Consider the following 442,342-nt stretch of genomic DNA (forward strand, 5'->3'; position numbering starts at 1 on the left):
GGTCACGAAGCCCTGTCGGGCGTCGAACTCGGCTTCGGTCATGACCTCGGCCCGGATCGCGGTGGCGCCGGTCGCGGACTCGACGATGGCGATCGCCGCGGCGGTCGCCTGGCGCAGGTTCTCCGCGGGGATGTGGAGCTGCGCGTCGACGTAGCCGCGGGGCGACATGCCGACGGCGGCGTGGAACTCCTCGAGGGCGTCGTGGATGGCCACGAGCGCATCCGTGGTGGCGCGCCGGCGGTTGACCTCGATGTGTGCGCTGTACGTGGTGCTCATGATTCTCCTCTGGCATCATGGGAAGGACCCGAGCCCGGGGGCGTCAGCTTCGCCCCCGGGCTCTTTGTGGCTACCGGGGCGGCCACTCGAACCCGGCCCGCCGCGCCTTGGCGATCCCGTTCTTCACGGAACGCCAGTCGCTCGCGGTGCCCGAGAAGGTCACAACCAGCCGCCCGTCGCGGTACACCATGACGTGCTGCTTGCTCGTGACCTCGATCTCGAAGCCCTGCTTCTGCAGTGCCTTGATGATCTTCTTCAGGTCCTTGTCCATTTTGCCTTACCTCCTCTCTGCTTGACAACATCAGTCTATCAGAGAGGTTGGCGTATGACAACTCGATGAGGAATGAACCTAGGCTGCAGACGGCAGCGACAGCCGGCCGATCCCGGCAACCTGACGCGCAGCGTCGACCTCGGTGTAGATCGCCGTCGTCGCTGGGGACTCGTGCCGCATGAGCGTCTGCACGACGCGGAGGTCGACGCCCTGGTTCAGCAACTCGGTCCCGTACCAGTGACGCAGCTGGTGCGCCTTCCCGCGATAGCCGGCCCGCGCCATGGTGTGCATGATCGCCGACGACACCGCCTTGGCCGTCACGTGTGACGCGCTCGTCTGCTTCGAGTACGCGGGGAACCACCAGCCATCGCGGGGAAAGGTCGCGCCTTCGTCGATGATCTGCGGGTGCGCCGGCAGGAGTGCGGTCTTCCCGCCCTTCCCGGTCACTGTGAGCGTGTGCGCCGACCAGTCAATGTCGTCGCCGCGGAACTTCGCGATCTCGTGCACCCGCAGGCCGGCCAGCGCGGCGAGCAGGATCATCATGCGCGTCCGACGCCGGTTCGCGGCCGCCAGGATCTTCTCGAGCTGCACGCCGGGTACCGGCCGCGGGCGGGACTTCCGCCGGCGCGGCCGTGGAGTCTTCGCGGTCGGATCGTCCGACCGGAGGTCGACTGTCACCATCCAGCCGAAGAACGCCCGGAGGCTCGCATGGTACGTCGCCCGCGACGTGTCGCCGATCCCGGGCCGCGCGATGAAGCGGATCACGTCCATGCTCGTGATCGTGAGCGGTTCGTTACCCGAAAAGTCGAGAAGGTGGCGTACAGTCGAGGCGCGCTCAACGATGGTTCGACCCGAAAGGCCCTGCGCCTCTTGCCAGAGTTGCCAGTCATCCAGGATGGCCATCGCTCTACCCTCCGGTGGTCTCGGTAAGCCCGACCCTATTTGCGGCGCGCGGACGCCGGACCCCCGTCTTTTGGGGCTAGTCGGTAGGTTGCTCTCTAAAGTCGGGTCAGGGGACCCGGGGTCCCGTCACGCGACCTGCCGCGCTCGCCGGAGGTCATCGAGTTCACGCTCGGCGAGGCCCGTCACGGGCCCGAACTGCCGAAGCCGCCCCTTGTAATGAATAGGTCGTGGGTTCGATTCCCACAGGCGGCTCCGCACAGCCCCCACCCGGTCCGGGTGGGGGCTTCGCCGTTCGTCGGGCGCGTCAGGCCGTGACGACGTCCCACTCGGCGAACCGCTCGAATCCCGCTGCGCTCGCGAGCGCGAGCGAGGCGGCGTTGTCGGTCTGGCACCGGTACTGCGGCTCGTACCCGAGATCGAGCGCGTCGGCGGCGATCGCACGGACCAGCCGCGTCGCGAGCCCCCGGCCGCGGAACCCGGGCAGCGTGATCACGCCCACGTCGGCGAGCATCGAGTCGCGCCAGGGGTACGCACTCGCCGCCGCGACCAGGCGCTCGCCGACGAAGGTGCCGTGCGCCCGCCAGTGATCGAGCTCGACGTACGCCTCTTCCAGGTCGTCGGCGGGAGCGTCCGCGCAGAAGCGCGCGAACTCCGGGGCATCCGCCGGGGTGAGGGCCCGCGTGCCCGGTGCCGGCGGCAGCGCGGCCACCGCACGCTGCGCATCCGGCGTCAGGTAGGAGACCACGTCCGCACCGTTCAGCGCGAGGCCGGCGTCCTCGAGGCGCGAGCGGAACTCCCGTCGAGGCACCTCGTCGCCCGTCGCGGCGCGGAGCCGCTCGGCGGCTGCCGGCGCCAGGGTCGCGAGGGCCGGGCCCTCGACGACCTCGAGGAGGGTGGCGAGCAGGTCGGCGCGGAGGTCGGGGTCGACGACGATGCGGTAGGCATCGGCGGATGCCGCATCGAGCGACGAGACGCCCCAGAAGTCGGTCACGTCGGCGGAGAAGGCGGGTCGCACCCCTCAAGCCTGCCGTACCGTGCCGACGGCAACGGCACCGGATACGCTCGGGACATGACCGAACGACTCCGCTGGGGAATCCTCGCAACGGGCGGGATCGCCCGCCTCATGACCTCCGACCTCGTGGCGAACGGCTTCGACGTGCGGGCCGTCGCCTCGCGCACGCTCGACTCCGCCGAGGCCTTCGCGGCCGAGTTCGGCATCCCGACGGCGCACGTCGGCTACGAGGCGCTCGCGGCCGATCCCGAGGTCGACATCGTCTACGTCGCGACGCCGCACCCGATGCACGTCGAGAACGCGCTGCTGCTGCTCGAGGCGGGCAAGCACGTGCTCGTCGAGAAGCCGTTCACGCTCAATGCGCGCGAGGCCGCCGCGATCGCGGGCCTCGCGCGGGCCCGCGGACTGCTCGCCATGGAGGCGATGTGGACCAGGTACCTGCCGCACATGGTGCGCATCCGCGAGCTGATCGCGCAGGGCGCGCTGGGCGAGGTGCGCACGCTCGTCGCCGACCACACGCAGGACCTCCCCGACGACCCGACGCACCGGCTGAACGCGCTCGAGCTGGGCGGCGGCGCGCTGCTCGACCTCGGCATCTACCCGGTGTCGTTCGCATGGGACCTCTTCGGGGAGCCCGAGACGATCCAGGCGACCGCCACGTTCAAGCCCACCGGCGCCGACGCGCAGGTCGCGACGATCTTCGGCTACGCGGGCGGCCGCATCGCATCCATGCTCACGGCGAGCGACACCCGCGGCCCGAACGTCGCCAGCGTGCTCGGCACCGACGCCCGCATCGACATCGACGAGGTCTGGTACACGCCGACGAGCTTCCGGCTCATCGACTCGGCAGGCACCGTCGTCGAGGAGTTCTCGCAGGAGGTGAACGGGCGCGGCATGCACTTCCAGGCGGAGGCCGCGGAGCGCCTGGTCGCGGCGGGCGAGCTCGGCGGCGACGTCCTGCCGCTCGACGAGACGGTGGCGATCATGGGCACGCTCGACCGCGTGCGCGAGCTGATCGGCCTGCGCTACCCGGGCGAGTGACCGCCGCGGCGCGGCCGCGTCCACCGGGCTCACGGGCGCCGCTGCGTACAATGCCGGGGTGCACCACGACCCGGACGACCCCGACGCCGCAGGCGCGGACGAGCCGACGGCGCGCGCAGGTGACGTCGGGGACGACCAGGTGACGGATGCCTCCGGCACGTCCGCCGACTCCGGCCCAGCGAACACGGGGGAGGCCGCGACGGCGGACGTCGCGGACGAGCGTCCCGAGACGGACGCCGCCCCACCCGCGCGGCCGTCGCGGCGCCGGCTCGCCCTCTGGGCGACCGCCGGCGTCGTCGCGTTCGCACTCGCCGGCTGGGGTGCCGTCGCCGCGGGGTCCGCCCTCGCCGGTGCGCGCGCCGAGGCCGCGCTGCCGACGCCGACCGAGACGCCCACTCCCACTCCGACGCCGGAGCCCTCGCGCCCGGCGCCGACGTCGGCACCCGAGGCGGCTCCGATCCGCACCTGCATGGTCGGCGCCGCGGCCGCCGATGAGCGGCTCGGTGCGATGCAGGCCCAGGTGCGCAACGCCTCGACCGGCGAGGTGCTCTACGACCGCGGCGGCGAGACCGCCTCCCGCACCGCGAGCGTCATGAAGGTGCTCACCGCTGCGGCGGCGCTCGACGTGCTCGGCCCCGACTACCGGGCGACCACCACGGTCGTGCGCGGCAGCGAGCCGGGCTCGGTCGTGCTCGTCGGCGGCGGCGACCTCACCCTCTCCCGCACGCCGACCGGTTCGCAGACGGTCTACCCGGGCGCGGCGCACCTCGACGACCTCGCCGCGCAGGTGCGCGCGGCGTGGGATGCCGATCCGTCGAACCCGCCGCTGACGAAGCTCGTGCTCGACGCGTCGTTCTTCGGCGGCGAGGAGTGGCATCCGACCTGGAACCCGCTCGAGCGCGAGCAGGGCTTCATGTCGCAGATCACGGCGCTGCAGGTCGACGGCGACCGCGACGACGCCTTCGCCGAGACCTCGTGGCGCAGCCCCGACCCCGTCGGCCGGGCGGGGGACGCGTTCGCCGCCGCCCTCGGCGGCATCGGCGCGATCGAGCGCGGCACGGCCCCGGCCGACGCGGCCGAGCTCGGCAGCGTGTCATCGCCGACGGTCGCCGAGCTCGTGCAGAAGTCCCTCATCGTCTCCGACAACACCGTGGCGGAGATGCTCGCCCGGCACGTCGCGATCCGCACCGGCGCGGGCAACGACTTCGCGGCGATCGACGAGGGCGTGCGCACGGGCCTCGAGGCCTACGGCATCGACACCGAGGGCATCACGGTCGTCGACGGCTCCGGCCTCAGCGACGACAACCGGGTGCCGCCGTCGTACCTCACCGAGCTGTTCCGCATCGTCGAGGACCGCGAGCAGGGCCTCGGGGTCATCCGCGACGGCCTGCCGGTCGCCGGCGTGCAGGGGTCGCTGTCGTACGCCGACCGCTTCTTCGGCGACAACGCGGTGGCCCGCGGCGCGGTGTGGGCGAAGACCGGCTGGATCGAGACCGGGTACACGCTGTCGGGCATCATCCACGCCGCCGACGGCACGCAGCTGACCTTCGCGATCTACGCGCTCGGCGATGCGCCCGGCGCCCTGCCCGACTCGTCCAAGCAGGCGATCGACACGCTGACCACCGCGTTCTACCGCTGCGGCGACAACCTCTCGAACGGGTGACGCCGCGCGTGGACGAGACGACGACGGATGCGACGGGGCCGGTCGCCGACGGCACGCCGGCGCCCGCACGCCCCGGTCGTCACGCCGGGCTCGACCCCGAGCTCGTCGCCCTGGTGCGCGAACTCGTCGCGATCGACTCGGTGAACCCCGACCTCGATCCGAGCCACCGCGGCGAGGCCGCACTCGCGCACGCGCTCGAGCGACGGCTCGCGGCATCCGGGTTCGCCACCGACCTCGTCGGCCCGGCGGCACGGCCGAGCCTGATCGCCCGTCGGCACGGGACCGGCGGCGGTCGCGCGCTGCTCCTCAGCGGCCACCTCGACACCGTCGGGGTGCGCAGCTACGCCGACGGCCCGTTCGACGCGCGCGTGGAGGGCGACCAGCTCTGGGGCCGCGGCGCGTACGACATGAAGGGCGGGCTCGCCGCCGCGGTGCTCGCCGCCGAGCGCGTCGGCCGAGCCGGCCGCACCGGGCTCGCCGGCGACGTCGTGCTCGCCTTCGCCGCCGACGAGGAGTTCGCCTCGATCGGCACCGAGGCGCTGCTCGAGCACCCGGCCGCACAGGGGGTCGACGGAGCGCTCGTGCTCGAACCGACCGGGCTGGAGCTCGGCGTGGCCCACCGCGGGTTCGCCTGGTTCGAGCTGGAGGTCAGCGGCCGCGCCGCGCACGGGTCGCAGCCGGAGCAGGGCGTCGACGCGATCGACGGCATGCTCCGGCTGCTCGCCGCCCTGCGCGCCGAGCCGGCGCCGTGCGCACCCGAGGGCGGCCACCCGCTGCTCGGGGCCTCGTCGCTGCGCATCGCCACCCTCGGCGGCGGCGTCGACGCCGCCACCGTCGCCCCGTCGTGCCGAGCCACGATCGAGCGCCGCACGCTCCCCGGCGAGACCCCCGCCGTCGTGCGGGCCGCGCTCGAGGCGACGCTGGCCCGCGCGGCCGGCTCGACGGTGTCGTTCCACCTGACCGAGCTCGTGTCGCGTTCCCCGTTCGAGGCACCCGACGGCTCGGGCGTCGTCGCGGCCGTCGAGCGGGCCGCCGTCGCCGAGCTCGGGGCACCGCCCGACCGCCGCGGCGACCCGTGGTGGACCGAGGCGGCCCTCTTCGCCGACGCGGGCATCGACGTGGCGCTCTACGGGCCCGACGGCGGCGGCGCGCACGCCGACGCCGAGTGGCTCGACCTGCCCTCGGCCGGGCGGCTGGTGCGCGTGCTCGAGCGGGTGCTCCGCGAGACCTGCGCCTGACCGGCCCCGTCTCCGCCGGACGGTGGGATGATCGAGGCAGGAGGTTTTCGGATCATGACGAGAGCGCTGCTGATCATCGACGTGCAGAACGACTTCACCGAGGGAGGTGCGCTGGGCGTGGACGGCGGTGCCGCCGTGGCATCCGGCATCACCCGCTGGCTCGCCGAGCACGGCGACGACTACGACCTGGTCGTCGCGTCGCGCGACTGGCACGACGCCGACAACGACAACGGCGGGCACTTCGCGGGCGACGCCGAGCCCGACTTCGTCACCACCTGGCCCGTGCACTGCGTCGCGGGCACGCCGGGCGCCGAGTACCACCCCGACCTCGACACGGCCCGCGTGGACGTGCACATCCGCAAGGGGCAGGGCGTCCCCGCCTACTCGATCTTCGAGGGCACGGATGACGCGGGCACGCCCTTCCCGGAGCTGCTCACGCAGCACGGGGTGACCGAGGTCGACGTCGTCGGCATCGCGACCGACTACTGCGTGCGCGCGAGCACCCTGGACGCGCTCGAGCACGGCCAGCACGCCCGCGTGCTCACGGGGCTCGTGGCGGGGGTCGCCGCCGAGTCGAGCGAGGCGGCGCTCGCCGAGATGGGGCACGCGGGGGCGGAGATCGCCGGCGCCGAGGCATCCGACGCCGGCTGAGCGTGCACGACGGCGGGCGGCGCGCACGACAGAATGGTCGTATGACTCGCACCGTCCAGCTCCGCCGCTACACCCTCGTCGAGGGCGAGTACGACGCCTTCGTCGCGTGGTGGCACGGGAGCATGCCGACCGTCCGACCCGCCGCCGGGTTCCGCATCGAGTTCGCGTACGGCCTCCCCGAGCGCAACGAGTTCGTCTGGGCGGTGAGCGCCGAGGGCGACCGCGACGCGTTCCTCGCCCTCGAGCGGGAGTACCTCGCCTCCGACGCGCGCGCGGCCGCCTTCGACGGCGTGCCGCAGCGCATCGCGGTCTACGACATCGAGTTCGTCGACATCGAGGCGTAGGCCGGGGCCGGACCTCCCGCCCGGGATACGCTGGAGCGCGTCGGACGAGACGGGGAGGTCGCGACATGGACGAACGGGCACTGCTCGCCGCCACGCCGAAGCAGCTGTTCATCGCGGGGGAGTGGGTGGACGCCGAGGGCGGTCGCACGCTCGACGTCCGTGATCCGTCGACCGGCGCGGTCATCCGCTCGATCGCCGACGCGTCGCCCGACGACGCCGTGCGGGCGCTCGACGCCGCCGTCGCCGCGCAGGACGACTGGGCTGCGACCGCGCCGCGGGTGCGCGGCGAGCTCCTGCGCCGAGCGTGGGAGCTGGTGGCCGAGCGCGCCGACGACCTCGCGCTGCTGATGACCCTCGAGATGGGCAAGACGCTCGCCGAGTCGCGCGGCGAGGTCACCTACGGCGGCGAGTTCCTGCGCTGGTTCTCCGAGGAGGCGGTGCGCATCCACGGCCGCTACGGCCTGAACCCCGAGGGCACCGGGCGCATGATCGTGTCGCAGCGACCGGTCGGCCCGTCGTACTTCATCACGCCGTGGAACTTCCCGCTCGCGATGGCGACGCGCAAGATCGCCCCGGCGCTCGCGGCCGGCTGCACGGTGGTCGTGAAGCCCGCGCAGCTCACGCCGCTCACGACGCTCGCCTTCGCGGCGATCCTCGAGGAGGCGGGGCTGCCCGCGGGCGTCGTGAACGTCATCACGTCGTCGAGCTCGTCCGCGGTGACGCGGCCGATCCTCGCCGACCGACGGCTGCGCAAGCTCTCGTTCACCGGGTCGACCGAGGTGGGCCGGAAGCTCATCGCGCAGGCGGCCGACGGCGTGCTGCGCGTGTCGATGGAGCTGGGCGGCAACGCCCCGTTCGTGGTGTTCGAGGACGCCGACCTCGACGCCGCGGTCGACGGCGCGATGCTCGCGAAGTTCCGCAACATCGGGCAGGCCTGCACGGCCGCCAACCGGTTCATCGTGCACGAGTCCGTCGCGGACGAGTTCGCCCGCCGCGTGACCGAGCGGGTGGGGTCCATGCGGGTCGGGCGCGGCACCGAGGAGGGTGTGCAGATCGGTCCGCTGATCGACGAGGACGCCGTCGGCAAGGCCGAGGCGCTGGTCGAGGACGCGGTCGGGCGCGGGGCATCCGTCACCACCGGCGGCAGCCGCATCGAGGGCGAGGGCACGTACTTCCAGCCGACCGTCGTCACCGGGGTCGTCGCGGGCAGCGAGATCCTCCGCAACGAGATCTTCGGCCCGGTGCTGTCGATCACGACGTTCGCCGACGAGGACGAAGCGGTGCGGCTGGCCAACGACACCGAGTTCGGGCTCGTCTCGTACGTCTACACGACCGACCTCGCGCGCGGGCATCGCATGATCGACCGGCTCGACACCGGCATGATGGGCCTGAACGCCGGCGTGATCTCGAACGCCGCCGCCCCGTTCGGCGGGGTGAAGGCCTCGGGACTCGGTCGCGAGGGCGGGTTCGAGGGCATCCACGAGTACCTCTCGACCAAGTACACGATGCTCCCCGCCTGACCCCGTCCGATTCCGAGACCCGTCGAAATCCTGCGTTCTGGCTGCTGTACGCGCAGCTTCTTGACGGGTCTCGCTCTCCCCGATTCCGAGACCCGTCAGAAACCTGCGCTCTGGGCCCCCAGAGCGCAGTTTCTCGACGGGTCTCGGGAGGCGGGGCGCGCGTAGGGTGGGGGCATGGGCACCGAGGCCGTGATCGTCGACGTGATCCGCACCGCCAGCGGGCGTGGCAAGCCGGGAGGGCAGCTGTCGGGCGTGCATCCGGTCGACCTGCTCGCGGGCGTGCTCGACCACCTCGTCGCCCGCAGCGACCTCGATCCGGCCCTCGTCGACGACGTGATCGCCGGCTGCGTCAGCCAGGTGGGCGAGCAGTCGTACAACGTCGCCCGCAACGCGCTGCTCGCGGCGGGCTTCCCCGAGCACGTGCCCGGCACGACCATCGACCGCCAGTGCGGGTCGAGCCAGCAGGCCGCGACCTTCGCGGCCCAGGCGGTGCTCGCCGGGCAGGCCGACATCGTGATCGCCTGCGGCGTCGAGTCGATGAGCCGCGTGCCGCTCGGCTCGTCGACGACGGGCACGGACCCGTTCGGCGCGCGCATGCGCGCCCGGTACCCCGACGGGCTGGTCGGTCAGGGCGTGTCGGCCGACCTCATCGCCCATCGGTGGGGGTTCGCTCGCGCAGCGCTCGACGCGTTCGCGGCCGACAGCCATCGCAAGGCGGCGGATGCCGCGCAGCGCGGCGACTTCGACCACGAGATCGTCCCCGTGCGCGGCGTCGACGCGCTCGTCGACGAGACGGTGCGCCCCGGCACCACCGCCGAGGGCCTCGCAGGCCTCGCCCCCGCCTTCCGCACCGACGCCCTCGCGACGCGCTTCCCCGAACTCGATTGGCGGATCACGGCCGGCAACTCGTCGCCGCTGACCGACGGGGCATCCGCCGCCCTCATCATGAGCGCCGAGCGTGCCGAGGCGCTCGGGCTCACGCCACGGGCGCGGTTCCGCGCGTTCAGCGTGACCGGCAGCGACCCGCTGCTCATGCTCACGGGCGTGATCCCCGCGACCGAGCGGGTGCTCGAGCGGGCGGGCCTGACCCACGACGACATCGACGTGTACGAGGTGAACGAGGCGTTCGCCTCCGTGCCGCTCGCCTGGCTCGCCGAGACGCGGGCCGACCCGGCGAGGCTCAACCCGAACGGCGGGGCGATCGCGCTCGGCCACGCGCTCGGGTCATCGGGCACGCGACTGCTCGCGACCCTGGTCTGCGAACTCGAGCGGCGCGACGCGACGCTCGGGCTGCAGACCATGTGCGAGGGCGGCGGCATGGCGAACGCGTACGTCGTCGAGCGCGTCTGAACGGTACGATCGGCCACGACGCAGTACTGCCGGGCGAGGGCGCCGCGGCACGCCGCCGGCGCGACCGTCGCCGGCGCACGACACGAGAGGACAGCGCATGGAACTGCACGGGGCATCCGCGATCGTCACCGGAGGGGCCTCGGGCCTCGGGCGGGCCACCGCCGAGGCGCTGCTCGCGGCCGGAGCGTCGGTGGTCGTCGTCGACCTGCCCGGCGGACGCGGCGAGCAGGCGGCCGCCGAGCTGGGGGAGCGCGCGCGCTTCGCGCCGGCCGACGTCGCCGACGAGGAGCAGGTGCGGGCGGCCGTGGACGCCGCGGTCGCGCTCGGCCCGCTGCGGGTCGCGGTCAACTGCGCGGGCATCGCCACCGCGGGCCGCACCGTGGGACGCGACGGGCCGCTGCCGCTCGCCGACTTCGAGCGCACCATCCGGGTGAACCTCGTCGGCACCTTCAACGTGAGCCGGCTCGCCGCGGCGGCAATGGCCGCCACCGAGCCCGTCGCCGCCCAGCCCCTGCCGGGTGTGCCCGAGACGCCGGAGCGCGGCGTCATCGTCAGTACGGCATCGGTCGCGGCGTTCGACGGCCAGATCGGCCAGGCCGCCTACTCGGCGTCGAAGGGCGGCGTCGCGGCGATGACACTGCCGCTCGCGCGCGACCTGTCGAAGCTCCTGATCCGGGTCGTCACGATCGCACCGGGCATCATGCGCACGCCCATGATGGCCGGCATGCCCGACGACGTGCAGGCCTCGCTCGAGGCGCAGATCCCGCACCCGTCGCGCATGGGCACGCCCGCCGAGTACGCGGCCCTCGCGATGCACATCGTCGCGAACCCGCTGCTGAACGGCGAGGTGATCCGCCTCGACGGCGCGATCCGCATGCAGCCGAAGTAGGCGTGCGGATGCCCCGGGGCGCGCGCCGCCCCGGGGCATCCGACCCGCTCGACCCGCCCGTCAGGCGATCGCCCGTGCCCGCCCGGCGCGGGAGGCCTTGACGGCCCCGTCGACGATGTCGGCGACCGCTCCGAGCACGAAGAGCACCACGACGATCGTGACGATCACGTCGCTCGCCTCGCCCCATGGCCAGCCGACCGCGTCGAGGAAGGCCGGGCTCACGAGCATGCCGCTCGTGAACAGCCACAGCGCGGGCACCGCGAACGCGAGGTTCAGCGGCACGTTCGCCAGTGCGAGCCACCAGTTCCAGCCCCATGCGTAGACGGCGCCCGCGAAGGCCATCTCGAGGGCGATGAGCACCAGGAACCACGGGATCCAGAACGACCACAGTGCCGGGTCGAGGAACGTGACCGTGGCCCCGTTCACGGTGAAGCCGGCCTGCTGCCAGACGATGAGCACCGCGAACGCGGTGAGGGCGACGAGCGAGAACACCAGGTCGGGCAGCCGCTTGGCCCGGTACTCGTCGTGGATCGGGGGCAGCTGCGCGGGCGTCCAGGTGCGTGCCGTGACGTTCGCGGGCGAGCGGTCGATGAGCGCGAAGACGAGGGTCACCCAGAACAGCACCTGCAGCGCGGTGTTCAGCACGGCTCCGAACACGCCGGCCGCGACCTCTCCTGCGGTCGCGCCGGAGAGCAGCTGCGCGAGCAGGCTGATGCCGGCGACGACGGGCAGCGCGATGGCGAGCACCAGCTTCAGCACGCGCAACCAGGCGAGGTACGTGCGCGGCCCGATCAGCTGCATCGGCCGATCGGCGTAGCCGGCGGCGAGCACGGCGGGGTCGCCCAGCTCGACCAGCGTGGCGCGTTCGGCGTCGGCGGGGTCGTGGCCCTCGTCGATCATCGCGTCGCGCCGGTCGCCGATGCGCTCGCGCAGCTCGCGCGCGAGCTCGGCGCGCTGGCGCTCGGGAAGGTAGCGGGCGGTCGCCTGGACGTAGCGGTCGGTGAGCGTGGTCATGGTGCCTCTCCCTCGGTCAGTCGTGCGAGCGCGGCGTCGATGCGCCGCCAGTCGTCGGTGAGCGCCGCGGCGAGTCGTTCGCCGGCGGGGCTGGTGCGGTAGAACTTGCGCGGCCGGGTCTCCTCGGTGTTCCACTCGCTGGTGAGCAGCCCCTGCTTCTCGAGACGGCGCAGGAGCGGGTAGAGCGTGTTGGCGTCGACCGCCAGGTCGAGGCCCGCCAGCGACTCCAGCAGCGCGTACCCGTAGTCGGGCTCGCGCAGGCGCAGCAGGCACGCGAGCACGGTCGTGCCGCGCCGCAGCTCCTGCAGGTGCGAGACGGTGGCGTCATCCGGTGTCATGTCACACACGATACTGTGTGACACACACTATTGCAATGGGTCTCGCGCAGTCCTCGCCTACTGGTCCGCGTGGGCCTCCAGGAACGCGTACACCTCGGCATCGTCGACGCCCGGGAACCGGCCCGAGGGCAGGGGCGAGAGCACGTGCGCGTGCAGCCGGGCGCTCGGCCAGGCGCGGCCGTCCCAGCGCGAGGCCAGCTCCTCCGGTGCGCGACGACAGCACGTGACATCCGGGCAGCGCGACTCCACGCGCCGCGTCGTCTCCCGGCCGCGGAACCACTTCGCGTCCTGGAACGGCACCCCGATCGTGATCGAGAACTCCCCGGCATCCGTGCGCCCCGTCTGCGTCGCGCACCAGTACGTGCCCGCCGGGGTGTCGGTGTACTGGTAGTTCTCGGTCGTGCGGTTGGTGCGGTCGAAGGCGGTGCGCGCGCTCCATCGCTTGCACACCCACTGCCCCTCGATCGAGCCGGTCACGTCGGTCGGCAGCGGGATGCCGTCGTTCTCGTAGCCCTTCTGCAGCGCGCCGTCGCCGTTCACCCGCAGGAAGTGGAGCGTCATGTCGAGGTGCGACGTGCCGAGGTTCGTCAGGCGAAGCGCCGCCGCCTCGTGCGTCACGCCGAAGGCGTCGCGGAAGTCCTCCACCGCCAGGCGCTTCTCGCGCTTGGCCTCGCTGAGGAAGGTGACGGATGCCTCGCGCGGCATCAGGCAGCAGGCCGCGAAGTAGTTGATCTCCAGCCGTTGCCAGAGGAACTCGGCGTAGCTGCCCGGGCGCTCGTGGCCGAGGAGGCGGTGCGCCATCGCCTGGAGCGCCATCGACCGCAGGCCGTGGCCGCCGGGGATCGAGGCGGGCGGCAGGTAGATGCGCCCGTTCTCGAGGTCGGTGATCGACCGCGTGGCATCCGGCAGGTCGTTGACGTAGATCAGCCGGAACCCGAGCTGCTCGGCCATCACGCTCACCTCGCGGTGGGTGAGCGCGCCCTGGCGGTGCCCCGACGCGGCCACCCGCTGCTCGGCGAGCTCCTCGATGTCGGGCAGGTAGTTGGCGCGCTCGCGCATGCGGGAGCGCAGCTCGGTGTTCGCCCGTCGTGCCTCCTCGGGGGTCGCGATCGCCTCGCTCGCCCGTCGCTGCAGCTCGCGGTGCAGGCCCACGATCGACTCGAGCGCCTCGTCGGTGATGCCCTTGCCCGGCCGCACCGCGGGGAGCCCGAGCATGGCGTACAGCGGGCTCGCCTGCGCGCGGGCGAGCTCGATCTCGAGCGCCGCGCGCGGGTTCGGCGGCTCGGGGGAGAGCAGCTCCGCGAGCTCCACGCCCAGTGCGGCGGCGAGTCCGTGCAGCACCGACAGCTTCGGCTCGCGCTTGCCGTTCTCGATCAGCGAGAGCTGGCTGCCCGCGATGCCGACGCGCTCGCCGAGCTGGTCGAGGGTCAGGCCGCGCTCGCCGCGGAAGTGGCGGATGCGCTGGCCGAGGGTGGTGAGGTCGGTGCCGGTCTCCATGGCTTAACCATACGGAAAGAAGTGTGATTCTTTCAGCCTCGACTGCCGTGCCCCGCCGGGATTCTTCGCGCATTCTGGTCTCACGGACCAGCCACGACGCCGCAACGCACCATCGGAGGACCCACGATGACCATGGAACTCTCCCTCGAGAACGACACCGCCGGCCACCCGCACCGCACCGGCACGAGCGACCGCGCCCTCCGCGAGTGGGTCGAGCAGATCGCCCGCATCACGCAGCCCGACGACGTCGTCTGGTGCGACGGGTCGCTCCAGGAGGCCGATCGCCTCACGAAGCAGCTCGTCCACGAGGGCAAGCTCATCCGCCTCAACCCCGAATGGCGCCCGAACAGCTACCTCGCGCGCACCGACCCGGGCGACGTCGCCCGCGTCGAGGACCGCACGTTCATCTGCTCCGAGCTCGAGGAGGACGCGGGGCCCACCAACAACTGGCGCGAGCCGAGCGCGATGCGCGCCGAGCTCGAGGAGGTCTTCACGGGCTCGATGCGCGGCCGCACGATGTACGTGGTGCCGTTCTCGATGGGCCCGCTCGGCGGTCCCATCTCGCAGCTCGGGGTCGAGATCACCGACTCGCCGTACGTCGTGCTCTCGATGGGCATCATGACGCGCATGGGCGAGCGGGTCTTCGCGATGATCGAGCAGGGCACGCCCTGGGTGCGCACCGTGCACTCGGTCGGCTACCCGCTGGTCGACGCCCGCGGCTTCCGCCGTACCGACGCCGACTGGCCGAGCAACCCCGAGAAGTACATCGTGCAGTTCCCCGACACCCGCGAGATCTGGTCGTTCGGCTCGGGCTACGGCGGCAACGCGCTGCTGGCGAAGAAGTGCTTCGCGCTGCGCATCGCGAGCGTCATGGCCCGCGACGACGACTGGCTCGCCGAGCACATGCTGCTCATCAAGATCACCTCGCCCGAAGGGAAGTCGTACCACGTCGCCGCGGCCTTCCCGTCGGCCTGCGGCAAGACGAACCTCGCCATGCTCCGCCCGACGATCCCGGGCTGGAGCGTCGAGACCATCGGCGACGACATCGCCTGGATGCGCCCCGGCCCCGACGGGCGCCTCTACGCGATCAACCCCGAGGCGGGCTTCTTCGGGGTCGCGCCGGGCACGGGCGAGACCACGAACCCGACCGCGGTGCAGACGCTCTGGGGCAACACGATCTTCACCAACGTCGCGCTGCGCGACGACGGCGACGTGTGGTGGGAGGGGCTGACCGAGGAGGCGCCCGCCCACCTGATCGACTGGCAGGGCAACGACTGGACGCCCGACTCGGGGCGCCCCGCCGCCCACCCGAACTCGCGGTTCACGGTCGGCGCGGCGCAGTGCCCGTCGATCGCCGACGACTGGGAGGCGCACGAGGGCGTGCCGGTCGACGCGATCCTCTTCGGCGGGCGCCGTGCGACCAACGTGCCGCTCGTCGCCGAGGCCCGCTCGTGGAAGCACGGCGTCTTCATGGGCTCGACGATCTCGTCGGAGAAGACCGCGGCCGCCGAGGGCACCGTCGGCGAACTCCGCCGCGACCCGTTCGCGATGCTCCCGTTCTGCGGCTACAACATGGCCGACTACTGGGGCCACTGGGTGAAGATGGGCCGCATCCTCGGGGTGCAGGCGCCCAAGATCTTCCAGGTGAACTGGTTCCGGAAGGGCGAGGACGGCTCGTTCCTCTGGCCCGGGTTCGGCGAGAACGCCCGCGTGCTCGAGTGGATCGTCGGCCGCATCGAGGGCGACGCCGAGGCCGAGGACACGCCGATCGGCCGCATCCCCGCGCCCGGCGCCCTCGACGTCGACGGGCTCGACCTCGACGAGGGCGTGCTCGAGCACCTGTTCGAGGTCGACCGCGACTCGTGGCTGGCCGAGTGCGACCTCACCGAGGAGTACTACGCGAAGTTCGGCGACCGCGTGCCCGCGGCACTGAACGCCGAGCTCGCGAGCCTCCGCTACCACCTCAAGCAGTCCTAGCCACCCGCTGGCCTCCAGACCCGTCAAGAACCTGCGCTCTCAGCCGCGAGTGCGCAGGTTTCTGACGGGTCTCGGCGCGCGCCGAAGCGAGACCCGTCGAGAAACTGCGCTCTGAGCCCTCAGAACGCAGGGAATCGACGGGTCTCGGCCCGTAGGGGGTCAGGCCGAGAGTCGGGCCAGCTCGGCCTCGATGACGGATGCCGCGTCGTCGACGAGCTCCGCCGAGATCACGACGCTCGGCAGGAACCGCAGCACGCTGTCCCACGAGCCGGCGTCGAGCGGGATCACGCCGTTCGAGGTCGCGTGGCGCAGCACCGACGTGAGCGCCGCCGCATTCGGCTCCCGCGTGCCCGGCACGACGAGCTCGACGCCCCACATCGCACCCTTGCCGCGCACCTCGCCGACCACCGGGAACCGCGACGCCCAGTCGCCGATGCGCTCGGCGAACACGCGCTCGACGCGCTGCGCCTCGGCGATCAACCCGTCGCGCTCGATGACCTCGAGCGTCGCGAGCGCCGCCGCGGTCGACACGGGGTTGCCGCCGAACGTGCCGCCGATGCCGCCCGGCTGCACCGCGTCCATGATCTCGGCGCGGCCGGTCACGGCCGCGAGCGGGAAGCCGCCGGCGATGCCCTTCGCGGTCGTCACGAGGTCGGGCACGACGCCGAAGTGCTCGATCGAGTACCACGCGCCGCTGCGCGCGATGCCGGCCTGGATCTCGTCGGAGACGAACACGATGCCGTGCTCGGCGCAGTACGCCGCGAGCGCCTCGAGGTAGCCCTCGGCGGGGATCACGATGCCGCCGTCGCCCTGGATGGGCTCGACGAACAGCGCGGCCAGCTCGGTCGGCCCGATGTGCGTGTCGATGTAGTCGATGGTGCGCGCCGCGGCATCCGGGCCGCTCAGGCCGTCCTTGAACGGGTAGCTCGACGGCACCGAGTAGACCTCGCCGGGGAACGGGCCCATGCCCGCGCGCTCGGGCCACGGGCGGTAGGTCATCGCCATGGTGAGGTTGGTGCGGCCGTGGAAGGCGTGCGCGAGCGACGCGATCGCCCGGCGCCCCGTGTACCGGCGCGCGATCTTCACCGCGTTCTCGACCGCCTCGGCGCCCGAGTTCACCAGGATCGAGTGCTTCTCGAAGTCGCCGGGCGTGAGCTCGGCGAGCTTCTCGGCGACCAGCACGTAGTTCTCGTACGGGGTCACCGTGAACAGCGTGTGGGTGAGCTTCGACGCCTGCGCGGCGGCGGCCGCCGCGACATCGGGGTGCGCGTGCCCGATGGTGGTCACCCCGATGCCGCAGCCGAGGTCGATCAGCCGGTTGCCGTCGACGTCGACCAGGATCGCGCCCGACCCGTGGTCCATGAAGATGTCGGCGAGGGTGCCCGCACCGCGGGAGACGCTGCGCCGGCGGCGCTCGAGGAGCTCGCGCGAACGCGGCCCGGGCAGCTCGGTGACGAGGCTGCGCTGCTGGGGAACGGTGAAGTCCATGAGATGAGGGTACGTGGTGCGCGGGGCGTCCGCGTGCACGTGTGCGGCGGCGCCGTCGGGCGGGCGGACGCCCGGCGCGTGCGCGCTGCCGAGGGTGGCGGATGCCCCGTGCCGGCCGCAGGTCGAGGGGTGAGCGGATGCACCGGGCGTGCGCCTCAGACGAGCAGCTGGTGCTTCGCGAGCTCGCGGTACAGCGGCGTCGTCTCGACGAGCTCGGAGTGCGTGCCCTCGCCGACGACCTCGCCCTCGTCGAGCACGACGATGCGGTCGGAGTCGACGACGGTCGAGAGCCGGTGCGCGATGACGATGAGCGTGCGGCCCTCGGCGACCGCGTCGATGGCCTCGCGCATCATGCGCTCGTTGACCCCGTCGAGCGACGACGTCGACTCGTCGAGCAGCAGGATGGGCGGCGCCGCCAGCAGCGCCCGGGCGATGGCGAGGCGCTGGCGCTCGCCGCCCGAGAGCATGATGCCGTCCTCGCCGACCGGGGCGGCGAGCCCGGCGGGGTCGCGCTCGAGCACGCCGCCGAGGTTCACGGCCCGCAGCACGGCGATGCACTGCTCGTCGGTGGCGTCGGGGGTGCCCAGGGTGAGGTTGTCGCGGATCGAGCCCGCGAGCACGGGCGCGTCCTGCTCCACGTAGCCGATCTGCGCGCGCAGCGCGGCGCGGTCGATCGCGCGCACGTCGAGCCCGCCCATGCGCACGACGCCCGCGGTGGGGTCGTAGAAGCGCTCGATCAGGGCGAACGAGGTCGACTTGCCGGCGCCCGACGGCCCGACCAGCGCGACCCGCTTCCCGCGCGGCACCCGGAACGAGACGCCCCGGAGCACCCCGCGGCGCGGGCGGGCGCCGTCGGCGGCCGCGGATGCGACGGGCTCGGCACCCGGTCCGGACGCGGCGTCTCCGGAGGCATCCGCCCCCTCGACCTGCGCACCGGTCGGCCGCGCGCCGGCCGGGTAGGCGAAGTGCACGTCCTCGAACGCGATCGCGGGCGCGTCGGGCATGACCGACGCGTTCGCCGGCCCGACGACGAGCGCGGCGGGGCCGGCGTCGCGGTCGTGCGCGTCCTCGTCGGGCAGGTCGAGCACCTCGCGGATGCGGCCGAGCGCGCCGAGCGCCTGGTTCACGCTCGTGACCGCGCCGAACGCCTGCCCGAGGGGCAGGATCAGCATGAACAGGAAGATGATGAACATCACGAGGTCGGCGACGCTCGTCGCGCCCGACGCGACCCGGATGCCGCCGACGCCGATGACGACCAGCAGCGACAGCTGCATGGCGATGCCCGCGACCGGCACGATGAGCGCCGAGATCTTCGCGACCTTCACGCCTTCGCGGTACGCGCCGTCGGTCTCGGCCTCGATGGCGGCGGTCTCGCGCCCGGTCGCCCCGGCCGCGCGGATGGTGCGTACGGCGCCGATGGCACGCTCGACGGCCGCGGCGACGTCGCCGATCCTGTCCTGTGCGCGGCGGGAGGCGTCGCGCACGCGCAGCGACAGCAGCGAGACGGTCGCGATGGCGACGCCGATCACGAGCACGGTGAGCCCGAGCAGCACCGGGTCGAGCACGATCATCGCGATGAGCGCGCCGACGAACGTGACGGCGCCGCCGACGGCCTCGACGAGTCCCTGCGTGAGCACCGCGCGCAGCAGGGTGGTGTCGCTGCCGACGCGGGAGACGAGGTCGCCCGTGCGGCGCGTGTCGAACTCGGAGATCGGCAGGCGCAGGATCTTCCGGGCGAGGTCTCGGCGGCTCGAGCGCACGACGCCCTCGCCGGTGCGCTGCAGCAGGTAGTGCTGGTAGCCGCTGAGCAGCGCGCTCACGATCACGAGGGCGACGAGCACCCAGACCATGGGCCCGACGGGCAGCCCCTCCTGCACCGTCGTGATGACCTGCCCGACGAGCAGCGGCTGGGCGAGGGTCGTGACGGCGCCGAGCACGCTCAGCACGAGGATGAACGCGAGGATGCCGCGGTGCTCGAACAGGTACGGCAGCAGCTGCCCGAACGTGGCGCGGGGGCCGCTCGCCTCGCCGCGGCGGGAGCGCGATCGCCCGGGGCGCGAGGCGCGGGCGGGGGAGTCGGGAGCGGGGACGTCGGTCGACGATGCCATGACTACCTTTCTAGGGCACGGATGCCGCGAGGGAACTGGGAGGCGCCGCTCACGCGCGCGGCGCCGGGTCGCCCGCGTCGCGCGCCGGGGCGGCGGATGCCCCGGGCGAGCGCAGCACGGACGCCGCGAGCGCGTGCCCGGCGACGCAGGCGGCGCGCGGGTCCGCACCGTCCAGGGTCGCCACGACGTACCCGGCCGCGAACGCGTCCCCGGCGCCGGTGGCGTCGCGCACGTCGTCGACCGACTCGGCCGGCACCCGCACGACCGGACGGCCGGGCCGGTGGATCTCGGCGGGACCGGGGCCGCGCTTGACGACGACGAGCGGTGCGAGCGCGCGGGCCGCTCCGGCGGGGCCGGCGCCGGTCGCGCGCGCGTCGGGCCGGGCGATGCCGAGCAGGTCCGCCTCGTCGGCGTTGGCGAACACGACGTCGGGGGCGACCCGGCCGACGTGCGCGCGGAAGGCGTCCGCGCCGAGCGCCGCGACGAGCCCCGTCGAGGACGCGTCGACCGAGACCGGCACGCCGGCCCCGTGCGCCGCGTCGGCCAGTGCGACGACCGCCGAGCGGGCGGGCTCGCGCTCGAGCCCGTACGCCGGCAGGTGCAGCCACGCGGCACCGTCGAGCCACGTGGGCTCGACGGGCGCCGACAGCAGTGCGGCCGCCCCGCGGTCGGGGTACATGGTGCGCTCGCCGTCGGCGTCGACGATGAGCACGACCGTGCCGGTCGCGCCAGCGCGCTGGAGGCGCACGTCGACGCCGGCGGCGGACAGCTCGCGTGCGAGCCCGTCGCCGGCGGCATCCGCCCCGACGCAGCCGATGAATCGCGACTGCCGGCCCGCGCCGGCTGCGAACGCCGCCACGTTCGCCGCGCTGCCGCCCCGCGTGCGCGTGATGCGGGCGGCGGTGTCGGTGGCGTGTCGTGTGGGCTCGTCGGCCCACACGACGACGTCCTCGACGAGGTCGCCGGCGACGACGAGCACCCCGGGATCAGCCGGCGACGGCACGCGCGATCTCCCCGCCGAGCGCCACGTTGCCGCGGTACACGGCGAGGTTCGCCTCGAGGCTCGCGCCGCCCGTGGCGCGCTGCACGAAGTCGAGCAGGAACGGCGTCGTGTCGTGGCCGCTGATGCCGGCCGCGTCCGCCGCGGCCAGCGCCTCGGCGAGCACGCGGTCGTGCAGCGCCGGGTCGAGCTGCTCGGCGGCGGGCACCGGGTTCGCGACCAGCACCGCGGCCGGCAGGCCCAGCGCGTCGCGGGCCGCGGTGACGGCTGCGACCTCCTCGGGCGACTCGACGCGGTGCTCGAGCGTGAAGCCCGAGTCGGCCACGTAGAAGCCGGGGTAGGCGTGGGTGCGGTAGCCGACGACGGGGATGTTCAGGGTCTCGAGCCGCTCGAGCGTCGCGGCGACGTCGAGGATCGACTTCACGCCCGCGCTCACCAGGGTGATCGGCGTGCGCGCGAGCGTCGGCAGGTCGGCCGACTCGTCGAAGGTCTCGCTCGCCCCGCGGTGCACGCCGCCGAGCCCGCCCGTCGACATGACCCGGATGCCCGCGGCGTGCGCGAGCCACGCCGTCGCGGCCACGGTCGTGCCGCCGCTGAGTCCGCGGGCCCGTGCGACGGGCAGGTCGCGCACGCTGAGCTTCACGACGTCGTCGTCGTTGCAGAGCTGCTCCATGGTCGGCCGGTCGATGCCGACGTGCGCGGTGCCGCCGACCACCCCGATCGTGGCGGGCACGACGCCCGCGTCGCGCAGCTGGGCCTCGGCGGCGAGGCCGACCTCGAGGTTGCGCGGGCGCGGCAGCCCGTGGGTCAGGATCGTGGTCTCGAGGGCGAGCACCGGGGCGCCGGATGCCACGGCCTCGCGCACCTCGTCGGAGAGGACGACGGCGGGGCTGGTCTGGATCACCCCGCAATCGTATGCGCCCCGTCGGCCGCCCGAGTCGTCGTGGAGAGTCTGGATCCGTGCGCGGAGGCGACGATTCGTGACGAGTCGACGGCTCCGGCGAGGATCCGTTGCGCCCGCAGCATCCGATGTCGCATGCCTCCACTAGTCTCTTCCGCGTGCCCGCACCCGTGATCACCGCCCGCGACCTCCGCAAGCAGTACGACGAGGTCGCCGCCGTCGACGGCATCTCGTTCGAGGTCGCGCCGGGGGAGTCGTTCGGCCTGCTCGGCCCGAACGGCGCCGGCAAGTCCACGACCATGCGCATGGTCGGCGCGGTCTCGACCCGCACGAGCGGCGACCTCGAGATCCTCGGGCTCGACCCGAACGCGCACGGCCCCGACATCCGCTCGCAGCTCGGCGTCGTGCCCCAGGCGGACAACCTCGACACCGAGCTGCGCGTGCGCGAGAACCTGCTCGTGTACGGCCGCTACTTCGGACTGCCGCGCCGCCAGGTCGCCGAGCGCGCCGACGAGCTGCTCGCGTTCGCGCAGCTGGAGGAGAAGGCGAAGGCCAAGGTCGACGCGCTCTCGGGCGGCATGAAGCGCCGCCTCACCATCGCCCGCGCGCTCATCAACGACCCGCGCATCCTGCTGCTCGACGAGCCGACCACCGGCCTCGACCCGCAGGCCCGGCACATCCTCTGGGACCGCCTGTTCCGCCTGAAGGAGCAGGGCACGACGCTCGTGCTCACGACCCACTACATGGACGAGGCCGAGCAGCTGTGCGATCGCCTGATCGTGGTCGACCACGGGCGCATCATGGCCGAGGGCACGCCCGCCGAACTCATCCGCGCCTACTCGTCGCGCGAGGTGCTGGAGGTGCGCTTCGGCGCCGACCGCAACGCCGAGGTGGCGACCCGGCTCGAGGGCGTGGGCGATCGCATCGAGGTGCTGCCCGACCGCATCCTCGTCTACAGCGGCAACGGCGAGGCCGAGCTCGTGCGCATCACCGAGGCGGGCCTGCACCCGATCACGAGCCTCGTGCGCCGCTCGAGCCTCGAGGACGTCTTCCTCCGCCTCACCGGCCGGAGCCTCATCGAATGAGCGCCGAGTCCCCCGGGCCGCAGGCGACGGATGCCCCGCAGGGCACCCGTCCCGAGACCGCACGCGCGCTCGCCGCGGGCGTGCGCCCCCGCCGCTTCGGCGCGTGGTACGTCGCCGAGCACCGCTTCCGCGTCATGCGCTCGTACCTGCAGACGATGCTCGCGACCGGCATCGGCACCCCGATCATCTACCTGTACGGGCTCGGTGCGGGCCTCGCCTCCCTGATCGACGCCCCGGTCGCCTCGCAGCCCGGCGCGGAGGGCGTGCCCTACCTCGTGTTCGTCGCCCCTGCGCTGCTGGCGTCGGCCGCCATCACGGTCGCGACCGAGGAGTTCTCGTACCCGATCATGCTCGGCTACAAGTGGAACCCGACGTTCTCCGGCATGCACGCGGCGCCCATCCGGCCGGGCCAGATCGTCGACGGGCTCGTCATCTCGGTGACCGCGCGCATCGTCGCCACGAGCGCCGTGTACTTCCTCTTCATGCTGCTGTTCGGCGCGGTGCCGTCGCCGCTCGGCTTCCTCGCGGTGCTCTCGGCGACCCTCGGGGGCCTCGCGTTCGGTCACCTGCTCATGGCCTACGTCTCGACCCTGGAGCAGGACACGGGCCAGATCGCACTCGTCATGCGCTTCCTCGTGCTGCCGATGACGCTGTTCTCGGGCACGTTCTTCCCACTCAGCCAGCTGCCGTGGTTCCTGCAGCCCATCGGCTGGATCTCGCCGCTGTGGCACGCCACGGAGCTCAGCCGCGTCTTCGCGTACGGGTACCCCGAGCCGCTGTGGCTCACGGTCGTGCACGTGCTCGTGCTCGCCGTGATGGCGGCGTTCGGCTGGATCGCATCGCGGCGCATCGCCGCACGGAGGCTGGGCCGATGACCGCACCCGTCACCACCGACGACCGCACCGCACCAGCCGGCGGGCGGGGCGTCGCCTCGCTCTACGCGGGCAACGCGCGCGCCGTCATGGCACGCGGCTGGCGTGCGACCCGCAGCTCGAACTGGATGATCGTCGTCTCGGGGTTCTTCGAGCCGATCTTCTACCTGCTGTCGATGGGCATCGGTCTCGGCGCGCTCGTCGGCGAGGTCGCGACCGCGGGCGGCGACGTCTCCTACGCGGCGTTCATCGCGCCTGCCCTGCTCGCGGTCGCCGCCATGAACGGCGCCATCTACGACTCGACCTGGAACGTGTTCTTCAAGATGAACTTCGCGAAGCTCTACGAGGGCATGCTCGCGACGTCGCTCGGGCCGCTCGACGTGGCGCTCGGCGAGATCTCGCTCGCGCTGCTGCGCGGAGCATTCTACGCCTCGGGGTTCCTGCTCGTCATGCAGGCGCTCGGGCTGAACCTCTCGTGGTGGGCGCTGCTCGCGCTGCCCGCGGTACTGCTCATCGCGTTCGGCTTCGCGAGCCTCGGCATGGCGATCACGAGCTACATGAAGACGTTCCAGCAGATGGACTGGATCAACTTCGTGCTGCTGCCGATGTTCCTGCTCTCGGCGACGTTCTTCCCGATCACGGTGTACCCGCAGGCCGTGCAGTGGATCATCCAGGCGCTGCCGCTCTGGCACGGCGTCGAGCTGGTGCGCGGCCTCACGACCGGTGCGGTCGAGTGGGGCCTGCTCTGGCACGTGCTCTACTACGCGGTCATGATCGCCGTCGGCATCGTCTTCACGACGAAGCGGCTGCGCGCGCTGTTCCTCGACTGACCGCCGTTCGCACCTCCGGCGAGGCGAGCGGATGCCCCGTGGCATCCGCTTCGCCGTCGTCTCAGCCCCGCACGGCGCGCAGTGCGCGCACGGTGGCGATCGCCGCCTCGGCCGCCTCCGCGCCCTTGTCCTCCGTCGAACCCGGCAGGCCCGCGCGGTCCAGCCCCTGCTGCTCGTCGTCGAGGGTGAGCACGCCGAAGCCGACCGGCTTGCCGGTGTCGAGCGCGACCCGGGTGAGCCCGTCGGTCGCCGCCGACGACACGTACTCGAAGTGCGGCGTGCCGCCGCGGATGATCACGCCGAGCGCGACCGCGGCGTCGGCCCCGGCCTCGAGGGCCGCCTTCGCCACGACGGGCAGCTCGAAGCTGCCGGGCACCCGCACGAGGGTGTGCGCGGCGCCGGACGCCTCGAGCGTGCGCACGGCACCGGCGATCAGCCCGTCGGTGATCTCGTCGTGCCAGCTGCCGGCGACGATCACGACCGACAGGCCGGTGCCGTCGACGTCGAGGGTGGGGGAGCCTGCTCCGCTCATGATGCGCGTCCTTCCAGGAGGTGGTGCGCCGCCGGTTCCGTGAGGTCGACGGTGTCGATCGCGTGACCCATGCGGTCGCGCTTGGTCTCGAGGTACGCCTCGTTGAGGGCGCCCACGCCGACCACGAGCGGCACCCGCTCGAGCACGGCGACGCCCTGCGACTCGAGCTGGCGCACCTTCTCGGGGTTGTTCGTGAGCAGCCGCACGGCGTCGAGGCCCAGGTCGTGCAGGATCGCCGTCGCCGCGCCGTAGTCGCGCGCGTCGGCGGGCAGGCCGAGCGCGAGGTTCGCGTCGAGCGTGTCGAGGCCGTCCTCCTGCAGGCGGTACGCGCGCAGCTTGTTGATGAGGCCGATGCCGCGCCCCTCCTGGCCGCGCAGGTACACGACGACGCCGCCGTGCTCCTGCACCGCTGCGAGGGCCGCGTCGAGCTGCGGGCCGCACTCGCACTTCAGCGAGCCGAACGCCTCACCGGTCAGGCACTCCGAGTGCACGCGCACGAGCGCGCCGGGAGAGGACGGGTCGCCCGCGACGATCGCCAGGTGGTCGGCGCCGCTCGTGCGGTCGCGGTATGCGCGCATCCGGAACGGCCCGTGCTCGGTGGGCACGGTCGTCTCGACCTCGAAGAGCACGCGCGGCGACTCCGGCCGGTCGGCGACGGGCCGTGCGTCGGCGTCGCAGATCGCGGCCGCGCCGGGCTCCTCGCGGAGGAACCGGATGAGCGCCGCGACGGTCGTGACGGGCAGCCCCTCGCGTGCACCCAGCTCGATCAGTCCCGGCAGTCGCATCATCTCGCCGTCGTCGGCGACGATCTCGCCGATCGCGGCGACGGGCGCGAGGCCGGCCAGGCGCATCAGGTCGACCGCGGCCTCGGTGTGGCCCGCGCGCTCGCGCACGCCGCCGTCGACCGCGCGCAGCGGCACCACGTGGCCCGGGCGGATGAGCGACGCGGGGGTCGCGTCGGGGTCGGCGAGCACGCGCAGCGTGTGCGCGCGGTCGGACGCGCTGATGCCGGTGGTCACGCCGTCGGCGGCGTCGACGGTGATCGTGTAGGCGGTGCGCCGCGCGTCCTGGCTGTCGAGGGTCATGAGCGGCAGCTCGAGCCGGTCGGCGAGGTCGTTCGGCATCGGGGCGCACAGGTAGCCGCTCGTGTGGCGCACCATCCAGGCGATCCACTCCTGGCTGGCCAGGCCGGCGGAGATGATCGCATCGCCCTCGTTCTCGCGGCCCTCGTCGTCGGCGACGAGCACGGGCCTCCCGGCGCGCAGCGCGGCCAGCACCTCGGGCATCTCTGCGAGGCTCATGCGACGCCTCCGATCGGCGTCGGTGCCGCGGGCGCGGCGACGGACGACGGCAGGTCGTCGTGGGCACCGAGGCGCAGCATCCGCTCGACCTGTCGGGCGAGGATGTCGGTCTCGAGGTTCACCCGGTCGCCGACGACGCGGTCGCCCAGGGTCGTCGCCTGCAGCGTCTCCGGGATGAGCGACACCTCGAACCAGTCGTCGCCGACCGCGCTGACCGTGAGCGAGACCCCGTCGAGCGCGACCGAGCCCTTGTCGACCACGAGACGGGCGTGCGCCGGGTCGATCGCGAAGCGCAGCACCCGCCAGGCCTCGCCGGGGCGGACCTCCACGACCTCGGCGGTGCCGTCGATGTGCCCCTGCACGATGTGGCCGCCGATGCGGTCGCCGACCTTCGCGGCGCGCTCCAGGTCGACCCGGTCGCCCTCGCGCACGTCGGCGAGCGTCGACATGGCGAGCGTCTGCGCCATCACGTCGGCCGTGAACGACTCGTCGTCGCGGTCGACGACGGTGAGGCACACGCCGTTCACCGAGATCGAGTCGCCGTGGCGTGCGTCGGAGACCGCGAGCGGCCCGTGCACGGTGAGCCGCGCGGCGTCGGCCGTGCGCTCGACGCGCGTGATGCGGCCGATCTCCTCGATGATGCCCGTGAACATGTCAGTTCCTTCCGTTCGGGCCGTCCGCCGCGGCACCTGGCCGAGGGGAAGCGGGGCGGGCGACGACGAGGACGTCGTCGCCGAGTCGTGCGACGTGGGTGGTCTCGAGCCGCAGCGCCTCGGCGATCGTGCCGATGCCGAGGTCGCCGACGGCGAGGCGCGGCCCGCCGAGCAGGGCGGGCGCGAGGTAGACGACGACCTCGTCGACGAGGCCGGCGGCGAGGAACGCGGTGGCGAGCGTCGGCCCGCCCTCGACGAAGAGCGAGCGGATGCCGGTGCGCCGGAGCGCGTCCAGGTCGCCGGCGAGGTCCTCTCCCGTACGCCGGAGCGCGGGGTGCGCGCCGTGCAGCACCGCCGCGTCGGCGGGCACGTCGCGACGGCCGAACACGACCGGCACCGGCTGGTCGGCGAGCAGTCCGCCCGTCGCATCGCGCGCGGTGAGGGCGGGGTCGTCGGCGAGCACCGTGCCGGTGCCGACGGCGATCGCGTCGGCGGCGGCCCGGCGCGCGTGCACGTCGGCCCGCGCCTCGGGGCCGGTGATCCAGCGGCTCGTGCCGTCGGCCGCGGCGATGCGCCCGTCGAGCGTCGACGCCCACTTCACCGTGGTGAACGGCCGGCCGTGACGGGCGGTGAACAGCCAGTCGGCGAGGAACGACTCGGCCTCGTCGGCCAGCAGCCCGCGCTCGACGTCCACGCCGCCGTCGCGCAGGCGCGCGCCGCCTCCCGCGGAGTGCTCGCCGGGGTCGGCCACCGCGTAGACGACGCGGGCGACGCCGGCCTCCAGGAGCGCCTGCGCGCAGGGTCCGGTGCGGCCGGTGTGGTTGCACGGTTCGAGCGTGACGATCGCGGTCGTCCCGCGGGCCGCGCCCGGAGCGAGCCGGGCGAGCGCGTCGACCTCGGCGTGCGGCGTGCCGGCGCCGCGGTGCCAGCCCTCGGCGACGACCTCGCCCGCGGGGGAGAGGAGCACGCAGCCGACCTGCGGGTTGATGCCGCGCGCGGGCCCGCGTGCGGCGAGCTCGAGCGCCCGGCGCATGGCGCGGGCCTCCGCGGCGCGCGCGTCGGAGGCGCCCGCGGGTGCGCGGTGCGCGGCGCTGGTGCTGCCCATGGTCCCGACTCTCGTCCTCGCGGACTCCGGGGCTCGGCAACGCCGATCAGGCCGCCGGCGCGGACGCCTGCGGCACGTGCTGCCTCCCATCCGGACTTTCACCGTCGGTACCGGAATTCCACCGGTTCGGCCTCGCACCCGACCCAACTGAGATCGAGCGCTCGGTTCGCGGACTGTCACCGCCGGCTCGGACTTTCACCGACCCCGGAGCACGTTTCTTGTTCTCGAGTGTAGATCAACGTCGGCGGGAGCGGGATATTCCCGCCGCCCCGGGGCGTCCCAGCCGCGCGGCGCTCAGCCGGCGACGATCGGCGGCAGCGCGTCCAGGCCCGTGATGCGTCGCACGTCGAGCGCCGACGCCTCCGCGGCATCCGCGGTGTCGGGCTGCGAGCCGAGCCGGTCGAGCCAGACGCCCGCGAGGCCGGCGCGGGCGGCTCCGATCGCGTCGGTGCGCAGCCGGTCGCCCACGTAGAGCACGCGCGCCGGGGCGGTCGCGAACCGCTCGCACGCGTGCAGGAAGATCGCCGCGTCGGGCTTGGTCACGCCGAGCGCGCCCGATGCCACGACGTGCTCCATCGGGGCGTCGAGCCCGACGGCGCGGAGCTTCGCCGACTGGAAGTCGTGCTCGCCGTTGGTGATGATGCCGAACCGGACGCCGGGCGCCACCCCGCGGAGCGCGTCGAGGGCGGGCAGGGCGTCGTCGTGCAGCGCCCACGCCGCGCGATAGCGCGCGAAGTACCCCGTGAACCACGCACTCGCGCCGTCGTCGTCGAGCGCGTGCCCGTGCGCGGCGGCGAAGGCACGCGCCCGGGCACGTCGTTGGCCCTCGAAGTCGGTCTCGCCCGCGAGGTAGCGGTGGTAGTGCTCCTCCTCGAGGTCGCGCCAGAGGCGCGTGGTTCCCGGCTCGTCGAGCAGTTCGTATCGCTCGGCCCGGGCATGGGCGAGGATGCCCGCGTCGACCGCGGCGCGGTGGTCGAGCAGCGTGTCGTCCAGGTCGAACAGGACGACGTCGAATGCGCTCATCCGACCACGCCGGGGGGCCACGCGTGCGCGCCGCCCCGCGCCGGGTCGCGGTGCGCCACGGCGTGCCAGGCGGGGGCGGAGGAGCCCTCGCGCAGGCGCACCCGCCGACGGTCGCGCGGGTCGAACGCGAAGCCCGCGGCGCGGGCGACGCGAGCGGATGCCACGTTGCCGGCGACGGCCTCCCACGCGACCTGGTCGGCGTCGAGCCCGGCCGGGTCGAACGCGTAGGCGACGACCCGCCGCGCCGCCTCGGCCATCACGCCGTCGCCCCGGTGCTCGCGCCCCAGCCAGTAGCCGATGCTCGTGCGCGCCGTGCGGAGCCCGACGACACCGAGCAGCAGTTCGGGCCGCTCGCGTCGCCGGATCGCCCAGGTGCGCTCGCTGCGGTCGGCCCAGCCGTTCGGCACGAACTCCTCCACGAACCCGACGGCGTGCCGGCGCTCGTACGGCCACGGGGTCGTCACGGTGTGCTCGAACACGGGGTCGGTGCAGTAGCGGGCGATGTCGTCGACGTCGGCCGCGCGGGGCTGGTCGAGCACGAGGCGCTCGGTCTGCAGCACGACCGGGTCGGCGGGGCTCATCGGCGGCGGATGAAGCCGACCGCGTCGTACACCTTCGCGAGCGTCTCGCGCGCGACCGCGTCGGCCTTCTCGGCGCCGACGGCGAGCAGTCGGTCGAGTTCGGCGGGGTCGTCCATGAGTTCGAGCGTGCGTGCGCGCACGGGCTCGATGGCGGCCACCACCAGGTCGGCGAGCTCGACCTTCAGGTCTCCGTAGCCGCGGCCCGCGTACTCGGCCTCGAGCTCGGCGATGGTCTTGCCGCTCACCGCGGAGTGGATGTCGAGCAGGTTGGAGATGCCCGGCTTCGCCGCCCGGTCGAAGCGGATCTCGCGCTCGGTGTCGGTGACCGCCGAGCGGAACTTCTTCGCCGTGCGCTTCGGGTCGTCGAGCAGGTTCACGAGCCCCGCGTCGGACGCTGCCGACTTCGACATCTTCGACGTCGGGTCCTGCAGGTCGTAGATGCGCGCGGTCACCTCGGGGATGTACGCCTCGGGGATGCGGAACGTCTCGCCGAACCGGCTGTTGAACCGGCCCGCGAGGTCGCGGGTGAGTTCGAGGTGCTGGCGCTGGTCGTCGCCCACCGGCACGAGCGCGGTGTCGTAGAGCAGGATGTCGGCGGCCATGAGCACCGGGTAGGTGAACAGGCCCACCGTCGTGGCATCCGTGCCCTGCTTCGCGGACTTGTCCTTGAACTGGGTCATGCGGCTCGCCTCGCCGAAGCCCGTGATGGTCGACAGCACCCAGGCGAGCTCGGCGTGCGCGGGCACGTGCGACTGCACGAAGAGGGTCGACTTCTCGGGGTCGATGCCCGCGGCGATGTACTGGGCGGCGGTGCGCCTCGCCGACTGGCGCAGGGCGGCCGGGTCCTGCGGCACGGTGATGGCGTGCAGGTCGACGACGCAGTAGTACGCGTCGTAGCGCTCCTGCAGCGCGACCCAGTTCACGAGGGCGCCGAGGTAGTTGCCGAGGTGCAGCGAGTCGCCCGACGGCTGCATCCCGGAGAAGAGCACGGGGGTGGTGGAGGTCATGGTTTCGTCCTTGCGGGGTCAGATGGCGTAGTCGACGACGACGGGAGCGTGGTCGGACCATCGCTCGTCGTAGGCGTCGGCGCGGTCCACCGAGTAGTCGACGACGGATGCCGCGAGCGGGCCGGTCGCGAGGTGGTAGTCGATGCGCCACCCCGAGTCGTTGTCGAACGCCTTGCCGCGCCACGACCACCACGTGTACGGGCCCTCGACCTCGCCGTGGTGGCGGCGGCCGACGTCGACCCAGCCGAGGCCCGCGCCGGCGTTGTAGCCGTCCTCGTCCTCGGCGCCGACGAACCGGTCGAAGTACGCGCGCTCCTCGGGGAGGAACCCGGCCTTCTTCCGGTTGCCACGCCAGTTGCGGATGTCCAGGGTGCGGTGCCCGACGTTCAGGTCGCCGACGACGACCGCGTGCTCCGCGTGCGCGGCGAGCCGGGGGAGCCGCTCCTCCATGGCGTCGAGGAAGCGGTACTTCTCGACCTGCTTCGGGGTGTCCGCCTCGCCCGAGTGCACGTAGGTGCTGACGACCGTGATCGCCGAGCCGTCGAAGTCGTAGTCGGCCTCGAGCCAGCGGCCCGCCGAGTCGAACTCGTCGGGGCCGAGGGCGACCCGGTGGATGCGGGCGGGCCGGCGGCTGGCGAGCGCGACGCCCGCGCGACCCTTCGCGGATGCGGGGTCGTGCAGCACGTCCCACTCCTCGCCCAGCAGGCCGGTCAGGTCGTCGGTCGACGCGCGCACCTCCTGGAGGGCCAGGATGTCGACGTCGCGCGCGGCGAGCCAGTCGCCCATGCCCCGCCGGAACGCGGCCCGGATGCCGTTGACGTTGACGCTGGCGACGCGGACGGGCTTCGTGGGCATGCCGAGAATTCTAGGGGAGGCGGGCGACATCCTCCGCGTCGAAGCGGGCCTGGAGACGCTCCAGGCGCTGCTCCGCGCGGGCGAGCCGGCGCCGGGCCGACGGGCGGCGGAAGAACCCGGCAGCATCGACGTCCTCCTCGGCGTCGCGCACCGCCACGCGGGCGGCGAGGAGCTGGGCGTTGCGTTCGCGTTCGCGTCGCTCGCGCTCGAGCTGCTCGGGGGTCACGCGGCGCAGCGTCTCGTTGCGGTCGGCGGCCGCGACCGAGATCCAGGAGGCGGCGACGAGCGTGATGATGCTCGTCAGGTTGAACCAGAGCAGCAGCGCGATGAAGACCGTGAAGGTGGCCAGCAGCGGATTGCGGCTGGCGGCGCCGAGCACCGTGCTCCCGAGGGCCTGCACCACGCCCAGCGCGATCGCGCCGAGGATCGAGCCCGGCCACAGGCGGTGCCACGGCACCGCGGCGCCCGACAGGAACCGGAACATGGTCGCGAGCACCGCGGTGTTCAGCAGGAGCACGGCCACGAGGCCGCCCAGCCGCACGACGAGGCCGGTCCAGCTCGAGGCGAGATCGAGCCCGATCACGTTGCGCACCCACTCGAACGCGGTGGTCGTCGCCACGCTGAGCGAGGCCGTGAGCACGAGCACCGCCCCGAAGATGATGGCCATCACGAAGTCGCGCGCCTTCAGCAGCACGTACGCGCGCGCGTCGCGCGCGAGGCCGAACATCGAGCGCACCGCGATGCGCGAGTAGGTGATCCAGCTCACGGCGGTCCAGAGCAGACCGCCGACGGCGATCACGCCCGTGATCGTGAAGAGGCTGAGGCTCTGCGTCGCGAGCCTCGTCAGCTCGTCGGTGTCGATGACCCCCTCGACGTCGTCGGCGGAGATCAGCCCGGGCACGTAGGTGTTGATGAGCTCGACCAGCGCGGTGAACACCTCGGGGTTGCCGGTCAGCCACAGGCCGGCCACCGAGAAGGCGACGAACATCGCGGCGAACACCGCGAACAGCGCCATGTAGCTCATGCCCGCCGACATGAGGAATCCGTTGCGCCAGAGGAAGTTGCGCCAGACGCGCACCGGGAAGATCTCCATGGTGCGGCGGGTCAGGGTCGTGACGGCGCTGACCGGCTCCTCGAAGCGATCGCGCAGGCGCACCGTGACGGCCTCGAGGCGCCCGCGGGTCTCGCCGACGCCCTCCTCCTGCTCGTCCCGGGGGTCGCCCGAACCGGTCGGCACGGCGGCGATGCGCCCGTTCCGGTTCCCCCGATCGCTCACGCCGCCCGACTCCTCCGGAGGATGGTGCCTACGGCTTGCCGCGCATGATGGCCTGCTTGACCTCCGAGATCGCCTTGGTGACCTCGATGCCGCGCGGGCACGCGTCGGAGCAGTTGAAGGTCGTGCGGCAGCGCCACACGCCCTCCTTGTCGTTCAGGATGTCGAGGCGCACCTGCGCCGCGTCGTCGCGCGAGTCGAAGATGAAGCGGTGCGCGTTCACGATCGCCGCCGGCCCGAAGTACTGGCCGTCGGTCCAGAACACCGGGCACGACGTGGTGCACGCGGCGCACAGGATGCACTTCGTGGTGTCGTCGAAGCGCTCGCGGGCGACGACGTCCTGGATGCGCTCCTTGCCGGGCTCCGGGGCGGAAGTGGCCTGCAGGAACGGCTGCACCTCGCGGAACGACGCGAAGAACGGCTCCATGTCGACCACGAGGTCCTTCTCGAGCGGCAGGCCCTTGATCGCCTCGACGTAGATCGGCTTCGAGATGTCGAGGTCCTTGATCAGCGTCTTGCAGGCGAGGCGGTTGCGCCCGTTGATGCGCATCGCGTCGGAGCCGCAGATGCCGTGGGCGCACGAGCGACGGAAGGTCAGCGACCCGTCCTGCTCCCACTTGATCTTGTGCAGGGCGTCGAGCACGCGGTCGGTCGGGTACATCTCGACGTCGAAGTCCTGCCAGCGCGGCTCGGCGTCGGCATCGGGGTCGAACCGGCGGATGATGAAGGTGACGGTGAAGGACGGAACGGCGGTCTCGGCCTCGGGTGCATCCGCGTCCATGGTGGCGGTCGACACGATCAGTACTTCCTCTCCATCGGCTGGTAGCGGGTGATGGTCACGGGTTTCCAGTCGAGCGAGATGTGGTCGTCGGCGTGCGACGAGTGCGGGTCGCCCGTGAGGTAGGCCATCGTGTGCTGCATGTACTGCTCGTCGTCGCGATCGGGGAAGTCGTCGCGCATGTGGCCGCCGCGACTCTCCTTGCGGTTGCGGGCCGAGTAGACGACGACCTCGGCGAGGTCGAGCAGGAAGCCCAGCTCGACGGCCTCGAGGAGGTCGGTGTTGAAGCGGGTGCCCTTGTCGTGCACGGCGATCTTCGTGTACCGCTCGCGGAGGCCGGCGATCACGTTCGTCACGTGCTCGAGCGACTCGTCGGTGCGGAACACCTGCGCCGAGCGGTCCATCTCGTCCTGCAGCTCCTTGCGGATCGCGGCGATCCGCTCGGTGCCCGTCGAGGCGCGGAGCTGCTCGAGCATGCCGCGCACGGCGCCCGCGGGGTCGTCGGGCAGCGGCGTGAACTCGGCCGTCTTCACGTACTCCACCGCGTTGCGGCCCGCGCGCTTGCCGAAGACGTTGATGTCGAGCAGCGAGTTGGTGCCGAGGCGGTTCGAGCCGTGCACCGACACGCAGGCGCACTCGCCCGCGGCGTACAGGCCCGGGACGACGGTCTCGTTGTCGCGCAGCACCTCGGCGCTGACGTTGGTCGGGATGCCGCCCATCGCGTAGTGCGCGGTCGGCATGACCGGAACGGGCTCGTACACCGGGTCGACGCCCAGGTACGTGCGCGCGAACTCGGTGATGTCGGGGAGCTTCGTCTCGAGGACCTCGGCGCCCAGGTGCGTGCAGTCGAGCAGCACGTAGTCCTTGTGCGGGCCGGCTCCGCGTCCCTCGGCGACCTCCTGGACCATGCACCGTGCGACGATGTCGCGCGGGGCGAGGTCCTTGATGGTCGGGGCGTAGCGCTCCATGAACCGCTCGCCCGAGGCGTTGCGCAGGATCGCGCCCTCGCCGCGGGCGCCCTCGGTGAGGAGGATGCCGAGTCCGGCGAGGCCGGTCGGGTGGAACTGGAAGAACTCCATGTCCTCCAGCGGCAGGCCCTTGCGCCAGATGATGCCGACGCCGTCGCCGGTCAGGGTGTGGGCGTTGGAGGTGGTCTTGTAGATCTTCCCGAAGCCGCCCGTGGCGAAGATGATCGCCTTGGCCTGGAACACGTGCAGCTCGCCCGACGCCAGGTCGTAGGCGACGACGCCCGACGGCTGCTCCACGCCGTCGACCTCGGTCATGACCACGTCGAGGGCGTAGTACTCGTTGTAGAACTCGATGCCGTGCTTGACGCAGTTCTGGTACAGCGTCTGCAGGATCATGTGGCCCGTGCGGTCGGCCGCATAGCAGGCGCGGCGCACGGGCGCCTTGCCGTGGTCGCGGGTGTGGCCGCCGAAGCGGCGCTGGTCGATCTTGCCCTCGGCGGTGCGGTTGAACGGCAGCCCCATGTTCTCGAGGTCGATGACCGCGTCGATGGCCTCCTTCGCGAGGATCTCGGCCGCGTCCTGGTCGACGAGGTAGTCGCCGCCCTTGACGGTGTCGAAGGTGTGCCACTCCCAGCTGTCCTCCTCGACGTTCGCCAGCGCGGCGGCCATGCCGCCCTGCGCGGCGCCCGTGTGCGAGCGCGTCGGGTAGAGCTTCGAGATCACCGCGGTCTTCGCGTTCGGCCCGGCCTCGATGGCCGCGCGCATGCCCGCGCCTCCGGCGCCGACGATCACGATGTCGTACTGGTGGTAGTGGACGCCGTCGACCACGGTGGACTCGGCGGTGGCGTTCGCGGGATTCACAGGACTCCTAGGCGGCGGGGCAGAACGAGGGGAGCAGCTCGGCGGGCGAGCCGGCCGGGCACGCGTCGAACGTGAAGATGACGAGGGTGCCGAGTACGAGCAGCACGACGACGGACGCCAGGAGGGCGCCCTTCAGGGTGACCTGCACGCGTCCGGGGTTCGTGTAGTCGTTCACGAGCGTGCGCATGCCGTTCGCGCCGTGGATGAGCGCCAGCCAGAGCAGCAGGCAGTCCCACCACTGCCAGAACGGGCTGGCCCACTTGCCGGCGACGAAGCCGAAGTCGATGGCCTTGACGCCCTCGCCGACGAGCAGGTTGACGAAGAGGTGGCCGAAGATCAGCACGACGAGCACGATGCCCGAGACGCGCATGTAGATCCAGCCCCACTTCTCGAGGTTCGGGCCTCGACGCGCGGGACGGCTGGGGGAGCGGGGGGCTTCGATGGTGGTCACGGTCGCGCCCCTCCTAGTGGCTGAAGACGTTCATCAGGTGCCGCGGCACGAACCCGAGCATCGTGATCACCCAGAGGCCGATGACGATGTAGAACAGCAGGCGCTGGTGCCGGGTCGCCCAAGCCCAGAAGTCGACCAGGATGATGCGCAGGCCGTTGTAGGCGTGGAAGACGATCGCACCGACCAGGGCCACCTCGCCGAGCCCCATGATCGGCGTCTGGTAGGCGCCGATCACGACGTTGTACGCCTCCGGGCTCACCCGCACCAGTGCGGTGTCGAGGATGTGCACCAGCAGGAAGAAGAAGATGGCGACGCCAGTGATGCGATGCAGCACCCACGACCACATGCCCTCGTTGCCCCGATACAGCGTGCCGCCGGGCCGGGATCGCTTCACCGGCTCCTCGGGCGCTGTCAGGGTTCCTGCCGTCGATTGCGACATGAAACGACCCTCCCTGGCTGTGGTGGTTGCCCGGAACACGGGCGCGGATGCATGCGGCATCCAGCGCCGAGTCTAGTCCCGCTCCCGGCGGCATCGCCGGTTAGGTCACCCTAACCCTGTGTACTCGCGACCGCGCCGGCGGCGGCTGCGGCCCGCCCTGCGACGACCGCGTCGTAGTGCGCGAAGAGCTCGCCGCAGACGTGCGCCCACGACCGCTCGCGGACGGCGCGCCGACCCGCCTCGCCGATGCGGGCGCGGCGCGCCGGGTCCGCGACGAGCCCGGCCACGGCGGCGGCGAGGGCGTCGTCGTCGTCCGGAGCGTAGAGCAGGCCCGTGCGCCCGTGGTCGACGAGGTCGATCGGGCCGCCGGCGCGCGGCGCGACCACGGGGCATCCGCTCGCCTGCGCCTCCTGGATGGTCTGGCCGAAGGTCTCCTCGGTGCCGGTGTGCACGAACACGTCGAGGGCGGCGTAGGCGGTGCGCAGCTCGTCGCCCGTGAGCTGGCCGAGGAACGTGGTGGGCACGCCACGCAGCGCGCGGCGCACGTCGGGCGCGGCGGGGCCGTCGCCGACGACCGCCAGCCGGATGTCGCGGAGGCCCCGGAGCGCGCGGAGGCGCTCGACGCGCTTCTCCGGTGCGAGCCGGCCGACGTAGCCGACGAGCACCTCGCCGCCCGGGGCGAGCGCACGGCGCAGCGCGCGGGTGCGTGCGTCGGTGCGCAGGTTCGGGTGGAACCCGTCGAGGTCCACCCCGCGGCCCCAGCGGGCGATGCGCGGCACGCCGAGCGCCTCGAGCTCCGCGACGGCGGCGCCGGACGGCGCGAGCGTGAGGCCGGCCTGCTCGTGCACCCGACGCACCCAGGCGCGCGCGAGCCGGGCCGCCCCGCGTCCCCAGCGGTGCCGCAGCGCGTACCCGGCGACATCGGTCTGGTAGACGGCGACGCTCGGCACGCCGAGCCGGCGGGCGGCGGCGATGCCCTCGGCGCCGAGCAGGAACGGGGACGCGGCGTGCACGAGGTCGGGCCCGAACGCCTCGAGCGTGCGCTGCACGCTCGGGCCCGGCAGCCCCACCGGGAAGCGGCGGTATGCCACCGCCGGCACTCCGACCACCGGGTGCCCCGCATACGTGCCGTCGCCGTCCGTCGGCGCGATGACGACGGCCTCGTCGCCGCGCTCCCGGAGCGCCTCGAGGATGCGGCACACGCTGGTCGTGACCCCGTTGACCGTGGGAAGGAAGCTCTCGGTGACCACCGCGACTCTCACGGTCGTGACGCTACGGAGGGGAGGTGGCGGCCCGTGGAACGCGTCATGAACGCGACACGGCGACGGGGTAGCCTGACGCGCATGACGGAGACCACAGCGCTCGAGCGCTTCTACAGCGTGATCCCCGCCGGCGGCATCGGCTCCCGCCTGTGGCCGCTGTCGCGCGCCGACGCCCCGAAGTTCCTGCACGACCTGACCGGGTCGGGCCAGACCCTGCTGCGCGACACCTGGGAGCGGCTCGCGCCGATCGCCGGCGACCAGCGGATCATGGTCGTCACCGGGCGCGCGCACCGGGCCGCCGTCGAGCAGCAGCTGCCGGCGCTCACCGACGAGAACATCGTGCTGGAATCCGAGCCGCGCGACTCGTCGGCCGCCATCGGGCTGGCCGCCGCGATCCTGGAGCGACGCGAGCCGGGGGTCATCGTGGGCTCGTTCGCCGCCGACCACGTGATCGGCCAGGGCGAGGGCTTCCGCGCCGCCGTGCGCGAGGCGATCGCCGCGGCGGACGCCGGGTACATCACCACCATCGGCATCGCGCCGACCGAGCCCGCGGTCGGGTTCGGCTACATCCACACGGGCGAGGCGCTCGAGGTCGCCGGCGCCGAGCACGCGCTCGCCGTGTCGGAGTTCGTCGAGAAGCCCGACCTCGACACCGCGAAGCGGTACGTCGAGGGCGGCGACCACCTCTGGAACGCGGGCATGTTCATCGCCCGGGCCGACCGGCTGCTCGAGGAGCTGCGCCGCTCGCAGCCCGAGCTGCACGCGGGGCTCGTGGAGCTCGCGGCGGCGTGGGACGATCCCGTCACGCGCGGACCCGCCGTCGACCGCATCTGGCCGACGCTCACGAAGATCGCCATCGACTACTCCGTCGCGGAGCCCGCGGCGGCGGCCGGGCGCCTCGCGGTCATCCCCGGTCGCTTCGACTGGGACGACGTCGGGGACTTCGCGTCGCTGGCGAAGCTCAACACCGCCGGACGGGCCAGCGACCTCGCGATCCTCGGCGAGCACGCGCGGGTGCTCGCGGACGCGTCGAGCGGCATCGTGGTGAGCCGATCCAAGCGCGTGATCAGCCTGATCGGGGTGCGCGACATCGTGGTGGTCGACACGCCCGACGCCCTGCTGGTGACGACGAGCGAGCATGCGCAGCGGGTGAAGTCGGTCGTCGACGCGCTGCGCATGGGCGGCTCGAGCGACGTGCTCTGACCCCCGGTCGAGGGGCCGGATGCGTCGTGCGGCCGTGCTCATCTGAGCACTATGTCGCGGCTTCATAACCTTTCGCGCGCGGGCGATGCACGATACAGAGCCGTAACGCAACATTGAGTAACGTGACAGCCACGAGCCCCGCGCGTGTCGGGGCGCACCCCCGCACTTGGAGGACACAGTGACCATCTCGATCCGGAAGGCCGCGACCGGTGGCTTCGCCACGCTCGGCGCCATCGTGCTGCTGGCAGGCTGCGCGTCGGCTCCCGAGGAGGAGACCGGCGGCGAGGCCGCAGAGGCCATCGACTACCTGCCCTGCATCGTCTCCGATGCCGGCGGCTTCAACGACAAGTCGTTCAACCAGCTCAGCTTCGAGGGCGTCCAGGAGGCGGCCGACGAGCTCGGCACCGACTTCATCGACGTCGAGTCGAACGCCGAGACCGACTACGGCCCCAACCTCGAGAGCCTCGTCTCGCAGGGCTGCGACACCATCGTGACCGTCGGCTTCGCGCTGTCGGCCGACACCGTCGAGTCCGCGAACGCCAACCCCGACCTCGAGTACGTCCTCATCGACGACGCGGCCGACAACGACTTCGACGGCACCAAGGACGCCGAGAACGTCAAGCCGCTGCTGTACGACACCGCGCAGGCCGCGTTCCTCGCGGGCTACCTCGCCGCGGGCTACTCGGAGGCCGGCAAGGTCGGCACCTTCGGTGGCATGGAGTTCCCGACCGTCACCATCTTCATGGACGGCTTCAAGCAGGGCGTCGACTACTACAACTCGGAGAAGGGCGCCGACGTCGAGGTCATCGGCTGGGACGGCTCGACCGGTTCCTTCACGGGTGGCTTCGAGGCCAACCAGGACGCCAAGAACGTCGCGCAGAACATCATCGACCAGGGTGTCGACGTGCTCCTGCCGGTCGGCGGCCCGATCTACCAGTCGGCGATCGCCGCGATCGACGACTCGGGCGAGGACATCGCGCTGATCGGCGTCGACGCCGACTTCTACGAGACCGACCCGACGACGCAGCCGTACGTGCTCACGTCGATCCTCAAGGGCATGAAGGTCTCGACCTACGAGGCCGTGCTCGCCGCGGGCATGGACGAGTGGGACCCCGAGGCATACATCGGCACGCTCGAGAACGACGGGGTCGGCATCGCGCCGTTCCACGACTTCGAGGACGCCGTGTCCGACGAGCTCAAGCAGGAGATCGAGGACCTCAAGGCCGGCATCATCGACGGCTCGATCGAGGTCACCTCGTACCTGAGCTGACCTGAGGCGACCGACGACGGGGAGGACGGCCACGCGGCCGGCCTCCCCGTCGCGTCTCTCTCCGGCTCCCACCGCCTGCGCATCCGCGCAGACCGGCCTGCATCTGCGCGCATCCGTGCGAATCCCCGTGAGACCCTGCCGCCGACGGCGGCCCCGTCAATAGGATCGGACCATGAAGCTCGAACTCCGAGGCATCACCAAGCGCTTCGGCTCGCTCGTCGCCAACGATCACATCTCGCTCACCGTCGAGCCGGGAGAGATCCACTGCCTCCTGGGCGAGAACGGCGCCGGCAAGTCCACCCTCATGAACGTGCTCTACGGGCTGTACCGTGCCGATGAGGGGGAGATCCTCCTCGACGACCGGGTGCAGCACTTCGAGGGGCCCGGCGATGCGATGGGCGCGGGCATCGGCATGGTGCACCAGCACTTCATGCTCATTCCCGTCTTCACCGTTGCCGAGAACGTCATGCTGGGCCACGAGGAGACCTCGTTCGGCGGCCGCCTGGACCTGCCCGCCGCGCGCGCGAAGGTCCGCGAGATCTCCGAGCGCTTCGGCTTCCACGTCGACCCCGACGCGATCGTCGAGGACCTCCCGGTGGGCGTGCAGCAGCGGGTCGAGATCATCAAGGCCCTGTCACGTGACGCCCGCGTGCTCGTCTTCGACGAACCGACCGCGGTGCTGACCCCGCAGGAGACCGACGAGCTGATGGGCATCATGCGCCAGCTCAAGGAGGCCGGGGCGTCGATCGTCTTCATCACCCACAAGCTCCGCGAGGTGCGCGAGGTCGCCGACCGCATCACCGTGATCCGGCTCGGGAAGGTCGTCGGCGAGGCCGAGCCGACCGCCTCCAACGCCGAACTGGCCTCCCTGATGGTCGGCCGCGCGGTCGAGCTCACCGTGCAGAAGGACCCGCCGAAGCTCGGCGACGAGGCCCTCGTCGTGAAGGACCTGACGGTCAGCGACCCGACCGGCCTCGTGATCGTCGACGACGTCTCCTTCCATGTCCGCGCGGGCGAGATCCTCGCGGTCGCGGGCGTGCAGGGCAACGGGCAGACCGAGCTCGCCGAGGCGATCCTCGGCCTGCAGGACCACGTGAGCGGCTCGATCATGCTCGACGGGAAGGAGCTGGTCGACGCGTCGGTGCGTGACACGCTCGACGCCGGCATCGGCTTCGTGCCCGAGGACCGCACGGTCGACGGACTGGTCGGGGAGTTCACGATCGCCGAGAACCTCATGCTCGACCGCAGCTTCGGCGAGCCGTTCGTGAAGGGCGGGAGCCTGCAGCTGAAGCACCGCGACGACTTCGCGCGCGAGAAGCTCGCCGAGTTCGACATCCGCGCACCGGGCATCGAGACCCCGGCGGGCCGGCTCTCGGGCGGCAACCAGCAGAAGGTCGTCGTGGCGCGCGAGCTCTCGCGCGACCTGCGCCTGTTCGTCGCGGCCCAGCCGACGCGCGGCGTCGACGTCGGGTCGATCGAGTTCATCCACAAGCGCATCGTGGAGACGCGCGACGCGGGCGTCCCCGTCGTGGTCGTCTCCACGGAGCTCGACGAGATCGAGGCCCTCGCCGACCGCATCCTCGTCATGTACCGCGGCAGGGTCGTCGGGATCGTGCCCGCCGACACCCCGCGCGACGTCCTCGGCCTCATGATGGCCGGCGAGCGCCCCGAAGGAGCAGCCGCATGAGCACGGCCAAGAGCCCCGAGACCGAGCTCCCGCCCCCGTCGGCGGACGACCCCCACGCGCCGCCCGGCGTCGACCGGTGGCAGAGCGCCTGGCGCAACGTCGTCACCGGCAACGCCCTGATCTCGGTGCTGTCGGTGCTGCTGGCGATCATCGCCGGGTCGATCATGATCGCCTTCACCGACGAGCAGGTGCAGGAGGCCGCGACCTACTTCTTCTCGCGTCCCTCCGACACGATCGAGGCGATCTGGAACGCCGTCTGGGGTGCCTACACCGCGCTCTTCCAGGGTGCCGTGTACAACTTCCGCGCCGACTCGTTCGTCACCGCGATCCGGCCGCTCACCGAGTCGCTGAACTTCGCCACGCCGCTCATCGTCGCCGGCCTCGGCGTCGGGCTGGCGTTCCGCGCCGGCATGTTCAACATCGGCGGGCAGGGGCAGATGCTCATGGCCGCGGCGGCAGCGGGCTGGGTGGGCTTCAGCCTCGACTCGCCCTGGCCGATCCAGATGATCATCGCGGTGTTCGCGGGCCTCGCCGCCGGCGCGGTCTGGGGCGGCATCGTCGGCGTGCTCAAGGCGCGCACCGGCGCGCACGAGGTGATCGTCACGATCATGCTCAACTACGTCGCGTTCTACCTGCTGTCGTACATGCTCTCGACCCAGGGCCTGTTGCAGGCACCCGGGTCGAACAACCCGAAGACCCCGCCGATGGACCCCGGGGCGATCTTCCCCGAGATCCTGGGGCCCCGCTTCAACCTGCACCTGGGCTTCCTGCTGTCGCTCGCCGCCGTCGCATTCGTGTGGTGGCTGCTGAACCGCTCGAGCCTCGGCTTCCGGTTCCGCGCGGTCGGCGAGAACCCCGCCGCGGCGAAGGTGGCCGGCATCAACGTGGGATTCGTGTACATCACCGTGATGGCCATCGCCGGTGCGCTGGTCGGCCTCGCCGGCGTCGACCAGGTGCTCGGCACCACGACCAGCGGCTTCAGCGTCGGCATCGACGCCGGCATCGGCTTCGACGCGATCACCGTCGCCCTGCTCGGGCGCTCGACCCCGCTCGGCATCCTCGCGGCGGGCATCCTCTTCGGCGCGTTCAAGGCGGGCGGGTTCGCGATGCAGGCCTCCCAGGGCGTGCCGATCGAGATCGTGCTGGTCGTCCAGTCGCTCATCGTGCTCTTCATCGCGGCGCCCCCGCTGGTGCGCGCGATCTTCCGCCTGCCGCAGCCGGGTCAGCCGACCCGGAAGGAGCGGAAGGCCAAGCAGGCCCGCGCAGCCGCCGATACCGGCTCCACGACGAAGGGGGTGGACCAGTGACCACCACCGCTCCCGCACCCGCCTCGGCGACTCCCGAGGCGCAGCACCGCGTCGCGGTCGTCAGCTGGAAGGTGCCGATCGCGTTCGCCGTCTTCACCGTGCTCCTGGCGGTGCTCTACGCGCTCGCCCCGCGCGAGGGCGACACGACCTTCCGCCTGGCCGTGGGGTCGGACATGTTCGCGCTGCCCGACCTCGTGCTGCCGGCCACCGCGACGGCCTGGGTCACGGTCGTGATCATGGCGCTCGCGACCGGTTCCAGCGCGTGGCTGTCCCGGCAGCGGCGGAAGACCCCGCTCTGGCTGGTCATCGTCTACACGATAGCCGTGCTGGTCGGCTTCCTCGCGTGGGCCGCCGCCGGCGGCACGGTGCCGATGGTCGGCCTCCTCGGCGGCGCGCTCGGCCTCGCGGTCCCGATCATCTTCGGCGCCCTCGGCGGCGTGATCGGCGAGCGCGTGGGCGTCGTGAACATCGCGATCGAGGGGCAACTGCTCGCCGGTGCCTTCTCGGCGGCCGTCGTCGGCTCCATCACCGGGGTCCCGATCGCCGGGCTGGTCGCTGCGATGGTCGCGGGCATGCTCGTCGCGCTCGTGCTGAGCGTGTTCGCGATCACCTACTACGTCAACCAGGTCATCGTCGGCGTGGTGCTGAACGTCCTGGTCATCGGCGTGACCAGCTTCATGTTCTCCCAGGTGCTGGTGCCGAACGCGCAACTGCTCAACTCGCCGACGCGCTTCCAGAACCTGCCGATCCCCATCCTCGGCGAGATCCCGCTGATCGGTCCGATCCTCTTCCGGCAGACCATCGTCGTGTACATCATGTACATCGCCGTGTTCCTGGTCTGGTGGGGCATGTTCCGCACCAAGTGGGGCCTGCGCCTGCGCGCAGTTGGCGAGCACCCGCAGGCGGCCGACACCGTCGGCATCAAGGTGGCCGCGACCCGGTACTGGAACATGCTGCTCGCCGGCGCGATCGCCGGCATCGGCGGCAGCTTCTTCACGCTCGTCTCGGTGCCCGCGTTCAACCGCGAGATGACGGCCGGTGCCGGCTTCATCGCCCTGGCGGCGGTCATCTTCGGCAAGTGGGACCCGATCCGGGCGACCCTCGCGGCGCTGTTGTTCGGCTTCGCCTCGAACCTCCAGGGCATCCTCGGCGTCCTCGGCTCGCCGGTGCCCAGCCAGTTCATGCTGATGCTGCCGTACCTCGTGACCATCTTCGCGGTCGCGGGCCTGGTCGGGCGATCGCGTCCGCCCGCCGCATCCGGCATCCCCTACGAGAAGCAGTGACGCCATGACGCTCCCCGATGCCGCGACCGTCGACTGGGCGGCGCTGCGCCAGGCCGCATCCGCCGCGATGGCCAAGGCCTACGTGCCGTACTCCCGCTTCCCGGTCGGCGCGGCGGCGATCGCCGACGACGGCCGCATCGTCAGCGGCTGCAACATCGAGAACGCCTCCTACGGGGTCACCCTGTGCGCCGAGTGCTCGCTCGTCTCCGAGCTGGTCATGACCGGCGGCGGGCGGCTCACCGCGTTCGCGTGCGTCGACGGCAACGGCGCGGTGCTGATGCCGTGCGGCCGCTGCCGGCAGCTGCTGTACGAGCACTCGGTCGAGGGGATGCTGCTCGACACCGTCTCGGGCATCCGCACGATCGACGAGGTGCTGCCCGACGCGTTCGGCCCACGGCAGCTCGACGAGTACCGCGCAGCCGCCGAGGGCTGACGCCGCACACGATCCACCCGGCGCCCGAGCGCGCCATGCGACACGAAGGAGCACCACCGTGGCATCCGTCGAGGCGTTCGACGCCGTCGATCTCATCCGCACCAAGCGCGACGGCGGCGAGCTGTCGGGCGACCAGGTCGCCTGGCTCGTCGACGCGTACACCCGCGGCTACGTCGCCGACGAGCAGATGTCGGCGATGACGATGGCCATCTTCCTGAACGGCATGTCCCGCGGCGAGATCCGCGACCTGACGATGGCGATGATCGCCTCGGGGGAGCGGATGGACTTCTCCGGCCTCGGCAAGCCCACCACCGACAAGCACTCGACGGGCGGCGTCGGCGACAAGATCACGCTGCCGCTCATGCCCCTCGTCGCGACGTTCGGCGTCGCGGTGCCGCAGCTGTCGGGCCGCGGGCTCGGGCACACCGGCGGCACGCTCGACAAGCTCGAGTCGATCCCGGGCTGGCGCGCGACGCTCAGCAACGACGAGATCATGGCGCAGCTGCGCGACGAGGGCGGCGTCATCTGCGCCGCCGGGTCGGGCCTCGCGCCCGCCGACCGCAAGCTCTACGCGCTGCGCGACATCACCGGCACGGTCGAGGCCATCCCGCTCATCGCCTCGTCGATCATGTCGAAGAAGATCGCCGAGGGCACCGGTGCGCTCGTGCTCGACGTGAAGTTCGGCTCGGGCGCCTTCATGCAGGAGACCGAGCGCGCCCGCGAGCTCGCGCAGACCATGGTCGAGCTGGGGGCGGATGCGGGCGTCGCGACCTCCGCGCTGCTGACGAACATGCACGTGCCGCTCGGGCGCACCATCGGCAACGCGAACGAGGTGCGCGAATCGGTCGACGTGCTCGCCGGCGGCGGCCCCGCCGACGTGCGCGAGCTCACCGTCGCGCTGGCCCGCGAGATGCTCGCGCTGGCCGGGCAGGACGACGTCGACGTCGAGGCGGCGCTGGACGACGGCCGCGCGATGGACACCTGGCGGCGCGTGATCCGCGCGCAGGGCGGCGACCCCGACGCCCCGCTGCCCGAGGCGCGCGAGCACCACGTCGTGACGGCCGACCGCGACGGCGTGCTCGTCGAGCAGCAGGCGCTGCCGTTCGGCATCGCCGCCTGGCGCCTGGGTGCGGGACGCGCCCGCAAGGAGGACCCCGTGCACCACGAGGCCGGGGTCGAGCTGCACGCGAAGCCCGGCGACCCGGTGCGCGCCGGCCAGCCGCTGTTCACGCTCTCGGCCGACCGTCCCGAGCGGTTCGCCCGCGCGCTCGACGCGGTCGAGGGCGCGTGGCGCATCGGCGACCCCGGCGACCCGGTCGACGACGGCGGGCCCCTCGTGCTCGAGCGCATCACGGCCTGACCCGACGCGCCCGACCGCGCCGCCGGTGCTGCGAGATTGCCGAGACTTCCCCGGCGGGCCGCCGGTACATTGGGATCGTGAACACGACATCGCCGGAGTACCGGCTCGAAGGCGGCGGAGCCGACATCCGGGCCCTGCCGAAGGTCTCGCTGCACGACCACCTCGACGGCGGACTGCGCCCGCAGACCATCATCGAGCTGGCCGACGACATCGAGCTCGAGCTGCCGAGCACGGACGCGACCGAGCTGGGCGACTGGTTCGCCACGCAGGCGAACTCGGGCTCGCTGGTCGAGTACCTGAAGACCTTCGACGTCACCACCGCCGTCATGCAGACCCGCGAGGGCCTGACGCGCGTCGCGCGCGAGTTCGTGCAGGACCTCGCCGCCGACGGCGTCGTGCACGGGGAGATCCGCTGGGCGCCCGAGCAGCACCTGGCGCGCGGCCTGAGCCTCGACGACACGGTCGAAGCCGTGCAGGAGGGCATCGAGGCGGGTATCGACGACGCGCGCCGCGGCGGCCGGCAGATCGGCATCGGCCAGCTCGTGACCGCGATGCGCCATGCAGACCGGGCCCTCGAGATCGCCGAGCTGGCGGTGCGCCATCGCGAGCGCGGCGTCGTCGGGTTCGACATCGCCGGCGCCGAGGCCGGGTTCCCGGCGAGCCGGCACCGCACCGCGTTCGACTACCTGGCCGGGCAGTTCCTGCCGGTCACGGTGCACGCGGGCGAGGCCGACGGCCTCGAGTCCATCCGCGGCGCCCTGGTCGACGGACGTGCACTGCGCCTCGGCCACGGCGTGCGCCTGGCCGAGGACGTGACGATCGAGCGACAGGACGACGAGAACACCTACGTCACGCTCGGCCGGCTCGCCCAGTGGGTGCGCGACCGCGAGATCGCGCTCGAGACGAGCCCGTCGTCGAACCTCCAGACCGGCGCGATCGCCGCATGGGGCGACGAACTCGTCGACCACCCCTTCGACCTCCTCTACCAGCTCGGGTTCCGCGTCACCGTGAACACCGACAACCGCCTGATGAGCGCCACGACGCTGACCCGCGAGCTCGCCCTCCTCGCCGACACCTTCGGGTACGACCTCGGCGACCTCGAGACGTTCCAGCTGCACGCCGCCGCCGCCGCGTTCCTGCCGCTCGACGAGCGGGACGCGCTCGCCGAGCGCATCGTCGCCGGGTTCGCGGCCTGAGCGCCCGCCCGATCGACCGGAGAGCACCGGATGCCCCTTCCCCCACTTCCCGACAGCGCCATCGCCCTCGCGGTCGATGCGGCGGACTGGCGCGCCGCGGTGCGGGCGGCCGGCGCGGCGCTCGCCGCCTCGGGATCGACGACCGCCGCCTACGCCGACCGCATGGTCGACGTCATCGAGGAGTACGGCGCATACGTCGTCGTCGCGCCGGGTCTCGCCCTCGCGCACGCCCGGCCCGGCCCCGAGGTGCTCGCAGAGGGCATCAGCGTCGTCACGCTCGCCCACCCGGTCGCGTTCGGCCACGCCCACAACGACCCGGTGCAGGTCGTGGTCGGCCTCGCCGTGCGCAACGCGGAGGCCCACGTGGCATCCGTCGCCGAACTGGCGAACGTGTTCAACGACGACGCCATCGTGGCCGCCATCGCCCGTGCAGACGAGCCCGGCGAGATCCGTGCACTGCTCGGCGCGCCGGAGGGCGACGCGCGATGAGGATCGTCACGGTCTGCGGCGTCGGGATCGGCACCTCGGCGATCCTGAAGGCCAATGCCGAGCGTGCACTCGACCGCCTCATGCTCGAGGCGGACGTGACGGCGAGCGACGTCGACGGCGTCGCGGTGGCCGCGGAGGATGCGCAGGTGATCCTCACGTCGCCCGAGCTGGAGGCGCGCGTGCGCGAGGAGACGGCCGGCATCCACGCCGAGATCGTCGTCGTGCGGAACTACTTCGACGTGGACGAGATCGCGTCGTTGCTGGAGTCGTCGATCGGCTGACCGGGATCGCGGCGTGCGCGCCGCATCCAGGCCAGCAGCGCGAGCGCGGCGAACGGCGTCGCGAACGGCAGGGCGGGGGCCAGCAGGGCGCCGAACGCCGCGACGGCCAGGCCGGCGACCGTGGCGACGGTCGTGCGCGCGGCGCCCGCCAGTGGCACGACCGCCCAGACGAGGCAGCCGGTCGCGACGGCCAGGGCGAGCATGCCGGGGAGCACGTCGGCCGCCGAGCCGTCCCGGGCGACCGCGCCCGCCGCGAGCAGGTGCCAGGCCGGCGTGAGCTCGACCACCGCGAGCGCCGCGAGCGGCACCACCACGCCGCGCACGGGGGTCGCCGACCGGCGGACGCCCACGATCAGCACGGCGACCAGCAGCGGCACCGCCGAGATGCCGGCGATGGCGAGGCCGACCACCAGCGCCCCGGTGCCGTCGAGGCCGCCGGGTCGCATCGTGCCGGTCAGCGCCACGACGATGCCTCCGGTGCCGCCCAGCAGCCCCAGCCAGGCCAGTACCGCGACGGCCGGCCAGGCGCCACGGGGCACCGCTCCCCGCCGCGGGCGCGACCGGTGCTCGGCCCCGCGGAGCACCTCGACCAGGAGGACGGCCGCCGGGGGGACCATCGAGAACGCCGGATTCGCACCGGCGAGTCCCGCGAGCGGCGCGAGGACGACGCCCACCAGTACGGACACCGCGGCCCGGACGCCGGTGCGCGGCATGCGGCTGCGGCCCACGGCGTCCAGCAGCAGCGCGATGGCGACGACGCCGATCACCCAGCCGATCGCGACGAGTGGGAACAGGATGCGGGTGAGCGGCGGATCCGGCAGCCCGGCGTCGGCCGCCTCGAAGCCCTGGCCGAGCCCGATGGCCGCGAGCGCGGCGCACGCGTACCCCGCCGCCCCGAGCACCGCGACCCCGGCGGCGCGCCACGGTCCGAGCACTCCGCCGCCGACGAGCGCGGCGACGAACGCGCAGACCGTGAGGGTCGGCACGAGCCACCAGAACACCACCGTGAGCACGAGGCCCGCCGGCTCCGGCAGCGGATTCCAGAAGACCTGGGCCAGCCAGCCGACGACCGCGACGCCGAGCGCGACGGCGGCCAGCGGTGCGGGGAACCGGCTCGCCGGAGGCATCCGCTCCACCCTCAGCCGATCAGGGCGCGCATGCCGCGGTCGAGGGCGGCAACCCGGGCCGCCGCGGTCGCCCGGCGCTCGGCCGCGTCACCCGACGCGCTGGACGCGTCGAGGTACGCCTTCAGCTTGGGCTCGGTGCCGCTCGGGCGCACCATGACGCGGGATCCGTCCGCCAGCACGATGCGCAGCACGTCGCTCGGCGGCAGGTCGCCGAAGCCGTCGGAGAAGTCGTCGATGCGCTCGACGCGCACGTCGCCGATCGCCGCGGGCGGGTCGGCGCGCAGGCGCGACATGATCTCGCCGATGCGCGAGAGGTCGGTGACCCGCAGCGAGACCTGGCCCGAGGCGAACGCGCCGAAGCGGTCGGCGAACTCGTCGAGCCGGTCGGCGACCGTGCGGCCCTCGGCGGCGAGCTCCGCGGCCAGCGAGAGGAATGCGACCGCCGCGGAGATGCCGTCCTTGTCGCGCACCGTGCCGGGGTTCACGAGGTAGCCGAGCGCCTCCTCGTAGCCGAAGACGAGGTCGGGTGCGCGCGAGATCCACTTGAAGCCCGTGAGCGTCTCGCGGAAGTCGAGCCCGTACGCCTCGGCGATCACGCCGAGCGCGGGGGACGAGACGATCGAGCACGCGAGCGTGCCGTCGGGCGCGCCGTCGCCCGGGCCGTCCGCGGCCAGTTCGGCCTGACGCCAGCCGAGGAGCTGGCCGATCTCGTTGCCGGTGAGCCGGCGGTAGCCCGCGTCGGCGGAGGCGTCGGGGATCGCGACGGCGAGGCGGTCGGCGTCGGGGTCGTTGGCGATCACCAGGTCGGCGCCGACCTCGCGGCCCTTCGCGAGCGCGAGGTCCATCGCGCCGGGTTCCTCCGGGTTGGGGAACGCGACCGTGGGGAACGCCGGATCGGGATCGATCTGCTCGGCGACCAGGGCCGGCTCGTCGAACCCGGCCCGCTGCAGCACGCGCCGGGTGGTCTCCCAGCCGACGCCGTGCATGGCCGTGTAGACGGCGACCGGCTGCGCGCGCGGCGGCACCGCGACCCGGGCCGTCGCCTCGACGTACGCGTCGACGACCGACTCGTCGGCCGTCTCGAACTCCGCGCGCGGCAGCAGCGGCACCTGCGTGCCCGCGGCCACCGCGAGGATGTGCTCGGCGATCTCGCGATCGGTCGGCGAGACGATCTGCGAGCCATGGTCGTCGCCGCCGAGGTAGACCTTGTAGCCGTTGTCGTTCGGCGGGTTGTGCGAGGCCGTGACCATCACGCCCGCGCTGGTGCCGAGGTGGCGCACGGCGAACGCGAGCACCGGGGTCGGCAGCAGCCGCGGCAGCAGGATGGCGCGCACCCCGGCGCCGGCGAGGATCGCGGCGGAGTCCTCGGCGAACACCCGCGAGTTGCGGCGGCCGTCGAAGCCGATCACGACCGACGGCGTCTCGCCCTCGGCGGCGTGCTCGCACAGGAAGGCGGCGAGCCCGGCGGCGGCCTGCGACACGAGCACCCGGTTCATGCGGTTCGGCCCGGCCGCGATCTCGCCCCGGAGCCCGGCGGTGCCGAAGTCGAGGCGCGAGTCGAACCGGTCGTGCAGGTCGCGTTCGGCATCGGGGTCGCCGGCGCGCGCGCGCTCGAGCAGTGCGCCGAGCTCCTCGCGGGTCTCGGGGTCGGGGTCCTGGTCGAGCCACGCCTCGGCGCGGGCGATGAGTCCCTCTGCGATGTCGGCCATCGCCTACAGCTCCGCGACGATCCGGGCCAGCAGCGACGAGATGACCGATCCGGCAGCGCGACCGGCCTCGATCACCTCCTCGTGGCTGAGCGGCGTGGCCTGGATGCCCGCGGCGAGGTTCGTGATGAGCGACATGCCGAGGATCTCCATGCCCGCCTGCCGGGCGGCGATCGCCTCGAGCGCCGTGGACATGCCCACGATGTCGCCGCCGATGGTCTTCGCCATCTGCACCTCGGCCGGCGTCTCGTAGTGCGGCCCGCGGAACTGGGTGTAGACGCCCTCGTGGAGGCCGGGGTCGACCGTGTGCGCGAGGTCGCGCAGGCGCTGTGCGTAGAGGTCCGTGAGGTCGACGAAGGTGGCGCCCTCGAGGGGCGAGTCGGCAGTGAGGTTGAGGTGGTCGCGGATCAGCACCGGCGTGCCCGGGGGCCAGTCCTCGTGGATGCTGCCGGCGCCGTTGGTGAGGATCATGACGGATGCCCCGGTGGCGGCGGCCGTGCGCACCGAGTGCACCACGCGGCGCACGCCGTGCCCCTCGTAGTAGTGCGTGCGCGCGCCGATCACGAGCGCGCGCTTCCCGCTCGGCAGGAGGATCGAGCGCAGCGTGCCGACGTGTCCCTCCAGGGCGGGCTCGCCGAAGCCCGTGATGTCGGTCGCCGGAAGCGTGTGGGTCGTCTCGCCGATGAGGTCGGCGGCCTTGCCCCAGCCGCTGCCGAGGGTCAGCGCGATGTCGTGCCGGTCGACGCCGGTCGCCTCCGCGATCTGTGCGGCGGCGGTGCGGGCGACCTCGAACGGGTCGGCTGCGGGGTCGTCGAGCGGATTCGGTGCGTGCATGGTGCCATGCTACTGAGCACCCCCGTTCGGGTGTCGCCGGCGTGCTCGCATGAGCACGGGCGCGACGGATGCCGCTCCGTCGAGGCATCCGCTCGCCGACGCTCCCCGCGCCGGGCAGCGCTTCGTGCGACGGTCGGGCGCCGCGCCGGGGCATCCGCTCGTTTGCCCGCCTTTCCGCGGCTGCGCCAGAATGGTCGCATGGCCTACGAGTTCGAGCGCACCCAGCGGATCGCAGTGCTCGGGGGTGGGCCCGGCGGGTACGAGGCCGCGCTCACGGCAGCCCAGCTCGGGGCGGAGGTCACGCTCGTCGAGCGCGTCGGCGTCGGCGGCTCGGCCGTGCTCACCGACGTGGTGCCCTCGAAGTCGCTCATCGCGACCGCCGAGGCGTCGAACGCGGTCAAGGAGGCGGCCGACCTCGGCGTGCAGTTCTACGCGCGCGGCGAGTCGGGCAAGCCGATCCGGCCCGAGGTCGCCATCAACCTGTCGGCCGTGAACAAGCGGCTGCTCGGGCTCGCGCGGCAGCAGTCGGAGGACATGCGCGCCAACCTGCTCGACGCGGGCGTGCGCATCGTGCAGGGCGAGGGCCGCCTCGACGGGCGCGACGCCGTCACCGTGTCGACCGCTCCGGGCGACGAGGGCACCGACTTCGACCGCATCGAGGCCGACACGATCGTCGTCTCGGTCGGGGCGAGCCCGCGCGTGCTGCCGTCGGCGGTGCCCGACGGCGAACGCATCCTCACCTGGACCCAGCTCTACCAGCTGCAGACCATCCCCAAGCACCTGATCGTCGTCGGATCCGGCGTCACCGGTGCCGAGTTCGCGTCGGCGTACCGGGCGCTCGGCGCCGAGGTCACGCTCATCTCGAGCCGCGATCAGGTGCTCCCCGGCGAGGACGCCGACGCCGCCGCCGTCATCGAGAAGGTCTTCAAGCGCAACGGCATGCACGTGATGAACAAGTCGCGCGCCGAGTCGGTCGTGCTGGCCGGCGACGGGGTCGTGGCCACGCTGACCGACGGACGCACCGTCGAGGGGTCGCACTGCCTGATGGCGGTCGGCTCGATCCCGAACACGAAGGACATCGGGCTGGCCGAGGCCGGGGTGCAGCTCACCACGAGCGGCCACATCCGCGTGAACCGCGTGGCGCGCACCTCGATCCCGAACATCTACGCAGCCGGCGACTGCACGACCTTCCCGCCGCTCGCGTCGGTCGCGTCGATGCAGGGGCGCACGGCGATCTTCCACGCCATGGGCGACATCGTGAACCCGCCCGAGGAGCGCAACATCACCTCGAACATCTTCACGCAGCCCGAGATCGCGACCGTCGGCTGGAACCAGAAGCAGATCGACGACGGCATCGCCCAGGGCGTGATCTACAAGCTGCCGCTCGCGTCGAATCCGCGCGCGAAGATGATGGGCATCCGCGACGGCTTCGTGAAGCTGTTCGCGCGCACCGGCTCGGGCACCGTGATCGGCGGCGTCATCGTGGCGCCGAAGGCCTCCGAGCTCATCCTGCCGCTGACGATCGCGGTCGAGCAGCGCCTGACGGTCGACGAGGTGGCCGAGGCGTTCCCCGTCTACCCGTCGCTCTCGGGCTCGCTCACCGACGCCGCGCGCGCCCTGCACATCGTGCAGTAGCGCCCGTCCGCCGGCCGGCCCGCCACCCGCCGCGTGGTGTGTCGCTTTTCAGGACGCCGGGATGAGCGGTGGAGGGTTCGGGCGCGCCCGGGCCGGTGGGCGCACGGATCGTGCGTGCTCCCAGGTCTGGAAGCAGCATCCGTGCCAGTCCCTGTCGTGGACTCCTGAGAACGGACGCCGTCGCTCGGTGGGCAGATGTCGGGGACGCTCCTCCACAGGGCGCCGGCGGCGAGCTGTGCGTGGGTCGCGCGCGGGCGACCGCAGGGCGCCGACGAGCTGCGGCAGCCTGACGGGCATGCGACGGGTCGTGGAGACAGTGGATCGGTTCGGTGGAATCGCCACCCGGCGGCAGCTGCTGGCGGAGGGGCACTCGCCGGCTCGGCTGGCGGCGGCGGTGCACGCGGGCGCGCTGCAACGCGTACGACGCGCGCACTACGCGAGTCCGGCCGCAGCACGAGCGGCCGTCGTCGCAGTCCGCGTCGGCGGGCGACTCGGGTGCGTGAGCGCCGCAGCGAGCCTCGGGGTGTGGGCCGGGTCCGAGGACGCCGTGCATGTGGCGCTGCCGGCGAACGCCGGGCGGCTGCGCACGAGGCATCCGCTCGGCGAAGCGCGGGGCGCACCGCAGGGCGCGGACGATGAGGCGGGCATCCGCTCGGACCTGCATGCCGAGGAGGTCGTGCTCCACTGGTGCGAGGAGGCGGTGGGCGAGCGACCGCGGGCGGCGAGCGCATGGCGCACCGACATCCGCTCCGCCCTCGAGCAGGTCGCCGGCTGCCAGCCGAGGGGGGACGTGCTCGCGGCATTCGAATCCGCCGTGGCACGGCGGCTGCTCCCCCTCGAGGAGGCGCGCACCATGCTGGCCGCGCACGGCGGCTGGCACCGGGAGCAGTCGGTGCTGCTGACCGACCTCGCCGGATCGGGCGCCGAGACCCACGTGGCGCTGCTGCTGCGCCGCCTCGGCCTGGTCTACCTCCAGCAGGTGTGGGTCGACGGCGTCGGTCGCGTCGACTTCCTGGTCGGCGGGGTGCTGGTGGTCGAGGTGGACGGTCGCGCGTTCCACAGCTCGCTGGCCGCGTTCGAGGAGGACCGCCGGCGCGACGGTGAGCTCCTGGCCCGCGGAATCCCGACCCTGCGGGTCACGGCGCGCGAGGTGCTCGCCGATCCGGACGCGGTGGGACTGCGGGTCCTCCGAGTGCTGGAACGCGCCGGCGTGCGACGCGCCGCCTGACGTGCCGCGGCGGCTGCCGGTGCACGGCGTCGGGCGCCGGGCGGCTGCCGGTGCACGGCGTCGTCGCGCCGGGGTGCTCCCTTTTCAGGAGTGGGACAGCGGGCGCCAGCGGGATGCGTCGTTCGCACCGCCGCCGCGCAACGATCCGCAGTACGGGGCCGGTTCAGCGGGGGATCGTTGCGGGGCCGGTCGGAGGCTCCTGAAAAGCGAACCCGCCAGAAGCGCGAGCGGCGCGGGCGGCTGCGGTCAGGCGTCGTCGATGGCGAGCAGGAGGTGACCGCTCGAGACGGTCGCGCCGACCACGGCGTTGACCACGCTCACGACGCCGTCCTTGTGGGCGGCGATCGGCTGCTCCATCTTCATGGCCTCGAGCACGAGGATGAGGTCGCCCTTGACGACCTGCTGGCCCGGCTCGACGACGACCTTCACGACGGTCGCCTGCATCGGCGCCTTCACCGCGTCGCCCGAGCCCGTATCGACCGCGTGTCCGCCCGAGCGGCGGCGCGGCGCGGGGCCGGCGGTCGGCTGCACCGAGGTCGCGGCGAACCGCTTCGGAATGGACACCGCGATGCGGCGGCCGTCGGCCTCGACGACGACCTCCTCGCGCGCGGCCGGGCCGGTCGGCTCGGCGAGCTCGCCCGACCACGGCTCGAGGCGGTTGTCGTACTCGGTCTCGATCCAGCGCGTGAAGACCGTGAACGGCTCGCCGTCGGTCGGCGCGAACGCCTCGTTGCGCACGATGTCGCGGTGGAACGGCAGCACGGTCGGCAGCCCTGCGACCTCGAACTCGTCGAGGGCGCGGCGGGCGCGCTCGAGCGCGTGCTCGCGCGAGGAGCCGGTGACGATGAGCTTGGCCAGCAGCGAATCGAACGCGCCGGAGATCTCGTCGCCGGTGGTCACGCCCGAGTCGATGCGCACGCCGGGGCCGCCGGGGAAGCGCAGCTGGTGCACGGGGCCGGGGGCGGGCAGGAAGTTGCGGCCCGGGTCCTCGCCGTTGATGCGGAACTCGAACGAGTGGCCGTGGGCCACCGGGTCGTCGTAGTCGAGCGTGCCGCCCTCGGCGATGCGGAACTGCTCGCGCACGAGGTCGAGGCCCGTCACCTCCTCGGAGACCGGGTGCTCCACCTGCAGGCGGGTGTTCACCTCGAGGAACGACACGGTGCCGTCGGCGCCGATGAGGAACTCGCAGGTGCCGGCGCCGAGGTAGCCGACCTCGCGCAGGATCGCCTTGGACGACTCGTACAGCAGCCGGGTCTGCTCCTCGGTGAGCCAGGGGGCCGGTGCCTCCTCGACGAGCTTCTGGTGGCGGCGCTGGAGCGAGCAGTCGCGGGTCGAGACGACCACGACGTTGCCCGCCGCGTCGGCGAGGCACTGCGTCTCGACGTGGCGCGGCTCGTCGAGGTACTTCTCGACGAAGCACTCGCCGCGGCCGAACGCGGCGACGGCCTCGCGGGTGGCCGAGTCGAAGAGCTCGGGCACCTCCTCGCGGGTGCGGGCGACCTTGAGGCCGCGTCCGCCGCCGCCGAACGCCGCCTTGATGGCGACGGGCAGGCCGTGCTGGTCGACGAAGTCGAGCACCTCCGCGGCGTCGGCCACGGGGTTGAGCGTGCCGGGGGCGAGCGGCGCGCCCACCTTCTCGGCGATGTGCCGGGCGGAGACCTTGTCGCCGAGCTGCTCGATGGCCTCGGGCGACGGGCCGATCCAGGTGAGGCCCGCGGCGATGACCGCGCGGGCGAAGTCGGAGTTCTCGGCGAGGAAGCCGTAGCCGGGGTGCACGGCGTCGGCGCCGGAGCGGCGGGCGATCGAGAGCAGCTTGTCGATGACGAGGTAGGTCTCGGCGCTCGTGGTGCCCTCGAGGGCGTACGCCTCGTCGGCGAGCTTGACGTGCCGCGCGTCGCGGTCCTGGTCGGCGTAGACGGCGACCGACCCGATTCCGGAGTCGCGGGCGGCACGGATGACCCGGACGGCGATCTCGCCCCGGTTCGCGATGAGGACCTTGGTGATGCGCGGCATGATTCCCCAGCCTATTGGCGCGGGGCGCGTGGCCTTTGGTGACGGCGTACAAGAAACCCGGCGAAGCGTGGGCGGCGAGCGACAACGACGGCGCGGTGCCGCGTCAGGGCGCTGCGGATGCCGCGGGGCGCATGCGCCGGCTGGTCAGGCCCGGTTCCAGAGCGACGTCCACTCCACCCCGAGCTCGCGCACCAGTTCGCGCAGGGTCGACAGCGACAGCCCCACGACGGTGCTCGGGTCGCCCTCGACCCGGGTGATGAACGGACCGCCGAGCGAGTCGACGGTGAACGCGCCGGCGACGGCGAGCGGCTCGCCGGTCGCCACGTAGGCGTCGATCTCGTCGTCGGTGACGTCGGCGAAGGCGACGGATGCCACGTCGGGGCGCCCGACCGCGGCGCGCGGCGACCCGCCGCGGTGGTCGATGAGCCAGTGGCCCGACCAGAGCTCGCCGCTGCGGCCGCGCTGCTCGCGCCAGCGGGCGGCGGCGACCTCGGGCCGGTGCGGCTTGCCGTGGATCGTGCCGTCGACGAGGAAGGCGGAGTCGCCGCCCAGGACGAGCCCGTCGATCGGGTGGCCCTCGTGCACGGCGCCCGACAGCGCCTCGGCCTTGGCGCGCGCGAGCAGCTGCACCATCTCGTCGACGGGGAGGGGGCCGCGCTCGGCCTCCGTGCGCGCCACCAGGGCCTCCTCGTCGACCCCGGGCGGGAGCGCCACCGGTTCGATGCCCGCCTGCCGCAGCAGCTGCAGCCGGGCGGGCGAGGTCGACGCGAGGTAGAGGCGCATGCACCCCATCCTGCACCGTCCGTGAGACGCTTGTCGGATGGCACGCACCCTCGAGCTCGACGTCGGTCCCGTCGCCCACGGCGGCGTGTTCGTCGCCCGTCACGAGGGGCGCGTGGTGTTCACGACCGACGCGCTGCCGGGGGAGCGGGTGCGTGCGCGCGTGGTCGACGATCGCCACGACCGCTACTGGCGCGCCGAGACCGTGGAGGTGCTCGAGGCATCCGCCGATCGCCGAGGGCACGTGTGGGAGGCCGCGTCGCTCCATCGCGACCCGACGGAGCGGGCGGGCGGCGCCGAGTTCGGGCACATCCGGCTCGAGCGCCAGCGGGCGCTGAAGGCCGACGTGCTCCGCGAGGCCTTCGCGCGGTTCGCCGACCTCGAGGTCGATCCCGTGGTCGAGGCCGTCGAGCCCGGTGCGGATGCGCCGCCCGACGCGGCCGCCGACGGCACCGCCTGGCGCACGCGGGTCCGGCTGCAGGTCGCCGACGACGGCACCCTGGGCCCGTTCGCGGCACGCTCGCACGACGTCGTCGAGATCACCGACCTGCCCCTCGCCACGCCCGCCGTCGCCGGTGCGGCCCCGCTCGGCCAGCGGTTCCCGGGCGCCGCCCACGTCGACGTCATCGCATCGAGCGACGGCGCCACCCGGGTGCTGGTGGCGGAGCGCGATCGTCGCGGGAAGCCGCGCCGAGCGCCGCGGGGCGAGCTCACCGAGTTCGTCGAGGGCCGGCCGTTCACGCTCGAGCAGGCCGGCTTCTGGCAGGTCCACGCGAACGCGGCGCGCACGCTCTACCGCGCGGTGCAGGACGCGGTCGACGCCGCGGCGTTCGACCCCCGCGCCGCGAACCTCGACCTGTACGGCGGCGTCGGGCTGCTGGCCGCGGCGGTCGGCGACCGCTTCGGCGAGACCGTGCGCATCACGACCGTCGAGGCCGACGCGCACGCCACCGACCACGCCGCCGCGAACCTCGCCGACTGGATCGGGGCCGCGGCCGTGACCGCGCGCGTCGACCGGTTCGTGCGCGACCTCGTCGAGCAGGCGTCGCGCTCCGAGCGCCATGCGCTCGCGCAGGCGACCGTCGTGCTCGACCCGCCGCGATCGGGCGCGGGCCGCGCCGTGGTCGACGCGCTCGGCGAACTGCGCCCGCGGCAGCTGGTCTACGTGGCCTGCGATCCGGTCGCGCTCGCCCGCGACGTGGGGTACCTGCGCGACGCCGGCTACGCGCTCGAGGAGCTGCGCGCGTTCGACCTGTTCCCGAACACGCATCATGTGGAGGCGGTCGCCCGCCTCGGCAGTATCGTGGCCTAGGTGCGACGCGAGCGAGGGGTGGGCGTGCAGGCAGCGGAGACCGGGACCGAGGTGGCGGAGACGCCGCGCGTGGCGATCGTCGACGACCACGAGGCGGTGCGGCTCGGCCTGCGCGCGGCGTGCACGGATGCGGGGTACGACGTCGTCGCCACGGCCGCGACCGTGCCCCAGCTCGTCGAGCGCCTCGGCGGCGAGGGGTGCGACGTCGTCGTGCTCGACCTGTCGCTCGGCGACGGCACGTCCGTGACCGACAACGTGCACGCCGTGCGGGCGACGGGCGCCGCGGTGCTCGTGCACTCGATCGCCGACCGGGTGGCGAGCGTGCGCGAGTCGCTGGCCGCGGGAGCGGCGGGCGTGATCCCGAAGTCGTCCCCGATGGACGTCGTGATCCGATCGATCGCCACGGTCGCCAACGGCGACGTGCTGAACAACCTCGAGTGGGCGAGCGCCATCGAGGCCGACTCCGAGTTCGCAAAGGCGCAGCTCGGCCGCCGCGAACGCGACGTGCTGCACCTGTACGCATCGGGCCTGCCGCTGAAGATGGTCGCGGGGCAGCTCGGCATCGCCCACTCGACGGCGCGCGAGTACCTCGACCGCATCCGCGCCAAGTACGTCGAGGTGGGGCGTCCCGCGCCGACGAAGGTCGACCTCCTCCGCAGGGCCGTCGAGGACGGCATCCTCCCCGGCCTCGACCCCGAAGGCGGGGATGGCCGCGGCTGAGTCGCCCCTCGCGCGACTCAGCCCGCGCCAGCGCACGGCCGTCACCCGTGCGCAGATCGAGACCGTCTCGGCACGGGCCGTCGGCCTGTTCGGGCTGGTCTTCGCCGCCCAGACCGCGCCCGTCGCACTCGACCAGAACGCCGCGCTCCACGTGGGTGCCGGCACCGTGCTCATGGCCGTGCTCTACGGCGGCATCGCGTCCCTCGCCATCGCGAGCATCACGAAGATCGCGGTGCGCCGGGTCAGCCTGCTGTTCGCACTCGCGTACGCCGCAGCCGTGCTCGCCTGGCCCCTGCTCGTCGCGGATCCCGCCGCGATGCAGGGGCAGGTGCCGTGGATCTACTACCTGTGCACGGTCGCGACGACCGCGGCGTGCATCACCCTGCCGCTGTGGGGCGCGGTCACCTACACGGTCGTGGTCCCGGTGGTCTACGGCGTCGTGCGGGTCGGCCCCGCCGGTGGTTCGCCCGGGGCGCTGATCGCCGTGCTCGACGCGGTCTACGCGATCATCCTGGGCCTGGTCGTGCTCATCATCATCACCATGCTCCGCCAGGCGTCGGGTGCCGTGGACGCCGCCCAGGAGGCGGCACTGCGTCGCTACGACATCGCGGTGCGCCAGCACGCGAACGAGGTGGAGCGCGTGCGCATCGACGCCCTCGTGCACGACAGCGTGCTGACCACGCTCCTGACCGCCGCGGCCGCGGAGAGCGGGCAGGAGCGAGCGCGTGCCGCGCGCATGGCACGGGACGCGGTCGCCCGGCTCGAGGAGGCCGGGGCGCCCGGGGTGCCGAGCGCGGTCGAGCGGGTGGAGTTGACGGTGCTGGTCCGGCGGCTGCGCGCGGCCGTCTCGACGTTCGCGAACCCGTTCCAGGTGCGCGTGGTGCACGCGAGCGGCGTGCACCTGCCGGTCGAGGCGGTCGAGGCGATCTACTCGGCCGCGGTGCAGGGCATGGTCAACAGCATCCAGCACGCCGACGGCGACGACGGGCGTCCGATCCGCCGTTCGCTGCGGGTGCGCGGTGTGGGCCGCGACGGCGTCGTCGTCGAGATCGAGGACGACGGGATCGGGTTCGAGCGCAGCCACGTGCCGTCGGGACGACTCGGCATCCGCATGTCGATCGAGGAGCGCGTCGCGAGCGCAGGCGGGTCCGCCCGCGTCGCGAGCTGGCCGGGCGAGGGCACGCGCGTCGTGATCGCCTGGCCCGCGGAACTGGACGAGACGGAGGCGCTGTCGTGATCGCCGTCCCGCGCTGGTTGCTGGTGGGCCTCGGCGCCCTCTTCTCGGGGTACCACGTCGTGCTCGGCATCACCTCGCTCGACGTGCCCGCCTCGCCCGTGCCGACGCTCGTCGCGCTCGCCCTGTACGCGTTCGCGACCGTGATCAGCCTCTGGCCGGCGAAGCAGATGCGGATGCCCCAGTGGATGGCCGTGTTCGACGTCGCCGTCGCGGTGGCGCTCCCGCTGCTCGTGACGAGCCAGCTGGACCCGCTCGGTTCGAGCGGCTACGCCACCTGGTACGTGGCGGCCGTGGGCACGCTCATGACGATCGTCGCGGCGCGCAGGCAGCTGCTCGTCGCCTGGACGGGCGTCATCGTGCTGGCGGTGCAGACGCTCGCCTGGGCCGGGCCGATGGCGCTCGGCACGCTCGGCGTGATCGGCAGCATCGTGTGGGTCGGCATCACGCACATGCTCACGGCGGCGCTCGCGAAGGCGGTGCGCGACACGCGCGCATTCGGCCGTGCCGAGCGCGAGGCGGCCGACTGGCAGGCGGCCCAGGACGCGCACCTCTTCGAGGGGCGCCTCCGCATCGCGCAGACCAGCCGCATCGCGGCCCCCATGCTGCGCCGCATCATCGAGCGCGGCGGCGACCTCACCGAGGCGCAGCGTCGCGAGTGCCGCATGCTCGAGGCCGCGATCCGCGACGAGATCCGCGGGCGGATGCTGCTCGACGACGACGTCCGCGAGCGGGTGCGCGAGGCGCGCGAGCGCGGTGCCGTCGTGTCGCTCCTCGACGAGGGCGGCATCGACGAGCTCTCCGACGAGGCGCGCGGCGAGGTGCTGTCGCAGCTGGCCGACGCGATCGCGGCGAGTCGTGCCGATCGCATCGTCGCGCGCACCGCGGCGTCGGGCGGGCCCACCGCCGTCACCGTCGTCGGGCTGCTCGCCGCGGCGCCGGGTGCGACCGTCGACGAGGACGACGACGAGGTGGAGTTCTGGCTGGAGATCCCGCGCGTCTCGCCCGAGCGGGCGAGCGGGGGCTGAGCGCCCCCGGAGCGGTGGCTGCAGCGGCTCGGCCCGGTCGCGCGAGCGTCGTACCCCGGGCAGTGGGAAGGGGGCCGGCCCCCAGCCGACCCCCTATCCGAATCCGAGCCGGGGAGACAACCCGAATATCTCCCGGACTCGCCCCCTGACGTTCGCCTCGATACCCTGGTCGGCGAACGGGTGGCGGTGATCCTCGATGGGATTCACCTGTCGATATTCATCCTGATGGCTGCCGGCGGTGCGGGATAGTCAGCATTTAGGGGGACACCGAGGGGGACAGGGCCCGACACGCCGGAATCCGACCGGATCGATACCTCGTTCCGGCTGTCGACCCGGGGTCGATCGGTGCGGAACCGGCGCGCTCAGCCGCGGAACGCGTGCCAGCCGCCGGGCTCGGCCACGACGGGACCGCGCAGGCGGTGCCGCGGATGCGACCACTCGGCCCGCGCGGAGACCGGTCGCGCGTGGCGTTCGGCCTGCTCGGCGCGGATGGCGGCCGCGACGACCGCGGCCGCGGCCGCGGCCTCCTCGGCGGGCACGTCGGGGGTGAGGATGCGCACGTCGGAGGCGTCGAACGCCTGGTCGGGCGGCGGGGTGATCTGGGCCATGGGTCCTCCCTAGAGCGGGATGTTGCCGTGCTTCTTCGGCGGCAGGCTCGCGCGCTTGGTGCGCAGCGCCCGGAGCGCCTTGGTCACGGTGACGCGGGTCGCGGCCGGCTCGATGACGCCGTCGAGCTCGCCGCGCTCGGCCGCGAGGAACGGCGACGCGACGTTGTAGGTGTACTCGTTGGCCAGCTTGGTGCGCACGGCGGCGACGTCCTCGCCGGCTTCCTCGGCACGCTTGATCTCGCCGCGGTAGAGGATGTTGACCGCGCCCTGGCCGCCCATGACCGCGATCTCGGCGGTCGGCCAGGCGAAGTTCAGGTCGGCGCCGAGCTGCTTGGAGCCCATCACGATGTACGCGCCGCCGTAGGCCTTGCGGGTGATGACCGTGACCAGCGGAACGGTCGCCTCGGCGTACGCGTAGAGCAGCTTCGCGCCACGGCGGATGACGCCGGTCCACTCCTGGTCGGTGCCCGGCAGGTAGCCGGGTACGTCGACGAGGGTGAGGATCGGGATGGAGAACGCGTCGCAGAAGCGCACGAAGCGGCTCGCCTTCTCTCCCGCCTCGATGTTGAGCGTGCCCGCCATGGCGCTCGGCTGGTTGGCGATGATGCCGACCGAACGGCCCTCGATGCGGGCGAAGCCGATCAGGATGTTCGGTGCGAACAGCGGCTGCACCTCGAGGAACTCGCCGTCGTCGACGATGCCCGCGATGACGTCGTGCATGTCGTACGGCTGGTTCGGCGAGTCGGGGATGAGCGTGTTCAGGCGCCGGTCGCCGTCGGTCGTCTCGAGCTCGACCTCGCTGTCGTAGACCGGTGCCTCCGACTGGTTGTTGTCGGGCAGGTAGCCGAGCAGCGTGCGCACGTAGTCGAGCGCGTCGGACTCGTCGCTGGCGAGGTAGTGCGCGACGCCGGAGACCTTGTTGTGGGTGAGCGCGCCGCCCAGTTCCTCGAAGCCGACCTCCTCGCCGGTGACCGTCTTGATGACGTCGGGACCGGTGACGAACATGTGGCTCGACTTGTCGACCATCACGACGAAGTCGGTGAGGGCGGGGGAGTAGACCGCGCCGCCCGCGGCGGGCCCCATCACGATCGAGATCTGCGGGATGACGCCCGATGCGGCGGTGTTGCGGCGGAAGATCTCGCCGTACTTGCCCAGCGCGACCACGCCCTCCTGGATGCGGGCGCCGCCCGAGTCGAGGATGCCGATGATGGGCACGCCGGTCTTGATGGCGAGCTCCATGACCTTGATGATCTTCTCGCCGGCGACCTCGCCGAGCGAGCCGCCGAAGACCGTGAAGTCCTGCGAGTAGACCGCGACCTGACGGCCGTGCACGGTGCCGGTGCCGGTGACGACGGCGTCGCCGTACGGGCGCTTGGACTCCATGCCGAAGGCGTGCGTCCGGTGGCGCACGAACTCGTCCAGCTCGACGAAGGAGCCCGGGTCGAGGAGCTCCTCGATGCGCTCGCGCGCGGTCATCTTGCCCTTGGCGTGCTGCTTCTGCCGGGCGGTCTCGCCCGCGGCCGTGACGGCCTCGTGGAAGCGCTCCTTCAGGTCGGCGAGCTTGCCCTCGGTCGTGGAGAGATCGGGTGCGGAAGGGGTCGCGTCGGTCACGCGGTTCACTCTACCGGCCAGCCTCCGGGCGAAACCGTTGACGGAATCCCACAAAACCGGGCCGCACAGCTGGTGGCATCCGCCGGTCGCGCCGGCGCGCGGGCGCTACCGTATGCGTCAGGAGGTCGCATGGAATTCCCACTCGCCGGTGCCGAGGTGCCGCGGTTGGTCGCACTCGACGAGGCCGGATCGACGAACGACGAGCTGGCGGAGCGCGCCCGCTCGGAGGCATCCGCCTGGCCCGACCTCTCGGTGCTCGTCACCGACGACCAGACCCGCGGGCGCGGACGGCTCGGCCGCACGTGGATGGCGCCGTCGGGCAAGACCCTGGCGATCTCGATCCTGCTGCGGCCGAGGCTCGCCGGCGGCGCGGAGCTGCCACCCGACGCGCTCGGCTGGCTGCCGCTGCTCGCGGGCGCCGCGATGACGCGCGCCGTGCGCGCGGTGGTGCTCCCGGGCGCCGGCGAGGGCCGCGCGAGCGAGCCCGACGAGTCGGCGGTGATCGACGGCGACGGCACCGGGGGCGTGGACGTGTGGCTGAAGTGGCCCAACGACGTGCTCATCTCGGGCTACAAGGTGTGCGGCATCCTGTCGGAGCTGCTCGCCGACCAGCACGCGGTGATCATCGGGTCGGGCCTGAACGTCTCGCTCGACGAGCACGACCTGCCGACGCTCACGTCGACCTCGCTGTCCCTCGTCACGCACGCTCCGGTCGATGCCGACGCCGTGCTGGCCGACTACCTCCGTCGGTTCGCGCGGCTCTACCGCGACTTCCTCGGGTCGGGGGCGGATGCCGCCGCCAGCGGCCTCGCCCGGGAGGTGGCCGAGCTCTGCGGCACGCTCGGCACGCGCGTGCGCGTCGAGCTGCCGGGCGGCGCCGAGCTGGTCGGCGTCGCGGAGTCGCTCGACGACGCCGGGCGGCTGGTCGTGCGCGACGAGGCCGACGCGGAGGGCGGTTCGCGGGCCGTCGCAGCCGGCGACGTCACGCACCTGCGGTATTAATGGTGGCTATGACGCAGACGGGCCCGATGCAGTCCGGGGGCCCGACCCAGCCCCCGCCCGAACGCGTCGTCGCGCGCGTGCGACGTCACGCGCGCGTGCTCACGGTGCCGGTGCTCGTCCTCCTGGTCGTCTGCGGTGCGGTGGGCTTCGCCGTCGGCAACGTGCCCGAGACCTGGATGGAGTTCGCGCTGGTCGGCCTCGGCATGATCGTGGTCTTCGTGTTCACCGTGCTGCCGTACCTCGCGTGGCTCACCCGCCGCTACACGATCACCACGCGCCGGCTCATCCTGCGCGGCGGCCTGTTCGTCGCGGTGCGGCAGGAACTCCTGCACTCGCGCGGCTACGACGTGACGGTGCGCCGCAACTGGTTCCAGTCGATCTTCGGCTCGGGCGACGTGCGCATCAACACCGGGCACGACAAGCCGGTCGTGCTCGCCGACGTGCCGAACCCCAACCTGGTGCAGCGCGTGCTGCACGACCTGCAGGAGCAGTCCAACACGCTCGTCGCCGAGCGGCGGCGCTGGGAGCAGTCGGCCGCGCCCGACGAGCCCGTGGCCTGGGGCGGGCGCTAGCCGCGCCGTCGCTCAGCGCTCGACGATCTCCCGCAGCCGCGGGCCGAGGTAGGGCGTGAGGGTGTGCGCGAAGGTCGCCGTGAGGTGACGCCCGTCGCGGGTGAGGATCACGTGTCCGACGACCGGGGAGCAGTCCTCGGGGCCGCACATCAGGTCGGTGAGGTCGACGAGGTGGGCGTTCCGTGCGGCGGCGACCGCCGCCTCGAGCCCGCTCGCGGGGAGCGCATCGGTGCGCGGGCGCGCGCACTCGGTCTCGGCGTCGAGCCCATGCTCCTCGACGCAGGCCATGATCTCGCGCGGGAAGAGCGGGTTGTCGGCGATCGCGATGATCGGCGTCGCGAGGTCGCCCCTGGCCGCCCAGGCCTCGAGCAGCCCCTCCACCCGGACCGATTCCGCCTCGGGGGTGTCCTCCTCGTACCCGGCGAGGAACGCCCCGCGCGAGTGGGTGACGACGATGGCGTCGTAGTCCACCTCCGCGATGCGCTGCATGGCGCGGTCGACCCACCCCTCGCAGTTCGCCGACGCGAGCGCCCCGCGCTTGAACTGCGGTGCGGTCGAGAGGTAGCACCCGGAGTGGCCGGCGACCTCGATCGACCAGCCGTAGGCGTTCGCGATCTCCTCGTACACGCCGAGCAGCGTGTTGTTGTGCGAGTCGCCGATCGCGAGCAGGCGCTTCGTCGGCTGGTCGGACCCGACGGTGCAGATCGCCGGTTCCGGGGTGTCGTCGGTCGACCAGCACTCCGCCCGGTTGTCGTCGTCGGACGTGATGCCGGCCAGTGCCGGCACGAGGACGCCCTCCAGGACGGGGTTCTCGCACGGCGCCAGTTCCGGGTCGAGGGCGGCGGCACCGAGGCACGCCACGTCGCCCGCGCGCAGCGCCTGCGCCGCCGCGACCGCGCGGTCGCGCTCGGCGGCCTGCGCCGCGACGCCGAGGCCGGCGGCGAGGGCGACGGCGACCACGGCGCCGACCGGCGCCAGCAGCGACCGTCGGATGCCGAGGCCGGAACGGCGCGCGATGACCGGCTCGACGACCCAGCGCTGCGTCGCCCAGGCGAGGACTCCCGCGAGCACGAGCACCCCGGTGGCGCCAGCGAGGCCGACTGCCGCACGATCCCGGACGGCCAGGTACGCGATGAGGATGGGCCAGTGCCAGAGGTAGAGCGGGTAGGAGATGCGGGCGACGAAGTGCACGGGCCGCAGTTCCAGGGCGCGGTCGACGCCGAACCGGGTGCGGTTCCCGGACGCCAGCACCACCAGCGCCGCACCGCCGACGGGCACGACGGCGGGCACCGACGGGTAGGCGGCCGCGCCGTCGATCACGAAGCCCGAACCGAGGATCAGCGCGAGGCCGAGCCAGCCGAGCAGGGCGCGCCACCGCTCGTCGAGTGCCGGCCGGTGGGCGAACCCGAGCGCCAGCAGGCCACCGGCCCCGAACTCCCAGAACCTGGCGGCGGAGTCGAAGTACGTCCGCGTCGGGTCCTGCAGGTTCGCCCACGCGGCGAACCCCAGCGACGCGATGCTGAGCGCGGCGGCGGCCACCAGGAGTGCGGACCGTGCGGGGGCGCGCCGCCCGGTGGCGGCGAGGACGAGCGCGGCCACGAGCGGCCAGACGAGGAAGAACTGCCCCTGCACCGACAACGACCAGAAGTGCTGGAAGGGGCTGGTCTCCGGGCCGGCTGCGCCGTAGGCGAGTTGCGACCGGATCAGTTCCCAGTTCTCCAGGAACAGGGCGGATGCGACGAGCTCGGTGCCGTTCTGGATCCAGCTCGTCTGCGGCAGCACCACGAGCACCATCGCGCCTGTCGCGACGAGGACCACGAGCGCCGCGGGCACGAGGCGCAGCAGCATCCGCCCGTACCGGGCCGCGAGCGCCGGGCGCTCGCCGCGTGCGGCGGATCGGGCGAGCGACGCCGTGAGGAGGAAGCCGGAGACGAACAGGAAGACGTCGACCCCGCCGGAGACGCGCCCCGCCCCGAAGAGGTGGAACACCACCACGAGGGTGAGCGCGATGCCGCGCAGCCCGTCGATCTCCGCGATCCTCGACGGGCCGGGCGCGGTGCGGTGCGGCGTGCTCATCCCCGCGGTGCGGTCCCCTCGGCGTCGCCCGGTGCCGGCTCCTCGAAGAGGGACCGCTCGGCCTCCTCGACGCGCGCGAGCGCGGAGAGCCCGTCGGACCGGTGGTGGCCGAACACCCACCAGCGGTAGAGGGCGAACCGGAAGAGCGTGCCGAGCGCGAGACCCACGACGTTCGAGGCGATGTTGTCCGCGAGCAGGCTCGTGAATCCGAGCACGTGGTGGCTGACCCAGAGGCAGAGCAGGGCGATGGCCATCCCGCCGAGGGAGACGACCAGGTACTCGGCGAACTCGCGCAGGTAGTTCTTCCGGCGGTGCCGCCGGAAGGTCCAGTAGCGGTTCCCGAGCCAGTTGAAGACGATCGCGACGCTCGTCGAGATCGTCTTCGCTCCGATCGCCGACTGCGCCCAGCCGTCGTCGCCCAGCAGGCCGAGCCGGAGCAGGTTGAACACCGCGACGTCGATGACGAGCCCGATCAGGCCGACCACGCCGAACTTGACCGCGTACGTGAGGACCCCGTGCCACAGGCGGGAGAGCGCGGTGCGGAGCGAGGACGGCATGGGCGACAGCCTAGGCGGACGTTCAGAAGAGCCAGGGCGCCTGGGCGCGCAGTGCACGCTCGAGCGGCTCCTCGAGCGTGCGGCCGTAGGTCGCCGAGAAGTGGTCGCGGTCGCGGTAGACGAGCACGTCGCCGACCACGGGCTCGCACCGATCGGTGCAGAAGCTGTCGGTCATGTCGATGGCGACCGTCGACTCGGGCACGTCGGCGGCCGAGAGGAGCGGGTCCTCGGCGGCGAAGATGTCGTCGCGGGCACGTCCGCAGGCGCTCAGGTCGTCGGGGTGCTCGGACACGCACGTCGGCACCGTCCACTCGAAGCGCGGGGTGTCGCGGATCGCGATCGTCGGGATGCCGGCGGCGTCCAGCTCGCGCCAGACCTCGACCTGCTCGTCGAGCATGACCTCCTCGGTGAACCGCTTGCCGTTCGGCGTCTGCGAACCCACCGTGAGCAGCGCGTCGGGCCGGATGGCGGCGATCTCGTCGACGACCTTCTCGTTCCACTCGACGCAAGCGTCGTACGGGCTGATCTCGCGAGCGCCCTCGGGGCTGATCAGGCGGCAGCCGTCCTTGTCGACGAGCACGAGCGCCCAGCCGTTGCGGGCGGCGATGCCCTCCATCGCCTCGTACCACTGCATCACATGCGAGCCGCCCGACATCACGATCGTGCGGGTGGGGTCCTCCACGTCGCTCTCGCAGACCTTGACGTCGCCGCGACCGGGCACGTCGCCCGTGCCCTGCACGCAGCCCCACGACAACGGCGCGGGCCGGTCGACGCCGGCTGCCGCCGCGGCGGGGACGAACGCGGCGGTGTTCACCGAGCCGGACCCGTCGGCGTCGAGGGCGCGAGCGCCGTCGGCGGTGACCTCGGCGGTGCTCGCGCGCACCTGCTGGATCTGTGCGTCGGTCCACGCCTGGACGCGCACGACGCCGGCGCCGACGATCAGCACGACGACGGCGATGGCCGCCAGTGGTGCTGCGATCATGCTGCGCGTCGAGACGGTCGACCGCAGCGCGATCGCCGGCTCGGCGACGAACCGCTGGGTGAGCCAGGCCAGCACGACCGAGATGAGCAGGATCGCCGCCGCGCTCCGCGGCCCCACCGACGGGCGATCGAAGTACATCAGCCAGAAGATGAGGATCGGCCAGTGCCAGAGGTACAGGGGGTAGGAGATGCGGGCGATGAACCGCAGCGGCGCGGTGTCGAGGAGGCGGTCCGGACCGAAGCGGCGGGTGCGGACGCCGGACCCGACGATGATGAGCGCGGTGCCCGCGAGCGGCCACAGCGTGAGCGGCCCGGGGAAGGCCGAGCCGCCGTCGATCAGGAAGCCGCACGCGACGATCATCGCGAGGCCGGTCCACACCGCGGCGATCGACCAGGCGCGGCCGATGCGCAGGTGGTGCGCCGACAGCGCGAGCAGCGCACCCGCGCCCAGCTCCCAGAACCGCGCGAACGAGTCGAAGTAGGCCACCTGCTGGTCCTGGCCGTGCAGCAGCATCGCGTAGGCGAACGACGCCGCGGTGAGCAGTGCGGTGACCACGAAGAGCACGCGACGCACCGGCAGCCGGCGCGCGGTGATCGCCGCGACGACCGCCACCAGGAGGGGCCAGGCGACGAAGAACTGCCCCTGCACGGACATCGACCAGAAGTGCTGCAGCGGGCTGGTCTGCGGTCCGGCGGCCCCGTACGCGAGCTGCGACGAGATCAGCTCCCAGTTCTCGTAGTAGAGCGCGGACGCGATGAGCTCGCGGCCGTTCTGCAGCCACTGCGTCGACGGGGCGAGGAGGACCGTCGCGACCAGCACGCCGACGAGCACCACGATCGCGGCGGGCACGAGGCGGACCGCCATGCGGCCGTACTGGTTGGCCAGGAACGGGCCGCCGCGGTCGACCCGACGCACGAGCGAACCGGTGAGCAGGAACGCCGAGATGAACAGGAACACGTCGACGCCGCCCGAGACCCGGCCCGCGCCGAAGAGGTGGAAGAGCACGACGAGTGCGAGCGCCAGTCCGCGGACCCCGACGATCTCGCCGATGAACTCCGACGAGTCGTGCTGCGGGGATCCCGAGTGTCTGCCGGACAAGGTGCTCCGTGGGGGTGGGGGCGGTGTGGGGACGGCGGAGTGCCAGCCGGTACCGTAACACCTTCCGGCTGAACGGGAAGTAGGGTGTGCAGGGATGAGTGGAGGACGCGTGAGAGTCGGAGTGATCGGGGGCGGGCAGCTCGCCCGGATGATGATCCCGGCGGCAGTGGAGCTGGGCGTCGAGATGCGCGTCCTCGCCGAGGGCGAGGGCATGTCCGCGGCGCTCGCGGCGACGGCCGTCGGCGACTACCGCGACCGCGAGACCGTGCTGGCCTTCGCCCGCGACGTCGACGTGATCACGTTCGACCACGAGCACGTCCCGCAGGACGTGCTGCACGCACTCGTCGACGCGGGCATGGCGGTGCATCCCGGGCCGGACGCGCTCGCCGTGGCGCAGGACAAGCTCGTCATGCGCGAGCGGGTCTCCGAGCTCGGCCTCCCGGTGCCCGACTGGGGGCGGGTCGAGACCCCGGACGAGCTCGACGACTTCATCGCCGACCACGGCGGCAGCGCGGTCGTGAAGACCGCCCGCGGGGGCTACGACGGCAAGGGCGTGCGCGTCGTGCGCGCCGCCGCGGAGGTCGCCGAGTGGTTCGCGACCCTCGCGGAGGACGGCAACCCCGGGGCGCTGCTCGTCGAGGAACTGGTCGACTTCCGTCGGGAGCTCGCCCAGCAGGTCGCCCGTCGCCCGAGCGGTGAGATCGTCGCGTGGCCGGTCGTCGAGACCGTGCAGGTCGACGGCATCTGCGCCGAGGTCATCGCGCCCGCGCCGCACTCGGCGGGACGCGTGGCCGACCTCGCCGAGGACATCGCGGTGCGGGTCGCCGAAGGGCTGGGCGTCACGGGGATGCTCGCGGTCGAGCTGTTCGAGACGGTCGACGGCCGCGTGCTCATCAACGAGCTCGCGATGCGCCCGCACAACAGCGGCCACTGGAGCATGGACGGGGCGACGACGGGGCAGTTCGAGCAGCACCTGCGCGCCGTGCTCGACCTCCCGCTGGGCGCCACCGGGGCGCGCGAGCCGTGGTCGGTCATGGTGAACGTGCTGGGCGGACCCGCGGAGGGGGAGATGGTCGACCGGTATCCGGCGATGCTGGCGGCGCATCCGCTCGCCAAGGTGCACAACTACGGCAAGTCGCCCCGGCCCGGACGCAAGATCGGGCACGTCACCGTCAGCGGCGACGACCTGGACGAGGTCGCCTACCAGGCGCGGGCAGCGGCCGCGTTCTTCGACGACTGACGCGAGCCGCGCAGCCGATCCCCGGGATCTGCCCGTACGATCGTCGGGTGGCAGAAGCAGCGAGCACGCCCGTCGTGGGCGTCGTGATGGGATCCGACTCCGACTGGCGCGTCATGCAGGCGGCATCCGAGGTCCTCGACGAGTTCGGCATCGCGCACGAGGTCGAGGTGGTCTCCGCCCATCGCACGCCCGAGAAGATGATCGCCTACGGCAAGGAGGCGTACGACCGGGGCATCCGCGTCATCATCGCCGGCGCCGGCGGCGCGGCCCACCTGCCCGGGATGCTCGCCAGCGTCACCACGCTCCCCGTCGTGGGCGTGCCGGTGCCGCTGTCCACCCTCGACGGACTCGACTCGCTGCTGTCGATCGTCCAGATGCCGGCCGGCGTGCCGGTCGCGACGGTCTCGATCGGCGGTGCGAAGAACGCGGGGCTCATCGCCGCGAAGATCCTCGCGACCTCCGACGCGGGGCTGACCGATCGACTCGCCGCCTACGCCGAGTCGCTCGCCGCGATGGTCGAGGAGAAGAACGAGCGCCTCAAGCAGGCGCGATGAGCCTCACCGCCAGCCCGATCCGCTTCCCGGATCCGTCGTCGCGGCCCCTCATGACCCGCCGCGGCTGGTGGCTGGTCGGCCTGAACGTGCTGGTCCCCGGGTCGGCGCAGGTGCTCGCGGGCAACCGTCGACTCGGGCGGTTCGGGCTGGGGGCGACGCTCGCGCTCTGGGCGCTGGTCGCGCTCGCCGTCGTGGTCTGGCTGCTCTGGCCGACCGTGCTGTACACGCTCATGAGCAACTCGCTCGCGCTCTGGGCGTTCGCCGCGCTGTTCCTCTTCTACGCGGTCGTGTGGGTCGTGCTCACGCTCGACACCCTGCGACTGGTGCGGCTGGTGAAGACCGCTCCGCTCGCGCGCCCGGCGATCGCCGTGCTCGGGCTGGCGGTGATGGTCGGGCTCTCCGGCACCGCCGCCTACGGCGCCTACGTGGCGACCACGGCGAGCGGGTTCCTCTCGTCGGTGTTCGTCGCCGGCCCCGCCGAGCCGCCGGTCGACGGCAAGTACAACTTCCTGCTGCTCGGCGGCGACGCCGGCCCCGACCGCGACGGACTGCGGCCCGACAGCATCTCGGTCGTGAGCGTCGACGCCGAGACGGGCCAGGCCGTCACCATCGGCCTGCCGCGCGACCTCCACTACGCCCCGTTCTCGGAGGGCTCGCCGATGGTCGCGGCCTACCCCGACGGCTACGGCGTGAACGGATGCGACGTGGACGTCTGCCAGCTCAACTCGATCTACACCGAGGTGGAGCTGAAGAGCCCGGAGATGTACCCGAACGCCGTCGCCGAGGGCAGCGAGCCGGGCATCGAGGCGATGCGCGACGTCGCCGAGGGCATCACGGGGCTGCCGATCCAGTACTACGTGCTGATCGACATGCAGGGGTTCGCCGACCTCATCGACGCGCTCGGCGGGGTGACCGTCGACGTGCCGCAGGACATCCCGATCCACGCCGACGAGACCTTCACCACGGTCGCCGAGTGGATCCCCGCCGGCGAGCAGCACCTCGACGGCAACCATGCGCTCTGGTACGCGCGCTCCCGCCACGGCACGAGCGACTACGACCGCATGGCGCGCCAGCGGCAGATCCAGGAGGCCATGCTGCGGCAGTTCACCCCCGCGAACGTGCTGACCAAGTTCCAGGACGTCGCCGCGGCGGGCTCGCAGGTGGTGAAGACCGACGTGCCGCAGAGCATGCTGGGCTACTTCGTCGACCTCGCCACGAAGACGCAGGAGCTGCCGATCGTCGACCTCGAGATGGTGCCCGCGAGCGGCATCGAGCCCGAGGACCCGGACTACGCGTACATCCGCCAGCTGGTGGACGAGGCGGTGTTCCCGCCCGAGACCGAGGAGGACGCAGGCTGACGGATGCCGCCGGTCGGCGCCGGCCCTAGAGGTCGGCGTGCAGCTGCCAGACGCGCTCGCCGACGTCCTGCCAGGTGAACATGCGCGCGCGGTCGGAGCCCGCGATGGCGAGCTGCTCGCGGAGGCCGTCGTCGGAGGCGAGCCGGGCGAGCGCCGAGGCGATCCGGTCGGGCAGCGCCCGGTCGCGCTCCACGACGAGTGCCGCCCCGGCGGTCGTCTCGAGGAGGACCGGGGTGTCGGTGTGGACGACGGGCACGCCGAGCGAGAGCGCCTCGATGGTCGCCGTGGCGTCGCCCCACGCCGGGGAGGGGTCGAGGTGTGCGACCGCACCGGCCAGGACCGACGCGAGGTCGGCGGGCTCCGGCTCCGCGAGGACGCGCACGAGGGAACGAGGCAGCCCGTGCTCGGCCGCCGCATCCTCGACGGACCGGTCGTCCCAGACCGGCGGGCCGACCACGACGAGTCCGAGCCCGGAGGCCTCCGGGCGCACCAGCGCGGTGAACGCCTCGGCGAGTCCCGCGCGTGCGGCCGGGCCGCCCGTGACCACCGCGTAGCCGTCGCGGGGCAGTCCCAGGTCGCGCCGGCGCGCGTGCTGGTCGGACGGGAGTTCGAGGCCGGCGCGCGGCGCGGTGCCGATCACCCGGATGCGCTCCACGCCGATCCCGAAGTCGAGGAGGCGCTCCGCCATGGCGTGGGACGGCGCGATGATCGCATCGGCGTGCTTCCGCGCGCGCTTCAGCGTCGACTTGCGCCACGCGGCGGTCACGGTGCCGACCGACTGCGGGTCGTCCCAGGCCGCGCTGTCGTGCACGGTCACGACGACCTGGTCGCCCCCGCCCGCCTCGTGCCGGCGCAGCGGCGCGAGCAGGCCGGGGGCGTGCAGCATGCCGCCGACCCCGCCCATGCCGAGCGGCCACGCCGCCATCAGCTCGCGGCGGGGGAGGGTCGTGGCGCTGAGCCCGGCGAGCCCCGGCAGCTGGGACCGGATGCGGCGCTGGTCGCCCGACGAGGTCGCCGAGACGATGCCCCTGACGTCCCAGCCTGCGGGGGCGGCGGCGACGACGGCGCGCGTCAGGTCGGCGGCATAGCGCCCGAGCGGCCCCGGTGACGGGGCGGCGAGCTGATCGACGACGACCTGCAGCGTGCTCATTCGGCCGAGAGCACCCCCGCCCGGGCGGCGGCGGCCAGCGCCTCGCGCCAGTCGCGCGGCGGCTCGAGCCCGGCGCGTGCCCAGCCGTCGTGGCCGAGCACCGAGAAGCCCGGGCGCGGTGCGGGGCGGGGGAAGCTCGCGCTGTCGGTCGGGGTGATGCGCTCGGGGTCCAGGCCGGCCTCCTCCAGCACGGCGCGAGCGAAGCCGAACCAGCTGGTGCGCCCCCCGTTGGTGCCGTGGTAGATGCCCGCCGGTGCGTCGGAGTCGAGCAGCGCCACGATCCAGGCGGCGAGGTCGGCGGTCCACGTCGGCTGACCGAGCTGGTCGTCGACCACGCTCCAGGTCTCGCGCGCGGCGGCGAGCTTCAGCATGGTCGTGGCGAAGTTCGGGCCGTGCGCGCCGTAGAGCCAGGCGGTGCGCACGACGTAGGTGCCCTCCGGATGCGCGGCGAGTGCCAGCTCCTCGCCGGCGGCCTTCGTGCGGCCGTAGGCGTTGATCGGGTCGCGCGGCAGGTCCTCCGCGTACGGCTCGGTCGCCGTGCCGTCGAACACGTAGTCGGTGGAGATCGTCACGAGGCGTGCGCCCGTGGCCGCGCACGCCTCCGCGAGCAGGCGCGGGCCCGTCGCGTTCACCGCGTACGCCAGCTCCTCGTGCGACTCCGCGTCGTCGACCTTCGTGTAGGCGGCGCAGTTGACGACCACGTCGTGGCCGGCCACCGCCGCGGCGACCGCCGCCGCGTCCGTCACGTCGAGGTCGGCGCGCGCGAGCGCGGTCACGTCGCGGCCGGCGAGGGCCGCCTGCACGTCGCGACCGAGCATGCCGGCGGCGCCGGTGACGAGGACCCGCACGGTCACTGCCCCTGGGCCCGGTAGCGCGCCTCGGTGGCGTCCTTCTGCGGCGCCCACCAGTCCTCGTGGTCGCGGTACCAGTCGACCGTCGCGGCCAGGCCCGCCTCGAAGTCGCCGTACTGCGGGCTCCAGCCGAGCTCCTCGCGGAGCTTGGTCGAGTCGATCGCGTAGCGCAGGTCGTGGCCGGGGCGGTCGACCACGTGGTCGTACGCGTCGGCCGGCTGCCCGAGCGTGGTGAGGATCAGCTCGACGACGTCCTTGTTGTTCCGCTCGCCGTCGGCGCCGATGAGGTAGGTCTCGCCGATGCGGCCGCGCTCGAGGATGCGCAGCACCGCCGACGAGTGGTCGTCGGCGTGGATCCAGTCGCGGACGTTCTCGCCCGTGCCGTAGAGCTTCGGCCGCTCGCCGCGCAGCACGTTGGTGATCTGCCGCGGGATGAACTTCTCGACGTGCTGGTAGGGGCCGTAGTTGTTCGAGCAGTTGGAGATGGTCGCCCGCACGCCGAACGAGCGCACCCAGGCACGCACGAGCAGGTCGCTGCCCGCCTTCGTCGACGAGTACGGGCTCGACGGGTTGTACGGCGTCTGCTCGGTGAAGCGCGCCGGGTCGTCGAGCTCGAGGTCGCCGTAGACCTCGTCGGTCGAGATGTGGTGGTACCGCGTGCCGTGCCGGCGCGCCGCCTCGAGCAGCGTGTACGTGCCGATGATGTTGGTGTCGAGGAACGGGCGGGGGTCGTCCAGCGAGTTGTCGTTGTGGCTCTCGGCGGCGTAGTGCACGACGGCGTCGTGCGCGGCGAACAGCTCGTCCACGAGCGGCGCGTCGACGATGTCGCCGCGGACGAAGCGGAACCGGTCCTCGGGCAGCCCGTCGAGCGAGGCGAGGTTGCCCGCGTAGGTCAGCTTGTCGAGCACGGTCACGTCGTGGTCGGTGTGCTCGATCAGGTGGTGGACGAAGTTGGAGCCGATGAACCCGGCGCCGCCGGTGACGAGGAGCTTCATGTGTGCTGGTAAACCGTTCTGTCGCGGACCGTGCGATTGTACCGGGTGCAGGTGCGCAGCGACCGGCTCCCCCGGGCCGGGGGATAGCATGGTCCGCCGTGGAGCCACGCGAGGATGCAGCAGCAGTGCCGGGCGGGCTGCGGGGGCGCACCGCGGCCCGGCTGCGGCGGTGGCGCTCGGGGGTCCGCGTGCGCGTCGAGGAGGGGAACGGTGCGTGGCGCCTCCTCGGGCCGCTGCGGGACGCGCTCGCGCGCCGGCGCATCTCGCACGCGCTGCGCGACCTGTTCGTCGCGCGCAACGGCTACCGTCCGCACCTGCGCCGACCGCGGACGTTCAACGAGAAGATCCAGTGGCTGAAGCTCAACTACCACGACCCGCTGCAGACGCTCTGCTCCGACAAGCTCCGGATGCGCGAGTACGTCGGCCCGCTCATCGGCGAGGAGCACACGGTCGCGGTCCTCGGTTCGTACGCGCGCGGCGCAGACGTGGACTTCGACGCGCTGCCCGACCGCTACGTCCTCAAGGTCAACGACGGCTTCGCGATGAACATCGTGAACGACGGATCGCCCGGCTTCGACCGGGACGACGCGCGCACGCGGCTGGACGCGTGGATGGACGCGACCGATCGGCACTACATGTTCTCGTACGAGTGGGCCTACCGGGACATCGAGCCCCGGATCGTGTGCGAGGAGTACCTCGAGTCCGACGACCCCCGCGGCCTCGTGGACTACAAGGTGTGGTGCTTCAACGGGCGCCCCGAGGTCGTCCTCCACGCGGCCGGCCGGGACGTCCACTACACCCGCGACTACTTCGACACGAGCTGGAACCGGCTCGAGCACGTGCGCGGCGAGATGTCGCCGACGGTCCCGCCGAAGCCGGAGGCACTGGAGCGGATGCTGGAGCTGGCGACGCGCCTGTCGCAGCCGTTCCCCTTCGTCCGGGTTGACTTCTACGTCGTCCGCGGACGCATCCTCGTCGGCGAGCTGAGCTTCTACCCGAGCGCGGGGCTCGAGCCCTTCGACGACATCTCGTGGGACCGCCGGTTCGGCCGGATGCTCCGGCTGCCGCGTCCTCGGCGGTGAGACGGCGCGCCCGGACGCCCCGGCTCGGGGCCGCGCCGCCCGAATCGGGGGCCGGGGCACGCGTTGGTAGGATGCACCGGTGCAGATCCGCGAACTCGAGATCCCCGACAGCTACGAGATCACCCCGAAGCAGTTCGGCGACGACCGGGGGGTCTTCCTCGAGTGGTACCGATTCGACCGCCTCGAGGAGGCGGTGGGGCATCCGCTCTCCCTCGCGCAGGGGAACACGTCCGTCTCCAAGCGCGGCGTGGTGCGGGGCATCCACTTCGCCGACGTGCCGCCGAGCCAGGCGAAGTACGTGACCGCGACCCACGGCGCGGTGCTCGACTTCGTGATCGACATCCGCGTCGGATCGCCGACCTTCGGGAAGTGGGACTCGGTGCTGCTCGACGACGTCGACCGCCGGGCGATCTACATCGCCGAGGGGCTCGGCCACTGCTTCGTCGCGCTCACCGACGACGCGACGGTCAGCTACCTGGTCACGTCGACGTTCAACGCCGAGCGCGAGCACGGCATCGATCCGCTCGACCCCGACGTCGCCCTCGAGTTCCCCGCTGCCGCGGGCGAGCCCCTGCTGTCGCCGAAGGACACGGCCGCGCCGAGCCTGGCCGAGGCGGCGGCATCCGGCCTGCTGCCCACCTGGGAGGCGGCGCGGGCCTACTACGACGCACTCAACGAGGGAGCCTGAGCACATGCGCGGCATCATCTTGGCCGGAGGTTCGGGCACCCGACTCTGGCCGATCACCAAGGGCATCTCCAAGCAGCTGATGCCGATCTACGACAAGCCGATGATCTACTACCCGCTGTCGACGCTGATGATGGCGGGAATCCGCGACATCCTGATCATCACGACGCCCGAGTACAACGACCAGTTCCGCGCGCTGCTCGGCGACGGCGCCGACCTCGGCGTGCGGATCGAGTACGCGGTGCAGCCCTCGCCCGACGGCCTCGCGCAGGCGTTCATCATCGGCGAGGAGTTCATCGGCGACGACAGCGTCGCGCTCGTGCTCGGCGACAACATCTTCCACGGCTCGGGCCTCGGCACCGCCCTGCAGGCCCACACCGACATCGACGGCGCCGTGATCTTCGCCTACCAGGTGAGCGACCCCACCGCCTACGGCGTGGTCGAGTTCGACGACGACTTCCGCGCGATCTCGATCGAGGAGAAGCCGTCCGAGCCGAAGAGCGACTACGCGGTGCCCGGCCTCTACTTCTACGACAACGAGGTGGTCGAGATCGCGAAGACGATCGAGCCCAGTGCGCGCGGCGAGCTGGAGATCTCCACGGTCAACGAGCGCTACCTCGAGCGCGGGAACCTCCAGGTGCAGGTGCTCGACCGCGGCACGGCGTGGCTCGACACGGGCACCTTCGAGTCGATGATGCAGGCGTCCGAGTTCGTGCGGGTCATCGAGGACCGGCAGGGCTTCAAGATCGGATGCATCGAGGAGATCGCCTGGCGTGCCGGATGGATCACCGACGACCAGCTCGCCGACCTCGCGGCGCCGCTGGTGAAGAGCGGGTACGGCACGCACCTGCTGCGGCTGATCCGTCGATGACCGATCCCGGCCCCGACCTCGAGCCGGAGCCCGCCGAGGCGCCGAAGCGCTCGTCCGGGCGCATCCGGAACCTCCTGGTCAAGGCCTTCCCGCCGGTCTTCTACGGCCTGCTGCTGGTCTTCCTGGCCGTCTACATCGTCAGCGTCGACTGGTCGGTGCTCGAGGACATCACCTTCCAGGTCTGGCCGCTCGTGGTCGCCACGATCGTCAGCCTCGGCTTCCGCTACTGGGGCATCGGCATCTGGTTCCTCCTGCTGCGGCGGCTCGGCGGCACCGATCTGCGCGGGCACTACCGCGAGCTGTCCTACATCTACGCGAAGTCGTGGCTCGGCCGGTACATCCCCGGGGCGGCCACGTGGATCCTCGGCAAGGTCTACTTCGCCTCGCGTCACGGCGTGCCGCGGGCCCGCCTCGCGGTGAGCGGCCTGCTCGAGGGTGCGCTGCAGATCCTCGCGACCCTCATCGTGGGCCTCGCCCTCGTGCTCCTGGACCCGCGGGCGGCGTCGATCGAGGGCTGGGTGCGCTGGAGCCTCGTCGGACTGCTCGTCGCCGGGGTGATCGTGCTCATCCCGCCGGTCTTCTCCCGCCTGCTGCAATTCGCGATGCGCCTGCTGCGGCGGAACCCGCTCGCCGCCGAGGACCTGCCGGGCTGGCGCGTCATCGGTGAGGGCGTCGGGCTCTACGCCGTCGGCGTGCTGCTGACCGGCGTGAGCTACTACCTGGTCGTCGTGGCGATCAACCCCCAGACGGGCGTCGAGGACCTGCTCTACATCGTCGGCGCCGCGAGCCTCGCGAGCGCCGTGAGCATGGTCGCGGTGTTCGCGCCCGGCGGCATCGGCGTGCGCGAGGGCACGCTCGCGCTGCTCCTGGCCGCCGTGATGCCGTCGCAGATCGCGCTGGTGATCGTCGTCGTGCTGCGGGTGTGGAGCGTCGCGGTCGACCTGCTGTTCTACGTCGTCGCCTGGGCGGCGCGGCCCCGCTCGCTGCGCCCCGGGAAGGAGCCCGCGGATGCCTGAGCCGACCGAGACGCCGACGCGCCGCGTCCTCGTGGTCGCCTCCACGTTCCCGGCGTCGCCGACCGACCCGGTGCCGGCGTTCGTGCGCGACCAGGTGATCGCGCTCGACCGACTGCTCCCGGACACGCGGTTCACCGTACTCGCGCCGCACGACGCGCGCAGTCGCACCACGTCGACCAGCGTGCACGAGTCGTACGACGAGCACCGCTTCCACTACATGTTCCCGCGGCGGTGGGAACGGCTCGCGGGTCGCGGCATCATGCCCGAGATCCGCCGCAGCCCGCTGATGCTCCTCGTCGTGCCGTTCCTGTTCCTCGGCGAGTACCGGGCCGTGCGGCGGCTCGTCCGTGAGGAGCGTCCGGACCTGCTCTACGCGCACTGGTTCACGCCGCAGGCGATGGTGTGCGCGGCGGTCGGCCGGCGCGCCGGCATCCGCACCGTGTTCACCACGCACGCCTCGGACATCGCGGTCTGGGGCCGCTTCGGCGGCCTCGGGCGACGGCTCGTCCGCACGGCGGTGGATCGCTCAGCCCGCTTCACCGCGGTCAGCCGCCGCTCACTCGAGCGCGCGCGACGCTTCTTCACCGACGCCCAGTGGGCCGCAGTGCTGGAGAAGTCCGCCGTGATCCCGATGGGCGTCGACCTGCCCGATCCCGCCGGCGATGAGGGCGTGGCCGCGTTCCGGGCCGAGCAGGGGCTCGATGATCGCAGGGTGGTGCTGTTCGTGGGCCGGCTCGCGGCCAAGAAGGGCGTGCCGGTCCTGCTCGAGGCGATGCCGCGCATCGTCCGGGAGTTCCCGGACGTGGCACTCGTCGTGGCGGGCGAGGGACCGGACGGCGACGCGATCCGCGCGCAGGCCGCCGAGTCGGGGCTCGGGGACGCCGTGCGCTTCGCCGGATACGTGTCGGGGGCGACCAAGGACGCGTGGTACCGCGTCGCCGAGATGTCGGTCATCCCGTCGATCGAGACGGCCGACGGCGACGCCGAGGGGCTGCCCGTGTCGCTGCTCGAGGCGCTCGCCTACGGCAATCCCACGGTCGCGACCGAGGCCAGCGTCGCGGGCGAGGTCATGACCGACGGCGTCGAGGGCCGCATCTGCACCTCGGGAGACGCCGAGGCGCTCGCGGAGGCGCTCGCCGACGTGCTGGGGCGCGCCGATGCGGACCGGGCCGCCATGTCGACCGCGGCGCGCTCGACCGCCGAGCGGTACGGCTGGCCGGTCATCGCCGAGCGGACGTCGGCGTTCCTGTTCGAGGGGCTGCCGGACCCGGGTCGCGCCTGAGGACGGCGGGCTCGGCATCGTCCTCGTCCGAGATGCCCTCGTGCCGGGCGCGCGCGAGTTCGTCGCTCGCGTGGCGTTGCCGGTGGTTCAGGAAGTGGCGCTCGACGGCGAGGTAGAACAGCCAGCAGACGACGAGCACCAGCGGTACGACGACGAGCGTCAGCAGCAGGTACTGGCGCATCGTCGACAGGCCCAGCGGAAGCAGCAGCAGGTTCGCCATGCCGAGCAGCGGACTGTGCACGAGGTACACGCTGTAGGAGATCAGCCCGAGGAAGAGCGCGGGGCGTGACGCGAACGGTCGGAGCGCGAGCGGCGTGCGGCCCTTCCGCGCGGCGCGCCCGCCCCAGACCAGGATGGTCGCCAGCAGGATGGCGACGGCCGTCTCGAACGCTGCCACGGGTGGCACCATCATGATCTCGCCCGCCCGGCGCAGGTTCCAGACGACCACGACGAGCACGGCGGCGAGCGCCATGGCCGTGCGCACCCCGCGGACGCGTCGATCGCTCATGGTGATCTGCGCGGCGAGCATGCCGGCGGCGAAGAGGGCGATGAACCACGGATGCGCGTAGCCGATCCGTGCGGTGACCGCCGGGCTCATCGAGACCACGAGGAGCCCGGTGACCACGAGCCAGCCGGGCACCCGTCGCCAGAGCAGGAGCAGGAGCGGCATCAGGAAGTAGATGTGCCACTCGACGGCGACGCTCCAGAGCGGCCCGCTGATCTTGCCGATCCAGTTCGGGGAGAAGTCGTGCGCGAGGAACAGGTGGGCCAGGATCGACTTCCAGGTCACGGGGACCTTGGAATCCCACTGCGTGCCGCCGTGGGACTGCATGACCGGCACCGCGGCGATGAGGATCAGCGTCAGCACCAGCGCCGCGTAGTAGGGCGGCAGGATGCGCCGGGCGCGGCGCTTCAGGAAGTCCCACGTCCCCCGGCGGAACCAGAGTCGTTCCGAGGTGACGACGGGGAGCATGAGGACGAAGCCGGAGAGCACGATGAAGATCGGCACGCCGACGTAGCCCATGCCGATGACGCTCTGCCAGACGGGCATCCGCTCGGCCGCATCTCCGCGCATGCCGGTGAACAGGAACGCGTGGTACACGACGACCAGCAGCGCCGCAGCACCCCGGAAACCGTCGACGAACGGGAACTCGGGCCTGGCGGGTGCCGGCGCGGTCGCGATTCCGGGCATCGGGCGAGCCTACGTGATGCGTGGCACGCCGCTTCGCCGTTGTGGAGTACTCATCGACACATGCGGCATAATCGAACTCGTCGTCCTCGGTGCGCTGTGTCCACACCGGCCGCACCGGAGCCCGACGATCTCCCCGCATCCTTACTCCTTCGTGACCTGACGGGACGAACGCTCACGTGCGTGTACTCATCATCAACAGCGACTCCCCGCGCAACCGCGGCGACCGCGCCATCCTCGCCGGCCTCATCGAGACGGTGCGCGGCCGCTGGCCCGACGCCTCGATCTGGTCGCTCTCGCAGTACGCCGAGCGCGACGAGGAGTGGTTCGGCATCCGCTTCCTGCCCGTCTCGCCCTACAGCGTGAACCCGCTCGACCTCCTGCGGCTGCTCCGGTTCGCGCGGCGCTTCGACGTGGTGCTCTGGGGCGGCGGGGAGATCCTGAAGGACTACACGAACCAGGCGGGGCTCGTCTACTGGGCCATGAAGATGCTCTTCGTGTCGTGGGTGAACCCGCGGCTGTACGGCGCGTACCAGGGGATCGGGCCGACGCGGGCCGCGACGAGCAAGCGGCTCATCCGCTTCGCCGCCGACCGCACCCGCGGGTTCCTCGTCCGCGACGCCGAATCCCGGCAGAAGCTCGTCGACTGGGGCGTTCGCGCGCCCGTCGTGGAGTCGTACGACCCCGCCGTCGCTGCGCCGGTCGCCGAGTGGAACGACGCGCTCGCCGCGCGGGTGGCGACGGCGCTCGACGTCGAGCCCGGGTTCCTGGGCGACATGCTCGGCGTCGGGGTGCGGCGCTGGTTCCACTACAAGCAGGGCGCAGTGCTGCCGTTCGCGCTGCGGCGGCGGTCCGCGGTGGAGTCGGAGGGGCCGGAGTTCGCTCGCTACCGCGACGCGCTCGTGGAGCTCATCGACCGCGAGATGGAGCGGCGCGGCGGCACGGTGCTCTTCTTCCCCATGCACATGTCCGCCAGCGAGGGCGACGACGCGCTCGCGCACGACATCATCTCGCGGCTGCGCTCGCCGGAACGGGCGCGCGTGCTCGACGCCGACGTGCTCTCGCCCGCCGAGTTCACGGCGCTCGTCGGGCGATGCCGCGCGTTCCTCGCGTCTCGACTGCACTCCGCGATCCTCGCGGCCGTCGCCGGCGTGCCGGCAACCGTCCTCTACTACGTCGACAAGGGGCGGCTCTTCTTCGAGCAGCTCGGCCTGCAGGAGCTGTCCCGGCCGATCGACATCCTCCTGGAGGACGGGGCCGTCGACGAGGTCGAGGGGCTCATCGAGCGGCTGTACGTCGACCGCGAGGCCATCACCGGGCGACTCCGGGAACGCCTGGGGGAGATGACCGACCGGGTGTCGGCCGACTTCGCCGCGGTCGTTCCCGGGCGGGTCCCGGCATCCGGCGACGCGACGAACTGAGTCGCGGACGTCCCGTAGCGGAACTCGATCCGGGGCGGGCACCGGCAGATAACGGCCTCGCAACGTCATCCGGTCCGGCCTTGGGATAACTCCGTCCGGCCCGTTCGGTCCACGTACAGTTCCGTGGAACGAAAGATGAACAATGCGTGAATACCTCTTCTACGGCCTGCTGAACGTCCGACTCGAGACCCGACACCGCGGTTGGATCGACTACTTCGACAACGAGTACGACCGGATCGCCGACCCCACCGCCTCCGCGAGCGAGGCACGTGTCACGATCGACGTGAAGCTCGTCGACCGCCTCCCCGAGCGGGAGGACGGCGACGTCGTCCGCGAGGAGCGGTTCAAGGGGCTGTTCCGGTACGCGTCCCTCGTGCGCGGCATCGACACCGCGCACGTGACCGTGTACTTCCGGCACCACTGGATCGACCGCGTCTACATGAACGCGATCGGCGTGTACCTGCAGGCGCAGATCCTCGAGCCGGTCATGTACGCGAAGCTGCTCGGCCTCGACGTGCTGCTGATGCACGCCGGCGGCGTGGCGAGCGACGAGAAGGGCTTCCTGCTGCCCGCGTACGGCGGCACCGGCAAGACGACCCTGAGCATGGCACTCATGGCGACCGGCTACCGCCTGCTCGGCGACGATCTCCTGTTCGTCGAGACCCGCACCGGCATCGTGCACCCGTACCCGCGCCCGCTGCACATCTTCACCTACAACGTGGACAACCTGATCGGCGCGAAGGTGCCGTTCAAGTACCGGGTCGCGGTGCGCACCAAGAACATCCTGCGCTTCTTCCTCGAGGGCATCCTGCGCCGCGAGTTCCTCATCTCGACGCGCATCCACGCCGACGAGCTCTACGAGGGCGACGTGTTCGCGCACGCCGTGCCGTACACCGCGGTGGCCTTCCTGCGGAAGGAGGGGGACGCCATCGAGGCGGTCGAGATCGGCGACGACAACGTCGAGGACATCGCCCGCCAGATCGCCTCCTCGGAGGACCTCAACGACAGCCTCTGGGCACTGCTCGGCGACTCCCCGCTCGTGGCGGCCTTCCAGGCGGAGGAGCTGCGCGTCATCACCACCCTGCTGCGCCAGTTCCGGGCCATCGCGTTCGTGAACACGCGGCAGATGGACCTCACGCAGCCGAACGACCTGGTCGAGCTGCTGGAGTCCGACCAGCGGTTGCTCCCCGCCTGAGTCCGACCGGGTGCGCCGGACCGGCGGTCGCGGCCCGCGACCGCGGGTCAGGCGCCCCGGAGGAACCTGCCGAGCCCGGCGGGCACGGGCCCCCGGATGCGCAGGAGCCCGTGCACCCCGCCCGCGGCGATCGCGACGGTGTGCCGGAAGCGGTGCGGCCCGCTGAGGATCGCGTCGATCCCCGGTCCGGTCTGGCGCTTGACGACCGCCAGCGTCCAGCGGCGATGGGTGCGGAAGTAGCGGAAGACCATGTCGACGTTGTTCCGCGTGATGTAGTACTGACGGAATGGCGAGTGGTACTGGTACTCGAACGTGCCGTTGCGGTTGCGCCGGCGGACGCCGAACGGGCGGTACGGCACCATCTCGCCGAGCTCGTGGGCGATGTCGGTGCCGTCGGCGACGGCGATGCGGAAGCCGTGGGCGCGTACCCGCAGGCAGAACTCGGTGTCCACGCAGTCGATGACCAGGCGTTCGTCGAACAGCCCGGCGCCCTCGAGGCACTCGCGGGAGATCACGAAGCCGGACTGGATCGCCTCGGGAACCAGCCCGATGCCCTCGGGGGAGCGCCAGGTCGGGATCGAGGGGGCGCCGTTCACGGCGTCGGTGCAGACGATGCCGAGGCGCGTGACGGGATTCGCCTTGGCGAAGGTGGCCAGGCACGCGGCGACGTACCCTTCCGGCAGGAGCGTGTCCTGGTCGGTGTTCACCACGTAGTCGGCACCGTCGTCGAGCGCGGCGCGCACGCCCGCGTTCAGCGCCGCAGCGATGCCCGCGTTGCGCTCGAGCCGGAGCACGCGGATGCCGTGCCCGGAGAGTTCCTCGACCACCGCATCCGCCGCCGAACCCGATCCGTCGTCGACGGCATGGACCGCATCCACCTGCGCGGCGAGCGCGATGAGGTTCCCGACGACGCGCTCGTCGGGACGGTACAGCGGGACCACGGCGAGGATGCGCGGGGCGCTCGCGTCCCCGGTCCCGCGGGCACGGGCGTCGCGGGTCGTCTTCGGCTCTGGCACTACGCTAGTTTAGGTCGGTCGTCGAGAGGATCGGTGCGAGGGAACGTGAACGAAGCCGCAGGCCAGGGGTGGGCCGATGACGCCGCAGGCGTCGAGTTGAGCCCCGATGAGCGGGCCGCCGAGGAGCGGCTGGAACTGCTGGATCGCATCGCGGGACTCGAGGCCCAGGTGGCGGAGTTGCGCAGCACCGCGCTGCTGTCGCCGACCGAGACGGTCGCGCTCGAGCGCGACCTCGCGGCCACGCACAACTCCACGACGTGGAAGGTCGGCCGCGCCGTGCTGTTCCCGGTGCGGGCCCTGCGCTACGCGAAGCGGCGGTTCCTGAGTTGAGCGACGGACCCCGCCGGGTGGCGGCGTGGATCGACGCTGCCGGTCACGGTGACGCCGACATCGACGAGATGGTGGCGTCGCTCGTCGCTGCGGGCCTGGCCGCCGAGGACATCCACGTCGTCGTGCCGGAGCCCGAGGCCGGCGCCCGGCCGGACGGCGTCGCCGTCGTCACCGCCGACGCCGTGGAGCTCGACCGGACGTGGCGGGCCTCCGACGCCGAGTTCCTGATGCTCGTCCGCCGAGGTCGCGCGGTGCCCGAGGCGGTGACCCGCGTCACGACGTTCCTCGACCGCTTCCCCGAGATCGACGTCGTGTACGGGGACTCCGTGACCGTGCAGGACGCGAGCCCACTCACGCGCCCCCGGTTCTCGCCGCTGCGCCTCCGCAGCAACGACTACCTCGGGCCGATCGTCGTCGTGCGACGCACGGTGCTCGAGCGGCTCGGCGGGTTCCGCCACGAGGCGCGCCGCGCGCAGGTGCTCGACCTCGTCCTGCGGGCCGACGAGGCGGGCCTCACGGTCGCGCTGGACCCCGAGATCCTGGCGCGCGAGGACCTCGCCGACGTGGACTTCGCCTCGAGCGAGGCGGCGCAGCTGCGGGTCGTGCGCGACCACCTCGAGCGAAGCGGCGCGAGGGCCGAGATCGAATCGGTGCGTCCGTACATCCGCCGGTTGCGGTACGGGATCGTCGGCGATCCGACGGTCTCGATCGTGATCCCGACCCGCGGTGGCTCGGCCCACGTCGCCGGGTCGGACCGGGTACTGGTGGTGGAGGCGATCCGCGGAATCGTCGAGCGCTCCACCTACCGCAACCTCGAGTTCGTGGTGGTGTGCGACCGCGAGACCCCGGACACGGTGGTCGACGAACTCCGATCGCTCTGCGGCGATCGGCTGCGCATCGTGCTGTGGGATGCCCCGTTCAACTTCAGCGCGAAGATGAACCGCGGCGCGGCGGCGGCGACCGGCGACTACCTCCTGCTGCTCAACGACGACGTCGAGGTGGTCACCGACGACTGGATCGAGACGATGCTCGGACTCGCCCAGCAGCGCGGCGTGGGCATGGTGGGCGCCATGCTCTACTTCGAGGACTCGACCATCCAGCATGCCGGACAGGTCTACACGGGCGGCGTCGCCGGCCACGCCGCCTTCGGCTGGCCCGGCGGGCGGGACGACGTGCTCGGGTCGCTCGTGACCGACCACGAGGTCTCGGGCGTCACGGCGGCGTGTGCGCTCGTCGCGCGCGACGTGTACGCGGAGGTCGGCGGGTTCACGCTCGCCCTCCCCGGCAACTACAACGACGTCGACCTCAACATGAAGATCCGGCAGACCGGTCGGTCCATCGTGTTCACTCCCTGGGCGCGGCTGTACCACTTCGAGTCGAAGTCCCGCGATCCGCGCATCCTCCCCACCGACATCGAGACCCTGCAGTCGCGGTGGCTTCGGCGGATGCAGGTCGAGATGTACTCGCGCATGCTCTTCTGAACGGCTGTCCCGGCGGTCATCCGCCCGAGGGCTCGAGCACGTAGACGCCGCTGATCGGTCCGAGCCGGGACCCCACGACCTCGAACCCGGTGCCGGCGATCACGCGCACGGTGTCGGAGCCGTCCTGCAGCGGCGGCAGCGGCACGTCGAGGTCGGTCACGTAGAGGATGCGGTCGTATCCGTCCATGCTGCCGTCCGGGAGCCTCTGCCAGCGGAGCCGCCGGTCCCAGAGCGTGTCCGCGCTCCGCCGGTCCTCCACGAGGGAGGGATCCTGGAATCGGTCGACGACCGGACCGCAGTCGATGCGCATGAGCGAGGTGTACGACGACACGTCGTAGGGGGTGTTGAACAGGATTGCATCGCCGGGCCGGTGCATGCGGTCGAGCGTCGCGCACGTGCTGCTCCAGTCGACGCCCTTCGCGGTCAGGGTCCGCTGCCCGAGCCACGCCGGCAGGACGGCGAGGACGAGGCCGGTGACCACCGCGATCGCCGCTCGGTCGGGGATCCGCGCGAGCGGGACCGCGGCAGCGAGCGCGATCCCGAAGGCCGTGAACGCGAGGTAGCGCGGCTGGTACACGTCGACCGCGAGCGCCAACAGCAGCACGGACGCCGTCGGAACCGCTGCCACCGCGAGTCCGAAGGCGAGCCCGTCGCGCTCGGCGCTCCCGAATCCGCCCCGTCGGAGCAGGTAGGCGACCGATGCGACCACGGCCAGTGCGAGCAGCACCCCGACGAGCGGACCGCCGACGAACCACTGGTCGACGAAGACGTCCGCCCACGTGCCGAGCCCCACGGGACGCGTCCCGCCGAGGCGATCCGCCTGCCGCTGTGCGACGAGTCCCCAGGGCAGCACGAGCGCCGAGGCCAGCGCGATGGCGACGGCGGGCCGCACCAGCACCGACGGATCGCGCCTGGTGAGGGCGACGTAGAGGGCGTACGCGAGGTGCGCGAGGACGATGCCGAAACCGAAGAGGAAGAGGAGCGCGGTCGCGACGGCGCCGGCCACGTACAGCACCCACCACCATCGGCGGCGCGACCGCAGCGCGAACACGAAGACCACGCTGAGCCAGACCGAGAGGGCCAGGACGAGCGCGTAGGACCGCGCCTCGACGCCGGCCCAGGCGACCCGGGGCAGGACGACCAGGAGCGCGCCGGCGATCCAGGCCGTGCGCCGGTCGACCAGCAGTCGTGCGAGCAGTACGACGCCCGCGGTCGCCGTGCCGACCGCGATCGCCGAGAGGAGGCGAAGCGTCGCGACGTCGCCCCCGAACGCCTCCACCCAGAGGTGCAGGAGCACGTAGTAGGCGACGTGCACGACATCGGTGGAGCCGGCCATGGCGAACAGGCTGCCGAGTGCGCGCTCGGCACCGGACATGCTCGCGAGCTCGTCGTACCACGCGGACGGCCGTGCCGCGCCGACGGCGGCGACGACGGCTGCAGCGGAGCCCAGCAGCAGCGGCGCGAACGTGTCCGCCCGCGTGGGGCCCGGGCGGCGAGGTCGTTCGGCGGCGGCCGGTACCGACGGCTCCACTGCTTCCCTCACAGGCACCGATGCTCCCACACCGGTGGCGGCGCGGGGTGCGGCTGTGGGCGGCGTGCCCGCCGTCGGAGTCAGGCCGAGCGGGTCAGAGCTCCCCGGCCCGTCGCCGTGCCGCGGCCTCGATGAGCAGCTGCTTGTGCGCCTCGAGCGAGCGCTCCTGCAGCAGTCGCGTGATCCGGATCAGGTCGGCGATGACGCCGAGCGCGATCGACAGGAGGGCCCCCGTCAGGAGCACCGCGCCGATCAGCAGCGACTGGATGTGGTCGCCGGCGACCCCGCCGAGGGTCAGCACCAGGTAGCGGACGAACGGGATGAGCCCCGCGACCCCGAACACGGCGCTGAGCGTCGCGAACAGCACGTAGGGCCGGTACATCAGGTACGCGCGCACGATCGCCGAGCCCGACTGGAACATGTGCTGCCAGATGTTCTTGAAGAGCCGCGACTCGCGCGTCTTCGGGTTCGTGCGGATCGGGATGCTCGTGATCGCCAGCCGCTTGTACCCGGCCTGGATGATCGTCTCCATCGTGTAGCTGAACCGCGTCACGACGTTGAGCTGGATGAGCGAGTACTTCGAGTACGCGCGGAAGCCGCTCGGGGCATCCGGCACGTCCGTGCCCGCCGCCCGGTTGACCACCCAGCTGCCGAAGCGCTGCATGAGCTTCTTGAAGCCCGAGAAGTGCTCGATCGTGGCGGTCTGGCGGTCGGCCACGACGATCTCCGCAGTGCCCTCGACGATCGGCTGCACGAGGTTGCCGATCTCGTCCTGCGGGTACTGGTTGTCGCCGTCCGTGTTGACCACGATGTCCGCGCCGTGGGAGAGCGCGTACTCGACCCCGTCGTGGAACGACTGCGCGAGCCCCATGTTGCGCGTGTGCCGCACGAAGTGGCGGACGCCGTGGGCGCGCGCGACCTCGACGGTGCGGTCGGTCGACCCGTCGTCGATGACCAGGATCTCGATCTCGTCGACACCGGGGATCGACCTCGGGATGTTCTCCAGGACCAGCGGGAGGGTCTCCTCCTCGTTGAGGCAGGGGATCTGGACGAAGACTTTCATGTGTTCCCTCGTTGGGCTCCGTGAGCGGGGGTGGTGCGGCGCGGCCTCACGGGACGGCGACGCCGATCAGGATGATGTTGGCGAGCGAGTGCGCCGCCGGTACGAGCGGCGCGAGGACGGACTCGGGCTGCACCCAGCCGGGCGTCGCGCCGGCGAAGTAGATCAGGGGTCCACCGCACTGGATCGCGACGACCAGCAGGATCGCGAGCACGCCGGCCTTCCAGGCTCCGGGCCGACGCTGGGTGAGCCGCAGGGTGCGTGCGACCCCGAAGCCCGCGCCCATCAGGAGCACCGGGAGCACCGGCATGAGGTACCTCGCCTGGATGGCGAGGGCGATCCCGTTGGTGCGCCAGCCATTGTAGTTGAGGACGAACAGCGCGCCCGCCAGGGCCAGGGAGACGACCACCAGCAGCCGCGCCCGGCCGTTGCGGAGCGCCGGGGCGAGCACGAGGAGCGCGAACACCACGGCGACCGTGGTGCCGATGCGGAGGAGGTTGAGCAGGAACTCCGATCCCGTGAGCGTCTGGACCCCGGTCGGGGTCTCGCCGCCGACCGTCGTGCTGGTCAGGATCGTCCAGGGGATCCAGTCGCCCATGAGGAAGTACCACGCCGACGACAGGCCGATCGGGGTGGTCTCGTGGCCCGCGCGCAGGTCGGCGTTGCGGCGATACGGGCCGTAGGCGCGGCAGTACTCCTCGGCGTGCAGGTCTCCGCACGACGGGTTCGGGGTGCCATAGGCGAGGAGGTTCCAGCCGATCCGCTCGAGCACGAGGGCGAAGGCGATCGCGAGCAGCGCGCCGACGATCCAGGTCCACGGCGAGCGCACGTCGACGCGCTCGCGGGTCGACCACCACTCGCCCCAGCCGGATGCCCGCGCCCGCAGGAACTCGTTCACCAGGAGCATGACGATCGCCGCCGCGAACACGGGCAGGAAGGTGTACTTCGTCACGCTCGCGATCGCCCCGACGCCGAGCATGATCGCCCAGGCCGCCGGGTCGAAGCGCGGCGCCGCCTGCACCAGCATGGCGCGCCAGAGGAAGATCGCGGTGAGCAGCAGCAGCGGTCCGTCGTAGTTCACGGTCGCTGCGACGAACGGCACCACCGGGAGCATCACGAACACCAGGAGCGCGGTGTTGACGATCGCGCCGGAGAGGCCGAGGCCCCGGCCGATGCGCCGGAACCAGATGAGCGACGTCGTCGTGATCGCCACGGTGATCAGCCGCAGGAGCACGACGGCCTCGAACTCGCTCGCTCCAGCGGCGACCGCCAGCCGGTACGGGAAGCTCAGGAGGTAGTGGTACAGGTACGACGGCAGCCTGGTCACGTCGCCGAGGTAGCCCGACTCGGGGTCGGGGGAGGGGAAGGGCGCCGCCTGCCCCGCGAAGGCGTCGACGATGCCGACGTGGTAGAACTCGTCGTAGAGCAGGAAGGGCCGCGCGACGAGTGCGATGGCGGCGCCGGAGAGCGCGGCGATCGCGAAGATCGTCCAGAAGGCCGCGGACGAACCGATCCAGCCGGCGAGTCGGCCCGACGCGCGCTCGAGACGGTCGAGGGCCGAGGGTGCGGTGGTGGGGGCGCTCGCCGTCGTCGCGGCGGGGGCGGTGGAAGTGGGCGGGGTCATCGCATTCCTCGGGTCTCCCAGCGGGCGCGGACGGCGAGCGCGGCGCGCAGCGCCCATCGCAGCGGGGCCTGGTACCAGTGCGGGTAGCGCAGGGACAGGTATCGGTACGCACTCCGGTGGTGCTCGTGCAGCATGGCGCGCGGGTTGGTCGATGTCGACCGGGCGCCCAGGTGGGTCGCCACGGCGTCGGGCACGTAGACGTTGCGCCACCCGGCGTCGACGAGGCGGCGGCCCAGGTCGACGTCCTCGAAGTACATGAAGAAGCGGTGGTCGAAGCCGCCGACGGCGCGGTACGCATCCGCGCGCACGAGCAGGCACGAACCCGACAGCCAGTCGGCGGTGCGCTCGTGCTCGTAGTCGTCGTCGGCGCGGTAGCGCCGGCTGAACCGGTTGCCGGGTGCGAACGCCGAGAGCACTGCGTGCCCGATGCCGGTGCCGAGTGCGGGGAAGCGGCGGGCGGAGGGGTAGGTGCTGCCGTCCTCGGCCAGGATGCGCGGGCCGAGGGCGGCGGCGTCCGGATGCCGCTGCGCCGCGTCGATCAGGCGGGCGACGGCCCCCTCGTGCAGCACGAGGTCGGGGTTCGCGATGAGGAGGTACTCGTGGGCTCCGGCGGCCGCGTCGATGCCCGCGTCGATGCCCGCGCCGTAGCCGAGGTTCTCCGGCAGCGCCACGAAGGAGGCTCCGGCCGACTCCACGACCCCGCGAGTGCGGTCGGCGTCGGCCGATGCGTTGTCGGCGACGACCACGTCGGCGCGCGCCGACCCGAGCGCGTGGGGCACCGAGGCGAGGAAACCGGCGATGGTGTCGCTCGAGTGATAGGCGACGGTCACCACGAGGACCGACGACCCGGGCATCGCCTCAGTCGCCATGGTCCACGAAGCTCGGCTGCGCGTCGATCGATCCCGTGTACCTGCGCGTCACCGGCACCGTGAACGAGGTGGCCTGCACGGCGTCGAACAGGTGGCGCTTGGTCGCGTCCATGAGCGACGCGTGCACGAAGTACTGCCCGCCGCCGAGGCGGAGGTCGTCGATGAGGAACTCGATCGTGCGGCGCTCGCGCAGGTGCGTGGTCTCGACGCCCATGAGCCGGGTCGACGTGCCGTACACGTGGGGCCCGAGCGGAGTGACCACCTGCACGCCGCACGACCAGTCGTCGAGGCCGGTCGGATGCTCCAGCGTGACCCGGATCGAGAGCGTGTCGCCCGGCTGGAACTGCTCGCCGACCTCGCGGCCCACGGCGTGCGCGACGACCTCGAGGATGCGCCCGTCGGCGTGCTCCGCGATGCCCTTCTCGGCGTCGTGGGCGCGGCGGTCCTGTTCGAGCAGGTCGCGGAACTTCTCCACGCTCGTCGCCGGGTCGCCGTCGTGCACGACGTTGCCGTGATGCAGCAGCACCGCTCGGTCGCAGAGCTCGGTGACCTGGCCGAGGTTGTGCGTGACGAGCACGATCGTGCGGCCGTCCTGCTGGAACGAGCGGATCTTGTCGAGGCACTTGCGCTGGAACGCCTCGTCGCCGACGGCCAGCACCTCGTCGACGAGCAGGATGTCGGGGTCGGTGTGCACCGCCACCGCGAAGGCGAGGCGCACGTACATGCCCGAGGAGTAGAACTTCACCTGCGTGTCGATGAACTCCCCGATGCCGGAGAACTCGAGGATGTCGTCGAAGCGCTCCTCGGTCTCGCGCTGGCTGAGCCCGAGGATGGACGCGTTCAGGAAGACGTTCTCGCGGCCGGTGAGGTCGGGGTGGAAGCCCGCGCCGAGTTCGAGGAGCGCCGCGATCCGTCCACGTCGCCGGACCGATCCGGACGTGGGGTCGATGATGCCGCCGATGACCTTGAGCAGCGTGCTCTTGCCCGAGCCGTTGTGACCGATGAGCCCGACGGTCGTGCCCGCCTTGAGCGTGAGCGCGATGTCGCGGAGCGCCCAGAAGTCCTCGCGGTGGCGTCGGCCGGCGCGGCCGAACGTGACGAGGCGCTCCTTCAGCGAGTTGTCCTTGCGGATCACGAAGCGCTTGCTGACGTCGGCGACATCGACGACGTCGGGGCGTTCGTCGAGCGCGATGGTGTCGGGTCGGCCGGCCATCAGAGCTCCTGCGCGAAGTTGCCCTGGAGCCTCGCGAAGACCCGCTGGAAGAGGACGATGAGCACCGCGCTGATCGCGACGGTGATCCAGAGGCGCAGCATGAGGTCGTCGGGGGAGGGAGCGCCTGCCTCGGCGCCCGCGACCCAGAACGCCTTCTGGAAGCCGAGGACCGCGAGGGTGACGGGATTGCTGGTGTAGACGTCGAGCGCGACGCCGGCGCCGAGGTAGTCGCGGACCATGCCCCACGAGTACACGATCGGCGAGGCCCAGAGCATGATCATGAGCAGCACCTCGACGAGGTACTGCAGGTCGCGGAGGTACACGTTGGTCGCGGCGAGCAGGAGCCCGAGCGCGGTGCCGAACCCGACCAGGACCAGCGTCGCCGGGACGAAGTAGACCAGGTCCAAGTGCAGCGGCGGATTCCCGAGCACGATGGTCGCCAGGATCAGGATGATCAGCTGGATGCCGAAGTTGAACAGCGCGGACCCGACGCTCGCGAGGGGGAAGATCTCCCTCGGCAGGTAGACCTTCTTGACCAGACCGCTGTTGGAGACGATCGACGACGTGCCGCCTGAGACGATCTCGCTGAACAGCCCGTACGCGGTGAGCCCGGTGAACACGTAGATCGCGAACTGGGGGATGCCCCGCTCGGCGCCGAGGAACTGGCCGATGACGATGTAGTAGATGAGCAGCTGCGTGAGCGGGCGCACCAGCGTCCAGACCACGCCGAGCGCGCTGTCCTTGTACCGTGCCTTGAGGTCGCGCCGCACGAGCAGCGCGAGCATCTCCCGCTGGCCGAGGATCGACCGGAGCGACTGCACGGGGCTCTCGCCGCCGCCGGCGTTCACCATGGGTTCGCGTGCGAGGCGCGCGAAACGGTCCTGGGCGCTCATGGGTGCTGTATCGATCCTCCGGTCGGGCCTCAACAGTATAGATGCCGCGTCCTGCCCGAGCGTCCGCCGACTCCCCACGCGGATCCGCGGTCTCGCCGACACGCGGAGGTCCACGACGGCTGTCGACCGATGGCCCGATAGCGTGACGTCCATCTGCAGCTGAGGAGCCAGGCACGTGCACCGACCGACCGCAGCCGTGGGGGGGTCCCGCAGCGGCATCGCCATCTCCGCGATCCTGGCGATCGTGCTCGCCACGTTCGTCGCGGTACTGGCGCCGGCCGAACCTGCGAACGCGGCCCGCGCGTCCGACTTCGATGCCGGGTACCTCATCAGCGACCGCATCTTCTACGACGACGACGCCATGGGCGTCGACGCGGTGCAGCGCTTCCTCGACGCGCGCGTGCCGACGTGCGCGGCGACGACCGGTCCCGCGTGCCTGAAGGACTACCGCACCGACACCTGGACGCGACCGGCGGAGGATGGGCGGTGCGTGCAGTACTCGGGCCGCTCCTCCGAGACCGCCGCCCAGGTCATCGTGCGGGTGGGGCAGGCCTGCGGCATCAACCCGCGCGTGCTCATCGTGCTCCTCGAGAAGGAGCAGGGCCTCGTCTCCGACACCTCGCCGTCGACGCGCCAGTACCGCAGTGCGACGGGGTACGGCTGCCCCGACACCGCCGACTGCGACGCCGCCTTCTACGGCTTCTTCAACCAGGTGTACATGGCCGCGCTGCAGTTCAAGCGCTACGCGGCCGCGCCCGAGGGGCGTGCGTACGAGGCCGGTCGCGTGAACCAGATCCTCTACCACCCGAACGCCGCGTGCGGCACGAAGTCGGTGACGATCCGGAACCAGGCGACGGCCGGCCTCTACCTCTACACGCCGTACACCCCCAACGCCGAGGCGCTCAAGAACCTGTACGGCCGCGGCGACGACTGCTCCAGCTACGGGAACCGCAACTTCTGGCGCATCTTCACCGACTGGTTCGGCTCGCCCACCGCCGGCTCCTCGCCGACCGGCGCGCTGGAGTCGGTCCGCAGCGGGTTCCGCCAGGTGCAGGTCGGGGGATGGGCCGAGGACGCGGACACCTCCGACCCGATCCGCGTGCACGTCTACGTCGACGGCCGGGGCCGTGCGGCCACCTACGCCGACCAGCCGGAGGACGGCTCGACGCGGTCCAGCGGCTTCGACGTGACGATCACGGACCTGGACCCGGGTTCGCACCGCGTCTGCGCGTACGGCATCAACGTCGGCCCGGGCAGCACGAAGCTGCTCGGCTGCAGGGACTTCTCGATCCGCTCCGGCTCGCCGTTCGGCGTGATCGACAAGGTCGTCGGCGCCCCGGGCGCCATCGAGTTCCGCGGCTGGGTGATCGACCCCGACACCGACGGGCCCGTGCGCGTGCACGCCTACGTCGACGGCCGCGGCCGCCTCGCGGTCACCGCCGACGAGGTCAAGGAGGGGCTCGACGACGTCTTCCCCGGCTACGGCGACGAGCACAAGTACTCGGGCCGGATCGAGAACGTCGGCCCGGGCTCGCACCGCGTCTGCTTCTACGGCATCAACCAGGGCTCCGGTTCCACGCGCATCTTCGCGTGCCGCACCGTGGAGATGCCGTCGGGCTCGCCCGTGGGCGAGATCCTGCACGCCGAGGCGACCGGCATCGGCACCGTCGAGGTGAGCGGCTGGGCGGTCGATCCCGACGTGGTCGACCCCGTGCGGGTGCACCTCTACGCCGACGGCTCGGGCGCGGCGTCGCTGTGGGCCGACGAGGAGGTCGAGGACCCGTCGGTGCTCCCCGAGGGTTACGGCACGGCCCACGGCTTCACCCGGACGCTCACCGGCCTGGGCCCCGACGATCATCGGATCTGCGCATATGCGATCGACGTGGGCGCCGGCTCCAACCGTCAGCTCGGCTGCGTCACGGTCGAGATGCCGTCGGGCTCCCCGCGGGGCGTGATCGACGCGGTCGAGGCCACCGGCACGGCGGGCGAGCTCAACGTCCGCGGCTGGGCGCTCGACCCCGACACGGTGGACCCGATCCGCGTGCACATCTACGTCGACGGCAGCGGGGCCGCTGCGGACTGGGCCGACCGGGAGAAGCCGGGGCTCTCGACGCACTTCCCCGGTCTGGGCGACCTCCACGCCTACGACCGCACGCTCACGGGGCTGTCGGCGGGCGACCACCGGGTGTGCGTCTACGCGCTCGACCAGGTGGACCCGGGCCAGACCGTGCTGATCGGATGCCGCACGGCCACCGTGCCCTAGTGCGGCGTCAGTCGCGGCCGGCGAGTTCGCGCAGTCGTGCGTAGGCGCGCCGCAGCCGGTCGTATGCGGGATAGGTGCGCGCCGACGTGATGCCGTCGAGCGCGGCGCGCACGCCGTCGAGCTCCGCCTCCACGGCGTCGAGGCGGCCCCGCAGCTCGTTGCGCTCCGTCCCGACCGCGCGTGCGTCGGCGAGGAACTCGTCGCGCTCGCGCTCGGCGCGCATGAGGTCCGCCTGGAGGCCCGCCACCCATGCCAGCAGCGCCGAAGGCCGTCGCGTGCCGCGCGCCGCCCGCTCGCGCAGGCCGGCGAGCACGGGGTCGAGCGTCTCCGCGCGGCGCTCGTAGGAGTGCCGCGCGCGGACCACCTCCCGCAGCGTCGCCGCCAGCTCGGGGCCGGCGGTGCCGGTGGCGGCGTCGAGCGCGGCGTCCAGGGTGGCCGAGTCGGAGTACACGGGCACGTCGGCGAGTCCGAGCTCGGCGAGTCCGGTGCGCGCGTTCGTCACCGGGAGCGCGCCCGCGGCGATCGACTCGAACAGGCGGCTGTTGTGGTTGCCGTACGCCTTGGCGGGCCCGATGACGTCGTCCAGCACCACCGAGGAGGCCGCATAGGCCGACGGCAGGGCGAAGAAGTCGAGGATGCCGCCGTGCTCGGCGTGGCGCGGGAGACGGAGGTGCTCGCCGTTCGCTCCGAACCACATGACCGACGTCGGGCCGGTCAGCCCGTCGATCGCGTCCATGATCTCGCGCTCGGCGCCCCAGAAGTTCACCGTGGTCATGGCGGCGAAGCGCACCTCGACCGGGTCGTCCGCCGGCGCGAAGAGCTCGAGGTCCACGGCGATGGGCACCACCTCGACCGGATGCCCGCTCCGCTCGCGCAGCGCGGCCGCCGACGCCTCGGAGGAGGCCCAGATGCCGTCGAAGACATCGAGGTAGGGCAGCTCGACCCACCGCTCGGTCCAGTTCCGCACCCATGCCACGACGGAGGTGTGCTCGTCGACGAGTCCCGGGACGAACGACTCGATCATCGCGATCGCGACGTCCACCTTCGGGACCGGGTCGCACCAGTTCCGTGCCGGCCACAGCCGCACGCCCCAGCCGAGCCGCTGCAGGTACTTCGCCAGGCCGAGTGCGACATAGACGTCGCCCTTGCCCTCGTCGAGGTCGTCGGTCGACACGCAGAAGGCGACCGTGCCCCGGGGCCCCTCGGCGTACTCGCCGGCGGCGAGCCGGCGGTACAGCTCCGACTGCGTCGTGTTGATGGGGAGTTCTGTCGAGGTCACTCGGGTGCTTCCTGGGGGCGGGCGGTGCGAGCGGTGTCGGGCATCGTCGCCGCGCCGCTCGGCGAGTCGTCAGCAATGATCTTGGCACACGGCAGTCGCAGCGGCGCCCGACCGCCCACAGGGCGGCCGTTGCTAGACTCCGCCTGTGCCCAGCGTGTCCGTCGCCCTCTGCACGCGCAACGGCGCTGCGCACGTCCGGCAGCAACTCGAGTCGATCGCCCGGCAGCGGGTCGCGCAGGCCGACTGGGTCGTGTCCGACGACGACTCGTCCGACGACACGCTCGCGTTCGTCGCCGACGCGTCGGCGGCACTGCCCCACGACGTGCGCATCCTCCGCAACGACCCGCCCCTCGGCGTGACCGCGAACTTCGAGCAGGCCATGGCCGCCACGACCGGGGACCTGATCGCGCTGAGCGACCAGGACGATGTGTGGCACCCGGACAAGCTCTCCCGCATGGTCGCCGAGTTCGACCGCCGGCCGGCGCTCCTGCTGCTGGCGAGCGACGCGCGCCTGGTGGACGCCGACGGCGTGCCCACGGGGGAGCTGCTGCTCGACACCCTGTACGTGAGCGCGGACGACCGCGCGCGCATCCACGCCGGCGGCGCGTGGGACGTGCAGCTGCGGCGCAACGTCCTGACGGGCGCGACCATGCTGCTGCGCCGCGAGCTGCTCGACCTCGCGCGTCCGTTCCCCGCGTCGTGGGTGCACGACGAGTGGCTCGCCACCATCGCCGCGGCGGTGGGGGAGGTCGACGTGCTCGAGGAGCCGCTGATCGACTACCGGCAGCACGGCGGCAACCAGATCGGCGCGGAGTCGCTCGGCCTCGCGGGTCGGATGCGCCGCCTGCGCGAGCCGCGCGACGCCCGGAACGCGCGGCTGCTGGCCCGCGCCCGCGCCCTCGCCGAGCGGCTGCCCGCGCTCCCCGGCGTCTCGCCGGAGCGCGCCGGCCATGCACGCGACAAGCTGGCGCACGAGCAGGCGCGGTCCGCGCTGCCGGCGTCGCGCCTGCGCAGGATCGCCCCAGTCCTGCGCGAGTGGCGCACCGGGCGCTACGCCCGCCACGGGCTGGGCGCGCAGGACATCCTGCGCGACCTCGTGCAGCCGGTCGGCTGAGGCGCGTCCGTCGGTACGCGTCCCCAGTTACGGCGTCGTCGCAGCGGCATCCGTTAGAATCATGCGACCCGCGCGACGATGCTCGATCGGGCGCACGTGATCGTGCGTCGGACGGAACCCACGCCCCCCGCCGCCTCGCGGCGCTCGACCGAACCGGAGCCACATGCACTCGACTCCCCGCCTCGTCGCGTTCGACCTCGACGACACGCTGGCCCCGTCGAAGTCGCCGATGGACCCGCGCATGTCGGAGCTGCTGGTCGAACTGCTCGGCGTGGCCGAGGTCTGCATCATCTCGGGCGGCCAGATCGCCCAGTTCACCGCGCAGGTCGTCGAGCGGCTGCCCGAGGCGGACGCCGCGACCCTCGAACGGCTCCACCTCATGCCGACCTGCGGCACGCAGTACTACCGGCACGAGTCGGGGCAGTGGCGGCGGCAGTACGCAGAGGAGCTGACCGACGACGAGCGCGGCCGCGCGCTGGCCGCGGTCGAGCGACTGGCCCGCGAACTGGGCTACTGGGAGGACGAGACCTGGGGGCCGATCCTCGAGGACCGCGGCTCGCAGGTGACCTTCTCCGCGCTGGGACAGGCCGCTCCGGTCGACGCGAAGACGGCCTGGGACCCCACCAACGCCAAGAAGAACGCCCTGCGCGACGCCGTGCAGCGGGAGCTCCCCGACCTCGAGGTGCGCAGCGGCGGCTCGACCTCGGTCGACATCACGCGGCGCGGCATCGACAAGGCCTTCGGCATGCGCCGCCTGGTCGAGGTCTCGGGCGTGTCGCTCGACGAGATGCTCTTCGTCGGCGATCGCCTCGACGAGGACGGCAACGACTACCCGGTGAAGCGCCTCGGCGTGGCCTGCGTGGCGGTCGAGGGCTGGGAGGAGACCGTCGGCGTGATCGAGGGGATCCTCGCCCGCGCGACCGGACCGGCGACGCCGGTCGCCTGAGCGGCGCCCCCGGCGACGCACGCCGGCGGGACTACACGGCCGGGACGAGCTTCGGCTTCCAGGCGTCGCGCCAGCTCATGTCGCGCGCGGACTGCACCGTGCAGATGACCAGCAGCATCCACCCGCCCTCGACGACGGCGTAGCTCTCGGCGAACGACGTGACCGCGAGCACGACCAGCACGAGCGCCGGCCAGACGTAGACGACCGCCCGCCGGGCCGAGGCGAGCAGCCACGCGCGCACGAGCGCGAGCCCGATGAGGCCCACGAACAGGGCCGCACCGATCACGCCGAGCTGGAAGTAGACGTCGATGTACGCGCTCAGGCCGCTCGCGTGCGGCCGACCGGTCGCGAGCGTGACCCACGAGTACGGCGGCGACGTCGGCCAGATGCCGGCCCAGCCCCAGCCCTGCATCGGGTTCATGTCGAGGTAGCGGCTCATCTCGCGCCAGGTCTCGAGCCGCACGTCGAACTCGCCGCGGGCGTCGAGCAGCTCGATGATGCGCACGCGCGCGGCGAAGCCCACCGCGAGCGCCACGACGCCGCCGGTCACGAGCGCGACCTGCCAGCGCCAGCGGGTCTGCGCGCGAGCGCGGCGCAGCCCGAACAGCGCGAGCGCGGCGATGAGCAGCACCGTGAGCGCGACCATGGTCGTGGGCGAGCCCGAGAGGAACACCATCGCGCCGGCGAGCGCGATCGAGGCGAGTGCCACGGCGCGCGGCACCGACCGGGTGCGCCACTCCACGACGAACGTGAGCCCGGCGATGAGGGCCACGAAGCCGAGCACGTTGCGCGAGCCGAAGACGCCCTGCACCGGGCCGCCCGCGACGAGGTCGCCCTGGATGCCGAGGAACGCGATCGGCAGGTCGAGCAGCACGCCCGACAGCACCTCGAGCGCGAGCGAGAGCCCGAGCAGCACGCGCAGCACGTCCCCCGTGGCGCGCACGACCTGGATGGTGTCGCGCACGAGCGCCACGTAGACCCCGAGCAGTCCGAACGCGACGAGGTACCCCACGCGCCAGAGGGTGGTGGCAGGGTAGGAGCTCCAGAGCACGGATGCGGCGGCCCAGCCGACGAACACGAGCAGCGACAGCGGCAGCACGCCGTACCAGTCCACCGCCTTCCAGCGGGCGACGAGGGAGACGCCGCCGAGGGCGACCAGCGCCACCACCACGGCGACCAGCCCGGGCCAGCCGATGAGGCTGCGGAGGGCGTGGGTGGAGAACCCGGTGCCCAGCACGGCGAGGGTCAGCGCCTGGGCGAACCGGGCCGAGCCGAGGAAGCGCCGCAGCTCGGGCGCGATCGGGTCGGGGCGCGCGTCGGGCATCGGGCTACGGCATCGGCTCGCCGGCGAACCGGTGCCGCTTGGTCAGGAAGGCGATCGCGACCAGGAGCATCCAGCCGCCCTCGATCAGGATGCGGCTCTCGCCGATGCTCTGGGCGACGAGCGCAGCGACGAGCAGCAGCGGCATGAGCGCGCTCGCCCGGAAGTGGGTGCCGGTGCCGAAGTCGACCCGGGGCCGGTCGACCGCGACGAACCACGAACGCAGGAGGACGCCGAGCACGAGCAGGGCGAAGAGCACGAGGCCGAGGATGCCGAGCTGCATCCACACGTCGAGCCAGGCGTCGTGCGCCTGCAGGTACTCGACGCCGTTGCGCACGGCGAGCCCGTCGTACGGCGGGGTCCAGGGTGCCCAGTAGCCGGTCCAGCCCCAGCCGAGCACGGGCCGCTCGGCGATCAGCCCCCGCACGGAGGCCCAGATGTCGAGGCGGCCGGTCGCGTCGTCGCTGCGGCCCAGGAGTTCGAGGAGGGGCCCCCACGCCGCGATGACGAGCGCGACGGCCGCCGCGAGGGACCCCGCGGCGGTGAGGTAGACGGGCAGGCGCCCGTCGGGCGACCTGCGCCGCGCCCACACCGCGAAGCCGAGTGCGGCGGCGACGACCGCGGCGGCCAGCAGCACGGTCGCCGACCGGGTGAGCGCGAGCACGACGACCGCCAGCACGATCCAGCCGATCGCCCGGTCGCGCCGATAGCCCATCGTGCGCGCCTGGATGCCGAAGAGGACGAGTGCGAGCAGTGCCACCATGCCGAGCAGGTTGCGGTTCGCGACGATCCCCTCGATCGGCCCGCCGGCGAACAGGAGGTCGCGCGACCAGTAGAACGCCGCCGGCACGTCGGCGCCGCCGTAGTCGACGAAGTTCGGCAGCACCGGGCCGCCCGCGAAGATCGCGACCCAGAGTTCGAACAGCAGCGAGAGCACGAGGATCCAGCGCAGCGCGTCCGCGAGCGTGCGCAGGAACTCCGCCCACGTGAGGCAGAGCCCGAGGGCGATGCCCGCGACCGTCGTGCCCGCGAGGATCACGACCATCAGAACGGTGGTCCAGGGGTACGCCGACCAGGCGATCGACAGCGCCGCGAACCCGACGAACGCGAGCACGGTCTTCGGCACGAGCCGCCAGTTCCACGTCGGACGCACGACGACCAGCAGCACGACGGCACCGGCGATGACGGCGCCGGCGACGATGCCGAACCCCCACCAGCCGAGGAGGTTCCGCCAGAACTGGCCGGCGAACGCCGTGAACCAGGCGAGGGTCGCGAACCAGCGGACGGCGGTGCGCAGCCACGGGGGAGACCCGGCGCGCGCGAGGGTGCGGGCGCGCGGGTCGGTCATGTGGTCAAGGGTACCGCCCGCATCGGCGGCACCGCGGTCAGGCGAACGCCGCGCTGCCCGTGATGGCCCGGCCGACGATGAGCGTGTTCATCTCGCGCGTGCCCTCGTAGGAGTAGAGCGCCTCCGCGTCGGCGAAGAACCGCGCCGCGCCGTGCTCGAGCACGATGCCGTTGCCACCCATGGCCTCGCGCGCCCAGGCGACGGTCTCGCGCATGCGGGAGGTGGCATACGACTTGGCGAGCGCGGAGTGCTCGTCGCGCTGCTCGCCGCGGTCGAGCATCTCGGAGACGCGCACGACCATGCCGAGCGACGCCGTGATGTTGCCGAGGCACTTCACGAGCAGGTCCTGCACGAGCTGGTGCGACGCGATCGGGCGGCCGAACTGCTCGCGCGACTTCGCGTACTCGAGCGCCGCCTCGTAGGCGCCGATCGCGACACCCACCGCGCTCCAGGCCACCTCGGCGCGGGTCAGGCGGAGCACCCCGGCCGTCGCGCGGAACGAGTCGGCGCGCTGCAGCCGGAGCCGCTCGGGCACCCGCACGTCCTCGAGCACGATGTCGGCGTTCTGCACCGAGCGGAGGCTGATCTTGCCCTCGATCTTCGACGCCCGGTAGCCGGGGGTGTCCGTGGGCACGATGAATCCCTTGACCTGGCCGTCGGCGACGTCCTTGGCCCAGATGATCGTGATGTCCGAGAAGGTGGCGTTGCCGATCCAGCGCTTCTCGCCGTTCAGCACCCACTCGTCGCCCTCGCGGCGCGCGGTGGTGCGCAGGCCCCGTGCGGAGTCGGAGCCCGACAGCGGCTCGGTGAGCCCGAACGCGCCGATGACCTCGCCCGAGGCGAGCTTCGGGATCCACTCGCGGCGCTGCTCGGGCGAGCCCCCGACCGCGAGCGACCCGGTCGCGAGCCCGTTCTGCACGCCCACGAAGGTGCAGACGGATGCATCGACGCGCGCCAGCTCGAGCGCGACGAACCCGCGGAAGACCGCCGAGTTCTCGAACGGCTTCGTCTCGTCCCAGGAGAACGACAGCACGCCGGTGTCGGCGAGCGGCTTCACGAGCTCCATGGGGAACTCGCCGCGCTCCCAGTGGTCGTCCATGATCGGTCGCACGTCGGCCTCGAGCCAGGCCCGCAGGCCGGCGAGAGCCTCCTGCTCGCGCTCGCTCAGGAGGCTCTCGTAGGCGTAGAAGTCGCTGGCCAGGGGCTCGAGGGTCATGTCGCTCCAGTGCGTCGGAAGTGGGTCGGCACGCGTGCCGGATCGGCGCGCACCCAGGGCGGCGCGCCGACGCGGCACAGCCTAGGTCGGCGCCCGGAGCCGCCCAACACCGTTGGTAGGTTGATGCAGTCGAACCGACGGAGAGGGCGCACATGTTTGTGGCGATCGGCAACACCCCCCGCGACTACGCGTGGGGTTCCCACACGGCGATCGCCGGCCTGCTCGGCACGGAGCCGTCGGGCGGGCCCGAGGCCGAGCTCTGGCTCGGCGCGCACCCCGGGTCGCCCGCGCGCATCCTCGGCGACGCGCCCGAGCAGGCCGCCGACCTGCGGGCGTGGATCTCGGCCGCGCCCGAGCAGGCGCTGGGCGCCGACCTGGCCGGCCACGGCGCACGGCTGCCCTTCCTGCTGAAGGTGCTGGCGGCGGACGCCCCGCTGTCGCTGCAGGCGCACCCCGACCTCGCCCGTGCGCGCGACGGCTTCGCCCGCGAGAACGCGGAGGGCATCCCGGTCGACGCGTTCGACCGCAACTACCGCGACGCGTTCCACAAGCCGGAGCTCATCGTGGCGGTCAGCGACGAGTTCGACGCGCTCTGCGGGTTCCGGCCGCTCGCGGAGGCCCTGGCGATCCTCGACGAGCTGGCCGCGGCGGATGCCGCGGGGGACGACCCCCAGCCGGCCGCGCTCGACCTGCTGCGCGCCCGCCTCGCGGCCGAGGACGGCCTGCGGGAGGCCGTCGAGTGGCTGCTCCGCGACGGGCGCGGCGGCGACACGGGGGAGGTCTCGTGGCTCGTCGAGCGCGTGGTGGCGCTGGCCCCGGCGGCCGCGTCGGCCCCGGACACGCGCTTCGGTGCGGCGTTCCGCACGGTCGGCGACCTCGCGGCGCACTATCCCGGCGACCCGGGCATCGTCATCTCGCTGCTGCTGAACCACGTGACGCTCCGCCGCGGCGAGGCGCTGTACCTGCCCGCGGGCAACATGCACGCGTACCTCCGCGGCCTCGGCATCGAGCTGATGGCCGAGAGCGACAACGTGCTGCGCGGCGGGCTCACGCCGAAGCACATCGACATCGGGGAACTCGTCGACGTGCTCGACTTCTCGCCGCTGCCGGTGCCGTACCTGCGGCCGGACCACCCGGGAGCGGGGGTCGAGACCTTCCGTCCCGACGTGCCCGACTTCGTGCTGCACCGCATCGAGGCGGCGGATGCCCCGGGCACGCCGATCCCGCTGGACGGCCCGGCGATCGCGATCTGCACGGGTGGGGGCGCGACGGTCTCGGGCGGCCGAGGGTACGTGACGCTGCTCCGCGGCGCGAGCGTCTACGTCACCCCCGACGAGGGCCCGCTGACGGTCTCCGGCGACGGAGAGGTGTTCCTCGCGACGGTGGGCGCCGGCTACGCCTGACGGCTGCCCGGACGGCGCGCGCGGCGTGCGGCTGCGCCCGGAGGCATCCGCCCGTCGTGCTCAGGATGCGATGCGCTGCGTGAAGGTGCGGCGGTAGGCCGTCGGGGTGGTCTGCAGCACCTTCACGAAGTGGTGCCGCATGACCGCGGCCGCGCCGAACCCGGTGTCGCGCGCGATCTCCTCGAGCGTGAGGTCGCTCGTCTCGAGCAGCTGCTGCGCGCGGAGGAGGCGCTGGCGGTTCAGCCACGCGGTCGGCGTGGTGCCGGTCGCGGCGCGGAACCGCCGGGCGAACGTGCGCGGCGACATGAGTGCGCGCCGCGCGAGCACCTCGACCGAGAGGTCCTCGTCGAGGTGCTCGAGCATCCAGTCGGTGACCTCGGCCAGGGAGTCCGCGCGCACCTCGGGCACCGGCTGCTGCACGAACTGCGACTGGCCGCCGTCGCGCTGCGGCGGCACGACCATGCGGCGGGCGACGATGTTCGCCGCTCCCGCGCCGAGCTCGGTGCGGACGATGTGCAGGGCCGCGTCGATGCCGGCCGCGGTGCCGGCGCCCGTGACCACCCGGCCGTCCTGCACGAAGAGCACGTCGGGGTCGACCTGCGTGCGCGGGTACCGCTGCTGGAGCGCGTCGGTGTACATCCAGTGCGTGGTGCAGCGCCGGCCGTCGAGCACGCCCGCCTGCGCCAGCGTGAAGGCGCCGCTGCAGACCGAGAGCACCCAGGCGCCCCGGTCGACGGCCTCGCGGATGACGCGGAGCACCTCGGGGTGCGTGGGGGAGTCGACGATGGAGGCGGGCACGGCGACGAGGTCGGCGGTCTCGGCGAAGGAGAGGTCCTCCTCGACGACGAGGCCGAACCCGAGCTTGGTGGGCAGCGGGCCCGGCTCGGCGGCGACGACGTGGAAGTCGAACGTGGGCCCGCCCTGTTCGGTGCGGTCGATGCCGAAGACCTCGCAGATGACGCCGAACTCGAACGGCGCGAGCTGGGGGAGGGCGATGCAGGCGACGGTCTGGAGCATGTCGGCCCCTCTCGTGGATCGTGGCAGGAATGTGCCGATGCATGTCAATCCTGCCACTGGTGGCACGATCTGGCAATCCGTAGATTTTCTGCCATGACCATTCTCTTCATCCTCATCCTCGCCGCGGTGGCCGCGTGGGGCGTCGTCGAGACGCTCCGGGGGATCGACGGCGACGGTTACGGCCGCCCCGAGATCCGCAACCGCATCCGCCACGTCGAGCGTCGCGCCACGCCCCGGATCTGATTCCGGCCGGCCGGCCCACGCCGGTCGCCCCTCACCGCCCCGTGCGCGAGCCGGTCCGTCGATAGAGTGTCGACGGGCCGGCTCGAGCCGGTCCGGGAGGAGTGGACGTGAACTGGTTGGTGACCGGCGGTGCCGGGTACATCGGGGCGCACGTGGTGCGCGCACTCGTCGCGGAGGGGCTCGGCACCGTGGTGCTCGACGACCTGTCCTCCGGGCGCCGCGGCTTCGTCCCCGAGGGGGTGCCGCTCGTGCACGGATCGATCCTCGACGGCCCCATCGTCGACCGCACGCTCCGCGAGTACGAGATCGCGGGCGTCATCCACGTCGCCGGGTTCAAGTACGCGGGCGTCTCGGTGCAGCAGCCCCTGCACACCTATCGCCAGAACGTCACCGGAACGGCGACGCTGCTCGCCGCCATGCAGGAGCACGGCGTGGACCGCGTCGTCTTCTCCTCGAGCGCTGCGGTCTACGGCACCCCCGACGTCGACCTCGTCACCGAGGACACGCCGAAGTCGCCGGAGTCGCCGTACGGCGAATCGAAGCTGATCGGCGAGTGGATGCTGCGCGACCAGGGCGTCGCCACGGGCCTGCGGCACACCTCGCTGCGCTACTTCAACGTCGTCGGCTCCGGCACGCCGGACGTCTACGACGTGAGCCCGCACAACCTGTTCCCGCTCGTGTTCGACGCGCTGCTCGAGGGGCGGACGCCGCGCATCAACGGCGACGACTACCCGACGCCCGACGGCACGTGCGTGCGCGACTACCTGCACGTCGCCGACCTCGCCGCGGCCCACGTCGTCGCCGCGAAGCGCCTCGCCGACGGCGCGGCCATCGAGCCCGTGTACAACCTCGGGTCCGGCGACGGCGTGTCCGTCGGCGAGATCATGCGGGCGATGGCCGAGGTCACGGGCATCGACTTCACCCCCGAGATCGCGCCGCGCCGGCCGGGGGATCCCGCCAGGATCGTCGCCTCGGGCGACCTCGCCGCGCGCGACCTCGACTGGCGCATGCGCCACACCCTCGCCGAGATGGTCGCGAGCGCCTGGGAGGCGCGTCGCGCGGCCGCCTGACGGCCGTCGATCGGGTCACGATTCGACCCGTGCGGCGTGTCGCGGGCCCCGCCTCACCCTCGATGCGTGGTTGAGGGTTTAGCATCCGCGACTTGACGCGCGTGAACTACACGAGTGTAATTACTCGTGACGCGGCGACACGCCGAGTCGGTACAACTGGGTGGGAGACGATATGGCTGTTCCTGAGTATCGTTCTGGCGTACCGGACGACTGGTTCATCGACCCCGTGCGACTCGGGGTCCCGGGGGTTCGTGCACAGACCGACGACGACAATCCGCTCTCCTGGCAGACGGATGCGCTCTGCGCGCAGACCGATCCCGAGGCGTTCTTCCCCGAGAAGGGCGGCTCGACGCGCGACGCCAAGAAGATCTGCACCACGTGCGAGGTGCGCTCGCAGTGCCTCGAGTACGCGCTCGAGAACGACGAGCGCTTCGGCATCTGGGGCGGCCTCTCCGAGCGCGAGCGGCGCAAGCTGCGGCGACGCGCGGTCTGAGCAGCGCGACGACGCGCGCCCCGATCGGGGCGCGCCGGGCGGTTGAGCGGCGTCCGCGCCGGGCCGACCTAGGCTGAGCGCGATGATCCCGAGTGTCACCGCCGTCCTCGTCGTCCACGGCGAGGCACCGCACCTCGAGCGGACGCTCGAGGCCGTCCGCGCCCAGCGGCGCGCGGTCGACGGGCTCGCCGTGGTCGCCTGCCGGGCGACGGATGCCGCGCTGTCGCGCATCGAGGCCGCAGGCCCCGACCACATCGTCACCAGCGCGCAGGAGCTCGCCTTCGGCGCAGCCGTGCGCGAGGGCGTCCGCGTCCTGCCCGACGGCAGTGAGGACGACATGCTCTGGCTGCTGGCGGACGGCACCGCGCCCGCCCCGGGAAGCCTCGACGCACTGGTCGCGGAACTCGAGACCGCGCCCTCGGTGGTCGTCGCCGCGCCGAAGCTGGTGCACTGGCACGAGCCGGACCGCATCGCCTCGATGGGCGAGTCGATGACCCGGCTAGGCGCCGCGGTGGACCTCGTGGGGGACGAACTCGACCAGGGTCAGCACGACGGCATGAGCGACGTCATCGGCGCCTCGTCGCGCGCGCTCCTCGTGCGGCGCTCGACCTGGCGCGACCTCGACGGGTTCGATCCGGCGCTGCCGTGGCTCGACGACGGGCTCGACCTCGGGGTGCGCGCCCGGCTCGCCGGCGGCCGGGTCGCCGTCGTGCCCGCGGCCGCCGTACGCGTCGCGGAGCGCGAGCTCCCGGGCGGTGGCGCGACCGGAGCCGTCGCCCGTCGCCGCGCGCACCGCGTGCGTCGATCGGCGCAGCTGCACCGCCGGTTCGCCTACGCGCCCGCGCCGATGCTGCCCGTGCACTGGATCGCCCTGCTCCCGCTCGCGGTGCTGCGCTCGGCCTGGCACCTGCTGACGAAGGCGCCGGGCGCGATCCCCGGCGAGTGGTCCGCCACCGCGCGGGCGCTGGTCGCGTTCGTCCCCGTCGCGGCGTCCCGGCGTCGCATCCGAGCCCACCGGTCCGCCCGCTGGAGCGCGATCGCGCCGCTGCGCGTGCCGCCCGACGAACTGCGGCGACGTCGCGCCCAGGAGCGCGACGCGCGCCGCGTCCGCGCGCGCGGGACGCGCGAGGAGGTCCAGTTCATCGCCGGGGGCGGAGGCTGGACGCTGCTCGTGGCCGTGCTGGCGTCGATCGGCCTGTTCACCGTGCTCGTCGGCGCGCGCGGGCTGGCCGGGGGCGGCCTCCTGCCGCTCGCGCCGCGTGTCGGCGAGCTCTGGTCGTCGGCCGGCTACGGCTGGCGCGACGTCGGCACGGGGTTCGTCGGCGCTGCCGACCCGTTCGCGAGCGTGCTCGCGCTGCTCGGCAGCGTCACGCCGTGGTCGCCGTCGTTCGCGATGGTGCTGCTCTGGGTGGCGGCGATCCCGCTGGCGGCGGTCGGCGCGTGGTATGCGGCCGCACGCCTGACCGATCGCGCCGGCATCCGGGCGGTCGTCGCGCTCGCCTGGGCGGTCGCGCCGCCCCTGGTCGTCGCGCTCGGCGAGGGGCGCCCCGGCGCCGTGCTCGCGCACGTGCTGCTGCCGTGGCTGGTCTGGTCGATGCTCGCCGCCATGCGCTCCTGGCCCGCCTCCGCCGCGTCGGCACTGCTGTTCGCCGCCGTCATCGCGTGCGCGCCCTCGCTGGCGCCCGCGCTCGTGCTCGGCTGGCTCGCGGCCGTGGTCGCCACGCGGCATCCGCTCCGGTACCTCGGCATCCCGGTGCCGGCGCTCGTGCTGGCCGCGCCGCTCGTGATCGACCAGGTCGCGCGCGGCACCGCCCTCGGGCTGCTCGCCGACCCCGGCCTGCCCGTGTCGTCGGGCCCGACCGGGGGCGCGGCCCTGTTGTTCGCGTTCCCCGCCGACGCCTACGCCGCCTGGGCGGAGCCCGTGGCCGCGCTCGCCGGTGCCGCGGTGCCGCCGTGGCTGCCGGTCGCCGTGCTGCTCGCGCCGCTCGGGCTGCTCGCCGCGGCCGCGCTGTTCGTGCGCGGGGCGCGGGCCGGGCTCGGTGCGCTCGCCGTCGCGCTGGCCGGGTTCGTCACGGCGGCGCTGGCCGGTCAGATCGCGATCGCGACCGCGGGCGAGGAGGCGGTGCGGGTGTGGACCGGCGCCGGCCTCAGCCTCTACTGGCTCGGCCTGCTCGGGGCGCTGCTCGTCACGCTTCGCGCGATGGGCCGGTACTCCGCCGTGCCCGGCTCGCTCGCGCTGCTCGGCGCGGCCGTGGCCGTGCTGCCGATCGGCATCGCGATCGCGACCGGTTCGGCCGCGTTGCAGGAATCGGAGGAACGGACGGTCCCGGCGTTCGTCCAGGCGGCGGCGGCCGAGGACCCGCGGGTCGCCACCCTCCGCCTCGTGCCGCAGGAGGGCGGCGGGTTGCGCGCGGTGCTGGAGCACGGCGCGGGCACGACCCTGAACGACCAGTCGACGCTCGCCGCGACGGCGGAGGACCTCGATCCCGACCAGCTGGCGCTCGCGGAGCTGGCGGGCAACCTCGCGAGCCGCACCGGGTACGACACCACCGCGGGGCTCGACCGGTTCGGCATCCGGTTCGTGCTGCTCGCCCCGCCCGCCATCGAGGCGACGCGCGCGCAGACCACGGCCGAGCGCGCGGAGATCGCGCTCGACGACAACGCGGCGCTCGTACCGGTGGGCGACACCGACTTCGGCCGGCTGTACCGCTACGACGCGGCCGAGGCGGGTGCCCCGGCGACCGCGGTTCCGGCGGACGCCGGCGGGTGGTGGGCCGTCTGGGTCGACGTGGTGCAGCTGGTCGTCGTGCTCGGCACCCTGCTGCTGGCGATCCCCGTCGGCGCGGGGCGCGAGCGCGGCCGACGTCGTCCGGTCGCGCCGCCGCTCGTCGACGCCGTGGTGCACGCCGACGCGGAGGCCGAGCGCGACGCCGAGGCGGCCGACGCGGCGGAGGCGGAGCGGGACGGCGCGGGCGACGGGACGCCGGACGGCGCGGGCGACGAGGCGACCGCCCCGGGGCCCACCGGCAGGGCGCCCGATGGCGCGCCGGCCGAGGACGCCGACGCCGCAGACGACGCCCGCGGACGCGAGGGGGGAGACGCATGAGCACCGCACGGACCGTCGCGCTCGTCGGCGCACGCGTGGGCGGCGGCGTCCTCGCGCTCGCCGCCGGCGCCGCCGTGGTGGGCGTCGCCGCGTTCGGCCCCCTGCCCGAGGTGGTCGCGCCCTCGCCCTCGGTGCGCGTGCTGCCCGCCGATGCGCAGGAGGTGCGCGCGTGCGCGGGACCGCTCGTCGCGCTCGCGGAGGACGCCGCCGAGGCGACCTCGGCGACCGCACTCGGCGCGCCGTCGATCGTGTCGGGCGCGCTGCCGGCCGATGCCGGCGCCGACGCCGATGCCGAGGTCGAGACCGGCGTCGCCGACGCGCCCGACATCGCCGGTGCCGACGCGGTCGGAGGCGTGGCGTGGTTCTCGACCGCACCGGGTGCCGTCGAGCCGGGCATGCTCGCGGCCGCGTCGTCCCAGCGCGTCGCCTCCGAGCGGGTCGCCGGGTTCGCCGCAGCGTCGTGCACCGAGCCCGTTGCCGAGGCCTGGCTCGTCGGCGGATCGGTGTCGGTCGGACGCACCACCGTGCTGTCGCTCGTCAACGTGGGCGATGTCGCGGCGACGGTGCGGCTCGAGGTCTCGTCCGAGCTCGGCGCGGTGGTGGGCACGGCATCGGTCGTGGTCGCCCCGGGGACCCAGCGCCTGCTGCCGCTCGCGGGCATCGCGCCCGACGCGCGCTCGCCGGTGGTGCACGTCCTGAGCGCGGGCGGCCGCGTGGTGCCGACCCTGCAGCAGAGCGTGGTGCGCGGGCTCGATCCCGACGGCGTGGAGATCGTCGGCGCCGGTCAGGCGCCCGCGACCGAGCTCGTGATCCCGGGCGTCGCACCGGGCATGGCCACCGACGCCGACCCCGACCACGCGGCCGACGACGACGCGGCGTCGATCGTGCGCGTGCTCGCCCCGGGAGCGGACGATGGTGCCGCCTCGGTGACGTTCCAGGCCGCCGACGGCACCACGCTGGCGGCCGTGGAACTGCAGCTGCGCGGGGGACTCGTGGCCGACGTGCCGATGCCGGCGCTGTCCGGCGAGCGGGTCGACGTGCGCGTGCGGTCGGACGTGCCGGTCGTCGCTGCCGCCCGGTCGACCGCCGGCGACCCCGACGGCGACGCCGGGAGCGACCTGGCGTGGTACGCCGCGGCGCCCGCCCTCGGCGAGGACGCGTCGGTCGCCGTCGCGCCGGGCCCGTCGCCGACGCTGGTGCTCGTGAACGACGACGATGCACGCGAGGTGCGCCTCGTCGACGTGGCGGGCGGGGAGCGCACGGTCGCGCTGCCGGAGGGCGGATCCGCGGCCGTGGCCGTCTCGCCGGGGGACGTGCTCCGCATCGAGGACGCGGTCGGGGTGCGCGCGGCCGTCACCTACCTCGACGCCACCGAGGCGTCGTCGTACGCGGTCCTGCCGCCCGGTGCGCTGGACGCGCCGATCCGCGTCTACCCGCGATGAGCGGCCGTCAGAACCCGCGGTAGCGGTTCGGCGCGAGCTCCCAGGGGTCCATGTCGAGCAGTTCGCCCACGGCACGGAACACGCAGCTCTCGATGAGCATGCGCTCGTGCAGGTCGTCGACGTCCTCCGCGTGGGCGAAGCGCACGATGGGCAGCCGGTAGAGCACGATGCGGCGCGCATCGTGGTCGACCTTCCAGCGGTCGACGTGGTCGTCGTGGATGGCCTCGGCGGGCGCCTGCGCGATCTCGAAGCTCGCGCCGGCCAGCTCGTCGGGCCAGAGTCCGCGCAGGTACGAGGCGGTCGTCGAGACGATCAGCTCGAAGTCGCCCTCGCGGGTGCGCAGCATGGGCAGGTGCGGCCCCGCGACCGACGAGCGCAGCCCGCGCCCGTGGCGGTTGCGGGCCGACCGCCTGGGCGACGGCGGAACCGCGGTGCGGCGGCGGGGTCGTGGCATGTCGCAATCCTAATGTCGCCCGCGGTGTCGCTACGCTGGATCCGCCATGGACCGCACCTGCTCGCGCATCGCCTGCACCGCCCCGGCGGTCGCGACGCTCACCTACGTCTACGCCGACCAGATGGCCGTGCTCGGTCCGCTCGCGGTGTCGGCCGAGCCGCACTGCTACGACCTGTGCGCACGGCACGCCGAACGCACCTCGGCACCGCAGGGCTGGCAGGTCGTGCGGCACGCGGTGCTCGGGGACGGACTCGTCGGCGAGCGGGGCGCCCCGGCCTGACGCCGACCGCCCGCGTCACCCGCGGCGCCGGGCTGCGAGAATGGTGCCATGAGCACCCTCTCCGACACCGCCGCACTGCCGTTCAAGGTCGCCGACCTGTCGCTGGCGCCCGCCGGTCGCCACCAGATCCGACTGGCCGAGAACGAGATGCCCGGGCTGATGGCCCTCCGCGAGGAGTTCGGCCCGTCGCAGCCCCTCGCCGGCGCCCGCATCGCGGGGAGCCTGCACATGACGGTGCAGACCGCGGTGCTCATCGAGACGCTCGTCGCGCTCGGCGCCCGCGTGCGGTGGGCCAGCTGCAACATCTTCTCCACGCAGGACGAGGCGGCCGCCGCGGTCGTGGTGGGCCCCGCCGGCACGGTCGACGCGCCCGCCGGCGTACCGGTCTTCGCCTGGAAGGGCGAGACGCTCGAGGAGTACTGGTGGTGCACCGACCGCATCTTCGACTGGAGCGCCGAGGCGGCGTCGGAGGGCGTGGACCGGACCGGACCGAACCTGATCCTCGACGACGGCGGCGACGCGACCCTCCTGGTACACCAGGGCCGCGAGTTCGAGGCGTCCGGTGCCGTGCCCGAGGCGGGCGACGACGCGAGTGCCGAGTACCGGGTCGTGCTCGACACCCTCCGTGCGTCCCTCGAGCGCGACGCCGGCCGCTGGACGCGGGTCGCCGACGGCCTCCTCGGCGTCACCGAGGAGACCACGACCGGCGTGCACCGGCTGTACGAGCTGCACGCCGCGGGGGAGCTGCTGTTCCCCGCCATCAACGTCAACGACTCGGTCACGAAGTCGAAGTTCGACAACAAGTACGGCATCCGCCACTCGCTGCCCGACGGGCTGAACCGCGCCACCGACGTGCTCATGGGCGGCAAGGTGGCGTTCGTGGCGGGCTACGGCGACGTCGGCAAGGGCGCCGCCGAGGCGCTGCGCGGCCAGGGCGCGCGCGTGATCGTGAGCGAGATCGACCCGATCAACGCCCTGCAGGCGGCCATGGACGGCTTCGAGGTCAAGCGCCTCGAGACCGTCGCCGGCGAGATCGACATCCTCGTCACGGGCACCGGCAACAAGGACGTCGTGCGCGTCGAGCACCTGCTGGCCCTGAAGCACCTCGCGGTGGTCGCGAACGTCGGGCACTTCGACAACGAGATCGACATGGCGGGCCTCGAGTCGCTGGCGGGCGCCGAGCGGGTCGAGATCAAGCCGCAGGTGCACGAGTGGCGGCTGCCGAACGGGCGCAGCGTGCTGGTGCTGAGCGAGGGCCGCCTGATGAACCTCGGGAACGCCACGGGGCATCCGTCGTTCGTCATGAGCAACTCGTTCACGAACCAGGTGCTCGCGCAGCTGGAGCTCTACACCCGCACCGACGCGTACCCGACGGGCGTGTACGTGCTGCCCAAGCACCTCGACGAGAAGGTGGCCCGACTGCACCTCGGCGCGCTCGGCGTGGAGCTCACCGAGCTCACGCCCGAGCAGGCGGCGTACATCGGCGTGCCGGTCGACGGGCCGTACAAGGTCGACCACTACCGGTACTGACCGCGGGCGGATGCCGCGCGGCGGCGTCCGCGCTCAGCGCGCCGGGAACCCGTTCGGCGTGCCGTCGAGCACCGGGGCGAGGGCGCGCATGCGTTCGGCCTCGAGCTCCAGGGCGACCGCGTCGCGGTGGCGGCGCACGGCGACGACGCCCGCGAGCAGCGCCTCGGGGTGCACCTGCGGGACGGGGGCGACGTAGGGTTCGACCTCGCGGGCCAGCGCGGTCGCGAGGCGATCGCGGCTCGCGGGCGCGAGGTGCGGCGCCTGGGAGAGGAACTGCGCGATGCGCCGCGCGAGCGGGTCGGGGAGCCGGGCGACGTCGGCCGTGCGCGCCCAGTCGGCCAGCTCGGGCGGCAGCTGCGTCACGGCGCGGGGCACCGCCGGCACCCGCTCGGCCTGTGCGTGCGTGCCGGCGAGGATGTCGCCGAGCCGCTTGCCCTGCGCGTTGAGGAAGCCGACCGTGAGGGCGAGGCCGCCGAAGGTCAGGTAGATCTCGAGCACGCCGACGAGCGCGCGCACGAACGCGTGGCGCGCCTGGATGGCGCCGCCGTCGTCGCGCACGACGCGTGCGCCGATGGCGAGCTTGCCGAGCGAGCGGCCCGAGCTCGCGGTCTCCACCACGGTCGGCACGATGACGAGGAAGGTCGCGAGGATGCCCACGCCGACCGCCTGGCCCAGCGCCGTGTCGAGCGCGATCGCGGTGACGTTCGCCGCCGCGACGAACGTGAGCAGCGCGGCGAGCACGGTCGCGACCACGTCGATCGCGGCACCTCCCGCGCGCAGGAACACGCTGGCCGTGCGGACGTCGAGGGCGACCGCCTCGCCGACGACGTAGGCGTCGCCCGGGGCGTCCGGATCGGGCTCGGCGGGCATGGGTAGTATTCAAGCAGATGGACCTCGACGCCCTGGCCGCCGCCCGCCGCACCGAGTGGGAGCGGCTCGACGCGCTCGCCCGGCAGCGCCGGCTCGACGGGGCGGAGGCCGACGAGCTCATCGCCCGGTACCAGGCGGGCGCCGCCGACCTGTCCGCGCTGCAGTCGACGGCGGGGGACACGGCGCTGGGTGCGCGGCTCTCGGTCGCGCTGTCCCGTGCGCGCATCCGCTTCACCGGCACCGGCACGAACCTGTTCGCGCGCGTGCCCGAGTTCGCGGTGGTGCAGCTGCCGGCGGCCCTGTACCGGGTGCGCTGGCTGACCCTCGCGATCGCGCTCGCGACCTTCGCCGTGGCCGGGCTGTTCGCCGGTTGGGCGTCGGCGGACCCGCGCGTGCTGGCGTCGCTCGGCACCGACGAGCAGTTCGCGCAGCTCGCGCGCGAGGACTTCGTCGACTACTACTCGGAGAACCCCGCGGCCTCGTTCACCGGGCTGGTCTGGACCAACAACGCCTGGATCGCGGCCCAGTGCATCGCCTTCGGCATCACGGGCGTGTTCGTGCCGTACGTCATCCTGCAGAACGCGCAGAACCTCGGCGTCACCGCCGCGGTGATGTTCGCGTACGGCGAGGGCGACACCTTCTTCGCCTACATCGCGCCGCACGGCCTGCTCGAGCTGACGGCCGTGTTCGTGGCCGCCGCGGCGGGCCTGCGCATCTTCTGGTCGTGGGTCGCACCCGGGCGCCGCACGCGCGCGCAGGCGCTCGCCGAGGACGGTCGCGCGCTGTTCTCGATCGCACTCGGGCTCGTGGTCGTGCTGCTCGTCTCGGGCGTGATCGAGGGGTTCGTGACGCCCGCGCCGTGGCCCTGGCCGGTGAAGGTCGGCATCGGCGTGCTCGCGCTGGGCGCGTTCCTCGCCTACATGCTGGTGCTCGGGGGCAGGGCCGTGCGCGCCGGGCAGACCGGCGACCTCGACGAGTCGGAGGCCGGGGCGCGCACGATCGTCGCCGGCTGATCGGCCGAGCGCCTCCTCAGCCCTGGTTGGCGCGATCGGGGTGCACCGCGACGAAGACCGACACCGCGTCGCCGTCGGGGGCGCTCGGCCGGTCGGCGAACTCCTGCAGCAGTGCGCCCATGCGCTGCCGCAGCTCCTCGAGCTCGGCGGGCGCCAGTCTGAGACCGAGTCGGGCGAGCCCCAGCTCCTCGTCGTCGAGCCCCTCGATCTCCTCGAGGAACGCCTCGACGAGCACGCGTGCGCCGCCGGTGAGCGGATGCCGCCAGCTGAGCCGGGTCGCGAGGTAGGGCACCTCCCGTGCCGGGCGCCCGTCGTCCGCGGCATCCGCCCGTCGCAGGAACCCGGTCGCCACGAGCGTGCGCACGTGGTGCAGGCAGGTGCCCGGGTTCAGCCCGAGGCGCTCGGCGATCTCGCGGTTGGTGTGCGGCTCGTGCAGGCAGATGCGCAGGATGCGCAGTCGCAGGGGGGAGGCGAGCGCCTTCGCGCGGGCGTGGGCGAGCGCCTCGGCGTCGCCCGTGCCGGGCGCGTCGTCGGCGTCGGGCGCGCTGCCGGAGGCATCCGCCGCTTCTGATTGACTTTTCTCAATCACACCTCGATGCTAGTGCCGTGAGCACCGACACCACCACCTCCGCGACGCCGGACGCCGCGGACCCCGGCCCCTCGCTCTGGCGCGACCGCGACTTCCTCCGGCTCTGGGCCGGCCAGACCGTCAGCCAGTTCGGCGCGCAGCTCGCGCACGTCGCGATCCCCGTGCTCGCCATCGTGCTGCTCGGCGCGAGCGAGTTCGAGGTGGGGCTGCTGAGCGCGGCCGACACGGCCGCGTTCCTGGTCGTCGGGCTGCCCGCCGGCGCCTGGATCGACCGCATGCGCAAGCGCCGGGTCATGATCGTCGCCGACCTCGTCCGCGCGCTGGCGCTCGCCGCGATCCCCGCGCTCTGGGCGCTCGACGCGCTCGAGATGTGGCACGTCTACCTGGTCGGCCTCGTGATCGGCACCGCGACCGTGTTCTTCGACGTGTCGTACCAGTCGGTCATCCCGGTGCTGGTGCGCCGCCCCCGCATCGGCGAGGCGAACGCGAAGCTCGAGGCGAGCGCCCAGGTCGCCCGCATCGGCGGGCCGGCGATCGGCGGCGGACTGCTCGCGCTGGTCTCGGCCCCGTTCGTGATCCTCGGCACCGCGATCGGGTACCTCGTGTCGTTCGCGTTCCTGCTCGGCATCCGCGCCGACGAGACGCCGAAGCCGCGCACGCCCGGCGTCGGCCTCGTCGCCGAGATCCGCGAGGGGCTGTCGTTCGTCTGGCACCACCGCCTCATCCGGCGGATCACGCTGAACACCGCGCTGGCGAACTTCTTCGGCACGCTCTCGATGACCCTCGTCAGCCTGCTCGTGCTGCGCGAGCTCGGCCTCACGCCGGCGGTGCTCGGCCTCGTGCTCTCCATCGGGTCGGCCGGCGGGCTGCTGGGCGCGCTCGCGACCCCGTGGCTCACGCGCCGGCTCGGCGAGGGCACGGTCATCCCCGCATCGACCGTGATGTTCGGGTTGTCGGCCTGCCTCGTACCGCTGACGGCCGCCGTGCCGCAGTTCGCCGTGCCGCTGCTCATCGTCGCCGAGCTCGGCTTCTCGTTCTCGGTGCTCGTCTACAACATCGCCCAGGTGAGCTTCCGCCAGCGCGTCACCCCGCACCACCTGCTCGGCCGCATGAACGCGTCGATCCGGTTCGTCGTGTGGGGCGTCATGCCGATCTCGAGCCTCATCGCGGGCGCGCTCGCGAGCGTCATCGGGGTCGTGCCGACCATGTGGGTCGGCGCGATCTGCCAGCTGCTCGCCGGCGCCGTGGTGGTCTTCTCGCCGTTCCGCGGCATGCGCACGCTGCCCGACGCCGACGAGGAGGTCGGCGCCGCACCGGAGGCCTGAGCCCGTCCCCGCCCGCGACGGGTGGCGGCGGCCGCGGGACCTCCGGCCATTGCCGGTGCGGGCGCTCCGGTCGTAGCGTGGGCCCGATGGACTGGCTCGCGCTGCTCGACGCGCACGGCCTCGAGTTCGCCCGGCAGGTGCTGCAGCGCGGCACCGCGGCGGTCGCCCTGGTCGCGTTCGCGTCGACCTGGTCGCAGTTCCCGGCGCTCCTCGGCGAGCGGGGGCTGCTGCCCGTGCCCCGGTTCCTCGAGCTGGGGTACGCGCGGCGGCAGCCCACGATCTTCCGCTGGCACTACTCCGATCGGATGCTCCGCGGCTGCTGCGCGTTCGGCGTGCTCGTCGCCGCCCTCCTGGTCGCGGGCGTCCCGCAGCTCGGCCCGCCGTGGCTGCCGATGCTCGCGTTCGGCGTGCTCTGGGTGCTGTACCTGTCGATCGTGACCGTGGGGCAGACCTTCTACGCGTTCGGCTGGGAGAGCCTGTTGCTCGAGTCGCTGTTCGTCGTGGCGTTCCTCGGCTCGAACCGGGTCGCCCCGCCGATCCTGGTGCTCGGCTTCACCTGGTGGCTCGTGTTCCGGCTCGAGTTCGGCGCCGGCATGATCAAGTGGCGCGGCGGGCGCGAATGGCGCGACCTGACGGCGCTGACGTACCACCACGAGACCCAGCCCATGCCGAACCCGCTGAGCCGCTGGGCGCACCTGCTGCCGCGCTGGTTCCACCGGTCGGAGGTCGTGGCGAACTTCATCGCCCAGCTCGGGGTGCCGTTCCTGCTGTTCGCGCCCCAGCCCGTGGCATCCGTCGCCGCCCTCGTGATCGTCGGCACGCAGGCCTGGCTCGTGCTCACCGGCAACTTCGCGTGGCTGAACTGGCTCACGATGGTGCTCGCCGGCGGGGCGATCGGCGACGGGGTGGTGCACCTGGTCGTGCCGGCGTGGCCGGCCGAGACGGCGTACGCGCCCACCCCGGCGTGGTTCGCGGTGGTCACGACGCTCGTCGTCGCCGGGCTCGCGGTGCTCAGCTGGCAGCCGCTGCGCAACCTGTTCGCCCGCCGCCAGCTCATGAACGCCAGCTTCAACCGGTTCCACCTGGTGAACGCCTACGGTGCGTTCGGCACGGTCACGAAGCGGCGCGACGAGGTGGTGGTCGAGGGCACCGAGGCCGCGGAGCCCGGGCCGGGGGACTGGGTCGCCTACGAGTTCCACGGCAAGCCGGGCGACCCCGCGCGCGTGCCGCGGCAGTTCGCGCCGTACCACCTGCGGCTCGACTGGCTGATGTGGTTCCTCGCCCTCGGGGCGCCCGACCACGGCTGGTTCCGCGCGTTCCTCGTGCGGCTGCTCGAGGCCGACCCCGCGACCCTCCGGCTGCTGCGCGTCGACCCGTTCGACGGCAGGCGGCCCGTCGCGGTGCGCGCACGGGTGTACCGGTACCGGTTCGCCACGCGCCGAGAGCATCGCGAGACGGGACTGTGGTGGATGCGGGAGGATGCCGGTGTGCTGGTCGCTCCCATCGCCCTCGGGGCCCGCCCGTGATCGACGCCAACGTCGTCGGCTCGGGGCCGAACGGACTCGCCGCCGCCGTCACCCTCGCGGCCGCGGGGCTGTCGGTGCGCCTGACCGAGCGCGCCGACACGATCGGCGGCGGCATGCGCACCGAGGAACTCACGCTGCCCGGCTTCCGCCACGACCTGTGCTCGGCGGTGCACCCGGCCGCGCTCGCGTCGCCGTTCTTCCGGGCGTTCGGGCTGACCGACCGGGTGCCCTTCGTCGTGCCCGACGCCTCGTACGCCCACCCGCTCGACGCTGCGCCCGCCGGCGTCGCCTGGCGCGACCTCGACCGCACCGCCGACGAGCTCGGCGCCGACGGCCCCGCCTGGCGCCGCCTGTTCGCGCCGCTCGTGGCGCGCATCGACGGCGTCGTCGACTTCACCGGCTCGCAGCTGCTGCGCGTGCCCCGTCGGCCGGTCGCCGCCGCGCTCATGGCCGCGCGGGTGCTCGAGCAGGGCACGGCGCTGGGCGCCGCCCGGTTCCGCGGTGCCACCGCGCCGGCGATGCTCGCGGGCGCGGCCGCGCACGCCATCGGCCGACATCCCTCGCTCGCGACGGCGGCCCCGGGCGTGCTGCTCGGCGCGCACGCGCACGCGGGCGGCTGGGGGGTTCCGGTGGGCGGGTCGCAGGCGATCGCCGACGCGCTGGCCGCCGAACTCGTCGCCCTGGGCGGCGAGATCGTGACCGGCCACGAGGTGCGCTCGCCGGCCGATCTCGAGCGCAGCCGCGTGACGCTGCTCGACACCTCCGTCGAGGCGCTCGACGCGATCGCCGGGCACCGCCTGCCGGCCCCGTACCGGCGCGCACTGCGCCGCTACCGGCACGGCGACGGGGTCGCGAAGGTCGACTTCGCGCTCTCCGACCCCGTCCCGTGGGCCGACCCGCGCGTCGGGGCCGCGCCGACCGTGCACCTCGGCGGCAGCGCGGCGGAGATCGCGGCGAGCGAGCACGCCGTCGCCGCCGGGCGCGTGAGCGAGCGCCCCTACGTGCTCGTCGTGCAGCCGACCGTGGTCGACCCGACGCGTGCGCCGGCCGGCCGGCACACGCTCTGGGCGTACATCCACGTGCCCCGCGGGTCGCGGCTCGACGCCACCGAACTCGTGGCGGCGCAGATGGAGCGGTTCGCGCCCGGCTTCCGCGACACGGTGCTGGCGAGCACCGCGACGAGCGCCGTCGAGCTCGGCGCGCGCAACCCGAACGACGTCGGCGGCGACATCCTGGGCGGCGCGCTCACCGTGCCCCAGCTCGTGAAGCGGCCGGTGGTCTCGCCCGTGCCGTGGCGCACGCCCGTGCGCGGGCTCTACCTGTGTTCGGCCTCGACCCCGCCCGGGCCGAGCGTGCAGGGCATGAACGGCTGGTTCGCCGCCCGGCTCGCACTGCGTGAGCACTTCGGGGTGCACGAGGCGCCGTACAACGGGCGGGTGGGGCGGTGAGCCGACTGCCGGGCCCGTCGGGACGCCGTGCCGACGGCCGGCCCGCGGCCCGCGTTCAGAGCCGCCCGGTCGCCTTCAGCGCCAGGTAGCGGTCGGCGAGCGCCGGCGGCAGGTCGGCGGGCGGCGCCTGCACCACGTCGCCGCCGAGGCGCTTGATCGCCGCGGCGACCCGGTCGGCGTCGCGAAGCGCCCGCTCGGCCGCGCCCGCGAGGTACGCCGACTCGCGGTCGCCGCGATCGCGCCGCGCCGCATCGAGCGACGGGTCGGTGACGGAGGCGACCAGCACGGTGTGCGCCGACGTCAGGGCGGGCAGCACGCCCAGCATGCCCCGTGCCGCGGCCGGGGTGTCGATGCCCGTGCACAGCACGACCAGGGCACGGTGGCTCGTCGCCTGCCGCACCAGTGCGGGCACCGCGCTCCAGTCGGTGTCGATGAGTCCCGCCTCCACCGGGGCGAGCGCGTCGACCATGCGGGAGAGCATGGTCGGCCCGGTCACCGACTGCACGCGGGCGCGCACCCGGCGATCCCAGGCCACGAGGTCGACGCGGTCGCCGGCCCGGCCGGCCAGGGCGGCCAGCAGCAGGCTCGATTCGATGGCGGTGTCGAGCCGGGGCTCGTCGCCCACGCGCGCGGCGGCGGTGCGACCCGTGTCGACGACCAGCACGACCCGCCGGTCGCGCTCGGGTCGCCACGTGCGCACCATCAGGCGCTGCCCGCCGCCGGTCAGCTCCGCGTCGCGTCGCGCGGTCGCCCGCCAGTCGATCGAGCGCACGTCGTCGCCGCGCACGTACTCGCGCAGCGAGTCGAACTCGGTGCCCGCGCCGCGCACCATGACCGGGGTGTTGCCCTCGAGCTCGCGCAGCCGCGCCACGCGCGACGCCAGGTGACGCCGCGAGCGGAACGGCGGCAGCACCCGCAGGCGGCCCTCCGCCCCGAGCGTCGCCTGGCGCGCCCAGAGCCCGAGCGGGCCCCACGAGCGCACGGTCACCGCGTCGACCCGTCGCTCGCCGCGCCGCGACGGCACGAACGCCAGCGGCACCGCACGGCGCTCTCCGGCCGGCAGGTCCACCCGTGCGCGGTTGTCGCCGACGAGGCCCGCCGACGGCTCCCACCCGTCGCGGACGACGCCGCGGATGCGCCGGCCGCCGAGGTTCGTCAGGAGCAGCCGGCCGTCGACGCGCTCGCCGAGTCGCACGCGCGCCGGCAGCTCGCGGGCGATCGCGACGCGCCGCGGGCTGCCGGCCGCCGCGAGGTCGACGAGCCCGAGCGCGATCGCGAGCGCCACCCAGCCGACGAACACCGCCCAGGCCGCGGTGGGCGTGCCGCCGAGCAGCACGAGCGGCACGACGCCGGCGGCGACGAGCAGCGTGAAGCGTCCGGACCAGTCCATGTCAGAGCGGCACCCGCACCTGCTGCACCACCGAGCCGAGGATCGCGTCGACGTCGACGCCCTCGAGTTCGGCCTCCGGCCGCAGCACGACCCGGTGCCGCCACACGGAGGGCAGCATGGCCTGCACGTGGTCGGGCGTGACGGCGGCGTCGCCGCGCAGCCAGGCCCACGCCTTCGACGCCGCCAGCAGCGCGGTCGCGCCGCGGGGGCTCGCTCCGAGCGCCACCGACGGGCTGCGCCGCGTCGCCTGGGCGAGGTCGACGACGTAGCCGAGCACCTCGTCGGTGACGGTCACCCGGGCCGTGGCCGCGCGCGCCGCGGCGAGGTTCGCGGCGTCGAGCACCGGCCGCACGCCGGCCGCGTCGAGGTCGCGCGGATCGAAGCCGTCGGCGTGGCGGCGGAGCACCTCGACCTCCGTCTCGCGCGGCGGGAGGTCGAGCACGAGCTTCAGCAGGAACCGGTCGAGCTGCGCCTCCGGGAGCGCGTACGTGCCCTCGTACTCGACGGGGTTCTGCGTCGCGGCCACCAGGAAGGGGTCGGGCAGCGGCCGGGTGACCCCGTCGGTCGAGACCTGTCGCTCCTCCATCGCCTCGAGCAGGGCCGACTGCGTCTTCGGGGGCGTGCGGTTGATCTCGTCGGCGAGCAGGATGTTCGTGAACACCGGCCCCTCGCGGAACTCGAACGCGGCCTCGCGCGGGTCGTACACGACCGAGCCGGTCACGTCGCCGGGCATCAGGTCGGGCGTGAACTGGATGCGGTGCGTCTGCAGGTCGAGCGACCGGCTGAGCGCGCGCACGAGCAGCGTCTTGGCGACGCCGGGCACGCCCTCGAGCAGGACGTGCCCGCGCGCCAGCAGGGCGATGATGAGCCCGGTGACGGCGCCGTCCTGGCCGACGACGGCGCGGCCGACCTCGGTGCGCACGCGGGCGAGTCGCTCGCGCAGCGCGGCGTCGTCGATGGTCGGGGCGGCGGGATCGGTCATGTCACCTGTTCCTCGGTTCGGTTCGGTTCTCGGTTCGGGCATCGGATGCCCCGGGCGTGCGCACCGCGGCCGCGACGCGTCGCTCGAACGCGTCGAGGTCGCGGGCGAGCGACGTGAACGCGGCGTCGTCCGGGGGCGGCGCGCCGATCAGCAGGTCACGCACGCGGGCCGAGTCCACGCCGACGAGCGTTGCCGCGGCATCGGCGACCTCGCCGACGGGCGCGTGCCCCGGGAGGCCGACGAGCGTCGCGATGCGGCCGAGCGCGCCGATGCGCATGGCGTCGAGGGCGCGGCCCCGCGCATCCGCCCGCGCGTACAGCCGGCCGCGCCCCTCGGTCGTCTCGCGGGCCCGCACGACGACGGGCAGGCGTTCGACCACGAGCGGACCGAACCGGCGACCCCGCCACACGGCCGCAGCGACGGTGGCGAGCAGGAGCAGCACGAGGGCCGGAGTCACCCACGGCGGGGTGAGTTCGCCGAGCGACGGCCCGGCATCGGGTGCGTCGCCCGGTCCGGGCAGGTACCAGACGAGCCGGTCGGTCGCGCCGAGCAGCCCGAGGGCGAGGGCGGCGTTGCCGGCCGTGGCGACGGTGCCGTTCTGGAGCACTTCGGTGCCGGCCAGCACCACGACCTCGGGCACGTCCCCGGCGGGTCCCACGACCAGTCGCACGGCGCCGTCGTCGTCGGGGAAGCAGCCCCGCCAGCCGGCGTCCACGGCCGCGTCGTCCACCGTGAGCGCCTGTCCCGAGCCGCCGAGCGCGCCCGCGCGCTGCGCCTCCGGCACGTCGCAGCCCGGCGCATCCGTCGTCCCCGCGGTGAGCCCGGCGAACCGCACGCCGGGCGCGACGGCGTCGAGGGCGGAGAAGCTCGGGGCGACCAGGACGATCCGCGACGCCGCGCCCGCGAGGCGCGCGACCTGCGCGCCGTCGAGGAGGCCCAGGTCGTCGACGAGGAGCACCGTGGCGCCCGCCGCACGCGGCAGCGCGTCGTCGAGCGCGTCGACGGCCTCCACGTGCACCCCCTGCTCGGCGAGCACGTTCGCGACCGCCGCGCCGCCCGCCGGAGCGGCGTTGTCGGCCGCGAGCACCCGGCCCGAGCCGGAGCCGACCCCCTCGAGCAGGGCGACGCCGACCGCGACGACCAGCACGATGACGCCGACGACGATCCAGCCGCGACGCGACGCGATCGCCCGCCGCACCGTCGGGGTGCGCGCCTCGGCGGCGGTCGCGGTCACGGGGTCGCTCCCGCGAGGCCGGCCGGCACGGTGCCCCGGAGGTCGGCGTCGAGTTCCCGCACCCGCGCGTACGCGTCCGGCCCGGCGTGCCGGTCGCCGTAGCGCACCAGCTCGAAGTCGTCGGCGGCCGCCTCCAGGCGGGACCGGTGCGCCGGGAACGACGGCGCCGCGCCGCGGGCGACGCCGTGCGCGGTCGTGCCGGGCAGCAGGGTGAGCACGGTGCGCTCGTCGAGCTCGCGCGCGAGCGCCCGGAACGCCTCGGCGACGGCCAGGTCCCAGTCGCCCCGCGCGGCCGCCTCATCGGCCGCGCGCCGCAGGGCGGCGGCCGTGCGACGGTCGTCGTCGCCCAGCACGGCGTGTTCGGGGCGGGCGCGTCGTCGCAGCCGTGGCAGGCCGTACACGAGCAGGACGACCACCACGACGCCCGCGACCAGGAGCAGCCCCACGAGGAGCAGGGTCGGTGCGGGGAGCCCGCCGCCGCCGGCGAACAGGTCGGTCAGCCACTGGCGCACGGCGTCCGCCGCCCGATCGAACGCCGTCGGGCTCGCCGCCGCGTACTCGGGTGAGCGGAGCTCGGCCTCGAGGAGTCGACGCGCCTCGTCGGCGTCGGGGTCGAGCGGGATCTCCAGGCGCATGCGGGTCAGGGCGCGAACGGGTCGGCGACCCGGGCGCCCGTGCGGCGCAGCTCCACGACGCGCTGCAGCTCGAGGTCGAGCCCCTCGCGTCGCATCCGCAGGTCGAGGTAGAGCAGTGCGACGACGGCCGACTGCGCGACGGCGGCGACGGCGCCGACCACCAGCGACAGGCCGATCGCGACCACGTACGTCGCCACCAGCACGGCGAGGCCGGTGCCGGTGCCGGTCGGGTCGATGAGGAACGACGCGAGTCCGCCGACGAAGCTGATCGGCTGCACGACCACCTGCGCCGCCGTGTTCACGATGAACGCCACGAGCAGCTCCACGCCGAAGATGCGCCAGAAGTGGCCGTCGGTGAGTCGCCAGGAACGCGCCATGGCGCTGAAGACGCCCCGGCGCTCGAGCACGATCGCGCTCGGCGTGAGCGACAGCTTCGTGTAGGTCCATGCGGCGAGCACGGCGATGCCGAGGCCCAGCACGAGGGCGATGGCGACGCCGACGAAGACCAGCACGGGCTCGATGAGCGCGAACCCGAGCACGATCCCGACCAGCAGGACCGTGATGACGCCGACCGCGGCGGCGACGAGCAGCACCCAGCCGATCAGGGGCCCGATGCGGCGTGCGGCGCGCCGCCAGACCTCCGCGAAGCGCAGGCGCTCGCCGAGGGTGCCGGATGCCACGTCGACGACCATGATCCCCTGGAGGAACGCCGACCCGATCACCGACAGCGCGATGGGCACCAGCATGAGCAGGAGGAAGCCCGCCGCCCCTCCGCTCGCGATCGCGTCGAGGTCGTCGGCCGACGCGCGCTCGAGGCGATCGATCAGGCCGAACATGACGGGGAAGACCAGCGCGACGGTGGCGAGCGTCACCACGACCTGCACCAGCAGGCCGCTGCCGAAGGTGGGACCCGGGTTGCGCCGGATGGTCTGGAACGGGGCGCCGAGGAGGGTGGCGAAGCCCAGCGGTCGCAGCGGCACGAGCCCGGGACGCGGGGGCGGCGTCCAGCCGGCCTCCGGTCCCGTCGGCGCCGCACCGGCCGGGCCGCCGGCGGGGGGCGGACCGGAGGTGCCGGCCGGGTTCGACCCGGTTCCGGGGCCGGTCGGCGGATGCCACGTCTGATCGGTCACCGGTGCCTCCTCACGCGTCCACCCATCGTGCCATGTCGGGGCGGTCGGGGAGCGGTCGTCCACGGGTTCCGGGGCCGGAATCCGCGTGCGAGGAACCGCTCTCCCGCCGCTCGACTACGCTGGGAGCGGCGCCCACGCACGTGGTGCGGCGCGGGACGAACGGGAACGGGACGGATGAACGCACGCGTACTCGTGGTCGACGACGACCAGGCACTCGCCGAGATGATCGGCATCGTGCTGCGGACGGAGGGGTTCGAGCCCTTCTTCTGCGCCGACGGCACGTCGGCCCTGGACGAGTTCCGCCAGTCGCGGCCCGACCTCGTCCTGCTCGACCTCATGCTGCCGGGCATGGACGGGATCGAGGTGTGCTCGCGCATCCGCGCAGAGTCGGGCACCCCGATCATCATGCTCACCGCGAAGTCCGACACGGCCGACGTGGTGAAGGGCCTCGAGTCCGGCGCCGACGACTACATGGTCAAGCCGTTCAACCCCAAGGAGCTCATCGCGCGCATCCGCACCCGGCTGCGCCCCGTCGGCGACGGCGAAGGCGACCTGCTCCGGGTCGGCGACCTCACGGTCGACGCCGCCGCGCACGAGGTGCGCCGCGGCGAGGACCTCATCGCGCTCACGCCGCTCGAGTTCGACCTGCTGCTCACGCTCGCGTCGAAGCCGCAGCAGGTGTTCACCCGGGAGATGCTGCTCGAGCAGGTCTGGGGCTACCACTACAAGGCCGACACCCGGCTGGTGAACGTGCACGTGCAGCGCCTGCGGGCGAAGGTCGAGGACGATCCGGACAACCCGAGCATCGTGATGACCGTGCGCGGCGTCGGGTACCGGGCCGGCGCCACCGTCTAGGCCACCCGTGCGCGGCGACGGCGACCAGCCCCCGATCACCTGGCGCTCGTGGCGGAGCTGGCCACGGCAGTTCGCCGCGCTGTTCCGCCGGTCGCTGCAGTTCCGCACGGTCCTCATCACGATCTCCCTGTCGGGCCTCGCGATCCTGGTGATCGGCCTGTACATCTCGTTCAGCATCGCCTCGAACCTCTTCCAGACCCGTCTCGACCAGGTGCTCGACGCCTCCACGAACGCGGAGACCGCCGCGCAGGCGGTGCTCGACTCGTCGGACGCGACCGACCGCGCCGCGCTGCAGAGCGTGCTGCGCTCGGCGATCGAGCGGGCCAGCGTGACGGCGTCGAGCTCGCTCGTCGCCGTCTACCGCGCGCCCGGGCAGGAGTCGTCGACGATCGCGCCGCAGGACCAGGGCACGAACCAGCTCACCAACACCATCACCGACCAGCTCCGCCAGACCGTGCAGGACAACCCGGGGAGCCAGTTCTGGCAGTCGGTCGAGTTCGTCGAGCTGGACGAGTCCACCGTCCCGGGCGTGGTCGTGGGCACCGACGTGGAGGTCCCGAGCGCCGGCCGGTACGAGCTGTACATCGGCTACAACCTCGCCGACGCCGACGCGACGCTGGCGTTCATGCAGTTCACGGGCGTCGTCGGCGCGATCGCGCTGCTCGTGCTGCTCGCCGTGATCACGCTCCTGGTGGTCCGCTGGGTGATCGAGCCGATCCAGGCCGTGTCGGCGACGAGCCGGAGGTTCGCCGACGGCGACCTCGGCGTGCGCATGCCCACCAAGGGCGAGGACGAGCTCGCGACGCTCGCGGAGTCGTTCAACGGCATGGCCGACAGCCTGCAGCAGCGCATCCACGAGCTGGCGGAGCTCTCCGTCATGCAGCAGCGGTTCGTGTCCGACGTGTCGCACGAGCTCCGCACCCCGCTCACCACGATCCGGCTGGCTGGCGACGTGCTCTACCAGCAGCGCGAGGACTTCCGGCAGTCGACCTCGCGCACGGTCGAGCTGCTGCACACGCAGACCGAGCGCTTCGAGACGCTGCTCGCCGACCTGCTCGAGATCAGCCGGTACGACGCCGGCTCGGTCGAGCTCGAGGCCGAGCCGACCAACCTCGTGCACCTGGCGACGGATGCCGTCGACGGCATGCGCTCGCTCGCCGAGGAGCGCGGCTCCGACATGCGCGTCGTCGCGCCCGGCGGCCACCTCGACGCGGAGGTCGACCCGCGGCGCATCCGGCGCGTCGTGCGCAACCTCCTCGGCAACGCGATCGAGCACGGCGAGGGCAGGCCCATCGTGGTCTCGGTCGACAGCGACGAGCACGCCGTCGCCATCGCCGTGCGCGACTACGGGCTCGGCATGACCGCCGAGGACGCGGACCGCGTGTTCGACCGCTTCTGGCGGGCCGACCCGAGCCGCAAGCGATCGATCGGCGGTACCGGACTCGGGCTCGCCATCTCGCTGGAGGACGCCCACGTGCACGGCGGATGGCTCGAGGTGTGGTCGTCGCCCGGCGCGGGATCCTGCTTCCGACTCACCCTCCCGCGCGTGGCGGGCGGGGTCCTCGCCTCCTCGCCGCTGCCCCTGCCGCCCGAGGACGCCGAGGGCACGGACCACGAGGTGGCCCGCCTCGTCGGATCGGTCGGCACGACGGGGCCCGTGCCCACGGTCGACGACGCGTCGACCCCGACGACGGAGGTCGATCGTGCGTAGCATCCGCCATGCGGCGTCCATCGCCGCGCTCGCGACCCTCGCGCTGCTCGCGGGGTGCGCGTCGATCCCCACCTCGGGCGGCGTGAACGCCGGGCAGGTCACGACCGGCGAGGAGACGGTCGAGGTCGACGTCGTGGCCTCCGGCCCCGTCTCGGGCAGCTCGCCCGAGCAGATCCTGCGCGGATTCGTCGACGCGGCCGCCAGCCCGCGCAACAACTACCAGACGGCGCGCCTGTTCCTCACCCCGACCTTCGCGGAGGAGTGGACGCCGGACGCCGGCGCGACGGTCGACCGCATCTCCGCCCGCCAGTACGTCGAGCTCGACGAGAACAGCTGGCGCATCCAGGCGGAGCCCGTGGCGGGCCTCACCGAGACGGGCGAGTACGACGACACGGTCTCGGACTCGCGGGTCACGCTCGACTACGAGCTGACCCAGGTCGCGGGGGAGTGGCGCATCTCGCGCGCCCCGCAGGGCGTGCTCGTGGACGACGCGATCTTCGACATCGCATTCGCGCAGTACCCGCTGTACTTCTACGACCCGACCACCACCTACCTCGTGCCCGACGTGCGCTGGTTCGCCCGGCGCGAGTCGACCCAGACCAGCATCGTGCGCGAACTGCTGCGCGGTCCGGCCGAGTGGCTCACGGCGGGCGTGGTCAGTGCGATCCCCGACGGCCTGCGGCTCGATCCCGGCGCCGTGCCGGTCGAGTCGCGCATCGCGGAGATCGCGCTCACCGGCGACGTGACCGACGACCTGCGCACGCTGCAGCTCATGCAGCTGCAGTTCCAGGAGAGCCTCGCCTCGGTGCGCGGCATCGAGGACGTGGACCTGCGGTTCAACGGCGCCGACGACGAGATCCCCGACCTCGCGCTGTCGGTGCCGGTGCTGAACCCGCGGGTCGACCCGCGCACCGTCGTGTACCGCGACGGCGAGTTCGGCTACCTGTCGACCTCCTCGCAGGAGGTGGCGCGCATCGACGGCGTCTCCGACGCGGTCGAGGCGCTGCAGCCGCTGGACGCCGCCGTCGGCAGGGACGGCGAGACGGTCGCCGTGCTCGCGGCGTCGGGGGCGTGGGTGGTCCGCGCCGGCCGGGACGCCGAACGGGTCGACGCCCGCGAGGGGCTCGTCACTCCGGCGATCGACGGGTTCGGCATCGTGTGGACCGCGACCACCGGGCGCGCCGACGAGATCGCCTGGCATGCGCCGGACGGCTCGCAGGGGATCGTGGCGACCCCCTGGCCCGAGTCCGCCGGCATCGCCGCCCTCTCCGTCTCGCGCGACGGCACGCGCCTGGTCGTCCTCGTCCAGGCGGGCGAGCGCACGCAGCTCGAGGTCGCATCCATCGCCCGCGCCGACCAGCTCAACCTGCCGGACGCGCTCGGCGGACGCCTGGCGCTGACCGCGGTCGACGGCACGGCGCGCGACGTGGCGTGGCTCGGTCCGAGCACCGTCGCGTCGCTCACGACCGGGACCGACGGCGACACCATCGTCGTCACGCAGGACGTCGGCGGCACGAGCACCACCCGCGACGGGCCCGAGGACGCGCGCGAGATCGTGGGCGGCAACACGGTGCGCGAGGCGCGCATCCTCACCGCCGACGGAGACCTGGACCAGCAGAGCGGCGTGGCCTGGCAGGTGCGCTCCACCGGCATCGCGTTCGTCGCCTCGCAGCAGGGCTGAGCCGCCCTCCACAGGACGCGACCCGCGGGTCGGCCCGCCCCGATCACCGGCCGGGCGGATGCCGCGGGCGCGGCGCGCGAGCATGGTCCGGTGATCGACCCCGTGCTCGGCGCCCTGCACGACGCGGCCGCCGTGCTGCTGCCCGTGCGGTGCGCCGGATGCGGAGCCGACGGGCGCAGCGTGTGCGTCGCCTGCACACGGGCGCTGCACCCGCGCCCGGCCGAGGACGCGCGGGGCGACCTCGCCTTCGTCGCGGCGCTCGAGTACGGCGGGGCGGTACGCGCCGTGCTGGCCGCCTACAAGGACGGCGGGCGCATCGACGCCGCCGCCGCCCTGGCGCCCGCGCTCGCGGCCGCGGTCGCAGCGGCGGCGGCGCGCGCGGCGCGGGGCGGGAGTCCGCCCGAACTCGTCTGCGTGCCGTCCGCGGCCGCAGCACGGCGCGCCCGCGGGTACCACCCCGTGGAGCTGCTGCTCCGGCGCGGCGGGCTGCGGTCGGCGCGCCTGCTCGCCCGCACCGGGAGCCGCACGGACCAGGCGGGCCTGGGCCTCGCCGCGCGCGAGCGGAACGCCGCCGGTGCGCTGCGGGCGCTGCCGCGGGCACGGGGACGGCGCGTGATCCTGGTCGACGACATCGTCACCACGGGTGCCACCGCGCGGGAGGCGGTGCGTGCGCTGACGGCCGGCGGCGCGGACGTCGCCGGGGTCGCGGCGCTCGCGCGGACGCCTCGCCGGACGTCGTCGGGGCTCCCTCGGGCGACCGAGAGGCGGGCCGATCCGCTTCATGGCGGGCGCACGTGAAGCCCTCGGCGAACGTTCGGAAACCATCGCGTGACTTTGCCGGTGCGCCGGGTTAGCGTGAGAGCAAGGCGTGGAGCACTCGCCCCTCCGCCGGGCGGCACGCCGGATCAGGGAGGTCGTCATGGAACTGAACATCGTCGGACGCAACTTGGGGATCACCGACCGTTTCCGCGACTACGCCGGCGAGAAGGCCGAGAAGGTCGAACACCTGGCGGAACGTGCCCTCGCCCTCGACGTGAAGGTGAGCAGGCACCACGAGACCAACGGGAACAGCGGGCCCGACCGGGTGGAACTCACCCTGATCGGGAAGGGCCCCGTCGTCCGGGCCGAGGCAGACGGCCAGGACAAGTACGCCGCGTTCGACGTCGCCCTCGGGCGCCTGCTGGAACGGATCCGCAGGGCCAAGGACCGCAGGAAGGTCCATCGAGGGCAGCACCGGCCGAAGTCGCTCCGCGAGGCGAGCAGCGACGGGTTCTTCGGCCACGGCGTGCAGCCCGCGGATGCCGCGGTGCTCGAGCGCGTGCGTGACGGCAGCGGCCCCGTGGAGGACGTCGCGGAGGCCGAGCAGGAGGACGAGTACTGCCCGGTCGTGATCCGGCGGAAGGTCTTCGCCACGACCCCGATGACGGTCGACGACGCGCTCTACTTCATGGAGCTGGTCGGCCACGACTTCTACCTCTTCATCGATTCCGAGAACGGGCGCCCGAGCGTGGTGTACCGGCGCAAGGGGTGGGACTACGGCCTGATCGGCCTCGACGAGCAGGCCGACGCCGCGAGCCCGGAGGGGCTCGAGGAGCAGCTCGTGCAGGCCGGCGCGGCCCGCGGCTGAGTGGCGCGCGGGACGGCGGCGACCGCCGCCGTCCCACCGTCTCGGCGCGTGTGTCCACGGAGGTGCCGGGGCACACAGCCGTCTCGCCGATACGATTGCTATGATCGACCGCTGCGGGCCGACGCGACCTTGATCGCGCCCCGCGAGCGGCGCGGATCACGCGCCGTACGACGAGTGGAGAGCATCCGTGGCCTCAATTCTGGAAAGGGTTCTTCGCGTCGGCGAAGGACGCACGCTCAAGCGACTGGAGCACTACGCGAAGGCGGTCAACGCCCTCGAGGAGGACTTCAGCTCACTGAGCGACGAGGAACTGAAGCACGAGACGGTCGAGCTGCGCGAGCGCTACGTCGGCGGCGAGTCGCTCGACGACCTGCTGCCCGAGGCGTTCGCGGCGATCCGCGAGGCCGCCAAGCGCACCCTCGGCATGCGCCCGTACGACGTGCAGCTCATGGGCGGCGCGGCGCTGCACCTCGGCAACATCGCCGAGATGAAGACCGGTGAGGGCAAGACGCTCGTCGCGACGACGGCCGCGTACCTGAACGCGCTCGCCGGTCGTGGCGTGCACATCATCACGGTCAACGACTTCCTCGCGAGCTACCAGTCCGAGCTCATGGGCCGCGTGTTCCGCGCGCTCGGCATGACCACCGGATGCATCGTGGCCGGCCAGACCCCGGCCGAGCGCCGCGAGCAGTACCAGGCCGACATCACCTACGGCACGAACAACGAGTTCGGCTTCGACTACCTGCGCGACAACATGGCGTGGCAGTCGGCCGACATGGTCCAGCGCGGCCACTTCTTCGCGATCGTCGACGAGGTCGACTCGATCCTCATCGACGAGGCGCGCACGCCGCTCATCATCTCCGGCCCCGCGTCGGGCGAGGCGAACCGCTGGTTCGGCGAGTTCGCGCGCCTCGCGCAGCGGCTCGTGCCCGGCGAGGACTTCGAGGTCGACGAGAAGAAGCGCACCGTCGGCGTGCTGGAGCCCGGCATCGAGAAGGTCGAGGACTACCTCGGCATCGACAACCTCTACGAGTCGGCCAACACGCCGCTCATCTCGTTCCTCAACAACGCGATCAAGGCGTCTGCCCTGTTCAAGCGCGACAAGGACTACGTCGTCATGAACGGCGAGGTGCTCATCGTGGACGAGCACACCGGCCGCATCCTGGTCGGCCGCCGCTACAACGAGGGCATCCACCAGGCGATCGAGGCGAAGGAGGGCGTGCAGGTCAAGGCCGAGAACCAGACCCTCGCCACCGTCACCCTGCAGAACTACTTCCGTCTCTACTCCAAGCTCTCGGGCATGACCGGTACCGCCGAGACCGAGGCTGCCGAGTTCATGTCGACCTACAAGCTCGGCGTGGTCGCGATCCCGACCAACAAGCCGATGGTCCGCATCGACCAGCCCGACCTCGTCTACAAGAACGAGGAGGCGAAGTTCGCCCAGGTGGTCGAGGACATCGTCGAGCGCCACCGGAACGGCCAGCCCGTGCTCGTCGGCACGACGAGCGTCGAGAAGAGCGAGTACCTCTCTCGCCTCCTGGCGAAGAAGGGCGTGCGGCACGAGGTGCTGAACGCCAAGAACCACGCGCGCGAGGCGGCGATCATCGCGCAGGCCGGGCGCCTCGGCGCGGTCACCGTCGCGACGAACATGGCCGGCCGCGGCACCGACATCATGCTCGGCGGCAACGCCGAGTTCATCGCGGTGCAGGAGATGCACGAGAAGGGCCTCAGCCCCGCGGAGACGCCGGAGGAGTACGAGGCCGAGTGGGACGGCGTGTTCGACCGCGTCAAGTCGGCCGTCGCGACCGAGGCCGAGAAGGTGCTCGCCGCGGGCGGCCTCTACGTGCTGGGAACCGAGCGCCACGAGTCCCGTCGCATCGACAACCAGCTGCGCGGCCGCTCCGGCCGCCAGGGCGACCCGGGGGAGAGCCGGTTCTACCTGTCGCTCACCGACGACCTCATGCGCCTGTTCAACTCGGGCGCCGCCGAGAGCCTGATGTCGCGCGGCGTGCCGGACGACGTGGCCATCGAGTCGAAGGTCGTCACCCGTGCCATCCGCTCGGCGCAGTCGCAGGTCGAGGTGCGCAACGCGGAGATCCGCAAGAACGTCCTGAAGTACGACGACGTGCTCAACCGCCAGCGCGAGGCCATCTACGGCGATCGCCGGCACATCCTGCAGGGCGACGACCTGCACGAGCGCACGCAGCACTTCCTCGAGGACGTCATCGACGAGGTGCTCGACCAGCACATCGGCGAGGGCAACCCCGACGAGTGGGACTTCGACGCGCTCTGGGCGGAGCTGAAGACGCTCTACCCGATCGGCATCACCATCGACGAGGTCGTGGCCGAGGCGGGCGAGAAGGGTCGCATCAACCGCGAGTTCGTGCGCAGCGAGATCCTCTCCGACGCGAAGCTCGCCTACGGTCGCCGCGAGGAGCAGCTCGGCTCGCCGGCCATGCGCGAGCTCGAGCGCCGCGTGGTGCTCTCGGTCATCGACCGACGCTGGCGCGACCACCTGTACGAGATGGACTACCTGAAGGACGGCATCGGCCTGCGCGCCATGGCGCAGCGCGACCCGCTGGTCGAGTACCAGCGCGAGGGCTACGCGATGTTCCAGCAGATGATGGGCTCCATCCGCGAGGAGACCGTCGGGTTCCTCTTCAACCTCGAGGTCGAGGTGAACCCGGCCGGCGCCGCGGGCCCGACGATCGCCGCACGCGGCCTCACCCGCGCGGAGGCGCCGGAGGACAAGCTGAGCTACAGCGCCCCGAGCGACTCGGGCGGCGTCGAGGTGCGCAACCAGCGCGGTCAGGTGCAGCAGGCGGCGACGCAGCGCGCACGTCGTGCGGTCGCCGCGCAGCAGCTGGCGCCGCGTCCGACGGGGCAGGAGGTCGCGCGCGGGGCGTTCGGCCAGCCGACCTCCGCGGAGTCGGGGGCCGACGAGGCGCCGCAGAACCGCGCGCAGCGTCGTGCCCAGGAGCGCCGGGGGCGCTGAGCCGGAGCATGTTCCCGGGCACGCGGCGCGCCGCCTGCCCGGGAGTGCGCGGCGCGCGGCGACCGCGTCGGTGCGATGCGGTGGGCGCGCAGAAGCCCGGGTGGGTGCCGTGGGCACCGTCGCACCGGAGGACGCGGGTCCCGAGCGACCGCGTCAGCCGGTGAAGCGCGTCAGAGGACGCTGATGGCGCTCGCGCGCCAGCGGGCGTCGAGGCCCTCGAGTCGGATGGCCACGGCGCGCGAGCGCGCCTTGCTGTGGACCATCACCACGGCCTCGATGACCCCGTCGCGCGGTTCGCACTGCAGGATGCGCCCGATGCTGAATGCGGGGCGCGACGGCGCCTGGCCCTTCACGCGGCGGGCGCGGGCGCCGAGCACGACGCGCTTCAGCAGGTGCCGGTACACGTCGTCGTTCACCCAACGCGCCATCTGCTCGAGCTCGCGGGCGCCCGCGAGGACCTCGATCACGCAGCGCGTGAGGTTGGTCAGCAGCGGTTCCGGGTCTGGAAGCTCGCTGCGCGCCGACGGCTGTCGGGCGAAGAAATCGTCATCGAATGCGGTGCCGGAACCCCTGATGGCCCCCCTCGGTCCGACATCCCTCCTCACTGCTGCGGTCATGTCTGCTCCACACGGGATGCGTCGCCCGCCGGCCGTGACGGGCGACGAGACGGCCCCCGTCTCCGGGGGCCGAGTCGGTCATTGCTGAGCAAGTTACGTGCGTGTCATGCACGGTGTCAATAAGGAACCCTCATTGTGGATAAATCGTAGTCACACCGTAACCGGACGGTAGCTTTCGCTGGTGATGGGCGACGGATTCCTCGACGATCTCGACGCCGAGCTCGCCTTCGCGGACCGCGCGGACGCACGGGAGCTCCAGGCGGAGGAGGAGCGCCTGCGCGTCGCGCGGCTCGGCCTGCGCGACCGGATCGTGGGGATGGCGCGGGACCACGACGGACGGGGGATCCGCATCGACCTGCGCGATCGCACGAGCATCGTGCTCGCGCCGGAGCGGTCCGGACGCGACTGGGTGTCCGGTCGGGCGGCGGCGCCCGACGGGGCCGGCACGTTCCCGTGCGTGGTCCCGATGCACGCGATCCGCGCGATCGTCCCGGCGCGCGCGGACCTGCCGGCGAGCCTCGCGGCCACGGGCCCCGGGGAGGTGGGCGACCGGCTGGGGCTCGGCGCGGTGCTGCGCGACCTGTGCCGCCGACGCGCCGCGGTCACGATCGCCAGCGGCGGGCAGGTGCTGCACGGCACCATCGACCGCGTCGGCCGCGACCACCTCGACCTCGCCGTCCACGAGCCGGGCACCGCCCGTCGCGACGCGGACGTGCGGCAGGTGCGCATCGTCCCGTTCGCCGAGGTCGACCTCGTGCGGTGGTGACGCGCGCGGGCGGCACCGTCAGCTGCGGTGCGCCTCGCGGATGACGCGTCCCCCCGACAGCTCGGGGATGTTCGCGAAGTCGGACTGCAGCCAGAGGTTGAGGCGTCGAGCCTCCTCGTACTTCGCCTCGATGTACGACTCGAGCACGTCGCGCTCGACCCGCCAGACGCCGGCGCTCGTGATGCGGATCGCCGGCAGTTCGCCGGACCGTACGAGATCGGACGCCTCGGAGACGGAGATCCGCAAGGTCTCCGCCACGTCGCCGAGCGTCAGAAAACGCCCGACCGATTCCCCACCCGAGCTGGCCATGTGTCGATTATGGCGGGACGGTCTCGGAGCGTGATCTCGTGTGGATAACTTCACGGCGACCTCACATGTTCGGTCACGATGGGTCCGCCGCGCGCGGGGCGGCGGATGGGAGGCGGTCGGTGGCCGGTGCGGGAGCGGATGGCGGGAGCGTGCGCGTGCGGCGCGCGACGGACGTGCGGCTGGTCGTGGGGGTGCTGCTCGTGCTCGGGTCGGCGCTCGGCAGCTGGCTGCTCGTGGACGCGCTCGACCGGACCACGCGCGTCTACGCCGCGCCCGAGACGCTGGCCCCCGGCACCACGGTGCGCCTCGACGAGCTCGCCGTCGTGGACGTCCGGCTGGGGCCGAGCGCGGGGCACTACCTCGGCGTCGAGGAGGACGGCGAGCGCATCGTGCTCACCACCGTCCGCGCGGGCGAGCTCGTGCCCGCGGCCGCGCTCGGCGACGTCGCGGCCGATGCCCTCGCGACCGTCGTCGTGACGCCGGTCGCGCCGCTGCCCGCGGCGATCGCCGCGGGCACCCCCGTCGACCTGTGGGCCGCGGCACCCGTCGAGCGGGGCGCCTGGGGGCCGCCGGCGGTGCTCGTGCCGCGGGCGGTCGTGCAGGCCGTGCAGCGCGACGACGCGGCCATGGGCGGACTCGAGGCGGCGCCGGCGGTCGAGCTCGCGATACCGCGGGCCGACGTGCCCGCGGTGCTCGCCGCGATCTCGGCCGGCGACGCCATGCACCTGGTCGTCGCTCGCGCCGGCGGGGCCGGCTGAGGTGGCGCGCATCGCGCTGGTGCTCGGCCACGAGATCGAGGACCGCCTGCTCGCCGACGTGATCGACCACGGCCACGTCGTCGTCGCGCGCCTCGTCAGCGCCCACGAGCTCCTCGGGTCGCTCGACGCCCTCGCGCCCGAGGTGGTGCTGGTGGGAGCCGGGCGGGCGACGCTGGGCCGCGAGCTGCTCGCCGAGTGCGATGCCCGGGGCGTGCGGGTGGTGGCGCTGGCCGCGAACGACCTCGAACGCCACCACGCCCGGCACATCGGCCTGCTCGAGGTCGCCGACGCCGGCGCGGCGTGGCCGGAGATCGAGGCGCTCGTGCTGGGGCAGGCGCCACCGCCCGACGAGGAGGCGCACGGCGCCCGCCCGCGCGGCACGGTGATCTCGGTCTGGGGGCCGACCGGCGCGCCCGGCCGCACCACGCTCGCGGTCGAGCTGGCGGCGGCGTTCGCGCGCCGCGACCGGTCGGTCGTGCTCGTGGACGCCGATGCGTACGGGGGAGCGGTCGCCCCGCGTCTCGGCCTGCTCGACGCGGCACCGGGCTTCGCGGCGGCGTGCCGGCTCGCGGCATCCGACGCCCTCGACCGCGCGGAACTCGACCGCCTCGCGCAGCGCCACACGGCCGCGGGCGGATCGTTCCGCGTGCTCACGGGGCTCGCGGGGACGCGGCGCTGGCCGGAGCTCGCCGCCGACCGCGTCGCATCCGTGCTCGACGCCCTCCGCGGATGGGCGGAGGTGGTCGTGGTCGACACGGGGTTCTGCCTCGAGCGCGACGAGGAGCTCTCGACCGACGTGTTCGCGCCGCGGCGCAATGCCGCGACGGTCGCGGCGATCGAGGTCGCGGACCGCACCGTGGCAGTGGGCCAGGCGGACGCCGTCGGACTGTCGCGGCTCGTGCGCGGGTACGCGGACCTGCTCGAGTGCACCGACGCGTCGCGCGTGCACCCGGTGGTGAACCGGGTGCGAGGCTCCGTGCTCGGCGTGGACGCCGGCGGGCAGGTCCGGCACGCGCTGCACCGGCTCGCCGGCATCGCCGACGCGACGCTCCTCCCCGACGACCGGCGCGCGGCCGACGCGGCACTGCTCGCCGCACGGCCCGTCGCCGAGGCCGCCCCGCGGTCGGCCCTGGCGTCGGCCGTCGCCGGCCTCGCCGAGCGGGTCCTCCCGGGTACGGCGACCGCGGCGTCACCGCGGCGGGGCCGGCGCACCCCCGCGCGCGTGTGAGGCGTCGCCGCGCGCGCGAAGTACGCTGGGGATCGTGTCGACGCTCAGTGACCTCGTTCTCGCCCAGGGCCGCAGCAGCGAGGAGGACCTCGACTGGCTGCACATGCTGGTGGGCGACCTGCAACTCCTGGCGGACCTCGCGTTCGCCGACATCGTGCTCTGGGCCCCCGGCGCGGACGCCCCGTTCGTCGCGGTCGCGCACGCCCGGCCGTCGGGCGCGGCGACGCTGTTCTACCGCGACTTCGTCGGCCAGCCCGTGAAGGACGACTGGCGCGACCTCGTCACGCGCGCGTACGACACCGGAACGGTGGTCGACTCCTCGGCCCTCGACTGGTACGAGGAGATGCCCACGCGCATGCGCGCCGTGCCCGTGAAGCGGCGGCTCCAGACGACCGGCCCCGAGGTGACCGAGCGCCCCATCGCGGTACTCACCCGGCACTCCAACCTCAGCCAGTCGCGCACGCCGAGCCGCCAGGAGCTCACCTTCAACGACTGCGCCGACGAGCTGTTCGCGATGATCGCGTCCGGGGACTTCCCCGACCTCGGCGCGCCGTCCGGCCCGCGGCGAGGCGCCCCCCGCGCATCCGACGGGCTGATCCGCCTCGACGTCGACGGGGTGACCACCTTCGCCAGCCCCAATGCGCTCTCCGCGTTCTACCGCATGGGCTTCGCCGAGGAGCTCGAATCGGAGTCGCTGGCCGAGGTGACCACCCGGCTGCTCGCGGGCCGCCTCGAGGTGGACGAGTCGCTGCCCCTGGTCGTCACCGGCCGGGCGCCGTGGCGCACCGACATCGAGTCGAAGGGCGTGACGGTCACGCTCCGGGCGATTCCGATCCGGCACCGGGGGGAGCGGGTCGGCGCGATCGTGCTCTGCCGCGACGTCACCGAGATGCGGCACCAGGAGCAGGAGCTCATCACCAAGGACGCGACGATCCGCGAGATCCACCACCGGGTGAAGAACAACCTCCAGACCGTCGCGTCGCTGCTGCGCATCCAGGCGCGGCGCACCCACTCCGAGGAGGCGCGCAGCGCGCTCACCCAGGCGATGCGGCGGGTCGGCGCGATCGCGGTCGTGCACGACACCCTCTCGGAGGGCCTCAGCCAGAACGTCGACTTCGACCAGGTGTTCGACCGTGCGCTGCTGCTCGTCGCCGAGGTCGCGGCCGCGCACAACACGACGGCCCACCCGAAGCGGACGGGCACGTTCGGGGTCCTCCCGAGCGCGTACGCGACGCCCCTCGCGCTCGCGCTCACGGAACTCGTCACGAACGCCGTCGAGCACGGGCTCGCCGGGCAGGAGGGCGACGTGGAGATCACCGCGGAACGCACGAGCGACACCCTCACGGTCGAGGTGCGCGACACCGGCTCCGGCCTGCCCGAGGGGAAGGTCGGCGAGGGGCTCGGAACGCAGATCGTGCGCACCCTCATCCAGGGCGAGCTGGGCGGCACGATCGACTGGCACACCGTGGTGGGCACCGGCACGGAGGTCACGATCTCGGTGCCGATGCGCTGGATCACGCAGTCGTGACCCGAGCGCCCGGTACCCGCCCGGCGGTCGCCCGCACATGACGACGCCCGCCGCGGATGCGGCGGGCGCGGGTCTGCCGGCGCGAGCCGGCGGGGGTCAGGAGGCGCGGCGGGCGCGTGCGGCGCGACGCTTGAGGGCGCGACGCTCGTCCTCGCTGAGGCCGCCCCAGACGCCCGAGTCCTGGCCGGTCTCGAGGGCGTACTGCAGGCAGAGCTCGGTGACGGTGCAACGGCCGCAGACGGCCTTGGCCTTCTCGATCTGGTCGACCGCAGGGCCGGTGTTGCCGACCGGGAAGAAGAGTTCGGGGTCTGCGGTCAGGCAGGCGGCCTTGTCGCGCCAATCCATCGGGGGGTGCTCCTTGCTGTTGCCGGGCGCAGCAACTCGCGTCGAACGCTGCCGTGACGGCGGTGCTGCAGGTGGGGGAAGGCCGAGTCGCAGGAAAGTAGGATCGAATGCGACCGGCTCACGTCCCTGTGAGCATCAACTCGGCCCTGTAAATGGTCGCATAGTGTGTAGTGCAGATCAATAGTCGTGCATGGGATATCGCTGTGAATACCGAACAGGACCCGGGGTCCGGGACCGCCGCACCGTCGCCGGGCGTTCGCGCTGCGCTCGCCGTCGTCATCGTGCTGCTCGTCGCCGAGGCGCTGCTGATGGTCGGCGTGACGGCCTGGCTCGTGCTGGAACTGCTCGTCGACGAACCGTCGACGCTCGCGAGCGGGCTCGCGCTCACCGTGGTCGCCGCGATCGGCGCCATCTGGGTCGTCGCGATCGCCGCAGCCGCGGTGCGTCGCGCCCCGTGGTCGCGCGGCGGGGCCATCACCTGGCAGCTGCTGCAGCTGGCGGTCGCGGTCGGCGCGTTCCAGGGGCTGTTCGCGCGGCCCGACGTGGGCTGGGCGCTGCTCGCGCCGGCGCTGGTCGTGATCGTCCTGCTGCTCGTGCCGGCGGTCGCGGCCTGCTTCGCGCGGCCCGTGGTCGCCGGCGCGGACTGACACGCCGCGACGCGGCGTCGGGCGTGGAGCGGACCGCCGCGACGCGGCGTCGGGCGTGGACCGCCGCTACGCGGCGTCGGGCGTGGACCGCCGCTACGCGGCGTCGGGCGTGGACCGCCGCTACGCGGCGTCGACGCCGAGCTCGCGGCGCACGCGCGCCACGTGACCGGTGGCCTTGACGTTGTACATGGCCGTCTCGATGCGACCCTCGGCGTCGATCACGAACGTCGAGCGGATGGAACCCAGGACGGTGCGTCCGTAGTTCTGCTTCTCGCCCCAGGCGCCGTACGCCTCCTGCACCGCGTGGTCGGGGTCGCTGAGCAGGGGGAAGGTGAGCCCGTCGCGCTCGGCGAACTCCGCGAGTGCCGGCACGTCGTCCTTCGACACGCCGACGACGCGGACGCCGGCGGCGGACAGCGACGCGAGGCTGTCGCGGAAGTCGCACGCCTCGGTGGTGCAGCCCGGCGTCATGGCGGCGGGGTAGAAGTAGAGCACGACCCGCTCGCCGCGGAGGTCCGACAGGGTGACCGGGGTACCGGCCTGGTCGTCGAGGGTGAAGTCGGGAGCGAGGTCCCCGGGCGCGAGTCGGACGGCGTCGGTCATGCGTCCATCGTAGGCGAGTCGGCGTCGGGCTCCGACGCCGACGCGACGACCGGGTGCTCGATCGAGAACCGGGCGGCCTCGGGGCGGTAGCGCTCGTCGGCGAACTCGACGGCGACTCCGCGGTGGTCGCGCACGACGCGCCGTTCCCGCAGGATCGGCGAGCCGGTCTCCACGCCGAGCGTCTCGGCCTCGAGGCCCCGGGCGGCGACGGCGTCGATCAGGTGGCGGGCGGTGACCAGTCGCACGCCGGCGGCGATGAGCCGGTCGTGGACCGACCCCTGGTCGAGGTCGGCGTGCAGGAGCGTGCGACCCGCCTCGAGGGGGAAGCACGAGCGCTCGAGCATCGCGGGCCGGTCGTCCAGCGAGCGCACGCGGGTGACCGCGACCACGGGCGTCTCGACGGCGATGCCGAGCATGCGCGCCTCGCGTTCGAGGGCGGGTCGGCGCACCACCTCCAGGGTGCGCTGACCCGGCACCTGGCCGATCGACTCGGCCCAGCGGGAGAAGGGCACGAACGTCTCGAAGGCCCGCACGGGCACGGTGCTGCGCACCACGGGCGGGCGTCCGCGACCCCCGGAGACGATGCCGTCGGCGCGCAGCCCGGCGAGCACGCGGCGCAGCTGGCCGCGGCCGGCGTCGAGGCTCGCGCACAGCTCCGACTCGCTCGGCAGGCGGCTGCCGACCTCCCAGGTACCGCGGCGGATGCTCCGGAGCAGCGCGGTGCGCACCCGATCGTCGTCCCCGCTCGCGTCCGCCACGCTGCGACCGTAGCGGCGGCGGGAGAACGCCCGGCGACGCCCGCTGAACGGGCGGTGAACGGGTCGTGAACCCGTGGGCGTCAGGAGAAGGTGGCGAGCAGCCGTTGCAGCGAGTCCAGGCGCGTGCGCCCGGCATCGCCGAGCTCGCCCGCCGCCACCGCCTCCGCGAGCGCGCAGTCCGGGGCGTCGGGCAGGTGCGTGCAGCCGCGGGGGCAGCGCTCGGCGATCGTCGCGAGGTCGGTGAACGAGCGCAGGATGTTGTCGGGGTCGACGTGGCCGAGGCCGAAGGAGCGGATGCCGGGCGTGTCGATGACCCAGCCGCGACCCGGCTCGCCGCCGATGGCGGTGCCGGGGCCGGTCTCGATGCGGAGGGAGACGGTCGACGACGACGTGTGGCGTCCGCGGCCGGTGACCTCGTTGACGTGCCCGGTGGCACGGTCGGCGCTGGGAACGAGCGCGTTGACGAGCGTCGACTTGCCCACGCCCGAGTGGCCGACGAGCACCGTGCGGTGCCCGACCAGCGCGGTGGCGATCTCCGCCACGGGCATCGCGTCCCGCCGGCTGGTGAAGGTGGGGATCTCCAGGCCCGCGAAGTTCGCGAGGAACGGGGCCGGGTCCGCCAGGTCGGCCTTGGTCACGCACAGCAGGGGGCGGATGCCCGCGTCGTAGGCCGCCACGAGGTAGCGGTCGACGAGGCGCGTGCGCGGCTCCGGGTTCGCCGCGGCGACCACGATGAGCAGCTGGTCGGCATTGGCGACGATGACCCGCTCGACGCGGTCGGTGTCGTCGGCCGAGCGTCGGAGCAGGGTGCTGCGATCGCGGACGCGCACGATGCGCGCGAGCGAGCCCTCGTCGCCGCTCGTGTCGCCGACGAGGTCGACCGCGTCACCGGTGGCGATCGCGGTGCGCCGCAGCTCGCGGGCCCGGGTCGCGGTGGCCTCGTGCTCGTGGTCGCCGTCCGCGTCGACGAGCACCGCGTAGCGGCCCCGGTCCACGCCCAGCACGTGCCCGACGACGGCGTCGGCGTGGTCGGGTCGCACCTTGGTGCGTGGCCGGTTCGCCTTGGGATTCGGACGCACCCGGACATCGGACTCGTCGAGGTCGTACTCGTCGTCCTCGTCGTCGTCCGTGTCCCACCAGCTCATGCGGCTCCGTCGGCTCGCGGTGCGGGTCCGTCCTCGAGCATGCGCGCCCACAGCTCCGGGAACTGCGGCAGGGTCTTGGCGGTCGTGCCGATGTCGTCGACCCGCACGCCGGGCACGCGCAGCCCGACGATCGCGCCGGTCGTGGCCATGCGGTGGTCCGCGTACGCGCGCCAGGGGGCCCCGTGCAGCGGGGCCGGCGTGAACCGCAGCCCGTCGTCGAGTTCGGTCACGTCGCCGCCGAGCGCCCGGAACTCCGTCGCGAGCGCGGCGATCCGGTCGGTCTCGTGGTGGCGGATGTGCCCGATGCCCGTGAACTCGCTCGGCTCCTCGGCGAGGGCGGCCAGGGCGGCGAGGTTGGGGACGAGCTCTCCGGCCTCGCCGAGGTCGAGGCGCACCCCGCGGATCGCGTCGCCGCCGGTGACGGTCACCCGATCGCCGTCGCGGTGCACGCGGGCGCCGAACCGCGGGAGGAGGTCGACGAGCTGCGCTCCGACCTGCGTGGTGTCGTCGGGCCAGCCCGCGATCGTCACCGAGCCGCCGGCCGCGACCGCGGCGCAGAGGAACGGGGCGGCGTTGGAGAGGTCGGGTTCGATGTCGACGTCTCGTGCGGCGATCGGACCGGGCCGCACGACCCAGGTGCCGGTCTCCGGTCGCGCGACCGGCACGCCGCGTGCGGCCAGCGCCTCGACGGTCATCTCGATGTGCGGCATGCTCGGCAGCCGGTCGCCGGTGTGGTGCAGCCGCAGCCCGTCGTCGAAGCGCGCCGCGGCGAGCAGGAGTCCCGAGACGAACTGGCTGGAGGCGGACGCGTCGATCGCGAGCTCCCCGCCGCCGACCCGGCCGGTGCCGTGCACGGTGAACGGCAGCGCCCCGCGCCCGTCGTCGTCGAGGTCGACGCCCAGCCCCCGGAGGCCCTCGATGATGCCGCCCATTGGGCGACGGCGGGCGGCCTCGTCGCCGTCGAACGTCGTGGGGCCGAGCGCGAGCGCGGCGACCGGCGGGAGGAAGCGCATGACGGTGCCCGCCAGCCCGCAGTCGATCGTGGTGGAGCCCAGGAGCTCCTCGGCGGGGGTCACGAGCAGGTCGTCGCCGAAGCCGCCGTCGCCGGGCCGGGTCTCGATGCGGACACCGAGGGCCCGCAGTCCCTCGACCATGAGGTCGGTGTCGCGCGAGACCAGTGGCGCCCGGAGCAGCCCGGGCCCGTCGGCGAGCGCGGCGAGCACGAGCTCGCGGTTCGTGAGCGACTTCGAGCCCGGAACCCGGAGCGTGGCCGCGAGCGGGCCCGTCGCGACCGGTGCCGCCCAGGATCCGTCGCCGGCGCGCTGAGGATCGTCGTCCCCGTAGGGGTCGAACTCGGGCGCGGAATACCGGGAGATCTGCATCGGTTATCAGGGTAGTCGGTGGCGGAGTCGAGGAAGGGGCGTGCGCGTGACGGTGCTGGTGGAGCCGCGTTCCGTGGACGTACAGGCGGAGCCCGTAGGATGGCGCCCGATGGCAGCATCCGACACCTCCGGTGGCGCCCAGGGCGCCCAGCCGGCCGAGGCGGACCTGGGGGCGCTCTTCGAGGAGCAGGCCCTCCCGTTCCTCGACCAGCTCTACGGCGCAGCCCTGCGCATGACCAAGAACCCCGCGGACGCGCAGGACCTCGTCCAGGAGACGTTCGCCAAGGCGTATGCGGCGTTCGGCCAGTTCACGCAGGGCACCAACCTCAAGGCGTGGCTGTACCGCATCCTCACCAACACCTACATCAACACGTACCGCAAGAAGCAGCGCGAGCCCTTCCAGTCGGCCATCGACGACCTCGAGGACTGGCAGCTGGGCGGGGCGGAGTCGACGACCGCCCGTTCGAGCCGTTCCGCGGAGGCCGAGGCGATCGACCACCTGCCCGACAGCGCGGTCAAGGACGCGTTGCAGTCGCTGCCGGAGGACTTCCGGCTGGCGGTCTACTTCGCGGACGTCGAGGGGTTCTCCTACCAGGAGATCGCCGACATGATGCACACACCCATCGGGACCGTGATGAGCCGACTGCACCGGGGCAGGCGGATGCTTCGCGAGCTCCTGGCCGACTACGCGGGCGAACGCGGATTCGCCGTGCAGCCGGCGGCACCGCGTACCGGGAGGAAGCGATGAGCGACTGCGGCTGCGACAAGGCGAAGGCCGAGCTCGAGGAGTACCTGCACGACGAGCTCTGCAAGGAGGATGCCGCCGACATCCGCGAGCACATGGCGCACTGCGCCGACTGCTCGAGCGAGCTCCGGGTGGGACAGGTGCTGACGGACGCCGTGAAGCGGGCGTGCCGCGAGCAGGCGCCGGAGCACATCCGCGACCAGGTGCTGGCGCGCATCCGCGACCTCCAGTCCGGGCACGCCGTGCCCGCCGTGGACGCCTGAACCCCGAGGTCGCGGCACCGGTTCGGGGCGTTTCGCCCACATGGCGATTCCGCACATCCGAAAATTCGCTAACCTAGTTAGCGATGAACGAGCAGACGACCCCCGCACCCCGCTCCCGCACCCGCGTGCCCACCTGGCTGCGCGTGCTGATCCCGTCGGTGCTCGTGCTGGTGTGGTTCGCCGCGTTCGGCCTGGGCGGCGCCTCGTTCGGCCGCCTCTCCGACGTGTCCACCAACGACCAGACGCAGTTCCTGCCCGCGAGCGCGGAGGCGACCGAGGTCACCGAACTCCAGTCGGCGTTCCGCGACGACGACGTGATCCCCGCGATCGTCGTCTACGCGGCCGACGGCGCGCTGAGCGATGCGCAGCTCGCAGCGATCGACGACCAGCGCGACGCGTTCGTCGACGTCGCGGGCGTCGACGCCGAGGGCGCCTCGCCGGTCATCGTCTCCGACGACGGCGAGGCCGCGCAGGTCGTGGTGCCGGTCGTCTCGGGGGAGGAGGGCACCGAGGCGGTCGCCGAACTGCGCGATCTCCTCGCCGATGAGCCGATCGACGGCGTGACCGTCGCGGTCACGGGGCCCGCCGGCTTCACCGCCGACCTGTCCGGCGCCTTCGCCGGCATCGACGGCCTGCTCATCGCCGTCGCGTTCGCCGCGGTGTTCGTGATCCTGATCATCGTCTACCGGTCGCCCCTGCTGCCGCTCATCGTGCTGTTCACGAGCCTCACCGCACTCTGCACGTCGGTCCTGGTCGTGGTCTCGCTCGCGGCCGCCGACATCCTGCTGCTCACCGGGCAGACGCAGGGAATCCTGTTCATCCTCGTCATCGGCGCCGCGACCGACTACGCGCTGCTGTACATCGCCAGGTACCGCGAGACGCTCGCGACCGAGCCGACGAAGTGGGCCGCCACCTGGGCGGCGCTGCGCGGATCGTGGGAGCCGATCGTCGCCTCCGGCGGCACCGTGATCGCGGGCCTGCTGATCCTGCTCGTCAGCGAGCTGAACTCCAACAAGTCGCTCGGTCCGGTCGCGGCGATCGGCATCGTCTGCGCGCTGCTCGCGGCCCTCACGCTCCTGCCTGCGCTGCTGCTCTGGGCGGGACGGGTGGCGTTCTGGCCGCGCCGCCCGCGCGCGGTCTCCGACGACCCCGACCAGATCGGCAGCGGTGCGACGGGATTCTGGGGCTCGGTGAGCCGCCTCGTGTCGCGCCGGCCGCGCTGGGTGTGGATCGTGTCGACCGTGCTGCTCGGCGTCATGTCCCTCGGCCTGCTGCAGCTCGAGGCCGACGGCGTGCCGTCGAGCGAGTTCGTGCTGGGCGAGTCGCAGGCGCGCGACGGCCAGGAACTGCTCGGCGAGCACTTCCCGGCCGGTTCCGGCACGCCCGCGGTCATCATCGGTCCGGAGGGCGACCTGCAGGCGATGGCCGAGGTCGCACTCGCCGTCGACGGCGTCGACTCGGTCGCCGTGCTCGCCGCCGACTCGCCGTCGGGTCAGGCGCCCGTGACCGAGGACGGCATCCAGCCGCTCGGCCCTCCCGGCACGCCCGTCCCGGAGCCCGACGTGGTGGACGGCGAGGTGCTGCTGCAGGCGACGCTCACCGATCCGGCCGACTCGCTCGCCGCGGAGGCCACGGTCGCCGAGCTGCGCGACGCGCTCGACGCGGTGTCGACCGACGCGCTCGTCGGGGGGACGACGGCCACCGCCCTCGACACCAACGAGGCGGCGATCGCCGACCGCACGCTCATCATCCCGCTCGTGCTCGGCGCCATCCTCGTGATCCTGATGCTGCTGCTGCGGTCGATCCTCGCGCCGGTGCTGCTGATCGCGAGCGTCGTGCTCTCGTTCGGTGCCGCCCTCGGGGTCTCGGCGGTGGTCTTCGACACCGTGTTCGGCTGGGACGGCGCCGACCCGTCCGTGCCGCTCTTCGGCTTCGTCTTCCTGGTCGCACTGGGCGTCGACTACAACATCTTCCTCATGACCCGGGTGCGGGAGGAGTCGGTCGTGCACGGCACCCAGCCGGGGATCCTGCGCGGCCTCGTGCTCACCGCCGGCGTCATCACGTCGGCCGGTCTGGTGCTCGCCGCGACGTTCGCCGCGCTCGGCGTCATCCCCATCCTGTTCCTCGCCCAGATCGCGTTCATCGTCGCCTTCGGCGTGCTGCTGGACACGTTCCTGGTGCGCACGCTCCTGGTGCCGGCCCTCGCCTACGACATCGGCCCGGCCATCTGGTGGCCGTCGCGCCTGGGCCGCGCCCACGACGGGCGGCACGTCGGCGGGCACGATGCGGCGGATGCCGCGAGCATCGAGGCACCCGGGGTCGAGCCCGCGACCGCCGAGGCGCCCGCCGCGCGCTGAGCGTCGGCGCCTCGCGCCGGCACGCAGACGACGAGCCGGTCCGACCCACGGGGTCGGACCGGCTCGCTGCGTCGTGCGGGGTCGGGGTCGCTACAGCGACAGCGCGCGCGACACCAGGTCGGTCTGCTCCTGGGCGTGCACCTTCGCCGATCCGGTGGCGGGGGAGGCCGAGGCGGCGCGGGAGACGACCGTGACCGGGCGGTCCCAGATCTTGCCGGTCTCGATCGCGAAGAACGGCCAGGCGCCCTGGTTCTCCGGCTCGTCCTGCGCCCAGACCAGCTCGGCGTTCGGGTAGGAGGCGGCGACCTCGGCGAGGCGCTCGGCGGGCAGCGGGTAGTACTGCTCGAGGCGCACCAGCGCTACCTCGGGGTTCGGGTGCTTGGCGAGCTCGGCGGCGAGGTCGTAGTACAGCTTGCCCGCCATGAACACCACGCGGCGCACCGCGGCGCGGTCGGTGACGGTCGCGTCGTCGATCACCGGCTCGAACCGGCCGCTCGTGAAGTCGGCCACCTCGCTGGTCGCACCGCGCAGTCGCAGCATCGCCTTCGGCGTGAACACGACGAGGGGGCGCCGCGGACGCTGGTACGCCTGACGGCGCAGCAGGTGGAAGTACGACGCCGGCGTCGACGGGCGCGCGACGGTCATGTTGTCCTCGGCGCACAGCTGCAGGTACCGCTCGATGCGGGCCGACGAATGGTCGGGCCCCTGACCCTCGTAGCCGTGCGGCAGCAGCAGCACGACGCTCGAGCGCTGGCCCCACTTCTGCTCGGCCGAGGAGATGAACTCGTCGATCACGGTCTGGGCGCCGTTGGCGAAGTCGCCGAACTGGGCCTCCCAGAGCACGAGGGCGTCCTTGCGCTCCACCGAGTAGCCGTACTCGAACGCCATGGCGGCGTACTCGGAGAGCAGCGAGTCGTAGATCCAGAACCGGGCCTGGTTGTCGCTGAGGTTCAGCAGCGGCAGCCACTCCTGGCCGTTCACCCGGTCGTGGAACACCGAGTGGCGCTGCACGAACGTGCCGCGTCGGGCGTCCTGGCCGGCGAACCGCACCGGGGTGCCCTCCACGAGCAGCGTTCCGAGGGCGAGCAGCTCGCCGAAGGCCCAGTCGACCTTGCCGTTGCGACTCATGTCGAGCCGCTTCTGCAGGAGCTGCTGGAGCTTCGGGTGCACCGTGAAGCCCTCGGGGCGGTTGTTGAAGGCGTCGCCGATCATGTGCACGACCTGCTCGGAGACCCCCGTGGTCTCGAGCTCGCCCGTGGGCGGCGCCTCGGTCGTCGCCGGAGCCGCGGTGGCGGGCTCGATGTCGGCGCCGCCGGGGCGCGAGGAGGCGGTCTGCGCGGCGTGCGTCTCCTGGAAGGCCCGCTCGAGGCGGTCCTGGAAGTCGCGGTGCGCCGCCTGGTACTCCTCCTCGGTGATGTCGCCGCGTCCGACGAGCGCCTCGGTGTAGAGCTTGCGGACGGAGCGCTTCGCCTCGATGAGGTTGTACATGAGCGGCTGCGTCATCGACGGGTCGTCGCCCTCGTTGTGGCCGCGACGGCGATAGCAGACGAGGTCGATCACGACGTCGCGGTGGAACTGCTGGCGATACTCGAAGGCGAGCTCGGCGACGCGCACGACGGCCTCGGGGTCGTCGCCGTTGACGTGGAAGATCGGCGCCTGGATGGTCTTGGCGACGTCGGTCGAGTAGATCGACGAGCGCGCGTCGCCCGGCACGGTGGTGAAGCCGACCTGGTTGTTCGCGACGACGTGGACGGTGCCGCCCGTGCGGTACCCCCGCAGCTGCGACATCTGCAGCGTCTCGAAGACGACGCCCTGGCCCGCCATGGCCGCGTCGCCGTGCACCAGGATCGGCAGGGTGCCGTAGCTGCCCGCGGGCTTGCGGTCCTGCTTGGCGCGGGTGATGCCCTCGAGCACGCCGTTGACCGCCTCCAGGTGCGAGGGGTTGGCGGCGAGGTACACGGGCACCTCCTCGCCGTTGTCGGCCGTGAAGACGCCCTCGGTGCCGAGGTGGTACTTCACGTCGCCGGAGCCGGAGATGGTGCGCGGGTCGGGGGTGCCCTCGAACTCGCGGAAGATCTGCCCGTACGTCTTGCCGGCGATGTTCGTGAGCACGTTGAGGCGGCCGCGGTGGGCCATGCCGATCGTGACCTCGTCGAGCCCCTGCTTGGCGGCGCCCTGCAGGATCTCGTCGAGGAGGGCGATCATCGACTCGCCGCCCTCGAGGCTGAACCGCTTCTGGCCGACGTACTTGGTCTGCAGGAAGGTCTCGAACGCCTCGGCCTCGTTGAGCTTGCCGAGGATGCGCATCTGCTCGTCGTGGGTGGGCTTCTCGTACTTGCGCTCGACCTTGCCCTGGATCCACTTGCGCTGCTCGGGGTCCTGGATGTGCATGTACTCGATGCCGATCGTGCGGCAGTACGAGTCGCGGAGCACGCCGAGGATGTCGCGCAGCAGCGACGTGCGCGACTCGCCGAACTCGCCCGTGACGAACTCGCGGTCGAGGTCCCAGAAGGTCAGGCCGTGGCTGGCGATGTCGAGGTCGGGGTGCGAGCGCTGCACGTACTCGAGCGGGTCGATGTCGGCCATCATGTGGCCGCGGACGCGGAACGAGTTGATGAGCTCCTGCACGCGCGCGGTCTTGTCGATCGCGCTGGCGATGTCGACCGAGATGTCGGGCGCCCAGTGGATCGGGTCGTACGGCAGGCGGAGCGCGGCGAAGATGTCCTCGTAGAACCGGCGCTGGCCGATGAGCAGCTCGTGCACGGTCTTCAGGAACTCGCCGGAGCCCGCGCCCTGGATGACGCGGTGGTCGTAGGTCGAGGTCAGCGTGATCGTCTTGCCGATCGCGAGGTTCGCGAGCGTGCGGTCGCTGGAGCCCTGGAACTCGGCGGGGTACTCGAGCGCGCCGGCGCCGATGATGCAGCCCTGGCCCTTCATGAGGCGCGGCACGGAGTGCACGGTGCCGATGCCGCCGGGGTTCGTCAGCGAGATCGTCGCGCCCTTGAAGTCGTCGGCGGTGAGCTTGTTCTTGCGGGCGCGCTGCACCAGGTCTTCGTAGGCGGCGAGGTACTCGTTGAACGTCATGGTCTCGGCGCGCTTGATCGCGGGCACGAGCAGGGCACGGGTGCCGTCGGGCTTCGGGATGTCGATCGCGATGCCGAGGCCGATGTGGGCGGGCTTGACGAGGCTGGGCTTGCCGTCGCGCTCGTCGTAGAAGACGTTCTGGCTCGGGAACTCCTTGAGCGCCTGGATCAGCGCCCACCCGATGAGGTGCGTGAACGACACCTTGCCGCCGCGGGCGCGGCGGAGGTGGTTGTTGATGACGATGCGGTTGTCGATCATCAGCTTCGCCGGGACGGTGCGCACGCTCGTCGCGGTCGGCACCGTGAGGCTCTGGTCCATGTTGGCCGCGAGGGTCTTCGGGAGGCCGCGGAGCGGGACGACCTCGTCGACCTTCTCGGTCTCGCCCTCGACGACCGTCTGCGGGCTGGTGACGGGCACGTCGGCGGGCACCGGCTCGGGGCGCGGCGCCCGGGCGGTCGTGCGGGCCTGCGGCTGCGCGCCGATCACCGGGGTGGGCGCGGTGACGGGGTGCGAGGCGGGAGCGGGCTGCGCCGGTGCGGCCGAGGCGGGCGGGGCGGCCTTCGCGGCCGTCGCCTGGTCGGGCGTCGAGACGGTGGCGGGAGCCTCCGCGGAGGCGGGGCGGTAGTTCTCGAGGATCGGCCACCAGGTCTTGTCGACCGAGTCGCGGTCCGCCCGGAACTGCTCGTAGAGCTCGTCCACGAGCCATTCGTTCGCGCCGAACTCGTTCGACGTGGCCTGGTCGGAACCACCGGTCAACTGCTTGGACACAGCTTCTTCGCCCACTCTCTTCGCTGCTGCTGGGGGGAGCACTCCCTGGAGTGCCGGATCGAGACGGGCGTCGCGCACGCGTGCAGGCGCGGAACCCCGCCGCGACAAGCCTAAACCCGTTCCCCGGGAGCGGGCTGCATCCGCGGTGGGAACCTGAGGATGCAGCATCCGCAGGGACTAGCGTTGCGGGCATGGAGTTCTACCGCACGGCGCCGAGCCACGACCTGACCTACTCGGACGTCTTCCTCGTGCCCAGCCGGTCGGACGTGGCCAGCCGGCTGGACGTCTCGCTCGCGCCCGAGGACGGCACCGGCGCCACGCTGCCGATCGTCTCGGCCAACATGAACTCGGTCACCGGGCCGCGCCTCGCCGCGACCCTGGCCCGTCGCGGCGGGCTCGGCGTGCTGCCGCAGGACATGCACCTGCAGGACCTCGACGAGGCGATCCGCTGGGTCAAGGACCAGTCGCCGCGCTTCGACACGCCGTACTCGTTCGACGCCGACGCCACGGTCGCCGACGCGCTCGAGGTGGTCGCCCCGGTCGACGGCCACGGGGTCGTGCTGCACGACGACGCGGGCGCCTACGCCGGATGCATCCCCGCCACGCGCCTCGCCTCCGCGCTGCACGACGCGCGCCTCGGCGACCTGGTGCACGGCGCGCTCCCGGCGCTGGACGCGGAGGACGTCGAGTCGCCGCGCGCGGCGTTCGACCTCATGGCCGGCGCCGACCTCGAGTTCGCCCCCGTCATGCGGCACGGAGCCGTCGTCGGCACGCTCAGCCGGCGCAGCGCGCTGCGCGGCACCATCTACTCGCCGACGCTCGACGCGCAGGGGCGCCTGAAGGTCGCGGCCGCGATCGGCATCAACGGCGACGTGGCCGGCAAGGCCCGCGCGCTGGTCGCCGCCGGCGTCGACGTGCTCGTGGTCGACACGGCGCACGGGCACCAGGAGGGGATGGTCCGCGCCATCCGCACCGTGCGCGAGGCGGGCATCGACGTGACGCTCGCGGCGGGCAACGTCGTCACGGAGACGGCGGTCGCGGACCTCGTCGGCGCGGGCGCCGACATCGTGAAGGTCGGCGTCGGACCCGGCGCGATGTGCACGACGCGCATGATGACGGCCGTCGGTCGGCCCCAGTTCTCCGCGGTGCTCGAGACCGCGGCCGCGGCCGCGGCCGCCGGCGCGCGGGTGTGGGCCGACGGCGGGGTGCGCTACCCGCGCGACGTCGCGCTCGCGCTCGCCGCGGGCGCCGCCTCGGTGATGATCGGCTCCTGGTTCGCGGGCACGCTGGAGGCGCCCGGGCGGCTCCGCACCGACGCGTCCGGCGGCTGGTACAAGGAGAGCTGGGGCATGGCCTCGACCAAGGCCGTGCGCGAGCGCTTCGACCGGCTCTCGCCGTACGAGCTCGCCCGCAAGGAGCTGTTCGCGGAGGGCATCTCGTCGTCGCGCATCTCGCTCGACCCGCTGCGCCCGTCGATCGAGGACCTGCTCGACATGATCACCACGGGCGTGCGCAGCTCGTTCACCTACGCGGGCGCGCACACCGTGCCGGAGTTCCACGAGCGGGCGCTCGTGGGCATCCAGTCGGCGGCGGGCTACGAGGAGGGCAAGGCGCTGCCGGTCAGCTGGTAGCGCCGGCGGGCGGATGCCGCGAGCCGGCGCCGCACGTTGCCATCGTGTGACGTCCCGGGGCATCCACGGCGCCGCGCGGTTATACTTGCGTCCACGATGGACGACCCTCCTTCTTCCAGTCCCAGTTCCCCTGGTCATAGACCCCTGCCCGTGAACGATCGGTCGGGTGCGAATGCCTGAGTGGCTCCTGCTCACGTTCGGACTCCTGCTCACGATCGGCACGGGCTTGTTCGTCGCCAGCGAGTTCGCGCTGGTCAACCTCGACCGATCCGACCTCGAGGCGCGCCGCGATCGCGGCGAGACCCGTCTCGGGCTCACGATCGCCGCACTGAAGATCACGTCGACGCACCTGTCGAGCGCCCAGCTCGGCATCACGATCACGACGCTGCTCACCGGCTACACCATGGAGCCCGCGATCAGCTCGCTGCTCGCCGGCCCGCTCGAGGCGATCGGCGTGCCCGAGTCGCTCGTGCGACCGGTCGGCGCGACGACCGCGATCGTGGTCGCCACCCTCCTGTCGATGATCATCGGCGAGCTCGTGCCGAAGAACTTCGCGCTCGCGCTGCCCCGTCAGACGGCGGTGCTCGTGATGCCGTTCCAGACGGCGTTCACGACCGTGTTCGGGCCGGCCATCCGGCTGCTGAACGGCAGCGCCAACGCGCTGCTGCGCCTCATGGGCGTCGAGCCCAAGGAGGAGCTCTCCGGCGCCCGGTCGGCCGAGGAGCTGTCCTCGCTCGTGCGCCGCTCGGCGAGCGCGGGGATGCTCGAGAAGGACACCGCCACGCTGCTCAGCCGCACCCTGAGCTTCTCGCGCCTGAGCGCGGCCGACGTGATGACCCCGCGGCCGCGCGTCGCGAGCGTCTCCCGCACCGACACGGCGGCGGACGTGATCGAACTCGCCTCGCAGACGGGCTACTCGAGGTTCCCCGTGCACGAGGAGAACGTCGACGACGTCGTGGGTCTCGTGCACGTCAAGCAGGCCGTCGCGGTGCCGCGCGAGCGGCGGGCCGACGTGCCGGTCTCGGCGCTGCAGTCCGACGGGCTGCGCGTGCCCGAGACGATGCGCCTGGACGCGCTGCTCGGCGAGCTGCGGGGACGCGGGTACCAGATGGCCGTCGTCGTCGACGAGTACGGCGGCACCGCTGGCGTGGCCACGCTCGAGGACCTCGTCGAGGAGATCGTCGGCGAGGTGTCCGACGAGCACGACCGCTCTCGTGCCGGCATCGTGCGCCGGCCGGGCGCGGTGACGTTCCCCGGCCTGCTCCGACCCGACGAACTGCTCGAGCGCGCCGGCATCCGCGTGCCCGACGACGGGCCGTACGAGACCGTCGGCGGGTACGTCATGAGCGAGCTCGGACGACTGCCCGCGGTGGGCGACGAGATCGAGACGGGCGAGGGCACGCTGCAGGTCGTGCGCCTCGACGGGCGGCGCATCGACCGGCTGCGCTTCGTGCGCACCGCGCCCGTGACCGAGGAGGAGGCGGCCGATGTCTGATTGGGCCGGAATCGCCTGGCTGGTCGTGCTGCTGGCCGGCAACGCCTTCTTCGTCGGCGCCGAGTTCGCCGTCATCTCCGCGCGACGCTCGCAGATCGAGCCGCTCGCGGAGCAGGGCCTGCGTCGCGCCAAGACCGCGCTCTGGGCGATGGAGCACGCCACGCTCATGCTGGCGATGAGCCAGCTGGGCATCACGATCTGCTCGCTGCTGATCCTGAACGTCTCGGAGCCCGCCATCCACCACCTGCTGGAGGTGCCGCTGGCGCTCACCGGGTGGTCGGAGGAGGTCATCGGCGTCATCGCGTTCGTGATCGCGCTCGTGCTGGTCTCGTACCTGCACGTGGTGCTCGGCGAGATGGTGCCGAAGAACCTGTCCTTCTCGATGCCCGACCGGGCGGTGCTGCTGCTGGCGCCGCCGCTGGTGTTCACCGCGCGCGTGTTCCGCCCGCTGATCGTGGCGCTGAACGCGACCGCGAACGGCGTGGTGCGACTGTTCCGCGTCGAGCCGAAGGACGAGGCGACGAGCACCTTCACGCTCGAGGAGGTGCAGACGATCGTCGACCAGTCGCGGCGCGAGGGCGTGCTGGAGGACTCGAGCGGCACCCTGACCGGCGTGTTCGAGTTCACGACCAAGGTGGTGAGCGACATCGCGCTGCCGCTCGACGAGCTGGTCTGCCTCGGGCCCGACGGGACGCCCGGCGACGTCGAGCGCGCCGTCGCCCGTCGCGGCTTCTCGCGGTACGTCATCTGCGACGCGAACGGCGAGCCGGCCGGCTACGTGCACCTGAAGGACGTGATCGAGCTCGACGACGACGAGTTCGACGACCCGATCCCGACCAAGTTCGTGCGCCAGCTGGTCTCGATCTACGCGGGCACCGACCTCGAGGACGCACTCGCGACGATGCGCCGCACCGGCTCGCACCTGGCGCGCGCGTTCGACGCCGAGGGCGCGACCACGGGCGTGCTGTTCCTCGAGGACATCATCGAGGAGCTCGTCGGCGAGGTGCAGGACGCCACGAGGCGGGTCTAGCGTGCCGGGCCGGGACCCGCAGTGGCGGACGCTCGCGTCGCGGGTGGCGTACGAGAACCGCTGGATCCGGGTGCGCGAGGACCAGGTCGAGGGGCCGCACGGCCGGGGCGTGTACGGCGTGGTCGAGATGCGGCATCCGGCCGTCTTCGTGGTCGCCCTCGACGAGGCGGAGCGGGTGTGCCTGGTCTCGCTCGCGCGCTACCCGACCGGGAAGCAGTCCTGGGAGGTGCCCGCCGGCGGTTCCGACGGCGAGGACCCGCTGGTCGCCGCGCAGCGCGAGCTCGCCGAGGAGACGGGACTCGCGGCGGCCGAGTGGACCCGCCTGGGCGGCATGGACGCGTTGAACGGCATCGCGGACGCCCCCGAGCACGTGTTCCTGGCGCGCGGGCTCGCTCCCGCGGCCGACGCGCGCGCCTCGCAGCAGGAGGAGGGGATCGCCGACGTGCGGTGGGTCGGGTTCGGCGAGGCGCTGGCGATGATCGCCTCGGGCGCGATCGACGACGGCGAGTCGATCGCCGCCCTGGCGTTCGCGGGCATCCACCTCGGCCGATTCCGCTGATCCGCGACCCGCCGTCCGGCGGGGCCTCGCGCACCCGCTGCCGGCGACCTATCGTGGGCGCATGGACGTGGACGACGGCTGGCGCGACTGGACGGCGGACGACGCGGCGCGGTGGATCGCGGTTCCGGAGGCATCCGACGACAAGTACCGGCGCGGGGTGCTCGGTGTGCGCACCGGCTCGCGCGAGTACCCGGGCGCTGCGGTGCTCGGCGTCGAGGCGGCGGCCCGCACCGGCGTCGGGATGATCCGCTACCTCGGGCCCCGGTCGGTGCGGGAGACGGTGCTCGCCCGCCGGCCCGAGGCCGTCGGCGTCGAGGGCCGGGTGCAGGCCTGGCTCATCGGCTCGGGCATCGACCCGCACGCGCGCACGTTCGTGCTCATCGGCGAGCTCAGCAACGCGCTCGCATCGGGACTGCCGGTCGTGGTCGACGCCGGCGCGCTCGACCTGGTCGGCACGCACGTCGGTCCGACCGTCATCACGCCGCACCACCGGGAGCTGGCGACGCTGCTCGCCGCGCGGGACGTCGAGGTCTCCACCGCGGACGTCGCGGCCGACCCTGCGGCGTGGGCGGTCCGCGCCGCGGCCGAGACCGGCGCGGTCGTGCTGCTCAAGGGTGCGGTGACGCACGTGGCGGACCCGGGCGGGACCCGCCTGCGCGTCGCGCTCGGCACGCCGTGGCTCGCGGCGGCGGGCACGGGAGACGTGCTCGGCGGCATCCTCGGCGCCCTGCTCGCGACCCATCACGAGGAGCTGGCGGCGGATGCCTCGGTGCTCGCGCCGCTCGCGGCGACCGCTGCGGCGGTGCACGGGCTCGCCGCGCGTCGCGCCTCGGACGGCGGGCCGATCGTGGCGCTCGACGTCGCCGAGGCGGTGCCCGTGGTGCTCTCGGAGCTGCTCGCCGGCCGTCGCTAGGCTGGCGCGCATGGTCGGGGAGCGCGGTCTCGAGGACCGGCGGTCGCAGCAGGCGTCTGACGCCGGTCGCTCCCGCGGATGGCGGATCGCGCTCTGGACCGGCTTCGCGGCGGTGCACGTCGCGATCGTGCTGTTCGGCCTGCTCGCCCCGGGCGGTGCGTTCCTGGATGTCTCGTGGGTCTACCACGACTGGATCGAGCGGGCCGTCGACGGTGGGGCGCTCGTCGGCCTCGACGAGCCGTGGGTGTACCCGATCCTCGCGATCGTGCCGATGGCGGCGGCGTACGTGCTCGGGCCCGAGCGCTACCTCGGGGTGTGGTTGGCGATCGTGGCCCTCCTCGACGCGCTCGCGTTCGCGATGCTGCTGGGGCGACGCCGCCTGTCGCCGACGCGCCGCGCGGCCGCGCTGTGGTGGCTCGCATTCCTCGCACTGCTCGGCCCGGTCGCACTCGGGCGCATCGACTCGGTGACCGCGCCCGTCGCGATCGTCGCGCTGCTGGTCGCGGCGGGGCGCCCGCGCCTGACGGCGGCGCTGCTGGCGATCGCCACGTGGATCAAGGTCTGGCCGGTGGCGCTCGGCCTCGCGCTCGTGACGGCGTCGCGCCGCCGACTCGAGGTCGTGTGGGTCGCGCTCGCCGTGTCCGCCGCGGTCATCGTCGCGAGCATCCTCGCGGGCGGCGCCCGCACGATCTTCGGGTTCGTCGCCGAGCAGGGCGATCGCGGCCTGCAGGTCGAATCGCCTGCGGCGGTGCCCTGGCTGTGGGCGGTCGCCGCCGGATCGACGCGCTCGGAGATCGCCCTCGACGCGCAGATCATCACGTTCCAGGTGTCGGGCCCGGGCACCGCGTTCATCGCCGAGCTGCTCACGCCGCTGATGGCGCTGGCGCTCGCCGGCGTGCTCGTCGTGGGCGTCGTCGCGGTGCGCCGCGGGGCGGCGTTCGGCGCCGTGTTCCCGTCTCTGTCACTGGCGCTGGTGAGCGTGCTGCTGGTCTGCAACAAGGTGGGCTCGCCCCAGTTCGTCACCTGGCTCGCGGCACCCGTGGTGCTGGGGCTCTGCCTGCGACCGGCGCGATTCGCCGTGCCGGCCGTGCTCGTCGCCGCGATCGCCGCCCTCACGCAGGTGACGTACCCGTACCTCTACAGCCGGCTCACCGGGGCCGACCCAGCGCTGGTGCTCGCGCTCACCGGCAAGGTCGTGCTGGAGGTCGTCGTGCTCGCGTGGGCCGTGCGCGCCGTGTGGAAGAGTGGGGTGCGGAAGACAGGGGAGGTCACCTGATGCTGGTCGCATTCTCGGTCGCGCCGAGCGGAACCGGTCGCGCGGACGGATCCGTGCACGACGCGGTCGCGGCCGCCGTGAAGATCGTGCGGGAGTCGGGCCTGCCGAACCGCACGTCCTCGATGTTCACGGAGATCGAGGGGGAGTGGGACGAGGTGTTCGACGTCGTCCGTCGCGCGACCGAGGCCGTCGAACCCTTCGGGTCGCGCATCTCGCTCGTGCTGAAGGCCGACATCCGGCCGGGGTACGCGGGCGAGCTCGACGGCAAGCTCGAGCGGCTGGAGCGCGCGCTGGGCGACTGAGTCGCGGGATTCCGCGACGTCTCGACCGGTTGCGCCGACCAGTTTGTCGAATCGATTCGACTTCTCGTAGACTCCCTCCGTGACGACTCCCGACCGCACGGCGCCGACCCTGTCCCCGGCCCGCACCCGACTCGCCCTGCTCGCGCTCGCGCTGGGCGGCTTCGGCATCGGCGCGACCGAGTTCGTCGCCATGGGGCTCCTGCCCGAGCTCGCCGCGGACCTCCTGCCGGAGCTGAGCGCCACGGCACCGGAGGCGGCCATCGCCCAGGCGGGCTGGCTCATCTCGGCGTACGCGCTGGGCGTCGTGGTCGGTGCCCCCACCATCGCCGCGGCCGCCGCCCGATGGCCGCGCAAGCAGCTGCTGCTCTGGCTCGTCGCGGCCTTCACACTGGGCACGGTCGCCTCCGCGCTGCTGCCGACGTTCGGGCTCGTCCTCGTCGCACGGTTCGTGGCGGCCGTGCCGCACGGGGCGTACTTCGGCATCGCGTCGCTCGTCGCGGCGAGCCTGATGGGGCCGGGCAAGCGCGCCCGAGGGGTCGCGCTCGTCCTGTCGGGGCTCACGATCGCGAACGTCGTCGGCGTGCCCGCCATCACCTGGCTCGGCCAGCAGGCCGGCTGGCGCGTCGCCTACCTCGCCGTCGCCGGGATCTTCGCGCTGACCTTCGTCGCCATCGCCGCCGCGGTGCCGTGGCAGCCGGGCGACCGGGCGGCGTCGATCCGCCGCGAGCTCGGTGCGTTCCGGCGTGTGCAGGTGTGGTTCGCGCTCGGCATCGGGTCCATCGGATTCGGCGGCTTCTTCGCGGTCTACACCTACATCGCCCCGCTCGCGACGGAGGTCGCGGGCCTGCCGGCATCGTCGGTCCCGCTGATCCTGATGGTCGTCGGCGTCGGGATGACGATCGGCAACCTCCTCGGCGGCTGGAGCGCCGACCGCAGCGTGCGCCGCTCGCTGCGCGGGTTCTTCGTGCTGCTCGCCGCGGCCCTCGCCCTGCTGGGGCTCGTCGCGGGCTGGGCTCCCGGGCTCATCGTCGGCGCCATGCTGGTGGCCGCCGCGGCGGCGGCGCTCTCGCCGGTGATCCAGGCACGGCTGATGGACGTCGCCGGAGACAGCCAGTCGATCGCGGCCGCACTCAACCACTCGGCGCTGAACGTCGGCAACAGCCTCGGCGCGGCCGCGGGCGGCGCGGCGATCGCCGCCGGCCTCGGGTTCGTGTCGCCGATCTGGATCGGCGTCGGGTTCACCGTCGTCGGACTCGCGCTCACGCTGGCCAGCGCGGCGGTCGACCGGTCCTGGCAGCGACGCGGCGTGGTGGTGCCGTACGCCACCGGGGCCGTCTCGGTCGTCGAGGACGCCGCCTGACCCGTCCGGGGCGGGAGCCCGCGGTGCCGCCCGGCGGCGTCAGTCGCCCTGGAGGAGGATGCCGTCGGCGATCGCGCGCTTGCGCAGCGCGACCTTCGTGCCGACGTCGTAGCCGGCGAGGCGGTACTTCTCGCGGATGCGCTTGAGGTAGCTCTTGGCGGTCTCCTCGGAGATGCCGAGCTTGAACGCCACCGCCTTGACCGGTTCGCCGGCGCCGTAGAGGGCCATCACGCGGCGTTCCTGCGCGGACAGGCGCGGGCCCTCGCGGTCGTCGGCCAGCGCCGGCTCGAGCTCCGCCGAGATGAACGACTCGCCGGCGCGAGCGGCGCGGATCGCGTCGACGATGGTCTCGACCGGCTCGTTCTTGACGATGTACCCGAGCGCACCGGCGTGCAGCGCCTCACGCACGACCGCCGGGTCGGAGTAGGCGCTCATGAGCACGGTGCGCACGCCCGTGGTGTTGAGCGTCGAGATCTTCAGCGAGATCGGCAGGTTGTCCTTGAGGTCGAGGTCGAGCAGGACCACGTCGACCGGGAACTCCGGATGCGCCAGCAGCTCGGGCCAGGAGGGCACGGCCGCACACAGGTCCACGTCGTCCGCCGCGGTGGGGATCCAGTCGCTCAGCGCGCCGAGCAGCATCCGATGGTCGTCGACGACGGCGAGTCGGATCGTCTCGGCTTCCGGCATCAGCGCTCCTTTCGTGGGCCCCTCATCGTACGAGACCGACGTCCCCCGTATCGGCCCGATTCTCCACCGCGCAGTCGATCGTGATCGTTCTGACACCCGCGGCGACTCCGGACTCGTACGGTCCGACGATACCGGCTGCCTCCCAGGTGGACGGATCCGTGCGACCACGGGGAACGCCGTGGGCCGCGATCGCGATGGGGAACGCGGTGCGCCGCGGGTGCATGGGGTCGTGCGGCCTCGCGGGCCCGATGCGGACCCCGACCGGTGCCGCCGCCGATCGCGTGCGGTCGCTCGCGAGCAGCCACAGCACGAGCAGCAGCGCATCGCGCTGGCCCGGTGCGAGCGCGCCGGCGAGCCCGTCGGGATCGTGCACGTCCACGGCATCGGCGAGGAACTCCGACTCGGCGATCGCGTGCTTCAGCCAGGTGTCGGAACGTCCTTCCATGAGGCGCATCCGCAGTCGGGTCGCAAGCGCTCCCGCCGTGGCTGCGAGGTCGGGACGCAGCGGCAGGGCGACGCGCCCGGCGCCGATGTCGGCGAGCAGGCGCTCCGCGTCGTCGTCGAGGCGCGCGAGCTCCTCCGAGGCGAACATGCCGACCGCACGCGTCGAGGTCCCGACCGTGCTCTGCACGAGCACGAGGTCGAGCTCGAACCGGACGATCCGGCGCAGGCCGGCGGCCGCCAGCGCCGTGACGACGACCGGCAGGACCGCGGTCGACGCGCTGGCCACGCCGACGACCGACTGCAGCCCGCCCTGCTCCGCCTGGGTGATGGCGTCGACCGCCAGCACGATGGCGATCGCAGCGCCCAGGCCGAGGGCGAACCGCTCGTCGCGCAGCACCACGACCGGCATCAGCAGCGCCCCGATCGAGGGCGCCGCCGTGGGCGTCACGCCCAGCGACAGCGACCCGTGGGTGCCGACGAGGTCGAGCACCACCACCGCGAGCGCGACCAGCACGACCACGGCCGGGGCGACCCAGCGGATGCGCACCAGGACGAACGCCGCCCACGCCGCCGCCGTCCCCGGCAGCAGGACCGCCCAGGCCAGTGCCGAGGCCGACGCGTCGCGGTAGAACGGCACCAGCACGACGAAGTGCAGGAAGTGCATGGCGACCAGCAGGGCCGCCGCCGCGAGGAGCCCGCCCGCGAGCCGGCCGCCGCCGACGCCCTCGAGGGCCGCATCGGCGGCGCGCGCAGAGCGCGCCGGGCGCCGGAACCCGCGGGGCCCGGTGCGGGCGCCGTCGGCGACGGCGGGTGGCATGCCGCTCATGGCTTGGGCACCTCCAGCATCACCGTCGTGCCCGAGCCGGGGGAGGAGAACAGGCGCACGCGGCCGCCGACCGCGTGCAGGCGCCCCACGACCGACTCGGCGAACCCGAGCCGCTCCGGGTCGACGGTGGAGACGTCGAACCCGACCCCGGCGTCGGTGATCATGGCCCGCACGGTCGCCTGGTCGTCGGTGACGGTGACGTCGGCCTCGACGACCCCCGAGTGGCGCCGCACGTTCTCGAGGCACTCCGCCATGGCGCCGAGCAGGGCGTCGAGCGTCTCGCGCGGCAGCAGCACCTGGCCGGTTCCGTGCCAGTGCACCTCGAGTCCCATGCGCCCGAACCGCTGCTTGACCGACTCCAGCGTGGCGCCGAGCCCCTCATCGTCGTCGGGCGGCTCCGGGGTGAAGAAGGTGGCCGCCGCCTGCGGCGCCGCGGTCGCGTCCAGGCGCAGCTGCCGCAGCAGGCGCGCGTCCTCGCGCGCCTGCTCGCGCAGCGTCTCCGGGGCGACGCCGACGCCCGCGTGTGCGAGCAGGCTGAGCGTGGCCAGCACGGTGTCGTGCAGCAGTCGGGCGTCCTGGCGCTGCCTGGCCTCGAGTTCGCTGGCGAGGCGCTCGGCGCGGTGCGCCCCGCCGACCTCGTCGATCCGGGAGATGGCGACGCCGATCGCCCGGTCGATCCAGAGCGCGATCGCGACCATGCCGAGCCAGACGAGCGACATCGACAGCATCGCGAGTCCGGGCAGGCCGCCGGGGCGGAACGACGCGGCGGTGCCGAGGCCGATCGCGATCGCCGCGAGCAGCGCGAGCGGGATGCGGCGACGGCGGTGGACGACCAGCAGGAACGCGACCGAGGCGGCCGCGAGGCCGGACAGCAGCACCACGGCCGTCGCGGTCGACGGGTAGAGCCGGTTCGACGCCAGCGCGATGGCCAGGACCGCGGCGCCCGAGGCGGCCACGACCGCGACGCTCGACCCGACGGCATCGCGACCCGTGGCGAGTCCGACCGCGGCGGCGGTCGCGAGGCAGCCGAGCATGCCCCACGCCATGGCCCCCGGCGCACCGCCCGTGGGCACCATGAGGCAGAGCAGCGCCCCCAGGGCACCGGTCATGCCCGTCACGCGCGCCAGGCGCCGCAGCAGCCGGTCGCGCTCCTTGAGGATGCGTTTCATCCGCCCTCCGTGGCTTCCGCAGGTGCAACGATAGCGCGCGGACGGCGCGCAACCGGTGCGCTCAGCCCTCGAGCAGCTCCCGGACGGCGCGGCCGACCGCGTCGGACTCGATGAGGAAGGCGTCGTGCCCGAACGGCGAGTCGAGCACCACGGGCTCGCGACCGCGGATGCCGTTCGGCAGCCCGGCGGCGATCTCGACCTGGCCGTCGAGCGGGAAGTAGCGGTCGCTGCGGATGCCGAGGACGAGCGAACGCGCCCGCACCCGGGAGAGCGCCTGCGCGGTGCCGCCGCGGCCGCGGCCCACGTCGTGCGCGTTCATGGCCTCGGTCAGCGCGATGTAGCTGTTGGCGTCGAAGCGGCGCGTGAACTTGTTGCCGTGGAAGTCGAGGTACGACTCGACGGCGAACCGGCCTCCCGCGCCCATCGGGCTCAGCCCGCTCTGCCACGAGCGCTGGAACCGGTCGTTCAGCTCGGTCGCCGAGCGGTAGTTGAGCAGCGCCATGCGCCGGGCGAGCGCGAGGCCCCGCGTCGGGCCGTCGCCGTCGGCGGCGTCGTAGTAGTCGCCCGAACGGAACTGCGCGTCGGTGCGGATCGCCTCGACCTGCACGGTGTTGAGCGCGATCTGGTCCGCCGTCGCGACCGGGGGCGCGGCGAGCACGCCGATGGCGTCGACGCGGTCGGGTGCGTCGACCGCCCACTCCAGCGCGTGCATGCCGCCCATCGACCCGCCGATCGCGGCGGCCCAGCGCTCGATCCCGATCGCGTCGGAGAAGGCGGCCTGCGCGCGCACCTGGTCGCGGATCGTGAGGTACGGGAAGCGCGCACCCCACTCCGCGCCGTCGGGCGCGAATGACGCCGGCCCGGTCGATCCCTGGCAGCCGCCCAGCACGTTCGGCGCGACGACGAACCAGCGATCGGTGTCGATCGGCTTGCCGGGGCCGACCACGTCGGGCCACCAGCCGGCGCTCGCGTGCCCGGGCCCCGCGGCGCCGATGACGTGGCTGTCGCCGGTGAGGGCGTGCAGGATCAGCACGGCGTTGTCCCGCTCGGGCGACAGCGTGCCCCAGGTCTCGTAGGCGATGCGCGCGCGCGCCAGCTCGGCGCCGGACTCGAGCGCGAGCGGGCCGATCCGCACGAAGCGCCGGTCGCCCTCGGGGTCGCCCTCGCGCCACGCGCCGGTGGCGGGCGGCTTGCCGAGCAGCGACCGCGCCTGGGCGTCGGTGACGAAGCTCGAGGGCACCACGTCGGCGGTCGTCTGCCAGTCCATGCGTCCATTCTCGCCGCAGCGCGGGCGCGGGCCCGCCGTGTTACGACGACGGCCGAGACGACGGATGCCCCGTGCCGTCGGGCACGGGGCATCCGCCTGCTGCGCGAGGGGGCCGGTCAGGCGCGCAGCGACTCGGTGACGCGCTTGGCGGCGGCGAGGCCCGCCTCGAGGTCGGCCTTCAGGTCCTCGACGTTCTCGATGCCGACCGAGAGGCGCACCAGGCCCGGCGTGACGCCGGTGGTGAGCTGCTGCTCGGGGGTCAGCTGCGAGTGCGTCGTCGACGCGGGGTGGATGACCAGCGAGCGGACGTCGCCGATGTTCGCGAGGTGGCTGAACAGCTGGAGCTCGTCGACGAGCGTGCGGCCGGCGTCGACGCCGCCCTTCAGCTCGAACGAGAGCACTGCGCCGACGCCCTTCGGGGCGTACTTGTTCGCCGCGGCGTACCACGGGCTCGAGGGCAGGCCCGAGTAGTTCACGCTCGCCACCTCGGGGTGGGAGTCGAGCCACTCGGCGATCTCCTGCGCGTTCTGCACGTGGCGCTCGATGCGCAGGCTCAGCGTCTCGATGCCCTGGATGAGCTGGAACGCGTTGTTGGGCGAGATGGCGGCGCCGAGGTCGCGCAGCAGCTGCACGCGGGCCTTGATGACGAACGCGAGGGCGTCGCCGACCGCCGCCGTGTAGCTGGCGCCGTGGTACGACGGGTCGGGCTCGGTGAGCCCGGGGAACTTGTCCACGTGCTCCGACCAGGCGAACGAGCCGCCGTCGACGATGATGCCGCCGACGACGGTGCCGTGCCCGCCGAGGAACTTCGTCGCCGAGTGGATCACGATGTCGGCGCCGTGCTCGAACGGGCGGATGAGGTACGGCGTCGCGATCGTGTTGTCGACGATCAGCGGCACGTCCGCCGCGTGGGCGACGTCGGCGACGAGCGAGATGTCGAGCACGTTGATCTTCGGGTTGCCGATCGTCTCGGCGAAGAAGAGCTTCGTGTTCGGGCGCACGGCACGGCGCCACTCCTCGGGGTCGTCCTGGTTCTCGACGAAGGTCGTCTCGATGCCGAGCTTCGCGAGGGTGTACTTGAACAGGTTGTAGGTGCCGCCGTAGATCGAGCTCGACGAGACGATGTGGTCGCCCGCCTGCGCGATGTTCAGCACCGCGAACGTCTCGGCCGCCTGGCCGGACGCGACGAGGAGGGCGCCGGTGCCCCCCTCGAGCGCGGCGACGCGCTCCTCGACGACCGCCTGGGTCGGGTTCATGATGCGGGTGTAGATGTTGCCGAACTCGGCCAGCGCGAAGAGGTTCTGCGCGTGCTGGGCGCTGTCGAACACGTACGACGTCGTCTGGTAGATCGGCGTGGCGCGCGCGTGGGTGGTGGGGTCGGGCGCGGCGCCCGAGTGCACCTGCTTGGTCTCGAACCGCCAGTCTGCGGGCTGCTCGCTCATCGTGGGTCTCCTGTGGTCGCGATCGGGCTCGAGTCGTTCCCGGGCTCTCGGATGCAGCGTAGGCACGCCCGCGGCCACCGGCAACGGTCGGCGCAACACGCCGTAACCGGCTGTTTCCCCGTCAGTGCGACGGCGCGGGCGGCCCGGAGCCCCGCAGCAGGTCGTCGTCGTCGGGCAGCACGATGGTGCCGGTCGCGGTGTGCGGCTCCGGGCGGAACAGCCAGCGCGCGCGGGGCTGCACCAGCGGGCGGAAGATCCGCATCACCAGGGGTTGCGAGAGCAGGATCGACACGCCGACGCAGAACACGATCATGATCGGCAGCGCCCAGGCCGGCTGGTCGCCTGCGAGCAGGTCGGACTCGCGGATGGGGTAGAGCACGAAGCTGTGCAGCAGGTAGATGTACATCGTCGCCGCGCCGTACGGCGTGAACCAGTGCGCCCCGCGCGGCATGAGCATCAGGAACGCCACGGTCATGACCATGGCGGAGGCGAGCAGCGCGAGCCGGATGAGTCCCGACCACGGCTCGTCGTACCCGATCGCCATGTAGGCGTCGTCGTACAGCATGAAGCGCCGCAGCCCGATGTCGCGCCAGGTGCCGATGGCGAGCGGCATGACGGCGAGCACGATCGCGAACAGCGCGATGGCGCCGGCGCGCCAGCGCCAGACGACGGCCGGGCGCAGGTCGAGCCAGCGATCGGTGACCTGCCACTGGCGCAGCTGCCAGCCGAACACGAAGAACGGCAGCATGCCGAACGTGCGCGTGAGCGCGAGCGTCGAGTCGATGGCCTCGGTGTACCCGGCGCCGATCGAGATGACGATGGCGATGAGCAGCGGATACCGCAGCAGCACGAGGTACGGCAGGGCGATGCGCCACATCGCCAGGGCGAGCAGGAACCAGAGCGTCCAGGACGGCGTCGTGTAGTCGAGCGAGAACGCGCCGCCCGTGAGCCACTTGACGACCGTCCAGATGGTCTCGAAGACCAGGTACGGGAAGACGACGTCGGTGAGGATCAGCCGCAGCGCGCGCGCGTTCTGCGGGGCCGACTTCGTGAAGTACCCCGACACGGTGACGAAGACCGCCACGTGGAACGAGTAGATGAACAGGTACACGCTGTAGGCGGAGTCGGACTCGGCGATCAGCGGCAGGATGCCGTGGCCGACGACCACGAGCGTGATCGCGATCCAGCGGGCGTTGTCCCACATGGGCACCCGCCGCTTCCCGCGTGGTCGCGGGGGCTGGGCGGGGACCGCGGGCGGCGGGCCGGAGGGCGAGGGCGACTCGGACTCGGACATGCCCACCATTGTCACCCTCGAACGGGGGACAGGACAGCGGGCGCTCCCGCACCCGGGCAGAATGTCGGCATGGACATGCGACGGGTCATGGTCACGGGGTCGGGTTCGGCGGGGCAGTCGCCACGGATGCCCGGGGGCGCGGCGTGAGGCCGAAGCACGCACCGCGCGAGGACGAGATCGCCCGGCGCCTCGCATGGGAGCGGGTGCTGGCGACGCCGCTCCTCGTGCTCGGGGCGGCGTTCATCGTGGCGTACTCGGTGCTCATCCTCGACGACGGCGACCTCGGCCCCGACTGGCGTTCGGCGATGCTGACCACGGCCCTCGTCACCTGGATCGCGTTCGGCGTCGACTACGTGGTGCGCCTGATCGTGACGCCGCACCGGTACCGGTGGAACTTCGTCTCGCACAACGTGATCGACCTGCTCTCGGTGCTGATCCCGCTGTTCCGCGCCTTCCGCGTGATGCACCTGCTGCGGCAGGTGCCGTACTTCCGGTCGAGGACGGGCAACGCGGTGCGCGCGCGCATCGTCTCGTACGCCGTGGGCTACGCGATCATCTTCGTCTACTTCATCGCGCTCGCGACCCTGCAGGCCGAGCGCGACGCGCCCGGGGCGACGATCACCGACTTCGGCCTGGCCGTCTGGTGGGCGGTCGTGACCATCGCCACGGTCGGCTACGGCGACACGTATCCCGTGACGGTCGTCGGTCGGCTGTACGCGACCGCGCTCATGGTCGGCGGCATCGCCATCGTGGGCACCGCGTCGGCGACGATGATCTCGGTCATCTCCGACAAGATCGGGGTCTCCCTGCACCGCGACATCCCGTCGGGCGCGGGCGGCGACGACGGCGCGACGGGCGCCGGCGACGCCGGCGACGCCGGCGCGACGGACGCCGACGCGACCGACGACGGACGGATAGCCTGAACGCATGAGCATCGACCACGACGCGGGCACGGACGAGATCCGCCGCGAGATCCTCGGCTGGGACGACTTCGCGGGGGCGTCGCGCACCCTCGCGTCCGACGTGCTGGGCAGCGGCTTCCGCCCCGACGTCGTGATCGCGATCGCGCGCGGCGGGCTGCTGCTGGCGGGTGCGATCGCCTACGCGCTCGGCACCAAGAACTGCGGTTCGATCAACGTCGAGTTCTACACGGGGGTCGACGCACGGTTGCCCGAGCCGATCGTGTCGGGGCCGATGCTCGACGCGCCGGCGCTCGCGGGCAAGCGCGTGCTGCTGGTCGACGACGTCTCCGACTCGGGCCGCACGCTCAAGAAGGTCGTGGGCATGATCACGGATGCGGGCGCCGAGGTGCGCACCGCGACGCTGTACGTCAAGTCGCAGACCGTGCTCGTGCCCGACTACACGTACCGTTCCACCGACGACTGGATCGTCTTCCCGTGGTCGGCCCTGCCGCCCGTCGACGAGGCGGTCGAGGCGGCCTCGTGAGCGTGCACCTCGTGGGCGGCGGGTGGACGCCCGCCCACCAGCCCGAGGTGTTCCGCGGCTTCGTCGCCGAGGCGGCCGAGCGCGCCGCCGCCGAGGGCGCGGCGGTACCGGTGATCGCCGTGCTGCTGCTCGACGTGCCCGGCGGCGGCCCGAACCCGTACGCCGACCTCTACCGCGGCGCGCTCGCCGCGGGCGGCGGCGCCGACGTGCGCATCACGGGCGTGGCCGAGGCGGACGGCGAGTTCGCGCCGGTCCACCTGGCCGGTGCGCACGGCGTCCTCGTCGGCGGAGGTCCCACGCCCGGCTACCGCCGCGCGGTCGAACCGATCGCGGGGGAGCTGCGCCGGCTCGTGGCATCCGGTTCGCCCTACCTCGGGTTCTCGGCCGGTGCCGCGATCGCGGCCGACACCGCGATCCTCGGCGGCTGGCGCATCGGCGGCGTGCCGGTCTGCGGCGAGGAGGCGGGCGAGGGCCTCGACGACGTGACCGTGGAACCGGGCATCGGGCTGGTCGACCTGACCGTCGAGGTGCACGCCGCGCAGTGGGGCACGCTCGCGCGGCTGATCGCCGCGACCGAGGCGGGGCTGGTGCCCGGTGGCGTCGCGATCGACGAGGACACGGCACTGGTCGTGGGCGAGTCGGTGCGCGTCGCCGGCGCGGGCAGCGTCTGGCGCGCCGAGGCGACCGACCGCGGCGTGCTCGTGACCACCCTGGGGGCCTGAGTGCCCCGCACGCTGGCCGAGCTCGCCGACGACGGCCTGGTCGACGCCGGCTGGGCGGAGGCGCTGCAGCCGGTGGCGGCGCGGATCGCCGCAATGGGCGACTTCCTCCGCGCCGAGGTCGCCGAGGGGCGCGGCTACCTGCCCGCGGGCGATCGCGTGCTGCGCGCGTTCCAGCGGCCGCTCGCCGACGTGCGCGTGCTGATCGTCGGCCAGGACCCGTACCCCACCCCGGGGCATCCGATCGGGCTGTCGTTCGCGGTCGAGTCGCACGTGCGCCCGGTGCCGCGGAGCCTGCAGAACATCTACCGCGAGCTGCGCGACGACCTCGGCGTGCCGACGCCCGATCACGGCGACCTCACCGCCTGGTCGGACGCGGGCGTCATGCTGCTGAACCGCGTGCTGACCGTGCGCCCGGGGGCCCCGGCGTCGCACCGCGGAAAGGGGTGGGAGGAGGTCACGGAGCACGCCATCCGCGCCCTCGTCGGGCGCGGCACGCCGCTGGTCGCGATCCTCTGGGGACGCGACGCGGCCGGCCTGAAGCCCATGCTCGGCGACGTGCCGTCGATCGAGTCGGCGCACCCGAGTCCGCTGTCGGCGTCGCGCGGGTTCTTCGGCTCGCGGCCGTTCAGCCGTGCGAACGCCCTGCTCGCGGAGCAGGGCGGGGCCCCGGTCGACTGGGCCCTCGCGTGAGCCGCTGTCGGGGCCGTCGCGCCCGCGGCTAGTCTGTCGTCATGCTCGAGGAGGAATACCAGCAGCGCCGCCAGTTGCCGCATCACCTGCGCAAGCCGGCGCCGCAGGAGGCGCCCTTCGAGTACGCGATCCGCGACGCGCGCGCCGAGGACCTGCCCGCCGTGCGCGAGATCTACAACTACTACGTCACCAACTCGACGGTCACCTTCGACGAGGACCGCATGACGATGCGCGAGTGGAAGCAGAAGTTCGCCTACCTCCAGCGGCTCGGCATGCCGTTCATCGTCGCCCAGTCGCCGTCGGGCCAGCTGCTCGGCTACGCCCTCGTGTCGCCGTGGAAGCAGAAGCGCGCCTACCGCTACACGGTCGAGAACTCGATCTACCTCGGGCCGGCGGCCACCGGCAAGGGGCTCGGGAAGGTACTGCTCGGCGAGCTCATCGAGCGGTCGAGGGCGGCGGGGCTGAAGGAGATGCTCGCGGTGATCGCCGACCAGGGCGCCGACGCGTCGATCCGCCTGCACCGGAAGTTCGGCTTCCGCGAGATCGGGCGCATGGGCCGGGTCGGGTTCAAGTTCGACCGCTGGCTCGGCACGGTGCTGCTGCAGCGGTCGCTGAAGTGAGCGGATGCCCCGCCGTCGGCGTGCGCCCCGGGGCATCCGCTCGTGCTCAGTCCTTCGGCGTCGCGCGTCGCAGGGCCAGCCAGGACAGGCCCGCGAAGACCGCCGAGAGCGGGAGCGAGAACGCGGCGACCCCGACGGGCCCGAGGTCGACGAACCACCTGCCGAACGCCTGCCAGCTCTGCGTCCAGGTGAGCACTCCCACCGCGGCGACGCTGAGCACGCCGATCGCGACCCAGAGCACGACCAGGCCGTTCATGCGCCACCGCATGTGGAAGGTCCCGAAGAGTCCTCCCGTGAACATGAAGTAGGCCTGCACGGCGAAGAACACGAACCACGTGCCGAGCCAGCTTCCGGCGTCGAACCACACCGCGGTGAACATGTGGGCGCCGAACCCCCACCCGTTCGTCCAGGTCTCGATCGCGGCGAGCAGGGTCAGCGCCGCCGCCGTGCCCGCCGAGAGGCCGAGGAAGAGCACCGACGTGCCGATCCAGAAGTCGCGGCGGGTCACGCCGAATCCGAGCTGGAACGGGAACGAGGCGCTGATCGCCGTGACGCCCGCGATGAGCATGTAGACGAGGATCGAGAGCACGCCGCCGTTGAACTGCGTGCCGTCGCTCACCGCGACGCCGTCCTCGGGGGGCAGGCTCGCGGTCAGGATGGCCCAGATCGCGAGGGTGATCGCGAACGCCGAGCCGAGGATGATCCACGGCAGCACGAGGAATCCCCATCTGCTCGTCAGGTGCAGGCGCACGACGGTGCCGATGCGGTTCACGATGGTCGTTCCTTCCGGTCGAGCGGCGGCCGGTGCCGTCGTCGTGGCGAGTGCGGTGCTCATGCGTCCGTCCCCGTTCCGCGGGCACGGTTGCCGGTCGTGCGCACGATGAGCTGCTGCAGCGAGACGGGCGCGAGCTCGAGTCCGGCGGCGCGCGCGTCGGCGCGGTCCTCGGGGGTGAGTGCGTCCGCGACGGTCGCGCCGAGCGTGCCGCCGAGGTGCTCGCGGTGCAGCACCTCGCGACCGGCGATGAACGCCTCGACCCGGTCGGCGGGGCCGACGACGGTCGCCCCCTGCTCGCGCAGCGTCTCCGCGGGTTCGTCGATGACGATGCGCCCGTCGTCGATCACGAGCACGTGCTCGAGCAGGTCGGCGACCTCGTCGATCAGGTGGGTCGAGAGCACCACCGTGCGCGGGTGCTCCGCGTAGTCGGCGAGCAGCCGGTCGTAGAAGAGCTGGCGGGCGACCGCGTCGAGGCCGAGGTACGGCTCGTCGAAGAACGTCAGCGGCGCCCGGGAGGCGAGCCCGACGATCACGCCGATCGCGGAGTGCTGCCCGCGCGACATCTTCTTCATCGGTCGGTCGACGGGCACGTGGAACTCCGCGACGAGCTCGTCGGCGAACGCGGCGTCCCAGTCGGGGAAGCAGAGCGGCGCGGCCTTCAGCACGTGCCGGCCCCTGAACTCGTCGGGGTAGCGCTGGCTCTCCTTCACGAAGCAGACGCGGCTGAGCACCCGTGCGTTCTCGAGCGGGCGCTCGCCGAAGACCGTCGCGGTGCCGCCGGTCGGGAAGTCCTGGCCGGTGAGCAGTTGCATGAGGGTGGTCTTGCCGGCGCCGTTGCGGCCGAGGAGCCCGACGATGCCGTGCTCGGCGACGGAGATGCTCACGTCGTCGACGGCGTGCACGTCGCCGTACCTTCGACTGAGCCCGTCGGTGGCGATGACTGCGGTCATGGGGTGGGATCCTTCCGGGAGTCGGTGATGAGTGCGGCGACCTCGCTCGGGCTGATGCCCAGCGACTCGGCCTCCGTGAGCAGGGGGGCGACGAAGGCGGCGACGAACGAGGCCCGACGGCGCGCGAGCAGGCGCTCGCGGGCGCCGTCGGCGACGAACATGCCGATGCCGCGTCGCTTGACGAGGATGCCGTCGTCGACGAGGCGGTTGACGCCCTTGCCGGCGGTGGCGGGGTTGATGCGGTAGAACGCGGCGATCTCGTTCGTCGACGGCGCCTGCCCCCCGTCGGGGAGCGTGCCGGCGACGATGTCGTCCTCGATGCGCTCGGCGACCTGGACGAAGATCGGCTTGCCGTCCTCGATCATCGCCACCACATCGGTTCATTAGTCATGTAATGAACCAATCATGCACCGCGGCGGATGTCAACCCCGTACGCTCGGAGGGTGACCGCGCTGCACGAGCTCTCCGCCGTCGCCCAGCGCGACCTGCTCCAGCGGGGCACCGTCTCGCCGACCGAGCTGGTCGCGCACTACCTCGAGCGCATCGCCCGGCTGGGGCCCGCGTCCGGGGCGTTCACGACGGTGCGGGTGGATGCCGCGCTGGCGCGGGCCGCCGACGTCGAGGCGTCGGCCAGTCCCGCGGCACCGCTCTGGGGCATGCCGCTCGCCGACAAGGACCTCGTGCGCCGCGCGGGCGTGCCGACGGGGTTCGGTTCGCGCGCGTTCGCCGGCTTCGTGCCCGACGCCTCCGACCCGCTCGCCGACGACCTCGACGCCGCGGGCGCGGTAAGCGTCGGCAAGACCGCGACGCCCGAGTTCGGGCTCACCTCCTCGGCGCAGTCGCTCGCCTCCGCGCCCGTGCGCCACCCGCTCGATGCGTCGCTCGACCCCGGCGGGTCCAGCGGGGGAGCGGCGGTGGCCGTCGCCGCCGGCCTGCTGCCGTTCGCGCCCGGCTCCGACGGCGGCGGGTCGATCCGCATCCCCGCTGCCGCGTGCGGGCTGGTCGGCATCAAGCCCTCGCGCGGGCGCGTGCCCGAGGGGTCGGGCATCGCCATGCTCGGCGGCCTGCCGGTCGCGGGCGCCATCGGGCGCGACGTCGCGGACGCGGCGCTGCTGCTGGACGGCATGGTCGCGCCGCGCGGGCTGCCGGCGCGGCATCCGTTCGCCCTGCGCGCCCCGGGCGAGGACGGGCCGTTCCTGTCGGCGGCGATGCGCGCGTCGGGCCGGTTCCAGCTCGCCGTGCTGCGCGACACCCCGTGGGACGAGGGGTTCGACGTGTCGGTGTCGCCGGAGGCCGACGAGGCGCTGACCGTCGCGCTCGATGCGCTGGCCGTCATGGGGCAGGGCCTCGAGGAGCTGCCGCGCTCGCCGGAGCCCGCCTACCCCGACGCCTTCCGCACGCTCTGGCAGGTGGGTGCCGCGTCGATCCCGCTCGAGCCCTCACAGGAGCCTGCCGTCGAGCCGCTCACGGCCTGGCTGCGCGAGGTCGGCCGCCGCTGCACCGGTACCGAGCTGGCCGCAGCCCTGGCCGAGCTGACCGCGTTCGAGCGGCGCACGATCGCCCGCTTCGCGCCGTACGACGCGATCGTCTCCCCGGCGCTCGCGATGACGCCGCGCCCCATCGGGTGGTACGACCAGCAGGACGGCGAGGCCAACTTCGCCCAGCAGGTGCGGTACACGCCGTTCACCAGCTTCGTGAACGTGGCGGGCCTGCCCGCGGTCACGGTGCCCGTGCGGCGCACCGCCGAGGGGCTGCCGATGGGCGTGCAGCTCATCGGGCGCCCGGGCGGCGAGGCGACGATCCTGACCATCGCCGCCATGCTCCAGCGGCGGTTGCGGCCGCCGGCCCCGACGTTCGTCGACTGACGGACCTCTTTCCGCAGGGGACTTGACGCGTCGACGCGTCATGGCAGACTTAGGTAATGCTTACCTCACCTGCGGTCGCCATCCGAGCCCTCGACGACCGCCCCGCCTTCCGCGCGTTCCGCGCGAGGGTCGGCGGCGTGCGGCGGCTGACCCCCGGATTCCTGCGCGTCACCTTCATGGGCGACGACCTCACGGGATTCGGCACCGCGGGGCTCGACCAGCGCGTGAAGCTCGTGCTCCCGCTGCCCGGCACGGAGTACGACGCGTTCCCGGAGGGCGAGGACTGGTACGGCGCCTGGCGCGCACTGCCCGAGCACCTGCGCAACCCGATCCGCACCTACACGATCCGCGCGGTGCGCCAGGAGCTCGCCGAGGTCGACGTCGACTTCGCCCTGCACGGCGACGGCGGCCCCGCGTCGCGCTGGGCCCGTCACGCGACGGTCGGCGACCCGATGGTGCTGGTCGGCCCCGACGACCTCAGCACGGGCCGCGCGCTCGGCATCGACTGGCGGCCCGGCGATGTCGACACGGTGCTGCTCGCGGGAGACGAGACGGCCGCCCCGGCGATCTGCGCCATCCTCGAGTCGCTGCCCGCCGAGGCTCGGGGCTGCGCGTTCCTCGAGGTCCCGACCCCGGAGGACGTGCTCGACGTGGTCGCCCCCGCAGGCGTCGACGTGCGCTGGCTCCCGCGCGCCGCGGGCGCGCGCCACGGCTCGCGACTGGTGCCGTCGGTCCGCGACGCGGCGGCGCGCATCATGATCGCGGGCGGCGCGCACGACGAGGTGACCGACGTCGACGTCGACCGCGAACTGCTCTGGGACGTGCCCGAGGGCCGCAGCCTCGACGGCGGCATCTACGCCTGGCTGGCCGGCGAGGCCTCGGTGATCAAGGCGCTGCGGCGCTACCTGGTCGGCGAGGCCGGCCTCGACCGCCGACGCGTCGCCTTCATGGGCTACTGGCGCCTCGGTCGCGCCGAGCTGGGCTGAGGTGGGTCCGACGTCCGCGCCCGCGGTGACGTCGGGGACCGGCACCAAGCGACCGGATGCCCCGCTGCGGGCGCCCGGTCGCGCGCGCCGCGTGCTCGCGGTGGTCGCTTCGGTGCTGCTGCTGGTCGTGATCATCGGGGCGAGCCTCGCGTTCGGTGTACGCCAGATCGACCTCGACGTGGTGCGCCAGGCGCTCGTCGCGCCGGTCGCGGGGGATGCCGACCACCGCGTCGTCCTGGAGCTCCGCGTGCCGCGGACCGTCGTCGGGCTGCTCGCCGGCGCCGCGCTCGGGCTGGCGGGCACCCTCATCCAGGGCGTCACCCGCAACCCGATCGCCGACCCCGGGCTGCTCGGCGTGAACTCGGGCGCCTCGCTCGCCGTCGTGGTCGCGATCGCCGCGTTCGGGGTCGTCGACCCGCTCGGCTACATCTGGTTCGCCTTCGCCGGTGCCGCGCTCGCCGCGACCGTCGTCTTCGCGATCGGACACGGGCAGCCCGTGCGCCTCGCCCTCGTCGGCGCCGCGCTCACGTCGCTGCTCACGCCGCTCATCACCGTCGTGCTGCTCCGGGACGCCGACACGTTCAACCAGTACCGGTTCTGGGCCGTGGGTTCGCTGACCGGGCGCGGGCTCGACACCGTGCAGGTGCTCTGGCCGTTCCTCGTGGTCGGCGGGGTGCTCGCCCTCCTGCTCGCGCGGCGCATGAACCTGCTCGCGCTGGGCGACGACGTCGCCCGCGGGCTCGGCCAGCGTGTCGGCACCACGCGTGCGCTCTCCGGCGCCGCGATCGTGCTGCTCTGCGGCACGGCCACCGCGCTCGTCGGCCCGATCGCGCTCGTCGGCCTGGTCGTGCCGCACGCGGCGCGGCGGCTGGTCGGCAGTGACTACCGCTGGATCGCGGGCCTCGCGCTCGTGCTCGGCCCGGCGCTGCTGCTCGCGGCCGACGTCATCGGCCGGCTCGTCGTGAGCCCGGGAGAGCTCGAGGCGGGCGTGGTCGCCGCGTTCATCGGGGCGCCCGTGCTGATCGCGGTCGCGCGCGGCCGTCGCGTGGCGGGGGTGTGACGCCCGTGGCATCCGCTCGCCCCCTCCCGCCGCCCGTCACCGGTACCGCCGCGGCGGTCGTCGCCGTGCGGGCCCGTCGCGTGCGCCGCCGCGGCCTCGTCATCGCCGGTGCCGTGGGCGTGATCGTCGTCGCCGCGCTGGTCGCGCTGCTGCTCGGCGCGGCCGACCTCGACCCGCTGCGGGTGCTGCGCGCGCTGGTCGGCGTGGGAGAGCCCGCCGACGAGTTCGTCGTGCACCGCCTGCGGCTGCCGCGCATCCTCGCCGCGCTCATCGCGGGATCCGCGTTCGCGCTGGCGGGCGCGATCTTCCAGTCCGTGCTGCGCAACCCCCTCGCGAGCCCCGACATCCTGGGCATCGCGAGCGGCGCGAGCCTCGGCGCGGTGTGGGCCATCCTCGGCCTGGGCATCACGGGCGCCGCGGTCGCGCCGTTCGCGTTCGGCGGCGCGCTCGCGGTGGCGGTCGCGATCTGGCTGCTGGCCTGGCGCCAGGGGCTGCACGGCATCCGGTTCGTGCTCGTCGGCGTGGGCATGGCCTACCTCTGCGGGTCGGCGCTCGCGTGGCTGCTCGCGCGCGCCGACGTGCGCGACGCGCAGTCGGCGCTCGTCTGGACCGTCGGCAGCCTCGCCGACGTGCGCGGCGACGCGCTCACGACCCTCGCGATCGGCGTGGGCCTGCTCGCGCTGCTCGCCGTGCTGCCCGGGCGCTCGGTGGAGGTGCTCGCGCTCGGCGACGACCACGCCCGCGCGCTCGGCGTCGCATCCGACCGGGCGCGGGTGCTGCTGCTCCTGGTCGCGGTCGGCCTCGTGGCCGTCGCCACCTCGGTGGCCGGCCCCATCGCCTTCGTGGCACTCGTGGCGCCCGCCATCGCACGCAGCCTGCTCCGCGACGGATCGGCCGCGCTCGTCGTCGCCGCCCTGTGCGGGGCGGCCCTGACGCTCGCCGCCGACGTGATCGGCCAGTACGCGCTGCCCGGCGGCAGCGCTCCCGTCGGGATCGTCACCGGCATCGTCGGGGCGCCGTACCTGTTGTGGCTGCTCGCCACCGGAAGGAGGACCCGCGCATGACCGCAGCGACCGTCCCGCCCGCACCGACCGGCGCCCCGCGGGCGACGCCCGTGCCGGCGCTCGTCGCCGACGGCGTCAGCCTCGGCTACGACGGGCGACGGGTCATCGAGGAGCTCGACCTGTCGCTGCCGGCGGGGGTCGTCACCGCGGTCGTCGGCCCGAACGCGTGCGGGAAGTCGACCCTGCTGCGCGGCCTCGCGCGGCTGCATCCGCTCGACGCGGGCACGGTGCGCCTGAGCGGGCGAGACGTGCGGCGGATGTCGCGGCGCGACCTGGCCCGCCTCGTCGGCGTGCTGCCGCAGACCTCGGTCGCACCGGAGGGCGTGCGCGTCGCCGACCTCGTCGCGCGCGGACGCCACCCCCACCAGGGCTGGTTCGGGCGGCACACGAGCGATGACGCGGCCGCGGTGGCCCGAGCGCTCGACGCGACCGGCATGGCCGACCTCGCCGACCGTCCGGTCGAGGAGCTGTCGGGCGGGCAGCGGCAGCGCGCCTGGATCGCGATGGTCCTCGCCCAGGAGACCGACGTGGTGCTGCTGGACGAGCCGACCACGTTCCTCGACCTCGCGCACCAGGTCGAGCTGCTCGACCTGCTCACGGAGCTGAACCGCGACCGTGGGACGACCGTGGTGATGGTGCTGCACGACCTCAACCTCGCCGCACGGTACGCGGACCACCTCGTGGTGATGGCGTCCGGCCGCGTGATGGCCGAGGGGGCGCCCGAGGAGGTGCTCACCGCGCGCACCGTGCGCGAGGCGTTCGGACTGGAGGCGCGCGTGATCCCGGACCCGGTCGCGGGCACGCCGATGGTGGTGCCGATGGGGCGCTTCCACCCAGCGGCCGGCGATGCCGGTGCGGATGTCGCGGGATGACGTCGTGCATCGCGGACGGCGGCGCCGGGTGGCATCCGCTCGCTGGTTAGGTTAGCCTAGCCTTACATTCCCTTCGATCCTGCAAGGAGCACCCGTGCGTCTTCGACGTTCCCTCGCGCTCGCGGCCATCGCCGCCACCGCCCTCGCCCTCACCGCCTGCGCCGCCGACACCGGCATCGGCACCGACGCGGAGGACGGCGCCGCCGAGGCGGCCACCGGCGAGTTCCCCGTGACCCTCGAGCACGCGCTGGGCACGACCGAGATCACCGAGGCGCCCGAGCGCGTCGCCACCTGGGGCTGGGGCTCCACCGAGGCCGCGATCGCCCTCGGCGTGTTCCCGGTGGCCGTCGCCGAGCAGCCCTGGACCGTCGGCGAGGACGCGCTGCTGCCCTGGGTCGAGGAGGCCTACGACGAGGCGGGCATCGAGCACCCCGCGATCCTCGACGACTCCGAGGGCGGCGCGACCGTGCCCTACGAGGAGTTCGTCGACGCGGCGCCCGACCTCATCCTCGCCCCGTACTCGGGCCTCACCCAGGAGCAGTACGACCTGCTCTCGGAGATCGCCCCGACCGTCGCCTACCCCGACGCGCCGTGGACCACCCCGTGGGACGACGAGATCCGCATCGTCGCCGAGGCGCTCGGCCGCCCGGCCGACGGCGACGCGGTGCTCGCCGACATCGCCGACTACTTCGCCACTGCGGCCGCCGAGCACCCCGACTTCGCCGGCACCACCGTCGCGAACGTCTGGGACGGCGACGGCTTCGTGTACGTCTACACCGCCGCCGACGCGCGCGTCGACGTGCTCACCGACATCGGCTTCGAGATCGCGCCGAGCGTGTCCGAGCTCGACACCTCAGACGGCGGCTTCTACTACGAGCTGAGCTACGAGGAGCTCGACAAGCTCGACGCCGACGTGATCGTCAGCTACCACAGCACCGAGGAGGAGGCTGCGGCGTTCCTGGAGAAGTCCGAGCTGCAGGCCATCCCGGCCGTCGCCGCGGGCCGCGTGGCGCAGGTCTTCGACCCGGTGAAGGTCTCGTCGGTCTCGCCGCCGACCGCGCTCAGCGTGACCTGGTCGGGCGGCATGCCCGAGCTGGTCGAGGCGCTGCAGGCCGCGCTCGACTGACGCCCCACGCCCCGGTGCACACGGCCGGGCGGATGCCTCCCGCAGGCGCCGCCCGGCCGTCGTCGTCCGTGCGGGGCCGGTCAGGCCGTCGCGCGTCCGGGAGAGCGGCGCCTGCGGCGCTTCACGTAGCCGCCGTCCTCCAGCCCGGCCTCGATCTCGAACCGGTTGCGCAGCGGATCACGCCCCGACAGCAGGTAGAGGAACGGGAAGAGCATGCCGTACCGGCGCCACTGCGCGACGTGCACGCGCTCGTGGCGCAGCACGGGCTCGGAGACGTTCTCGTACGTGAGGTAGCACGCGCCGACGCACGACCCGCCGCGCCCGAAGGTCCACTTCGGCATGCCGCGGAAGACCACGAGGCCGCCCTCCTTCTCGATGCGGCCCGTGCTCCAGAGGAAGCCCCAGGCCAGGCCGACGAGGTGGGCGTACCAGAACCCGGCGCGGCTCACGGGGGAGTCGAGCAGCAGTCGGCGGATCACGCGGCGCCCTCGAACCCCGGGCGACCGTACGCCTCGAGCAGGCGCAGCCAGATCTCGCTCATCGTCGGGAACGCGGGTACGGCGTGCCAGAGCCGGTCGATCGGCACCTCGCCGACGATCGCGACGGTGGCGGCGTGCACGAGCTCGGCGACGTCCTGCCCGACGAACGTGGCGCCGACGACGACGCGACGGTCCTCGTCGACGACGAGGTTCGCGTGACCGGAGTAGCCGTCGGCGTGGGCGGTCGCACCGGCCACCCACCCCAGCCGGTAGTCGACGACGCGGGCGCGGACGCCCCGGCTCGCCGCCTCCGCGGCCGTGAGGCCGACCGTCGCGACCTCGGGTTCGGTGAACGCGACCGTCGGCACCGCCGAGTGGTCGGCCGTCGCGACGTGGGCGCCCCAGGGCTCGGTGTCGGGCGTGCCGCCCGCGGCGCGCGAGGCGATCACGTCGCCCGCGGCGCGCGCCTGGTACTTGCCCTGGTGGGTGAACAGCGCGCGACCGGTCACGTCGCCCACCGCGTACAGCCAGTCGAGCCCGTCGGCGGTGGCGCGCAGGGTGTCGTCGACGGCGATCCACTCGCCGGGCGCGAGGCCGACGGTCTCGAGGCCGACGTCGGTGGTGCGTGCGCGGCGGCCGGTGGCCACGAGCAGCTCGTCGGCCGTCACCTCGGCCCCGTCGGGCAGGGTGAGCACGACCCGGTCGTCGTCGTCCCGCGCGATGGCGTCGGGGGTGCAGCCGGTGCGCACGTCCACCCCGAGCGCGCGCAGCCCGTCGGCCACGGCCTCGGCGGCGAACGGCTCGAACTTCGACAGCAGCCCGCTGCGCGTCAGCAGGGTGACCTGCGACCCGAGCGACGCCCAGGCGGTGGCCATCTCGCAGCCCACGACGCCGCCGCCGAGGATCGCGAGGCTGCCCGGCACCGACTGCGCGCTGGTCGCCTCGCGGCTCGTCCACGGGCGCGCCCGGTCGAGGCCCCTGATCGGCGGGAACTCCGGGGTCGACCCCGTGGCGACGACGACGGCGTGCCGGGCCTCGAGCACGCGCTGGCCGCCGTCGGGTTCGGCGACGCGCACGCGACGCGGTCCGTCGAGCCGGCCGTGCCCCCGCACGAGGTCCGCGCCGATGCCGTGGACCCAGCGCACCTGACCGGTGTCGTCCCAGTCGCCCACGCGGGCGTTCCGCCGCGCGAGCACCGCCGCGGCGTCGAGGCCGCCCGTGACGGCCTCGGCGGCGCCCGGCACGCGCTGCGCCGCCCGCAGTGCCGCACCGGATCGGAGCAGGGTCTTCGACGGCTCGCACGCCCAGTACGAGCACTCGCCGCCGACGAGCTCGTGCTCGACGACCGCGGCGGTGAGCCCGCCGGCGATCGCGCGGTCGAGCACGTTCTCGCCGACGGCGCCGGCGCCGATCACGACGACGTCGTAGGTGGTGGGCTGCATCGGCTCCTCCGGTCGGCCGGCGCGAGGGCGCGGCGGGTCAGGCGGTGAGCGCCCCGATCAGGCGCAGGATGGTCGGCAGGTCGTCGCCCGCGGCCTCGACGCTCGACGGGGCGAAGCCCGCGATCGACGCGCCGGCGAGCGGGAACCTCGCGAGGACCGCCCGCAGCAGCGCCGCAACGTCGGCCGGCGAGGCGCCGAACGGCACCGCGTCGGCGACGCCGTCGAACGCCGCGGGATCGAGCACGTCCAGGTCGACGTGCACGTAGAGCCGTTCCACGCCGCCGCGGGCGAGGGCGTCGATCACGTCGTCGGGGCGGGCCAGCCCCGCGACGCCGATCGAGGTGACGCCGGACTCCCGGAGCGCCACGACCTCCGCGTCGTCGAGGTCGCGCGCACCGCCGAGCACCACGCGGTCGGCCGCCACGGCGACCTCCGGCGCGAGCGCGAGCCCGTCGGCGCCCTCGCCGAGTGCGGCGCGCAGCGCCATGCCGCCGAACGCTCCCGAGGGCGACGAGTCGGGCGTGTGCAGGTCGGCGTGCGCGTCCAGCCAGAGCACCCCGAGGGCCGTGCCGTGGCGGCGGGCCGCGTGCGCGACGGCGCCGACGCTCGCGCCGCAGTCGCCGCCGACGACGATCGCGGCGCCGTCGATCTCGCCGAGGGCGTCCTCGACGCGCTCGCGCACGTGCAGCACGGAGGTGAGCCGCTTCACGCCGCTGCCGAGGGCGTCTCCGGCGCCCGTCGGCACCTCGACGCTGCGCGTGGCCGAGGCGGGCAGGTCGCCGCGGATGGCCTCGGCGCCGTCGACGAGCTGGAGCGCGCGTGCGCTGTCGGAGCCCTGCCAGAGGGGCACCACGAGGAAGGTCGCCGCCACGCGGGCCTACCGCGTCCGCACCGGTGCGGGCACCGGTCCCGATCGCATTCGCGACATCGTCGCCACCCTCCCCGGACTCGTCTGTGCCGAGTCTAGGCACGCCCCGCGGGCAGCGTCCACCGTCCGCCGGTTCACGCGGCGCCGACGGCGGCGACCTCGTCGAGCAGTGCCGCGCGCACGCGCCGCTGCGCGAGCACGGACGCCCCCGCGAGCACGGGCTCCCGCACCACGGCGGCCGCCCGGACCTCCGGATCCCACCTGCTGACCGCGCGGATGCGCTCGCGGACCGCCGCCGCGAGCGCCGCGCCGCCGAGCGCCGCGGTCGGGCCGCCGAGCACGAGCACCGCCGGGTCGAGCACCGCGAGCACCGGGAGCGCCGCCAGCGCGACCCGGTCCGCCAGCTCCGCGAGCAGGGCGGCGGCGCCGGGGGCGTCGTCGAGCGCGGCGCGCGACGCGTCGATCCCGTGCGCGCGGGCGAGCCGTACGACGGCGCCCGCGCCGACGAGGTCCTGCAGGATGCGCGCGTCGGGATCGAGCGCGGCGGCGACCGCGGGCACCGGCAGGAAGCCGATCTCGCCGGCGCCGCCGAAGCTGCCGCGGTGGATGCCGCCCGCCGCGTCGAAGGCGGCGCCGACGCCGTTCCCGAGCCACAGCAGGGCGAACGCCTCGCGCACGCTGCCCAGCGTCCGCTCGGCGAGCGCGGCGAGGTCGACGTCGTTCTCGACGAGCACCTCGCGTTCGAGCGCCGCCTCGAGCGTGCGTTGCAGCCCGGTCGTGGGCCATCCGGGCAGGGTCTCGCTGAAGAGCTCGCCGTTCCTGCCCGGATCGACGTAGCCGGGGATGCCGAGGCACACGGTGCGCACGCGGGCCGCGTCCGCTCCCGCGGCGGCGCAGGCGGCGTCGATGGCGTCCCGCAGCTCGCCGACGGCGTCGCGCGCGCCGGCACCGGCGGGGAGGCTGCGGCGCGCCACGGGATGCTCGGTGCCGGCCGCGTCCACGACCCGCGCCCGCAGCTCGGCGGCGTCGAGGTCGACCGCGACGCCGAGCCGCCGGTCGAGCCGGGCCGCGTAGACGACCGCGCTGGGGCCGGCCGAGCGCGACACCCGCCCCTGCTCCTCGATGAAGCCGCCGGCGATGAGGCGCTGCATGATCAGGGAGGCGGTGGGCTTGGAGACGCCGACGAGCTCGCAGATCCGCTGGCGGGTGAGCGGCCCGTGCTCGAGCAGGACCGACAGGCCCGCGCGGTCGTTGACGGCGCCGAGCCAGGCGGGCGTGCCCTTGGCGCTCGCGTCCGTCATCCGTCGTTCTCCCCACCGCGCGCCCGACGGCGCATGCAGGTGCGAGCATATCGCCGGAGCGCTCACCTGTCGGGGAGGGGCTCGGCGACGCTCTCGACGCGGACCGCTGCGTCGCCGTCCCCGGGCGCGAGCACCGCCACGGCGCGCACCCGCGTCGCCGCGTCGGCCCCGGTGTCGCCGCACGGCACGGGGGACGCGACGAGCGGCAGCGAGCGACTCGCACCCGCGTCCAGGGAGAGCGGGTACGTCTCCGCGATGCCCGCGGCGACCACCGCCCCCTGGGCGTCGAGGAGTTCGACCCGGAGCTCCGCGGTCGTCGAGAGCGTCGCGCCGGTCTCGTTGCGCACCACCACCTCGCCCGTCACGGCACCGCCGACCGCGGCCTCGTCGACCGCCGCCTCCAGGGCCACCCCGACCGCGGCCGGGAGGCCGCGGGCGCTGCACGCCGCGTCCGGTCCGGCGGCCGCCGATCCCGCGGCGCCCGACCCCGTCGCCAGGTCCGCGGACTCCTCCCGGGCCCCGTCCGCGGTGGCCCGGTCGGCGAGCGTCGCCGACCCGGTCCCGGGCAGGGTCGACCAGACCACGCCGCCGAGGCCCGCGATCGCGAGCACCCCGGCCACGCCCAGGGCGACCGCGCTCCGCCGGGCGCGGCGGATGCCGGCGCCACGCGCCGCGACCCGGTCGGGGTCGACGCGGTCCGCCCCCGCTCCCTCGGCGCCGTGCCGCAGCGCCTCGCGCAGCCGCTGCTCGCGGCCGCCGTCGTCGCCGATGCTCATGCCCCCGCCCTCCTGACGGCGCCCACGTCGTCGCCGTGCGCGCGCGACCCCGTCGCATCCGTCGCACCCCGCAGGTCCGCGCGACGCACGCCCGCCGCCGCGGCCGCCGGCTCGAGCGCGGCGAACAGGGCGTCGAGCCCGTCCGACAGATACCGCTTGACCGACCCGGGGCGGATGCCCAGCACGTCGGCGACCTCGGCGACCGTGCGGTCCTCGTAGTAGCGCAGCACGAGGCAGGCGCGCTGGCGGGGCGGCAGGTCGCCCAGGCGTCGCAGCAGGTCGATGCGGCGGTCCGCGGCATCCGCGTCGTCCTCGCGCAGGTCGGGCTGGACGACCAGGTGGCGGATGCGGCGCCAGCGCCCTCCGCGCCGCTGCTGGTCGATCACGGCGTTGGCGATGGTGCGCCGCACGTACGCCTCGGCGCGCTCCGGGTCGACCGAGCGACCGGGGCGCGCCCACGCGCGCGCGAGCGCCTCCTGCACGATGTCGGCCGCGTCCTCCTCGTCACCGCAGACGAGCACGGCGAAGCGCGTCAGCGCGGGGCCGCGGCGCGCGACGAGGTCCGCGACGGCGTCCTGCCAACCGCCCGCCATGGCTCACCTCCGCCGTCCGGCCCGCGTCCGACACGCGATGCCCGTCACTGTACGAGACGAACGAGGCGTCCGGAACGTTGCCCACGGCTCAGGTCGCGCCGCGGTCGTGCCATCCGTGCTCGCCGACGAGCGGCACGAATCGCACCGACTCGAGCACCTCGATGTCGGGATCGCCGAGGCCGCGCCGAGTGAGGCGCACCAGCTGCTGCCCGCTCCGCCCGCGCGCGAGCGGCATGACGATGCGCCCGCCCGCCGCGAGCTGCTCGAGCCACGGCGGGGGCACGTCGGGGCCGGCCGCCGCGGCGACGATCGCGTCGTACGGGGCGTGCTCGGCGAGCCCGCGGGTGCCGTCGCCGGTGACGACGTGCACGTTGCCCGCCCCGGTGGCTGCGAGGGCCTCCGCCGCTCCCGCCGCGAGCTCCGGCACGCGCTCCACGGTCCAGACCTCGTCGGCGAGCCGGCCGAGCACGGCCGCGGCGTACCCCGAGCCCGTGCCGACCTCGAGCACCCGGTGGCCCGGACGGATGCGGGCCGCCTGCGCGGTCAGCGCCACGACGTACGGCTGCGAGATGGTCTGCCCGTCGCCGATGGGCAGCGGGTGGTCGGCGTAGGCCGACTCGCGCAGCCGATCGGGGAGGAACGCCTCCCGCGGCACGGCGCGCATGGCGGCGAGGACCGCACGATCACGGATGCCGCGCGGCTCGAGCTGCCACGCGATCATGTCCTCGCGATCCGCGCTGCGATCTCTCACGCCACTGGTGCCCCCGGAGGGATTCGAACCCCCGACCTACGGTACCGGAAACCGGCGCTCTATCCCCTGAGCTACGGAGGCGCACCGGAAGAGACTACCACCACCGGGCGGGCCGCCCGGACCGCTCCGCGGCGACCGCCCGGGCCGCTCAGCCGACGAGGTTCGCGAGCATCGACTCCACCAGCGGCTGCGGGTCGCCGGGCTCGAAGAACACCGTCGAGGACGCGGTGATCCAGTAGCCGCCGGCGAACACCTGGGCGGTGCCGGTGCCGGCGACGAGTCCGTAGTAGCCCTCGACCTCGGGGGGCGTGCCGTAGGTCGGCACGGCCTGGCCGGAGAGCACGGCGGCGTTCAGCCGGTCCTCCATCGTGGCGTCCACCGGTCGGGCCACCGAGAGCTCGATCGTCTCCCCGCTCGACTGGTTGAGCAGCCCGCAGGCCACGCCGCCGATGGAGGTCGCGAACACGGCCGGCTCGCCCGTCGGCGCGTAGCCCGGGTCCGTGCCCCAGTTCGGGTTGAACGCGTAGAGCTGGTCGAGGGAGAGCACCTGTTCGCAGGTGGCCGACACGGGCTCGCCGGTGGGCGTGGGCGTGGGGGTCGGCGTCTCCGACGCCTCCGGCTCGGCGGCCGGCGTGGTCGGGGCGGCGCTCGCCTCGGGCGTGGCGCTCGGCGCGGCATCCGTGTCCTCGGGGGCGCAGCCGGCGAGGCCGACCACGAGCGACGCGGCGGCGACGGGGAGCAGGACGAGGCGTGACAGGGGGCGAGCGAACGGGTTCGGGCGCGCGGGCATGGAGCGACTGTACCAACGGCGAGGGTAGGATTCCGGGGTGACTCCCGCAGATCTCCAGACCTCCCTGCACGCCCTCGCGACGGGCCTCGTCGAGCGCCGACGCGAGCAGGGCGCGGAGGTCTCCCTGGAGCTCTCGCCGGCCGATGTCGTGATCGAGCGGCCGAAGCTCCGCGAGCACGGCGACTGGGCGTCGAGCATCGCGTTGCGGCTCGCGAAGCCGCTCGGCATGCCGCCGCGGCAGATCGCCGACGAGCTCGCCGCGGGCCTCGCCGAGGTGCCCGGCGTCGCGAGCGTCGAGATCGCCGGACCGGGCTTCATCAACGTGCGGCTCGACGCCGCCGCCGCGGGCGCACTCGCCCGCACGATCGTGGAAGCGGGCGACGCCTACGGCTCCGGCGACCGCCTCGCGGGCCGGGTCGTGAACCTCGAGTTCGTCTCGGCGAACCCGACCGGCCCCGTGCACCTCGGCCACACGCGTTGGGCCGCGCTCGGCGACTCGCTCGGCCGGGTGCTGCGCGCCGCGGGCGCCGAGGTCGCCACCGAGTTCTACATCAACGACGCGGGCAACCAGATGGACACGTTCGCCGCATCGGTGCTGGCGGCGATCTCGGGCGAAGCCGCCCCGGAGAACGGCTACCGCGGCGCGTACGTGGACGAGCTCGGCCGGCGGGTGCTCGCGGAGCATCCCGACCTGCTCGCCCTCCCCGCCGAGGAGCGGATCGTCGTCGCCCGCGAGACCGCGTACCGCATCCAGCTCGACGAGATCCGCGATTCGCTCGAGCGCTTCAACGTGCACTTCGACGTGTGGTTCTCGGAGCGCACGCTGCACGCGCCGGGCGCCGACGGCCGCAGCGCCATCGACCTCGCCGTCGACCGCCTGCGCGAACAGGGGCACGTGTTCGACGAGGACGGCGCAGTCTGGGTGCGCACGACCGACTTCGGCGACGACAAGGACCGCGTCATCCGTCGCGCCAACGGCGTCTACACGTACTTCGCCGCCGACGCCGCGTACTACCTCGACAAGGGCGATCGCGGGTTCGAGCACAAGATCTACCTGCTCGGCGCAGACCACCACGGCTACGTGCACCGGCTGAAGGCGCTCGCGGGCGCGGCGGGCGACGATCCCGACCGCGACATCGAGGTGCTCATCGGGCAGCTCGTGAGCGTGAACGGCGCCCGGCTCTCGAAGCGCGCGGGCAACATCATCGAGCTCGACGACCTGCAGGCGTGGCTCGGCACCGACGCGCTCCGGTACGCGCTCGGCCGTTCCCCGGCCGACTCGCCGCTGTCGATCGACCCCGAGCAGCTCCAGCGCCGCACCAACGACAACCCGGTCTTCTACGTGCAGTACGCCCATGCCCGCACCGCGGCCGTGGCCCGCAACGCGGCGTCCGTCGGCGTCGACCGCTCGAGCTTCGTGCCCGAGCTGCTCGAGCACGAGTCGGAGTCGGCGCTGCTCGGCGCACTGCAGGAGTTCCCGCGCGTCGTGGCCCAGGCCGCCGAGCTGCGCGAGCCCCACCGCATCGCGCGCTACATCGAGGAGCTCGCGGGCCTGTTCCACCGCTGGTACGACACCTGCCGCGTGCTGCCCCTCGGCGACGAACCGGTCGGCGACCTGCAGCGCACGCGCCTCTGGCTGAACGACGCGACCGGCACCGTGCTCCGCAACGGCCTGACGCTGCTCGGCGTCACCGCACCCGAACGGATGTGACATGACCGACGATCGGCAGGACGGCACCGGGCCGGGGGACACCCGCCCCTACGGCGACGACGAGCTGGGGTCGCGGGCGGATGCCTCGGACACGCTGCCGATCCCGCCGATGGAGCAGGCGGATGCCGCCCCCGCGCGCCGTCCGCGGCGCGGGCTCGTCATCGGGGCGATCGTCGCGGCATCCGTGCTCGTCCTCGCGGTCGCCGTCGTGGTGACCGACGTGTGGCTGCGCGGCGCGAGCGAGTGGCAGGTCGCGGCGCAGATCGAGCAGGAGCTGCCGGAGGGCGTCTCCGGCGACGTCGACGTGACCATCGGCGGGGCGAGCATGCTGCTCCAGCTCTGGCTCGGACGCTTCGAGCGGGTCGCGATCAGCGCGCCTGAGCTCGACGTGAACGGCGCCGTGCTCGACGTGGACGTCGTGCTGGAGGGCACGCCGCGCGACCGCGCGCAGCCCACCGACCACGCCGAGGCGACGATCGCGCTCAGCGAGGCCGCCGTCTCCGAGCTCATCCCGATCCCCGGCGTGGGCGACGGACTGCGCTTCGAGGACGGCCGGGTGGCGTACACCGGCACGATCGAGATCCTGGGCTTCCCGATCGAGTACCGGGCGGACGCGACCATCGAGGCCGACGGCGACACGGTGCGCATCACGCCGGAGTCGGTGCGCATCGTCGGCGGGTCGGCGGAGTTCGAGCTGGGCGGCATCGCGGAGGACCTGCTGCGCATCGACCCGATCCCGGTCTGCGTCGCGCAGTTCCTGCCCGAGGGGGCGGAGGTGTCCGACCTGGCCTGGGAGGGCGGCGTCGTGACGGTCGTGCTCGAGGCCGACGACCTCGTGCTCGACGAGACCCTGCTGGAGCGCACGGGCTCCTGCGGCTGACGGTCCGCGGGCCCGCATGACGGCGGGCGTCATCGGATTGGCCGCGGAATGTGGGCCCCGCTAGCATGGTGACGCCTGCCCGGCTCCCGCCGGCGCACCCTGCAAGGACGGCTTCAGGAACCAATCCGGGTTCGCTCGCCGCGCAGCGATCCCCACCGTCCCCACCTCGTGAGGTTCCCATCGTGGCCACCGACGTCATCGCCCCGGCGTGGTTGCGCGTCCCGGCGGACGCGAACGCGCTCGACGCGCGGGTGTGGCCCGCGTCGGCGCGACGCGACGACGACGGCGTGCTGGAGGTCGGGGGCGTTGCCGCCACCGAGCTCGCGGCCCGCTTCGGCACCCCGCTCTACGTGCTCGACGAGGCGGACGTACGCGCCCGCGCCGCGGCTGCACGCGACGCGTTCGCGACCGAGGCCCGCGCCGCCGGTGCCGACGCGCACGTCTACTACGCCGGCAAGGCGTTCCTCTCGGCCGAGGTCGCACGCTGGGTCGTCGAGGCGGGCCTGCGCGTCGACGTCGCGAGCGGGGGAGAGCTCGCCGTCGCCCTCGCCGCCGGCGTGCCCGCTGCCGCGATCGGCTTCCACGGCAACAACAAGTCCGACGCCGAGATCGCGCGCGCGGTCGCCGCGGGCGTCGGCTCGATCGTGCTCGACTCGCTCGCCGAGGTCGACCGCGTCGCCGACGCCGCCGAGCGCGCGGGCGTCGTGCAGGCCGTGCGCCTCCGGGTGAACAGCGGCGTGCACGCGCACACCCACGAGTTCCTCGCGACCGCGCACGACGACCAGAAGTTCGGCGTGCCGCTGGCCGCCGCGCCCGAGGTCGTCGCACGCGTCCGCGACCGCTCCGCGCTCGCGTTCCTCGGCCTGCACTGCCACATCGGCTCCCAGATCTTCGACGCCGGCGGGTTCGCCGAGTCGGCCGAGCGCCTCCTCGCCGTGCACGCCGAGCTGCGCGCGGGCGGCGACGTGCCCGAGCTGAACCTCGGCGGCGGCTTTGGCATCGCGTACACGAGCGCCGACGACCCGACCCCGGTCGGCGAGCTCGCCCGGGGCATCGTGGCGGCCGTCGCCGAGCGCTGCGCGGCCCTCGGCATCCCGGTGCCCGTGCTCGCATTCGAGCCGGGCCGCTCGATCGTCGGCCCGCCCGGCATCACGCTGTACGAGGTCGGCGCCATCAAGGACGTGCCGGTCGCCGGGGGCGTCCGCCGCTACGTCGCCGTCGACGGCGGCATGAGCGACAACGCCAGGCCCGCGCTCTACGGCGCCGACTACACGGTGCGCCTCGCCTCGCGGGCATCCGCCGCCGAGCCCGCCCTGGTGCGGCTGGCCGGCAAGCACTGCGAGTCGGGCGACATCCTCGTGGATGCCGACTACCTGCCCGGCGACGTGCACCCCGGCGACCTCGTCGCCGTCGCCGCGACCGGCGCCTACTGCTGGGCGCTCTCCAGCAACTACAACCTGCTCGCCCGCCCGGCCGTCGTCGCCGTGGTCGCCGGCGAGGCACGGGTGATCGTGCGCGGCGAGACGGAGGCGGACCTCCTCGCGCGCGATGCCGGAATCACGGAAGGCCGCTGACACGGATGAGGACCGCATGATCGAATACCGTTCCCTGCGCGTCGCCCTGCTGGGCGGCGGCACGGTCGGCTCGCAGGTCGCGAGGCTGCTGCTCGACCACGCCGACGAACTCGCCGCCCGCGCGGGCGCGCGCATCGAGCTGACGGGCATCGCGGTGCGCGACGTCGACGCGAAGCGCGACGTCGACCTGCCGCACGACCTGTTCACGACGGACGCCTCCTCGCTGATCCTGGGCGCCGACATCGTCGTCGAGCTCATCGGCGGACTCGAGCCCGCGCGCACGCTCGTGCTGCAGGCGATCAACTCGGGCGCCGACGTGGTCACCGCCAACAAGGCGCTGCTCGCCACCCACGGCCCCGAGCTCTTCGAGGCCGCCGAGCAGGTCGGTGCGCAGCTGGCCTACGAGGCCGCCGTGGGCGGGGCGATCCCCATCATCCGGCCGCTCCGCGACAGCATGGCCGGCGACACCGTCGACCGCATCCTCGGCATCGTCAACGGCACGACCAACTACATCCTCGACCGCATGGACTCCACGGGCGACAGCCTCGAGTCCGCGCTCGCGGCGGCGACCGCGCTCGGCTACGCCGAAGCCGACCCGACCGCCGACATCGAGGGCTACGACGCGGCGCAGAAGGCGGCGATCCTCGCGAGCCTCGCCTTCCACACGCTGGTGCCGGTCGAGCAGGTGCACCGCGAGGGCATCACGGGCGTGACCGCCGCGCAGGTCGAGTCGGCGAAGAAGGCCGGCTACGTCGTCAAGCTGCTCGCGATCTGCGAGCGCCTGCGCGACCCCGACACGGGCGACGAGGCGGTCTCGGCGCGCGTCTACCCCGCCATGGTCGACCGCTCGCACCCGCTGGCGGCGGTGCGCGGCGCGAACAACGCGGTCTTCGTCGAGGCCTCGGCCGCCGGCGACCTCATGTTCTACGGCGCGGGCGCCGGCGGTCCCGAGACGGCGTCGGCCGTGCTGGGCGACCTGGTCGCGGTCGTGCGGCGGCACGTCGCCGGCGGCCCGGGCATCGCCGAGTCCACCCACGCCGAGCTCCCCGTGCTCGAGATCGGGCAGGTCACGACCCGCTACGCGGTCACCCTGGAGGTGCTCGACCAGCCCGGCGTCCTCGCCGCGATCGCCCGGATCTTCGCCGAGCACGGCGTCTCCGTCGAGCAGCTCGAGCAGACGCTCAGCGACGATGCCGGGCGGGCTACCCTTGTGATCGGCACCCACGAGGCACGCGAGTCCTCCCTGGCCGACACCGTCGCGGCGCTCGCCGCAGATCCCGTCGTGGATCAGGTCACATCCGTCCTCCGAGTCGAAGGAGCATAGTGGAACAGCCCACTCCGAAGCCGAACTCCCGCCAGTGGCGCGGGGTCATCCGCGAGTACGCGGACCGGCTGGACGTCTCGGATGCCACCCCGATCATCACCCTCGGCGAGGGCGGCACGCCGCTCATCCCCGCGGAGGCGCTCGCCCGTCGCACCGGAGCGAACGTCTTCGTGAAGTTCGAGGGCATGAACCCGACGGGCTCGTTCAAGGACCGCGGCATGACGATGGCCGTGTCCAAGGCCGTCGAGCACGGTGCGAAGGTCGTCATCTGCGCGTCGACCGGCAACACGTCGGCCAGCGCCGCGGCCTACGCGACCCACGCCGGCATCTCGTCGGCCGTGCTCGTGCCCGAGGGCAAGATCGCCATGGGCAAGCTCGCCCAGGCCATCGCGCACGGTGCCGAACTGCTGCAGGTGCAGGGCAACTTCGACGACTGCCTCGACATCGCGCGGGACCTGTCGGCGAACTACCCGGTGCACCTCGTGAACTCGGTGAACAACGACCGCATCGAGGGCCAGAAGACCGCGGCGTTCGAGGTCGTCGAGGCACTCGGCGACGCGCCCGACTTCCACATCGTTCCCGTGGGCAACGCCGGCAACTACACGGCGTACCACCGCGGGTACCGCGAGGAGCTCGAGCGCGGCGAGTCGACCAGGCTGCCGCGCATGTTCGGCTTCCAGGCCGCCGGCTCCGCGCCGATCGTGCGCGGCGAGCCGGTGCGCGACCCCGACACGATCGCCAGCGCGATCCGCATCGGCAACCCGGCGTCGTGGGAGCTCGCCCTGGCCGCGCGCGACGACAGCGACGGCTACTTCGGCGCGATCAGCGACGAGAAGATTCTCGAGGCGCACCGCATCCTCTCGGCGGAGGTCGGCGTGTTCGTGGAGCCCGCATCGGCGATCAGCGTCGCCGGCCTCCTGGAGCGCGCCGAGTCCGGCGCCATCCCCGCGGGTGCGACCGTCGTGCTCACGGTGACCGGCCACGGCCTGAAGGACCCGCAGTGGGCGCTCCGCGCGGCCGACGGCTCCGACGTGCAGCCGACCGTCGTCCCCGTTGACATCGCCGCGATCGCCGACGTGCTCGGATTGGCATCATGACCGAGGCCGTGGTCGGCGGCCTGCGGGCCCTGGAGCTGGAACCGGGCACCACGGTGCACGTGAAGGTGCCGGCGACCACCGCGAACCTCGGTCCCGGGTTCGACACCCTCGGCCTGGGCCTCGCCCTCTACGACGACCTCGACATCACGGTGCTCGACCACCCGGGCCTGGAGATCGAGGTCGAGGGCGTCGGCGCGGGGGAGGTGCCGCTCGACGAGTCGCACCTGGTGGTGCGCTCGATGGCGCACAGCCTCGCCACGCAGGGCTACGCCCTGCCGCCGATCCGGCTGCACGCGCACAACACGATCCCGCACAGCCGGGGACTCGGGTCCTCGGGGGCCGCGGTGGTCGCGGGCGTGATGGCGGCCAAGGGGCTGCTCGAGGGGGTCGTCGACCTCGACTCGGACACCCTGCTCGCACTCGCCACCGACCTCGAGGGCCACCCCGACAACGTCGCCCCGGCACTGTTCGGCGGCCTGACCATCGCCTGGACGACCGAGCGCGGCCCGCAGCACAAGAAGCTGATCGTGCACCGCGGCGTGTCGCCGCTCGTCCTCGTGCCCGAGCACGTCATGTCGACGGCGCTCGCCCGCTCGCTCCAGCCGAAGTCCGTGCCCCACGAGGACGCGGTGTTCAACCTGTCGCGCTCGGCCCTGCTGGTCGCGGCGCTCACCCAGAGCCCCGAGCTGCTGCTCGCGGCCACCGAGGACAAGCTCCACCAGAGCTATCGCGCCTCGGCGATGCCGGAGACGGAGCGCCTCATCCGGGTGCTCCGCGACGCCGGCCACGCCGCCGTCGTCTCCGGCGCCGGCCCATCGATCCTGGTGCTCGCGAGCAACCCCGCCGAGCGCCTCGACGCCGCCGCGCTGGTCGAGCGCGAAGCCGACTCGCCGTGGCAGGCGCTCATGCCCGCGGTGGACTTCCGCGGCGCGACCGCGGCCGCCGCAGACTGACACGCGCGTCCACAGGGTCGGGACCACCGGGTGCACGGTGGTAAACTCGGATTCGCACCCGGCAGGCACGCGGGCACCGCGAACCGGCCGCATCGTGCGATTCTCAGCAACTCATTGCTCACGCCCACGCGTGCACTGCGCCCCGCGCAGAACCCGTCGCGTGCGAGCGCATCAGCTCTCCCGGCTCGTTTCCCGAACGCCGGGGGAAAGGAAACATACCCAGTGACCAACGCAACCGAACACGCCACCGGCGTGTCCAACGGCGCCCCCCTGTCCGGTCTCAAGGTCGCGGAGCTCCAGCAGCTCGCATCCGACCTCGGCATCGCGGGCGCGAACAAGCTCCGCAAGGGCGAGCTCGTCGAGGCGATCTCCGACCGCCGCGGTGCAGGCGAGGGCGCCCCCAAGCGCGCGCCGCGCCGCGCGTCGAGCTCCGGCACCGCCGCCGGGGCCCACGTGAACGCCGGCGACACGGGCCTCGACAGCCTCGTGCCGCAGGACGCCGCCGCCCGCGAGCAGGCGCCCGCGAACGGCGCCGGCTCGACGGAGCCGGAATCGACGGGCTCCGATGCGACGGGCTCCGACGCGACGGGCTCCGACCGGAAGGGCTCCGATCGGAAGGGCTCCGGCCGGAAGGGCTCCGACGCGACGGACTCGGAGGCCGCGGGCGCCGAGTCGACCGGCTCGGATGCGAAGGGCTCGGACGCGAAGGACTCGGACGCCAAGGGCTCCGACGCCGGCGAGGGCCAGCAGCGCCAGGGCCGCAGCCGCAACCGCAACCGCAACCGCAACCGCGGCGGCGACCAGCAGGGCCAGCAGGGCGAGAAGCCCGAGGGCAAGGACGACGATTCCGCGGACGACCGCGGCAACGGCGGCAGGAACGCCCAGGGCGGCAAGGGCCAGGGCGGCAACGGCCGGCAGAAGCAGCAGGACGACGGCCAGGACGACGACCGCCGCGGCGGCCAGCAGAAGGGCCAGCAGCAGGGCCAGGGCGGCCGCGACGACGAGCAGGGCGGCCGGCGCAGCCGGTACCGCGACCGCAAGCGTCGCGGTACGGGGGGCGGCGACGAGGTCGAGCCCGAGATCCTCGACGACGACGTGCTGGTTCCGGTCGCGGGCATCCTCGACGTCCTCGACAACTACGCGTTCGTGCGCACCACGGGCTACCTGCCCGGCCCGAGCGACGTGTACGTCTCCCTCGGCCAGGTGAAGAAGTACCACCTGCGCAAGGGCGACGCGGTCGTCGGCGCCATCAAGCAGCCGCGCGAGGGCGAGGGCAACAGCCGCCAGAAGTACAACGCGCTGGTGAAGGTCGACTCGATCAACGGCCAGGCACCGGATGCCTCGGGCGAGCGCGTCGACTTCCAGAAGCTGACCCCGCTCTACCCGCAGGACCGCCTGCGCCTGGAGACCGAGCCGACGAAGCTCACCCAGCGCATCATCGACCTGGTCGCGCCGATCGGCAAGGGCCAGCGTGGGCTGATCGTGGCGCCGCCGAAGGCGGGCAAGACGATCGTGCTGCAGCAGATCGCGAACGCGATCTCGCAGAACAACCCCGAGGTCCACCTCATGGTCGTGCTCGTCGACGAGCGCCCCGAGGAGGTCACCGACATGCAGCGCACGGTCAAGGGCGAGGTCATCGCCTCGACCTTCGACCGCCCCGCGGAGGACCACACGACGGTCGCGGAACTCGCGATCGAGCGTGCGAAGCGCCTCGTCGAGCTCGGCCACGACGTCGTCGTGCTGCTCGACTCGATCACCCGCCTCGGCCGCGCGTACAACCTCGCGGCGCCGGCCTCCGGCCGCATCCTGTCGGGCGGCGTCGACGCGAGCGCGCTCTACCCGCCGAAGCGCTTCTTCGGTGCTGCGCGCAACATCGAGAACGGCGGCTCGCTCACCATCCTCGCCACGGCGCTCGTCGAGACGGGCTCGAAGATGGACGAGGTGATCTTCGAGGAGTTCAAGGGCACCGGCAACTCGGAGCTGCGCCTGTCGCGCCAGCTCGCCGACAAGCGCATCTTCCCGGCGGTCGACGTCAACGCGTCGTCCACCCGCCGCGAGGAGATGCTGCTCTCCAACGACGAGGTCAAGATCACCTGGAAGCTGCGTCGTGCGCTCGCCGGGCTCGAGCCGCAGCAGGCCCTCGAGGCGGTGCTCGGCCGGCTCAAGGAGACCCAGTCGAACACCGAGTTCCTGCTGCTGATGCAGAAGTCGGCTCCGGTCGCGGGCAACGGGCACGGCGAGGCCCACCGCCACGGCCACGAGAACGACCACCGCTGACGCAGGTGTTCGAGTCCGTCCAGGCGCTGCGCGCCGAGCACGGCCAGCTCCAGGAAGAGCTGGCCGACCCGGCGCTGCACGCCGACCCCGCGCGTTCGCGCAAGGTCAACCGGCGCTACGCCGAACTCAGCCGCATCGTCGCCGCGCACGACGCGTTCACCCAGGCGGGCGACGACCTCGCCGCGGCCCGCGAGCTCGCGGCCGAGGACGAGGCCTTCGCCGAGGAGGTGCCGGGCCTCGAGGCGCAGGTCGCCGAGGCGCAGGAGCACCTGCGGCGCCTGCTGATCCCGCGCGATCCCGACGACGGGCGCGACGTGATCATGGAGATCAAGGGCGGCGAGGGCGGTGCGGAGAGCGCGCTGTTCGCGGCCGACCTGCTGCGCATGTACCTGCAGTACGCCGCCTCGAAGGGGTGGAAGACCGAGCTCCTGGAGCACGACGAGTCCGACCTCGGCGGCTACAAGAACGTGCAGGTCGCGATCAAGTCGAACGCCACCGACCCGTCGGAGGGCGTCTGGGCGCACCTGAAGTACGAGGGCGGCGTGCATCGCGTGCAGCGCGTGCCGGTCACCGAGGCGCAGGGCCGCATCCACACCTCGACCACGGGCGTGCTCGTGTTCCCCGAGGTGGACGAGCCCGAGGAGGTCGACCTCAACCAGAACGACCTCAAGATCGACGTCTACCGCTCGTCGGGCCCCGGCGGCCAGTCGGTGAACACGACCGACTCGGCGGTGCGCATCACGCACCTGCCGACCGGCATCGTCGTGTCGATGCAGAACGAGAAGTCGCAGCTGCAGAACCGCGAGGCGGCGATGCGCGTGCTGCGCGCGCGCCTGCTCGCGCGCCAGCAGGAGGAGCTCGCGGCCGCCGCGTCCGACGCGCGCAAGTCGCAGATCCGCTCGATGGACCGCTCCGAGCGCATCCGCACCTACAACTTCCCGGAGAACCGCATCGCCGACCACCGCACGGGGTACAAGGCGTACAACCTCGACCACGTCATGAACGGCGCGCTCGACCCGGTCATCGAGTCGGCCGTGCAGGCCGACGAGGAGGCCAGGCTCGCGCAGATCGGCGACGAGTCCTAGCGAGGTCCGTCGGGCGGATGCCGCGGGCGACCCCCGCGCACCGCGCGCGCGTCAGTCGTGCACGCCCCGGGCCGCGTCGGCGGTGGCATCGGCCAGCGGTCGCGCCCGCGCCGGCACGCCGACCACCAGCGAGTGGGCGGGCGCGTCGTGCGTGACGACGGCGTTCGCGCCGACCGTGGACCCCGCGCCGATCGTGATGTCGCCGAGCAGCTTCGCGCCCGCGCCCACCGTCACGCCGTCCTCGAGCGTCGGGTGCCGCTTGGTGCCGCGTCCCGCGCCGCGCTTCGCCTTCCCGCCCAGCGTGACCCCGTGGTACAGCATCACGTCGTCGCCGAGCACCGCGGTCTCGCCGATCACGACGCCCATGCCGTGGTCGATGAAGAAGCGACGGCCGATGGTGGCGCCGGGGTGGATCTCGATGCCCGTGAAGAACCGGTTGAGCTGGGAGAGCACGCGCGCGGGCAGCCGGAATCCGCGGCGCCAGAGCGCGTGCGCGACCCGGTGGCCCCACACGGCGTGCACGCCCGAGTAGGCGAGGAAGATCTCGAACGCGCTCCGCGACGCGGGGTCGTGGGCGCGGGCGGTGGCGAGGTCCTCGCGGACGCGGGTGACGAGCTTCACCGGCCCATCCAACCAGACGGCTCCTGAGGGAACGCTCAGTCCGCGTCCAGCAGGCCCTCGTAGAGCACCGTCGAGAGGTACCGCTCGCCGTAGCTGGCGAGGATCACGACGATGGTCTTGCCCGCGTTCTCCGGGCGCTTGGCGACCTCGACGGCCGCGTGCACCGTGGCACCCGAGCTGAGGCCGCCGAGGATCCCCTCCTCCATGCCGAGTCGGCGTGCCATGGCGACCGCCTGGTCGATGTTCACGTCGAAGATCTCGTCGTAGACCTCGCGGTCGAGGATCGGCGGGATGAAGTTCGGGCCGATGCCCTGGATCTTCTGCGGGGCGGGGGAGCCGCCGTTCAGAATGGGCGACTCGGCGGGCTCGACGCCGATGACCTGCACGCCGGGCTTGCGCTCCTTGAGCACCTGGCCGACGCCGGTGATGGTGCCGCCCGTGCCGATGCCGGAGATGAAGATGTCGACGCCGCCGTCGGTGTCGTCCCAGATCTCCTCGGCGGTGGTGCGGCGGTGGATGGCGGGGTTCGCCTCGTTCTCGAACTGCCGGGCGAGCACGGCGCCCTCGATGCCCTCGGCGATCTCGACCGACTTCTCGACCGCGCCCTTCACGCCGACCGGACCGGGCGTCAGCACGAGCTCGGCGCCGTACGCCTTCAGCAGCTGGCGGCGCTCGATGCTCATGGTCTCGGGCATGGTGAGGATGACGCGGTAGCCGCGTGCGGCGCCGACCATGGCCAGGGCGATGCCCGTGTTGCCGCTGGTCGCCTCGACGATGGTGCCGCCGGGCTGCAGCTCGCCCGACGCCTCGGCCGCGTCGACGATGGCGATGCCCAGGCGGTCCTTGACGCTCGCGGAGGGGTTGTAGAACTCGAGCTTGCCGAGCACCTCGGCGCCGGCGCCGTCGGTGACCCGGTTGAGCCGCACGAGCGGGGTCTTCCCGAACGCCTCGGTGATGCTGCCGTAGACCTGTCCCATGTGCTCGTCCTCTCCCTCGTGCGCGTCCTCGCGCGCCGCATCCGAGCATACGGCCCGGCCGGTTCCCGGGCGAGTGCGTTACATTCGACCCTCGTGGATACGAGCGACGACACCGGCCGACGCGACCTGCGCGCGGTGCGCGACGACGTCGTGCGCCGCCTGCTGCTCGCCGGCATCGCCGACGCGGAGGTCGACGCCGACCTGCTGATCGGCCACGTGCTGGGCCTCGGCCGCGGCGAGGTGCAGGCGCGCCTGGTGCTCGGCCACGAGCTGGGCGGGGCGGATGCCGCCGCGCTCGAGTCCCTCGTCGTGCGCCGCGCCGCGCGCGAACCGCTCCAGCACCTCACCGGCACGGCCGCATTCCGCTCGCTCGAGCTCGAGGTCGGTCCGGGGGTCTTCGTGCCCCGTCCCGAGACCGAGCAGGTCGTGCAGCACGCGATCGACGCGCTGCGCGCCGTCGCGGCGCCCGAGCCGCGTGCCGTCGACCTCGGCACCGGCAGCGGCGCGATCGCGCTCGCCATGGCGACCGAGGTGCCGCACGCCCGGGTCTGGGCCGTCGAGAACTCGCCGGCCGCGTTCCGCTGGGCGCGCGGCAACGTCCGTCGGGCCGGCGCCACCAACCTGGAGCTCGTGTTCGGCGACCTGCCGTCGGCGCTGACCCAGCTCGACGGCACGCTCGACGTGGTGGCCTCGAACCCGCCGTACATCCCCGACGACGCGCTGCCGCGCGACCCCGAGGTGCGCCTGCACGACCCGGAGGCGGCCCTCTACGGAGGGGCGGACGGGCTCGACGTGGTGCGCGGCGTCTCGCGCACCGGGCGGCGCCTGCTGCGGCCCGGCGGGCTGCTCGTGATCGAGCACGGCGAGCAGCAGTCCGCCGCGATCGCGGCACTGCTCGTCGCCGACGGATGGCGCGCCGTCGCGCACCACCGCGACCTCACCGGCCGCGACCGGGCGACCACCGCGCTGCGCTGAGGCCGGGGCATCCGCTGGCCCCTCGCCGGCACCGACCGGTCATCCCGCGGCGAACGCCTCGACGGCCTCGAGCAGGTGGTCGGTGTTGTACTCGTCGCCGATGGGCAGGAACTCGAACGCCTCCAGGCCGGCGTCCGCGGCCCCGCGGACGTTCGCACCCGAGTCGTCCACGAAGAACGCGCGCTCGGGTGGCACGCCGAAGCGGTCGCACGCGCGCGTGAAGGCGCGTCGCTCGGGCTTGCGGGCACCGAGCGCGGCCGACACGAGGTCGTTGCCGCCGAGAAGCTCGTGCACCTCGGGCGCGAGCACCGGCAGCGAGTCGCGGAAGATGATCGGGTTGTTCGACAGGAGCGACACGGTCCCGAGCTCGGCGGCGCGCCGCAGCACGGCGATCGACTCGGCGATCGGGGTCATCGCCGCCGCGCGGGCCTCCTGCCACTGCGCCAGCGTGAGCCGCGCCCCGGTGACGGCGGCGAACGCGTCGAGGTACTCGTCGGCCGAGCCGAGGTCGCCGGCCTCGGCCGCGGCCTCGTGCCCGCCGGACCACCAGGTCTTCGCCAGGTGGTACTCGCTCGTGCCCGTCAGGCGCGCCAGCGCCGGCAGGCGCTCGCGGAAGTCGTAGGCGTAGAGCGTCTTGTCGAAGTCGAAGAGGTACAGCACGGCGGCCACGGCACCAGTATCACAGCCGCCGCGGCGACTTCCGACGATCACGGCACGCTCCACTAGACTCGTGCGGTCATGACACGCATCCACGACTGCTCGGTCGACACCGGCCTGATGACCGGCATGCGACTGGCCCGCCAGGCCCTCGGCCGCGGTCAGCTCGTCGTCCTGCCGACCGACACCGTCTACGGCCTCGCCGCCGACGCCTTCGACGCCACCGCGGTGCAGCGCCTGCTCGACGCGAAGGGCCGTGATCGCACGGCGCCGCCGCCCGTGCTCATCCCGGGCATCCCGACCCTCGACGCGCTCGCGGCGGCCGTGCCCGACCCGGTGCGCGCGCTCGTCGAGGCGTTCTGGCCCGGTGGGCTCACGGTGATCCTCGACGCGCAGCCCTCGCTGCGCTGGGACCTCGGCGAGACCCGCGGCACGGTCGCCCTGCGCATGCCCGACCATCCCATCGCGCTCGAGCTCCTCGCCGAGACCGGGCCGCTCGCGGTCTCGTCGGCGAACCTCAGCGGGCAGCCGGCCGCCACGACCGCGCAGGCGGCATGGGACATGCTCGGCGATTCGGTCGAGGTCTACCTCGACGGAGGCCCCGCAGGCGCCGGGTACGAGGCGGTGGGGGAGCGGCCCGGCGACCTCTCGTCGACGATCGTCGACGCGACCGGCCTGTCGCGACCCGACGGCAGGCTCGTCATCGTGCGCGCCGGCGTCATCACGCGCGAACGCATCGCCGAGATCGTGAGCGAGGACCTGCTCGCCCCGGCCGCCTCCGCGACCCCCGCCGAGCCGGGGGCCGACGCCCCCGCAGCGCCCGACGCCGCAGCCTCGACGGATGCGGCCCCGGAGGCCGACTCCGCATGAGGGCCTTCCTGGGCCTCGCGCTCGTCACCGCGGTGGTGACGCTCGTCCTCTCGATCGTCATCTGGAAGCTCAGCCTCAAGTACCGGCTCTACCCGAAGATCCGCGAGCGGGACGTCCACACGCGCCCGACGCCCCGGCTCGGCGGCATCGCGATGTTCCTCGGCATCCTCGTGGCGTTCGCCGTGGCATCCCTCGTCTCGTCGAGCATCGCCCCGCTCGCCATCGTCTTCGCCGACCGCAGCCAGATCCTCGCGATCCTCGGGGCCGCCCTGCTGATCGTGCTGCTCGGCGTCGCCGACGACGTGTGGGACCTCGATTGGCTGACCAAGCTCGCCGGGCAGTTCCTCGCAGCCGGTCTCGTCGCCTGGCAGGGCGTGTCGATCCTGTCGCTGCCGATCGGGGGAGTGACGGTCGGGTCCTCCTGGCTCTCGGCGACCGTCACCGTGTTCGCGATCGTGCTCGTGATGAACGCCGTCAACTTCATCGACGGGCTCGACGGCCTCGTCGCGGGCGTCGCCCTCATCGCCAACGGCGTGTTCTTCGTCTACACGTACCTCCTGGTGCAGCAGACCTCGCCCACCAACTACTTCAACCTCGCGTCGCTGCTGGCGGTGCTCGTCGTCGGCGCGTGCGCGGGCTTCCTGCCGCTCAACTGGCACCCGGCGAAGCTCTTCATGGGCGACGCCGGCGCGCTCCTGATCGGACTGCTCATGGCCACCTCGGCCATCGCGGTGACCGGCCAGATCAACCCCGGCGCCATCGGCGCGGGCGACCTCTTCCCGGCGTTCATCCCGGTCATCCTCCCGTTCGCCGTACTGGTGATCCCGCTGCTCGACTTCACGCTCGCGGTCATCCGCCGCCTGCGCGCGGGCAAGTCGCCGTTCTCCGCCGATCGCGGGCACCTGCACCACCGGCTGCTCGACATGGGCCACACGCACCTCCACGCGGTGCTGATCCTCTACGCGTGGACGGGCGTGGCGTCCGTGGGCTTCCTGCTGAGCTTCGTGCTCCCGGCCTACACCGACGTCGACCGTTCCTGGGCGTTCGTCTTCCTCGGCGTCGGGTTCGTCGCCTGCGCCGCGCTCACGCTTGCGCCGCTCACGCGGCGGCGCCGGGGGGCGCTCCGCGCCGACCTCGACGGGGACGGCGGCGACGACGAGGGCGCAGCCCATGGCGAGGACGCGCCCGGCGGTACACTGTCGACGCACCCCTCAGGAGACCGATGAACGACGCACGAGCGAGATCCGGCGACGCCGACGACCGGCAGCCGACCTCGGGGCCGGTGCTCCGCCAGGCGCTGCGGTGGGGCGGCCTCGCCGCACTCGCCATCGCCGTCGTGGGCGGGCTCGTGGGATGGCTGGTCGCGGGCACCGTCGGCCTGACCAGCGCGCTGCTCGGCACGGCGATCGCGATCGTGTTCATGGGCATCACCGCCGCCAGCATCCTGCTGGCCAACCGCTTCGCGGCGAGCGACCTGTTCGTCGGGGCGTTCTTCGGCATCGTGCTCGGCGGGTGGCTGCTGAAGTTCGTGCTGTTCATCGTGCTGGTGGTGCTCCTGCAGGGCGCCTCGTGGATCGAGCCGACCGTGCTCTTCCTCAGCATCGTGGCAGGCGTGATCGCGTCGCTCGTGGTCGACGTCGTGGTCGTGCTGCGCTCGCGCGTGCCCTACGCGAGCGACGTCGAGCTCCCGAAGGCGCCCACCGACGACTGATCCTCACGGCGGAATACGTGCCGCTCGCGGCATCCGTCGTGGCATCCGTCGCATTCCGGTCCGCTTCGATTCGGCGCGGAGCGGGTTCTCTTGCTAGGATCATCCCCGATCCCCCCGGACTTGGATACGCCACAGGTGTGCCGAGTTCGCTGAATGTTCGTCGACGCGAGAGCACCTGCTCGACGCCCCGAAACAGGAGATAGCGCTGCTAGTACACGCTGTGAACCTGCTGGTTCCGACCGCTGCCGAAGATGGCGAGTTCCACGGTCCGTCGATCGCAGAGTTCTTCCCGCCCGGGTTCCTCTTCGAGGGAACCGCGTTCGAGATCAACCGCATCATGCTGGTCCGCTTCATCGCGGTCGCCGCACTGATCCTGGTCTTCTGGCTCGGCACGCGCCGCATGCGCGTGGTGCCCGGCCGCTTCCAGTCGGTCGTCGAGATGGGCCTGGACTTCGTGCGCGTGAACGTCGCGGAGGACCTGCTCGGCAAGGCCGACGGGCGTCGGTTCCTGCCGCTGCTGACCACCATCTTCTTCATGGTGCTGTTCATGAACATCACGGGCATCATCCCGTTCCTGAACATCGCCGGCACGTCGGTCATCGGCGTTCCGCTCGTGCTCGCGATCGTCGCGTACGTCACGTTCATCTACGCCGGCATCAAGAAGAGCCCGAAGAACTTCTTCAAGAACTCGCTCTTCCCGGCGGGCGTGCCGTGGCCGGTCTACTTCATCGTCACGCCGATCGAGCTCATCTCGACGTTCATCATCCGCCCGGTGACGCTCACCCTGCGACTCATGATGAACATGATCGTCGGCCACCTGCTGCTGGTGCTCTTCTTCGCCGCGACGCAGTTCTTCTTCTTCACCGCCGGCGGCTGGTACGCGCTCTTCGGCGTGGGCACGCTCGCCTTCGGCTTCGTCTTCACGCTGTTCGAGATCCTCGTGGCAGTGCTGCAGGCCTACGTCTTCGCGCTCCTGACGGCCGTCTACATCCAGCTGGCCGTCGCGGAAGAGCACTGACCCCGGGCGCCCCCGCCCGATCGGAACCCTAGGAAAGGAAACCCCAACGTGGACGCAACCACCGTTCTCGCCGAGATCAACGGAAACATCGCGACCGTCGGCTACGGCCTGGCCGCCATCGGCCCGGCGATCGGCGTCGGTATCGTCGTCGGCAAGACGATCGAGGGCGTCGCCCGCCAGCCCGAGCTGGCCGGTCGCCTCCAGGTGCTGATGTGGATCGGTATCGCCTTCACCGAGGCGCTCGCCTTCATCGGCATCGCGACGTACTTCATCTTCACGAACTAGTCCGACCCGCCGGCAATTAGGAGGCCACTGTGCTTCACGCACTAGTCAGGGCTGCGGAGGAGAGCGCGGAGACGACGCAGAACCCGCTGCTCCCGGCGACGTACGACATCGTCTGGTCGGCGGTGTGCTTCGTCATCATCCTCGTCTTCTTCTGGTTCAACGTGCTCCCGCGCATGCAGAAGCTGCTCGACGAGCGCGCCGAGGCCATCGAGGGCAACATCGCCAAGGCCGACGAGGCGCAGCGCAAGGCCGAGGCCGCGCTCGAGCAGTACACCGCCCAGCTCGCCGAGGCGCGCGCCGAGGCGGGCAGCATCCGCGAGTCCGCCCGCGAGGACGGCAAGAAGATCGTCGCGGAGGCGAAGGAGACGGCGACCGCCGAGGCCGCACGCGTCACCGCGTCCGCGCAGTCGCAGATCGAGGCGGAGCGCCAGGCGGCACTCGTCTCGCTCCGGTCCGACGTGGGCACGCTCGCGATCGACCTCGCGTCGGGCGTCATCGGCGAGAGCCTCTCCGACGACGCGAAGGCCAGCGCACTCGTGGACCGCTTCCTGGCGGACCTCGAGGCGTCCGAGGCCGCAGGGGAGAAGAAGTAGCCCATGGGCAGTGCGACGAGGGAAGCGACCGCCGCCGCGAAGGCGGCGCTCGCCGCGCAGCGTTCCGTCGACCTCCAGGTCGCCGAGGACCTGTTCGCCGCAGGCCGGGTCGTCGGGCGTTCCGCGCAGCTGCGCTCGGCCCTGACCGACCCCGATGCCGACGCGACCCGCACCCGGGCGCTGGTGAACGGGGTGTTCGGCGGGCGGATCGGCGCGACGGCGCTCGAGCTGCTCGGCGGCATCGCCGTGAGCCGCTGGTCCAACGCCGATGACCTGCTCCAGGGCATCGAGGAGCTCGGCCTGCGTGCTGCCGCCCGCTCGGCCGGCACCACCCCGGTGGAGTCCGAGCTGTTCGAGTTCGGGCGCATCGTCGCCTCGAACGCCGAGCTGGAGCTCGCGCTCGGCAGCAAGCTGAGCCCGACCGCGTCGAAGGTCGGCCTCGCCGACCGCCTGCTCACGGGCAACGCATCGCCGCAGGCCGCGGCGATCGTGCGCCACCTGGTGGAGCAGCCGCGCGGGCGCCGCATCGGCGAGCTGCTCCGCGGCGCGGCCGCGATCGTTGCCGACGAGCGCGGCTACGCCGTCGCCACCGTCACCTCCGCGGGTCCGCTCTCCGCCGCACAGCTGCAGCGGCTCGAGCGCCAGCTCGCGGGCCAGTACGGCCGCGATGTCCGGTTCAACCTCGTGATCGACCCGTCCCTCGTCGGCGGACTGCGCATCCAGATCGGTGACGACGTCATCGACGGCAGCGTCGCCGCCCGCCTCAGCGACCTGAGGCAGAAGCTCGCCGGCTGAGGCCGGACCCACCCCGGCCGGCACCGCATCGGCCCCCAGCGTCCCCACCGGCTCCGCCGGCGGTGCAGAAGAAGGAACAGACAAATGGCAGAACTCACCATCAGCCCAGATGAGATCCGGTCGGCTCTCTCCGAGTTCGTCTCGTCGTACGAGCCGAGCTCGGGCGAGAAGACCGAGGTCGGCTACGTCACGGATGCCGCGGACGGCATCGCCCACGTCGAGGGCCTGCCCTCGGCCATGGCGAACGAGCTCCTCCGCTTCGCGGACGGCACCCTCGGCCTCGCGCTGAACCTCGACGAGGACGAGATCGGCGTCGTCGTGCTCGGTGAGTTCGGCGGCATCGAGGAGGGCATGGAGGTGACCCGCACGGGCGAGGTCCTCTCCGTGCCGGTCGGCGACGGCTACCTCGGCCGCGTGGTCGACCCGCTGGGCGCCCCGATCGACGGGCTCGGCGAGATCGCCACCGAGGGTCGTCGCGCCCTCGAGCTCCAGGCGCCCGGCGTCATGCAGCGCAAGAGCGTGCACGAGCCGATGCAGACCGGCATCAAGGCGATCGACGCCATGATCCCGATCGGCCGCGGCCAGCGCCAGCTGATCATCGGCGACCGCCAGACCGGCAAGACCGCCATCGCGATCGACACGATCATCAACCAGAAGGCGAACTGGGAGTCGGGCGACCCGAGCAAGCAGGTCCGCTGCATCTACGTCGCGATCGGCCAGAAGGGCTCGACCATCGCCTCGGTGAAGGGCGCCCTCGAGGACGCCGGCGCGATGGAGTACACCACCATCGTCGCGGCCCCGGCGTCGGACCCCGCGGGCTTCAAGTACCTGGCCCCCTACACCGGTTCGGCCATCGGCCAGCACTGGATGTACGGCGGCAAGCACGTGCTGATCATCTTCGACGACCTGTCGAAGCAGGCCGAGGCCTACCGCGCCGTGTCGCTGCTGCTCCGCCGCCCGCCGGGCCGCGAGGCGTACCCCGGTGACGTGTTCTACCTGCACTCGCGCCTCCTCGAGCGTTGCGCGAAGCTCTCGGACGAGCTCGGCGCGGGTTCGATGACCGGCCTGCCGATCATCGAGACCAAGGCGAACGACGTCTCGGCGTACATCCCGACCAACGTGATCTCGATCACCGACGGCCAGATCTTCCTGCAGTCTGACCTGTTCAACGCCAACCAGCGCCCCGCGGTCGACGTCGGCATCTCGGTGTCGCGCGTCGGTGGCGACGCCCAGGTCAAGTCGATCAAGAAGGTCTCCGGCACGCTCAAGCTCGAACTCGCCCAGTACCGCTCGCTCGAGGCGTTCGCGATGTTCGCGTCCGACCTCGACGCGGCCAGCCGCCGCCAGCTCGCCCGCGGTGCGCGCCTGACCGAGCTGCTCAAGCAGCCGCAGTACTCGCCGTACCCCGTCGAGGAGCAGGTCGTCTCGATCTGGGCCGGCACGAACGGCAAGCTCGACGACATCCCCGTCGAGGACGTGCTGCGCTTCGAGCGCGAGCTGCTCGACCACCTGGGTCGCAACACCGAGGTGCTCTCCACGCTGCGTGAGACGAACGTGCTCGACGACGACACCCTGGCGACCCTGGACTCCGAGGTCGACACGTTCAAGCTCGAGTTCCGCTCGGAGGAGGGGCACTCCCTCGTCGAGCCGGGCAGCGAGTCGCACGAGGCCGCCGACAAGTCCGAGGTCAACCAGGAGGAGATCGTCCGCGGCAAGCGCTGACGCGCACCCGACGATCCGCACCACAGGACAGGACACACAGGAGACACATGGGAGCGCAACTCCGGGTCTACCGTCAGAAGATCAAGACGGCGCAGACGACGAAGAAGATCACCCGCGCCATGGAGCTGATCTCCGCCTCGCGCATCCAGAAGGCACTCGGTCGCGTGAAGGCGTCGACGCCCTACGCGCACGCCATCGGGCGCGCGGTGGCGGCGGTCGCCACGCACTCGAACGTCGACCACGTGCTCACCACCGAGCCCGAGACGGTCAAGCGCGCCGCGGTCGTGATCTTCGCATCCGACCGCGGGCTCGCGGGCGCCTTCAACTCGCAGGTGCTGCGCGAGGCCGACCGCCTCTCCGAGCTGCTGCGCAGCGAGGGCAAGGAGGTCGCGTACTTCCTCGTCGGCCGCAAGGCGACCGGGTACTTCACGTTCCGCCGCCGCGCGTCGGAGCGGTCGTGGACCGGCAGCACCGACAACCCCGAGTACGAGCTCGCCAAGGAGATCTCCGACGCGGTGCTCGAGGCGTTCCTGCGCGATGCGGAGGACGGCGGCGTCGATGAGATCCACCTCGTCTTCAACCGCTTCGTCAGCATGATCACGCAGACGCCGGAGGTGCGACGCCTCCTGCCGATCCGCCTGGTCGACGAGGAGCCCGACGCGGGCCCCTCCACCGTGTACCCGCTCTACGAGTTCGAGCCCGACGCCGAGACGGTGCTCGACGCACTGCTGCCGGTCTACCTCGAGAGCCGCATCTTCGCGACCCTGCTCGAGTCCGCCGCGGCGAAGCACGCGGCGACGCAGAAGGCGATGAAGTCGGCGAGCGACAACGCCGACAAGCTCATCCTCGACTACCAGCGACTGGCGAACAACGCGCGCCAGTCCGAGATCACCCAGCAGATCGCCGAGATCGTGGGCGGCGCAGACGCGCTGTCGTCGTCCAAGTAACAAGCCACCAGAAGGAAGAGAATCCCATGACTGACACCGCTACCGCACCGGCTGCGGCCGCGCCTGTGGCCGGCGCCGTCGGCCGCATCGCCCGGGTCACGGGCCCGGTCGTCGACATCGAGTTCCCGCACGACTCGATCCCCGACATCTACAACGCGCTGAAGACCGAGATCGTCCTCGGTGAGGAGACCCTCGTGCTCACGCTCGAGGTCGCCCAGCACCTCGGCGACGACCTCGTCCGTGCCATCGCGCTGAAGCCGACCGACGGCCTCGTCCGCGGCCAGGAGGTCACCGACACCGGCGCGCCCATCTCGGTGCCCGTCGGCGACGTCACCAAGGGCAAGGTGTTCAACGTCACCGGCGACGTGCTCAACGCCGAGCCCGGCGAGACCATCGAGGTCGCCGAGCGCTGGCCGATCCACCGCAAGCCCCCGGCCTTCGACCAGCTGGAGTCGAAGACCCAGCTGTTCGAGACCGGCATCAAGGTCATCGACCTGCTCACCCCGTACGTGCAGGGTGGCAAGATCGGCCTCTTCGGTGGTGCGGGCGTCGGCAAGACGGTCCTCATCCAGGAGATGATCCAGCGCGTCGCGCAGGACCACGGTGGTGTGTCGGTGTTCGCCGGTGTCGGCGAGCGCACCCGTGAGGGCAACGACCTCATCCACGAGATGGAGGAGGCGGGCGTCTTCGACAAGACCGCCCTCGTCTTCGGCCAGATGGACGAGCCGCCGGGGACGCGTCTTCGCGTCGCGCTGTCGGCCCTGACGATGGCGGAGTACTTCCGCGACGTGCAGAAGCAGGACGTGCTGCTGTTCATCGACAACATCTTCCGCTTCACGCAGGCGGGCTCGGAGGTCTCGACCCTCCTCGGCCGCATGCCCTCCGCGGTGGGTTACCAGCCGAACCTCGCCGACGAGATGGGCATCCTGCAGGAGCGCATCACCTCGACGCGCGGCCACTCGATCACCTCGCTGCAGGCGATCTACGTGCCGGCCGACGACTACACCGACCCGGCGCCGGCGACCACGTTCGCGCACCTGGACGCGACCACCGAGCTCTCGCGCGAGATCGCCTCGAAGGGCCTCTACCCCGCCGTGGACCCGCTGACCTCGACGAGCCGCATCCTCGACCCGCGCTACCTGGGTGAGGACCACTACCGCGTCGCGACCAACGTCAAGGCGATCCTGCAGAAGAACAAGGAGCTCCAGGAGATCATCGCGATCCTCGGTGTCGACGAGCTCTCGGAGGAGGACAAGGTCACGGTCGCCCGTGCCCGCCGCATCCAGCAGTTCCTCTCGCAGAACACCTACATGGCGAAGAAGTTCACGGGCGTCGAGGGTTCGACCGTTCCGCTGAAGGACACCATCGAGTCGTTCGACGCGATCGTCCGCGGTGACTTCGACCACGTGGCCGAGCAGGCGTTCTTCAACGTCGGCCCGATCTCGGACGTCGAGGAGAACTGGGCGCGCATCCAGAAGGAGAACGGCTGAGCATGGCTGAGCCGTTCCGAGTGCGGGTCGTCTCCGCAGACCGCGAGGTCTGGGCGAGCGACGACGCGACGATGGTGGTCGCGAAGACCGTCGAGGGCGAGATCGGCATCCTGCCCGGTCACGAGCCCATGCTCGCGATCCTCGCCAAGGGCGAGGTGCGGGTGACGGTCGCCGGTGGCGAGCGCATCACCGCGCGCGCCGACGAGGGCTTCCTCTCCGTCGAGGAGAACACGGTCCGCGTCGTCGCCTCGCGGGTCGAGCTCTCCTGACACGATGACGACAGCGGCCGAGGTGCCCGGGGAGCGCCAGTTCGACGAGCTCCGGGTCCCTCGGCTGATCGTCATGGCGGGCCTCCCGGGTGCCGGCAAGTCCACGATCGCCGAGGTCATCGGCGGGCGTCTCGGCGCGACCGTCGTCTCGGTCGATCCGATCGAATCGGCGATCCTCCACGCGGGGATCGCCGCCGAGCAGCCGACCGGGCTCGCGGCCTACCTCGTCGCGGAGACGATCGCCGAGGGCGTGCTCGTCGCCGGCCGCACGGTCATCGTCGACGCGGTGAACGCGGTGGAGGCGGCCCGCCTGCAGTGGCGTGACCTGGCCGAGCGCACGGGGGTCGCGTTGCGGGTGATCGAGGTGGTCTGCTCCGACGAGGACCTGCACCGCGAGCGGCTCGCGAAGCGCCTGCGCAACCTGCCGCACCTCGACGAGGTGACCTGGCACGCCGTCGAGCAGAGCGTGGAGGGCTACCAGCCGTGGGCGGGCCCGGCTGCCTCGTTGCCGCGCGTCACGCTCGACTCGATCGACCCGCTCGGCGTGAACGTCGACCAGGCGCTCGACTTCCTCGACGACTGATGCGCGTCGTCCTCCCGCCCTCCGAGACCAAGCGCGACGGAGGCGATGGCGCGAGCCTCGACCTCGCCGCGCTGTCGTTCCCCGCGCTGCGTGACCCGCGTGCGGTCGTCGTGGACGCGGTCGTGGCGCTCGCCGCCGACGCGGACGCGAGCGTGCGTGCGCTGAAGCTCGGTCGCACCCAGCTGGCGGAGATCGACCGGAACCGGGCGCTGCGTTCGGCGCCGACGTTGCCGGCCGTCGACCGCTACACGGGGGTGCTCTACGACGCCCTGGACTCCGCGTCGTGGTCGAGCGCGGACCGCGCATTCGCCCACGAGCACCTGACGGTCCAGTCCGCGCTGCTCGGGCCGATCGCGGCCCTCGATCCGATCCCGGCGTATCGACTGTCGCACGATTCGCGCCTGCCCGGCCTGCGCCTGCGCGCGCACTGGGCGGCAGCCGCCACGGCCGTGCTGGCGGCCGCGCCGGGGCTGGTCGTCGACCTGCGCTCGGAGGGCTACGCGGCGCTCGGTCCGCTGGGTGCCGATGCGAACGGGGTCTACGTGCGGGTCGTCACCGAGGGTGAGGACGGCACCCGCAGGGCGCTCGCGCACTTCAACAAGCAGGCCAAGGGCCGCCTCGCGGCCGCCCTCGTGTCAACGCGCGCGGCCGTCGACGGCGTCGACGACCTGGTCGATTGGGGCGAGGCCCACGGACACCGCTTCCTGCGCACGACGCGCGTCGGCCCCGGCGGGGTCGCGGAGATCGAACTGGTGGTCTGACCCGTCGGCCCGGTGGCATGCGATGACGTGGTCGTCGACCATGCCGCTCGACTGCATCAGCGCGTAGACGGTCGTCGGTCCGACGAAGCGGAAGCCGAGCCTGCGGAGTTCGCGGCTGAGTGCGGTGGACTCGGGGGTGGTCGCCGGCACGTCGGCGAGCCGGCGCGGGCGCGGCCCCGGAGCGGGTGCGTGCGCCCACATGACCTCGTCGAGGCCTCGATCGAGCTCGAGCACGGCTCGCGCGTTGCCGATCGTCGCTTCGATCTTCGCCCGGTTCCGGATGATGCCGGAGTCCTGCATCAGCCGGTCGACGTCGTCGGCGTCCATGGTCGCGACCCGTTCGGGGACGAACCCGTGGAACGCGGAGCGGAACCCCTCCCGCCTGCGGAGGATCGTGAGCCAGGACAGGCCCGCCTGGAACCCCTCGAGGCAGACCTTCTCGAACAGTGCCCGCGGGTCGCGCTGCGGCACCCCCCACTCGGCATCGTGGTACCGCTGGTACTCGGGGTCGGCGCCGGCCCACGCACACCTCGCGACCCCGTCGGGGTCGACGAGCACCGAGGGGCTCGGCGTGCCCGGCGCATCCGGGCTCACGCCGCGAAGCCGATCTGCTCGTGCCCGAGCAGCCAGACCTTCGTCGGCACGCCCTGGCCGCCGCTGTAGCCCGTGATGCGCCCGTCGGACGCGAGCACGCGGTGGCAGCCCACGATGATCGGCACGGGATTCGCGCCGACGGCGCCGCCGATCGCTCGCGCCGAGCCCGGCCGGCCCACTGCCGCGGCCAGCGCCCCGTACGACGTCGCCTCGCCCCAGCCGAGGCGCTGGAGCTCGCGCCAGACATCGCGCTGGAACGGCGTGCCGTGCAGGTCGAGGGGCAGGTCGAAGCCGGAGCGTGCCCCGGCGAAGTACTCGGCGAGCTGGCGGCGGGCCTCGGCGAGCACCGGGAGGTCGGAGTCCGGCAGCCCGTCGTGGGGGAGCGAGCCGTCGCATTCGATCGCGAGGCCCGTGACGGCGTCGCCGGCGGCGACGATCTCGATGCGGCCGATGGGGGAGTCGACCCGGGTGACGTGGACGGTGGTCATGGTTCGAGGCTAGTCGCGGTCGCCGACGCCGACCGGCGGGAATCGGCCATGCCGTGCGGTGCGACCGGGCGGGCCGCTGTGGAGGAGCGGTCGTCGGGCACCTAGGCTGGACGGATGGAGTATCGCAGCCTGGGTGGATCGGGCCTCCGCGTCTCGGCGGTGGGCCTCGGAGGGAACAACTTCGGTCGGACGGGCACGGCCACCGAGGACCAGGACGGCACGGATGCCGTCGTCGGCGCCGCGCTGGACGCGGGCATCACGCTCATCGACACGGCAGACATCTACGGCGGTGCGGGTCGGAGCGAGGAGCTGCTCGGCCACGCCCTCCGCGGGCGTCGCGACGAGGTGGTGCTCGCCACGAAGTTCGGGCACACGCAGGTCGACACCGGCATCCCCTCGTGGGGCGCGAAGGGCTCGCGCCGGTACGTCCGCCTCGCCGTCGAGGCATCCCTCCGCCGCCTGCAGACCGACTGGATCGACCTCTACCAGCTGCACGAACCCGACCCGCTGACACCGGTCGCCGAGACGCTCGCCGCCCTCGGGGAGCTCGTCGACGAGGGCAAGGTGCGCTACATCGGCCACTCGAACTACCGCGGATGGCAGCTCGCCGAGGCCGAGCTCGTCGCGCGCGAGCTCGGCACCGAGCGCTTCGTGTCGGCGCAGAACGAGTACAGCCTGCTCGCGCGCGACGCCGAGCGCGAGCTGCTGCCCGCGGCACGACACTTCGGCGTCGGACTGCTGCCGTACTTCCCGCTGCACAACGGCCTGCTCACCGGGAAGTTCACCCGGTCGGGCGGACCCGAGGACTCCCGCATCATGCGCCAGCGCCCGCACCTTCTCGAGCAGGCGCCGTGGGACCGGCTCGACGCCTACGCCGAGCTGTGTCGCGAGCGTGGCGTCTCGATGCTCGACGCGACCATCGGCTGGCTCCTCGCCGAGCCGGCGATGGGCAGCGTGATCGCCGGTGCGACCCGGCCCGAGCAGGTGCGGCAGAACGCCGCCGCCGCGACCGCGTGGGCGCCGACGCCTGACGATGTCCGCGCGGTGTCGGACCTCTTCGGCTGACGGCTCCTCCACACCCCGCCCGATCGCCGCACTCCGACCGGATGCGGGCGGCCGCGTCGTCGCCCGCGTCGGAGGCGCCACGCTCGGCAGTCATGACCCCTCCCGACTTCCGGATCCGCCAGCCCCAGGACCTGCTCGCCGTCGTCGCCGAACTCGTCGGGTTCCGTCCCGAGCGCAGCGTCGTCTGCATCGCCGCGCGCGGCGACCGCCGCACCGCCGCGATGCGCGCCGACCTCCCCGCCGACGCGCGACGCCGCGCAGGGGAGGTGGCCATCGCGCGAGCGCTCGAGTCGATGCTCCGGCGCGTCGGCGAGGTCGGCACCGTGGTGGTGGTCGTCTACGCGCCCGAGACCTTCGCCGCCGAGCGGGGGATTCCGCGGCCGACCCTCGGGCGGTCGGTGCATGCGGCGCTCGTGGCTGCGGGGCATCCGGTCGCCGACGTGCTCTGCGTGGCCGCCGACGGGTGGGGCAGCTACCTCGACGACGGATGCCCCCGGACCGGACGCCCGCTCCGGGAGATCGACGCCTCCCCGCTCGCCGCCCGGCAGACGGTGCGGTCGGCGTACACCACCGAGACGCTCGCCGCGCTGCCGCCCGTGGTGCCGGAGTTCGCACGGGCGGTCCGCGACGCGTGCGACGAGGTGATCGACGGGCCGCGGCGCCCGCGCGGTGTCGCCTTCGGCGCCGCAGCCGTCGACCCCGCGGCGTCGGGGCCCGAGGCCGCGAGCCTCCCCGACCCGGTGGCGATCGCCGAGGAACTCGTGGGGTGGCGCCCCGGCGATGCCGATCCCGAGCCGCTCGGGCGGCTCCTCGCCGTGCTCCAGTTCCCCATCCACCGCGACGTGGTGCTGCTCCAGATCGCGTTCGGCCTCGAGATCGGGTTGCTCGCGGCCGAGCGGCAGGAGGTCCACGCGCTCCGGCGGCTCGTCGACGGTCGACCCATGGACGACCTGGTCGCCGAGGAGGTCGCGCGTGGATCGCACGACCACGACATCGTGCTCCACGAGCTGCTGATCGGGGTGGGGGGCCGGGCGCCCGACGCGCGACGCATCGACGCCGCCGTCGAGGTCCTGCGGCTCGTCACCGCCTGCGCCGCGCCCGAGGACCGCGTCGAACCGTACTGCGTGCTCGCCTGGCTCGCGTGGGCGCGCGGCCGCGGGTCGGTCGCGGCCGCCTACCTGGACGAGGCGGCCGGCATCGACCCCGGGCACGGCATGACCGACCTGCTGCGCACCGTCATCGGGTCGGGCCGCGTGCCCGAGTGGTCGTATCGCGAGCCGGACGACGATCTCGTCTCGGCGAGCTGAGCTCGTCGGGTCACGCGCCGATCAAGGGCCCGAGCAGCTTCGCGGCGACGGATGGGCGACCGGTGGTGCGCTCCTCCAGGTCGGCGAGCTCCATGCCGGCGAGGCCGAGGTTCGTGCCGACGAAGCGCAGCGGCTCGGGCTCCCACCGACGCGACCGGTGCCCGACCCAGGGCAGGGCCGTCAGCGCGGTGTCCCGCCCGAGCACGAGATCGGCGAGCGTGCGGCCCGCGAGGTTCGTGGTGCTGAGTCCGTCGCCGACGTAGCCGCCGGCGTAGCCCACGCCGTTCGCCCGGTCGTAGGAGACCGCTGCGTGCCAGTCGCGCGGCACGCCGAGCGGTCCGCCCCAGCGGTGCGTGATCCGCGCGCCGGCCACGGCGGGGAACAGGTCGGCGAGCGTCTCGACGAGGTGCCCGAAGACGCGCTCGTCGCGGTCGAACTCGGGTCGTACCGCGCTGCCCCAGTGGTAGCGTGCGCCGCGTCCGCCGAACGCGATGCGGTCGTCGGCCGTGCGCTGCCCGTAGACGAGCAGGTGGCGGAAGTCGCTGAACGTCTGTCCGTGCGCGATGCCGATCTCGTCCCAGACCGATGCGGGCAGCGGCTCCGTCGCGATCATCAGCGAGTACAGCGGCAGGATGCGACGGCCGACGTGCGGCAGGGCCGCCCCATAGCCCTCGGTCGCCACGAGCACGTGCGGCGCGCGGACGGTCGCGTCGGCGCCGCCCGGGGTGCGCACGCGGACGCGCCCGGGCTCCCAGTCGACGACCTCCGTGCGCTCGGCGATGCGCACGCCGCGCGCCTCGACCGCGCGCGCGAGCCCGCGGACGAGCTTCGCGGGCTGCACCCGTGCGCACGACGGGTCGAACACCGCACCGGTGGCGGTGCCGCCCGCCACGCCGGAGGCGCCGAAGCGGGCGACCTCCGTGTCGTCCCAGTACTCCAGCGGGTCGACGCCGAACTCCGCAGCCTCCGCGACCTCGGCGCGGGCGCCGCGCGCCTGCACCTCGGAGCGCGCGAACAGCACGGTACCGCCGCGCGAGAAGTCGCAGTCGATGCCCTCCGCGTCGGCCACGCGACCGACCTCGTCGACGGTCTCGATCATCGCGCGGCGCATGGCGACGGCGGCCTCGCGGCCATGGCGGCGCTCGAGCGCCGACGCCGACTGCGGGAACAGCGCCGAGCACCACCCGCCGTTGCGGCCGGAGGCGCCGTAGCCCGCGATCTCGCGCTCGAGCACGATGACCGACAGCTCCGGGCGCAGCAGCGACAGGTAGTACGCCGACCACAGGCCGGTGAGCCCGCCGCCGATCACGGCCACGTCCGCGTCGAGGTCGCCCTCGACCCCGGCGCGGGGCATGAGGTCGTCGGCGCCCGACTCGGCGAGCGCGTCGAACCAGAAGCTCAGGTCGCGGTACGACCGCGCCGCACCGTCGGACGCACGCGCCATCAGAGCCGGTTGCCCGCCTCGGTGAGCACGCCGCGCAGGATCTGGCCGATCTCCGCGAACTCGCTCGGGCCGATCGTCAGCGGCGGGGCGAGCTGGATCACGGGGTCGCCGCGGTCGTCGGCGCGGCAGTACAGCCCCGCATCGAAGAGCGCCTTCGACAGGAAGCCGCGCAGCAGACGCTCCGACTCGGCCTCGTCGAACGTCTCCTTCGTGGCCTTGTCCTTGACCAGCTCGATGCCGAAGAAGTACCCGTCGCCGCGGACGTCGCCCACGATCGGCAGGTCGAGCAGCTGCTCGAGCTCGGCGCGGAAGAGCGGCGAGTTCTCGCGCACGCGCTCGTTCAGGCCCTCCTCCTCGAAGATGTCGAGGTTCTCGAGCGCGACCGCGGCCGAGACCGGGTGCCCGGCAAACGTGTAGCCGTGGTAGAACGACGTGTCGCCGTGCTTGAACGGCTCGTAGATCTCCTCGCTCACGATGGTGGCGCCGATGGGGGAGTAGCCGCTCGTCATCGCCTTCGCGCACGTGATCATGTCGGGCTGGTAGCCGTACTGCTCGCACGCGAACATCGAGCCCAGGCGGCCGAACGCGCAGATGACCTCGTCGGAGACCAGCAGCACGTCGTGCTTGTCGCAGATCTCGCGCACGCGCTGGAAGTAGCCGGGCGGCGGCGGGAAGCATCCGCCCGAGTTCTGCACCGGCTCCAGGAAGACCGCGGCGACCGTCTCGGGGCCCTCGAACTCGATCATCTCCTCGATGCGGTTCGCGGCCCACAGGCCGAACGCCTCGAGGTCGTCGCTCGGGCCGCCCATCTCGGCGGCGCGGTAGAAGTTCGTGTTCGGCACGCGGAAGCCGCCGGGCGTGACCGGCTCGAACATCTCCTTCATGCCCGGGATGCCCGTGATCGCGAGGGCGCCCTGCGGGGTGCCGTGGTACGCCACCGCGCGCGAGATGACCTTGTGCTTGGTGGGGCGGCCCTTGAGCTTCCAGTAGTACTTGGCGAGCTTGAACGCGGTCTCGACCGCCTCGCCGCCGCCGGTGGAGAAGAACACGCGGTTCAGCTCGCCCGGGGCGTAGTCGGCGAGCCGGTCGGCCAGCTCGATCGCCGAGGGGTGCGCATACGACCAGATCGGGAAGAACGCGAGTTCCTCGGCCTGCTTGCGGGCGACCTCCGCGAGGCGCGCGCGGCCGTGGCCGGCGTTGACGACGAACAGGCCGGACAGGCCGTCGATGTACCGCTTGCCCTGCGCGTCCCAGATGTGGTGGCCCTCGCCGCGGGTGATGATCGGCACGCCGGACTCCATGGTGGACTGGCGCGAGAAGTGCATCCAGAGGTGGTCCTTTGCCTTCTGCTGGAGGGCGGCCACGTCGACGTCGGCGACGGTTCGGGTCATGGTGCTCATTTCCTATCGTGTTCCCCAGTTGTAGAACTGCTTGCGGAGCTTGAGGTAGACGAACGTCTCGGTCGAGACGACGCCGGGGATGCTGCGGATGCTCGTGTTCAGCAGCTCGATCAGCTCGTCGTCGTCCTCGCAGACCACTTCGGCCAGCAGGTCGAAGCTGCCGGCGGTGAGCACGACGTAGTCGATCTCCGGGATCTCGGCCAGGCGGTCCGCGAGGTCGCGGGTGTCGCCGGCGGCGCGGACGCCGATCATGGCCTGACGCGTGAAGCCGAGCTGCATCGGATCGGTCACGGCGACGATCTGCATGACCCCGGCGTCGGTGAGCTTCTGCACGCGCTGGCGCACGGCCGCCTCGGACAGGCCCACCGCCTTGCCGATGTCGGCGTACGAGCGGCGGCCGTCGGCCTGAAGCTGCTCGATGATCTTCTTCGAGACCTCGTCGAGCTGCACCGGCCGGCCGCCGTGGTTGCGCCCTGCGTTCGTCATGCGTCGATTCTGTCAGTGCCGGATGCCTCCGGCAAGCGATTCCGTTGTGAATTCTCAGATTCGCGACGGAATCGATGGTGAATGCGGGTTTCGGATGTCGCGTTCGACCGTTAGCATGGGCGGCACCGAACCCGAGGAGGCCCTGCCATGCCCGTGACCGAACTCCGCAACTTCATCGGCGGCGAGTACGTCGACGCCCGCGGCGACGCGGCGCTCGAGCTCGTCGACCCCGCCACGGAGGAGGTCTACGCGACCAGCCCGATCTCGGTCGCAGCGGACATCGACGCGGCCTACGGCGCGGCGACGAGCGCCTTCGCGACCTGGGGCCAGGCGACGCCCGCCGAGCGCCAGCTCGCGCTGTTCCGCATCGCCGATGCGATGGAGGCGCGCGCCGAGGAGTTCGCCGACCTGGAGTCGCAGGACACGGGGAAGCCCCGAGCGAGCCTGGTCGAGGACGAGATCCTGCTGTCGGTCGACCAGCTGCGCTTCTTCGCGGGTGCCGCGCGCAACCTCGAGGGTCGCGCCGCCGGCGAGTACATGGCCGACCACACCTCGTTCATCCGGCGCGAGCCGATCGGCGTGATCGGGCAGGTCACCCCGTGGAACTACCCGCTCAACATGGCCGTCTGGAAGGTGGCCCCGGCCATCGCCGCGGGCAACACGCTCGTGCTGAAGCCGTCCGACACGACGCCGCTCGCCACACTGCTCCTCGCCGAGGTCGCCGCCGAGCACCTGCCGCCGGGCGTGCTGAACGTCGTCACGGGCGACCGCGGCACCGGCGCCGCGCTCCTGGAGCACCCGACCCCGCAGATGGTCGCCATCACGGGGTCGGTGCGCGCCGGCATGGAGGTCGCCCGGCAGGCGGCGTCCGACCTCAAGCGCGTGCACCTCGAGCTCGGCGGCAAGGCGCCCGTGGTCGTCTTCGACGACGCCGACATCGCCGCGGCGGTCGAGGGCATCGTCGCCGCCGGCTACTTCAATGCCGGCCAGGACTGCACCGCGGCGACGCGCGTGCTCGTGCAGGCCGGCGTCCACGACGAGTTCGTCGCGGCGCTCGCCGAGCGCGCCCGCGTGCACGCCACCACCGGCGGGCCCCGCGAGGACGGCGTGTACTACGGCCCGGTCAACAACGCGAACCAGCTCGCGCAGGTCTCGGGCTTCATCGACCGCCTGCCCGACCACGCGGACATCGCGCTCGGCGGCCGCCGCCAGGGCGACCGCGGCTACTTCTGGGAGGCGACCGTCGTCTCGGGCCTGCACCAGGACGACGAGGCGATCCAGCGCGAGATCTTCGGTCCCGTCATCACGGTGCAGAAGTTCACCGACGAGGCGCAGGCGCTCGAGTGGGCGAACGGCGTGCAGTACGGCCTCGCCTCGAGCGTGTGGACGAGGGACCACGGGCGGGCGATGCGCTTCGCCAAGCACCTCGACTTCGGCTGCGTGTGGATCAACACCCACATCCCGATCGTCGCCGAGATGCCGCACGGCGGCTTCAAGCACTCGGGCTACGGCAAGGACCTGTCGCAGTACGGGTTCGAGGACTACACGCGCGTCAAGCACGTCATGAGCTACATCGGCGCCTGAGTCGATGCGCGGCCGGGTCCCGGTGAGTGCCAGACTGGGGTGATGGGCGAGTCGCGGGTGTTCCTCGGCGAGGCCGACGGACTCCCGGAGTGGGACGTGGTCGTCGGCCGGGCGTTCCTCGCCGCCGTGGCCGCCCCGGCGGACGCGCGGACCCTCGCGGGACTCCGCCGCCTCGCCGACGATCCGGGCGCGCTGGTCGAGGAGCTCGTCGGCGTCCTGCCGTCGGTCCGGGACGCACCCGGCGGGTTCGCGCTCGTGCGCTTCGACGACGACGGACCGGGCGCGCGCCGGGTGACCGTCGTCGTGCGCGGCGACGCGGTCGTCGACCTCGACTCCCCGGGCGGCAGCCGGCGGTTCGACGACCGGGGCATCCGCCCGTTCCACCTCGCCGACTTCGACCAGGTCACGCACCTGCTCGTCCGCGGGTCCGCCGCCGGGCTCGCGGGCCCGCGCGACGGCGAACGGGTCGGCGGCCCGGGGGCGACGGCGCGCGGTCGGGTGATCGGCTGGGCCTGCGACGCCGCGCACGCGGCGGCGGACGTCGACGACGAGACCCGTGCCGCCGGGCTCGGCGCCGCCGAGACCCAGCTGGTGCTCCCCGTGCCCGCCGCGGCGCCGGTCACGCCCGCACGCGGCGTCGACGTGCTCGCCGAGCCCGTCTCGTCCGGCGGCATCGCCGCGTTCCGCATCGGCGCCGAGGCCGTGCAGCCGCTGGACGGCCCCGTGTACGTCGGGCGTCGGCCGAGCCTGCCGCGGATCCCGGCGGAGGACGCCCCGCGCCTGTACGCCGTGCCCGCCGCGCTGCCCGCGGTGTCGTCCACCCACGTCGAGCTCCGACCGGTCGGCCGGACCGTCGTGGTGACCGACCTGCACTCCCGCAACGGCACGACCGTGGTCGCGCCGGGCGGCGCCCGGCGGCGCCTGCGGGGTGGCGAGTCGGTCGTCGTCGGTCCCGGATCGACGCTCGACATCGGGGGTACACTCGTCGAGATCCTCGCAGCCGCGCAGGAGCGGGTCCACGAGCCCCTCGTCGACGAAGGACCAGGCACGTGACGCAGATCGGACACGGGAACCCCGGCACGCGGGTGACCCTCCCCGGCGGCGCGGAGGTCACGCTCGCCTGGGCGGCGCTCACCGACACCGGGCTGCGACGCCAGGTGAACGAGGACTCGTTCGTCGCCCGGCCCCCGGTCTTCGCGGTCGCCGACGGCATGGGCGGTCACACCGCGGGCGACTTCGCGAGCGCCGCCGTCGTCACCCGCCTCGCCGAGCACGGCGGCCGCAGCACGATCGCCGGCGACGAGATCGGCAGATCGCTCTCGGCCGCGGTCGAGGACATGGTGCGCAGCATCGGCGTCACCGACGAGGGCAGCGGCACGACGGTCACCGGCGTCGGCATCGCCGTCGACGGGGATGCGCCGGCCTGGCTGGTGTTCAACATCGGCGACTCGCGGGTCTACCGCCTGCTGGACGACGAGCTCGACCAGCTGACCGTCGACCACTCGATCGTGCAGGAACTCGTCGACGCGGGGCACATCACGCAGGAGGAGGCGGAGACGCATCCGCACAGCAACGTGATCACCCGGGCCGTCGGCTTCCACGAGACGCCGGTGCCCGACACGCGCCTCGTGCCGCTGGTCGAGGGGATGCGGCTGCTGGTCTGCTCCGACGGGCTGACGAAGGAGCTCACCCCGTACGGGATCCGGCACTTCCTGCTCGGCTCGCACGAGCCGGAGGCCGCGGCCCGGCAGCTCATGGACGCCGCGCTCGGCAACGGGGGACGCGACAACGTCACCGTGCTGGTCGTCGACGTGCTGCGCGTGCGGTCGGCCCCCGGCGACGCCTGAGGACGGCATCCACCGGCCGCCGTCGCCGCCGTCGCGAGGGCCGGCCGCGACCCTAGAATGGGGGCGGGTCCCACCAGAGGCACGCCGGCGACGCCGGCGGTGGCGGGCACCGAGGGAGGTCGCGTGACCAGGCGCCTGCCCTCGACGCCGCCGACCATTCCCGGCTTCTCGTTCGTCCGCGTGCTCGGCACGGGCGGCTTCGCCGACGTGTTCCTGTACGAGCAGCAGATGCCGCGTCGGCCCGTGGCCGTCAAGGTGCTGCTCGCGGAGGTCGTCAACGAGCACCTCCGTCGCATGTTCCGCGCCGAGGCGAACCTCATGGCCCGGCTGAGCTCGCACCCGGCCGTGCTGACCGTGCACGCGGCGAGCGTCGCCTCCGACGGCCGGCCGTACCTCGTCATGGAGTACTGCTCGTCGGCGCTCGCCCAGCGCTACCGCGCCGACCCGCTGCCCGTCGCCGATGCGCTCGAGGTGGGCATCCGCATCGGGTCCGCGGTCGAGAGCGCGCACCGGGAGGGCGTGCTGCACCGCGACATCAAGCCGTCCAACATCCTGGTGACCGCGTTCGGCCACCCGGTGCTGAGCGACTTCGGCATCGCCGCGACGCGCGGCGAGGCCGGGGACGACGACTCCGTCGGGATGTCGGTGCCCTGGTCCGCTCCCGAGGTGCTCGCCGACGAGGACAGCGGCTCCGTGGCCTCGGAGGTCTGGTCGCTCGCGGCGACCGTGTACTCGCTGCTCGCGGGCCGTTCGCCGTTCGAGGTGCCCGGCGGCGACAACTCCACGTTCGAGCTGATCCAGCGGATCGCCCGGGCGACCCCCGCGCCGATCGGCCGGCCCGACGTGCCGGCCTCGCTCGAGCAGGTGCTGCGCCGTGCGATGTCGCGCCGCCCGGCCGACCGGCCGCAGAGCGTGGACGAGCTGCTGCGCGAGCTGCAGGAGGTCGAGTCCGAGCTCGACCTGCCGCAGACGCCGATCGAGGCCCGCATGGACGACTGGGCGCAGGCGACCGCGATCGACGTCGACGACCGGACCGCGCTGCGCGGACCGGAGCCCGGGGGCGGCACCGGGCCCGCGGCGCGCGCCGTTCGCGAACGCCGGCGCCGGCTCGCGGGCTGGACGGCGGGAGGCGTGGTGGCCGCCGCGGTCGTCGCCGGGCTCGCCGTGTTCCTCCTGACGCCACGACCGGCCCCCACCGACCTCCCGCGCGTCAGCGACGTGTCGGCCACGGTCGACGGCACGACGGTCGTGTTCACCTGGGAGGATCCGGGCGTCGACGAGGACGACGCGTACGTCGTCACGGTCGACGGGCGTCCCTCCAGCATGCAGGTGGGCACCGAGTACCGGCTCGACGCCGGCGAGCAGTCCGTGGTGTGCGCCACGGTCACCGTGACCCGTGCCGGGCGCGTGGGCGATCCCAGCGCCGAGCGGTGCGTGGAGGTCGCGGCGGAGCCGGCCCCGTGATCTCCGAGTGGTTCCGCGCCCACCGGTCCGGCGTGCTGACGATCGCCGCGACGACGGCGACCACGGCGCTCGTGGCGGGCGTGGCCATCGCGAGCGGCGGGTACACCTCGCAGCGGGTGGAGCTCGGCGACGCATCCGTCTGGGTCGCCAACGGCGCGATCGAGTCGGTCGGCCGCCTCAACACCGCCGTGCGCGAGCTCGACACGGCGGTCGAGACCGGGGTCGCGGCTCCCGTGCTGGTGCAGCGGGGTGCCACCGTGCTCGTCGTCGACGCCGAGCAGGCGAACCTGGACGTGCTCGACCCCGCGACGGCGACCATCGCGGAGAGCGTGGCGATCCCGCCGGTGCGTCCGCAGGTCGCGATCGCGGGCGAGCGCATCGTCGTGGCATCCGACGGCGACGTGTGGTCGACCCCCATCGACGACTTCGGCGAGTTCGACGGGCAGCGCGATCCCGACCTGACCTTCGGCGCCGGCACCGTGACCGCCGCCGCCGCCGACGACGGCACGATGCTCGCCTTCACGCCGTCCACCGGGCGCGTCGCCCGGTTCGACGCCGCCGCGGGAACCGCGGTCGAGCGCACCTGGCAGGTCGAGGGCGAACTCCCGGCCGACGCCGAGTGGGCGGTCACCGCCGTCGGCGGGCACTGGGCCGTGCTGGACCGCGACGCGGGGGTCCTCCACCTCGAGGGCGGCCGGGTCGACCTGGGCGACTGGGGGGTGTCGGGCGAGGCGGTGCTCCAGGAGCCCTCGGCCACGGGCGACGCGGTGCTCGTGGCGCACCGCGGCGGCCTGCTCGCGGTGCCCTTCGGGGCGGGCGACCCCGAGGTGCTCGTGGACGCCCGCGCCGGTGCCCCGGCGGCACCGGTGCGGTGGGAGGACTGCGACTACGCCGCGTGGGGGGACGCCACCGGCTGGAGTTCCTGCGGCCCCGGCGACGCCGCGCTCGCGGGCGGCGCGGCGACGGAGCTCGCCTTCCGGCACAACGGCTCCGCGCTCGTGCTCAACGACGCGGCGACCGGACGCTCCTGGTCGGTGCGCGACGGCTGGGCGCTGGTCGACGCCTGGGACGCGCTGCTGCGCGACGAGACCGACGAGCGCGTGGTCGAGGAGAACGACCCGTCCACGCCGCCGACGCTCGAGCGCGTGCAGGTGCCGCCCGTCGCCGTCGACGACGACTTCGGGGCGAGGCCGCAGCGGACCACCATCCTCCCGGTGCTGCTCAACGACTACGACGCCAACGGCGACGTGCTCGCGATCTCCTCGGTCGCGCCCGCGCCGGACGGGGTCGACGTCGACCTGGTGAGCAACGACCAGCAGCTCCAGGTCACCCTGCCGGCGGGCGCCACGGGAACGATCGCGCTCGACTACACGATCGACGACGGCCGCGGCGGACAGGCGACCGCGGTGGTGCGCATCACGGCGCGCGGCGACGACGAGAACCTCCCCCCGGTGCAGGCGCGCGGCGCGTCCGCGGTGGTGGAGGCGGGCGGGCGCGTCACGACCGACGTGCTGGCCGACTGGTACGACCCCGACGGCGACCCGTTCTACCTGTCCGACGCGATCGCGGGCGCGCCCGACACGGTGACCTACGCCCCGGGCGGCGAGGTGGTCTTCACCGAGCGCGGCGGCAGCGGGGCCGAGCGCACCGTGGGACTCTCGGTCTCGGACGGGCGCGACGTCGGCTCCGGCGTCCTGTCGGTGTCGGTGCGATCGCCCGGCTCCGTGCCGCTCATGACCGAGCCCTTCGCGGTGCTCGCGTCCGCCGGCGAGGAGCTGACCATCTCGCCGCTGCGGCACGTGACCGGCGGCAGCGGCGCGATCCGCCTGACCGCCGTCCCCGCGAAGCCCGACGTGACCCTCGTGCCCGACTTCGACACCGGCACCTTCCGGTTCACGAGCGACGTCGTCGGCACCCACTACCTCGAGTACACGGCGAGCGACGGCGACCAGAGCGCCGTCGGCGTGGTCCGCGTCGACGTCGCCGCACCGCCCGACGCCGACACCACGCCGATCACCGTGCCGCACACGGCGTTCCTCCGCGCCGGCAAGCCGAGCGACGTCGACGTGCTCGCCACCGACATCGACCCGACCGGCGGCGTGCTCGTGATCACCGGAGCCGACGACGGGTCCGACGTCGCGGGGCTGCAGGTCGAGGTCATCGAGCACCGCCTGCTGCGCGTGACCCTCAGCGGGGTGCTCGCGGACGGCACCGGGTCGTTCGAGTACACGGTGAGCAACGGACGCGCCGAGGCGACCGGGACCGTGCGCGTCATCGAGATCCCGGCGCCGGAGCGGCCGCAGGCTCCCGTGGCGGCCGACGACGCGGTCTCCGCACGCGTCGGCGACGTCATCGACATCCCGGTGCTGGCGAACGACCGTCATCCCGACGACGAGCAGATCACGCTGGCGGCCGACCTCGTCGAGTCGCCCGCCGCAGGCGAGGGGCTCCTGTTCGCCTCCGGCGACGTGCTGCGCTACCTCGCGCCCGATCGTCCCGGCACCGTGCAGGCGGTCTACCGCGTGGAGGCGCCCGACGGCCAGTTCGCCACGGCGACCGTGACGATCACGGTCGCCGAGGCCGACCTCGAGGACAACGCCGCGCCCGTGCCCCGCGTGGTCACCTCGCGCGTGCTCGCCGGCGAGACCGTGCGCATCCGCATCCCGATGCTCGGCATCGACCCCGACGGCGACTCGGTGCAGCTCATCGGGCAGGAGACGCCGCCGGAGCGCGGCATCGTGGTCCGCACCGGCGTCGACTGGATCGAGTACGAGGCCGGCGAGTACTCCGCAGGCACCGACGTCTTCCGCTACGCGGTCGTCGACGCGCTCGGAGCCCGGGCGACCGGCACGATCCGGGTCGGGATCGCGCCGCGGCTCGAGGGCGTGCGCGCCCCGATCGCGGTCCCGGACGAGGTGCGCGCCCGCCCGGGCGGCGAGATCGCGGTGCGCGTGCTCGACAACGACTCCGATCCGGACGGCGGGCCCCTCGCCATCGTCGACGTCGAGGCGGTGGACGGCTCCGCGACGGCGTCCGTCGACGGCGACCTGGTGCGCGTGGACGTGCCCGACGCCGAGGGCCGCCACAGCTTCATCTACACGATCCGCAACGACGGCGAGGCGATCGACTCGACGTTCCTCATCGTCGACGTGAGCGCCGAGGCGCCGCTGGCGCGGCCCGAGGCCGGAGACACCGTGCTGTCGCTGTCGGACATCCTCGACCGGTCGTGGGTCGACGTCGACGTGCGCGAGAACGTCTTCTTCGCCGACGGCCCCGTCGACACGCTCGACGTCTCGCTCGTGCCGGGCTGGGAGTCGGGGGCCGAGGTCCGCGCCGACGGCACGGTCCGCGTCACGCTGGCCGACGAGCGGCAGGTGATCCCGTTCCACGTCTCGCACCCGCAGGATCCCGCCCTCGACGCCTACGCGTTCATCCGCGTGCCCGGCTTCGAGGACGCCCTGCCGCAGCTGCGCCTCGATGCGCCGCCGATCATCGTGCAGAGCGAGCAGGAGATCGAGATCGAGATCAACGACCACGTGGTCGCGGTCGGCGGGCGCGGGGTGCGGATCACCGACGAGGCGACCGTGCGCGCGTCGAACGGCGACGGCGGAGACCTCGTCATCGACGCCGACACGCTGCGCTTCCGCAGCGCCGACGAGTACTTCGGGCCCGCCTCGCTGTCGTTCGTCGTCACCGACGGTGCCTCCGCCGACGACCCCGGAGCCCGCACCGCGACGATCGTGCTCCCCATCACCGTGCTGCCGCGCGAGAACCAGCCGCCGTCGTTCACGGGCGGCCTGATCGAGTTCGAGCCCGGGCAGCAGCGCGAGATCGACCTGCTGCGACTGACGAGCTACCCCTATCCGGCCGACCTCGACGAGCTGGAGTACCGCGTCCTGCAGCCGCAGCCCGAGGGATTCGACGTCTCGCTCGACGGGACCGTGCTGACCGTCGCGACCGGCGCCGCCACGCTCGCCGGCACCCGGGCCGCCGTCACGGTCGCGGTCCAGGACGACAGCGGCGACGGCCGCTCCGGCCGCATCGAGCTGCGGGTCGTGCCGTCCACGCGACCGCTCGCCGTCCCGGCGGCCGACTCGGCCGTGGCGCGTCGCGGATCGACGACCACGGTCGACGTGCTCGCCAACGACCAGGCGACCAACCCGTTCCCGGGCGAGCCGCTGCGGGTCATCCGCGTGCGCGGCACCGACGCCGCGAGCCTGCCGAGCGGCGTGCAGGTGGTGCCGAGCGCCGACCGGTCGTCCCTGCGCGTCACGGTCGCGGAGAACGCCGAGCCGGTCAACACGACCGTCCAGTACCAGGTGGCGGATGCCACGGGCGACGCGAGCCGATACGCGTGGGGCCTCGTGACCGTATCGGTGCAGGACCGGCCCGAGCCGGTCGCGAACGCACGCGCCACGGGGTTCGGCGACGGCACGATCAGCATCGGCTTCGAGCCGGGCGCGTCCAACAACTCGCCGATCATCGACTACGAGGTCACCCTCCGGGAGCCCGGCAGCGGTGAGGTCGCGGGCGTGCACGCGTGCGCGGCGACGGATTGCACGGTGCCCACGCCGGGCAACGGCCGCGCGAACCAGGTCGCGGTGGAGGTGCGCGCGCGCAACGCCATCGGCCGGTCCGGGGCGACCGGGCTGCCCGAGCCGATCTGGTCGGACGTCGTGCCCGGCGCGCCCGCCGACCTGCGGGCGGCACCGCTCGACGGCGGGCTCCGGGTCAGCTGGACGCCGGTGGTCCCCGCGGGCGGCGGCACGCCGGTGAGCCGGTACGTCGTGATCATCGCGGGGCAGACCGGCGAGCTGTCGGCGGCGTCGATCTGCTCGGCGACCGCGTGCACGTTCGACCGGATGGGGCTGGCCAACGGGAGTTCCGTGCCCGTGGCGATCAGCCCGCGCAACGATGCGTACCCCGCGTTGTCGATCTGGCGCGAGGCATCCGTCACCGGCACGCCGTTCGGCGCGCCCGTCGCCGGGGCCGCCGACGCCGTCGGCGATGCATCGGCGGGGGCGGTGACCGTCAGCTGGAGCGCGTTCGAGCCCAACGGCGACGCGATCCTGGGCTACTTCGTGCAGCGCCTCGCCGTCGGCAGCCGCAGCCTGCCGACCGGGCCGCAGGCGTGCTCGGTGGGCTCGCCCGCCCCCGGCGCGGTCTCCGCACCGACGAACGGCGCGGGCGTCGAGGAGACGCGGGCGTTCGGGCCCGGCGTGCGCTCGACGCGCTTCGAGGGACTCTCCGACGAGAACACCGAGTACGCGTTCGTCGTGTGGGGCTACAACCGGGCCGGATGCGCGTCGAGCCCGGTGCTCGTCGTGACGCCGCGGCCCTTCGACCGCGTCATCGACGAGGTGCGCGGCGAGATGCGCTGGACCTCCGACGGGCTGGCGTGGGACTACCGGGTCACCTCGGTGACCCCGCGGGCGAGCCGCTACGAGATCGTGGCCGTGGACGCGGCCGGCGTGCAGCTCGCGGGCAGCGTGCGCTCGTTCGACGGGGCCGGGTGGCCGCGCGAGATGCTCGGCCGGCCGTTCGGGGAGCCGGTGCGGTTCCAGGTCCGCGCCTGCGCGCCGTGGGGCAGTTGCGGGCCGTGGAGCGCGGTGCAGCCCGGCGAGCCGCAACCATCGCTCGACTTCGCGCTGCCGAGCCGGCAGTGGGATGCTGATGCCGCGCGATGGACCTGGACGAACGCGCCCGACAACGGCGGGCTGGCCGTCTCGTTCCGCTGCGGCGTCGGGGCCGGGGCCGGAACGGCCGCGCAGTCGGAGACCAGCTGCACCGTGAGCGGCGGGGGCGGCGCCGGCGGCGGGCAGTCCGCGACCGCGTGGCTGGACGTCACCGTCGGCGGCATCACGAAACGATACGAGAGCGACTGACGATGCGAGGAGCACGCAGATGACGATGACACCCGAGCAGGCCACGGAGTTCGCGGACACGTTCGACCGGCTGGTCGCGGGCGTGGAGCAGGTGCTCCTCGGCAAGACCCACGTGATCCGGCTGGCCTTCACGGCGCTGCTGACCGAAGGGCACCTGCTGCTCGAGGACGTGCCCGGCACCGGCAAGACCTCGCTCGCGCGCGCCATGGCCGAATCGGTCGCCGGGTCGAGCAACCGGGTGCAGTTCACCCCCGACCTGCTGCCCGGCGACATCACGGGCATGAGCGTCTACGACCAGCGCTCCGGCGCGTTCGAGTTCCACGGCGGCCCGGTGTTCGCCAACATCGTCCTGGCCGACGAGATCAACCGGGCGAGCCCGAAGACGCAGTCGGCACTGCTGGAGGTCATGGAGGAGCGCCAGGTGACCGTCGACGGCGTCACCCACCCGGTCTCGCCGCCGTTCATGGTGATCGCGACGCAGAACCCCATCGAGCAGGCGGGCACCTACCGGCTCCCGGAGGCGCAGCTCGACCGGTTCCTGCTGCGCACCTCGATCGGGTACCCCGACCACGCATCGACCGTCCGCATCCTCGAGGGCGCCGGCACCCGAGCGCACGAGCAGGCGGTGCGCGGCATCGTCCGCGCCGACGAGGTCATCGACCTCGCGGCGCAGGCGCGCCAGGTCTACGTCGACGCGACGATCCACGACTACGTCTCGCGCCTCGTCGACGCGACGCGCTCCGCGGTCGAGGTGCGCCTCGGCGCGAGCGTGCGCGGTGCCCTCGGACTCATCCGCGCCGCCAAGACGCACGCCGCCAGCCGCGGCCGTCACTTCGTGGTGCCCGACGACGTCAAGGCGCTCGCCGAGCCCGTGCTCGCGCACCGCCTCATCCTCGACGCCGAGGCCGAGTTCGAGGGGGTCAGCGCGTCGAGCGTCGTCGCCCAGGTGCTGCTCGAGACGGCGCCCCCGAACACCAGGCAGGCCGTGTGACGGGCGCCGACGCGGGCGAGGCCGAGGTCCGCGGGCGCGACGGCGCGCTCGCGACCGCGGTCGGCGCGGCCGTCGACGCGGGGCTCGCCGCGCGCTCGGGCGTCTCGCGCGCGTGGGTCGCGGTGCGGCAGGTGGTGACGCCCACCGGGTGGTGGGTGTCGGCGGCCGCGCTGCTCGCCCTCGCGGCCGGCTACGGGCTCGGCTGGCTCGAGGCGGTCGTCGTCGGATGGGCGCTCGTGGTCGCGCTGGCCTGCGCGAGCCTGTACCTCGTGGGTCGCAGCGCGTTCGCGGTCTCGCTCGAGCTGCCGGAGCCGCGCGTGGTCGTCGGCGATCCCGCCGAGGCGGCGGTGGTGGTCGCGAACGTCGGCCGACGGCGGGCCGTCGGCGTGGGCGTCGAGGTGCGCGTCGGCGGCGGGACGACCGCGCTCGCCGTGGCGAACCTCGCGCCGGGCTCCGCGGAGCGCCGCGTGCTGCCGCTCCCGACAGACCGGCGCGGTATCGTCGACATCGGCCCGGTGCGCACAGTGCGCGCCGACCCGATCGGACTGGTGCGCCGCGAGGTGGTGTGGGCCGAGCGCTCGCGCCTGCACGTGCATCCCCGCACGATCCCGATCCCCGCGGTGAGCACCGGGTTCGTGCGCGACCTCGAGGGGTCGCCGACGCGTGACCTGACCGCCAGCGACGTCGCCTTCCATGCGCTGCGGGAGTACGTGCCGGGCGACGACCGGCGGCACATCCACTGGCGCAGCTCGGCGAAGACCGGCACCTTCATGGTGCGCCAGTTCGAGGAGACCCGCCGCAGCCACATGATGCTCGTGCTCGACGCCGAGCCCGCGCACTACGCGGACGCCGACGAGTTCGAGCTCGCCGTGGGGGCGGTGGGCTCGCTCGGCGTGCGCGCGGTGCGCGACGCCCGCGGTGCGTCGGTCATCGTCCCGACCTCGGGACCGGCCACCGCGCGGCCCGGCATGCGGGGACTCATGGACCTGCCGACGATCTCCAGAGACCGCCTGCTCGACGCGCTCTGCGCGGTGGCGCAGGACGAGCGGGCGCCCCGCCTCGTCGACGCGATGCGCATGACGAGCGAGGCGGTCATGGGGGTCTCCCTCGTCTTCATCGTGACGGGTTCCGCCGTCGGGATCGGGACGTTGCGGGCAGCCGCGGCGCAGGTGCGACCGGACGTGGAGGTCATCGGGGTGGTCTGCCGCACCGGTGCGATGCCCGGTACGCGCCGCGTGGGTGGCACCCAGGTGCTCACCGTCGGCGTGCTCGACGACCTGCGCGCGATCCTGGCACGGTCGGCGGCGGCATGAGCGACGCGACGGGCGCGCGACGCAGGCTGCGGTGGTGGGCGTTCCCCCTGCTCGGCCTCGCGGTCGCGGCGGCCGCGGTGCCGTGGTGGCCGATCTACGAGGCACGGCACCTCGCCCTCGTGATCGGCGTGGGCGCCGCGGCCGGGTTCGCGGTGGCCGCCGTCGGCGCCGTGCGCGCGTGGCCCGCGTGGGGCGTGCTCCTGGGATGCCTCGGCGCCTACCTCGTGGTCGGGGTCCCGCTCGCGGTGCCGGGCGCCGCGTTCGCCGGCGTGCTGCCGACCCCCGCGGGCATCGTGGAGCTGATCGCCGGGACGGCGCTGTCGTGGTCGCGCCTGGTGACGATCGTGCTCCCGGTGGGCACCTACCAGGCGCTGCTCGTGCCCGCGCTGCTCAGCGCCCTGGCGTCGTCGGCCGGAGCGATGAGCATCGCGCTGCGCACGGCACGCCCGGCGCTCGCGGTGCTGCCTCCGATCGGGATGTTCCTCGCCGGCATCCTCCTGGGTCCCCGGTCGAGCGACTGGGGCGTCGCGGGGGGCGTCGGCATGGTCGTCGCGACCCTCGCCTGGCTGGTCGCCGTGCGGCGCCTCCCGGGGGCCGAGGACGCCGCACGGCGTGGCGTCTCCGCGCGTCGGGTGGCGGGCGCCGTCGCGCTCGGCACCGCCGCGGTGGTGCTCGGCACGGGTGCGGCCGTGGCGATCGCGCCCGCAGCGCAGCGGGAGGTCGTGCGCGCCCATGTGCAGCAGCCGTTCGACCCGCGCGAGGCCGACAGCCCGCTCGCGGCGTTCCGCGCCTGGCAGCGTCCCGAGCGGGCCGACCAGCCGATGCTCGCCGTGCGCGGTCTCGAGCCGGGCGAGCGACTGCGGGTGGCCGTGCTCGACACGTACGACGGGATCGTCTTCACCGTCGGCGGCGCGGACGGCGCGGAGGCATCCGGCTCCTTCACCCGCCTGCCCTACCGGCTCGAGCAGGACGCGCCGTCGGACCGCGAGCGCGACCTCGAGGTGCGCGTGCTCGGCTACGAGGGCATCTGGGTGCCCGGCGTGGGACCGATCGAGTCGATCGCGTTCGCGGGCGACCGGGCGGAGTCGCTCGGCGCGACGTTCTTCTACAACGACGCCACCGGGACGGCGGCGATCACCGAGGGCCTGCGGCGGGGCGACGAGTACCGGGCGGTCGCGTACGCCGTCGCCGACGCCGACGACGTGGCGGCGCTCCGGCCGGGGCAGGCGGTGCTCCCCGCCACTCCCGCGCTGCCCGAGGGCCTGGACCGGCTGCTCGATCGGTACGCGCCGGCCTCCGAGTCGCCCGGGGAGCGGCTCGCGGGAGCCGTCGCGGGCCTGCGGGCCGACGGGTACGTGAGCCACGGGATCTCCCCGGACGAGCCGGCCAGCCGGTCGGGCCATTCGGCCGACCGGCTCACGCAGCTCGCGACCGACCGGCCGATGCTCGGCGACGCCGAGCAGTACGCCGTCGCCGCGGCGCTGATGGCGCGCGAGATCGGGTTCCCCGCGCGCGTGGTGATGGGCTTCGACCCGGGGGTCGACGCCCGCGCCGAGTCGGGGACGACCCAGGTCGCGGGCGCGGACATGTCGGCATGGATCGAGGTGCAGGACGCCGACGGCACCTGGCTCGCGATCGACCCGAACCCCGCGCCGCGACCGGTCCCGGAGGCGGAGCCCGACGAGCCGACGGTGGTCTCGCGCCCGCAGTCGGTGCTGCCCCCGCCCGCGGCGCGGACGCCGGTGGAGCGTACCGTTCCCGAGCCCGAAGCCGCCGACGACGCATCCGACGACGACCCCTCGCCGTTCCTCGACGCGCTGTTCGCGATCCTGCGGGTCGGCGGGTGGGCCCTGTTGGTCCTCGCGCTGCTCGCGAGCCCGTTCCTCGCCGTGATCGGTGCGAAACTGCGTCGGCGACGACTGCGGCGCACCGCGCCGAGCCCGGGGGAGCGGGTCGCGCAGGGGTGGAACGAGTTCGCGGACGCGGCGAGCGACTTCGGGTACGCCGTGCCGGCCGCGGCGACGTGCTCGGAGCAGGCGGCTGCCGTCGGCGGCATGCCCGCGCTGGTCGTCGCGTCGGCGGTCGAGCGGTCGCTGTTCGCGCCGGACGGACCGGACGACGCCCAGGCGACCGCGGTGTGGAGCGCGGTCGACGCCGCGCGCGAACGGATCGCGGCCCGTCGTGGGCCGTGGCGCCGGCTGCGGGCGGCGGTGTCGCTGTCGAGCTTCTCGCGCCAGGCGCGGCTGCGACGCGAGGAGCAGGCGTGACGTGCCGCATCTGCGGTTCGGCGATGCCGCCCGGTGCGCTGTTCTGCGGCGGGTGCGGCAGCGCCGCCGGTGCGACCCCGGAGTCGCGGCGGCGACGGGACCACCGTGCCGACGACACGACGGCGCTCGTGCGCCTGCGGACCACGGGGGTGGTGAGCGTGCCGATCGGCGAGGCTCCCGCGCCGGCCGCGGGCGCCAGCGACGCATCCACCGTCTTCGCGCTCACGTTCGACGCCGGTGAGCTGCGTCACGTGCGTGGCTCGGGGCTCATCGGCCGACGGCCCGTGGCCGCGGACGACGAGCGGATCGACCTCCTGGTCGCGATCGACGACCCGGAGCGTACGGTGTCGAGGACGCACCTCGAGTTCGGCGCGGTGGACGGGCAGCTCTGGGTCGCGGACCGCGGCTCGTCGAACGGCACCTGGGTGCGGCTCCCGCGCGGTGCCGGCGTGGTGCGCTGCGAGCCGGGCCGGCGCGTCTCCGTGCCGCGCGGGGGACGCGTCGACCTCGCCGGCCGCTGGTTCACGGTCGGCTGAGGCGTCTCGCGCGTCCTCCACATCCGCACGGCGGCAGGCGGCGGATGCGGTGTGCCGGCGCGCGGCCGGCCGATCGCCCGGCCGGGGCTGGACTGGTCGGGTGCCCGAACCCGCGCTGCGCCTGCCCCCGGCCCCTCGTCCCGCGACGCGAACCCCGTTCCCCGTCCTCGCGACGGCGGCTCCCGTCGTCGGTTCCGTCGTGCTCTGGGCCATGACCGGCTCGCCGTACGCGCTCGTGTTCGCGGCGCTCGGGCCGCTCGTGGCGATCGCCGGGGTGCTCGACCGGGGGCGTGGCTCCCGGCGTGCGGCCCGACGTGCGGCCTCCGAACGCGAGCGCGAGCTCGAACGGGTGGGCCGGGAGGTCGCATCGGCGCACGAGCTGGAGCGTCGCGCGAGCTGGCGTGCGGATCCCGGGGCGCGCGCCGTGCTCGACGGCACCGCGGCGCGGCTGCGCTGGACGGCGTCGTCGTCGACCCGGGTCGTGGTGGGACCGGGCGAGTCGCCGAGCGCCCTGCGGCTCGACGGCGACGCGGACGACGACGCCGCGCGCGCGGTCGTGGTGGCGGCGGCCACGCTGCGCGACGCGCCGGTCGTCGTCGACCTCGCCGCCGGCGTCGCGCTGGTCGGCCCCCCGGTGCCGGCCCGCGCCCTCGCGCGTGCACTCGTCGTGCAGGCCTGCTTCGCGGGCGCGCCCGGGACCCTGGCCGTGGAGCTGCCCGCCACCCGGGCATGGGCGTGGGGCGCACGCCTGCCGCATCGCGCGCCCGGCGCGGCGGCGCGCCTGCGCGTGGTCGATGGGCCGACGCCCGGGGCGGCACACGGCGCGGGGGTGGCCGAACTCGTGCTCGCCGACCGGCGCGACGGACTCGACCGGCCGGTCGGCGCGGTCGTCGTGCTCGAGGGTCCCGCGCGCGCAACGGTCGTGCGGGCCGACGGCGAGGTGCACCCGTGCGTGCCGGTGCTCCTCGGCGAGCCGGAGGCGCTGGCGTGGGCGGACGCGCTCGGCGCCGCGCATCCGCCCGACGGCGGCGCCGGTGCGCCCGTGCCCTTCGACGCCGCGCAGGTCGGCGGCGAGGGCCTCGTCGCCCGCATCGGCGCGTCGCCCGACGGGCCCGCGGAGCTCGACCTCGCCGCGGCACCGCACGCCCTCGTCGCGGGGACCACCGGCAGCGGCAAGAGCGCGTTCCTCGTCGCCTGGGCGTGCGCGCTGGCGGCGTCGCGCCCGCCGGCCGAGGTCGCGCTCGTGCTCGTCGACTTCAAGGGTGCCGCGGCGTTCGGCCCGCTCCTGGGGCTGCCCCACGTGGCGGGCGTGTTCACCGACCTGGACGAGGCCGCCGCCCGCCGCATGGTGCGCAGCCTCGGCGCCGAGGTGCTGCGCCGCGAGTCCGTGCTGCGACGTGCGGGCGCGCCCGGGGTCGAGGCGCTGCCCCCGGGCACGGAGCCGCGCCTGGTCGTGATCGTCGACGAGTACCAGGCGCTCGCGCGGCGCATCCCCGAGGTCGTCGCGGTGTTCGAGGACCTCGCCGCGCGCGGGCGCTCGCTCGGCATCCACCTCGTGCTCGGCGCGCAGCGACCGAGCGCGGCGATCGGGGAGGGCATCCGCGCCAACTGCGGGGTGCGCGTGTGCCTGCGCGTGATCGATCCGGCCGAGAGCAGGTCCATGCTCGGCACGGCGGATGCCGCCGTGCTGTCGCCGGACGCGCCCGGGCGGGGCTACCTCGATCGCGGGGACGGCCGCGTGGTCCCGTTCCGCGCGGCACTCGTCGCGCCGGGCGACATCGCGGACATCGGCAGGCGGCACGCCGGCGCCCCGGTCCCGCCCGCCCCCTGGGCGCCGCCCCTGCCGGATGCCGTGACGTCCGCCGACGTCGCCGCGGCGGGCGCCGCAGGGGCGCGGAGCGACCACGTGGTGCTCGGCCTCGTCGACGACCTCGACCGCCAGCGGCACGCGGTCGCGGCCTGGGACCCGGGCGCGGGCGCGCTGCTGGTCGTCGGTGGCGTCGCGAGCGGCCGCACCGGAGTGCTCGCCACGGTCTCGGCGGGACTCGCGCGGCACCGGAGCGTGCGCCGCCTGTCGGCGTCGGTGCCGCGCAGCCGGGTCTGGGACGTGCTGCACGAGCCCGGCGATCCGGGGCGCGTCGCGGTCGTGATCGACGACCTCGACGACCTGTTCGACGACTGGCCCGAGGAGTACCGCGTCGCCGGTGCGCAGGCGCTCGAGCGGCTGCTGCGCACCAGGTCGATCCCGGTGGCGGCGAGCGCCCGGCGACTCGCGGCCGCGCCCGGCGCCGCCCGCATCGCTCCGCTGTTCCGGGAGACCCTGCTGCTGCGGCAGCCGACCGCGGCGGACGTGCGGCAGGCGGGCGGCGACCCCGCACTGTGGCACGCGGACGCGCCGCCGGGCGGCGGCCAGTGGCGGGGGCTCGCGTTCCGGGCCCTGCGCCTCGACGCGGCGCCGGGCGCCGACGCGGGCGCCCCGGCCGACGGCACGATGCGCGGCCGCCACGTGCGAGCCCGGGGGCGCGTCGAGGCGCCGGGGGACGCGACGATCCCGCCCAGGGGCACCGCGTTCGCGTGCAGCGACGCACCGCGCGCCTTCGCCGAGCGGTGGCGGCGGGCGACGGGCGGCACGGCCGTGCAGCTCGACCCCGCCGACCCCCGCTCGCGCACGGTCCCGGTGGAGTGCTCCCCGCACGAGGCGCGGCTCGTCGTGGGCGACGCGGCCGCCTGGTCGGCGTGCTGGGCGCTGGTCGCGGGTCGCCGTGAGGAGGTCGTGCTGCTCGCCGACGGCGGGCACGCGAACCTGCGCGCGCTCACGGGCGAGCGTGCGCTGCCGCCACTGCTCGATCCCGGCGTCGCGGCGCTCTGGTGCAGGGAACCCGGTCGGCCGGTACGTCGCGTCGCCTGGGACGCGGACGCCCGCTGAACGCCGCCGCCCGGTCGCCCGAGGCGCGGGTCAGACGGTCGCGCGGATCGCGCCGACGCGGCTGCCGCCGCCGAGCACCCAGAGGTCGAGCTCCATGGCGACCTCGTCGACCGCGTCCTGGCTGAGCGCACCCGCCTCGGCGAGCAGGCGCAGCGCGACGATCGTCGACGCGCGCCGGCTGCCGTCGAGCACCTTCAGCGCCGTCGTCGTGCCGTCGGGCGCGGTCATGACCATCACGCCCTCGGCGCCGTGCTTGGCGAACACGCCGAGCCGGTCGATCGCGACCGAGTCCGGCTGCCCGGGCCCGGCGACCACCCAGCCGTTCGCGCGCACGGCCTCGGTGAGGGCGCTCGCCTCACGGTAGAGCGCGAACGGGGAGGACGACGAGGCGGTCGTGATGCGCTGGATGCCGCGCGCGAGGCCCTCGATCGACAGGGCGTGCACGGGCACGCCGCAGCCGTCGATGCCGGTCGCGGCGGGACGCTCCCCGGTGAGGCGCTCGACGACGTCGAGGACGCGGCGCTGCACCGGGTGCTCCGGGTCGAGGTACCCCTCGAGCGGCCAGTCGTTGGCGGCGCAGGCGAGCAGCATGGCCGCGTGCTTGCCCGAGCAGTTCATGGTGATGCGCTCGGGACCGCCACCGGCGCGGGCCAGCTGGTCGCGCGCGGCGGAGTCCAGCGGGCGCTCGGGCGGGCACGCGAGCATCGAGGCCGGGATGCCGGCGCGGCCCAGCAGCCCGCGGACGAGGGCGACGTGCCCCGCCGTGCCCGTGTGGCTCGCGGTGGCGATGGCCGCGTCCTCCCCGCGCAGCGTGACGCCCGCCGACATGACGGCCACGGCCTGGAAGGGCTTCAGGCTCGACCGCGGGAAGATCGGGGTGACGATGTCGCCGAGGGTGCGGACGACGTCGCCGTCGGGGGAGAGCACGACGGCGGAGCCGGAGTGACGTGATTCGATGAAACCGCTCCGTTCGACGACGGCCAGTTCGACCGCGTGTGCGACGCTGAAGGTGCCCGGCACGGCTCAGTCCAGAGCCGCGAACGCGTCGTCGAGCACCGAGAGCGCGTCGGCGATGAGCTCGTCGGTCACGGCGAGGCTGGGCAGGAACCGCAGCACGTTGCCGAACGTGCCAGCCGAGAGGAAGAGCACGCCCTGCTGCGCGGAGGCCGCGATCAGCTGCTGCACCGCCTCGGGGTACGGCTCCTTCGTCGTCGCCGCGGTGCCGGGGCGCACGAGTTCGATCGCCTGCATCGCGCCGCGTCCGCGGATGTCGCCGATGATGTCGTACCGCTCGCGCAGGCGCTCGAGGCCGGCCGTGAGCGCGGCCTCGATGCGCGCGCCGGCGGCGAGCAGCTCGCCCCGGTCGATGGCCTCGAACACGGCGATCGCCGCCGCGCAGGCGACCGGGTTGCCGCCGAACGTGCCGCCCAGCCCGCCGGGCTGCGACGCGTCCATGATGTCGGCGCGACCGGTGACGGCGGCCAGCGGCAGCCCGCCGGCGATGCCCTTCGCCGACAGCACGAGGTCGGGCACCCAGCCGAAGTGCTCGCTCGCGAACACGCGCCCGGTGCGGGCCATGCCGCTCTGGATTTCGTCGGCGATCATCACGACGCCGTTGGCGGTGCACCACTCCTGCAGCGCGGGGAGGTAGCCGTCGGCGGGCACCATGAAGCCGCCCTCGCCCTGGATGGGCTCGACCACGAGGCACGCGAGGTCGGTCGCCCCGACCGCCTTCTCGAGGTACGAGATCGTGCGCGCCGCGGCGTCCGCCCCGCTCAGCCCGTCGCGATACGGGTAGGAGCCGGGCGCGTGGTAGACGTCGCCCGCGAGCGGGCCGTAGCCGGTCGCGTACGGGTGCGCCTTGTAGTTCATGGCCATCGTGAGGTTGGTGCGCCCGTGGTAGGCGTGGTCGAGCACGGCCACGGCGCGGCGGCGGGTGGAGCGGCGGGCGATCTTCACGCCGTTCTCGACCGCCTCGGCGCCGGAGTTCACCAGCACCGAGCGCTTGGCGAAGTCGCCGGGGGTCAGCTTCGCGAGCCACTCGGCCACCCGCACGTACTCCTCGTAGGGCGTGATGGTGAAGAGGGTGTGGATGACGTCCTGCAGTTGCCCGGCGGCGGCGGCCACGACGGATGCCTCGGTGTGGCCCACGGTCGTGACGCCGATGCCCGCGCCGAAGTCGAGGAACCGGTTGCCGTCGACGTCCTCGAGCACCGCGCCGTTGGCGCGGGCGATGTACACCGGGAGCACGGAGGACACGCCGGCGGACACGACCGCCTCGCGTCGCGCGTGCAGTTCCTGCGACTTCGGGCCGGGGATCGCGGTGACGATCCGCCGCTCCTGCGGAATGGTGAAGACGGGTGCCGCGGCCCCGCGTCCGGGCGCGTCGATCGTGTCAGTCATGGTGGCCCCAGCCTATCGCCGCCCGGCGCCGGCGGCGGCCACGGGGCCGGCCACGGCGGCGGCGTGCGAGGATGGCCCGGTGAAGGACGCGCACCACTACGAGGTCGGCCTCGACTGGCTCGGCGATCGCGGCGAGGGCACCTCCCACTACCGTGCCTACGGCCGCGTCAACCGGCTCGAGGCGCACGGCAAGCTGCATCCGATCGAGGGGTCGGCAGATCGCACCTTCCACGGCGACCGCGACCGCTGGAACCCCGAGGAACTGCTCGTCGGCGCGCTCAGCGAATGCCACATGCTCTCGTACCTGCACGTCGCGACGAACCACGGCGTGGTCGTCGTGGGCTACACCGACCGCGCGACCGGCACCATGCGCGAGGACGGGCGCGGCGGGGGCGCGTTCACGGAGGTCGTGCTGCATCCGCGGGTGGTCGTGCGCGACGAGGGGATGGCCGAGGTGGCCGCGACGCTGCACGCCGAGGCGGCGGCGAAGTGCTTCATCGCGGCATCCGTCGCCTTCCCCGTGCGCCACGAGCCCGAGGTCGTCGTCGCGGGCTGAGCGGTCCTGCCCGCCGCGACCGCGACGCGGGCCGGGTCACGCGCTGCGCGGGCGGCCGTACGCCAGCACGACGAGCCCGGCGGCGGCGGCGAGCGCCCGGACGTGGCGGGGGAGCGTGCGCAGGACCCGGGCACGGAACGCGCGGTCGTAGTGGCGGTACTGCAGGTCGGCCGGCCCGAACACCGCCTCGTGCGCGGGTCGCATCCCGGGAGTGAGCAGTGCGTGGTCGGCCAGGATCTGGAGGATGCGGACGGCACCGCGCCGCCGCCGGCCGCGGAGCAGGCTGCGCACGTCGGCCCGGGTCGCGAGCAGCAACTCGCGACGCAGCGCGCGGACGAAGCCCTCGTGGTCGACGACCGGATGGGCCACGCCGGGTGCCGCGCCGGCGAGGGACTCCACCGTGAGCTTCGGCCGATGGTGGAAGTGCGCGAACGTCTCGGGTCGCCCGGCGCGGAGGTCCTCCGATGACAGCCCGGCCCCGAGGACCGCGGTCGCGACGATGCCCTCGTCGTTGGGCTGCCCGACGTGGCTGTCCTGCCACTGCACCCGATGACGCAGGTCGCGTGCGGCGTCGACGGCCCGCCGGGAGAGCCGGGTCAGCGGGAAGAAGCAGCGCCACGGCTCCGCGACGCCGCGGGTGGTCAGGTGCGGCTGCCAGAGCCAGTCCACCGCGCGTCGGATGTCCGGCGCGACCAGGTCCGCCTCGGACGCGTCGAGTTCGCGCAGGAGCGCTGCCGGGTCCGCGCCGGCGAACCTGACGTCCGGTTCGATGAGCCAGGCATGGTCGAACGCACGGGCGTGCGCGAGCGCGTAGTAGGCGTAGTCGCCGCAGCGCCATCCCAGGTCGGACATGTCGGAGCGCAGGCCCAGCTCGGCGAGGAGCTCGCGGTCGAACGGCACCAGCTCGTACTCGTCCGGCCAGACCTGCGGAGCCCCCTCGGCCGTCCGGTCGACGACGACCACGAGGCGTCCGTCGGGAACGATCTGCGACAGGATCCGATGCAGGCGCGCGACGTCCGGCGTCGGCCGGTGGGCACGGATGGCGACCAGGGAGCGCACCCGCACATGCTATCCGCGCCCCACGGCCGCCGCTCGCGGCCTGCACAGGCGGCGGCTCGTTCCCGGACGGAGCCTCATCCGCGGCCGGGACTCACCCGCGGCCGGGACTCACCCGCGGCCGGCGGAGCCGAGCGGCCAGGCGGGCTCGACCGGGCACGGCTGCCCGTCCGCCAGGTTCGCGCACGGCGGGAAGAACGCGTCGAAGCGCTCCGTGAGCGGGTCGCCGAACCACCGGTGCCAGATGCGCCAGAAGTTGAAGTTGCCCCAGGCGGAGCATCCGTCGCCGTCGCCGGGGTCCGCCAGGGTGGCCGCGTTCGGCTGGTACGGCGTGTAGTTGTACAGGCCCGCCGTCGCCTGGTTCCCGATCGCGACGGATGCGGCGCCGCAGGACGGGTCGGGGTTGAACTGCACGTCGGTGCGGCCGACCTCGTACCGTCGGTCGGGGTACTGGGCGTACTGCCGGAACTGCCACGCGGCCGCGTACACCTGGTTGAAGAAGCCGAAGTACCGGGAGTCGCAGTCGGCGCCGTCGGGGCAGGCGTACCCGGTCGCGCGCTCGTAGCCGTACGCCGACGGGTGGGTGACCAGCGACTGCTCCTTCTGGAGCAGCACGAGCAGCGCCCGCGGGCTCACCCCGCAGGCCCGGGCGACCTTCGCGACGATCGTCGACGCGAGCTCCCGCCGGGTGCCCTCGTAGGCCTCGCAGTGCCCGGGCTCCACGCGCGCCTTGTCCGGGGTGTCCTCGCGGTAGTCCGCCAGGCACGGCACCCCGTCGCGGGGCAGGCAGCGGCGCGACTCGAAGAAGTCCTGCACCTGCGTCGCGGTCATCGCGTCGCTGTTGTAGAAGCTGTCGTCGCTGACGATCAGGCCGGGGTCGAACTCGTCGGGGTCGGGTTCCGGCAGCAGGCTCGCGTAGCGGGGCGCCGAGGGCGGCTCCGGCGCCTCGGCGGTGCATCCGGCGGTCACGAGCAGCACCGCGACGGCGGCCCACGCGACGGCGAGTGATCTCAGCATCGGGGGCACCCTACCCGCGACGCCCGGGAGATGCCCGCGCGCCCGGCCGGTTCCCCGCCCCGACTCAGCCGTCGGTCAGCGGGCGGTCGTTGTAGCGGCCGGCGAGCTCCTGTGCGGAGAGCGCGTTGATGCCCGCCATCACGCGGTCGGTGAGCTCGCGCCGGGCGCGGCCCGAGGTCGCGGGCGTCCCCGGCTCCGGCGCGATCGGCGGACCGAAGTGCACCTCGACGGGACGGATGCGCGGCCAGCGGCTGCCGACCGGCTGGATGGCCTGCGTGCCGACCAGTCCGACCGGCACGATCGGGGCGCCGGTCGCGAGCGAGAGCCACGCCACCCCGGTGCGGCCGCGGTAGAGCAGGCCGTCGGTCGAGCGCGAGCCCTCCGGGTAGATGGCGAACGCGCTGCCCGACTCGAGCACGTCGCGGCCGCGGTCGAGGGCGGCCTGCGCCTGCGAGCCGGCGCCGCGCTCCACGGCGACCGCGCCGATCGCCTCGAAGAAGCGCCGCGACACCCAGCCCGATACGCCGGTGCCGGTGAAGTAGTCGGACTTCGTCAGGAACTGCACGGGGCGCGGCGCGACGAGGGGGATCACGATGCTGTCGATGAGCGACAGGTGGTTGCTGGCGATGACGACCGCGCCGGTGCGCGGCACGTGCTCGCGGCCCGTGATCGTGGGGCGGTACAGGAGCAGGGCCAGCGGGCGCAGGATCCCGCGCACGAGGAAGTAGACGAACCCGGGGCGGCTCGCGCGCACGGCGGTGGTGGCGGTCACCCGACCGACCATACCTCCGGGTGCATGCGTCGACGGCGATGCCGGCGGCCCCCGGATCCGCGCGGTGCCCGCGCCCGCGACCCGGACGCGGCATCATGGAGCGATGGATGCCACGCAGGACGGCGAGCGGCTCGAGATCGGCGAGCGGGGCCCGAGCGTGTTCGTGCATCGCACGAGCCGCCGCGCGCCGTCCGCGACGGCGGTGCTGCGGGCGCTGCTCGCCGACCGCGCCGAGGTGCCGGCGGACGACATCGAGCTGGACTGGTCCTGCCCCGAGTGCGGCGCACGCCATGCCGCGCCCGCGATCGGGTACCCCACGACGGCGTCGGGCGGGCGATGGTTCGGCGACGCCGCGGTCGGCCCCGGGATCGGCATCGCGGTCGTGGACCGACGGCACCCCGTCGGCGTCGCCGTCGAGTCGACCGACCTCGTCGACCACGCGGCGATCGACCTCGCCGCCTTCCACCCGCTCGAGCGCCGCGCGCTCGACGCACTGGACCCGGGCGCGCGCCGTGTCGCCCGCGCCGAGCTCTGGGCGCGGAAGGCCGCGCTGCTGCGGGTCGTGGGGCACACGCGGTTCGTCGAGCCCTCGAGGCTCGCGCTCTCGATGCCCGACGGCGGGCCGGGGCGCATCGAGCGCTCGGTGCCCGAGTTCGACGCGCTCGGCGCGACGCCCGAGCTGCACGGGCTGCCGGCCGGCGGCGGCTGGGTCGCGGCCCTCGCCGTGCTCGCCTGAGCGAGTCCGGCGCCCCGTAGGGTGGGGTCGTGCGCAGCGTCATCATCCTCGGTTCGACCGGATCCATCGGCACGCAGGCGCTCGACGTCATCGCCGGCGCTCCCGACCGCTTCCGCGTGGTCGGCCTCGCGGTCGGCAGCGACCGTGCGGGCCTGGCCGCGCAGGCCGCCCGGTTCGGCGTCGAGCACACCGCCGTCGGCGTCGATGAGGCGGTGCGCCTCGTCCGCGACGTCGAGGCCGACGTGGTGCTGAACGGCATCACCGGGTCGGTCGGGCTCGGCCCGACGATCGCCGCGCTCGAGGAGGGGCGCACGCTCGCGCTGGCGAACAAGGAGTCGCTCATCGTCGGCGGCGACCTCGTCACCGCGATCGCCGCGCCCGGGCAGATCGTGCCCGTCGACTCGGAGCACAGCGCGATCGCCCAGGCACTGCGGGCGGGCACCGACGCGGAGGTGCGCCGGCTCGTCCTCACGGCCTCGGGCGGACCGTTCCGCGGGCGCACCCGCGACGAGCTCGCGGACGTCACGCCGGCCGACGCGCTCGCCCACCCGACCTGGGACATGGGGCTCGTCGTGACCACCAACTCGGCCACCCTCGTGAACAAGGGCCTCGAGGTGATCGAGGCGCACCTGCTCTTCGGCGTCGACTACGACCGGATCGACGTGGCCGTCCACCCGCAGTCGATCGTGCACTCGATGGTCGAGTTCGTCGACGGCTCGACGATCGCGCAGGCCTCGCCGCCCGACATGCGCCTGCCCATCTCGCTCGGCCTCGACTGGCCGCACCGCGTGCCCGGGGTCGGCCGTCCGCTCGACTTCACCACCGCCCAGTCGTGGACGTTCGAGCCCCTCGACGAGACCGCGTTCCCGGCGGTCGCGCTCGCCAAGGCCGTCGGCCGCGCGGGCGGCCCCTACCCGGCCGTGTTCAACGCGGCAAACGAGCAGGCGGTGGCCGCCTTCCACGCCGGGCGCATCGGCTTCACCGACATCGTCGACACCGTGCAGGCGATCGTCGACGGCTTCGACGCCGGTTCGGAGCCCCTGACGGTCGCGTCCCTGGCCGACACCGAGGCGCGGGCGCGCCGGGCCGCCGACGCGCGTATCGACGCCGGCTGATCCGGGCCCGGCCGCGCACAGCGGTCGGCCAGCCCGTTCCCAGCGGGCCGGGGCTACGCTGGGTCGGTGGACTCCGTGCTGGCCTTCATCCTGGGTGTGGTGATCATCGCCCTCGGCCTCGCCGTGTCGATCGGCCTGCACGAGATCGGGCACCTGCTGCCCGCCAAGCTCTTCGGCGTCAAGGTCACCCAGTACATGATCGGCTTCGGCCCGACGGTCTGGTCGAAGCAGGCCGGTGAGACCGAGTACGGCGTGAAGGCGATCCCGCTCGGCGGCTACATCTCGATGATCGGCATGTTCCCGCCCGACCGGCATCGCCCGGACGGCGGGTCGACCGACATCGGGCCGCTGGCCGACACGGCGGATGCCCCCGAGACGACGTCCGCCGCCGACGCGCCCGCCACGGCGCGACGCATGCCCGTCGGGGCATCCGCCGCCCGCAACGGCAGCACGGGCTTCTTCCAGTCGCTCGCGCAGGACGCCCGCGCCGCGAGCGCGGAGACGATCGGGCCGGGCGAGGAGGAACGCGCGTTCTACCGGCTGCCGGTCTTCAAGCGCATCGTGATCATGCTCGGCGGCCCGTTCATGAACCTGCTGCTGGCGGTGCTGCTCTACGGCGTGCTGCTGATGGGCTTCGGCGTCGCACAGCCCAGCACCACCATCGGCTCGGTCTCCGAGTGCGTCCTGCCCGCGACCAGCGCGCAGCAGTCGTGCACGGCGGACGACGCGGCCGCGCCCGGTGCCGAGGCGGGCATCCGGCCCGGCGACCGGCTCGTCTCGCTGGACGGCGCGCCCGTCGAGAGCTGGGCGGCGTTCACCGAGGTCGTGCGCGCGAACGCGGGGCAGCCGCTCGCGCTCGTCGTGGAGCGCGACGGCGCCGAGGTCGCGCTCACCGTCACGCCGCGGCTCACCGAGCGCTACGTCTACGCCGACGACGGCACCGTGCAGGAGGACGCGGACGGGCAGGCGATCACCGAGGACGTCGGCTTCGTCGGCGTCGGCCCCGCCGCGGAGACGGTGCGCCAGCCGGTCACCGCCGTGCTGCCGGCCGTCGGCGACAACGTGCAGGCCGTCGCGGGGGTCATCATCAACCTGCCGCAGCGCATGGTCGACGTCGCCCAGGCCGCGTTCGGCAGCGAGGAGCGCGACCCGAACGGCCCGATCAGCGTCGTCGGCGTGGGCCGGGTGGCCGGCGAGATCGCGAGCATCGACGAGATCCCGCTGGCCAACAAGGCGGCGAGCCTCATCGGCATCCTCGCCTCGCTGAACGTGGCCCTGTTCGTCTTCAACCTCATCCCGCTGCTGCCGCTCGACGGCGGGCACGTCGCCGGCGCGCTCTGGGAGGCCGTGCGACGCGGGTTCGCGAAGCTGTTCCGCCGGCCCGACCCCGGACCGGTCGACATGGCGAAGTTCATGCCGGTGACCTTCGCGGTCGTGATCGTCCTGGGCGCCATGAGCGCGCTGCTCATCTACGCCGACATCGTCAAGCCGGTGTCGTTCTTCTGACGTGAGCGGCTCATCCCCGGGAAGCAGCCGGGCGGACTCCCCGGGGAGGACGCGCCCGGGCGGCGACGCGCGTACGCTGCATCCCGTGCCGCGACCGAACGACCGCTCCGCGCGCCGGCGCGCGCGCCTCTCGGTCGTCGCGCCCGCGGTCGTGAGCGCGCTCGTGCAGGTGCCCGCGGCGATCTGGATCGCGCTGCGCATCGCCGAGCGGCCCGTCGTCGGGCTGTCGACGGTGCTGCTCGCACTCGCCGGCCCGGCCGCCCTGCTCGCCGGCCGCCGCTGGCCGGGGCCGACGGTCGCCGTGGTGAGCGCGCTCGCGACGGCCGACCTCCTGCTGACCCCCGACGTCGGGCCCCCGTACGTCGCGCTCGCGTTCGCGATCGTCCTCGGCGTCGCCCGCGGTGCGACGGTGTGGGCGCTGGTGTCGGTCGTCGCCGGCTGGGTGACGTGCATCGCGCTCGCCGCCGACGCCGGGCTCGACTGGCATCCGTTCCAGGTCGCCCTGGTGACGGTCGGCCTCGCCCTGTGCTTCGCCATCGGCGGCACGGTGGGTGGGCGGCGCCAGCGCATGGCGCGGTTCCGTGCCGAGGCGGAGCGTCGTCGGCGCGCGGCGGAGCAGGCCGAGCGCGTGCGCATCGCCCGCGAGCTGCACGACGTGCTCGCGCACTCGCTCGCGCAGATCAACGTCGAGTCCGGCGTGGCCCTGCACCTGTTCGACCAGGACCCCGACCGGGCCAGGGACGCGCTGGCGAGCATCAAGTCGACCAGCCGCACCGCGCTCGAGGAGGTGCGCGAGGTGCTCGGCGTGCTCCGCGGCGACGGCGAGTCCGGGCCGCTCGCGCCGCAGGCCGACCTGTCGGCGCTGCCGGAGCTCGTCGAGGGGTTCGCACGGTCCGGCCTCGAGGTCGAGTTGCACGACCGGCTGGCCGTGCCGCCCGCCGCGGCCGTGCAGCTCGCCGCGTACCGCATCGTGCAGGAGGCGCTGACCAACGCCGTCCGGCACGCGGGGGCGAGCTCCGCGTTCGTGTCGCTCGCGCACGCGGGCGACGTGCTCGACCTCGTCGTCGACGACGACGGGCCGGGGTTCGAGGACGCCGAGCCCGGCGGCGGCATGCTCGGCATGCGCGAGCGCGCCGAGTTGCTCGGCGGCACCATCGAGTTCGGCGTCTCGCCGTTCGGCGGCGCGCGGGTGCGGGCACGGCTGCCATGGGCGGCGGCCCCGTGATCCGGGCGGTCGTCGCCGACGACCAGCACCTGGTGCGCGCGGGCTTCCGGGCCCTGCTCGACGCCGAGGCCGACATCGAGGTGGTCGGCGAGGCGGGCACGGGGGAGGAGACCGTCGCGGCCGTGCGCGCGAGTCGGCCCGACGTCGTGCTGATGGACATCCGCATGCCCGGCGGCGACGGGCTCGCGGCGACGGAGGCGATCGTCGCGGATCCGGGTCTCGCCGGCACGCGGATCGTGGTCGTCTCCACGTTCGAGCTCGACGAGTACGTGGCCCGCGCGATCCGCGCCGGGGCCAGCGGGTTCCTCGTCAAGGACACCGAGCCCGCCGACCTCGTGCGGGCGGTGCGGGTCGTCGCAGCGGGCGACGCCCTGCTCTCGCCGGGGGTGACGCGCCGCCTGCTCGAGCGCGTGTCGGGCGGGCTCCGCGAGGCACCCGCATCCGACGCCCTCGACGCCCTGACCGCGCGCGAGACCGAGGTGCTGCGCCTGGTGGGCCTCGGCCTCACCAACGACGAGATCGCCGCGCGCCTCGTGCTGAGTCCGCTCACGGCGAAGACGCACGTCTCGCGCATCATGACGAAGCTCGCGGCGCGCGACCGGGTGCAACTGGTCGTCCTCGCCTACGAGACCGGCCTGGTCGCGCCCGGCTGGCAGTAGGCGGCGGGTCCGGAGGCGCCCGGGCGTACTCCGCGAGGCGCAGCCCGGAAGCATCCGCCCAGCGGATTCGGTGCGGGGCGCGTGCGGCGACGCTGGTGGGACCGGGCGCATCCGCCCGGCCCGACGAGAGGAATGCCCATGCTCACCGCACTGACCGCCACCGAGGTCGTCGCACACGCCGGACCCTGGGTCGGCGGCTTCGCCTGGCTCTTCGTCCTGGTGCCGTTGTTCTGGATCCTGGTGTTCGTGCTGCTGTTCACGTTCGCCGGGCGTCGCTGGCGGCGCGCGGCGGCCGAGGGGTACGGGCCGCGCGGTCCGTGGGCGCGCGGCGGCGCGGAGCAGACGCTCTCCGAGCGCTTCGCGAACGGCGACATCGACGAGGTCGAGTACCGCGCGCGCCTCGAGGTGCTCCGCGCCAACCGCCCCACTCCCTGAGGTCGGAGGGTCGCTTTTCAGGAGCGGCGGCGACGGCGTGGCGGAATCCCGCGCCGTCAGGCCCCGGGCGCTCCGGAACGGTGCAGCCTCCGGCGCACGGCGCGGCGGGGACGGGGCACGGAGCCCGGGCGTGGTCAGCGCGAGAGCAGCAGCGCGTCGCCCTGGCCGCCGCCGCCGCAGAGCGCGACGGCCGCGCGACCGGAGCCGCGTCGGGCCAGCGCGAGCGCCGCGTGCAGGGCGAGGCGGGCCCCCGATGCGCCGATCGGATGCCCCAGCGAGATCGCCCCGCCGTCGGGATTGACGATCGCCGCATCGACGCCGAGGTCGCGCGCCGACTGCAGCGAGACCGCCGCGAACGCCTCGTTGATCTCGATGTGGTCGAGGTCGCCGGCCTCCCAGCCGCGACGGGCGAGCGCCGCCTCGATGGCGTGCGAGGGCTGCGAGTGCAGCGAGTTGTCGGGGCCGGCGACGTGCCCGGAGGACTCGACGACGGCGAGCCAGGGCAGCCCGCGCTCCTCGGCCCAGGCGCGCGAGGCGACGATGAGCGCCGATGCGCCGTCGCTGAGCGGCGACGAGTTGCCGGCGGTGATGGTGCCGCCATCGGCGAACGCGGGGCGCAGCCGCCCGAGCACCTCGACGGTCGAGTCGCCGCGCACGCCCTCGTCGGTGGTCACGGTCACGGGGTCGCCCTTGCGCTGGGGCACGTCGACCGGCACGATCTCGTCGTCGAAGACCCCGGCGGCCTGCGCTGCGGCGGCGCGCTGGTGCGAGGCGGCGGCGATCTCGTCCTGCTCCGCCCGGCCGAGGCCGAGCCGGGTGTTCACGCGCTCGGTGGACGCGCCCATGGAGTCGCCGTCGAACGCGTCGGTGAGGCCGTCGTAGGCGGCGTGGTCGAGCATGGTGACGCTGCCGTAGGCCCAGCCGCGGCGCGAGCCGGGCAGCAGGTGCGGTGCGTTGGTCATCGACTCCTGGCCGCCGGCGACGACGACGGATGCCTCGCCGAGGCGGATCATGCGGGCCGCGTCGACGACCGCGGCGAGGCCCGACAGGCACACCTTGTTGAGCGTCATCGCGGGCACGCGCCAGGGGATTCCGGCGGCGTTCGCGGTCTGCTTGGCGGGGTTCTGGCCGGCGCCCGCCTGCAGCACCTGGCCCATGAGGACGGCGTCGACGTCGTCGGGGGAGACGCCGGTGCGCTCGAGGGTGGCGCGGACGGCCGCGGTGCCGAGCTCGACGGCCGACAGGCGTGCGAATGCGCCGTTCACGCGGCCCTGGGGGGTACGGGCGCCGCCGATGATGACGACGTCGTTGGGGGTGCTGCTCATCGCGGTCGTGACTCCTTCGTCGGGGGTGTGGAGAGCGGGTTGCGGACCGGCTCGCTGCCGCCTAGTGTACATTTCTGAAACCTGAACCACCTGTCAGGTTTCAACCGACACTGCAGTCACACCTTCCTTGAGAGGCATACCAATGCGGGTTACGAAGAAGTACCTTGCCGCCGGCGTTCTCGCCGCGTCGGCGTTCGCCCTGGTCGGCTGTGCGCCGACCGCCGCCGACGGCGGAGACGACACGACCGGCGAGGAGCTCGCCCCGGTCAGCATCGGCATGATCACGTCCCAGACGGGACCGCTCGCCGCCTACGGCGAGGCGTACACGGCCGGCTTCGAGGCAGGCCTCGACTACGCGACCGACGGCACCGGAACCGTCGACGGCCGAGAGCTCGACATCACCTGGTCGGACGACCAGGGCAACCCCGACACGGCCGTCTCCCAGGCCAAGGACCTCATCGGCCAGGGCACCACGATCCTCGCGGGCACCGTCTCGTCGGGCATCGCCGGCGCGCTCGCCGAGCAGGCCTCGCAGAACCAGGTGCTCTACATCTCGGGCCCGGCGGCCGCCGACGCCATCACCGGCATCAACGAGTACACGTTCCGCTCGGGCCGCCAGACCTACCAGGACGTCGCGACCGCCGGTACCTTCATCGGCGACGCGGCGGGCAAGAGCGTCGTCGTGTTCGCGCAGGACACCGCGTTCGGCCAGGGCAACCTCGCCGGCGTGGAGGCGGTGCTGGGCGGCCAGGGCGCCGACGTCGAGGGCGTGCTCGTCGCCGAGGACGCGACCGAGTTCACCCCGTTCGCGCAGCAGCTCGTCGACGCCGACCCCGACCTGATCTTCGTCGCATGGGCGGGCGCGAGCTCGGGCGCCATGTGGACCGCGCTGCAGCAGCAGGGCGTCTTCGACGTGGCCCCGGTCGTCACCGGCCTCGGCGATGTCGCGACCTACGGCGCCTACGGCGACGCGTCGGGCGACATCAGCTTCCTGAACCACTACTTCGCGGGTGCCAGCGGCAGCGAGGCGGAGGCCGCGATGCTCGAGTACCTCGAGGCCGAGGGGCTCGTCGGCGACCTGTTCTCGCCCGACGGCTTCCTCGCCGCGCAGATGATCGTCGAGGCGGTCCGCGCCGGTGACGACGTCGACGACATGATCGCCGCCCTCGAGGGCGCGAGCTTCGACTCCGTCAAGGGCGAGGTCACCGTGCGCGCCGAGGACCACGCGGTCATCCAGCCGATGTACCAGGTGCGCCTGGTCGACGACGGCGGGTCGTGGGTCCCCGAGCTGATCGAGTCCGTCGACGCCGAGACCGTCGCGCCTCCGGTCGCCGGCTAGTCACGCAACATGAGCGAACACGCGATGCTGTCCCTGAACGGGGTCGGCCTGACCATCGGCGGTGCCCGCATCCTGCACGAGGTGACGCTCGACGTCACCCACGGCGAGATGCTCGGCGTCATCGGCCCGAACGGTGCCGGCAAGACCACGCTCTTCAACGTGGTCTCCGGCCTGCTCGCGCCGACCGCCGGAACGGTCGAGCTCGACGGACAGGACGTCACGAAGGAACCCATCCACCGCCGCGCAGCACTCGGGCTCGGCCGGACGTTCCAGACGTCCAGCGTGTTCGGAGCACTCAGCGTGCTCGAGAACGTGCGCCTGGCGGCGCAGGCCCGCGAGGGCCGGGCCGCGTCGGTGTTCCGCGTACCGCGGGACTCCGACGCGGCCACCCGCCGGGCGCGCGAGGCCCTCGAGGAGGTCGACCTGGGCCACCGCGCCGATGCCGAGGCCTCCGGCCTCGCGCACGGCGAGAAGCGCAAGCTCGAGATCGCGATGCTCATCGCGACCGAGCCGAAGCTGATCCTCCTCGACGAACCCATGGCCGGAGTCGGCTCGGGCGACGTGCCCGCGCTGTCCGAGGTCATCCGCCGGCTCCACAAGGGCGGGCGCACGGTGCTCATGGTCGAGCACCACATGGAGGTCGTGCTCGGCCTCGTCGACCGGGTCGCGGTCATGCACCACGGCGAGCTGCTCGCCTGCGACACCCCCGAGGCCGTCATGGCCGACCCCACCGTCCAGTCCGCCTACCTGGGAGAGACCGTATGAGCGAGCCGATCCTGGCCGTCTCGGGCCTCAACGCCCGCATCGCGGGCCAGCAGGTGGTCGAGGACGTCGGCTTCACCGTGCCGTCCACCGGCGTCACCGCCCTCCTCGGGCGCAACGGCGTCGGCAAGACGAGCACGATCAAGGCCATCCTCGGCCTGATCGACCGCACAGGCGACGTGCGCCTCGCGGGCGACCGCGTCGACCGCATGCCCACGCACCGCATCGTGCAGCGCGGCGTCGGCTACGTGCCCGAGGACCGCGAGGTCTTCGCGGGCCTCACCGTCGCGGAGAACCTCCGCCTCGCCGAGCGCGACGCCGAGCCCCGGCGCGAGCTCGTCGAGCGGCTGTTCCCCGACCTCGTGCAGCGCAAGGCGCAGCGCGCCGGCACGCTCTCGGGCGGCCAGCAGCAGATGGTCTCGCTCGCCCGGGCGCTGCTCAACGACAACCGCGTGCTGCTCGTCGACGAGCCCACCAAGGGACTCGCCCCGAAGATCGTCGGCGAGGTGGCCGAGGCGCTCGAGGCCGTCGCCGACAGCGTGCCGATCCTGCTCGTCGAGCAGAACCTGCACGTGGTGCGCCAGCTCGCGACCGACGTCGTCGTGCTGAGCGGCGGACGGGTCGTGCACACGGGCCCCGCCGCCGAGTTCCTCGACGACGACGACCTGGTGCACCGCCTGCTGGGCGTGCACGGCGACCACGCCGAAGCGGATGCCGCTGCGGACGCGCCCGCGCCCGAGGCATCCGACACCGTCACCACCAACACCGAGACCGAGGAGGGTCGCGCATGAGCACCGTCATCCTGCTGCTCATCACGGGGCTCGGCCTCGGAGCGCTCTACTTCCTGGTCGCATCCGGCCTCTCGCTGATCTACGGCCTCATGCACGTGCTGAACTTCGCGCACGGCGTGTTCCTCACGATCGGCGCGTTCCTCGGCTGGGAGGTCGGCCGGCGCGTCTCCGACGGCAGCTGGGGCGGCCTGCTGCTCTCGATGCTCGTCGGTGCGGTGGTCGGCGCGATCGTCGCCGCGCTCACCGAGTACCTGCTGATCCGCAGGCTCTACGAGCGGCACATCGAGCAGGTGCTCGTCACGGTGGGTCTCGCCCTCGCGGGCGTCGCCCTCATGGAGGGCATCTGGGGCACCGACCCGATCTACACGGCGAAGCCCGCGTGGCTCACCGAGACCACCGAGGTGCTCGGCGCACGCATCCCGAACGACCGCTTCCTGCTCATCGGCATCGCGGTGCTCGTGCTGCTCGGCATCGTGCTCTTCCTGCGCGGCACCCGGTACGGCCTCATCATCCGCGCCGGCGTCGAGAACCGGCACATGGTCACCGCGCTCGGCATCGACGTGCGGCGCAGCTTCACGCTCGTGTTCGCGATCGGCGGCGCGGCCGCCGGCCTCGGCGGCGTGCTCGCGTCGGTCTACTACGGGTACGTGTCGGCGCACCTGGGCAGCTCGCTGCTCATCTTCGCCTTCATCGTGACCGTCATCGGCGGGCTCGGCTCCCTCGCGGGAGCGGCGATCGCGTCGGTGCTCGTGGCGGTGCTCCAGCAGTTCGCCAACTTCTACCTCGGCGGCACGGGCGACCTCGCGGTCGTGCTCGCGCTCGCAGCGGTACTGCTCATCCGCCCGAGCGGACTCATGGGGAAGGCAGCAGCATGACCACCACGAACCGTCGCCGCATCGCCTGGATCGGCGGCTCCGCCGCGATCATCGTGCTCGCGGCCATCCTGCCGCTGCTCGCCATCGAGATCCCCGGGGTCTTCCCCGGGCCCACCTACACGCCGGGCACGCTCCAGCTGCTCGCGTACGCCATGCTCATCGCGGCGCTCGCGCTCAGCTACCGGCTGCTGTTCGGCCTGGCCGGCATGCTCTCGTTCGGCCACGCGCTGTTCTTCGCCGCCGGCGCCTACGGGCTGGGCGTCGTGCTCGAGTGGTTCGCCCCGTCGGAGCTGCCGAGCGAGGTGGTGTTCGTCGGCGCGATCCTCATCACGCTGGTGTTCGGCATCGTGCTCTCGCTCACCGTCGGCTCGCTCGCGCTGCGCGTGGGCGGCATCTCGTTCGCCATGGTCACGCTCGCGTTCGCGCAGGCCGGGTCGGTGCTCATCCGCCGCAACCCGGGCGGCGCCACCGGTGGCGAGGAGGGCCTCGCGCTCGACATCACGCACGTGCCCGAGGGCTTCATCGGCGTGATGAACACGCGCAACCTGTACTGGTTCGCGCTCGGCGTGCTGGTCTTCGTGTACCTCGTCGTGCTCTGGGTCGAGCGCTCCCGCGCCGGCCACGTCGCGGCAGCGGGCCGCGAGAACGAGCTGCGCGTGCGCGTGCTCGGCGTGCGCCCGTACCCGGTGAAGCTGCTGGTGTTCACGGTCGCCGGCGCGCTCGCCGCGGTCGCGGGCATGGGCTACCTGCTGCTCCAGTCGGGCGCGGCGCCCCGCGTCGCCACCGCCGACTTCACGCTGACGCTGCTCGTCATCGTGGTGCTGGGCGGCGTGGGCTACCGCTGGGGCGCGATCATCGGCGGGCTGATCTACACGCTGCTCGACCAGCGCCTCACCGTGCTGGCCGGCTCGGAGGCCATCGACGCGCTGCCCGCCGTGCTGCGGGTGCCGCTGTCGGAGCCGCTGTTCATCCTCGGTACGCTCTTCATACTCGTCGTCATGTTCCTGCCGGGCGGCATCGCGGGCATCCCGCAGCGACTCCGCACGCACCGACGCTCGACGATGCTCGAGTCGAAGGAGACCGTGGATGCCTGACGCAGGGCTGCACACGCTGGGGCGCTGGACCCGGGATCGCGCGATCGCGACGCCCGACCGCGTGGCCGTCGACGACCGGGGCGTGGCGATCACGTACCGGCAGCTCGACGAGCGCGCGGCCGGACTCGCCGAGCGGCTGCTCGACGCCGGCTACGGCGTGGGCGACCGCATCGCGACGGTCACGGGCAACAGCGCCGACCAGGTCGTGCTGTTCTTCGCCTGCGCGAAGGCGGGGCTCGTGCTGGTGCCGTTGTCGTGGCGGCTCACGCCGCGCGAGCTCGCCGAGCAGCTCGAGGCGTCCGACCCGGCGCTGCTCGTGGTCGAGGAGGAGTTCGCCACGCTGGCCCGTGCGGCGCGCGACCGCCTCCCGGCCCGCATCGCCGACGCCGCGCCCGGCGCCCACGGCATCGAGGCCGACCTGCCCGCGCCGAGCGGGGAGCGGCGCGAGGCGCCCGAACGCCGCCCCGTCGCCGACGACGACGCCCTCCTGATCATCTTCACCTCGGGCACGACGGGCAACGCGAAGGGCGCGGTGCTCACGCACGCGAACTGCTTCTGGACGAACCTCGCGCTGTCGCGCATCGCCGAGATCACGACGCACGACACGGTGCTCGCGGTCATGCCGCAGTTCCACGTCGGCGGCTGGAACATCCAGCCGCTGCTGGCCTGGTGGGTGGGCGCGACCGTGGTGCTCGAGCGCACCTTCGACCCGGGGCGGGTGCTGCGCCTCATCGCCGAGCGCCGCATCACGACCATGATGGGCGTGCCGGCGAACTACCTGTTCCTGGCACAGCATCCGGGCTTCGCCGAGGCCGACCTGTCGAGCCTCTCGCACGCGATCGTCGGCGGAGCGCCGATGCCGCCCGCGCTGCTGCGCACCTGGCACGCGCGCGGCGTCGCGCTCTCGCAGGGGTACGGGCTCACCGAGGCCGCCCCGAACGTGCTCTGCCTGCCCGATGAGGACGCCCGCACCCACCTCGGCTCGGCCGGCAAGCCGTACCCGCACGTCGAGGTCGCGATCGCCGACCCGGTGACGGGGGAGCAGCTCGAGGGGGATGCCTCGGGCGAGCTGCTGGTGCGCGGACCGGCCGTGTTCGGCGGCTACTTCCGGGCCCCCGAGGAGACGGCGTTCGCCCTGCGCGGCGGGTGGCTGCACACCGGCGACCTCGTGCATCGCGACGACGAGGGCTACTTCACGATCGTCGACCGCATCAAGGACGTGTTCATCTCCGGCGGCGAGCAGGTCGCGCCGGCCGAGGTCGAGGACGCACTGCGCTCGCACCCCGCGGTCGAGGACGTCGCGGTCGTGGGCGTGCCCGATTCGCGCTGGGGCGAGACGGGCCAGGCCTGGGTGGTCATGCGCCGGGGCGCGGTGACGGATGCCACGGAGCTCGTCGCCCACGCGCGCGGCGTGCTCGCGGGCTTCAAGGTGCCCCGCGACATCCGCTTCATCGACGAGATCCCGCGCTCGATGAGCGGCAAGGTGCTGCGGCACGTGCTCGCCGAGCGCGCCCGCGCGGAACGCGAGACGGCGCGATGAGCGCGCAGCCGCGCACCGCACGCGGTGCCGAGACCCGCCGCCGCATCCTGCAGGCCGCGGAGGACGTCTTCGCCGAGCTCGGCTACACGGAGGCATCCGTCTCCCGCATCACCGACCGTGCGGGGGTCGGCCAGGGCACGTTCTACCTGTACTTCGACTCCAAGCTCGACCTGTTCAACGAACTGGTGGAGGACCTGAACCGACGCGTGCGGCACGCGATGGCCGAGGGCGCCGCGAGCGCCCCCGACCGCATCTCGGCCGAGCGCGAGGGCTTCGCCGCGTTCTTCCGCTTCACCGCGGAGCACCCGGCCCTGTACCGCGTGGTGCGCGAGGCCGAGCTCGTCTCGCCCGACGCGCTGCGCCTGCACTACACGCGCATCGTCGAGGGCTACATCGAGGGGCTCGACCAGGCGCACGGCGCCGGCGAGATCGGCGACATCGACACCACCGTCGCCGCGTGGGCCCTCATGGGCATCGGCGAGATGATCGGCATGCGCTGGGTGCTCTGGGGCAGCAACGGCGGCGGTCCCGGCGGCGATGCCGACCCGACCGCCTCCGGCACCTCGGCCGTGCCCGAGCACGTGCTCGACGAGATGATGCGCTTCATCGGAGGCGCGCTGGGCCGCCCAGTGGCCGCACACCAGGAGCAGGGCCGCCCGGCGGCCGCACCGCAGAAGGAGGAATCGTGACCGACCTGACCGGACGACGCGCGCTCGTCACCGGCGGCGCCAGCGGCATCGGCGCCGCGTGCGCCCGCGCCTTCGCCGACCGCGGCGCCTCCGTGACCGTCGCCGACCTGAACGGCGACGCCGCGACCGCACTCGCTGACGAGATCGGCGGCACCGCGTGGCAGGTCGACCTGTCCGACACCGCGGCGCTCGCCGAGACGGTGCTCGACATCGACATCCTCGTGAACAACGCGGGCATCCAGCACGTGGCTCCGATCCAGGAGTTCCCGCCGGAGAAGTTCGCGCTCATCCTGCGGCTCATGCTCGAGGCGCCCTACCTGCTGGTGCGCGCCGCCCTGCCCGGCATGTACGAGCGCGGGTTCGGCCGCATCATCAACCTCTCGAGCGTGCACGGCCTCCGGGCATCCGCCTTCAAGTCGGCCTACGTCTCGGCCAAGCACGGCCTCGAGGGCTTCTCGAAGGTGACCGCGCTCGAGGGCGGCCCGCACGGCGTCACGAGCAATTGCGTCGACCCGGCCTACGTGCGCACGCCGCTCGTCGAGAAGCAGATCGCCGACCAGGCGCGCGTGCACGGCATCCCCGAGGAGGAGGTCGTGCCGAAGATCATGCTCACCGAGTCGGCCGTGAAGCGCCTCGTCGAGCCCGAGGAGGTCGCGTCGCTGGTGTGCTGGCTCGCCGGCCCCGACTCGGGCATGGTCACGGGCGCGAGCTACACCATGGACGGCGGATGGAGCGCGCGATGAGCGCCCCCGAGCTGCGCACCGCGCCCGTCGCGGGCGGCGAGCTGACCTACGGCGAGTGGCGGTCGGATGCCACGGGCACGCCGGTGCTCGCGATCCACGGCATCACCTCGAGCCACCTCGCCTGGCCGTTCGTGGCCGACCTGCTCGATGGCGTGCGCGTGGTCGCGCCCGACCTGCGCGGACGCGCGGGCAGCAACGGCCTGCCCGGTCCGTTCGGGCTGCGCGTGCACGCCGACGACATGGCCGCGGTGCTCGACGCCGCAGGCATCGAGCGCGCGGTGGTCGTGGGCCACTCGATGGGCGCGTTCGTCGCCGTGCGGTTCGCCGAGCTGCACCCCGAGCGCGTGGCGTCGCTCGTGCTCGTCGACGGCGGCCTGCCGATCCCGCCGCCCGCGGGCATGACGCCCGAGGAGGCCGCGGCGGCGACGCTCGGACCCGCGCTGGAGCGGCTGTCGATGACCTTCGAGTCGGTCGAGGCGTACCGCGACTTCTGGCGGAGGCACCCGGGCATCGGGCCGTACTGGTGCGACGAGATCGAGACCTACGTCGACTACGACCTGGTGGGCGAGGCCCCCGAGCTGCGCGCGTCGGCGAACCCCGAGGCGATCGCCGAGAACGCGCTGCAGCTCGACGGCACCGACGACTACGCGGCGGCACTGATGGCCCTCACCGTGCCGATCACGTTCGTGCGCGCCCCGCGCGGCCTGTTCGACCAGCCCGACGCGCTCTACGCGCCCGAGACGGTCGACGCCTGGCGCGGCCAGCTGCACGACGCGACCTTCCTCGAGGCCGACGACGTCAACCACTACACGATCATCATGGGCGAGCACGGTGCCCGACAGGTCGCACCGGTCATCGCCGACCGGCTCGACCAGGCGCGAACGAAGGAGAACGCATGACACTCGACAAGGTGGTCGGTTCCGCGGCGGAGGCCGTGGCCGACATCCCCTCTGGCGCGAGCCTCGCCGTGGGCGGGTTCGGGCTCTGCGGCATCCCGATGGTGCTGATCGACGCGCTGCTCGAGCGGCGCGTCGGCGAGCTGTCGGTGGTGTCGAACAACTGCGGCGTCGATGACTGGGGCCTCGGCGTGCTGCTGGCCGAAGGGCTCATCCGCAAGATGACCTCGTCGTACGTGGGGGAGAACAAGGAGTTCGCCCGCCAGTACCTGTCCGGCGAGCTCGAACTGGAGCTCACCCCGCAGGGCACGCTCGCCGAGAAGCTGCGCGCGGGCGGCAGCGGCATCGCCGCGTTCTACACCCAGACCGGGGTCGGCACGCAGGTCTCCGAGGGCGGCCTGCCGCAGCGGTACGCGGCGGACGGGTCGATCGCGATCGCGAGCGAGGCGAAGCCGAAGCAGGTCTTCGAGTACCGCGGGGCAGACCGCGAGTTCGTGCTCGAGACCGCGATCACGACCGACTTCGCGCTCGTGCACGCGCTGCGCGGCGACCGGCACGGCAACCTCGTCTTCGACAAGTCGGCGCGCAACTTCTCGCCGCTGGCCGCGATGGCGGGTGCCGTCTGCGTCGCCGAGGTCGAGGAGCTCGTCGAGCCGGGCGAGCTCGACCCCGATGCCGTGCACCTGCCCGGCATCTACGTCGACCGCCTCGTGGTGGTCGGCACCGACGTCGAGAAGCGCATCGAGAAGCGCACCGTGCGCCCGACCGACCAGACCGCAGAGGAGCACTGACATGGCACTCACCCGCCTGGAGATGGCCGCCCGCGCGGCGAGGGAACTGCCCGACGGCGCCTACGTGAACCTCGGCATCGGCCTGCCGACGCTCGTGCCGAACTACGTGCCCGAGGGCGTCACGGTCGTGCTCCAGTCGGAGAACGGCATCCTCGGCGTGGGCCCGTACCCCACCGAGGACCAGGTCGACCCCGACCTCATCAACGCCGGCAAGGAGACCGTGACGGTGCTGCCCGGCTCGGCGTACTTCGACTCGGCGATGAGCTTCGGCATGATCCGCGGCGGCAAGATCGACGCCGCCATCCTCGGCGCCATGCAGGTCTCCGCGACGGGCGACCTGGCCAACTGGATGATCCCCGGCAAGATGGTCAAGGGCCCCGGCGGCGCGATGGACCTCGTGCACGGCGCCAAGCAGGTCATCGTGCTCATGGAGCACGTCGCCAAGGACGGCTCGGCGAAGATCGTGGACGAGTGCTCGCTGCCGCTCACCGGCATCGGCGTGGTCGACCGCATCATCACCGACCTCGCCGTGATCGACGTCACCCCCGACGGGCTCGTGCTCGTCGAGGTGGCGCCCGGCGTCACGGTCGACGAGGTCGTCGCCGCGACCGAGCCGCCGCTGAAGGTCGCCATTCCCGCCTGATCCGCCGCACGACGACCCCGACGTCGACGCACCACCGATCCACCGTTCCGTTTCGTTCCACCGCACCACTCGACGAGGAGTCAACCGTGACCGACACCCTGCTGCACGGCATCACCGCCCACGACGTCACCACCCCGCGCCTGACCGCACGCGTCCTGGAACGGCCGTCGCCCGATGCGGCGCGCACGGTGCTGTTCGTGCACGGCAACGTCTCGTCGTCGCTGTTCTGGCAGCCGACCATGCTGGCGCTGCCCGACGACGTGCGGGCGCTCGCGGTCGACCTGCGCGGCTTCGGCGAGTCGGAGACGCTGCCCGTCGACGCCACGCGCGGCCTCGGCGACTACGCCGACGACGTGGCATCCGTCATCGAGGCCCTGGGGCTCGCCGACGTGCACCTGGTGGGCTGGAGCATGGGAGGCGGCGTCGTCATGCAGTTCCTGCTCGAGCACCCGGCCGTCTCCGTGGCATCCGTCACCCTGGTCGACCCCGTGTCGCCCTACGGCTTCGGTGCGACGGATGCCTCCGGCGCGCTCGTGACCCCCGATGCGGCCGGTGCCGGTGGCGGCGGGGCCAACCCGGAGTTCGTGCAGCGGCTCGCCGACGGCGACCGGTCGTCGGATGCGGCGACCTCGCCGCTCTCGGTGTACCTGGGCACGTACGTCAAGCCGGGATTCACGAGCGAGTACGACGCGATCTGGGTCGAGTCGATGCTCACCACCAAGACCGGCGTGGGCAACTACCCGGGTGACGCGACCACGTCGGAGAACTGGCCCGGATTCGCGCCGGGCACGAGCGGCGTGCTGAACACCATGGCGCCGACCGTGTTCGACGCCTCCGGCATCGCCGACCTGGCGACCAAGCCGCCGATCCTCTGGATCCACGGCGCCGACGACGTGATCGTCTCGGATACCTCCTTGTTCGACCTGAACAACCTCGGTGCGCTCGGTGTCATCCCCGGCTGGCCGGGGGCGGATGCCGCGCCGCCGCAGCCCATGGTCTCGCAGACGCGCGCCGTGCTCGGCCGCTACGTCGACAACGGCGGCACGGCCCGCGAGGTCGAGGTGCCCGACTGCGGCCACTCACCGCACCTCGAGCACCCCGACGTGTTCCTCGGCGCGCTGCTCGACCAGCTCGGCGGCTGACGCCTCGGCGGGCGCCGATCCGCGTTCACGGATGCGGACCGCCGCCCCGACACGCCGCCGGCGCGCGCGCCTGCACGGCGTTTCGCCGACGATCTCCGCATCCGGGTGCGCGGAGGTTGTGGACATCCGGGTTCGGCGCGTGCCGCCGGGACATGATGAAGCGTGCGCCGATCCTCACCACGCGGCATCGTCGCCGCGACCCTGATCATCGCCGTGCTGCTGCTCGGAACGGGGTGCACGGCCGAACCCGGTGAGACGGGCGCCCCGTCGTCCGGTGCCGGGCAGGGCGCGTCCGGTCCGGCCGACGCGGGCGCCGAGGACCCGAGCGACTCGTCGGCATCCGGTGACGAGGGCGGCGGCTCCGATGACGGCGACGATGCCACGGACGCTGCGGCGGCAGGCGTGATGATCGTGCTGCGTGCCGATCGTCTCGAGTTCCGCGTGCCCGGGAACGGCGTCTCGACGGTGGCGTTCGCGGCGGCGGTCGACGGGGCTGCGGCCGGCATCCGCGGCTTCCTGATGCAGCAGGGCGTGGACGTCGAGGCGATCGAGCGGGCCGACGGCGGGTCGTATTCCTGGGGCGGCATGACGATCGCGCCAGCGGACGCCGGTGCGGACGCGCCGACGTGGGGTGCAGCGTTCTCGAGCGACTTGGTCGGTGACATCCGCCTGGTCGGTCCCGAGCGGATCTCGGTCGGCGATCCCGTGGACGCCGATCGCCACGCGACCGCGTACGACTGCGACGGGCAGGTGCGGCTCGACGAGGGCTCGGCGGTCGAGGACTGGGAGCTGCGGGCCGAGACGGACGAGCACGGGATCGTGACCGTGCTCCGCGCGCCGGTCGTCGCGGGCACGTGCGGATAGCCCCCGACGCGCGCGGATGCCCACGCGCCGCCCCGGGGCATCCGACCCGCACGTAGACTGGCAGACGTGCCTGCAGTGAATCTCGGAATGCCGAAGGTCCCCGAAACCCTCGCCCCGCGACGCAAGTCGCGCCAGATCAAGGTCGGCAAGGTGCTCGTCGGCGGAGACGCGCCGGTGAGCGTGCAGTCGATGACGACCACGCCGACGCCGAACATCAACGCGACGCTCCAGCAGATCGCCGAGCTCACCGCGTCGGGCTGCGAGATCGTGCGCGTGGCCGTGCCGAGCCGCGACGACGCCGAGGCACTGCCGATCATCGCGAAGAAGAGCCAGATCCCGGTCATCGCCGACATCCACTTCCAGCCGAACTACGTGTTCGCCGCGATCGACGCGGGCTGCGCCGCGGTGCGCGTGAACCCGGGCAACATCCGCAAGTTCGACGACCGCGTCGGCGAGATCGCCAAGCGCGCCAAGGAGGCCGGCGTCTCGCTGCGCATCGGCGTGAACGCGGGCTCGCTCGACCCGCGCCTGCTGCAGAAGTACGGCAAGGCGACGCCCGAGGCGCTCGTCGAGTCGGCCGTCTGGGAGGCGAGCCTCTTCGAGGAGCACGACTTCCACGACTTCAAGATCTCGGTCAAGCACAACGACCCCATCGTCATGGTGAAGGCGTACCGCATGCTCGCCGAGCGCGGCGACTGGCCGCTGCACCTCGGCGTCACCGAGGCCGGCCCCGCCTTCCAGGGCACGATCAAGTCGGCGACCGCGTTCGGCATCCTGCTCGCCGAGGGCATCGGCGACACCATCCGCGTCTCCCTGTCGGCGCCGCCGGCGGAGGAGGTCAAGGTCGGCCTGCAGATCCTGCAGTCGCTGAACCTGCGCGAGCGCAAGCTCGAGATCGTCTCCTGCCCGTCGTGCGGGCGCGCCCAGGTCGACGTCTACAAGCTGGCCGACGACGTCACCGCGGGCCTCGAGGGCATGAGCGTGCCGCTGCGCGTCGCGGTCATGGGCTGCGTCGTGAACGGACCCGGCGAGGCGCGCGAGGCCGACCTCGGCGTGGCATCCGGCAATGGCAAGGGCCAGATCTTCGTCAAGGGCGAGGTCATCAAGACCGTGCCCGAGGCCGAGATCGTGGAGACGCTCATCGCCGAGGCGAACCGCATCGCCGACGAGATGGGGGCGGATGCCCCGGTCGGCAGCCCGCAGGTCGTCACGAGCTGACCGGCCCGCGGCAGGCTCAGTGCAGCGAGCCGCCCGCGAGCGCGAGGTCGGCCGGGGTGTCGAGCGCGACGCGGCACGCGATCGCGAGCGCCTCTGCGATGGTCACCGCCGGCAGCGACGGCGCGCCGTCGGGCGCGCTCTCTGACGCGTACGGCACGTGGATGAAACCCGCGCGCATGCCGGGGCGCCGGGCGGCGAGCTCGGTGCCCGCGTAGAACACCGCGTTGCACACGTACGTGCCGGCGGTGGTGGACAGCGACGAGCGGATGCCGCGGGCGGACAGCTCGGCGACGATGGCCTTCACCGGCAGGCCCGTGAAGCGCGCGTCCGGCCCGCCTGCCACGACCGGCGCGTCCAGCGGCCGGTCGCCGTCGTTGTCGGGGATGCGGGCGTCGGCCAGGTTCACCGCGATGCGCTCGGGCGTGATGCCGTCGCGTCCGCCGGCGAGCCCCGCCGCGATGACGACGTCGGGGGAGTGCGCGTCGACGAGGCGCTCGAGCTCGGCGGCCGCGGCGGCGAACGAGACCGGCAGCACGGCCGTGACGAGTCGTTCGGGAGCGTCCCAGCTCGCGGCGACGGCGCGCACCGCGTCGCCCGAGGGGTTGACGGCGTCGCCGCCGAAGGGCTCGAAGCCGGTGAGGAGCACGGTGGTCACGGCATCCCAGCCTAGGCGCGGCGGGTTCCGGGAATCACGAGATCGCCCCACGCGGGTAACACGGGGGTAACGGTCCGCTTCTAGGTTCGAGCCAGAGGGGCGGTCGCCCCCGGGGAGGGGAGTGCCATGTCGAACCGGTCCACCAGCGCGAAGGCGAGGCCCGAGAAGCATCCGGTCGACCAGGTGCCGGCGCTCGCGCGGCTCTTCCCGCTCGGGCTGCAGCACGTGCTGGCGATGTACGCGGGCGCGGTCGCCGTGCCGCTCATCGTCGGCGGCGCGCTCGACTACGCGCCCGAGGACCTCGCGTTCCTGATCAGCGCGGACCTGTTCGTCGCGGGCATCGCCACGCTCATCCAGACCATCGGGTTCTGGCGGTTCGGCGTGCGGCTGCCGATGATCCAGGGCGTCACGTTCGCCGCCGTCGGTCCGATGATCTCGATCGGCCTCACCTACGACATCACGGCCGTCTTCGGCGCGACCATCGCGTGCGGGCTGTTCATGGTGCTGCTCGCCCCGGTGTTCTCGAGCCTGCTGCGCTTCTTCCCGCCGATCGTCACCGGCACGGTCATCCTCATCATCGGCCTGTCGCTCATGCGCGTCGCGGCGGGCTGGATCACGCACAACCAGGAGTCGGCCCGTCCGATCGACGTGGCGTTCGCGTTCGGCACGCTCGCGCTGATCGTGCTCATCGAGCGGTTCGCACCGCCCGCCCTCGCGCGCGTCTCGGTGCTGCTCGGCCTCGTGGTCGGCACGCTGGTCGCGATCCCGTTCGGGCTGGTCGACTGGACCGGGGTGGGGGATGCCGCGTGGTTCGCGTTCATCACCCCGTTCCACTTCGGGCTCCCGACCTTCCCGCCCGCGGCGATCATCTCCATGCTCATCGTCGGCCTCGTCATCATGACCGAGACCACGGGCGACATGATCGCGATCGGCGAGATCGTCGATCGGCCGGTGCAGAAGCGCCAGCTCGCCGACGGCCTCCGCGCCGACGGGCTCTCGACCCTGCTCGGCGGCATCTTCAACACCTTCCCGTACACGGCGTTCGCGCAGAACGTGGGGCTCGTCAGCCTCACCCGGGTGAAGTCGCGGTACGTGGTGACGGTCGCGGGCGGCATCCTCGTGCTGCTCGGACTGATCCCGAAGGTCGGGGCGATCGTCGAGGGCGTGCCCACCGCCGTGCTCGGCGGCGCGGGCATCGCGCTGTTCGGCATGGTCGCTGCATCGGGCGTGCGGTCGCTGTCGAAGGTGAGCTTCAACAACTCGAACGTGCTCGTCGTGGCGATCTCGGTCGGCGTGGCGCTGCTGCCGACCGTGGCGCCCGGCATCTACGACGAGTTCCCCGACTGGTTCCAGCTCATCTTCGACTCGGGCATCTCGGCGGGCGCGATCTGCGCCATCCTGCTGAACCTGCTGCTGAACGGCGAGCAGATGCGCGCGGCACGCGCCGACGAGCCCGCGCTGAGCGCCCACGACGCGGTGCGGGGGCCCGCGGCGGCGGTGCTCACGCATCCGGATGCCACGGGCACCGGCCTCATCGCGACGGTGCGCCTGCCCCGGGGCGACGCGGAGCGCGTCACCGAGACGGTCGTCGAGCCCATCGACGCGGAGGACGCGGAACCCGAGCCGGAGCCCGAACGGTAGGCGGACGCACCCGGGCGGGCGCGACCGGCTAGCGGGTGACCTTCCCGGTGAGCTGCGCCAGCCCGCGCAGGTACATCGGCCGGGCGAGCACCCACCCGGCGACCATCACGACCACGGAGCCCGCGAAGACGGCCGCGCCGATCCAGTTCACCTCGTCGGACCCGGCGTACATGTGGTTGAGGTTGCGCAGGGCGCCGGTCGCCAGCACCAGGCCGACGTGCGCCACGACGAACGCGACGAAGAAGAGCATCGTCGGGAAGTGGATGGCGCGCGCCAGCTCGATCGGGTACGCGCGGTTCAGCCGCGGGGCGTCGACCGGCCACGCAGGCGACATCCGCAGGCCGGTGACGAGCGCGAGCGGCGCCGCGACGAACACGATCGCGAAGTACGCGAGCAGCTGCAGGCTGTTGTAGACCACCCAGCCGTCCTCGGTGGGCCAGTCGAGCGAGAGGTACTGCAGCAGCACCGACAGCGCGTTCGGCACGACCTCCCACGAGGTCGGCACGATGCGCGCCCAGTGCCCGGTCGCGAACAACAGCACGACGAACACGATGCCGTTCAGCACCCACAGCGCGTCGAGGGTGAGGTGCAGCCACAGGTCGAAGCTGATCCGCTTCGGGGCGCGCGTGGTGCGGAACCGGCCGGTGTTGTCACGGGTCCAGTGGGCCTCGGGCCGGGTGACGGTGCGCACACGCCACCCCGTGCGCACGATCAGCAGCACGAAGAACGCGTTCAGGAAGTGCTGCCAGGACAGCCACGCGGGGAACCCCTCGGGCGTTCCGGGCGGGGGCGGCACGCTGCCCGGGTACGCGGCGATGAAGTCCTCCACGCCGGCGAGCGTGCGCAGCCAGCGCGCCAGCAGGACCACCGCGACCACCGCCACGATCGCCGCCGGCACGGCCCAGCCCAGCACCTTCCGACGACTGGCCGCCGGGGTGCGCGTGGCCGTGCTCATCGTCGGGCCTCGACCGCGTCGATGAGCTTCGGCACGACCTGGAACAGGTCGCCGACCACGCCGAGGTCGGCGATCTCGAAGATCGGGGCGTCGGGGTCGCGGTCGATCGCGACGATCGTCTTCGACGTGCGCATCCCCGCGAGGTGCTGGATGGCTCCGGAGATGCCGAGCGCGAGGTAGAGGTCGGGCGCGACCGTGGTGCCGGTCTGCCCGACCTGGAGCTCCTGCGGCGCGTAGCCGGAGTCGACGGCGGCACGGGAGGCGCCGACGGCGGCGCCGAGCGCGTCCGCGAGCTGCCCGACCAGCGCGAACTGCTCGCGGGAGCCGAGCGCCCGGCCGCCGGAGACGACCCGCGCGGCGCCGCGCAGGTCGGGACGGCTGGTCGAGCCGCCGAGCTCGGCCGCGTCGAGTGCGCGCACGCCGGCGGGGGCGTCGAGCGCGACCTGCTCCACCTCGATCGCGTCGGCAGGTCCGACCGGCGCCGTCGCGCCCACGCGCACCGTCGCCACGATCGGACCGCCGTCGGCGCCGGACGTCACGATCCAGCTGCCGCCGAACACGGAGTGGGTGACCCGGACGCCCGCCTCGGCACGCTCCACCGCGATCGCGTCTGCCGCGACCGGGGAGTCGGTGCGCGCGGCGAGCCGGCCCGCGACCTCGCGTCCCTCGACGGTGTGCCCGGCGATCACCGCGACGGGCTCGACGAGCGCGACCGCGGCGACGAGCAGGTCGACCTGGGGCGTGGCGAGCACGATGCCCGCGTCGTCGATCTCGGCGATCACCGCGCGCGGTGCGCCCGCCGCGCGGAGCCGATCGGCGACGGCGTCGGCCCGGCCGGGCGGCACGACCGCCACGGCGACGGGATCGCCGAGCGTCGAGGCGGCTCCGACGAGCGGGTCGATCGTGTTCCGCACGGCGCCGTCCGCGGCGACCTCGGCGAGTACCAGCACGCTGTCCATGTCCACGTCTCCTCTAGATCAGGTTGCGTTCGGCGAGGAAGTCGGCGATCGCCTCGGCGGCGGAGCCGTCGTCGACGATGCGGGCACCGGCGGAGCGCTCGGGCGCCTGCGCGACGCCCACGACGACCGAGGCCGCGGTGGCCGGGGCGAGTCCGAGGTCGGCGAGCCCGAGCCGGTCGATCGGCTTCTTCTTGGCCTGCCGGATGCCGCGGAACGATCCGATCCGGGCCTCCGGGAACCGTTCGGTGACCGAGACGATCGCCGGGAGCGGCACCTCGACCCGCATCGACTGGAACTCGGTCGCGCGGTCGGCGCGGAGGAGGCCGTCGGCGACCTCGAGCGAAGCCGCGGCGCTCACGAGGGGGATGCCGGCGCGTTCGGCGAGCATGGCCGGGAGCATGCCGCCCCGGCCGTCGGTCGACTCGACGCCGGTCAGCACGAGGTCGTAGGGCTCGCGTGCGAGCGCCGCGGCGAGCACGCGTCCGGTCTGCAGCAGGTCGGAACCCGCGAGCGCGTCGTCGACGACGTGCACGGCGCGGTCGGCGCCGAGTGCGAGTCCCGAGCGCAGTGCCGGCTCGACCGTCTCCGGCCCCATGGCCAGGAGCACGATCTCGGCATCGCCGAGGGCCTCGCGCAGCTGCAGTGCCGCCTCGAGCGCACGGTCGTCGATCTCGTCGGGCACCGCGTCGGACGCGGCGCGATCCGCGCGCCCCGTCGTGGGGTCCATGCGTCGTTCACCCCAGGTGTCGGGCACCTGCTTCCGCAACACGGCGATCCTCATCGATCCTCCTCGCACGTCGTCGGCATCGGATGCATCGATCATACAGTACTGCTGAGCACACGCAAGTACTGTTCTGCGTATCGTTCAGGCGCGGGTGCGGAGCCCGTCGAGGAGGAGGTCCGCCAGCGCGTCGAACGAGTCGGGCTCGGTCATGCCCGTGTTCCGCCGCACCTCGCGCTGCTGGATGCGCACGATCGCCGACGTGGCGAGGTCCGCGGCGAAGGCCGCGCGCACCGGTCGGATCGCGCCGGCGGCCACGCCCGCCTCGATCAGCTCGCGGATGCGGCGCGCGGCGCCGGCGGCGTTGACCTCGTAGACCTCGCGGGTGGGACCGAATCCGACGACGTCCTCCATGAACGTCTCGGATGCGTCGCGCACGGCGTCCGAGACGCCCGTCAGGTACGCCCCGAGGCGGTCGACCGGGTCCTCGTGGTCGGCCACGCGCGTCTCGATCATGTCGGCCGCGCGGCGGAAGTAGTCCAGCACCACCTGGCGCAGGAGCTCCTCGCGCGTCGGGGCGAGCGCGTAGATCGTCGACTTCGAGCAGCGCAACTCCGATGCGGTCTCGTCGACCGTGAGCGCGAGGAACCCGCGTCGGAGGTACAGCTCGCCGAGGCGGCGGTAGAGATCGTCCTGTCGGCTGGTGCGCCGGGCCGACGTCGGCGTCGGAACGGCGAAGCGGGTGGGGTCGGCGGGTACGCTCATAGGCCCATTCTGGCCGGACGCCGGCACCGACGGCGCTAGGCGGGGCCCTCCGCCTCGAGCACGAACCAGAAGTGACGGCCGCGGTGCAGCACGTCCTTGCCGTTCATCACGCCGAGGAGGAGGCCGTCGCCCGCCCGCTTGAAGTGGTCGAACGTCGCCATGCCGTCGTAGACCATCGTCGCCGTCACCTCGCCGCGGAAGGCCACCATCCAGAGCGACGCGCCGCCGCGCGCGAGCTCGACGTTGTCCACCAGCGTGCCGTCGGGCTCCGCGCAGACGATCGGGCTCACGTCGTTCGCCGAGCGCATGTGCTTGCCGTGCCAGCGCACGCCGTCGAGCACCCGGCCCAGGCCGTGGCCGGTCGGAACCGCCGACCCGCGCCAGCGACCCAGGAGGTCGTCGATCGCGGCGACGGGCAGGGCCGACCAGAGCTCGTCGAGCTCGTCGGGGTCGACCGAGTCCCGTGCGAGGAGGGTGCGCACGCGCGCCTCGAGGCCGGGGTCGACCTCGAGGCGCGCGTGCGCCGTGGCGGCGGCGGTCACCCGTCCGCCAGCTCCGCCAGTCGATCGCGCAGCACGGTCTTCAGGACCTTGCCGCCCGCGTTGCGGGGAAGGGCATCGATGATCACGAGGTCCTTCGGCAGCTTGTAGCGCGCCAGCGTGGCGCCGAGGAAGTCGTTGAACTCCTCCAGTGAGAGCTCCTGGTCGGGCTTCAGTGCGACGAACGCGACCGGCACCTCACCCCAACGGTCGTCCTCGCGGCCGATGATCGCGGCCTCGAGCACCTTCGGGTGCGCGAACATCGCGTTCTCGACCTCGGCGCAGTAGATGTTCTCGCCGCCCGAGATGATCATGTCCTTCTTGCGGTCGACGACCCAGACGAAGCCCTCGTCGTCCTGGCGCACCAGGTCGCCGGAGTGGAACCAGCCGCCGGCGAAGGCCTTCGCGGTCTCCTCGGGCTTGTTCCAGTACGCCGACATCATGGTCGGTCCGCGGTAGACGATCTCGCCCACCTCGCCGACGGCGACGTCGTGCATCTCGTCGTCGACCACCCGGTACTGGATCGTCGGGATCGGCTTGCCGACCGAGCCCAGCTTGCGGCGGGAGTCCTCGCCGCTCAGCACGCAGGTGATCGGCGACATCTCGGTCTGGCCGAACACGGCGACGTTCGTCGCATCGGGGAAGGTCTCCTCCATGGCGCGCAGCACGGTGTCGGAGGCCGGCGCCGCACCCCAGCTGATGATGCGGAGCTTGAGGTCGCGGTCCTTGATGCCGGGCAGCGCGCAGATGGCCTGCCACTGCTGCGGCACGTTGAAGACGATCGTCGCGCCCTCGCGCTCCCACGCGTCGACGACGGCGGCCGGGTCGAACGCGCCGAGCGGGTGGATGACCGTCGGGATGCCGAGGATGAAGTTGGCCGCGATCGAGCCGAGGCCGGCGATGTGGAAGAACGGCGCGGTGAGGAACGCGATGTCCGACTCGTCCCAGACGGCGTTGCTGCGGATGCAGGTGACGGCCTGGAGGTACATGTTCCGGTGCGAGAGCATCGCGCCCTTGGGTGCGCCGGTCGTGCCCGAGGTGTACATGAGCAGCGCGGTCGAGTCCTCCGGCACGTCCTCGAGCTCGATCTGCTCGGCGTCGGCGAGCACGTCCTCGTACGACTCGAACCCGTCGGCCGTGCCGAGCACGATCTTGGACTCGATCGTGTCGGTGAGTCCCGCGACGGCCGCTGCGAGCGGGGCGAGCATCTCGTCCACGATGATCACGCGCGACCCGCTGTCCTCGACGAGGTAGAGGATCTCGGGCGGCGTCAGGCGGAAGTTCACCGGCACCGCGATGGCGCCGAGGCTGTTGATCGCGAAGACCGACTCGACGAACTCGGGCCGGTTCAGCGTGAGCAGCATGACTCGGTCGCCCGAGCGCACGCCGCGGGCCCGCAGCGCGCCGGCGAGCGTCAGCGAGCGCTCGTGCAGCTGCCCCCAGGTCGTGTCCTGCCCGAGGTAGCGCAGCGCGACCGCGTCGGGCTGCGAGACCGCGTGGCCCGCCGTCTGGCTCATCCAATGCGTGCGGAAGCTCCAGGCCGGCACCGTCTGTGCCACCGGGCTCTCCGCAACTGCTGAGTTCGTCATCGAATCCCTCTCCACCTCTTCGTGCAGGTATGCACCCAGTATGCATGACCGGCGGCGTTCCGTCATCACTTTTGTTAATCGCGGTTCTCATCTGTGGACTGCGGCGGTCCGATGCGACGTGGCATGCGGCGCCGCGGGCGGTCGTACCCTAGGGTGCTGGTGGGGAGGTGCACGTGTCGGAAGTCGTCACCGAAGGCGTGCGGCGCAGGCCGAAGGACCGCAAGCAGCGGATCGAGGCGGCGGCCGCCGAGGCGTTCAGCGCGCACGGATTCCACGCCGTCGGCATGGAGGACATCGCCGCAGCGGTGGGCGTCTCCGCCCCGGCGCTCTACCGGCACTACCCGAGCAAGTACGCGCTGTTCGTCGCCTGCGCCCGCGGGCTCGCCGGCGGGCTGCTCGACGGCATCGACCGGCTGCCCCGGACCGACGACCCCGAGGAACGGCTGGACCAGCTCGTGTCCTCCGTGCTCCGGACCACCGTCGCGAACCGCCGCACCGGCGGCCTCTACCGCTGGGAGGGCCGCTACCTGGCGCCCGAGCACCGCGCCGAGATCGGCGCCCAGTTCGATCGCCTGACGGCCACCGTCGCCGACGCCCTGCTCGAGGTGCGGGACGACATCACGCCCGAGACCGCCGACCGCGTCGCATCCGGCGGGCTCGCGGTGATCGCGTCGATCACGGCGCACCGCACCTCGCTCGGGGTGCGCCGGATGGAGCGGGTGCTCGGCGGGGCGGCCCACCGGGTCCTCGCCGTCTCGCTCGACGGGGTCGACGCCCCGCCCATCGAGCGCACCGACGGCGAGCCGATCGGCGGTCGTCGCGAGTTGCTGCTCTCGAAGGCGATCACCCTGTTCAACCGGCGCGGCTACCACGACGTCGGCATCGACGAGATCGCGGCGGCGGCGGGGCTCACCCCGTCGGGCGTCTACCGCCACTTCGCGGGCAAGTCCGACATCCTCTTCGCGGCGTGCGTGCGGGCGGCGGAGCGGCTGACCCAGGTGACGGCGGACGCGACGTCGCGCGCCGGCGACGACCCCGAGGGGGCGCTGCAGTCGATGGGGCGGGCCTACATCCGCTTCGCCTTCGAGCAGCACGAGCTGCTCTCGGTGTACTCCGCCGACGCCACCAGCCTCGGCGAACAGGACCTCTCCCGGCTGCTCGCGCTGCAGCGGGAGCACGTCGCCGAATGGGTGAACCGCCTCCGTGCGGTGCACCCGTCGCTCGACCTGCCGTCGGCCCGCATCCTGGTGCACGCCGCACTCGGCGTGGTCGTGGACGGGGGCCGTCGCTCCCGGTGGAGCGACGACCCCCAGGTCGTGCGGTGCGTCGCGGCCATGGTCGATGCGGTGCTGGACCCGCCGGACACCGACCTCGGCCGCTGACGGCCGGGCGCCTCAGGCGCCGTGGCCGCCCTGCTTGCTGCCGTGGAGCGAGTGCAGCATCGACCTCGCGATCTTCATGTCGCGCTCGGACCGGTCGATGCGCAGGAGGTCGAGCGGCGCCTTGAAGCGCTGCACGGTCATCGACTTCGCCCGGCTGAACTCGCGCAGGCCGTCGGGCCCGTGCACGCGACCGAAGCCCGAGCCGCCGACGCCGCCGAACGGCAGCGCCGCGACGCCGGCGAAGCCGAGCACCGAGTCGATCGTGACCGCGCCCGCCTTGAGTCGCGCGGCGATCCGCTCTCCCTGCCTGTGGTTGCGCGTGAAGATCGAGGCGCCGAGCCCGTAGTCGGTCGCGTTGGCCTTCTCGACCGCCTCGTCGAGGTCGGCGACGCCGTTGACGACCAGGGTGGGGCCGAACGTCTCCACGCAGACGGCGTCGGCGTCCTCCGGCACGTCGGTGAGCACGATCGGCTCGACGTACGGCGCCTTCACCGAGTCGACCCCGCCGAGCAGCGCGGTGCCGCCGCGGGTCAGGGCGTCCCGCACGTGCTCGCGCACGACGTCGCCGCCCGACGGGTGGGTCATGCGACCGTACGAGGCGGACTCGTCCGCGCCCGGCGTGAGCGTGCGGGCCTTCTCCACCAGCAGGTCGAGGAACTGCCGGCGCACCGACTCGACGACGTACACGCGCTCGACGCCCACGCAGGTCTGGCCGCTGTTGCCGAACCCGCCGAACACCGCGAAGTCGGTCGCGAGGTCGAGGTTCGCGTCCGCGGCGACGATCATCGCGTCCTTGCCGCCGCACTCGGCGACCAGCGGGGTGAGCCGCTCGGCGCACGTCGCCATCACGCGCTTCGCGGTTGCCGTCGACCCGGTGAACCCGACCTTGTCGACGCCGGCGCGGATCAGCGCACTGCCGACCTCGCCGCCGCCCGTCACGACCTGCAGCACGGGCTGCTCGGGGTTCGCCCGCGTCCACGCCTTGGCGAGCCAGACCGCGGTGTCGGGCGTGAGCTCGCTGGGCTTGAAGACCACGGCGTTGCCGGCGGCGATCGCGTACCCGACCGACCCCATGGGCGTGTAGAGCGGGTAGTTCCACGGACCGATCACGGCGACGACGCCGTACGGCTCGTAGCCGAGGGTGGCCTTCTGGTTGAACGCGACCGCCCCGGCCGGTACGCCGCGGCGCTTCAGCACCTTCTCGGCGTGCTTGGCGGCCCAGTCGAGGTGACCCAGGGTCAGCATGATCTCGAGCGTGGCGTCGCCCTGCGGCTTGCCCGTCTCGCGCGAGATGATCGCGGCGAGGTCGTCGGCGCCGTTGGCGATGGCGTTCTTCCAGGCGAGCGTGCGGCGACGACGCTCCTTGTAGCCCAGGCTCGCCCACCACGCGGCCGCCTCGCGGGCGGTGGCGACGGTCGCGGCGACGTCGGGCAGGTCCGGTGCAGGCTGCTCCTGCAGCTTCGCGGGGTCGGTCAGTGTCATGGGATGCTCCGCTTCCTCGGGGAGTTGCTGATCAGAAGTGAATGATCATTCACAGTATCCCGGACTCGTCGACTCGATACAAGATGTCCCGGCGCAGCTGGGGATGACGTGAGAGAATCGAACGACGATTCGATTTCCCGCCGCGGCGGGAGAGGGGAGCAGGCATGGCCCAGCGCAGCGTCGCGCCGCAGGTCGCGAGCCCCACCAAGTCGGAGCGCACTCGCGAGCGCATCCTCGACGCGGCCGCCCACGTGCTCAGTCGCAAGGGGTACGCGGGCACGCGCCTGAGCGATGTCGCCGAGGTCGCCGAGGTGCAGGCGCCGGCGATCTACTACTACTTCCCGTCGCGGGACGACCTCATCGAGGAGGTCATGTGGGCCGGCGCCCACCGCGTGCGGCTGCACGTGCAGGCGGTGCTCGACGAGCTGCCGCAGGGCACCGAGCCCATCGATCGCATCCTGGTGGCCGTCGAGGCGCACCTGCGGTACGAGCTGAGCATCTCCGACTACACGACGGCGTCGGTGCGCAACGCGGGGCAGGTGCCCGAGCAGCTGCGCACCCGGCCCGCCGAGGAGGAGGCGGCCTACAGCCGCATCTGGCGCGACCTGTTCGACGAGGCGCAGCGAGCCGGCCAGCTTCGCGAGGACCTCGACGTCAACGTCTCGCGCCTGCTGCTGCTCGGCTCGATGAACTGGGCCGCGGAGTGGTGGAACCCCCGGATGCGGTCGCTCGGCGACCTGGTCCACGCGGCGCGCTCCCTCGTGCTGCACGGCATGGGGGCCCCGGAACTCGGCGAGCGCGCGGCGCGCTGAGCCGCCGGGCCGCGCTCGCCGGCGCGTACGACGTCGCGGCCCGCCGCACGACGACGCGGCCCGCGACGAGGCCGATGCCTCGCGCGGGCCGCGTACGGCTCAGACCGCGACGGGCTCGAAGAGGTCGAGCCGCGAGCGGAGCACCTGCTCGGCGTCGGCCACGGTGCGGCGCACGATCTCGCCGGCCGTCGGGATGTCGTGGATGATGCCCTGCACCATCCCGACCGTCCAGATGCCGGCCTCGAGGTCGCCCTCCTCGAACACCTGGCGCCCGCGGGCGCCGGCGACGAGGTGCCGTACGGCGGGGAAGTCCCCGCCGGCGTCGAGGATCTCGACGACCTCCCGGCTGACCGAGTTGCTCGCCACGCGCGCGGTGTTCGACAGCGTGCGGAAGATGAGCTCGGTGTCCTGCTCGGTCGCCTCGACGATGCGCTCCTTCACCCGATGCGAGATGGGCGACTCCTGCGAGCACATGAATCGCGTCCCCATGTTGATGCCGTCCGCGCCGAGTGCGAGCGCGGCCGCGAGGCCGCGGCCGTCGCCGAACCCGCCCGAGGCGATGAAGGGGATCGACAGCGCGTCCGCCGCTGCGGGGATCAGCACGAGACCGGGCACGTCGTCCTCGCCGGGGTGGCCGGCGCACTCGAACCCGTCGATGCTCACTGCGTCGACGCCCACGGTCTGCGCCTTCACCGCGTGGCGGACGCTCGTGCACTTGTGCACGACGCGAATGCCGTTGGCCTTGAACATCTCCATGTGCGGCTCGGGGTTCGAGCCGGCGGTCTCCACGATCGTGACGCCCGCATCGACGATCGCGCGCCGGTACTCGTCGTACGGCGGCGGGTTGATCGAGGGGAGGATGGTGAGGTTCACCCCGATCGGCTTGTCGGTCATCGTCCGCGCGCGCTCGACCTCCTTCACGAGGTCTGCGGGCGTCGGCTGGGTCAGTGCGGTGATGATGCCGAGGCCGCCCGCCTCAGACACGGCCGCGGCGAGCTCCGCGCGGCCGACCCACATCATGCCGCCCTGGACGATCGGATGCTCGATGCCGAGCAGCTCCGTGAACCGCGTGCGTACCATCGCCGTGCTCCTTCCCTTCCTGCCGTGCCTCAGGCGTACGTCTCGCCGGCCTCGGCCTTCGCGACGAGCGACGCCGGGGGCTCGAAGTGCGGGCCGTAGGCGGCCGCGAGCTCGCGGGCGCGTGCCACGAAGCCGGGGAGTCCGCCCTCGTACTGGTTGATGTACTGGATCACGCCGCCCGTCCACGCCGGGAAGCCGATGCCGTAGATCGAGCCGATGTTGGCGTCGGCGACGCTCGTGAGCACGCCCTCGTCGAAGCATCGGACCGTGTCGATCGCCTCGGCGAAGAGCATCCGCTCCTTGAGGTCGTCGAACGGCACCTCGGTCCCCGAGCCGAAGGCGTCGGCGAGTCCTGGCCAGAGGCCGACGCGCCTGCCGTCGGCGTCGTAGTCGTAGAACCCGCCGCCGGTCGAGCGCCCCTTCCGGCCGAGTTCGTCCACCATGCGGTCGACGACCGCCTCGGCGCCGTGCTCGGTCCAGCCCTTCCCCTCGGCGATGGCCGCCTTCTTCGTCTCCTCGCGGATCTTCTGGGTCAGCGTGATGGTGAGCTCGTCGAGCAGCTGCAGCGCGCCTGCCGGGTAGCCGGCCTGGAGCGACGCCTGCTCGACGGTCGCGGGGGAGACGCCCTCGCCGACCGCGGCGACGGCCTCGTCGATGTAGCGACCGATGACGCGCGAGGTGAAGAAGCCGCGGTTGTCGTTGACGACGATCGGCGTCTTGCGGATCTGCAGCACGTAGTCGAAGGTCTTCGCCAGCACCTCGTCGCCGGTGTTGCGCCCGCGCACGATCTCGACCAGCGGCATCTTGTCGACGGGGGAGAAGAAGTGGATGCCGATGAAGTCGTCGGGCCGCTTCACACCGGTCGAGAGCTCCGTGATCGGGAGGGTCGAGGTGTTCGAGCCGAGCACCGCGTCGGGCTCCACGACGTCCTCGATCTCCTGGAACACGGCCTGCTTCACGTCGACGCTCTCGAAGACCGCCTCGATCACCAGGTCGACGCCGGCGAAGTCGGCCGGGTCGGCAGACGGCGTGATGCGGGCGAGCAGCGCGGCGGACTTCTCGGGGGTGGTCTTCCCGCGCGAGAGCGCCTTGGCCTCGATCCGCTCGGCGTAGCCCTTGCCGCGGCGGGCCGCCTCGATCGAGACGTCCTTCAGCACGACGTCGATGCCGGCCTTCGCCGACACGTAGGCGATGGCCGCGCCCATCATGCCCGCGCCGATCACGCCGACCTTCGTCGCGGTGAACGTCGGGTAGCCGTCGGGGCGGCTCGCGCCGGCGTTGATCTTCTGGAGGTCGAAGAAGAACGCGTTGATCATGTTCTTCGCGACCTGTCCGACCGTGAGCGAGGTGAGGTACCGGGTCTCGATCGTCGAGGCGGTGTCGAAGTCGACCAGCGCGCCCTCGACGGCGGCCGCGAGCGCGGCGCGGGGCGCGGGCATGGGCGCTCCCTTGACCTGCTTGCGCACGTTCGCCGCCATGGCCGGGAGCATCGAGGCGACCGACGGGCTGTTGGGGCCGCCGCCGGGGATGCGGAAGCCCTTCTCGTCCCAGGGCTTCACCGCGACCGGGTTCGCCGCGATCCAGGCCTTCGCGGCGGGGATCAGCTCGTCGACGGTCGGGACCACCTCGTCGACGATGCCGACCTCGAGGGCGCCCGCCGGCGTGAACTTCGTGCCGGTCATGATCACCTTGGTGAGCGCGGGCTGCAGCCCGAGCATGCGGACCGTGCGGGTGATGCCGCCGCCGCCCGGCAGGAGGCCGAGCGTGACCTCGGGCAGGCCGAGGCGAGTGCCCTTCACGTCGGCGACGACGCGGTGGTGGGCGGCGAGCGCGACCTCGAGGCCGCCGCCGAGCGCGGTGCCGTTGATCGCGGCGACCACGGGCTTGCCGAGCTTCTCGAGGCGGCGCAGGTCGCCCTTCACGCGCTCGACGTGCGCGGTCTGCTCGGCCGCGGTCTCGGGCGAGCCCTGCATCAGCTGGCGGAGGTCGCCACCGGCGAAGAAGCTGGACTTCGCGCTGGCGAGGATGACGCCGGTCACGTCGTCGAGCTCGGCCTCGAGCCGGTCGACGACGATGCCCATCGACTCGGTGTAGGCGTCGTTCATGGTGTTGACGGTGGCGTCGGGGTCGTCGAGGGTCAGGGTGACGATGCCGTCCTCGTCGCGCTCCCAGTGGATCGCGGGCGCCTCGGTCACGATGGCTTCGATGGTCATGAGTGGGTCCAGTCCTGTCGGTTCGTGCGGGTCGGGGTCGTTCGAACTCAGAGTCGTTCGATCACGGTCGCGATGCCCATGCCGGCGCCGACGCAGAGCGTCGCCAGGCCGCGGCGGAGGTCGCGACGCTCGAGCTCGTCGAGCATGGTGCCGAGGATCATCGCGCCGGTGGCGCCGAGCGGATGCCCCATGGCGATCGCACCGCCGTTGACGTTGACCTTCTCGCGCGGGATGTGGAGGTCCTTCATCCACTTGAGCACGACGGAGGCGAACGCCTCGTTGAGCTCGAACAGGTCGATGTCGTCGACGGTGAGGCCGGTCCGGTCGAGCACGCGCTGCGTAACGCTGGTCGGCCCGGTGAGCATGATGGTCGGCTCGCTGCCGAGCACGGCCGTGCCGACGATGCGCGCGCGGGGCGTGAGGCCCATCGCGTTGCCGGCGGCCTCGCTGCCGAGCACGACGAGGGCGGCGCCGTCGACGATGCCGGACGAGTTCGCCGCGGTGTGCACGTGCGAGATCTTCTCGACCGAGTGGTACTTCTGCAGCGCCACGGCGTCGAAGCCGCCCAGGTCGCCCATGGTGGCGAAGGCCGACGGGAGCTTGCCGAGCCCGTCGACGGTGGAGCCGGGACGGCGGTGCTCGTCGTGGTCGAGCACCAGCACGCCGTTCATGTCGCGCACGGGCACGATCGACCTGTCGAACCAGCCGTTGGCCCAGGCGGCATCCGCCTTGTCCTGGCTCCACACGGCGAACTCGTCGACGTCCTCGCGGTCGAAGCCCTCGATCGTCGCGATGAGGTCGGCCGAGATGCCCTGCGGCACGAAGTAGGCGTCGTACGCGGTCGTCGGGTCCTGCGCGTAGGCGCCGCCGTCGGAGCCGATCGGCACCCGCGACATCGCCTCGACGCCGCCGGCGACGACGAGGTCCTCCCAACCCGAGGCCACCTTCTGCGCGGCCAGGTTCACGGCCTCGAGGCCGGAGGCGCAGAAGCGATTGACCTGCACGCCGGGGACGTGCTCGGGCAGCCCTGCGTTCAGGATCGCGGTGCGCGCGATGTCGCCGCCCTGCTCGCCCACGGGCGAGACGACGCCGAGTACGACGTCGTCGATGCGGTCGAGGTCGAGCGACGGGTTGCGCGGGCCGAGCTCGGCGAGCAGCCCGCTCGCGAGGTCGACCGGCTTCGTGCCGTGCAGTGCGCCGCCGCGGTTCTTGCCGCGCGGGGTGCGGAACGTGTCGTAGATGAATGCGTCGGTCATGGTCCTGTGTGTCCTCCCGATCGCGGTCACAGCCCGAGGCTGCGGCCGACGATCTCCTTCATGATCTCGGTGGTGCCGCCGTAGATGGTCGTGATGCGCGCGTCCTCGTAGTCGCGCGCGATGCGGTACTCGCGCATGTAGCCGTAGCCGCCGTGCAGCTGCAGGCAGCGGCCCACGACCTTCTGCTGCAGCTCGGTGCACCACCACTTCGCGGCGGCCGCATCCTCGGCGGTGAGGCGGCCGTCGACGTGCTGGCGCAGGCAGTCGTCGATGTAGGCGCGCGTGACGCGCACCTCGGTGGTGAGCTCGGCGAGCACGAAGCGGGTGTTCTGGAAGCTGCCGATGGGCTGCCCGAAGGCCTTCCGCTCCTTGACGTACGACAGCGTGCGCTCGAGCACGCCCTCGCACGCCGCGACGGCCGCGGCGGCGATGGAGATCCGCTCCTGGGGGAGGTTCTTCATCAGCCCGAGGAACCCGGCCCCCTCCGCGCCGAGCAGGTTCTCCGCGGGCACGCGCACGTCGACGAAGGAGAGCTCGCTGGTGTCCTGCGCGTGCAGGCCGATCTTGTCGAGGTTGCGGCCCCGGGAGAAGCCGGGGGAGTCGGCCGGGATCACGAGGAGGCTGAGGCCCTTGTGCCGGTCGTCGGAGGTGCGCACCGCGGTGACGACGAGGTCGGCGTTCTGCCCGTTCGAGATGAACGTCTTCGCGCCGTTCACGACGTACTCGTCGCCGTCGCGGACCGCGGAGGTGCGGATGCCCGCGAGGTCGGAGCCCGTGCCCGGCTCGGTCATCGCGATGGCGGTGACGAGCGTGCCCTCGGCGAGCCCGGGGAGCCAGCGCGCCTTCTGGTCGTCGTTCGTGAGGTCGAGGAAGTAGGGGTAGACGATGTCGTTCGACAGGGCGATGCACGCCATGCCGTCGCTGACGGGGTTGCGCGCGAGCTCCTCGCCCATGATCGCGTTGTAGCGGAAGTCGTCGATGCCCATCCCGCCGTACTCCTCCGGCACGCCGAAGCCGAGGATGCCGGCTTCCGCGGCGGCGGTGAACAGGGAGCGGTCCACCTTGCCCTCGCGTTCCCACCGCTCCGCGTGCGGCGCGGCCTCCGCTTCGACGAAGTCGGCGACGAGCGCGCCGAACTCGCGGTGCTCCGTGTCGTACACGGTGCGCGACGTTCCGAGGTCCTTGAACATCCGATCGATCCTCACTGATCTGCCCTGGCCGTGCGGCCCTGTCCCGACAGTGTGACACCGATCCGCAGTTTTTACAACAGATTCAAAACTGCACGATGCCGTGCTTGACGTACAAGGGGTTGAGGGCGCACCATTCTGGGAGAGATTTCTAACGGTGATTCAATACTGGGATCATCCCGAGGCGAAGGAGCCCCCAGACATGGCGATCGAGTTCGAGATCGACGACGAGGTGTCCGCACTCGCCGCCAGGGTGCGCCGGTTCGTGCGCGACGTGGTGATCCCCGTGGAGCTGGAGACGGGCGGTTCGGTGCACGACGGCGACGAGTCGGTGCGGCGCGGCCTGCAGGACGCCGCGCGCGCCGAGGGCCTGATCGCACCGCAGCTCGGACGAGAGTGGGGCGGCCACGGCCTCGACATGCGCGCGCAGTCGGTGGTGCTCGAGGAGGCCGGATACTCGTTGCTGGGCCCGCTCGCGCTGCACTGCTCCGCCCCCGACGAGGGCAACATGCACCTGCTCGAGCGCATCGGGTCCCCGGCGCAGCGGGAACGATGGCTGCCCGAACTCGGCAGCGGCCGCGCGCGCAGCGCGTTCGCCATGACCGAGCCCGCGCCCGGCGCCGGATCCGACCCCCGCGCGCTCCGGACGCGCGCGCGCCGGGTCGAGGGCGGGTGGCGCATCGACGGCCGCAAGTGGTTCATCACCGGGGCGCGCGGCGCCGCGCTGTTCTTCGTCATGGCACGCACGTCGGGGGAGCCGGGCGACGCGGGCGGTGCCACGCTCTTCCTCGTCGACGGCGACCACCCGGGCATCACCGTCGTCCGCGATCTCGACACGCTCGACGTGGGCCTGTTCGGCGGGCACAGCGAGGTCGAGTTCCGCGACTGCGTCGTGCCCGACGACGCCGTGCTCGGCGAGGTCGACCATGGCTTCGAGGCGGCCCAGGCACGGCTCGCCCCCGCCCGGCTGACCCACTGCATGCGCTGGCTGGGGCTCGCCCGGCGTGCGCACGACATCGCCCTCGGGTACGTCTCCCAGCGCCACGGCTTCGGCGACCGCCTGGCGAACCTCGGCATGGTGCAGCAGCAGGTCGCCGACAACGAGATCGACATGGCCGCCTCGCGGGCACTCATCCGCCACGCAGCCTGGCTGCTCGACACCGGGCAGGACGCCGGTACGGCGACGTCGATGGCGAAGGTCTTCGTGGCCGAGGCCGTCGGGCGCATCACCGATCGCTCGGTGCAGCTCGCGGGGGCGACCGGCACCGCCGGCGACCTGCTGCTGAGCAGGTACTGGCGCGAGGTGCGGCCGTTCCGCATCTACGACGGCTCGAGCGAGACGCATCGCTGGGCCATCGCCAAGCGCGCCGTCAAGGCGCGTCGCCTCGCCGCGGCGGAGGTGGCCTGATGCCCGTCGGACTCGACGTGATCGCGCTGCACCGCCACTTCTCGCAGCACCTGCCGGGCTACAACGGCGGGCTCAACGCCCGGCTCGTCTCCGGGGGGAAGTCGAATCTCACCTACCGGCTGAGCGACGGCGTCCACGACTGGGTGCTGCGCCGCCCGCCGCTCGGTCCCCTCACCCCGAGCGCGCACGACATGGTGCGCGAGTACCGCGTCATGGACGCGCTCCAGGACACGCCGGTGCCGGTGCCCGGCACGCGCCTGCTCTGCCGCGACGAGTCGGTGCTCGGCGTGCCCTTCCTCGTCGTCGACTACGTCGAGGGGCGCACGCTGCGCAGCCATGCGGAGCTCGGGGCGCTCTCGAGCGCCGACCAGGCCGCGCTGGGCGATGAGCTCGCCGACCGCCTCGCCGCGCTGCACCGCGTCGACCCGATCGCCGTCGGCCTCGCCGACTTCGGTCGCCCCGCGGGCTACCTCGGGCGGCAGTTGCGCCGGTGGTCCGACCAGTGGTCCCGGGTCCGCACCCGCGAGTCGGCCGACTTCGAGCGCCTCGCGGTCCTGCTGGCCGATGCGCTGCCGCAGGAGTCGGGAGCGACGATCGTGCACGGCGACTACCGCATCGACAACGTCCTCGTGGCGCCCGACGCGCCGCGGATCGAGGCGATCGTCGACTGGGAGCTGTCCACGCTCGGGGACCCGCTCGCGGACCTCGCGATGACGCTCGTCTACTGGGAACCGCTCACCGAGCCGGTGCTCGGCGTGCCGCACGTGCGCGGCGGGCCGAATGCACTGCCGTCGCCGGCCGCGTTCCTCGACCGCTACGCGCGCGGCCGGGACCTCCCCGACCTCGAGCCGTACCTGGCGCTCGCGGCGCTGAAGCTCGCGGTGATCGCCGAGGGCATCCACTCGCGCTTCCTCGCCGGGAGCACGGTCGGCTCGGGCTTCGAGACCGCCGGGAGCGCCGTGGAGCCGCTCCTCGCCTACGGGCTCGGCCAGCTCGCCCCGGCCCGGGCGGCACGCTGATGCGCGCGGCGATCGTGACCGGCGGCTCCCGCGGCATCGGCCTCGCGATCACCCGTCGGCTGGCAGCCGACGGGTACGCGGTGACCATCACCGGCCGCGACCGGGCGGGGCTCGAGCGCGCCGCCGCGCAGGTGCGCGACGAACTCGGGACGCCGGTCGTCGGCGTCCCGGCCGACCTCGCCGACGAGGCGGCGGTCGACGCGCTCGTGCCCGCCCACCTCGAGCGGTTCGGGCGCCTCGACCACCTCGTGCTGAACGCGGGCATGGGCAAGGGCAGCCCGATCGCCGAGACGCCCCTGCGCCGGCTCGACCTGCACTACGCCGTCAACCTGCGCAGCACGTTCGCCCTGGTCTCGCAGGCGATCCCGCCGCTGCGTCGGGCCGCCGAGGAGCACGGCAGCGCACGCGTGGTCGCGATCGCGTCGATGACGGCCCTCGTGGCGGAGGCGGGGCTGGCCGCGTACGGCGCGACGAAGGCCGCGATCGTGTCCCTGTGCGAGGCGCTCACCCAGGAGGAGTACGCCGCGGGCGTGCTCGCCACCGCGATCTGCCCGGGCTACGTCGACACCGACATGGCCGCCTGGAAGCACGACGCGGTCCCCGCCGACGAGATGATCCGGCCCGATGACGTCGCGGAGCTCGCGATGTCGGTGCTGCGGCTCTCCCGCACCGCGGTGGTGCCGACGCTCGCGGTGGTGCGACCGGGGCCGGAGCTCTGGCGGGCCTGAGCTCCGGCCACCGGGCGGCTCAGACCGCGACGGCCTGCGGCAGGTGCCGCTGCTCCGGGCCGTCGTAGGCCGAGAGCGGGCGGATCAGCGCGTTCGCCGCCGCCTGCTCCATGATGTGGGCGGTCCAGCCCATCACCCGGCTGGCGACGAACAGCGGCGTGAACGTCGGGGTGTCGAAGCCGAGCAGGTGGTAGGCCGGCCCGCTCGGGTAGTCGAGGTTCGGCAGGATGCCCTTGCGCTCGGCCATGGCGTCGCCCAGCGTGTCGTAGAGCGCGAGCATGTCGTCGCGTCCGCGCTCGGCGATGAGTCGGTCGAGCGCAGCCTTCATGGTCGGAACGCGCGAGTCGCCGTTCTTGTAGACGCGGTGCCCGAAGCCCATGATCTTGCGCTTGCTCGCGAGGGCGTCCTCGAGCCAGGCCACGGCCGCCGAGGCGTCGCCGATCTCGTCGAACATGTGCATGACCGCCTCGTTCGCGCCGCCGTGCAGCGGGCCCTTGAGCGCGCCGACGGCAGCGACGACCGCCGAGTGCAGGTCGCTCATGGTCGAGGTGACCACGCGCGCCGTGAACGTCGAGGCGTTGAACGAGTGCTCGGCGTAGAGCACCATCGACACCCGGAAGACGTCGACCTCGGCCTCGGTGAGCTCGGTGCCGAAGGTCATCCAGAGCAGGTTCGCCGAGTAGTCGAGGTCGTCGCGCGGAGCGATCTCCTCGAGGCCGTGGCGGCGGCGCTGGTCGAGGGCGACCATGGCGGGCACCGCCGCGAACAGGCGCTTGGCCTTGCGCAGGTCGGCCTCCGGTGAGGCATCCGCCGTGTCGGGGTCGATCTCGCCGTGCACGCTGATCGCGGTGCGCAGCACGTCCATCGGGTGCGCCGTGACGGGGGCGCGGGTGATCGCGTCGCGCACCTGGGGTGCGAGGGCACGCCCGGCGCGCTCCTCGGCCTCGAACGCGGCGAGCTCCTCGGGAGCCGGCAGCTCGCCGTTCCAGAGCAGCAGCGCGACCTCCTCGACCGAGCAGTGCTCGGCGAGCTCCTGCACCGGGTACCCCCGGTACAGCAGCGAGTTGGTGGCGGGGTTCACCTTCGAGATCGCCGTCGTGTCGACGACGACCCCGGCGAGTCCCTTCCGGATCTCGGGTGCGGTGTCGGTCATGCGTGCTCCTTTCGTCGGGGCTCCGCGTCCTCGCGGGGCGCCAGGTCGTCTGCCGCGCCCGGCACGTCGAAGGCGAAGACCTCCTCGTCGAACCGGGCGTAGTCGGCGTACTCGTTGAGTTCGTACAGGCGTGCGCGGGTCTGCATGCGCGGCACCGCGTTCGTGAGGCTCCCCTCGGCGGCCAGCTGGCGCAGGCTCCGCTCCGCCTCGCCCATCGCGAGGCGCAGCAGCGAGACGGGGTGGATCACGAGGTCGACGCCCACGGCCTCGAGCTGGGCGGCGGTGAACAGCGGGCTCTTGCCGAACTCGGTCATGTTGGCGAGGATCGGCACGTCGACCGCGGCGCGCATGGCCGCGAACTCGTCGAGGTCGGCCATCGCCTCGGGGAAGATCGCGTCGGCGCCCGCGTCGACGAGCGCCTTGGCGCGCTCGGTCGCGGCACCCAGGCCCGCGACGCCGCGCACGTCGGTGCGCGCCATGATCACGAGGTCGGGGTCGCGACGGGCGTCGACGGCGGCACGGATGCGCCGGAGCGCCGTCGCGTCGTCGACGACGTCCTTGCCGTCGAGGTGCCCGCACCGCTTGGGGTTCACCTGGTCCTCGATGTGCAGGGCCGAGATGCCGGCGTCCTCGATCATCTGCACCGTGCGCGCGACGTTCATCGGCTCGCCGAATCCGGTGTCGGCGTCGATGAGCGTGGGCAGGTCGGTGACGCGGGCGATCTGCGCGCCGCGACCGGCGACCTCGGTCAGCGTCGTCAGCCCGATGTCGGGCAGGCCCAGGTCGGCGCTGAGGACGGCCCCGGAGATGTAGACGCCCTCGAAGCCGACGTCCTCGATGAGCCGCGCGGAGAGCGGATTGAACGCCCCGGGCATCCGCACGATCCTCGGGCCCGCGAGGGCCTCGCGGAACCGTCGCCGCTTCTCGGTGGGCGTGACCTTCGAGTGGAGCACCATCAGAACAGTCCCTTCGGGGCCTCGGGGAGGCCGTCGGCGATCGGATTCAGCTCGCCCAGTTCGCCCGGGGTGAGCTCGGGCAGGCGCACCGCGAGGTCGAGGAAGCGCTCGACCTCGGAGTCGGCGAGCACGCCGTCGGCGAGCGTGCGGAACTTCTGCACGTACTGCTCGCGACCGAACGGGCGGGCGCCGAGCGGGTGCGCGTCGGCGACCGCGATCTCCTCGACGATGCGGCCACCGTCGGCGAGGGTGATCTCGACGCGACCCCCGAACGCCTTCTCGGCGATGTCGAGCGAGTGGTAGCGGCGGGTCCACTCGGGGTCCTCGACCGTGGTGACCTTGCGCCAGAGCTCGACGGTGTCGGGGCGCTGCGCGCGCTCGGGCGCGTACGAGTCGACGTGGTGCCAGCTGCCGTCCTGCAGCGCGACCGTGAAGATGTACGGGATCGAGTGGTCGAGCGTCTCGCGCGACGCGGTCGGGTCGTACTTCTGCGGGTCGTTCGCGCCCGAGCCGATCACGTAGTGCGTGTGGTGGCTGGTCGCGATGAGGATCGACTCGACCGCGGCCGCCTCGCGCAGCTCGGGGTGCTCGGTGCCGATGCGGCGGCCGAGGTCGATGAGCGCCTGCGCCTGGTACTCGGCCGAGTGCTCCTTGGTGTACGAGTCGAGGATCGCGCGCTTCGACTCGCCCGGGCCGGGCAGCGGCACCGTGTAGCGGCCCTCTGGGCCGTCGAGCAGCCACGCGATCACGCCGTCCTCGCCCTCCCAGATGGGGGAGGGGCTGGACTGGCCGCGGATCGCGCGGTCGACCGCCTCGACGGCCATCTTCCCGGCGAACGCGGGCGCCGACGCCTTCCAGGTCGAGATCTCGCCCTTGCGCGACTGGCGGGTGGCGGTGGTCGTGTGCAGCGCCTGGCCGATCGCCTGGAAGATCACGGCCGGGTCGAGCCCGAGCAGGGTGCCGATGCCGGCCGCGGCCGACGGGCCGAGGTGGGCGACGTGGTCGATCTTGTGCTTGTGCAGGGAGATCGCCTTCACGAGGTCGACCTGGATCTCGTAGCCGGTGGCGATGCCGCGCACGAGCGCCGCGCCGTCGCGGCCCGCGTGCTGGGCGACCGCGAGGATGGGCGGGATGTTGTCGCCGGGGTGCGAGTACTCGGCGGCGAGGAACGTGTCGTGGTAGTCGAGCTCGCGCACCGCGACGCCGTTCGCGTACGCCGCCCACTCGGGGCTGTAGCGACCCGCGACACCGAAGACGGTCGAGCCGGGGGAGTAGGGGTGCACCTGCGCCTGACCGCGGGCCGCGACGACCGGCGCACGGCCGAGCGAGGCGACCGCGACCGAGGCGTTGTCGATGACGCGGTTGATGATCATCTCGGTGACGTCGTCGTCCACCGCGACGGGGTCCGCGGCGATCTGGGCGATGCGCCACGCGAGCTGGTCCTCGCGCGGCAGCAGCTCGTCGCTGCGGTAGGTGCGGACCTCGAGGTCGATCATGCGATGTGCTCCGTTCGTTGCGGGTGGGGGTCCGTGTCGGCGGCGTCGCCGGCGAGGTGGTCGAGGATGCCCTGGAGGGCGTGGTGCAGGTGCAGGTGGGTCGCGTGCGCGGCGAGCTCCGATTCGCCGTCGGCGATCGCGAGCGCGATGGCCTGGTGCTCGCGCGCCGCCTCGAGGAGGCGCTCCGCGTCGAAGCGCGCCATGCGCCGCACGCGGGCGAGGTGCGTGCGCACCGGGCGGAGCGCCGCGGCGAGGTAGCCGTTGCCCATCGCCGCGTCGAGTGCGGCGTCGAACCGGCCGACCAGGTCGAAGTAGCGATGGCGCAGCGGGTCGTCGTGCTCGAGCAGTTCGCCGACCGCGGCGAACTCCGCGGCGAGGGCGCGGAACGGCTCGGGGGCGGCGCGGCGCGCGGCGAGGCGGGCCGCCTGCTCCTCGAGCGCCCGGCGCACCTCGAACAGCTCGCGTACGTCTTCGGCCGAGAGGTCGGTCACGACCACGCCGCGCCCGGCGTGCGGGGCGACGAGCCCGTCGGCCGCGAGGCGGGAGAGCGCTTCGCGGAGAGGCGTGCGCGAGACACCGAGGCGGGCCGCCTGTTCCACCTCGCCGAGCACGCTCCCCGGCGGGAGCTCCCACGCGACGATCTCGTCGCGGAGCGCGTCGTACGCCCGGTCGCTGGCGCGTCCTGTCGTGGTCATCGTCGGCCTCCCTGTGTATACAGAACGTAGCACCCGGCGCACGATTCCGCGACCATAGTGAAACTGAAGTGGATTTCTGTATACATTCAGGGGTCGGATCCGGCCGCCCGGGGGCATCCGCCCGCCGCCCCTAGACTGTTCGGGTGCCCGTACGCCTGACGAACTACTTCCTCCGCACGCTCCGCGAAGACCCCGCCGACGCCGAGGTCGCGAGCCACAAGCTGCTCGTGCGCGCCGGCTACATCCGCCGCCAGGCGCCGGGGGTGTTCGCGTGGCTCCCGCTCGGCCTGCGGGTCAAGGAGAAGCTGGAGCGCGTCATCCGCGAGGAGATGGCCGCTGCCGGTGCCCACGAGGTGCACTTCCCGGCGCTGCTGCCGAAGGAACCGTACGAGGCGACCGGGCGCTGGGACGAGTACGGCGACGGCATCTTCCGCCTCCAGGACCGCAAGGGCGCCGACTACCTGCTCGCGCCCACGCACGAGGAGGTCTTCACGCTCACGGTGAAGGACCTCTACTCGTCGTACAAGGACCTGCCGCTGACGATCTTCCAGATCCAGGACAAGTACCGCGACGAGGCGCGTCCGCGCGCGGGCCTCCTGCGCGGCCGCGAGTTCACCATGAAGGACGCGTACTCCTTCGACCACACGGATGCCGGGCTCGACGCGTCGTACCAGGCGCAGCGCGACGCGTACGAGCGCATTTTCGCCCGCCTCGGCCTCGAGTACGTGATCGTGCAGGCGGATGCCGGTGCCATGGGCGGCTCCCGCAGCGAGGAGTTCCTGCACCCCACGCCCGTCGGCGAGGACACCTTCGTGCGCTCCGACGGCGGCTACGCGGCCAATGTCGAGGCGTTCACGACGGTCGTGCCCGAGGCGATGCCGATCGAGGGTCTCCCCGACGCGGTCGTGCTCGACTCGCCGAACACGCCGACCATCGCGACGCTCGTCGACCTCGCGAACGCCGAGTACCCGAGGCCCGACGGCCGCGCCTGGACCGCCGCGGACACGCTGAAGAACGTCGTGCTCGCCCTCGTCCAGCCCGACGGCACGCGCGAACTGGTCATCATCGGCCTGCCCGGCGACCGCGACGTCGACGACAAGCGCGTCGAGGTGGCGTTCTCCCCGGCCGAGGTCGAGGCGGCCACTGAGGCGGACTTCGCCGCGCACCCCGGGCTCGTGAAGGGCTACATCGGTCCCTGGTCGCCGGACGGCGCCGTGCTCGGCGAGGAGTCGACCACGGGCATCCGCTACCTCGTCGACCCGCGCGTGGTCGACGGCACCGAGTGGATCACCGGCGCGAACCTCGACGAGCAGCACGTGTTCGGCCTCGTCGCCGGACGCGACTTCACCGCCGACGGCACGATCGAGGCCGCCACCGTGCGCGAGGGCGACCCCGCGCCCGACGGCTCCGGCGCGGTGCACCTCGCGCGCGGCATGGAGATCGGCCACGTCTTCCAGCTCGGCCGCAAGTACGCCGACGCGCTCGGCCTCAAGGTGCTCGACGAGAACGGCAAGCTCGTGACCGTCACGATGGGCTCCTACGGCATCGGCGTGACCCGCATCCTGGCGATCATCGCCGAGGAGCACAACGACGAGAAGGGCCTCGTGTGGCCCGCGTCGATCGCGCCGTTCGACGTGCACGTGGTCGCCACCGGCAAGGACCCGGCCGTGTTCGAGGCCGCCGAGCGGGTCGTCGCAGACCTCGAGGCGAGCGGATGCGACGTGCTGTTCGACGACCGCCCGAAGCTGTCGCCCGGGGTCAAGTTCGCCGACGCCGAGCTCATCGGCGTGCCGAGGGTCGTGATCGTCGGCCGCGGCGTCGCCGACGGCGTGGTCGAGGTGTGGGACCGCGCCTCGGGGGAGCGCACGACCGTGCCGCTCGCCGACGCGGTCGCCGCCGTGCGCGGCTGACCGGCGCGTCCCCGGCGGCCGGCCGGCTCAGAGCCGGGCGTACTTCGCGCGCGCGACCGAGTACGCGCCGTAGGCGATGAGGCCGAGGCCGATCGCCCAGAGCAGCACGACGCCGAACGGGAGCCCGAGCAGGCTCTTCAGCGCCGCGTCGAGGCCGCCGGCCTGCTCGGGGTCGAGGGTGAACGCGGCGATCACGAAGAGCACGCCCACGATGCCGACGCCGATGCCCTTCGCGACGTAGCCGGCGACGCCGAGGGCGACCAGCGCCGAGCCGACGGGGCCGGACGGCACGTCGATGCTCTCGGTGAAGTCGAGTCGCACGCCGCGCCAGACGAACGCGCCGCCGATGCCGAGCACGACGAGCCCGATGAGGCCGAGCACGAACACCCCGCCCGGCGCCTGGATCAGCATCGCGGCGACACCCTGGCTCGACTGGTCGGAGTCACTGCTGCCGCCCATGGCGAACACCAGGGCGGTCCACCCGATGGCGACGTAGGTGACGGCCTTGCCGCCCTCCTTGAGCCGCTCGCCCCACTTCTCCTTCGCGTCCGAGCCCCGCGCGAGCAGCGCCTCGGCGACCGACCAGATCGCCAGCGCGAACAGGCCGATCGCGATCGCCCAGAGCAGCACGCCGCCGAAGGGCGTCTTCGCGATCTGCTGCATCGCCCCGGACTGGTCCGCCTCGCCGCCGCCGCCGCCCGAGGCCACCGAGATGGCGATCGCGCCGATGATGGCGTGGATCACGCCGAGCACGACGTAGCCCGAGCGTGCGAACACCTGGAAGGTCCGCGAGCGTTCCGCAGTGCGTGCGGCGTCCTTGGGGGAGTCGATGTCCATTCCGTCACCCTAGTCACGACACGTGTCGCGAACCGGGGCTTGACGCGGCGGCGCCGACGTGCGAGCGCGCCGTCGCCGATCCGCGGGCGCGGATGTCGCGCCGATATCGGCGCGCGCGAGGCTCGGACCATCCAGATATCCGGGAGACGGAGGCACCGATGTCCACCACAGCCACGAACCCCGCGCCTACGCGGTCCAGGTCGAGATGCGGCCCGGCCCGCACCCGCCCCCCATGGTCGGCATCATGGTCCTCCAGCGCTGATCCGTGGGCGTCCGGGCGCCGCAGGGCCCCGGACGCCCACGTCGGTCAGTCCTCCTGGTGGTGCAGGTGGTCGCGATGCTTGGCGGCCTCGTGCTCCTTGGTCTCGATGTCGATCGGGCCGGTGACCGAGAGCTCGTCCTCCCAGCACTCGATGCCGTCGAGGTCGGGCACGAGCGCCCGCGTGAAGACCGGGTTGCGTCCCTCGCGTCGCTGCCGGGTGTAGTCGCGCAGCAGCCGGAACGCGACGCCCGACAGCAGGCCGATGGCGATCAGGTTGACCAGCGCCATGAGCCCCATGACCGAGTCCGCGGTGTTCCAGACCACGTCGGCCGATGCCACGGAGCCGACGAAGATCGCGAGCACGACGACGACCCGGAAGCCGGTCAGCACGCCGCGGTGGGTCGTGATGAAGTCGATGTTCGCCTCGCCGTAGTAGTAGTTGCCGAGGATCGAGCTGAACGCGAGCAGGAAGATCACGATGCTGAGCAGCACGCCCGCCCAGGTGCCGAGGTTCCCGGTGACGGCGCCCTGGGTCAGCCCGATGCCGCGCTCGGCGTTGGCGAGGTCGGGGCTCGAGACGAGGATGATGAACGCCGTGATCGAGCAGATCAGGAACGTGTCGAAGTAGACGCCGAGCGTCTGCACCAGGCCCTGCTTGACCGGGTGGGTGACGGCGGCGCTCGCGCCCGCGTTCGGCGCCGACCCGAGGCCCGCCTCGTTCGAGAACATGCCGCGACGCACGCCGTTCAAGATGATCGTGCCGAACGCCGCGCCCACGACCTCGTTGAACCCGAACGCCTCGGTGAAGATCGACGCGAACACCGACGGCAGTTCGGAGATGTTCATGGCCACGATCACCAGGCCGACCAGCAGGTAGAGCAGTGCCATGAGGGGCACCACCGCCTGCGTGACGTGTGCGATGCGACGGATGCCGCCGAAGACCACCAGGGCCGTCAGCAGCGCCAGCACGATCCCGACCACCCAGGCGATCCACGCGGGTGCGCCGTCGCCGGCGACGGTCGTCGAGACGGTGGCGCTGATGGTGTTGGCCTGCAGGGCGGAGAACACGAACGGGAAGCAGATGATGAGGGTGATCGCGAAGACGACGCCCATCCACCGTGCCTTCAGGCCCTTCTCCATGTAGTACGCCGGGCCGCCGCGGAACCCGTCCGCGTCGCGCACCTTGTAGAGCTGGCCGAGGGTCGACTCGACGAACGCGCTCGCGCCGCCGACGAAGGCCATCAGCCACATCCAGAACACCGCCCCCGGGCCGCCGATCGCGATGGCGGTGCCGACGCCGGCGATGTTGCCGACGCCGACGCGCGACGCCGCCGACACGGTGAACGCCTGGAAGGCCGAGACCGACTGCGGCTTCCCGTCGGTCGTGCGCGGTGTCTTGTCGGTCAGCGTGCGGAACATCTCGGGTATGAGCCGGAACTGCACCACCCCGCTCCGCACCGTGAAGTAGAGGCCGAGCAGCACCACCAGCGGCAGCACGAGCCAGGTCCAGAGCAGGTCCCCCGAGAAGAGGACGAATTCGTTGACAGCGTCCATCGCCACAGTATGGCCGCGCATCGAGTGCCGCCGCCAGAGGCCGCGCGGGTTCGTCACGTGCCGGTGACATCCGCGTCACGTTCGCGTTGGCCCCGGCATCCGGTACCGTTGTCTCCTGGCCCGTCGAGTGGTGGGGCGACGGCGAGAGTTGAATAGAGGAGGCCGGCTGTGGACATCGACCTCAGCGTCCTGAGAATGATGGAGCGCGAGAAGGAGATCCCCTTCGACGAGCTCGTCCGGATCATCGAGCAGGCGATCCTCATGGCGTACCTGAAGCACACCAACCCCGGCCAGCACGGGCACGCCAACCCGCTCGGCGCACGCGTCGAGCTCGACCGCAAGACCGGGCACGTCACCGTCTACGTGCCCGAGCACGACGAGGACGGCAACGTCATCGGGGAGGTCGTCGACAGCCCGAGCGACTTCGGGCGCATCGCCGCGTTCGCCGCGAAGCAGACCATCAACCAGCGCCTGCGCGACATCGCCGACGACGCGGTGCTCGGCGAGTTCCGCGGCCGCGAGGGCGACATCGTCGCCGGCATCATCCAGCAGGGGCCGAACCCGCGCATGGTGCACATCGACCTGGGCACGGTCGAGGCGATCCTCCCGCCCGAGGAGCAGGTGCCCGGCGAGGAGTACCGTCACGGCGCGCGCATCCGCGTCTACGTGACGAGCGTCACGAAGGGGCTGAAGGGCCCGTCGATCACCGTCTCGCGCACGCATCCGGCACTCGTGCGCAAGCTGTTCGCGCTCGAGGTGCCCGAGATCGCGTCGGGCGTCGTCGAGATCGTCTCGCTGGCCCGCGAGGCCGGTCACCGCACCAAGATCGCCGTTCGCGCGACCCAGCCCGGCGTGAACGCCAAGGGCGCGTGCATCGGCGAGCTCGGCCAGCGCGTGCGCTCGGTGACGGCGGAACTGAACAACGAGAAGATCGACATCGTCGACTACTCCGACGACCTCGCGTCGTTCGTCGCGAGCGCGTTGTCGCCCGCGAAGGTGTCCAAGACCGTCGTCGTCGACCCGGAGCTGCGGGCGGTCCGCGCGTTGGTGCCGGATTACCAGCTGTCGCTCGCGATCGGCAAGGAGGGGCAGAACGCCCGCCTGGCTGCGAAGCTCACCGGGGCCAAGATCGACATCCAGCCCGACTCCCGTGCGGAGACCGGCGCGTGAGTCGGGGTCCGCTCGTCGAGGTGTAGGATGGATCCGGTCAGAACGTGCATCGGATGCCGTTCGCGCACCGAACGTTCCTCGCTTCTGAGGGTCGTCGCCCGAGAATCCCGAGTCGTGGTGGATACCGCCGCGTGCTTGCCCGGGCGTGGCGCGTGGCTGCATCCGGACCGTGAGTGCCTCCGGCTCGCACTGCGCCGCCGCGCCTTCGGGCGGGCGTTGCGCGTGACCGGCGAACTGGACACGAACGACTTAGAGAACAGGCTGAACGGCTGATGGACAACCGATGAACGGCTCGAAATGAGACCCGTCCGCTAGGTATGGTCTGCCCCTGTCCGGGCGCAGACCCGGAACAGGAGAGATGTGGCTGCCAAGCCCCGTGTACATGAGATCGCGAGCGAGCTCGGCGTCGACAGCAAGGTCGCGCTCGAGAAGCTCAAGGAGATGGGCGAGTACGTCAAGGGACCCTCGTCCAGCGTCGAGCCCCCCGTCGCGCGCCGCCTGAAGGCCGCGCTGGCCGGCGCCGCGGGAGGCGCCGGCAACGGCGCTCCCGCGAAGCCCGGTGCCGCCCCGAAGCCCGGTGCGGCCAAGCCCGGCGCTGCCCGGCCGGGTGCCGCCAAGCCCGCGGCCGCGAAGCCCGCTGCCAAGCCCGCCGCGGCCGAGCCCGCTGCGTCGTCGCCGGCACCTTCGGCCGACCAGCCGATGAGCGTGGCCGAGCGCCAGGCCCGTGCCGAGGCCGCGAAGCCGGCCGAGGCCCCGAAGCCCGAGACCGCCGCGCCCGCCGCGGACGCGGCCAAGCCCGGTGGCGCGCCGAAGCCCGGCAACGCGCCGAAGCCCGGTGGAGCAAAGCCCGGCGCGCCCAAGCCCGGCGGTTCCGCACCGCGCCCGGGCGGTGCCCCGCGCCCCGGCAACAACCCGTTCGCCTCGTCGCAGGGCATGGGCAAGCGCCCGGCGCAGCCCCGCCCCGGCAACAACCCGTACTCGAGCTCGCAGGGCATGGGCCAGCGCCCGACCCCGGGCAACATCCCCCGGCCGTCGATCCCGCGTCCCGGCGCGCCCCGTCCCGCGGGCGCCGGTCGTCCCGGCGGTGGCGGTCGTCCCGGCGGCGGCGGTCGTCCCGGCGGCGCCGGTGGCGGTCAGCGCCCCGGCGGCGGTGGCGGCTTCACCGGAGCTCCGGGGCGTCCCGGCGGCTTCGGCCCGCGTCCGGGTGGTGGCGGCGGCCGTGGCCGCGGTCCCGGCGGCGGCACCGCGGGTGCCTTCGGCCGCGGCGGCGGCAAGAGCCGCTCGCGCAAGTCGAAGCGGACGAAGCGGCAGGAATTCGAGATGCGGGAGGCGCCGTCGATCGGCGGCGTGCAGGTCCCGCGCGGCGACGGCAACACCGTCGTCCGCCTGCGTCGCGGCGCGTCGATCTCCGACTTCGCCGACAAGATCGACGCGAGCCCCGGCAACCTGGTCACCGTGCTGTTCCACCTCGGTGAGATGGCGACGGCGACCGAGTCGCTCGACGAGGCCACCTTCGAGGTGCTCGGCGAGGAGCTCGGCTACAAGATCCAGATCGTCTCGCCCGAGGACGAGGACAAGGAGCTCCTCGAGGGCTTCGACATCGACCTCGAGCAGGAGCTCGAGGACGAGTCCGACGAGGACCTCGAGTGGCGTCCGCCGGTCGTGACCGTGATGGGCCACGTCGACCACGGTAAGACGCGACTGCTCGACGCGATCCGCAACGCGAACGTCGTCGCGGGCGAGGCCGGCGGCATCACGCAGCACATCGGTGCGTACCAGGTGCACACCGAGCACGAGGGCCGCGACCGCGCGATCACCTTCATCGACACCCCGGGTCACGAGGCGTTCACCGCCATGCGTGCCCGCGGTGCGCAGGTGACCGACATCGCGATCCTCGTGGTCGCCGCCGACGACGGCATCATGCCGCAGACGGTGGAGGCGCTGAACCACGCCCAGGCGGCCGACGTGCCGATCGTGGTCGCGGTGAACAAGATCGACAAGCCCGACGCGAACCCGCAGAAGGTGCGCCAGCAGCTGACCGAGTTCGGCCTCGTGGCCGAGGAGTACGGCGGCGACGTCATGTTCGTCGACGTGTCGGCCCGCGAGGACATCGGCATCAACGACCTGCTCGACGCGGTGCTGCTCACCGCCGACGCCGGTCTCGACCTGCGCGCGAACCCCGACAAGGACGCGCGCGGCGTCGCGATCGAGGCCAAGCTCGACAAGGGCCGCGGCGCGGTGGCGACCGTGCTCATCCAGTCGGGCACGCTGCGCGTCGGCGACGCGATCGTCGCGGGCACGGCCTACGGCCGCGTGCGCGCCATGGTCGACGAGAACGGCGATGCGGTCGACGAGGCCACGCCGTCGCGTCCCGTGCAGGTGCAGGGCCTGTCGACCGTGCCCCGCGCGGGCGACACGTTCCTCGTGACCGGCGACGACCGCACCGCGCGCCAGATCGCCGAGAAGCGCGAGGCCGCCGAGCGCAACGCGCAGCTGGCGAAGGCACGCAAGCGCATCTCGCTCGAAGACTTCACGCGTGCGCTCGAGGAGGGCAAGGTCGAGGCGCTCAACCTCATCATCAAGGGCGACGTCTCGGGTGCCGTGGAGGCGCTCGAGGAGTCCCTGATGAAGATCGAGGTCGACGACTCGGTGCAGCTGCGCATCCTGCACCGCGGTGTGGGCGCCGTCACCGAGTCGGACATCGACCTGGCCACGATCGACAACGCGATCGTGATCGGGTTCAACGTCCGGCCCGACGTGAAGGCGCGCGAGCGTGCCGCCCGCGAGGGCGTCGACGTGCGCTTCTACAACGTCATCTACAACGCGATCGACGACATCGAGAACTCGCTCAAGGGCATGCTGAAGCCTGAGTTCGAGGAGGTCCAGTCGGGCGTCGCGGAGATCCGGGAGGTGTTCCGCTCCTCGAAGTTCGGCAACATCGCCGGTTCGATCGTGCGCTCGGGCACCATCACGCGCAACGCCAAGGCGCGGGTCATCCGCGACGGCGTGGTCGTCGCGGACGGGCTCGCGATCGAGTCGCTGCGTCGGTTCAAGGACGACGTCACCGAGGTCCGCACGGACTTCGAGTGCGGTATCGGCCTCGGCAAGTTCAACGACATCCAGGTCGGCGACGAGATCGAGACGACCGAGCTGCGCGAGAAGCCGCGGGTCTAGTTTCCGGTCCGGGGCGGCGCGAGCCGCCCCGGACGTTCTCGGAAGGGGAGAGCATGGCTGATCCGGCACGGGCCAGGAAGATGGCCGACCGCATCAAGGAGATCGTCGCGCGGCGGCTCGACAAGGGCATCCGCGACCCTCGTCTGGGGTTCGTGACGATCACCGACGTGCGGGTGACGGGAGACCTCCAGCACGCGAGCGTGTTCTACACGGTGTACGGCACCGACGAGGAGCGCGCCGACTCGGCGGCCGCGCTGAAGGCGGCGACCGGCATGCTCCGCAGCGAGGTCGGCCGGAACATCACGGCGCGGCTGACGCCGAGCCTCGAGTTCATCCTCGATGCGATCCCCGAGAACGCCCAGCACATCGAGGACCTGCTCCGCGAGGCGCGCGAGCGCGACGCGGAGACCTCGAAGTCGGCGAGCACCGCCCAGTACGCGGGTGAGGCCGACCCGTACGTCAAGCCGCGCGAGGCCGACGAGGAGTAGTCACTCCGGCAGCGCGAGCCCGTCGGGCTGCGCGACCGCCAGCCCGTCGGCGACGAGCGAGTCGATCGCGCGCGCGAGCTGATCGGCGTCCGGCCAGGCCGGCGCCAGTTCCGCGCGCGTCACCGGCCGGTGCGCGGCGCGGAGCTCGCGCATGACGATGCCCCGCACCTGCCGGTCGGAGCCGGCGAAGCTCGCCTGGGCGCGCCGGCGCGGACCGTCGTACGCCGGGTAGCCGGCCGCGCGCCAGGCGCACAGCCCGGCGACCGGGCAGCGATCGCAGGCGGGGGAGCGGGACGTGCACGCCACCGCCCCCAGCTCCATCATGCCCGCGTTGAACGCCTGCGCGGCGGGCTCGTCCGCGGGCAGCAGCGCGTCCATCGCCGCGAGTTCCCGTCGCGGGTCGGGCGGTCCCGCGTCGCCCCGCCCGTCAACCGCGCGCGCGATGACCCGGCGGGTGTTGGTGTCGACGACCGGATGGCGCCGCCCGAACGCGAACGCGGCCACGGCCCGCGCCGTGTAGGGGCCGACGCCGCGCAGCGCGAGGAGCGCGTCGACGTCGGCGGGCACCTCGCCGTCGTGCCGCTCGACGATCTCGACCGCCGCCCGGTGCAGCCACATCGCACGTCGCGGGTAGCCGAGGCCGCCCCAGGCGCGCACCGCTTCGGAGGCGGGTTCCGCCGCGAGGGCGCCGGGCGTCGGCCAGCGCCGCATCCACGCCTCGAACGCGGGCACGACCCGCGAGACCTGCGTCTGCTGCAGCATGAACTCGCTGACGAGCACGCCCCACGGGCTGCAGTCGGCCCGGCGCCAGGGCAGGTCGCGCGCCGTCTCGGCGAACCAGCGCACGACGGGGTCCGCGAGGGCCGAGCCCGACCCGGTGTCAGGCATCGACCGCCCCGAGCACCTCGTCGACCGGCAGGTGCTCGCCGGTCTCCTCGACGCGGTGCACCAGCGCCGTGAGCGCGCGGTTCACGGGCGCGGGCACGCCCGCGGCATCCGCCCGCCGCACCACCGCGCCGTTCAGGTGGTCGATCTCGGTGCGCTGCCCGCGCCGGATGCTCTGCAGCGTCGAGCCGAGGTTGGGCACGCGGCCCATGCGCACGCCCATGAGCAGCGGCAGGGCCTGCCCGAGCGCGAGGGGCAGGCGGGCGAACAGCCGGAGCCGACGGTCGCCGAGGCCCTGCAGGGCGCCGAAGCGGACGCCGCTCGCGACGCCGACGCGCACGGTCTCGCGCATCGACGCCGTCAGCACCCGGCGGAGGCGGCGGTCGGCGATGACCGCCTGCACGCTCAGGCCCGTGATCGCGGGCAGGGCGTTCAGCATGTTCACCACGAGCTTGGTCCACTGGGCGCCCGCGAATCCGTCGATCGCGACGACGGGCACCGCCTCCGAGAGCAGTGCGGCGACGCGTCGGGATCCGTCGTCGGCGGGCCCGGCGTCGCGGCCGAGGTAGCTCGCGGCCGTCGTCGTGATGCGTACGTGCCCGGGCTCGGTGTAGTTCGCGGCGATGATGGACAGCACGCCGTAGCAGTCGGCGCCGGGCAGCAGCTCGCGCGCGGTGTCGACGCCCTCGAGGCCGTTCTGCACGACGACCACGGTGGTCCCGTCGAGCGCGTCGCGGTTGTCGGCGATGGCCGCGCGGGCGTCCTGCGCCTTGGTGCAGACCAGCGCGAGGTCGGGGCGGGACGACAGCCGGTCGGATGCCGCGACGCGCACGTGCACCTCGCCGTAGCCGCCGCTCAGCCGGACGCCGTCGTCGCGGATGGCGCGGAGCCCGTCGCCGCGGGCCGTGACCTCGACCTCGTGGCCGGCACGTGCGAGCAGTGCCGCGAACGCCCCTCCGAGCGCCCCGGCGCCGACGATCCCGATCCTCACCCGCGCAAGCCTACGTGCCCGCGCGGGACGCGGGTCGCACGCTGGTAGCCTTGACCCCCGTGACCAGCGGCATCCTCCTCGTCGACAAGCCGCAGCAGATCACCAGCCACGGGGTCGTCGGCCGGGTGCGTCGGCTCGCCGGCACCCGCAAGGTGGGGCACGCCGGCACCCTCGACCCGATGGCCACGGGCCTGCTCGTGATCGGCATCGGCACCTCCACGCGCCTGCTGCACCACATGGTCGGCCTCGACAAGCGGTACGAGGCGACCATTCGCCTGGGCGTCGCGACCGTGACCGACGACGCCGAGGGCGAGGTCGTCCGGGCCGCGGACCCCGCGCGGGTCGCGGCGGTCCCCGCGGCGGCGATCGAGGCGGGCGTCCGAGCCCTCACCGGACCGATCGAGCAGGTGCCGAGCGCGGTCAGCGCCATCAAGGTCGACGGCCGGCGCGCATACGACCGCGTGCGGTCGGGCGAGGACGTCGAGCTCGCCGCGCGCGCCGTGACCGTGCACGCGTTCGAGGTCGAGGCGGAGCGTCGCGGCGAGGGCTGGATCGACCTGGACGTCGTCGTCGACTGCTCGTCGGGCACGTACATCCGGGCGCTGGCCCGCGACCTCGGTGCCGGCCTCGGCGTGGGCGGGCACCTGACGCGCCTGCGCCGCACGCGCGTCGGGCCGTTCGACGTGGCCGACGCCGTCGTGCTCGCCGACGACACGGACGTGCCGGGGGCGCTCATCGCTCCCGCCGACGCCGCGTCGCGCGTGCTGCCGCGCGTCGACGTCGACGCCGTCCAGGCGACCGACCTCGGGCACGGCAAGCGCGTCGCCATCGACCCGGGCGCGCGCGGGCCGTTCGCGGCCGTCGACCCGGTGGGCCGGCTGGTCGCCATCGTCGAGCGACGCGGTGGCGCCCTCGCCGTCGTGACCGGGTTCCCCGCGGAGGAGGCACCGTGATCGAGTGGTTCGCCCTGCTGCAGGTCGGCATCGCCACGGCGGCCGGGCTGCTGTGCGTCGTGCTGGGACTGGCCGGCCGGGTGCCGAGCGACCTCAGCATGGGCGCGCTCGCGCTCGTGGAGCTGCTGCTGGTCGCGCAGGTGGTCGTGGCGATCGCCGCGCCGGCGTTCGGCAACGCCCCGACGGGCGACCCGCTGGAGTTCTGGGTCTATCTCGTCTCCGCGGCGCTGCTGCCGGCCGCCGCCGGGTTCTGGGCCCTGCTCGACCGCAGCCGCTGGAGCACCGTCGTGCTCGGGGTCGCGGCGTTCGCCGTCGCGGTGATGGTCTACCGCATGCTGCAGATCTGGACCGTGCAGCAGGCGTGACGCGCCCGTTGCGATAATCGAGGAACCATGACCGAAGTCGACCACCCCCTGGACGCCCCTGCGACCCGGCCGCGCATGAGCGGCATCGGGCGCGTGCTCGTCGCCGTGTACGCCGTGCTCGCCCTCGCGGCGACCGGGCGTTCCTTCGTGCAGATCGCCACGAAGTTCGACGAGGCGCCGCTGGCGTACGTGCTGTCGGCGCTCGCCGCGGTCGTGTACATCGTCGCGACGGTGGCGCTCGTGCGGCGCGGCCGCGCCTGGTACGTGGTGGCCTGGGCGACCATCGCGTTCGAGTTCACGGGCGTGCTGGTGGTCGGCACGCTCTCGCTCGTCGACCCGGCGCTGTTCCCGCACGACACCGTGTGGTCGGCCTTCGGCCGCGGCTACGTGTTCATCCCGGTCGTGCTGCCGGTGCTCGGCATGTGGTGGCTCGCCCGCCACCCGGTGCGTCGCGGGGAGGATGCCGCGTGAGGGTGTTCGACGGCCTGGCCGACGTGCCGGGCGACGCCGGGCCGTCCGTCGTCACGATCGGCAAGTTCGACGGCGTGCACACCGGCCACCGCGCCGTGATCGGCGAGCTGCGCCGACGGGCCGAGGCCCTCGGCGTCGCGTCCGCGGTGGTCACCTTCGACCGGCATCCGCTCGCCCACCTCGCGCCCGAGAAGTGCCCGGAGCCGCTCGTGAGCGTGCGACAGAAGCTCGACCTGCTGGCCGACACGGGCATCGACGAGACGCTGCTGCTGCACTTCGACGCGCGACTCGCCTCCGTCGAGCCGGACGAGTTCGTGCGCTCGGTGCTGGTCGACGGGCTGCACGCGCGCGAGGTGCTCGTGGGCGGCGACTTCCGCTACGGCCACCGGGGCGCGGGCGACGTGGCGAGCCTCGCCGAGGCCGGCGAGCGGCACGGGTTCGCCGTGCGCGTGGTGGACGACGTGGTGCCGGAGGCAGATCGCCGCGTGTCGTCGACCTGGATCCGCGAACTGCTCGACGCGGGCGACGTGGCGGCGGCGGGGCGGCTGATGGGCCACCTGCCGACGGTGCGCGGCATCGTCGTGCACGGTGCCGCCCGCGGCCGCGAGCTCGGCTTCCCGACGGCGAACCTCGCACCCGAGTCCGAGGGGCTCATCCCCGCCGACGGCGTCTACGCCGGCTGGCTGGTCGATGGCGGCGAGCGCCTGCCCGCGGCGATCTCGGTGGGGGACAACCCGACCTTCGAGGGCGTGCCGCAGCGCCAGGTCGAGGCGTACGTGCTCGATGCCGACATCGACCTGTACGACCACGTCGTCGACATCGCGTTCGCCGAGCGGATGCGCGGCATGGTCGCCTATGCGGGGCTCGAGCCGCTCATGGCGCAGATGCGGCAGGACGTCGAGGACGTGCGGCGCACGCTCGCCTGAGGTCGCGTCAGGCGAGGTCGCGCGTCAGGCCAGGTCGTGCGGCCGGTGCACGAGTGCGGCCGCGCCGATCAGCGGCCCGTCACCGGACAGCGCCGACGGCACGATCTCGAGCCGCGTGACGAAGCCGAAGCCGGTGCGTTCGGCGAGCGCGGCACGGGCATGGTCGAAGAACTCGGGCGCGACGTGCGAGAACCCGCCGCCGATCGCGACCAGGTCGAGGTCGAGCAGGCTCGTGGCCGACGCGATCGCGCGTCCGACCGCGGTGCCCGCGCGGCGCACGGCCGCGATCGCGACCGCGTCGCCCACGGCGTGCGCGGCGGCGAGCTCCTCGCCGGTCGCGCCGGCGAATCCCTGCGCGCGCGCCCAGGCCACCGTGCGGGGACCGGATGCGACGGCCTCGACGCACCCCGTACCGCCGCAGGGGCACGCGTCGTCGAACCCGCCGACCTCGATGTGCCCGACGTGCCCGCCGTTGCCGGTCGGGCTCGCCACCGCCCTCCCGTCGAGGATGAAGCCGCCGCCGATGCCGGTCGAGACGACCATGCCCATCATCGCCCCCACGCCGCGCCCGGCGCCGACCCAGTGCTCGGCGAGCGTGATGCACAGGCCGTCGATGCGCAGGGTGACCGGCACGCCGGGCAGGGCGCGCTCGACGAGGTCGACCAGGGGGAAGCCCCGCCAGACGGGCAGGTTCAGGGGCGAGACGAGACCGTCGACGAGGTCGACCGGCCCGGCCGCGCCGATGCCGCAGCCGACGAGTGCGCCGTCGTCGGGCAGGCCCGCGGCGGTCGCGGTCACCGCCTGCGCGACGTGCGCGGCGAGTTCGTCGGAGGTGGCGGTGGGTCCGGTCGGGCGCCGATGCCGCGATCCGGGCACGAGTGCGCCCGTGTCGTCGACGAGGGCGCTCTCGACCTTCGTGCCGCCGATGTCGACGGCGAGGGCGAGGGGGCGCATGGAGCCCAGCCTAGTGAGCGGCGGCGCGCCGACGCTGCGCCGCGGGAGGCATCCGCACTGCTCATCTGAGCAGGAAGCGCTGCATGTGTTGCTGCGCGGGCGAACCGGGCGTACCGTGGAGGAGTCGGAAGGAGCGTGATGGTCGAGACCGACGAACTCCTCTCGATCCGTGCGGCGGAGCTCTACTACGAGGAGAACAAGACCCAGGACGAGATCGGGCAGGCACTGCACCTCACCCGGTGGAAGGTCGGCCGGCTGCTGTCGCAGGCGAAGGCCAAGGGCTACATCCGCATCGAGATCGTCCATCCGCGCGCCAGGCGCCTGCCGATCGAGCGTCGGCTGCGCGAGGAGCGCGGCCTCGACGACGCGATCGTCGTCTCCACCGCCGGGGTCGACGGCCCCGACGAGGTGCAGATCCGCACCGCGCAGGCCGCCGCCGACTACCTGACCGCGCTGCGGCCGGTGCCGCGCACCCTCGGCGTCAGCTGGGGCCGCACCCTCCACCTGGTCGCGCAGCACCTCCGGCAGGGCTGGGCGTCCGGGGTCAGCGTCGTGCAGATCAACGGCGGCGTGAGCCTCAACCGGCGTGCCGGCACGGCGGCGGCGACCGCGGTCGCGATCGCGCAGAAGGCCGCAGGCCAGGCGACGCTGCTGCCGAGCCCCGCGATCCTCGAGCGCATCGAGACGAAGCAGGCCATCGAGTCCGACCGCGTGGTGGCGGGCGTCATCGACCAGGCCCGCTCGGCCGGCGCCTACCTCTTCAGCGCCGGCGCCGCCGACCACGACTCCGTGCACGTGGAGAGCGGGTACCTGTCGGCGGGCGAGGTCGACGAGCTCGTCCGCAAGGGCGCCGTCGGCGACGTCGTCGGCCGCTACATCGACCCCGACGGCAACATCGTCGACCCCGCCCTCGACGCCCGCACCGTCGGACTCACCCTCGACGAGCTCCGTGACGCCGACCAGGCCATCGCGGTGATCGCCGGCCGCAGCAAGCACGCGGTCGCCGACGCGGTCGTCCGCAGCGGCCTCTGCACCGTCCTCGTCACCGACGAGGAGACGGCCCTCCACATCCTCGACGGCTAGTCCGTCCAGACGAAGGAAGTCACCACCCATGTCCGGTTCCCAGCTCGTGCACCACGCACGCGAGCGCGCCGTCGCCATCCTCGGCGGCGAGCCCGACGACGCGACCCTGCGCCGCTACCTCCACGGCATCCCCGGCGTCGATGCGGTCGGGCTCGAGCAGCGCGCCGCGTCGCTCGGCACCCGCTCGATCAAGACCACGTCCAAGGCGTGGGCGATCGACCGCATCATCGAGCTCATCGACCTCACGACGCTCGAGGGCGCCGACACCCCGGGCAAGGTCCGCTCGCTCGTCGCGAAGGCGCTGCGTCCCGACCCGTCGGAGCCCGGCACGCCGCGCGTCGCCGCCGTGTGCGTGTACGGCGACATGGTGCCGTACGCCGTCGAGGCCCTCGGCGCGGCCCACGGCGACCCCGACGACGGACTCGTCTCGGTCGCCGCGGTGGCCACCGCGTTCCCGAGCGGCCGCTCGTCGCTCGCGATCAAGCTCCAGGACACCGCCGACGCCGTCGCCGCGGGCGCCGACGAGATCGACATGGTCATCGACCGCGGCGCGTTCCTCGCGGGGCGCTACGGCCAGGTCTTCGACGAGATCGTGCGGGTCAAGGAGGCCTGCGCGCGTCCCGACGGCACCTCCGCGTCGCTCAAGGTGATCCTCGAGACCGGCGAGCTGGTGACCTACGACAACGTGCGTCGCGCCTCGTGGCTCGCGATCCTCGCCGGCGGCGACTTCATCAAGACGTCGACCGGCAAGGTGCAGCCCGCCGCGACGCTCCCGGTGACGCTGCTCATGCTCGAGGTCGTCCGCGACTGGTACCGCCTGACCGGCCAGCGCATCGGGGTGAAGCCGGCCGGCGGCATCCGCTCGTCGAAGGACGCGATCAAGTACCTCGTGACCGTCGCCGAGACCGTGGGCGAGGAGTGGCTGGCGCCGCACCTGTTCCGGTTCGGCGCATCGAGCCTGCTGAACGACATGCTGATGCAGCGCCGGAAGCTGGCGAGCGGCCACTACTCCGGACCCGACTACCTGACGATCGACTGAGGAGTCGAACCATGAGCTTTCTCGAGTACGCGCCGGCTCCCGAGTCGCGCGCGATCCTGAACCTGCGCGACGCGTACGGCCTGTTCATCGACGGCGAGTTCGTCGACGGCAACGGCACGCCGTTCCAGACGATCTCGCCCGCCTCCGAGGAGCGGATCGCGACCGTCTCGACCGCCGACGCGGCGGACGTCGACGCGGCCGTGGCCGCCGCGCGCCGCGCGTACCAGCGCACCTGGTCGCGCATGTCCGGCCGCGACCGCGGCAAGTACCTGTTCCGCATCGCGCGCCTGCTGCAGGAGCGCGCCCGCGAGCTGGCGGTGGCCGAGAGCCTCGACAACGGCAAGCCCATCAAGGAGAGCCGCGACGTCGACGTGCCGCTCGTGGCCGCCTGGTTCTTCTACTACGCGGGCTGGGCCGACAAGCTCGACCACGCGGGACTCGGCGCCGACCCGCGCTCGCTCGGCGTGGCCGCGCAGGTGATCCCGTGGAACTTCCCGCTGCTCATGCTCGCCTGGAAGATCGCGCCCGCCCTCGCGGCCGGCAACACGGTCGTGCTGAAGCCGGCGGAGACCACGCCGCTCACGGCGCTCCTGTTCGCCGAGATCGTGCAGCAGGCCGACCTGCCGCCCGGCGTGGTGAACATCATCACGGGCGCCGGCGAGACCGGTGCCGCGCTCGTCGCGCACGACGACGTCGACAAGGTCGCCTTCACCGGCTCGACGGGGGTCGGCCGCGCCATCGCGCGGCAGGTCGCGGGCACGCACAAGAAGGTCACCCTCGAGCTCGGCGGCAAGGCCGCGAACATCGTCTTCGACGACGCGCCCATCGACCAGGCGATCGAGGGCATCGTCAACGGCATCTTCTTCAACCAGGGCCACGTCTGCTGCGCCGGCAGCCGACTGCTCGTGCAGGAGAACGTGCACGACGAGGTCGTCGAGCGGCTGAAGGCGCGCCTGTCGACGCTCCGCCTCGGCGACCCGCTCGACAAGAACACCGACATCGGCGCGATCAACTCGCGCGAGCAGCTCGACCGCATCCGCGAGCTGAGCGCGGCGGGCGAGGCGGAGGGCGCCGAGCGCTGGAGCGCCGACTGCGAGATCCCCGACGAGGGGTTCTGGTTCGCGCCGACCATCTTCACGAACGTCTCCACGAGCCACCGCATCGCGCGCGAGGAGATCTTCGGACCGGTGCTCTCGGTGCTGACCTTCCGCACGCCGGCCGAGGCGGTTGCGAAGGCGAACAACACGCCGTACGGGCTCTCCGCCGGCATCTGGACCGACAAGGGCAGCCGCATCCTCGCGGTCGCCGACAGGCTCCGCGCAGGCGTCGTGTGGGCGAACACGTTCAACCGGTTCGACCCCGCGAGTCCCTTCGGCGGCTACAAGGAGTCGGGCTACGGCCGCGAGGGCGGCCGCCACGGGCTCGCGGCGTACCTCGCGCCCGCCGCTCGGGACCGGGCGGCGATCACGCCGCCCGAGGAGCAGCCCGCACGAACGCCCAAGCGCCAGGCGAAGGGAGCGAAGCGATGAGCCGGCTGGCCGTGCCGAAGACGTACAAGCTCGCGATCGGCGGGAAGTTCCCGCGCAGCGAGTCCGGCCGCACCTACGAGGTGCGCGCCGCCGACGGGTCGTTCCTCGCGAACGCCGCCAAGGCCTCGCGCAAGGACGCGCGCGACGCGGTCGTCGCGGCGCGCTCCGCGTTGTCCGGCTGGGCGGGTGCGACCGCGTACAACCGCGGCCAGGTGCTCTACCGCATCGCCGAGCTGCTCGAGGGCCGGCGGGCGCAGTTCGTCGACGAGGTCATGCAGCTCGAGGGCGTCACCCGCGCCGCGGCGACCGCGCAGGTCGACGAGGCCATCGACCGCTGGGTCTGGTACGCGGGCTGGTCCGACAAGTTCGCCCAGGTGGCCGGCAACGCCAACCCGGTCGCGGGCCCGTACTTCAACATCTCGGTGCCCGAGCCGACCGGGGTCGTCGCCGTCGTCGCCCCGCAGGACACGGCCCTGCTCGGCCTGGTCTCGTCCGTCGCGCCCGCGCTCGTCGCGGGCAACGCCGTGGTCGTGATCGCCAGCGAGCCGTACCCGCTGCCGGCGATCAGCCTCGCCGAGGTGCTCGCCACCAGCGACGTGCCCGGCGGCGTGGTGAACACGCTCACGGGCTCGCCGGCCGAGATCGCGCCCTGGCTCGCCAGCCACGACGACGTCAACGCCATCGACCTCGTCGGCGCGGGGGCGCTCGACTGGGTCGACCTCGAGATCGCCGCGGCCGAGACGCTGAAGCGCGTGCTCCGCCCCGAGCAGGGGCCGGATGCCGCCGCGCCGTCGCTCGACCGCATCACCGCGTTCACCGAGACGAAGACGGTCTGGCACACCAAGAGCATGATCTGAGGTCGCCGGGAATCCGGCCCTCCCGGCGCCGGGCTCACGTAGCGTGGTGAGCCGGGAGGGGGACGACATGGGACGACGGGTGCTGGTGACCGGCGCGACCGGCTACATCGGCGGGCGCCTCGCGCCGCGGCTCGCGGCGGCGGGGCACGACGTGCGGGTGCTGGCGCGCTCGCCGCAGCGGCTGCGCGACGTGCCGTGGGCCGGGGACGTCGAGGTCGTCCAGGGCGACCTGGTCGACGAGGCATCCGTCGCGCGTGCCTGCGAGGGCGTCGAGGTGCTCTACTACCTCGTGCACTCCATGGGCGGGCGCGGCGACTTCGCCGCGGAGGAGCGGGCGATCGCACGCAACGTGGCGCGGGCGGCGCGGGCGGCGGGCGTGGAGCGCATCGTCTACCTCGGCGGGCTGCACCCCGACTCCGACCGGCTCTCGCGGCACCTCGCGTCCCGCGTCGAGGTGGGGGAGATCCTGCTGCACTCCGGCGTGCCGACGATCGTGCTGCAGGCGGGCGTCATCATCGGCTCCGGCTCGACGTCGTTCGAGATGATCCGGCACCTCACCGAGGTGCTGCCCTACATGCCCGCGCCGCGCTGGGTGCGCAACCGCATCCAGCCGATCGCGGTGCGCGACGTGCTGCACTACCTGGTGGAGGCGGCCGACGTGCCGGGCGCGGTGAACCGCACGTTCGACATCGGCGGACCCGACGTGCACCGGTACGGCCAGCTCATGAACGGGTACGCGGTCGAGGCGGGCCTGCACCAGCGGCCCATCGCTGCGCTGCCGGTGCTCACGCCGTACCTCGCGAGCCAGTGGGTGAACCTCGTCACGCCCATCCCGCGACGCCTCGCGGTGCCGATCATCGAATCGCTGCAGTTCGAGTGCGTGGCGCGCGAGCACGACATCGACGCGCTCATCCCGCCGCCCGAGGGCGGGCTGACGCCCTACCGCCGGGCGGTGCGGCTGGCGCTCGAGCGCGAGCGCCGCGGCGACGTCGAGACGAGCTGGCGCAACGCCGAGGTGCTCGGCGCCCCGAGCGACCCGCTGCCGAGCGACCCCGACTGGGCGGGCTACACGGTCTACACCGACCTGCGCGAGCGGCGCTCGCCCGCACCCGTCGCTGACCTGTGGGCGGTGATCGAGGGCGTCGGCGGCGAGAACGGCTGGTACTCCTTCCCGCTCGCCTGGGCGCTGCGGGGCTGGATCGACAAGCTCGTCGGCGGCGTGGGGCTCCGCCGCGGGCGGCGCGACCCCGACGAGCTGCACCCGGGCGACGCGGTGGACTTCTGGCGGGTCGAGCGCATCGACCGCGGGCGGCTGCTGCGCCTGCGCGCCGAGATGCGACTGCCCGGGCGGGCATGGCTGGAGATGTCGGCGGAACCCGACGGGGAGGCATCCGTCTACCGCCAGCGCGCGGTGTTCTTCCCCAAGGGGCTGCCCGGCCGGCTGTACTGGTTCGCGATCCTGCCGTTCCACGGCGTGATCTTCTCCGGCATGGCGAACCGCATCACGGCGCGGGCGCTCGCCGAGGCGCAGGCGTCGGATGCGCGGGGTCAGGACTCGACCGCGACCCCGGCCTCCTCCGCGGCCTGAGCGAACACCCGGTGCGTCGCGGCGCTGAAGAGGACGAACCGCACCAGGCCGGGGGAGGCGGATGCCGCCGCGACGGCGCCGATCGCGACGCGCGCCGCGTCGCCCATCGGCCAGCCGTAGACGCCCGCCGAGATCGCCGGGAACGCGATCGAGTCGGCGCCGAGTTCCGCGGCCAGCAGCAGCGAGGAATCGTAGGCGCCCGCGAGCAGCTCGCGCCGCGCGTCGGCCTCGTCGCCCGGGCCGGGCCAGACCGGCCCGACGGTGTGGATCACCCAGCGCGCCTCGAGCAGGCCCGCCGTCGTGGCGACGGCCTCGCCCGTGCCGAGCCCCTCGGGCAGCACCGACTGGCGCAGCGCCCGGCACTCCGCGAGGATCGCCGGGCCGCCGGCGCGGTGGATCGCGCCGTCGACGCCCCCGCCGCCCAGCAGCGTGGAGTTGGCGGCGTTGACGATCGCGTCGACGCGTTCGTGCGTGAGGTCCCCGGTCACGAGCTGCAGCCGGGGCACGGTCAGCTCCGGTTGTTGGAGAGCTCGAACAGCCGCACGAGCTCGGCGACGGCCGCCTCGCGCTCCTCGCCGCCCGCCTCGTACATGTGGCTGACGTGCGTGCGCAGGTGGTTCTCGACGAGGAGCTTGTTGAGCGAGGCGAGCGACTTCTGCACCGCGAGCGACAGCGTGACGATGTCGACGCAGTACTCCTCGCTCTCGATCATCTTCTCGATGCCGCGCAGCTGGCCCTCGATGATCCGCGTGCGGTGCAGCGCGCGCTTCTTGATGTCCTCGATCACGCTCTCAGGGTAGTCCCACCGCGCCGCGGCCCGGCACGGCGGTCCGCGTGGCGACCACGCGCGGGTTGCGGCTAGACTGGACGCCGCGCCGGTCGAGCCTGCTTTTCTCGTTCCGACGGTGTCGAGTGGCCACCCGCCAGAAGCTCGCACCTTGCTCGGACACCGGTCTCGGCGCACCCCGTCACGACGGCGGCACCCCTCGGGCGCCGGCGCGGTCGACGGGAACGGGGCATCCGCCCGGGGGCGCACCGCACCGGGCGGTGAGGAGTTTTGGAGGACCATGGCCAGCACGAGGCAGCGCACGCGCTCCCGCGACGACGACGCGCCCATCATCCCGATCCTCGCGCGCAAGGTGCGCGAGGTCGAGGCGAAGGCCCAGAAGGGCAAGGTGGGGCCGACCAACCGCACCAAGTTCCAGGTGATCGCGCTGCTCATGCGCGAGGAGCGGTCGCGGGTCAGGGGCGACGCGTCGATCGACGACGGACCCCGGGCCGAACTGCTGAAGCGCCTCGACGGCATCGCGCAGATCCTCGCGAAGACGGCGGCCCGCGACACGAGCCTCATCTCGCTGCTCGAGCCGGATGCCTCGATCTCCACGGTCGCGCAGCGGTTCCGCCGCGACTGGCTGCTCGAGTCGGGCGCCGAGCTGAGCCCCGACGAGCTGATCATCTCGCGCGAGCCGGAACCGGCCGCCGAGCCGATCAGCGAGAACCAGGTCGTGCCGCAGTCGGTGCGGGCGCGCCAGCTGGCGAACCCGTTCCTGGCGCCGGACCTGAGCGCGCCGCGGAAGGCGCCCGTGCCCGTGCGCCGCCTGGCGAACTGGGAGCTGCTGCAGCCGCTGTTCAAGGCGTTCGAGCAGGGGGCCGGCGGCCGCGCGGCCACCATGGAGCTGCCCGAGGCGCCGGCGATCGATCGCCTGTCGCCGCGGCACCTGGAGCTCATGCGGCACCAGGCCCGCTTCATCGAGGCCGCGCGCGAGGGGCATCGCACGTTCCTGCTCGCCGACGAGCCGGGCCTCGGCAAGACGGCCCAGAGCGTGCTCGCGGCGTCGGTCGCCGACGCGTACCCGCTGCTCGCGGTCGTGCCGAACGTCGTCAAGATGAACTGGGCGCGCGAGGTCGAGCGCTGGACGCCGCACCGCCGCGCGACCGTGATCCACGGCGACGGCGACACCCTCGACGCGTTCGCCGACGTGGTCATCGTCAACTACGACGTACTCGACCGGCACATGTCGTGGCTGTCGACGCTCGGCTTCCGCGGCATGGTGGTCGACGAGGCGCACTTCATCAAGAACCTGCAGTCGCAGCGCTCCCGCAACGTGCTGCAGCTCGCGCAGCGCATCCGCGAGCGCGCGCCCGGCGGCGACCCCCTGCTGCTCGCGCTGACGGGCACGCCGCTCATCAACGACGTCGACGACTTCCGCGCGATCTGGCGGTTCCTCGGCTGGATCGACGGCGACAAGCCGGCTCCGCAGCTGCTCGCACGACTCGAGGAGACGGGGCTGACGCCCGCCGACCAGGGGTTCTACCCGGAGGCACGGCAGGCCGTGGTCGACCTCGGCATCGTGCGTCGCCGAAAGGTCGACGTCGCCGCCGACCTGCCCGACAAGCGCGTGGCCGACCTCCCGGTGGAGCTGGACGACGAGCTCGGCCGCTCCATCCGCCAGGCCGAGCGCGAGCTCGCCCAGCGCCTCGCCGAGCGGTTCCGCACGCTCGTCGCGAGCCGCGACCTGCGCGTCGGCGACCTCGACGACGACCAGCGCGACGCGTTCATCCGGGCCGTGGCGAGCGCCGAGCTCGAGGAGTCGCGCAGCGCCAAGTCGGGCGACAACGTCTTCACCATGGTGCGCCGCATCGGCCAGGCCAAGGCCGGCCTGGCCGCCGACTACGCCGCGCAGCTGGCGCGGTCGGCCGGCAAGGTCGTGTTCTTCGCCAAGCACATCGACGTCATGGACCAGGCCGAGGCCGCGTTCGCGGCGCGCGAGCTGCGCTCGGTGTCGATCCGCGGCGACCAGTCGGCGATCGCACGCCAGGCCGCCATCGACGCGTTCAACTCCGACCCGGACGTGCACGTCGCGGTCTGCTCGCTCACGGCGGCGGGCGTGGGCGTCAACCTGCAGTCGGCGTCGAACGTCGTGCTGGCCGAGCTCAGCTGGACGGCCGCCGAGCAGACGCAGGCGATCGACCGCGTGCACCGCATCGGCCAGGACGAGCCGGTCACCGCGTGGCGCATCATCGCCGCGCACACGATCGACACGCGCATCGCCGAGCTGATCGACGCCAAGCAGGGCCTCGCCGCCCGCGCGCTCGACGGCTCCGACGTCGACCCGGGCTCGGCGGACTCGGTGCAGCTCGACGCGCTCCAGCACCTGCTGCGGCAGGCGCTGGACGGCACCCTCTGATCACCGGCTGTCGATAGACTGCGGCAGACCCGCCCCGGGGCACCGGGTCGGCACCACCACCCGCACCGATGATCGACAAGGAGTCGTGCATCCCATGAAGATCGGTCTGCTCACCAGCGGCGGCGACTGCCCCGGACTGAACGCCGTCATCCGCGGTGCCGTGCTGAACGGCGTCATCTCGCACGACGACGAGTTCGTCGGGTTCCGCAACGGCTGGCGCGGCGTCGTCGAGGGCGACTTCACCGAGATCGTCCGCCACGACGTGCGCGGGCTCTCCAAGCAGGGCGGCACGATCCTCGGGTCGAGCCGCACCAACCCCTTCGAGGGCGAGGGCGGCGGGCCCGAGAACATCCAGCGCATGCTCGACGAGAACGGCATCGACGCGATCATCGCGATCGGCGGCGAGGGCACCCTGACGGCCGCGCGCCGCCTCGTCGACGAGGGCGGCATCAACATCGTCGGCGTGCCCAAGACCATCGACAACGACCTCGCCGCCACCGACTACTCGTTCGGCTTCGACACCGCCGTGCAGATCGCCACCGAGGCGATCGACCGCCTGCGCACCACGGCCGACTCGCACGGTCGCTGCATGGTGGTCGAGGTCATGGGCCGTCACGTCGGCTGGATCGCGCTGCACTCGGGCATGGCCGGGGGCGCCCACGCGATCCTCATCCCCGAGCAGCCGAAGACCATCGAGCAGATCTGCGAGTGGGTCGAGTCGGTCCGCGATCGCGGACGCGCACCGCTCGTGGTGGTCGCCGAGGGATTCACCCTCGAGGGCATGTCGGAGGCGCACTCGCACAAGGGGCTCGACGCGTTCGGGCGTCCGCGTCTCGGCGGCATCGGCGAGCTGCTCGCGCCGATGATCGAGGAGCGCACCGGCATCGAGTCGCGCGAGACCGTGCTCGGGCACATCCAGCGCGGCGGCGCCCCGTCGGCCTTCGACCGCGTGCTCGCCACCCGGCTCGGCATGTCCGCCATCACGGCCGTGCACGACCACGCGTGGGGTTCCATGGTCTCGCTCACCGGCACCGACATCGAGGTCGTGAGCATCGCCGACGCGACCGGCGGGCTCAACGTGGTGCCGCAGTCGCGCTACGACGAGGCCAAGATCCTGTTCGGCTGAGCATCGTGCTGCCCCGGGTCTGCGTCTGCTACCTGCTCCGCGACGGCGAGGGCGGGCGGCAGGTGCTGCTCGGGCGCAAGAAGGAGGGGCTCGGCGCCGGGCGGCTGGTCGGGCTCGGCGGCAAGCTCGAACCCGGGGAGTCCGCGGTGGCGGCGGCCGTGCGCGAGGTGTACGAGGAGTCGGGCGTCACCGTCGCGGCATCCGACCTCGAGCACCGCGGCCGCCTGACCTACCGGTTCCCGACCCGGAGCGCATGGAGCCAGGAGTCGGACGTGTTCGTCACGGAGCGGTTCGACGGCGTGCCGGGGGAGTCGGACGAGCTGGTGCCGGCCTGGTACCCGGTGGCCCGGCTGCCGCTCGGCGAGATGTGGGACGACGCGAGGTTCTGGTTGCCCGGGGTGCTCGCCGGCGGTCGGGTGCGTCGCGCCTTCCGGTTCGGCAGCGACCTGGCGAGCGTCGTCGCGGAGGACGATCCGGCCGCCTGAGCGCGCGAGCGGTTTGCCCGCGGGGCCCGCGCGTGACAGGATGCTTCGGTTCACGTCCCTCCACAGAGAGCATCCGGTGGATCTCACCCTCGTCGTCCTGCTGGTCGTCGTACTGGCACTCTTCTTCGACTTCACCAACGGGTTCCACGACACCGCCAATGCGATGGCGACCCCCATCGCGACCGGTGCGCTCCGCCCGAAGGTGGCCGTCGCGCTCGCGGCGGTGCTGAACCTCATCGGCGCGTTCCTCTCGACGGAGGTGGCGCGCACGATCTCCGGCGGCATCATCCGCGAGGGCGAGGACGGCGTGCTGATCACGCCGACCCTGATCTTCGCGGGGCTGCTCGGCGCGATCATCTGGAACATGGTGACCTGGCTGTTCGGCCTGCCGTCGAGTTCCAGCCACGCCCTGTTCGGCGGGCTGATCGGTGCGGCGCTCGTCGGCGCGGGCCTCCAGGCGATCGACCTGTCGGTGCTGGCGTCGAAGGTGCTGCTGCCCGCCGTGCTCGCGCCGCTCACCGCCGGGCTCGTCGCGTTCTGCGCGACCCGGCTGGCGTACTGGATCACCCGGCGCAACGACCGCAAGCCCGACGGCCGCGACGGCTTCCGCCGCGCGCAGGTGTTCTCGAGCTCGCTGGTGGCGCTCGCGCACGGCACGAACGACGCGCAGAAGACGATGGGCGTCATCACCCTCGCGTTCATCGCGGCGGGGCTGCAGTCCACGGGTACCGGACCGCAGGGCTGGGTGGTCGTCGCGTGCGCGATCGCGATCGCGCTGGGCACCTACGTCGGCGGCTGGCGCATCATCCGCACCCTCGGCACGGGGCTCACCGACGTCAAGCCCGCCCAGGGCTTCGCCGCCGAGACGAGCACCGCGGCGACGATCCTCGCCTCGAGCCACCTCGGCTTCGCGCTCTCGACCACGCAGGTCGCGTCGGGCTCGGTCATCGGCTCGGGCCTCGGCCGCCGCGGGTCGACGGTGCGCTGGTCCACCGCGGGCCGCATCGGCATCGGCTGGCTGCTCACGCTGCCCGCGGCGGGCATCATCGGCGCGCTCGCGGCGCTCGTCGCGAACCTCGGCGTCGCCGGCATCCTGATCGACGCGGTCGCGGGCTTCGCCGCGATCATCGGGCTGTACCTCGTCTCCAAGCGCGACGAGGTCAACCAGCACAACGTGACCAGCGAGGTCGCGGCCTCCGGCCGAGCGGTCCGCATCCCGCGCGATGCCAAGCGGAAGGGGGCCCGCTCGTGATCGACTGGTTCTCGTTCCTCGTCGTGCTCGTCGCGTCGATGCTCGGCGCCTGCGTCGTGGTCGCCGCCTACGCGCTCGGAATCCGGCTGCTCGTGGTCTCGGGCCGGGCGCCCGTGGTGAGCCCCGCCGAGTTCACCGACGCGATCACGATCATGACGCCCGCCGAGATCCGCGCGGCCGAGAAGCGCGCGGCGAAGGCGGCCAGGAAGAGCCCGCTCGGCGAGGGAGCGAAGCGACTCGCCCTCGTCGGCGCCTGGGCCTGCTTCGCCCTCAGCGGACTCGCGGTGCTGTTCGGCATCTACCTGATCGTGCCCGCCTTCCACGGCTGAGCGGGCGGACCACCGCCGCAGGACGGGGGTTCACCGGATGTCGCCGGCCCGGCCGCGACCGTAGCGTGGATGTCATGACCACCACCGTCCCCACCACCCCCGCCCCGACCGCCGACTACGGCCCCAGCGCCACCGCGGCCGCACCCCGCGGGCTCGGCATCGCCAGCCTCGTGCTCGGCATCGTCTCCATCCTCACCGGCGGCGGTGCCGTGATCGGTCCCATCGCCGGCCTCGTGCTCGGCTGCCTGGCGCTGACCCGCGAGCCCGCCGGTCGCACCCTGGCGATCTGGGGCATCGTGCTGAACGCCGTCGTGATCGGGTTCGGCGCGCTCGCCCTCGTCGGCACCGCGGTCTTCACCGTCGCGATGCTGCCGTTCGCGCTCTTCTGACGCGCACCCGCGGCGCACCGGTCACGGGCCGTCCCGCTGTCGCGGGGCGGCCCGCGACGGTAGGCTCGGAGGGCATGCCGGCGACCCACCGGCGCACCACCACCGATGGCGATGGAGATCCCATGAACCTGCGACCCCTCATGCACTGCGACGACGAGGGGAGGGGCGAATGAGCGAGCTCGGGCCGATGCGCGTCGAGTCGGATTCGCTCGGCCAGGTGGAGGTCCCGGCCGACGCCTACTGGGGCGTGCACACGCGTCGCGCGCTGGACAACTTCCCGATCTCCAAGCGTCCCATCTCGGTGTATCCCGAGCTGATCGTCGCGCTCGCCTCGGTCAAGCAGGCCGCCGCGCGCGCCAACCTCGAGGTCGGTGCGCTGCGCGCCGAGACGGCCGGCCGCATCGACGCCGCCTGCCAGCGGATCATCGACGGCGAGTTCCACGACGAGTTCGTCGTCGGCGTGATCCAGGGCGGCGCCGGCACCTCGACCAACATGAACGCGAACGAGGTCATCGCGAACGTCGCCCTCGAACTCGCCGGCTTCGAGAAGGGCCGCTACGACGTCATCCACCCCATCGACGACGTCAACCGCAGCCAGTCGACCAACGACACGTACCCGACCGCGCTGAAGATCGCGCTGTCGCTCTCGCTGCGCACGCTGCTCGACGAGCTGGAGGAGCTGCGCCGGTCGTTCCACCGCAAGGCCATGGAGTTCCGCGAGGTGCTCAAGGTGGGCCGCACGCAGCTGCAGGACGCCGTGCCGATGACGCTCGGGCAGGAGTTCCACGGCTACGCCACGACGCTCGGCGAGGACCGCGCGCGGCTCGAGGAGACCCGCTGGCTGCTCGCCGAGATCAACCTCGGCGCGACCGCGATCGGCACCGGCATCACGGCCGACCCGGGCTATGCGGCGGCGGCGGTGCGGCACCTCAACGAGATCACCGGCCTGGGCCTGGAGACCGCACCCGACCTGATCGAGTCGACGAGCGACACGGGCGTGTTCATGTCGTTCTCCGGCTCGCTGAAGCGCAGCGCGATCAAGCTCTCGAAGATCTGCAACGACCTGCGGCTGCTCTCGTCTGGCCCCCAGACCGGCCTCGGCGAGATCAACCTGCCGCCGAAGCAGGCGGGCTCGTCGATCATGCCCGGCAAGGTCAACCCGGTGATCCCGGAGGCGGTCAGCCAGGTCGCCTTCCAGGTCGCGGGCACCGACGTGACCGTGACGATGGCGGCCGAGGCCGGCCAGCTCCAGCTGAACGCGTTCGAGCCGGTCATCGCGCACTCGCTGCTGCAGTCGATCACCTGGATGCGCCAGGCCTGCTGGACGCTGCGGGTCAACTGCGTGGACGGCATCACCGCGAACACCGAGCGCCTCGGCGAGATGGTCGCCTCGAGCGTCGGCGTGATCACGGCGCTGATCCCGTTCATCGGCTACGGGCAGGCCGCCGAGCTCGCCAAGGAGGCCCTGCGCACGGGCCGGCCGGTGGCCGACCTGGTGGTCGAGGCGGGGCTGATGACCCGCGAGGCCGTGACGCACCAGCTCTCGCCCGACCGGCTGTCGGGCATGGAGCCGATCACCAGCGCCATCCCGGTCGTGCAGCTCCAGGCCGAGCCCTCCGACTGACGCCGGTGCGGGGCGCTCAGACCACGCGGCAGTGCGTCGTGAGCGCCCCGATGGCGTCGATCGAGACCGTCACGGTCGAGCCGTCGTGCAGGAACACGGGGGGCTTGCGCGAGTAGCCGGCGCCGCCGGGGCTGCCGGTCGAGATGAGCGTGCCCGGAGGGATGGTCGCCGAGCGCGACAGGTACGAGATGATCTCCGCGACGGAGCGCACCATCTCGTCGGACGACGCGTCCTGCAGGATGTGCCCGTCGACGTTGGTGGTGAGCCAGACGTCCTGCGGGTCGGGGATCTCGTCGGCGGTGACGACGACCGGTCCGGTGGGGGTGAACCCGTCGAACGACTTGCAGCGCGACCACTGGGCCTCGGAGAACTGGATGTTCCGGGCCGTGATGTCGTTGACGACCGTGTAGCCCCACACGTAGTCGAGCGCGTCCTGCACGCGCACGCCGCGGGCGGGCCGGCCGATGATCACGCCGAGTTCGGCCTCGTAGTCGACCTCGTTCGAGAGCTCGTCGGGCCAGGTCGTGGTGCCGCCGTGCGCGGCGAGCGAGTTCGGCCACAGCGAGAAGACGGTCATCGCGGTCTCGGAGCGCAGCTTCAGCTCGGAGGCGTGGGCGGCGTAGTTCGCGCCGATGGCGAGGATGTGCGGGGGGCGCAGCACGGCGGAGGCGTGCCGCAGGTGGGCGACGGCGTGCGTGGGGGCGTCGGCGGCGATGGCGGCGTCGGCGAGGCCGCGGACGTGCGCGAGGCCCTCGGGGCCGCGTTCGATGAGGTCCTGGAGGTCGCGCGGCGGATCGTCGACCACCTCGTCGAGGAAGAGCGCGCGGTCGCCGTGCACCACCGCGAGCCGGGGGGTGCGCTGGCCGTCGACCCTGAGGTGTGCGAATCTCACCCCCTCAGGCTATCGAGACCGGGTGGGGCGGACTTGTCGTGCGGGTACAACAGATCCTGCAGTTCCTGCCACGGATCCCACGGCTGTTCCCCCGGGTGCGCCGGCGGCGGCGCGCCAGAGGTGCATCGACGCGTAGCTCCGCCACGGGGCCCAGTCCGCGCCTCGCCCGGCCAGCGCCCGGGCATCGGCGGGGAGCCCGAGTCGTGCGGCGCCGCTCCGGAGCGCGGAGTCGCCCGTGAGCAGCACGTCGGGGTCGCCGGTGACGCGCATGGCCACGTACCCGGCCGTCCACGGGCCGATGCCGGGCATGGCGAGCAGCGCCTCCCGGAGCTCGTGGCGCGGCACGTCGACGTCGACGCGGAGGTCGCCGGAGGCGAGCGCGGCGGCGGTGCCGACGATCGACGCGACGCGCGCGGCGGGCCCGCGCAGCACCTCGGCGCCCCGCTCGGCGATGGTCGCGGCGCTCGGGAACAGCCGCCACTGCGCGCCGTCCAGGTCGACCCGATCGCCGAGCGCGTCGACGAGGCGGGTGAGCGCGGTGCGCGCCGACGCGACGGAGACCTGTTGGCCGAGCATCGCCCGGAACAGCAGTTCGTGCGCGTCGAGGCATCCGGGCACCCGCATGCCGGGCTCGGCCGCGACGGCCCCCGCGAGCGCGGGATCGCCGGCCAGCGCGGTCGAGATCGCGTCGACGTCGGCGTCGAGGTCGAACAGGCGCCGCACGCGGGCCACCAGGGGCGGCAGGTCGGCGAGCGAGGCGAGCCTGGCGGTGACCCGCACCCCCGGCTCGTGCGGGTCCGCCTCGAGGCGCACGAGCGACGGCCCGCCGGGCAGCCGCAGCGCCCGCGTGAAGGCGCCGTCGGCCGGCGTCTCCATGCCGGCGACGGCGCGGGCCGCGAGCCAGTCGAGCACCCCGGCCGCGTCGAAGGGCGCGCGAGCGGGCAGGCGGAGCACGATCTGGCCGGCGTCGCCGTGCTCGGGCGCGCCGCGTCGCCGCCGGGCGAGCGCGCGCAGTTCACTCGGCGTGCGCTCGTAGACGGCGCGCACCGTGTCGTTGCACTGGCGCACGCTGCCGAACCCCGCGGCGAACGCGACGTCGGCGACGGGCAGGTCGCTGCCGACGAGGAGCGCCCGCGCGGTCTGCGCCCGGTGCGCGCGGGCGAGCGCGAGGGGGCCGGCGCCGAGCTCGGCGGTGAGGATGCGGCCGAGGTGGCGCGGGGTGTAGCCGAGTCGCCCGGCGAGCCCGGGCACGCCCTCGCGCTCGACGACGCCGTCGCCGATGAGGCGCATGGCCCGCGCGGCGAGGTCGTCGTGGAGGTCCCAGCGCGGCGAGCCGGGCACGGCGTCGGGCAGGCAGCGCTTGCAGGCGCGCAGGCCCGCCTCGTGGGCGGCCGCCGCGGTGAGGTAGAAGCGCACGTGCTCGGGCTTGGGCGTGGTCGCGGGGCAGCTCGGCCGGCAGTAGATGCCGGTCGAGTGCACGCCGGTGATGAACTGCCCGTCGAAGCGCGCGTCGCGCGAGCTCATGGCCAGGTAGCGCTCCCGGAACTCCGGGTCGTGGATGCGATCGACGGCCTGCATGCGTCCAGCCTCGCACCCCTCGGGGCGATTCGGTAGCGGGAATCGGACATCGCCGCGCGACGCCCGCCGGCGCCGCAGCCGTAGGGTGATCGCATGGCATCCGACGTCATCGACGAACTGCGCCGCGTCCTCGGGGACGCGGTCTCGACCGAGCCCGCCGCGCGCGAGGCCGCCCGGGGCGACGCGTCGGGCTGGCGCACCGACAGCCCGCCGGACGCGATCGTGCACGCCGCATCCGTCGCCGACGTGCAGGCCGTGCTGCGCATCGCCTCGGCGACCGGCACGCCCGTCGTCGCCCGTGGTGCCGGCTCGGGCCTCGCGGGCGGCGCGAACGGCCGGAGCGGGCAGATCGTGCTCGACACCACGCGCATGGACCGGGTGCTCGAGATCGACGTCGAGGACGAGCTGGCGGTCGTCGAGCCGGGCGTGATCAACGACGACCTGAACCGGGCGCTCGCGCCGCACGGCCTCTGGTACTCGCCCGACCCGGCCAGCAAGGCGATCTCGACCATCGGCGGGAACATCGCGACCGGCGCGGGCGGGCTGCTCTGCGCGAAGTACGGGGTCACCCGCGAGGCCGTGCTCGGCCTCGTCGTGGTGCTCGCCGACGGCTCGCTGCTGCGCACCGGGCACCGCACCGTCAAGGGCGTCACCGGATACGACCTCACGGCCCTGCTCACCGGCTCCGAGGGCACGCTCGGCGTCATCGTCGAGGCCACCCTGCGGCTGCGACCCGCGCCGCGGCACGAGCCGGTGACGATCGCCGCCGCCTACGCCGACGTCGAGTCCGCCGCGGAGGGTGCGGCGGCGGTCGTGCGCGCGCACCTCCGCCCCGCGATGCTGGAGCTGCTCGAACCCGCGGGGCTCGGCCGCATCCGCTCGCACCTGGGGCCGGCCGCGCTGGACGGCACGCCCCTCGCCGCGGGTGTCGCGCCCGACGATGCGGCGTTCCTCATCGCCCAGTGCGACGGCCCGGCCGCGCCGGCGGAGGCGGCGGAGGTCGCCGCGGCGCTCGCGAGCGCGGGCGGCACGGTCGAGCTCGCGGCGGATGCGGCCGAGGGGGAGCGCCTCCTGGCCGTCCGCCGCTCGTTCCACGCGGCGCTCGCCGCGACCGGCGAGGTGCTGATCGAGGACGTCGCGGTGCCGCGTTCGCAGCTGCCCGCGATGTTCCGCGAGATCGCGCGGATCGGCGCCGCGTACGACCTGGAGATCCCCACCGTCGCGCACGCGGGCGACGGCAACCTGCATCCGAACTTCGTCTACTCCGGCGACGAGGTGCCCGAGCGGGTCTGGGCGGCCGCGGACGAGCTGTTCCGCACCGCGGTCCGGCTGGGCGGGACCCTGACCGGCGAGCACGGGGTCGGCGTGCTGAAGCGCCGCTGGCTGCGCGACGAGCTCGGCGACGGGCAGCACGACCTGCAGCGCCGCATCAAGGCCGCGTTCGACCCGGCGGGCATCCTGAACCCGGCCGCGATGTTCGAGCCGGTCGCGTGAGCGGCCACGCGCCGAACGGGCCCGTCGGCCCGCAGCCGCACCTGCGGCCGACCTCGCCGCGCACCTCGCGGTCGCGCGGCGCCGGCCTCGCCGCGGTCGGCATCGTGCTGGCGTCGCTCGTCGGCCTCGCCGTGGCCGCCTACTTCGTCCAGGCGCTCGGCACGGGCGCCGCCGCCGCGGGCGCCGTGCTCGCGCTCGTGCCGCTGGCGGCCGTGCTCTGGGCGGTGCGCTGGATCGACCGCTGGGAGCCCGAGCCCCGCGGCGCGCTGTGGTTCGCGTTCCTGTGGGGCGCGACCGTGTCGGTCGCGCTCGCGCTGCTCGTCGACCTCGCGCTCGTCGTGCTCGGCGGCATCGACGACGAGTTCCTCGGCGCGGTCGTGCAGGCCCCGATCGTCGAGGAGCTCGCGAAGGCCGCGGGGCTGCTCGTGCTCGCCGCGGTCGCGCGCGCGCACCTCGACGGCCCCGTCGACGGCCTCGTCTACGCGGCGACCATCGCGGCGGGCTTCGCGTTCACGGAGAACGCGTTGTACTTCGGCGTCGCGCTGCTCGAGTCGGGGCCCGACGGGCTCGGTTCGGTCTTCTTCGTGCGCGGCGTGATGTCGCCGTTCGCGCATGTCATGTTCACCGCGTGCACGGGCATCGCGATCGGGACCTTCGTCGCCCGGGGCCGCAGCGCGCTGCTCGGCGCGCTCGTCGGCCTGGTGCCCGCGATCGGCCTCCACGCGCTCTGGAACGGCGCCCTGTTCGTCGTCGACGACTTCTTCGGGTACTACCTGCTCGTGCAGGTGCCGCTGTTCGTGCTCGCGATCGGCATCACGGTGTGGCTGCGCCGCCTCGAGCGCCGCGTCCTGCGCCGACGCCTGGCGGAGTACGCCGCCGTCGGCTGGTTCAGCGCCGGCGAGCTCGAGATGTTCACCACGCCGGAGGGGCGTCGGCGTGCGCGGGCGAACGCCTCGGCGCGCGGTGCCGTCGCGCGGCGCACGATGGACGCGCTCATCCGCGACACCACCCACCTCGCGTTCACCCGGGAGCGCATCGCCTCGGGTCGCGCCGCATTCGGCGGGCGCGACGGCGGGCGGGCCGCCGCCGACGAGCAGGCGCTGCTCGCCTCGATCGTCGCCGCGCGCGCATCGCTGCTCGCCTGACGTATCCGTGCCCGGCGTATGCTGGGCCCACCCGGACGACGTCGATCGGAGCCCACGGATGCCCGCAGCCGACGACGCGATGCGCACCGAGGCGCCGATCGCGTGGCGCGACGCGCTGCTCGCCGCGCGCGAGCGCGTGGCTGCGGGCGACGATCCCGGCCCCGGGCTCTCCCTGCGCCCCCTGGTGCACGACGCCTGGCGTCGCGCACTGTCGCACGCCGTCGACCCCGAGCGCTCGCTCCCCGGCATCGTCCTCGGCGACGACGAGTTCCGCGAGTACCGCGCGCAGCACGAGCTGACCGGCGCGCTGCCGGTGATCCGGAGGCTGCTCGCCGACGACGCCGACGAGAACGGCCTGCTGGTCGCGGTGGGCGACGCGCGCGGCCGCCTGCTCTGGGTCGAGGGCGACCGCACCCTGCGGCGCCGGGCCGAGGACATGCGCTTCGTCCCGGGCGCCGACTGGTCGGAGGAGCGCATCGGCACGAGCGCCCCGGGCACCTCGCTCGCGCTCGACCGGGCGGTGCAGATCCGCGGCGCGGAGCACTTCCACTCGATCGTGCACCCGTGGAGCTGCACCGCGGCACCGGTGCACGACCCCGTCTCGGGTGCGATCCTCGGGGTCATCGACATCACCGGGGACGACCAGGCGGTCGCGCCGCACACGCTCGCCCTCGTCTCCGCGACCGTCGCCGCGGTCGAGTCCGAGCTGCGCATCCAGCGGCTGCAGACCGACGTGCAGGCCACCATCCGCCGGTCGCGCATGCGGCGAGCCGCGCCCGACCGCGCGCTGCACGTGCAGGGCGGCGATCCGCCGCGGCTGGGCGGGCTGCGCCTCAGCCTCCGCCACGCCGAGATCCTGCTGCTGCTCGCGTGGCACCCCGAGGGCCTCACGGCCGAGCGCCTGGCGGGCCTCCTCTACGAGACGGATGCCTCGTCGGTGACGCTCCGCGCCGAGCTCGTGCGCCTGCGCCGCGTGCTCGAGGGCGCGGGCGTGCCCGTGCCCGCCTCCCGTCCGTACCGCCTCGCCGAGCCGATCGCGACCGACGCGCGCGAGGTGCTCGACCTGCTCGACCGCGGTGCGCACCTGCGGGCGCTGGAGCACGCGGCCGGTCCCGTGCTGCCGGAGTCGACCGCGCCGGGCGTCGCGCGCATCCGCGCCGAGGTCGCGTCGCGCCTGCGCGAGGCGATGCTCGCCGACGCCGCCGTGGAGCACCTCGTGCGCTACGCCGACACCGAGGCCGCCCGCGACGACCTCGAGGTGCAGCAGGCGTGCCTGCGCCTGCTGCCGTCGCGCTCGCCGAAGCGGGCGCGCGTCGTCGCCCGCATCGAGGCGATCCAGCGCGAACTCGCCTGAGCACGCCCGCTGCAACCCCGCTGCAACGTCGCTGCAACCTTCCTCGACCTACCGTGTCGACACGTGCCCGTCACGGGCACGCCGACAACGGAGTCAGGAAACAGGAGGACCGATGACGGTCTACGCAGCGCCCGGCACCCAGGGCGCACTCATCGATTTCGCACCCCGGTACGAGCACTTCATCGGCGGGGAATGGGTCAAGCCGGTCAAGGGCGGCTACTTCGAGAACATCTCGCCCGTCAACGGCAAGCCGTTCACCGAGGTCGCGCGCGGCACGGCCGAGGACATCGAGCTCGCCCTCGACGCCGCCCACGGGGCGGCGGCCACGTGGGGCCGCACGAGCGCGGCCGAGCGGGCGGCGGTGCTGAACCGCATCGCCGACATCATCGACGCCAACCGCGAGCTGCTCGCCGTCGCCGAGACATGGGACAACGGCAAGTCCATCCGCGAGCCGCTGAACGCCGACCTCCCGCTCGCGAGCGACCACTTCCGGTACTACGCGGCCCTGATCCGGGCGCAGGAGGGCAGCTTCACCCAGCTCGACAACGACACGGTCGCGTACCACTTCCACGAGCCGCTCGGCGTGGTCGGCCAGATCATCCCGTGGAACTTCCCGCTGCTGATGGCGGTCTGGAAGCTCGCCCCGGCGCTCGCCGCGGGCAACTGCGTCGTGCTGAAGCCGGCCGAGCAGACGCCCAGCTCGATCCTCGTGCTGATGGGCCTCATCGCGGACGTGCTCCCGGCAGGCGTCGTGAACGTCGTCAACGGCTTCGGGGTCGAGGCGGGCAAGCCGCTCGCGTCCTCCAGCCGCATCCGCAAGATCGCCTTCACCGGCGAGACGACCACGGGCCGGCTCATCCTGCAGTACGCGGCGAACAACATCATCCCCACCACGGTCGAGCTGGGCGGCAAGAGCCCGAACATCGTGTTCGAGTCGGTCGCCGACCGCGACGACGACTTCTACTCGAAGGCGCTCGAGGGCTTCAGCCTGTTCGCGTTCAACCAGGGGGAGGTGTGCACCTGCCCGAGCCGATCGCTCATCCAGAAGTCGATCTACGACTCCTTCCTGAACGACGCGATCGAGCGCACGAAGCAGGCCAAGCAGGGCAACCCGCTCGACACCGAGACGCAGGTCGGCGCGCAGGCGTCGAACGACCAGCTCGAGAAGATCCTGAGCTACATCGACATCGGCCAGCAGGAGGGCGCGAAGCTGCTGCTCGGCGGCGAGCGGGTCGACCTCGGCGGCGACCTCACCGACGGCTACTACGTCGCCCCGACGATCTTCGAGGGGCAGAACCGCATGCGGCTGTTCCAGGAGGAGATCTTCGGCCCGGTCGTCGCGGTCACGAGCTTCACCGACTACGACGACGCCATCTCGATCGCGAACGACACCCTGTACGGCCTGGGCGCGGGCGTCTGGTCGCGCAACGGCAACGAGGCGTACCGGGCCGGCCGCGACATCCAGGCCGGCCGCGTGTGGGTGAACAACTACCACGCGTACCCGGCGGGGGCGGCGTTCGGCGGCTACAAGTCGTCGGGCATCGGCCGCGAGAACAACGTGCAGGCGCTCGACCACTACCAGCAGACCAAGAACCTGCTGGTCAGCTACAACGAGAGCCCGCTCGGGTTCTTCTAGGCCGATGTCGCTCGAATCGCTCCGCACCATCGTGGGGTCGATCACGGTCGAGGGTGACGCGTCGCCGCGGGTGGAGCTCACGCCCGCGGCGGCCGCGCTCATCGACCGGCTGTGGTCGGCCCACGGCCCGCTGATGTTCCACCAGTCGGGCGGATGCTGCGACGGGAGCTCGCCCATGTGCTACCCGGCGGGGGAGTTCGCCACCAGCGCGGCCGACATGCTCCTCGGCGACCTCGCACTGGACGAGGACCGCTCCGTGCCCTTCTGGATGTCCGCCGAGCAGTTCGCCCTCTGGCGGCACACGTACCTCACGGTCGACGTGGTGCCGGGCCGGGGCAGCGGCTTCTCGCTCGAGGCGCCGGAGGGGGTCCGCTTCCTCATCCGGTCGCGCCTGATGGGCGACTGACCGGGAGGACCAAGAGCTCCACCGGGCGACGAGACGCCTGCCTGCGCGAAGCCGGGGGAACGGCCCACGCATGAAACTCGTCGCCCGGTGGTGTGGCACTGCCGACAACGCTGCTCGGGCGACGAGTTCGTGGGTTTCAGGATGCATCCGCATCGATGCCCGCGCAAGCAGAAGAGGGACACGCGTCCCTCACCCGCGTTGCCGGAGGCGGGTGCATCCGATTGGATGGAACCCATGACAGACACCAACAGCAAGCCCGAGGTCGACGCACCGGAGGGCCCCGCGCCCGTCGAACTCGTGATCGAGGACATCGTCGTCGGCGACGGCGCCGAGGCCCAGCCGGGCTCGACCGTCGACGTGCACTACCTCGGCGTCGAGTACGACTCCGGTGCCGAGTTCGACTCCTCGTGGAGCCGCGGGCAGTCCATCAACTTCCCGCTCGCCGCGCTCATCGCCGGCTGGCAGGAGGGCATCCCCGGCATGAAGGTCGGCGGGCGCCGCAAGCTCACCGTGCCGCCGCACCAGGCCTACGGCCCCGCCGGCGGCGGCCACCAGCTCTCGGGCAAGACGCTCATCTTCGTGATCGACCTGCTCGGCGTCAGCTGAGCCGCAGCAGCACCCGAACGGCCCGACGCGATGCGTCGGGCCGTTCGTCGTCTCAGGCGCGCTCGCGCTCGCCGCGCTCCTGCACGCGGTCGACCAGCTCGCGCCACGGGCCGTCGAGCTGGCGCTCGGCCAGCTGCGCCTCGTGCGGGCGGCACTCGATGCGGTAGGTGAACCGGTCGGGCTGGGCGGGCGGCTGCGGCGCGTCGTCCCACGGGATCGACGCGATCAGCACGTGCCAGGCGTCGGCGTCGGGCTGGTCGTCCACGTGCACCCGCCAGCGCACGGACAGCCCCGCGAACCCGCCGCTGCGCGACACGGTGACGTCCATGACGCGATCGTACCCCGGTGCATCCGATCGGCCCGGTGCATCCGATCGCCCCCCTCGACCGGAAGACATGGGTGACAGCAGTTCTCCGCCCCTGCCGGGGCCAGATGAGGAGGAACCCATGCGCACCAGAACAGTCGCCGGCGCCGCAGCCGGCATCGCCGCGGGAGCGGTGGTCGCGCTCGCCGCGATCGCACCCGCTTCCGCCGACGAGCACGAGACCGCGATGCTGAGCGTGCTGCACGGCGTGCCCGCGCTGACGGTCGACGTGTACGTGAACGACGAGCTCACGCTCGAGGACTTCGAGCCCGGCGACCTCGCTGGACCGCTCGAGCTCGCCGGCGGCACGTACACCGTGCAGATCAACGCGGCCGACTCGGAGGACGCGGCGATCGGCCCGGTCGACCTCACGCTCGAGGGCGGCATGGACTACACCGCGGCGGCCCACCTCGACGCCGACGGTGCGCCCACCGCGACGCTGTTCACCGACGACACGTCCTCGTCCGCGGCCGGCGAGGGCCGGCTCACGGTGCGGCACATCGCGGCGGCACCCGCCGTCGACGTGCTCGCAGGCGGCGACGCGGTGATCACCGACCTCGCGAACCCCGATGAGGCCTCGCTCGACCTGCCGGCCGGCACGATCTCCGCATCGGTCGCCGCAGCCGGCACGACCGACCCCGTGCTCGGGCCGGCCGACGTGACCGTCGCCGAGGGCGAGCTCACGATCGCCTACGCCTGGGGCAGCCTCGAGGACGAGAACCTCGCCCTCGCCGTGCAGACCGTCGGCGGACTCCACTCCACCCCGGGCGACGTGCCCGCGGGCGAGGCGGGGCTCGCCGCGACGAACGCGCCCGTCGACGCAGCGGTGTGGTGGCTCGGTGCCTCCGCCGCCGTGCTGCTGCTGGGTGCGGCCGTGGCGATCGGCGTGGCCGACCGTCGCAGCCCGATCCGGAGCAGGCGCTGAGCGCCATGGTCCGGACGAGGGAGGTCTCCGTCGCAGCAGCGTGCTGCGCGGGGGCCGCCCTCGCGGCGCTGCTCGCCGCGGGCCTGGTGCTCGCGGGCGCGGCAGGCTCGACGGATGCCGCGGGGCCGGCGCCGGTGCAGGTCATCGACGCGTCCGTGCCCGCGCCCTCCGCGGCATCCGTCGAACCCGCCGCCCGACCCGCCGCCGAGGTCGAGGTCCGCAGCGCGTCGCTCGACGAGCTGCCGGGCGATCCGACCGAGGCGCCGGTCCGCCTGCAGGCAGGCGGCATCGGGGTGGACGTCGAGGTCGTCCCGGTCGGGGTGACCGACGGCGACGTCATGGAGCTGCCGCGCGATCCCGCCGTGGCGGGATGGTACCGATACGGGCCCGGCATCGGCGACGATGCGGGCGCGGTCGTGGTCGCCGCGCACGTGGACTCGCTCGAGTACGGGCTCGGCCCGTTCGCGGCGTTCGCGGACGCGCCGGCCGGCACGGAGATCGCGCTGACCGCAGCCGACGGCTCCGCCGAGCGCTACGCGATCGTCGCCCGGGAGACGTCCCGCAAGGGATCCGTCGACTGGGACGCGGTGTTCGACCGGGAGGGCGCGAAGCGGCTCGCGATCATCACCTGCGGCGGCGAGTTCGACTGGGAGCGACGCACGTACCTCGACTCGGTCGTGGTGTGGGCGGAGCCGATCGGATGAGGCGGCGATCACTATGCTGGTGGACACGATCCAGGCGACGGCGCCCGGTGCGCCGCACCCGTTCGTGTCGCATCGCACGACGACCGCGAGGAGGCAGCGGAAGCACGTGGACGACCCCGCACAGGACGACCGGCGGCTCGCCGAGGCCTTCCGCGACGGCGAGGAGTGGGCCGTCGCCGCGGCCTACGGGAGGTGGTCGAGACTCGTGTTCACGATCGCCGTGCGCTCGCTCGGCAACAGCCAGGACGCCGAGGACGTGACCCAGCAGGTCTTCGTGAAGGCGTGGCGCTCGCGCGAGCGGTTCGATCCCGAGCGCTCCCTGTCGGCGTGGCTGACGGGCATCACCCGCTACGCGGTCGCCGACATGCACGAGGCCAGGTCGCGCGAGCGGCGCCTGGCCGAGGCCGCGGCCGGCGAGCTCTCGGTCACCGAGACGGTCGACCCGCGGTTGGAGGAGCGCGTGCTCGTGGCCGACGAGCTGCAGCAGCTGCCGCCCGAGCCGCGGCGGATCATGCACCTGGCCTACTGGGAGGGGCTCACCCACGGGCAGATCGCCGAACGGACGGGCATGCCGCTCGGCACCGTGAAGAGCCACGTCCGACGAAGTCTCACCCGCATGCGCGCACGATTGGAGGTGGATGATGCCGCACTGTGACGACGACGAGCTCGCCGTGATCGCCCTCGGCGACCGCGAGCCGACGCCCGACGAGCGGGCGCACCTCGACGAGTGCCTGCGCTGCACCGGCGAGCTGGACGCGCTGCGCGCGGCATCCGACCTCGCGCGCGAGGCGGCGGGTGCGCCGCTCGAGGCGCCGCCGGCGTCCGTGTGGGCGGGCATCCACGCCGAGCTCGGCCTCTCCGACTCGGTGCGGGCCGTGCCGACGGATGCCTCGCAGCAGGGTGACGCCGCAGCGCCTGAGCCCGCCCCGGCGGAACCGCCGGCCGCGACGCCCGCCCCGGTGGACCTCGCGGCTCGTCGCCGCGCGCGCGGCGCCCGGTTCTGGGCGCCCCTGCTGGCCGCGGCGGCCGTGCTCGGCCTCGTCGCGGGCATCGCGGGCGGGGTCTGGTGGAACTCGCGCGAACCCGACGTGTCGGTGCTCGCCGAGGCCGACCTCGAGGGCTTCCCCGGCTGGCCGGGTGCGAGCGGCGTCGCGGTCGTCGAGGAGCTGCCCGACGGCACCCGGGAGGTCGTGGTGAACCTCTCCGGCGTCGATGACCCCGACGACCTGCTCGAGGTGTGGCTGATCCGGGGCGACGCGTCGGGGCTCGTGAGCATCGGGCTGCTCGACGGCGCGAGCGGGCGGTTCACGGTGCCGGCCGGCATCGACCTGGGCGAGTACCCGCTGGTCGACGTCTCGGCCGAGCCCGACGACGGCGACCCCGCCCACTCGGGCGACTCGATCGTGCGGGGCGACCTGCGCGGCGCCTGAGGCGCCGAGGGCGTCAGGCGGCGATGACGCCGACCTCGGCCCACCCCTCGGCGACCGCGAGCGCCTCCGCGGAGGTGTCGCCGTAGCGGGCGCGGGCCGTGTCGATCGTCGCCGCGGCGAATCCGGCGAAGTCGGTGTCGCGGTCGATGAGGTCGCCCGTGAGGGTGTCGTACCAGATACGTCCGGCGCGCTCCCAGGCGGGCCCGCCGAGCCGCAGCGCGGCGACGACGAACGCGCGGTTCGGGATGCCCGAGTTCAGGTGCACCCCGCCGTTGTCCTCGGTGGTCTCGATGTAGTCGCGCAGGTGCGCCGGCTGCGGGTCGCGGCCCAGCACGTCGTCGTCGTACGCGGTGCCGGGCGCGATCATCGAGCGGATCGCGACGCCCTCCACCTGGTCGGTGAACAGGCCCTCGCCGATCAGCCAGCTCGCCTCGTGCGCGTCCTGCCGGCGCACGTACTGCTCGAGCAGCGCGCCGAACACGTCGGAGACGTGCTCGTTGAGCGCGCCCGACTGGCCCTGGTAGCGCAGGTTCGCGGTGCGCTCGGTGACCCCGTGGGCGAGCTCGTGCCCGATGACCGACAGCGAGTTCGTGAAGCCCTGGAAGACCTCGCCGTCGCCGTCGCCGAAGACCATGCGCTCGCCGTCCCAGAACGCGTTGTCGTACTGCCGGCCGTAGTGCACCGTGGCATCGAGCGGCAGGCCCGCCCCGTCGATCGAGTCGCGTCCGTACGCCTCGAACAGGAAGCCGAACATGTCGCCGAGGCCCTCGTACGCCTCGGTCACGGCCTCGTCGCCCGTGTCGGGATCGCCCTCGGCGCGCACGAGGCGCCCGGGGAGCACCTCGACGCCGCCGGCGTCGGAGATGCGGCGGAACGGCGTGCCGGCCGGGTGGTCGGCCGGATGCACGTCGGTGAGCACGCCCGGGTGCGGCGCGTTCGGCGGGCGCTCGTCGCTGCAGCGGAACTCGCGGAACGGGGCGTCCCGGTCGAGCGTGCGGCGCGCGGCCATCGCCGCGTGCTCGAGCTGGGGCTGCACGGCGATGCGGGCAAGGAGGTACGGGGGGACGATCCAGGAGCGGCGCTCGAGGGGCTGGGTGCGGGGGTCGGCTCGAGGCATCCGTGTCGTCATGGATCGATGCTCGCACGGGCCGCCGACGGCTCCCTCGCGCACGCGCCGGGGCGTCGGCGCCGGGGCATCCGATGTGCGATCCTGAATCGGTGACCGCCGCTCCCGCCGCCCCGCCCGCGACGCGCACCGCCCGCTCGTGGGCGCTCCTGCCCGCCGTGGTGGTCTGCGGCGCGGCCGTGCTGCTGTTCGGCGTGCAGGTCGTCTGGGCGGGCTACGCGATGCTCGCCGTGGGCCTCGCCGCGGCGTGGCTCGTCGAGCGCGTCACCGGGGAGCACGCGCTGCTGCGCGACCTCGGCCTCATCGCCCTCGGCCAGGTGATCATCTCGACGATCTCGCTCGAGGCCGACATCAGCTACCCGAACATGGCGCTCATGGGCACGGTGCTCGCGCTCGCGGTGGCGGTGCCGTACGTGATCTCGCGGTACGTGTTCGGCGACCGCGTCATCCGCTTCCCGTGGCGTACCGGCCACCGCTGGACGCCCGTGCAGTGGTCGTACCTGGGCCTCGTGGTGCTGCTCGGCTGGCTGATCCTGCCGTTCTACTTCATCACCTCGGGCGTCTACGCGAACTGGCCGACGGTCACCGAACCCGACGAGATCGCGCGCCTGTTCGTCGGCGTCAACGCGGTCGGCATCTGGGACGAGCTGTTCTTCATCGTCACGTGCTTCGCGCTGCTGCGCCGGCACTTCCCCGACTGGCTGGCGAACGGCCTGCAGGCGATCGTGTTCGTGTCGTTCCTGTGGGAGCTCGGCTACCAGTCGTGGGGTCCGCTGCTGACGATCCCGTTCGCGCTGCTGCAGGGGTGGACCTTCCGGCTCACCAAGTCGCTCACGTACGTGATCACGGTGCACCTGTTGTTCGACCTCGTGGTGTTCCTCGTGATCGTGTACGCGCACCTCGGCGTGCCGCCGATCTTCCTGCTCGCCCCGTAGCGGCGGGTCGCTCAGGCGGCGGTGAGGTACTCGGCCAGCACGACCGCGTGGTTGTGCTCGCGGTCCTTCGCTCCGTAGAGCAGCGTCACGTGGGGGTGCGTGCGCACGTAGCTGCGCAGGTGCTCGGCGGCCACGTTGGTCGCGAGCTCGGTTCGGTACTGGTCGGCGAACTCGTCCCAGCGTTCGAGGTGCGCATGCCACTCCGCCCGCAGCGCGGGGGAGGGCGCGACGTCCTTGGACCACGAGTCCAGCACGGCCCGTTCCTGGGTCATGCCGCGCGGCCAGAGTCGGTCGACGAGGATGCGCACCCCGTCGTCGGGTTCGGGATCGTCGTAGACCCGCTTCAGTCTGACGTCCATACCTCGATCATCCTCCTGTTGAAGCGTTTCGGTGCGATTTCCCCACGATCGCCGCCGATTCGTGTCCTCCGTGCATCGGCGTCCCACTCGATAGACTGGCGTCTATGAATGGCAGGTCGGCGGATGCCCCTGAGTCGGACGGATCGCTCACGGTGCTCGCCGACCCGAGCCGCGTGCGCATCGTGCGGCTCATCCGCGACGCCGACGGCGGTCGTGCGCTCGTCGGCCGCCTCGCCGACGCGCTCGGCGTCTCGCAGCCGACCGTGAGCCACCACATGCGCGCCCTGCTCGCGGAGCGTGTCGTGGTGCGGGAGCCCGACGGGCGGCGCGCCTGGTACTCGATCGATCCCGATCGGCGCGATCAGGTCGACGCCGTGCTCGGTGCAGCGGCACGGCCCGCGTCACCGGCCGACCTCGACCGCATCTCGCGCGACCTCGCCGAGCGCTACCGCGGCACGTTCAGCCGGGAGACCGTCGCCCACTACGTCGCCGACAGCCATCGCCTGCTCGCCGCCAGCGGTCCGGCCGCACGCCTCTCCTCCCGCACCGCGGCCTTCGCGGCCGAGCGGCTCGAGGCGCTCGGTCGCGAGCAGGGAGCCGAGGCGACCACGCCCGAGGTGCTCTTCGTGTGCGTGCAGAACGCCGGGCGTTCCCAGATCGCCGCGGCGATCCTCCACCAACTCGCGGGCGACCGCGTGACGGTGCGCACGGCCGGGTCCGCCCCGGCGGGCGAGGTGCGCGGCACCGTGGTCGCGGCGCTCGACGAGATCGGCGTGCCGCTCGGCGGCGAGTTCCCGAAGCCGCTCACCGACGAGGCCGTGCGGGCGGCCGATGTCGTGATCACCATGGGCTGCGGCGACGCGTGCCCCGTGTTCCCGGGGCGGCGATACCTCGACTGGGAGCTGGACGACCCCGCCGGCCGGCCCCTCGACGAGGTGCGCGCGATCCGCGACGACATCGAGTCGCGGGTGCGGGCGCTCCTGGCTGAACTTCTCATCGCATAGATCACGGTCTATGCTTTCTCGTGTCGAGAGAAAGCGAGCCCCCATGGCCGACACGCCCACCGTCCTGTTCGTCTGCGTGCACAACGCGGGTCGCTCCCAGATGGCCGCGGGGTACCTCCGCGCCCTCGGCGGCGACCGCGTCGAGGTGTTGTCGGCCGGTTCGGCTCCGAAGGATGCGATCAACCCGGTCGCGGTCGAGGCGATGGCCGAGGAGGGCATCGACATCGCGGGAAACACCCCGAAGGTGCTCACGGTCGACGCCGTGAAGGAGTCGGACGTCGTCATCACGATGGGCTGCGGCGATGCGTGCCCGATCTTCCCGGGCAAGCGCTACGAGGACTGGGAGCTCGACGACCCGGCGGGCCAGGGCATCGAGGCCGTCCGCCCGATCCGCGACGAGATCCGCCGCCGCATCGAGGTGCTGCTCGCCGAGCTGGTGCCGGCCGCGCAGGGCTGAGCCGCGCCGGGCTGGGTCGCCTCATCGGGGTGAACCGGCGAACCGGTCAGCCCCAGAGTCGTCCGAACCAGCCGAACAGCCAGTACAGGCCGACCGCGCCGGCGGCGATGCCCACGGTCGACGTGGTCAGCGTGCGCCGACGGCGCAGGCGGGCGCCCCCGGAAGCGACCCGATCGTGGGCGAGGCGCGAGGTGAGTGCGGATGCCTCGGGTGCCGCCGCATACACGGGGGCGGCCCGATCGTCGGCGTACCTGCTCGACCTGCCGGCGAGGCGTTCACCGACGACCGACCGGATGCGGTGCAGCCGTCGCCAGGTCTCCGGCCCGAGCAGGTCGAACGGTTTCGCGGAGTAGACGTACAGCCAGTCGTCGACGACCTCGACGTCGTAGGCCGACGCCTCGTCGATGAGCAGCGCCATGACGTCGGGCGTGAACAGGTAGAGCGCGTCGGTCTCGTACTCGCGGGGGCAGTAGAGCGCGAAGTGGCGGTCGAAGTCGCCCTCGAGCGAGAGACGCTGATTCGTCGCGAACCCGATCGGCAGGTTCGAGACCCCGAACGCGCCGTCGTTGCGGGTGGCGTCGAGCAGCAGATGGGGGAGGCGGCGGTCGAGGCGCACGGCGAGGTAGCCCCAGCGGTATTCGGTCGCATCCTTCCTGCGGGACGAGGACCTCACCTCGTACACGCGCGTGCCGACCTCGACCTCGCGCCGGTCGGGCTCGTCGGGCAGCAACCGGAACACGTCCTCGTCGCGCCCGGCCGTCCCGACCTGGAAGATGACGCCGTCGTGCCGCCGCCCGGGAATTCGCGGCTCGTAGTCGAACCCGTTCGCGCGGGCGAACGACGCGAGCCGTGCGTACCGTTCGCGCCGACGCTGCTGCAGCTGCAGCCACGAGAGCCAGCCGACGGCGATGAGGGCCGCCGCGAGCAGCGCGACGACGACGCCCAGCACGCGCGCGCCGACCGGGGCGTCGGCGAGTCCGACGGCGAACGGGCCGAGCACGAAGACCGCGAGCAGTCCGAAGATCGCGAGCGGGATGATGCGCGAGGCCCCCGACCGGCGCAGCGTCTCACCGAGCGTCGGCGTCGGTGCGTACGCGTGGGCGTCCTGCATGGCCTCGGTGCTCACGGGTTCGCGCAGCGGGCGGACGTCGGGCTCCCTCACGGGTCGATCGTAGCGAGACGCTGCGATACGATGCGAGACCCCTACGCGGCAGGGTCGGCCGGCCTTCCAGCCGCCCATGGCGGCTCCGGCTCGTCGCCGTCGCCGTCAGCGGCGCCGGGCTCGGATGCCCCGGGCGGCGGCTTCTCGCGGAACGGCGACTCGGGGCCGGTCAGGTACTCGCGGCCCGCGGGTGAGACCCAGTGCAACTCGCCGCCGGCGTCCTGCGTGACCCGCCAGGCGGTGCGGTGCTTGAGGCGATGATGCGTTCGGCACAGGTGCGCGACGTTGTCGTGGCGGGTGTGGCCGCCGTGGGCCCAGTCGACGGTGTGGTCGAGGTCGCAGCGTTCGGCGCGACGTGAGCAGCCGGGGAAGCGGCAGCTGCCGTCGCGCACGCGCAGGTAGCCGGTGAGGTCCGCGGGTACGCGGTAGGTGGTGCGGCCGTAGGAGAGGTAGGCGCCCGTCTCGGGGTGGGTGAGGATGCGCTGGAAGGACGGGGCGTGCGCGGCCAGTCGGCGCGCGGTGTCGGCGTCGATCGGGCCATAGCCGTCGAGTTCTGCGGGTTCGTCGCTCACGCCGAGCAGGGTCATGACCGGCACCGTCACGTAGACCTTCGGCGTGACCGCGCCCAGCGGCGAGGTCGGCGGCGCGAGCGGCGACCCGGCGGGCGCGTCGTGGAGCCAGCCGCCGAGGAGGAGGTCGGCCGCGGCGTCGGTGCGGCGCTGCATGGGCGTGCGCGGGTCGCCTGCCTCGTCGTCGGACCCCGCCACGTCGGCGAACGCGTCGAGCCGGGACATGATCGCTCTGCCGCGCTCGGCCTCGAGGTGGATGCTGAGCCAGGCCATGCCGTCGGGTGCGGGGTCGAGCCCGACGCTGCGCTCGGCGCGCGCGACCTCGTGCCGTTCGATCGCCTCGACGGGGTGCAGGCGTTCGCGCAGCTTCCGGGCGCGACGCCGGAACGCCGACGGTGTGTCGCCGGCACCATGTTCGAGGGCCTCGCGTTCGAACTCGGGCTGGGTCTCGGCGGGCAGTTGGCTGGCGAACTCGAGCAGGGTGCGCACGCGCCCGAGGCACATCGACCCGTCGGAGAGGGTGTGCAGGGTCGAGGTGAACCGGCCGGTGAGCTGTTCGGCGTCGCCGACCATGCGGCCTGCGGTGCGCTCGTGCACGGTGAGCGAGGTGGCGAGCTCGGCGATGAACGCACGGGTCGCGAACTCCCGGTGCGTGAACGTGCTCAGCTCGTCGACGCCCTCGACGTCGGCGGCGAGGCGCCGCGCACGCTCGATGCGCCGCAGCTGCTCGGCCTGCGCGGCGCGGATCGACCGGTCGAGTTCGACGATCGCCGCCAGCTCGGCAGACAGTGCCGTGCGTGGGTCGGTGATCGCGGCGGGCCCCACGGGTGCGTCCCTTCGAAGGATGGTTCGAACGTATGTTCGATTCTACCGTGAGAAACAACCGCTGATCAAGGGTTTGTGCGGGCGAAATCGGCTCTCCACTGGGTGCTTCCGGCGGGTGTGATGCGCGCGGGTCCCTGTTGCATCCGCCCGAGGACGGGTCGGTCGGAGCGCCGATCCGGAATGCAGGCCGCGCTTCTCCCGTTCCACCTGCACATGCAGGCGATCGTCTACTCCCGTCCCGGTGACTCCTCCGTGCTCTCGCTCGTCGACCGGCCGCTGCCCGTTCCCCCGGCTGGGGAGGTGCGCGTGCGCATCGCCGTCTCGGGCGTCAACCCCACCGACTGGAAGGCGCGCGCGAGCAACCCGACCGTGCCCGGCGAGGTCGTGCCGAACCAGGACGGCGCGGGCGTGGTGGACGCCGTCGGCGACGATGTCGCCGGTCTCGCGGTCGGGGACCGCGTGTGGGTGCACCTGGCGGCGCACGGGCGCCCGACCGGCACGGCCCAGGAGTACACCGTCGTACCGGCGGAACGCGTCGTGCCCCTGCCCGACGACGCGAGCTTCGAACTCGGTGCGAGCCTCGGCGTTCCCGCGATGACGGCGCACCGGGCCTTGACGGTGCACGAGTTCGGTCCCACGCGACTCGCGCCCGGCGCGCTCACGGGGCGGGTCGTGCTCGTCGCGGGTGGCGCCGGCGCCGTGGGGCACGCCGCCATCCAGCTCGGGCACTGGGCCGGAGCGCTCGTGATCGCCACGGTCAGCTCGCCCCTGAAGGCGGCGCTCGCGACCGCCGCGGGCGCCGACCACGTGATCGACTACACGACGGAGGACGTCGCGTCGCGCATCCGCGAGATCGCCCCCGACGGGGTCGACCAGGTCGTCGAGGTCTCCCTCGCGGCGAATGCAGAGCTCGATGCCGAGATCGCCGCCAACCACGCCTCGGTCGCCTACTACGCCGACGACGGCGGTGCGGGCTTCACGATGCCGATCCGCCCGAGCTTCGCGAAGAACGTCCGGGTCCAGGGGCTCCTGCTCTACACCGTCGGCCGGTCCGCGTTGGATGCCGCCGCCGACGACGTCGCCGCCGCCGTGCGCGACGGCGCGCTCCCCGTCGGCGAGGCGGCGGGCCTGCCGCTGCACGAGTATCCGCTCGCGCAGACGGCCGCCGCCCACGACGCCGTCGAGCACGCCGCCGTCGGCAAGGTCCTCGTCCGCGTCGCCGACCTCTGACCCCGCCCGCGGCCGCACCCCGGCCGTTCCTCCGGACGCCCCCGCCTCTGGTAGACTCTTCAGGTTGCCGTCATGACGGCCGCGGACAAAGAGCGCTCGGGCATCCGGCCCGGAGCACCGCGCAACGAGTAGGAAGGGGATCCCTCTATGGCACTGGATGCAGAGACCAAGAAGGCGATCATCGACGAGTACGCGACCCACCCCGGTGACACTGGATCCCCCGAGGTCCAGATCGCGATCCTCAGCACCCGCATCAAGGACCTCACCGAGCACCTGAAGGAGCACAAGCACGACCACCACTCGCGTCGTGGCCTGCTCCTCCTGGTCGGTCAGCGTCGTCGTCTGCTCGGCTACCTCGCCGACGTCGACATCGACCGCTACCGTGCGCTCATCGGGCGTCTCGGGCTGCGCCGCTAGTCGTCGGCGACACCGCGAACTTCTTCACGACGGCCTCCGCCCACGGGCGGGGGCCGTCGTCGTCTCCCCGGAACCATCACGAGCAGTAGGAGCACCACCGTGCGCGCATCACGCGGACTCGCCGGCATCGTGGTCGGCCTCGCCGCCGGCCTCGCGTTCGGCGGGGGCGGTGCCGTCGTCAAGCCGCTCCTCGAGGCCGGCTGGTCGCCCGGCGCGGCGGTCTTCGCGCGCATCGCGGTCGCGGCGGTCGCACTCGCGATCCCCGGCCTCGCCTCCATGGGCTGGAGCCTGCGCCCGCTGCTGGCCGCCTGGCGCACGGTGCTCGCGTTCGCATTGCTCGGCGTGGTGCTCACCCAGGTGGCGTTCTACGCGGCGATCGAGCGCATCCCGGTCAGCCTCGGCCTGCTGATCGAGTACCTCGCGCCGGTCGTGCTCGTGCTGCTGGCCTGGGTGCGCCTCCGCCGCCCACCGCAGGGCGTCGTCATCGCCGGCTCGATCGTGGCGATCGCCGGCCTCGTGCTCGTGATCGGCCCGGGAGGCGGCGACCTCGACGCGATCGGCCTGCTGCTCGCGGGCCTGGCCATGCTCGGCATGTGCGTCTACTACGTGCTGGGCGAGCGGGCGGATGCCTCGGTGCCGCCGCTCGCGCTCGCGGCATCCGGCTTCGTGGTCGGCGCGCTCGCGCTCGGGCTGATCGGCCTCACCGGCATCCTGCCGTTCGAGTTCGCGTTCGTCGACGGGGTCGTCTTCCTCGGCGGCACCGCCCCGTGGTACGTGCCGGTGCTCGTGGTCGGCCTCGTCTCGACGGCGTTCGCGTACGTGGCGGGCATCACGTCGATCCGCCTCCTCGGCACCCGCCTGGCGTCGTTCCTCGGCCTCTCCGAGGTGATCTTCGCCGCGATCGTGGCGTGGATCGTGCTGGGCGAGGTCATCACGCCGCTCCAGATGCTGGGCGGGGTCCTGATCCTCGCGGGCATCGTGCTCGTGCGCTTCGAGCGCGACGACCGCAGCGGGCTCGACGAGGTGCCGGGCGTGGAGCCGCTGCCGCTGCCCGCCGACGCGGAGGCGGAGACGCGCCGCGACGACGCCTAGACTCGACCACCATGCGCGTCGGCATCGTCATCCTCCCGCAGTTCGACTGGCCCGAGGCGGCCCGGTACTGGCGCGGCGCCGAGGAGCGCGGCTTCGACCACGCCTGGACCTACGACCACCTGTCCTGGCGCTCGCTCGCGGGCGAGCGCTGGCACGCGACCGTGCCGACGCTGACCGCCGCGGCCATGGTGACCGAGCACATCCGGCTCGGCACGTTCGTCGCGAGCCCGAACTACCGCCACCCGGTGCCGTTCGCGAAGGACATCGCCACGGTCGACCAGGTCTCGGGCGGGCGCGTCCTGCTCGGGCTCGGCTCGGGCGGCACGGGCTTCGACGCGCACGTCATGGCCCAGCCCGAGCTCACCCCGCGCGAGCGCGTCGACCGGTTCGCCGACTTCACGGCGGCCCTCGACCAGCTGCTGCGGTTCGAGGGCGAGGGGCGGGCGGATGCCTCCGGCGGCATCTCCCACGAGGGCGCCTGGTACACCGCGCGGGACGCCCGCATGGTCGGCGAGCCTGCACAGGTGCCGCGCATGCCCTTCATCGTGGCCGCGAACGGACCGCGCGCCCTGCGCATCGCCGTGACCCACGGGCAGGGCTGGGTCACCACCGGGCCGTACGTCGGCGCGAGCGACGCCGACTGGTGGCGGGCGGTCGGCGACCTCTCGGCGCGCCTCGACGACGCCTGCGCGGCGGCCGGTCGCGACCCCAGCAGCATCGAGCGGCACCTCAGCCTCGACCGCGACGAGTCGTACGCGATGCGCAGCGTCGACGCGTTCGAGGAGGCGGTCGGCCTGGCCCGCGAGCGCGGCTTCACCGACGTGATCACGCACTGGCCGCGCACCTCGGGAATCCACGCGGGTGATGAGCGCGTGCTCGACGAGGTCGCGTCCCGGCTCGACGCCATTCGCGCGGACGGAGCGCCCGCCGATCGCGGCTAACGTGGAGGCCATGCCCTTCGACTCGCTCGACGACTACATCCGCATCCCGAGAGTCGAGGCACTCGCCCTCTCGCCCGACGGCACGCGTGCGGTGCTCACGGTCGCCACGCTCTCGAAGGACGGCACGACCTTCGAGCGGGCGCTGTGGAGCGTGCCCGCCGACGGCACGGGCGCACCGACGCGCCTGACCCGCTCCGCGAAGGGCGAGGCGGGCGCCGTGTTCACCGGCAGCGGCGAGCTGCTCTTCGTCTCGGGGCGTCCCGACGCCGAGGGCGACGCCGAGAGCGAGGCGTCCCAGCTCTGGCTGCTGCCCGCCGCCGGTGGGGAGGCGCGCCCGATCACGCGGCTCGCCGGCGGGGTCGCGGGCATCGCCGCTGCCGCCGAGGGCTCCGACCGCGTGGTCGTCGGCGCCGAGCTGCTGCCGACGCCCGACGACCTCGAGGCCGAGCAGGCGCTGCGCGGCCGACGGAAGCAGGCGAAGGTCGCCGCGATCCTGCACGAGTCGTACCCGGTGCGCTACTGGGACCACGACCTCGGGCCCGCCGAGCCGCACCTGCTCGCGCTCGACCTCGCCGGGCTCGTCGATGCGGTGCCGACGGCGGAGGCGCCGGACGACGACGCATCGGACGACGACGCGCCCGCCCCGTACCCGACGAGCCTGCCCCGCCCGATCGACCTCACGCCGCACCCCGGCCGCTCCGCGGACGTGTCGGGTGCTGCGACGACGCCCGACGGCGCAACCGTGATCGCCTCGATGCGCGTGCCCGGCCCGCAGGACGGCCGGCGGGTGCTCGTCGCGATCGACACGGCGACACGCGAGCACCGCACGATCGTCGACCTCCCCGACGTCGACGCGACCGCGCCGGTGATCAGCCACGACGGCACGCGCCTCGTGCACGTGCGCACCGCGAAGCCCTCGCCCGCCGGCCCCACCGACCAGGAGCTGTGGCTCAGCGCCCTCGACGGCGGCGACGCACGCCGTCTCGCGGCCGGCTGGGACCGATGGCCCACGTCGATCACGTTCGCCGCCGCCGACGACGCGCTGGTCGTCACCGCCGACTCCGACGGCCGTGGCCCCGTCTTCCGCATCCCGCTCGACGGCTCGGCCCCCGTGCAGCTCACGCACGACGACTTCGCGTACACCGACGTGCGCACCGCGGCGGGCACCGGCGACCTCGTCGCGCTCCGCTCGTCGTACCTCGCCCCGCCGCATCCGGTGCGCATCGCGGCCGACGGCACCGTGACCCCGCTCGCCACCCCCGCCCCGGCCGTGGAGATCGACGCGCGCCTCGAGGACGTCGAGACGACGGCCGCCGACGGCACCCGCGTGCGCGGGTGGCTGGTGCTGCCGGCCAGCGCCTCCGCCGCGACGCCCGCACCGCTCCTGCTCTGGATCCACGGCGGACCGGTCGCGAGCTGGAACGCCTGGAGCTGGCGGTGGAACCCGCTGCTGGCGGCGGCCCGCGGCTACGCCGTGCTGCTGCCCGACCCGGGCCTCTCCACCGGCTACGGCATCGACTTCGTCGGTCGCGGCTGGAACGCCTGGGGCGACGCGCCGTACACCGACCTCATGTCGATCACCGACGCGGTCGAGGCGCGCCCCGACGTCGACGCCGGCCGCACCGCCGCGATGGGCGGGTCGTTCGGCGGGTACATGGCGAACTGGGTGGCCGGCCACACCGACCGGTTCCGCGCGATCGTCACGCATGCGAGCCTGTGGGCCCTCGACCAGTTCGCCGGCACGACCGACATGACCGCGTACTGGACCCGCATCTTCACCCCCGAGGCGATGGAGCAGCACTCGCCGCATCGGCACCTCGCGAACGTCCGCACGCCGTTGCTCGTGATCCACGGCGATCGCGACTACCGGGTGCCGATCGGCGAGGGGCTGCGACTCTGGTCCGACCTCGCGGGCGCCCACGCCGCATCCGACGGCACGACCGTGCACCGGTACCTCTACTTCCCCGACGAGAACCACTGGATCCTGAAGCCGCAGAATGCCGTGGTCTGGTACGAGACGGTGTTCGCGTTCCTCGACCAGCACGTGCACGGCACCGAATTCCAGCGGCCGGAGCTGCTCGGATGACCGCGTCCGTCCCGACCCGCAAGCCGTTCCTCGAGTGGGAGCCGCTGCCGTACCTGGTGGTGCTCGCCCTCGCCGTGGCGATCAGCCTGGTGCGTCCGGCCGACGCGCCGTTCGCGTTCTGGCCGCTGCTGATCGCGGTGGTGCTCGCCGCCGCGTGGCTCGTCGCGACCCTCGTGCGCGACGGTCGCTCGACCCGCAACCCCGATCGCTGGGGCGACCTGCGCACGCTCGACGGGATCCGCGTGATCGACGCCCCCGGGCAGCCGCGCGCGGTGAGCGGTGTCGTGCCCGTCCGCGACGCCGAGCGCCACCAGTCGAGCATCGACCTCGCCCGCATCCACGGCGGCAACGAGCAGCACGCGGTGCTCGTCCCGCGCGCGAGCCGTTGGATGGCCAGGCGGTACCGCATCGGCGTGCAGCTCGTCGGCGGCACGCGCCCGCACCTGGCGGGGTTCCTGCACGAGGCGGCCGACGAGCGGTGGCGCGCCGTGCTCGACGGCCTGCGTGCGCACGACGCCTACGTGCGGGTGCCCGCGACGATCGTCGGGCAGGAGCGACCGTTCCGGGTCGAGCTCGACCTCAGCGGACTCGAGGCGGTGGCTGCCGAGCGGGACTGATCAGGCGTCGCTGCGCGCGCCCTGCAGCTCGGACTCGCTCGCGAGCTCGGCCTCCTGCTGCGCGAGCTGCTCGCGCACCTGGTCCATGTCGAGGTCGCGCACCTGGGAGATGAGGTCGTCGAGCACCGGGCGGGGGAGCGCGCCGGCCTGCGAGAACACGCCGATGCCGTCCTTGAACGCCATGATGGTCGGGATCGAGGTGATGCCCATCGCCGCCGCGAGCTGCTGCTGGTCCTCGGTGTCGACCTTCGCGAAGGTCAGGTCGGGGTTGTCCTGCGAGGCCGCCTCGTAGTTGGGCGCGAACTGGAGGCAGGGGCCGCACCATCCGGCCCAGAAGTCGACGAAGACGGTGCCGCCCTCGAGGATGGTCTTCTCGAAGGTGTCCAGGGTCAGCGCGACGGTAGCCATGCCCTCCAGCCTAGGTGAGCCGGCTGGACGGTACCTGCGTGCCGTCCCCACGCCGGTTGGGAGGATGGGGCCATGCGGACGGTGCGCAAGGAACGGGCGGATGCCCCCGAGGGGTTCTTCGAGGCGGAGGCGGCCGGACTCGCCTGGCTGGCCGATTCGGGCGGCGTGGCGACGCCGGCGGTCGTCGACGTGGGGCCGGGGCGCATCGAGCTCGAGCGTGTCGCGACCGTGCGGCCCGAACCTGCGGCGGCCCGGGCGTTCGGCCGTGCCCTCGCCCGGACGCACCTCGCCGGCGCCGACGCGTTCGGCGCTGCGCCCGCGGGCTGGGACGGTCCGCTCTACATCGGTCGCCGGCGGATGCCGCGTACGACCTCCACCTCGTGGGGTGCCTTCTATGCAGCCGCGCGCGTGCTGCCGTTCGTCGAGCCGGCGGTGGCCGCGGGTGACCTGACGCCCGCCGAGGCCGACCTCGTGCGGCGCGCCTGCGACCGGGTCGCCGACGGGGCGTTCGACGACGACGCACCGCCCGCACGCATCCACGGCGACCTGTGGAACGGCAACGTGCTCTTCTCGCCGACGGGCGTGGTGGTGATCGACCCGGCCGCGCACGGCGGCCACGGCGAGACCGACCTCGCGATGCTCGCGCTCTTCGGCTGCCCCGGCCTCGACGAGGTGCTCGCCGGATACGATGAGGTCGCGCCGCCCCGGGCGGGGCGGCGCGCGCGGGTGCCGCTGCACCAGTTGCATCCACTCGCCGTGCACACGGCCGGGCACGGCCGTTCGTACGGAATCGCCCTGGCGGATGCCGCGCGGCGGGTGCTCGACCTGGACGCCGGCCGATGACGAGGAGGATCCCCATGCCACGTGCCGTGCTGATCGAGCGTCGCGGATCGATCGAGGACCTGGTCGTCCGGCAGGTGACCAGGCCGGACCCGGGACCGGGGGAGGTGCGGGTGCGCATCGAGGCCGCGGGCCTCAACCCGGTCGACTGGAAGATCGTCGAGTTCGACGCGGCCTGGCACGCCTACGCGGGCGACCGCGAGCCGCCCGTGGGCAACGGCAACGACCTCGCCGGCATCGTCGACGCGGTCGGCCCGGGCGTCACCGAGTGGCAGGTGGACGACGAGGTGCTGGGCGGGCACCGGTTCCACGCGCAGGCCGACTTCGCCATCGTGGCGGCCGACGCCCTGGTCGCCAAGCCGTCGGCGCTGGAGTGGGAGCAGGCCGGTGCGCTCGACATCGCCGCGCGCACCGCGGTCGCGAGCGTGCGGCAGGTCGCGCCGCAGCCCGGCGAGACCGTGCTCGTGAGCGCCGCCGCGGGCGGCACGGGCGTGCTCGCCGCCCAGCTGGTCGCCCGGCACGGCGCGACCGCGATCGGCACGGCGAGCGCGGCGAACCACGACTTCCTGCGCGCGATCGGCGTCGTGCCGGTCGCGTACGGCGACGGCATGGTCGAGCGCATCCGGGCGCTCGCCCCGGCCGGCGTCGACGCGGTGCTGGACAACCACGGTCGCGCCACGCTCGAGGCCGCGCTCGAGCTCGGCGTCGCACCCGAGCGGATCAACACCATCGCCGACCGGCCGTTCGCCGCGGAGATCGGCGCGTCCGGGATCGGCGGGGCCAGCGCCCTGGCCGACGACCTGTCCGACATCGCCGCGCTCATCGCCGACGGCGCGCTGGCGTTCCCCGTCGACTCGGTCTACCCGATCGAGCGCGTCGTGGAGGCCTACCGGCACCTCCGGGCGGGCCACCTGCGCGGCAAGGTCGTGCTGGTCACCGAGTAGGGCGCGCGACGCGGGAATACCCGCGGGGAGGCATCCGTTCACCCATTTACATGCACATGCATAGAATGGATCCCACGAGGAACGAAGGCCAGGAGGCCGTCATGCAATTCGGAATCTTCACCGTCTCCGACATCACCCAGGACCCGACGACCGGACGCACCCCGTCCGAGGCCGAACGGATCCGCGCCACCCTCATCATCGCGAAGCACGCGGAGGAGGTGGGCCTGGACGTGTTCGCACTCGGCGAGCACCACAACCCGCCGTTCTGGTCGAGCTCGCCCACGACCACGCTCGCCGCGATCGCCGGCGCGACGTCGACCCTGCAGCTGTCGACCGCGACCACGCTCATCACCACCAACGACCCGGTCAAGCTCGCCGAGGACTACGCGATGCTGCAGCACGTGTCCGACGGCCGCGCCGACCTCATGCTCGGCCGCGGCAACACCGGGCCGGTCTACCCATGGTTCGGCAAGGACATCCGCCAGGGCCTGCCGATCGCCGTCGAGAGCTACGAGCTGCTGCGCCGCCTCTGGCGCGAGGACGTCGTCGACTGGCAGGGGAAGTTCCGTACGCCGCTGCAGGGCTTCACCTCGACGCCGCGCCCGCTCGACGGCGTGCCGCCGTTCGTCTGGCACGGCTCGATCCGCACGCCCGAGATCGCCGAGCAGGCCGCGATGTACGGCGACGGGTTCTTCGCGAACCACATCTTCTGGCCCGCGATCCACACGCAGCGCATGGTGCAGCTGTACCGCCAGCGCTTCGAGCACCACGGGCACGGCACCGCCGCGCAGGCGATCGTCGGCCTCGGCGGGCAGGCCTTCATGCGGAAGCGCTCGCAGGACGCCGTCGACGAGTTCCGGCCGTACTTCGACAACGCGCCCGTCTACGGGCACGGCCCGAGCATGGAGGAGTTCACCGAGCAGACGCCGCTCACCGTCGGCAGCCCGCAGCAGGTGATCGACAAGACGCTGGGCTTCCGCGACTACGTCGGCGACTACCAGCGCCAGCTGTGGCTGGTCGACCACGCCGGCCTGCCGCTGAAGACCGTGCTCGAGCAGCTCGACCTGCTCGGCGAGGAGGTCGTGCCGGTGCTGCGCCGCGAGTTCGCCAAGGACCGCCCGGCCGAGGTGCCGGATGCGCCGACGCACGCCTCCCTCGTGCGCGCCGCGTACGGCGACGCCGCACCGCGCCAGGCGGTGCCCAACGCGAACCGCGGCGACAACCTCACGGTCGGCTCGCCGTACCGGGACGCGGTTCCGGCCGAGCCTGCCGGCGCGGCCTTCGGCCTCGCCGCCACCCGGGGAGGTGCACGATGACCGCCACGCGCATCGTCGTCGTCTCGGCGGGGCTCTCCACCCCGAGCTCGACCCGCCAGCTCGCCGATCGGCTCGCCGCCGACGCGGTCGCCATGCTCGGCGAGCGCGGTGTCGAGACCGAGGTGCGGGTGTTCGAGCTGCGCGACCTCGCCCACGACATCGCCAACCACCTACTGATGGGGTTCGCCCCGCCGAAGCTCGAGGAGGCACTCGAGGCCGTGGCCTCGGCGGACGGGCTCATCGCCGTGACGCCGATCTTCACGACCAGCTACTCCGGGCTCTTCAAGTCGTTCGTCGACGTGATCGACCCGCAGGCGCTGACCGGCCTGCCGGTGCTGCTCGGCGCGACCGGCGGCACCCCGCGGCACTCGCTCGCGATCGACTACGCGATCCGCCCGCTGTTCACCTACCTGCACGCGGTGCCCGTGACCACGGGCGTGTTCGCGGCCACGAGCGACTGGGGCGGCGGCGACGACGTGCGGTCGCTGCCCGACCGCGTCGCGCGCGCCGCCGGCGAGTTCGCCGACCTGGTCGAGCGCACCGACCGCCGCGATCTCGTGCCGGACCCGTTCGCCCTCGACCGGCCGATGGGCCACCTGCTGGGCGGGCTCGCGGGGGAGTAGCGCTCGACGAGCGGGGCGGATCCGGCGATGCCGGGCCCGCCCCGCTCGTCTCGTCGGGGTCAGTACGACGGTCGGTTGATGTCGGGAACCTCGATCGCGGTGGTCTGGGTCGACGAGCCCTTGTTCAGGAACGCCATCGCCAGGCTCTTGATGAACTTGTCGAACAGCATGAAGTTGGTCGGCATGATCGAGATGAGGCTCTCGCGGAACTTGATGTACAGCGGCCAGCCGGTGTCGATGATCTCCCGTGACACCGGGTCGCGGAACAGTCCGAGCCAGTCGCCGATCTCGTCGCCGAGCTGGTACCGCACGAACTCGTTGAGGAACCCCCGCGTGACGCCGAGGTCGACCTGTGCCGTGAGCCCGAGCAGCACCTCGGCGAGGTCCTGTCCCTCGGGCGTCCAGGCGAGTCGCGGCGTGAGCGTCTCGGCGGCCTGCGCGTGCGCCTCGTCCCAGGTCGCCGGGATGTACTCGTCCTGCACGCCGAGGTAGTGCAGCGCGACCTGCCAGCCGTGCAGGAAGGCCTCCTCGTCGCGGGACGACATCGGCACGCCCCACTCCTTCAGCTTCTTGTGCGCGAAGGTGCCCGTGCTGTGGAACGTGATGAGGATGTCGCCGTTGCTGATCGGGATCTCCTCCTCGGCGACGGCCGTCCAGTGCGGGGACTGCGGGAGCAGGTGGCGCACGGCCGCGTGCACGATGCGGGTCTTGTTGGAGGTGACCTTGAACTCGCCCGACCACTCGTAGGCGTCGTAGTCGCTCAGGTCGTAGCCGAACGTGAAGGTCTTCGCGGCGCGGTCCTGCATGTCGGCGCCGCCCTTGGACCAGTACACCGAGCGGGCCTCGCGCGGGATCACGGTGCTCATGATGCCGCCGCCGACGCCGTAGATGAAGAACAGGTAGCTGTCCATGCGACGGTTGAAGTCGGCCGCGCGGCGCAGCTTCCACATGTCGGCCCAGTCGGGCAGCTTCACCGACTCGGTGAAGAAGTTCCGCAGGTCGGTCGGGAGCGCGCTCGGCACCGGCTGCCAGTTGTGCACCCAGTTGCGCATCGCGTCGTTCACCTGCGCGACCTGCCCGTTGTCGACGATCGACGCCATGATGGCGTCGATGTCGGGGTCCCAGACCTGCTGCGGGTCCAGGCCGGATCCGGTGCCGGCGACGGAGCCCGTGGAGGGCCACGCCCAGGCGGCGCCGGGGGCTGCTGCGCCCGCGAAGCCGAGCGCGGCGCCGAGGGTCAGGACGGTACGTCTGTTCAGTTCGGGCACGAGGCCACCTACTTCCCGAGAAGAGGATGGACCCCGTCCGCCCGATCAGCTCCGACCGCGCACACCACCAGCGCCCACCCTTGGACATGTGTGATTGGTCGTTAACATATTGACGGACGTGCGACTCCACAAGCCCCGATCGATGAGGGGTTCTCGACGACACCGGCGGCGGACGGTCGGCGATGCGCCGTTCACGTGCGGGCGCACGGACGACCCGCGCCGATCGCAGTGATGACACGGTCCGCGGCCCGGCACGGCCTGCCCCGACCCGGCGGGGTCCGGCGCGGCGGGTGCGTTGCGGCGCTCGGGCCTCGCGCGCTCACGCCCCCGACGCGAGTGCGCTCAGCCGCTCTTGCGGCGGAACTCGCGCTGGTGCGATGCGGGCCCGTGGGCCTCGTGCACGGCCGACTCGCCGTCGAGGTGCGACTCGCCGCGGCCCCTCGCCTGCTGCTGCTTGCGCTCGAGCGCCTCGCGGAACTTGCGCTTGGTCTCGTCGCTCGCGCCCTGCGGAGTCTCGTCGTCGGAACCCATGGGGTCAGTGTATGCCCGCGTCACGGGTCGGGCCGAGGGGGTGTCGGGGGAACCCCTGCACCAGACATGAGAAAAGCTCAATATATGGATCGTGCGGGCACGTACGCGCGTACCGTTGCTGTCGTGAGCGTGGCCGGACGGCCGCGCACGCCCGCAACACCCGAGCAGGGCCTCGCACGACGCGCGTGGACTCCGGCTGCAGCTCCACTGCAACCGATACACCGATGCGAAGGAGTCCATCATGTCCATTCGTCGTGCGCTGGTCGCGATCGCCGCGGCCGCAGCGCTCGCGCTCGTCGCCGCACCCGCAGCGAACGCCGGGCATCCGCACTTCATCAAGAACGCCACGTCGGCGTCGCTCGACGGCACGTCGCTCGTGGTGCAGTTCAAGGAGGCGGGGCTCGAGTCGGGCGCGGTCGAGACCGTCGTCGCGAGCGCGTTCCTGTCTGCGACGTACTCGTGCGTCAACGGCGGCAACAACGTGCCATCCGACCCGAAGAAGACGACCATCGACAGCCAGGTCTCCGCGAGCGGGGTGTTCCCGGCCAGCCAGAACGGCCAGATCGTCGGCTCGCTGACCATCACTCCGGTGCCGGCCGACCAGGCGCTCGACTGCCCACCCGGACAGACCGCGACCCTGTTCTCGGTCGTGTACTCGAACGTGACGGTCGAGGACACCACCAGCGGCGCGTTCATCGCGCTGAAGGGGACGTTCAGTTCCTGAGTGCTGCGCGCACCGGGGCATCCGTCGTGCCGAGGGCCGGGACTCGGCACGATTGTCGCGCTCTGCTAGTCTTGCTCCGGTTGCGCTGTGCGATTCCACGAATCCACGGCGTGATCGCGGAGCAGGCTCCGGCAGGTGCGCTGGTCTCCTGTGGTGGATCTCGGAACGACACGCGTCCGAGGTGTTCTACTGGTGGCCAGCGAGACGACTCATCCAGACTCGCCGAGATCCTGCCTGTTCCCCTGCTCCTGCGTAGGAGTCGTGCCCATACGGGGTGCGACGGGAAACAAAGGAGAGAGACCTCTTGGAGGGTCCTGAGATCACTGCCGCCGAGACCGTCATCGACAACGGTCGCTTCGGCACCCGCACCGTCCGGTTCGAGACCGGACGCCTCGCCCAGCAGGCGCAGGGTTCGGCCGTCGCCTACATCGACGGCGAGACCATGCTGCTGTCGGCCACGTCCGTGTCGAAGCAGCCGAAGGAGCACTTCGACTTCTTCCCGCTGACCATCGACGTCGAGGAGCGCATGTACGCCGCGGGCCGCATCCCCGGCTCGTTCTTCCGCCGCGAGGGCCGCCCCTCGACCGAGGCGATCCTCACCTGCCGTCTCATCGACCGCCCGCTGCGCCCGTCGTTCGTCGACGGTCTGCGCAACGAGGTGCAGGTCGTCGTGACGGTGCTTGCGATCGACCCCGACGAGCTCTACGACGTGCTCGCCATCAACGCGGCATCCATGTCGACCCAGCTGTCGGGCCTGCCCTTCTCGGGCCCCATCGGCGGTGTGCGCGTCGCGCTCATCGACGGCCAGTGGGTCGCCTTCCCGAAGCACGCCCAGCTCGCGGAGGCCGTGTTCAGCATGGTCGTCGCGGGCCGTGTGGTGACGGATGCCTCGGGCGGCACCGACGTCGCGATCATGATGATCGAGGCCGAGGCCACCGACAACGCGTGGGACCTCATCCAGGCCGGCGCCGTCAAGCCGAACGAGCAGGTCATCGCCGAGGGCATCGAGGCGTCGAAGCCGTTCATCAAGCAGCTCGTCGAGGCGCAGCAGCAGGTCGCCGCGACCGCCGCGAAGGAGACCGTCGACTACCCGACGTTCCCGCCGTACCAGCAGTCGACCTACGACGTGGTCGCAGGCATCGCCTACGACGAGCTCAAGGGCGTCTACCAGATCGCCGGCAAGGTCGAGCGCCAGGACGCCGACGACGCGCTGAAGAGCCGCGTCAAGGAGGCCGTCGCCGCCAAGGTCGAGGCGGGCGAGCTGCCCGAGGAGGCGCTCGGCGAGGTGTCGGCCGCGTACAAGTCGGTCACCAAGCTCGTCGTGCGCTCGCGCGTGCTGAACGAGGGCGTGCGCATCGACGGCCGCGGCCTGGCCGACATCCGTCCGCTCGACGCCGAGGTGCAGGTCATCCCGCGCGTGCACGGCTCCGCCATCTTCCAGCGCGGCGAGACCCAGATCATGGGCGTCACCACGCTGAACATGCTGAAGCTCGAGCAGCAGATCGACTCGCTGAGCCCGGTCACCAAGAAGCGCTACATGCACAACTACAACTTCCCGCCCTACTCGACCGGTGAGACCGGCCGCGTGGGGTCGCCGAAGCGTCGCGAGATCGGGCACGGCGCACTCGCCGAGCGCGCGCTCGTGCCGGTGCTGCCGACGCGCGACGAGTTCCCGTACGCGATCCGCCAGGTGTCCGAGGCGCTCGGCTCGAACGGCTCGACCTCGATGGGCTCGGTCTGCGCGTCGACGCTGTCGCTGCTGAACGCCGGCGTGCCGCTGCGCGCGCCGGTCGCGGGCATCGCGATGGGTCTCATCTCCGACACCGTCGACGGCGAGACCCGCTACGCGGCCCTCACCGACATCCTCGGTGCCGAGGACGCGCTGGGCGACATGGACTTCAAGGTCGCCGGCACGTCGGAGTTCGTCACGGCGATCCAGCTCGACACCAAGCTCGACGGCATCCCCGCCTCGGTGCTGGCCGCCGCGCTGACCCAGGCGAAGGAGGCGCGCACCACGATCCTGTCGGTGCTGAACGCCGCCATCGACGGGCCCGACGAGATGGCCCCGACCGCGCCGCGCGTGATCAGCGTGCAGATCCCGGTCGACAAGATCGGTGAGCTGATCGGCCCGAAGGGCAAGACGATCAACGGCATCCAGGACGACACCGGCGCCGACATCTCGATCGAGGACGACGGCACCGTGTTCATCGGCGCGACCGACGGCCCGACGGCCGAGGCCGCCCGTGCCGCGGTGAACGCGATCGCCAACCCCACCAACCCGGAGGTCGGCGAGCAGTTCCTCGGCACCGTCGTGAAGATCGCCGCCTTCGGCGCGTTCGTCTCGCTGCTGCCCGGCAAGGACGGCCTGCTGCACATCTCCGAGGTGCGCAAGCTCGCCGGCGGCAAGCGCGTCGAGAACGTCGACGACGTGCTCGGCGTCGGGCAGAAGATCCTGGTCGAGATCACCAAGGTGGACGACCGCGGCAAGCTCTCGCTCGCCCCGGTCGTGGCCGACGAGGCGGAGACGCACGGCCGCGACGCGGCCGGCGAGCACGCCGCCGCGCCCGCCGAGGGCTGATCTCCCGCACCACGCACGCGATGCCCGTCCCGGATCCGATCCGGGGCGGGCATCCGTCGTCTGCGGGGCGCCGGGTCAGTCGTCGCGCTCGAGTAGCGGGCCCAGCCGATAGGGGATGAGCTCGCCCATCGCGAGCGACGTCTCCGTGCGCTCGACCCCGTCGATCGCGAGGATCAGCCCATCGATGCGGAACAGGTCGTGCGCGTCGGTGCAGACCACCCGCACGAGCAGGTCGACCGACCCGCTCAGCCCGTGCGCCTGCACGACCTCGGGGATCTCGGCCACGGTCTCGACGACCTCCGCGAGCCGCTTCTGGCGCACGTGCACGGCGATGAACGCCTGCAGCGGGTATCCGAGCGCCTCCGGGTCGATCGCCCGGTCGAACGAGAGGAACGCGCCCTCGCGATCGAGCCGTGCCATGCGCGCCTGCACGGTGTTCCGCGACATGCCGAGGCGTTCGGCGAGGGCGACCACCGTCGCGCGCGGGTCGGCGGCGAGCGCCGAGAGGAGCTGGCGGTCGACGGCGTCGAGACGTCCCATAGTGCGGGACGTTAGCACGTGATTCGGGCGCCAGACCGTGCAACATGCTCAACGCACCCCGGGATGCTTGAGCCGAGTGACCGATCGACCTACCCTCGAAGCAGGTCCCGGCAGAGCCGCCGGGCACGCCCGACGCTCACGAGGCCGACGGCGACGATGACGATGGGATCGACGATGACCCTTTCCGACGGGCGCGACACCGACGCGCATCTCCGACCCGAGCAGACCGGCACCGCGGCATCCGGGTTCGTGCAGCTCCTCGACCCCGACGGCGCACGCGTGTCCGCGCCGGGGTACGACCAGTGGGTCGCCGACCTCGACGACGCGGCGCTGGTCGCGCTGTACCGCGACATGGTGGTCATCCACCGCGTGGACGCCGAGGCCACCGCGCTGCAGCGCCAGGGCGAGATCGGCCTGTGGCCGCCGCTGGCGGGCCAGGAGGCCGCCCAGGTCGGGTCGGCGCACGCGCTGCGCGAGGACGACTTCGTGTTCTCGTCGTACCGCGAGCACGCGGTCGCCTGGTGCCGGGGCCTGCGCCCGGAGGACCTGCTGAAGGTCTGGCGCGGGGTCGCCGGCTCCGGCTGGGACCCGTACGAGCTCGGCATGGCCACGCCGCAGATCATCATCGCCGCGCAGACGCTGCACGCCGTCGGCTACGCCATGGGCATCCAGCGCGACGGCACCGACCAGGCCGCGATCGCCTACTTCGGCGACGGCGCGACCAGCGAGGGCGACGCGAGCGAGGCGCTCGTGTTCGCCGCCACCTACAAGGCGCCCGTGGTGTTCTTCTGCCAGAACAACCAGTGGGCGATCTCGGAGCCGGTCGGCCTCCAGTCGACGCAGCACCTCGCGCAGCGCGCGGCGGGCTTCGGCATCCCGTGGATGCGGGTCGACGGCAACGACGTGCTCGCGGTCATGGCCGCGACGCGCATCGCGCTCGAGCGTGCCCGCAGCGGTGGCGGCCCGACCTACATCGAGGCCGTGACGTACCGCATGGGCCCGCACACCACGGCCGACGACCCGAAGCGCTACCGCACGGAGGAGGAACTCGAGGCGTGGCGCCGCCGCGACCCGATCGCCCGGCTCGAGGCGCTGCTGCGTGCCCGCGGCGCGCTCGACGACGGCGGGGCATCCGAGATCGCCCGCGAGGCCGACGCCGCCGCCGCTGCGGTGCGGGCCGCGTGCGTGGGGATGCCCGACCCCGAGCCGCTGTCGATCTTCGACCACGTCTACGCCGAGCCCAACAGCCACGTCGAGCGCCAGCGCGACCACTACGCGCGGTACCTCGCGATGTTCGACGATCCCGGCGACGGGGGAGCGGAGGCCGCGCGATGAGCACCATGACCCTCGGCCGGGCCCTGAACGCCGGGCTCCGGCGGGCGCTCGAGGACGACGACCGCGTCGTGCTCCTCGGTGAGGACATCGGCACCCTCGGCGGCGTCTTCCGCGTCACCGACGGGCTCCAGCGCGACTTCGGCGAGGCGCGCGTGGTCGACACGCCGCTGTCGGAGGCGGGCATCATCGGCACCGCCGTCGGGCTCGCCTACCGCGGGTTCCGCCCGGTCTGCGAGATCCAGTTCGACGGGTTCATCTACCCGGGCTTCGACCAGATCGTCGCGCAGGTCGCGAAGCTGCACGCGCGCACGGGCGGCAGGGTGCGGATGCCCCTGACGATCCGCGTCCCGTTCGGCGGCGGCATCGGCGCGGTCGAGCACCACTCCGAGTCGCCCGAGGCGTACTTCACGCACACGTCGGGCCTGCGGGTCGTGGCCTGCGCGAACCCGCAGGACGCGTACACGATGCTGCGCCAGGCGATCGCGAGCGACGACCCGGTGCTGTTCTTCGAGCCGAAGCGCCAGTACCACGCCAAGGGCGAGGTCGACCTCGACGCGGAGCTCGCCGACGCACCGCCGATGGGCGTGGCGACGGTCGCGACCCGCGGCGACGACGTCACGCTCGTGACCTACGGCGCGCTCGTGCAGGTCGCCCGCGACGCTGCGGCCGCGGCCGCCGACGACGGGGTGTCGATCGAGGTCATCGACCTGCGGTCGCTCTCGCCGGTCGACTACGACACGATCGCGCAGTCGGTGCGGCGCACCGGACGCCTCGTGATCACCCACGAGGCCGGCCAGCAGGGCGGTGTCGGCGCCGAGATCGCCGCGAGCATCACCGAGCGCTGCTTCGAGTTCCTCGAGGCCGCGCCCGTGCGCATCACCGGGCACGACGTGCCCTACCCGCCCGCGAAGCTCGAGCAGCACCACCTGCCCGACCTCGACCGCATCCTCGACGGGGTCGACCGCGTGCTCGGCCGGCCGAACTCGCTGACCGGAGTGGAGGGATGAGCGCCGTGGAACGCGACTTCGCACTGCCCGACCTCGGCGAGGGGCTCACCGAGTCCGAGCTCGTCGCCTGGCGCGTCGCCGTCGGCGACGAGGTCGAGCTGAACCAGATCGTCGCCGACGTCGAGACGGCCAAGGCGGTCGTCGAACTGCCGTCGCCCGTCGCCGGGCGCGTGACGGCGCTCTGCGCCGAGCCGGGCGACACGGTCGAGGTGGGCGCGACGCTGATGTCCTTCGAGGTGGGCGGGGCGGATGCCCCCGAGCAGGCCGCGCCCGACGAGCAGCGGGCCTCCGAGGCGGCGTCCGCGGCGGAACCCGAGATTCCCGCACCCGAGGCTCCCGCGAAGCGCGAGCCGAACCTGGTCGGGTACGGTGCCGCCGCGGACGCGTCCCACCCGAAGCGGAAGGCGCGCCGGGTGCCCGCCGCGCCGGCTGCCGCCCCGGCCGCCGTGGCCGCGCCCGCACCGGCCGCCACGGCGACCATCGAGCGCCCTCGCCCCACGGAGCGGCCACGGTCGACCCCGCCCGTGCGCAAGCTCGCGCACGACCTCGGCGTCGACCTCGAGGCGCTCGACGGCACGGGGGAGCGCGGGCTGATCACGCGCGGCGACGTGGAGCAGGCGGCATCCGCTCGCCCTGCCCCTGACGGAGCCGGCGCGGTCGACGCACGCGCCGACGCCCGGGTGACCCGCACGCCCGTGCGCGGGGTGCGCAAGCACACGGCCGAGGCGATGGTGCGCAGCGCCTTCACCGCGCCGCACGCGACGGAGTTCCTGACCGTGGACGTGACCGCCGCGACCGAGCTGCTCGACGAGCTGCGCGGCGACCGCGCGACCGCGGGGCACCGCGTCACGATGCTCGCGCTGGCCGCCAAGGTCACCTGCATCGCCTTGGCGCGCACGCCGGAGCTCAACTCGCGGTGGGACGACGAGGCGCACGAGATCGTGCAGCACCACTACGTCAACCTCGGTATCGCGGTCGCGACCGACCGCGGGCTGCTCGTGCCGAACGTGCGCGACGCCGAACGGATGACCCTGCTCGAACTCGCCGACGCCATCGGCGACCTCGCCGCCACGGCGCGCGACGGGAAGACGCCGCCGGCCGACCTCGCGGGCGGCACGATGTCGATCACGAACATCGGCGTGTTCGGCATCGACGCGGGCACGCCCATCCTGAACCCTGGCGAGGCCGCGATCCTCGCGACCGGCGCCGTGCGTCGCATGCCGTGGGAGCACCGCGGCGAGGTGGCGCTGCGCGACGTGATGACGCTCAGCCTGTCGTTCGACCACCGGCTGGTCGACGGTGCCCAGGCGTCCCGATTCCTGGCCGACGTGGGCGCCATCCTGCGGCAGCCGGGGCGAGCGCTGACGATGTCGTGATGCGCGGCGCGGCGGGCGAGTCGTGGACGGATCGGCGCGCGCATGGCACGGTGAGGTCATGAGCGATCGTCGCATCCTCTCGCCCGCCGACACCGAGGGCCCGCTCGCCGAGACCGCGTTCCGCCACGGTCCGGGCGCGCTGCGGGCCGAGTACACGACCCCCGACTTCGCGAGCGCGGTGCGCCTGCTCGACGCCGTCGCGGTCGTCGCCGACGCGCAGGACCACCACCCCGACGTCGAGCTCGGCTGGGGCCGGGTCGTCTTCACGCTGAGCTCGCACGACGTCGGCGGCGTGACCAGCCGCGACGTCGAGCTGGCGCAGCGCATCCACGAACTCGCGCTCGAGCAGCGCGCCGACGAGGGCTGAGCCGCCCCGATCGGTCGGTTGGCGCCCGTGTCAGTCGAGGCGGAAGACGATGCCGTCCGCATCGTCGGCGACCGGGGTGAAGCCGGTGTGCTCGAGCACCGCGATGGAGGCGAGGTCGTCGGTTGCGGTGCGTGCATGCACGGGGCGCGGCTGGGTGTCGAGGAAGAGCCGCACCGCGCGCGTGCCGATGCCGCGCCCCCGCTGGTCGGGGCGGATGCGGCAGGTGATCTCCGACCCCGCCGGGCCGGTGTGGCGCACCACGGTGCCGACGGGTTCGCCGTCGGCGCGCACGAGTCGCGCATCGACGCCGGGCTCGGCGAGCAGGCGCCGCCAGCGGGCATCCGCCTGGTCGGGGCCCTCGTCGGGGTCGGGCTCGAGTCGCGGGAGTTCGTCGAGATCGCGTGCGCGGATCGCGCGCAGCGTCACGACACGAGGCTGCTCCATGCCATGTCCTCCAGGATGCGGCGGACCACGTCGTCCGCCGGTCGCCGCCCATGTGCTCGGGCGCTGTGCGGGGTCGAGTTGATCAGGCCGAAGGCCGCGTGGGCCCGGATGCGCAACTCGGGTTCGGCCCGGTCGGGCCTCAGGCGGGCGAGGACGCCCACCCACAGTTCGACGTACTCGCGCTGCAACCGCCTGACCTCGTGGGCGTCGGCGTCGGGCAGGCTGGCGAGTTCGCGGTCCTGCACGCGGATCACGTCGGCGTTCGCGAGCGCGAAGTCGACGTGGAACCGGATCAGGTCGCGCAGGGCGGATGCCTCGTCGGCGGCGTCCGCCACGGTGGCGCGCCCGCCCTCGAGCAGGCCGGCGCTCGCGTCGCGCAGCACCGCGGCGAGCACGGCCGCCTTGCCGGGGAAGTGGCGGTAGACCGCGGGGCCACGCACGCCGGCGGCGGCGCCCAGATCGTCGAGGGTCACGCCGGCGTAGCCGTGCTCGGCGAACAGGTGCGCGGCCGCCTCGAGCAGCGCGTCGCGCCGGTCGGCCTTCGCGCGGTCGCGGTCGGTGAGCGTCTCGGTCATGGGCCCCTCTCGGTGAATGCACACTAACCGAGATTCGCGGCCCGAGACAAGCGGATGCCTCGGGTCAGGCTGCGGCGGCTGCGGCGGCGCGCACGCGTGCGACGGCGTCGGCGGCATCGCCGTGCCAGGGGGCGCCGTGGCCGGGCAGCACCCATTCGGCGCCCGTGGCGGCGATCGCGTCGAGCGAGTCCAGCGCCAGCGCCGGGTCGTCGGTGAACGGCGCCGGGCCAGGGCCGGTCGTGCCCGTGAGCACGTGCCGCGTCGTGAGCGCGTCGCCGACGCAGACCGCGCCGACGGTCGGCAGGTGCACGGCGATGCTGCCGGGGGAGTGGCCGGGCGCGCCGATCACCCGAGGGCCGCCGGGAAGGTCGAGCGCCTGTCCGTCGGCGACGGTCGTCACCTCGGCCGGGTACGTGGTCTTCAGGCCAGCGTGAGTCATGGCGTAGCCGAGGAACCGTGCGACCGGCCCGACGCGCATGCGGCCCCAGGCGACGGGCGGCGGCTTCTCGGTGCCGCGTGCCCGCGCGGCATCCGCCTCGTGCACGTGGATGGGTACTCCGTGGTCGCGGCGCAGGCGCTCGGCCATGCCGATGTGGTCGGAGTCGCCGTGGGTGAGCACGACGCCGCGCAGGTCGTCGAGTGAGCGGCCCATGGCGTCGAGCTCGGCGAGCAGGTCGTCCCACTGGCCGGCGAGGCCGGTGTCGATCATCGTGACGCCGGAGTCGTCGGCGACGAGGTAGGACGCGACGATGTCGTTGCCGACACGGTGCAGGTTCGTGGTGAGTTTCATGAAGGCTACGATAGTTAGCTATGATGGCTACTGTCAATAGCCATGAGAGAAGGAGGCCCCGTGCCCACTCCCGAGCGCACGTCCACCGAGCAGGTCGTCGCCGAGGCTCGCCGCATCCTCGAGCAGCGTGGGGCCGACGGGCTCACCATGCAGGCGGTCGCTGCGGCGGTCGGCGTGAAGGCGCCTTCGTTGTACAAGCGGGTCGCCAGTCGCGACGACCTGCTGCGACTCGCGCTCGAGGCCACGGCGCTCGAGCTCGGCGATCGCGTCGACCGCGCCCTCGCCGGGGCGCCGGCTGACGCGCGTGGCGCGCTCGCCGCTGTGGCCGACGCGACTCGCTCCTACGCTGCGGAGGGCCCCGTCGCGTTCGGCCTGCTCTTCGGAGCCCTGCCGGAGGCCGCCCGCCCGCGTCCCGAGGTGCTCGCGAGTGCGAGCACGGCGGTACTCGCGCTGGGGCGCAGGCTCGCCGGGCCCAGTCACGAACTCGCGGCCGCGCGGACGATCACCGCCTGGATGACGGGGTTCGTGGGCATGCAGCGCGCGGGCGCGTTCCGGCTCGGCGGCGATGTCGAGGAGGCGTGGCGGTTCGGTGTGGAGTCGCTCGGTGCGGCGTTGGAGGCGCGGCGAGGCTGAGCAGGGTTCGAGCCTCAGGCGTACGCCGGGGTGGATCCGGGTGCCGGGTGGATGAGTTTGAGACGCATTTGAACGAGTGTGTGTATTCTCGTGACTGTCCGAGCGGCGACACCGTCACGGGCGCCTCGAACCGAATGCGACCGAGCAAGCATCGCACAGACTGGAGCGTACGCATGGACGTCACCATCTCAGCAGGACCGGCCTTCGCGATGGGGACGGTGACCGTGCCGCCCGGCGGATCGGTCCGTGTCGAGGCGGGGGCGATGGCGATGACTCGCGGCGACATCACCGTCGAGACGTCCACGCAGGGCGGGTTCTTCAAGGGCATCCGTCGTGCGCTGGGCGGCGAGAGCTTCTTCGTCAACGACTATCACTCCGGCACCGGGGGCAAGGTCGGCGTCGCGGCGACCCTCCCTGGCGACATGGTCGTGGTCACCCTCGGCGCCACCCCGCTCCTGGTGCAGTCGGGGTCATGGAGCGCGTCCGATCCGTCGGTGGACGTGGACTCGAAGTGGGGCGGCGGGAAGTCGTTCTTCAGTGGCGAGGGACTGATCCTGCTGCGCTGCACCGGGCAGGGCGACCTGCTCCTCGCCTCCTACGGCGCGATCATCGCGACCGAGCTCACGGCGGGCGAGACGCTCACCCTCGACACGGGGCACGTAGTCGCGTTCGATGAGACGGTGCAGTACTCGGTCCGCAAGGCCGGCAGTTGGAAGTCGACGCTGTTGGGCGGTGAGGGCCTGGTCACCGACTTCACCGGCCCCGGGCGGGTGTGGATGCAGACCCGCTCGAGCCTGGACCTGATCGGGTGGATCAAGCAGGTCAACCCGCAGCAGCGCTCCAATTCTTAGCTTCCGCGCCCCCCCCGGATCGTGAGTGTCACGGTCTCTCACTGAAGGAGAACCCTTGCGCGTTCAGCCCAAGCCGTGGATCGGCATCGTCGTGTTCCTCGCCTACCTCGTCGCGTTCTACGGCGTGTGGATGGCGCTCGGCATCGATTACCTGCACATCGGCGACTCCGCCGAAACGCTCCTCAAGTGGTATGTCGCCCCGCTCGCCGCTGGCGCGATCGTGCTCATCATCGCGACCTCGGTGCTCGGCTGGTGGAAGCCGGCCCTGTTCGACAAGCAGCGCGGCGCTCGCTGGGCGATCATTCCCGGTGCCCTCCTCGCTGTGGTGGCCATCTCGGTGCTCATCGTCAAGGACACGAGCGGACTCGCGCCGATCGTGTGGATTCTGGCGATCGCCGGCAGCATCGGCGTCGGATTCGGCGAGGAGATGGCCACCCGCGGGGTCCTCCTGGTCGGGCTGCGCGCCCGATTCACGGAGCCGCTCGTCTGGCTCATCTCGACGCTGCTGTTCATGGCGCTGCACATCCCCAACGGGTTCTTCGGGGCGGGACTGAGTGTCGTCGTCCAACTGCCGCTCACCTTCGGGGCGGGCACGATCCTTTACCTCGCCCGACGATCGACGGGGACCCTCCTCGTGCCGATGCTCATCCACGGACTGTGGGACTTCTCCACGTTCATCGGCGTCCAGACCGCGACCTCGTCGAGCATCGGTGTGTACGGCGACGTCCTGCTGGGAATCTTCGCCGTCATCGTCGTGATCATCACGCTGCGCAAGGAGCGCGGCAAGAAGATGCCGCAGTTCGGCGCCTGACCCACCACCGCATTCGCAGCGGGCCGGAGTGGGGAACGAACGGACCATGCGCCGAGAGGCACGCGGCACCACGGCCCCCGCGGACGATGGCGGTGACGGTACCAAAAGGAGAGGAAGAAGTGTCTGGACAAGATGTCAATGTGGTCGCGCTTGCGGCGATGGGATGCACCCAGTTCGTGATGGGGCACAACAGCTCGGGCAAATGGGGAATGCTGAAGGAGGCGTTGGCGATGCGCAATGCCCTCGGTGATGTGCCTGCCGGTCCCGGTCAGGAGCTGATCCGCGCCGCGAAGGAGCAACTCTCCGGCGACGGCGACTCCGGCCCCAACATCGACGCGACGGACAAGGACCTCATGGTCTCCACTGGACGCTCGTACGTCGAGGGCGTGCTCCCGGTCCTGCGTGCCCTCCCTGAGGATGCGGCGGCCAACGTGCGTGGCTGGCTGATCGGGGTCGCTGAGCGCGTCGCTGCCGCATCGAAGGACAAGGGCGGCTCCGACAAGGTGTCACCGGAGGAGGCTGCCGCGATCGAACAGCTCCGTATCCTGCTGGCCGGATGAGGTCGCCGCTGCCTTTGGCGCATGGTGCAGATCTCCGGCGGGGGTCGACCCGCGCCTCCTGACCTGCACACAGGTCGAGTGGAGCGGCCGGGTGTACGGTCGAACCGGCGCCGAGCACGGTCGGCGCCGGTTCGGAGTCTGGGTCGATGGGCGGAAGCGCGGATCTCGAGGCGCTGCGGCTGATCTCTGCCTTCAGCGAAGAGTTCACGCTATTGGTCGATCGTGCGTTCGGTACGAACTGGGTCGGGAACGAAGAGGTCCTCGCGCTTGTCCGCATCGCCACCGTCGACGGGTCCACCACCCGTGAGATCGCGCAGGTGAGCGGGCTCAATCGGCGTACGCTCAGCCGCCTGGTCGGGCGCCTTCAGGATGACGGCATCGTGACGGTTGAACGGTCGCCGGCTGATGCTCGCGCGATTGCGGTGCGGTTGACGCCGTTGGGGCGTGCGCGTGTTCGCGCGTTGCCGGGTCACCTCGCCGAGCGTCTCAAGGTGTGGGCGCCGGAAGCTGCGGAGATCGTCACCAAGCTCGGCGGCGCTCGCGTGCCTGACAAGGTCGAGCCGCTCGAGCTGCTGCGCCGCATCGCGCTCGTCGGCACCGGGATCGTCGACCACATGCGCAACAGCGCGCCCGGCGGTCCGCCGCTCGGGCGGCAGAGCGTCGCCCTCGAACAGATCGCCGCGAATCCCGGCATCCGTCCTGCTCAGCTCTCACCCGCCCTCAGCACCGGTCGCGGGGGTGCGGCGTACGTCATCGATCAGCTCTGCGCCACCGGTCTCATCGTCCGGCGGCGAGGCGCCGTGCCCGGTGATGCGCGGGCCGTCGTACTCGAAGCGACACCAGAGGGGGCGCGCATCGTGCGCCAGCGCGCGGAGGCGATCGTAGCCAACCGTGCCCCGCTCGCCTCGCTCTTCAGCGACATCGCGGCATTCGGGACCGCGGCCAACGTGGCCTCCCCTCGGACCGCGTAGTTCGCGGTCACGCAGATGTGTGGCGGCATCGCACACGTCGCCCCGAGCTCCGAAGTGCCCGCGGACGGGCGAGCGCCGCACACGCCCGCGATCGCGAGGCGCTGACGGCATCCCATCCACAGATTGCTCGAAGCCATCTCGATCCGCATCCTGGGGTCATTTGCTGTCGCGTGAGTGTTGAGCCTGCAGGTTTGATGAGCAGGTTTGCTGGACGGTCGACGATCCCCGCCCGCGTGGCCCGCGCCCATCGGCGTGTGCTCGCCGCTGCGCAGGTCGGATCGGGCCGCTGATGGCTGCCGATCTCGTCCCGGAGTGCGGCTCGGTGTCCGCCTCAGGCGCTGCATCGTCGCCGTCGCCACCGCGATTCTGCTGTACACGCCGCCCATGAACCGGTGCATCGCACGTTCCTGACCCGCCCGAGCGCGCCCGCGGCACAGGCGAGCTACCGCTTCGAGCGGCCGCGGCCCCGCCATATGAGGAATGCGACGATTGTTCCGGTGGCGGCGATGGCCAACGCGGTGCAGGCGAAGATGACGTATCGCACCTCGGTGACGGTTCCCTCGTAGGGCCGGCCGTCCGACCAGTCGAGGCTCACCCGCACGAATACGGCGGCGAGGATCCAGCTTCCGAGGGCGACTCCACACGCGCCAAGCGCTCTGCGTCGGTGCCGGTCGGTCATGTCGTCCGAGGCTAGTCGAGGAGTCGCCTCCAGCGTGCTCGGGCAGACGAAGAGACCTGGCAAGGCGCGGTCAACCCCAGCCGCTGCAAAGGGATCTTCGTAATCTTCCCCGTCGACCGGAACACGGGCGGAAGGTGGAGCGGTACGCAACTGACCCGCACGAGTCGCCATGTCTCTGCCACGAATCGAGCTGAAGCGACCTGATCGAGCAGCCCCACCGCGACATCAGATTCCGCGGACTCATGCGGATTCGGTTGGCTACGGTTGCCATCGACGCGATTTCAGATCCCTTCGTCTCCCCACTGGTCCGGGAACACGTCGAGATCGCCGGTGACGCGCTCTGATGACGCGGCGCGTGGTCAACCGGAGGCGGCTTCGCCGCCGGACTCGCCCTGCCGGCGCAAGCGTCGCGGACCCCAGACGATGACGATGACCACGGCGAACGCGAGCTGCACCAGGAATCCGGTCCATCGGCCCTGGTCGGTGGTCCAGGTCGGCACGGCGGCGCCGACGACGTTCGCGACGGTGTGGAAGAGGATCGCGACCGACACGGCGCCGCGGGTGTTGGCGAACAGCCAGGTGTAGAACACGGCGAGCACCATCTGCTGGAGGATGAACTGGGAGATCGGGATGTTCTCCTGCACCGTGCCGGTGATGAAGTGCAGGGGCAGGTGCCACAGGCCCCACACGGCTCCGAGCACGAGGCTCGCGCCGAGCGCGCCCAGTCGGTCGATCAGCGGCTGCAGCGCGTAGCCCCGCCAGCCGTACTCCTCGGGAGCGGCGTTCATCACCAGGATGAACAGCCCCATGGGAACGATCGCGACCGCCGACAGGCCGTACTCCCACGCGATCGGCTGCCCCGTGAGGAGCATGACCCCGACCGTGACCGCCGCGGTCGCGGGGGCGAGCAGCAGTGTCGGCACGAGCCAGCGCTTGTCGAAGTCGAAGCTCCAGCCGCGCTTGAGGAGCGTCATGATCGCGCGGCGGCCGCCGCTCCGGCGCAGCATCACGAGCGCCGCGATGAACGGTCCGAACGGGCCGACGATCCCGAGGATGCCGACTGAGTCGGGCAGGTCGACCGCCCCGGCGGAGTCCAGCACGGTCGGGAGCCACGCGAGCCACGAGATCGCGAAGGACAGGACGAAGAACCACACCACGTGCCGGACGGGCACTGGCGGCAGTGGGGATGCGGTCATGCGGCGGTGTCTCCTTCGCCCTCGGTGGAGGGGGCCGTCGTGTTCGTCTGGCCGTTCAGCCTCGCGAGCCATCCGACGATGTGCGTGTCGACCTGAGGATCGATCGGGTTACGGGCCCGCCTCTCATAGTGCTGCACGTTCGCGGCGGGTGCAGGCTCGGCGCGCAGGATGGTCGACCCCCGTCGGGGCGGTGCGGGACCCGACTTGCCACTTCAGTTAACGGTCGCTAACCTGAATTCGAGTTAGCGATCGCTAACCGAAGTGCGCGCGAGCGCGCGAACGCCATCGACGGAGAGGCGGGCATGGCCACCCTGACGAGCACGCTCGACGCGGCATCCGACCAGGCGCTCGCCACCGCACGCGCCCACACCGCGCTCGCCGACGACCTGCGCGCCAGGCTCGACCGCGTCGCGCGAGGCGGACCCGACAGCTCGCGCGACCGCCACGTCGCCCGCGGCAAGCTGCTCCCGCGCGACCGCGTCGACCACCTGCTCGATACGGGCAGCCCGTTCCTCGAGGTCGCGCCGCTCGCCGCCGACGGGCTCTACGACGAGGACACGCCCGCCGCGGGCGTCATCGCGGGCATCGGCCTCGTGCACGGCCGGCACGTCATGGTCGTGTGCAACGATCCGACGGTGAAGGGCGGCACGTACTTCCCGTTGACCGTGAAGAAGCACCTGCGCGCGCAGGAGATCGCCCTCGAGAACCGCCTGCCCTGCATCTACCTGGTCGACTCGGGCGGGGCGTTCCTGCCGATGCAGGACGAGGTCTTCCCCGACCGCGACCACTTCGGCCGCATCTTCCACAACCAGGCGCGCATGTCCGCCGCAGGCATCCCGCAGATCGCCGCGGTGCTCGGCTCGTGCACCGCCGGCGGCGCCTACGTGCCGGCGATGAGCGACGAGACCGTGATCGTGCGCGACCAGGGCACCATCTTCCTCGGCGGCCCGCCGCTCGTGAAGGCCGCCATCGGCGAGGTCGTCACGGCCGAGGAGCTCGGCGGCGGCGAGCTGCACGCGCGCACCTCGGGCGTCGCCGACCACCTCGCCGAGAACGACGAGCACGCCCTGGCGATCGTGCGCGACATCGTCGCGACCCTGCCGCCGCCCGCCGCACCGGCGTGGAGCGTCGGCCCGTCGCATCCGCCCGCCCTCGACGAGGGCGAGCTCACCGCGGCCGTGCCCGTCGACGTGCAGCAGCCCTACGACGTACGCGAGGTGATCGCGCGGCTGGTCGACGACAGCGACCTCCACGAGTTCAAGCGCGAGTACGGCGACACGCTGGTCACCGGGTTCGCGCGCATCCACGGTCACCCGGTCGGCATCGTCGCGAACAACGGCGTGCTGTTCAGCGAGTCGGCCATGAAGGGCGCGCACTTCATCGAGCTGTGCGACCAGCGGGGTGTCCCGCTCGTGTTCCTCCAGAACATCTCGGGGTTCATGGTCGGCACCGACGCCGAGGCCGGCGGCATCGCCAAGCACGGCGCGAAGATGGTCACCGCGGTCGCAACGACCCGCGTGCCGAAGCTCACGGTCGTGATCGGCGGGTCGTTCGGCGCCGGCAACTACTCGATGTGCGGGCGGGCGTACTCGCCGCGGTTCCTCTGGATGTGGCCGAACGCGCGCATCTCGGTGATGGGCGGCGAGCAGGCGGCATCCGTGCTCGCGACCGTCAAGCGCGACCAGCTCGAGGGCCGCGGCGAGCAGTGGTCCGACGCCGACGAGGCCGCCTTCCGCGCCCCCGTGCGCGAGCGCTACGAGACGCAGGGCAGTCCGTACTACGCCAGCGCGCGGCTGTGGGACGACGGCGTCATCGACCCGCGCGACACCCGCACCGTGCTCGGCCTCGCCCTCGACGTCTGCAGCCGCACGCCGCTGCCCGAGCCCGGCTTCGGCCTGTTCCGGATGTGACCCCGATGACCGCAGCCCCCTTCCACACCGTGCTCGTCGCCAACCGTGGCGAGATCGCCGTGCGCGTCATCCGCACGCTCCGCCGCCTCGGCATCCGCTCGGTCGCGGTCTACAGCGATGCGGATGCCGCTGCGCTCCACGTGCGCGCTGCCGACGACGCCGTGCGCATCGGCCCCGCCGCCGCATCCGACAGCTACCTCGTGCCCGAGCGCATCGTGGAGGCCGCGCTCGCCTCCGGTGCCCAGGCCGTGCACCCGGGCTACGGATTCCTCTCGGAGCATGCGGGCCTGGCGCGCGCCTGCGCCGAGGCGGGCATCGTGTTCGTCGGCCCGGGGGAGCGGGCGCTCGAGGTGATGGGCGACAAGATCCGCGCGAAGCGGCACGTCGCGGCCTCCGGCGTGCCGGTCGTGCCGGGCGTCGCCGAGCCCGGGCTCGACGACGACGCGCTGGTCGCGGCCGCGCCCGGGGTCGGGTTCCCCCTGCTCGTGAAGCCGTCGGCGGGCGGCGGCGGCAAGGGCATGCAGGTCGTTCGCTCGGTCGACGACCTCCGTGCCGAGTTGCCCGGCGTGCGCCGCGTGGCGCGCGCCGCGTTCGGCGACGACGCGCTGCTGCTCGAGCGCTACCTCGAACGCCCGCGACACATCGAGGTGCAGGTGCTCGCCGACCGCCACGGGGGCGTGATCCACCTGGGCGAGCGCGAGTGCTCGCTGCAGCGCCGCCACCAGAAGGTGATCGAGGAGGCGCCGTCGCCGGTCGTCGACGACGACACCCGTCGCCGGCTGGGCGAGGCGGCCTGCGCCGCCGCCCGCTCGGTCGACTACGTGGGCGCCGGCACCGTGGAGTTCCTGGTGTCGGATGCCGCGCCGGGCGAGTTCTTCTTCATCGAGATGAACACCCGGCTGCAGGTCGAGCACCCCGTGACCGAGCTCGTCACCGGCGTCGACCTCGTCGAGCAGCAGCTGCGCATCGCCGCGGGCGAGCCCCTCGCGCTCGCGCAGGGCGACGTGGCGTTCGACGGCCATGCCATCGAGGCGCGCGTCTACGCCGAGTCGCCCGAGCGCGGCTTCCTCCCGTCGACCGGGCGCGTGCTCGCGTACCGGGCGCCGGACGGCCCGGGCGTGCGGGTCGACAGCGGCATCGACGAGGCATCCGCCGTCACCGCCCACTACGACCCCATGCTCGCGAAGGTCATCGCCCGCGGTGCCGACCGTGCCGAGGCGATCGCCCGGCTCGACGCGGCGCTCGCCGACACCGTCGTGCTCGGCGTCGACACCAACATCGCGTTCCTCCGCCGACTGCTCGCCGACGACGACGTGCGCGCCGGACGCCTCGACACCGGGCTGATCGATCGCCTGCCGGCATCCGCCCCCGAACCGCCGACGGATGCCGCCCTGGCCGCCGCCGCCCGCCTCGTCTCCGAACACGGGGCCGACGCCCGTGCCGCCGACGTCGCCCGCGGCCTCGCCTCGCCACTCTGGTCGTCGGCCTCGGGCTGGCGCCTCGGCGCCGACCGCCCCCGCACGCTGGCCTTCGCCCACGACGCCGCCCGCTACGACGTGTCCGTCCCGGCCGAACCAGTCGCCACCCTCGCCGCCCCGCCGCCTGCCGCACTCACGCGCACCTCCCAGCCGCCTGCTGGTGCGCAACCTGTGGCATCGGGCCCGCCAATGCCACCCGTTGCGCACCAGCAGCCCGCGGCCGAGGTTGCTGCTGGTGCGCAATCGGTGGCGAACGGCGGTCCGATGCCACAGGTTGCGCACCAGCGGGCGGGGGTGAGCGAGCACGGCGGGCCCCGCGTCGGCGGCGCGGACGCCGGCGGGCCCGGCGGGCCCCGCGTCGGCGGCGCGGGCGCCGGTGGGCCCGACGCGATCGCGGCGGCGGGCGACGACGGCAGCGTGTGGGTGCACGCCGACGGGCGCACCGTCGAGCTGCGGCACGTCGGGCGCGCGGAACGGCTCGCCGAGTCGCTGGCAGCGGTCGAGCGCGGGGGAGCGGATGCGGCGCCGGAGCTGCGCGCACCCATGCCCGGCGCGGTCTCGGCCGTCGCGGTCGCCGACGGCGACACCGTCGAGGCCGGCGCCGACGTGTTGAGCGTCGAGGCCATGAAGATGGAGCACCGCGTGCGCGCCCCCGTCGCCGGCGTCGTGCGCCTGGCCGTCGCCGTCGGTGCGCAGGTGCGCCGCGACCAGGTCGTCGCGCACGTCGAGCCGGCCGTGGCGCTCACGTCCGACGCGCCCGAGCCCGCCGACGCGCCGCCTCCCGCGGCATCCGCCCCACCACAGACCACCGCGACCCCGGCCCACCAGGCCGCCGCGGCCCACCCCCACGAGGAATGACGAGGACACCATGGACACGCTGGACACCCTGCTGAGCGCCGAGGAACGCGAGCTCTACGAGACCGTCAAGGAGTTCGCCGACACGGTCGTCGCGCCCGCCGCGTACCAGTACGACACCGAGCGGCGCCTGCCGATCGAGATCATCCGCCAGATGGGCGACCTGGGCCTGTTCGGCCTGCCATTCCCCGAGGAGGTCGGCGGCCGCGGCAAGGACTACGTGCAGCTCTGCCTCGCCGTCGAGGCGCTCGGGCGCGTCGACCAGTCGATCGGCGTGACCCTCGAGGCGGGGGTCGGGCTCGGCATCATGCCGATCTACCGCTACGGCACCGACGCGCAGCGGCAGGAGTGGCTGCCCGACCTCGTCACGGGCCGCGCGCTCGCCGGCTTCGGCCTCACCGAGGCACGGGCGGGTTCCGACGCGGGCGCCACCGAGACCACCGCACGCCTCGACGGCGACGAGTGGGTCATCGACGGCTCCAAGCAGTTCATCACCAACTCGGGCACGCCGATCACGAGCCTCGTGACGGTCACCGCCGTGACCGACCAGCAGACCCGCCCCGACGGCACCCTGAAGAAGGAGCTGTCGAGCATCATCGTGCCGAACGGCACGCCCGGCTTCACCGTCGGCGAGAGCTACGACAAGGTCGGCTGGCACACGAGCGACACGCATCCGCTCGCCTTCGACGGCGTGCGCGTGCCCGCGGGCAACCTGCTGGGCGAGCGCGGCCGCGGCTACGCCAACTTCCTGCAGTCGCTCGACGAGGGCCGCATCGCGTTCGCCGCGCTCGCGACCGGCGCCGCGCAGGGCTGCCTGGAGGAGGCCGTGCGCTACGCGAAGGAGCGCAACGTGTTCGGCACGAACATCGGCTCGCACCAGCACATCGCCTTCACGATCGCGAAGATGCAGGCCCGCGCGCAGCAGGCGCGGTTGTGCTGGCACGACGCGGCGCGCAAGATGGTCGCCGGAAAGCCCTTCAAGATGGAGGCGTCGATCGCGAAGATGGTGGCGGGGGATGCCGCGATGGAGAACGCGCGCGCGGCGACCCAGGTGTTCGGCGGCTACGGCTTCCTGAACGAGAACGCCGTGGCCCGCCACTACCGCGACTCGAAGATCCTCGAGATCGGCGAGGGCACCACCGAGGTGCAGCTCATGGTGATCTCGCGGGAGCTCGGCCTCGCGGCGTAGCAGGAGGAACGACATGCACGAGACGGATGCCGCGGGCGCGGCGCCGACCGACGGACCCGTGCGCGAGGTGGTGCAGCGCGGCCTCTGGTTCGAGGAGTTCGAGCCGGGCGTGCGCTACCTGCACCGCCCCGGGCGCACCGTGACCGAGGCCGACAACGTGCTGTTCTCGACCCTCACGATGAACCCGCAGGCGCTGCACCTCGACGCCGCCTGGTCGGCCCAGCAGCCGTTCGGGCAGCGGCTCATGAACTCGATGTTCACGCTCGCGACGCTCGTCGGGGCATCCGTCTCCCAGCTCACGCAGGGCACGATCGTCGCGAACCTCGGGTTCGCCGAGGTGTCGTTCCCCGCACCGCTGTTCCACGGCGACACGCTCTACAGCGAGACGACGGTCGCCGAGACGCGGCTGTCGGCCTCGCGCCCGGGGCAGGGGATCGTCACACTGGATCACGTCGGTCGCAACCAGCACGGCGACGTCGTCGCCCGCGCTCGCCGCAGCGTGCTCATGCAGTGCCGGCCGAACCAGGAGGCGCACGCATGACGTTCACGATGGGCCCGGCCCTGCTGTTCTGCCCGGCCGACCGGCCGGAGCGGTTCCGGAAGGCGGCCGACCGGGCCGACGCGGTCATCCTCGACCTGGAGGACGCGGTCGGGCCCGATGCGAAGGCGGATGCCCGTGCGGCCGTCGCGGAATCGGGGCTCGACGCCGACCGCACGATCGTGCGCATCAATCCGGCGGGCAGCCCCGACTTCGCCGCCGACCTCGCCGCGGTCGCCGCGGGCGGCTTCCACACCGTGATGCTCGCGAAGGCGAGCGGCACGGCCGACCTCGTGCCGCTGCGCGACTACCGCGTGGTGGCCCTGTGCGAGACGCCCGCCGGCGTGATCGCGGCGCCCGACATCGCATCGGTCGAGTGCGTCGTCGCGCTGATGTGGGGCGCGGAGGACCTGGTCGGCGCGCTCGGCGGCTCGTCGAGCCGCACACCCGACGGCGGCTACCGCGACGTCGCCCGGCACGCCCGCGCGAGCGTGCTGCTCGCGGCCGGCGCGCACGGCATCGCGGCGATCGACGCGGTGCACCTCGACATCGCCGACGAGGCGGGGCAGGCGGCCGAGGCGACGGATGCCGCGGCCAGCGGGTTCGCCGCGACGGCGTGCATCCACCCCGGCCAGGTCTCCGTGGTGCGCGAGGCGTACCGGCCCTCCGAGGAGGAGCTGGCGGCGGCGCGCGAGCTGCTGTCCGCGGCATCCGGTCGCGACGGCGTGTTCACCCACGACGGGCGCATGATCGACGCGCCCGTGCTGCGGCAGGCCGAACGGGTCGTCGCTCGCGCGGCCCGCCGCTGACGCGTCAGGTCGCGATGTCGCGGCGGCGGAACACGAGCCACCCCGCGACCAGCAGCAGCAGCGAGATGCCGTAGAGCAGGCCGAGGGCCATCCAGTCGGGGCCGACCGCGAGCGGGTTCTCGCTCCACGCCCACGAGTACGGCGAGATCTGGTGCAACCACTCGAGGTCCGCGCTCTGGTTGCCGACCGCGTTGAGCACGTACCCGACCACGGCGATGCCGGCGCCCGCGCCGATCGACCAGGTGCGGCTGCCGGTCATGGCGCCGACGCCGATGGCCGCCGACGCCGAGAGCATCGCGAGCCCGAGCAGCGTCGCCGTGCCGGCGACGATGTCCCACGGCTCGATCCCGAGTCCGACCGGGTCGTTCAGCGCGGCCACGACGCCGACGATCACGACCCCGATGATCGCGAGCTTCACGACGACGGCGGCGGTGCGCTCGGCGAGCACGCGCCCGCGGCTGACCGCATGTGCGAGGGTCAGCTCGAGCTGGCCGTTCTCCTCGTCGGACGCGATGACCGAGGTGCCCCACCCCACCGTCGCGATCGTGAGCAGCACGAACCCGATCAGGCCGAAGAACGTGCCCTGCGCGTAGCCGGCGCCCGTGCCGAGCTGGTCGTAGCCGAGCGACTTCACCAGTGCCTGCGGCATGGTGGCCATGATGTCCTCGAACTGGCCGTCCTGCGCGAACGACGAGTAGAGGGGCAGGTACAGCAGCAGGGCGGCGACCACGCCGACGATCCAGCCGATGAGGCCGCGCCAGGTGCCCGCGAAGACGCGGCGGAAGAGGGCGAGCGTGCCGTTCATCGGGCCCCCTCCTCGTCGGTCGCAACGGGGCCGGTCGGCACGGGGCCGGTCGACGCCGGGCCGGTCGGCACGGGGCCGGTCGCGGGGGCCGTGCCGTCGTCGGTGCCGTCGTAGTACCGCATGACCGACTCCTCGAGCTCGGGTTCCTCGATCGCCAGGTCGACGATGGGATGCTGCGCGAGCGCCTTCACGAAGTCGTCGACGTGCGCATCGATCGTCGCGGTGAACTCCGACTCGCCCTCGGACGGGCCGAGCGGCGACTGGCCGATCGCCGAGATTCCGGGGGAGGCGCTGAGCGTCGCCGCGAGCGCGCCCGCGTCCTCCTCGGCCACGACCACGCGCACGTGGCGCACGGCCGATTCACGCAGCTGCTTCACGGTGGCGACCGTCGCGATGCGCCCGTCGCGCAGGATCGCCACCTCGTCGGCGGCCTGCTGCACCTCGCTCAGTACGTGCGAGCTGAGGAACACGGTCTGCCCCGCGGCCTTGGCCTCGCGCACCATGGTGAGGAACTCCTGCTGCACGAGCGGGTCGAGTCCGCTGGTGGGCTCGTCGAGCACCAGCAGCTCGGGCTCGTGCATGAACGCCTGGATCAGCCCGACCTTCTGCTTGTTGCCCTTCGAGAGCTTCTTCACCGGGCGCGAGAGGTCCACGCCCAGCCGGTCGGCGAGCTGCTCGATGCGCGCGGGCGGCACGCCGCCCGAGATGCGGGCGTAGTGGCGCAGCAGGTCACGTCCGCTGCCGCGCCCGCCGAGGTGCAGTTCGCCGGGCAGGAAGCCGATGCGGCGGCGCAGCTTCGGGCCGCCGTGTCGCGGGTCGGCGCCGAGCACGCTCACCTCGCCCGCCGTGGGGTGGATGATGTCGAGCATCAGGCGCATCATCGTGGTCTTGCCGGCGCCGTTCGGCCCGATCACGCCGAACACGGAGCCCGTGGGCACCGCGAACTCGACGCGGTCGAGCGCGACGGTCGCCCCGTAGTGCTTGGTGAGGCCGCGCGAGTCGATCGCGGCGGTCGTCGTCGTGGGCGTCATGCCCCTCCTTCATCGGTGGGTGGTGCGGTCGCGGCCATCGCGTCTCGGGCGGCGGCGAGCATGTGGTCGTCGGCGTAGAGGCCGTGCGTGTACAGGTCGAGCATCGGCAGCGTCATCCGTCGCGCCGTGGCGGTCTCGTGCACGTCGGCGCCGAGCGTGCGGGCGACCTGCGACCGCAGCAGGAGCGGCGCGAGCGCCTGCATCGCGACGAGCAGTGCCCGCATCTCCGGGTCGTCGCTCGGCCGCATGGAGCCGTCCGCGACGCCCGCCGCGAGCATCTCGCCGGTCTCGTGCAGCAGCGCGTCGAAGACCCGGTTGCCCGCGTCCCCGCCCTCCTGCAGCATCATCGCGAGGTAGTCGACGTAGGGCCGGAACCGGTCGACGTCGGCGAGCCACTCGCGCATGGCGGCGCCCACCTGCGGCCCGCGGGCGCGGTCCTTCTCGTCGAAGACCGAGCCGATGAGGAACGTCTCGCACGCGGCTCGGAGCTCCTCCTTCGAGCCGAAGTGGTGCATCACGAGGGCGGGACTCACCCCGGCGGAGCGGGCGATGTCGCGGATGCTCGTGGCCGCGTACCCGCGCGAGCCGAAGAGCTCGATCGCGCGGTCGCGGATGCGCGCCGCGGTGGTGAGGTCGCCCGACGTTGAACGCATGTTCAGCATGCTAAACGATCGTTCAGTGGCGCCGCAAGGGGTCGCGAGGGTCACGCCGCATGAACACCAGCAAACGATTGGGTAACGGTTGCGCGAATCGGGCGCGTCCTCCGGCACGTCGCCGCATAGGGTCGAAGCCAATCCTGGGGAGGAGGATCACGATGACGGAAGTCGAGGCGAACGCGCTCGATGCGGCGGGGGGCCGCGCGGGCGACGAGACAGCGCCCGCAGAGCGTCCGCAGCCCGTGACCGAGCCGGTCGAGACGCAGCCCGTCGAGACGGCGGTGGCGGATGCCGTGTCGGATGCCGCGCACGCGCCTGCGCGCACCGAGGAGCGCCCCGATGAGGAGCGCGCCGACGGGCCGCACACGATCGAGACGCTGCACTCCGGCCCGATCGTCATGGCGCATCGCCGGACGATCCCCGGAACCGACCTCGAGGTGCACCCCGTGGGCCTCGGCACGACCGACTTCGGCTGGACGCTCGACGCCGCCGGCTCCGGGGCGGTACTCGACAAGTTCCTCTTCTCGGGCGGCAACCTGATCACGACCGTCGACAGCGACGCCGCAGGGCGGGCCGAGTTCCTCGTGGGCTCGTGGATGCGCGCCCGCGGGTGTCGCGACCAGGTCGTGCTCGCGTCCCGCATCGGCCGCCACCCCGACCACCCGGGGCTTACGCCCGAGCACGTCACCGCGGCCGTCGATGCGTCGCTGGCCCGGCTCGGCACCGACCGCATCGACCTGCTGTCGTTCGATGGCGACGACGAGACCGTCCCGCTCGAGGAGAGCCTCGGCGCGGTCGACGCGCTGATCCTCGCCGGCAAGGTCCGTGCGATCGGCGCGGTGGACTTCTCGGCCGACCGCCTGCTCGAGGCGCGCGTGCTCGCCGCCAACGGCCTGCCTCGGTTCGCGACGATCTCGACGCGCTACAACCTGCTCGACCGCAGCGGCTTCGAGGGATCCCTCGAACTCGTGGCGCGGGCGCAGGGGCTCGCGGTGCTGCCGTACACGTCGATCGCGAGCGGATTCCTCGCGGGCACGGTGCGCCGGCGGGGCGACATCCGTCGCGACGTGCGCGGCACGCGCGCCGGCGCCTACCTGACCCGCCGCGGCACGCGCGTGCTCGCGACGGTCGACCGCATCGCCGCCACGCACGGCGTGCGCCCCGCCGCGGTCGCGCTGGCGTGGCTGCTCTCGCGGCCGACGGTCGCGGCACCGGTGGTCGACGCGACCGCCCCGGAGCACGTGGACGACCTCATGGCGGCCGGCGCGCTGGAGCTCACCCGCGCCGACATCCTCGACCTCGACCGCATCAGCGCCTGACGCACGGATCGTCGCCGTTCGCTGTGGGCAGCGGCCGTCACGTCGCACGCCTGACGTAGGCTGGACGCGATGAACGGCGCCGTTGACCTCCAGCTGGACGCGCCCGAACTCACCCTCGATGCAGCCGGTGACGCGCGCGTCCGGCGCAGCGTGCTCCCGAGCGGCCTGCGCGTGCTGACCGAGGCGATGCCCGGCAGCCGCAGCGCCACGGTCGGCTTCTGGGTCGGCGTCGGCTCGCGCGACGAGCACGGCGACGACGATCCCGCCCTGCCCGGCACCTACGGTTCGACGCACTTCCTCGAGCACCTGCTCTTCAAGGGCACCGCCACGCGCACCGCGCTCGACATCGCGACCGCCTTCGACGCCGTCGGCGGCGAGCACAACGCGATGACGGCCAAGGAGTACACCTGCTACTACGCGCGGGTGCAGGACCGCGACCTCGACATGGCGGTCGACGTGCTCGCCGACATGCTCACCGCCTCGCGCATCGACCCCGACGAGTTCGAGAACGAGCGCGGGGTGATCCTCGAGGAGCTCGCCATGGCGGGCGACGACCCGGCGGATGCCGCGAGCGAGCGCTTCTTCGACGCGGTGTTCGGCGCGCATCCCCTCGGGCGCCCGATCGGCGGCACCCGGTACTCGATCGGGCGCGCGAGCCGCGATGCCGTCGTCACGCACTTCCGTGCGCGCTACCGCCCCAGCGAACTCGTCGTGACCGCGGCGGGCGCGGTCGACCACGAGGCGCTCGTCGCCCGCGTCACCGCAGCCCTCGCCGCGGGCGGGTGGGACCTCGAGACGCAGGCCCGGCCCGCGCCGCGCCGACTCGACACCGAGGCCGCGCTCGTGCGCGGTGCCGACGTCTCGGTCGAGGACCGCCCGATCGAGCAGGTGAACCTGCTGCTCGGCGTGCCCGGCCCCACGGCGACCGATCCGCGCCGTCCCACGCTCAACGTCCTCAATGCCATCTACGGCGGCGGCATGTCGTCGCGCCTGTTCCAGGAGGTGCGCGAGCGTCGGGGCCTGGCGTACGCCGTGCACTCGCTCGCCCCGGGGTACTCCGATGCGGGCGTGTTCGGGGCCTTCGCCGCGTGCCAGCCGGCGAACGCCGCGACCGTCGCCGAGCTCGTGGTCGCAGAACTCGGCCGCATCGCCGAGGAGGGCGTCTCGGCGGCCGACCTCGCCCGGGCCCGTGGCCAGCTGGGCGGCGGCGCGGCCCTCGCGCTCGAGGACTCCGACACCCGCATGAGCCGCCTCGGCCGCGCCGAGCTCACGCACGGCGAGTTCGTCGACCTCGACGAGGCGCTGCGCCGCATCGCGCGGGTGACCGCCGACGACGTGCGCACGCTCGCGGCCGACCTGCGCGACCGTCCCTGGTCGATCGCCGCCGTGGGCGCCGTCGACCCCGAATCGCTCCGCGGCATCGCCGACGGCATCCGCACCGCCACGACCGAATCCCCCCGCCCGCCCGCCCCGACCGAGGGAACCCCGTGACCCACTACCTCTACCTCGTCCGCCACGGAGAACAACTCGACGCCGAGCACGGGCTGCCCGACGGCCCGCTGTCGCCCCGCGGTCGCAGGCAGGCGCAGTTGCTGGCCGAGCGCCTCGGCGGCATCCCCTTCGACGCGTCCTGGCATTCGCCGCTCGAGCGCGCGGCGGAGACGGCCGAGATCCTCTCCGAGCGCATGCCCGCGCTCACGTCCGAGCCGTCGCCGCTGCTGTTCGACTGCGTGCCGTCGGGGCCGGCCGAGGAGATGCCCTCGTTCTACGAGCCGTTCTTCGGCTCGGTCACCGAAGCCGAGATCGAGGCCGGCCGCGCGCAGATGGCCGACGCGGCCGGGGAGTTCCTCCGCGCGCACCGCGGCGACCGCCACGACCTGCTGATCACGCACAACTTCGTGATCGGCTGGTTCGTGCGGGAGGTGCTCGAGGCGCCCGAGTGGCGCTGGGTCACCGTGAACCAGGCCAACTGCGGCCTCACCGTGCTCGTGCAGAAGCCTCGCCGCCCGTGGAGCCTCCTCGTGCACAACGACCTCGCGCACCTGCCGCCCGAGCTGCGCACGGGCCTGCCCGAGCCCTGGGCGATCTGAGCGGAGCCGCGTCCCGCGTCCTCGGTGCGAATCGGAGGAGATTCGGGCGGATGCCCCGGGCTGACGCGGCGCGCCGTCGCATCCGTCCTCCATTCGGCCCCATCGACGAGCGCGCCCGCACCCGCTCGCCGGGCTCAGGGCCGCCGGGCGAACCAGTGGGTCGCGTTCGGGTTGTCGTTGTACGGCCGCGTCTCGACGTAGCCGAGCGACCGGTACAGCGAGCCGGCCGCCTCGAGGCTCGCGTTGGTGTCGAGCACGAGCTCCTCGGCGCCGAGCTCCACGGCGCGGCGCTCCAGCTCGACGAGGAGTGCGCGACCGCGTCCGCCGCCCCGCGCGGACGGCGCGACCCACAGGTGCTTGACCTCGTACCGCACGAGCCCCTCGTCGCCGGGGTCGATGCGCCGCACCCCGCCGCATCCGATGTCGGCACCGTCGTCCTGCAGCACCAGGAACACCCCCGCAGGCGGGGTGAACGGCGCGTCGGCCGGGTACGTCGGCGCGTAGGCGCCCTGTGCGGGCGGGAAGCTCGCGGTGCGCTCGGCGAAGTACGCGTCGAGCAGGCGCACGGCCGCGGGGTCGGTGGGCGGGGTGGCAACGTACTGGTCCATCGGGCCCAGCCTACGGCCGGCGGTGCCGCGACTCGCAGGAGCCGATTGCTAGGGTGAGTGCGTGACGAGTCGGGTGGCGGTCGTGGGTGCGACGGGCAGGATGGGCCGGCTGGCCCTCGGCCTCATCGAGCAGGCGGAGGACCTGGAGCTCCATGCGGGGCTCGACTCGTCGAGCAGCCTCGACGAGATCGACGGCGCCGACATCGTCTTCGACGTCACCCGTCCCGGCGTGACCGAGCGCGTCGTCGACGCCGCGATCTCGCACCGCATCCCCGCGGTCGTCGGCACGTCCGGCTGGTCGGGCGAGCGCATCGACCACGTGCGCGGACGGGTCGCCGGGGAGGACGAGGATGCTCCGGGCATCCTGTTCGTGCCGAACTTCTCGCTCGGCAGCGTGCTCGCCTCGCGGTTCGCGGCCATCGCCGCCCCCTACTTCGACTCGATCGAGATCATCGAGGCGCACCACGCCGGCAAGGTCGACTCGCCGTCCGGCACCGCGGTGCGCACGGCCGAGCTCATCGCCGACGCGCACCTCGCCGGGCGGCCCGTGTCGGCGCCGCACTCCGACCAGCGCGCCCGGGGCCAGCTCGTGGCGGGCGTGCCCGTGCACAGCCTGCGCATGGACGGCGTGCTCGCCAAGCAGGACGTGATCCTCGGTGCGACGGGGGAGACGCTCACGCTCACGCACTCGACGCAGAGCCCGTCGTCGTACGAGGCGGGCATCCTGCTCGCACTGCGCGCCGCGCCGGAATCGCGCGGCGTCGCCGTCGGCCTCGAGACGCTGCTCGACCTCGGGTTCCCCACCGCGTGAGCGCCACGCAGGCGGCGCGCATCGGCGCCATCGTCATGGCCGTGCTGCTCGCGGGCTACATCGGGCTCGTGGGCTGGCGCGCGGTGCTCTTCCTCGGCTCCGGCGAACCCGTGGGCATCGGCATCGGGCTGGCGCTCATCATCCTGCCGGTCATCGCCGCGTGGGCGCTCTGGCGCGAGCTCGCGTTCGGCGTGCGCTCGGAGCGCCTGGTCGACCGGCTCGACGCCGAGGACGGGCTGCCCGAGTTCCCGGCGCAGCCGAGCGGGCGGCCCGACCGCGCGCAGGCGGCCGCGGCATTCGACGCGTTCCGCGCGGAGGCCGAGGCGGCGCCCGACTCGTGGCGCGCCTGGCTGCGGCTCGGCATCGCGTACGACGCCGCGGGCGACCGCCGCCGGGCGCGCGCCGCGGTGCGGCGCGCGATCACGCTCGAACGCGCGCGGCCTCCCCGCTGAGCATCGCGTCGATCGCCTGCTCGGCGGTCGGATGCGCGAAGCGGAACCCGTCGTCGACGAGCCGCGCCGGAATCACTTTCGCGCTCGCCAGCAGCAACTCGTCGGCGGCCTGCCCGAGCATCGCGTGGAGCGCCGGTTCCGGCACCGTGAAGGCGTAGGGCCGTCGCATCCGATCGGCCAGCGCGTGCGCGACGCGATCGTAGGTCGCGGGCGTCGGCCCGGCGAGGTTCACCGGTCCCGACAGCTGCGAGTCGACCAGCAGGTGCCGGATGGCCCGCACCTCGTCGACCAGGCTGATCCACGGCCAGTGCTGCCCGCCCGTGCCGAGCCGCGTGCCGAGCCCGAGGCGGGTGAGCAGCGAGAGGCGCTGCATGGCGCCGCCGTCGCCGACGACGATGCCCGTGCGGAACATGACGGTGCGCGTCTGCTCGGGGGCGAGGCGCGCGGTGTCCTCCCAGCGGGTCACGACGCTGGGCAGGAACCCCTCGCCGGGCTCGGCGTCCTCGGTGAGCGCCTCCGCGGGCCGGTCGCCGTAGACGCCCGACGCGGAGGCGTTCAGGAAGACGCTCGGCGGCGTGCGTGCCTGTCGCATGGCGTCGGTGAGCGTGCGGGTGGCGTTGACCCGCGAGGTGAGGATCTCGCGCCGGTACGCCGGCGTCCACGGCAGCCGCGCGAGGTTGGCCCCGGAGAAGGCGACGACCGCGTCGACGCGGTCCATGACCGTGAAGTCGATGATGCCCGAGCCGGGCGACCAGCTGAGCTCGTCCTCGGCGCGCGGGGTGCGGCGCACGAGGCGCACGACCTCGTGGCCGTCCTCCCGCAGGAGGGGGACGAGGGTGGAACCGATGAAGCCGGATGCCCCGGCGATGAGCACGCGCACGGCTCAGGCGAGTTCGGCCTCGATCGTGATGGGGATGCCCGCGAGCGCCTGCGAGATCGGGCAGTTCGCCTTGGCGTCCTCCGCGAACGCCTCGAACTCCTCCTCGCTCAGCCCCGGGACCCGCGCGCTCACGAGCAGGTGGCTGCCGAGCACGCCGCGCCCGGCCTCGAAGGTGACCGCGGCGGTGGTCTGGATGCTCTCGGGCGTGTGGCCGGCCTGTGCCAGCGCGTGCGACAGTGCCATCGAGAAGCAGGACGAGTGCGCCGCGCCGAGCAGTTCCTCGGGGTTGGTGGTGTCGCGCACCCCCGCCGAGCGCGCCGCCCAGTTCACGGGGAACGTCGCCGAGTCGGTGGAGTCGAGGTGCACGCTGCCGGAACCCTCGATGAGGCTGCCCTTCCAGACGGTGGTGGCCTCGCTCGTCACTGCTGCCATGGTGTGTCTCCTCCTCGTCGCGGTGGCCTCAGCCTAGCCGCGGGCGTCCCGGCTGTGGAGGGGGTGGCGCGTCCCGGCCGGTCGCCGGCGCGTCAGGAGGTGCGGACGATGCGCGCGCGCACCAGCAGCGCGTAGAGGCGGCAGCCGAGGCAGACGTCGAACGCCGCGTTCAGGAAGGCCGCGAAGAACGCGATCGCCGCCGAGATCCACACCGCTCCGTCGACGCCGAGCAGCGCGAGCAGCAGGCCGGCCGCGGTGACGGCGAAGCCCACGCCCTGCGCGAAGGTCGGGGGGCGCGGGTCCTCCAGCTCCGACGGGGGAGCGAGGCGCGGGCGCACGAAGGTCTTGAAGATGAGGCCCCAGGGGTGGCGGCGGATGCCCGCGAAGGCGCCCCACGCGAACAACGCCACGAGCGCGGCGAGCAGCAGCAGCGCGGCGAGCCCCGCTCCCGCGAGGTCGAGCACGATCACGACCAGCAGCAGCACCGAGGTGATGGCGGCGCCGAAGCGCGGCCCGCGGGGGTCGATCTGGTCACGCGACACGGAGGTTCCTCGGGTGCTCGGGGGTCGGGGGGAGTGCTGCGGAGACGTCGGCACGTCGCGGGGCGCCGGAGAAGCGGCGCAGCGCGTGGCCGTCCGAGCCGAGCACGACGACGGTCGGCGTCTGGGTGACGCGGAACCGCGCGGCGAGTTCGGGGTGCGCCGCGACGTCGAGCTCGACGTGGGCGAGCTCGTGGTCGTCGCCGGCGATCTCGCCGAGGGCCCGCGCCGTGCCCGGGCAGCGCGCGCAGTACTCGGACGAGAACTGGAGCAGCGTGGCGCGGACGGGCAGCGCGTCGAGGGCGAGCTCGGAGGCATCCGCCCACTCGCCCTTGGCGTCGGACGCCCGCCCCTCGCGCCGCTTGAGGGCGATGCCGGCGATCGACGCGACGGCGACGAGCGCCGCGGCGATGCCGAATGCGAGCAGGAGGTCCATGCACCCGAATGTAGCGGGGTGCGCCTGAACGACACCCGAGTGTGACGGACGATGACGCGCCGCATCCGCCCCCTCGTCGTCGGGCCGGGGCGGGGCTACCATCGGGGCGTGGCCGCAGTCATCCAGACCCCGTACGAAGACCTGCTGCGCGAGGTGCTCGCCGGCGGCACGCCGAAGTCCGACCGCACCGGCACCGGCACGCGCAGCGTGTTCGGCCGCCAGCTGCGCTTCGACCTCGCCGAGGGCTTCCCGCTCATCACCACCAAGCGCGTGCACTTCAAGTCGGTCGCGTACGAGCTGCTCTGGTTCCTGCGCGGCGACTCGAACGTGCGCTGGCTGCAGGAGCACGGCGTCACGATCTGGGACGAGTGGGCGGATGCCTCGGGCGACCTCGGCCCCGTCTACGGCGTGCAGTGGCGGTCGTGGCCGACCCCGTCGGGCGCGCACATCGACCAGCTCGCGCAGGTCATCGAGCAGATCCGCATCTCGCCCGACTCGCGCCGCCTCGTCGTCTCGGCGTGGAACCCGGCCGACATCCCCGACATGGCGCTCGCGCCCTGCCACGCGCTGTTCCAGTTCTACGTCGCCGACGGCAAGCTGTCGTGCCAGCTCTACCAGCGCAGCGCCGACCTCTTCCTCGGCGTGCCGTTCAACATCGCCTCGTACGCGCTGCTCACCCACCTCGTCGCCGCGCAGACCGGCCTCGGCGTGGGCGACTTCGTCTGGACCGGCGGCGACTGCCACATCTACGACAACCACGTCGAGCAGGTGAGCGAGCAGCTCACGCGCGACCCGTACCCGTACCCGACGCTGCGCATCACCGCCGACCGCCCGTCGATCTCGGACTACGAGTTCGAGGACCTCGAGGTGCGCGACTACGTCCACCATCCCGCGATCCGCGCCGCGGTCGCGGTATGACGGTTGCCCCTGAGCCCGCGCCCGCGCGTGCGCGTGCGCTGCCGCCAATCGGCCTGATCTGGGCCGAGGCCCGCGGCGGCGTGATCGGCCGCGACGGCGTCATGCCGTGGCACCTCCCCGAGGACCTCGCGCACTTCCGCGACGTCACCCGCGGCGCCCCGGTGATCATGGGCCGCCGCACCTGGGAGTCGCTGCCCCCGAGGTTCCGCCCGCTCCCCGGGCGCCGCAACATCGTCGTCTCCCGCGACCCGGCCGCCGCCTTCGACGGCGCCGAGCACGCCGCATCCGTGCCCGCCGCCCTCGCCCTCGCCGCTGCGCCTGCGCTCGACCCTGCCGCTGCGCCTGCGCTCGACCCTGCCGCTGCGCCTGCGCTCGACCCCGCCGCTGCGCCTGCGCTCGACCCCGCCGCAGCGCCCGCTCCCACTGCCACCGAGCCCCCCGCGCCAGCGGCCGGCTCGTCCGCACCGCCGTCCCGCATCTGGGTCATCGGCGGCGCCGAGCTCTACCGCCAGACCATCGAGGTCGCCGACCGCCTCGAGGTCACGCGCATCGACGCGGCCGTCGACGGCGACACGCACGCCCCGCCCATCGGCCCGCACTGGCGCCCGGAGGCATCCGACCCGCCCTCGGGGTGGCACGCGGCCGCCTCCGGCCTCCGCTACCGCTTCGACACCCTCACCCGCTGACCGGCGGCCGCCGCGCATGGCGGATCGAAGGACGAGTTCGCCGACACGCCGTTACGCGCGTCACCGTTCCCGCGTTTCTCCTCCGTTCCGCCATCGGCCCGTCCTCCACAACCGGTCGTGCCGCGTGCAGCAGCGCGGACCGGCCGCCGAGCCCGCTCGCGTCATGTCAGCGCGCCACGCTGCTGGGCGTGATCGCACCTCACCTCGTACAGCGCACCTGCCGCGACCTCGGCGGGGTGGCGGGCACCGCCGAACTCGCGGCCGCGGGCGTCGATCGTCATGCGCTGGCCCGGGCCGTCGCCGACGGCGCGGTCGTCCGGCTCCGTTCCGCGGTCTACGGCGTGCCCGACCTCGAACCCGACGTCGCGGCGGCCGTGCGCCACGGCGGCGCGCTCGGATGCCTCTCGGCCGCCCGGTCCATCGGGCTCTGGGTGCTGTGCGACGACGACCGGCTCCACGTCTCGATGCCGCCGAACGGTCACTCGCGCACGCATCCGGACTGCGCATGCGTCCTGCACTGGACGGGTGGCCGCCGACCGGTCGCGTCGATCGTCGAAGTCCTCCACCAGGTGCTCGCATGCGCCGGTCCGGAGGAGTTCTTCGTGTGCCTGGAGTCGGCACGGCGGTTGAGGAAGATCGACGCGGCCGGCGTCGCGAGCCTGCGCGACCGCGTACCCTCCTGGGCCCGACCGCTGGTCGACGACGCCCGATCCGACGCCGACAGCGGCCTCGAGTCCGTCCTGCGCTACCGGCTCCGACCGTACCGGCTGCGGATCCGGTCGCAGGTCGACATCCCCACCGTCGGGCGAGTGGACTTCGTCGTCGGCGACCGGCTGATCCTCGAGGCCGACGGGCGCGACAACCACGACGGCGCGTCGCACCGCCATCGCGACCTCGTGCGCGACGCGGCCGCGGCGGCACTCGGGTTCGACACGTTGCGGTTCGACTACGCGCAGATCGTGCACGACTGGCCATCGGTTCGTGGAGCCATCCTCGCCAAGATCGACGCAGGGCTGCACCTGCGCGGTACCGATCGGAGGGGAAACCGCCGCTGAGGGCGCCGGGCCCCGGCGTGTCGGGCGATTCCTCCTCCATTCGGCCCGTGAGTCGAGGTCGGCCGCCGACGGCACGCTGCGGCGCGACGGCGCGGCACGCGCCGCAGGCCGCGGGAGCGATAGCCTGTAGTCCGTGACTTCCCCGGACAACCCCTTCGGACAGGTGCTCGTCGCACTCGTCACGCCGATGACGGCGGACGGCGAGGTCGACTGGCCCGCGGTGGAGCGGCACATGGACCACGTCATCGCCGAAGGCGCCGACGGGATCGTCGTGACCGGCACCACCGGCGAGACCTCGACCCTCACCGACCCGGAGAAGATCCGCCTCGTCGAGGTCGGCAAGGACGTCGCGGCGGGGCGCGCGAAGATCATCACGGGCGGCGGCTCGAACGAGACCGCGCACGCGATCGAGCTCTACCAGAAGAGCGAGCAGGCCGGCGCCGACGGCATCATGATCGTCACGCCGTACTACAACAAGCCGACCCAGGCGGGCATCCTCACCCACTTCCGCATGGTGGCGGATGCCACGGACCTGCCCGTGATCCTCTACGACATCCCCGGCCGCACCGGCGTGCCGATCAAGTACGAGACGATCCTGCGCGTCGCCAAGCACCCGAACATCCTCGCGATCAAGGACGCCAAGGGCGACTTCTCCGAGGTGAGCCGCGTGCTCAACCAGACCGACCTCATGTACTTCTCGGGCGACGACGCGAACGTGCTGCCGCACCTGTCGATCGGGGCGACCGGCCTCATCGGCGTGACCGCGAACATCGTCCCCGCCCCGTACCGCACGATCGTCGACGCCGTGAACGCGGGCGACCTGAAGACCGCGACCGCCGCGCACCGGCAGCTCGAGCCGCTCGTGCGCGCCGTCATGACGCATGTGCCGGGCACGGTCGCGGCCAAGTACATCCTGCACGGGCTCGGCCGCATCGGCAGCCCGCGCGTCAGACTTCCCCTCGTGGGGCCCGAGGAGTGGGAGGCGGCGCTGATCGAGGACGAGATCGACCTCGTGCACGGCCTCCCGGGTGTCGACTTCCGGCACTTCCGCCCCGACCGCAATGCCGCCGCCGGCGGCGCCCTGCCGAAGATCGCAGGCACCACCCGGTGACGGATGCCCCTGCCGGGGCGTCCGCACACAACCGAACATCGTGACGAGTGCCGCCATGGCATCCGCCACGTCCATGAGCGAGGCGAGACGGATGCCCCGAGCGGCACGCGGCTCGTCGGAGCACTGACCACAGGAGGCCCCATGCAGGGCGAGATCGTCGAACCCGCACCCCTCGAGCCCGGCACGCTGCGCGTGACCCCCGTCGGAGGACTCGGCGAGGTGGGTCGCAACATGACCACCTTCGAGATCGACGGCAAGATCCTCATCGTCGACTGCGGGGTGCTGTTCCCCGAGGAGCACCAGCCCGGGGTCGACCTGATCCTGCCCGACTTCGCGCCCGTGCGCGACCGCCTCGACGACGTGGTGGGCGTCGTGCTCACGCACGGCCACGAGGACCACATCGGCGCCGTGCCGTACCTGCTGAAGCTGCGCGCCGACATCCCGCTGATCGGCTCGGGCCTGACGCTCGCGCTGGTCGAGGCGAAGCTCAAGGAGCACCGCATCCAGCCCTACAGCCTCACGGTGCGCGAGGGGCAGCGCGAGTCGCTCGGGCCGTTCGACCTCGAGTTCATCGCGGTGAACCACTCGATCCCCGACGCGCTGGCGGTGGCGATCACGACGAGCGCCGGGAAGGTGCTCGCGACCGGCGACTTCAAGATGGACCAGCTGCCGCTCGACGGCCGCCTCACCGACCTGCGCGAGTTCGCACGCCTCGGCACCGAGGGCGTCGACCTGTTCCTCGTCGACTCGACGAACGCCGACGTGCCGGGCTTCACGCCGCTCGAGCGCTCGATCGGCCCCGTGCTCGACCAGGTCATCTCGCGCGCCGAGCGACGCGTCATCGTGGCGAGCTTCTCGAGCCACGTGCACCGCGTGCAGCAGGTGCTCGACGCCGCGCACGCGAACGGCCGTCGGGTGGCGCTGCTCGGCCGCTCGATGGTGCGCAACATGACGATCGCCGCCGACCTGGGCTACCTGAACGTGCCCGAGGGCGTGCTCGTCGACTACAAGAAGTCGGGCGACATCCCCGACGACAAGATCGTCTACATGTCGACCGGTTCGCAGGGCGAGCCGATGGCGGTGCTCAGCCGCATGGCGAACCTCGACCACCAGATCGAGGTGGGGGAGGGCGACACGGTGATCCTCGCCTCGAGCCTCATCCCGGGCAACGAGAACGCCGTGTACCGCGTGATCGACGGCCTCACGAAGCTCGGCGCGAACGTCGTGCACAAGGCCAACGCGAAGGTGCACGTGTCGGGCCACGCCGCCGCGGGCGAACTGCTCTACTGCTACAACATCCTGAAGCCGAGGAACGTGCTGCCGATCCACGGCGAGTACCGGCACCTCGCGGCGAACGCGGCCCTCGCGATCGACACGGGCGTGCCGCCGCAGAACGTGTTCCTCGGCGAGGACGGCAGCGTCTTCGACCTGAAGGACGGCAGGGTGCGCCGGGCGGGCCAGCTCGACCTGGGCTTCGTCTACGTCGACGGTTCGACGGTGGGCGAGATCACCGACGCCGACCTGAAGGACCGCCGCATCCTCGGCGAGGAGGGCTTCATCTCGGTGATCGTCGTGGTCGACGCCGCCACGGGCCGCGTCATCAGCGGCCCGGAGATCCACGCGCGCGGCTTCGCCGAGGACGACAAGGTGTTCGACGACGTGAAGCCGAAGATCGAGAAGGCACTGGCGGATGCGGCGCACAACGGCGTCCGCGACAGCCACGCGCTCCAGCAGGTCGTGCGTCGCACGGTGGGGGCGTGGGTGAGCCGCAAGCTGCGCCGTCGCCCGATGCTCGTGCCCCTCGTCATCGAGGCCTGAGACCGATCGGATGCGACGGGGCGACGTGCGCCCCGTCGCATCCGCTCGCCATCGCCTCGCCCCCGGGCGCCGTACAGCGGGCGGAAACCGCCGCGAAACACCCCGGGCGTAGCATCCGTGCATGGCGGCAGCGTTCTCCCTGCGCCCGGCGGTTCCGGCCGACGGGCCCTTCCTCGCCGAGATGGTGGTCGAGGCGGCGAACTGGCACGCGGCGCGCGCCCGTCCGAAGGTCTCCGTGCTGAGTGACCCGGCGCACGTGCACTACGTCTCGGGCTGGATGCGCCCGGGCGACGTCGGGGTGGTCGCCGAGGACGACGAGGGCGAGGCGATCGGCGCCGCCTGGTACCGCATCTTCACGAAGGACGACGCGGCGCACGGCTACGTGGCGACCGGCGTGCCCGAGCTCATCATCGGCGTGCGCCCGCTGTGGCGCGGCATGGGGGTCGGCCGCGCGCTCATGCGCGAGCTGGTGCGCCTCGCGGGCGCCTCGGGGTACGCCCGGCTGGCGCTGAGCGTCGAGCGCGGCAACTTCGCCGAGTCGCTGTACCGCAGCGAGGGGTTCCGGGTCGCGGAGGAGCGTCCGACCCGCGTGACCATGATCCGCCGCCTCGCCTGAGCCCCGGCGCGTCCGCTCGCCGATCGCGAACACTCGCGCCCGCTTCGCGCGCGAAGTCGGATGCCGCCCCTAACGTGGAGTCCATGGCCACGAGCACCAAGTCGACGAGTCGCGCCTCCGGGCGGTCCGGCCGTGGCGGCTCGTCGTCGCGGGGAACGACGAAGACCACTGCGAAGCCCGCAGCGAAGCAGGCCCCGGCGCGCAACAAGCCCGCCGGGAAGGCCTCGACGCGCGATCCGAACCGCGATCCGCTGCTCGTCCGCGCCTGGATGGGCATGGCCCACGTGGCGGGCGGCGCGGCGCGCGCCCTCGGCCCGGAGACGCTCGCGAAGGAGGACCGCCGCGACGGCCTGCCGTTCTTCCTCGTGCTGCTGGCGATCGCCGGCGCCGTCGTCGAGTGGTTCCTCATCAACGAGCCCGTCGCACAGGCCATCGACGCGTGGACGTTCGGCGGCCTGCTCGGCCGCGTGGCGTTCGCCCTGCCGGTGATCCTGCTGGTCTTCGCGATCTGGTTGTTCCGGCACCCGAGCTCGGTGCACGACAACACGCGCATCGGCATCGGGCTGTGGCTGCTGCTCATCAGCGTCTCGGCGCTCTGCCACGTCTTCGGCGGCCAGCCCGACCCGAGCGAGGGCATGGAGGTGCTCGCCACGGCGGGCGGCATCCTCGGCTGGATGCTCGCGCAGCCGCTCATCCTGCTGACCACCGACATCGGCGCGACCGCGATCGTGATCGTGCTCCTGCTGCTCTCGGTGCTGATCATCACGAAGACCCCGCCGAACCGCATCGGTTCGCGACTGGGGGAGCTGTACCGCTGGCTGTTCGGTGCGACCATCGACGAGTCCGAGGCCTCGGATGCCCCGGCGAAGCCGAAGCGCGGCCGCAAGACCGCCCAGGTCGAGCTCGACGGCGTCGACGACGAGGACGAGCCGTCGTCGCCGGGCGTGCTGCCGTGGTGGCGCCGCAACGCGTCGAACCGCGAGGAGGACCCGGCGTTCGATTCAGGCGGCGACGGGCTGACCGAGGTGTTCGGCGATGGCACCTCGGAGGGCGGGTTCGAGTCGGCGATCGAGACGCCGCCGGCCCCCGACTACGGCGCGCAGGTCGAGGGCGACCTGCAGCGGGCCGAGTCCGCGCTGCAGCAGTTCGGCGGCGGTGCCCCCGCGACCGGCCTGCAGGCCGACGGCGCGACCGAGGTGCTGCCGGGCTTCGGCGGTGCGGGCGGTGACGCGTCGGGCTTCGACCCCGAGGCGCTGCCCGCTGCGAGCGAGCCCGAGGCGCAGCATCCGTACCACCTGCCCGCGGCCTCGACCCTCGCCGCCGGGGCGCCCGCGAAGTCGCGCTCGGCGGCGAACGACGAGGTCGTGCGTGCGATCACCCACGTGCTCGACCAGTTCGGCGTCGATGCGAAGGTCACCGGCTTCTCGCGCGGCCCGACCGTGACCCAGTACGAGATCGAGCTGGGGCCGGGCGTGAAGGTCGAGCGGGTCACCGCGCTGTCGAAGAACCTCTCGTACGCGGTCGCGTCGAACGAGGTGCGCATCCTCTCGCCGATCCCGGGCAAGAGCGCGATCGGCGTCGAGATCCCGAACTCCGACCGCGAGATCGTCACCCTGGGCGACGTGCTGCGCTCGTCCACCGCGTCGGGCAGCACGCATCCGATGACCATCGGCGTCGGCAAGGACGTCGGCGGCGGCTACGTGGTCGCGAACCTCGCGAAGATGCCCCACCTGCTGGTCGCCGGCTCCACCGGCTCGGGCAAGTCGAGCTTCGTGAACTCGATGATCACGAGCCTGCTGATGCGTGCCAAGCCCGCCGACGTGCGCATGGTGCTGATCGACCCGAAGCGCGTCGAGCTCGCCCCGTACGCCGGGGTGCCGCACCTGATCACGCCCATCATCACGAACCCGAAGAAGGCGGCCGAGGCGCTGCAGTGGGTCGTGAAGGAGATGGACATGCGGTACGACGACCTCGCGTCGTTCGGGTTCCGCCACATCGACGACTTCAACAAGGCCGTGGTCAACGACGAGATCGTGCTGCCCGAGGGCTCCCAGCGCAGCCTGAAGCCGTACCCGTACCTGCTGGTCGTCGTCGACGAGCTCGCCGACCTCATGATGGTCGCCCCGCGCGACGTCGAGGACTCCATCGTGCGCATCACGCAGCTCGCGCGCGCGTCGGGCATCCACCTGGTGCTCGCGACGCAGCGGCCCTCGGTCGATGTCGTGACCGGCCTCATCAAGGCGAACGTGCCGTCGCGGCTCGCGTTCGCGGTGACCAGCGTCACCGACTCCCGGGTCATCCTCGACCAGCCGGGGGCCGACAAGCTGATCGGCCAGGGCGACGGCCTGTTCCTGCCGATGGGCGCGTCGAAGTCGATCCGCGTGCAGGGCGCGTGGGTCAGCGAGTCCGAGATCGAGAAGGTCGTCAAGCACGTCACCCGGCAGGCCAGGCCCGAGTACCGCAAGGACGTCGAGGCGGTCGTCGAGAAGAAGGAGATCGACTCCGACATCGGCGACGACCTCGAGGTGCTGCTCGCGGCCGCGGAGCTCGTCGTCTCGACGCAGTTCGGCTCGACGTCGATGCTGCAGCGCAAGCTCCGCGTCGGGTTCGCCAAGGCCGGGCGCCTGATGGACCTGCTGGAGTCGCGAGAGATCGTCGGCCCCTCCGAGGGCTCGAAGGCGCGCGACGTGCTCGTCACGGCCGAGCAGCTGCCCGGCGTGCTCGCCAGGCTGCGCGGCGACGAGCCGGCCGAGCATCGCCCCGCGGCATCCGCCGCCCCCGCGGAGCCGTACGACGGCGACCCGGTCGCGGCCATGTCGGCCGGGCGCGAGGAGGTCGACGCCGGTTCGGACGAGGACGCCTGGGGACTCACCGGGCGTGACTGAGCCGACCGGTATCCTTGCCGCATGAGCGACGCCGACAGCCCGACCCGATCGGCGAACTGGAACCTCCCGAACGCCATCACGGCGGTGCGCATCCTGATGGCGCCGTTCTTCTTCTGGATGCTGCTCGCCGACGGCGGCGACGACGGCCCGCTGCGCTGGATCGCGGCCGTGGTGTTCATCGTGGCGATCTCGACCGACGGCCTCGACGGCCACATCGCACGCAGCCGCGGGCTCGTGACCGACCTGGGCAAGATCCTCGACCCGATCGCCGACAAGCTGCTGACGAGCGGTGCGCTGGTCTGCCTGTCGATCCTCGGGGAGCTGTGGTGGTGGGTCACCATCGTGATCGTCGTCCGCGAGGTGGGCATCACGGTGTGGCGGTTCGTCGAGCTCCGACGCGGCAACGTCGTGCCGGCCTCGAGCGGGGGGAAGCTGAAGACGGTCGTGCAGGCGGTCGCGATCTCGCTTGCGCTCACGCCCACGTGGCTCATCGTCGGCGACTGGGTGCTCTGGCTGAACTGGTTCGCCATGGGGGTCGCGCTGGTGCTCACGGTGTGGTCGGGTGCGGTCTACCTCGTCGATGCCGTGCGGCTGCGGCGCACCGGGGCGGATGCCTGAGGACGCGACGCCCGCGGGCGCGACGACGTCGGACGCCCGGACGCTCGTGGGCGAGCTCGCCGCCCGCGGCATGACGATCGCGGTGGCCGAGTCGCTCACCGGCGGGCTGCTGGCGTCGCGCATCGTCGACGTCCCCGGGGCATCCGCCGTCTTCACCGGAGGGATCGTGGCGTACGCGACCCAGCTGAAGCACGACCTGCTGGGCGTGGACGCGGGGCTGCTCGCCGAGCGCGGCCCGGTCGATCCCGACGTCGCACGACAGCTCGCCGAGGGCGTCCGACGCGCGTGCGCGGTGGGCGGTGCGCCGGCCGACCTCGGGATCGCCACGACCGGGGTGGCCGGTCCCGACCCGCAGGCGGGGAAACGCGCCGGCACCGTGTTCGTCGGCGTCGCGTCGGCGCGCGGCGCACGCGCGCTCGAGCTCGCGCTGCCGGGGGAGCGGGCCGCGATCCGCGCCGCGACGGTGGACGCGGCGATCGCCGCTGCGCTCGACGAGGTGCGGAATATCCGGCGTTAACACGCCGTTACATGTACGGCATTCACACGCAAAGCCCAGTGTGCGACGCTAAAGTCGTAGGACGGGAACCAGACGCTCCGGCGGCCGGTCCCGCTTCGGCCGGAGCGGCCGATGGGCAGAGAGAAGGAGGTTCCCGATGGTTCTGGTACGTCAGGAAATCGGCGATGTGCTGAGGGACTTCCGTCTGCAGAAGGGTCGTACCCTCCGCCAGGTCGCGAGCAAGGCGAGCGTCGCGCTCGGCTACCTCAGCGAGGTGGAGCGCGGCCAGAAGGAGGCCTCGTCCGAGATCCTCGCCTCGGTGGCGGAGGCGCTCGAGACGCCGATCTCCACCATCATGCGCGAGGTCGGCGACCGTCTCGCCGTGATCGAGGGCATCGACCCGATCCCCGACACGGTCCCCGACGAGTTCGTGGCCGGCTTCGACGCCGACATGATGGTGCGCTGACCGCGACGCATCGACAGAGAGCGACGACCGGCCCGCGGGCCGGTCGTTCTCGTTTCCGGGAGGGTTCGTGAAGCTCAGCGAGTTCCGCGTGGCGGTCGACGACGAATTCGGCGCCGGCTACGGCCGCGTGGTCGTGGGCGACCTCGTGCTGCCGGCGCTCGGCGGGCGCACGGCGGAGCAGGCGCTGTCCGACGGCGTGCCGGCCCGAGAGGTCTGGATCGCGCTGTGCGCGGCCACCGAGGTGCCCGAGCACCGCCGCTACGGCGTCGGCCGCCTCGACCAGCGTCGCTGACGCGGGCGGGCGGATGTTCGAGGAATCCGTCCCGACACGCGGCGTGTCGCTCGAACACGTGTTCGGTTCTGCGGCGTAGTCTCCTCAACAGGCGGGAAGGTCCGCGCGTCGCGAGCGAACACGGCGCTGCATCCGATCGATGTCGGACGTGGTGCGTAGCGTGAACGACGTCGGATCACACCGCACCACGCCTTGTCGACGAGGTGACCCGGGTCACGGCCCGGGCGCGGAGCGACAGCCTACAGGCAGCAGCACCGAGACGAAGGAGACAGCACATGCCCTCACCCGCAGACCGCGAGAAGGCCCTCGAGACGGCTCTCGCGCAGATCGACCGCCAGTTCGGGAAGGGCTCGGTGATGCGCCTCGGCAGCGAAGACCGCGCCCCCGTCGAGATCATCCCCACCGGGTCCATCGCGCTCGACGTCGCGCTCGGCGTGGGCGGACTCCCGCGCGGCCGCATCATCGAGATCTACGGCCCGGAGTCGTCGGGTAAGACGACCCTCACGCTCCATGCGATCGCGAACGCGCAGCGCGCCGGCGGCATCGCGGCGTTCATCGACGCGGAGCACGCGCTCGACCCCGACTACGCCAAGAAGCTGGGCGTCGACATCGACGCCCTGCTCGTCTCCCAGCCCGACACCGGTGAGCAGGCGCTCGAGATCGCCGACATGCTGATCCGCTCGGGCTCGATCGACCTGGTCGTCATCGACTCCGTCGCGGCGCTCGTGCCGCGCGCCGAGATCGAGGGCGAGATGGGCGACTCGCACGTCGGCCTGCAGGCGCGACTCATGTCGCAGGCGCTGCGCAAGATCACCGGTGGACTGAACCAGACCAAGACCACCGCGATCTTCATCAACCAGTTGCGCGAGAAGATCGGCGTGTTCTTCGGCAGTCCGGAGACCACCGCGGGCGGCAAGGCGCTGAAGTTCTACGCTTCGGTGCGACTCGACATCCGCCGCATCGAGACCCTGAAGGACGGCGGCGACGCGGTCGGCAACCGCACCCGCGTGAAGGTCGTGAAGAACAAGATGGCCCCGCCGTTCAAGCAGGCCGAGTTCGACATCCTCTACGGCGTCGGCATCTCCCGCGAGGGCAGCCTGATCGACTACGGCGTCGACCAGGGGATCGTCAAGAAGTCCGGCGCCTGGTACACGTACGACGGCGACCAGCTCGGTCAGGGCAAGGAGAACGCCCGCAACTTCCTGATCAAGAACCCCGACATCGCCGAGGAGATCGAGCAGAAGATCCTGACCAAGCTCGGCATCGGCGCGAAGGGCATCCCGATGGGCGAGGCCGGCGGCAACGTCGAGTCCATCCAGGGCAAGCTCGGCGCGCGGAAGGGCGCATGACCCACCCCCGCGCCGACCGGGGCGATCGCGGCGACGCGATCGCCCCGGTCGCCTACCTGCCGTGGGTGCGGCCCGATGCCGACACGGCGGACGCGCCCGCGGTGCCGAGGCGATCGGCGCCCGATGCCGGCGCGCCGGGGCCGGGCGGGCTCTGGGGCGTCGTCCCGGGCGGTACCCGATCGGCGTCCGCCGACGGCGACGCGGTCGCCCGGGTCGGCGCGGGCGACCCCGGGCCCGAGGAGCAGGAGTCGCACGACGCCGCGTGGGCCGTGCCCGTCGTCGGCGACGACCCCGACGGGCGCGACGGCGCCGACGACGACCGCGTCGACCGGGTCGTGCTCGCACGACTGCGGCGCTCGTCGCTGTCGGTCTCGGAGGTGCGGCGGCTGCTGCTCGACCAGGAGGTCGGGGCCGAGCACGTCGACGGCTGGATCGCCCGCTACGAGCGACTCGGCTACCTCGACGACCGCTCGTTCGCCGACCAGCTCGCGGCTTCGCTCGTCGACCGCAAAGGCTACGGCACCGGAGCCGTGCTCGCCGAACTCCACCGACGCGGCGTCGACTCCGGCCTCGCACGCGAGGTGGTCGAGGGGCTCGACGCCGACGACGAGCGCGCACGTGCGGTCGAACTGGCGGTCGAGCGCGCGCGCCGGCTGGGCTCGGTCGACCGCGCCGCCGCCGCACGCCGCCTCTCCGGGTACCTCCAGCGGCGCGGCTACTCGGGCGACGTGGTGCGCGAGGCCGTCTCCACCGCGCTCCAGGGCACGCACGCCTGAGGTCCGCGGCGCCGGCGGGCCGGTGCGAATCGTAGACTGGTGCGCATCATGAGCAGCATCACCGAGACGCCGACGGTCATCGAGGGGTCGAGTGCCGCGGTCGACGGCGCCGGCCGCGCGCGCACGTACGAGGTGCGCACCTTCGGCTGCCAGATGAACGTGCACGACTCCGAGCGACTGAGCGGCTCGCTCGAGGCGGCCGGGTACGTCCCCGCCGCGGGCGCCGAGCCCGACGTGGTCGTGATCAACACCTGCGCCGTGCGCGAGAACGCCGACAACAAGCTCTACGGCAACCTCGGCCACCTCGCGGGCGTCAAGCGCCGCCACGAGGGCATGCAGATCGCCGTCGGCGGCTGCCTCGCCCAGAAGGACACGAGCACCATCCTCGAGAAGGCGCCGTGGGTCGACGTCGTCTTCGGCACGCACAACATGGGAGCGCTGCCGCGGCTGCTCGAGCGCGCCCGCCACAACGACGAGGCCCAGCTCGAGATCCTCGACGCGCTCGAGACCTTCCCGTCGACGCTCCCGACCAAGCGCGATTCCAGCTACAGCGGCTGGGTCTCCATCTCGGTCGGCTGCAACAACACCTGCACGTTCTGCATCGTGCCGTCGCTGCGCGGCAAGGAGAAGGACCGCCGGCCCGGCGACATCCTCGCCGAGGTGCAGGCGCTCGTCGACGACGGCGCGATCGAGGTCACGCTGCTCGGCCAGAACGTGAACTCCTACGGCGTCGAGTTCGGCGACCGCCAGGCGTTCGGCAAGCTGCTGCGCGCTGCCGGGCGCATCGACGGCCTCGAGCGCATCCGGTTCACCAGTCCCCACCCGGCCGCGTTCACCGACGACGTCATCGACGCCATGGCCGAGACGCCCACCGTCATGCCCCAGCTGCACATGCCGCTGCAGTCGGGCTCCGACCGCATCCTGAAGGCCATGCGCCGCTCCTACCGCAGCGAGCGCTTCCTCGGCATCCTCGAGCGGGTGCGCGAGCGCATCCCGCACGCGGCGATCAGCACCGACATCATCGTCGGCTTCCCGGGCGAGACCGAGGAGGACTTCCAGGAGACGCTGCGCGTGGTCGAGGCCGCACGGTTCGCCTCGGCCTTCACGTTCCAGTACTCGATCCGGCCGGGCACGCCCGCCGCGACCATGGACGACCAGGTGCCGAAGGAGGTCGTGCAGGAGCGCTACGATCGTCTGATCGCGCTGCAGGAGCGCATCAGCCTGGAGGAGAACCGGGCCGTCGTCGGCCGCGAGGTCCACCTGCTCGTCGCCACCGGCGAGGGCAAGAAGGACGCCGAGACCCACCGCATGTCGGGTCGTGCGGAGGACAGCCGGCTCGTGCACTTCGAGGTGCCCGCAGGCTCGGACGTGCCGCGGCCCGGCGACGTCGTCACGGTCACGGTCACGCAAGCCGCGCCGTTCCATCTCCTCGCCGACTCGCCCGACGGCGCGCCGCTGCGCATCCGCCGCACCCGCGCCGGCGACGCCTGGGACCGCGCGCAGGCCGACAGCTGCGGCGTGCCCGCACCGGCCGGCGGCTCGGGCGCCGGGGCGGTCTCCCTCGGCCTGCCGACCGTGCGCGTGGTGGACGAGACCCGCTGACGTGACCCTGATCGCGGTCGTCGGCGCGACCGGTACCGGCAAGTCGGAGTTCGCGCTCGACCTGGCCGAGGCGATCGCCGCGCGCGGCGGCGCGGCCGAGGTCGTGAACGCCGACGCGATGCAGCTGTACCGCGGCATGGACATCGGCACCGCGAAGCTCGCCGCCGACGAGCGCCGCGGCGTGCCGCACCACCTGCTCGACGTGCTCGACGTCACCGACGAGGCATCCGTCGCCGCCTACCAGCACGACGCGCGCGCGGCGATCACCGCCGTCCGTGCGCGCGGCGCGGTGCCGCTGCTCGTCGGCGGATCCGGCCTCTACGTCTCGTCGGTGCTGTACGGGTTCGAGTTCCCCGGCACCGATGCCGAGGTGCGCGCCCGACTCGAGGCCGAGCTCGAGCGCGACGGGCGTGCCGCGCTGCACCGTCGCCTGGTCGAGCTCGACGCGCCCACGGCGGAGGCCGTCGGACCGCACAACGCGCGCCGCATCGTCCGCGCGCTCGAGGTGATCGAGGTGACCGGGGAGCCGGCCGCCGCCCGGCTGCCCGACGAACCGGTGCCCTGGACCGCGCACGAGGTGCTGCGCCTGCACGTCGACCGCGAGGTGCTGGTGCCCCGGCTCGACGCCAGGGTCGAGGGCATGTGGCGCGACGGACTCGTCGACGAGGTGCGCGGGCTGATGCCGCTCGGCATCGAGCGCGGGGTCACCGCGAGCCGGGCCATCGGGTACGCCCAGGCGATCGCCGAGGTGCACGGGCGGATGCCCCGGGCCGACGCGATCGCCGAGACCCAGGCGCTCACGCGCCGCTACGCCCGCCGGCAGGTCGGCTGGTTCAAGCGCTCCCGCGACGAGGTCGTGGTGGATGCCACCGATGCCGGGGCGCGCGACGCGCACCTGCGTCGCCTGGCGACCCTAGACTGATCGGCATGCCGTTCGATCTGCCGTTCACCAAGGGCCAGGGCACGGGCAACGACTTCGTCCTCGTCTCCGACCCCGACGGGGAGCTCGACCTCACGCCCGAGCGCGTGGCCGCCATCTGCGACCGCCGGTTCGGCGTGGGCGCCGACGGCGTGATCCGCGCCGTGCGCTCGCGCGCGCTCGACGACGGCGCCGCGGCGCTCGCGGAGGACCCCGCCGCGGAGTGGTTCATGGACTACCGCAACGCCGACGGGTCGATCGCCGAGATGTGCGGCAACGGCATCCGCGTCTTCGCGCGGTACCTGCTGCAGCAGGGGCTCGTCGAGCTCGAGCCCGGGGCGACGCTGCCGATCGGCACGCGCACCGGCGTCCACGCGGTGCTCGCGAACGCGACCGGCTTCCAGGCCGACCTCGGCCGGTGGCGGCTCGAGGGCGGCGAGCCGCTCGTGCGGGCCAAGGAGCTGCCGGTCGCCCGTCCCGGCCTCGGCGTCGACGTGGGCAACCCGCACGTGGTCGTCGCGGTCGCCGACGACGACGAGCTCGAGTCGATCGACCTGTCGTTCGTGCCGGTGCTGGAGCCCGCCCCGAAGCACGGCGCCAACGTCGAGTTCGTCGTGCCCGGCGAGCCGCTCGTGGTCGACGGCGTGGGCCGCATCCGCATGCGCGTGCACGAGCGCGGCTCGGGCGAGACGCTCTCATGCGGCACCGGCGCGGTCGCCGCCGCGCTCGCGGTGCGGCACTGGGCCGGCGCGGGCGCGCCGGACGAGTGGCGCGTGCAGGTGCCGGGCGGCATCCTGGGCGTCCGCATGGTCGCGGCCGACGACGGCGAGCACGTGGCGCTCGCGGGCCCGGCAGAGCTCGTCTTCGACGGGGTGCTGACGCTCGACTGAGGCGCGCCGCTAGGCGGCGTGCCGGTGCACGTGCAGCACCCGGTAGCCCTTCCCGGTCGCGGCGCGATCGACCGCGAACTCGGGCAGCGTCTCCTGCAGCCAGCGCTGGAGCGAGTCCGAGCCGAGGTTGCGCTGCACCACGAGCCAGGCGTCGCCGTCGTCGGCGAGGCGGGGCAGCCAGTGCAGCAGCATCTCGTGCAGCTCCTGCTTGCCGATGCGGATGGGCGGGTTCGACCAGATGGTGCGGAACCGCAGGTCATCGGGAACATCGTCGGGCAGTGCGGCGTTGACACGGGGGAGCCCGAGGTCGGCGGCGTTCCGGCGCACGAGGTCGAGGGCGCGTTCGTTCACGTCGACCGCCCAGACGTCCGCGTCGGGCGACTCGATGCCCAGCGTCAGCGCGATCGGCCCCCAGCCGGAGCCGAGGTCGAGCAGGGCGCCGTCGCCCGGTGGTGCGGGGGTGTTGGCCAGCAGCACCTGGGTGCCGTGGTCGATGCGGTCGGGGCTGAAGACGCCGGATGCGGTCGTGAGCCGCACCTCGCGGCCGGACAGCCGCACGGTGAGCGGGCGACGGGCGGCGGCGCTGGCGGGCTGCGACGAGAAGTAGTGGTCCGACGCCATAGAGGGAACCTAACGCAGAGATGGGAACTAGGGTTAACGCGATGGATCGTACCGACGAACGGCTGGACGCCGACGACGCCGTGGAGCGCGTGCTCGCCCACGGCGATGCGCACGCGCGCGGCTTCAGCCTGTTCGACGGCCGGGCCGGCGCGCTGCAGGTGCACGGCACGCTGTCGGGCGCGACCGGCGACGAGGGCTTCGACGGCGACCAGTTCGACCGCGAGGACCGCGCGGCGCTGCGTCGCGTCTCGGGCCTGTCGACCGAGCTCGAGGACGTCACCGAGGTCGAGTACCGGCAGCTGCGGCTCGAGAACGTCGTGCTCATCGGCGTGCACCCGCAGGGCGGGCAGCGCGACGCCGAGAACTCGCTGCGCGAGCTCTCGGCGCTGGCCGAGACCGCGGGCGCCCGCGTGCTCGACGGGCTGCTGCAACGTCGGCCGCACCCCGATCCGAGCACGTACCTCGGCCGCGGCAAGGCCGAGGAGCTGCGCATGATCGTGGCCTCCCTCGAGGCCGACACCGTGATCGCCGACACCGAGCTCGCGCCCAGCCAGCGGCGCGCGCTGGAGGACGTGGTGAAGGTGAAGGTGATCGACCGCACGGCCGTGATCCTCGACATCTTCAGCCAGCACGCCAAGAGCCGCGAGGGCAAGGCGCAGGTCGAGCTCGCCCAGCTCGAGTACCTCCTGCCGCGCCTGCGCGGCTGGGGCGAGTCGATGTCCCGCCAGGCCGGTGGCCAGGTGGGCGGCGCGGGCGCCGGCATGGGCTCGCGCGGACCGGGTGAGACGAAGATCGAGCTCGACCGCCGCCGCATCCACACCCGCATGTCGCGCCTGCGCAAGCAGATCGCGGCCATGAAGCCGGCCCGCGAGGCCAAGCGCGCGAACCGCCGCCGCAACGCGGTGCCGTCGGTCGCGATCGCCGGGTACACCAACGCCGGCAAGTCGAGCCTCGTCAACCGCATCACCGGTGCCGGCGTGCTCGTCGAGAACGCGCTGTTCGCGACGCTCGACGCGACCGTGCGCCGCAACCAGACGCCCGACGGCCGCCTGTACACGATCGCCGACACCGTCGGGTTCGTGCGGAACCTCCCGCACCAGCTCGTCGAGGCGTTCCGCTCGACGCTCGAGGAGGTCGGCGACTCCGACCTGATCGTGCACGTGGTCGACGCGTCGCACCCCGACCCGGCGAGCCAGCTCGCGACGGTGCGCGACGTCATCGGCGAGCTCGGCGCCCGCGACATCCCCGAGCTCGTGGTCTTCAACAAGTCCGACCTCATCGACGACGAGGAGCGGCTCGTGCTGCGCGGCCTCGAGCCCGAGGCGGTCTTCGCCTCGGCCCGCACCGGCGCCGGCATCCCCGAGCTGCTGCAGGCCATCGCCGACCGCATCCCCGACCCGTCGGTCGAGGTCGACCTGCTCGTGCCGTACGACCGCGGCGACATCGTCTCGACGCTGCACGAGGCCGGGCGCGTGCTCGAGGTCGACTACCGCGACGACGGCACGCACGTGCGCGCCCTCGCCAATCCGGAGCTCGCCGCGCAGCTCGCGGGGTACTCGGTGCGCCCCGCCGCATCCGTCACCGACTAGGCCGTGCGCGCCGGCCGGCGCTCCGCCCGATGATCCGCGCGAGCGATGTGGATCGATCTGCTTCGACGCGGACGCCGTCTGGCATCATTCGGCCATGGCGTCCAGGCGATCGTGGTCCGTGCTCGCCGTCGGGGCCGCCGTGCTCGCGTTGAGCGCGTGCGGCGCGGAGGCGCACCCCTACTCGGACCTCGGCGGGGAGGCGACCCGCCAGGACGCGTTGCCCGCCTCGCTGCCCGAGTACGCCTCCCGCGACCTCGACATCGAGTCGAGCCGGTACGTCGGCGACGACGACGGCACGCGGCTCTGGCTGGCACGCGGCGCCGAGGAGGGCACCGTGTGCCTGGTCATCGTCTCGGCCGCGGAGGAGTGGTTCGTCGCTTGCGGCGGCGAGGCCGGTCCGATGACCACGGGAGGCGTCGTCGGGTCGTACACCGTGCACGCCGACCACCATCCGATCCCCGACGACGCGGTGGAGATCTCCGCGAACGTGTACCGACGCTGATTTCCCGCGGAGCGTCCCGGAACGCGGGCCGGTGCGTGCGCACCCGCTTCGCCGCCTCCTGAACGACCGCCGCCTCCTGAACGCCCGCCGTCACATTCGGTCACGGGGGAGACGCCGCGCGCCCGCAGGCGTATCGTCGAGAACGATCGTTGCGACGGGCCCGGCCCGTCGCGTGGAGCGACCGCCGAGCCCGGCACCCGCCCGCGAGCGCCCGACCACTTCGCGTCGGGACCGCGGCCTGCCGTGCGTCCCGTCGCCCCCAGACGATGAGGACCCGATGTCCGAGACCGGCCGATTCCGACCGCACGACGACGCCGCCGTGCGGCGGGTGCCCGTGTCGTTCGAGCTGTTCCCGCCGCGCTCGGACGCCGCCGCCATCGCCCTCGGCCGCACCATCGACCGCCTCGCCGAGGCCGACCCGGCGTTCATCTCCGTGACGTTCGGCGCCGGCGGCTCGTCGCGCGAGCGGTCGCTCACGGTGCTGCGGTACATCCTGGAGCAGACGCAGGTCGAGCCCATGGCGCACCTGACCTGCGTCGGCTCGTCGCACGCGGAGGCCAACCGCCTGGTGCGCGAGTTCCTCGACGCGGGCATCACGAGCTTCCTCGCCCTCCGCGGCGACCCGCCGGCCGGCGCGGCCGAGGGCGACGGGCTGGGCGACCTCGGGTCGTCGGCCGAGCTGGTGCAGCTCATCCACCGGGTGCAGGAGGAGCGGGAGCCGTTCGCGCAGCTCGGCGTGCCGGGTGCGCCGAAGGCGCGGCGCATCGAGGACCGCCCGCGGCCGGAGCGCGTCGCGGTCGCGACGTTCCCCACGGGGCATCCGCGCTCGGCCAACCGCCGGCAGGACGTCGACGCGCTGCTCGCGAAGGAGGTCGCGGGCGCGAACCTCGCGATCACGCAGCTGTTCTGGCACGCCGACGACTACCTCGGCTTCGTCGAGCTCGCCCGAGCCGGCGGCGTGACCATCCCGATCCTGCCCGGCATCATGCCCGTCGTCTCGCCGAAGCGGCTCGCGCGGCTGACCGAGCTCACGGGCGTGCCCGCGCCCGACGACCTCGCGATCGCGCTCGAGATCGAGCCCGACGAGGCCGCCCAGCGCGAGATCGGCATGCGCTTCGCCGCCGACCTCGCGCGCGGCGTCGTCGACGGCGGCGCCCCCGGACTCCACCTGTACACCTTCAACCACCACGAGGCGGTGCTCGGCGTGCTGGCCGAGCTCGACCTCTTCCCGCCCCGGGCCGCCCGGCCCACGTCCCTCACGGAGCACGCATGACCCGCACGACCTTCCCGACCGGCACGATCCTCGGCTACCCCCGCATCGGGCGCCGACGCGAACTCAAGCGCGCCGTCGAGTCCTTCTGGAGCGGCCGCATCGACGAGGCGGAGCTCGAGCGCACCGCCGCCGAGCTGCGCGCCGCGACCCGCGAGCGGCTGCAGGCGCTCGGCCTCGGCGCCGACGACTCGTCGATCCCCGAGTCGTTCTCGTACTACGACCAGGTGCTCGACGCCGCCGTCGCGGTGGGCGCGATCCCCGAGCGCTTCGCCGACCTGGTCGACGACTCCGGCCGCGTCGGCCTCGACGCCTACTTCACCATCGCGCGCGGCGAGGGCGAGAAGGCCCCCCTCGAGATGACGAAGTGGTTCGACTCGAACTACCACTACCTGGTGCCCGAGATCGCGGCCGACACCGCGTTCCGCCTCGCCGACGACCGCATCGTGCGCGAGGTCGCCGAGGCGCGCGGGGCGGGCCTCGTGACCCGGCCCGTCGTGGTCGGTCCGGTGACCCTCCTGCTGCTGAGCAAGGCCGCCGAGGGCTCGGATGCCTCCTTCCGGCCGCTCGACCGCCTGGACGACCTGCTGCCGGTGTACGTCGAGCTCCTCTCGCGGCTCGCCGACGCGGGCGCCGAGTGGGTGCAGCTCGACGAACCGGCGCTGGTGTCGGAGAGCATCGACGTCGACCCGGCCGACGCGCGTGCGGCCCTCGCCCGCGCGTACGAGGTGCTCGGCGGGGCATCCGCCCGCCCCTCGATCCTCGTCGCCGCGCCCTACGGCGCGCTCGACGCGGCGCTGCCCGTGCTCGCCGCGAGCCCGGTCGAGGCGATCGGACTCGACCTCGTGCGCGGCAGCGCGCCGGTCGGCCTCGATGACGTCACCCGCGCCGGCCTCGCGACCAAGGCGATCGTCGCGGGCGTCGTCGACGGCCACAACGTCTGGCGCGGCGACCTCGCCGCCGCCCTGACCGCGGCCGAGTCGGTGCGCGACCTCGGCGCCGCGCTCGCGGTGTCGACCTCGACGTCGCTGCTGCACGTGCCGCACGACGTCGACGACGAGACCGCGCTCGACGCGCGGCTGCGTTCCTGGCTCGCCTTCGCCGACCAGAAGGTCGCGCAGGTCGCCGTGCTCGCCCGCGGCCTCGCCGGGGGAGCGGACGCGATCGCCGACGAGCTCGCCGCCGCCACCGCCGCCCTCGCCGACCGCAGCGGCGCCGCGGGCGTGCGCGACGGCGCGGTGCGCGACCGCCTCGCCGCACTCGACGCCGACGCGGGCACCCGGGCCGACTACGAGGCGCGCGTCGCGGCGCAGGCCGAGCTCGACCTGCCGGTGCTGCCCACGACCACGATCGGGTCGTTCCCGCAGACCGGCGACATCCGTCGTGCCCGTGCCCGCCACGCGCGCGGCGAGCTCGACGACGCCGGCTACGAGGCCCTGATGCGCGCGGAGATCGAGCGCGTCATCCGCCTCCAGGAGGAGATCGGACTCGACGTGCTGGTGCACGGCGAACCGGAGCGCAACGACATGGTGCAGTACTTCGCCGAGCTGCTCGACGGCTTCGCCGTGACCGAGCACGGCTGGGTGCAGTCGTACGGCAGCCGCTGCACGCGCCCCTCGATCCTCTGGGGCGACGTGTCCCGCCCCGAGCCGATGACGGTCGAGTGGTCGCGGTACGCGCAGTCGCTCTCCGACAAGCCCGTCAAGGGCATGCTCACCGGGCCCGTGACGATCCTCGCATGGTCGTTCGTGCGCGACGACCAGCCGCTGGGCGACACGGCGAACCAGGTGGCGCTGGCGCTGCGCGACGAGATCGCCGACCTCGAGACCGCCGGCATCCGCATCATCCAGGTCGACGAGCCGGCGCTGCGCGAGCTGCTGCCGCTGAAGCGCGCCGACCAGCCGGCGTACCTCGACTGGTCGGTCGGCGCGTTCCGCCTCGCGACCGGCGGCGCGGCGACGGCCACGCAGGTGCACACCCACCTCTGCTACTCGGAGTTCGGCGTGGTGATCGACGCGATCCGCGCGCTCGACGCCGACGTGACGAGCATCGAGGCGGCGCGCAGCCGCATGGAGGTCGTCGACGACCTGCGCACGAGCGGCTTCGACCACGGCGTCGGCCCGGGCGTCTACGACATCCACTCGCCGCGCGTGCCGAGCGTCGCAGAGGTCACCGAGCTGCTCGAGCGCGCGGCGGACTCGCTGCCGCTCCGCCAGGTCTGGGTGAACCCCGACTGCGGCCTGAAGACGCGCGGCTACGACGAGACGGTCGCCTCGCTGCGCAACATCATCGACGCCACCCGCGAGGTGCGCGCCCGCGCGGCGGTCGGGGCCTGAGCGGATGCCCCGGGGCGCGCGCCGCCCCGGGGCATCCGTCGTCGTGCGGCGCTAGACGGTGCGGAGCACGGCGACGACCTTGCCCAGGATCTCGGCGTAGTCGCCGAGGATGGGCTCGAACGCGCTGTTGCGCGGCAGCAGCCAGGTGTGGCCGTCGCGCTGCCGGAAGACCTTGACGGTCGCCTCGCCGTCGAGCATCGCGGCGACGATCTCGCCGTTCTCGGCGGTCTGCTGCTGCCGCACGACGACCCAGTCGCCGTCGCAGATCGCCGCGTCGACCATCGAGTCGCCGACGACCTTGAGGATGAACAGCTCGCCCTTGCCGACGAGTTGGCGGGGGAGCGGGAACACCTCCTCGATCTGCTGGTCGGCGGTGATCGGCACGCCCGCGGCGATGCGGCCCACCAGCGGCACCATCGCGGCGTCGCCCACGGGGGCGGGGGAGCCGGATGCCCCTGACGCGCCGGTCTCGTCGGCGGCCTCCGTCTGCTGCGGCGTCTCGATGAGCACCTCGAGCGCGCGCGGCCGGTTCGGGTCGCGCCGCAGGTAGCCGCTCAGCTCGAGCTGGTTGAGCTGGTGGGCGACGCTCGAGAGCGACGACAGGCTCACCGCGTCGCCGATCTCGCGCATGCTCGGCGGGTAGCCCCGCGTCGAGACGGAGCGCTGGATCACGTCGAGGATCTGCAGCTGCTTGGCGCTGAGGTTCTTGCGCCGCCGGGTCGCCCGACGCTGCTCGAGGTCGTTCTCGGTGTCCACGTGCTCCGCCCTCCACGGGATCGGCAGTCCGTGCCGCCGAACCGAATGTCAGTGGTGTCTGATCGACTGTCGCCAGACATTCGAAACTGTATCCCTCGCTACGGGGTCGGGCAAACATATGTTCGAGCGTGTCGCGCGGAAATCCGCGGCTCTCCGTTGCGGATGCGGGGTTGAGTGTTCGATCATTCGAAGGTATATTCGGAACACAGCTTCGCGCCGGCACTCCCGGCCGAGTGCCGGCGCGAAGCTTCCGGGAGGTGCGAGATGACGATGGCAATCCACAGCGGCACGGTCTTCGGTTCGCCGCGCACGACGACGACGGTCCCGAGCCGGGAACGCCCCAGCGCGGCTCGACCCAGCGCGGCGCGACCGCAGACCGACCAGATCCCCGCACGCACGAGGCTCCGCCTGACCCGGCGCGGGCGGCTCGTCTTCGGCACGCTCGGCGTGCTGATCGCGCTGGCGTTCGCGCTGCTGCTGCCGCTCGCGGCCGCTCCCGCCGTCGCCGGTGACGAGGCGGCCGAGCCGCTGCAGGTCATCACGGTCGAGCAGGGGCAGTCGCTCTGGGCCATCGCCGAGCAGATCGCGCCGCACGCCGACCCGCGCGAGGTCATCACCGACATCCTGCGCCTCAACGGCCTCGACTCGGCCGAGCTGGTGCCCGGCCAGCAGCTCGCCCTTCCGGCCGACCGCTGAGTCCGGCGGTGCCCCGGGGCGCCGAAACACGTCGGTCGCCGTCAGTAGCATGAGTGCGTGACGACCCTCGACGACCTCCCGATCCGCGATGACCTCCGAGGCAAGGTGCCCTACGGCGCGCCGCAGCTGCACGTGCCCGTCGCGCTGAACGTGAACGAGAACACGCACCCGATTCCCGAGGACGTCGCGCACGACATCATCGCCCGCATCGCCCAGGCACTGCTGAGCCTCAACCGCTACCCCGACCGCGAGTTCACGGCCCTGCGCGAGGCGCTCGCGGGCTACCTCGGCCACGGGCTCTCGCCCGACCGCATCTGGGCGGCGAACGGCTCGAACGAGGTGCTCCAGCAGGTGCTGCAGGCGTTCGGCGGGTTCGGGCGCACGGCGCTCGGCTTCGCCCCGACCTACTCGATGTACCCGCTGCTGTCGTCGGGCGTCGGCGTGGAGTGGATCGGCGCCGAGCGCGATGCCGACTTCGAGCTCTCGCCCGAGACCGCGGTGCGCGCGATCGAGCAGCACGATCCCGACCTCGTCATCCTCTGCTCGCCGAACAACCCCACGGGCACGCCGATCCCGCTCGAGACCGTGCGCGCCGTCGCCGACGCGGCTCGCGGCATGGTCGTCGTCGACGAGGCGTACGCCGAGTTCGCCCCGCCCGGTTCGCCGAGCGCGCTGTCGCTGCTCGAGGGCCGCCCGCGCCTGATCGTCTCGCGCACCATGAGCAAGGCGTTCGCCTTCGCCGGCGCTCGGGTCGGCTACCTCGCCGCGGACCCCGCCGTGATCGACGCGATCCGGCTCGTGCGCCTGCCGTACCACCTCTCCGCGCTCACCCAGGCGGCGGCGATCGGCGCGGTCGAGCACGCGCCCGAGATGCTGGCCATGGTCGACGACATCCGCGGCCAGCGCGACCGCATCTCGGCCGAGCTCGCCGGACTCGGCTACCGCCCGTACCGCTCGTGGAGCAACTTCGTGCTCTTCGCGGGCGTCGACGACCCGCCGGCGACATGGGCGGCGCTCCGCGACCGCGGCGTCCTCGTGCGCGATGTCGGCATCCCCGGCACCCTGCGGGTGAGCGCGGGCACCGAGACCGAGACGACGGCGTTCCTCGAGGCCCTCGCGGCGGTGGGGCGCTGAGCGGCCCCGTCGCACGCGAGGAGCGCGGCATCCGCCCGCAATAGGATGGCCGCATGAGCACCCCCGCACGGACCGCCCGCGTGCAGCGCGAGACGAGCGAGTCGAGCATCGACCTGTCGCTCGACCTCGACGGCACCGGAACGAGCGACATCGAGACCTCGGTGCCGTTCTACGACCACCTGCTGACGGCGTTCGCGAAGCACTCGCTGACCGACCTGACCGTGCGCGCCCGGGGCGACATCGAGATCGACGTGCACCACACGGTGGAAGACGTCGGCATCGTGCTCGGCACCGCGATCAGGCAGGCGCTCGGCGACAAGCGCGGCATCTCGCGCTACGGCGACGCGCTCGTGCCGCTCGACGAGGCGCTCGCGCAGGCCGTCGTCGACCTCTCCGGCCGGCCGTACCTCGTGCACACAGGCGAGCCCGCGGGCTTCGAGTTCCACCTGATCGGCGGGCACTTCACCGGCTCCATGGTGCGTCACGTGTTCGAGGCCATCACGTTCCACGCGGCGATGACCGTGCACGTCGACGTGCGCGCGGGCCGCGACCCGCACCACATCGCCGAGGCCGAGTTCAAGGCGTTCGCGCGCGCGTTCCGCCAGGCGAAGGCGCTCGACCCGCTGGTGTCGGGCGTGCCCTCGACGAAGGGCGCGCTGTGAGCCGACCGAGCGTGGTCGTGCTCGACTACGGCACCGGCAACGTGCACTCCGCGGTCAAGGCGCTCGAGCGCGCCGGTGCCGAGGTGGAGCTCACGGCCGACCGCACGGCGGCGATGGAGGCCGACGGCCTGCTCGTCCCCGGCGTCGGCGCGTTCAGCGCCGTCATGGCCGCCCTGAAGGGCGTGCGCGGCGACGAGATCATCGACCGCCGCCTTGCGGGCGGCCGCCCCGTGATGGGCATCTGCGTCGGCATGCAGGTGCTCTTCGAGCACGGCATCGAGCGCGGCGTCGACACCGAGGGGCTCGGCGAGTGGCCCGGTACGGTCACCGAGCTGCCGGCATCCGTGCTGCCCCACATGGGCTGGAACACGGTGCGGGCGCCCGACGACTCGGCGCTCTTCGAGGGCCTGCACGACGAGCGCTTCTACTTCGTGCACTCCTACGCGGCCACCGAGTGGACGCTCGACGTGCAGCCGCCGTTCCCGCAGCCGCGCGTGACCTGGTCGGAGCACGGTGCGCCGTTCCTCGCCGCGGTCGAGAACGGGCCGCTCGTGGCGACGCAGTTCCACCCGGAGAAGTCGGCCGACGCGGGCATCCGCCTGCTCGCGAACTGGCTCGGCACCCTCCGCTGAGGCCGGGCGCCGCTGCGGCCCGTCACGTGCACGAGGTGGCCCTCGCACGCGAGTAGGATGCTGTGACTGTGCCGGTCTCCCGCTCCAGCGAGACCACGATACGAGGACAGTGATGAGCGAGTTCAACAGGACCCCGCGTCTTGTGCTGCTCCCGGCGGTGGACGTCGCCGGTGGCAAGGCGGTCCGCCTGACCCAGGGCGAGGCCGGGACCGAGACCAACTACGGCGACCCGATCGATGCGGCCGAGGACTGGGCCCGGCAGGGTGCCGAGTGGATCCACCTGGTCGACCTCGACGCGGCGTTCGGCCGCGGGAGCAACACCGGGATCCTGAAGAAGGTCATCCGCCAGGTGCGCGGCGTGAACATCGAGCTGTCGGGCGGCATCCGCGACGACGCGTCGCTCGAGAAGGCACTCGAGATCGGCGCCAAGCGCATCAACCTCGGCACCGCGGCGCTCGAGAACCCCGAGTGGGCGGCGTCGGTCATCGCCCAGTACGGCGAGGCGATCGCGGTCGGGCTCGACGTGCGCGGCACGACGCTCGCCGCACGCGGCTGGACCAAGGAGGGCGGCGACCTCTGGCAGGTCATGGACCGCCTCGAGGAGGCCGGCTGCGCCCGTTACGTCGTCACGGACGTCACCAAGGACGGCACGCTGCAGGGCCCGAACGTCGACCTGCTCCGGCAGGTGATGGAGCGCACCCGCCGCCCCGTCATCGCCTCGGGCGGCATCTCGAGCCTCGACGACCTCGCGGCGCTGCGCGAGCTCGTACCGCTCGGCTTGGAGGGCGCGATCGTGGGCAAGGCGCTGTACTCGGGCGCGTTCACGCTCGCCGAGGCGCTGGATGTCGCCGGCCACTGAGCCGGGCAGGGGCGAACCGGCGGATGCCGCGGGCTCGTCGAGTGACGCGGCGCCCACGCTTCCGGAACACCTCGCCGACTCGGCGGGCCAGCCGTGGGCGGGCCGCGCGTTCACCCCGAACACCCATGCGGCCGACGACGGCGCGATGCCGGAGCGCCTCGGTGAGGCGATCCGGCGGTTCCGTGCGCGCGAGGTCGGGCAGTCCGACGTCGTCGACGCGTTCCGCGAGGCTCGGCTGCTGATCCCGCTCGTCGCCCGCCTGGGCGACGGCGGCACCGAGGTCGGCGCGCACGGCCTGGCGATCGAGAAGAGCCAGGAGCTCGCGATCGTGACGGTCGCGGGCCCCGACGGGCGCAACGTGCTGCCCGTGTTCGGGTCGGTCGCCGCGATGTCGGCGTGGAACCCCGAGGCGCGTCCGGTGCCGGCCGACGGCGTGCGGGTGGCGCTGGCCGCCGCGAGCGAGGACACCGAGCTCGTCGTGCTCGACCCGGGCAGCGCCGGGGAGTTCGTGGTCCGCCGCCCCGCGCTGTGGGCGGTCGCGCAATCCGAGCCCTGGCGCCCGGCGTTCGAGGACGACGCCGTGCGCGACGCCTTCGCGCGCTCGATCTCGAGCGAGCTCGCCGCCGTCGCGACCACCCTCGAGCCGGGCGACCCGGGGGCGCGCCTGGCGGGCCCCGAGGTCGTCGTGCGCCTGGAGCTGCTCGCGGGCCTCGAGCGCGCCGAGCTCGATGCCGTGCTGCAGCGCCTCGCGCAGCGCTGGGCCGCCGACGACGCCATCGCGACCCGCGTCGACAGCCTCACCGTGCGGCTCGTCACCGCCGGCTGAGGCCGCGTCGCGTTCGCGCCCCTACCGCTGGTCGCGCGGAGGGGGCAGACTTCGGGCAGGTCAACCCGAGGAGTGCGCGTGGCGGACGGCATCGAGAACCCGGTCGACTACGACGCTGCGCTGGACGCGGCCACCCGTGCGTCGCGACGATGGCTGGCCGGCCTGCAGGACCGTCCGTTCGACGCCCCGGCCGACGTCGAGGCGGTGAAGGACGCCCTCGGTCGTGACCTCGCCGCCGGCGGTCGCGCCGCCTCCGAGGTGATCGAGCACCTGGCGGAGACGGTCGAGCCCGCACTGCTGCTCAGCCAGTCCGGCCGATTCTTCGGCTGGGTGTTCGGCGGCACGCTCCCGGCGGCCCTCGCGGCGGACTGGCTGGTCGCGGCGTGGGACCAGGACGCGCTGTCGCGGTCGTGGATGCCCGGCACGACGGCCGCCGAGGAGCTCGCGGGCGAGTGGGTGGCCGACCTGCTCGGATTCCCCGCCCGCACCGAGGTCGGCTTCACGACCGGCGCGACGATGGCGAACTTCTCCGGCCTGCTGGTCGGGCGCGACACGGTGCTCGCCGATGCCGGCTGGGACGTGTCCGTCGACGGGCTCGCGGCAGCGCCGCCGGTCCGCGTGGTGGTCGGGGCCGCACGCCACGCCTCGGTGGAACTGGCGCTGCGCTATCTCGGCCTCGGGGCACCGGTCGCGGTCGCGGCCGACGACCAGGGCCGCATCGACGTGACGGCGCTGGAGCGCGAACTGGCCACCGCGGACGGGCCGACACTGGTGTGCCTCCAGGCGGGAGACCTCCACTCCGGTGCCTTCGACGACCTCGAGGCCGCCGTCGCCGTCGCGCACGCGGCGGGCGCCCGGGTACACGTCGACGGGGCGTTCGGGCTGTGGGCGGCGGCCTCGCCGTCGGCCCGCCATCTGACGGCGGGGCTGGAGGGCGTCGACTCCGCGAGCACCGACGCGCACAAGACGCTGAACGTGCCGTACGACTGCGGGATCGTCTTCTGCACCCGGCCGGGCCTGATGCAGCGCTCGCTCGGCACGCGCGCGAGCTACCTTCCACCCCCGGGTGCGACGCCCGATCCCATGGACACCGCGCCCGAGATGTCCCGGCGTGCCCGCGGGGTGCCGGTCTACGCCGCGCTGGCCGCGCTCGGCCGGGACGGTGTCGCAGCGCTCGTGGATCGCCTCATCGCGGGTGCGTCGCGCCTGGCGGCGGGCCTCGACGCCATCCCCGGCGTCCGCGTGCTGAACACGGTCGAGTACACGCAGGTGTGCGTCGCGTTCGAGGACGATGCCGCGACGGATGCCGCCTATGCGCACGTCATGGCGAGCGGGGAGGCGTTCGTGTTCCCGTCGGTGTGGCGTGGGCGCCACGTCATCCGGTTCTCGGTGAGCAACTGGACGACCGGCGAGGCCGAGATCGACCGCACGATCGAGGCGGTGCGCCGGGCGGCGTCCGAGGCCGGGTGAGTGCCGTCCCGACCCGGAGGGCCGCGGTGTCCGTGGGATCGGCTTGAATGGTCGTGTGGGCTCCGTGCTCGATCGTTTCTCGGATGCCACGCGCGCGTGGTTCACCGAGTCGTTCCGCGCGCCCACCGACGCGCAGTCCGGCGCCTGGGACGCGATCTCGCGCGGCGACCACTCGCTCATCGTCGCCCCCACGGGCTCCGGCAAGACGCTCGCCGCGTTCCTCTGGGCGATCGACCGCCTCGCGCGCGGGCACGCGGAGGAGGCGCAGCGAGCGGATGCCCCGCGTCGCGGCACGCGCGTGCTCTACATCTCGCCGCTGAAGGCGCTCGGCGTCGACGTCGAGCGCAACCTGCGGGCCCCGCTCGTGGGCATCGCGCGCACCTCCGAGCGGCTCGGCGTCGCCGCCCCCGACATCACCGTCGGCGTGCGCTCGGGCGACACGCCCCCGGCAGAGCGCCGCGGGCTCGTGCGCAACCCGCCCGAGATCCTGATCACGACGCCCGAGTCGCTGTTCCTGCTGCTCACGTCGAGCGCGCGCGAGTCGCTCGTCGACGTCGACACCGTGATCGTCGACGAGATCCACGCGATCGCGGGCACCAAGCGCGGCGCGCACCTCGCCCTCTCGCTCGAGCGCCTCGACGCGCTGCTCGAGCGCCCGGCGCAGCGCATCGGCCTGTCGGCGACGGTGCGCCCGCACGAGGAGGTCGCCCGGTTCCTCGCGGGCACCGGGCCCGTCAGCATCGTCGCCCCGCCGTCGGGCAAGCGATTCGACCTGCGGGTCGTCGTGCCGCTGGAGGACATGGGCGACCTCGCGGCCGAGCAGGGCAGCATCTGGCCGCATGTCGAGGAGGCGATCGTCGACGACGTGCTCGCGCACCGCTCGTCGATCGTGTTCGCGAACTCCCGGCGACTCGCCGAACGGCTCACCGCGCGCCTGAACGAGATCCACGCCGAGCGCACGGGGGCGGCCGGCGACGGGGCATCCGACGGCTTCGTGCCGCCGCCGACGCGGCCGCCTGCGGAGATGATCGCCGCGTCGGGCGCGACCGCGGGGGCCGAGCCCCTGCTCGCCCGGGCGCACCACGGCTCGGTGAGCAAGGAGGAGCGCGCCGGCATCGAGGACGACCTGAAGTCGGGGCGCCTGCGCTGCGTCGTCGCCACGTCGAGCCTCGAGCTCGGCATCGACATGGGCGCGGTCGACCTCGTCGTGCAGGTCGAGTCGCCGCCGTCGGTCGCGAGCGGGCTGCAGCGCGTCGGCCGCGCGGGCCACCAGGTCGGCGAGGTCTCGCGCGGCGTGCTCTACCCGAAGCACCGCGCCGACCTCGTGCACACCGCGGTGGCGACCGAGCGCATGGTGCAGGGCGCGATCGAGGAGCTCGCCATTCCCGCCAACCCGCTCGACGTGCTCGCCCAGCAGACCGTCGCGGCCTGCGCGCTCGACCCGCTCGACGTCGACGAGTGGTACGACGCCGTCCGGCGCACCGCCCCGTTCGCGGCGCTCCCGCGCTCGGCGTACGACGCGACGCTCGACCTGCTCGCGGGCCGCTACCCGTCCGACCGGTTCGCCGAGCTGCGCCCGCGCATCGTGTGGGACCGCGATGCGGGCACCGTGTCGGGCCGCCCGGGGGCCCAGCGGCTCGCCGTCACGAGCGGCGGCACGATTCCCGACCGCGGCATGTTCGGCGTCTTCATGGCGGGGGAGGAGGGCACCAACCGCCGCGTCGGCGAGCTCGACGAGGAGATGGTCTACGAGTCGCGCGTGGGCGACGTGTTCGCGCTCGGAGCGACGAGCTGGCGCATCCAGGACATCACGCACGACCGCGTGGTCGTCACCCCGGCGTTCGGGCAGCCCGGGCGCCTGCCGTTCTGGAAGGGCGACGGCCTGGGGCGCCCCGCGGAGCTCGGCCGCGCGATCGGCGCGTTCGTGCGCGAGGTCGCCGACGCGACCCCGGCGGATGCCTCGGCCCGCGCCCGCACGGCCGGGCTCGACGAGCGCGCCACGACGAACCTGGTCGCCTTCCTCGAGGAGCAGCGCCGCGCGACCCGGCACCTGCCGACCGACCGCACCATCGTGGTCGAGCGCTTCCGCGACGAACTCGGCGACTGGCGGGTCGTCATGCACGCCCCGTTCGGCAGCCCCGTGCACGCACCGTGGGCGCTCGCGGTGGGCGCGCGCATCCGCGAGCGGTGCGGGGTCGACGCGAACGCGGTCGCGAGCGACGACGGCATCGTCATCCGCATGCCCGACACGGGCGGCGACCCGCCGTCGGCCGACCTGTTCGTGTTCGAGACCGACGAGCTGGTCGAACTCGTGACCGAGGAGGTCGGCGGCTCGGCGCTGTTCGCCTCGCGCTTCCGCGAGTGCGCCGCGCGGGCGCTGCTGCTGCCGCGCCTGAACCCGGGCCGGCGCTCGCCGCTCTGGCAGCAGCGGCAGCGCGCCTCGCAGCTGCTCGAGGTGGCGAAGGACTACGGCGACTTCCCGATCATCCTCGAGACCGTGCGCGAATGCCTGCAGGACGTCTACGACCTCCCCTCGCTGCGCACCATCGCCGACGACATCACCGCCCGTCGCATCCGCGTCGTCGAGACCGAGACCGAGACCGCGAGCCCGTTCGCCGCGAGCCTGCTGTTCGGCTACGTCGGCGCCTTCATGTACGAGGGCGACTCGCCGCTCGCCGAGCGCCGGGCCGCGGCGCTCTCGCTCGACACGGCGATGCTGGCCGAGCTCCTCGGCACCGTCGAGCTGCGCGAACTGCTCGACCCCGAGGTCGTGGCGCAGGCCGAGGCCGAGCTGCAGCGCCTCGACCCCGAGCGTCGCGCCCGTGGCACGGAGGGCATCGCCGACCTGCTCCGCGAGCTCGGCCCACTGTCGGCCGACGAGGTGGCGGCGCGGGTCGAGGCCGGCACGGATGCCGCGGGCGGACTCGCCGAACTCGCCGCCGCGCGGCGCGTGGCCGAGGTCTCGTTCGCCGGCGCCGACCGCTGGGCGGTCGTGGAGGATGCCAGCCGCCTGCGCGACGCACTGGGCGTGCCGATCCCGCCCGGTGTGCCCGACGCGTTCGCCGAGGCCGTCGCCGACCCGATCGGCGACCTGGTGAGCCGCCACGCCCGCACGCACGGGCCGTTCACGGCCCTCGACGTGGCCGAGCGCCTCGGCGTCGGCATCGCGGTCGCGACCGCGGCGCTGCGGCGACTCGCGGCCGACCGGCGCGTCGTCGAGGGCGAGTTCCGTCCGCACGGCACCGGCACCGAGTGGTGCGACGCCGAGGTGCTGCGCCGCCTGCGGCGACGTTCGCTCGCCGCGCTCCGCAAGGAGGTCGAGCCGGTCGACCAGCGCGCATACGCGCGGTTCCTGCCCGACTGGCAGCATGTCGGCGGGCGCCTGCGCGGGGTGGACGGCGTGGGGTCGGTCATCGAGCAGCTCGAGGGCGCGCGCCTGCCGGCGTCGGCCTGGGAGTCGCTCGTGCTCCCGGCGCGCGTCGCCGACTACAGCCCGGCGATGCTCGACGAGCTGACGGCGGCGGGCGAGGTGCTCTGGGCGGGCGCGGGCGCGATGCCCGGCAACGACGGCTGGATCACGCTGCACCTCGCCGACACCGCGCCGGCGTCCCTGCCGCTCCCGGTCGACACGGAGCCGTCGGCCCTCGAGCAGGAGGTGCTCGCGACGCTCGGCACCGGCGGGGCGTACTTCTTCCGCCAGCTGTCCGACGCGGTCGGCAGCACCGACGACCAGGCGCTCGCCGAGGCGATCTGGAACCTCGCCTGGGCGGGGCTCGTGACGAACGACACCTTCTCGCCCGTGCGTGCCATGCTGGCGGGCGGCCGCACGAGCCACGCGCCGACGCGGCCGACCCCGCGCTCGCGCGCCTACGCGGGCCGTGGCCGGGTGAGCGGCCGACCCGCGAGCCCCCTGCGCACCGGGCCGCCGAACGTCGCCGGACGCTGGTCGATCCTGCCGGTCGCCGACGACTCGGCCACGCGCCGGGCGCACGCGCTCGGCGAGACGCTGCTCGACCGGTACGGCGTGGTCACCCGCGGCGCGGTCGTCGCCGAGGGCGTCGTCGGCGGATTCGCGCTGGCCTACCGCACGCTCTCGGGGTTCGAGGAGTCCGGTCGCGTGCGGCGCGGCTACTTCATCGACGGGCTCGGGGCCGCGCAGTTCGCGAGCGCGGGTGCCGTGGACCGGCTCCGCACCGCGCCCGAGGCGCCGACGCTCGTGCTGGCCGCGACCGACCCCGCGAATCCCTACGGCGCGGCGCTGCCCTGGCCGGAGCTCCCCGTCGACGGCCACCGTCCCGGCCGCAAGGCGGGCGCGATGGTGATCCTGGTCGACGGCGCGCTCGTCGCGTACGTCGAGCGCGGTGGCAAGACGATCATCGCGTTCACCGACGACGCCGAGGTGCTGCGTGGAGCGGCGACGGCGCTGGCCGCGGTCGTGCAGCGCGGCGCGGTCGACCGCCTGCGCGTCGAGACCGTGAACGGCGCGTTCGTCATGGGCACGCCCGCGGGCGACGCCCTGCAGGAGGCCGGATTCCGCACGACGCCGAGGGGGCTGCGGATCAGTGCCCGAGGGTGACACCGTCTGGCGCGCGGCGCGCCGCCTGCACGAGGCCCTGGCCGGGGCATCCGTCGTGGCGACCGACGTGCGCGTGCCGCGCTACGCGACCGTCGACCTCGCCGGCGAGACCGTGCACTCGGTCGGCTCGCGCGGCAAGCACCTGCTCATGCGCATCGGCGACCAGGTGGTGCACACGCACCTGAAGATGGAGGGGGAGTGGCGGGTGCTGCGCCCGGGCGAGCGCTGGCCGCACCCCGCGCACCGCGCGCGCATCGTGATCACCACGCCCGACGCCGTCGCGATCGGGTTCGACCTCGGCATCGTCGAGGTCTTCCCGGCCGAGGAGGAGGGCGATCGGCTCTCGCACCTCGGCCCCGACCTGCTGGGCGACGACTGGGACCCCGCCGAGGCCGTCAAGCGGCTCGCCGCGCGCCCCGAGCAGGAGATCATCGTCGCGCTCGCCGACCAGCGCAACCTCGCCGGGCTCGGCAACGAGTACGTCAACGAGCTGTGCTTCCTGCGCGGGCTCGCGCCGGGCCGCGTGGTCGCCGACGTCGACCTGGCACCCGCCGTCGCGCTCGCCGAACGGCTCATCCGCGCCAACCGCGACCGCGTCGCGCGAACGACCACGGGTGACACCCGGCGCGGGATGCGCCTCTGGGTGCACGGCCGCGGTGGCCAGCCGTGCCGGCGCTGCGGCACGACGATCCGGCATGCGCGGCACGGACGCACCGAGCTGGAGCTGCGCGAGACCTGGTGGTGCCCGCACTGCCAGACGTGAGGCGGGCGGGCGTCAGCGGCGCGGCATCCGCTCGCCCCGCCGGCCCGGTGGCGCGGTCAGTTGACCGGGCCGGTCCACTTCTCGCCGGGCCCCTTGCCGATCGGGTCGGGAATGACGGACGCCTCGCGGAACGCCAGCTGCAGCGAGCGCAGGCCGTCGCGCAGGCTCCGCGCGTGCATGTCGCTGATCTCGGGGGCGCCCGCGGTGATGAGGCCCGCGAGGGCGTTGATGAGCTTGCGCGCCTCGTCGAGGTCGACCTCGGCCTCCGGGTCGTCGGCGAGCCCGCACTTGACCGCCGCGGCGCTCATGAGGTGCACCGCGGTCGTGGTGATCACCTCGACCGCGGGGACCTCGGCGATGTCGCGCGTGGCGTCGATCGTGGCATCCGACTGGGGATTCTGAGACACGTGGAACCTCTGGTAGACTTCTGCGGGCTCCGGGGCCATTCCCCGGTACGAAAGTGGAGATTCTCCCACCCGCGCTTGACCGCCTCATTAGGTTACCGGGTAGATCGCACTCCGCTTGCCGGCCGCGAGGTCGGGAAGTAGACAGGGTGCCGTAGGGCCGCACGTGAAGTTCACGGGCGGCGGTGCGTGGATTTCCGCCTTCGTCGCCAGGCGGCATCCGCTCCCTGGCGCAGCAGGAAATGCTCGAAACAGAGGAGTACACGCATCAGCGATCCCCGTACCAACGACCGTATCCGCGTTCCCGAGGTCCGCCTCGTGGGGCCCAGCGGAGAGCAGGTCGGCGTCGTGAAGATCGAGGTTGCCCTGCGACTCGCGCAGGAGGCCGACCTCGATCTCGTCGAGGTCGCACCGAACTCGAAGCCGCCCGTGGCCAAGATCATGGACTACGGCAAGTTCAAGTACGAGGCTGCGCAGAAGGCCAAGGAGGCCCGGCGCAACCAGGCGAACACGATCCTCAAGGAGGTTCGGTTCCGCCTCAAGATCGACAAGCACGACTACGAGACGAAGATGAAGCGCGCCGTCGGCTTCCTGAAGGCCGGCGACAAGGTCAAGGCGATGATCCTCTTCCGCGGACGCGAGCAGTCGCGCCCCGAGATGGGCGTCCGCCTCCTGCAGCGCTTCGCCGAGGACGTCGCCGAGTTCGGCACCGTCGAGCACACCCCCACGATCGACGGGCGCAACATGACCATGGTCATCGCTCCCGTGAAGAACAAGTCCGAGGCCAAGGCCGAGGCGAACGCACAGCGTGCTGCGGCCAAGCAGCGCCCCGCGTCGGAGGACGCGGGCGAGTAGGTCGCAGGCGGTTCGCGCCCACCGGCGCGAGCCTGAACCATTCCGCCCCCTCGCGGGGCGGGAACCGAAGGAGAAACGAATGCCCAAGCAGAAGACCCACTCCGGGTCGAAGAAGCGCTTCAAGGTCACCGGCAGCGGCAAGATCAAGAAGCAGCAGGCCGGGATGCGTCACAACCTCGAGGGCAAGTCCTCCGTGCGCACCCGCCGCCTGAACCAGGACAAGGTGGCCTCCAAGGCCGACACCAAGGTCATCAACAAGCTGCTCGGCCGCTGAGCCGAAGACCCGTAAGGAACAAGAGCAATGGCAAGAGTCAAGAGGGCCGTCAACGCCCACAAGAAGCGCCGGGTCATCCTCGAGCGCGCCGAGGGCTACCGCGGGCAGCGTTCGCGCCTGTACCGCAAGGCCAAGGAGCAGGTCACCCACTCGCTGGTCTACTCCTACAACGACCGCCGTGCGCGCAAGGGCGACTTCCGCCGCCTGTGGATCCAGCGCATCAACGCCGCGTCGCGCCAGAACGGCCTGACCTACAACCGCTTCATCCAGGGCCTCGGCCTCGCGGGCATCGAGGTCGACCGTCGCATCCTCGCCGACCTCGCCGTGCACGAGCCGGAGACCTTCGCCGGCCTCGTCGAGGCCGCCAAGGCCGCGCTGCCCGCCGACACCTCGGCCCCCAAGGCCGACTCGGCGGCGTAGGCACCGCACCGCGCATCGAACGGCCCGTCCCGGAATTCCGGGGCGGGCCGTTCGTCGTTGGCGACGGGGCCTCCCTAGACTGAGCGCATGCTCGAGAACCCGCGCTCGCCGCGCGTGCGCGCCGTCGCGAAGCTCGCCAAGAAGCCCGCCCGCCAGGAGTCGGGGCTGTTCCTGCTCGAAGGACCGCAGGCGGTCGCCGAGGCGCTCACCTACCGCCCGCAGCTGCTCGTGGAGCTCTACGCCACCCCGACGGCGCTCGAGCGGTACACCGACATCGGGCAGACCGCGGTCGACGCCGGCGTCGACGTCGAGTTCGTCACCGAGGAGGTGCTGGGCGCCATGGCCGACACGGTGACCCCGCAGGGGTTCGTCGCCGTGTGCCACCAGTTCCCGACCGCCGCGAAGGACGTGTTCGCCGCGGGCCCGAAGCTCGTCGCGATCCTCGAGGAGGTGCGCGACCCCGGCAACGCGGGCACCATCATCCGGGCGGCGGATGCTGCGGGGGCCGACGCCGTGATCTTCAGCGGCCGCACGGTCGACCTCTACAACCCCAAGGTCGTGCGCTCGTCGACCGGATCGATCTTCCACCTGCCGGTGGCGGTCGGCGCACACCTCGAGGACGTGCTGGAGCGCGCCCGCGGCGCGGGGCTGCAGGTGCTCGCCGCCGACATCCACGGCGACGACCTGCTCGAGGTCCGCAACGCCGGCGGGCTCGCCGCGCCGACGGCCTGGCTGTTCGGCAACGAGGCGCGCGGGCTCGACGACGCGCACCGCGATGCGGCGGACCGCGCCGTCACGGTGCCCATCTACGGGCACGCCGAGTCGATGAACCTCGCCACCGCCGCATCCGTCTGCCTGTACGAGAGCGCCTTCGCGCACCGATCCTGAGTCCCGGGCGGTTCGCGCGGCGATCCTGAGCGTCGCTCGGGGTTCCGACGGTCGAGTCACGAAACGGTAACCGATGCGCGGCCACTACAGACCGGGCGTGAGGCCGTCCCCTACGTTGGGGGGTATGGAGCCCACCACGCCGACTCCGGCGACGTCCAACATCTCTGTGCGTCGTGGAGAACCGCTCGTCGTGATCGACCAGGTGAACAAGCACTACGGCGAACTGCACGTGCTGAACGACATCAACACGCAGGTCAACCGCGGTGAGGTCGTCGTGGTCATCGGCCCGTCGGGGTCGGGCAAGTCCACGCTCTGCCGTGCCATCAACCGCCTCGAGACCATCGACTCCGGCACCATCACGATCGACGGCGAGCGGCTCCCCGAGGAGGGCGCCGCGCTCGCGAAGCTGCGTGCCGACGTCGGCATGGTCTTCCAGTCGTTCAACCTGTTCGCGCACAAGACGGTGCTCGAGAACGTCACGCTCGCGCCGATCCGGGTGAAGAAGAAGTCGAAGAAGGAGGCCGAGGCGCGCGCCATGGAGCTCCTCGACCGCGTCGGCGTCGCGAACCAGGCCTCGAAGATGCCGTCGCAGCTCTCCGGCGGGCAGCAGCAGCGCGTGGCCATCGCGCGCTCGCTCGCGATGAGCCCGAAGCTGATGCTCATGGACGAGCCGACGAGCGCGCTCGACCCCGAGATGATCAACGAGGTGCTCGACGTCATGGTCGGCCTCGCGAAGGACGGCATGACGATGATCGTCGTGACGCACGAGATGGGATTCGCCCGGCGCGCCGCCGACCGGGTGCTGTTCATGGCCGACGGGAAGATCGTCGAGGAGGCGTCGCCGAACGACTTCTTCGACCACCCGCAGTCGGACCGTGCCAAGGACTTCCTCTCGAAGATCTTGGAACACTGAGGCTCGGCCGCCTTCGCGCGGCGGGGGAATACGCACACAGGAGGAGAAGAGGACATGAAGCGCAGCAGACTCGCACTCATCGCCGCAACGGGGGTCGCGGCACTCGCACTGGCCGGGTGTTCCGGCGGCGACAGCTCCGGCGACGGGGAGTCCACGGACTCGAGCGGCACCGTCGAGTTCGACGAGGGCACGACGATGGCGGAGCTCTCCGAGGCCGGCACCATCACGATCGGCACCAAGTTCGACCAGCCGCTGTTCGGCCTGGTCGGCCCGAGCGGCGACCCCGAGGGCTTCGACGTCGAGATCGGCAAGATCATCGCCGGCCAGCTCGGCATCGACGAGGGCAGCATCGAGTGGGTCGAGACCGTGTCGGCCAACCGCGAGCCGTTCATCGAGAACGGCCAGGTCGACATCGTCGTGGCGACCTACACGATCAACGACGAGCGCAAGGAGGTCATCTCCTTCGCGGGTCCGTACTACATGGCGGGCCAGTCGATCCTCGTGAACGCCGACAACGAGGACATCACCGGCGAGGACGACCTGATCGGGCAGCCCGTCTGCTCGGTGACCGGCTCGACCCCGGCGGCGTACCTCGAGGAGCTCGGCGCCGAGACCGTGCTGACCGACACCTACACGAACTGCCTCGAGCCGCTGCGCCAGGGCCAGGTCGTCGCGGTGTCGACCGACAACGTGATCCTCGCCGGCCTCGCCGCGCAGACCGAGGGCGAGTTCAAGGTGGTCGGCGAGCCGTTCACCGACGAGCCGTACGGCATCGGCCTCGCACTCGACGACACCGACTTCCGCATGTGGATCAACGACGTGCTCGAGGAGTCGTACGCGGACGGCAGCTACGAGGAGGCGTGGAACTCGACGGCGGGCACCATCCTGCCGTACGTCGAGCCGCCGGCAGTCGACCGCTACTGATGCACCGATGACCCGGGCCGGGTGCACCCCCGGCCCGGGTCGTCACCGCCCGACACGACGAGAGGAGCCGCGTGGACGCCGTCTTCGACAACCTGCCGAGATACTTCGACGGGTTCACCGTGACGCTGCTCCTGCTCGCCGTCTCGAGCGTCTTCGCGCTCGTGCTCGGCACGGTGATCGCGGCGATGCGCATCTCCCCGGTGGCGTCCCTCCGCGGGTTCGCCACGGTCTACACCGAGATCGTGCGCAACACCCCGCTCACGCTGGTGCTGTTCTTCTGCGCCATCGTGCTGCCGTACCTCGGCTCCACGCTCTCGTACACCGTCGCCGCGATGATCGGCCTGTCGGTCTACACGTCGCCGTTCGTCGCCGAGGCGCTGCGGTCGGGCATCAACGGCGTGGCCGTCGGCCAGGCGGAGGCCGCCCGCAGCGTGGGGCTGGGCTTCGGCCAGACGGTGACGCTGGTCATCCTGCCGCAGGCCTTCCGCATGACCGTGCCGCCCCTCATCAACGTCTTCATCGCCCTGACCAAGAACACCTCGGTCGCGGGCGGATTCTTCGTGGCCGAGCTCTTCACCATCGGCAAGGAGCTCGCGAACGCGCGGGGCGACCAGGTCATCGCCGTGCTGCTCGGGGTCGCCACCTTCTACCTCCTGATCACGGTGCCGCTGGGCCTCGTCGCCACCCAGCTCGAGCGGAAGTGGGTGGTGCAGCGATGAGCCGCGGCGCCGCAGTCCTGTTCGACGCGCCCGGGCCCCGCGCCCGCCGCACGTCGCTGCTCGTCTCGCTCATCGCGGGCGTGCTCATCGTGATCGGCCTCGGCTGGATCATCGCCGTGCTCGCGGCGCCCCGCGAGGGGCCGGGCGGCCTCGAGCTGCCGGGCATGTTCGCACCGACCCGGTGGGACATCTACTCCGACCCCGAGGTCTGGCTCTTCATCGGCGAGGGCGCGTTGGCCACCCTGCGCGCGGCCGCGGTCGCCGCCGCGCTCGCGCTGGTCTTCGGCGTCGTGCTCTCGCTCCTCCGCAGCGCGCAGAGCCGCTGGGTGCGCATCCCCACCGCGGTGTTCATCGAGTTCTTCCGCGGCATGCCCGTGCTGCTGATGATGCTGTTCATCCTGCTCGCGGCGTCGACCGGCCAGTTCTGGGCCGTGGTCTGGGCGCTCGCGCTCTACAACGGCGCACTCATCGGCGAGGCGCTCCGCGCCGGCCTCGCGGCGCTGCCGAAGGGGCAGCGCGAGGCCGGACTCAGCCTGGGCATGCGCCAGCTGCAGTCGAAGCTGCTGGTGGAGTTCCCGCAGGCGTTCCGCCAGATGCTGCCGATCATCGTGGCCCAGCTCGTCGTGCTGCTGAAGGACACCTCGCTCGGGTACATCGTCGGCTACAACGAGCTGCTGCGCACCACGCTCAACAACCTCGGCAGCTTCTTCGGCAACCGCTACCTGTTCTCGCTCTTCATCGTGACCTGGGTGATCTACCTCGCGATGAACCTGACGCTGTCGTGGTTCGCACGCTGGCTGTCGCGCCGCACCGAGAGCGGTGGCGGCGGGTTCAGCTGGGGCCGCAACAAGAAGGCGGGCCCGCCCGAGGACCCGAACCAGGCGCTGCTCATCGCGAAGGCGAGCGCGTCCGCCCGTCAGGTGGGCAACGCCGGCGGCGTCTAGCAGTTCCCCCGAACGTGCCCGCCCGGTCAACGGCGATCGAGCGGGTGCCTCACTTCTCGGGGTGTGCGCGCCCACCGGTAGACTCGTCTCTCGTGTCCGAACCCACCGAGATCACCGAATCCGCGGTCGCCGAAGCGGTCGACGCCGCACTCGCGGCCATCGCCGGCGCGAGCGACTCCGCCGCCCTCAAGGCCGTCCGCACCGAGCACACCGGCGAGAAGTCGACGCTCGCGAGGCTGAACGCCCTCATGCGCACCGTGCCGAACGAGCAGAAGGCCGCATTCGGCAAGCTCGTCGGCGGCGCACGCGGCCGCGTGAACCAGGCGTTCGCCGCCCGCGAGGGCGAGATCGTCGAGGCGGAGGCCGCCGCGCAGCTCGAGGCGGAGGCCGTCGACGTGACCGCGATCGCGGCCCGCCGGGCGCCGGGCGCGCGGCATCCGCTCAGCGTGCTGCAGGAGCAGATCGCCGACGTGTTCGTCGGCATGGGGTGGGAGATCGCCGAGGGCCCCGAGATCGAGCACGAGTGGTACAACTTCGACGCGCTGAACTTCGACGAGGACCACCCGGCGCGCGCGATGCAGGACACCTTCTTCGTCGAGCCGGTCGAGCGCCACCTGGTGCTCCGCACGCACACGAGTCCCGTGCAGATCCGCTCGATGCTCGACCGCGAGGTGCCGATCTACGTGCTCGCACCGGGCCGCACGTACCGCACCGACGAGCTCGACGCGACGCACACCCCGGTGTTCAGCCAGTTCGAGGGGCTCGTGATCGACGAGGGCATCACGATGGCGCACCTGCGCGGCACGCTCGAGCACGTCGCGCGCGTCATGTTCGGCGAGGGCACGAAGATCCGCCTGCGCCCCAACTACTTCCCGTTCACCGAGCCGAGCGCCGAGTTCGACATCTGGCACCCGACCTTCAAGGGCGGCGCGCGCTGGATCGAGTGGGGCGGCTGCGGCATGGTCAACCCGAACGTGCTGCGTTCGGCCGGCATCGACCCGGAGGTCTACTCGGGCTTCGCGTTCGGCATGGGCTTCGAGCGCACCCTGATGTTCCGCAACGACGTGAAGGACATGCGCGACATGATCGAGGGCGACATCCGCTTCAGCGAGCAGTTCGGGATGGTGGTCTGATGCGCGCGCCGCTCAGCTGGATCGACGAGTTCACGCCGCTCGTCGAGGGATCGACGCTCGACGACGTCCATGCCGCGCTCGTGCGCGTGGGCCTCGAGGAGGAGGACCTGCACGACTTCGAGGTCTCCGGGCCGGTCGTCGTCGGCGAGGTGCTCGAGTTCGTCGAGGAGCCGCAGAAGAACGGCAAGACCATCCGCTGGTGCCAGGTGCGCGTCGCGCCCGAGGGCGCCGAGGCGGCCGACGGCGGCCCCGACGTGCGCGGCATCGTCTGCGGCGCCCGCAACTTCCTGGTCGGCGACAAGGTCGTGGTGACCCTGCCCGGCTCGGTGCTGCCCGGCGACTTCGCCATCGCGGCGCGCAAGACCTACGGTCACGTCTCCGACGGCATGATCGCCTCGGTGAAGGAGCTGGCACTCGGCGACGAGCACGACGGCATCCTGCGCCTGGTGACCATGGGTCTCGACCCCGAGGTCGGCACCGACGCGATCGCGCTGCTCGGGCTGGACGACTCGGCGGTCGAGGTGAACGTCACGCCCGATCGCGGCTACGCGTTCTCGATCCGCGGCATCGCACGCGAGTACTCGCACGCGACGGGCCGGCCGTTCACCGACCCCGCGTCGCTCGTGCCGCCGGTAGAGGCCTCGGGCTTCCCCGTCGTGATCGACGACGTGGCGCCCATTCGCGGACGCGTCGGCGCACGCGGCTTCGTGACGCGCTCGGTGCGCGGGGTGGATGCCACGCGCCCGACCCCGCCCTGGATGCGTTCGCGCCTCACCCTGGCCGGCGTCCGCTCCATCTCGCTGCTCGTCGACATCACGAACTACGTCATGTTCGAGCTCGGCCAGCCGATCCACGGCTACGACCTCGACCGGCTGGCCGGCGGCATCACGGTGCGCCGCGCGACTCCGGGCGAGACGCTCGAGACGCTCGACGGCCAGGTGCGCACGCTCTCGACCGAGGACCTGCTGATCACCGACGAGTCGGGCGCGATCGGCCTCGCGGGCGTCATGGGCGGCGGCACCACCGAGATGGGCCTCGAGACGACCAACGTGCTCATCGAGGCCGCGACCTTCGACCCGGTGTCGATCGCGCGCACCGCGCGCCGGCACAAGCTGCCGAGTGAGGCGTCGAGGCGCTTCGAGCGCGGCGTCGACCCGGCCGTCGCGGTCGCCGCGGCGAACCGCGTGGTGCAGCTCATGGTGCAGCTCGCGGGCGGCACCGCCGACACGCTGGGCTCGGACCTGGTGGCGGATGCGTCGGCCGAGCCGATCGCGCTGCCCGCCGGCTTCACGGCCGGCCTCATCGGCGTCGACTACGAGCCGTCGCAGATCCGCGGCGCGCTCGAGCTGATCGGCGCGAGCGTCGAGGACGCGGCCGACGGCTGGACCGTCACGCCGCCGAGCTGGCGCCCCGACCTCACCGACCGGTGGACCCTCGCCGAGGAGATCGCCCGCATCGACGGGTACGACCGCATCCCGTCGGTGCTGCCGGTCGCGCCGCCGCAGCGCGGACTCACCCGTGCGCAGCAGCTGCGCCGCGGGGCGTCGAACGCGCTCGCCGCGACCGGATTCACCGAGGTCATGGCGTACCCGTTCCTCACCGAGGCCGTGAACCAGCGCTTCGGCTCACCCGACGGCGCCCGGATCGGCCAGGTCAAGCTCGCCAACGCGCTCGACGCGAGCGTGCCGTACCTGCGCACGTCGCTGCTGCCGGGCCTCATCGAAGTCGCGCGCCGCAATCGGTCGCGGGGGTTCACCGACCTGGCGCTGTTCGAGACCGGCTCCGTGTTCCGCCCCGAGCTCGGCCGCGCCTACGGCACGGCGACGATCCCCGCCGGCGGCGTGCTGCCCGGCGACGGCGACCTCGACGACCTGGCCGCGAGCATCCCGCCCCAGCCGCGTCGCGTGGGCGTGCTGCTCACCGGCGATCGCACGCCGAAGCAGCCCGGCGTCGCACCGGTGCCCGCGGGCATCGCCGACGCGCTCGAGGCCGTGCGTTCCGTGGCCCGCGCGGTCGGTGCCGAGCTCGAGGTGCGACAGGGCGCCCACCAGGCGATGCACCCCGGCCGCACCGCGGAGCTCGTCGTGGGCGACGAGGTCGTCGGCTACGCCGGCGAGCTGCTGCCCGAGCTGGCCGACGACTCCGACCTCCCTCGCGTGGTGGGCGTCGCCGAGGTCGACCTCGACGCGCTCATCGCGAGCTCGGAGGGCGTGATCGAGGCCCGTGGGCTGTCGACCTACCCGGCCGCGACGCAGGACCTGTCGCTCGTGGTCGACGCGGGCGCCCCGGCCGCCGAGGTCGGCGCCGCGGTCCGCGAGGGCGCGGGGGAGCTGCTCGAGCACCTCGACCTCGTCGACGACTACCGCGGCACCGGCGTGGCCGAGGGACGCAAGTCGCTCACGTTCGCGCTGCGCTTCCGAGCATCCGACCGCACCCTCACCGCCGCCGAGGCGACCGCGGCCAAGCTCGCCGGCTCGGCGCTCGCGGGCGAGCGCTTCGGCGCCACCATCCGCGAGTAGATCCCTGCGCCGCAGCGGGCGCGATCGGGTTCGGGTCCCGATCTCGCCCGCTGGGCGTCAGCGCGGGGCCATCAGCGCAGACCGCCCGGGCCCGCGAAGGTCGCCACCAGCGCCGGCACGGCCTGCGCCGGGTGCACCTGGGTGCGCAGCACGGGCGTCCAGCCCGCGTCATCCGCGATCAGTGCGCCCGTGTCGGCGTTGTAGGCGCCCAGGAAGTCGGTGGCCACCTTGTCGAGCACGTTGCCCGACTCGGTGATCGCGGTGCCCTTGTAGACGCCGATCGCCTCCGATGCGTCGATACCCGTGAACGCGTTGTGCTCGGCGACGAGGTGGGACTCGATGCCGAGGCCCCAGCTGTAGACGTACTCGTAGTCGTCGCCGGGGGTCTCGACGTAGCTGTTGTTGTAGACGTCGACGTCGCCGTAGCGCACGCGCGGGGTGCGCTGCCCGAGGTCGCGGAACTCGTTGTGGTGCAGCGTCACGCGCAGCTTCTCCCACTCGTCGTAGCGGGTGGAGTCGGTGTTGCCGATGAGCATGACCTTGTCGTGGTCGTGGAAGAGGTTCCACGAGACGGTGACGAGGTCGGAGCCGCGCACGATGTCGAGTAGGCCGTCGTGCACCTGCAGCGGCCGGCCGAGGTACACGGGCTGCTCCGAGTCGAGGGCGTCGCCGTCGCTCAGGTCGTTGTGGTCGATCCAGACGTTGGTCGAGCCGGTCACGGTGAGCAGGTCCCACTCGGAGTTCCACTCGCCCGCATCGCCGTCGGTCGGGTCCCAGGCGGGGAAGCAGTCGTACGCGTTCGTGAGGGTCAGCCCGCGCACGATCACGTTCTGCACGTTCGCGACCTGCAGCGCCGCGCCGGTGAGCTCCGACCCGGGCAGGCCGATGATGGTCGTGTTCGAGCCGATGCGGATGTCGATGCGCTCCTTCTGCGCGTCGCTCGACGCGTCGCGCGCGTCCTCGAGCGGGCCGTACGGCTCGTCCTCCCACCCCCATACGGCGGGGTCGTACGCGGCGAGGTAGGCGTCCAGCGTGTAGCCGTCACGCGCGTAGTCGGTGCAGGCCAGGGGAGCGCCGTCATCGTCGGTGTTGGCGTCGATCACGCCGTCGACGTAGACGATCTTCGGTTCGTCGCCCGCCACCGCGGCGACGAGACCGGCCCGATCGGTGACGGTGACGACGTGGTCGTCGTCTGCCGCCGAGCCGCCGGTCGTGCCGTTGCCCGCGGAACCCCAGCCGTCGCCGTCGGCGAGCACGGCCCTGCCGAGGTCGTCCAGGTGCACGCGAGGGGCATCCGCCCACGCGGGGCCTGATCCCGCGAGCAGGAGTGCGAGGCCGCTCGCGGCGGCCACGGTCGTACCGATCCAGCGTCGTTGCATGGTTGTCGTACCCTTCGAGCCAGCGCCGCCGCACGCCGTCGTGTGGCGAGAAAGCGCTTTCTAGGCGGGAACGTAGCAGTGCGTCCACATGCTGGGGAAGCGTTTTCTCGACTTTCTCGCGTTTTCTCGCGCTGTCGAGGCGTGCGCACCCCCGGTCCACCGAGGCATCCGTTTGCCGCAGGGCCCGCGCGACCGGTAGGGTCGCATCCGTGTCCACCGCTCGCCTCGCCGCCACGACCCGCGCATCGCGGGTGCTCGTCGCGCGCCGGCGCCGCGGTCTCCGCCGAGGCTAGGCGACCCACCCGCAGCCCGATGCTGCCGTGCGGTCGCCGTCGCCGAACGACCTTTCGCCGAGACCATAAGGTAGGACCATGACGTACTCCGTCGCCGTCGCAGGCGCGTCCGGATACGCCGGGGGAGAGATCCTGCGGCTCATCGCAGATCACCCGGAACTCGAGGTGCGCACAGTGACCGCGCACCAGAACGCGGGCCAGGCGCTCACCGCCGTGCAGCCGCACCTGCGTGCGTACACGCACCTGACCCTGGCCGAGACGAGCGCCGAGACGCTCGCCGGCCACGACCTCGTCTTCCTCGCGCTGCCGCACGGCACGTCGGGTGCGATCGCCGCCGAGCTGGGCGACGCGTCGATCGTCGTCGACTGCGGCGCCGACCACCGGCTGGAGGACGCCGACGACTGGGCGGCCTTCTACGGCGGGGCGTTCCACGGCGCGTGGACCTACGGCGTGCCCGAGCTGCCCCGCCTGCACGGCACCCAGCGCGACCGCCTCGCGCAGACCCGCCGCATCGCGGCGCCGGGCTGCAACGCCAGCACCGTCGCGCTCTCGCTCGCGCCGGGCGTGCGCGCGGGCGTCATCGAGGCGCAGGACATCGTGACCGTGCTCGCGGTCGGCCCGTCGGGCGCGGGCCGCGCACTCAAGGCGCACCTGCTCGGCAGCGAGATCCTCGGGTCGGCGAACCCCTACGCCGTCGGCGGCACGCACCGCCACATCCCCGAGATCGCGCAGGCCATGCGGTGGGCGGGCGCGGCCGACCCGACGATCAGCTTCACGCCCGTGATCGTGCCGATGTCACGCGGCATCCTCGCCACCTCCACCGCGAAGCTGGCCGATGGGGCGGATGCCGCGAGCGTGCGCGCCGCCTGGGAGGACGCCTACGCGGGGGAGACGTTCGTGCAGCTCCTGCCCGAGGGCCAGTTCCCGCGCACCGCCGACGTGCTCGGCGCCAACACGGCCCTGATGGGCCTCGCGGTCGACGAGGCGGCCGGCCGCGTCGTCGTCGTGACCGCCGTCGACAACCTCGTCAAGGGCACGGCGGGCGCCGCGATCCAGTCGGCGAACCTCGCCCTCGGCCTCCCCGAGGCCACCGCACTTCCCGTGAACGGAGTCGCACCGTGACCGTCACCGCACCCGCGGGCTTCGAGGCGGCGGGCATCGCCGCCGGCATCAAGCGCACCGGCGCCCTCGACCTCGCACTCGTCGTCAACCGCGGCCCGTCGACGGCGGCCACCGCCGTCTTCACCAGCAACCGCGCGAAGGCGAACCCGATCATCTGGTCGCAGCAGGTCGTCGCCGACGGCGCCGTGCAGGCGATCGTGCTGAACTCGGGCGGGGCGAACTGCTTCACCGGCCACCAGGGCTTCCAGGTCACCCACCGCACGGCCGAGGCCGTGGCGTCGGCGCTGGAAATCGGCGCGGGCGACGTGCTCGTCTGCTCGACCGGCCTCATCGGCGAGCAGCTCGACGGCGAGGTGCTCGAGGAGGGCGTGGTCTCGGCGGTCGCGCGCCTCACGACCGACGGCGGCGACAACGCGGCCCGCGCGATCATGACCACCGACTCGGTGTCGAAGACCGCGGTGCGCACCGGCGACGGCTGGACGATCGGCGGCATGGCCAAGGGCGCCGGCATGCTCGCGCCGGGCCTCGCGACGATGCTGGTCGTCATCACGACCGACGCGGCCGTGCACGCGCGCGACCTCGACACGGCGCTCCGCGCGGCGACGCGCGTGAGCTTCGACCGGCTCGACTCCGACGGCTGCATGTCGACGAACGACCAGGTCACGCTGATGGCATCGGGCGCGTCGGGCGTCGCGCCCGGGGCATCCGAGTTCACCGCGGCCCTCACCGAGGTCTGCCTCGACCTCGCGATGCAGCTGCTGGCCGACGCCGAGGGCGCGAGCCACGAGATCGCCATCGAGGTGCGCGGCGCGGTCACCGAGGACGACGCGGTGACGGTCGCCCGCTCGGTCGCGCGCAACAACCTCTTCAAGGCCGCGATCTTCGGCAACGACCCGAACTGGGGCCGAGTACTCGCCGCGATCGGCACGACGGATGCCCCGTTCGACCCCTACCTCGTCGACGTGAGCATGAACGGGGTGCGCGTCTGCCACGCCGGCGGCCCCGACGCGCCGCGCGACGACGTCGACCTGACCCCGCGCGCGACGCACGTGCTGGTCGAGTTGCACGCCGGCGAGGCCACCGCCACGGTCTGGACGAACGACCTCACCCACGACTACGTCCACGAGAACAGCGCCTACTCGAGTTGAGCATGAATCCTGAGAACAGTGCGGCGGATGCCGCGGAGAAGGCCCGCACCCTGATCGAGTCGCTGCCCTGGCTGCAGCGCTTCCACGACCAGGTCATCGTGGTGAAGTTCGGCGGCAACGCCATGGTCAGCCCCGAGCTGCAGCGCGCGTTCGCCGAGGACATGGTGTACCTCCGCTACGCGGGCATCCGCCCGGTCGTCGTGCACGGCGGCGGGCCGCAGATCTCGTCGATGCTCGACCGGCTCGGCATCGACAGCGAGTTCCGCGGCGGCTACCGGGTCACGACGCCCGAGGCGATGGACGTCGTGCGCATGGTGCTGACCGGGCAGGTGAACCGCGAACTCGTGTCGCTCATCAACGAGCACGGCCCGCTCGCCGCCGGCATCTCGGGGGAGGACGCGGGCCTCTTCCGCGGCCGGCGCCGTGGCGCGGTGGTCGACGGCGTCGAGGTCGACCTCGGGCTCGTCGGCGACGTCGTCGCGGTCGATCCCGCGTCGGTGCACGCGCAGCTCGACGCCGGCCGCATCCCGGTCGTCTCGTCCATCGCGCCCGACCTCGACGAGCCCGGGCAGTCGCTGAACGTGAACGCCGACTCGGCCGCCGCGTCGCTCGCGGTCGCGCTCGGCGCGGCGAAGCTCGTGATCCTCACCGACGTCGCAGGGCTCTACCGCGACTGGCCCGACCGCGACTCGCTCGTGTCGGTCATCGACGTGCCGCAGCTGGTCGACCTGCTGCCGTCGCTCGAGTCGGGCATGATCCCGAAGATGACCGCGTGCCTCGAGGCCGTCGAGGGCGGCGTCGCGAAGGCCGCCATCATCGACGGGCGCGTGCCGCACTCCATCCTGCTCGAGGTGTTCACCCAGACCGGGGTCGGCACCGAGGTCGTGCCCGCGGAGGTGGCGTCGTGAACCCCGGGGAGCTGTTCGACCGGCGCATGATGCGCTCGCTCGGCACGCCGCTCGCGCACCTGGTCGCGGGCGACGGATGCCGCGTGCAGGGCGCCGACGGCACCTGGTACCTCGACTTCCTCGCGGGCATCGCCGTCAACGCGCTCGGCCACGCGCATCCGGTGTTCGTCGAAGCCGTCTCCCGGCAGGCCGGAACCCTCGCGCACGTCTCCAACTACTTCTCGACGCCGTCGGAGCTCGAGCTGGCCGACCGACTCGTGCGCCTCGCGGGCGCGGGGGAGTCGGGTCGCGTCTGGTTCGGCAACTCCGGCGCCGAGGCGATGGAGGCCGCGTTCAAGCTCGCCCGACTGAACCACCGCGACCAGGGCCGCCGGAAGATCCTCGCCCTGCACGACGCCTTCCACGGCCGCACCATGGGCGCCCTCGCGCTCACGGGCAAGCCGCACATGCGGGCGCCGTTCGAGCCCGTGCCCGGCGGTGTCGACCACATCGACACCTCGATCGCCGCCCTCGAGGCATCGATCGACGAGACGGTGGCCGCGCTGTTCGTCGAGCCGATCAAGGGCGAGGCGGGCGTGCTGCCGCTGCCCCACGGCTTCCTCGAGGCGGCCCGCGAGCTCACCGCCCGTCACGGCGCGCTGCTCATCGTCGACGAGATCCAGACCGGTGCCGGGCGCACCGGCGACTGGTTCGGCTACCAGCACGAGGGGGTCACCCCCGACGCGATCACGGTCGCCAAGGGCATCGGCGGCGGCTTCCCGATCGGTGCGCTCGTCACGTTCGGCGCGGCATCCGGCCTCTACCAGCGCGGCATGCACGGCTCGACGTTCGGCGGCAACCCGCTCGCGACCGCCACCGCGAACGCGGTGCTGGGCGAGATCGAGCAGGCGGGTCTCGTCGAGAACGCCCGCGTGCGCGGCGCGCAGCTGGCCGAGCGCATCCTCGCGATCAGCTCGCCGCTCGTCACCGAGGTGCGCGGCCGCGGGCTGCTCCTCGGCGTCGGCCTCGCCGAGCCGCACGCCGGCGCCCTCGCGACCGCCGCCCTGCGGGAGGGCCTCATCATCAACGCGGCGAACGACTCGAGCATCCGCCTCGCGCCGCCCCTCATCATCGGCGACGCCGAGATCGACGAGTTCATCGAACGGTTCTCGCGCGCGCTCGCCGCACTCTGACCTTCCCGAAAGGACGACATGACCCGCCACTTCCTGCGCGACGACGACATCACCCCCGCGGAGCAGGCCGCGATCCTCGACCTCGCCGTCGAGCTCAAGGCCGACCGCTGGGGCCGCCGCCCGCTCGAGGGCCCGCAGACGGTCGCCGTCATCTTCGACAAGTCGTCGACCCGCACCCGCGTCTCGTTCGCCGTGGGCATCGCCGACCTGGGCGGCTCGCCGCTGATCATCTCCACCGCGTCGAGCCAGCTGGGCGGCAAGGAGACCCCGAGCGACACGGCCCGCGTGCTCGAGCGCATGGTCTCAGCGATCGTCTGGCGCACCTACGGCCAGGCCGGCCTCGAGGAGATGGCCGCCGGCACGCGCGTGCCGGTCGTGAACGCGCTGAGCGACGACTTCCACCCGTGCCAACTGCTCGCCGACCTGCTCACGATCCGCGAGCACAAGGGCTCGCTCGAGGGCCTCACGGTCACCTTCCTCGGCGACGGCGCGAGCAACATGGCGCAGTCGTACGTGCTCGCCTGCGTCATGGCCGGCATGCACGTGCGCATCGCGTCGCCCGTGGAGTTCTCGCCCGCGGCATCCGTCGTCGCCGACGCCGACGCCATCGCTGCGGACACCGGGGGATCGGTGACGCTGTTCACCGACCCGGCCGAGGCGACCGCGGGGTCGGACGTCGTGGTCACCGACACCTGGGTGTCGATGGGCAAGGAGGAGGAGAAGGCGCACCGCGTGGCGACCTTCGGCGGCTACCGCGTCGACGCCGAGCTGATGGCCCTCGCCTCGCCCGACGCCGTCTTCCTGCACTGCCTGCCCGCCGACCGCGGCTACGAGGTGACGGCCGACGTCATCGACGGGCCGCAGAGCATCATCTGGGACGAGGCGGAGAACCGCCTGCACGCGCAGAAGGCGCTGCTGGTGTGGCTGCTCGCGCAGAACGCCGGCGTCGACGGTGAGGAGAACGCCTGATGGCCGAGCACGGCACCAACGAGGGTTCGCTCTGGGGCGGCCGGTTCGCCTCGGGCCCGTCGCCCGAGCTCGCGCGGCTCTCGAAGTCGACCCACTTCGACTGGCAGCTCGCGCCGTACGACATCGCAGGTTCCCGGGCTCACGCACGCGCCCTGCACGCGGCCGGCTACCTCACGGCGGCGGAGCTCGAGGTCATGATCGACGGGCTGAACCGCCTCGAGGCCGACGTCGAGTCGGGCGAGGTCGTCGCCGCCGAGACCGATGAAGACGTGCACGGCGCGCTCGAGGCCGCGCTCATCGAGATCGTCGGGCCCGAGCTGGGCGGCAAGCTGCGCGCCGGCCGCAGCCGCAACGACCAGATCGCGACGCTCGTGCGCATGTACCTGCGCGACCACGCGGCCGTCATCGCGACCGAGCTCGTGCACCTCATCGACGCGCTCGCCGCGCAGGCCGAGGCGCACGGCGACGCCATCATGCCCGGCCGCACGCACCTGCAGCATGCGCAGCCCGTGCTGCTCGCGCACCACCTGCTCGCGCACGCGTGGGCGCTCACGCGCGACCTCGACCGGCTCGTCGACTGGGACGGGCGCGCCGACGTCTCGCCGTACGGCTCGGGCGCGCTCGCGGGGTCGACGCTCGGTCTCGACGCGGCATCCGTCGCCCGCGACCTCGGGCTCGCCGGCATCTCGGAGAACTCGATCGACGGCACCGCGAGCCGCGACGTCGTCGCCGAGTTCGCGTTCATCGCCGCGATGATCGGCATCGACCTGTCGCGCATCTCGGAGGAGATCATCCTCTGGAACACGCGCGAGTTCGGCTTCGTCACGCTCGACGACGGCTACTCGACCGGGTCGTCGATCATGCCGCAGAAGAAGAACCCCGACATCGCCGAGCTCGCGCGCGGCAAGTCGGGGCGACTCATCGGCAACCTCACTGGCCTGCTCGCAACCCTCAAGGCGCTGCCGCTCGCGTACAACCGCGACCTGCAGGAGGACAAGGAGCCGGTGTTCGACTCGGTCGAGACGCTCGAGGTGCTGCTGCCCGCGTTCACCGGCATGGTCGCCACCCTGCGGTTCGACACCGCGCGCATGGCCGAGCTCGCTCCGCAGGGCTTCTCGCTCGCGACCGACGTCGCCGAGTGGCTGGTGAAGCGGCATGTGCCGTTCCGCGACGCGCACGAGATCACGGGCGCGCTGGTGCGCTACGCCGAGGAGCACGGGCTCGACCTGCACGAGGTGCCCGACGACGCGCTCGCGGCCATCTCGCCGCACCTGGTGCCCGAGGTGCGCGAGGTGCTCACGATCGAGGGGTCGGTCGCGAGCCGCGACGGGGTCGCCGGCACCGCGCCGTCGTCGGTCGCGAAGCAGTTCACCGCGCTCACCGAGCGCGTGCGCGCCCTGGCGGCCGGCCTGCCGGAGTCGCGGCTCTGATCCCGGCCTCGCGCGCCGGGCTGGCGGTCGACTCGCTCGAGCTCGCACCGCTGCTGCTCGGCGCCGAGCTGACCCACGCGACCCCCGACGGGGCGGTGACCGTGCGCCTGACCGAGGTCGAGGCGTACCGCGGCGGGGCCGACCCCGGCTCGCACGCGTTCCGCGGCCGCACGCCGCGCAACGCCGTGATGTTCGGCGAGGCCGGCCACCTCTACGCGTACTTCACGTACGGCATGCACGTGTGCATCAACGTCGTCTGCGGCGTGGAGGGCGTCGCCTCGGCCGTGCTGCTGCGCGCCGGGGAGGTGGTCGACGGCATCGAGACGGCACGGATGCGGCGGAGCTCCGCCCGCACCGACCGCGACCTCGCCCGCGGCCCGGCGCGTCTGGCGTCCGCCCTCGGCGTGCCGCTCGCGGCGAACGGCGCCGACCTGCTCGCCGCACCGTTCGCGCTGCACCTGCCCGATGCGCCCGTGTCGCACCTCGCCGGCCCGCGCGTCGGGGTCTCCGGCGCCGGTGGCGGTGCGCACTACCCGTGGCGGTTCCGCGTGCCCGATGACCCGACGGTGTCGCCGTACCGTCGCCACCCGAAGTCGCACGACTGAAGCGGGATGTGCACGAACTCCGCATCTGCGCTCGACCCGAGTGGTAGGAAGTTCTCGGAGCGTTGAGAGGGGGCGCGGTGCGGGGTGCAACGAGTCGTGATGGCACGCGCTGGCGGAGATTCTTCCTGTGGTCCGGGGGTGCGGTCATCCTCGCTGCGGGGATCTCGGTGTGGGTGACGTACCGCTACGTCGCAGCGCTGCCTCCGGACTGCGCAGCATGCGGAATGGGATCGGTCGGCCTCGTCCCGCTCTACCTGCTCACCGCGGTCGCCTGCCTGGTGCTGCTCGCCGGAGTGCTGGTCTGGCTGGCTCGTCGCATCCGCCGTCGCGAGCGCGAGCGTCCGGACGCTCGGCCCGTGTCCATGTGACGACGCCGGTCGACGCGCTCAGCGGATGACGAGGTGCACGACGAGGGCGCACGCGCACGCCCAGACGAGGCTGGCGAGCGTGCCGATGATGAACCGCTCGCGCGCCTCGCTCGACTCGAGTTCGGTGAAGCGGCCGACGCCCTTCACGGCGACGACGACGGCGAGTCCCTCGGGGAATCCGGCGATGATCGTGCCGGCCGCCGCGACGCGCTCGAGCACGCCGATGGTGAGGCCGCCGCGCAGCACCTCGGTGCGCTCGGCGACGAGGCCCTCGCCGCGGGCGTCGCGGGGCGCGACCAGGATGCCGCCGTGCAGCCCCGGCTCGACGCCGCCCATCGCCGTGTCGAGCGCGAGCACCGCGGCCGCGCTGCCGCCGACCACGGCGATGCCGCCGCCCAGCAGCACGATGAGCACGGATGCCGGAAGCGCCGGCTGCCCGGGCAGCGATGCGGCCGGGACGAGGGCGACGCCCACCGCGGCCGCCGACCACCAGATGAGCCGCGGGCGCTCGCGGGTGACCGCGAGCACGGCGAACACCGCGGCCACGACGAGCGCGGCCACCAGCGCGTACCAGCCGATCGCGGCCAGCACCCGGTCGACCTCGAACGGCAGCGGGAACGGGATCATCAGGCGGTCTCCTCCGGTTCGCTGCTCGCCATGCGGTCGAGCTCCTGCAGCAGCCTAGTGAGTGCGGGGCGCGCGTCGAGGTCGGGACGCAGCGCGCCGGCGCGGGCCCTCGCCGAGACGGCCGCGGGGGAGATGTCGAGGGTCTCCGCGGCATCCGTCTGCAGCATGCCGGTCTCGAGCAGTTCGGCCAGCTCCCACCCCGCGTCGCTGCGCTTCTCGCGCAGCGCGACGACGACCGACAGCAGCGCCTCGGCGTCGGATGCGGCCGTCTCCGCGGCATCCGCCCCGCTCGTGACCGCGACCTTCGGCCAGCGGCGCTTGGCCCGGTCGACCGCGTCGCGCGCCGCGTAGAACGCGGGCCCGCTGGCCTCGCGCACGTCGTCGGGCAGCGGCATCCGCACCGCTCCCGTGCCGAGTCCGACGCTCCACCGTTCGTCGCGCGTGAGCTGGAGGACGAGTGCGAGCGCGGTCGCCGCGTCGTCGGTGAGCACCTGCAGCTCGTCGCCGGCGTTGCGCCCGACGGGCAGCGCGAGCGCGTCGCCGTGGGCGCCGTCGATGCGGCGGCGGGTCTCGTCGACGATGTCGTCGCGGGTGCGGCTGCCGACCTGGTCGGCGGTGATCACGAACATCGGCGCTCCCTGCAGTCTGCGGGCTGAATTCAGCGTACTTCAGCCTGTGGACTTGATCAAGAGGAATCAAGTACTGAAGCTTGATCGATCGGGCGGGAGGCGGATGCCCCGCTGCTAGCCTTGCTGCGTGCCAGACCCCGTGATCCTCGCCGCTCAGCGCAACGACGACTCCTTCGACGACATCTGGGAGGAGATCGTCTGGCGCGGCCTCGTGCACGTCTCCACCGACGAGGCCGCACTGAAGGAACTGCTCGCCGGAGACCCGATCACGTACTACTGCGGCTTCGATCCGACCGCGCCGAGCCTGCACCTCGGCAATCTCGTGCAGCTGCTGCTCATGCGCCGCCTCCAGCTCGCGGGGCACCGCCCGCTCGGGCTCGTCGGCGGCTCGACCGGCCTCATCGGCGATCCGCGGCCGACCGCGGAACGCACGCTCAACACCCGGGAGACCGTCGCCGAGTGGGTCGGGTACCTGCAGGGCCAGGTCTCGCGGTTCCTGTCGAGCGAGGGTGAGAGCGGGATGCGGCTCGTGAACAACCTCGACTGGACCGCGCCGATGTCGGCCATCGACTTCCTGCGCGAGATCGGCAAGTACTACCGCGTCGGCACCATGCTGAAGAAGGACGCGGTCGCCGCGCGCCTCGAGTCGAGCGAGGGCATCAGCTACACCGAGTTCAGCTACCAGATCCTGCAGGGCATGGACTTCCTGGAGCTCTACCGCACCTACGGCTGCGTACTGCAGACCGGCGGCAGCGACCAGTGGGGCAACTTGACGAGCGGCACCGACCTCATCCATCGCGCCGAGGGGCGGAGCGTGCATGCCATCGGCACGCCGCTCATCACGAACTCCGACGGCACGAAGTTCGGCAAGAGCGAGGGCAACGCCATCTGGCTCGACCCCGCACTGTGCAGCCCCTACCGCTTCTACCAGTTCTGGCTCAACACCGACGACGCCGACGTGATCACGCGGCTCAAGGTGTTCACGTTCCTCACCCGCGCCGAGATCGAGGAGCTCGAGCAGGCCGTCGCCGATGCGCCCTTCCGCCGCGAGGCGCAGAAGCGGCTCGCGAGCGAGGTCACGACGCTGGTGCACGGGGCGGATGCCACCGAGGCGGTGATCGCCGCCTCGCAGGCGCTGTTCGGGCAGGGCGACCTCACGTCGCTCGACGCGCCCACCCTCGAGGCGGCGCTGCGCGAGCTGCCGCACGCGACCACCACGGCGGATGCCCCGGTGGCGCAGCTGCTCGTCGACACCGGGCTCGTGGCGAGCCTCAGCGACGCCCGTCGCGCGATCAAGCAGGGCGGCGTCTCGCTGAACAACGCGCGCGTCGACGACGAGCACGCGACGATCGACGGCAACGCGCTGCCCGGCGGCATGGCCGTGCTGCGCCGCGGCAAGAAGACCATGGCAGGGGTGTTCCTGGCGTAGCAGCGCCGGGGCGCACCGCGGGGAGGGCGGTGGGCGGATGCCGGAGCGGGAGTTCCTGGCCCGGGCCTGGGCCGATCTCGGTCGCGACGCCGACCTGCTCGACCGGGTGGACCCGCTGCCCGTGCCCGCACTGCCGTCACGTCTGGCGACTGCCGCGCTCGCGATGGAGTCGGTCGCGGCCGCCTCGCTCGCGGGCGCCGTGGCATCCGTCGCCGGCACCGGGCGGCCTGCGCCGCGCGTGCGGCTCTCGGGGCCGCGGGTGGCCGCCGCGGTCTCGAGCGAGCGCTCGTTCCGCGTCGACGGGACGGCGCCCGAGGTGTGGGCGCCGATGTCGGGATACTTCCGCACCCGCGACGGCTGGGTGCGCACGCACGGCAACTACCCGCATCACGCGGCGGCGCTGCGGCACGCGCTCGGGCTCGACGACGGCGCCGGCACGAAGGAGCTCGGCGAGGCGCTGGCGGGGTTGGACGCGGCCGATGCCGCGGAGCGCGTGACTGCGGCCGGCGGGCTCTGCGTGGTGGTGGCGCTCGAGCAGCCGGACGTCGATGCCGCACTCGCGGAGACGCCGCTCGTCGAGGTCGGGCACCTCGGTGCAGCCGAGCGCCGGCGGCCGCTCGCGGGCCGGACCGTCGGGCCGCTCGCGGGCATTCGGGTCCTCGACCTCACGCGGGTGATCGCGGGGCCGGTCGCGACGCGCGCACTCGCGCAGCTCGGCGCCGACGTGCTGCGCATCGACTCGCCCCGTCTGCCGGAGCCCTCCTGGCAGCACCTGGACTCCGGCGCCGGGAAGCGCTCTGCGCTCGTCGACGCGACGACGCCGGACGGACGGGCGTGCATCGAGCGGCTGCTCGCGGGCACCGATGTGCTCGTCACCGGATATCGGCCCGACGCGATCGCCCGGCTCGGCCTCGATGCGAGCGACGTCGCGGCGCGTCACCCCGGCATCGTCGCCGTGCAGCTGTCGGCGTGGGGGTTCGGTGCGGGGGAGCGCGAGCGTCGCGGCTTCGACTCGATCGTGCAGGCGGCCAGCGGCATCGCCCGCATCGAGGGTGATGATCGACCCGGCGCACTGCCCGCGCAGGTACTCGACCATGCGACCGGCTACCTCCTCGCTGCAGCGGCGATCACGCTCGTCGAGCGCCAACGCAGGGAGGGCGGCTCGTGGCTGGCGCGAGGGTCGTTGCGGCGGACGGCCGCCGCGCTCCTGGTGGCCCCGCGCACCGGGGAACCGTTCCCGGTGGATGCGCTCGACCCCGGGACGCGGGCGCAGCAGGAGGTCGAGTTCGGCGAGCCGACCCGTGCGCGTGGGGTGCTGCCGGCGCTCGCGTACGACGGCCTTCCCGACGGGTGGCCGAACGGGCCGCGCGCGTGGGGGCGCGATGCGGCGGAGTGGGGCGGGTGACGCAGCCCGCGGAGCGCCGCCGGGTGCGCGCCGCACCGGGCGGCCAGACCTGCCCGGATCCGCATGATTCCGGGCGACACGCCCGGGATGCAGGAGTGATTTGCGGGGGCGTGCAGGTGCACGTAAAGTATTCCCTTGTCACCCCAAAGGTGCGGAAGAGCGAGAGGGTCCTGAGCGGCCCGGCCTTCCACCTCAAGCGGGACACTTCCAAGCCAGAACGAAGCCAAGTTTTCGGGCTGTGTTTGAAGCCTCCGGACGAGTCGAGAGAAGCGGCCGGCGGGAAAGAACGAAAAGCCTCGGGCTGATCGTCTCGGAAGAGACGTGAAACGGGAGCGTCCGTTCCTTGAGAACTCAATAGCGTGCACTATGTTCAATGCCATTTTTTTGAACCCTGTCCGGCCCGTTTGGGCTGGTGGGATTCCTTTGGA

The 442,342-nt window shown here is 73.0% G+C and carries 415 protein-coding genes, 1 tRNA gene, 1 pseudogene and 1 riboswitch (1 of these 418 running past the window's edge); of the genes and pseudogenes, 265 read left to right on the top strand and 152 right to left on the bottom strand.

What is annotated here, in order from left to right:
- The 4 genes from ABZK10_RS10665 to ABZK10_RS10680 form a co-directional block, all read right to left on the bottom strand.
- Positions 1–276, bottom strand: the 5' portion of a protein-coding gene (locus ABZK10_RS10665; protein WP_353809176.1) for a helix-turn-helix transcriptional regulator. 186 nt of this gene lie to the left of the window's left edge; only the first 276 of its 462 coding nucleotides appear in the window; it begins with the start codon at positions 274–276; the stop codon falls past the left edge of the window.
- Positions 277–346: 70 nt separating this feature from the next.
- Positions 347–547 carry a nuclear transport factor 2 family protein gene (locus ABZK10_RS10670; protein ID WP_353809177.1) on the bottom strand — a complete coding sequence of 67 codons (201 nt, stop codon included), beginning with the start codon at positions 545–547 and terminating at the stop codon, positions 347–349.
- 78 nt (positions 548–625) lie between these two features.
- Positions 626–1,450 carry a tyrosine-type recombinase/integrase gene (locus ABZK10_RS10675; protein ID WP_353809178.1) on the bottom strand — a complete coding sequence of 275 codons (825 nt, stop codon included), beginning with the start codon at positions 1,448–1,450 and terminating at the stop codon, positions 626–628.
- A 304-nt stretch (positions 1,451–1,754) separates the two neighbouring features.
- Positions 1,755–2,465 (bottom strand): GNAT family N-acetyltransferase, encoded by a 711-nt coding sequence (locus ABZK10_RS10680; protein ID WP_353809179.1) that lies wholly within the window; start codon positions 2,463–2,465, stop codon positions 1,755–1,757.
- Between the two features lie 54 nt (positions 2,466–2,519).
- Between ABZK10_RS10680 and ABZK10_RS10685 the strand changes: the two genes are divergently transcribed.
- The 8 genes from ABZK10_RS10685 (at position 2,520) to ABZK10_RS10720 (ending at position 11,158) form a co-directional block, all read left to right on the top strand.
- Entirely contained in the window at positions 2,520–3,503 is a 984-nt protein-coding gene (locus tag ABZK10_RS10685; RefSeq protein WP_353809180.1) for a Gfo/Idh/MocA family protein, read from the top strand.
- 58 nt (positions 3,504–3,561) lie between these two features.
- On the top strand, positions 3,562–5,166 hold the full coding sequence (locus tag ABZK10_RS10690; protein ID WP_353809181.1) for a D-alanyl-D-alanine carboxypeptidase/D-alanyl-D-alanine-endopeptidase: 1,605 nt from the start codon (positions 3,562–3,564) through the stop codon (positions 5,164–5,166).
- 8 nt (positions 5,167–5,174) lie between these two features.
- Positions 5,175–6,404, top strand: coding sequence for a M20/M25/M40 family metallo-hydrolase (locus ABZK10_RS10695; protein ID WP_353809182.1), 1,230 nt, complete (start codon positions 5,175–5,177; stop codon positions 6,402–6,404).
- Between the two features lie 54 nt (positions 6,405–6,458).
- Positions 6,459–7,055 (top strand): isochorismatase family protein, encoded by a 597-nt coding sequence (locus tag ABZK10_RS10700; protein WP_353809183.1) that lies wholly within the window; start codon positions 6,459–6,461, stop codon positions 7,053–7,055.
- Positions 7,056–7,096: 41 nt separating this feature from the next.
- Entirely contained in the window at positions 7,097–7,399 is a 303-nt protein-coding gene (locus ABZK10_RS10705; protein ID WP_353809184.1) for a hypothetical protein, read from the top strand.
- A gap of 65 nt (positions 7,400–7,464) precedes the next feature.
- Positions 7,465–8,919: an NAD-dependent succinate-semialdehyde dehydrogenase gene (locus tag ABZK10_RS10710; protein WP_353809185.1), complete on the top strand. Its 1,455-nt coding sequence runs from the start codon at positions 7,465–7,467 to the stop codon at positions 8,917–8,919.
- Between the two features lie 174 nt (positions 8,920–9,093).
- Positions 9,094–10,269 (top strand): thiolase family protein, encoded by a 1,176-nt coding sequence (locus tag ABZK10_RS10715; protein ID WP_353809186.1) that lies wholly within the window; start codon positions 9,094–9,096, stop codon positions 10,267–10,269.
- Between the two features lie 97 nt (positions 10,270–10,366).
- The gene (locus ABZK10_RS10720; protein ID WP_353809187.1) at positions 10,367–11,158 is read left to right on the top strand and encodes an SDR family NAD(P)-dependent oxidoreductase; all 792 of its coding nucleotides are present in this window, start codon (positions 10,367–10,369) and stop codon (positions 11,156–11,158) included.
- Positions 11,159–11,218: 60 nt separating this feature from the next.
- On the opposite strand, the gene ABZK10_RS10725 is transcribed toward ABZK10_RS10720, so the two are convergent.
- The 3 genes from ABZK10_RS10725 to ABZK10_RS10735 are packed head-to-tail and all read right to left on the bottom strand — an operon-like array spanning position 11,219 to position 14,007.
- Positions 11,219–12,172 (bottom strand): permease prefix domain 1-containing protein, encoded by a 954-nt coding sequence (locus ABZK10_RS10725; RefSeq protein ID WP_353809188.1) that lies wholly within the window; start codon positions 12,170–12,172, stop codon positions 11,219–11,221.
- Complete coding sequence (locus ABZK10_RS10730) at positions 12,169–12,510, bottom strand: PadR family transcriptional regulator (protein ID WP_353809189.1); 342 nt, start codon at positions 12,508–12,510, stop codon at positions 12,169–12,171. The genes ABZK10_RS10725 and ABZK10_RS10730 overlap by 4 nt, the downstream gene beginning before the upstream one ends.
- A 57-nt stretch (positions 12,511–12,567) precedes the next feature.
- Positions 12,568–14,007: a helix-turn-helix domain-containing protein gene (locus ABZK10_RS10735; protein WP_353809190.1), complete on the bottom strand. Its 1,440-nt coding sequence runs from the start codon at positions 14,005–14,007 to the stop codon at positions 12,568–12,570.
- A gap of 126 nt (positions 14,008–14,133) precedes the next feature.
- Here ABZK10_RS10735 and ABZK10_RS10740 point away from each other — a divergent pair, with 126 nt between their 5' ends.
- Positions 14,134–15,984: a phosphoenolpyruvate carboxykinase (GTP) gene (locus ABZK10_RS10740; protein ID WP_353809191.1), complete on the top strand. Its 1,851-nt coding sequence runs from the start codon at positions 14,134–14,136 to the stop codon at positions 15,982–15,984.
- A gap of 159 nt (positions 15,985–16,143) precedes the next feature.
- Here ABZK10_RS10740 and gabT (ABZK10_RS10745) read toward each other — a convergent pair whose 3' ends face one another.
- The 4 genes from gabT (ABZK10_RS10745) to ABZK10_RS10760 form a co-directional block, all read right to left on the bottom strand.
- Positions 16,144–17,472: a 4-aminobutyrate--2-oxoglutarate transaminase gene (gene gabT / locus ABZK10_RS10745; RefSeq protein WP_353809192.1), complete on the bottom strand. Its 1,329-nt coding sequence runs from the start codon at positions 17,470–17,472 to the stop codon at positions 16,144–16,146.
- Between the two features lie 155 nt (positions 17,473–17,627).
- The gene (locus ABZK10_RS10750) at positions 17,628–19,580 is read right to left on the bottom strand and encodes an ABC transporter ATP-binding protein (protein WP_353809193.1); all 1,953 of its coding nucleotides are present in this window, start codon (positions 19,578–19,580) and stop codon (positions 17,628–17,630) included.
- Positions 19,581–19,629: 49 nt separating this feature from the next.
- Positions 19,630–20,583: a carbohydrate kinase family protein gene (locus ABZK10_RS10755; RefSeq protein WP_353809194.1), complete on the bottom strand. Its 954-nt coding sequence runs from the start codon at positions 20,581–20,583 to the stop codon at positions 19,630–19,632.
- Positions 20,567–21,484 (bottom strand): pseudouridine-5'-phosphate glycosidase, encoded by a 918-nt coding sequence (locus ABZK10_RS10760; RefSeq protein WP_353809195.1) that lies wholly within the window; start codon positions 21,482–21,484, stop codon positions 20,567–20,569. Before ABZK10_RS10760 ends, ABZK10_RS10755 begins: the two co-directional genes overlap by 17 nt.
- A gap of 155 nt (positions 21,485–21,639) precedes the next feature.
- Between ABZK10_RS10760 and ABZK10_RS10765 the strand changes: the two genes are divergently transcribed.
- The 3 genes from ABZK10_RS10765 to ABZK10_RS10775 are packed head-to-tail and all read left to right on the top strand — an operon-like array spanning position 21,640 to position 24,268.
- On the top strand, positions 21,640–22,566 hold the full coding sequence (locus tag ABZK10_RS10765) for an ABC transporter ATP-binding protein (protein WP_353809196.1): 927 nt from the start codon (positions 21,640–21,642) through the stop codon (positions 22,564–22,566).
- Positions 22,563–23,441 (top strand): ABC transporter permease, encoded by an 879-nt coding sequence (locus ABZK10_RS10770; protein WP_353809197.1) that lies wholly within the window; start codon positions 22,563–22,565, stop codon positions 23,439–23,441. The genes ABZK10_RS10765 and ABZK10_RS10770 overlap by 4 nt, the downstream gene beginning before the upstream one ends.
- Positions 23,438–24,268 (top strand): ABC transporter permease, encoded by an 831-nt coding sequence (locus tag ABZK10_RS10775; protein WP_353809198.1) that lies wholly within the window; start codon positions 23,438–23,440, stop codon positions 24,266–24,268. The genes ABZK10_RS10770 and ABZK10_RS10775 overlap by 4 nt, the downstream gene beginning before the upstream one ends.
- 61 nt (positions 24,269–24,329) lie before the next feature.
- Here ABZK10_RS10775 and ribH read toward each other — a convergent pair whose 3' ends face one another.
- From ribH to ABZK10_RS10845, 14 genes are all read right to left on the bottom strand, one after another.
- Positions 24,330–24,800, bottom strand: a complete 471-nt coding sequence (gene ribH, locus ABZK10_RS10780; protein WP_353809199.1) for a 6,7-dimethyl-8-ribityllumazine synthase — start codon at positions 24,798–24,800, stop codon at positions 24,330–24,332.
- Positions 24,797–26,101 (bottom strand): GTP cyclohydrolase II, encoded by a 1,305-nt coding sequence (gene ribA / locus ABZK10_RS10785; RefSeq protein WP_353809200.1) that lies wholly within the window; start codon positions 26,099–26,101, stop codon positions 24,797–24,799. Before ribA ends, ribH begins: the two co-directional genes overlap by 4 nt.
- Positions 26,098–26,754, bottom strand: a complete 657-nt coding sequence (locus ABZK10_RS10790; RefSeq protein ID WP_353809201.1) for a riboflavin synthase — start codon at positions 26,752–26,754, stop codon at positions 26,098–26,100. Before ABZK10_RS10790 ends, ribA begins: the two co-directional genes overlap by 4 nt.
- 1 nt (position 26,755) lies before the next feature.
- Complete coding sequence (ribD, locus tag ABZK10_RS10795; protein WP_436408510.1) at positions 26,756–27,859, bottom strand: bifunctional diaminohydroxyphosphoribosylaminopyrimidine deaminase/5-amino-6-(5-phosphoribosylamino)uracil reductase RibD; 1,104 nt, start codon at positions 27,857–27,859, stop codon at positions 26,756–26,758.
- Between the two features lie 72 nt (positions 27,860–27,931).
- Positions 27,932–28,076: riboswitch (FMN riboswitch) on the bottom strand.
- Between the two features lie 77 nt (positions 28,077–28,153).
- A complete protein-coding gene (locus tag ABZK10_RS10800; RefSeq protein ID WP_353809202.1) occupies positions 28,154–28,882 on the bottom strand; it encodes an HAD family hydrolase in 729 nt (242 codons plus the stop codon).
- Complete coding sequence (locus ABZK10_RS10805) at positions 28,879–29,463, bottom strand: GNAT family N-acetyltransferase (RefSeq protein ID WP_353809203.1); 585 nt, start codon at positions 29,461–29,463, stop codon at positions 28,879–28,881. The genes ABZK10_RS10800 and ABZK10_RS10805 overlap by 4 nt, the downstream gene beginning before the upstream one ends.
- Complete coding sequence (gene trpS / locus ABZK10_RS10810) at positions 29,460–30,470, bottom strand: tryptophan--tRNA ligase (protein ID WP_353809204.1); 1,011 nt, start codon at positions 30,468–30,470, stop codon at positions 29,460–29,462. Before trpS ends, ABZK10_RS10805 begins: the two co-directional genes overlap by 4 nt.
- A gap of 18 nt (positions 30,471–30,488) precedes the next feature.
- Entirely contained in the window at positions 30,489–31,325 is an 837-nt protein-coding gene (locus ABZK10_RS10815; protein WP_353809205.1) for an exodeoxyribonuclease III, read from the bottom strand.
- A 10-nt stretch (positions 31,326–31,335) separates the two neighbouring features.
- A complete protein-coding gene (locus tag ABZK10_RS10820) occupies positions 31,336–32,601 on the bottom strand; it encodes a YihY/virulence factor BrkB family protein (protein ID WP_353809206.1) in 1,266 nt (421 codons plus the stop codon).
- A 28-nt stretch (positions 32,602–32,629) separates the two neighbouring features.
- Positions 32,630–33,394 (bottom strand): succinate dehydrogenase iron-sulfur subunit, encoded by a 765-nt coding sequence (locus tag ABZK10_RS10825; RefSeq protein WP_436408511.1) that lies wholly within the window; start codon positions 33,392–33,394, stop codon positions 32,630–32,632.
- Between the two features lie 2 nt (positions 33,395–33,396).
- Positions 33,397–35,205 (bottom strand): succinate dehydrogenase flavoprotein subunit, encoded by a 1,809-nt coding sequence (gene sdhA, locus ABZK10_RS10830; RefSeq protein ID WP_353809207.1) that lies wholly within the window; start codon positions 35,203–35,205, stop codon positions 33,397–33,399.
- Between the two features lie 7 nt (positions 35,206–35,212).
- The gene (locus ABZK10_RS10835; protein ID WP_353809208.1) at positions 35,213–35,656 is read right to left on the bottom strand and encodes a succinate dehydrogenase hydrophobic membrane anchor subunit; all 444 of its coding nucleotides are present in this window, start codon (positions 35,654–35,656) and stop codon (positions 35,213–35,215) included.
- A 13-nt stretch (positions 35,657–35,669) separates the two neighbouring features.
- Positions 35,670–36,095, bottom strand: coding sequence for a succinate dehydrogenase, cytochrome b556 subunit (gene sdhC / locus ABZK10_RS10840; protein ID WP_353809210.1), 426 nt, complete (start codon positions 36,093–36,095; stop codon positions 35,670–35,672).
- Between the two features lie 110 nt (positions 36,096–36,205).
- Positions 36,206–37,357 (bottom strand): glycosyltransferase family 4 protein, encoded by a 1,152-nt coding sequence (locus tag ABZK10_RS10845; protein WP_353809211.1) that lies wholly within the window; start codon positions 37,355–37,357, stop codon positions 36,206–36,208.
- An 81-nt stretch (positions 37,358–37,438) separates the two neighbouring features.
- Between ABZK10_RS10845 and ABZK10_RS10850 the strand changes: the two genes are divergently transcribed.
- The 10 genes from ABZK10_RS10850 (at position 37,439) to ABZK10_RS10895 (ending at position 47,866) form a co-directional block, all read left to right on the top strand.
- Positions 37,439–38,560: a mannose-1-phosphate guanylyltransferase gene (locus ABZK10_RS10850; protein WP_353809212.1), complete on the top strand. Its 1,122-nt coding sequence runs from the start codon at positions 37,439–37,441 to the stop codon at positions 38,558–38,560.
- Between the two features lie 178 nt (positions 38,561–38,738).
- Positions 38,739–39,830: a BMP family lipoprotein gene (locus ABZK10_RS10855; protein WP_436408512.1), complete on the top strand. Its 1,092-nt coding sequence runs from the start codon at positions 38,739–38,741 to the stop codon at positions 39,828–39,830.
- A 172-nt stretch (positions 39,831–40,002) separates the two neighbouring features.
- Positions 40,003–41,517 carry an ABC transporter ATP-binding protein gene (locus ABZK10_RS10860; RefSeq protein WP_353809213.1) on the top strand — a complete coding sequence of 505 codons (1,515 nt, stop codon included), beginning with the start codon at positions 40,003–40,005 and terminating at the stop codon, positions 41,515–41,517.
- Positions 41,514–42,824 (top strand): ABC transporter permease, encoded by a 1,311-nt coding sequence (locus ABZK10_RS10865; RefSeq protein ID WP_353809214.1) that lies wholly within the window; start codon positions 41,514–41,516, stop codon positions 42,822–42,824. The genes ABZK10_RS10860 and ABZK10_RS10865 overlap by 4 nt, the downstream gene beginning before the upstream one ends.
- Positions 42,821–44,107, top strand: a complete 1,287-nt coding sequence (locus ABZK10_RS10870) for an ABC transporter permease (protein WP_353809215.1) — start codon at positions 42,821–42,823, stop codon at positions 44,105–44,107. The genes ABZK10_RS10865 and ABZK10_RS10870 overlap by 4 nt, the downstream gene beginning before the upstream one ends.
- 4 nt (positions 44,108–44,111) lie before the next feature.
- Positions 44,112–44,540 carry a cytidine deaminase gene (locus ABZK10_RS10875; RefSeq protein ID WP_353809216.1) on the top strand — a complete coding sequence of 143 codons (429 nt, stop codon included), beginning with the start codon at positions 44,112–44,114 and terminating at the stop codon, positions 44,538–44,540.
- Positions 44,541–44,598: 58 nt separating this feature from the next.
- The gene (locus ABZK10_RS10880; RefSeq protein WP_353809217.1) at positions 44,599–45,900 is read left to right on the top strand and encodes a thymidine phosphorylase; all 1,302 of its coding nucleotides are present in this window, start codon (positions 44,599–44,601) and stop codon (positions 45,898–45,900) included.
- Positions 45,901–45,977: 77 nt separating this feature from the next.
- Positions 45,978–47,096 carry an adenosine deaminase gene (locus ABZK10_RS10885; protein ID WP_353809218.1) on the top strand — a complete coding sequence of 373 codons (1,119 nt, stop codon included), beginning with the start codon at positions 45,978–45,980 and terminating at the stop codon, positions 47,094–47,096.
- Positions 47,097–47,126: 30 nt separating this feature from the next.
- Positions 47,127–47,585, top strand: coding sequence for a PTS sugar transporter subunit IIA (locus ABZK10_RS10890; protein ID WP_353809219.1), 459 nt, complete (start codon positions 47,127–47,129; stop codon positions 47,583–47,585).
- Positions 47,582–47,866, top strand: a complete 285-nt coding sequence (locus ABZK10_RS10895) for a PTS sugar transporter subunit IIB (RefSeq protein WP_353809220.1) — start codon at positions 47,582–47,584, stop codon at positions 47,864–47,866. Before ABZK10_RS10890 ends, ABZK10_RS10895 begins: the two co-directional genes overlap by 4 nt.
- Here ABZK10_RS10895 and ABZK10_RS10900 read toward each other — a convergent pair.
- The 3 genes from ABZK10_RS10900 to ABZK10_RS10910 are packed head-to-tail and all read right to left on the bottom strand — an operon-like array spanning position 47,815 to position 51,533.
- Positions 47,815–48,993 (bottom strand): hypothetical protein, encoded by a 1,179-nt coding sequence (locus ABZK10_RS10900; RefSeq protein ID WP_353809221.1) that lies wholly within the window; start codon positions 48,991–48,993, stop codon positions 47,815–47,817. The genes ABZK10_RS10895 and ABZK10_RS10900 overlap by 52 nt on opposite strands.
- A gap of 11 nt (positions 48,994–49,004) precedes the next feature.
- Positions 49,005–50,702: a phospho-sugar mutase gene (locus ABZK10_RS10905; RefSeq protein ID WP_353809222.1), complete on the bottom strand. Its 1,698-nt coding sequence runs from the start codon at positions 50,700–50,702 to the stop codon at positions 49,005–49,007.
- 3 nt (positions 50,703–50,705) lie between these two features.
- A complete protein-coding gene (locus tag ABZK10_RS10910; protein ID WP_353809223.1) occupies positions 50,706–51,533 on the bottom strand; it encodes a purine-nucleoside phosphorylase in 828 nt (275 codons plus the stop codon).
- A 198-nt stretch (positions 51,534–51,731) separates the two neighbouring features.
- On the opposite strand from ABZK10_RS10910, the gene ABZK10_RS10915 reads away from it, so the two are divergent.
- Together ABZK10_RS10915 and ABZK10_RS10920 are read left to right on the top strand one after the other, a co-directional pair.
- Positions 51,732–53,168 (top strand): NAD(P)H-quinone dehydrogenase, encoded by a 1,437-nt coding sequence (locus tag ABZK10_RS10915; protein ID WP_353809224.1) that lies wholly within the window; start codon positions 51,732–51,734, stop codon positions 53,166–53,168.
- Positions 53,169–53,667: 499 nt separating this feature from the next.
- Positions 53,668–54,396: a putative endonuclease domain-containing protein gene (locus ABZK10_RS10920; RefSeq protein ID WP_353809225.1), complete on the top strand. Its 729-nt coding sequence runs from the start codon at positions 53,668–53,670 to the stop codon at positions 54,394–54,396.
- Positions 54,397–54,642: 246 nt separating this feature from the next.
- On the opposite strand, the gene ABZK10_RS10925 is transcribed toward ABZK10_RS10920, so the two are convergent.
- Positions 54,643–56,409 (bottom strand): ATP-binding protein, encoded by a 1,767-nt coding sequence (locus ABZK10_RS10925; RefSeq protein ID WP_353809226.1) that lies wholly within the window; start codon positions 56,407–56,409, stop codon positions 54,643–54,645.
- A 144-nt stretch (positions 56,410–56,553) separates the two neighbouring features.
- A complete protein-coding gene (locus ABZK10_RS10930; RefSeq protein ID WP_353809227.1) occupies positions 56,554–57,192 on the bottom strand; it encodes a Maf family protein in 639 nt (212 codons plus the stop codon).
- Between the two features lie 37 nt (positions 57,193–57,229).
- On the opposite strand from ABZK10_RS10930, the gene ABZK10_RS10935 reads away from it, so the two are divergent.
- From ABZK10_RS10935 to ABZK10_RS10950, 4 genes are read left to right on the top strand one after another with little or no spacing between them, the layout of a single operon-like run.
- Complete coding sequence (locus ABZK10_RS10935) at positions 57,230–58,501, top strand: class I SAM-dependent RNA methyltransferase (RefSeq protein ID WP_353809228.1); 1,272 nt, start codon at positions 57,230–57,232, stop codon at positions 58,499–58,501.
- Between the two features lie 18 nt (positions 58,502–58,519).
- The gene (locus tag ABZK10_RS10940; protein WP_353809657.1) at positions 58,520–59,221 is read left to right on the top strand and encodes a response regulator transcription factor; all 702 of its coding nucleotides are present in this window, start codon (positions 58,520–58,522) and stop codon (positions 59,219–59,221) included.
- Positions 59,208–60,458, top strand: coding sequence for a sensor histidine kinase (locus ABZK10_RS10945; protein ID WP_353809229.1), 1,251 nt, complete (start codon positions 59,208–59,210; stop codon positions 60,456–60,458). Before ABZK10_RS10940 ends, ABZK10_RS10945 begins: the two co-directional genes overlap by 14 nt.
- On the top strand, positions 60,455–61,483 hold the full coding sequence (locus tag ABZK10_RS10950; protein ID WP_353809230.1) for a DUF8320 family protein: 1,029 nt from the start codon (positions 60,455–60,457) through the stop codon (positions 61,481–61,483). The genes ABZK10_RS10945 and ABZK10_RS10950 overlap by 4 nt, the downstream gene beginning before the upstream one ends.
- A 362-nt stretch (positions 61,484–61,845) precedes the next feature.
- On the opposite strand, the gene ABZK10_RS10955 is transcribed toward ABZK10_RS10950, so the two are convergent.
- Both ABZK10_RS10955 and ABZK10_RS10960 read right to left on the bottom strand, forming a co-directional pair.
- The gene (locus ABZK10_RS10955) at positions 61,846–62,091 is read right to left on the bottom strand and encodes a hypothetical protein (RefSeq protein ID WP_353809231.1); all 246 of its coding nucleotides are present in this window, start codon (positions 62,089–62,091) and stop codon (positions 61,846–61,848) included.
- Between the two features lie 9 nt (positions 62,092–62,100).
- Positions 62,101–63,711, bottom strand: coding sequence for an acyl-CoA carboxylase subunit beta (locus ABZK10_RS10960; protein WP_436408513.1), 1,611 nt, complete (start codon positions 63,709–63,711; stop codon positions 62,101–62,103).
- Positions 63,712–63,831: 120 nt separating this feature from the next.
- Between ABZK10_RS10960 and ABZK10_RS10965 the strand changes: the two genes are divergently transcribed.
- Both ABZK10_RS10965 and ABZK10_RS10970 read left to right on the top strand, forming a co-directional pair.
- Positions 63,832–64,704, top strand: coding sequence for a biotin--[acetyl-CoA-carboxylase] ligase (locus ABZK10_RS10965; RefSeq protein WP_353809233.1), 873 nt, complete (start codon positions 63,832–63,834; stop codon positions 64,702–64,704).
- 8 nt (positions 64,705–64,712) lie between these two features.
- Complete coding sequence (locus tag ABZK10_RS10970; protein WP_353809234.1) at positions 64,713–65,276, top strand: PH domain-containing protein; 564 nt, start codon at positions 64,713–64,715, stop codon at positions 65,274–65,276.
- A 12-nt stretch (positions 65,277–65,288) separates the two neighbouring features.
- Here ABZK10_RS10970 and ABZK10_RS10975 read toward each other — a convergent pair whose 3' ends face one another.
- Genes ABZK10_RS10975 through ABZK10_RS10985 form a run of 3 tightly spaced genes read right to left on the bottom strand, consistent with a single transcriptional unit; the run spans position 65,289 to position 69,989 of the window.
- A complete protein-coding gene (locus ABZK10_RS10975) occupies positions 65,289–67,352 on the bottom strand; it encodes an acyltransferase family protein (protein WP_353809235.1) in 2,064 nt (687 codons plus the stop codon).
- Positions 67,349–67,909: a GtrA family protein gene (locus ABZK10_RS10980; RefSeq protein ID WP_353809236.1), complete on the bottom strand. Its 561-nt coding sequence runs from the start codon at positions 67,907–67,909 to the stop codon at positions 67,349–67,351. The genes ABZK10_RS10975 and ABZK10_RS10980 overlap by 4 nt, the downstream gene beginning before the upstream one ends.
- 22 nt (positions 67,910–67,931) lie before the next feature.
- On the bottom strand, positions 67,932–69,989 hold the full coding sequence (locus ABZK10_RS10985; RefSeq protein ID WP_353809238.1) for an acyltransferase family protein: 2,058 nt from the start codon (positions 69,987–69,989) through the stop codon (positions 67,932–67,934).
- 94 nt (positions 69,990–70,083) lie between these two features.
- On the opposite strand from ABZK10_RS10985, the gene ABZK10_RS10990 reads away from it, so the two are divergent.
- From ABZK10_RS10990 to ABZK10_RS11000, 3 genes are all read left to right on the top strand, one after another.
- Entirely contained in the window at positions 70,084–71,229 is a 1,146-nt protein-coding gene (locus ABZK10_RS10990) for a 5-(carboxyamino)imidazole ribonucleotide synthase (protein ID WP_353809239.1), read from the top strand.
- A gap of 86 nt (positions 71,230–71,315) precedes the next feature.
- The gene (gene purE, locus ABZK10_RS10995) at positions 71,316–71,783 is read left to right on the top strand and encodes a 5-(carboxyamino)imidazole ribonucleotide mutase (RefSeq protein WP_353809658.1); all 468 of its coding nucleotides are present in this window, start codon (positions 71,316–71,318) and stop codon (positions 71,781–71,783) included.
- Positions 71,780–73,141: an LCP family protein gene (locus ABZK10_RS11000; protein WP_353809240.1), complete on the top strand. Its 1,362-nt coding sequence runs from the start codon at positions 71,780–71,782 to the stop codon at positions 73,139–73,141. The genes purE and ABZK10_RS11000 overlap by 4 nt, the downstream gene beginning before the upstream one ends.
- Before the next feature lie 25 nt (positions 73,142–73,166).
- Here the strand turns inward: ABZK10_RS11000 and ABZK10_RS11005 are convergent, their stop codons facing one another.
- From ABZK10_RS11005 to rfbB, 3 genes are read right to left on the bottom strand one after another with little or no spacing between them, the layout of a single operon-like run.
- Positions 73,167–74,291, bottom strand: coding sequence for a glycosyltransferase (locus ABZK10_RS11005; RefSeq protein ID WP_353809241.1), 1,125 nt, complete (start codon positions 74,289–74,291; stop codon positions 73,167–73,169).
- The gene (gene rfbD / locus ABZK10_RS11010; protein WP_353809659.1) at positions 74,288–75,139 is read right to left on the bottom strand and encodes a dTDP-4-dehydrorhamnose reductase; all 852 of its coding nucleotides are present in this window, start codon (positions 75,137–75,139) and stop codon (positions 74,288–74,290) included. Before rfbD ends, ABZK10_RS11005 begins: the two co-directional genes overlap by 4 nt.
- A 2-nt stretch (positions 75,140–75,141) precedes the next feature.
- Positions 75,142–76,137, bottom strand: coding sequence for a dTDP-glucose 4,6-dehydratase (gene rfbB, locus ABZK10_RS11015; RefSeq protein ID WP_353809242.1), 996 nt, complete (start codon positions 76,135–76,137; stop codon positions 75,142–75,144).
- Between the two features lie 98 nt (positions 76,138–76,235).
- Here rfbB and ABZK10_RS11020 point away from each other — a divergent pair, with 98 nt between their 5' ends.
- The 5 genes from ABZK10_RS11020 to ABZK10_RS11040 all read left to right on the top strand — a co-directional run bounded on the left by ABZK10_RS11020 (position 76,236) and on the right by ABZK10_RS11040 (position 81,073).
- Positions 76,236–77,219 (top strand): ATP-grasp fold amidoligase family protein, encoded by a 984-nt coding sequence (locus ABZK10_RS11020; protein ID WP_353809243.1) that lies wholly within the window; start codon positions 76,236–76,238, stop codon positions 77,217–77,219.
- Positions 77,220–77,298: 79 nt separating this feature from the next.
- Positions 77,299–77,907 carry a dTDP-4-dehydrorhamnose 3,5-epimerase gene (gene rfbC, locus ABZK10_RS11025; protein WP_353809244.1) on the top strand — a complete coding sequence of 203 codons (609 nt, stop codon included), beginning with the start codon at positions 77,299–77,301 and terminating at the stop codon, positions 77,905–77,907.
- 4 nt (positions 77,908–77,911) lie between these two features.
- The gene (gene rfbA, locus ABZK10_RS11030) at positions 77,912–78,775 is read left to right on the top strand and encodes a glucose-1-phosphate thymidylyltransferase RfbA (protein ID WP_353809245.1); all 864 of its coding nucleotides are present in this window, start codon (positions 77,912–77,914) and stop codon (positions 78,773–78,775) included.
- Positions 78,772–79,791 carry a lysylphosphatidylglycerol synthase domain-containing protein gene (locus tag ABZK10_RS11035; protein ID WP_353809246.1) on the top strand — a complete coding sequence of 340 codons (1,020 nt, stop codon included), beginning with the start codon at positions 78,772–78,774 and terminating at the stop codon, positions 79,789–79,791. Before rfbA ends, ABZK10_RS11035 begins: the two co-directional genes overlap by 4 nt.
- Entirely contained in the window at positions 79,784–81,073 is a 1,290-nt protein-coding gene (locus ABZK10_RS11040; RefSeq protein ID WP_353809247.1) for a glycosyltransferase, read from the top strand. Before ABZK10_RS11035 ends, ABZK10_RS11040 begins: the two co-directional genes overlap by 8 nt.
- On the opposite strand, the gene ABZK10_RS11045 is transcribed toward ABZK10_RS11040, so the two are convergent.
- The gene (locus tag ABZK10_RS11045; protein ID WP_353809248.1) at positions 81,012–82,265 is read right to left on the bottom strand and encodes an acyltransferase family protein; all 1,254 of its coding nucleotides are present in this window, start codon (positions 82,263–82,265) and stop codon (positions 81,012–81,014) included. The two genes, ABZK10_RS11040 and ABZK10_RS11045, sit on opposite strands and share 62 nt — an antisense overlap.
- A gap of 176 nt (positions 82,266–82,441) precedes the next feature.
- Between ABZK10_RS11045 and ABZK10_RS11050 the strand changes: the two genes are divergently transcribed.
- Both ABZK10_RS11050 and ABZK10_RS11055 read left to right on the top strand, forming a co-directional pair.
- On the top strand, positions 82,442–83,683 hold the full coding sequence (locus ABZK10_RS11050; RefSeq protein WP_353809249.1) for a polysaccharide pyruvyl transferase family protein: 1,242 nt from the start codon (positions 82,442–82,444) through the stop codon (positions 83,681–83,683).
- Between the two features lie 142 nt (positions 83,684–83,825).
- Entirely contained in the window at positions 83,826–84,878 is a 1,053-nt protein-coding gene (locus ABZK10_RS11055) for a hypothetical protein (RefSeq protein WP_353809250.1), read from the top strand.
- A gap of 47 nt (positions 84,879–84,925) precedes the next feature.
- Here ABZK10_RS11055 and ABZK10_RS11060 read toward each other — a convergent pair whose 3' ends face one another.
- Positions 84,926–85,894 (bottom strand): glycosyltransferase, encoded by a 969-nt coding sequence (locus tag ABZK10_RS11060; protein ID WP_353809251.1) that lies wholly within the window; start codon positions 85,892–85,894, stop codon positions 84,926–84,928.
- Between the two features lie 45 nt (positions 85,895–85,939).
- On the opposite strand from ABZK10_RS11060, the gene ABZK10_RS11065 reads away from it, so the two are divergent.
- Together ABZK10_RS11065 and ABZK10_RS11070 are read left to right on the top strand one after the other, a co-directional pair.
- Complete coding sequence (locus tag ABZK10_RS11065) at positions 85,940–86,224, top strand: hypothetical protein (protein WP_353809252.1); 285 nt, start codon at positions 85,940–85,942, stop codon at positions 86,222–86,224.
- Positions 86,221–87,705, top strand: a complete 1,485-nt coding sequence (locus tag ABZK10_RS11070; protein WP_353809253.1) for a glycosyltransferase family 2 protein — start codon at positions 86,221–86,223, stop codon at positions 87,703–87,705. The genes ABZK10_RS11065 and ABZK10_RS11070 overlap by 4 nt, the downstream gene beginning before the upstream one ends.
- Before the next feature lie 16 nt (positions 87,706–87,721).
- Here ABZK10_RS11070 and ABZK10_RS11075 read toward each other — a convergent pair whose 3' ends face one another.
- The 6 genes from ABZK10_RS11075 to ABZK10_RS11100 form a co-directional block, all read right to left on the bottom strand.
- Complete coding sequence (locus ABZK10_RS11075) at positions 87,722–89,248, bottom strand: glycosyltransferase family 39 protein (protein WP_353809254.1); 1,527 nt, start codon at positions 89,246–89,248, stop codon at positions 87,722–87,724.
- 82 nt (positions 89,249–89,330) lie between these two features.
- A complete protein-coding gene (locus ABZK10_RS11080; protein WP_353809255.1) occupies positions 89,331–90,299 on the bottom strand; it encodes a glycosyltransferase family 2 protein in 969 nt (322 codons plus the stop codon).
- A 46-nt stretch (positions 90,300–90,345) separates the two neighbouring features.
- Positions 90,346–91,920, bottom strand: a complete 1,575-nt coding sequence (locus ABZK10_RS11085; RefSeq protein ID WP_353809256.1) for a hypothetical protein — start codon at positions 91,918–91,920, stop codon at positions 90,346–90,348.
- Positions 91,917–92,789, bottom strand: a complete 873-nt coding sequence (locus ABZK10_RS11090) for a glycosyltransferase family 2 protein (RefSeq protein ID WP_353809257.1) — start codon at positions 92,787–92,789, stop codon at positions 91,917–91,919. Before ABZK10_RS11090 ends, ABZK10_RS11085 begins: the two co-directional genes overlap by 4 nt.
- Entirely contained in the window at positions 92,779–94,002 is a 1,224-nt protein-coding gene (locus ABZK10_RS11095; protein ID WP_353809258.1) for an ABC transporter ATP-binding protein, read from the bottom strand. Before ABZK10_RS11095 ends, ABZK10_RS11090 begins: the two co-directional genes overlap by 11 nt.
- On the bottom strand, positions 94,002–94,895 hold the full coding sequence (locus tag ABZK10_RS11100) for an ABC transporter permease (protein WP_353809259.1): 894 nt from the start codon (positions 94,893–94,895) through the stop codon (positions 94,002–94,004). The genes ABZK10_RS11095 and ABZK10_RS11100 overlap by 1 nt, the downstream gene beginning before the upstream one ends.
- 175 nt (positions 94,896–95,070) lie before the next feature.
- On the opposite strand from ABZK10_RS11100, the gene ABZK10_RS11105 reads away from it, so the two are divergent.
- Positions 95,071–97,158, top strand: coding sequence for a LasA N-terminal domain-containing protein (locus tag ABZK10_RS11105; protein WP_353809260.1), 2,088 nt, complete (start codon positions 95,071–95,073; stop codon positions 97,156–97,158).
- Positions 97,159–97,165: 7 nt separating this feature from the next.
- Here the strand turns inward: ABZK10_RS11105 and ABZK10_RS11110 are convergent, their stop codons facing one another.
- Positions 97,166–98,437 carry a glycosyltransferase family protein gene (locus tag ABZK10_RS11110; RefSeq protein WP_353809261.1) on the bottom strand — a complete coding sequence of 424 codons (1,272 nt, stop codon included), beginning with the start codon at positions 98,435–98,437 and terminating at the stop codon, positions 97,166–97,168.
- Between the two features lie 145 nt (positions 98,438–98,582).
- Between ABZK10_RS11110 and ABZK10_RS11115 the strand changes: the two genes are divergently transcribed.
- The gene (locus tag ABZK10_RS11115) at positions 98,583–99,551 is read left to right on the top strand and encodes a glycosyltransferase (RefSeq protein ID WP_353809262.1); all 969 of its coding nucleotides are present in this window, start codon (positions 98,583–98,585) and stop codon (positions 99,549–99,551) included.
- Between the two features lie 163 nt (positions 99,552–99,714).
- Positions 99,715–100,497 (top strand): HAD-IIB family hydrolase, encoded by a 783-nt coding sequence (locus tag ABZK10_RS11120; RefSeq protein WP_353809263.1) that lies wholly within the window; start codon positions 99,715–99,717, stop codon positions 100,495–100,497.
- 31 nt (positions 100,498–100,528) lie between these two features.
- On the opposite strand, the gene ABZK10_RS11125 is transcribed toward ABZK10_RS11120, so the two are convergent.
- The 3 genes from ABZK10_RS11125 to ABZK10_RS11135 are packed head-to-tail and all read right to left on the bottom strand — an operon-like array spanning position 100,529 to position 104,382.
- Positions 100,529–101,821, bottom strand: a complete 1,293-nt coding sequence (locus tag ABZK10_RS11125; RefSeq protein ID WP_353809264.1) for an O-antigen ligase family protein — start codon at positions 101,819–101,821, stop codon at positions 100,529–100,531.
- A 4-nt stretch (positions 101,822–101,825) separates the two neighbouring features.
- A complete protein-coding gene (locus tag ABZK10_RS11130) occupies positions 101,826–103,166 on the bottom strand; it encodes an O-antigen ligase family protein (protein ID WP_353809265.1) in 1,341 nt (446 codons plus the stop codon).
- A 37-nt stretch (positions 103,167–103,203) separates the two neighbouring features.
- Positions 103,204–104,382, bottom strand: a complete 1,179-nt coding sequence (locus tag ABZK10_RS11135; RefSeq protein WP_353809266.1) for an acyl-CoA dehydrogenase family protein — start codon at positions 104,380–104,382, stop codon at positions 103,204–103,206.
- Positions 104,383–104,534: 152 nt separating this feature from the next.
- Here ABZK10_RS11135 and manA point away from each other — a divergent pair, with 152 nt between their 5' ends.
- Positions 104,535–105,785 carry a mannose-6-phosphate isomerase, class I gene (gene manA, locus ABZK10_RS11140; RefSeq protein WP_353809267.1) on the top strand — a complete coding sequence of 417 codons (1,251 nt, stop codon included), beginning with the start codon at positions 104,535–104,537 and terminating at the stop codon, positions 105,783–105,785.
- A gap of 60 nt (positions 105,786–105,845) precedes the next feature.
- Here the strand turns inward: manA and ABZK10_RS11145 are convergent, their stop codons facing one another.
- Positions 105,846–106,802: a GlxA family transcriptional regulator gene (locus tag ABZK10_RS11145; RefSeq protein ID WP_353809268.1), complete on the bottom strand. Its 957-nt coding sequence runs from the start codon at positions 106,800–106,802 to the stop codon at positions 105,846–105,848.
- 93 nt (positions 106,803–106,895) lie between these two features.
- Here ABZK10_RS11145 and ABZK10_RS11150 point away from each other — a divergent pair, with 93 nt between their 5' ends.
- The 5 genes from ABZK10_RS11150 (at position 106,896) to ABZK10_RS11170 (ending at position 113,156) form a co-directional block, all read left to right on the top strand.
- Entirely contained in the window at positions 106,896–107,045 is a 150-nt protein-coding gene (locus ABZK10_RS11150) for a hypothetical protein (RefSeq protein ID WP_353809269.1), read from the top strand.
- Between the two features lie 107 nt (positions 107,046–107,152).
- Positions 107,153–108,115 carry a UDP-glucose 4-epimerase GalE gene (gene galE / locus ABZK10_RS11155; RefSeq protein WP_353809270.1) on the top strand — a complete coding sequence of 321 codons (963 nt, stop codon included), beginning with the start codon at positions 107,153–107,155 and terminating at the stop codon, positions 108,113–108,115.
- Positions 108,116–108,287: 172 nt separating this feature from the next.
- Positions 108,288–108,608, top strand: a complete 321-nt coding sequence (locus ABZK10_RS11160) for a WhiB family transcriptional regulator (protein WP_353809271.1) — start codon at positions 108,288–108,290, stop codon at positions 108,606–108,608.
- Between the two features lie 82 nt (positions 108,609–108,690).
- Positions 108,691–111,714: a glycosyltransferase family 2 protein gene (locus ABZK10_RS11165; protein ID WP_353809272.1), complete on the top strand. Its 3,024-nt coding sequence runs from the start codon at positions 108,691–108,693 to the stop codon at positions 111,712–111,714.
- A complete protein-coding gene (locus ABZK10_RS11170) occupies positions 111,711–113,156 on the top strand; it encodes a DUF5719 family protein (RefSeq protein WP_353809273.1) in 1,446 nt (481 codons plus the stop codon). Before ABZK10_RS11165 ends, ABZK10_RS11170 begins: the two co-directional genes overlap by 4 nt.
- A 7-nt stretch (positions 113,157–113,163) precedes the next feature.
- Here ABZK10_RS11170 and ABZK10_RS11175 read toward each other — a convergent pair whose 3' ends face one another.
- Positions 113,164–113,610: a hypothetical protein gene (locus ABZK10_RS11175; RefSeq protein ID WP_353809274.1), complete on the bottom strand. Its 447-nt coding sequence runs from the start codon at positions 113,608–113,610 to the stop codon at positions 113,164–113,166.
- Positions 113,611–113,656: 46 nt separating this feature from the next.
- Between ABZK10_RS11175 and ABZK10_RS11180 the strand changes: the two genes are divergently transcribed.
- Together ABZK10_RS11180 and ahcY are read left to right on the top strand one after the other, a co-directional pair.
- A complete protein-coding gene (locus tag ABZK10_RS11180) occupies positions 113,657–113,890 on the top strand; it encodes a DUF3499 family protein (RefSeq protein WP_353809275.1) in 234 nt (77 codons plus the stop codon).
- 48 nt (positions 113,891–113,938) lie between these two features.
- Positions 113,939–115,420 carry an adenosylhomocysteinase gene (gene ahcY, locus ABZK10_RS11185; protein ID WP_353809276.1) on the top strand — a complete coding sequence of 494 codons (1,482 nt, stop codon included), beginning with the start codon at positions 113,939–113,941 and terminating at the stop codon, positions 115,418–115,420.
- A gap of 33 nt (positions 115,421–115,453) precedes the next feature.
- Here ahcY and ABZK10_RS11190 read toward each other — a convergent pair whose 3' ends face one another.
- The gene (locus ABZK10_RS11190) at positions 115,454–116,290 is read right to left on the bottom strand and encodes an RDD family protein (RefSeq protein ID WP_353809277.1); all 837 of its coding nucleotides are present in this window, start codon (positions 116,288–116,290) and stop codon (positions 115,454–115,456) included.
- Positions 116,291–116,307: 17 nt separating this feature from the next.
- Here ABZK10_RS11190 and ABZK10_RS11195 point away from each other — a divergent pair, with 17 nt between their 5' ends.
- Positions 116,308–117,303, top strand: a complete 996-nt coding sequence (locus ABZK10_RS11195) for a stage II sporulation protein M (protein ID WP_353809278.1) — start codon at positions 116,308–116,310, stop codon at positions 117,301–117,303.
- A 16-nt stretch (positions 117,304–117,319) separates the two neighbouring features.
- Here ABZK10_RS11195 and ABZK10_RS11200 read toward each other — a convergent pair whose 3' ends face one another.
- On the bottom strand, positions 117,320–117,892 hold the full coding sequence (locus ABZK10_RS11200; RefSeq protein ID WP_353809279.1) for a winged helix-turn-helix transcriptional regulator: 573 nt from the start codon (positions 117,890–117,892) through the stop codon (positions 117,320–117,322).
- Positions 117,893–117,909: 17 nt separating this feature from the next.
- On the opposite strand from ABZK10_RS11200, the gene ABZK10_RS11205 reads away from it, so the two are divergent.
- The 3 genes from ABZK10_RS11205 (at position 117,910) to ABZK10_RS11215 (ending at position 122,191) form a co-directional block, all read left to right on the top strand.
- On the top strand, positions 117,910–119,217 hold the full coding sequence (locus ABZK10_RS11205; protein WP_353809280.1) for an MFS transporter: 1,308 nt from the start codon (positions 117,910–117,912) through the stop codon (positions 119,215–119,217).
- 86 nt (positions 119,218–119,303) lie between these two features.
- Positions 119,304–120,743 carry a lipase maturation factor family protein gene (locus ABZK10_RS11210; RefSeq protein WP_353809281.1) on the top strand — a complete coding sequence of 480 codons (1,440 nt, stop codon included), beginning with the start codon at positions 119,304–119,306 and terminating at the stop codon, positions 120,741–120,743.
- Positions 120,740–122,191 (top strand): phytoene desaturase family protein, encoded by a 1,452-nt coding sequence (locus ABZK10_RS11215; protein ID WP_353809282.1) that lies wholly within the window; start codon positions 120,740–120,742, stop codon positions 122,189–122,191. Before ABZK10_RS11210 ends, ABZK10_RS11215 begins: the two co-directional genes overlap by 4 nt.
- Before the next feature lie 55 nt (positions 122,192–122,246).
- On the opposite strand, the gene ABZK10_RS11220 is transcribed toward ABZK10_RS11215, so the two are convergent.
- The 5 genes from ABZK10_RS11220 to ABZK10_RS11240 are packed head-to-tail and all read right to left on the bottom strand — an operon-like array spanning position 122,247 to position 127,562.
- Complete coding sequence (locus ABZK10_RS11220; RefSeq protein WP_353809283.1) at positions 122,247–123,581, bottom strand: DUF58 domain-containing protein; 1,335 nt, start codon at positions 123,579–123,581, stop codon at positions 122,247–122,249.
- Position 123,582: 1 nt separating this feature from the next.
- A complete protein-coding gene (locus tag ABZK10_RS11225) occupies positions 123,583–124,563 on the bottom strand; it encodes an AAA family ATPase (RefSeq protein WP_353809284.1) in 981 nt (326 codons plus the stop codon).
- 1 nt (position 124,564) lies between these two features.
- Positions 124,565–125,797, bottom strand: coding sequence for a DUF4350 domain-containing protein (locus ABZK10_RS11230; RefSeq protein WP_353809285.1), 1,233 nt, complete (start codon positions 125,795–125,797; stop codon positions 124,565–124,567).
- The gene (locus ABZK10_RS11235; RefSeq protein WP_353809286.1) at positions 125,794–126,432 is read right to left on the bottom strand and encodes a DUF4129 domain-containing protein; all 639 of its coding nucleotides are present in this window, start codon (positions 126,430–126,432) and stop codon (positions 125,794–125,796) included. The genes ABZK10_RS11230 and ABZK10_RS11235 overlap by 4 nt, the downstream gene beginning before the upstream one ends.
- Positions 126,433–126,437: 5 nt before the next feature.
- On the bottom strand, positions 126,438–127,562 hold the full coding sequence (locus ABZK10_RS11240) for a hypothetical protein (protein WP_353809287.1): 1,125 nt from the start codon (positions 127,560–127,562) through the stop codon (positions 126,438–126,440).
- 174 nt (positions 127,563–127,736) lie between these two features.
- Between ABZK10_RS11240 and mtrA the strand changes: the two genes are divergently transcribed.
- The 6 genes from mtrA to secA all read left to right on the top strand — a co-directional run bounded on the left by mtrA (position 127,737) and on the right by secA (position 136,431).
- A complete protein-coding gene (mtrA, locus tag ABZK10_RS11245; protein WP_353809288.1) occupies positions 127,737–128,417 on the top strand; it encodes an MtrAB system response regulator MtrA in 681 nt (226 codons plus the stop codon).
- A 7-nt stretch (positions 128,418–128,424) separates the two neighbouring features.
- A complete protein-coding gene (gene mtrB, locus ABZK10_RS11250) occupies positions 128,425–130,128 on the top strand; it encodes an MtrAB system histidine kinase MtrB (RefSeq protein ID WP_353809289.1) in 1,704 nt (567 codons plus the stop codon).
- Positions 130,121–131,809, top strand: a complete 1,689-nt coding sequence (locus tag ABZK10_RS11255; protein WP_353809290.1) for an LpqB family beta-propeller domain-containing protein — start codon at positions 130,121–130,123, stop codon at positions 131,807–131,809. The genes mtrB and ABZK10_RS11255 overlap by 8 nt, the downstream gene beginning before the upstream one ends.
- A gap of 90 nt (positions 131,810–131,899) precedes the next feature.
- A complete protein-coding gene (locus tag ABZK10_RS11260) occupies positions 131,900–132,607 on the top strand; it encodes a ComF family protein (RefSeq protein ID WP_353809291.1) in 708 nt (235 codons plus the stop codon).
- A gap of 121 nt (positions 132,608–132,728) precedes the next feature.
- Complete coding sequence (gene hpf, locus ABZK10_RS11265) at positions 132,729–133,436, top strand: ribosome hibernation-promoting factor, HPF/YfiA family (protein WP_353809292.1); 708 nt, start codon at positions 132,729–132,731, stop codon at positions 133,434–133,436.
- Positions 133,437–133,623: 187 nt separating this feature from the next.
- Positions 133,624–136,431: a preprotein translocase subunit SecA gene (gene secA / locus ABZK10_RS11270; RefSeq protein WP_353809293.1), complete on the top strand. Its 2,808-nt coding sequence runs from the start codon at positions 133,624–133,626 to the stop codon at positions 136,429–136,431.
- A 170-nt stretch (positions 136,432–136,601) separates the two neighbouring features.
- Here secA and ABZK10_RS11275 read toward each other — a convergent pair whose 3' ends face one another.
- Entirely contained in the window at positions 136,602–136,898 is a 297-nt protein-coding gene (locus tag ABZK10_RS11275; protein ID WP_436408514.1) for an Rv3235 family protein, read from the bottom strand.
- A 331-nt stretch (positions 136,899–137,229) separates the two neighbouring features.
- Here ABZK10_RS11275 and ABZK10_RS11280 point away from each other — a divergent pair, with 331 nt between their 5' ends.
- On the top strand, positions 137,230–137,814 hold the full coding sequence (locus tag ABZK10_RS11280; protein WP_353809295.1) for a hypothetical protein: 585 nt from the start codon (positions 137,230–137,232) through the stop codon (positions 137,812–137,814).
- Positions 137,815–137,832: 18 nt separating this feature from the next.
- Here ABZK10_RS11280 and ABZK10_RS11285 read toward each other — a convergent pair whose 3' ends face one another.
- Positions 137,833–138,123 (bottom strand): helix-turn-helix domain-containing protein, encoded by a 291-nt coding sequence (locus ABZK10_RS11285; protein ID WP_353809296.1) that lies wholly within the window; start codon positions 138,121–138,123, stop codon positions 137,833–137,835.
- Positions 138,124–138,278: 155 nt separating this feature from the next.
- Between ABZK10_RS11285 and ABZK10_RS11290 the strand changes: the two genes are divergently transcribed.
- The 3 genes from ABZK10_RS11290 to ABZK10_RS11300 are packed head-to-tail and all read left to right on the top strand — an operon-like array spanning position 138,279 to position 141,637.
- A complete protein-coding gene (locus tag ABZK10_RS11290; RefSeq protein WP_353809297.1) occupies positions 138,279–138,881 on the top strand; it encodes a hypothetical protein in 603 nt (200 codons plus the stop codon).
- Between the two features lies 1 nt (position 138,882).
- Positions 138,883–140,109 (top strand): CpaE/TadZ family protein, encoded by a 1,227-nt coding sequence (locus ABZK10_RS11295; protein WP_353809298.1) that lies wholly within the window; start codon positions 138,883–138,885, stop codon positions 140,107–140,109.
- Positions 140,110–140,143: 34 nt separating this feature from the next.
- Positions 140,144–141,637, top strand: a complete 1,494-nt coding sequence (locus tag ABZK10_RS11300; RefSeq protein WP_353809299.1) for a sensor histidine kinase — start codon at positions 140,144–140,146, stop codon at positions 141,635–141,637.
- A gap of 96 nt (positions 141,638–141,733) precedes the next feature.
- Here the strand turns inward: ABZK10_RS11300 and ABZK10_RS11305 are convergent, their stop codons facing one another.
- Complete coding sequence (locus ABZK10_RS11305; protein ID WP_353809300.1) at positions 141,734–141,982, bottom strand: WhiB family transcriptional regulator; 249 nt, start codon at positions 141,980–141,982, stop codon at positions 141,734–141,736.
- 203 nt (positions 141,983–142,185) lie between these two features.
- Here ABZK10_RS11305 and ABZK10_RS11310 point away from each other — a divergent pair, with 203 nt between their 5' ends.
- The gene (locus ABZK10_RS11310; protein ID WP_353809301.1) at positions 142,186–142,629 is read left to right on the top strand and encodes a hypothetical protein; all 444 of its coding nucleotides are present in this window, start codon (positions 142,186–142,188) and stop codon (positions 142,627–142,629) included.
- 120 nt (positions 142,630–142,749) lie between these two features.
- Here ABZK10_RS11310 and bcp read toward each other — a convergent pair whose 3' ends face one another.
- The 4 genes from bcp to aroA all read right to left on the bottom strand — a co-directional run bounded on the left by bcp (position 142,750) and on the right by aroA (position 146,517).
- Complete coding sequence (gene bcp / locus ABZK10_RS11315; RefSeq protein WP_353809302.1) at positions 142,750–143,232, bottom strand: thioredoxin-dependent thiol peroxidase; 483 nt, start codon at positions 143,230–143,232, stop codon at positions 142,750–142,752.
- The gene (locus ABZK10_RS11320; RefSeq protein WP_353809303.1) at positions 143,229–143,990 is read right to left on the bottom strand and encodes a GntR family transcriptional regulator; all 762 of its coding nucleotides are present in this window, start codon (positions 143,988–143,990) and stop codon (positions 143,229–143,231) included. Before ABZK10_RS11320 ends, bcp begins: the two co-directional genes overlap by 4 nt.
- Before the next feature lie 80 nt (positions 143,991–144,070).
- The gene (gene rsgA / locus ABZK10_RS11325) at positions 144,071–145,135 is read right to left on the bottom strand and encodes a ribosome small subunit-dependent GTPase A (RefSeq protein ID WP_353809304.1); all 1,065 of its coding nucleotides are present in this window, start codon (positions 145,133–145,135) and stop codon (positions 144,071–144,073) included.
- A complete protein-coding gene (gene aroA, locus ABZK10_RS11330) occupies positions 145,132–146,517 on the bottom strand; it encodes a 3-phosphoshikimate 1-carboxyvinyltransferase (protein WP_353809305.1) in 1,386 nt (461 codons plus the stop codon). The genes rsgA and aroA overlap by 4 nt, the downstream gene beginning before the upstream one ends.
- A gap of 109 nt (positions 146,518–146,626) precedes the next feature.
- Between aroA and ABZK10_RS11335 the strand changes: the two genes are divergently transcribed.
- The 3 genes from ABZK10_RS11335 (at position 146,627) to ABZK10_RS11345 (ending at position 149,882) form a co-directional block, all read left to right on the top strand.
- Positions 146,627–147,265 (top strand): sigma-70 family RNA polymerase sigma factor, encoded by a 639-nt coding sequence (locus ABZK10_RS11335; RefSeq protein ID WP_353809306.1) that lies wholly within the window; start codon positions 146,627–146,629, stop codon positions 147,263–147,265.
- Positions 147,262–147,525 carry a zf-HC2 domain-containing protein gene (locus tag ABZK10_RS11340; RefSeq protein ID WP_353809307.1) on the top strand — a complete coding sequence of 88 codons (264 nt, stop codon included), beginning with the start codon at positions 147,262–147,264 and terminating at the stop codon, positions 147,523–147,525. The genes ABZK10_RS11335 and ABZK10_RS11340 overlap by 4 nt, the downstream gene beginning before the upstream one ends.
- A gap of 83 nt (positions 147,526–147,608) precedes the next feature.
- Positions 147,609–149,882 carry an MMPL family transporter gene (locus tag ABZK10_RS11345; protein ID WP_353809308.1) on the top strand — a complete coding sequence of 758 codons (2,274 nt, stop codon included), beginning with the start codon at positions 147,609–147,611 and terminating at the stop codon, positions 149,880–149,882.
- A 90-nt stretch (positions 149,883–149,972) separates the two neighbouring features.
- Here the strand turns inward: ABZK10_RS11345 and ABZK10_RS11350 are convergent, their stop codons facing one another.
- Positions 149,973–153,734, bottom strand: a complete 3,762-nt coding sequence (locus tag ABZK10_RS11350; RefSeq protein ID WP_353809309.1) for a multifunctional oxoglutarate decarboxylase/oxoglutarate dehydrogenase thiamine pyrophosphate-binding subunit/dihydrolipoyllysine-residue succinyltransferase subunit — start codon at positions 153,732–153,734, stop codon at positions 149,973–149,975.
- Positions 153,735–153,925: 191 nt separating this feature from the next.
- Between ABZK10_RS11350 and guaB1 the strand changes: the two genes are divergently transcribed.
- The 8 genes from guaB1 (at position 153,926) to ABZK10_RS11390 (ending at position 162,300) form a co-directional block, all read left to right on the top strand.
- Positions 153,926–155,365 (top strand): GMP reductase, encoded by a 1,440-nt coding sequence (gene guaB1, locus ABZK10_RS11355; protein WP_353809310.1) that lies wholly within the window; start codon positions 153,926–153,928, stop codon positions 155,363–155,365.
- A gap of 172 nt (positions 155,366–155,537) precedes the next feature.
- Positions 155,538–156,860: a hemolysin family protein gene (locus tag ABZK10_RS11360; protein ID WP_353809311.1), complete on the top strand. Its 1,323-nt coding sequence runs from the start codon at positions 155,538–155,540 to the stop codon at positions 156,858–156,860.
- Positions 156,853–157,890, top strand: a complete 1,038-nt coding sequence (locus ABZK10_RS11365; protein ID WP_353809312.1) for a hemolysin family protein — start codon at positions 156,853–156,855, stop codon at positions 157,888–157,890. Before ABZK10_RS11360 ends, ABZK10_RS11365 begins: the two co-directional genes overlap by 8 nt.
- Before the next feature lies 1 nt (position 157,891).
- The gene (locus ABZK10_RS11370; RefSeq protein ID WP_353809313.1) at positions 157,892–158,449 is read left to right on the top strand and encodes an NUDIX domain-containing protein; all 558 of its coding nucleotides are present in this window, start codon (positions 157,892–157,894) and stop codon (positions 158,447–158,449) included.
- Positions 158,450–158,510: 61 nt separating this feature from the next.
- A complete protein-coding gene (locus tag ABZK10_RS11375) occupies positions 158,511–159,362 on the top strand; it encodes an ADP-dependent NAD(P)H-hydrate dehydratase (protein WP_353809314.1) in 852 nt (283 codons plus the stop codon).
- 10 nt (positions 159,363–159,372) lie between these two features.
- On the top strand, positions 159,373–160,638 hold the full coding sequence (locus ABZK10_RS11380) for a glycosyltransferase 87 family protein (RefSeq protein ID WP_353809315.1): 1,266 nt from the start codon (positions 159,373–159,375) through the stop codon (positions 160,636–160,638).
- Positions 160,638–160,940 (top strand): thiamine-binding protein, encoded by a 303-nt coding sequence (locus ABZK10_RS11385; protein WP_353809316.1) that lies wholly within the window; start codon positions 160,638–160,640, stop codon positions 160,938–160,940. The genes ABZK10_RS11380 and ABZK10_RS11385 overlap by 1 nt, the downstream gene beginning before the upstream one ends.
- A gap of 79 nt (positions 160,941–161,019) precedes the next feature.
- Positions 161,020–162,300: an MFS transporter gene (locus ABZK10_RS11390; RefSeq protein ID WP_353809317.1), complete on the top strand. Its 1,281-nt coding sequence runs from the start codon at positions 161,020–161,022 to the stop codon at positions 162,298–162,300.
- A 39-nt stretch (positions 162,301–162,339) separates the two neighbouring features.
- On the opposite strand, the gene ABZK10_RS11395 is transcribed toward ABZK10_RS11390, so the two are convergent.
- The 6 genes from ABZK10_RS11395 to ABZK10_RS11420 all read right to left on the bottom strand — a co-directional run bounded on the left by ABZK10_RS11395 (position 162,340) and on the right by ABZK10_RS11420 (position 169,429).
- Positions 162,340–162,987 carry a response regulator gene (locus tag ABZK10_RS11395; protein WP_353809318.1) on the bottom strand — a complete coding sequence of 216 codons (648 nt, stop codon included), beginning with the start codon at positions 162,985–162,987 and terminating at the stop codon, positions 162,340–162,342.
- Between the two features lie 22 nt (positions 162,988–163,009).
- Positions 163,010–164,257 (bottom strand): hypothetical protein, encoded by a 1,248-nt coding sequence (locus ABZK10_RS11400; protein ID WP_353809319.1) that lies wholly within the window; start codon positions 164,255–164,257, stop codon positions 163,010–163,012.
- Positions 164,254–165,426 carry an ATP-binding protein gene (locus ABZK10_RS11405; RefSeq protein ID WP_353809320.1) on the bottom strand — a complete coding sequence of 391 codons (1,173 nt, stop codon included), beginning with the start codon at positions 165,424–165,426 and terminating at the stop codon, positions 164,254–164,256. The genes ABZK10_RS11400 and ABZK10_RS11405 overlap by 4 nt, the downstream gene beginning before the upstream one ends.
- Positions 165,427–165,487: 61 nt before the next feature.
- A complete protein-coding gene (gene metX / locus ABZK10_RS11410) occupies positions 165,488–166,693 on the bottom strand; it encodes a homoserine O-acetyltransferase MetX (protein WP_353809321.1) in 1,206 nt (401 codons plus the stop codon).
- Between the two features lie 116 nt (positions 166,694–166,809).
- Complete coding sequence (locus ABZK10_RS11415; protein WP_353809322.1) at positions 166,810–168,135, bottom strand: bifunctional o-acetylhomoserine/o-acetylserine sulfhydrylase; 1,326 nt, start codon at positions 168,133–168,135, stop codon at positions 166,810–166,812.
- 121 nt (positions 168,136–168,256) lie between these two features.
- Positions 168,257–169,429 carry an acyltransferase family protein gene (locus ABZK10_RS11420; RefSeq protein WP_353809323.1) on the bottom strand — a complete coding sequence of 391 codons (1,173 nt, stop codon included), beginning with the start codon at positions 169,427–169,429 and terminating at the stop codon, positions 168,257–168,259.
- A 143-nt stretch (positions 169,430–169,572) separates the two neighbouring features.
- Here ABZK10_RS11420 and ABZK10_RS11425 point away from each other — a divergent pair, with 143 nt between their 5' ends.
- From ABZK10_RS11425 to ABZK10_RS11445, 5 genes are read left to right on the top strand one after another with little or no spacing between them, the layout of a single operon-like run.
- A complete protein-coding gene (locus ABZK10_RS11425; protein WP_353809324.1) occupies positions 169,573–170,352 on the top strand; it encodes a potassium channel family protein in 780 nt (259 codons plus the stop codon).
- Positions 170,353–170,356: 4 nt separating this feature from the next.
- Positions 170,357–170,875 (top strand): phosphoribosyltransferase, encoded by a 519-nt coding sequence (locus tag ABZK10_RS11430; RefSeq protein WP_353809325.1) that lies wholly within the window; start codon positions 170,357–170,359, stop codon positions 170,873–170,875.
- Positions 170,872–171,597 (top strand): type 1 glutamine amidotransferase family protein, encoded by a 726-nt coding sequence (locus ABZK10_RS11435; protein WP_353809326.1) that lies wholly within the window; start codon positions 170,872–170,874, stop codon positions 171,595–171,597. Before ABZK10_RS11430 ends, ABZK10_RS11435 begins: the two co-directional genes overlap by 4 nt.
- Entirely contained in the window at positions 171,598–172,287 is a 690-nt protein-coding gene (locus ABZK10_RS11440) for a uracil-DNA glycosylase (protein ID WP_353809327.1), read from the top strand.
- A 41-nt stretch (positions 172,288–172,328) separates the two neighbouring features.
- Complete coding sequence (locus ABZK10_RS11445) at positions 172,329–172,907, top strand: GNAT family N-acetyltransferase (protein ID WP_353809328.1); 579 nt, start codon at positions 172,329–172,331, stop codon at positions 172,905–172,907.
- 46 nt (positions 172,908–172,953) lie between these two features.
- Here the strand turns inward: ABZK10_RS11445 and ABZK10_RS11450 are convergent, their stop codons facing one another.
- Genes ABZK10_RS11450 through ABZK10_RS11460 form a run of 3 tightly spaced genes read right to left on the bottom strand, consistent with a single transcriptional unit; the run spans position 172,954 to position 174,997 of the window.
- Positions 172,954–173,742 (bottom strand): hypothetical protein, encoded by a 789-nt coding sequence (locus tag ABZK10_RS11450; protein WP_353809329.1) that lies wholly within the window; start codon positions 173,740–173,742, stop codon positions 172,954–172,956.
- On the bottom strand, positions 173,739–174,632 hold the full coding sequence (locus ABZK10_RS11455; protein ID WP_353809330.1) for an ABC transporter ATP-binding protein: 894 nt from the start codon (positions 174,630–174,632) through the stop codon (positions 173,739–173,741). Before ABZK10_RS11455 ends, ABZK10_RS11450 begins: the two co-directional genes overlap by 4 nt.
- On the bottom strand, positions 174,629–174,997 hold the full coding sequence (locus ABZK10_RS11460; RefSeq protein ID WP_353809660.1) for a GntR family transcriptional regulator: 369 nt from the start codon (positions 174,995–174,997) through the stop codon (positions 174,629–174,631). Before ABZK10_RS11460 ends, ABZK10_RS11455 begins: the two co-directional genes overlap by 4 nt.
- A gap of 78 nt (positions 174,998–175,075) precedes the next feature.
- Between ABZK10_RS11460 and ABZK10_RS11465 the strand changes: the two genes are divergently transcribed.
- The 6 genes from ABZK10_RS11465 to ABZK10_RS11490 all read left to right on the top strand — a co-directional run bounded on the left by ABZK10_RS11465 (position 175,076) and on the right by ABZK10_RS11490 (position 181,605).
- Positions 175,076–176,497: an amidase gene (locus ABZK10_RS11465; RefSeq protein ID WP_353809331.1), complete on the top strand. Its 1,422-nt coding sequence runs from the start codon at positions 175,076–175,078 to the stop codon at positions 176,495–176,497.
- 56 nt (positions 176,498–176,553) lie between these two features.
- A complete protein-coding gene (locus tag ABZK10_RS11470; protein ID WP_353809332.1) occupies positions 176,554–177,483 on the top strand; it encodes a siderophore-interacting protein in 930 nt (309 codons plus the stop codon).
- Positions 177,484–177,508: 25 nt separating this feature from the next.
- On the top strand, positions 177,509–178,543 hold the full coding sequence (locus tag ABZK10_RS11475; protein WP_353809333.1) for a FecCD family ABC transporter permease: 1,035 nt from the start codon (positions 177,509–177,511) through the stop codon (positions 178,541–178,543).
- A 5-nt stretch (positions 178,544–178,548) separates the two neighbouring features.
- Positions 178,549–179,607: a FecCD family ABC transporter permease gene (locus ABZK10_RS11480; RefSeq protein WP_353809334.1), complete on the top strand. Its 1,059-nt coding sequence runs from the start codon at positions 178,549–178,551 to the stop codon at positions 179,605–179,607.
- Complete coding sequence (locus ABZK10_RS11485; protein ID WP_353809335.1) at positions 179,604–180,479, top strand: ABC transporter ATP-binding protein; 876 nt, start codon at positions 179,604–179,606, stop codon at positions 180,477–180,479. The genes ABZK10_RS11480 and ABZK10_RS11485 overlap by 4 nt, the downstream gene beginning before the upstream one ends.
- Positions 180,480–180,573: 94 nt before the next feature.
- Complete coding sequence (locus tag ABZK10_RS11490) at positions 180,574–181,605, top strand: iron-siderophore ABC transporter substrate-binding protein (protein WP_353809336.1); 1,032 nt, start codon at positions 180,574–180,576, stop codon at positions 181,603–181,605.
- An 80-nt stretch (positions 181,606–181,685) separates the two neighbouring features.
- Here the strand turns inward: ABZK10_RS11490 and ABZK10_RS11495 are convergent, their stop codons facing one another.
- From ABZK10_RS11495 to ABZK10_RS11535, 9 genes are all read right to left on the bottom strand, one after another.
- Positions 181,686–182,084, bottom strand: coding sequence for a Fe-S oxidoreductase (locus ABZK10_RS11495; RefSeq protein WP_353809337.1), 399 nt, complete (start codon positions 182,082–182,084; stop codon positions 181,686–181,688).
- The gene (locus ABZK10_RS11500; protein WP_353809338.1) at positions 182,081–183,526 is read right to left on the bottom strand and encodes a dihydrolipoyl dehydrogenase family protein; all 1,446 of its coding nucleotides are present in this window, start codon (positions 183,524–183,526) and stop codon (positions 182,081–182,083) included. The genes ABZK10_RS11495 and ABZK10_RS11500 overlap by 4 nt, the downstream gene beginning before the upstream one ends.
- A 37-nt stretch (positions 183,527–183,563) precedes the next feature.
- Positions 183,564–184,397 carry an arginase family protein gene (locus tag ABZK10_RS11505; RefSeq protein WP_353809339.1) on the bottom strand — a complete coding sequence of 278 codons (834 nt, stop codon included), beginning with the start codon at positions 184,395–184,397 and terminating at the stop codon, positions 183,564–183,566.
- 131 nt (positions 184,398–184,528) lie between these two features.
- Entirely contained in the window at positions 184,529–185,695 is a 1,167-nt protein-coding gene (locus tag ABZK10_RS11510) for an ROK family transcriptional regulator (protein WP_353809340.1), read from the bottom strand.
- A gap of 62 nt (positions 185,696–185,757) precedes the next feature.
- Positions 185,758–186,471, bottom strand: a complete 714-nt coding sequence (locus ABZK10_RS11515) for an FxLYD domain-containing protein (RefSeq protein WP_353809341.1) — start codon at positions 186,469–186,471, stop codon at positions 185,758–185,760.
- Positions 186,468–187,064, bottom strand: a complete 597-nt coding sequence (locus ABZK10_RS11520) for an RNA polymerase sigma factor (protein ID WP_353809342.1) — start codon at positions 187,062–187,064, stop codon at positions 186,468–186,470. The genes ABZK10_RS11515 and ABZK10_RS11520 overlap by 4 nt, the downstream gene beginning before the upstream one ends.
- 88 nt (positions 187,065–187,152) lie before the next feature.
- Positions 187,153–187,785: a protein-L-isoaspartate(D-aspartate) O-methyltransferase gene (locus tag ABZK10_RS11525; protein ID WP_353809343.1), complete on the bottom strand. Its 633-nt coding sequence runs from the start codon at positions 187,783–187,785 to the stop codon at positions 187,153–187,155.
- 35 nt (positions 187,786–187,820) lie between these two features.
- Positions 187,821–187,896, bottom strand: a tRNA-Arg gene (locus ABZK10_RS11530).
- Positions 187,897–187,963: 67 nt separating this feature from the next.
- Entirely contained in the window at positions 187,964–188,605 is a 642-nt protein-coding gene (locus ABZK10_RS11535; RefSeq protein WP_353809344.1) for an iron ABC transporter ATP-binding protein, read from the bottom strand.
- A 37-nt stretch (positions 188,606–188,642) separates the two neighbouring features.
- Between ABZK10_RS11535 and ABZK10_RS11540 the strand changes: the two genes are divergently transcribed.
- The 8 genes from ABZK10_RS11540 to prfA all read left to right on the top strand — a co-directional run bounded on the left by ABZK10_RS11540 (position 188,643) and on the right by prfA (position 199,506).
- On the top strand, positions 188,643–190,316 hold the full coding sequence (locus ABZK10_RS11540) for an arginine--tRNA ligase (RefSeq protein ID WP_353809345.1): 1,674 nt from the start codon (positions 188,643–188,645) through the stop codon (positions 190,314–190,316).
- Position 190,317: 1 nt separating this feature from the next.
- A complete protein-coding gene (locus ABZK10_RS11545) occupies positions 190,318–191,196 on the top strand; it encodes an LmeA family phospholipid-binding protein (protein ID WP_353809346.1) in 879 nt (292 codons plus the stop codon).
- Positions 191,197–191,378: 182 nt separating this feature from the next.
- Positions 191,379–192,770, top strand: coding sequence for a diaminopimelate decarboxylase (lysA, locus tag ABZK10_RS11550; RefSeq protein WP_353809347.1), 1,392 nt, complete (start codon positions 191,379–191,381; stop codon positions 192,768–192,770).
- A gap of 16 nt (positions 192,771–192,786) precedes the next feature.
- Positions 192,787–194,094 (top strand): homoserine dehydrogenase, encoded by a 1,308-nt coding sequence (locus ABZK10_RS11555; protein WP_353809348.1) that lies wholly within the window; start codon positions 192,787–192,789, stop codon positions 194,092–194,094.
- Positions 194,094–195,191: a threonine synthase gene (gene thrC, locus ABZK10_RS11560; RefSeq protein ID WP_353809349.1), complete on the top strand. Its 1,098-nt coding sequence runs from the start codon at positions 194,094–194,096 to the stop codon at positions 195,189–195,191. The genes ABZK10_RS11555 and thrC overlap by 1 nt, the downstream gene beginning before the upstream one ends.
- The gene (gene thrB, locus ABZK10_RS11565; RefSeq protein WP_353809350.1) at positions 195,188–196,144 is read left to right on the top strand and encodes a homoserine kinase; all 957 of its coding nucleotides are present in this window, start codon (positions 195,188–195,190) and stop codon (positions 196,142–196,144) included. Before thrC ends, thrB begins: the two co-directional genes overlap by 4 nt.
- 222 nt (positions 196,145–196,366) lie before the next feature.
- Complete coding sequence (rho, locus tag ABZK10_RS11570; protein WP_353809351.1) at positions 196,367–198,421, top strand: transcription termination factor Rho; 2,055 nt, start codon at positions 196,367–196,369, stop codon at positions 198,419–198,421.
- Between the two features lie 5 nt (positions 198,422–198,426).
- A complete protein-coding gene (gene prfA, locus ABZK10_RS11575; protein WP_353809352.1) occupies positions 198,427–199,506 on the top strand; it encodes a peptide chain release factor 1 in 1,080 nt (359 codons plus the stop codon).
- A gap of 51 nt (positions 199,507–199,557) precedes the next feature.
- Here prfA and epsC read toward each other — a convergent pair whose 3' ends face one another.
- Both epsC and cysK read right to left on the bottom strand, forming a co-directional pair.
- Positions 199,558–200,127: a serine O-acetyltransferase EpsC gene (epsC, locus tag ABZK10_RS11580; protein ID WP_353809353.1), complete on the bottom strand. Its 570-nt coding sequence runs from the start codon at positions 200,125–200,127 to the stop codon at positions 199,558–199,560.
- Positions 200,128–200,162: 35 nt separating this feature from the next.
- A complete protein-coding gene (gene cysK, locus ABZK10_RS11585; RefSeq protein WP_353809354.1) occupies positions 200,163–201,104 on the bottom strand; it encodes a cysteine synthase A in 942 nt (313 codons plus the stop codon).
- Between the two features lie 126 nt (positions 201,105–201,230).
- Between cysK and prmC the strand changes: the two genes are divergently transcribed.
- Positions 201,231–202,079 carry a peptide chain release factor N(5)-glutamine methyltransferase gene (gene prmC / locus ABZK10_RS11590; protein WP_436408531.1) on the top strand — a complete coding sequence of 283 codons (849 nt, stop codon included), beginning with the start codon at positions 201,231–201,233 and terminating at the stop codon, positions 202,077–202,079.
- A 39-nt stretch (positions 202,080–202,118) separates the two neighbouring features.
- Here the strand turns inward: prmC and ABZK10_RS11595 are convergent, their stop codons facing one another.
- Entirely contained in the window at positions 202,119–202,748 is a 630-nt protein-coding gene (locus ABZK10_RS11595; protein ID WP_353809355.1) for an HAD-IA family hydrolase, read from the bottom strand.
- 69 nt (positions 202,749–202,817) lie between these two features.
- Between ABZK10_RS11595 and ABZK10_RS11600 the strand changes: the two genes are divergently transcribed.
- The 13 genes from ABZK10_RS11600 (at position 202,818) to ABZK10_RS11660 (ending at position 213,780) form a co-directional block, all read left to right on the top strand.
- Complete coding sequence (locus ABZK10_RS11600) at positions 202,818–203,606, top strand: L-threonylcarbamoyladenylate synthase (RefSeq protein WP_353809356.1); 789 nt, start codon at positions 202,818–202,820, stop codon at positions 203,604–203,606.
- Positions 203,603–204,832 carry an MraY family glycosyltransferase gene (locus tag ABZK10_RS11605; protein WP_353809357.1) on the top strand — a complete coding sequence of 410 codons (1,230 nt, stop codon included), beginning with the start codon at positions 203,603–203,605 and terminating at the stop codon, positions 204,830–204,832. Before ABZK10_RS11600 ends, ABZK10_RS11605 begins: the two co-directional genes overlap by 4 nt.
- Positions 204,829–205,317, top strand: coding sequence for a Cg1360 family ATP-synthase-associated protein (locus tag ABZK10_RS11610; RefSeq protein ID WP_353809358.1), 489 nt, complete (start codon positions 204,829–204,831; stop codon positions 205,315–205,317). Before ABZK10_RS11605 ends, ABZK10_RS11610 begins: the two co-directional genes overlap by 4 nt.
- Before the next feature lie 220 nt (positions 205,318–205,537).
- Positions 205,538–206,335 (top strand): F0F1 ATP synthase subunit A, encoded by a 798-nt coding sequence (atpB, locus tag ABZK10_RS11615; protein ID WP_353809359.1) that lies wholly within the window; start codon positions 205,538–205,540, stop codon positions 206,333–206,335.
- A 48-nt stretch (positions 206,336–206,383) separates the two neighbouring features.
- Positions 206,384–206,620 (top strand): ATP synthase F0 subunit C, encoded by a 237-nt coding sequence (gene atpE / locus ABZK10_RS11620; protein WP_108390493.1) that lies wholly within the window; start codon positions 206,384–206,386, stop codon positions 206,618–206,620.
- Between the two features lie 29 nt (positions 206,621–206,649).
- Positions 206,650–207,213: a F0F1 ATP synthase subunit B gene (locus tag ABZK10_RS11625; protein WP_353809360.1), complete on the top strand. Its 564-nt coding sequence runs from the start codon at positions 206,650–206,652 to the stop codon at positions 207,211–207,213.
- A 3-nt stretch (positions 207,214–207,216) separates the two neighbouring features.
- On the top strand, positions 207,217–208,008 hold the full coding sequence (locus ABZK10_RS11630) for a F0F1 ATP synthase subunit delta (protein ID WP_353809361.1): 792 nt from the start codon (positions 207,217–207,219) through the stop codon (positions 208,006–208,008).
- An 84-nt stretch (positions 208,009–208,092) separates the two neighbouring features.
- On the top strand, positions 208,093–209,730 hold the full coding sequence (gene atpA / locus ABZK10_RS11635; protein WP_353809362.1) for a F0F1 ATP synthase subunit alpha: 1,638 nt from the start codon (positions 208,093–208,095) through the stop codon (positions 209,728–209,730).
- Positions 209,731–209,777: 47 nt separating this feature from the next.
- Entirely contained in the window at positions 209,778–210,677 is a 900-nt protein-coding gene (locus ABZK10_RS11640; RefSeq protein ID WP_353809363.1) for a F0F1 ATP synthase subunit gamma, read from the top strand.
- A gap of 26 nt (positions 210,678–210,703) precedes the next feature.
- A complete protein-coding gene (gene atpD, locus ABZK10_RS11645) occupies positions 210,704–212,167 on the top strand; it encodes a F0F1 ATP synthase subunit beta (protein WP_353809364.1) in 1,464 nt (487 codons plus the stop codon).
- Positions 212,168–212,169: 2 nt separating this feature from the next.
- Positions 212,170–212,436 (top strand): F0F1 ATP synthase subunit epsilon, encoded by a 267-nt coding sequence (locus ABZK10_RS11650; protein ID WP_353809365.1) that lies wholly within the window; start codon positions 212,170–212,172, stop codon positions 212,434–212,436.
- Between the two features lie 4 nt (positions 212,437–212,440).
- Positions 212,441–213,019 (top strand): P-loop nucleotide/nucleoside kinase family protein, encoded by a 579-nt coding sequence (locus ABZK10_RS11655; RefSeq protein WP_353809366.1) that lies wholly within the window; start codon positions 212,441–212,443, stop codon positions 213,017–213,019.
- Positions 213,019–213,780, top strand: a complete 762-nt coding sequence (locus ABZK10_RS11660) for a YaaA family protein (RefSeq protein WP_353809367.1) — start codon at positions 213,019–213,021, stop codon at positions 213,778–213,780. The genes ABZK10_RS11655 and ABZK10_RS11660 overlap by 1 nt, the downstream gene beginning before the upstream one ends.
- A gap of 6 nt (positions 213,781–213,786) precedes the next feature.
- Here the strand turns inward: ABZK10_RS11660 and ABZK10_RS11665 are convergent.
- Together ABZK10_RS11665 and ABZK10_RS11670 are read right to left on the bottom strand one after the other, a co-directional pair.
- A pseudogene (locus ABZK10_RS11665) lies at positions 213,787–214,374 on the bottom strand (DNA-3-methyladenine glycosylase I); the annotation flags it as partial.
- A complete protein-coding gene (locus tag ABZK10_RS11670; RefSeq protein WP_353809368.1) occupies positions 214,371–214,862 on the bottom strand; it encodes a methylated-DNA--[protein]-cysteine S-methyltransferase in 492 nt (163 codons plus the stop codon). The gene ABZK10_RS11670 and the pseudogene ABZK10_RS11665, both read right to left, overlap by 4 nt.
- Before the next feature lie 114 nt (positions 214,863–214,976).
- Here ABZK10_RS11670 and ABZK10_RS11675 point away from each other — a divergent pair, with 114 nt between their 5' ends.
- Entirely contained in the window at positions 214,977–215,927 is a 951-nt protein-coding gene (locus tag ABZK10_RS11675; protein WP_353809369.1) for an aldo/keto reductase, read from the top strand.
- Positions 215,928–216,019: 92 nt separating this feature from the next.
- Positions 216,020–217,234 (top strand): DUF4192 family protein, encoded by a 1,215-nt coding sequence (locus ABZK10_RS11680; RefSeq protein WP_353809370.1) that lies wholly within the window; start codon positions 216,020–216,022, stop codon positions 217,232–217,234.
- Positions 217,235–217,244: 10 nt separating this feature from the next.
- On the opposite strand, the gene ABZK10_RS11685 is transcribed toward ABZK10_RS11680, so the two are convergent.
- Genes ABZK10_RS11685 through ABZK10_RS11695 form a run of 3 tightly spaced genes read right to left on the bottom strand, consistent with a single transcriptional unit; the run spans position 217,245 to position 220,564 of the window.
- Positions 217,245–218,678 (bottom strand): NAD(P)/FAD-dependent oxidoreductase, encoded by a 1,434-nt coding sequence (locus ABZK10_RS11685; protein ID WP_353809371.1) that lies wholly within the window; start codon positions 218,676–218,678, stop codon positions 217,245–217,247.
- Positions 218,678–220,069 (bottom strand): aspartate aminotransferase family protein, encoded by a 1,392-nt coding sequence (locus ABZK10_RS11690; RefSeq protein WP_436408515.1) that lies wholly within the window; start codon positions 220,067–220,069, stop codon positions 218,678–218,680. Before ABZK10_RS11690 ends, ABZK10_RS11685 begins: the two co-directional genes overlap by 1 nt.
- Positions 220,070–220,081: 12 nt before the next feature.
- Positions 220,082–220,564: an Lrp/AsnC family transcriptional regulator gene (locus ABZK10_RS11695; protein WP_353809373.1), complete on the bottom strand. Its 483-nt coding sequence runs from the start codon at positions 220,562–220,564 to the stop codon at positions 220,082–220,084.
- A gap of 147 nt (positions 220,565–220,711) precedes the next feature.
- On the opposite strand from ABZK10_RS11695, the gene ABZK10_RS11700 reads away from it, so the two are divergent.
- The 10 genes from ABZK10_RS11700 to ABZK10_RS11745 all read left to right on the top strand — a co-directional run bounded on the left by ABZK10_RS11700 (position 220,712) and on the right by ABZK10_RS11745 (position 239,377).
- On the top strand, positions 220,712–222,148 hold the full coding sequence (locus tag ABZK10_RS11700; RefSeq protein ID WP_353809374.1) for a gamma-aminobutyraldehyde dehydrogenase: 1,437 nt from the start codon (positions 220,712–220,714) through the stop codon (positions 222,146–222,148).
- A gap of 42 nt (positions 222,149–222,190) precedes the next feature.
- Positions 222,191–223,201, top strand: coding sequence for an FHA domain-containing protein (locus ABZK10_RS11705; RefSeq protein WP_353809375.1), 1,011 nt, complete (start codon positions 222,191–222,193; stop codon positions 223,199–223,201).
- Complete coding sequence (locus ABZK10_RS11710) at positions 223,198–223,995, top strand: PP2C family protein-serine/threonine phosphatase (RefSeq protein WP_353809376.1); 798 nt, start codon at positions 223,198–223,200, stop codon at positions 223,993–223,995. The genes ABZK10_RS11705 and ABZK10_RS11710 overlap by 4 nt, the downstream gene beginning before the upstream one ends.
- Before the next feature lie 123 nt (positions 223,996–224,118).
- Complete coding sequence (locus tag ABZK10_RS11715; protein WP_353809377.1) at positions 224,119–225,459, top strand: serine/threonine-protein kinase; 1,341 nt, start codon at positions 224,119–224,121, stop codon at positions 225,457–225,459.
- Entirely contained in the window at positions 225,456–231,344 is a 5,889-nt protein-coding gene (locus tag ABZK10_RS11720; protein ID WP_353809378.1) for an Ig-like domain-containing protein, read from the top strand. The genes ABZK10_RS11715 and ABZK10_RS11720 overlap by 4 nt, the downstream gene beginning before the upstream one ends.
- Before the next feature lie 19 nt (positions 231,345–231,363).
- Positions 231,364–232,335 (top strand): AAA family ATPase, encoded by a 972-nt coding sequence (locus ABZK10_RS11725; protein WP_353809379.1) that lies wholly within the window; start codon positions 231,364–231,366, stop codon positions 232,333–232,335.
- Complete coding sequence (locus tag ABZK10_RS11730) at positions 232,332–233,648, top strand: DUF58 domain-containing protein (RefSeq protein ID WP_353809380.1); 1,317 nt, start codon at positions 232,332–232,334, stop codon at positions 233,646–233,648. The genes ABZK10_RS11725 and ABZK10_RS11730 overlap by 4 nt, the downstream gene beginning before the upstream one ends.
- Positions 233,645–235,915, top strand: a complete 2,271-nt coding sequence (locus tag ABZK10_RS11735; RefSeq protein WP_353809381.1) for a transglutaminaseTgpA domain-containing protein — start codon at positions 233,645–233,647, stop codon at positions 235,913–235,915. The genes ABZK10_RS11730 and ABZK10_RS11735 overlap by 4 nt, the downstream gene beginning before the upstream one ends.
- Positions 235,912–236,451 carry an FHA domain-containing protein gene (locus tag ABZK10_RS11740; protein WP_353809382.1) on the top strand — a complete coding sequence of 180 codons (540 nt, stop codon included), beginning with the start codon at positions 235,912–235,914 and terminating at the stop codon, positions 236,449–236,451. The genes ABZK10_RS11735 and ABZK10_RS11740 overlap by 4 nt, the downstream gene beginning before the upstream one ends.
- Before the next feature lie 100 nt (positions 236,452–236,551).
- The gene (locus ABZK10_RS11745) at positions 236,552–239,377 is read left to right on the top strand and encodes an FtsK/SpoIIIE domain-containing protein (RefSeq protein ID WP_353809383.1); all 2,826 of its coding nucleotides are present in this window, start codon (positions 236,552–236,554) and stop codon (positions 239,375–239,377) included.
- A 30-nt stretch (positions 239,378–239,407) separates the two neighbouring features.
- Here the strand turns inward: ABZK10_RS11745 and ABZK10_RS11750 are convergent, their stop codons facing one another.
- The gene (locus ABZK10_RS11750; RefSeq protein WP_353809384.1) at positions 239,408–240,397 is read right to left on the bottom strand and encodes an asparaginase; all 990 of its coding nucleotides are present in this window, start codon (positions 240,395–240,397) and stop codon (positions 239,408–239,410) included.
- 3 nt (positions 240,398–240,400) lie between these two features.
- Positions 240,401–241,780, bottom strand: a complete 1,380-nt coding sequence (gabT, locus tag ABZK10_RS11755; RefSeq protein ID WP_353809385.1) for a 4-aminobutyrate--2-oxoglutarate transaminase — start codon at positions 241,778–241,780, stop codon at positions 240,401–240,403.
- A gap of 79 nt (positions 241,781–241,859) precedes the next feature.
- Here gabT (ABZK10_RS11755) and ABZK10_RS11760 point away from each other — a divergent pair, with 79 nt between their 5' ends.
- The gene (locus tag ABZK10_RS11760; protein WP_353809386.1) at positions 241,860–242,336 is read left to right on the top strand and encodes an OsmC family protein; all 477 of its coding nucleotides are present in this window, start codon (positions 241,860–241,862) and stop codon (positions 242,334–242,336) included.
- Between the two features lie 36 nt (positions 242,337–242,372).
- On the opposite strand, the gene ABZK10_RS11765 is transcribed toward ABZK10_RS11760, so the two are convergent.
- The 3 genes from ABZK10_RS11765 to ABZK10_RS11775 all read right to left on the bottom strand — a co-directional run bounded on the left by ABZK10_RS11765 (position 242,373) and on the right by ABZK10_RS11775 (position 245,181).
- Complete coding sequence (locus ABZK10_RS11765) at positions 242,373–243,395, bottom strand: hypothetical protein (protein WP_353809387.1); 1,023 nt, start codon at positions 243,393–243,395, stop codon at positions 242,373–242,375.
- Positions 243,396–243,503: 108 nt separating this feature from the next.
- Positions 243,504–244,409 carry a hypothetical protein gene (locus ABZK10_RS11770; RefSeq protein ID WP_353809388.1) on the bottom strand — a complete coding sequence of 302 codons (906 nt, stop codon included), beginning with the start codon at positions 244,407–244,409 and terminating at the stop codon, positions 243,504–243,506.
- Positions 244,410–244,473: 64 nt separating this feature from the next.
- Entirely contained in the window at positions 244,474–245,181 is a 708-nt protein-coding gene (locus tag ABZK10_RS11775; RefSeq protein WP_353809389.1) for a lysophospholipid acyltransferase family protein, read from the bottom strand.
- A 103-nt stretch (positions 245,182–245,284) separates the two neighbouring features.
- Between ABZK10_RS11775 and ABZK10_RS11780 the strand changes: the two genes are divergently transcribed.
- From ABZK10_RS11780 to ABZK10_RS11805, 6 genes are all read left to right on the top strand, one after another.
- The gene (locus ABZK10_RS11780; protein WP_353809390.1) at positions 245,285–245,917 is read left to right on the top strand and encodes a 4'-phosphopantetheinyl transferase family protein; all 633 of its coding nucleotides are present in this window, start codon (positions 245,285–245,287) and stop codon (positions 245,915–245,917) included.
- A gap of 29 nt (positions 245,918–245,946) precedes the next feature.
- On the top strand, positions 245,947–247,032 hold the full coding sequence (dxr, locus tag ABZK10_RS11785; RefSeq protein WP_353809391.1) for a 1-deoxy-D-xylulose-5-phosphate reductoisomerase: 1,086 nt from the start codon (positions 245,947–245,949) through the stop codon (positions 247,030–247,032).
- 75 nt (positions 247,033–247,107) lie between these two features.
- On the top strand, positions 247,108–248,538 hold the full coding sequence (locus ABZK10_RS11790; RefSeq protein ID WP_353809662.1) for a M50 family metallopeptidase: 1,431 nt from the start codon (positions 247,108–247,110) through the stop codon (positions 248,536–248,538).
- A gap of 85 nt (positions 248,539–248,623) precedes the next feature.
- Positions 248,624–249,763, top strand: a complete 1,140-nt coding sequence (locus ABZK10_RS11795; protein ID WP_353809392.1) for a sensor histidine kinase — start codon at positions 248,624–248,626, stop codon at positions 249,761–249,763.
- Complete coding sequence (locus tag ABZK10_RS11800; protein ID WP_353809663.1) at positions 249,760–250,422, top strand: response regulator transcription factor; 663 nt, start codon at positions 249,760–249,762, stop codon at positions 250,420–250,422. Before ABZK10_RS11795 ends, ABZK10_RS11800 begins: the two co-directional genes overlap by 4 nt.
- 138 nt (positions 250,423–250,560) lie before the next feature.
- Positions 250,561–250,857: an SHOCT domain-containing protein gene (locus ABZK10_RS11805; protein WP_353809393.1), complete on the top strand. Its 297-nt coding sequence runs from the start codon at positions 250,561–250,563 to the stop codon at positions 250,855–250,857.
- Positions 250,858–250,991: 134 nt separating this feature from the next.
- Here the strand turns inward: ABZK10_RS11805 and ABZK10_RS11810 are convergent, their stop codons facing one another.
- Positions 250,992–252,182, bottom strand: coding sequence for an acetyl-CoA C-acetyltransferase (locus tag ABZK10_RS11810; protein WP_353809394.1), 1,191 nt, complete (start codon positions 252,180–252,182; stop codon positions 250,992–250,994).
- Positions 252,183–252,324: 142 nt separating this feature from the next.
- Here ABZK10_RS11810 and ABZK10_RS11815 point away from each other — a divergent pair, with 142 nt between their 5' ends.
- From ABZK10_RS11815 to ispG, 14 genes are all read left to right on the top strand, one after another.
- Positions 252,325–253,521, top strand: coding sequence for a substrate-binding domain-containing protein (locus ABZK10_RS11815; RefSeq protein WP_353809395.1), 1,197 nt, complete (start codon positions 252,325–252,327; stop codon positions 253,519–253,521).
- 9 nt (positions 253,522–253,530) lie between these two features.
- Positions 253,531–254,286 (top strand): ABC transporter ATP-binding protein, encoded by a 756-nt coding sequence (locus tag ABZK10_RS11820; RefSeq protein WP_281881952.1) that lies wholly within the window; start codon positions 253,531–253,533, stop codon positions 254,284–254,286.
- Positions 254,283–255,074, top strand: a complete 792-nt coding sequence (locus ABZK10_RS11825) for an ABC transporter ATP-binding protein (protein WP_353809396.1) — start codon at positions 254,283–254,285, stop codon at positions 255,072–255,074. Before ABZK10_RS11820 ends, ABZK10_RS11825 begins: the two co-directional genes overlap by 4 nt.
- Entirely contained in the window at positions 255,071–255,949 is an 879-nt protein-coding gene (locus ABZK10_RS11830) for a branched-chain amino acid ABC transporter permease (protein WP_353809397.1), read from the top strand. The genes ABZK10_RS11825 and ABZK10_RS11830 overlap by 4 nt, the downstream gene beginning before the upstream one ends.
- Positions 255,946–257,043: a branched-chain amino acid ABC transporter permease gene (locus tag ABZK10_RS11835; protein WP_353809398.1), complete on the top strand. Its 1,098-nt coding sequence runs from the start codon at positions 255,946–255,948 to the stop codon at positions 257,041–257,043. Before ABZK10_RS11830 ends, ABZK10_RS11835 begins: the two co-directional genes overlap by 4 nt.
- Positions 257,036–258,583, top strand: coding sequence for a class I adenylate-forming enzyme family protein (locus ABZK10_RS11840; protein ID WP_353809399.1), 1,548 nt, complete (start codon positions 257,036–257,038; stop codon positions 258,581–258,583). The genes ABZK10_RS11835 and ABZK10_RS11840 overlap by 8 nt, the downstream gene beginning before the upstream one ends.
- On the top strand, positions 258,580–259,272 hold the full coding sequence (locus ABZK10_RS11845; RefSeq protein WP_353809400.1) for a TetR/AcrR family transcriptional regulator: 693 nt from the start codon (positions 258,580–258,582) through the stop codon (positions 259,270–259,272). The genes ABZK10_RS11840 and ABZK10_RS11845 overlap by 4 nt, the downstream gene beginning before the upstream one ends.
- A complete protein-coding gene (locus tag ABZK10_RS11850) occupies positions 259,269–260,015 on the top strand; it encodes a 3-hydroxybutyrate dehydrogenase (protein WP_436408516.1) in 747 nt (248 codons plus the stop codon). The genes ABZK10_RS11845 and ABZK10_RS11850 overlap by 4 nt, the downstream gene beginning before the upstream one ends.
- Positions 260,012–260,914 (top strand): alpha/beta fold hydrolase, encoded by a 903-nt coding sequence (locus ABZK10_RS11855; protein ID WP_353809401.1) that lies wholly within the window; start codon positions 260,012–260,014, stop codon positions 260,912–260,914. Before ABZK10_RS11850 ends, ABZK10_RS11855 begins: the two co-directional genes overlap by 4 nt.
- On the top strand, positions 260,911–261,702 hold the full coding sequence (locus ABZK10_RS11860; protein ID WP_353809402.1) for a CoA transferase subunit A: 792 nt from the start codon (positions 260,911–260,913) through the stop codon (positions 261,700–261,702). Before ABZK10_RS11855 ends, ABZK10_RS11860 begins: the two co-directional genes overlap by 4 nt.
- A gap of 1 nt (position 261,703) precedes the next feature.
- Complete coding sequence (locus ABZK10_RS11865) at positions 261,704–262,345, top strand: CoA transferase subunit B (protein WP_353809403.1); 642 nt, start codon at positions 261,704–261,706, stop codon at positions 262,343–262,345.
- 86 nt (positions 262,346–262,431) lie between these two features.
- On the top strand, positions 262,432–263,487 hold the full coding sequence (locus tag ABZK10_RS11870; protein ID WP_353809404.1) for an alpha/beta fold hydrolase: 1,056 nt from the start codon (positions 262,432–262,434) through the stop codon (positions 263,485–263,487).
- 162 nt (positions 263,488–263,649) lie between these two features.
- Positions 263,650–264,351, top strand: coding sequence for a hypothetical protein (locus ABZK10_RS11875; protein WP_353809405.1), 702 nt, complete (start codon positions 263,650–263,652; stop codon positions 264,349–264,351).
- An 87-nt stretch (positions 264,352–264,438) separates the two neighbouring features.
- A complete protein-coding gene (ispG, locus tag ABZK10_RS11880; RefSeq protein ID WP_353809665.1) occupies positions 264,439–265,569 on the top strand; it encodes a flavodoxin-dependent (E)-4-hydroxy-3-methylbut-2-enyl-diphosphate synthase in 1,131 nt (376 codons plus the stop codon).
- Positions 265,570–265,585: 16 nt separating this feature from the next.
- Here the strand turns inward: ispG and pcp are convergent, their stop codons facing one another.
- Positions 265,586–266,224 (bottom strand): pyroglutamyl-peptidase I, encoded by a 639-nt coding sequence (gene pcp / locus ABZK10_RS11885; RefSeq protein ID WP_353809406.1) that lies wholly within the window; start codon positions 266,222–266,224, stop codon positions 265,586–265,588.
- Between the two features lie 126 nt (positions 266,225–266,350).
- Here pcp and ABZK10_RS11890 point away from each other — a divergent pair, with 126 nt between their 5' ends.
- Positions 266,351–267,865 (top strand): nucleobase:cation symporter-2 family protein, encoded by a 1,515-nt coding sequence (locus ABZK10_RS11890; protein ID WP_353809407.1) that lies wholly within the window; start codon positions 266,351–266,353, stop codon positions 267,863–267,865.
- 28 nt (positions 267,866–267,893) lie between these two features.
- On the opposite strand, the gene ABZK10_RS11895 is transcribed toward ABZK10_RS11890, so the two are convergent.
- The 6 genes from ABZK10_RS11895 to fadD5 form a co-directional block, all read right to left on the bottom strand.
- The gene (locus tag ABZK10_RS11895) at positions 267,894–268,820 is read right to left on the bottom strand and encodes a cytochrome b/b6 domain-containing protein (protein ID WP_353809408.1); all 927 of its coding nucleotides are present in this window, start codon (positions 268,818–268,820) and stop codon (positions 267,894–267,896) included.
- Positions 268,817–269,779, bottom strand: a complete 963-nt coding sequence (locus ABZK10_RS11900; protein WP_353809410.1) for an electron transfer flavoprotein subunit alpha/FixB family protein — start codon at positions 269,777–269,779, stop codon at positions 268,817–268,819. Before ABZK10_RS11900 ends, ABZK10_RS11895 begins: the two co-directional genes overlap by 4 nt.
- A gap of 13 nt (positions 269,780–269,792) precedes the next feature.
- Positions 269,793–270,560, bottom strand: coding sequence for an electron transfer flavoprotein subunit beta/FixA family protein (locus ABZK10_RS11905; protein ID WP_353809411.1), 768 nt, complete (start codon positions 270,558–270,560; stop codon positions 269,793–269,795).
- Between the two features lie 84 nt (positions 270,561–270,644).
- On the bottom strand, positions 270,645–271,265 hold the full coding sequence (locus tag ABZK10_RS11910; protein WP_353809412.1) for a TetR/AcrR family transcriptional regulator: 621 nt from the start codon (positions 271,263–271,265) through the stop codon (positions 270,645–270,647).
- A 35-nt stretch (positions 271,266–271,300) separates the two neighbouring features.
- Entirely contained in the window at positions 271,301–271,807 is a 507-nt protein-coding gene (locus tag ABZK10_RS11915) for a DUF4334 domain-containing protein (RefSeq protein ID WP_353809413.1), read from the bottom strand.
- A complete protein-coding gene (gene fadD5, locus ABZK10_RS11920; RefSeq protein WP_353809414.1) occupies positions 271,804–273,363 on the bottom strand; it encodes a fatty-acid--CoA ligase FadD5 in 1,560 nt (519 codons plus the stop codon). Before fadD5 ends, ABZK10_RS11915 begins: the two co-directional genes overlap by 4 nt.
- A 203-nt stretch (positions 273,364–273,566) precedes the next feature.
- Between fadD5 and ABZK10_RS11925 the strand changes: the two genes are divergently transcribed.
- On the top strand, positions 273,567–274,775 hold the full coding sequence (locus tag ABZK10_RS11925) for a TetR/AcrR family transcriptional regulator (RefSeq protein WP_353809415.1): 1,209 nt from the start codon (positions 273,567–273,569) through the stop codon (positions 274,773–274,775).
- A gap of 12 nt (positions 274,776–274,787) precedes the next feature.
- On the opposite strand, the gene ABZK10_RS11930 is transcribed toward ABZK10_RS11925, so the two are convergent.
- Entirely contained in the window at positions 274,788–276,257 is a 1,470-nt protein-coding gene (locus tag ABZK10_RS11930) for an aldehyde dehydrogenase family protein (RefSeq protein ID WP_353809416.1), read from the bottom strand.
- Positions 276,258–276,421: 164 nt separating this feature from the next.
- Here ABZK10_RS11930 and ABZK10_RS11935 point away from each other — a divergent pair, with 164 nt between their 5' ends.
- Positions 276,422–277,069, top strand: a complete 648-nt coding sequence (locus ABZK10_RS11935) for a TetR/AcrR family transcriptional regulator (protein ID WP_353809417.1) — start codon at positions 276,422–276,424, stop codon at positions 277,067–277,069.
- A gap of 99 nt (positions 277,070–277,168) precedes the next feature.
- Here the strand turns inward: ABZK10_RS11935 and ABZK10_RS11940 are convergent, their stop codons facing one another.
- The 4 genes from ABZK10_RS11940 to ABZK10_RS11955 are packed head-to-tail and all read right to left on the bottom strand — an operon-like array spanning position 277,169 to position 282,808.
- Positions 277,169–278,149 carry an NAD(P)H-dependent flavin oxidoreductase gene (locus tag ABZK10_RS11940; RefSeq protein ID WP_353809418.1) on the bottom strand — a complete coding sequence of 327 codons (981 nt, stop codon included), beginning with the start codon at positions 278,147–278,149 and terminating at the stop codon, positions 277,169–277,171.
- A 29-nt stretch (positions 278,150–278,178) separates the two neighbouring features.
- Positions 278,179–280,362 carry a 3-hydroxyacyl-CoA dehydrogenase NAD-binding domain-containing protein gene (locus ABZK10_RS11945; RefSeq protein ID WP_353809419.1) on the bottom strand — a complete coding sequence of 728 codons (2,184 nt, stop codon included), beginning with the start codon at positions 280,360–280,362 and terminating at the stop codon, positions 278,179–278,181.
- A gap of 47 nt (positions 280,363–280,409) precedes the next feature.
- Positions 280,410–281,618 (bottom strand): acetyl-CoA C-acetyltransferase, encoded by a 1,209-nt coding sequence (locus tag ABZK10_RS11950; RefSeq protein ID WP_353809420.1) that lies wholly within the window; start codon positions 281,616–281,618, stop codon positions 280,410–280,412.
- Positions 281,619–281,644: 26 nt separating this feature from the next.
- The gene (locus ABZK10_RS11955; RefSeq protein ID WP_353809421.1) at positions 281,645–282,808 is read right to left on the bottom strand and encodes an acyl-CoA dehydrogenase family protein; all 1,164 of its coding nucleotides are present in this window, start codon (positions 282,806–282,808) and stop codon (positions 281,645–281,647) included.
- Positions 282,809–283,007: 199 nt separating this feature from the next.
- Between ABZK10_RS11955 and ABZK10_RS11960 the strand changes: the two genes are divergently transcribed.
- Genes ABZK10_RS11960 through ABZK10_RS11970 form a run of 3 tightly spaced genes read left to right on the top strand, consistent with a single transcriptional unit; the run spans position 283,008 to position 285,960 of the window.
- Positions 283,008–284,213, top strand: a complete 1,206-nt coding sequence (locus ABZK10_RS11960; RefSeq protein ID WP_353809422.1) for an acyl-CoA dehydrogenase family protein — start codon at positions 283,008–283,010, stop codon at positions 284,211–284,213.
- Positions 284,213–285,232 (top strand): phosphotransferase family protein, encoded by a 1,020-nt coding sequence (locus tag ABZK10_RS11965; RefSeq protein ID WP_353809423.1) that lies wholly within the window; start codon positions 284,213–284,215, stop codon positions 285,230–285,232. Before ABZK10_RS11960 ends, ABZK10_RS11965 begins: the two co-directional genes overlap by 1 nt.
- The gene (locus ABZK10_RS11970; protein ID WP_353809424.1) at positions 285,232–285,960 is read left to right on the top strand and encodes an SDR family NAD(P)-dependent oxidoreductase; all 729 of its coding nucleotides are present in this window, start codon (positions 285,232–285,234) and stop codon (positions 285,958–285,960) included. The genes ABZK10_RS11965 and ABZK10_RS11970 overlap by 1 nt, the downstream gene beginning before the upstream one ends.
- 19 nt (positions 285,961–285,979) lie before the next feature.
- Here the strand turns inward: ABZK10_RS11970 and ABZK10_RS11975 are convergent, their stop codons facing one another.
- The 4 genes from ABZK10_RS11975 to ABZK10_RS11990 are packed head-to-tail and all read right to left on the bottom strand — an operon-like array spanning position 285,980 to position 290,260.
- Positions 285,980–287,113 carry a bifunctional 2-methylcitrate synthase/citrate synthase gene (locus ABZK10_RS11975; protein WP_353809425.1) on the bottom strand — a complete coding sequence of 378 codons (1,134 nt, stop codon included), beginning with the start codon at positions 287,111–287,113 and terminating at the stop codon, positions 285,980–285,982.
- Positions 287,110–288,066 carry a methylisocitrate lyase gene (prpB, locus tag ABZK10_RS11980; RefSeq protein WP_353809666.1) on the bottom strand — a complete coding sequence of 319 codons (957 nt, stop codon included), beginning with the start codon at positions 288,064–288,066 and terminating at the stop codon, positions 287,110–287,112. The genes ABZK10_RS11975 and prpB overlap by 4 nt, the downstream gene beginning before the upstream one ends.
- Positions 288,067–288,068: 2 nt before the next feature.
- A complete protein-coding gene (locus ABZK10_RS11985; protein WP_353809426.1) occupies positions 288,069–289,565 on the bottom strand; it encodes an MmgE/PrpD family protein in 1,497 nt (498 codons plus the stop codon).
- Entirely contained in the window at positions 289,562–290,260 is a 699-nt protein-coding gene (locus ABZK10_RS11990) for a GntR family transcriptional regulator (protein ID WP_353809427.1), read from the bottom strand. Before ABZK10_RS11990 ends, ABZK10_RS11985 begins: the two co-directional genes overlap by 4 nt.
- 143 nt (positions 290,261–290,403) lie before the next feature.
- Here ABZK10_RS11990 and ABZK10_RS11995 point away from each other — a divergent pair, with 143 nt between their 5' ends.
- On the top strand, positions 290,404–292,170 hold the full coding sequence (locus ABZK10_RS11995; RefSeq protein ID WP_353809428.1) for a proline--tRNA ligase: 1,767 nt from the start codon (positions 290,404–290,406) through the stop codon (positions 292,168–292,170).
- A 27-nt stretch (positions 292,171–292,197) separates the two neighbouring features.
- On the opposite strand, the gene ABZK10_RS12000 is transcribed toward ABZK10_RS11995, so the two are convergent.
- Positions 292,198–293,007, bottom strand: a complete 810-nt coding sequence (locus tag ABZK10_RS12000; protein WP_353809429.1) for a DUF1206 domain-containing protein — start codon at positions 293,005–293,007, stop codon at positions 292,198–292,200.
- Positions 293,008–293,314: 307 nt separating this feature from the next.
- Complete coding sequence (locus tag ABZK10_RS12005) at positions 293,315–294,823, bottom strand: alanine/glycine:cation symporter family protein (protein WP_353809430.1); 1,509 nt, start codon at positions 294,821–294,823, stop codon at positions 293,315–293,317.
- A 168-nt stretch (positions 294,824–294,991) separates the two neighbouring features.
- Here ABZK10_RS12005 and nusA point away from each other — a divergent pair, with 168 nt between their 5' ends.
- From nusA to rbfA, 4 genes are all read left to right on the top strand, one after another.
- Entirely contained in the window at positions 294,992–295,993 is a 1,002-nt protein-coding gene (nusA, locus tag ABZK10_RS12010; protein ID WP_353809431.1) for a transcription termination factor NusA, read from the top strand.
- 27 nt (positions 295,994–296,020) lie between these two features.
- Positions 296,021–296,266, top strand: coding sequence for a YlxR family protein (locus tag ABZK10_RS12015; RefSeq protein ID WP_353809432.1), 246 nt, complete (start codon positions 296,021–296,023; stop codon positions 296,264–296,266).
- 87 nt (positions 296,267–296,353) lie between these two features.
- The gene (infB, locus tag ABZK10_RS12020; RefSeq protein ID WP_353809433.1) at positions 296,354–299,167 is read left to right on the top strand and encodes a translation initiation factor IF-2; all 2,814 of its coding nucleotides are present in this window, start codon (positions 296,354–296,356) and stop codon (positions 299,165–299,167) included.
- 53 nt (positions 299,168–299,220) lie between these two features.
- Positions 299,221–299,655, top strand: coding sequence for a 30S ribosome-binding factor RbfA (rbfA, locus tag ABZK10_RS12025; RefSeq protein ID WP_353809434.1), 435 nt, complete (start codon positions 299,221–299,223; stop codon positions 299,653–299,655).
- On the opposite strand, the gene ABZK10_RS12030 is transcribed toward rbfA, so the two are convergent.
- Positions 299,656–300,543 (bottom strand): HhH-GPD family protein, encoded by an 888-nt coding sequence (locus tag ABZK10_RS12030; RefSeq protein ID WP_353809435.1) that lies wholly within the window; start codon positions 300,541–300,543, stop codon positions 299,656–299,658.
- A complete protein-coding gene (locus tag ABZK10_RS12035; RefSeq protein ID WP_353809436.1) occupies positions 300,536–301,531 on the bottom strand; it encodes a ketopantoate reductase family protein in 996 nt (331 codons plus the stop codon). The genes ABZK10_RS12030 and ABZK10_RS12035 overlap by 8 nt, the downstream gene beginning before the upstream one ends.
- A 50-nt stretch (positions 301,532–301,581) precedes the next feature.
- Between ABZK10_RS12035 and truB the strand changes: the two genes are divergently transcribed.
- From truB to ABZK10_RS12055, 4 genes are read left to right on the top strand one after another with little or no spacing between them, the layout of a single operon-like run.
- A complete protein-coding gene (gene truB, locus ABZK10_RS12040; protein ID WP_353809437.1) occupies positions 301,582–302,484 on the top strand; it encodes a tRNA pseudouridine(55) synthase TruB in 903 nt (300 codons plus the stop codon).
- Positions 302,481–302,849, top strand: coding sequence for a hypothetical protein (locus ABZK10_RS12045; protein WP_353809438.1), 369 nt, complete (start codon positions 302,481–302,483; stop codon positions 302,847–302,849). The genes truB and ABZK10_RS12045 overlap by 4 nt, the downstream gene beginning before the upstream one ends.
- A 27-nt stretch (positions 302,850–302,876) precedes the next feature.
- A complete protein-coding gene (locus ABZK10_RS12050) occupies positions 302,877–303,320 on the top strand; it encodes a hypothetical protein (RefSeq protein ID WP_353809439.1) in 444 nt (147 codons plus the stop codon).
- Positions 303,317–304,246, top strand: coding sequence for a bifunctional riboflavin kinase/FAD synthetase (locus tag ABZK10_RS12055; RefSeq protein WP_353809440.1), 930 nt, complete (start codon positions 303,317–303,319; stop codon positions 304,244–304,246). Before ABZK10_RS12050 ends, ABZK10_RS12055 begins: the two co-directional genes overlap by 4 nt.
- A 24-nt stretch (positions 304,247–304,270) precedes the next feature.
- Here ABZK10_RS12055 and ABZK10_RS12060 read toward each other — a convergent pair whose 3' ends face one another.
- On the bottom strand, positions 304,271–305,200 hold the full coding sequence (locus ABZK10_RS12060) for an ROK family protein (RefSeq protein WP_353809441.1): 930 nt from the start codon (positions 305,198–305,200) through the stop codon (positions 304,271–304,273).
- A gap of 138 nt (positions 305,201–305,338) precedes the next feature.
- On the opposite strand from ABZK10_RS12060, the gene ABZK10_RS12065 reads away from it, so the two are divergent.
- The 5 genes from ABZK10_RS12065 to ABZK10_RS12085 all read left to right on the top strand — a co-directional run bounded on the left by ABZK10_RS12065 (position 305,339) and on the right by ABZK10_RS12085 (position 311,296).
- Complete coding sequence (locus ABZK10_RS12065) at positions 305,339–306,283, top strand: sugar-binding transcriptional regulator (protein ID WP_353809442.1); 945 nt, start codon at positions 305,339–305,341, stop codon at positions 306,281–306,283.
- A gap of 28 nt (positions 306,284–306,311) precedes the next feature.
- Positions 306,312–307,322, top strand: a complete 1,011-nt coding sequence (gene deoC, locus ABZK10_RS12070) for a deoxyribose-phosphate aldolase (protein WP_353809443.1) — start codon at positions 306,312–306,314, stop codon at positions 307,320–307,322.
- Positions 307,323–307,333: 11 nt separating this feature from the next.
- Positions 307,334–308,851: an aldehyde dehydrogenase family protein gene (locus ABZK10_RS12075; RefSeq protein ID WP_353809444.1), complete on the top strand. Its 1,518-nt coding sequence runs from the start codon at positions 307,334–307,336 to the stop codon at positions 308,849–308,851.
- Entirely contained in the window at positions 308,848–309,708 is an 861-nt protein-coding gene (locus tag ABZK10_RS12080) for an aldehyde dehydrogenase family protein (RefSeq protein ID WP_353809445.1), read from the top strand. Before ABZK10_RS12075 ends, ABZK10_RS12080 begins: the two co-directional genes overlap by 4 nt.
- A 67-nt stretch (positions 309,709–309,775) precedes the next feature.
- Positions 309,776–311,296, top strand: coding sequence for an SDR family oxidoreductase (locus ABZK10_RS12085; RefSeq protein ID WP_353809446.1), 1,521 nt, complete (start codon positions 309,776–309,778; stop codon positions 311,294–311,296).
- Here the strand turns inward: ABZK10_RS12085 and ABZK10_RS12090 are convergent.
- Both ABZK10_RS12090 and ABZK10_RS12095 read right to left on the bottom strand, forming a co-directional pair.
- Entirely contained in the window at positions 311,257–311,802 is a 546-nt protein-coding gene (locus ABZK10_RS12090) for an O-acetyl-ADP-ribose deacetylase (protein WP_353809447.1), read from the bottom strand. The two genes, ABZK10_RS12085 and ABZK10_RS12090, sit on opposite strands and share 40 nt — an antisense overlap.
- A gap of 2 nt (positions 311,803–311,804) precedes the next feature.
- Positions 311,805–312,083 (bottom strand): metal-sensitive transcriptional regulator, encoded by a 279-nt coding sequence (locus ABZK10_RS12095; RefSeq protein ID WP_353809448.1) that lies wholly within the window; start codon positions 312,081–312,083, stop codon positions 311,805–311,807.
- Between the two features lie 280 nt (positions 312,084–312,363).
- Here ABZK10_RS12095 and ABZK10_RS12100 point away from each other — a divergent pair, with 280 nt between their 5' ends.
- The 7 genes from ABZK10_RS12100 to ABZK10_RS12130 all read left to right on the top strand — a co-directional run bounded on the left by ABZK10_RS12100 (position 312,364) and on the right by ABZK10_RS12130 (position 319,689).
- Complete coding sequence (locus ABZK10_RS12100; RefSeq protein WP_353809449.1) at positions 312,364–314,484, top strand: DEAD/DEAH box helicase; 2,121 nt, start codon at positions 312,364–312,366, stop codon at positions 314,482–314,484.
- Positions 314,485–314,578: 94 nt separating this feature from the next.
- Complete coding sequence (locus ABZK10_RS12105) at positions 314,579–315,610, top strand: 6-phosphofructokinase (RefSeq protein ID WP_353809450.1); 1,032 nt, start codon at positions 314,579–314,581, stop codon at positions 315,608–315,610.
- 5 nt (positions 315,611–315,615) lie between these two features.
- Entirely contained in the window at positions 315,616–316,095 is a 480-nt protein-coding gene (locus tag ABZK10_RS12110) for an 8-oxo-dGTP diphosphatase (RefSeq protein ID WP_353809451.1), read from the top strand.
- Between the two features lie 76 nt (positions 316,096–316,171).
- Complete coding sequence (locus ABZK10_RS12115; RefSeq protein WP_353809453.1) at positions 316,172–317,347, top strand: inorganic phosphate transporter; 1,176 nt, start codon at positions 316,172–316,174, stop codon at positions 317,345–317,347.
- Positions 317,344–317,676, top strand: a complete 333-nt coding sequence (locus ABZK10_RS12120) for a peptidase (protein ID WP_353809454.1) — start codon at positions 317,344–317,346, stop codon at positions 317,674–317,676. The genes ABZK10_RS12115 and ABZK10_RS12120 overlap by 4 nt, the downstream gene beginning before the upstream one ends.
- Positions 317,677–317,750: 74 nt before the next feature.
- Positions 317,751–318,065: a hypothetical protein gene (locus ABZK10_RS12125; protein WP_353809455.1), complete on the top strand. Its 315-nt coding sequence runs from the start codon at positions 317,751–317,753 to the stop codon at positions 318,063–318,065.
- A gap of 169 nt (positions 318,066–318,234) precedes the next feature.
- Positions 318,235–319,689: an aspartate ammonia-lyase gene (locus tag ABZK10_RS12130; protein WP_353809456.1), complete on the top strand. Its 1,455-nt coding sequence runs from the start codon at positions 318,235–318,237 to the stop codon at positions 319,687–319,689.
- 16 nt (positions 319,690–319,705) lie between these two features.
- Here ABZK10_RS12130 and ABZK10_RS12135 read toward each other — a convergent pair whose 3' ends face one another.
- Together ABZK10_RS12135 and ABZK10_RS12140 are read right to left on the bottom strand one after the other, a co-directional pair.
- Positions 319,706–320,581 carry a fumarylacetoacetate hydrolase family protein gene (locus ABZK10_RS12135; RefSeq protein WP_353809457.1) on the bottom strand — a complete coding sequence of 292 codons (876 nt, stop codon included), beginning with the start codon at positions 320,579–320,581 and terminating at the stop codon, positions 319,706–319,708.
- Positions 320,582–320,590: 9 nt separating this feature from the next.
- Entirely contained in the window at positions 320,591–322,159 is a 1,569-nt protein-coding gene (locus ABZK10_RS12140) for an AlkA N-terminal domain-containing protein (protein ID WP_353809458.1), read from the bottom strand.
- A gap of 93 nt (positions 322,160–322,252) precedes the next feature.
- On the opposite strand from ABZK10_RS12140, the gene ABZK10_RS12145 reads away from it, so the two are divergent.
- The 6 genes from ABZK10_RS12145 to ABZK10_RS12170 all read left to right on the top strand — a co-directional run bounded on the left by ABZK10_RS12145 (position 322,253) and on the right by ABZK10_RS12170 (position 328,800).
- Positions 322,253–323,653: an FAD-binding oxidoreductase gene (locus ABZK10_RS12145; RefSeq protein WP_353809459.1), complete on the top strand. Its 1,401-nt coding sequence runs from the start codon at positions 322,253–322,255 to the stop codon at positions 323,651–323,653.
- On the top strand, positions 323,650–324,798 hold the full coding sequence (locus tag ABZK10_RS12150; protein ID WP_353809460.1) for a PrsW family intramembrane metalloprotease: 1,149 nt from the start codon (positions 323,650–323,652) through the stop codon (positions 324,796–324,798). Before ABZK10_RS12145 ends, ABZK10_RS12150 begins: the two co-directional genes overlap by 4 nt.
- A gap of 58 nt (positions 324,799–324,856) precedes the next feature.
- On the top strand, positions 324,857–326,152 hold the full coding sequence (locus tag ABZK10_RS12155; RefSeq protein ID WP_353809461.1) for a GAF domain-containing protein: 1,296 nt from the start codon (positions 324,857–324,859) through the stop codon (positions 326,150–326,152).
- Between the two features lie 112 nt (positions 326,153–326,264).
- Positions 326,265–327,788 (top strand): acetaldehyde dehydrogenase ExaC, encoded by a 1,524-nt coding sequence (gene exaC, locus ABZK10_RS12160; RefSeq protein ID WP_353809462.1) that lies wholly within the window; start codon positions 326,265–326,267, stop codon positions 327,786–327,788.
- Positions 327,789–327,792: 4 nt separating this feature from the next.
- Positions 327,793–328,194 carry a DUF779 domain-containing protein gene (locus ABZK10_RS12165; RefSeq protein WP_353809463.1) on the top strand — a complete coding sequence of 134 codons (402 nt, stop codon included), beginning with the start codon at positions 327,793–327,795 and terminating at the stop codon, positions 328,192–328,194.
- A 234-nt stretch (positions 328,195–328,428) separates the two neighbouring features.
- A complete protein-coding gene (locus ABZK10_RS12170) occupies positions 328,429–328,800 on the top strand; it encodes an FKBP-type peptidyl-prolyl cis-trans isomerase (RefSeq protein WP_353809464.1) in 372 nt (123 codons plus the stop codon).
- Between the two features lie 52 nt (positions 328,801–328,852).
- Here ABZK10_RS12170 and ABZK10_RS12175 read toward each other — a convergent pair whose 3' ends face one another.
- Positions 328,853–329,128 carry a protealysin inhibitor emfourin gene (locus ABZK10_RS12175; RefSeq protein WP_353809465.1) on the bottom strand — a complete coding sequence of 92 codons (276 nt, stop codon included), beginning with the start codon at positions 329,126–329,128 and terminating at the stop codon, positions 328,853–328,855.
- 118 nt (positions 329,129–329,246) lie between these two features.
- Between ABZK10_RS12175 and ABZK10_RS12180 the strand changes: the two genes are divergently transcribed.
- The 4 genes from ABZK10_RS12180 to ABZK10_RS12195 are packed head-to-tail and all read left to right on the top strand — an operon-like array spanning position 329,247 to position 332,223.
- Positions 329,247–330,089: a DUF4397 domain-containing protein gene (locus ABZK10_RS12180; RefSeq protein WP_353809467.1), complete on the top strand. Its 843-nt coding sequence runs from the start codon at positions 329,247–329,249 to the stop codon at positions 330,087–330,089.
- A 5-nt stretch (positions 330,090–330,094) separates the two neighbouring features.
- The gene (locus ABZK10_RS12185; RefSeq protein ID WP_353809468.1) at positions 330,095–330,793 is read left to right on the top strand and encodes a class F sortase; all 699 of its coding nucleotides are present in this window, start codon (positions 330,095–330,097) and stop codon (positions 330,791–330,793) included.
- 19 nt (positions 330,794–330,812) lie between these two features.
- Entirely contained in the window at positions 330,813–331,448 is a 636-nt protein-coding gene (locus ABZK10_RS12190) for an RNA polymerase sigma factor (RefSeq protein WP_353809470.1), read from the top strand.
- A complete protein-coding gene (locus ABZK10_RS12195) occupies positions 331,432–332,223 on the top strand; it encodes an anti-sigma factor (RefSeq protein ID WP_353809471.1) in 792 nt (263 codons plus the stop codon). The genes ABZK10_RS12190 and ABZK10_RS12195 overlap by 17 nt, the downstream gene beginning before the upstream one ends.
- A gap of 13 nt (positions 332,224–332,236) precedes the next feature.
- On the opposite strand, the gene ABZK10_RS12200 is transcribed toward ABZK10_RS12195, so the two are convergent.
- A complete protein-coding gene (locus ABZK10_RS12200) occupies positions 332,237–333,352 on the bottom strand; it encodes a M4 family metallopeptidase (protein WP_353809472.1) in 1,116 nt (371 codons plus the stop codon).
- 89 nt (positions 333,353–333,441) lie between these two features.
- Between ABZK10_RS12200 and ABZK10_RS12205 the strand changes: the two genes are divergently transcribed.
- Positions 333,442–334,284 carry a CPBP family glutamic-type intramembrane protease gene (locus tag ABZK10_RS12205; protein WP_353809473.1) on the top strand — a complete coding sequence of 281 codons (843 nt, stop codon included), beginning with the start codon at positions 333,442–333,444 and terminating at the stop codon, positions 334,282–334,284.
- 11 nt (positions 334,285–334,295) lie between these two features.
- Here ABZK10_RS12205 and ABZK10_RS12210 read toward each other — a convergent pair whose 3' ends face one another.
- Entirely contained in the window at positions 334,296–334,643 is a 348-nt protein-coding gene (locus ABZK10_RS12210) for a DUF488 domain-containing protein (RefSeq protein ID WP_353809474.1), read from the bottom strand.
- A 104-nt stretch (positions 334,644–334,747) separates the two neighbouring features.
- Here ABZK10_RS12210 and ABZK10_RS12215 point away from each other — a divergent pair, with 104 nt between their 5' ends.
- Positions 334,748–335,647 (top strand): metalloregulator ArsR/SmtB family transcription factor, encoded by a 900-nt coding sequence (locus ABZK10_RS12215; RefSeq protein ID WP_353809475.1) that lies wholly within the window; start codon positions 334,748–334,750, stop codon positions 335,645–335,647.
- 43 nt (positions 335,648–335,690) lie between these two features.
- A complete protein-coding gene (locus ABZK10_RS12220; RefSeq protein ID WP_353809476.1) occupies positions 335,691–336,104 on the top strand; it encodes an arsenate reductase ArsC in 414 nt (137 codons plus the stop codon).
- A 46-nt stretch (positions 336,105–336,150) separates the two neighbouring features.
- On the opposite strand, the gene ABZK10_RS12225 is transcribed toward ABZK10_RS12220, so the two are convergent.
- Together ABZK10_RS12225 and ABZK10_RS12230 are read right to left on the bottom strand one after the other, a co-directional pair.
- Positions 336,151–337,266, bottom strand: a complete 1,116-nt coding sequence (locus tag ABZK10_RS12225; protein WP_353809477.1) for a hypothetical protein — start codon at positions 337,264–337,266, stop codon at positions 336,151–336,153.
- A gap of 41 nt (positions 337,267–337,307) precedes the next feature.
- A complete protein-coding gene (locus ABZK10_RS12230) occupies positions 337,308–338,660 on the bottom strand; it encodes an HNH endonuclease signature motif containing protein (protein WP_353809478.1) in 1,353 nt (450 codons plus the stop codon).
- A 213-nt stretch (positions 338,661–338,873) separates the two neighbouring features.
- On the opposite strand from ABZK10_RS12230, the gene ABZK10_RS12235 reads away from it, so the two are divergent.
- From ABZK10_RS12235 to ABZK10_RS12260, 6 genes are all read left to right on the top strand, one after another.
- Positions 338,874–339,890, top strand: coding sequence for an NADPH:quinone reductase (locus tag ABZK10_RS12235; protein ID WP_353809667.1), 1,017 nt, complete (start codon positions 338,874–338,876; stop codon positions 339,888–339,890).
- Positions 339,891–340,037: 147 nt separating this feature from the next.
- Positions 340,038–340,307 (top strand): 30S ribosomal protein S15, encoded by a 270-nt coding sequence (rpsO, locus tag ABZK10_RS12240; protein WP_281881850.1) that lies wholly within the window; start codon positions 340,038–340,040, stop codon positions 340,305–340,307.
- Positions 340,308–340,406: 99 nt separating this feature from the next.
- Positions 340,407–341,399 (top strand): EamA family transporter, encoded by a 993-nt coding sequence (locus tag ABZK10_RS12245; protein ID WP_353809479.1) that lies wholly within the window; start codon positions 340,407–340,409, stop codon positions 341,397–341,399.
- An 11-nt stretch (positions 341,400–341,410) separates the two neighbouring features.
- Complete coding sequence (locus ABZK10_RS12250; protein ID WP_353809480.1) at positions 341,411–342,340, top strand: LLM class flavin-dependent oxidoreductase; 930 nt, start codon at positions 341,411–341,413, stop codon at positions 342,338–342,340.
- A gap of 10 nt (positions 342,341–342,350) precedes the next feature.
- Entirely contained in the window at positions 342,351–344,426 is a 2,076-nt protein-coding gene (locus ABZK10_RS12255; protein ID WP_353809481.1) for a S9 family peptidase, read from the top strand.
- Positions 344,423–345,043, top strand: coding sequence for a hypothetical protein (locus ABZK10_RS12260; protein ID WP_353809482.1), 621 nt, complete (start codon positions 344,423–344,425; stop codon positions 345,041–345,043). Before ABZK10_RS12255 ends, ABZK10_RS12260 begins: the two co-directional genes overlap by 4 nt.
- Here ABZK10_RS12260 and ABZK10_RS12265 read toward each other — a convergent pair whose 3' ends face one another.
- Positions 345,044–345,451 carry a thioredoxin family protein gene (locus ABZK10_RS12265; RefSeq protein ID WP_353809484.1) on the bottom strand — a complete coding sequence of 136 codons (408 nt, stop codon included), beginning with the start codon at positions 345,449–345,451 and terminating at the stop codon, positions 345,044–345,046.
- A 72-nt stretch (positions 345,452–345,523) separates the two neighbouring features.
- Between ABZK10_RS12265 and ABZK10_RS12270 the strand changes: the two genes are divergently transcribed.
- The 4 genes from ABZK10_RS12270 to ABZK10_RS12285 all read left to right on the top strand — a co-directional run bounded on the left by ABZK10_RS12270 (position 345,524) and on the right by ABZK10_RS12285 (position 349,174).
- Positions 345,524–346,294 carry a fructosamine kinase family protein gene (locus ABZK10_RS12270; protein WP_353809485.1) on the top strand — a complete coding sequence of 257 codons (771 nt, stop codon included), beginning with the start codon at positions 345,524–345,526 and terminating at the stop codon, positions 346,292–346,294.
- A gap of 14 nt (positions 346,295–346,308) precedes the next feature.
- On the top strand, positions 346,309–347,235 hold the full coding sequence (locus tag ABZK10_RS12275) for an NADP-dependent oxidoreductase (protein WP_353809486.1): 927 nt from the start codon (positions 346,309–346,311) through the stop codon (positions 347,233–347,235).
- Positions 347,236–347,336: 101 nt separating this feature from the next.
- Positions 347,337–348,551: an LLM class flavin-dependent oxidoreductase gene (locus ABZK10_RS12280; RefSeq protein ID WP_353809487.1), complete on the top strand. Its 1,215-nt coding sequence runs from the start codon at positions 347,337–347,339 to the stop codon at positions 348,549–348,551.
- On the top strand, positions 348,548–349,174 hold the full coding sequence (locus tag ABZK10_RS12285) for an FMN reductase (protein ID WP_353809488.1): 627 nt from the start codon (positions 348,548–348,550) through the stop codon (positions 349,172–349,174). Before ABZK10_RS12280 ends, ABZK10_RS12285 begins: the two co-directional genes overlap by 4 nt.
- Positions 349,175–349,233: 59 nt before the next feature.
- On the opposite strand, the gene ABZK10_RS12290 is transcribed toward ABZK10_RS12285, so the two are convergent.
- Both ABZK10_RS12290 and ABZK10_RS12295 read right to left on the bottom strand, forming a co-directional pair.
- Positions 349,234–350,442, bottom strand: a complete 1,209-nt coding sequence (locus ABZK10_RS12290; protein WP_353809489.1) for an oxygenase MpaB family protein — start codon at positions 350,440–350,442, stop codon at positions 349,234–349,236.
- A 342-nt stretch (positions 350,443–350,784) separates the two neighbouring features.
- Positions 350,785–350,973: a DUF5302 domain-containing protein gene (locus ABZK10_RS12295; RefSeq protein WP_353809490.1), complete on the bottom strand. Its 189-nt coding sequence runs from the start codon at positions 350,971–350,973 to the stop codon at positions 350,785–350,787.
- 241 nt (positions 350,974–351,214) lie between these two features.
- On the opposite strand from ABZK10_RS12295, the gene ABZK10_RS12300 reads away from it, so the two are divergent.
- Together ABZK10_RS12300 and ABZK10_RS12305 are read left to right on the top strand one after the other, a co-directional pair.
- Positions 351,215–351,697, top strand: a complete 483-nt coding sequence (locus ABZK10_RS12300) for a hypothetical protein (protein WP_353809491.1) — start codon at positions 351,215–351,217, stop codon at positions 351,695–351,697.
- A 304-nt stretch (positions 351,698–352,001) separates the two neighbouring features.
- Positions 352,002–354,275 (top strand): polyribonucleotide nucleotidyltransferase, encoded by a 2,274-nt coding sequence (locus tag ABZK10_RS12305; protein ID WP_353809492.1) that lies wholly within the window; start codon positions 352,002–352,004, stop codon positions 354,273–354,275.
- A 75-nt stretch (positions 354,276–354,350) separates the two neighbouring features.
- Here the strand turns inward: ABZK10_RS12305 and ABZK10_RS12310 are convergent, their stop codons facing one another.
- Positions 354,351–354,815, bottom strand: a complete 465-nt coding sequence (locus ABZK10_RS12310) for an Lrp/AsnC family transcriptional regulator (protein WP_353809493.1) — start codon at positions 354,813–354,815, stop codon at positions 354,351–354,353.
- A gap of 174 nt (positions 354,816–354,989) precedes the next feature.
- Here ABZK10_RS12310 and pdhA point away from each other — a divergent pair, with 174 nt between their 5' ends.
- The 4 genes from pdhA to ABZK10_RS12330 are packed head-to-tail and all read left to right on the top strand — an operon-like array spanning position 354,990 to position 358,900.
- A complete protein-coding gene (pdhA, locus tag ABZK10_RS12315) occupies positions 354,990–356,150 on the top strand; it encodes a pyruvate dehydrogenase (acetyl-transferring) E1 component subunit alpha (protein WP_353809494.1) in 1,161 nt (386 codons plus the stop codon).
- A complete protein-coding gene (locus ABZK10_RS12320) occupies positions 356,147–357,157 on the top strand; it encodes an alpha-ketoacid dehydrogenase subunit beta (protein WP_353809495.1) in 1,011 nt (336 codons plus the stop codon). Before pdhA ends, ABZK10_RS12320 begins: the two co-directional genes overlap by 4 nt.
- Positions 357,154–358,533, top strand: coding sequence for a dihydrolipoamide acetyltransferase family protein (locus tag ABZK10_RS12325; protein ID WP_353809496.1), 1,380 nt, complete (start codon positions 357,154–357,156; stop codon positions 358,531–358,533). The genes ABZK10_RS12320 and ABZK10_RS12325 overlap by 4 nt, the downstream gene beginning before the upstream one ends.
- 58 nt (positions 358,534–358,591) lie before the next feature.
- Positions 358,592–358,900: a 4a-hydroxytetrahydrobiopterin dehydratase gene (locus tag ABZK10_RS12330; protein WP_353809497.1), complete on the top strand. Its 309-nt coding sequence runs from the start codon at positions 358,592–358,594 to the stop codon at positions 358,898–358,900.
- Positions 358,901–358,930: 30 nt separating this feature from the next.
- On the opposite strand, the gene ABZK10_RS12335 is transcribed toward ABZK10_RS12330, so the two are convergent.
- From ABZK10_RS12335 to ABZK10_RS12345, 3 genes are all read right to left on the bottom strand, one after another.
- Positions 358,931–359,344 (bottom strand): GNAT family N-acetyltransferase, encoded by a 414-nt coding sequence (locus tag ABZK10_RS12335; protein WP_353809498.1) that lies wholly within the window; start codon positions 359,342–359,344, stop codon positions 358,931–358,933.
- On the bottom strand, positions 359,323–359,919 hold the full coding sequence (locus ABZK10_RS12340) for an SACE_7040 family transcriptional regulator (RefSeq protein WP_353809499.1): 597 nt from the start codon (positions 359,917–359,919) through the stop codon (positions 359,323–359,325). The genes ABZK10_RS12335 and ABZK10_RS12340 overlap by 22 nt, the downstream gene beginning before the upstream one ends.
- Before the next feature lie 64 nt (positions 359,920–359,983).
- The gene (locus ABZK10_RS12345) at positions 359,984–360,709 is read right to left on the bottom strand and encodes an MBL fold metallo-hydrolase (protein WP_353809500.1); all 726 of its coding nucleotides are present in this window, start codon (positions 360,707–360,709) and stop codon (positions 359,984–359,986) included.
- A 60-nt stretch (positions 360,710–360,769) separates the two neighbouring features.
- Between ABZK10_RS12345 and ABZK10_RS12350 the strand changes: the two genes are divergently transcribed.
- From ABZK10_RS12350 to ABZK10_RS12370, 5 genes are all read left to right on the top strand, one after another.
- A complete protein-coding gene (locus ABZK10_RS12350) occupies positions 360,770–361,342 on the top strand; it encodes a TetR/AcrR family transcriptional regulator (protein ID WP_353809501.1) in 573 nt (190 codons plus the stop codon).
- A 173-nt stretch (positions 361,343–361,515) separates the two neighbouring features.
- Positions 361,516–362,193, top strand: a complete 678-nt coding sequence (locus ABZK10_RS12355) for a TIGR00266 family protein (protein ID WP_353809502.1) — start codon at positions 361,516–361,518, stop codon at positions 362,191–362,193.
- Between the two features lie 55 nt (positions 362,194–362,248).
- Complete coding sequence (locus ABZK10_RS12360; RefSeq protein WP_353809503.1) at positions 362,249–363,004, top strand: CPBP family intramembrane glutamic endopeptidase; 756 nt, start codon at positions 362,249–362,251, stop codon at positions 363,002–363,004.
- Positions 363,005–363,123: 119 nt separating this feature from the next.
- Complete coding sequence (locus ABZK10_RS12365) at positions 363,124–363,564, top strand: hypothetical protein (RefSeq protein ID WP_353809504.1); 441 nt, start codon at positions 363,124–363,126, stop codon at positions 363,562–363,564.
- A 146-nt stretch (positions 363,565–363,710) separates the two neighbouring features.
- A complete protein-coding gene (locus tag ABZK10_RS12370; RefSeq protein ID WP_353809505.1) occupies positions 363,711–364,535 on the top strand; it encodes a MarR family winged helix-turn-helix transcriptional regulator in 825 nt (274 codons plus the stop codon).
- Positions 364,536–364,977: 442 nt separating this feature from the next.
- On the opposite strand, the gene ABZK10_RS12375 is transcribed toward ABZK10_RS12370, so the two are convergent.
- Both ABZK10_RS12375 and ABZK10_RS12380 read right to left on the bottom strand, forming a co-directional pair.
- The gene (locus ABZK10_RS12375; RefSeq protein ID WP_353809506.1) at positions 364,978–365,214 is read right to left on the bottom strand and encodes a hypothetical protein; all 237 of its coding nucleotides are present in this window, start codon (positions 365,212–365,214) and stop codon (positions 364,978–364,980) included.
- A 359-nt stretch (positions 365,215–365,573) separates the two neighbouring features.
- A complete protein-coding gene (locus ABZK10_RS12380) occupies positions 365,574–366,410 on the bottom strand; it encodes a CPBP family glutamic-type intramembrane protease (protein WP_353809507.1) in 837 nt (278 codons plus the stop codon).
- Positions 366,411–366,712: 302 nt separating this feature from the next.
- Here ABZK10_RS12380 and ABZK10_RS12385 point away from each other — a divergent pair, with 302 nt between their 5' ends.
- From ABZK10_RS12385 to ABZK10_RS12405, 5 genes are read left to right on the top strand one after another with little or no spacing between them, the layout of a single operon-like run.
- Positions 366,713–368,320, top strand: coding sequence for a carboxyl transferase domain-containing protein (locus tag ABZK10_RS12385; protein WP_353809508.1), 1,608 nt, complete (start codon positions 366,713–366,715; stop codon positions 368,318–368,320).
- A gap of 5 nt (positions 368,321–368,325) precedes the next feature.
- Positions 368,326–370,656, top strand: a complete 2,331-nt coding sequence (locus tag ABZK10_RS12390) for an ATP-binding protein (RefSeq protein WP_353809509.1) — start codon at positions 368,326–368,328, stop codon at positions 370,654–370,656.
- Between the two features lie 10 nt (positions 370,657–370,666).
- Positions 370,667–371,842 carry an acyl-CoA dehydrogenase family protein gene (locus ABZK10_RS12395; protein WP_353809510.1) on the top strand — a complete coding sequence of 392 codons (1,176 nt, stop codon included), beginning with the start codon at positions 370,667–370,669 and terminating at the stop codon, positions 371,840–371,842.
- Between the two features lie 13 nt (positions 371,843–371,855).
- Positions 371,856–372,383, top strand: coding sequence for a MaoC family dehydratase (locus tag ABZK10_RS12400; RefSeq protein ID WP_353809511.1), 528 nt, complete (start codon positions 371,856–371,858; stop codon positions 372,381–372,383).
- On the top strand, positions 372,380–373,189 hold the full coding sequence (locus tag ABZK10_RS12405) for an HpcH/HpaI aldolase/citrate lyase family protein (RefSeq protein ID WP_353809512.1): 810 nt from the start codon (positions 372,380–372,382) through the stop codon (positions 373,187–373,189). Before ABZK10_RS12400 ends, ABZK10_RS12405 begins: the two co-directional genes overlap by 4 nt.
- A gap of 4 nt (positions 373,190–373,193) precedes the next feature.
- Here ABZK10_RS12405 and ABZK10_RS12410 read toward each other — a convergent pair whose 3' ends face one another.
- From ABZK10_RS12410 to ABZK10_RS12420, 3 genes are read right to left on the bottom strand one after another with little or no spacing between them, the layout of a single operon-like run.
- Positions 373,194–373,994 (bottom strand): ABC transporter permease subunit, encoded by an 801-nt coding sequence (locus tag ABZK10_RS12410; protein WP_353809513.1) that lies wholly within the window; start codon positions 373,992–373,994, stop codon positions 373,194–373,196.
- Positions 373,991–375,025, bottom strand: a complete 1,035-nt coding sequence (locus tag ABZK10_RS12415) for an ABC transporter ATP-binding protein (protein WP_353809514.1) — start codon at positions 375,023–375,025, stop codon at positions 373,991–373,993. Before ABZK10_RS12415 ends, ABZK10_RS12410 begins: the two co-directional genes overlap by 4 nt.
- Positions 375,022–375,678: a TetR/AcrR family transcriptional regulator gene (locus ABZK10_RS12420; RefSeq protein WP_353809515.1), complete on the bottom strand. Its 657-nt coding sequence runs from the start codon at positions 375,676–375,678 to the stop codon at positions 375,022–375,024. Before ABZK10_RS12420 ends, ABZK10_RS12415 begins: the two co-directional genes overlap by 4 nt.
- Before the next feature lie 161 nt (positions 375,679–375,839).
- Here ABZK10_RS12420 and ABZK10_RS12425 point away from each other — a divergent pair, with 161 nt between their 5' ends.
- The 3 genes from ABZK10_RS12425 (at position 375,840) to ABZK10_RS12435 (ending at position 379,090) form a co-directional block, all read left to right on the top strand.
- Positions 375,840–377,000 carry an aldo/keto reductase gene (locus ABZK10_RS12425; RefSeq protein ID WP_353809516.1) on the top strand — a complete coding sequence of 387 codons (1,161 nt, stop codon included), beginning with the start codon at positions 375,840–375,842 and terminating at the stop codon, positions 376,998–377,000.
- Positions 377,001–377,069: 69 nt separating this feature from the next.
- Positions 377,070–378,491: a M16 family metallopeptidase gene (locus tag ABZK10_RS12430; protein ID WP_353809517.1), complete on the top strand. Its 1,422-nt coding sequence runs from the start codon at positions 377,070–377,072 to the stop codon at positions 378,489–378,491.
- The gene (locus ABZK10_RS12435; protein ID WP_353809518.1) at positions 378,488–379,090 is read left to right on the top strand and encodes a histidine phosphatase family protein; all 603 of its coding nucleotides are present in this window, start codon (positions 378,488–378,490) and stop codon (positions 379,088–379,090) included. Before ABZK10_RS12430 ends, ABZK10_RS12435 begins: the two co-directional genes overlap by 4 nt.
- A 134-nt stretch (positions 379,091–379,224) precedes the next feature.
- On the opposite strand, the gene ABZK10_RS12440 is transcribed toward ABZK10_RS12435, so the two are convergent.
- Entirely contained in the window at positions 379,225–379,698 is a 474-nt protein-coding gene (locus tag ABZK10_RS12440) for a GNAT family N-acetyltransferase (protein ID WP_353809519.1), read from the bottom strand.
- 61 nt (positions 379,699–379,759) lie between these two features.
- Here ABZK10_RS12440 and dapB point away from each other — a divergent pair, with 61 nt between their 5' ends.
- Positions 379,760–380,509, top strand: a complete 750-nt coding sequence (dapB, locus tag ABZK10_RS12445) for a 4-hydroxy-tetrahydrodipicolinate reductase (RefSeq protein ID WP_353809520.1) — start codon at positions 379,760–379,762, stop codon at positions 380,507–380,509.
- Between the two features lie 35 nt (positions 380,510–380,544).
- Positions 380,545–380,961: a hypothetical protein gene (locus ABZK10_RS12450; protein ID WP_353809668.1), complete on the top strand. Its 417-nt coding sequence runs from the start codon at positions 380,545–380,547 to the stop codon at positions 380,959–380,961.
- Here ABZK10_RS12450 and ABZK10_RS12455 read toward each other — a convergent pair.
- The 4 genes from ABZK10_RS12455 to ABZK10_RS12470 all read right to left on the bottom strand — a co-directional run bounded on the left by ABZK10_RS12455 (position 380,930) and on the right by ABZK10_RS12470 (position 383,248).
- Entirely contained in the window at positions 380,930–381,841 is a 912-nt protein-coding gene (locus ABZK10_RS12455) for a TIGR01777 family oxidoreductase (RefSeq protein WP_353809521.1), read from the bottom strand. The genes ABZK10_RS12450 and ABZK10_RS12455 overlap by 32 nt on opposite strands.
- A gap of 3 nt (positions 381,842–381,844) precedes the next feature.
- Positions 381,845–382,273: an OsmC family peroxiredoxin gene (locus ABZK10_RS12460; RefSeq protein WP_353809522.1), complete on the bottom strand. Its 429-nt coding sequence runs from the start codon at positions 382,271–382,273 to the stop codon at positions 381,845–381,847.
- A 92-nt stretch (positions 382,274–382,365) separates the two neighbouring features.
- Positions 382,366–382,815: a DUF4395 domain-containing protein gene (locus ABZK10_RS12465; RefSeq protein ID WP_353809523.1), complete on the bottom strand. Its 450-nt coding sequence runs from the start codon at positions 382,813–382,815 to the stop codon at positions 382,366–382,368.
- Positions 382,805–383,248, bottom strand: a complete 444-nt coding sequence (locus tag ABZK10_RS12470; protein WP_353809524.1) for a thioredoxin family protein — start codon at positions 383,246–383,248, stop codon at positions 382,805–382,807. The genes ABZK10_RS12465 and ABZK10_RS12470 overlap by 11 nt, the downstream gene beginning before the upstream one ends.
- 51 nt (positions 383,249–383,299) lie before the next feature.
- Between ABZK10_RS12470 and ABZK10_RS12475 the strand changes: the two genes are divergently transcribed.
- The 16 genes from ABZK10_RS12475 (at position 383,300) to dapF (ending at position 399,745) form a co-directional block, all read left to right on the top strand.
- Positions 383,300–384,166, top strand: coding sequence for a thymidylate synthase (locus tag ABZK10_RS12475; RefSeq protein WP_436408517.1), 867 nt, complete (start codon positions 383,300–383,302; stop codon positions 384,164–384,166).
- A complete protein-coding gene (locus tag ABZK10_RS12480; protein ID WP_353809526.1) occupies positions 384,163–384,852 on the top strand; it encodes a dihydrofolate reductase in 690 nt (229 codons plus the stop codon). Before ABZK10_RS12475 ends, ABZK10_RS12480 begins: the two co-directional genes overlap by 4 nt.
- A gap of 188 nt (positions 384,853–385,040) precedes the next feature.
- A complete protein-coding gene (locus ABZK10_RS12485; protein ID WP_353809527.1) occupies positions 385,041–385,907 on the top strand; it encodes a DUF559 domain-containing protein in 867 nt (288 codons plus the stop codon).
- Positions 385,908–386,040: 133 nt separating this feature from the next.
- The gene (dapA, locus tag ABZK10_RS12490) at positions 386,041–387,018 is read left to right on the top strand and encodes a 4-hydroxy-tetrahydrodipicolinate synthase (protein WP_353809528.1); all 978 of its coding nucleotides are present in this window, start codon (positions 386,041–386,043) and stop codon (positions 387,016–387,018) included.
- Between the two features lie 141 nt (positions 387,019–387,159).
- Positions 387,160–388,836, top strand: a complete 1,677-nt coding sequence (locus ABZK10_RS12495; protein WP_353809529.1) for a ribonuclease J — start codon at positions 387,160–387,162, stop codon at positions 388,834–388,836.
- A 121-nt stretch (positions 388,837–388,957) separates the two neighbouring features.
- The gene (locus ABZK10_RS12500) at positions 388,958–389,452 is read left to right on the top strand and encodes a GNAT family N-acetyltransferase (protein ID WP_353809530.1); all 495 of its coding nucleotides are present in this window, start codon (positions 388,958–388,960) and stop codon (positions 389,450–389,452) included.
- Positions 389,453–389,535: 83 nt separating this feature from the next.
- Positions 389,536–392,337: an FtsK/SpoIIIE family DNA translocase gene (locus ABZK10_RS12505; RefSeq protein WP_353809531.1), complete on the top strand. Its 2,802-nt coding sequence runs from the start codon at positions 389,536–389,538 to the stop codon at positions 392,335–392,337.
- 21 nt (positions 392,338–392,358) lie between these two features.
- On the top strand, positions 392,359–392,955 hold the full coding sequence (pgsA, locus tag ABZK10_RS12510) for a CDP-diacylglycerol--glycerol-3-phosphate 3-phosphatidyltransferase (RefSeq protein ID WP_353809532.1): 597 nt from the start codon (positions 392,359–392,361) through the stop codon (positions 392,953–392,955).
- Positions 392,948–393,472, top strand: coding sequence for a CinA family protein (locus ABZK10_RS12515; RefSeq protein ID WP_353809533.1), 525 nt, complete (start codon positions 392,948–392,950; stop codon positions 393,470–393,472). The genes pgsA and ABZK10_RS12515 overlap by 8 nt, the downstream gene beginning before the upstream one ends.
- 136 nt (positions 393,473–393,608) lie before the next feature.
- Positions 393,609–393,917: a helix-turn-helix domain-containing protein gene (locus ABZK10_RS12520; RefSeq protein WP_281881776.1), complete on the top strand. Its 309-nt coding sequence runs from the start codon at positions 393,609–393,611 to the stop codon at positions 393,915–393,917.
- Positions 393,918–393,984: 67 nt separating this feature from the next.
- Complete coding sequence (locus ABZK10_RS12525) at positions 393,985–394,209, top strand: DUF3046 domain-containing protein (protein WP_353809534.1); 225 nt, start codon at positions 393,985–393,987, stop codon at positions 394,207–394,209.
- A gap of 275 nt (positions 394,210–394,484) precedes the next feature.
- Positions 394,485–395,558 carry a recombinase RecA gene (gene recA / locus ABZK10_RS12530; RefSeq protein ID WP_353809535.1) on the top strand — a complete coding sequence of 358 codons (1,074 nt, stop codon included), beginning with the start codon at positions 394,485–394,487 and terminating at the stop codon, positions 395,556–395,558.
- A complete protein-coding gene (locus ABZK10_RS12535) occupies positions 395,555–396,334 on the top strand; it encodes a regulatory protein RecX (protein ID WP_353809536.1) in 780 nt (259 codons plus the stop codon). The genes recA and ABZK10_RS12535 overlap by 4 nt, the downstream gene beginning before the upstream one ends.
- A gap of 48 nt (positions 396,335–396,382) precedes the next feature.
- Complete coding sequence (gene miaB, locus ABZK10_RS12540) at positions 396,383–397,936, top strand: tRNA (N6-isopentenyl adenosine(37)-C2)-methylthiotransferase MiaB (RefSeq protein WP_353809537.1); 1,554 nt, start codon at positions 396,383–396,385, stop codon at positions 397,934–397,936.
- A gap of 1 nt (position 397,937) precedes the next feature.
- The gene (miaA, locus tag ABZK10_RS12545; protein WP_353809538.1) at positions 397,938–398,858 is read left to right on the top strand and encodes a tRNA (adenosine(37)-N6)-dimethylallyltransferase MiaA; all 921 of its coding nucleotides are present in this window, start codon (positions 397,938–397,940) and stop codon (positions 398,856–398,858) included.
- Positions 398,859–398,863: 5 nt separating this feature from the next.
- Positions 398,864–399,745, top strand: a complete 882-nt coding sequence (dapF, locus tag ABZK10_RS12550) for a diaminopimelate epimerase (RefSeq protein WP_353809539.1) — start codon at positions 398,864–398,866, stop codon at positions 399,743–399,745.
- A gap of 9 nt (positions 399,746–399,754) precedes the next feature.
- On the opposite strand, the gene ABZK10_RS12555 is transcribed toward dapF, so the two are convergent.
- Positions 399,755–400,366, bottom strand: coding sequence for a class I SAM-dependent methyltransferase (locus tag ABZK10_RS12555; protein WP_353809540.1), 612 nt, complete (start codon positions 400,364–400,366; stop codon positions 399,755–399,757).
- A 41-nt stretch (positions 400,367–400,407) separates the two neighbouring features.
- Between ABZK10_RS12555 and hflX the strand changes: the two genes are divergently transcribed.
- From hflX to metE, 4 genes are all read left to right on the top strand, one after another.
- Positions 400,408–401,955: a GTPase HflX gene (hflX, locus tag ABZK10_RS12560; protein WP_353809541.1), complete on the top strand. Its 1,548-nt coding sequence runs from the start codon at positions 400,408–400,410 to the stop codon at positions 401,953–401,955.
- Positions 401,956–402,049: 94 nt separating this feature from the next.
- Positions 402,050–402,457, top strand: coding sequence for a hypothetical protein (locus tag ABZK10_RS12565; protein ID WP_353809542.1), 408 nt, complete (start codon positions 402,050–402,052; stop codon positions 402,455–402,457).
- A gap of 277 nt (positions 402,458–402,734) precedes the next feature.
- Entirely contained in the window at positions 402,735–403,730 is a 996-nt protein-coding gene (locus ABZK10_RS12570) for a methylenetetrahydrofolate reductase (protein ID WP_353809543.1), read from the top strand.
- Positions 403,727–406,063: a 5-methyltetrahydropteroyltriglutamate--homocysteine S-methyltransferase gene (metE, locus tag ABZK10_RS12575; RefSeq protein ID WP_353809544.1), complete on the top strand. Its 2,337-nt coding sequence runs from the start codon at positions 403,727–403,729 to the stop codon at positions 406,061–406,063. Before ABZK10_RS12570 ends, metE begins: the two co-directional genes overlap by 4 nt.
- A 51-nt stretch (positions 406,064–406,114) precedes the next feature.
- On the opposite strand, the gene lexA is transcribed toward metE, so the two are convergent.
- Positions 406,115–406,819 (bottom strand): transcriptional repressor LexA, encoded by a 705-nt coding sequence (lexA, locus tag ABZK10_RS12580; RefSeq protein WP_353809545.1) that lies wholly within the window; start codon positions 406,817–406,819, stop codon positions 406,115–406,117.
- 270 nt (positions 406,820–407,089) lie between these two features.
- On the opposite strand from lexA, the gene ABZK10_RS12585 reads away from it, so the two are divergent.
- The 9 genes from ABZK10_RS12585 (at position 407,090) to ABZK10_RS12625 (ending at position 418,437) form a co-directional block, all read left to right on the top strand.
- Positions 407,090–407,515, top strand: coding sequence for a LysM peptidoglycan-binding domain-containing protein (locus tag ABZK10_RS12585; protein ID WP_353809546.1), 426 nt, complete (start codon positions 407,090–407,092; stop codon positions 407,513–407,515).
- Between the two features lie 57 nt (positions 407,516–407,572).
- Entirely contained in the window at positions 407,573–408,649 is a 1,077-nt protein-coding gene (locus ABZK10_RS12590; RefSeq protein ID WP_353809547.1) for a histidinol-phosphate transaminase, read from the top strand.
- A gap of 53 nt (positions 408,650–408,702) precedes the next feature.
- The gene (gene hisB, locus ABZK10_RS12595; protein WP_353809548.1) at positions 408,703–409,311 is read left to right on the top strand and encodes an imidazoleglycerol-phosphate dehydratase HisB; all 609 of its coding nucleotides are present in this window, start codon (positions 408,703–408,705) and stop codon (positions 409,309–409,311) included.
- Positions 409,308–409,943, top strand: a complete 636-nt coding sequence (hisH, locus tag ABZK10_RS12600; protein WP_353809549.1) for an imidazole glycerol phosphate synthase subunit HisH — start codon at positions 409,308–409,310, stop codon at positions 409,941–409,943. Before hisB ends, hisH begins: the two co-directional genes overlap by 4 nt.
- Before the next feature lie 112 nt (positions 409,944–410,055).
- Positions 410,056–410,802, top strand: a complete 747-nt coding sequence (gene priA, locus ABZK10_RS12605; RefSeq protein WP_353809550.1) for a bifunctional 1-(5-phosphoribosyl)-5-((5-phosphoribosylamino)methylideneamino)imidazole-4-carboxamide isomerase/phosphoribosylanthranilate isomerase PriA — start codon at positions 410,056–410,058, stop codon at positions 410,800–410,802.
- Positions 410,786–411,628 (top strand): SseB family protein, encoded by an 843-nt coding sequence (locus tag ABZK10_RS12610; protein WP_353809551.1) that lies wholly within the window; start codon positions 410,786–410,788, stop codon positions 411,626–411,628. Before priA ends, ABZK10_RS12610 begins: the two co-directional genes overlap by 17 nt.
- A 78-nt stretch (positions 411,629–411,706) precedes the next feature.
- Complete coding sequence (locus ABZK10_RS12615; protein WP_353809552.1) at positions 411,707–413,098, top strand: pyridoxal phosphate-dependent decarboxylase family protein; 1,392 nt, start codon at positions 411,707–411,709, stop codon at positions 413,096–413,098.
- Between the two features lie 55 nt (positions 413,099–413,153).
- A complete protein-coding gene (locus tag ABZK10_RS12620) occupies positions 413,154–417,674 on the top strand; it encodes an ATP-dependent helicase (protein ID WP_353809553.1) in 4,521 nt (1,506 codons plus the stop codon).
- The gene (locus tag ABZK10_RS12625; RefSeq protein WP_353809554.1) at positions 417,661–418,437 is read left to right on the top strand and encodes a DNA-formamidopyrimidine glycosylase family protein; all 777 of its coding nucleotides are present in this window, start codon (positions 417,661–417,663) and stop codon (positions 418,435–418,437) included. Before ABZK10_RS12620 ends, ABZK10_RS12625 begins: the two co-directional genes overlap by 14 nt.
- Positions 418,438–418,493: 56 nt before the next feature.
- Here ABZK10_RS12625 and ABZK10_RS12630 read toward each other — a convergent pair whose 3' ends face one another.
- The gene (locus ABZK10_RS12630; protein ID WP_436408518.1) at positions 418,494–418,883 is read right to left on the bottom strand and encodes a DUF1844 domain-containing protein; all 390 of its coding nucleotides are present in this window, start codon (positions 418,881–418,883) and stop codon (positions 418,494–418,496) included.
- A gap of 225 nt (positions 418,884–419,108) precedes the next feature.
- Between ABZK10_RS12630 and infC the strand changes: the two genes are divergently transcribed.
- The 10 genes from infC (at position 419,109) to pheT (ending at position 428,430) form a co-directional block, all read left to right on the top strand.
- Complete coding sequence (gene infC / locus ABZK10_RS12635; protein WP_281887097.1) at positions 419,109–419,696, top strand: translation initiation factor IF-3; 588 nt, start codon at positions 419,109–419,111, stop codon at positions 419,694–419,696.
- 79 nt (positions 419,697–419,775) lie between these two features.
- Positions 419,776–419,970, top strand: coding sequence for a 50S ribosomal protein L35 (rpmI, locus tag ABZK10_RS12640; RefSeq protein WP_281881746.1), 195 nt, complete (start codon positions 419,776–419,778; stop codon positions 419,968–419,970).
- A 27-nt stretch (positions 419,971–419,997) separates the two neighbouring features.
- Complete coding sequence (rplT, locus tag ABZK10_RS12645) at positions 419,998–420,390, top strand: 50S ribosomal protein L20 (RefSeq protein ID WP_281881745.1); 393 nt, start codon at positions 419,998–420,000, stop codon at positions 420,388–420,390.
- Between the two features lie 87 nt (positions 420,391–420,477).
- Positions 420,478–421,278 (top strand): TrmH family RNA methyltransferase, encoded by an 801-nt coding sequence (locus ABZK10_RS12650; protein ID WP_353809556.1) that lies wholly within the window; start codon positions 420,478–420,480, stop codon positions 421,276–421,278.
- Between the two features lie 124 nt (positions 421,279–421,402).
- Positions 421,403–422,191, top strand: a complete 789-nt coding sequence (locus ABZK10_RS12655) for an amino acid ABC transporter ATP-binding protein (protein WP_353809557.1) — start codon at positions 421,403–421,405, stop codon at positions 422,189–422,191.
- Positions 422,192–422,245: 54 nt separating this feature from the next.
- Positions 422,246–423,115, top strand: coding sequence for a glutamate ABC transporter substrate-binding protein (locus ABZK10_RS12660; protein ID WP_353809558.1), 870 nt, complete (start codon positions 422,246–422,248; stop codon positions 423,113–423,115).
- Positions 423,116–423,186: 71 nt separating this feature from the next.
- Complete coding sequence (locus ABZK10_RS12665; RefSeq protein ID WP_353809559.1) at positions 423,187–423,834, top strand: amino acid ABC transporter permease; 648 nt, start codon at positions 423,187–423,189, stop codon at positions 423,832–423,834.
- Positions 423,831–424,778: an amino acid ABC transporter permease gene (locus ABZK10_RS12670; protein ID WP_353809560.1), complete on the top strand. Its 948-nt coding sequence runs from the start codon at positions 423,831–423,833 to the stop codon at positions 424,776–424,778. Before ABZK10_RS12665 ends, ABZK10_RS12670 begins: the two co-directional genes overlap by 4 nt.
- Before the next feature lie 92 nt (positions 424,779–424,870).
- A complete protein-coding gene (gene pheS, locus ABZK10_RS12675) occupies positions 424,871–425,911 on the top strand; it encodes a phenylalanine--tRNA ligase subunit alpha (protein WP_353809561.1) in 1,041 nt (346 codons plus the stop codon).
- Positions 425,911–428,430: a phenylalanine--tRNA ligase subunit beta gene (pheT, locus tag ABZK10_RS12680; protein ID WP_353809562.1), complete on the top strand. Its 2,520-nt coding sequence runs from the start codon at positions 425,911–425,913 to the stop codon at positions 428,428–428,430. The genes pheS and pheT overlap by 1 nt, the downstream gene beginning before the upstream one ends.
- 71 nt (positions 428,431–428,501) lie before the next feature.
- On the opposite strand, the gene ABZK10_RS12685 is transcribed toward pheT, so the two are convergent.
- Positions 428,502–429,809 (bottom strand): pectate lyase family protein, encoded by a 1,308-nt coding sequence (locus ABZK10_RS12685; protein ID WP_353809563.1) that lies wholly within the window; start codon positions 429,807–429,809, stop codon positions 428,502–428,504.
- Positions 429,810–430,180: 371 nt separating this feature from the next.
- On the opposite strand from ABZK10_RS12685, the gene argC reads away from it, so the two are divergent.
- From argC to ABZK10_RS12725, 8 genes are all read left to right on the top strand, one after another.
- Positions 430,181–431,224, top strand: coding sequence for an N-acetyl-gamma-glutamyl-phosphate reductase (gene argC, locus ABZK10_RS12690; protein WP_353809564.1), 1,044 nt, complete (start codon positions 430,181–430,183; stop codon positions 431,222–431,224).
- Complete coding sequence (gene argJ, locus ABZK10_RS12695; protein ID WP_353809565.1) at positions 431,221–432,372, top strand: bifunctional glutamate N-acetyltransferase/amino-acid acetyltransferase ArgJ; 1,152 nt, start codon at positions 431,221–431,223, stop codon at positions 432,370–432,372. The genes argC and argJ overlap by 4 nt, the downstream gene beginning before the upstream one ends.
- Before the next feature lie 2 nt (positions 432,373–432,374).
- A complete protein-coding gene (gene argB / locus ABZK10_RS12700) occupies positions 432,375–433,280 on the top strand; it encodes an acetylglutamate kinase (RefSeq protein WP_353809566.1) in 906 nt (301 codons plus the stop codon).
- Between the two features lie 26 nt (positions 433,281–433,306).
- Complete coding sequence (locus ABZK10_RS12705) at positions 433,307–434,452, top strand: acetylornithine transaminase (protein WP_353809669.1); 1,146 nt, start codon at positions 433,307–433,309, stop codon at positions 434,450–434,452.
- An 18-nt stretch (positions 434,453–434,470) separates the two neighbouring features.
- Complete coding sequence (argF, locus tag ABZK10_RS12710) at positions 434,471–435,421, top strand: ornithine carbamoyltransferase (protein ID WP_353809567.1); 951 nt, start codon at positions 434,471–434,473, stop codon at positions 435,419–435,421.
- On the top strand, positions 435,421–436,851 hold the full coding sequence (argH, locus tag ABZK10_RS12715) for an argininosuccinate lyase (RefSeq protein ID WP_353809568.1): 1,431 nt from the start codon (positions 435,421–435,423) through the stop codon (positions 436,849–436,851). Before argF ends, argH begins: the two co-directional genes overlap by 1 nt.
- Entirely contained in the window at positions 436,848–437,456 is a 609-nt protein-coding gene (locus ABZK10_RS12720; RefSeq protein ID WP_353809670.1) for a DNA-3-methyladenine glycosylase, read from the top strand. The genes argH and ABZK10_RS12720 overlap by 4 nt, the downstream gene beginning before the upstream one ends.
- A 224-nt stretch (positions 437,457–437,680) precedes the next feature.
- Entirely contained in the window at positions 437,681–437,824 is a 144-nt protein-coding gene (locus tag ABZK10_RS12725; RefSeq protein WP_353809569.1) for a hypothetical protein, read from the top strand.
- Positions 437,825–437,842: 18 nt separating this feature from the next.
- Here the strand turns inward: ABZK10_RS12725 and ABZK10_RS12730 are convergent, their stop codons facing one another.
- Together ABZK10_RS12730 and ABZK10_RS12735 are read right to left on the bottom strand one after the other, a co-directional pair.
- Positions 437,843–438,451 carry a hypothetical protein gene (locus ABZK10_RS12730; protein WP_353809570.1) on the bottom strand — a complete coding sequence of 203 codons (609 nt, stop codon included), beginning with the start codon at positions 438,449–438,451 and terminating at the stop codon, positions 437,843–437,845.
- Positions 438,451–439,080, bottom strand: a complete 630-nt coding sequence (locus ABZK10_RS12735; protein ID WP_353809571.1) for a DNA-binding protein — start codon at positions 439,078–439,080, stop codon at positions 438,451–438,453. The genes ABZK10_RS12730 and ABZK10_RS12735 overlap by 1 nt, the downstream gene beginning before the upstream one ends.
- A 127-nt stretch (positions 439,081–439,207) precedes the next feature.
- On the opposite strand from ABZK10_RS12735, the gene tyrS reads away from it, so the two are divergent.
- Both tyrS and ABZK10_RS12745 read left to right on the top strand, forming a co-directional pair.
- A complete protein-coding gene (gene tyrS / locus ABZK10_RS12740) occupies positions 439,208–440,509 on the top strand; it encodes a tyrosine--tRNA ligase (protein ID WP_353809572.1) in 1,302 nt (433 codons plus the stop codon).
- 37 nt (positions 440,510–440,546) lie between these two features.
- Positions 440,547–441,914: a CoA transferase gene (locus tag ABZK10_RS12745; protein WP_353809573.1), complete on the top strand. Its 1,368-nt coding sequence runs from the start codon at positions 440,547–440,549 to the stop codon at positions 441,912–441,914.
- Positions 441,915–442,342: the final 428 nt, after the last annotated feature.

Source organism: Agromyces sp. SYSU T00194 (genome assembly GCF_040496035.1).
Classification (GTDB): domain Bacteria; phylum Actinomycetota; class Actinomycetes; order Actinomycetales; family Microbacteriaceae; genus Agromyces; species Agromyces chitinivorans.

Excerpts from the sequence above, each read along its gene's own strand:
- ABZK10_RS10670 (WP_353809177.1), bottom strand. The coding sequence starts at position 547 with ATGGACAAGGACCTGAAGAAGATCATCAAGGCACTGCAGAAGCAGGGC.
- ABZK10_RS10675 (WP_353809178.1), bottom strand. The coding sequence starts at position 1,450 with ATGGCCATCCTGGATGACTGGCAACTCTGGCAAGAGGCGCAGGGCCTT.
- ABZK10_RS10685 (WP_353809180.1), top strand. The coding sequence starts at position 2,520 with ATGACCGAACGACTCCGCTGGGGAATCCTCGCAACGGGCGGGATCGCC.
- ABZK10_RS10700 (WP_353809183.1), top strand. The coding sequence starts at position 6,459 with ATGACGAGAGCGCTGCTGATCATCGACGTGCAGAACGACTTCACCGAG.
- ABZK10_RS10705 (WP_353809184.1), top strand. The coding sequence starts at position 7,097 with ATGACTCGCACCGTCCAGCTCCGCCGCTACACCCTCGTCGAGGGCGAG.
- ABZK10_RS10710 (WP_353809185.1), top strand. The coding sequence starts at position 7,465 with ATGGACGAACGGGCACTGCTCGCCGCCACGCCGAAGCAGCTGTTCATC.
- ABZK10_RS10715 (WP_353809186.1), top strand. The coding sequence starts at position 9,094 with ATGGGCACCGAGGCCGTGATCGTCGACGTGATCCGCACCGCCAGCGGG.
- ABZK10_RS10720 (WP_353809187.1), top strand. The coding sequence starts at position 10,367 with ATGGAACTGCACGGGGCATCCGCGATCGTCACCGGAGGGGCCTCGGGC.
- ABZK10_RS10725 (WP_353809188.1), bottom strand. The coding sequence starts at position 12,172 with ATGACCACGCTCACCGACCGCTACGTCCAGGCGACCGCCCGCTACCTT.
- ABZK10_RS10730 (WP_353809189.1), bottom strand. The coding sequence starts at position 12,510 with ATGACACCGGATGACGCCACCGTCTCGCACCTGCAGGAGCTGCGGCGC.
- ABZK10_RS10735 (WP_353809190.1), bottom strand. The coding sequence starts at position 14,007 with ATGGAGACCGGCACCGACCTCACCACCCTCGGCCAGCGCATCCGCCAC.
- ABZK10_RS10740 (WP_353809191.1), top strand. The coding sequence starts at position 14,134 with ATGACCATGGAACTCTCCCTCGAGAACGACACCGCCGGCCACCCGCAC.
- gabT (WP_353809192.1), bottom strand. The coding sequence starts at position 17,472 with ATGGACTTCACCGTTCCCCAGCAGCGCAGCCTCGTCACCGAGCTGCCC.
- ABZK10_RS10750 (WP_353809193.1), bottom strand. The coding sequence starts at position 19,580 with ATGGCATCGTCGACCGACGTCCCCGCTCCCGACTCCCCCGCCCGCGCC.
- ABZK10_RS10770 (WP_353809197.1), top strand. The coding sequence starts at position 22,563 with ATGAGCGCCGAGTCCCCCGGGCCGCAGGCGACGGATGCCCCGCAGGGC.
- ABZK10_RS10775 (WP_353809198.1), top strand. The coding sequence starts at position 23,438 with ATGACCGCACCCGTCACCACCGACGACCGCACCGCACCAGCCGGCGGG.
- ribH (WP_353809199.1), bottom strand. The coding sequence starts at position 24,800 with ATGAGCGGAGCAGGCTCCCCCACCCTCGACGTCGACGGCACCGGCCTG.
- ribA (WP_353809200.1), bottom strand. The coding sequence starts at position 26,101 with ATGAGCCTCGCAGAGATGCCCGAGGTGCTGGCCGCGCTGCGCGCCGGG.
- ABZK10_RS10790 (WP_353809201.1), bottom strand. The coding sequence starts at position 26,754 with ATGTTCACGGGCATCATCGAGGAGATCGGCCGCATCACGCGCGTCGAG.
- ribD (WP_436408510.1), bottom strand. The coding sequence starts at position 27,859 with ATGGGCAGCACCAGCGCCGCGCACCGCGCACCCGCGGGCGCCTCCGAC.
- ABZK10_RS10800 (WP_353809202.1), bottom strand. The coding sequence starts at position 28,882 with ATGAGCGCATTCGACGTCGTCCTGTTCGACCTGGACGACACGCTGCTC.
- ABZK10_RS10805 (WP_353809203.1), bottom strand. The coding sequence starts at position 29,463 with ATGAGCCCCGCCGACCCGGTCGTGCTGCAGACCGAGCGCCTCGTGCTC.
- trpS (WP_353809204.1), bottom strand. The coding sequence starts at position 30,470 with ATGACCTCCACCACCCCCGTGCTCTTCTCCGGGATGCAGCCGTCGGGC.
- ABZK10_RS10815 (WP_353809205.1), bottom strand. The coding sequence starts at position 31,325 with ATGCCCACGAAGCCCGTCCGCGTCGCCAGCGTCAACGTCAACGGCATC.
- sdhC (WP_353809210.1), bottom strand. The coding sequence starts at position 36,095 with ATGTCGCAATCGACGGCAGGAACCCTGACAGCGCCCGAGGAGCCGGTG.
- ABZK10_RS10850 (WP_353809212.1), top strand. The coding sequence starts at position 37,439 with ATGACGGAGACCACAGCGCTCGAGCGCTTCTACAGCGTGATCCCCGCC.
- ABZK10_RS10860 (WP_353809213.1), top strand. The coding sequence starts at position 40,003 with ATGAAGCTCGAACTCCGAGGCATCACCAAGCGCTTCGGCTCGCTCGTC.
- ABZK10_RS10865 (WP_353809214.1), top strand. The coding sequence starts at position 41,514 with ATGAGCACGGCCAAGAGCCCCGAGACCGAGCTCCCGCCCCCGTCGGCG.
- ABZK10_RS10875 (WP_353809216.1), top strand. The coding sequence starts at position 44,112 with ATGACGCTCCCCGATGCCGCGACCGTCGACTGGGCGGCGCTGCGCCAG.
- ABZK10_RS10890 (WP_353809219.1), top strand. The coding sequence starts at position 47,127 with ATGCCCCTTCCCCCACTTCCCGACAGCGCCATCGCCCTCGCGGTCGAT.
- ABZK10_RS10895 (WP_353809220.1), top strand. The coding sequence starts at position 47,582 with ATGAGGATCGTCACGGTCTGCGGCGTCGGGATCGGCACCTCGGCGATC.
- ABZK10_RS10900 (WP_353809221.1), bottom strand. The coding sequence starts at position 48,993 with ATGCCTCCGGCGAGCCGGTTCCCCGCACCGCTGGCCGCCGTCGCGCTC.
- ABZK10_RS10905 (WP_353809222.1), bottom strand. The coding sequence starts at position 50,702 with ATGGCCGACATCGCAGAGGGACTCATCGCCCGCGCCGAGGCGTGGCTC.
- ABZK10_RS10910 (WP_353809223.1), bottom strand. The coding sequence starts at position 51,533 with ATGCACGCACCGAATCCGCTCGACGACCCCGCAGCCGACCCGTTCGAG.
- ABZK10_RS10915 (WP_353809224.1), top strand. The coding sequence starts at position 51,732 with ATGGCCTACGAGTTCGAGCGCACCCAGCGGATCGCAGTGCTCGGGGGT.
- ABZK10_RS10925 (WP_353809226.1), bottom strand. The coding sequence starts at position 56,409 with ATGCCGCGCATCACCAAGGTCCTCATCGCGAACCGGGGCGAGATCGCC.
- ABZK10_RS10930 (WP_353809227.1), bottom strand. The coding sequence starts at position 57,192 with ATGCGCCTCTACCTCGCGTCGACCTCGCCCGCCCGGCTGCAGCTGCTG.
- ABZK10_RS10935 (WP_353809228.1), top strand. The coding sequence starts at position 57,230 with ATGGCACGCACCCTCGAGCTCGACGTCGGTCCCGTCGCCCACGGCGGC.
- ABZK10_RS10945 (WP_353809229.1), top strand. The coding sequence starts at position 59,208 with ATGGCCGCGGCTGAGTCGCCCCTCGCGCGACTCAGCCCGCGCCAGCGC.
- ABZK10_RS10955 (WP_353809231.1), bottom strand. The coding sequence starts at position 62,091 with ATGGCCCAGATCACCCCGCCGCCCGACCAGGCGTTCGACGCCTCCGAC.
- ABZK10_RS10965 (WP_353809233.1), top strand. The coding sequence starts at position 63,832 with ATGGAATTCCCACTCGCCGGTGCCGAGGTGCCGCGGTTGGTCGCACTC.
- ABZK10_RS10970 (WP_353809234.1), top strand. The coding sequence starts at position 64,713 with ATGACGCAGACGGGCCCGATGCAGTCCGGGGGCCCGACCCAGCCCCCG.
- ABZK10_RS10975 (WP_353809235.1), bottom strand. The coding sequence starts at position 67,352 with ATGAGCACGCCGCACCGCACCGCGCCCGGCCCGTCGAGGATCGCGGAG.
- ABZK10_RS10980 (WP_353809236.1), bottom strand. The coding sequence starts at position 67,909 with ATGCCGTCCTCGCTCCGCACCGCGCTCTCCCGCCTGTGGCACGGGGTC.
- ABZK10_RS10990 (WP_353809239.1), top strand. The coding sequence starts at position 70,084 with ATGAGTGGAGGACGCGTGAGAGTCGGAGTGATCGGGGGCGGGCAGCTC.
- purE (WP_353809658.1), top strand. The coding sequence starts at position 71,316 with ATGGGATCCGACTCCGACTGGCGCGTCATGCAGGCGGCATCCGAGGTC.
- ABZK10_RS11000 (WP_353809240.1), top strand. The coding sequence starts at position 71,780 with ATGAGCCTCACCGCCAGCCCGATCCGCTTCCCGGATCCGTCGTCGCGG.
- ABZK10_RS11005 (WP_353809241.1), bottom strand. The coding sequence starts at position 74,291 with ATGAGCACGCTGCAGGTCGTCGTCGATCAGCTCGCCGCCCCGTCACCG.
- rfbB (WP_353809242.1), bottom strand. The coding sequence starts at position 76,137 with ATGAAGCTCCTCGTCACCGGCGGCGCCGGGTTCATCGGCTCCAACTTC.
- rfbA (WP_353809245.1), top strand. The coding sequence starts at position 77,912 with ATGCGCGGCATCATCTTGGCCGGAGGTTCGGGCACCCGACTCTGGCCG.
- ABZK10_RS11035 (WP_353809246.1), top strand. The coding sequence starts at position 78,772 with ATGACCGATCCCGGCCCCGACCTCGAGCCGGAGCCCGCCGAGGCGCCG.
- ABZK10_RS11040 (WP_353809247.1), top strand. The coding sequence starts at position 79,784 with ATGCCTGAGCCGACCGAGACGCCGACGCGCCGCGTCCTCGTGGTCGCC.
- ABZK10_RS11045 (WP_353809248.1), bottom strand. The coding sequence starts at position 82,265 with ATGCCCGGAATCGCGACCGCGCCGGCACCCGCCAGGCCCGAGTTCCCG.
- ABZK10_RS11055 (WP_353809250.1), top strand. The coding sequence starts at position 83,826 with ATGCGTGAATACCTCTTCTACGGCCTGCTGAACGTCCGACTCGAGACC.
- ABZK10_RS11080 (WP_353809255.1), bottom strand. The coding sequence starts at position 90,299 with ATGAAAGTCTTCGTCCAGATCCCCTGCCTCAACGAGGAGGAGACCCTC.
- ABZK10_RS11085 (WP_353809256.1), bottom strand. The coding sequence starts at position 91,920 with ATGACCCCGCCCACTTCCACCGCCCCCGCCGCGACGACGGCGAGCGCC.
- ABZK10_RS11090 (WP_353809257.1), bottom strand. The coding sequence starts at position 92,789 with ATGGCGACTGAGGCGATGCCCGGGTCGTCGGTCCTCGTGGTGACCGTC.
- ABZK10_RS11095 (WP_353809258.1), bottom strand. The coding sequence starts at position 94,002 with ATGGCCGGCCGACCCGACACCATCGCGCTCGACGAACGCCCCGACGTC.
- ABZK10_RS11100 (WP_353809259.1), bottom strand. The coding sequence starts at position 94,895 with ATGAGCGCCCAGGACCGTTTCGCGCGCCTCGCACGCGAACCCATGGTG.
- ABZK10_RS11120 (WP_353809263.1), top strand. The coding sequence starts at position 99,715 with ATGCACTCGACTCCCCGCCTCGTCGCGTTCGACCTCGACGACACGCTG.
- ABZK10_RS11125 (WP_353809264.1), bottom strand. The coding sequence starts at position 101,821 with ATGCCCGACGCGCGCCCCGACCCGATCGCGCCCGAGCTGCGGCGCTTC.
- ABZK10_RS11130 (WP_353809265.1), bottom strand. The coding sequence starts at position 103,166 with ATGACCGACCCGCGCGCCCGCACCCTCGCGCGCGCCGGGTCTCCCCCG.
- ABZK10_RS11135 (WP_353809266.1), bottom strand. The coding sequence starts at position 104,382 with ATGACCCTCGAGCCCCTGGCCAGCGACTTCTACGCCTACGAGAGCCTC.
- manA (WP_353809267.1), top strand. The coding sequence starts at position 104,535 with ATGTTTGTGGCGATCGGCAACACCCCCCGCGACTACGCGTGGGGTTCC.
- ABZK10_RS11145 (WP_353809268.1), bottom strand. The coding sequence starts at position 106,802 with ATGCTCCAGACCGTCGCCTGCATCGCCCTCCCCCAGCTCGCGCCGTTC.
- ABZK10_RS11150 (WP_353809269.1), top strand. The coding sequence starts at position 106,896 with ATGACCATTCTCTTCATCCTCATCCTCGCCGCGGTGGCCGCGTGGGGC.
- ABZK10_RS11160 (WP_353809271.1), top strand. The coding sequence starts at position 108,288 with ATGGCTGTTCCTGAGTATCGTTCTGGCGTACCGGACGACTGGTTCATC.
- ABZK10_RS11165 (WP_353809272.1), top strand. The coding sequence starts at position 108,691 with ATGATCCCGAGTGTCACCGCCGTCCTCGTCGTCCACGGCGAGGCACCG.
- ABZK10_RS11170 (WP_353809273.1), top strand. The coding sequence starts at position 111,711 with ATGAGCACCGCACGGACCGTCGCGCTCGTCGGCGCACGCGTGGGCGGC.
- ABZK10_RS11175 (WP_353809274.1), bottom strand. The coding sequence starts at position 113,610 with ATGCCACGACCCCGCCGCCGCACCGCGGTTCCGCCGTCGCCCAGGCGG.
- ABZK10_RS11180 (WP_353809275.1), top strand. The coding sequence starts at position 113,657 with ATGGACCGCACCTGCTCGCGCATCGCCTGCACCGCCCCGGCGGTCGCG.
- ahcY (WP_353809276.1), top strand. The coding sequence starts at position 113,939 with ATGAGCACCCTCTCCGACACCGCCGCACTGCCGTTCAAGGTCGCCGAC.
- ABZK10_RS11190 (WP_353809277.1), bottom strand. The coding sequence starts at position 116,290 with ATGCCCGCCGAGCCCGATCCGGACGCCCCGGGCGACGCCTACGTCGTC.
- ABZK10_RS11195 (WP_353809278.1), top strand. The coding sequence starts at position 116,308 with ATGGACCTCGACGCCCTGGCCGCCGCCCGCCGCACCGAGTGGGAGCGG.
- ABZK10_RS11210 (WP_353809281.1), top strand. The coding sequence starts at position 119,304 with ATGGACTGGCTCGCGCTGCTCGACGCGCACGGCCTCGAGTTCGCCCGG.
- ABZK10_RS11220 (WP_353809283.1), bottom strand. The coding sequence starts at position 123,581 with ATGGACTGGTCCGGACGCTTCACGCTGCTCGTCGCCGCCGGCGTCGTG.
- ABZK10_RS11225 (WP_353809284.1), bottom strand. The coding sequence starts at position 124,563 with ATGACCGATCCCGCCGCCCCGACCATCGACGACGCCGCGCTGCGCGAG.
- ABZK10_RS11235 (WP_353809286.1), bottom strand. The coding sequence starts at position 126,432 with ATGCGCCTGGAGATCCCGCTCGACCCCGACGCCGACGAGGCGCGTCGA.
- mtrA (WP_353809288.1), top strand. The coding sequence starts at position 127,737 with ATGAACGCACGCGTACTCGTGGTCGACGACGACCAGGCACTCGCCGAG.
- hpf (WP_353809292.1), top strand. The coding sequence starts at position 132,729 with ATGGAACTGAACATCGTCGGACGCAACTTGGGGATCACCGACCGTTTC.
- ABZK10_RS11285 (WP_353809296.1), bottom strand. The coding sequence starts at position 138,123 with ATGGCCAGCTCGGGTGGGGAATCGGTCGGGCGTTTTCTGACGCTCGGC.
- ABZK10_RS11305 (WP_353809300.1), bottom strand. The coding sequence starts at position 141,982 with ATGGATTGGCGCGACAAGGCCGCCTGCCTGACCGCAGACCCCGAACTC.
- bcp (WP_353809302.1), bottom strand. The coding sequence starts at position 143,232 with ATGACCGACGCCGTCCGACTCGCGCCCGGGGACCTCGCTCCCGACTTC.
- rsgA (WP_353809304.1), bottom strand. The coding sequence starts at position 145,135 with ATGAGCTGGTGGGACACGGACGACGACGAGGACGACGAGTACGACCTC.
- aroA (WP_353809305.1), bottom strand. The coding sequence starts at position 146,517 with ATGCAGATCTCCCGGTATTCCGCGCCCGAGTTCGACCCCTACGGGGAC.
- ABZK10_RS11335 (WP_353809306.1), top strand. The coding sequence starts at position 146,627 with ATGGCAGCATCCGACACCTCCGGTGGCGCCCAGGGCGCCCAGCCGGCC.
- ABZK10_RS11340 (WP_353809307.1), top strand. The coding sequence starts at position 147,262 with ATGAGCGACTGCGGCTGCGACAAGGCGAAGGCCGAGCTCGAGGAGTAC.
- ABZK10_RS11345 (WP_353809308.1), top strand. The coding sequence starts at position 147,609 with ATGAACGAGCAGACGACCCCCGCACCCCGCTCCCGCACCCGCGTGCCC.
- guaB1 (WP_353809310.1), top strand. The coding sequence starts at position 153,926 with ATGGAGTTCTACCGCACGGCGCCGAGCCACGACCTGACCTACTCGGAC.
- ABZK10_RS11360 (WP_353809311.1), top strand. The coding sequence starts at position 155,538 with ATGCCTGAGTGGCTCCTGCTCACGTTCGGACTCCTGCTCACGATCGGC.
- ABZK10_RS11365 (WP_353809312.1), top strand. The coding sequence starts at position 156,853 with ATGTCTGATTGGGCCGGAATCGCCTGGCTGGTCGTGCTGCTGGCCGGC.
- ABZK10_RS11375 (WP_353809314.1), top strand. The coding sequence starts at position 158,511 with ATGGACGTGGACGACGGCTGGCGCGACTGGACGGCGGACGACGCGGCG.
- ABZK10_RS11380 (WP_353809315.1), top strand. The coding sequence starts at position 159,373 with ATGGTCGGGGAGCGCGGTCTCGAGGACCGGCGGTCGCAGCAGGCGTCT.
- ABZK10_RS11385 (WP_353809316.1), top strand. The coding sequence starts at position 160,638 with ATGCTGGTCGCATTCTCGGTCGCGCCGAGCGGAACCGGTCGCGCGGAC.
- ABZK10_RS11395 (WP_353809318.1), bottom strand. The coding sequence starts at position 162,987 with ATGCCGGAAGCCGAGACGATCCGACTCGCCGTCGTCGACGACCATCGG.
- ABZK10_RS11400 (WP_353809319.1), bottom strand. The coding sequence starts at position 164,257 with ATGAGCGGCATGCCACCCGCCGTCGCCGACGGCGCCCGCACCGGGCCC.
- ABZK10_RS11405 (WP_353809320.1), bottom strand. The coding sequence starts at position 165,426 with ATGAAACGCATCCTCAAGGAGCGCGACCGGCTGCTGCGGCGCCTGGCG.
- metX (WP_353809321.1), bottom strand. The coding sequence starts at position 166,693 with ATGGACTGGCAGACGACCGCCGACGTGGTGCCCTCGAGCTTCGTCACC.
- ABZK10_RS11415 (WP_353809322.1), bottom strand. The coding sequence starts at position 168,135 with ATGAGCGAGCAGCCCGCAGACTGGCGGTTCGAGACCAAGCAGGTGCAC.
- ABZK10_RS11420 (WP_353809323.1), bottom strand. The coding sequence starts at position 169,429 with ATGTCCGAGTCCGAGTCGCCCTCGCCCTCCGGCCCGCCGCCCGCGGTC.
- ABZK10_RS11430 (WP_353809325.1), top strand. The coding sequence starts at position 170,357 with ATGAGCATCGACCACGACGCGGGCACGGACGAGATCCGCCGCGAGATC.
- ABZK10_RS11445 (WP_353809328.1), top strand. The coding sequence starts at position 172,329 with ATGCTCGAGGAGGAATACCAGCAGCGCCGCCAGTTGCCGCATCACCTG.
- ABZK10_RS11450 (WP_353809329.1), bottom strand. The coding sequence starts at position 173,742 with ATGAGCACCGCACTCGCCACGACGACGGCACCGGCCGCCGCTCGACCG.
- ABZK10_RS11455 (WP_353809330.1), bottom strand. The coding sequence starts at position 174,632 with ATGACCGCAGTCATCGCCACCGACGGGCTCAGTCGAAGGTACGGCGAC.
- ABZK10_RS11460 (WP_353809660.1), bottom strand. The coding sequence starts at position 174,997 with ATGATCGAGGACGGCAAGCCGATCTTCGTCCAGGTCGCCGAGCGCATC.
- ABZK10_RS11470 (WP_353809332.1), top strand. The coding sequence starts at position 176,554 with ATGCTTACCTCACCTGCGGTCGCCATCCGAGCCCTCGACGACCGCCCC.
- ABZK10_RS11485 (WP_353809335.1), top strand. The coding sequence starts at position 179,604 with ATGACCGCAGCGACCGTCCCGCCCGCACCGACCGGCGCCCCGCGGGCG.
- ABZK10_RS11500 (WP_353809338.1), bottom strand. The coding sequence starts at position 183,526 with ATGCAGCCCACCACCTACGACGTCGTCGTGATCGGCGCCGGCGCCGTC.
- ABZK10_RS11510 (WP_353809340.1), bottom strand. The coding sequence starts at position 185,695 with ATGACGGACGCGAGCGCCAAGGGCACGCCCGCCTGGCTCGGCGCCGTC.
- ABZK10_RS11515 (WP_353809341.1), bottom strand. The coding sequence starts at position 186,471 with ATGAGCATCGGCGACGACGGCGGCCGCGAGCAGCGGCTGCGCGAGGCG.
- ABZK10_RS11520 (WP_353809342.1), bottom strand. The coding sequence starts at position 187,064 with ATGGCGGGCGGTTGGCAGGACGCCGTCGCGGACCTCGTCGCGCGCCGC.
- ABZK10_RS11525 (WP_353809343.1), bottom strand. The coding sequence starts at position 187,785 with ATGATCGCGTGGCAGCTCGAGCCGCGCGGCATCCGTGATCGTGCGGTC.
- ABZK10_RS11535 (WP_353809344.1), bottom strand. The coding sequence starts at position 188,605 with ATGCCCGCGCGCCCGAACCCGTTCGCTCGCCCCCTGTCACGCCTCGTC.
- ABZK10_RS11545 (WP_353809346.1), top strand. The coding sequence starts at position 190,318 with ATGACCGACGATCGGCAGGACGGCACCGGGCCGGGGGACACCCGCCCC.
- ABZK10_RS11555 (WP_353809348.1), top strand. The coding sequence starts at position 192,787 with ATGATCGAATACCGTTCCCTGCGCGTCGCCCTGCTGGGCGGCGGCACG.
- thrB (WP_353809350.1), top strand. The coding sequence starts at position 195,188 with ATGACCGAGGCCGTGGTCGGCGGCCTGCGGGCCCTGGAGCTGGAACCG.
- cysK (WP_353809354.1), bottom strand. The coding sequence starts at position 201,104 with ATGGGACAGGTCTACGGCAGCATCACCGAGGCGTTCGGGAAGACCCCG.
- ABZK10_RS11600 (WP_353809356.1), top strand. The coding sequence starts at position 202,818 with ATGACACGCATCCACGACTGCTCGGTCGACACCGGCCTGATGACCGGC.
- ABZK10_RS11605 (WP_353809357.1), top strand. The coding sequence starts at position 203,603 with ATGAGGGCCTTCCTGGGCCTCGCGCTCGTCACCGCGGTGGTGACGCTC.
- ABZK10_RS11610 (WP_353809358.1), top strand. The coding sequence starts at position 204,829 with ATGAACGACGCACGAGCGAGATCCGGCGACGCCGACGACCGGCAGCCG.
- ABZK10_RS11630 (WP_353809361.1), top strand. The coding sequence starts at position 207,217 with ATGGGCAGTGCGACGAGGGAAGCGACCGCCGCCGCGAAGGCGGCGCTC.
- atpA (WP_353809362.1), top strand. The coding sequence starts at position 208,093 with ATGGCAGAACTCACCATCAGCCCAGATGAGATCCGGTCGGCTCTCTCC.
- ABZK10_RS11640 (WP_353809363.1), top strand. The coding sequence starts at position 209,778 with ATGGGAGCGCAACTCCGGGTCTACCGTCAGAAGATCAAGACGGCGCAG.
- atpD (WP_353809364.1), top strand. The coding sequence starts at position 210,704 with ATGACTGACACCGCTACCGCACCGGCTGCGGCCGCGCCTGTGGCCGGC.
- ABZK10_RS11650 (WP_353809365.1), top strand. The coding sequence starts at position 212,170 with ATGGCTGAGCCGTTCCGAGTGCGGGTCGTCTCCGCAGACCGCGAGGTC.
- ABZK10_RS11655 (WP_353809366.1), top strand. The coding sequence starts at position 212,441 with ATGACGACAGCGGCCGAGGTGCCCGGGGAGCGCCAGTTCGACGAGCTC.
- ABZK10_RS11660 (WP_353809367.1), top strand. The coding sequence starts at position 213,019 with ATGCGCGTCGTCCTCCCGCCCTCCGAGACCAAGCGCGACGGAGGCGAT.
- ABZK10_RS11670 (WP_353809368.1), bottom strand. The coding sequence starts at position 214,862 with ATGACCACCGTCCACGTCACCCGGGTCGACTCCCCCATCGGCCGCATC.
- ABZK10_RS11675 (WP_353809369.1), top strand. The coding sequence starts at position 214,977 with ATGGAGTATCGCAGCCTGGGTGGATCGGGCCTCCGCGTCTCGGCGGTG.
- ABZK10_RS11680 (WP_353809370.1), top strand. The coding sequence starts at position 216,020 with ATGACCCCTCCCGACTTCCGGATCCGCCAGCCCCAGGACCTGCTCGCC.
- ABZK10_RS11685 (WP_353809371.1), bottom strand. The coding sequence starts at position 218,678 with ATGGCGCGTGCGTCCGACGGTGCGGCGCGGTCGTACCGCGACCTGAGC.
- ABZK10_RS11690 (WP_436408515.1), bottom strand. The coding sequence starts at position 220,069 with ATGACCCGAACCGTCGCCGACGTCGACGTGGCCGCCCTCCAGCAGAAG.
- ABZK10_RS11695 (WP_353809373.1), bottom strand. The coding sequence starts at position 220,564 with ATGACGAACGCAGGGCGCAACCACGGCGGCCGGCCGGTGCAGCTCGAC.
- ABZK10_RS11700 (WP_353809374.1), top strand. The coding sequence starts at position 220,712 with ATGCCCGTGACCGAACTCCGCAACTTCATCGGCGGCGAGTACGTCGAC.
- ABZK10_RS11705 (WP_353809375.1), top strand. The coding sequence starts at position 222,191 with ATGGGCGAGTCGCGGGTGTTCCTCGGCGAGGCCGACGGACTCCCGGAG.
- ABZK10_RS11725 (WP_353809379.1), top strand. The coding sequence starts at position 231,364 with ATGACGATGACACCCGAGCAGGCCACGGAGTTCGCGGACACGTTCGAC.
- ABZK10_RS11735 (WP_353809381.1), top strand. The coding sequence starts at position 233,645 with ATGAGCGACGCGACGGGCGCGCGACGCAGGCTGCGGTGGTGGGCGTTC.
- gabT (WP_353809385.1), bottom strand. The coding sequence starts at position 241,780 with ATGACTGACACGATCGACGCGCCCGGACGCGGGGCCGCGGCACCCGTC.
- ABZK10_RS11770 (WP_353809388.1), bottom strand. The coding sequence starts at position 244,409 with ATGCTGAGATCACTCGCCGTCGCGTGGGCCGCCGTCGCGGTGCTGCTC.
- ABZK10_RS11780 (WP_353809390.1), top strand. The coding sequence starts at position 245,285 with ATGGATGCCACGCAGGACGGCGAGCGGCTCGAGATCGGCGAGCGGGGC.
- ABZK10_RS11805 (WP_353809393.1), top strand. The coding sequence starts at position 250,561 with ATGCTCACCGCACTGACCGCCACCGAGGTCGTCGCACACGCCGGACCC.
- ABZK10_RS11810 (WP_353809394.1), bottom strand. The coding sequence starts at position 252,182 with ATGAGCAGCACCCCCAACGACGTCGTCATCATCGGCGGCGCCCGTACC.
- ABZK10_RS11815 (WP_353809395.1), top strand. The coding sequence starts at position 252,325 with ATGCGGGTTACGAAGAAGTACCTTGCCGCCGGCGTTCTCGCCGCGTCG.
- ABZK10_RS11820 (WP_281881952.1), top strand. The coding sequence starts at position 253,531 with ATGAGCGAACACGCGATGCTGTCCCTGAACGGGGTCGGCCTGACCATC.
- ABZK10_RS11825 (WP_353809396.1), top strand. The coding sequence starts at position 254,283 with ATGAGCGAGCCGATCCTGGCCGTCTCGGGCCTCAACGCCCGCATCGCG.
- ABZK10_RS11830 (WP_353809397.1), top strand. The coding sequence starts at position 255,071 with ATGAGCACCGTCATCCTGCTGCTCATCACGGGGCTCGGCCTCGGAGCG.
- ABZK10_RS11835 (WP_353809398.1), top strand. The coding sequence starts at position 255,946 with ATGACCACCACGAACCGTCGCCGCATCGCCTGGATCGGCGGCTCCGCC.
- ABZK10_RS11840 (WP_353809399.1), top strand. The coding sequence starts at position 257,036 with ATGCCTGACGCAGGGCTGCACACGCTGGGGCGCTGGACCCGGGATCGC.
- ABZK10_RS11845 (WP_353809400.1), top strand. The coding sequence starts at position 258,580 with ATGAGCGCGCAGCCGCGCACCGCACGCGGTGCCGAGACCCGCCGCCGC.
- ABZK10_RS11855 (WP_353809401.1), top strand. The coding sequence starts at position 260,012 with ATGAGCGCCCCCGAGCTGCGCACCGCGCCCGTCGCGGGCGGCGAGCTG.
- ABZK10_RS11860 (WP_353809402.1), top strand. The coding sequence starts at position 260,911 with ATGACACTCGACAAGGTGGTCGGTTCCGCGGCGGAGGCCGTGGCCGAC.
- ABZK10_RS11865 (WP_353809403.1), top strand. The coding sequence starts at position 261,704 with ATGGCACTCACCCGCCTGGAGATGGCCGCCCGCGCGGCGAGGGAACTG.
- ispG (WP_353809665.1), top strand. The coding sequence starts at position 264,439 with ATGCCGAAGGTCCCCGAAACCCTCGCCCCGCGACGCAAGTCGCGCCAG.
- ABZK10_RS11890 (WP_353809407.1), top strand. The coding sequence starts at position 266,351 with ATGTCGAACCGGTCCACCAGCGCGAAGGCGAGGCCCGAGAAGCATCCG.
- ABZK10_RS11895 (WP_353809408.1), bottom strand. The coding sequence starts at position 268,820 with ATGAGCACGGCCACGCGCACCCCGGCGGCCAGTCGTCGGAAGGTGCTG.
- ABZK10_RS11900 (WP_353809410.1), bottom strand. The coding sequence starts at position 269,779 with ATGGACAGCGTGCTGGTACTCGCCGAGGTCGCCGCGGACGGCGCCGTG.
- ABZK10_RS11905 (WP_353809411.1), bottom strand. The coding sequence starts at position 270,560 with ATGAGGATCGCCGTGTTGCGGAAGCAGGTGCCCGACACCTGGGGTGAA.
- ABZK10_RS11910 (WP_353809412.1), bottom strand. The coding sequence starts at position 271,265 with ATGAGCGTACCCGCCGACCCCACCCGCTTCGCCGTTCCGACGCCGACG.
- ABZK10_RS11930 (WP_353809416.1), bottom strand. The coding sequence starts at position 276,257 with ATGACACTGACCGACCCCGCGAAGCTGCAGGAGCAGCCTGCACCGGAC.
- ABZK10_RS11935 (WP_353809417.1), top strand. The coding sequence starts at position 276,422 with ATGGCCCAGCGCAGCGTCGCGCCGCAGGTCGCGAGCCCCACCAAGTCG.
- ABZK10_RS11940 (WP_353809418.1), bottom strand. The coding sequence starts at position 278,149 with ATGGTACGCACGCGGTTCACGGAGCTGCTCGGCATCGAGCATCCGATC.
- ABZK10_RS11945 (WP_353809419.1), bottom strand. The coding sequence starts at position 280,362 with ATGACCATCGAAGCCATCGTGACCGAGGCGCCCGCGATCCACTGGGAG.
- ABZK10_RS11950 (WP_353809420.1), bottom strand. The coding sequence starts at position 281,618 with ATGACCGACGCATTCATCTACGACACGTTCCGCACCCCGCGCGGCAAG.
- ABZK10_RS11955 (WP_353809421.1), bottom strand. The coding sequence starts at position 282,808 with ATGTTCAAGGACCTCGGAACGTCGCGCACCGTGTACGACACGGAGCAC.
- ABZK10_RS11960 (WP_353809422.1), top strand. The coding sequence starts at position 283,008 with ATGGCGATCGAGTTCGAGATCGACGACGAGGTGTCCGCACTCGCCGCC.
- ABZK10_RS11965 (WP_353809423.1), top strand. The coding sequence starts at position 284,213 with ATGCCCGTCGGACTCGACGTGATCGCGCTGCACCGCCACTTCTCGCAG.
- ABZK10_RS11970 (WP_353809424.1), top strand. The coding sequence starts at position 285,232 with ATGCGCGCGGCGATCGTGACCGGCGGCTCCCGCGGCATCGGCCTCGCG.
- ABZK10_RS11975 (WP_353809425.1), bottom strand. The coding sequence starts at position 287,113 with ATGACCGACACCGCACCCGAGATCCGGAAGGGACTCGCCGGGGTCGTC.
- ABZK10_RS11985 (WP_353809426.1), bottom strand. The coding sequence starts at position 289,565 with ATGATCGACCTCGAGGTCCGCACCTACCGCAGCGACGAGCTGCTGCCG.
- ABZK10_RS11990 (WP_353809427.1), bottom strand. The coding sequence starts at position 290,260 with ATGACCACGACAGGACGCGCCAGCGACCGGGCGTACGACGCGCTCCGC.
- ABZK10_RS12000 (WP_353809429.1), bottom strand. The coding sequence starts at position 293,007 with ATGGACATCGACTCCCCCAAGGACGCCGCACGCACTGCGGAACGCTCG.
- ABZK10_RS12005 (WP_353809430.1), bottom strand. The coding sequence starts at position 294,823 with ATGGACGCTGTCAACGAATTCGTCCTCTTCTCGGGGGACCTGCTCTGG.
- ABZK10_RS12015 (WP_353809432.1), top strand. The coding sequence starts at position 296,021 with ATGGATCCGGTCAGAACGTGCATCGGATGCCGTTCGCGCACCGAACGT.
- rbfA (WP_353809434.1), top strand. The coding sequence starts at position 299,221 with ATGGCTGATCCGGCACGGGCCAGGAAGATGGCCGACCGCATCAAGGAG.
- ABZK10_RS12030 (WP_353809435.1), bottom strand. The coding sequence starts at position 300,543 with ATGCCTGACACCGGGTCGGGCTCGGCCCTCGCGGACCCCGTCGTGCGC.
- ABZK10_RS12050 (WP_353809439.1), top strand. The coding sequence starts at position 302,877 with ATGACCGAAGTCGACCACCCCCTGGACGCCCCTGCGACCCGGCCGCGC.
- ABZK10_RS12060 (WP_353809441.1), bottom strand. The coding sequence starts at position 305,200 with ATGCGCCCCCTCGCCCTCGCCGTCGACATCGGCGGCACGAAGGTCGAG.
- ABZK10_RS12065 (WP_353809442.1), top strand. The coding sequence starts at position 305,339 with ATGGTCGAGACCGACGAACTCCTCTCGATCCGTGCGGCGGAGCTCTAC.
- deoC (WP_353809443.1), top strand. The coding sequence starts at position 306,312 with ATGTCCGGTTCCCAGCTCGTGCACCACGCACGCGAGCGCGCCGTCGCC.
- ABZK10_RS12075 (WP_353809444.1), top strand. The coding sequence starts at position 307,334 with ATGAGCTTTCTCGAGTACGCGCCGGCTCCCGAGTCGCGCGCGATCCTG.
- ABZK10_RS12080 (WP_353809445.1), top strand. The coding sequence starts at position 308,848 with ATGAGCCGGCTGGCCGTGCCGAAGACGTACAAGCTCGCGATCGGCGGG.
- ABZK10_RS12085 (WP_353809446.1), top strand. The coding sequence starts at position 309,776 with ATGGGACGACGGGTGCTGGTGACCGGCGCGACCGGCTACATCGGCGGG.
- ABZK10_RS12100 (WP_353809449.1), top strand. The coding sequence starts at position 312,364 with ATGGCCAGCACGAGGCAGCGCACGCGCTCCCGCGACGACGACGCGCCC.
- ABZK10_RS12105 (WP_353809450.1), top strand. The coding sequence starts at position 314,579 with ATGAAGATCGGTCTGCTCACCAGCGGCGGCGACTGCCCCGGACTGAAC.
- ABZK10_RS12125 (WP_353809455.1), top strand. The coding sequence starts at position 317,751 with ATGACCACCACCGTCCCCACCACCCCCGCCCCGACCGCCGACTACGGC.
- ABZK10_RS12130 (WP_353809456.1), top strand. The coding sequence starts at position 318,235 with ATGAGCGAGCTCGGGCCGATGCGCGTCGAGTCGGATTCGCTCGGCCAG.
- ABZK10_RS12140 (WP_353809458.1), bottom strand. The coding sequence starts at position 322,159 with ATGCAGGCCGTCGATCGCATCCACGACCCGGAGTTCCGGGAGCGCTAC.
- ABZK10_RS12145 (WP_353809459.1), top strand. The coding sequence starts at position 322,253 with ATGGCATCCGACGTCATCGACGAACTGCGCCGCGTCCTCGGGGACGCG.
- ABZK10_RS12155 (WP_353809461.1), top strand. The coding sequence starts at position 324,857 with ATGCCCGCAGCCGACGACGCGATGCGCACCGAGGCGCCGATCGCGTGG.
- exaC (WP_353809462.1), top strand. The coding sequence starts at position 326,265 with ATGACGGTCTACGCAGCGCCCGGCACCCAGGGCGCACTCATCGATTTC.
- ABZK10_RS12165 (WP_353809463.1), top strand. The coding sequence starts at position 327,793 with ATGTCGCTCGAATCGCTCCGCACCATCGTGGGGTCGATCACGGTCGAG.
- ABZK10_RS12170 (WP_353809464.1), top strand. The coding sequence starts at position 328,429 with ATGACAGACACCAACAGCAAGCCCGAGGTCGACGCACCGGAGGGCCCC.
- ABZK10_RS12175 (WP_353809465.1), bottom strand. The coding sequence starts at position 329,128 with ATGGACGTCACCGTGTCGCGCAGCGGCGGGTTCGCGGGGCTGTCCGTG.
- ABZK10_RS12180 (WP_353809467.1), top strand. The coding sequence starts at position 329,247 with ATGCGCACCAGAACAGTCGCCGGCGCCGCAGCCGGCATCGCCGCGGGA.
- ABZK10_RS12185 (WP_353809468.1), top strand. The coding sequence starts at position 330,095 with ATGGTCCGGACGAGGGAGGTCTCCGTCGCAGCAGCGTGCTGCGCGGGG.
- ABZK10_RS12195 (WP_353809471.1), top strand. The coding sequence starts at position 331,432 with ATGATGCCGCACTGTGACGACGACGAGCTCGCCGTGATCGCCCTCGGC.
- ABZK10_RS12200 (WP_353809472.1), bottom strand. The coding sequence starts at position 333,352 with ATGACGACACGGATGCCTCGAGCCGACCCCCGCACCCAGCCCCTCGAG.
- ABZK10_RS12210 (WP_353809474.1), bottom strand. The coding sequence starts at position 334,643 with ATGGACGTCAGACTGAAGCGGGTCTACGACGATCCCGAACCCGACGAC.
- ABZK10_RS12215 (WP_353809475.1), top strand. The coding sequence starts at position 334,748 with ATGAATGGCAGGTCGGCGGATGCCCCTGAGTCGGACGGATCGCTCACG.
- ABZK10_RS12220 (WP_353809476.1), top strand. The coding sequence starts at position 335,691 with ATGGCCGACACGCCCACCGTCCTGTTCGTCTGCGTGCACAACGCGGGT.
- ABZK10_RS12235 (WP_353809667.1), top strand. The coding sequence starts at position 338,874 with ATGCAGGCGATCGTCTACTCCCGTCCCGGTGACTCCTCCGTGCTCTCG.
- rpsO (WP_281881850.1), top strand. The coding sequence starts at position 340,038 with ATGGCACTGGATGCAGAGACCAAGAAGGCGATCATCGACGAGTACGCG.
- ABZK10_RS12250 (WP_353809480.1), top strand. The coding sequence starts at position 341,411 with ATGCGCGTCGGCATCGTCATCCTCCCGCAGTTCGACTGGCCCGAGGCG.
- ABZK10_RS12255 (WP_353809481.1), top strand. The coding sequence starts at position 342,351 with ATGCCCTTCGACTCGCTCGACGACTACATCCGCATCCCGAGAGTCGAG.
- ABZK10_RS12260 (WP_353809482.1), top strand. The coding sequence starts at position 344,423 with ATGACCGCGTCCGTCCCGACCCGCAAGCCGTTCCTCGAGTGGGAGCCG.
- ABZK10_RS12265 (WP_353809484.1), bottom strand. The coding sequence starts at position 345,451 with ATGGCTACCGTCGCGCTGACCCTGGACACCTTCGAGAAGACCATCCTC.
- ABZK10_RS12270 (WP_353809485.1), top strand. The coding sequence starts at position 345,524 with ATGCGGACGGTGCGCAAGGAACGGGCGGATGCCCCCGAGGGGTTCTTC.
- ABZK10_RS12275 (WP_353809486.1), top strand. The coding sequence starts at position 346,309 with ATGCCACGTGCCGTGCTGATCGAGCGTCGCGGATCGATCGAGGACCTG.
- ABZK10_RS12280 (WP_353809487.1), top strand. The coding sequence starts at position 347,337 with ATGCAATTCGGAATCTTCACCGTCTCCGACATCACCCAGGACCCGACG.
- ABZK10_RS12285 (WP_353809488.1), top strand. The coding sequence starts at position 348,548 with ATGACCGCCACGCGCATCGTCGTCGTCTCGGCGGGGCTCTCCACCCCG.
- ABZK10_RS12295 (WP_353809490.1), bottom strand. The coding sequence starts at position 350,973 with ATGGGTTCCGACGACGAGACTCCGCAGGGCGCGAGCGACGAGACCAAG.
- ABZK10_RS12300 (WP_353809491.1), top strand. The coding sequence starts at position 351,215 with ATGTCCATTCGTCGTGCGCTGGTCGCGATCGCCGCGGCCGCAGCGCTC.
- ABZK10_RS12310 (WP_353809493.1), bottom strand. The coding sequence starts at position 354,815 with ATGGGACGTCTCGACGCCGTCGACCGCCAGCTCCTCTCGGCGCTCGCC.
- pdhA (WP_353809494.1), top strand. The coding sequence starts at position 354,990 with ATGACCCTTTCCGACGGGCGCGACACCGACGCGCATCTCCGACCCGAG.
- ABZK10_RS12320 (WP_353809495.1), top strand. The coding sequence starts at position 356,147 with ATGAGCACCATGACCCTCGGCCGGGCCCTGAACGCCGGGCTCCGGCGG.
- ABZK10_RS12325 (WP_353809496.1), top strand. The coding sequence starts at position 357,154 with ATGAGCGCCGTGGAACGCGACTTCGCACTGCCCGACCTCGGCGAGGGG.
- ABZK10_RS12330 (WP_353809497.1), top strand. The coding sequence starts at position 358,592 with ATGAGCGATCGTCGCATCCTCTCGCCCGCCGACACCGAGGGCCCGCTC.
- ABZK10_RS12335 (WP_353809498.1), bottom strand. The coding sequence starts at position 359,344 with ATGGAGCAGCCTCGTGTCGTGACGCTGCGCGCGATCCGCGCACGCGAT.
- ABZK10_RS12340 (WP_353809499.1), bottom strand. The coding sequence starts at position 359,919 with ATGACCGAGACGCTCACCGACCGCGACCGCGCGAAGGCCGACCGGCGC.
- ABZK10_RS12345 (WP_353809500.1), bottom strand. The coding sequence starts at position 360,709 with ATGAAACTCACCACGAACCTGCACCGTGTCGGCAACGACATCGTCGCG.
- ABZK10_RS12355 (WP_353809502.1), top strand. The coding sequence starts at position 361,516 with ATGGACGTCACCATCTCAGCAGGACCGGCCTTCGCGATGGGGACGGTG.
- ABZK10_RS12370 (WP_353809505.1), top strand. The coding sequence starts at position 363,711 with ATGGGCGGAAGCGCGGATCTCGAGGCGCTGCGGCTGATCTCTGCCTTC.
- ABZK10_RS12375 (WP_353809506.1), bottom strand. The coding sequence starts at position 365,214 with ATGACCGACCGGCACCGACGCAGAGCGCTTGGCGCGTGTGGAGTCGCC.
- ABZK10_RS12380 (WP_353809507.1), bottom strand. The coding sequence starts at position 366,410 with ATGACCGCATCCCCACTGCCGCCAGTGCCCGTCCGGCACGTGGTGTGG.
- ABZK10_RS12385 (WP_353809508.1), top strand. The coding sequence starts at position 366,713 with ATGGCCACCCTGACGAGCACGCTCGACGCGGCATCCGACCAGGCGCTC.
- ABZK10_RS12390 (WP_353809509.1), top strand. The coding sequence starts at position 368,326 with ATGACCGCAGCCCCCTTCCACACCGTGCTCGTCGCCAACCGTGGCGAG.
- ABZK10_RS12395 (WP_353809510.1), top strand. The coding sequence starts at position 370,667 with ATGGACACGCTGGACACCCTGCTGAGCGCCGAGGAACGCGAGCTCTAC.
- ABZK10_RS12400 (WP_353809511.1), top strand. The coding sequence starts at position 371,856 with ATGCACGAGACGGATGCCGCGGGCGCGGCGCCGACCGACGGACCCGTG.
- ABZK10_RS12405 (WP_353809512.1), top strand. The coding sequence starts at position 372,380 with ATGACGTTCACGATGGGCCCGGCCCTGCTGTTCTGCCCGGCCGACCGG.
- ABZK10_RS12410 (WP_353809513.1), bottom strand. The coding sequence starts at position 373,994 with ATGAACGGCACGCTCGCCCTCTTCCGCCGCGTCTTCGCGGGCACCTGG.
- ABZK10_RS12415 (WP_353809514.1), bottom strand. The coding sequence starts at position 375,025 with ATGACGCCCACGACGACGACCGCCGCGATCGACTCGCGCGGCCTCACC.
- ABZK10_RS12420 (WP_353809515.1), bottom strand. The coding sequence starts at position 375,678 with ATGCGTTCAACGTCGGGCGACCTCACCACCGCGGCGCGCATCCGCGAC.
- ABZK10_RS12425 (WP_353809516.1), top strand. The coding sequence starts at position 375,840 with ATGACGGAAGTCGAGGCGAACGCGCTCGATGCGGCGGGGGGCCGCGCG.
- ABZK10_RS12430 (WP_353809517.1), top strand. The coding sequence starts at position 377,070 with ATGAACGGCGCCGTTGACCTCCAGCTGGACGCGCCCGAACTCACCCTC.
- ABZK10_RS12440 (WP_353809519.1), bottom strand. The coding sequence starts at position 379,698 with ATGGACCAGTACGTTGCCACCCCGCCCACCGACCCCGCGGCCGTGCGC.
- ABZK10_RS12450 (WP_353809668.1), top strand. The coding sequence starts at position 380,545 with ATGGCCGTGCTGCTCGCGGGCTACATCGGGCTCGTGGGCTGGCGCGCG.
- ABZK10_RS12460 (WP_353809522.1), bottom strand. The coding sequence starts at position 382,273 with ATGGCAGCAGTGACGAGCGAGGCCACCACCGTCTGGAAGGGCAGCCTC.
- ABZK10_RS12470 (WP_353809524.1), bottom strand. The coding sequence starts at position 383,248 with ATGGACCTCCTGCTCGCATTCGGCATCGCCGCGGCGCTCGTCGCCGTC.
- ABZK10_RS12475 (WP_436408517.1), top strand. The coding sequence starts at position 383,300 with ATGACGCGCCGCATCCGCCCCCTCGTCGTCGGGCCGGGGCGGGGCTAC.
- ABZK10_RS12480 (WP_353809526.1), top strand. The coding sequence starts at position 384,163 with ATGACGGTTGCCCCTGAGCCCGCGCCCGCGCGTGCGCGTGCGCTGCCG.
- ABZK10_RS12495 (WP_353809529.1), top strand. The coding sequence starts at position 387,160 with ATGCAGGGCGAGATCGTCGAACCCGCACCCCTCGAGCCCGGCACGCTG.
- ABZK10_RS12500 (WP_353809530.1), top strand. The coding sequence starts at position 388,958 with ATGGCGGCAGCGTTCTCCCTGCGCCCGGCGGTTCCGGCCGACGGGCCC.
- ABZK10_RS12505 (WP_353809531.1), top strand. The coding sequence starts at position 389,536 with ATGGCCACGAGCACCAAGTCGACGAGTCGCGCCTCCGGGCGGTCCGGC.
- pgsA (WP_353809532.1), top strand. The coding sequence starts at position 392,359 with ATGAGCGACGCCGACAGCCCGACCCGATCGGCGAACTGGAACCTCCCG.
- ABZK10_RS12515 (WP_353809533.1), top strand. The coding sequence starts at position 392,948 with ATGCCTGAGGACGCGACGCCCGCGGGCGCGACGACGTCGGACGCCCGG.
- ABZK10_RS12520 (WP_281881776.1), top strand. The coding sequence starts at position 393,609 with ATGGTTCTGGTACGTCAGGAAATCGGCGATGTGCTGAGGGACTTCCGT.
- recA (WP_353809535.1), top strand. The coding sequence starts at position 394,485 with ATGCCCTCACCCGCAGACCGCGAGAAGGCCCTCGAGACGGCTCTCGCG.
- ABZK10_RS12535 (WP_353809536.1), top strand. The coding sequence starts at position 395,555 with ATGACCCACCCCCGCGCCGACCGGGGCGATCGCGGCGACGCGATCGCC.
- miaB (WP_353809537.1), top strand. The coding sequence starts at position 396,383 with ATGAGCAGCATCACCGAGACGCCGACGGTCATCGAGGGGTCGAGTGCC.
- dapF (WP_353809539.1), top strand. The coding sequence starts at position 398,864 with ATGCCGTTCGATCTGCCGTTCACCAAGGGCCAGGGCACGGGCAACGAC.
- ABZK10_RS12555 (WP_353809540.1), bottom strand. The coding sequence starts at position 400,366 with ATGGCGTCGGACCACTACTTCTCGTCGCAGCCCGCCAGCGCCGCCGCC.
- hflX (WP_353809541.1), top strand. The coding sequence starts at position 400,408 with ATGGATCGTACCGACGAACGGCTGGACGCCGACGACGCCGTGGAGCGC.
- ABZK10_RS12565 (WP_353809542.1), top strand. The coding sequence starts at position 402,050 with ATGGCGTCCAGGCGATCGTGGTCCGTGCTCGCCGTCGGGGCCGCCGTG.
- ABZK10_RS12570 (WP_353809543.1), top strand. The coding sequence starts at position 402,735 with ATGTCCGAGACCGGCCGATTCCGACCGCACGACGACGCCGCCGTGCGG.
- metE (WP_353809544.1), top strand. The coding sequence starts at position 403,727 with ATGACCCGCACGACCTTCCCGACCGGCACGATCCTCGGCTACCCCCGC.
- ABZK10_RS12585 (WP_353809546.1), top strand. The coding sequence starts at position 407,090 with ATGGCAATCCACAGCGGCACGGTCTTCGGTTCGCCGCGCACGACGACG.
- hisB (WP_353809548.1), top strand. The coding sequence starts at position 408,703 with ATGAGCACCCCCGCACGGACCGCCCGCGTGCAGCGCGAGACGAGCGAG.
- priA (WP_353809550.1), top strand. The coding sequence starts at position 410,056 with ATGAGCGAGTTCAACAGGACCCCGCGTCTTGTGCTGCTCCCGGCGGTG.
- ABZK10_RS12610 (WP_353809551.1), top strand. The coding sequence starts at position 410,786 with ATGTCGCCGGCCACTGAGCCGGGCAGGGGCGAACCGGCGGATGCCGCG.
- ABZK10_RS12630 (WP_436408518.1), bottom strand. The coding sequence starts at position 418,883 with ATGGCCCCGGAGCCCGCAGAAGTCTACCAGAGGTTCCACGTGTCTCAG.
- rpmI (WP_281881746.1), top strand. The coding sequence starts at position 419,776 with ATGCCCAAGCAGAAGACCCACTCCGGGTCGAAGAAGCGCTTCAAGGTC.
- rplT (WP_281881745.1), top strand. The coding sequence starts at position 419,998 with ATGGCAAGAGTCAAGAGGGCCGTCAACGCCCACAAGAAGCGCCGGGTC.
- ABZK10_RS12650 (WP_353809556.1), top strand. The coding sequence starts at position 420,478 with ATGCTCGAGAACCCGCGCTCGCCGCGCGTGCGCGCCGTCGCGAAGCTC.
- ABZK10_RS12655 (WP_353809557.1), top strand. The coding sequence starts at position 421,403 with ATGGAGCCCACCACGCCGACTCCGGCGACGTCCAACATCTCTGTGCGT.
- ABZK10_RS12660 (WP_353809558.1), top strand. The coding sequence starts at position 422,246 with ATGAAGCGCAGCAGACTCGCACTCATCGCCGCAACGGGGGTCGCGGCA.
- ABZK10_RS12670 (WP_353809560.1), top strand. The coding sequence starts at position 423,831 with ATGAGCCGCGGCGCCGCAGTCCTGTTCGACGCGCCCGGGCCCCGCGCC.
- pheT (WP_353809562.1), top strand. The coding sequence starts at position 425,911 with ATGCGCGCGCCGCTCAGCTGGATCGACGAGTTCACGCCGCTCGTCGAG.
- ABZK10_RS12685 (WP_353809563.1), bottom strand. The coding sequence starts at position 429,809 with ATGCAACGACGCTGGATCGGTACGACCGTGGCCGCCGCGAGCGGCCTC.
- argC (WP_353809564.1), top strand. The coding sequence starts at position 430,181 with ATGACGTACTCCGTCGCCGTCGCAGGCGCGTCCGGATACGCCGGGGGA.
- argB (WP_353809566.1), top strand. The coding sequence starts at position 432,375 with ATGAATCCTGAGAACAGTGCGGCGGATGCCGCGGAGAAGGCCCGCACC.
- ABZK10_RS12705 (WP_353809669.1), top strand. The coding sequence starts at position 433,307 with ATGATGCGCTCGCTCGGCACGCCGCTCGCGCACCTGGTCGCGGGCGAC.
- argF (WP_353809567.1), top strand. The coding sequence starts at position 434,471 with ATGACCCGCCACTTCCTGCGCGACGACGACATCACCCCCGCGGAGCAG.
- argH (WP_353809568.1), top strand. The coding sequence starts at position 435,421 with ATGGCCGAGCACGGCACCAACGAGGGTTCGCTCTGGGGCGGCCGGTTC.
- ABZK10_RS12725 (WP_353809569.1), top strand. The coding sequence starts at position 437,681 with ATGGGATCGGTCGGCCTCGTCCCGCTCTACCTGCTCACCGCGGTCGCC.
- ABZK10_RS12730 (WP_353809570.1), bottom strand. The coding sequence starts at position 438,451 with ATGATCCCGTTCCCGCTGCCGTTCGAGGTCGACCGGGTGCTGGCCGCG.
- ABZK10_RS12735 (WP_353809571.1), bottom strand. The coding sequence starts at position 439,080 with ATGTTCGTGATCACCGCCGACCAGGTCGGCAGCCGCACCCGCGACGAC.
- ABZK10_RS12745 (WP_353809573.1), top strand. The coding sequence starts at position 440,547 with ATGCCGGAGCGGGAGTTCCTGGCCCGGGCCTGGGCCGATCTCGGTCGC.